This window comes from Cupriavidus sp. FW306-01-F10A (assembly GCF_058782785.1).
In genome coordinates, this window is sequence record NZ_JBYSYA010000001.1 from 277801 (window position 1) to 649358 (window position 371558).

Here is a 371558-nt window from a genome sequence, read left to right on the forward strand (position 1 = left end):
GCGTTGCCACGGCCGCGGTCCAGGTTGCAGGACCGATACCGCTGCCCCCTGCCCTCCGGCGTTCTGCGTTCAGAATCCAACATTCTCCCGCCCCTTGAGCTTCAGCAAGGTACGCGCCTCCTCCGGCGTGGCAACCTCCAGCGAAAGCGCTTCAATCACACTGCGCACGCGCAGGACCTGCGCGGCATTGCTGTCGGCCAGTTTCCCGGGGCCGTCCCACAGCGAGTCCTCCAGCCCGACGCGTACGTTGCCACCCATCGCCGCGGAAATTGCCGCCAGCGGCATCTGGCTGCGGCCGGCGCCCAGCACCGACCAGACGTAGTCCTTGCCGAACGGCCGGTCCGCCGTGCGGCGCATATGCATCAAGTCCTCCACATGCGCGCCGATGCCGCCGCGCAGCCCGAATACGGACTGGATCAGCAGCGGCGGCTTCAGCAGCGCGCGATCGAGAAAATGGGCGGCCGTGTACAGGTGCCCGATGTCGTAGCATTCGGTCTCGAAGCGCGTCTGGTTCTCGCTGCAGGACTGAAGGATGTAGGCGATATCCTTGAAGGTGTTCCTGAAGATGCCGTCATAGCTTTGCGCAAGATGAGGCCGTTCCCAGTCGTGTCGGAATTCCTTGAAGCGGTCCAGCAATTCGTACAGTCCGAAGTTCATCGAGCCCATATTGAGCGAGGCGACTTCGGGGCGCAATTGCAGTGCGGGCTGCAGCCGCTCCTGCACGCTCATCGACGGCGCACCGCCGGTTGTCAGGTTGATGACCACGTCCGATGCCGCCTTGATGGCTGGCGCGAACTGGCGGAACAGCGCCGGGTCCTGCGACGGGCGCCCGTCCGCGGGATTCCGCGCGTGCAGGTGGACGATGGCGGCACCGGCCCGCGCGGCGTCGATCGCGCTCGCCGCGATGTCATAGGGCGTAACCGGCAGGTGGGGTGACATGGACGGGGTGTGGATCGAACCGGTGATGGCGCAGGTGATGATGACTTTGTTCATGGTGTTTCTGCTTTCGGTGATGGCATCGCACGGATGCCGTTGTCGCTACCGGCTGGCATCGCCGTCCCACTCCTTGCGTGCCCGGTCCCGTCTGGCAAAGCCCGCCTGCGCCTGCCGTTCGCGCACGTGGCCGTAGCCGCGCACGCTGGCCGGCCAGCCAAGCAAGGCCAGCAAGCGTTCGGTCGGCCACTGCGCCGCGGCTTGGCCGAGCAGGTCAAGGTCTGCCTCATAGGCCGCCAGCACGCGGCGATTGAGCTGTGCTTCGGCGCCCCGCGCGAACGGATCGAGCCGGCTGCCGCGCAGGAAGCGCGCACCGGCCAGCAGGCGGAACGCGGGCCGGATCCACGCTCCGACGGCGGTCTTGCCGATCTTCCCGGTCACCTTGTCCAGCTTGCCGAAGGGACCGCCCGCGAGATGGAAGCTGACCTTGAAGTCGCCGTCGAAACCGTCGCGCAGGGACTGCATGAACGCCGGGCGTGAATACAGGCGCGCCACTTCATACTCGTCCTTGACCGCCAGCACGCGGTAGTACTGCGTTGCCACCTGCCGCAGCAGCGCCTGCGCATCGCTGCGGCCCGCCAGCACCCGGCGCAGTGCCTCGATCCGAGTGCGGTAGCGTGTGGCCAGTGCCGCGTTCTGGTAGTCGGCGAGGCGCCGGGCCCGGTCGTCGATCAGTTCGCCCAGCGGACCGTCAGCCTTCTTCGGGAACTGGACCACCTGCGCCGGCGCCAGCAGGCGCCGCACTGCGGCGTGGTCGTGCGCCAGCCATCGGCCCAGCGCGAATGCCTTGTGGTTGGTGCCGGTCGCCACGCCGTTGAGTTCGATGGCTTTCTCCATCGCCGCGCGCCGCACCGGGATCACGCCCTTCTGCCAGGCATAGCCGAGTAGCAGCATGTTCGAGAGGATGGCGTCGCCAAGGAGCTGCTGTGCGAGCGCCGCCACATCGACGAACTCGGCGCGCACTCCCAGCGCCCCGCTCAACCGCTGCCTCAGGCCTGCCTCATCCGCCGACCAGTCCGGCTGGCTGGTGAAGTCGCTGGTGGGCACGATCCCAGTGTTGACGAAGGCGCGCGCCTGTCCCGGCCGCAGTCGGGACAGCGCGTCCGCGCCCGCGGCGACGATCAGGTCGCATCCCAGCAGGACATCGGCCTCCGCATTGCCGATGCGCGCTGCGTGCAGCAGTTCCGCGCGCGGCGCAATGCGGATGTGGGAGCCGACCGCACCATACTTCTGCGAGAGCCCGGTGACGTCGAGCGAGCTGCCGGCCTTGCCGTCCAGGTGCGCGGCCATGGTCAGCACGGCGCCAATGGTGACGACACCGGTGCCGCCGATGCCCGCCACCAGGATTGCCGTCGGCGCGAAATCGCCCGGGATCTCAACGTCGGGCAGCGCGGGAATCGTCAGCTCGCCGTCCTTGCCGCCCTGTGGCCGGCGCGGCCTGGCGCCATCGAGCGTGACAAAGCTGGGGCAGAAGCCGCGCACGCACGACAGGTCCTTGTTGCACGAAGACTGGTTGATCTGCCGCTTGCGGCCCAGCGGCGTCTCCAGCGGTTCGATCGCGAGGCATCCGGACTGTTCGCCGCAATCGCCGCAGCCCTCGCAGACTTCCGGGTCGATATAGGTACGGACCTGCGGGTCGGGCAGCTTGCCGCGCTTGCGCAGGCGCCGCGCCTCGGTGGCACACGCCTGGTCGTAGACCAGCACCGACAGCCCGGCATGTTCGCGCAGCCCGCGCTGTACGGTCTCCAGCTGCGCGCGGTCGTACACCGGCACGCCCAGCGCCGCGCGCCTTGGCCCGTCGTAGGTGGTCACGTCATCGGTGACCACCACGATCTTGCCGATCCCTTCCGCCCGCAGCTGGGCCACTGCCTTGTCCACGCTCAAGTCGCCGTCCACGGGCTGGCCGCCAGTCATGGAGACAAAGCCGTTGAAGAGCAGCTTGTAGGTCATGCGCAGATTGGCCGCCTGCGCCTGGCGGATAGCCAGGTAGCCGGAATGGAAGTAGGTGCCGTCGCCCATATTGGCAAAGACGTGGGGTTCGCGCGTGAACGGCGCCTGCCCCATCCACATCACCCCCTCTCCACCCATATGCGAAGCCGTGTGGGTCTTGGCCGGGTCGTTCAGCATGGCAATCGTATGGCAGCCGATGCCGGCCAGCGCCCGGCTGCCGTCCGGCAGCCGGGTCGACGTGTTGTGCGGACAGCCCGCGCAAAAGCTGGGGCGGCGCAGCGGCGCGCCCTGCCCCGCCTCGCACGGGACCGGGGCATTCGCGTCCGGCGCGGGCGGCAGGCCCAACAGCTCGCGGATCGCTTCGGCGACCTGGAGCACCGTCAACTCGTTGCAGATCGGCAGCACCGGCGTGCCGCGCGACGCCGACCATTCGGTCGCGCCGTCGAACTTGCCACGCACCACCGGTGGCCGCGCGAGGCGCGCATCGAACAGGATGGACTTCAGTTGTGACTCAAGCAGCGGCCGCTTCTCCTCGATCACCAGGATGGTATCGAGACCTTGCGCAAAGGCGCGCACGATCTCGTCGTCGAGCGGCCACACCATGCCGATCTTGAGGATGCGCAGCGCGGCGCCGTGCGGGCCGTCGGCATCGATCCCCAGCCGCTGCAAGGCCTGCATGGTGTCGGCATACGACTTGCCAGCGGTGACAATGCCCACCGTCGCTGCCGGTGCGGCCCATGTCAGGCGGTTGAGCCCAGCCGCCCTGGCAAACTGCACGGCCGCCGGCAGCTTGTGCGCGTACAGGCGCTCCTCCGCGGCCGGCGCCATCTCGAAGGCGCGGATATGCAAAGGCCCGTTGGCGGTGGGCAAGTCGCCGACCGGTGCCTGCCGGCCCACGTCGACCTCGGCGGCGGACTCCACCACATCGGTCACCAGCTTCATCCCCACCCAGCAGCCGCTGTGGCGCGACATCTCGATGCCGCGCAGGCCGAAGTCGATGATGTCCTGGACGTTGGCCGGATACAGCACCGGGATACCTGCCGCGATCAGCGAAAAATCCGACTGGTGCGCGGTGGTGGAGGACTTGGCGCTATGGTCGTCGCCCGCCAGCACCAGTACGCCGCCGGCGGCGCTGGTGCCGGCGAGGTTGCCGTGCTTGAACGGGTCGCCGCTGCGGTCCACACCCGGTCCCTTGCCGTACCAGATGCCGAACACGCCGTCCACGGTTGCCCCTGGGAAGGTGCCGACATACTGCGTGCCCCAGACCGCGGTGGCGGCCAGGTCCTCGTTCACGCCGGGCTGGAAACGGATGTTGGCCGCCTGCAGCAGCGGCGCGATCCGCCACAGCTCCATATCGAGCCGGCCCAGCGGCGAGCCGCGGTATCCGGAGATAAAGCCACCGGTATTCCTACCCAGGGCACCATCGATACGGCGCTGGTCCAGCGCGATACGCACGATGGCCTGGTTCCCCGTGAGAAAGACCTTGCCGGCCAGCTGCTCGAAGCGGTCGTCCAGCCGTGGCGACTGCAACGCCGATGGCTCCGTGCGTGCGTTCATGCCTGAGCGCCCGTGATGACGCGGTTACCGCTGTGGTACAGAGAAAGACAAGCCTGCATCGAATGTACTCCGTGATGAATGAACCGATAGGTCAGATAGGTGCCGAAGACAGTCAGAAGCGTTGCGTGTACTGCACGCCGATGCTCTGCTGCCGCGTGGCCAGGGACTCCTGGCCCGCCACGGTGGGACTGCCTGCAAGCTGCGTGGCAACGGCCGATGCCAGGGTCGAACTGCCGGCGGTGGTGTGCCCCGGAGACAAGGAGTAGAAGACCAACCACTTGCTGTTGGGCCCGGTCGCGTAGCCAAGCCCGATGGTGTAGTGCCGGCGGAAGGTGGCGGGCGCGGTGACGTTGTTCGCCGTGTCCGCGTCCGCATAGGCCGCGCTGTTGAACGACACGCCGCCCGAGACATTGAGGACCGGCGTCACCTGGTAGCGCACGCCGACCTTGAACACGTTCATGTCCTTCCAGCCATTGCCCGGCCCGCCACTGCTGCCGCGCAAGGCGGTGCCATCAAAGGATGGGTTGCCCAGGCCGGAGGTGCCCGAGTAGTTGATGCGCTGGTAGTCGAAGAGAAAGGAAAGATCCTGCGTGGGTGACCACTGCAAGCCCAGCAACATGTTCTCAGGGATATCCAGCCGGCCCTGGTCCGCCAGCAGACCCTCATACTCCTTGAGCCGTCCCATCCGGATACGGGGCGAGTAGGCGGCACCGAAAGCCAGCGCGTCGCTGGCGCGCCAGTACGCTCCCACGCGCACGCCCACGCCGAACGAGGACGCACTGCCCTGGTTGGTCAGGTGGTCTGGTGCCGCCGACTGCGGCGCCAGTGCCTGCAGGCCCTCGGCGCTGAACAACTGGCCGGTCAGCAGCACCGAGAAGCCGACGGAGACGCTCGGGGAGACCCGCGCCGACACCGTCGGCGCGATCGTCAGCTGCTGGATCGTGGTGCTGGCCCTGCCGCTGCCGCACAGCAGGTTGCCGCGATAGGTGGTGCCGGCGCCCGCCGGCGGCGGCGCCAGGCAGGTCGTGGTGCCATCCGGGAAGTAGGTGCCTGCGCCATTGCTGTAGCCGACGATGCTGAGCGACAAGTCGGGCGTGACCATCTTGCTCACCGCGATGTCGGCAAGCGGCACCCAGCGGCTTGCGCTGGCCGTGTACGTGTCGAGCACCCCGCTCAGCGGCGGCGGCAATCCCGCGGCGCGGCTCATGCTGGTGCGGCCGTTGGTTGCGATCAGGTTGCCCTCGAAGCTGTTGCCAGCCCACACCGTGGTGGCTGGGTTGCTGGCACCGCCGAACGCGTCGCGGGTCGACGCCGCGGCCGCACCTGCCACGCCACGCGCTTCGGCACCGTAGCCGATCTGGAAGTAGCCGTTGTCGGCGAGGCCAAGCACTGGACGCACGGCTAGCGCGGATAGGACCATCCACTGTTTCGGGTTCACTGCTGTCTCCGATGTCATTGTTATTGGCGCGGGAAGCTCTGGGGCCGCCTCGCGTGGGGGCTGAGGTACGGCTAATGGCCGGTGATCGAGTTGGTCAGGACGCCCAGCCCGGCGATCTCCACATCAACGCGGTCGCCGTCCTCCAGGAAGCGCCATTGCTCGATGCCGGCGCAGTTCGGCACGCAGCCGGTGGCGAGCAGCTCGCCGCCGTGCAGCGTCTCGTTGGACGACGCGTAGCTGACGATGCGGTCGATGCGATGGGTCATCCCCGCAGTGCTGCCCTGCCCGCGCACTTCACCGTTGACGCGCACGGTGACATCGAGCGCGTGTGGATCGGCGATCTCGTCGGCGGTGACGATCCAGGCGCCGAGGCTATTGCTGCCGTCGAAGTCCTTGCCCTTGGCCGGGCCGGCACTCGGGCGGGCGCGCATTTCTTTCATCAGCTGCGCGCGTTCGGAGAAATCGTTGAAGATCACGTAGCCGAAGATGTGCGACATCGCCGCCGAGCGGTCGATGTTCTTGCCGGGGCGGCCAATCACGACAGCAAGTTCGGCCTCGTAGTCGAGCTTGCTGCCGGGATCGGGCCGGGCCACCTTGCTGCCGTGGCCGGACAGATTGAGACGCGCCCCTTTGTAGTACATCGGCGTTTCGTAGAAGGCCTTCGGCACCCTGCCCGCACCCAGCGCCCGCATCAGCAGGCCTGTGGCCGGGCTGACGCCATGGGCCATGACCTGCCCGTAGGCATTGCGCAGATGCTGCTCGTAGACGCTGAAGCAACGGATCTGCGGCGGACGGTAAGGGAGCTGGAGCTGAATCGAGCGCAGCGCGTACACCTGGTGCGCGCCGTCCCGGGTGCGGTCTTCCAGCAACGCCCGCAAGGCCGGCAGCGTGTCATGCTGATGCTCGATGAGCGCCAGCAGGCAGGCAAAGCGCGCGTCACCCGCGAAGGTCGCGGTCACATCGAGTAGCCGGCCGTCGGCCAGGCCCAGCCCGACATGGCCCTTCACCTGAGCGGCGGAAAATGTGCACAATCTCACCGGCTCTCCCCTTTCAGCGCAGGGTCAGGAACTGGCGGCTGGTCACCGCGCCGGGCTGCTTCAGGCTGGCTTCCGGCGCGCCAGCCTTGTAGCGTTCGAGCAGATGCTCCGGATCGAACTCGACTCCGACCGCGTTCTCCGCGAAGGCCCCCGAGCGCAGCCACACTTCCAGCGCCTCCGGCGTCTCGAAGTTGTCCACCTGCAGTTCCGCCTGGATGCCGTCGGGGTCGCGGTAGTACAGCGAGGTCGTCGGTCCGTGGTTGATGCACCATACCGGGCGAACGTCATGGCCCTTGAGCCGCTCATAGGTGTGGAGCAGGTCGCCCAGCGAGCTGTAGGTGAAGGCCACGTGGTCCAGGCCCGTGCTCTCGCGCCGGCGGGGCGAGAAGTTCGCGGCATTGATCAGCGCCAGGCGGTGATGCTCCTCGTCAAACGACAGGAAGCAGAGCAAGGCATTGCGATACATCACGCGGGCGCCCAGCACGATGCTCCACCAGTGGATCGTTTCGTCAAACCGGCGCGTGGCCAGCACGATATGCGCGAGCTTTTGCGGCGGGCGTGCGTCCGGGTCTGGGCAGGGGATAGGGAACTGGTCCATGCTGTCGCTCATTGCATCTCCTTGATAGGGTGTGCCGCGCTCGTGGCGCGGGTCGTGCTGGATTGGGAAACCATGCGCGCCATCACCGCCTGCAGCGCCGCGCCGGGATCGGCGCACTGGCGGCGGCTGCGCCAGGCCACGATGCCGTCGCCGCGCAGCAGCAGCGCGCCGGACACATCGATCTGCAAGGCTTCGGCAAACGCCGGCGCACCGATGCGGAACTGCGCATCGTCGCCGGTGCCGACCTGCGGACACGCCACGTCGATGCCCCAGGCGTCGCGCAGTTGCGCCAGCGCTGCCTGCCAGCGCACGCGCTCCTGCTCGTGGACCAGCAGCGTCATAGGCGCACGCCGGGCGAGGTCGCGCGTCGACAGCGATGCGCCGTCTGTCTCACTCCACAGATGGGGAACCAGCGCGCCGGGGCTGGTCTCCGGCCAGTAGTCGGTGCCCGCGTGAGGCGATTTCGCTTGCGGATGGGGCTCGCGGCAGAGGAAGCCCGTCGCATGCGCATAGCCAAGATCGGTGCCCAGCGTCACGAACACTTCCCGCTGCCGGTCGATCGCCCTGCGCACGCGGGCGCGGATATCGGCCCCTGCCTGGCCAGGGTCGACGAGCCGGCCCAGCGGCTTCAGGCCGGCGCCGGTCGCGGCCCGGAACAGCTTGCGCGCGGCAGGCCTGGGCAGCAGCCGGACCCAGCGGGACCGGGACAGCGCGGACAAGGTCTGGAAACCGTCCGGATCCACGCCGGTGGCGCGCAACACCTGGTCGGCCAGGTCGCTCAGTTGCTGCGTACGGCTGGCATGCGCCTGGGCGCTCGCCGCTCTCTCGTCGGCATAGCTGGACAACAGCGCCTGAGCAAGGTCGTCGGGCACAAAGCTGCCCAGCAGGATCTGCAGCCGCCACGCCAGGCTCGCCGCGTCCTCGATACCGTGGTTCATGCCGAAGCCGCCGATGGCGGAGAAGCCCGCTGCGGCGTCGCCAAGCAGCAGCACGCGCCTGACCCGGGTCACTTCCGCACGGCGCAGCGCCATGGTCCAGGGGCGGACGGACTGCACCCTGACCTCAACGCTGTCGTCGCCGATCGCGGCCTGCACCAGCGACAGCGCCTGCGCGGCCGGCATCCCGCCGGCGGGCTCGAGCGCAGGCAGCACCGCGGTCGTCAGCACCCAGTCCTGTTCATCGGCGGTGTGGGCGGTAAGCGTGCCCACCACCCTGGGATTGAAGATCCAGTACAAGGGGCTTGGCCGCGCTACGGTCAGCTTGGCCAACTGCGCGCGGAAATGGATTTGCGCCACCGCCTGCAGCGGCGTCTGGACAGATGGCACGCCCAGCAGGCGCCGCACCGTGCTCTGCGCGCCATCGGCACCGGCCACGAAACGCGCGCTGCGCCGCACGCTGAGGCCGCTGCGAAGTTCGCGCAGCGTCAACGTGCAGGCATGCTGATCCTGCGACAGCGACTCCAGTTCGTAGCCAGGCAGGAACTCGATCAGCGCGTTGCGTGCCACGCGCTCCCGCAGGATCGGGTCGGTCACGTTCTGGGACAAGTGCAATGGGCGGCAAGGGCCGCTACCCAGCAGGCTGGCGGTATGCGCGGGGTCATTCCCGAGCGGCACGCAGCGGCCCAGGTCGGCCCCCGCCAGCGACGTGCACCAGGTGATGTAGCGCAGCTTGAGCGGTGGCGAACTGATCTCGCGCAGCTGCTCGGCAAGTTCGACATCGATGGCGCGGATCACCTCCATCGCGCGGGCGGACCAGACGTGTCCGCGCGGATGCGTATCCGCATCGCCCTGACGCTCGACCAGCACGCTGCGGATGCCGCGGCTGGCCAGGAGCAAGGCCAGCACGGAGCCGGCCGTGCCCGCGCCGATGATCGCCACGGGAATCGGGACCGGAACGGAATGCCCATCCTGGCGCGGCGGCGCGGCTTCGGAATCGTGTGTCACTGGTGAACCTTCGCAAGTGTGTTGAAAGGTGGCCGCGTTGCGGCGAGGGGCGACGGCACGGGAGCCTGAAGCACCCGGCAGAGGGCAGCGAGCACGTCCTCCGCCTGCACATCGGTGGCCGATGCATGGCGCCAGGCAATATGGCCATCCGGACGCACCAGGATGACGCCGTCCGGCAGGCCCCGGTTCCATAGGGACAGTTGCTGCTTGTCGGCGCAATGGATGACTGCGCCAATGTCCACGCCGTGCACCGGCAGGCCGCCAAGCCGCTGGCTCGCACCCGCGGCAAGCCCGGCGCATGCCTTGCCATGCCGCCCGAAGCCCGCGAGCAGGAAGTGCCCGTTGCCAAGCAGGTCATGCGAAGTGGCGGACGCGCCGGAAGCGTCCTGCAGCCGGAAGTGCGGCAGGCGCGCGCCCGGGGTGAACGACTGCGCCACCTCCAGTACGGAACTTGTCGCCATTGGAGGCCCCGAGGGCATCGCCTCACTGCCGCAGACAGCCGCGCTCCGGTACACGTAGCCCAGGTCAAGCCCGAGCGTGTTGAAATGCTCCATCTGCGCTTCAGCAGCCTGTTGCACGTTGCGCTGGATGGCCGCGAACCGCGGCGTTGCCGCCAGTTGCACGCGCCGGGTGCGCGCGTCGACGGGCGCCACCAGCATCCGCTTGACGGCGGACCGCAGCGCAGCGGGCAGCGCGCGGGCCGGTGCGCTGGCGCGCAATCGCGCCAGCGTCGGCAACTTGTCGTCATCGAGACCCAGGGCCGCGGTGACCTCTCGCATCTTCCAGTGATTTGCCACGCTGACGCCGCAGTTCCTCTCGGCCACCGGCTTGCGCTCGTCACCATAGGTATCTAGCAGCCCCGGGCCCGCCCTGCCCCGGATGACGTTGGCCAGCTTCCATGCCAGGTTGTGCGCGTCGGCAGCGCCTGTGTTCAACCCGAGTCCGCCAGTGGGCGGAAAGCGATGCGCGGCATCGCCCACGAGGAAGGTGCGCTGCTTGCGATAGGACGCGGCGATGTGCGCCTGCATCGTCCAGTTCGACAGCGACGTGATGCGCAAAGGCATGTGGCGATCCCCGAGCGCGGTCCGAAGCAGGCGCTCGCAGCGCGCCAGGGGGAAGTCCGCCGGCGATTCATGCTGCGGAAAATACGGCGTCATGAACACCGAGTAGCGCGCCGAATCGTGGACGATAAACGTGCCGGGCGCCGCGGCCGACAGGACCCAGAAGAGGATCGACGGACTGTCCTTGACCAGATGGCGGATATCCGCCTCGAAGTTGATGGTGATGAGATGTGCCAGGTTGGTCTCGCCAACCATGGGCAGCTCCAGGCTGCGCCGTACCGGACTACCGGCACCGTCGGCCGCGATCAGCCATTCGCTGCGCACGCGGTACACCGCGCCAGTCGCGGCCTCGCGCACGGACGACACGACGCAATGCTCGTTGTGCTCCGCGCCCTGCCAGGCATGGCCGAAGCGCGCCTGGCAGCGAACCCGGCGCGACACCTGGGCGAACAGCAGCCGCTCCAGATGATGCTGGGGAATGTTCGCGGTGCGCTTGCCGCTGGCGGCCGCCATGCCGGCAAGATAGCCGGGGCTGCCGATATCGATGCGGGCCAGGTCGCCCTCGGCAAGGTTGCGCCGCCACGTCACGAAGCGTGCATCGCCGCTATGGGTCGTGATACCGGCCAGCGCCTCGTCGGTGACGCCGATGCCGGCCAGGATTTCCTGCGTCCGGGTGTTGATGACATGCGCCTGCGGCGCGAGATGCAGGTCATCACGACGCTCGACCAGCAGCGATTCAATGCCCTGGTCCGCCAGCAGCGCTGCCATCAGCATGCCCACCGGGCCAGCGCCCACGATTAATACCGGAACTTCCACCACGCGCATCCTGCCCCCAATGTTGCTCGCCGCCTCAATGGCCGCCCTGGAACGCAAATTTATATAAGTATAAGTCAAGCTCACACTAGTATTTATACTTATATAAGGACGTCGGGCGAGCGCGCGACCGGACGGCCCGGCAAAGCCGCCGCCCCCGGATGGGCTGGAGGTCAGGTGCCATGTGGGAGAATGGCGACATCGCTACCGTGTGTGAAACGCGTCCCAAACCACCATGACAACTGTTGAGAGCCGACGCTCGCGGACTCCTGCCCGAAAGCGCGCCACCGAAGCCTCCGCCGCCCCGACACCAGTCGCCCGCGCCGCCGAGGTGCCGGGGCGTCAGCGCCTGATCGACGCCGCCGAAATCGAGTTCACGCAAAAGGGATTCGACGGGGCGTCAGTACTGTCGATCGCAAACCGCGCGGGCGTAAAGCAACCGCTGCTGAACTACCATTTCGGCAGCAAGGAAGGGCTCTGGCGCGCGGTAGTGGAGAACGCGTACACGGGATTGCTGGCCGCGTCCAGGCAGGCAGCGGCTGCCCTCGACCGCTCCGACCCGCTCGCCCGCCTGCAGGCAGCGCTAAGGGCCTTCGCGGTGAGCAATGTCCTGCATCCGGCGGCGCACTCCCTGGTCCTGATGGAAGTCGCGCAGGATGGTCCAAGGCTGGACTGGCTGGTGGACAACTATATGAAGCCGTTTCACGACGAGCTCGATGCGCTGATCGCGGAGTGCCATGCCGCGCAACTACTCAAGCCTTACCCACCGGAACGGGCCAGCGTCACGATGACGGCCATGCTTACGGCCGTGCAGTCAGCCACGCATTTGCTGAAGCGCCTCTATGGCGTCGGGCCCATGACACCCGCCCAGGCGGAACAGCACGCGGAACAGGTCATCGATGTCCTGATGAATGGCATGGCCGCCCGCAGGCCCGGCCGACGGCGGGCGGCAGACCCGGTCTAGTTCTGGTCAGCGCAAGGCTGCAGCGGCGTGCGCAACCAGGGGTCGCTTCAGAAAACGGAAAAAAATTGCACGCTAAGCGATCGCGAGCCCACCGCCAGGCGCCAACCACTGAGCCCATGCGGTGACGAAGGCCGGATCCGTAGAATTCGGAGATACTGCAATCTCTTCACTTCCGAGCCACCCGCGGTCGCTGCGGAGGCACAGGCCCTGGCGCGCTCCTTCCACTGCCGGCTACCGCGTCGAGCCGTCCTTTGCGAGCCTGTCCGCGTAAATCCGCGCGTAGGTGTCTGGCGGGGAACCGGGAGGCCCCATGCTGATCAGTTTGATGGGCTTGACCGGCCATGCCTGTTGTGCGTTGGCGGCGTGCCATGGCAGGGGCCAGCGGCCGCAAATGCACCAGCGGTGCGGGCGAGGAACGTTCGACGCGTCGTGCTCATGGTGCCACCGGTCAGCGTGTTGCGGGAATGACGGGCAGAAGCAGGAATGACGGATACTTCCCGCCCGTGTGAACGGTGGTCTGACCGGCGAATCGTTCAGACCTGCGGTCCTCGGGGTGATCGTGCAGCAGCACCGACGAGCCGCGCATCGACTTGCCATAGATCTGCGGGTAGGGTCCAGGCAGGTCGTGCTCGAAGTCCGAGCTGCCGACAGTCAACACCAGCCGGTAGCCCTTCGGGAACACGAAGCACATTGGCCAGATCTCGACCTGCAACTCGTAGGTCTCGTTCGGTTCTAGAAGTTGGATCTCCTGATGCGTGTGCACGGGCTGATACGGCCTAGAGGCTTGAGGATTCAGCTTCCGGTGCGACGCTCTAAGCCAGCCTTGCCCGAGAGGTGCGTTGGGTTCAACCGCCCCCAAGATCAGGTGCTCCTTGCCGTCGGGAGTGAAAGCCCGCAGCGTCAGGAACAGGTCCGCATCCCGGCCTGTCGTGGAGATCCAGAGCGTGGCAGCCAGCGGACCGGTCACCTCGGTGTCGCGCTCGAACGGTGCAGTGCAGAAGCTCACCTTGCCTGCCATGCCGTCAAACGAGAGGCGCGAAACTGTCCCGGTTGGCTTCGATCGCAGGGTCTGTGCGCTAGCGTCCAGGTACATGGGCGTCCAGACGGTGCGCGCCAACGGCCATTCATACTCGTCGCGCTCCACGAAACGATCCACGTGGCGCACCTGCATCTTGATGGGCGGTTGCCGGTCCCAGCCGTTGTCCTCGCCCCTCAAAAAGTGATCGAAGAACCGCTTCTGTAGCGCTACGCCGTAGTCCGTATAGAACTCCGTCCAATGCTCGAGCCCGTGCAATTCGAGCCATTTCTGCTTCGAGCCGGCCCCCAGGTAGCCTTGGACATTGCCGCGCAGGTGCAGGCCATGGCCACCCCAGTTGCCGCAGGAAAGGACCGGTACCTCGATCGCACCCAGGTCCGCACGGCGGCCGTCGAAGTAACTATCCGTGATGAGCTCCGCGCTCAACTGCGTCGCGTTGATATCGACGCGATTGGCGAGCAATTCTTCGTCGCTGAGCTCTGCCGGTCCGGAGATCGGCAACCCGCTGTTGGGGTTCACACCCGCGCGCAGCCCCAGACCGTGCTGCACGGCTTCCACCTGCTTCGGATACCAGGCCACCATGAACGTGTTGAGGATGCCGCCGTGCCGGCAGGCGTCGCGATAGTAGTCGGAGAACCCCTCGAACGGGCAGATCGCGGCCAGATGCGGAGGACGTTTCGCCGCCACCAGCCATTGGGTGGCGCCGTAGTAGGAAACGCCGGCGAGGCCGACCTTGCCGTTGCTCCACGGTTGTTTCGCTGCCCATTCAATGCACTCGTAGAAGTCCTGCGCCTCGCGCGGGGAGAAGCAATCGATGACGCCCGGCGAGCGGCCAGCGCCGCGCGAGTCCACGCGAATGCAGATGTAACCCAACGGCACCCATCTCTCCGGATCCGCGGTTTCCCAGTTCGCGTACTTGCCGCTGCTGCCCTTCAGAATTTCCGGGTGCTTAGTCGCGAGTGATTGCCATTGTGCGGGGAATCCCACCTGGAATGGCAGACCCTTGGCGTACGGTCCGTAGGACATCAATATGGGGTAGCGTCCTTCCTCTTTCGGGCGAAAAACGTCGGCCCGAACTACCAAACCATCGTCCATGGGGATTTCAACGTCCCAATCGATTTGCATGTCTGTCTCCTGATCGGTTTATCTTGTACCGCGGCTAAAACTTGTGGCGCATGCCAAGCGCAAAGCTGATGCCACTTCCCTTTCCGGTGACCTTGTCGAACATCGCCACAGCGTACGCGTCCGTGCGCTTTAACAGGGCATAGCCATAACCCACCGCAAGTCCGTCGGAAGTGGCGCGCGCCGGTATGGGTAAGAGACCGTCAGGCAGGCACAGGGGCCGGCAGCACGGTCGCATTGTTGACGCCGAAGCCGATCCGAGCGTAGTTCTGGCGCTCACACCAGCCGCGGAATACGACGGTGTCGCCGTCCTCAAGGAAGCCGCGTTGTTCGCCGTTGCCGATGTCTACCGGTTGCGTCCCGGATACTGTGAGTTCGATCAGCGCGCCGGCCTCGCCCGGCGAGGCACCCGAGATCGTGCCGCTGCCCAGTAGGTCGCCGCTCTGAAGATTGCAACCTCCCATGGCGTGGTGAGCAATCATCTGGCTCAGCGTCCAGTACTGGTGGCGAAAGTTGGTACGGGTCAGCGTGCGTGGTTGCCGGCCCTGTGCCAACTGACGCGCGCTGAGTATCGAAACCTCTAGTTGGATGTCAAAGGCGCCGGCTGCGTCATTCTCCGCCGAACGAAGGTAGTCAAGCGGCTGTGGGCGCTCTGGGTCGCGTGTCCAGCTTGCGCGGTAAGGCAGCAGTGCTTCGAGCGTGACGATCCAGGGCGATAGTGTGGTTGCGAAGTTTTTAGCGAGAAACGGCCCGAGCGGTTGCATTTCCCAGGTCTGGATGTCGCGCGCGGACCAATCGTTGAGCAGGCATAGGCCGAAGATGTGCTGCTGTGCCTTTGCCAGCGGGATAGGCGTGCCACGTTCATTGCCGATGCCAATCACCGCGCCCACTTCCAGTTCGTAGTCGAGACGCTGGCACGGTCCATACACAGGTACTCCGCCCGGATCAGGGCGGTACTGCCCCATCGGTCGGTAGACCTGCTGGCCACTGACCCCGATGGAAGACACGCGGCCGTGATACGCGATCGGCAGCCAGTCAAAGTTGGGGTTCACCTCCAGCCCGAACTGGCGACAGCAGTTCACGGCGTGGTCGAGCGAAGTATAGAAATCCGTGTAGTCGCCGATGCGTACCGGGACCGCAAACTCGGCGGCCGCCTGTGGCACCAGCGTTTCGCGTACTTGACGCTCATGCACACCTTCTGCCGCCAGCAGCGCAAAGATTCCGTGGCGCAATGCCCGCCAGGCGCTCGGACCCAAGTCCAGCAGTGCATTTAGCGTCGGCGCTGCGGCGGCCCGCGTGGCCTCGGCGGCCAGGTCTTGCAGGCAGCCTGTGCCATGCAATGCTGCCAGGTCGACGATCTGGTCGCCGATCGCTACGCCGCCACGCCAGGCCGCGCCGCTGCCAAGCCGACGGAATATGCAGAGCGGAAGATTCTGCAGCGGAAAATCGCAGCCTGCAGCATTGGCGGAGTCCAGCCAGCTATGCCGGGAGGCATCATGGGTGTGGTTCAGTTCCATGGTGGTATCAGGCGGCATTCAGGGCATCGTCGAAGATGGCAACGGCGCGGGTCCAGCCGGCCGAGGCCCCGCGAATCTTGTGCGGGAAGCAGGAGATGTAGAAGCCATGCGGCGGCAGCGCCTCTAGGTTGTGCAGCTTCTCCAGATGGCAGTAACCGATGTTGCGGCCCGCCTTGTGGCCTTCCCAGATCAGCGAGGCGTCCTGTGTCTGGGCATACTTGGTGGCCGTGTGCACAAACGGCGCGTCCCAACTCCACGCGTCGGTACCGGTCAGCCGCACACCACGTTCGAGCAGGTACATGGTGGCGTCGAACCCCATGCCGCAGCCGGACGAGACGTAGTCAGGCTGGCCGTAGCGCTTGCCCGCACGCGTGTTGACCACCACGATGTCCAGCGGCTTGAGCACGTGCCCGATTCGGGCGAGTTCGGCCTCGACATCGTCGGCGGTGACCACATAACCGTCGTCCAGCCCGGTGAAGTCGAGCTTCACGCCCGGCTGGAAGCACCACTCCAGCGGCACCTCGTCAATGGTGATGGCGCGCTCGCGCTGCCCCAATGACTCATTCATGGTGCTGTGGAAGTGATAGGGAGCATCCAGGTGGGTGCCATTGTGCGTATTGAGCTGGACGCGCTCGATCGCCCAGCCTTCGCTGTCCGGCAGGTCGGACGGCCTCAGCCCCGGGAAAAAAGCCGTGACCTGCTCGGCGGTGGAGCGGTGCGACAGGTATTCGATCTGAGGGCCATAACCGGGAGGGTCGGAGACGACATCGTTTTCCAGGTAGATCGAGAGATCGACGAAGCGTCGAGTCATGGTGGAAGGTCCTCTGTGGAGATGCGTAAAAAGGGGGAGTTGCGGACTCAGCCGGCATCCAGCGACGGTGCGGTGCGCGGCGCGTTGGTCGCGCACGCACCGGCTTCAGGCCCGGCGGTGGGGCGCGGCAACAGCGCTACGACGGCAGCGGACAGCAGGGAAGCCGCCGCACAGCGCGATGCCGGGAGCAAAGCCGAACGCCGTCGCCGCCGAGCCCAGTGCCAGCGGAGCGAAGGCGAAGATCGGCCCCAGCACAAGCAGCGTGGCATGGTCCGTGACGAGAGCGTAGAGCGGCAGTAAGTTTGGGGGGCATGATGGATCTCCTGATTTGGCGCCCCTGTCCGAAGCAGGTGACGCTCACGCTTTTCCCTGACTGTACGATCGTGCAGTGGTAAGCCATGAGGACTGTACGCTCGTACAGTCAAACGCTACAGTAGGGTAAACGCGGGTGTGAGGTTCGCTACAATGGCGCATCTATTGGAGGCAGCATGGAAGGCAAGGAAGCGCGAAAGTCAGCGGTCGGGGCACGGGCCATGGCGCGAGAAGAAGCTCAGGGGCTGCCGATCCCGGAAGCGAGCAAGCGCGAACGCGTGCTCGATGCAGCGGAGCGCCTCTTCGCCGAGGGCGGCTTCGACGGCGTGTCGATGCGTGATATCGCAGCAGCCGCGGAGGTTGGCTTGCCGCTGATCGTTTACCACTTCGAGACCAAGCGAAATCTGTACCGCGCGCTGTTCGACCGGCGCAAGACGCTGTTCGAGGCCCGGCTGGCGGCCCTGCGCCAACCACTCACCGCTGGCGAGGACTCGGTGGAGCACATCGTGCGTGCATTCGTGGAGCCGGTAATGCGGATTCAGGACACTGAGGCCGGCATTGCCTATGCCAAGCTCGTCGCACGCGAGGCCTCTGATCCAAGAGAAGCCGAGCGCGGTATTGTTGCCGACTATTTCGACCCGCTCGCCATGGAATTCGTCAAGGCAATCCGCAAGGCTCTGCCAGGCAACAGCACCAGATATGCCCATTGGGCCTATCTGTTTGCCGTGGGAGCGCTGGTGATGAGCGTGTTCGACAGCCGTATCGAGCGTATCTCCGGCGGCAAGTTCAAGGCCGGCGACGTGGGTCACAAGTCCGAGTACCTGGTAACTTTCATCGCAGCGGGCATTCGCGCCGGGGCCGACCGGACGTCATCTAGGCGTTCCAGAGAATCATCCTTATGATGCGATTCGCCTGGAGTACAGATGTGTTCGGGGCTGGAGAAAACGTAGCTTCGCCACGATCTCTAGGCCTATCGCGGTGACTTGGCCAGCCATCTCCGGGAAGCGCTCGCCCAGCAGGCCTGCAGCCGGCATCCTCCTGACGCGCTCAGGCTGTTTGTCCGCGAGTGGGCGGGGCCACCGGTGGGACTAACGAAGCCTTCTGTCGTCGTTGCGCGCAACCCCGCTGATGCAATACAAGCGAATTTGTCCAACCGTGACCGGGGGCAGCACTCGCCCGATGTCTTCGCGCTCCCAGCCGCGGATTGATGTGGTCGATGATGGCGACCATATCGTCGGCATGCGGGTGTTGCCGCAGGAGGAAGGCGACGTCTATGCAATCCTGCATCTGTCGAATGGCGACAAGCAGAACCTTACCCACGGCGAGTTCACCGCCATTACGGAGGAAGAGCCGCGCCCGCCGGCGCGGCTGCCGCAGAAACCACTGGCCGAAGAGCGTTGCTGCCGCGCTGCCCTGCCCCCGGGATCAATGCTGACTTGCCCCCGCAGCGCCGATCCCGGTCATCGCACGCACGAACTGCGCACCATAGCGCTGGCGCTCGGTGCCGGCCCGGGCGGAGCGGTCCAGCACCGACGCCAGCCAGGCGCCGGCGAAGGCCAGCGTCATCGAGAACAGCGCCGGGTTGGCATACGGGAAGATCGGCTTGTCATGATGCAGGATCCCCACCCAGACCGTCGGGCCCAGCACCAGCAGTGCCACCGCTGACACCAGCCCGGCCAGGCTGCCCGCCACGGCGCCGCGCGTGGTCAGGCCTTTCCAGAACATCGACAGGAACAGCACCGGGAAGTTGACGGAGGCCGCGATCGCCAGCACCAGGCCGGACAGGAAGGCGATGTTCTGCTTCTCGAACATCACGCCCAGCACCATGGCCAGCACGCCGATCACCAGGGTGGCCGCCTTGGACACCCGGATCTCGTCCTTCTCGTTGGCCTGCCCGCGGCGGAACACGTTGGCGTACAGGTCATGCGAGACCGCGGAAGCACCCGACAGGGCCAGGCCCGCCACCACCGCGAGGATGGTCGCGAACGCCACCGCTGAGATAAAGCCCAGGAAGAGATCGCCGCCGATCGCGTGCGACAGGTGCACCGCCACCATATTGCTGCCGCCGATGATCTTGCCGGCCGCGTCGCGGTAGGCCGGATCCGCGCCCACCATCACGATCGCACCGAAGCCCACCACCAGGATCAGCACGTAGAAGTAGCCGATGAAGCCGGTGGCGTAGAGCACGGACTTGCGCGCCTCGCGGGCGTCGGCCACGGTGAAGAAGCGCATCAGGATGTGCGGCAGGCCCGCGGTGCCGAACATCATGCCCACCCCCAGCGAAATCGCATCGATGGGATTGGACACCAGCCCGCCCGGCGACAGGATCGCCAGCCCCTTGTCATGCACCTTGGCCGCGCCGGCGAACATGGCTTCCGGGCTGAAGCCGAAGTACGCCAGCACCATCACGGCCATGAACGTCACGCCGCCCAGCAGCAGCGCGGCCTTGATGATCTGCACCCAGGTGGTGGCGAGCATGCCGCCGAACATCACATACAGCACCATCAGCAGGCCGACGATCACCACGGCGGACTCATAGCTGGTGCCGAACAGCAGCTCGATCAGTTTGCCGGCGCCGACCATCTGCGCCACCAGGTACATGATCACCACCGTCAGCGTGCCGCAGGCGGCGGTGATCCGCACCGGCTTCTGCGCCAGCCGGTATGACACTACGTCGGCAAAGGTATAGCGGCCAAGGTTGCGCAGCCGTTCGGCGACGATGAACAGGATGATCGGCCAGCCCGCCACCACGCCCAGCGCGTAGATCAGCCCGTCATAGCCCTTGTCGAACATCATCGCGGAGATGCCGAGGAAGGAGGCAGCCGAGACCATGTCGCCGGCGATGGCCAGGCCGTTCTGGAAGCCGCTCAGCCCGCCCCCGGCGGCATAGAAGTCGGATGCCGAGCGCGTGCGGCGCGCGGCCCAGCGGGTAATGCCGAGCGTGAACAGCACGAACAGCAGGAACATCACGATGGCGCTCCAGTTCAGCGGCCGCGGCGCGGCATCGCCCTGGATGGCGGGTGCCGCCGCGGCAGCCATGCTGGCAAGCCCGAGCAGGGCCGCGCACAGGTAACGGTTGGCGGGCTTCATGCCAGGCACTCCTTGCGCACGCGTTCGTTGAGCGGATCCAGGTCGCGGTTGGCCCGGTACACGTAGATCCCGGTCAGCAGCACGGCCGCGACGATCACCGCCACGCCGACGGGAATGCCCACGGTCATCACACCCGCGCCAAGCGGTGTGCCGAGCGTGGCCGGCGAGAACGCCAGCAGCAGGATAAAGCCGAAGTAGATCGCCAGCATGACCAGCGTCAGCGACCAGCCCAGGCGGGTGCGCCCGTTGGTCAGCCGGATGAAATCGGGGTGGTTCTGGATGGTTTCCAGTTGTCGCGCGTCCATGGTGGTCTCCTTTGGCGCAGGGGGGCGCGGCGCCTCTGGGTGGGCGCCATCGTTGGGTGGTTCGTTGAGACTTGAACTCTTCCGGCGGTGTGCTCCCTCTCCCCGCACGGGGAGAGGGAGCACACATGCAGCGGCTTGTCAGTTCATGCGATACGTTCAGATCGCCCCGACCGGCTGCTCGTGCGTGACCTTCGGCCGCATGTCAAGCACGCGCCGCGCCTTGCCGACAGTGGTGCGCTCGATGCCGTCTGCATCCACTACCTGCACGCGCGTGGTCACGCCCACGTAGGTTTTGATCTGGTCCTTCAGCTCGCGCTCCAGCGTCGCGCGGTCGTCGGCGCAGAGGGTGGCCGATGGTCCGGGCCGCGCCTCAACGCGCACTTCCAGTTTGTCCAGGTGGCCGTCTCGGGTCACCACCAGCTGGTACTGCGGCGCCAGCGCCGGGGTCTTCAGGATCAGCTCCTCGATCTGCGACGGGAATACATTGACGCCGCGGATGATCAGCATGTCGTCCGAGCGGCCGGTGATCTTGCCGATGCGGCGCATCGAACGCGAGGTGGGCGGCAGCAGGCGCGTCAGGTCGCGCGTGCGGTAGCGGATCACCGGCAGCGCTTCCTTGGTGAGCGAGGTGAACACCAGTTCGCCCTCTTCGCCATCCGGCAGCACCTCGCCGGTCACCGGGTCGATGATCTCGGCGTAGAAGTGGTCTTCCCAGATCACCGGACCGTCCTTGCTCTCGATGCATTCGCAAGCGACACCCGGGCCCATGACTTCAGACAGGCCGTAGATGTCCACCGCGTCGATGCCGGCACGTGCCTCGATCTCCGCGCGCATCGCATCCGTCCACGGCTCGGCGCCGAAGATGCCCACCTTGAGCGAGCTTTCCGACGGATCCATGCCCTGGCGCTCCATCTCCTCGATCAGGTTCAGCATGTACGACGGCGTCACCATGATGATGTTGGGCTCGAACTCGCGGATCAGCTGTACCTGTTTCTCGGTCTGTCCGCCGGACATGGGGATCACCGTGCAGCCGGCCTTCTCGGCGCCGTAGTGGGCACCCAGGCCGCCCGTGAACAGGCCATAGCCATAGCTGACATGGACCAGGTCGCCGGCGCGGCCGCCGGCGGCGCGGATGGAGCGCGCCACCACGCTGGCCCAGGTATCGATATCCTTCGCGGTATAGCCGACCACGGTCGGCTTGCCCGTGGTGCCGCTCGACGCATGCACGCGCGCCACCTTCTCGCGCGGCACCGCGAACATGCCGAAGGGGTAGTTGTCGCGCAGGTCCTGCTTGGTCAGGAACGGGAACTTCGACAGGTCCGACAGCGACTGCAGGTCGTCCGGATGCACCCCGGCCGCATGGAAGGCCTTGCGGTAGTGCGGCACGTTGTCGTAGGCATGGCGCACGCTCCATTTCAGCCGTTCCAGCTGCAGCGCCTGCAGTTCGTCGCGGCTGGCGCGCTCGATCGGCTCCAGCTCGTTGGGGTTGGGGATGCGTTGAACCATTGTCTACTCCATCATCGTTATGATTGCGCCGCATTTCTATTGGGGGCCGGCGCCGGGTGCTGCGACTGCTAGCTAGTGCATCAGATATGGGAACGGCTCTGCACCACGCGGAAGCGGTTGGCGACGAAAGCCGCATCCGACAGCGAGGCATTGGCTGCCGGGTTGGCGCCGGTGGCATGGAAGTCGCTGAACGCGGCCGACTGGTTGACGAACACGCCACCGGTCAGGTTCAGCGACAGGGCCACGCCCGCGTCCTCGGCGGCTTCGCGGATGCCCTCGGACACGCCGGCATCGGTGGTGTAGGCCGACAACGTCAGTGCGCCATGCTCCTTCGCGCCGCGGTGCGCCAGCGCGATGCTGTGCGCGGTGTTGTCGGTGGCGACGATGAACGAGATCGGGCCGAACAATTCCTGCATGATCTTGCCCTCGTCGCTGGCGTCCACCTTGAGCACCAGCGGCGTGCGGATGCGCGCGCCGGGGAACTCCGGGTGCTCCAGCACGCGGCTGTCGGCGACGATCTCGCCCAGTGCGCGCGACGATTCGATGCGCTGCACCACCCCGTCGTTCTGGATCGCGCCGAGCAGCTCCACCGCCTTGGCTGCATCGCTGGTGAGCCTGGCCACGCCTTCCCCGATCGCCGCGGCCACCTGGTCGAAGCCGAGGTGCCCTTCCGGCGTGTCGATGCCGTCCTTCGGCACGTAGATGTTCTGCGGTGCCGTGCACATCTGGCCCGAGTACAGCGCCAGCGAGAACGCGATATTGCGCACCATGCCCTTGAAATCGCTGGTGGAGTCGATCACGATCTGGTTGACGCCGGCCTTCTCGGTATAGACCTGGGCCTGGTGCGCATTGCGCTCCAGCCATTGGCCATTGGCGCTGCTGCCGGTGAAGTCGATCAGGCGCACTTCGGGGCGCAGTGCCAGCGTCGAGGCCATGCGCTCGCTCGGGTCGTTGGCCACCAGCGTGACCAGGTTGGGATCGAAGCCGGCTTCCTGCAGCACCTCGCGCGCCACCTCGACGGTGATCGCCAGCGGCAGGATCGCGCCCGGGTGCGGCTTGACCACCACCGCGTTGCCGGTCGCCAGGCTGGCGAACAGGCCGGGATAACCGTTCCAGGTCGGGAAGGTGCAGCAGCCGATCACCAGGCCCACGCCGCGCGGCACCACGCTGTAGCGCTTCTCCATGCGCAGCGGCTCGTTCTTGCCCTGCGGCTTCTCCCAGATCGCCTGCTTCGGGATGCGGCGCATCTCGTCCCAGGCGTAGGCCACCGCTTCCAGCCCGCGGTCCTGCGCGTGCGGGCCGCCGGCCTGGAAGGCCATCATGAAGGCCTGGCCGGTGGTGTGCATCACCGCGTAGGCAATCTCGAAACTGCGGCGGTTCAGGCGCTGCAGGATTTCCAGCGAAACGCCGACCCAGGCTTCCGGCCCGGCCTTGCGCCAGGCGGGCATGCCTTCGGCCACGCCGGCGAAGAGCTGGTCGAGGTCGGGCTTCGGATAGGTGATGCCCAGTTCTGCGCCATAGGGCGAGACTTCCTTGCCGGCCTGGCCGACGGTGCCCGGCTGCGACAGCGCGAACGGGCGGTTCAGGCGGGCCTCGAACGCAGCCTTGCCGTCGGCGTTGGCGGTTTCGCCGTAGACCCTGGGGCTCGGCATTTCGGTGAACGGGCTCCAGTAGCCGCGCTCGGCAATGGCTTGGGTGGCTTGTTCCAGCAGCGCCTGGTGGCGTTCAAAAAACAGATGGGACACGGCTTGCTCCGGGGGCAGAATGGTTTGTGTATGGGTCGGGACAGCAGCAGGAAATGCTTCAGGTTTCCTGGTCGAAGTCGATCACCAGCTTGTCGCTGACGGCGTAGCTCTGGCAGCTGAGGATGAAGCCGCGCGCGACTTCGTAGTCCTCCAGCGCAAAGTTGACGTCCATGTCGACCTCGCCTTCGATGCGCTTGCAGCGGCAGGTCGAGCAGACCCCGCCCTTGCATGAGTAAGGCAGCTCGATGCCTTGCGCCAGCGCGGCATCCAGCACCGTCTCCTTGTTCTTCTCCAGCGTGAAGGAGCGCGTGCGGCCGTCCTGGATCACCGTGACCTCGCACTGCTGCTGACCCACCTGCTTGTGTGCATGCGCCGCCGGGCGGGCCGCGGGGATGCTGGTGGCAAACAGCTCGCGCTTGATGCGGGCCTTGTCCACGCCGTTGTCGAGCAGCGCCTGCGACACCTCTTCCATCATCGAATGCGGGCCGCAGATAAAGGCGATGTCGATGTCCTGCGGCTTGACCCAGTGCTTGAGCAAGGCATTGACCTTCTCGCCGTCGATGCGGCCGTTGAAGAGGTCGATCTCCAGTTGCTCGCGGCTGAGCACGAACACCAGGTTGAAGCGCTGCAGGTAGGTGTCCTTCAGGTCTTCCAGCTCTTCCTTGAACAGCACCGAAGACGAGGCGCGGTTGCCGTAGAACAGCGTGAAGCGGCTCTGGGGCTCGGCTTCCAGCGTGGTCTTGATGATCGACAGCATCGGCGTGATGCCGCTGCCGGCGGCGAAGGCCACGTAGTGTCTCGCCTGCGTGGCAGACAGCGGCACGTGGAAGTGGCCGGATGGCGGCATCACCTCCAGCTTCATGCCGGGCTGCAGTTGTTCGTTGGCCCAGTTGGAGAACAGGCCGCCGTCGACGCGCTTGATCGCGACGCGCAGCTGTGCGTCCTGCACCGCCGAGCAGATCGAGTACGAGCGGCGCACGTCCTCGCCGCCGATGCCGGTGCGCAGCGTCAGGTGCTGGCCCTGGATGTAGCGGTAGGTGTCGGCCAGTTCATCCGGCACGGCAAAGGTCACGGCCACGGCATCGCGGGTTTCGCGGGTGACCGAGGCCACGGTCAGTTCATGGAATTTGCTCATCTCACTACCCCGGTCAGGCTCAGTGCGCCTTGAAGTAATCGAAGGGTTCCTTGCAGTCGCCGCAGCGGTACAGGGCCTTGCAGGCGGTCGAGCCGAACTGGCTCACCAGCCGCGTGTGCCGCGAGCCGCAGTGCGGGCACGCCACCACCAGCGCCGGCGCCGCCCTGCGGCTGATGCCGCTGATGTCGATCACCTGCTGGGCCGGCGGCGCAATGCCGTAGCCGCCCAGGCTGGCCTTGCCGCGCGGCGTCATCCAGTCGGTGGTCCAGGCCGGCGCCAGTTGCGTGCGCACGCGCACGCTGGCGATGCCCTGCGCGGCCAGCGTGCGCTCGATCTCCTCCCGGATCACCGTCATGGCCGGGCAGCCGGAGTACGTCGGGGTGATGGTGACGACGCAGGCGTCGTCCTCCCATGCCACGCCGCGCACGATGCCGAGGTCCACCACGGAGATCACCGGGATCTCGGGATCGGGCACGGTATCGAGCCAGGTCCAGACCTGCCCGATGGCCGGGCGTGCGATCGCTTGCGCAGTCATGGCGTTCACCAGCTGGCGCCCGGATAGGCGCGCTGCAGGAACTGCATTTCGGCCAGCAGGTAGCCGAGGTGTTCGGTATGGCGGCCGTGGCGGCCGCCGCTCTGCGACCACGTGCCGGCAGGCAGCTGCAGCGTGGCCTCTTCCAGCACCGCGGCCACGTGGCGCTGCCACGGTTCGGCCAGTGAGGCGGGGTCGGGCACCACGCCGGCCTGCACCAGCGCGGCGTCGCCCGCGTCGGACTCGAACAGCTCACCGCTGAACATCCACAGGTCGTCGAACGCATCCTGCATGCGGCGGTGGCTCTCTTCGCTGCCGTCGCCCAGGCGCACCACCAGGTCGGCACTGCGGCGCACGTGGTAGGTCACTTCCTTGAGCGACTTGGCGGCGATCTCGGCGATGCGGGCATCGGTCGAGCGCTGCAGCCCGTCGAGCAGGAAGTAGTGCCAGGTGTCGAACAGGAACTGCCGTGCCAGCGTATCGGCATAGCTGCCGTTGGGCTGCTCCACCAGCAGCGGGTTGCGGAACTGGTGCGCGTCGCGCAGGTAGGCCAGCTGGTCGGCGCTGCGGCCGGCGCCCTCCACTTCCGCGGCGTAGCCCAGCCACAGCCGGGTCTGGCCGATCAGGTCGAGCGCGACATTGGTCAGTGCGATGTCCTCTTCCAGCGCGGGGCCGCGGCCGCACCATTCCGACAGGCGCTGGCCGAGGACCAGCGTGGAGTCGCCGAGGCGCAGCAGGTATTCGAGCTTGTGGTTGTCCATCATGCGGGCCGTATCAGATGTGCTTGACGGCTTCCGGCATCGGGAAGAACGTCGGGTGGCGGTAGACCTTGCTGTTGGCCGGCTCGAACAGCGGGCCCTTGTCGCCGGGGCTGCTGGCGACCACATCGCCGGCCTTCACCACCCAGACGCTGACGCCCTCGTTGCGGCGCGTATAGACGTCACGCGCGTTGTTGATCGCCATTTCGCCGTCCGGCGCGTGCAGGCTGCCCACGTGCTTGTGGGCCAGGCCGTGCTGGCTGCGGATAAAGATCTCCCAAAGCGGCCACTCTTTCATGGCAACCTCCTGTGTCATTGCGTTGGATGGATGGCGGCGCCGCGCGCCGCGGTGTCAGGCGGCGGCGCGCTGCGCCTGCTTGTCGGCGTGGGTCACCAGGGCGTCGCGGAACCACGCGCCCTCTTCCCAGGCCTTGACGCGGCTGCGCAGGCGGTCGCGGTTGCAGGGGCCGTTGCCCTGGATGACGTTGTAGAACTCGGACCAGTCGATCTCGCCGAAGTCATAGTGGCCGCGCTCCTCGTTCCACTTCAGCTCGGGATCCGGAATGGTCAGGCCCAGGTACTCGGCCTGCGGCACGGTCTGGTCGACCATCTTCTGGCGCAGCTCGTCATTGGAGAACAGCTTGATGCGCCATTGCATGGATTGCGCGCTGTTGGGCGAATCGCCGTCGGACGGGCCGAACATCATCAGCGCCGGCCACCACCAGCGGTTGAGCGCGTCCTGCGCCATCTGCTTCTGCTCGGGGGTGCCGTTGCACAGCGACAGCAGGATGTCGTAGCCCTGGCGCTGGTGGAACGACTCTTCCTTGCACACGCGCACCATGGCGCGCGCATAGGGCCCGAACGAGCAGCGGCACAGCGGCACCTGGTTGATGATGGCCGAGCCGTCGACCAGCCAGCCGATCATGCCGATATCGGCCCAGCTCAGCGTCGGGTAGTTGAAGATGCTGGAATACTTGGCCTTGCCGGTGTGCAGGTCGCCCAGCATCTGGTCGCGCGACACGCCCAGGGTTTCGGCCGCGCTGTAGAGATACAGGCCATGGCCGGCCTCATCCTGGATCTTGGCCAGCAAGACTGCCTTGCGCTCCAGCGTCGGCGCGCGGGTGACCCAGTTGCCTTCCGGCAGCTGGCCCACGATTTCCGAATGCGCATGCTGCGAGATCTGGCGGACCAGGGTCTTGCGATAGGCCTCGGGCATCCAGTCCTTGGCCTCGATCTTGATCCCGGCATCGACGCGCGCCTGGAACTCACGCTCCTGCGGCTCCATTTCTTCCATGGCGCGAAGCCTCGTCGCTCCTGTCTCCACCAGCTGTGCGTACATCCTTTGCTCCGCTCTTGGTTGCTCTGAATCGGGGTCTTGACCTGCATCAACATCGTCAGTTGCAACGGATGGTAGTGATACAATTTGATTCAATCAATCTGCATTTGTGTATCACTTCAGGGAGCAGGCCGATGGCGACGCCAGGCACCGATCCGGTTTCTCCCCGCGTGGCGCGGCTGGCACGCGGGCTGAAGCTGGGCGCCAATTCCATGCTGGTGACCTTGTTCGGCGATGTGGTGGCGCCGCGGCCCCAGGCAATCTGGCTGGGCAGCCTGATCCGGCTGGCGGCGCCGTTCGGCATCAATGACCGGCTGGTGCGCACCGCCACCTTCCGCCTGACCGCCGACGACTGGCTGGCCGCGACCAGGATCGGGCGGCGCAGCTACTACGGGCTGTCAGAAGCCGGTTTGCAGCGTGTACTGCACGCCGGCAAGCGCATCTACGCGGGTGAGGCATCCGAATGGGACGGCCGCTGGACCTTGGTGATGGTGCGCGGTGACGTACGCGCCACGGTCCGGCAGAAGCTGAAGCGGGAATTGCTGTGGGAGGGCTTCGGCGCCATCGCGCCAGGGGTGATGGCCCACCCCAATGCGGACCTCGCCTCGCTGCGCGAAATCGTCCAGGCCGCACGCGCGCAGGACGATGTGGCGGTGATGGAGGCAAGCAGCCTTGACGCGTTTTCCATCCGGCCGCTGCAGGCGCTGATGCACCAGACCTTCAAGCTCGGCGACGTGGCCGCTGCCTGGCAGGCGCTGCTGCGCCGCTTTACGCCGCTGGCCGGAGAGGCCGCCGGGCTTGCTCCGGCCGATGCCTTCTTCGTGCGGACGCTGCTGGTGCACGAATACCGGCGCGTGCTGCTGCGCGATCCCAACCTGCCCGAGGCGATGCTGCCGCAAGACTGGCCCGGCCGCACCGCGCGCGGCTTGTGCCACACCCTGTATGGGGCGCTGCTCGACGCCAGCGAAGACTACCTGCACCGCGTGGTGGAAGTAGTGGACGGTTCGCTGCAGGATGCCAACCGGAGCCTGCGCCTGCGCTTTGGGGCCGGCGCGCAGGCGGCCAACGGCAATTAACCGGGCAACCGGGTAATCCCGGCTGCGCAACTGCGCAAATGGCTTGCGCCGGGTTTCGCGCAGAATGAACTCGCCAGCTTCAGGAAGTTGCGTGGACAGCTGGTCATGATCCTCACGAGTGGCTTCCGTGTGCGTCCGCCCAGGCCCGATTTCGCGTTCTTTGCAGAATCCGGATAACGGCAAGGATGCTCCCGCACCGATACTCACTCCAACGTTCATGACTCAGCCCGCAGCCTTCCGATGCCAGCCATTTTCCGCCCTCTTTCCTTCCGTCCGCCGAAATCCCGCGCCATCGGTCTTGCCCTGGTACTGGGCCGCACGGTTGTCAGGGTCGCGCCCTGTTCGAGGGAGTGCCACTGACGGCGTGACGCCTTGAAGTTCTTGGCCGATCCATTGGTGGCCACGCCGAAAAATGCAAATCTTTGTCAAGAATCATCGAATTTAGGAATCGTCCCATAGTATTTGCGCTTTTGTCGGGGTAGCGTCTTCGGCTACCCCGCGCCTTGTCGTTGGCTGAAGCGTCGCTGTGCGCGGACCTGGTGACTTTCACTGGAGCATCGCCCATGCACACTTTTCCACCGACTATTTCCTTTAAGACACGACGATATGGCATCGTGGCCGCCTTGCTGGCCGGCTTCGCGCTGGCGCTCGCCGGCTGCGCCAGCTACGGCGACTGGCTCGAAGATGCCAAGCCGAAATCAAAATTGATCGCGGGTGACGCCCAATCCCTGAACTACACCCCGTACTACATTCACTCCTTCAACGTGACGGGGCCAAATGGTGTTGGCGGCGGTGGCTCCAATATCCTCCCCGCTTACCCGGACGGTCGTCCGTCCTCGGGTGGTGTGCGCTGCTGCATTAGTTTCCCACGCCAATGGCAGCCAGAGCTACGCGTCACCGTGCGCTGGCTGATGGATAAAGTCCAGGACGGCAAGACCCCGGGCTACTGGTACAAGGCCGAGAACGTGCGCATCGCGCAATACGATGGCTCCCAGACCGGCGGAGCTTACGCGATATTCCTGCCAAGTGACCGCGTCCGGCTCTTGATCATCGATGGGACGACCAGCCCACGTGAAAAATTACCTGACGACAGCCCCTTCATTGCTCAAGGCGTGCGCGACGACGAGTGGAATCTCAAGTACCGCCGTGGAGGTCTGCAATGAGCGTGGTGCAATGGCCTGAACACATGCCGGAAGGCGGGCGACTGGCGCAGGGCAAGGACGCCTGGACCTGGGGCCGGGGCAATGTATGCGATCCGCTTGCCGGGTGTACCCAGACCCTGCACATCAGCCTGTTCTTCGACGGCACCAACAACAACGACGACGAAGACAACACAAAATGGCGGGATTCGCTCTCCAAGACCCACACTAATGTGGCACGTTTGTTCAGCGTGTCAAAGCACCTGCCTGATGACGGGTTGTTTTCCTACTACGTAGCGGGTGTCGGTACGCCCTTTCCAAAGCTCGGCGAGTTGGACTACTCCCAGGACGGCAAGGCCACCGCTGCGGGCTTCGACCAGCGCTGCGTCTGGGGCATGATTCGCGTGCTCAATGCCGTGCACTACGCGATCACGCGAGATGACAAGAGGCCGTTTGTTCTTGACGAGGAAGCCAAGGCCATCTGCGATGCCGCTGCCAAGCGGTAATCCGTCCAAGCTGATGGACAAGATCCGCATCCTGGGGATCACGCACAGCAACCGCTTCGACGATGGCCCGCAAAGCCGGATGGTCAGGCAGATCTGGATCAACGTGTTCGGCTTCTCACGCGGCGCTGCGTGTGCACGCGTCTTTGTGAACAAGCTGCTCAAAGAATGGGGGCCTGGCGGCCAGCTCAGCGAGCAGACCGGACGGCGGGCCTTGCCCTACCAGGTCAACTTCCTGGGGCTCTTTGATACGGTGGCCTCCGTCGGCCTCCCGGACTCAACCCGCTCGGTCGTCAACTGGGACCGGTTTGCAGGGCACTCGGGATTTACGAAGGATGGCGGCCTGAATGTGGCAGGCACCGACAAGGTCCGGGCCTGCGCGCATTTCTACTCGATCCACGAGCAGCGCATGAGTTTTCCGCTCGACACCATCCGGATCAAGGAGAACTACCCCGAGACGTTACGCCGCTGGGAAATCGGTTATCCCGGTGTGCACTCCGATGTGGGCGGTGGCTACGGTCCCAACGAGCAAGGCAAGGCCCGCGATGGCGACAGCAGCAAGCTCAGCCAAATTCCGCTGCATGACATGTATATCGCAGCCCTCAGGCAGGGCGTGCCGCTCATGCTGGAGGATGCCATTGCGAAGCGCGATGATCTGCGGGCAAATTTCGCAATCCACCCGGCAACCGTGGCGGCTTTCAACGAATGGCGTCGCAGCCTGTACGCGGTCTCCACCGTGGAAGAGGCACTGCGGTTCGGGATGGGCCAGATGCTGAGCTGGCGCACCCTGCGGGCCCAGGTCGGCACCGGGCAGTATGTGACCGAGCGTACGTTCTACCACGCCGCCCCGGAGGACGCCAAGACACCGCGCAAGATCACCCTCGATGTCAAGAAGGCCGAACGCGATGATCCGGAATGCCAGCGCCTGAAGGCCGAGATCTCCCGACTTCAGCAGGAGCGGTCCGAAGCTCGCAATCCGCGCGACTACCCCGCCAACCACCGGGACGTCATGGAACTCTCCGCAGCGATCCTGGAGAAAAAGGTCTTGTTGCAGCGTCGACGGGAGGTCTTGTATGGCGAGCAGGCCGGCAAGGACGAACCAGCCCGGCCAGGGGAAGGCGCCGATGAGATCGTGACCAACGACCGCAGCGACCTGCGCGAGGGGGCCGAACAGATGCGCTTGCTGCTTGGCGTCCTGTATCCGGATCAGTTGGCAAGGTGGCAGGTGGACAAGCAGGAGTTTGTCTCACATCCTGGGGAGAATCGGCCCCAGCGGCCCCCAGTGCTATCCGTCAAGCACGACCAGTCTGGAGCAGACACGCCCCGTGTCACACTGACCAGCAGCGGCTTTATCTTCCATGCGACACGGACTTCGCTCGTGCAATCCTGGAATCCGGATGACGATTTGATGGCCGCTCCGGATGCAGGGGTGGTGAGCTTTCTGCGACTGCACACGTCCCCGGAAGCCGTGGCCCGTCTGGACAAGGCGGTCATCGCCCTCTATGACGACCACGTGCACGACAGCAAGATTTGGTTCCGCATCCCGTTCTTTAACGAATATGCGCCGGGCGGCTACGGCTGGCCCCGCGTGATCTTTACCGGAAACGATGACCGTAAGCCCTATCTGGCACTGGCGCCAGCGGCAAACCAGGCCGAGGAAAGCGTCGTCGGGAACTTCGCGATCGCATGATCTTGCAAGAACTTCCGGCGATCTCACGCTGGCGTTAGTCCCTGGCAGGTGCGAGAGCCGACCGTCAATTGACGGTCGGCTCTCGCGGCCCGGGTACACTTGGCCAGCAAGGCATTGCAGACAATTTAAGCGGCCGGTGCAGCATCACATGTCGATGAGTGACGTGATTAGTTTCACCGCTAGACAGATAACCGAAGGGGAATGGGCGCTGGTACGCGCGATTGCCGACGGCCTGGAATGGTCCTCGGCTGGTCCGAACCTGCGGCCCAGCGGCTCCGGTTCCTGCTCGACTTTGGTTATGCGACAGGCTTGCGCGCATGCAGCCAGGGTGCCGCCCCCAGGCCGGCACTCCCTTGCCATCAATCGCTTGCGCGTTATCACCCGTCCTTGAACAGGAAGCTGTAGGCGTTCAGTGCCGGTACCCCACCCAGGTGTGCGAAGAGGACTCTCGATCCTTGCGGAAACTCGCCGCGACGGACCATGTCGATCATGCCCTGCATGGACTTGCCCTCATAGACCGGGTCGGTCATCATGCCCTCCAGCCTGGCGCTGAGGCGGATGGCTTCCAGGGTGCCCGCCGAAGGCAGGCCGTATTCGGGGCCGCCATAGCGGGTGTCCAGCACCACGTCCGCTTCAGTGATGTCGCGGCCGAGGCCGACCAGCTCCGCGGTATGGCGTGCGATGCGCAGGATCTGCGCGCGCGTCGGTTCCGGCCTGGCCGATGCATCGATGCCGATGACCCGGTCCGCGCGGCCGTCGGCAGCGAATCCCACCACCATGCCTGCCTGCGTGCTGCCGGTGACCGAGCAGACGACGATGTAGTCGAAGCTGAAGCCGAGTCCGGCTTCCTGTGCCCGGACTTCCTCGGCGAACCCTACGTAGCCGAGGCCGCCGAGCGGATGCTCCGAGCAGCCTGCCGGAATCGGGTAGGGCTTGCCGCCCGCCTTGCGCACGCTCTCCATGGCATCTTCCCAGCTGGGACGAATGCCGATGTCGAAGCCTTCGCTGACCAGGCGCACGTCGGCCCCCATGATGCGCGACATCTGGATGTTGCCCACGCGGTCATAGACCGCGTCGGAGTAGTTGACCCAGTTCTCCTGCACCAGCACGCACTTCAGCCCCAGGTGGGCCGCGATGGCGGCAACCTGGCGCGTGTGGTTCGACTGGATCCCGCCGATCGAGACCAGCGTATCGGCGCCCTGCGCCAGCACGTCGGGAATGACGTATTCGAGCTTGCGCGTCTTGTTGCCGCCAAAGGCAAGGCCGCTGTTGCAGTCGTCGCGCTTGGCATAGAGCTCGACCTTGCCACCCAGGCTTTCGCTCAGCCGCGATAGCGGATGGATCGGCGTCGGGCCGAAGGTCAGGGAATGACGCGGAAATTGCTTCAGGTTCATGACTGGCTCCAGGTTGTGGCGGGCATGCGGGCGCGCGGCAGCCGCAAAGCCCGGCATTCGCACGGACGCTGCGCGACGCCGTACCTGGAATCATCATAAGAAAGCTGAGACGAAAGGTGCTTGCAAAGATCTGCGACTTCTTGCACGATAAAAAGCCTGGAAGCATCACGAAATTCTCTTTATTCCGTAGAAATGGCAACATCCAGAATAAAATTTCGTACAAAATCCGAGACCTCCGCCCAGCCCGCGCCGGTGCTGGATCGCACGGACAAGGCCATCCTGCGCGCCTTGCAGCGCGATGCGTCCATCTCCAACCTGGCCCTGGCGGGCAAGGTCAGCCTCAGCCCGCCCGCATGCCTGCGCCGCGTGGAACGCCTGAAAGCGGATGGCCTGATCCGCGGCGTCGTGGCGCTGCTGAACCCGGCTCCCCTGGACGCGGGCATGCTGGTCATCATCGGGGTCGTGCTGGACCGGTCTACGCCCGAGTCGTTCGCCGCCTTTGAGAAGGCGGCGCAGAAGGTATCAGGCTGTATGGAGTGCCATGAAGTCACCGGCGAGTTCGACTACATCATGATGCTCAGGACCAAGGACAGCGAGAGCTTCAACCGCCTCCACGCGGAGCAGTTGCTCTACCTGCCGGGCGTGCGGCAGATTCGCTCGTTCATGGTGCTCAAGCAGGTGCTGTCGACGACGCAGTTTCCGATCTGAAGGTCGGCCTGGATCCGGCTGCGCGGACGAAGAGAGGAGACAGGGAGGGGAATTTTGGGGCTTGGGGCGAAGCGGAACCCCCGGCGCCGTTGCTGCCGGGGTTCCATCCGGCCAGCCCCTTGAGCGTTGGGGCTGGCGCGCCGTCCATCGCTCAGAATGAGCGCGGCAGGCCCAGGACGTGTTCGGCGACGAAAGAGTAGATCAGGTTGGTGGAGATCGGTGCCACCTGGTACAGCCGCGTTTCGCGGAACTTGCGCTCCACGTCGTATTCGCAGGCAAAGCCGAAGCCGCCGTGGAACTGCAGGCAGGCGTTGCCGGCCTCCCAGCTGGCCTTGGCTGCCAGGTACTTGGCCATGTTGGCCTGGGCCCCCATGGGCTCGTGCTTGTCAAACAGTTCGCAGGCTTTCCAGCGCATCAGATTCGCCGCTTCCAGCTCGATAAAGGTCTCGGCGATCGGGAACTGCACGCCCTGGTTCTGGCCGATGGGGCGGCCGAAGACCTCGCGTTCCTTGACATACTTGGTCACGCGGTCGATGAACCAATAGCCGTCGCCGATGCACTCGGCCGCGATCAGCGTGCGCTCGGCGTTCAGGCCGTCGAGGATGTACTTGAAGCCCTTGCCCTCTTCACCGATCAGGTTTTCCTCGGGGATTTCCAGGTCCTCGAAGAACAGTTCATTGGTCTCGTGGTTGACCATGTTGGGGATCGGGCGCACGGTCAGGCCCTTCTTCTGCGCTTCATGCAGGTCCACCATGAAGATGGACATCCCCTCGCTCTTCTTCGTCACCTCGGCCAGTGGCGTGGTGCGCGCCAGCAGGATCATGAAGTCGCTGTGCTGGACGCGGCTGATCCAGACCTTCTGGCCGTTGATGACGTAGCGTCCGTCCTTCTTGACCGCCGAGGTCTTGATCTTGGTGGTGTCCGTGCCAGTGGTGGGCTCGGTCACGCCCATGGACTGCAGGCGCCATTCCCCCGAGGCAATCTTCGGCAGGTACTTTTCCTTCTGCGCCCTGGAGCCGTGCCGCAGCAGCGTGCCCATGTTGTACATCTGGCCGTGGCAGGCGCCGGAGTTGCCGCCGCAGCGGTTGATCTCTTCCATGATGACCGAGGCTTCGGTCAGGCCCAGGCCGGAACCGCCGTACTCCTGCGGGATCAGGGCCGCCAGCCAGCCCGCCGCGGTCAGCGCATTGACGAAGGCCTCGGGATAGGCGCGCTGCTCGTCCACCTTGCGGAAGTACTCATCGGGAAACTCGGCGCAAAGCGCGCGGATGGCGTCGCGGATTTCTTGGAAGTTGTTCGATTGGGTCTGTTCGATCATGGCGCTTGGCTTGCGTTCGGTCTCTGGCGGACGGCCGCCTCCTTGTGATGACCGCAATGTTCGCGGCGTTCGGCCGCGTGGACAATCAGCCTTTCCGAAAGCGCGCCTTCCACCGCGGTTAAGTCCCGGCGACGGCCAGGTCCTTTCGCTTTCGCCAAAGTCCGCCATTGGCATTGTCAAATAGCGCAAACCACGCTTTGGGAACATGCTCCGGGCTATCCGGCGCATGCGCCGACTGACCGCTGCCCCGTGGACATGCACACCCTCGCCTCCCGCCTGCAAGCCCTGATCCGCCCCGGAGACCATATCTGGTGGGGGCAAGCGACCGCCGAGCCGCTGACGCTGACGCGCGCACTGGTGGAACACCGCCACGCCATCGCCCAGGGCGGACGCCTCAGTGTCTTTGTCGGCATCGGGCAGTCAGACACGCTGCAGCCGGCCCAGGCGGATGTGCTCGACTTCTTCGGCTACGCCGCCAGCGGCCCGCACCGGCAACTGGCCAGGGCCGGCGTGCTGGACATCGTGCCCAGCCACTATTCGCACCTGCCCGGGCTGATCCGCGACGGCACGCTGCGGGCGGACGTGGCGCTGGTGCAGGTCTCGCCCGCCGACGAGCAGGGGCGCCACAGCCTGGGGCTGGTGCATGAATACCTTCCCGCGGCGCTCGACCGCGCCCGCGTCATCATCGCCGAGGTGAACCCGGAGGTGCCGTGGACCCACGGCAGCCGCTACCTGAGCGCGGACGATATCGACCTGCAGGTCGAAGCGCTGCACCCGCCCATCAGCCTTGACCGCAGCGCGCCCGGCCCGGCCGAACAGGCCATCGCCCGCCACATCGCCGGCTGGGTGGAGGATGGCGCCACCCTGCAGATGGGCATCGGCAACCTGCCTGAGGCCGTGGTCGCTGCGCTGAATGGCCACCGCGACCTGGGGCTGCACAGCGGCGCGATCGGCGACGGCATTGCGGCGCTGGCCGAAGCCGGGGTGCTGACCAACGCACGCAAGAGCATCGATACGGGGGTAGGCATCGCCGGCATCCTGATGGGCAGCGAACGGCTGCGGCGCTGGGCCCACCGCAATCCGCAGCTGCAACTGCGCGAGACCGCCTATACCCATCACCCCGAGGTGCTGGCCAGCGTCGACAAGCTGACCGCCATCAACTCCGCCATCGAGGTCGACCTCACCGGCCAGGTGAACGCCGAAGTCGCCGGCGGCGTCTATGTCGGCGCCGTCGGCGGTGCCGTGGACTTCCTGCGCGGTGCCGCGCGCAGCCGCGGCGGCTTGCCCATCGTCGCGCTGCCGGCGACCGCCAAGGGCGCGAGCCGCATCGTGGCGCAGTTGTCCGGCCCGGTCAGCACGCCCCGCTCGGATGCGGGCCTGATCGTCACCGAGCACGGCGTGGCCGACCTGCGCGGCCAGACGCTGTCGCAGCGCGTGCGCCGCATGCTGGACATTGCCGCCCCCGAACACCGCGCAGACCTGGAACGCCAGGCCCACGCCCTGCTGCGCCAGTGCGGCGCGGTCTTCGTGGCCCTTCCCGGGCACACGCTGGCCAACTGACTTACTTGCTCATCCCAACACAGAGTTCCAAGGAGACTTCCATGCGCAGAGCTGCAATCGTCACTCCCCTCCGCACGCCCGTCGGCACCTTCGGCGGCAGCCTGCGCCCGGTGCCCGTGGAGGAACTGGCCGCCACCGCCGTGCGCGCCGTGGTGGAACGCAGCGGCATCGATCCCGCGCGTATCGATGACGTGGTCTTTGCCCAGTCCTACGCCAACAGCGAAGTGCCCTGCGTCGGCCGCTGGGCCGCGCTGCAGGCCGGCCTGCCGGTCGAGGTGCCGGGCATGCAACTGGACCGCCGCTGCGGCGGCGGCCTGCAGGCCATCGTCACGGCCTCGATGATGGTGCAGAGCGGCGCCGCCGACGTGGTGATCGCGGGCGGCGTCGAGAGCATGAGCAATATCGAGTACTACACCACCGACATGCGCTGGGGCGCGCGCTCGGGCAATGTGCGCTTCTTCGACCGCCTCGACCGCGGCCGTGAACGCTCCCAGCCGGTCGAGCGCTTCGGCAAGATCTCCGGGATGATCGAGACGGCCGAGAACCTGGCGCGCGACTACGGCATCAGCCGCGAGGCGGCCGATGTCTTCGCCGCCCGCAGCCACGCACGCGCCGCGGCAGCCTGGGAGGCCGGCCGCTTCGATGCCGAAGTCGTTCCCGTGCAGGTGCCCCAGCGCAAGGGCGATCCGGTGCGGTTCGCGCGCGACGAAGGTTTCCGCCCCGAAACCACGCGTGAAAGCCTGGGCAAGCTGCGCACGCTGATGCCGAACGGTACCGTCACCGCCGGCAACGCCAGCCAGCAGAACGACGCCTCGGCCGCCTGCCTGATCGTGGCCGAAGACAAGCTGGCCGAACTGGGCCTCACCCCCATGGCCTCGCTGGTGGGCTGGGCGGCGGCCGGCTGCGAGCCCTCGCACATGGGCATCGGCCCGGTGCCCGCGGTGAAGAAGCTGCTGGCGCGCCTGAACCTGACGCTGGACCAGATGGACCTGGTCGAGCTGAACGAAGCCTTCGCCTGCCAGGTGCTGGCCGTGCTCAAGGGCTGGGAATGGCATGACCAGGATGCGATCGAGCAGAAGCTCAACGTGAACGGCTCGGGCATCTCGCTAGGCCATCCGATCGGCGCCACCGGCGTGCGCATCCTGGCCACGCTGCTGCACGAACTGCAGCGCCGCGGCGGCCGCTATGGCCTGGAGACCATGTGCATCGGCGGCGGCCAGGGTATTGCCGCGGTCTTCGAACGCTACTGAGTAAGCCCACTTCATTCACCATACAGCCCCCGCGCGCGACGGCGGGGGCTGCGCCCGCCTTTTGCCTTTTGCTTTTCGGCTTTTGCCTTCGGCACTTTGCTTTACGTAGGAGAAGTATCTTGATTTCCACCTCACGCCGCCACGCCATGCTGGCCGCCCTGGCCCTGTGCGGCGCAACCCTGGCCACTCCCCCTGCCTCGGCGCAGCCCAACGGCCAGCCGGTGCGCCTCGTGGTCGGCTACGCCGCCGGCGGCCCCGCCGATCAGGCCGCGCGCCTGTTCGCGGTGGCGTTGGGCAAGGCGCTCAGCGCCAACGTCATCGTCGACAACAAGCCCGGCGCCAATGCCACGCTGGCCGGCTATGAAGTGGTCCGCGCCAAGCCCGATGGCGCCACACTGTGGTTCGCCGCCAGCGCGGCGCTGACGGTCGCGCCCAACATCATGAAGAGCCTGCCGTACGACCCGGCGAAGGACCTCGCCCCGGTGGCACCGGTGGCGCGCTACTACAACATGCTGGTGGCCAACGTCAAGGAGCCGTTCAAGGGCACCCAGGACCTGGTTGCCTACGCCAAGGCGCATCCCGGCAAGCTTAGCTACGGCTCCTCGGGCGTGGGCAGCTCCAACCATGTCGCCATGGCCCTGTTCGCCCGGCAGGCGCAGGTCGAGCTGAACCATATTCCCTACAAGGGCAATGCCCCGGCCATGACCGATACCATCGGCGGCCAGATCGACGTGATGTTCGACATCATCAGCACCGCCAGCGGCTATGTGCAGAGCGGCAAGGTCAAGCCCATCGCCGTGGGCTCGCCCAAGCGCAGCGCATCGCTGCCCGGCGTGCCCACCTTCCGCGAATCCGGGATTGCCGGCCTCAAGGACTATGAAGCCGGCGGCTGGTACGCCATCTACGCCCCCAAGGGCGTGACCTCCGAGCAGACCCAGAAGCTGGCCGCGGCAGTGCGGCAGGCCGTGGAAGATGCGGAACTCAGGAAGCGCTATGCCGAGCTGGGCTACGAACAGTGGAGCGGCACCACGCAGGACGTCGTGAACACCGCCGCGCGCGAGCGCACGCAGTGGGCCAGCGTGCTCAAGGGCGTGACGCTGGACTGATGGCCCCGCCTCGAACCGACACCGACCCGACACCCAGGAAGAACTGACATGATCCGCGATAACGAAACCCTCGAAGCCCTGCTCGACAGCGTGCGCCGCTTTGTGCGCGAGCGCCTGGTTCCCGCCGAGGCGCTGGTCGCCGAGACCGACGAAATCCCGCAGGACATCGTGCAGGACATGCGCGAGATGGGCCTGTTCGGCATGACCATCCCCGAGCGCTTTGGCGGCCTGGAGCTGACCATGGAAGAGGAAGCGCGCGTGGTCATGGAGCTGTGCCAGACCTCGCCGGCCTTCCGCTCGCTGCTGGGCACCACTGTGGGCATCGGCTCGCAGGGCATCCTGATGGACGGCACGCCTGAGCAGCAGGCCGCGTGGCTGCCCCGCCTGGCCACCGGCGAGATCCTGGCCTCGTTTGCCCTGACCGAACCGGAAGCCGGCTCGGACGCCGGCTCGCTGCGCACCACCGCGGTCAGGGATGGCGACCACTACGTGGTCAACGGCACCAAGCGCTTTATCACCAATGCGCCGCAGGCCGGCATGTTCACGCTGATGGCGCGTACCAACCCTGAGATCAAGGGCTCGGCCGGCGTCTCGGCATTTATCGTCGATGCCAGGACGCCGGGCATCAGCTTCGGCAAGCGCGACGTGAAGATGGGGCAGAAAGGCGCGCACACCTGCGACGTGATCTTCGACAACGTGCGCGTGCCGGCCGAGAACCTGATCGGCCTGAAGGAAGGACAGGGCTTCAAGACGGCGATGAAGGTGCTCGACAAGGGCCGGCTGCACATTGCGGCGGTCAGCGTCGGGGTGGCCAGGCGCGTGCTGCGCGACGCGCTGAACTACGCGCTGGAGCGCCAGCAGTTCGGCCAGCCGATCTGCGAGTTCCAGTTGATCCAGGCCATGCTGGCCGACAGCCAGGCCGAGCTCTATGCTGCCGAATGCATGGTGATCGACGCCGCGCGCCGCCGCGACGAAGGCAGGAACGTCTCCACCGAGGCCTCATGCTGCAAGATGTTCGCCACCGAGATGGTGGGCCGCGTGGCGGACCGCGCGGTACAGATTCTCGGCGGTTCCGGCTATATTTCCGAGTTCGGCATCGAGCGCTTCTACCGCGATGTGCGCCTGTTCCGCCTGTATGAGGGCACCACGCAGATCCAGCAGGTCATCATCGCGCGCAACATGATCCGTGAAGCCCGCGGCGCGTAAGCACCGCGCCCCGCGCCAATACGCCTGACCCATGCCCGCGCGCAACGCTGCCCGTCCCCAGGACGGGCAGCCTGCCTTGAGACCGCCTGACCTGACATGACAGATTCCACCGCTACGCCGGCCGCTGGCCTTCCTCCCCCCTCCCCCCGCACCGGCGCCCTGAGCCACCTGCGCGTGCTCGATCTCTCGCGCGTGCTGGCCGGACCGTGGTCCACCCAGAACCTGGCGGACATGGGCGCCGACGTGATCAAGATCGAAAAACCCGGCGAAGGCGACGATACACGCCACTGGGGGCCCCCTTTCCTCGCCGACGAGGCCGGCGCGCCGACCCGGCAGGCCTGCTATTTCACCGCCGCCAACCGCAACAAGCGCTCGGTCACCGTGGACATGGCCACGCCCGAGGGGCAGGAGCTGATCCGCGAGCTGGCCCGGCAGAGCGATGTGGTGGTGGAGAACTTCAAGACCGGCGGCCTCAAGCGCTACGGGCTGGACTATGACAGCCTGAGCGCGCTCAACCCGCGCCTGATCTACTGCTCGGTCACGGGCTTTGGCCACACCGGTCCCTACGCGGCGCGGCCCGGCTACGACCTGCTGATCCAGGCCATGAGCGGCCTGATGAGCATCACCGGCCACGCCGACGGCGAGCCCGGCGGCGGCCCGATGAAGGTAGGCGTGGCCGTGATCGACCTGTTCACCGGCATGTACGCCACCACCGCGATCCTGAGCGCGCTGGAAGCACGCCACTTCACCGGCCGCGGCCAGCATATCGACATCGCCCTGCTGGATGTGGCGATGGCGGTGCTGGCCAACCAGGGCGCGGGCTTCCTGAACGCCGGCGACGTGCCCCGGCGCCAGGGCAATATCCACCCCAGCGTGGTGCCCTACCAGGACTTCCCGACCGCCGACGGCAATATGCTGCTGGCCATCGGCAACGACGGGCAGTTCGCACGCTTCTGCGACGCCGCGGGCGTGGACTGGGCGCGCGACGAGCGCTATGCCACCAACACCGGCCGCGTCAACAACCGCAAGACGCTGATCGCGATGATGATGGAGCTCACGCGCACCCGCTCCACGGCGCAATGGGTCGCGCTGCTGGAAGCCAATTCCGTGCCTTGCGGCCCCATCAACAATATCGCCCAGGCCCACGCCGACCCCCATGTGCAGCACCGTGGCCTGCGCGTCGAGCAAGAGCGCTATCCGGGAGCCCAGCCGCCCGCCGGCGAGCCCGCGAACCACGTGGTCACCACGGCCAGCCCGCTGCGCCTGTCGGAGACGCCCCCGACGCTGCGCTACGCCCCGCCCGCGCTGGGCCAGCACACCGACGAGGTGCTGCGCGACTACCTGAAGCTGAGCCCGCAGCAACTGGAAGCACTGCGCGCCAGGCGCGTGGTGTAAGCGGCCAGGGGGCTTTCGGCAGACAAGAAATCCGCCTTTGCCGATTACCGATTGCACCGTGCAACGGGCGCACATACACTGGCGCCGTTCGGCTGGCCCCCGCCTTGCCGAACGGTTTTTCCAGCACAAGGACTCCCGCGAGATGCCACCGGACCGAGACACCCCACCACGGATCAGCGACATCCCTCGCCGCTGGGCCGCCGAGACCCCCGGCCATGTGGCCGTCTTCGAAGAAGGCCGGACCACCACCTACGCGCAGCTGTGGGCGGGCATCGAGGATGCGCAGCGCTACCTGCAAGCGCAGGGCGTGGGCACCGGCGATCGGGTGCTGATCACGGCCGAGAACTGCCTGGCGGTGATCACGCTGGTGTTCGCCTTGTCGGAACTGGGCGCGTGGCCGGTCATCGTCAACGCCCGCCTGTCGGAGCGGGAAATCGAGGTGATCCGCGCCCACTGCCAGCCGAGCCTGATGCTGTTCACCCACGCGGTGTCGCCCGATGCCCTGCGGCACGGCGTGCGCTACCGGGCCAGGGAGATTGTCCCGGCCGGCCTCGGCCCGCTGATGGCGGGCGCTGTCGACGAGGCCGGCGAGCGCGAGCCTGAAGCGCTCGCGCGTGACGTCGCCGCGTTGATCTACACCTCCGGCACCACCGGACAGCCCAAGGGCGTGATGGTCACTCACCGGGGCCTGCTGCACTTTGCGCGCGTCACGGTCGAGTCGCGCCGCATGCAGGCAGACGACTGCGCCTATGCGGTCATGCCGATGTCGCATGTGTTCGGACTCGGGACGCTGCTGGTCTCGACCCTGCAGGCCGGTGCCAGCCTGTACCTGAGCGCGCGCTTCAATGCCGCGGACGTCACCGCCGCGATCCGGCAGGGTGCGATCACGCTGCTGCAGGGCGTGCCGACGATGTTCAACCGCATCCTCGCCCATGTGCGGGCAACGGGAACGCCCCTGCAGCCGTCGCCGCGGCTGCGCTATCTCTACACCGGCGGCGGGCCGCTTGATCCGACGCTCAAGCACGACGTCGAGGCGATGTTCGGCCAGCCGCTGCACCACGGCTACGGCATGACCGAATATGCGGGGTCGCTGTTCGTGACCCGCATGGACCGGCCGCGCACCGATTGCTCGGCGGGCGAGATCGTCGAAGGCGCAGAACTGCGGGTAGTCGGGCCGGAGGGCAAGCCGGTGCCGCAGGGGGAACCCGGCGAGCTATGGATCAGGGGGCCCGGCGTGATGCGCGGCTACTACCGCGCACCGGACCTGAGCGCCGAGGCCCTGCGGCCCGACGGCTGGCTCAATACCGGCGACATCGGCCGGCTGGACCCCGACGGCGCGCTGTTCATCGTCGGCCGCACCAAGGACCTGATCATCCGCTCGGGCTTCAATGTCTACCCGATCGAAGTCGAATCGGTCATCAACACGCATCCGTCCGTGCGCGTATCGGCCGTCATCGGGCAGCCGACCGCGGACGGCAACGAGGAAGTGATCGCCTTCGTCGAGATCAGGGATGGCGAGAAATTCGACGCGCAGTCGCTGCACGACTACCTGGTCGACCGCCTGTCGCCGTACAAGCGCCCGGAGCGGATCCTGCGCGTGGCCTCGATCCCCACCACGGCCAGCGGCAAGCTGCTCAAGCACCAGCTGCGGCAGATGTTGGCGGACAAGGCCTAGTCCGCCGGCGCCCTCAGTCCTGGCGCCCGAGGCCGTCCTCGACCAGCAGGTCCACCAGCTTGCGCGCGAACAGCGGCAAGGCGCTGAGGTCGGCCACGCATATCTGCAGCTTGCGCTCGGCCCATTCATCGTTGAGCTGGACGATGCGCAGCGCCATCGTCTTCGCATGGCGGCTGGCGGTAGTCTCCGGCAACACGCCGACGCCGACATTGGCCTCGATCATCCGGCAGGCGGTCTCGAAATTGCTGACCTGCACGCGCCAGCGCAGCGTGCGCTGCAGGTCGGTCGCGGCCCGCAACAGGAAATTGTGGATCGCGCTGGCCTCGGGCAGGCCGATGAAGTCGTAGTCCAGCGTATCGATGAAATCCACGCTGCCGCGCTCGGCCAGCGGATGGCTCAGCGCGGTGGCCAGCACCAGGCGGTCGCGCCGGTACGGCATCACCTCCAGCCCTTCCGTGCGCACGTTGCCGGCAATGATGCCGATATCCACCATGCCCTCCTGCACCGCGCGCACGATATCCGGGCTCAGGCGCTCGTGCATGTCGATGGTCACGTCCGGATGGCTGACGAGGTAACTGCGCAGCACCGCCGGCAGGAACTCGCTCATCGCGGTGGTGTTGGCGAACACGCGCACATGGCCTTTCACGCCCGCCGCATATTCCTGCAGATCGCCGCTCAGTTGCTCCAGCTGGCGCAGCACGCGGCGCGCGTGGGCGAGCAGGGTCTCCCCCGCCCCGGTCACCTTCACGCCCTGGCTGCTGCGGCTCAGCAGCTTGACGCCGACGTGTTCCTCGAGGTTCTTGATGCGCGTGCTGGCCGCGGCCAGCGACAGGTGCGAGCGTTGCGCACCGCCGGTCAGGCTCTGGGCCTCCGCAATATGCGTGAACAGTTTCAGGTCGACCAGATCAAAGCGCATGACATCATTCCGCAGCGTAAGGGCGGATTATCTCGCAAAGCGCGGCGCTCAGTACACTCTGGCGGGCGCAATTCGCAGGGGCCGCCACCCTGGCATCCGGGACCTGATCCCGGAAGCTTGCGAACGTCAGGTAGATTCTTGGGAACGAGTCAGGCGACCGAGCGCTGCCGCCGCGCTGCGCGCGCCACCGCCAACCGGCTGGCAGCTTCCATCGATAAGCCGAAGCGGTCGTAGAAAGCGCAGTCCAGATCACTGCTGGCTGGCCAGCCGACGCGCCGCCGGGCATCGCCAATGCCGGCATCACCGGCCATGACCTCGAACAGCAACCGCATCAGCCGTTGCGTGCGGCACAGCTCGGTGAGCGCCGTGCCCTGAGAAAACAGCATGCGGCGCAGCTGTGCCGTGGACATGCCCAGCCGTTCCGCGATAAACGCAGCATTCCAGGCGTAATGGGGTTGCAGGAAAACCCGCTTGCAGATGCGGTGGTGCAGGCATTCCTGCCGCGCCGCGGGGATCATGCGCTGGATTTCGAGGGTGCACGCGGCCGGCTGAGCGCTGCTGCCATCCAGGTGCAGCGCAAAGGTTTCAAACGGTTCGATGGTGAGCTGCTGGCCCGGCAGCAGCAGACGCTCATAGCCGCGGCGCCTGAGCACCAGCCTGCCGTGGGCCGCAGAGACCGCCAGCGGGAAGGCCAGCAACAGCCGCTGCAGGCTGACGTGCATGTGGGACTGCAGATGGACGTGCATGGTGGCTCGGGATGCGGACAGGATCAGACTGCATGATCGCCGCTAACCGGATTGCCCGCCTCTGCCATTTCCGAATGCACCGTTCACCGCCACCCCGTGGCCGTTCGTGTACGATGGACTCCCGCACTGCCGGGGTGCTTGCACCCTCTCCGGTCTGTACACCCATGAGGGGAGAGGGAGAACATCTTGCTTAGGCTAGTTCGGGCGGATTTGGCGCACCCAAAACCGTTGGCAATCTGTCTGGGTGCTCCCCCCGCTTGGGGGAGAGATCACCGCACGCAGGCCATGCCGACTTGCTCGAAGATCACGCGGTGAACGGCAGGCTGCGATGCCGCTTGCCGGTGAGCGCCGCGACGGCATTAGCCAGTGCCGGTGCGATCGGCGGCACCGCGGTCTCGCCAATGCCGGTCGGCGGATCGGCCGACGACACGATGTGCACCGCGATCTGCGGCGGCGTGTCCGCATGCGTGGCCAGCCGGTAATCGTTCCAGTTGCCTTGCTGGACCACGCCATCCTTCAGCGTGATCTGCGCTCCGGGCAGCGTGGTACCCAGCCCCATCATCATGCCGCCCTGGACCTGCGCCTCGACCGTGCGCGGATTGATCGGCATGTTGCAGTGGACGGCCGCGGTGACCCGGTGCACCACCGGCTGGTTGCCACGCATCGAGGCCTCGACGATGTAGGCGACCACGGTGTCGAACGATTCATGCACCGCCACGCCCCAGGCACGCCCGGCCGCGAGGCGCCGCTTGCCGTAGCCCGAGCGCTCGACCGCCAGGTCCAGCGCCGCCAGGTGACGCTTGTGCTCACGCAGCAGCGTGCGGCGGTACGCCACCGGATCGATCCCGCCGGCGCGCGCCAGTTCATCGACCAGGGTCTCCATCACATAGGCCGTGTGCGTGTGCCCCACCGAGCGCCACCACAGCACCGGCACGTTGACCTTGGGATGATGGATCTCGAGCGCGATCGGGAACGGATAAGGGCTGTCGCTCACGCCCTCGACCATGGTCGAGTCGACCCCGTTCTTCACGGTGAAGGACTCGAACGGAGTGCCGCTGGTGATGGACTGGCCGACGATCACGTGCTTCCAGGCCAGCACCTTGCCCTTGCCGTCGTGGCCGATCTCAACGCGGTGCAGGTGCATCGGGCGGTAGTAGCCGCCGCGCACGTCGTCTTCGCGTGTCCAGATCATCTTGATCGGCTCGCGCCGGCCCGCCGCATGGCGCGCCTTGGCCACCTGCGCGGCCTCGAACAGGTAGTCGGAGGTGGGCACGGCACGCCGGCCGAAGCCGCCGCCGGCCATCATGGTGTTGAATGTCACCTGTTCCGGCTTCAGACCGAGCACGGCTGCGACGTTGGCCTGGTCGACGGTCTGGAACTGCGAGCCGGCCCACACTGTGCATTGGTTGCCGCGGAAGTCGATGGTGCAGTTGAGCGGCTCCATCGGCGTGTGCGCCAGGTAGGGGAAGACATACTCGGCGGTGAGCTTGTGTGGCGCGGTGGCAAGCGCCGAAGTGTCCGCCGCCTTGGCCTGCACGCCGGGCCGGGCCGCCAGCTCGCGGTAGCGCGCCAGCAGCGCATCGCTGTCCGGCTTCTCGACGCCGCTGGTGTCCCATTCCACCTGCAGCACCTCGCGCGCCGTGCGCGCGGGCCAGAAGCCATTGGCCACGATCGCCAACCCGGTCGCGCCGCCGGCCAGCGGCACCTGGTAGACCTCTTCCACGCCGGCGATGGCCCTGGCACGCGCGGGGTCGAAGCGCGCGACCATGGCGCCGAACACGGGCGGATGCACCATGACCACGGTGCGCGTGCCGGGCAGCGCCGTGTCGATGCCGAACTGCTGCCTGCCGGTGGACTTGTCGCGCGCATCGAGCCGGCCGGTGGGCTTGCCGATCAGCCTGAACTGCTGCGGCGACTTCAGCTGCACGCTCGCCGGCACCGGCTCGGCCAGCGCTGCGGCAGCCAGCTCGCCGTATGTGGCCCGGCGGCCGTCGGGCGCGGTCACCACGCCGGCCTCGGCCTTCAGCTGCCCGGCCGGCACCCCGAAGCGCCCGGCGGCCGCCCCGAGCAGCATGGCGCGCATGCGCGCGCCGACCTCGCGATACTGCGTCCACGAGTTCTTCATGCTGGTCGAGCCGCCGACCATCTGGATATGGAACACCGGGTCCTTATAGGCCTCGCCGGCCGGGGCCAGCTGGCAGCGCACCTTGCTCCAGTCCGCGTCCAGTTCCTCGGCCACCAGCATCGGCAGTGCCGTCTGCACGCCCTGCCCGAACTCAAGCTTGCCGATCGTGACCATCACCGTGCCGTCGGCATCGATACTGACGAAGGCCGATGGCTGCACCGGCGCCTTGGGCTGCGCCGCCGCCTCCGTCTGCGCGCCAAGCGGAACGGCACAGAGCGCGAAGCCCGAGCCGAAGCTCAGTTTCAGGAAGGTCCGCCGGTCGATGCCGCCGCTTGCCTGCTGCATGAGTCTCATGGCATCTCCTCAGCCGATCGCCTTGGCTGCATCCTTGACCGCGGCATGGATGCGCGCATAGGTGCCGCAGCGGCACAGGTTGGCGCTCATGGCCCGTTCGATGTCGGCATCGGTCGGGCGTTGGTTGACCTTGAGCAGCGCCACCGCCGACATCACCTGGCCGCTCTGGCAATAGCCGCACTGCGTGACGTCGTTGCGCACCCAGGCCTCTTCGACCGCGCGCCCGACCCGGTCCTCGCCGATGCCCTCGATGGTGGTGAGCTGCCGGCCGGCGATGGAGGACACCGGCGTCACGCACGCGCGGCGCTGCTGGCCATCGACATGTACCGTGCATGCGCCGCATACCGCGATGCCGCAGCCGAACTTGGTGCCGGTCAGCCCCAGCGTGTCGCGCAGTACCCACAGCACCGGCGTGTCGCCGGGCACGTCGACCTGCTGGGTCTTGCCGTTCAGTTGAAAGGAAATCATGGCTGGCTCCCGTTGCTGGTGCCCTTCGTCTGGGTCAAGGCGCCTGATCCGGCGATGGCGCGCAGGTTCTTCAGCAAGGCTTCATCGGCGGCGGCGCGTGTAGGCCCCGCAGAGGTGCGCAACGGCTCGCGCGTATCGCATGGCGCGCCATTGCGTATCCACTGGCGCACCTGCTCGTCGAACGCGGGCTTGTCCAGCGGCGGCAATTCACGCCCCGGCCCCGGCTGCCAGCCCCAAGCCACCAGGTGGTCGGTCACCATGTGTTCTTCGAGCATTGCCAGCGAACGGCCGCCATTGGTCCTGGTGTCGCGGAAGACCTTGCATAGCGCCGGCCCGGACAGGCCCAGCCATGACATCTTCATCTTCGCCGGCGGCATGTGCCAGCCTGGCTGGCCATTGGTATCCAGCCCGGGCGGCGCATGCGCGAGCGGGCTGTTCTGGGTGCCATGGCAGGTGGCGCATTGCAGCGGCGGCACGCCCTTGCCGTCAGTGCCTCGCTGCACCGGTGGAAAATGCACACGTTTCGCATCGCCCTGCAGCGGGCCGTCCGGCACGTGGCAATTCAGGCAGCGGGCATGCAGCAGCACACGCTCGATCTGCGCGAAGGCCTGCAGCCCGACGTTGCGGTCTGGCGTGCCGGACACCTGGGTGGGCTGGAAGGATCCGCCGGGACCGGCAGCAAAGGCAAGCACCGGAAGCGTCAGCACAGACCCCGCCAAATGCTGGCGAAGAGCGGCGGCGAGAGGGTTGCGGGCGTCATGCTTCATGGGGCCTCCTCCTTCACCGTCGTCGGCGTGCTAGATCGTTGTAGTGCCTGATGCGATCCCTGGCAAGACGAAACGGCAGGAGAGGCTCCAGGCGCCCGGATCGGCAAGCAGCACTTTTGCGGGATGGTCACCAGGGCTGCAATGTCGCAATGAAGTTCTATGATGCAGAATCATGCAGACGAAGCGCACTGCCGATCGAAGGCATGGCGCGCTCCGATCAAACGGCCTGTGATGCATATGGACCAAGATTCGCGACAAGACGCCTCTGATGGATCGGTGATGTTCGCGGACGTCTGCGACAGCACCAGGCTCTACGAGCAGGCCGGCGATGCGGTGGCGCTTGGCGCAATCCGCCAGTGCCTGGCGCTGATGAAGTCCCACTCCGCGGCCGCGCAAGGCCGGGTCGTCAAGACCATCGGTGACGAAATCATGGTGCTGTTTCCCGCCGCGGAGAATGCGATGCGGGCGGCACTGGACATGCAGGAGGCCGTCGCCGGGCTGCCGCCGATCATAGGCGCTCCGCTGGCGATCCATATCGGCTTTCACCATGGCCCGATCCTGTCGGACGAATCCGGCGACCTGTTCGGCGACACCGTCAACCTTGCCGCCCGACTGGCCAGCCTGGCTTCGCGGGGCCAGATCATCACCAGCAAGAACGCGGTGGAGCAGCTCTCAGCAGGGCTGCGCCAGATGACACGCTACCTGTATCCGATACAGGTACGCGGCAAGCACCAGGTGATCGAGCTGTACGAAGCGATCTGGCAGCAGAGCATCGACCTGACCCTGGTGGCCCCGGTGGATCTTGCATTGGCCCGCTCGGCACTGCTTTCGCTACGATATCGGGAAACCGTCTTCGAAATGAACACTGCCTCACCGCCTGTCACCATCGGCCGGGACACGACCATGAGCATCGTTGTCACGGACCGGCAGGTTTCGAGATTCCAGGCCACGGTGGAGCCGCGCGGCGGCCGCTTTGTCCTGATCGACAGAAGTTCGAACGGCACCCACGTGAAGATCGATGGCGAAGGCGCGCTGATCCTGCGCCGTGACGAAATCACGCTCAGGGGTCATGGCTGGATTACCTTTGCCCAGCCAAAAGAATGCATCGACGAGGGTATCGAGTTCTTTGTCGACGAGAAGTGATGCCGGCAGGAAGAAAGCCGCACGGCCGCAACCCATCCGGAGCAGGTCGCGGCCGCGCGTGGCTGCTTACCCTCCCAGTTCCTGGAAGGCGTGACCGTTGGCTTCCAGACCCTTCAACATGCCGGGTGGCAGTGCGCTCTCAGGAACCGTCCCTTCAAGTTGCCACTCCTTTGCGTCGGCGAGGTCCTGAAGTCCTTCGCCCTTGCGCACATAGAGCCCCAGCGTCGGTTTCAGCAGATTGATGTAAAAGTCGTACTCCTGCATTTGCGAACCTCCCACGAAAATCGTGATTGCCCTGGCTCTTGCGCTCAAGCGCTGGAGTCTCCTGCTGCGACGGTGCTGTCCGCCTTCCTGGGTGCAGCGCCCTTGGCCGTCGCTTTACCTGCCTTCGGCTTCTTGACGGCTTCCATCCTTCTGAAGACTACGGCTTCGCTTGCCTTGTCGTAGCCAAGCTCGACGCTGTCGCCTGATTTCAGCTTGTCACCGAGAATCTCCTTGGCCAGCCCGGTCTCGACCGACTGGCGGATCTGCCGCCGCAGCTCCCGCGCACCGAACTCAGGCTGGTATCCCGCCTCCACCAGGTGCTCGACCAGCTCATCGTCGGGCTTGACCGTGATGTCCTGCGCGGCGGCGGTGCGCACCACGCGCTCCAGCTGGATCTGCACGATCGCGCGGATGTTGTCGCGCGACAGCGCATGGAACACGATGATGTCGTCGATACGGTTCAGGAACTCGGGTCGGAAGTGTCCTTTCAGCACCTTCATCAGCGCCTCGCGCAAGTCCTTCTCAGGCATGCGCTTGTCCTCGGGCTGCTCCAGGTTGTCCATGATGATCGGCGCGCCCAGGTTGCTGGTGGCGATGATGACGGTGTTGCTGAAGTCCACCACGCGGCCCTTGCCGTCGGTCAAGCGGCCGTCGTCGAAGACCTGCAGCAGCACGTTGTTCACGTCCGGGTGGGCCTTCTCGATTTCATCCAGCAGGATCACGCTATAGGGCTTGCGCCGCACGCGCTCGGTCAGCTGCCCGCCTTCATCGTAGCCGACATAGCCCGGGGGCGCACCGATCAGCCGGGCCACCGCATGGCGCTCCATGTACTCGGACATGTCAATGCGGATGATGGCCTGCTCGTCGCCGAACACGGTTTCCGCCAGCGCCTTGGCCAGCTCGGTCTTGCCGACGCCGGTCGGCCCGAGGAAGAGGAAGGTCGCGATCGGGCGGTTGGCCTGCCCCAGGCCCGCACGCGACAGGCGCACCGCATCGCTGACCGCGACCACCGCGTCGTCCTGCCCCACCACCCGCTCGCGCAGCCGCGCTTCCATTTTCAGCAGCTTCTGGCGCTCTTCCTGGGTCAGGTCGGTCACCGGGATGCCGGTCAGGCGCGACACCACTTCGGCAATGGCCGCAACCGTCACCTCCAGGGTCTCCGATCCGGTCTTGCGCTGCCAGGCCTCGGTCAGCTCATCAAGCCGCTTCTGCTTGTCGGTGATGCGGTCCTCGAAGCCCTTGGCCTCGTCAAAGCGCTTGCGCGACGACGCATAGTCCTGCTCGCGCTTGAGCTGGGCGATCTCGGCCTCCAGTTCCTGGATATCGGCGGGACGCGAGGTGGCGCCGATGCGCACGCGCGCCGCGGCCTGGTCGATCAGGTCGATGGCCTTGTCCGGCAGGAAGCGCGCGGTGATATAGCGGTCCGACAGTTCCGCCGCGGCCACAAAGGCATCGTCGGCAAAGGTGACCTGGTGGTGCACCTCAAGCTTGTCGCGCAGGCCGCGCAGGATGACGATGGTCTGCTCGACGGTTGGCTCCGGCACCAGCACCGGCTGGAAGCGCCGCTCCAGCGCCGCGTCTTTCTCGATGTACTTCTGGTATTCGTTCAGCGTGGTGGCGCCGATCAGGCTCAGTTCGCCGCGTGCCAGCGCGGGCTTGAGCACGTTGGCGATATCGAGCCCGCCCTCGCCGCCGCCCTGCCCCGCGCCGACGATGGTGTGCAGTTCATCGATAAACAGGATCAGTTCGTCGTTCTTGGCGGTCACCTCGTCAATCAGCTGCTTGGCACGCTCCTCGAACTCGCCGCGGTATTTGGCCCCGGCCACCATCGAATTGATATTCACCTCGACCAGGCGCTTGCCACGCAGCACCTCCGGCACGTCGCCATTGACGATGCGCTGCGCCAGCCCTTCCACGATCGCGGTCTTGCCCACGCCCGGCTCGCCGATCAGCACCGGGTTGTTCTTCTTGCGCCGCGCCAGCACCTCGATCGTGCTCTCGATCTCCTGCGCTCGGCCCAGCACCGGATCGAGCTTGCCCTGCCGCGCAATCGCGGTCAGGTCGCGCCCGAACTTGTCGAGCGTGGGCGTGCCGGTGGGCGTATCGACGCGGCCATCCTCGGCGCCCTTGCCGACCACCTTCACCACCTTCTGGCGCAGTGCCTCGGGGGTGACGCCATACTTCTTGAGCAGCGTCCCGGCGATGCTTTCCGGGACCGAGGCCAGGCCGATCAGCAGGTGCTCGGGGCCAACGTAGGAATGCCCGAGGTCGCGCGAGGCCTGGAAGGCATACTGGAAGGCTTTCTTCAGCCGCGGCGAGATCGTCATCCGGTCGATGGCCGCGTCAGGCCCGGCGGCTCCGGTCTGCGCGTGCTCGTCGATATAGCCCTTGATGTCCTGCGGCGAGAGCTTGAGTTCCTTGATCAGCGCCGTGCAGACATCGGTATCGGCGAGCACGTAGAGAAGGTGCTCGGTGTCGAGCTCATTGCGCCGCAGCTCGTGCGCCTTCTCCGCGGCACGCTGCAGCAGTTCCATGGTCTGCTCGCTGAAGGCATCGGTGGGATCGACGGATTCGCGCGGGACTTCGGTGGAGAATCCGGGATGCTCGTCGTCATTCATCCCGCCTCCCATCCCCCGGAAGAAGCGGGACAGGCCGCCCCCACCCAGCAGGGAATCGAACGGGTTGAGCATGTCCTGGTGGCGCAGCAGCTGCCGGTAGTCGTAGTCGCAGATCGACATGGTCTTGCGCTCGCCGTCCTGAACCACGGTCACCCGCGCCACGGCGGGACGTGCGTTGCAGATTTCGCAAAGGGTCGGCATGATGGACTTTCCTCCACAGGTAGGTCGCATTGCTTCAACAGAGGGCCGTTGCGCGCGCTCAGGGCCGCGCGCAACGGCGCTGGAAAGCGGGCATGAGCCGTGCTTACGTGATGGTGGGCTGGCCTGCCATTACGTCACCTCCGAACGCACCACGCGCACGGGCACTGACTTGTAGGACGGGGTGCCGCTGTCCTCGTCGATGTAGTCGAGCGGCACCAGCCTGTTTGCTTCGGGATAGTAGGCAGCGACGGAGCCGGGTGCAATTTCGTACTCGATCGCAGTGATCTTCTCGAAACGCAGCTGCCGGCCCGCTGCGATGGTCTCGATGTCGACCAGGTCGCCATGCTCCAGGCCGCGCGCGGCCAGGTCGGCCGGGTTCATGAACAGCACGTCGCGCCGCCCGAACACGCCCCGGTAGCGGTCGTCCATGGCATAGATGGTGGTGTTGTACTGGTCATGGCTGCGGATGGTCACCAGCCGCAGGACATCGTCGGCAAGGACTTGCTTGTCTTCGTGCAGCCCCTTGAACACGTAGAACTCGGCCTTGCCCGACGGCGTTTCCCATTTGCGCTCGGTTGGCGGCAAGGGCATGCGGAATCCGCCAGGGACCCGCACGCGCGTGTTGAAGTCCTCAAAGCCGGGCACCGTCTTCTCGATCAGATCGCGGATCCTGTCGTAGTCGGCAACCAGTTCCAGCCATGGCACCTTGCTGTCAGGCAGGGTCGCGGTGGCAATGCCCGCCACGATGGCCGGCTCGGAGCGCAGGAACTCGGACGCCGGCCCGAGCTTGCCGGCCGAGGCATGCACCATCGACATCGAATCCTCCACCGTCACCGATTGCGGCCCGGTCTCCTGCACATCCAGTTCGGTGCGGCCCAGGCAAGGCAGCACATAGGTCTCCCTGGCCACCAGCAGGTGCGTACGGTTGAGCTTGGTCCCGACATGCACGCTCAGGTCGAGCTTGCCCATGGCGGGGAAGCACTGCTCGGGATCGGGCAAGGCGACCGCGAAATTCCCGCCCAGGCAGAACAGTGCCCTGGACTTGCCATCGATCATCGCCTGCATCGCGTTGACGGCATCGTGCCCGTGTCCGGCAGGCGGGCTGAAGCCGAAGGTGTCCTCGATCCGCTGCAGGAAACCGGCGGACGGCTTCTCGGTAATGCCGACAGTGCGGTTCCCCTGGACATTGGAGTGGCCGCGCAACGGGCAGATGCCGGCGCCGGGCTTGCCGAAGTTGCCGCGCAGCATCAGCAGGTCGCACAGCAGGCGCACATTGGCCGTGCCTTCGTTGTGCTGGGTCACGCCCATGCCGTAGGTGACGATGGTGGCATTCGACTTGGCATAGGCCGCCGCCACCAGTTCCAGGTCCGCACGGGTCAGCCCACTGGTCTTTTCAATATCCGCCCATTCGGTCGACCGCAGATCGTCGGCCAGCCCCTCGAAGCCCTCGGTGTGGACCGCGATGAAGTCGTGGTCCAGCACATTGCCCTGGCGGGCTTCCAGGTCCAGCAGCGCCTTCATCACCCCCTTGATGGCGGCGGCGTCGCCACCGGCGCGGACCAGGAAGTAGGACGACGCAATCCGGGTGGAACCATAGGTGGCCATCTCCACCATGTTCTGCGGGTCGGCAAAGCGCTCGAGCGCCCGTTCGCGCAGCGGGTTGAACACCAGGATCGGCACCTTGCGGCGCGACGCCTCATGCAGCGTCCCCATCATGCGCGGGTGGTTGGTGCCCGGGTTGTGGCCGATCGAAATGATCAGCTCGCAGGTGTCAAAGTCTTCCAGCGACACCGTGCCCTTGCCGATGCCGATCGAGCGCGGCAAGCCCACGCTGGTGGGCTCGTGGCACATGTTCGAGCAGTCGGGGAAGTTGTTCGTGCCATACTCGCGCGCGAACAGCTGGTACAGGTAGGCGGCTTCGTTGGAAGCCCGGCCCGAGGTATAGAACTCGACCTGGTCGGGCGATAGCCCGCGCAGGATTTCGCCGATGCGGGCGAACGCAGCCTCCCACTCCACCGCGCGGAAGGTGTCGGTGGCGCGGTCGTAGACCAGCGGATGCGTCAGCCGGCCAAAGTCTTCGAGCTCATAGTCGGTCCGGTTCAACAGCGACGACACCGTATTGGCTGCAAAGAACTCGGGAGGCACCCGTTTGGTGGTTGCCTCCCACGTCACGGCCTTGGCGCCGTTCTCGCAGAACTGGAAGGTCGACCGGTGCTCCTTGTCGGGCCATGCGCAGCCGGGGCAATCGAAGCCGTCGGGCTGGTTGGTCCGCATCAGCGTGATCGGCGCCCTGACGGTATCCATCTGCGTGCGGATCGCCGTGGCGGTTGCCTTCAGCGCCCCCCAGCCGCCGGCGGGACCGTCGTACTTCCTGATACCGGGCACTTCGCGTCGATTGGCCATGTTTGCTCCTTGTGCCGCGCCAGGTTGCTGGTGACGGCGTTGGGGTTAGTCACGCGAACAACTCCTGCTGCCGGTTTGCTCCCCTCGCCCGCTTGCGGGAGAGGGGAGCGTGTGCCTGGGCTCGTGGTGCTGCAGATGCGCCTTCAGGAATAGAGCTTCGCCACCCGCTCCAGCGGCACCGGCTTGATCCGCGAGGCCTGCCCTGCGCAGCCGAAGGCCTCGAAGCGCAGCTTGACCACGCTTCTCGCCCCTTTCTTGGCCGCCAGCAGCGCCTTGCGCGGATCGAACTCGCTACGGTCGTCGGACAAGGACTTGCGGATCGCCCCGGTCATGGCCAGGCGGATGTCCGTGTCGATATTCACCTTGCGCACCCCCATCTTGATGCCGCGCAGGATCTCCTCGACCGGCACGCCGTAGGTCTCCTTGATGTCGCCGCCGTACTGGCGGATGATCTCCAGCCATTCCTGCGGCACCGAACTCGAGCCGTGCATCACCAGGTGGGTGTCAGGAATCTGCTCGTGGATCTCGCGGATGCGGTCCATCGCCAGGATGTCCCCGGTGGGCTTGCGCGAGAACTTGTAGGCGCCGTGGCTGGTGCCGATGGCGATCGCCAGCGCATCCACGCCGGTGCGGGCGACGAAGTCGCGCGCCTGGGCCGGGTCGGTCAGCATCATGTCGTGCGACAGCGTGCCCGCCGCGCCCACGCCGTCCTCTTCGCCGGCCTGGCCGGTTTCGAGCGAGCCCAGGCAGCCCAGTTCACCCTCCACCGACACGCCGATCGCATGCGCCATCTCGCATACGCGCCGCGTGACGTCGACGTTGTAGTCGTAGTCGGAGGGGGTCTTCATGTCTTCGCGCAGCGAGCCATCCATCATCACGCTGGTGAAGCCGGAGCGGATCGAGGCCTGGCAGATCGCCGGGCTGGAGCCGTGGTCCTGGTGCAGCACGATGGGGATGTCCGGATGGGTCTCGGCCGCGGCCAGCACCATATGGCGCAGGTAAGCCTCGCCGGCGTACTTGCGCGCGCCGGCCGAGGCCTGCAGGATGACCGGGCTGTCGGTTTCCTGGGCCGCTTCCATGATGGCGTGGATCTGTTCCAGGTTGTTGACGTTGAAGGCCGGCACGCCGTAGCCGAACTCTCCCGCGTGGTCCAGCAGCTGGCGCAAGGAAATGAGTGCCATGATGAAGCTCCTTTACTGATTGCAGAATCGGTGAGGTCGGGTTCAGGCAGCGGCGCGCTGTGCCAGCACGGCCAGCGCGGGCAGCGTCTTGCCCTCCAGGAATTCCAGGAACGCGCCCCCGCCCGTGGAGATATAGCCCACGCGATCGGCGATGCGGTACTTGGCAATCGCGGCCAGCGTGTCGCCGCCGCCGGCGATCGAGAACGCCTTCGATTCGGCGATGGCCTGGGCCAGCACCCTGGTGCCGTTGCCGAACTGGTCGAACTCGAACACGCCCACCGGACCGTTCCAGACGATGGTGCCGGCGGCCTTCAGTTGCTCGGCCAGCATCGCTGCCGTCTTCGGGCCGATGTCCAGGATCATGTCATCGTCGGCCACGTCCTTGACGTCCTTCACGGTAGCCTCGGCGGTGGCGCTGAACTCCTTGGCGCACACCACGTCGACCGGGATCGGCACCGAGGCGCCGCGGGCAGCCATGATGTCGATGATGGCTCTGGCATCGGCCAGCAGGTCAGGCTCTGCCAGCGACTTGCCGATCTTCAGGCCGGCGGCCAGCATGAAGGTATTGGCAATGCCGCCGCCGACGATCAGGTTGTCGACCTTGTCGGCCAGCGACTTCAGGATGGTCAGCTTGGTCGAGACCTTGGAGCCGGCCACGATCGCCACCAGCGGGCGCGCCGGCTGGCCCAGCGCCTTGCCCAGCGCATCGATCTCGGCGGCCAGCAGCGGGCCGGCGCAGGCAATGGGGGCGTATCTGGCGATGCCATGCGTGGTCGCCTCGGCGCGGTGGGCGGTGCCGAACGCGTCGTTGACGTATACATCGCACAGCGCCGCCATCTTCTGCGCCAGATCGTCGCTGTTCTTCTTCTCGCCCGTGTTCATGCGGCAGTTTTCCAGCAGCACCACCTGCCCGGGCGGTACCTGGAAACCGCCCTCGGTCCAGCCGGACAAGAGCGGCACCTGGCGGCCCAGCAGTTCAGACAGGCGGCGGCCCACCGGCGCCAGGCTGTGGCGCGGGTCGGGCGCTCCCTCCTGCGGCCGGCCCAGGTGCGAGGTGACCATCACCGCGGCGCCCGCCTGCAGGCAGGCCGCGATGGCAGGCACGGAAGCACGGATGCGGGTATCGTCGGTGATAGCACCCGCTGCATCCTGCGGGACGTTGAGGTCGGCGCGGATAAAGACCCGCTTGCCAGCCAGTCCACCGGCTGCAAGCAGTGCGGCCAGCGTGTGCGGCGCCGCCGCGGGTTTCGGTTGCGGGTTCGTAGCATGGGATAGGCTCATCATGGCAACCTGCTAGCGTGCGTGGGCCAGCGCCACCGCGGTGTCCAGCATGCGGTTGGAGAAGCCCCATTCGTTGTCATACCAGGCCGACACCTTGACCAGGGTGCCGTTGACCTTGGTCAGGGTGGCGTCGAAGGTGGACGACGCAGGGTTGTGGTTGAAGTCCACCGAGACCAGCGGCGCGGTGTTGTAGTCCAGGATGCCCTTGAGCTCGCCTTCGGCGGCTGCCTTCAGGATGCCGTTCACTTCCTCGACGGTGGTCGGCCGCGCCGCCACGAAGGACAGGTCGACCAGCGACACATTGATGGTCGGCACGCGCACGGCAAAGCCGTCCAGCCGGCCGTCCAGCTCAGGCATCACCAGCCCGACCGCGGCGGCGGCGCCGGTCTTGGTCGGGATCATCGACATGGTGGCCGAGCGCGCCCGGCGCAGGTCTTCGTGGTAGACGTCGGTCAGCACCTGGTCGTTGGTATAGGAGTGCACGGTGGTCATCAGGCCGTTCACCACGCCCAGCTTCTCGTGCAGCGGCTTGACCAGCGGCGCCAGGCAGTTGGTGGTGCACGAGGCGTTGGAGATCACCGTGTCGGTCGCCTTCAGCACGCCGTGATTGACGCCGTAGACGATGGTGGCGTCCACGTCCTTGCCGCCGGGGGCGGAGATGATCACCTTCTTCGCGCCGCCCTTCAGGTGGGCCGATGCCTTTTCCTTGCTGGTGAAGAGCCCGGTGCATTCCATCACCACGTCCACGCCCAGCTCGCCCCACGGCAGCTCGGCCGGGTTGCGCTGCGCCAGCACGCGGATGCGGTCGCCGTTGACGCGGAAGGCATCGCCGTCGACCGAGACCTCGCCCGGGAAGCGCCCATGGACTGTGTCGTACTGGGTCAGGTGCGCATTGGTGGCCGCGTTGCCGAGGTCGTTGATGGCGACGATCTCGATATCGTGCCGCTTGCCGCCTTCATAGTGGGCGCGCAGCACATTACGGCCGATGCGTCCGTAGCCGTTGATGGCAACCTTGATAGTCATGCTGTCTCCTTTACTTGTCTTGGTATCCTTGCCGGTCGCGCTGGCGCGCCGGCGCAACATCAGGCGGCTGGGGCCAGCCGCGCCGGCGTCAGCAGCGCCGGCAACGCCTCCAGCGAATCGAGCAACGCGTCGGCGCCCAGCGCCGCGGGTCCGCCGGGGCCGGCGTAGCCATAGCGCACCAGGCAGACCGGGATGCCGGCCGCGCGCGCCGCCGCCACGTCCACCGCCGAATCCCCCACCAGCACGCCCTGCGCCGGATCGACGTCGAGCAGGTTGCAGGCGTGGCGCAGCGGTTCGGGGTCCGGTTTCATCTGCGCGATCGAGTCGCCCGCCACCAGCACTTCCAGGTACTGCGACAACCCGGTCAGCGCCAGCAGCGGCACGGCCAGCGCGCGCGGCTTGTTGGTGACGCAGGCAAGCCGGTAGCCTTGCCGCCTGAGCACCTCCAGTCCTGCCGCCACGCCCGGAAACACCGATCCGAGGCGGCCATTGGTCTCGGCATAGTGGCGGTGGAACATCGCCACGGCTTCGGCAGCCTCAACCTGCGCTGCAAGCCCTCCGGTCTCGAGCACGCGCCGCACCAGGTTGGGCACGCCGCGGCCGATGAAGCCGGCCACGGTGTCGAACGGCAATGCCGGGGTGCCGAGGTCGGCCAGCATGCGGTTGGCGGCCTCGACAATGTCGGGCGCGCTGTCGACCAGCGTGCCGTCCAGGTCGATCAGCACCGCGGTGCAGGGCATGGATACGGTAGTCATCACGCTTCCTCCAGCAGCACGCGCGCGGCCGCCGCGACATGCGCCGGGGTCAGGCCGAAGTGCTGGTACAGCGCCTCGGCCGGCGCGGATTCGCCGAAGGTGTCGATGCCCAGCGCCAGGCCCTGCTCGCCCACCACGCCGCGCCAGAACCAGGTGCCGCCCGCCTCCACGCTGACGCGCGGCAGGCCTGGTGGCAGCACGGTGTCGCGGTACGCCACGTCCTGCGCGTAGAACAGCTCCACGCAGGGCATGGACACCACGCGCGCGGCGATGCCGGCATCGGCCAGGTCCAGCGCCGCGCGCATGGCGATTTCCACCTCGGAGCCAGTGGCAATCAGCACCACGCGCGGCGCCGGCACATCGCGCAACACATAGCCGCCGCGCGCAATCTCCGCGCGCTGGGCCGGATTGCGCTCGAACGGCATCAGCGCCTGCCGCGACAGCACCAGGCAGCTCGGGCCATCCTCGCGCCGCAGCGCGGCCAGCCACGCGTACGCGGTCTCGGCGCCGTCGCAGGGACGCCAGACCTGGTTGTTGGGGATCAGCCGCAGGCTGGCGGCATGCTCCACCGGCTGGTGAGTGGGACCGTCCTCGCCGAGTCCGATCGAGTCATGGGTCAGCACGTGGACCACGCGCAGGCGCATCAGCGCCGCCATGCGGATGGCATTGCGCGAATAGTCCGAGAAGGTCATGAAGGTGCCGCCGTAGGGAATCAGCCCCCCATGCAGCGCAACGCCGTTCATCGCGGCGGCCATGCCGAACTCGCGCACGCCGTAGCTCACGTAGTTGCCATGCCCGGCATGGTTGACCCAGACCGACGCCTTGACATTGGTCAGGTTGGACCCGGTCAGGTCGGCCGAGCCGCCCAGCAGCTCGGGCAAGGCGGGCGTGAGCGCCTCCAGGCACAGCTGCGATGCCTTGCGCGTGGCGATCTTGCCTTGCAGCGGCGACGGCGCATCCAGCAATGCCATCAGCTCCGCATCGAAGCCTTCCGGCAGGCGGCCATCGGAACGGCGCAGGAATTCTTCGGCCAGTTCCGGATGTGCCGCGCGATAGCTGGCGAAGCGCGCCTCCCATTCGGCTTCGCGCGCGGCGCCTTGCGCGCGCGCGTCCCAGGCATCGGCCACGTCCTCCGGCACTGTGAAAGGCTCGGCTTCCCAGCCCAGCGCCGTGCGCATGGCGGCGATTTCCGGCGCGCCCAGCGGGGCGCCATGCACATCGTGCCCGCCGGCCTTGGCCGGCGCGCCCTTGCCGATCACGGTGCGGCAGCAGATCAGCGTGGGCCGGTCGCCCTCTGCCTTGGCCTCGTGCAGCGCAGCGTCGATGGCCTGCACATCGTGCCCGTCGACGGCGATCACATGCCAGCCGTAAGCGGCAAAGCGCTTCGGGGTGTCGTCGGCAAACCAGCCGGCGACCTCGCCGTCGATGGAGATGCCGTTGTCGTCGTACAGGCAGATCAGCTTGCCCAGCCTGAGCGTGCCCGCCAGCGAGCAGGCCTCGTGGCTGAGGCCTTCCATCAGGCAGCCATCGCCAAGGAAGACGTAGGTGTGGTGGTCGACGATGTCGAAGCCGGGCCGGTTGAAGGTGGCGGCCAGCAGCTTCTCCGCCAGCGCCATGCCGACGGCATTGGCCAGGCCCTGCCCCAGCGGCCCGGTGGTGGTTTCCACGCCCGGCGTCACGCCAAGCTCCGGATGGCCGGGCGTGGCCGCGTGCAGCTGGCGGAACTGGCGCAGCTGCGACATCGGCAGGTCGTAGCCGGTCAGGTGCAGCAGTGCGTACTGCAGCATGGAGGCATGGCCGTTGGACAGCACGAAGCGGTCACGGTCGGGCCAGGCCGGGTTGGCCGGGTTGTGGCGCAGGTGGCGCCGCCACAGGGCTTCGGCCATCTCGGCCATGCCCATGGGTGCGCCGGGGTGGCCGGACCTGGCCTGCTCCACCGCGTCGGCGGCCAGGAAGCGCAGCGCATTGGCACAGCGCGCTGCGGAGTCGATGCGTTCTGGTGCGTTCATTCAGAAGATCCTCGAGAGTCGGCGTTTCACGGTCGAGCCCTTACAGCGCGGCGCGCTTGCGGCGCTCCATCATGCGCAGCACAAAGGGCGTGAAGATCAGCTGCATGGCCAGTTCCATCTTGCCGCCGGGCACCACGATGGTGTTGGCGCGCGACATGAAGGAGTCGTGGATCATGCTGAGCAGGTACTGGAAGTCGATCCCCTTCGGGTTGGCAAAGCGGATCACCACCATGCTTTCATCGGGCGCGGGGATTTCGCGCGAGATAAAGGGGTTGGACGTATCCACGCACGGCACGCGCTGGAAGTTCACATGCGTGCGCGAGAACTGCGGGCAGATGTAGTTCACGTAGTCCGGCATGCGGCGCAGGATGGTGTCGGTCACGGCCTCGGTGGAATAGCCGCGCTGCTTCTTGTCGCGCCAGAGCTTCTGGATCCATTCCAGGTTGATGACCGGCACCACGCCGATCAGCAGGTTGGGATACTGGGCGACATTGACCGCGTCGGTGACCACCCCGCCGTGCAGGCCTTCGTAGAACAGCAGGTCGGTATCGGCCGGCAACGGCTCCCACTGGGTGAAGGTGCCGGGTTCCTGCCCGAACGGCGCGGCCTCCTCCGGGCTATGCAGGTAGTGCCGGTGCATGCCCGTGCCGGTTTCGGCGTAGGAGCGGAACAGGCTCTCCAGCTCGGAGAACAGGTTGTTCTCCGCGCCGAAGTGGCTGAAGTTCATATTGTCGGTGCGCTCGGCCTCGGCCATCTTGACCTTCATCTCGGCGCGGTCGTAGCGGTGGAAGCTGTCGCCTTCGATCACCACTGACTTCACGCCTTCGCGGCGGAAGATGTTCTCGAAGGTACGGGTCACCGACGTGGTACCGGCGCCCGAGGAGCCGGTGATGGCGATAATGGGATAACGTTCTGACATGGCCAGGCACCTCAGGCAGACGCGCGGAACAGGCTGCGCTCGTTGAACAGGGGACTCGGAAGGTCGGGATCGGTCTGGTCGGTGTGGTAGCCCTCGATCCGTTCCACTTCATTGCGCGAGCCGAAGATCACGCCGATGCGCTGGTGCAGCGCGCCCGGCGCCACCGACATCAGCGTCTGCCGGCCCGTGCTGGCGCGCCCGCCGGCCTGCTCCATCAGGAAGGCGATCGGATTGGCCTCGTACAGCAGGCGCAGGCGGCCCGGCTTGGCGGGATCCTTGGAGTCGCGCGGGTACATGAAGACGCCGCCACGCATCAGGATGCGGTGCGCCTCGGCCACCATCGACGCGATCCAGCGCATATTGAAATCCTTGCCGCGCGGCCCGCTCTTGCCGGCCATGCACTCGGCGATATAGCGCTGCACCGGCGCTTCCCAGAAGCGGCTGTTCGACGCATTGATGGCAAATTCCTGGGTATCGGCCGGCACCCGCAGGTTGGGGTGCGTCAGGAAGAACTCGCCCAGGTTGGGGTCGAGCGTGAAGCCGTTGACGCCGTTGCCCACGGTCAGCACCAGCATGGTGGTGGGACCGTAGAGCGCGTAGCCTGCCGCCACCTGGGCGCTGCCGGGCTGCAGGAAATCCTGCTCGGTGACGCCGCTTGCACCCTCCGGGGCGCGCAGCACCGAGAAGATGCTGCCCACCGAGACATTGACGTCGATGTTGGACGAGCCGTCGAGCGGATCGAACACCAGCAGGTACTTGCCGCGCGGGTAGTGTTCCGGGATCTGGTAGGGCGCCTCCATCTCCTCCGACGCCATGCCGGCCAGGTACCCGCCCCACTCGTTGACGCGCAGGAAGGTGGTATTGCTCAGCACGTCCAGCTTCTGCTGGATTTCGCCCTGCACGTTGACGGCCCCTGCTTCGCCGGCTTGATTGCTGGCCTTGCCGTGCAAGCCCCCCAGCGCGCCGAAGGCAACCGCGCGCGCAATTTCCTTGCAGGCCATGGCGACGTTGAGGATCAGGCCGTTGAAGCCGCCGCTGGCATCCGGATAGCGGCGGCGTTCCTCGATCAGGAACTGCGTCAGGGTCATCCTTTGGACTTCAGGCATGACAGGTCTCCTATAGATTGGCTATGTGTTCTTGTGTGGTGCCGGTGCGTGCGGGCTACGTGATCGTGGCGGCCTCGCGCAAGCGGTGCAGGATGCTCGAGTAGCCGCCGTCGGCATCGGGCGCGCCGAACACGGCGCTGCCGGCGACGAAGGTGTCGGCGCCCGCGCGCGCGATCGCGGCAATGTTGTCGGCCTTGACGCCGCCGTCGATCTCCAGCCAGACCGGCCGCCCGCCGGCTTCCACCTGCCGGTCGATGCGCGCGCGTGCCTGGCGCACCTTGTCCAGCACGCCCGGAATGAAGGCCTGGCCGCCAAAGCCCGGGTTCACGCTCATCAGCAGCACCAGGTCGAGCTGGTCCAGCGTATGGTCCAGCCAGCCCAGCGGCGTGGCCGGGTTGAGCACCAGGCCGGCCTTGCAGCCGTGGTCGCGGATCAGGCCGATGGTGCGGTCGACATGGCGGCTCGCCTCCGGGTGGAAGCTGATGATGTTGGCGCCGGCCTTGGCAAACAGCGGGATCAGCGCGTCAACCGGTTCCACCATCAGGTGCACGTCGATGGGGATGGAGACCAGCGGCCGGATCGCCTCGCACACCAGCGGGCCGATGGTCAGGTTGGGCACATAGTGGTTGTCCATCACATCGAAGTGCACCAGGTCCGCGCCGCCGGCCTCGATCGCGCACACCTCTTCGCCCAGGCGCGCGAAATCGGCTGACAGGATGGAAGGCGCCAGGCGGATGGCACGCTGGCTGCCATGGCCGGTGTTGGGTTCAGTGGCATGCATGTCAGGTCGCCTCGATCAGGGTGCCGTGGTGCCAGGCGCGCAACGCGGCAAGGTCGGCCCAGCGGTTTGCCGCGCCGGGCACGTGCTGGGGCATGGGCTCGCCGGGATCGCCAAGATGCGGCAGCACCAGCAGCGCGCCCTCGAAGGAGTCCTGCGCGCTGAATGCGGTGGGCGTGACCACGGTGGGGATGCCGGCCGCCCGGGCGGCGCGCAGGCCGTTCGCCGAGTCCTCGACCGCCAGGCAGTCACCGCCTTCCAGGCCGAGCCGCTCCAGCACCGCCAGATAGACATCGGGCGCCGGCTTCTTGATGGGCGTGGTACCGGCGTCGCCAATGGCGGCAAAGCGACGGCGCCAGTCCGCGCCAAGCGGCGCCTGCAGCAGCGCGTCGAGGTTGGCCGGCGTGGTGGTGGTGGCAATCGCGAGCGGCAGCCCGGCCTCGCCGGCCTCGTCGATCAGGCGGGCAATGCCCGGGCGCAGCGGCAGGCCGCCCGCCCCGACGCGCTCGGCATAGTGGCGGGTCTTGATGGCGTGCACGGCGTCGATGGTTTCCTTCACCTTGCAGCCACGGGCCTCTTCCGGGTCGACCATGCGCCAGTAATGCATCAGGCGCTCCTTGCCGCCGGCCACCTTGAGCAGGCGCGTGTAGAGCGGCGCGTCCCAGTACCAGTCCAGGCCGACCTCGGCAAAGGCGGCATTGAAGGCTTGCAGGTGCGCGCTTTCGGTATCGGCCAGCGTGCCGTCGACATCGAAAATCAGGGCTTGCATGGCTTACTCCTTGGCCGGCGTCTGCGCGTCCGGCGCGGCCTTCGAAAACACGCGGCTGGCAAGCAGGTCAGACGCCGTGATGGTGGTCAGGGTATGGTCGTCGACGACCGTGCCGGCATCGTCCAGCAGGCGCGAGGCATGGCGCAGCCGCGCGCGGTCCAGCGCATTGCGCACGCTGCGGGCATTGGCAAAGTGCGGCTGTGCCATGCGCCGGGCCAGGTAGTCGGCAAACACGGCCCGGCTTTCGTCGTCGAAGCGGTATTGCATCTCGGACAGCATCAGGTCGGCAATCTGGCGCAGTTCGTCGAGCTGGTAGTCGGGGAAATCGACATGGTGGGCAACGCGCGAGGACATGCCCGGGTTGGACTCGAAGAAACGGTCCATGCGGTCCTTGTAGCCGGCCAGGATCACCACCAGGTCGTCGCGGTTGTTCTCCATCACCTGCAGCAGGATCTCGATGGCTTCCTGGCCGTAGTCGCGCTCGTTCTCCGGGCGGTAGAGGTAGTAGGCCTCATCGATGAAGAGCACCCCGCCCATGGCCTTCTTCAGGATCTCCTTGGTCTTGGGCGCGGTGTGGCCGATGTACTGGCCGACCAGGTCGTCGCGGGTCACCGCCACCAGGTGGCCGCGGCGCACGTAGCCCAGCTGGTGCAGGATCTGCGCCATGCGCATGGCCACGGTGGTCTTGCCGGTGCCGGGATTGCCGGTGAAGCACATATGCAGGCTGGGCGCACCGGCGCTGAAGCCGCGCGCGGCGCGCAGCTTGTCCACCAGCAGCAAGGCGGCGATATCGCGGATGCGCGCTTTCACCGGCTTCAGCCCGATCAGCTCGCGGTCAAGCTGGGCCAGCAGCTCGGTGATGCCCGAGCTGGCCAGCGACTCGGCCAGCGATCCGGCCGGAGCGGCTGGCGGCTGCAGCGGTGCGGTCGTTTCAGGTGCGGACATGGCAGGCTCCGTGAGGATCATTCGAGCATCCGGCTCGAAAGATTCGAGGCGCAGCTCCCCCGGTGCGCGGCCTTGCGGCGGCGCAACCGTGGGATTGCACAGTCAGGAAATCGCCGGCGGCAGCGCCATGGCGGCGCTGCGCCGGCTCAGCCGGTGCCGCTCAGTAGCGGCTGCCCTCGGGGCGTGCCTGCACGGCGTAGCTCTCGATCGAGTAGCGCATGGTGCGGCCGGGCTCTTCCTGGCGCACCAGGCGGAAGCCGGGCTCGTCCGCAGGACGGTTGACGATGAACGACATCACCACCGACTCCACCGTATGCGTCGAGTCGAAGGCCGTGACGCGGATGTAGTGGTTGGGGAAGGTGCTGCGCGCGTTGTTGATCTCCAGCAGGATGCCGGCGGCATCGCGCAGGTCGAACATCGGCAGGCCGAACATCTCCCAGTAGGTATTGCGCGGATGCGGGTCGTCGGTGTACTCGATGCCGACCGCCCAGCCCTGGTTCAGGCAGTATTCAAGCTGGCTGGTGATCTGCGCGTCGGTGAGGTCGGGCAGGAAGGAGAAAGTGCCTTGAGTAATACGCATGATGTCCTCTCGTTCTTTGGGTTCGCTCGTCGTGCTGTGATGGCGTCTCGCCGGGCTCAGGCCGCCGACGCGGTGGGCGCGAAGTCCGAGGTGTCGGTCGGCGTGTAGTTGAAGCTGATGTCGCCCCAGGTATCGAGCGCAGCCCGCAGCGGTCCGCACCAGCGCGCGGCATCGCGCAGGATCTCCGGCCCTTCGTTGAGGATGTCGCGGCCTTCGTTGCGCGCCAGCACCATCGCTTCGAGCGCAACGCGGTTGGCGGTGGCGCCGGCCTGGATACCCTGCGGGTGGCCGATGGTGCCGCCGCCGAACTGCAGCACCACGTCGTCGCCAAAGAGGTGGATCAGCTGGTGCATCTGGCCGGCGTGGATGCCGCCCGAGGCCACCGGCATCACCTTGCGCAGCGAAGCCCAGTCCTGGTCAAAGAACAGCCCGCGCGACAGGTCGGTATGGGTGTAGGCATCGCGGCAGACGTTGTAGTAGCCCTGCACGGTCAGCGGATCGCCTTCCAGCTTGCCCACCGCGGTGCCGGTGTGCATGTGGTCGACACCGGCCAGGCGCAGCCATTTGGCAATCACGCGGAACGACACGCCGTGGTTCTTCTGCCGGGTGTAGGTGCCATGGCCCGCGCGGTGCAGGTGCAGGATCATGTCGTTCTGGCGGCACCAGTTGCTCATGGACTGGATACAGGTCCAGCCGACGATCAGGTCGATCATGATGATGACCGAGCCCAGCGACTTGGCGAACTCGGCACGCCGGTACATCTCTTCCATGGTGCCGGCGGTCACGTTGAGGTAGCTGCCCTTGACCTCGCCGGTGGCGGCCGAGGCCTTGTTGACCGCGTCCATCACGAACAGGAAGCGGTCGCGCCAGTGCATGAAGGGCTGCGAGTTGATGTTCTCGTCATCCTTCATGAAGTCCAGCCCGCCCTTCAGGCCCTCGTACACCACGCGGCCGTAGTTGCGGCCCGACAGGCCCAGCTTGGGCTTGGTTGTGGCGCCCAGCAGCGGGCGGCCGAACTTGTCCAGGCGCTCGCGCTCGACGATGATGCCGGTGGACGGGCCAGCGAAGGTCTTCACATAGGCCACCGGGAAGCGCATGTCCTCCAGGCGCGCCGCCTTGATCGGCTTGAAGCTGAAGACGTTGCCGATGATCGACGCGGTCAGGTTGGCGATCGAGCCTTCCTCGAACAGCGACAGGTCATAGGCCACGTAGCAGAAGAACTGCTCGGGGTTGTTGGGCACCGGATCGACCCGGTAGGCCTTGGCGCGGTACATGTCGCAGGCGGTCAGGCGGTCGGTCCACACCACCGTCCAGGTGGCGGTGGAGGATTCGCCGGCCACCGCGGCGGCGGCCTCGACCGGATCCACGCCGTCCTGCGGCGTGATGCGGAACAGCGCCAGCAGGTCGGTATCCTTGGGCTCGTAGTCGCCGTCCCAGTACCCCATTTCCTTGTACTTCATGACGCCGGCGTCGTAGCGCTTGCGCGGCTTGGCTTGGACCGATTCAGGTGCGTTCATGCTTGTCTCCTTGCGTGGTTGAGCGTCTTGGCTGCTGCGTTGATGCAAAGATATAAGCCCACCCACATAAGGTAAATTCAGATATTCTTAGCCCCTGTATAAGCAATCCCTTAAGTGCGGATCAAACTGCACATCACGGGACCATCCAAAGCCGCCCCCAACCGCCCATGTCGTCCTTCCTGCGCGCCCTCACCCTTCGCCAGTTGCAGATCTTCGTCACCGTGGCCAGGCACGCCAGCTTCGTGCGCGCGGCCGAGGAACTGCACCTGACCCAGCCTGCGGTCTCGATGCAGGTCAAGCAGCTTGAATCCGTGGTCGGCATGGCGCTGTTCGAGCGGGTCAAGGGGCAGCTCACGCTGACCGAGCCCGGCGACCGCCTGCTGCACCATGCGTCCCGGATCCTCGGCGAGGTCAAGGACGCCGAGGAAGGCTTGCAGGCGGTCAAGGACGTCGAGCAGGGCTCGATCACGATCGGGCTGATCAGCACGTCGAAGTACTTCGCCCCCAAGTTGCTGGCCGGCTTTACGGCTCTACATCCGGGCGTGGATCTGCGCATCGCCGAAGGGAACCGCGAGACGCTGCTGCGGCTATTGCAGGACAACGCCATCGACCTCGCGCTGATGGGCCGCCCGCCGCGCGAACTGGATGCGGTGTCGGAACCCATCGCCGCGCATCCGCACGTGCTGGTGGCCTCGCCGCGGCACCCGCTACACGATGCAAAGGGGTTCGACCTGCAGGAACTGCGTCACGAGACCTTCCTGCTGCGCGAACCGGGTTCCGGCACCCGCACCGTGGCGGAGTACATGTTCCGGGACCACCTGTTCACGCCGGCCAAGGTGATCACCCTGGGCAGCAACGAGACCATCAAGCAGGCCGTGATGGCCGGCATGGGCATCAGCCTGTTGTCGCTGCACACGCTGGGACTGGAGCTGCGCACCGGCGAGATCGCGCTGCTGGACGTGGCCGGCACGCCGATCGAGCGCATCTGGCATGTCGCGCACATGTCCAGCAAGCGCTTGTCGCCGGCCAGCGAGAGCTGCCGCGCCTATCTGCTGGAGCACACGGCGGAGTTTCTGGGGAAGGAATATGGGGGGCTGATGCCGGGGCGGCGGGTGGCGTGAGGTGGTCCCCGCCGGATTTTCCGCATTGCCCTCGAATAACGCCGACGGGACCTCAGGGTAAGCCAGTCGACATTGATGGAGCTATGCGCCAGACCTGAACGTGGCGTTATTCAGGTCTGGCGGCAAGCAATGGCGCTTCAGAACTTCAGATAGCCGTTCAACCAGACCGCCGAAAGCAATCACCAGCTGCGGGCATTGTCCCGGCAGATAACGTCTCGGTCCGGCACTGATCGCTACTCAATCCACCGCTTGATGGCATCGGCCATGACGTTCGCCGAAATTCCATAGCGATCGTGCAATGTGGGCAGCGCCCCGGCATCCAGGAACGCATCCGGCAATCCCACCTGCCGAAACGGCACAGGGATGCCAGCTTGCATCAGCGTCGTCGCGACCGCTTCCCCGAGGCCGCCGATTACGGTGTGATTCTCGGCGACCACCACCAGGCGCCCTTTTCGCCTGGCCTCGCGCAGGATGGTCTCGGTGTCCAGCGGCTTGATCGTCGGCACGTGCAGCACCGCCACGCCGATGCGGTCGGCCTCCAGCGCCCTGGCCACCTCCAGCGCGCGCATGGTCATGATGCCCGACGAGATCACCAGCACTTCGGCGCCGTCGCGCAGCAGCTTGGCCTTGCCCAGCTCGAACTTGTAGTCGTACTCGTCAAGCACGACCGGGACATTGCCGCGCAGCAGGCGCGCGTACACCGGGCCGTTGTGGGCGGCAATGGCCGGCACCATCTGCTCGATGTCGATGGCATCGCACGGGTCGATCACGGTCATGTTGGGCATGGCGCGCATCAGCGCCAGGTCTTCCGCGGCCTGGTGGCTGGGGCCGTAGCCGGTGGTCAGGCCGGGCAACGCGCAGACGATCTTCACGTCGAGGTTGTCCTCGGCGATGGCCTGGTGCATGAAATCATAGGCGCGCCGCGTCGCAAACACTGCATAGGTGGTGACGAAGGGCTGCGCGCCCTCATGGGCGAAGCCGGCGGCGGCGCCCATCAGCAGCTGCTCGGCCATGCCCATCTGGTAATAGCGCTCCGGGAAGGCCTGGGCAAAGAGATGCAAGTCGGTGTATTTGCCCAGGTCGGCCGTCATGCCGATCACGTCCTGCTTGTGCCGGCCCAGTTCTACCAGCGCGTGGCCGAACGGCGCCGATCTGGTCGCCTGTCCTTCCCCGGCGATGGAGGCGATCATCGCCGAGGTCTTCAGCTTCGGCTTGGCGTTGGTGGTTGCGTTGGTCTTGCTCATGCTTGTCTCCCGGCTTCCAGGGCCTGCAGTGCGAGTTGCCATTCGTGGGCATCCACGCGGATAAAGTGGTTCTTCTCGCGCTGTTCGAGAAACGGCACGCCGCATCCCATGCGCGTATCGCAGATGATCATGCGCGGCTGCGCGCCGCGGTGCTCGCGCGCCGCGCGCAAGGCAGCGGCCACGGCGTCGATGTCGTTGCCGTCCACGCGCTGGGTGAACCAGCCGAAGGCTTCCAGCTTGGGGACCAGGGGCTCGAACGCCATGATCTGGGTGGAGGGCCCGTCAGCCTGCTGGTTGTTGACATCGACCACGGCGATCAGGTTGTCCAGCTTCCAGTGGGCGGCGGACAGAATGCCTTCCCAGATCGCACCTTCATCCAGCTCGCCGTCAGAGAACAGGGTGTAGACGAAATTGTCCGAGCCCTTGCGCTTAAGCCCCAGGCAGCGGCCCACCGCAATGGTCAGGCCCTGCCCCAGCGAGCCGCCGGACATCTCCATGCCGGGCGTGTAGCTGGCCATGCCCGACATCGGCAGGCGGCTGTCGTCGCTGCCGTACGTCTCCAGCTCTTCGGCAGGCAGGATGCCGGCTTCCAGCAGCGCTGCGTACAGCGCGATGGCGTAATGGCCGTTGGACAGCAGGAAGCGATCGCGCCCTTCCCATTCGGGGTCTTCGGGGCGGTAGCGCATGGCGTCGAAGTAAGCCACGGCGAGCACGTCGGCGATGTCGAGTGCCTGGCCGATGTAGCCTTGGCCCTGCACTTCGCCCATCAGCAAGGCGTTGCGGCGGATGCGGTAAGCGCGTTCCCGCAAGGACACGGCCTTGTCGGTGGTATGGTGTTGCATGGTGTCTCCTGCAAGCAATGGATCGGAATTCAGGGAAAGGGGTATCAGCGGTTCACGCTCCTGGCCGGGACCAGGAACACCAGCATGGCGCCGAACACCACGGTGGCCGAGATAAACACCAGCCCGGCGGTGGACTTGCCGGTCAGGTCGTTGAGCCAGCCCACGATGGCGGGCGAGAAGAAACCGGCCAGGTTGGCGACGCAGTTGACTGCGGCAATCCCGGCTGCGGCGGACATGCCGCCCAGCAGCGCGGTAGGCAACGCCCAGAACTGCGAGGACGAGGCCAGGATGCCGGCCGCGGCGATGCACAGGCACACCAGCGATGCGCTGACACTGCCCAGCATCGGCAGGATGGCGAACCCGGCGGCGGCAGTGACCATCGGCACGATCAGGTGGAAGCGGCGCTCGCGGCGGCGGTCGGCGCTCATGCCGACCAGCGGCAGCGCCACGATGGCGCACAGGTACGGCAGCGCGGTGTAGATGCCCACCCACAGCGGATCGGCCACGCCGGCCTTGCGAATGATGGTGGGCAGCCAGAAGGTCAGGCCGTACTGGCCCAGCACCACGCAGAAGTAGATCCCGGCCATCAGCCACAGCCGACGGTCGCTCATGAAGGACCGGATCGATATGTGTTCCATCTTCTGCGCGTTGTCGCCTTCGATATTGCGCCTAAGCAGCGCCTTCTCGGCGTCGGTGAGCCAGTGCGCCTGGTCGATGCCGTTGTCCAGATAGAACAGGATGGCCACGCCCAGGAACAGCGACGGCAGCGCCTCGATCAGGAACAGCCATTTCCAGCCGGCCAGGTCGCCCACGCCGTGGAAGGCATGCATGATGTAGCCCGACAGCGGCCCGCCCACGATGCCCGCCAGCGGGATCGCCATGAAGAACAGGGACAAGGCCTTGGCGCGGCGCTCCGACGGGAACCAGTAGGTCATGTACAGGATCACGCCAGGCGCAAAACCGGCTTCGGCCACGCCCAGCAGAAAGCGCAACACGTAGAACTGGGTCGGCGTGGTGACAAAGGCAAAGCAGGCCGAGATCACCGCCCAGGTCAGCATAATGCGCGCCAGCCAGCGCTTGGCACCGACCTTGTGGAGGATGACGTTGCTCGGCACTTCAAAGATGAAATAGCCAAGGAAGAAGATGCCGGCGCCCAGGCCGTAGATGGTCTCGCTGAACCGCAGATCGCTGAGCATCTGCAGCTTGGCAAAGCCGACATTGACCCGGTCCAGGTAGGCGCCCAGGTAGCACAGCATCAGGAACGGGATCAGCCGCTTCACCACCTTGGCGTAGGTGCGGGTCTCGAAGGTGGCGGAATCGGCGTGCAGCGTCGCTTCGCCGCCCATGGGCGAAGCCGCGTATTTGGTCTTCATCGGTTGTCTCCTGCCTGGTGGCGCCGCCCCGCGGTGCACCGGCTGTCAGATGTTCCGCCTCTGCGGGCGGCCTGAATTCAGTCCACTGAATCAGTGAAATCGGTCGGTGCCTGCCATGTCAATGACTAGTGGATCAGCATGCCCCCGTTGACGTCGAGCGTGATGCCGGTCAGGTAGGCGGACATGTCGCTGGCCAGGTACACGCAGGCATTGGCCACGTCGGCGGCATTGCCCAGGCGGCCCAGCGGGATGCCCTTGATGATGCCGGCGCGCATCTCGGGGGTGAGCTTGTCGCCGGTGATATCGGTCTGGATCAGGCCCGGCGTGATCGCGTTGACGCGGATGCCGTCCGGCCCGAACTCGCGTGCCATGGCGCGCGCCAGCCCCAGCACGCCGGCCTTGGCGGCGCTGTAGTGCGGACCGCCGAAGATGCCTCCGCCGCGCTGCGCGGACACCGACGACATGCAGACGATGCTTCCGCGCTTCTGTTCGCGCATCTGCGGCAGCACGGCCTGCGACATGTACAGGGTGCCGCGCAGGTTCACGTCCAGCACGGCGTCGTAGTTGGCGGCCTGGATATCCAGCGTGCGCACTGGCTGGGTGATGCCGGCATTGTTGACGAGCGCATCGATGCGCCCATAGCGCTGCAGCACGGCCTGGACCGCGCGCTCGCAGGCGGCCTTGTCCGTCACATCGCAGGCCAGCCCGAGATGCTGGTCGCCCAGCTCGCCGGCGGCGGCCTGGGCATCTTCCAGGCGGAGGTCCAGGATGACCACGGCGGCGCCCTGGGCGGCGAACGCCTTGGCGGTGGTTTTGCCGATGCCGCGTGGGGAGGCGGCCCCCGTGATGATGACTACATTGTTCTCGACCAGCATCTTTGTCTCCTTTGACATTGGATTTGATGGGTCGAGTTTTGCCCCTGGCGGCGTTCCGATCAACGCGGTCTGCCTCAGGTATTGCTGAGAAATTTTCAGGGAATGGCGGGAGGCGCTTCAGGTCAGGCGCCGCTGGCGGCACTTTCCTGCCCCGCATTGTCGCCTGTGGCCCTCAGCCCGGCGCCGGCAGCTGGCGCTCCATCCAGGCCAGGAAGCGCGCCACGCGCGGCAGGTCGGCGTTCTGCGCGGGATAGACGAGATGGTGACTGCCAACCTCGATGGCATGGGAGTCGTCGAACACGGGTACAAGGGAACCCTTACCGATCAGAACCGACGCCAGCAGCGTGCTTTCCAGCGCCACCCCAAGCCCCAGTGCCGCTGTCTCGAGCGACATATACGAGCGGTCGAAGGTGAAATCGAACGTCTTGTGGGCGGCCGGGATGCCGAATCTGGCAAACCATTGCTGCCATTGGACCAGCGGGGTCTCCGAATAGATGAGGCGGTGCGCGAGCAAATCGGCCGGTGACGTTATCGGATGCTTTTCAAGGTAGGCCGGCGAGGCGAGCGGCGCTATGGTTTCCCGGCGCAGGGTTTTGACCTGGATATCGCGCCAATGTGCGTAACCGTGGCGGATGTCCACATCGTAGTACCCGCTCGTAAAAGAAACGTCCTCATAGGAGCAGGACAGATTCAACTGGATATCGCCATTGTCTGCCTGGAACGATTCCAGTCGCGGCAACAGCCACATCAGCCCGAAGCTGGGGCTCGAATGGACCCGGAGGATCTCGACGTTCGCCGGGCTGGAAGCACGCTCGGTCGCGCGATTCAGGTCAGCAAGCACACCCGTGATGTCCCTGAGGTACTGCTCACCCACAGGGGTCAGGACCAGTCCACGTCCCTGCCGGAAGAAGAGGGCCTGGCCGAGCGCATCCTCCAGATTGCCGATCTGGTGGCTGACAGCGGATGCCGTCAAGCCCAATTCCTCCGATGCCCGGCTGACGCTCTTTGTTCTGGCAACGCTCTCGAAGGCGATGATTGCCTTCACCGGTGGAATCCGCATGGCTGGGGGAATGGCTGGTGGATCGGGCCAGAATTGCCCAGTCCGATCCCGGTCATGAACATTCGGGAATTCTACTTCGACTCGATGTAGAGGCATCACCGAAACAACGGTGATCGGGCGTTGCAACCTGAAACTCGCTAATGGTGGCCGCATCACGCGGCCAAGTTCACGCGTTTAGGAGCTCGCAATGCAAAAAAACGAACCACGTCGAAACATGAAACCATGCTGGCCGCCAATCCAGCAGACTGCCTCGAATCGCTCGAGCACATCAGCCCCAGCCTTAGTTGCGTCCTGTCCCTGCTGGAAGTGGAAAGCGAACGTTCCGAGGCATGCCACGGCATTCACTGCCTGGTGGTCATGATCAAGTTGAAGCTTGATCGGACTGCTGCGGAGCATTTCCCCTTGGACTGAGGCGGATGTCTGGCGCGGCCGCTACGAGGGCAGCCTTGATGGCGATTGGTCATACTGGAGAATGAAGGATAACCGCGGCTTCGGCTGCGGTTGTTTACTTTGAACGCCTGATACAAGGTTGGGGCTGGCTGGACCGTCGCTTGTCGGTTGCGGATTCAACCGGCCAACCTTGTTATTGCCTTACATCATTGGCAGCTGCCGCACCGACTTGCCGGTGAGCTGGGCGACGGCATGTGCCACGGCCGGCCCGATCGGCGGCACGGCAATTTCACCGACGCCGCTGGGCTCAGCCGTGCTGGGCACGATGTGGGTTTCGATCACCGGTACCTCAGCCATCTTCAGCATCGGATAGTCGGGGAAGTTGCTCTGCACGACCTGCCCGTCCTTGATCTGGACCTGGCCGTACAGCGCCGCAGTCAGCCCGAAGATAATCCCGCTTTCCACCTGCTGCGCAACGATGTCCGGATTCACCACCGTGCCGCAGTCCACGGCGCAGACAACGCGATGCACGCGCGGCTTTCCGTCCTTGAGCGACACCTCTGCCACCTGTGCCACCACCGAGCCGAACGAGTTGTGCAGCGCGAGCCCGCGCGCACGCGGCGCGCCGTCCGCAGCCGGTGCCAGCGGCTGGTTCCAACCTGCCGCCTGCGCTAAGGTGTCGAGCACCTTCAGCTCACGCGGGTGCGCCTTGAGCAAGTCGCGCCGCATCGCTAGCGGATCGAGTCTGGCGGCCGCTGCCACGTCGTTCAGAAAACCTTCCAGGAAGAAGCCGTTGCAGGAGTGACCGACGCTGCGCCAGAATCCGATCGGTACCGGCAAATCGACCACCACGTGCGCAATGTGCTCGTGCTCGATCTCGTATGGCAGGTCGAACAGGCCCTCGGCGGTATAGCGGTCGATGCCGAGCGACGGCGCGCCAAACAGGCGCTCCAGCTCGCCGGCCAGGATCGACTGCCCGGCACTGCGCGAGGCGATGGCCGTCACCCTGCCATTCTCGACGCGCGCCTTCAGCCGTGCGATGGCCTGCGGACGATAGAAGTCGTGGCGAATGTCGTCCTCACGCGACCAGATCACCTGTACCGGGCGGCCCTCGGTCCTGGTGGCGATCGACACGGCCTGGCCGATGAAATCCGACTCCAGTCGCCGTCCGAAGCCGCCGCCAATGAGCGGGATGTCGATATGCACCTGGTCCCGGCTCACACCTGCCGTGCGCGCCGCGACCAGTTGCGCAAGCGTTGCCACCTGGGTGGGCGCCCAGAGTTGCACGCGATCCCTGGTCACCCGCGCCGTGCAGTTGATCGGCTCCATGGCGGCATGCGCCAGGTACGGCACACTGTATTCGGCCTCGACGATGGTTGCGCCGCCCGTCTTGTCAAAGGCCTTCAGGCCATCGCCCATCGAACGGTACGTGAAACCGCCCTTGTCGCTGTCGAGCGCGCTGACGAGCTGCTGCCGGATGCCGGCGGAATCGAGCGTGGCATGCGGCCCGTTGTCCCAGACCGGTTCGAGCGTCGCCAGGGCCTGCCGTGCCTGCCAGTAGTGGTCGGCCACCACGGCCACGCCCGGTGCGCCGCCTGCCGAGCCCTCGAACGGCACGACATAGCGCACGCCGGCCATGGCAAGCGCCGCCTTCGACTGGAAGGTCTTGAGTTTGCCGCCAAACACCGGGCACATGACGACCGCCGCGTACAACATGCCGGGCGGCCGCGCATCGATGGCAAAGCGTGCGCTGCCATCCGTCTTGCTGGCGATGTCGTTGCGCGGTGCAGGCTTGCCAGTCAGCTGGTATTGCGAAGCCGGCTTGAGTGTGACGTTCGATGGCGGCGCAATGTCGCGCGCCTTCCGCGCGACCGCGGAGAAAGGCATCTGCTTGCCGCCCGGGCCAATGAGCTGGCCTTCCCGCACCGTCACCTGTGCCGCCTGCACGCCCCATTCGCGCGCAGCAGCTTCCACCAAGGCGGTGCGCGCGGTCGCGGCGGCCTCGCGCACTGGCTGCCAGCCGTCGGCCACGCTGCTGCTGGCGCCGGTGATGATAAGGCCGATCTCTCGCGCGCTCTTGGCCATGATCCAGTGCAGCGCGCGCGCCCAGGTCTTGTCGGCATCGTCAGGATGCAGCGGCAGCGAGCTGTCGCCCATGGTGACGACATTGCCATAGATTCGTTCAATGGGCGACGACTCGATGCTCACCCTTGCCAGCGGAATATCGAGTTCCTCGGCAGCCAGCATCGACAGCGCGGTGTGGATGCCCTGCCCCATCTCCACTCGCGGCATGGCGAGGATGACATTGTCTTCCGGCGTGATCTTGATCCAGCCGTTCAGGGCAATCTGGCCGGTCGCTTCAGGAAACGCCGCAGGATCGCCAAGCCGGCTGCGAGGGGGCATCACGCCCCAGCCGACCACCAGCGCACCGCCAAGCCCTAGCGCCCCAAGCAGAAACCGGCGCCGTCCGCGGCGCGGGGTGGTTGCCTTGGCGCTCATGCGCGCCCCTCGCGCAGCGCCTTCGCTGCACGCATGATGGCGGTACGCACGCGCGGATACGTGCCGCAGCGGCACAGGTTGGTGATGGCGGCATCGATGTCGGCATCACTCGGGTCTGGCTGTCGGGCCAGCAGGTCCGCCGCCGCCATCAGCATGCCTGACTGGCAGTAGCCGCATTGCGGCACCTGTTCGTCAATCCAGGCCTGCTGCAGCGCGTGGCGCTGGCCCGGCGCGTCGGCCAGCCCTTCGATCGTGGTGATGCGCTTGCCGGCCACCGCCGCGACGGGCAAGACGCAGGACCGCACCGCCGCGCCATCCAGATGCACGGTACACGCGCCGCAAGCCGCGACGCCGCAGCCAAACTTCGTGCCCGTCAGGTTCAAATGGTCCCGCAGCACCCACAGCAAGGGGGTGGCCGGATCGCAATCGACGCTGACCGGCTGGCGGTTGACGTCCAGATTCATGTGTTATCTCCTTGCCCTTACCGAAATTCGTGCTGGCTTGTCACGTATGCCAGGCGCTTTGGCCGCGCTGTGCACAGACCATGCCAGCCAGTGCCTGAGGCAAGCCGATTAACGGCTGGCAGCCAGCACTTTAAGGTTAAACTCAACTTGAAGGTCAAGCATCCAGATGCGGATAGTTCAGATTGGACTCATTCCGATCACCTTGTGGATCCCAACGCGGATACTGAAGGGATCGGGACCGAAGTAGACCGACTCATTGGGAGACACGTGCGCCAGTGGTTCCCGGCGCTGCCCAGCACGTTCCGGCATCAGCTCGCTGCGGGGCGACGGGTCTTGCCCCGAACTGGCACGACGGCCCCTTCTTCGCGGAGGCGGTCCAGCACCCACTTCGTCCTGTCAGAGCACGGCATATCCGCAGGCCGGTTTTCGATGTTTCGGATGGCGGCGAGCAAATGGGTCTTGTTTTGTTTGAGGCGCTTCTGCATGTCCTCGATTTCTGCGACTTTCCGCTTGAGGGCATCCAGTAGCTCATCGTGCTGCCAGTTCCCCGAACCGAGCGGTAGCAGATGGCGGATCTGATCGAGCGAGAACCCCGCGCTCTGCGCGCTGGCGATGATTTCCAGAATCCATACCGCCTCCGGCGGGTAGTCGCGATAGCCATTCGCCTGGCGCTCGACCGCCAGGATCAATCCGGCCGCCTCGTAAAAGCGAATGCGGGAGGCCGTCAGACCGCTGAGCCTAGCCAGTTCTCCAATTCTCATACGGCACCTAAGAAAGCATTGACATTAAGGTTCACTTTAATCCTACAGTGAATCTCGGCCCGGCAAGGCAGGCCGACCTGGCTAGCGTGGTGGCCCCGGCCACATTCCCTCCCCCTCATCTACCTATCTGGAAAGGAGCAGGACTCGACCTCCGCGCAGCAAATATCAGCGCACACATCGCCGATTGCAGGCTTATGCATTACACAGGAGAAGCAAAAATGGCATACGTGACAACAAAGGATGGCGTTGAGATCTTCTACAAGGACTGGGGTCCACGTGACGCACAGGTTATCCTCTTTCATCACGGTTGGCCGCTCAGCGCTGACGACTGGGATGCCCAGATGCTTTTTTTTCTGGCGCACGGCTATCGGGTTGTCGCCCATGACCGTCGCGGCCATGGACGATCCAGCCAGGTCTGGGACGGCCATGACATGGACCACTATGCCGATGATGTTGCGGCAGTCGTAAACCACCTCGGCGTGCAGAAGGCAGTCCATGTCGGGCATTCCACGGGCGGTGGCGAGGTCATTCATTACGTCGCGCGTCATGGGGAGGACCGCGTCGCCAAGGCGGTACTCATCAGCGCCGTTCCGCCGCTGATGGTGAAGACCGAGAGCAATCCGGGAGGTCTCCCCAAGGATGTCTTCGATGGCCTCCAGGCCCAGCTCGCGGCAAATCGTGCACAGTTTTATTACGACATCCCCGCGGGCCCTTTCTACGGCTATAACCGCCCTGACGCGAAACCGTCGGAAGGCGTCATCTGGAATTGGTGGCGGCAGGGAATGATGGGCAGCGCCAAGGCCCACTATGACGGCATCGTCGCCTTCTCGCAGACCGACTTCACCGAAGACCTGAAGAGCGCAACGATTCCCGTTCTGGTGATGCATGGCGACGACGATCAGATTGTCCCTTATGCAAACTCGGGGCTCTTGTCGGCAAAGCTGCTCAGGAACGGCACCCTGAAGACCTATCCGGGTTTCCCACACGGGATGCCAACTTCGAACGCCGAAACGATTAACGCCGAGCTCCTCGCGTTCGTGCGAGGCTAACAGCCACAGGTGCCGGACGAATAGCTTTCTGGCACCTGGCTGTCCCCTCGCGATGCCATTCAGGTCGCTCGAGCGCGCGGCAGTGAAGAAGAAGGAAATCGCAGTCCTGCTCGCCACGTTTTGTGGCGAGCCTTTTTCGTTTAACAGGTCCCGTCAGCGCTAAAAAATGCCACGGACTGCAATTGCCGCCGTTCGGCGTCCATGTCTCGCTGCCATGCATGGCGCCACTCATACATCACCTCACAAAGGGTCTTGACATTAAAGTTGACTTCAACCTTAAAGTCGAACCACGATCAAACGAGGTGACCCCATGAACGTGTTCGACAAGTTGATTCTTCGTAACGGTTCAAGTGTTCCGAACCGAATCGCCAAAGCCGCCATGGAAGAGAACATGGCGGACGCTGACCACGCGCCCTCGGAGGAACTGATGAGCCTGTACAGGGCTTGGGCAGAGGGGGGTGCCGGCCTGCTGATTACGGGCAATGTGATGGTGGACAGCCGTGCCATGACGGGGCCAGGCGGCGTCGTGCTGGAAGACGCCAGGCATCTGGACCGGTTCAAGCGCTGGGCGCAGGTCGGGCGATCCAAGGGAGCGCAGTTCTGGCTGCAGATCAACCATCCCGGCCGCCAGATGCCTGCCAACCTGGGGCAACCCACCTGGGCCCCCTCTGCCGTGCCAATGAACCTGGGCAACATGTCCAAGCACTTCAACACGCCGCAGGCGATGACGCGGGAGGTCATCGAGGACGTGATCCGGCGTTTTGCCTGCACGGCGCAGCTGGGGGAACAAGCGGGTTTCACTGGCGTCGAGATTCACGCGGCGCACGGCTATCTGCTGAGCCAATTTCTCTCGCCTTTGAGCAACCAGAGAACGGATGCGTGGGGTGGCCCGCTGGAGAACCGCGCTCGCCTGCTCTTTGAGATCGTCAAGGCCGTACGCGCCGTGGTTTCGCCCGGCTTCGCGGTTGCTGTCAAGCTGAACTCTGCCGACTTCCAGCGTGGTGGCTTCAGCGAGGATGACGCCCGCCAGGTTGTGAAGATGCTCAACGAGCTGGCCGTTGACCTAGTCGAGTTGTCGGGAGGCAGCTACGAGGCCCCGGCCATGCAGGGTGAAGCCCGCGACGGCCGCACGCTCGCCCGCGAGGCCTACTTTGCAGAGTTCGCTCGCGACCTCCGCGCAGTGGCGAAGATGCCAGTGATGGTCACAGGCGGCATTCGCCGTCGGCCGGTGGCCGAGCAAGTGGTCAAGAGCGGCGTGGACATGGTTGGCATCGGTACTGCACTGGCCATCGACCCCAATCTGCCGCGCGATTGGCGTGCCGGCAAAGACAGTGCGCCTGCGTTGCTCCCGATCCGCTGGAACAACAAGCCGCTGGCCTCGTTGGCCAACATGGCGGCAGTCAAGTTTCAACTGCGCAACCTTAGCCGAGGCAAGGCCACTGATCCCAAGGTCTCACCGCTGCGTGCGCTGATCCTGCAGCAGATGTCCAACGCCTGCCGCGTCCGTCGATACCGGCGCTGGGTGGGGCAGCGCGCCCATGGCTGACCAGACAACTCCGCAAGCTGATGTCGAGACCTTTCGGACCCCGTGCATCCATGAACTCACTGCTGAAGAACTTGCTCACCTTCGCGAAGACGTTCTTGCTAGCGCTTCCCGTGCTGGCGAGAGCAGGGATTTCCGTGACGCCCCGGACCTCAAGCGCCTGGCCGAGGCGATCTACCAGCAGGGAGGCATCGTTTCAGCGGTCTGCCACGGCAATGCAGCACTGGTTCAACTTCAGGGGGCAGATGGCAAGCCGCTCATCAGTGGTCGGCGCGTCACGGGCTTCTCCAACTTCGAGGAACAACTGTCGGGCATTCGGGATCAAGTCCCGTTCTATCTGCAAGACGCCATGGGAGCTGCTGGGGGGAAATACGAGAAGGCGTTTCTGCCCTTCACCTCCCATGTCGTCACCGACGGACGTCTCGTCACGGGGCAGAACCCTCAGTCGAGCAAGGCTGTAGCGAGGCAGGTGCTGGCGCTACTGCAGCCGCAGGCCGAGACTGAAGCCAAGTAGGTTATTCATCCCTACATGCCGCTTTCATGTGAAAAATGAAAATCGCGGAAAACCGCTTGACCTTCAAGTCAAGTTCGACCTTGGGATGCTCCTCAGCATCAATAGCGCCCGACCTGAAAATGGACTCCTGACTCAGCCCTGGAAAATGTTCTGGATAAAGGAAAATCGATTTCCACCACTCGAATGAGAAAAATTTCGCCAGGCAGATGTCTGGGCCCGCAGGCTATTCCAACTTAAACATCAAAGTATCGTCATATGAAAATCAGAAATCTTGCGGCTGCAGCAGGTGTAATCCTGAGCGTCCTCTTGAATCCTTCATGGGCCGATGGCACATCGAAAACTATGCAGACTGAAAGCACAACCATCAACCTCGCAGGACATGAGGTTCCCGTGGTCAGAGGCGGGCTGTATGACCGCTATCGCTCGAATCCTCCGCTTTCCGTCATTCAGCAGGAGGCTCCAGACGTTGACTTGAGCTGGTTCAAGGATCTCAAGAAGGAGAAGGTAGATATTGGCTTTGAATCCTACTCGCCAAACTTCTACTACAAGAACAGCAGGGTGACGGCCATCTTCACCGCCGACTTGGACAAGCTGCGGGAACTGATGCCTGCTCAAGTCCTGGAGAGGGTTCAACCCCTTCAGGTCTGGCCGGGCAGAGGCCTCATCGCACTCACCGCCTACTCGTATGGCTATTGCGACAACGACAGCTACAACGAGATTGGTCTTTCCGTCATCACAAATCGGCCGGGTAGCTCCAATCTTGGACCGCTTACCCTGGTGAGCCAGGCGATGTCGAACGATTTCTGGGGCTACGTACTGAAGCTTCCGGTAAATACCGAACTCGCCAGGGTACGGGGTGTGGTGGGCTACAACCTACCCAAATGGCTGACCGGCATAAACTACCGCGAAACCGACAAATCGGTTGTCGTCGAGATTCTTGACAGCGAAACGGGCAAGGTCGATGTCACCCTTGAAACCAAGAAGCTGGGCGACCTTTCGAGCAAGACCTCCATGGTCACGAACAGCTTTACAAATGTCGATCAGAATGGGCGATTGACTACTGGTTATGCGATTTCCCGTCAGCTTAGTCACACCTCCAGTACAAATGCGGAGTCGGTGAACCTCACGCTTACCGAGGGGAGCTTGTCGACGTACATTAAGGCGCTGAAGCTGGGGAAGATGATGAAATACGAGTACGTGCCAGAATTCCAAAGCGCGCTGTATTCCCCCAAGCCGCTGTGATCCTTCTGTCGTTGAGTCGACGCCGGTAGCCCCAACCGCCCAGGAGGGTTAGCCTCAGTGCGACATGAAGACTGGCAAGCCTGACTGGCGCAGCAGGGCGCGGGTGGTGCCACCCAGCACCAGCTCCCTCAGCCGGGAGCGGCCATAGCCGCCCGCGACCAGCAGGCCGGCCTGAACCTTGGCCGCAAGTTGTGGCAGCACGTGGTCGGGATCGCCCTCTCCGACCAGCAGACTGGCGTGGATGCCATGGCTGAGCAGCCACGCTGTCAGCCGATCCGCGCTGTCACGATAGGCCGCTTTCTCACCGGCAGCGCTGTGCTTGCCAGCACTGACCACCAGGACGGTAACGGCGCTGGCATGCACAAGCCACGGCAGTGCGTCCGCGACCGCGCGCGCGGCCTCCCGGCCGCCGTTCCAGGCGATGGCGACATGGCCGCCAAGTCGCGGGCCGGACGCGCCCGGCACCAGCAGGATGGGCCGGCCTGCATTGAGCATCGCGTACTCCGCGACCCCGGCCAGCAGAGCCGGCACATCGGCCTGCGCCGAGGGCGCTGCGGGCAGGATGAGATCGGCGAAGCGGCCCTCGTCGGCAAGCGCCCAGCCAGACTCGGCTTCGACAACGATGTGCCGGGTGGGAATGGCCGGCGACACTTGCCCGGTCAGCGTTTCGAGTGCGTTCCTGTGAGCCGCAGCCAGCTTGTGTAAATGGTTCGCGGCAAGCACGCCGTATTGCCCGGCTTCTTCGCCCGCCCCACGAAACGGCTCCAGGTGCGTTCCTGTTGCCGTCAGTCCGACCACGCTGCCGCCGGACTTTTCGGCAAGCCGTGCTGCCGTTTCAATGCGTGCGGACCGTGCAGCATCTTCGCTCAGGTCGACAAGGATGGTTCTGAAGTCCATGACGTGATTCCACTCTTTGGTTTGACCTTGCATCATCGTGAAAACAGCACCGGTGCGGTCATTGAGTCAAGCAGCGTACGCGTGACACCGCCCAGCACCAGTTCCCGCATGCGACCGTGTCCGTAGGCACCCATCACAATCAGGTCGGCATCGAAATCCGCCGCGCGCGAAAGGATGAGTTCGCCGATGGTCAGGTCAGCCCCACCAGGACCGTGTTCGATTTCCACGGCGACGCCGTGGCGCTCCAGCACGCGTGCGGCGTGGCCGACCGGGGTGGCGTCGGCTCTTGCCTCCTTGGCCGCGGTCTGTGCGCAAAGAATGCGCGCCTGCGCGCCGGCCATCAGCGGCACGGCGTCGTGAAGCGCCCGCGCCGCCTCGCGGCTGCCATTCCACGCCACGATCACGCGCGTACCCAGCGTTGGAAACGTGCCCGCGCACGGCACCACGAGCGTCGGTCGGCCGGTCTCCAGCAGCAGCGATTCCAGCAGTTGCCGGGCCACCGGCCCTTCGGTATTGCCGGGGTCGTACTGGCCGGCAACGACCAGGCCGGCCTCGCGGGCCTCGCGCAGCACCGATGCCACCGTCCCCTGCTCCGCGGCGCGCCACTCCGCGCGCACCGGCATGGCCTGGGTTGCAGCCAGAAACTGCGCGCGGACGTCTTCCCTGACCTGCTTGCGCCGGGCCAGATCGTCCGCGACATATTGCTGCGCGCCTTCCATGAGGTAGAACCAGGCAGGATCGGGAATGAAACCGGCGTACATGCCGATCAGCCGGCACTGGCTGGCCGCCGCAAGTCGCCCCGCCACTTCGAGCCGCTGCCGTGCCTGCGGATTGCTGTCCAGATGCACCAGGATGCTGTCGTAAGCCATGATCGCCCTCACCCTCAACTACAGACCAGTCTAGGCAGCAAGGCCGAGCGGCGCTTGACCCGGATCAACGGGCCAGCATGCGGCGACATGGCTGAAGTTCGTCCTCATGTGCGGTGGAGGCTACTGCGAACAAAGGTATGAAAACCCGTCAAGCCATGCGGCCATCACATCTGTCTGCGGTCAATTTCTCGCGGCGCCTGCCCCTTCGGGTTGACCTATATCAAGCGCTTATCGAGGCCGGCGCCTACGCTGAATGCAGCGCATCGCAACGTCGAACACACCCTTGCCCTTCAGGAGATCCATCATGTACCAGCGCATCCTGCTCGCCGTCGATGGCAGCCGTTCTTCCGACCTGGCACTGAGCCAGGCCATCATCATCGCCAAGGCAACCGGGGCCGAGGTCAAGGCGTTGTTCGTGGTAGACGACAGCGATGTGTTCTTCGAGGCCAGTTACTTCAACCCCAAGGAACTGGTCGACAACATCACCGCGCACGGCCGCAAGGCGCTGGATGCCGCCTCAGCCAGGCTCAGCGAAGCAGGCGTGCGCAATTCGGTGAAACTGGATGAAAAGCCGGTGGCGCCCGGCCGGATCTCGTTGACCATTGTCACCGAAGCCGATGCGTGGAATGCCGACCTGATCGTGCTTGGCACCCACGGCCGCCGCGGCGTCCGGCGCCTGCTGATGGGCAGCGTGTCGGAAGGCGTGCTTGCCAAGACCAGCAAGCCTGTGCTCCTGATCCGCAGCGAAGTCGAAGGTTAGGCGCGCCATGCCCCACCAAACCATGCGTGCGATGGTCTTCGAGGGCGCAGGCCTGCCGCTGCGCCTCCACCACTTGCCGGTTCCCGAACCGGGGCCCGGCGAACTTCGCATTGCAGTGGGGGCTTGCGGGGTGTGCCGGACCGACCTGCATATCGCCGACGGCGACCTGCGCCATCCCAAGCCGGTGCTCATCCCGGGACATGAAATCGTCGGACGGGTGGATTTGTGCGGCGCCGGTGTCACCGCCTTCAAGCCGGGCGACCGCGTCGGTGTGCCCTGGCTCGGACATAGCTGTGGCCATTGTCGCTACTGCCTGCGTCATCACGAGAATCTTTGCGACGCACCGTTGTTCACCGGCTATACCCGCGATGGCGGCTATGCGGAGTACGTTGTTGCCGACAGCGGCTATTGTTTCCGGATTCCGCCCGGCTACGATGACGAACACGCCGCACCACTACTCTGCGCCGGCCTGATCGGCTACCGGACGCTGCGCATGGCGGGCGCAGCCAGCCATGCGCAGCGCGTCGGCATCTACGGCTTTGGCGCCGCCGCCCACCTGGTGACGCAGATCGCGGTGGCGCAAGGCCGCGAAGTCTACGCCTTCACCCGCACGGGCGACGCAGGCGCCCAGCAACTCGCCTATCAATCCGGCGCGTGCTGGGCCGGCGCGAGCGACCTCGAGTCGCCCGTGCCGCTGGACGCCGCGCTGATTTTCGCCCCGGTGGGCGCGCTGGTGCCCAAGGCGCTGCGCGCCGTGGACAAGGGTGGCATCGTGGTCTGCGGCGGAATTCATATGAGCGATATCCCAAGCATGCCTTACCAGCTGCTTTGGGAAGAAAGGCGCCTGTGTTCCGTAGCCAACCTCACGCGTGCCGACGGCTTCGCGCTGATGGATATCGCCGCCCGGACCCCGCTGCATACGCACACCACCGCGTATCCGCTGGAGCAGGCCAACGAAGCACTGGCCGACCTGCGCGAGGGCCGGCTTACCGGCGCCGTCGTCCTGAAACTCCGTCAATAGATCCCTGGCAGATAGTTCGATGAGCCGTTACCAGACACGTTTTCAGGCACGTGAGCATGCGGGCTCAGAGCTCGCCTGGGCGTTGCGCGCGTATCGGGGAACCGGTGCCCTGGTGCTGGCGATTCCGCGCGGCGGCGTGCCGGTCGGGCGCGTCGTGGCCGACGCACTGGGCGCTGACTTCGACCTGGTGATGGCGCGCAGGATCGTTCCTGGCGTAGCACTGGACGACTCTGGCGCGACATGGTGCACGGACGCAATGGACGCAAGTGGCGGCGCCGACAGCCAGCGTGATGCCCAGTTCGACCAGCTTCGCAGGCAGCGCGCCGTGTATACGCCGGTTCGCAAGCCGGCGGATCCGGGCGGTCGCGTGGTGATCGTCGTGGATGACGGCCTGGTGAGCGGCGCAACGATGTATGCGGCCCTCGCCAGCCTGCGCAAGCGGCACCCTGCCCGGCTCATATGCGCGCTCCCGATCGCCACCCCAGCCGGGCTGGACCGGGTCCGCGCGCTTGCCGACGAAGTCATTTGCCTGGATACCCCGGACCGCATCGAGAACCTCTCGCACTTCTATCATGAGTTCCAGCTGGTCAGCGACGACCGCGTCCGGCAGTTAACAGGGATACCGCCAGCGCAACCCCAGACCCACGCCCGGCCAGGTGCGGTGGCGGGCGTGCCGTCGTTGAGCAAGGCGATGCTGATTCCGTATCAGACCACTCGGCTGCGGGCCATGCTCGAAACGGCGCCGAACCCGGTCGGCGTCGCGGTGATGGTGTATGCCGGTGGCGCGCAACGCCGTGCAGCCCGAAGCCATTACCTGGCACGCAAGCTGCGCGCGAAAGGATTCGCCACCATGCTCGTGGACCTGCAGCCTGACAGCCGCGTCGACGACGCACCGGAATCGGAGGTCGATGAGCTGGTGGCAAGACTGGACCAGACTTTGAGCTTCCTGCGTACCGGGACGCCCTGCGCAAGCTTGCCTGTGGGCCTGCTAAGTACCGGCACCGCAGCGGCGGCAGCCCTGCGCTCGGCCGCGTGCGGCGCGACGCAACTCAGCGCCGTAGCCTGTGTTGCGGGGCGGCTGGATCTCGCGGGCAGCGCAACCCTGCGGCAGCTTGAAATCCCTGCCTTGCTGATCTGTGCCAGCGGCAATCCGAAAGACATCCAGATCAACAATCTTGCATTCGAACAGATGCATTGTCCGCGGCAACTGAGGCTCATCCCGACCAGCGGCCGCGGATTTGAAGACCGCAGGGCCCTGGAAGACATCGCGGCACTCACGATAGGCTGGTTCGAGCGGCACCTTGCGCCCCCGTCTTGTCCCCGGCTGGGTTACGGCGGATGACCTGGCGGGTTGCTCCGGGCTGTGCCTGATGCGTGAGGCTCAGCCTCAAAGACCGGGCAACAATCTCGGGACCAATAACGGTCAGCCCGTCCTTTGGCATGGGGCGAAAGCCGGCGCGGATCTCGATACTGCAGCGCCCTTACTCCACCCGCAGCATCCGCGCCTGTATCGCCGCTGCAAGTTCCATCAGTGGCTTGGCCAGCGCCGCCTCGACAGCACCGGCATCCTGGTGCGTGGATACGCTGACGTTCAGTACATGGACGGCATATTCGTCAAATCGCAATGGTGTTGCCATGGCCACAACCTGAGGCTGCCATGACGCCACGCAGTAGCCTTTCTCATGCACGGAAGACACCGCGGCATCGATTTCGCGTCGCAGCTCCCCCCAGCCGCGGCCGCGGTTCTTGTCGGCCATGGCCCTCATCATCGCGTTGAACGCCTCAGGTGCCAGCGTTGCGAGGTGCGCGCGGCCGAGAGAGGTCAGCGCCATCGGGATGCGCTGCCCGCTCACCACCGTGCGCAGTGACTGGCGCCGGTTGTAGCGGAACGACTCCAGGTAGATCATCTCGTCTCCCTCGGCGACCGCCAGTCCGACATTGATCTTGTGCCGCATGGCAACCTCGGCCATCATCGGCGCCGCGACCCTGAGAACCTGCGAGCCGTCGCGCATGGCATGCGCCATGCTGAGGACCGGCACACCCAGCCGGTAGGCCCGGCACTGCGGGACATACTCGAGCATGCCGGTCTCAATCAGCGACTGCGTCAGGCGGCTGACGGTCGAGCGGGACAAGCCGGTGCGCTCGGCAATCTCGCTGTTGCCGAGCATGGACGCGCCGGCGCGGAAGGCGCGCAGTACGGCAATGCCACGTTCGAGCGAGCGGTTGGGCGTCGCCTTGCCTTGGCCTGGTTTGATCCGTTCGATATTGACGGTGCTGTTTGGCATGACAGGGGATCACTGCGCACCAGTGACCGTTCTGGAAAGCGGCGTCCGGTGCATGCATTTGCTGGGTTGCACCCGCCGCAGGCAATGCTACTCGATGCCGATCTCCTTGTCCTTCACCGCTTGTGTTCGTCATGCCGGTGACCGCGTTGGCGCCGGGGCGCCGCTGCTCAGCCAAACAGGCTGACCACCGGCTCCGTCTCGACGTGCCAGATCTTCTGCGCCAGCCGGCGCGCGCCATCGGCGCCTATCACCGGCGCTGCCAGTTCGATCAGCTTGCCGTCGAGGTCGGCGTCGGACAGCGGGTCCTCCGGATCGCCCTTGCGATTTGGCTGCAAGTAGTCTGCCGTGGCCCCGTCCAGGGTTTCGATCTCAATCCTTGCCGCGCGCTTGCCAGGAAACCAGCCGTCGATTTCAGGGTCGACCTCGACAGTCATGCAGTCCATCAGCCGGCGCGTCTCGCTGTCCCACAACCGTTCCGGCGTGTAGGCCGACAAGCGCACGCTGCCATGCACCAGGGCGGCGGCGACGATGAACTTGAGGCTGAACTTGGCTTCGTTCTCGCTTCTGGGGTCGAGATAGCAGGCGATATCCAGCGCCGGACGATACGTGGCGACGCGGATGCGACGGATCTGGGCGGTGTCGATGCCCAGCTTCGCTTTCAGCGCCAGCGCGCCGTCGATTGCAGCAAAGGTATGGCCGCAGCCAACGTGGTTCTTGAAGGTCAGCCGGCAAATATGGAAGTCTTGCCCAAGCGTCGATGCCAGCCCGTTCCAGTCAGGGCCGTCCGACATCGCGCGCCCCATGCCGGTCTCACCGTCGAGCACATCGAGCGAACCGGTGATGCCGGCGATGGCGGCGCGGGCGGCCAGCAATCCGGCCTCCGCTGCGCGGCCTGCGTGCAGCGGCTTGGACATCGAGTCCATGCGGAACGCCTGCTGCAGCCCGGCTGCGAAAGTCGCCGCGGTCGCCAGCGCGTGGGCAAGCTGCTCCTCGTTCGCGCCATGGATGAACGCCGCGGCGGCCGCAGCGCCGAAGGTGCCGACAGTCGCGGTGCTGTGCCAGAAGCGATAGTGCGCCCGGCCCAGCACGACGCCGATGCGCGTTGAGACCTCATAGCCGACGACGATGCCCTTGAGCAGCGTTTCGCCGCTGGCGCCCGCGTCCTGTGCCGCAGCAATGGCGGCGGCAATGGTGGCGGCGCCTGGGTGATACATGGCATCACGGAAACTATCGTCGATCTCGGCAGCGTGGGCGGCAGCGCCATTGAGCAGCGCCGCGGCGCGCGCCGTGGCGCGTCGCCCCATTGGCAGGGTGGCGTTGCCGCGGCCAAGCTCTTCTTCCAGCACGCGCTGCAGGCGCTGGACCGCATCGGTGCCGATGCCCGGGAACAGCGCCGCATGCCAGTCGACCAGCGCGCGCTTCGCATGATGCAGCACCTCGGCTGGCAGCGGTCCTGCCTTGATGGCGCTGAAGAAAGGCCCAAAGACCTCGGTTGCATTCAAGATAGGTTCTCCTCAGCCGGCCTGCGCCGGCGTGTCGGGGAGCTGCTGCAGCCATGCCTGCAGCAGCCGGTTGACTTGTTGGTGGGCCTCGTACTGGACCCAATGCCCGGCGCCCGGCACCACGCTGACACTGACTTCGGGCGCGTCGGCTGATGCGTGCCGCGAATCGCGGGCGATCCCGGCAATCGATTCGGGCGACATGGTTACATCCGTTTCGCCCCAGATCATCAATACCGGGCCGGGAAAGCGCGCCAGCGCCTGCTGCAATCCGCCCGCACGCGAGATCGACTTGCTATGGAAGCGGGTCGCACGACAGGCACGCGTGTGGATGGCCACGGCTTCGCTGTCGATGGCGGCCGGGTCGGCGAACATGAATGCCGCCAGATTGTCGCGCATCGCCGCGGCAAGCGCGTGCGGATCTTGGCAGCGGCGCCAGTCGACCAGCGCCCGCGTCATGCGGCGCGGACCGCCATGGCCGGCCGGCCCGAGCAACGCCAGGCGACCGGCATCGATATCGCCAAGGCCCGCATGGGTCGCAAGGTGCGCCGCCACCAGCGCGCCGAAGGAAAAGCCCACCAGGTCGACACGGCCAGGCGATAGCTGGGCCAGCGAGCGGGCCAGGACCTCGACGAATCCCGGCAGGTCGGCGCGCGGCGCCGCACCTGAATCGCCAAAACCCGGCATGTCTGGCACCAGTAGCCGGCGGCTCCGGGACAACGGCCCGATATTGCGCATCCAGTGCTGCCAGTTGCCATGGCCGCCATGCAGCAGCACGCTCGCCGGGCCGGCGCCAAAGCTTCGCCAGATGATCTCGCACCCATCGACCGAGGTCACCAGGGCACCGTCGCGCTCGTTGCACATGCCAGGGTCCCGTCAGGGCTTGTCGTTGCCGGCCAGCACCGCCACGCCATCGGCGGCCACCACACCCTGCCCTTCGGGCAGCACGAACACGGGATTCATCTCCGCCTCGGCCAGCCGGTCGCCAAGCGTGGCGACCATGCGCGAGAAGGCGACGATCGCGTCGGCCAGCGCTTCCACATCCGCCTTCGGCCGGCCCCGGAAGCCCTGCAGCAGCCGGGCCGTCTTCAGGCGGCCGATCATCGCCAGCGCGGCGTCGCGGCTCAGTCCGCGCTCGCCAGGCAGCAGCCGCAGCGTGGTATCGCCGAACAGCTCCGCGGTCACGCCGCCCATGCCGAGCAGGATCGCGGTGCCGAGCGCGTCGCGGTGCATACCGAGGATCACTTCGACGCCGCCCTTGACCATTTCCTGCACCAGGAAGCGTTGGGGCGCGATACCCGTGGCCGACTGCACGTCGCTTGCCATTCTTGCCAGCCGCCTTGCCACCTCCGCAGGCGGGACATTGACGGCCACGCCGCCGACATCGCTCTTGTGGGTGATCTCGGCCGACAGGATCTTCAGCACGACATTGCCGCCGAAGGCTTGCGCAGCCGCCATCGCCTCGGCGCCATCGGCAACCACAACCTCCTTCGCAACCGGTACGCCGAAACCGGCGAACAAGGTCTTGGCCGCGGCTTCGTCGATCGAGCCGGTGCCATAGGCGGCGAGATCCGGCAACGGCAGCGTGGGGGTGCCCGCTTCGTCGACCGCACCGAGCTTGCCGGCACGCAGCATCGCGTCGATCGCCACCGTGCACGCCTCCGGCGCGGAAAACGCCGGCACGCCACGGCGATTGAGCAGCGATGCGACTTCCGGCGCATGCGGGCTCACGTACGCAATCACCGGTTTGTCACTATGGGGCAGGCAGTCGCGAATGGCATTGGCCATCAGGTCCGGCATGGCCAGGCTGGACGAGCCTACGATGACTGCGACCGCGTCGTAGCTCGGGCTGTCGAGCAGGATGCGGATCGCTGCGCGGAGCAGGTCGGGCTGCAGCCCGGCCAGGGTCACGTCGATCGGGTTGCGGTCGAGCGCCGCGTGGTCGCCCTTCTGCAGCGCGCGCAGCTTCGCCGCGGTCGCTTCGTCAGGGGCCGGGGTCTCGAAGCCGGCTACGCCCAGGCTGTCGGAGACCAGCGTGCCGGCGCCGCCGGTCGAGGTCAGGATCGCAACACGGTTGCCCGTCAGCTTGCGCCCGGTAGCCAGGGCCGCGGGCATGTCGAGCAGGTCCGAGAAGGTCTGCGCGCGAATCACGCCGACCTGTTCAAAGAGCGCGTCATACATGCGATCCGCACCGGCCAGCGCGCCGGTATGTGACACCGCGGCGCGCGCGCCACTCTCGGAGCGGCCGATCTTGAACGCCACCACCGGCTTGCCGGCGCGCGCCGCCTTCAGCGCCGCACGGCGGAAGGTCTCCGGGTTGCGCACGCTCTCGACATACAGCGCGATCACGCGGGTGGCCTCGTCATCGGCCAGGTAATCGATAAAGTCAGCCAGATCCAGGTCGACTTCATTGCTGGTCGAAACCAGCTTGGACAGGCCGATGCCGCGCGCCGCGGCGCGCGACAGCAAGGCGCCGAGGATGCCGCCGCTTTGCGACACCACGCCAATGCTGCCGGCCGGGAACTGGTCCATCTCCAGCGCGCCGCTGGCCGACAGCGGGATGTTGTCGGTCAGGTTGACCAGGCCGATGGTATTGGGCCCCAGCAGGCGCATGCTGCCGGCCGCCTCGATCAGCTCAGCCTGGCGCCGCGCGCCCTCGGCGCCGGTCTCGGTATAGCCGCTTGCCAGCACGATGGCCGCGCCCGCGCCGCGCGCCGCCAGGTCGCGCACCGCCAGGTGCGCACGCTCGGCGCCCAGCAGCACGATGCCGACGTCCGGCACTTCGGGCAGCGAGGCAATGTCAGGATAGCAAGGCAGCCCGTCGATCGACTCGACCTTGGGGTTGACCGGGTAGATCGCCCCGCTGAACCCATGCTTGCGCAGGTAGGAAACCGGGCGGCCGGCAGTTTTTGCGGGATCGGCGGATGCGCCAATCACGGCAACGCTGCGCGGCGTGACAAGTCGTTGGATGGCATTCATGTGGTCAGGCCTTGCTGGCGGTCTTGTTCAGGAAAGCCAGCACGGAGTCGCGATGCTCGGTGCTGGTGTAGCAGATGCCCTGCGCCTGGCTGCCCTGGGCGAAGACCTGGTCGGCGGGCAGTTCGAAGGACTGGTTCATGATGCTCTTGCCCAGCGCGATCGCGGTAGCCGAGCCCTGGCTCAGTTGCGCCGCCCAGCTCAGCGCATCGTCGATCAGCGCTTCGGGCTTGCTCAGGCGGTCCGCGATGCCGAGGGCCGCGGCCTCCTGCGCCTCGACCTTGCGGCCCGTGAAGACCAGTTCCTTCGCTGCCGACAGCCCTACGCGGCGCGGCAGGAAATACATGCCGCCACCGTCCGGGATCAGGCCCCGGTTGATATAGGACCAGGAGAACGACGCCGCTTCGGACGCCAGCACGAAATCGCAGCACAGCGCGGTATCGGCACCCAGCCCGGCCGCGGCACCGTTGACCGCGGCGATGGTGGGCTTGGGCATGGTGTGGAGCAGTTTCACGGTGTGGTGGACCCGCTGCTGGCGGCTCCAGCCGTTGAAGCCCACTTCGCCGATGGGCGCCTCCATGCGGCGCTGCATGCCGGCCACGTCGCCGCCGGCGCAAAAGCCCTTGCCGTTCCCGGTGAGCACCAGGGCGCGGATCGCCTTGTCCGCCGCCACACGCTCCAGCGCGTCGATGAATTCCGAGCGCATGTCGTCGCTCATGGCATTGCGCTTGTCGGGGCGGTTAAAGGCGAGCAGCGCGATGCCCGATTCGATCTTCAGTTCAATCAGGGAATAGTTGTCCATGGTCCTGTCCGGTACTGTGTGTGCGATCTGTTCTTTTACGAGTGCCGCGCTCAGTCGGCCGTGATGTGGGCATCCTTGATGACCTTGCTCCAGCGCTGGCTCTCGGCCTTGACGTAGCGGCCGAACTCGTCTGGCGTGCCGCCACCGATGGCAAGCCCTTCCTGTTCGGCGCGCTTGCGGAACGCGTCGGTGTGCACGGCCTTCTTCGCCGCGGCGTTCAGCCGCGTGATCACCGCCGGCGGCGTGCCGGCCGGCACGAACAGGCCATACCAGCTATCCGCCACATAATTGGGCACGCCGCTTTCCGCTATCGTCGGAATCTTGCTCAGCGCCGGCGCCTGCGAGCGCTGTGCGGTCGTGACCGCCACCGCCCGAAGCTTGCCGCTCTCCAGGTGCGGCGCGACCGCGGCTGCCGTGGCGAACATCACATCGACCTGCCCGCCGAGCAGGTCCGTGATCGCCGGGCCGGCGCCGCGATAAGGAATGTGGTTCAAGTCGACCCTGGCCATGTTCTTGAACAGCTCGCCGGCCAGGTGCGCCGAAGTGCCGGCACCTTGCGAGGCGTAGTTGAGCTTGCCCGGCTTGGCCTTGGCGGCCGCGATCAGGTCCTGCACGGTCTTGATGGGGCTGTCCGGCTTCACCACCAGCACGTTGGGCGAGCGGCCCACCAGCATGACCGGCGCGAACGCCTTCTCCGTATCGAACGGCAGTTTCTTGTGCAGGCTCGGGTTGACCGCGTGGGCCATCGTCGCCATCACCAGCGTGTAGCCGTCTGGCGCGCTCTTGGCCACCGCATCGGTGCCGATAATGGTGCTGCCGCCCGGCTTGTTATCGACGATGACGGGCTGGCCAAGGTCCTCGCCCATGGTAATGCCCATGGCACGCGCCACCAGGTCCGTGCCGCCGCCGGGGGCGAACGGCACCACCATGCGGATCGGCTTGTCGGGAAAGGCTGCGAGCGCCGGCAAAGGCGCTGTCGCGGCCATGAGGAACGGGATGGCTGCCTTGGCAAGCCGGCGGAACAATCCGGTGCAGAACGGATGCATGCTTTGTCTCCTGGAACGAGTCGGAACGCCGCGGCCATCACACTGCATGCACCGGGCGCGTTTCTTTGTTGGAGACAGCTTAGGCCCAGGCGGGCGATTCCACACCCCCACAATTCCACTGCATGGAATTCATGGGACGCCATCCCGCGCGGTGCCGGGCTGCCAGGCGTAGTGTTCCGCGAGATCGGCCAGACCACTGGCCGTGCCTGCCTGCAGGCCGCGCCATGCCATCTTTGCCATTTCCGACAAAGAAGCGAAGAAGGAGAAGCTATGCGAATCCTGTTTGCGGCCACCGCAGCAGTGGCGATCATGGCGGGTTGTTCGCCCGGCGCAACGCACGGCCGATTGCCGGGCGCAGGGAGTCGGCCGCGATGCGTGCTATACAGCCGAACAGAACCGGCAAGCGGCTATTGGCGCGGCAGCGGAGAAGCAAGCCCTGGAGAACGCGCAGAAGGCGAACGGATTGAAAAGCAAATGAGAAGTGTCGGGCGAAGACTGCTGGTAGCCTATGGCACCCGCTTCCCGAGGCGAAGGGGAACCGCTTAACTGCACCATCGACTTCCGCGGCAACCAATGCACCGTCCGGGCCGGCTCGCAGCTCCAGACCGTCGACCAGGCCAATGTCGCAGCCGTGCTCGGCCTGAAGCCGGAACAGGTGACGGCAGGCGCAATGGCAGGCTGCTATACACACAGCAGTCCACCCTCGCCAACTGGCACCGGGCACGCCCTTGCAGCGTGCCCGGATTGCAGACGCTTACTCGACCGCGATGCCTTTCTCGCGGATCACCTTGCCCCACTTGGCATAGTCCTGCTGGATGCGCTGGCCCATCTGCGCCGGCGCCTGGTAGTTGGCAATGGCACCGGCCTTCAGCAACTTGTCCTGTACATCCTTGTCGGCCAGGATCTTGCCGACCTCGCCCGACACGCGGTCCACCACCTCCTTGGGCGTTCCCGGCGGCGCCAGCAGGCCGCCCCAGGAAACGGCGTCGTAGCCCTTGAAGCCTTGCTCGGCAATGGTCTTGACGTCCGGCAGCATGCTCACGCGCTGCGGCGAGCCGACCGCGATGGCGCGCAGCTTGCCCGCCTGGATGTGCGGCAGCGCGGCGACGAGGTCGGCGTACATGATCGGGACCTGGCCACCGAGGGTGTCGCTGATCGCGGGCACGCCGCCCTTGTAGGGCACGTGCTGCATCTCGAAGCCGCCCATCTGCTTGAGCAGTTCCATGCTCAGGTGGCCGAAGCTGCCCGCGCCGGAGCTGGTGTAGTTGAGCTTGCCCGGCTGTGCCTTGGCCTGTGCGATCAGCTTGGGCAGGTCGGTCACGTTGGGCAGCAGCGTCGGGTTGACCACCACCACGATCGGCAGGTCATAGACGGTGGCCACGGGCGTGAAGTCCTTGGTCGTGTCGTAGCCCGCCTTCTTGTACAGGTGCGGCGCCAGCAGCGTGGGCGTGGCCAGCATCATCAGCGTGTAGCCGTCCGGCGCGCTCTTGGCTACCTGCGCTGCTGCGATGGAACCCGATGCACCGGCGCGGTTCTCCACCACGACGGGCTGCTTCAGGCGCTCGGCCAGCTTCTGGCCGACGATGCGCGACGCAGTATCCGTGGGCCCGCCCGGCGGGAACGGCACGACAAGCTTGATCGGCTTGCTGGGCCAGGATTGCGCGAAAGCGCTGCCGACCAGCAGCGGCACCGCGGCCAGGGCCAGAATGGCACGACGCCGGGAGTGGACCATACGGGTGAAATTTCGAGTGCGCACGATGTTGTTCCAGGTTGAATCAGTGCAAGGGAACCCAAGCCCCCCTTGCCGGGCAGGGCTGCGCGCACGCCCATGAGCGTCCGCGCGGCGCGAATACTCAGGCTTGCTGCGGTGCCTCGGGCAGCGTCAGCACGCCGCGGGCCTGCAGATCCTGCAGTTGCTCATCGCTCATCTGCAGCAGGTTCTGCAGTACCGCCCGCGTGCCCTCGCCCAGCGTCGGCGGCGCGTTGCGGATCGGCAGGCGCTGGCCATCCAGACGATATGGGGGCGCGAACACGTGCGTGCTGCCTGCCACGGGATGGGGCATCTCGCGCAGCAGACCACCCTCGCGGGTCCGTTCGCTGGTCAAAGCCTCGTGCAGTCCCGCCACCTTGCCGCAGGGAATGCCGCAGGCGGTCATGCGCTCGAGCAGCAGGTCGCGCGCAAAGCTGCGGATCAGGCCCGTGATCAGCGGGGTCAGCGTCTCGCGATTCCTGGCGCGCTCCACATTGGTGGCATAGCGCGGGTCCTCGACGATGTCCGGACGCTCGATAACCTGGCGGCAGAACTTGTCGAACTGGCTGTTGTTGCCCACGGCGATGATCAGCGGGCCATCGGCGGCCTCGAACATGCCATAGGGCACGATGGACGGATGGGCATTGCCATAGCGGGCGGGGTCGCGCCCGAGCAGCATGGCGTCCAGGCCGTAGTAGCCGGTGACCATCAGCCCGCAGTCGTACAGCGCCATCTCGATCAGCTGGCCCTTGCCCTTGCGCTCGCGGCGGAACAAGGCAGCCAGCACCGCCTGCGCGGCATACATGCCGGTCATCAGGTCCACCACGGCCACACCGAACTTCAGCGGCGGCGTGTCGGCTTCGCCGTTGAGTGCCATGAGGCCGGCCTCTCCCTGGATCACCAGGTCGTAGCCGGGACGCTTGGCCTCGGGGCCGCTGCTGTTGTAGCCGGAAACCGCGCAGTAGATCAGCTCGGGCTTGATCGCCTTGAGCTGTTCGTAGCCAAGGCCCAGCTTCTCGGCCCCGCCGGTCTTGAAATTGTGGATGACCACGTCGAACTGCGGCAGCAGGTCGTAGACGATCTGCACGCCTTCCTTGCTCTGCAGGTCCAGCGTGATGGACCGCTTGTTGCGGTTCATGCTGTTGTAGTAGGTGGTCTCGGTCTTGCCGATGCGCATGCCCCAGTCGCGCGTGTCGTCGCCGCGGCCGGGGTGTTCCACCTTGATCACCTCTGCGCCGAAATCGGCCAGTACCTGGCCACACAGAGGCCCCGCAAACACGCGCGAGAGGTCGAGTACGCGCACGCCCTCAAGCGGGAAGTCGATGCCTTGGGATTGATCAGGCGTCTGCATTGTTGGTCTCCATGGGCTGTTTCGAGGCACGAGCCGTCTGTGAATAATCGTAGCTTATGTCGGGCTGGCGTCACGCGATGCCGGCAGGGCTGCCACAGCGCAGCACGCTGGATGGCGCGTGCCGGAATCCCGAACGTCGGTACCGGTGATGAAGACCCAGCGCATCGCCGACGACGGGTGCGACAGAAGGAAGCAGAAGCTCTTCCTCGGGCGTGAAAGGTCCCCATCGCGGTCAGCCTAGCATTCTTGCTTGGATAAATGCGCTATACAATCCCTCTTCACATTGACAAAATGTTCAATAAAATTTGACAGTTGATCCTGGGGGCGGGCGAAGCGCAGTGCTCCCCCAGGCATTTGACCCATAACATTGATATTAGACGCGCGCGTCACCTTGCCCTCTTCCGGGATCCGGGCGCCTCGTCACACACCGACAATCATTCGAGGAGATTCCGTTGAAGCCGTCGAGCAAACACATTGTTGCGCTGCTGCTGGCCGTCGCCGGCACCGCCCACGCCGCCTATCCGGAGCGCCCTATCAAGCTGATCGTGCCGTTCCCGCCCGGACAGGCCACTGACATCTTCGCGCGCGCCCTGGCCGAGAGGCTGGGCAAGCAGCTCGGTCAGTCCATCGTGGTGGAAAACCGCGCCGGTGCCGGCGGCAACATCGGCATGGAAATGGCCGCGAAAGCCCCGGCCGACGGCTACACGCTCGTCATGGGCGGCAGCGCGATGGCTATCAACCAGACGCTGTACAAGAAGACCAATTACGATCCGCGTCAGGACTTCGCGCCGATCTCGGGTGTGTTCTCGGTGCCGCTGGTGTTCCTGGCCACGCCACAATCGGGCTTCACGTCATTGCGCGACCTGATCGCCAAGGCCAAGGCCGCACCGGGCAAGTACAGCTATGCCAGCGCTGGCATCGGCGGCACGCAGCACCTGTCTGCCGAGATGCTCAAAGCGCAGACCGGCGTGTTTATCGTGCATATTCCCTACAAGGGCAGCGGCCCCGCGCAGGCGGATTTCCTGGGCAACCAGATTCCGCTGATGGTCGATTCCGTGACCGCGGCCCTGCCGCTGATCCAGACCAACAAGGCCGTGCCGCTTGCTGTAACAACGTCAAAGCGCGTGCCGCAGTTGCGGTCGGTGCCAACCGTGCGTGAGGAAGGCGTACCGGGGTTCGAAGCGCTTGGATGGGCGGTGATGATGGCGCCCGCGGGCACGCCGCCGGCAATCGTCAATCAGCTCAATGCGGAGACGGTGAAGGCACTGCAATCGCCCGAACTGCACAAGTTCATTACGGATCGCGGGTCGGAGCCGATGCCGATGACTCCGGTTGAGACGGGGAAGTTTGTGGATAGCGAGATTCGGAAGTGGGCGACAGTCGTGAAGCGGTCTGGCGCAACGGCGGATTGAGGGGGCGAAGTGGTCGCCCATGCGCCATTCCTGGCGTCGCCGCCGGATGCCAGGCCAGCCGGTCGCCGCTTACAGCGGCCCCGGCAGCGTCTTCAGGCCAACCCAGAGCACCACGATGACAACATTGACCGGCACGCAGAGCGCTCCGGGCACGTAGAAGAGTGCTGACAGTGCAGGCGCGGACAGCACCAGCTCCACCATGCTACCCAGCCCGTAGCAGCAGACACCGCACCAGAGCCAGCGCCGCATGTACGTGAGCAGCCAATGTGCGCGCGCCTTGTTGAAATGCCAGGCGAGGGCTCGTTCAGCGCGGTTGCCCTTGCTGGCGTCCCGGTACAGCCAGCCGAAGAAGAAGTAGCGGTACAGCAGGGCGCGAAATGTCAGCTCTTGCGTCATCACTCATCTGGCCTCTGCCAGCCCATGGAGTGCAAAGATCTTCAAGCCCTCGCCGCATGCAGGAATGCCAGCGGCACAGGCCAATCGCCGTTCTGTTCAATATCATTGGTAGAAACGGCCGGCATGGAAGTCAAGCGTGACGCTTCCTGGGGGCATAAGCCGCCCGCGCCGAACCGGACTTTCCCCTATTTGGAGTAATCGGCCGGTCGTGCTACGCTCATCAGCGAGCGATACCCGTCCCGACGTCGTGCCCCGGTGGGGCCGCGCATCTGCAGGGCAATCCGCAGGGCGTTTCGGGCTCATTCTCATCGCTTATCCAAATTAATCTGCATTCGAACCTGAGCGGAATTTCTCCGCTCGTGGAGCCGTGCGCGCGAAAAACCGGCACGGATGACGTCGCGTCGTGACTGGCGACGCGACGTCATTTGTGGTTGGTCATCCTCTTGCGCATGCACCTCAGGGACGTGCCGGACGGGGCATCTCCGTGATCGATCGCGATCCGGGCGCCCCGGGGATACGTGCGCCCAAATGAAGCTGCGGGTCTCGAATGCGATCGCCCCCACCCCTGGCAGCAGGGATGGGCGGAAGAAGAAATGACGATGAGACCACGATGACTTACACCACCAATATCGGACGTCGACAGTTCCTCAAGATCCTTGGCGTTGGATCTGTTGCCGTCTCGGCCTCGGCACTGGGCCTGGGTACAGCCTGGGCGCAGGCGCCTGCCGGCGTGCGCCCCTACAAGCTGCTGCGTGCGAAAGAGACGCGCAACAACTGCACCTATTGCTCGGTCGGGTGCGGCCTGCTGATGTATTCGCTGGGTGACGGCGCCAAAAACGCGAAGCCCCGCATCTTCCACATCGAGGGGGATCCCGATCACCCCGTCAGCCGTGGTTCGCTCTGCCCCAAGGGCGCGGGGCTGCTGGACATCGTCCATTCGAAAAACCGGCTGCAGTATCCGGAATACCGCGCGCCAGGGTCGAAGGAGTGGGTGCGCATCAGTTGGGACGATGCGACCAGGCGCATCGCCCGCCTGCTGAAGGACGACCGCGACAAGAACTTCATCGCGCGCAACGACAAGGGCCAACTGGTGAACCGCTGGCTCAGTTCGGGCATGCTCGCCTCATCCGCGGCGTCCAACGAAACCGGGGTTCTCGACTTCAAGTTTGCCCGCTCGCTCGGCATGCTGGCGCTGGACTGCCAGGCACGCCTGTGCCACGGGCCAACGGTTTCCGCACTGGGGCCGTCCTTCGGCCGCGGCGCGATGACCAACCACTGGGTGGACATCAAGAACGCCAATGTCGTCATCGTCATGGGCGGCAACCCGGCCGAGGCGCATCCGGTCGGCTTCAAGTGGGTGATCGAGGCCAAGATCAGGAACAAGGCCAAGGTCATCGTCATCGATCCGCGCTTCAACCGCACCGCCTCGGTTGCCGACATCTTCTCGCCGATCCGGGCGGGGTCGGACACGGCCTTCCTGATGGGCATGGTCAACTGGCTGCTGCAGCACGACAAGATCCAGCACGACTATGTGCGCGCGTACACCAACGCGTCGCTGATCGTGCGCGAGGATTTCGGCTTCGACGAAGGGTTGTTCTCGGGCTTCGATCCGCAGAAGCTCGTCTACGACAAATCCTCCTGGAACTATGAGCTGGACGCGGCGGGAAATGCGAAACGCGATCCCTCGATGCGCCATCCGCGCTGCGTGCTCAGCCTGCTGAAGCAGCACGTGTCACGCTACACGCCCGAGAAGGTCGAGGAGATCACCGGCGTCCGCAAGGCCGACTTCCTGCAGATCGCCGAGATCGTCGGCTCGTGCTCGGCAAAGGACAAGACCCTGACCTGGCTTTACGCGCTCGGCTGGACGCACCACACCGGCGGCGCGCAGATCATCCGCGGCGCCGCGATGATCCAGCTGCTGCTGGGCAATGTCGGCATGTCCGGCGGCGGAGTCAATGCGCTGCGCGGGCATTCCAACATCCAGGGCTATACCGACCTTGGCCTGCTGTCGGTGCGGCTGCCGGGCTACATGGACCTGCCCACCGACAGGCAGCAGACCCTGAAGCAATACCTGGCCGATGCCACGCCCAAGGCCGTGCTGCCCGATCAGGTGAACTACTGGAAGAACCTGCCCAAGTTCTTCGTCTCACTGCAGAAGAACCTGTTCGGCAAGCATGCCACTGCCGAAAACAACTGGGCCTTTGACCTGCTGCCAAAGTGGGACCGCAGCTACGACATGCTGGCCTATTTCGACCTGATGTACCAGGGCAAGGTCAACGGCTATGTGGTCCAGGGGTTCAACCCGCTGGCGGCGATGCCTGACAAGAACAAGACCTCGGCCGCGCTGTCGAAACTGAAGTTCCTCGTGGTCATCGACCCGCTGGTGACCGAGACCTCCAACTTCTGGCGCAACGAAGGCAAGTTCAACGACGTCAAGACCGAAGAGATCATGACCGAAGTCTTCCGGCTGCCGTCGAGCTGCTTTGCCGAGGAAGACGGGACGGTCGTGAACTCCGGCCGCTGGCTGCAATGGCACTACGCGGGCCAGCAGCCGCCGGGCGAGGCGCGCCATGATCCGGCCATTCTCGGCGGCATCATGATGGAGCTGCGGCGGCTTTACGAGAAGGAAGGCGGCGCCTGCCCGGAGCAGGTGCTGCACATGACCTGGGACGAGGCGACCTATCACGATCCGCACAGCCCGCATCCCGAGGAAATGGCCAAGGAAGCCAACGGCTACGCCTTGGCAGACGTGTTCGACGAGACCGGCAAGAAGATCCTGCGCAAGGGCCAGCTGCTGGATTCGTTCGCGCAACTGCGCGACGACGGCACCACCTCAAGCTATTGCTGGATCTTCGCCGGTTCCTGGACCGAGGCGGGCAACCAGATGGCCAGGCGCGACAACACCGACACGGGCCTGGGCAACACGCCGGGCTGGGCCTGGTCCTGGCCCGCGAACCGCCGCATTCTCTACAACCGCGCCTCGATGGACGAGATGGGAAATCCCTGGGACCCCAAGCGCCAGATCCTGCATTGGAACGGCGAGAAATGGGTCGGCGCTGACGTGCCCGACTTTCCGCTCACTGCGGCGCCCGGCACGCCCGTCGGACCCTTCATCATGCTGCCCGAAGGCGTCGGGCGCCTGTTCTCGGTCGGCGGCATGATCGACGGCCCCTTCCCCGAGCATTACGAGCCGGTTGAAAGCCCGATCGCGAAGAACCCCCTGCACGACAAGGTCACGCACAACCCGACCGCCCGCATCTTCCAGAACGATGCGCAGCGGATGGGCAACCGCACCGAGTTCCCCTATGTCGCCACGACCTATTCCATCACGGAACTGTTCCGCCACTGGACCAAGCACTCGCACCTGAACGCCATGCTCCAGCCCGAGCAATTCGTCGAGATCGGCGAAAAGCTGGCCGCGGACAAGGGCATCGCCCATGGCGACACGGTGAAGATCACGACCAAGCGCGGCCATATCACTGCCAAGGCCGTGGTGACCAAGCGCATGCGCACGCTCCGGGTGGCCGGGCAGGCGGTCGATCAGATCGGCATCCCCTGTCATTGGGGCTTCGAGGGGGCGACCCGCAAGGGCTATCTCGCCAATACGCTTGCGCCCGGTGTCGGCGACGCCAATTCGCAAACGCCGGAATTCAAGGCATTCCTTGTAAACATTGAAAAAGTGGCGGGAGCGCAAGCATGAACTCGCAAAACATCATCCGTAGCTCGGCCTCGTCGGAGCTGACACCCGCCCCCCGCATCCGCGACCATCAGATGGAAGTGGCCAAGCTGATCGACGTGTCGATCTGCATCGGCTGCAAGGCGTGCCAGGTCGCTTGCAACGAATGGAACGACCTGCGCGGCGACGTGCAGGAGAATGTCGGCGTCTACGACAATCCGCGCGACCTGTCGCCCAATACCTGGACCCTGATGCGCTTCACCGAGCATGAGGACCAGGCGGGCAAGCTGGAATGGCTGATCCGCAAGGACGGCTGCATGCATTGCGAGGATCCCGGCTGCCTGAAAGCCTGCCCTGCGCCGGGCGCCATCGTCCAGTATGCCAACGGCATCGTCGACTTCCAGTCCGACCTGTGCATCGGCTGCGGCTATTGCGTCGCTGGCTGCCCCTTCGACGTGCCGCGTATTTCCAAGGTGGACAACAAGGCCTACAAGTGCACGCTGTGCTCGGACCGCGTTTCGGTCGGGCAGGAGCCTGCCTGCGTCAAGACCTGCCCGACCGGCGCCATCGCCTTCGGCTCGAAGGCAGAGATGCAATCCCTTGCCGGCGAGCGCGTGGCCGAGCTGAACGAGCGCGGCTATGCCAGGGCCGGCCTGTATGACCCGGCGGGGGTCGGCGGCACCCACGTGATGTATGTGCTGCAACATGCCGACGACCCGAAGCGTTACGCGGGCTTGCCGAAGGACCCGGAGATCAGCACAGTCGTCTCGGGCTGGAAGGATGGACTGAAACCCGTAGCCGGCTTCGTCGGCGCGGCGGCGGTCGTAGGCATGGCGGCGCATTTCATGGCGGTCGGCCCCAACGCCACCGAAACAGACGACCACGACGCCCCGACTGACGGCGCGGCATAAGCGGAGACCGGAAATGGCGACCAACAACGACAGGATCCTGCGCACGAAATTCGCCGAGCGGCTGTGTCACTGGGCAATCGTGCTCTGCTTCTTCCTTGCGGCGGTTTCGGGAATCTCGTGGTTCTTCCCGACGGTGAGCTGGCTGAGCGGCTTCCTTGGCACGCCGCAGATGGCGCGGCTGCTCCACCCGTTCCTGGGCATCGCGGTGTTCGCGGGGCTTTGCTACATGTTCTGGCGCTTCGTCGGCCACAACATGCCCGCGCGCACCGACGCGATCTGGTTCCGCCGCGCCAGGGAAGTGCTGCTGAACCAGCATGGCGGCGAACCGCTGCAGATCGGCAAGTACAACGCCGGCCAGAAGGTGCTGTTCTGGCTCATCATGGCTTCGATCCTGGCCCTGCTGGTCTCCGGCCTGATCATGTGGCGCGCCTATTTTGCCGAGTATTTCCCGATTCCCGTGCTCCGCCTGGCGATCCTGGCCCATTCCGTCGCGGGGATCGGCCTGATCCTGCTGATCGTGGGCCACATCTATCTGGCGATCTGGGTCCGCGGCTCGATCACCGGCATGGTGACGGGCTACGTCTCGCGCGCCTGGGCCAGGCAACACCATGACCGCTGGTATGGCGAGTTGCAGGCAAAGAAGTCGAAAGCGGCGCAAGCGAAGGGGAACGAGGCATGAACCAGCATCAGACCACGCCGGGAACACTGCCATCGGACGAGGCCTCCCGGCATTTCACGCCGCTGATCCAGCCAGAACTTGCCGGTCTTTACAGCCGCCGCGCCAGGCGCCTGCGCGCGCTGGCCGAAGGGCACGACCTTGCCGATTACCTGCGCCTGGCCGCCCGCGTGGCCGAGGTGCAGGCGTCGCTTGTGCCCGAGACCGGTGGTTCCGGCCCGGCAGACGCCGGGGCCATCCCGCAGGAGGGGCATTGGGGCGCCCTGCTTGATCGGTTGATCGAGCGGCTCGCGCACGATGTTCCCGCCCCGGTCGCCCCGCATCTTGCGGCGCTGCGCGCCCTCCCCGCGGATGCGCGCCTTGGCGCCGCCCAGGCGCTGACCGAGGGCCGCTTTGATGCGGTGCCGGCGGCAATCGCGCCCTTCCTCTGGGCTGCGCTCTCGCTGCAATGTGCCAGCGCCGCGCGGGCGGCGCCCGTGCCCGACAGCGGCCCGGCCGAGCACGCATCCTGCCCGGTCTGCGGCACTGCCCCCGTGGCAAGCCTGATCCTGATCGGCGACCGCCAGGGCATGCGCTATCTGCATTGCGCGCTCTGCGAGAGCCAGTGGCACATGGTGCGGGCGAAATGCACCAACTGCGGCGAAGCCTCGGAGCTTGACTACCTCAGCTTCGACACCGCCGAAGCCACAGTACGCGCCGAAAGCTGCGGCGTGTGCCACGGCTACCTGAAGGTCATCTCACTGGAACGCGACCCGCAGGCCGAGGCCGTGGCCGATGACCTTGCCACCCTGGCCCTGGACGATGCCGTGACGGCGGAGGGCTATCAACGGACCGGGTTCAATCCCTTTGCTCTGCCGGGATGAGGCGTTGCCCGACCTGTCCTGCTGGCGACCAGATTCTTCGCCTACCCGAACGCCCGCACGCCAGTCATCCATTCGTGAAGCACGAATCCGAACAGCACCCAGCCTGCCAGCCCCGCGACCGCCACCATCGCATCGCGCGCAGGTGTCCCGGCCGGGCAGCTGGTTCCTGCTTCCCGGTCCCGCCGGCGCGCTGACACGAAGTCCGCCGCCGCCCACGCCAGGAACGCGCCAAACAGCACCACTGCCGCGAGTGTGCCGTTGGCAAGCAGGTGCCCCAGGGCCCAGGCCTGCACGCCTGCCAGCATCGGATGACCAAGCGCAGCCTTGATGCGGTTGCGAGGCACATAGGCCGCCGCAATCAGCACAAAGGCCGGGATCGCGAGCAATGCGGCAACGTACCGCCCCCACACCGGCGGCGTCCAGACCACCACAGGATCCGCGCTGGCCAGCCCGTAGCCCCAGACAACCAGCGCCAGGCCGGCAATCGAAACCAGGGTGTACAAGCCTTTCCAGCGACGGGGGCCGAGCCTGGCAATCTGCGCGGCGCGCCATGGGTCGGCAACCATGCGTACCGAGTGCGTACCCAGAAAAATGAGCAATCCCAGAACCAGTACCGTCATGCTGATACCTCTTTCTTTAGCGCCCGTCCCACGCCTAAGCTAGTCACATTGCGTTGCAGCGGTCCAGCCTTGACCAGGAGGGTTTCCCATGCTTCAGAACAGTGACGTCGCGGCCAGGATTCCTGCGCAAGACCTCGCACGAGCGAGATCCTTCTATTCGAGCAAGCTCGGTCTTGAACCAGTGGAGGAACGGCCCGGCGGCCTGCGCTACAAGTGCGGCAACAGCTACTTCGTACTTTTCGAGTCGGCTGGCTCGGCCTCTGGCACTCACACACAAATGGCCTGGGAGGTCGATGACCTCCAGGCAACCGTTAGCGAGCTGCGGCAGCTGGGAGTCGTGTTCGAAGAATACGATCTTCCCGGCCTCAAGACCATCAATGGGATCGCCGAGGTCCAGGGGAACTACCCGTCCAAGGGTGGCATAGGCGAGAAAGGTGCCTGGTTCAGAGACAGCGAGGGCAACCTCCTTGCCGTCGGGCAACCGATCAGGTGAGTCGATCGACCTGATGGAACTGTTCCTTCGGACACCGCAGTTCGCGTCGCCCTGAACCCGGAGAAGCAAGATGCCATACGTCACGTCTGACGGTGTTTCGATCCACTACGAGGTCAAGGGCCAGGGCTCGCCCGTGCTTCTCCTGGCGGGGCTTGCGGGAGTGGGCGCATCCTGGGGGCCACAGATCGACCTGTTCGCCGGGCATCACCAGGTGATCGTGCCGGATCACCGAGGCACCGGTCAGTCCGAGCGCACCGCGCGCGACATGACGATTACGCAACACGCGCGGGACATGGCGCGGGTCATCGAGGCGGTCGGGTGCGGGCCGGTCCATGTGGTCGGGTCCTCGACCGGAGGCGCCATCGCGCAGCTGCTGGCAATCAAACACCGCGAGCGATTGCGCAGCGCGACCATTGTCTCTTCGATTGCTCGCGCGGACGCGTTCTACCGCCGCCAGTTCGACATGCGGCGACGCATGCTGACCGATTCCGGCCTGCGCGCGTCCACCGAGGCGAACGCACTATTCCTGTTCGACCCGAAATTCAGTCGCGAGCACCCGGAGCAGGTACAGGCGTGGGTGAATGCGGCATCGGCCGGCACATTCGACCCGGAGATCGGATTTGCCCGGATCGACATGATCGTAGGACACGACGCCTTCGATGATCTTCCATCGATCACGACGCCGACGCTGGTACTGGTGGGCGAGCGCGACTTCTGCGCCCCGCCGCACTTCTCTGCGGAGATTGCAGCGCGGATTCCGGGAGCGGAGTTTGCCACCCTGGACGGTGGTCATTTCATCTTCCTCGAGAAGCCGGTACTACTGCACGACATGTCGAAGCCTTCATTGCCAGGCACGAACGATGATCGGTTCGAGGGCGCGGCGCCAACATGCCATGTCATGGCTCGCCGCCGCCCGCCTCTGCCTGCGCCGGGGCCGCCCCGTCCTCGCGCAGCCAGACAATAAACTCCGCCCCCTGTCCCACCGCGCTCTCCACGGTAATGCGGCCGCCGTAGCGCTCCACCAGCGCATAGCTGATGGATAGCCCCAGGCCCGTCCCCATCTGCTTCTTGGTCGTGAAGAACGGATTGAACAGGTTGGGCAAGTCTTCTTCCCGGATGCCGTGGCCGGTGTCGCGCACATGCAGCGTCACGCCCTGCCCGTCCCAGTCGCGCGTGCCCAGCGTGAGCGTGCCGCCCTCGGGCATGGCGTGGATGGCATTGGTCAGCAGGTTGACCACCACCTGCTGCAACTCGCTGCGGCTGATGCGCACCTGGCGCGTGGCCAGGCAATCCAGCTCGACCCGGATCGACGCGCCCTTCAGCATGTGCTGGACCAGGTCGACGCAGCCGGCCGCCACTTCACTCACGTCCAGGCGCTCGATATTGCCGGCGTAGGCCTCTGGCCGGACAAACTGCAGCAGCCGGCTGGTCAGCAGGTGGATACGCCGCACCTGCTCGTCGATCAGCCTCAACTCGTGCCGGACTGGCTCGGCAGCCGGGCCAAGAATCTCGCGCGCCACGTCCAGGTTGCCCTGGATGACCGCGATCGGATTGTTGATCTCATGTGCCACGCCCGCTGTAAGGTGCCCTGCGACGGCGAGCTTCTCCGACGTGATCAGCTGCTGCCGGGTGGCACGCAGCTCGGCGTTTGCGTCCTCCAGCTCGCGCGTGCGCTCTGCCACCTTGCGATCGAGCGAGTCCGCCCAGTCCCTGAGCTGGTCATTGCGCTGCCGCAGGGCCGACAGCAGCTGGTCGAACTGGCTGGCGAGCTGGCCCAGCTCGTCATCGCTGCGCACCGGGCCCACGCGCGCATCGGTGTCGCCCGCCTTCAGCGCCTGCATGGTGCCGACCATCCGCGCCATCGGCGCGAACACGCGCCTGGCCCAGAACAAGGCCAATAACGACCCCGCCACGCCCAGCAGCAGGAACAGGCCCACCAGCACCCCAAAAGCCAGGTTCTTCACCTGGCCGATGGGCCTGGCAAGATAGCCAACATAGAGCATGCCGATCCGCTCGCCGCGGCTGTCCACGATCGGCTCATAGGCGCTCATGTACCAGTCGCTGACCACGAACGCCAGGTCCAGCCATTTCTCGCCGCGCAGCAGCACCTTGTCGCGCACCTCGCGGGAGACCCGCGTTCCCAGGGCGCGCTCGCCATGGAACAGCCGCACGTTGGTGGCAATGCGCGTGTCGTCCAGGAACAGGGTCGCCGTGCCCTCGCTGCCACGAGGCAGCGATTCCGGCTGGTAGACCAGCGCGTTGATCGTGTCGATGAAGCCGAGGTTGTGGTTCAGCAGCGTGCCGCCATGCAGGATCGCCACCAGCGTTCCCGCCTGGTCAAATACCGGTGCGGCCGCGTGCATCACCATGCCGCGGCTTTCCTGGGTCCTGTCGGTCGGCGCTGCGTTGGCGGTGGGGCGTAGCGCCACCTGTGCGCGTCGGGCAAGCTCGCCGGAAACCGCGGCCAGTTGCGTGGCAGACCATGCGTCGGTGGCGGCGTCCGTGCGGCCGGCGGCGGCGCTGGCCACCACGCGCCAGGCTGCGTAATCCGCCCCTGCCGCGACAGCAGGCGCAGCGGCAAGCAGCCGCCCTTGCGGATCGAGCAACTGCAGGAAATCGAGCCCATGCGTGCGCCGCGCGTCAGCCAGGATCCCGGGCATGGCGCCGCCGCGGCGAAGTCCGTCCACCAGCGCATACGACCTCGCCTCCTGCAGGACACGGTCGCCCACGCCGCCGACCATATGCTCGAAGTACTCGTGGGCGACCAGCAGGTCGCTGTTGACCTTGTAGGCAAGCAAGGCCTGGAACGCGCGATTGCCCCACAACCCCATGATCAGCAGCAGCGCCAGCAGCGCCACCAGCAGGGGCGCGACCACGATGGATACAAGCTTGGCCCGCAGCGAGGCGCGATAGCGGCACAGCAGCGCAGCCGGGCTCAAGGACGCAGGCCCCACTGCAGGCACTTGCGGTCCAGCGTGCGGCGCGAGATGCCAAGCCGGCGCGCCGCTTCCACCCGGTTGCCGCCCTCGGCCGCCAGCACCTGCAGGATGTGCCGCCGCTCCACCGACTCCAGCAGGGTGCCGTCGTCGGCCGGCATGGCTGCATCCTCGCGCTCTTCTTCCGGAAGGTTGGCTTGAGCCGGATCGGCCTGGTGCGCCAGCAGCTCGACCGGGTATTCGCCAAGGATCAGCGCCCGCTCCACCAGGTTGCGCAGTTCGCGCGCATTGCCTGGCCAGTCGTAGCCCTTGAGCACCCGGATCAATGAGGGCGAAAGCGGCACCGCCGGCAGCCCGAGCTGGGCCGACAGCTGCTCCGAGAAATGCTCGGCCAGCGGCACGATGTCTTCCGGCCGCGTGCGCAACGGCGGGATGCCGACGGACACGACGTCGAGCCGGTAGAACAGGTCCTGGCGGAAGCGCCCGGCGGCGACCTCGTTGGCCAGGTTGCGGTTGCAGGCCGCGACGATGCGCACGTCCACGGCAATCTCGCGCTCGGTGCCGAGCGGCCGGATGCGCCGATCCTCGATCACCCGCAACAGCTTGGCCTGCATCGCCAGCGGCAGCTCCGAGATCTCGTCCAGGAACAGCGTGCCGCCGTCGGCATAGAGGAACAGGCCATGGCGCCCGCCAGCCGCGCCGGTGAAGGCACCCTTGGCATGGCCGAACAATTCGCTTTCGATGATCTCGGGCGCCATCGCGCCGCAGTTCAGCGGCACGAACTGGCCCTGCCGTCCGCTCAGGCGATGCAGCTCGCGCGCCACCACTTCCTTGCCGGTGCCGGACTCGCCCGTCACCAGTACCGTCGATGGCATCGGTGCCACCCGCGCCACCAGCGCCACGACCTTCTTCATGGCCTCGGACTCGCCAATGAAGTGCTTGTGGATGGTGTACTTGTCCAGCTCGCGGCGCAGCAGGTAGTTCTCACGCGCGAGCCGGGTCCGGTCGAAGCAGCGCCGGATCGCATTGAGCATCTGGTCGACGCGGAACGGCTTGACGATGAAGTCCGCCGCGCCCGAGCGCAGCGCGGCAATCGCCGTGTCCATGTCGGCGAAGGCCGTCATCAGGATCACGTCGGCGGGGTTGCCGGCCGCGCGCAGTGCCTTGAGCCACTCCATCCCGCTGGCACCGGGCAGCGCCACATCGAGCAGGATCAGGTCGAAATGCCGTTGCTCCAGCAGCGCGGCACCCGCTTCGGCGCTGTCGGCCGTCACCACGCTGCCCACCTTGCCTTCGAGCGCGCGCGACAGGAACGAACGCATGCCGGCCTCGTCGTCCACCACCAGGATCGTGCGACGCTGCCAGTTGTCGGCATCGGGCGGGTTGCTTTGTCTTTCGCTCATCACTTTAGTTGTTGCGGGCCAAGGGAAGAGTCTAGCGACAGTCGGCCACCCGGCTGTATTGGGAATTAAACCGAGCCGGCCGCCGCACATGGACATTTTGGCCCGGGCAAGGGGCCTCCGTCCGGACATTTTGTCCAAGGCTGCGCCCCGGCGCGCGGGGCCGCGCGACGCAATCCATTGACGACAAAGGGATTGCGCCTTGGGCATGGCTTTTGCTGAACCACGCACTCCAGCCCGTCGCATCACGCGCAAAAAGAGGCTGCCACTTCCAGGTAGGAGACACCTTCATGTCATACCCCGCGCAAGCGCAAACGCCCTCGCAGAAGTCCCAGCACGCGTCGCCGTCCCGGCCAGCATCACGCCCGTCGGCCTTCTCCAAGGAGGCCATCATCGCCCGCCCCGGCTTCAACCGCTGGATGGTGCCGCCCGCGGCGCTGGCGGTGCACCTGTGCATCGGCCAGGCCTATGCCTTCTCGGTCTTCAACGAACCGCTGACCCGGATCCTTGGCGTCACGCAGTCCGCGCCGGGCGACTGGCAACTGACCACGCTGGGCTGGGTGTTCTCGCTGGCGATCTTCTTCCTCGGCATCTCTGCCGCCTTTGCCGGCAAGTGGCTGGAGAAGGTCGGGCCGCGGCGCACCATGTTCACTGCGGCGTGCTGCTTCGGCGGCGGCTTCCTGGTGTCGGCGCTGGGCATCTGGCTGCACCAGATCTGGCTGCTCTACCTGGGCTACGGCGTGCTGGGCGGAATCGGGCTGGGGCTGGGCTACGTGTCGCCCGTGTCCACGCTGATCCGCTGGTTCCCCGACCGCCGCGGCATGGCCACCGGCATGGCGATCATGGGCTTCGGCGGCGGCGCGATGATCGGCGCGCCGCTGTCGGTCGCGCTGATGAACACCTTCAAGAGCGCGACCAGCGCGGGCGTGGCACAGACCTTCCTGGTGATGGGCGTGGTCTACTTCATCTCGATGTCGATCGGCGCGCTGGCCATCCGCATCCCGGCCCCGGGCTGGGCGCCCCCGGGCTACGTTCCCACCACCAAGGCCCGCAAGATGGTCACGCACGCCAACGTGCATATCGACCAGGCGCTGAAGACGCCGCAATTCTACCTGCTGTGGGTGATCCTGTTCCTGAACATCACCGCCGGCATCGGCGTGCTGGGCCAGGCTGCGGTGATGATCCAGGAAACCTTCAAGGGCAGCATCACTGCGGCAGCCGCCGCCGGCTTCGTCGGCCTGCTCAGCATCGGCAACATGACGGGGCGCTTCCTGTGGAGCTCCGCCAGCGACTACTTCGGCCGCAAGATCACCTATGCCATCTTCTTCGCCTTCGGCGCCGCGCTGTACATGGCGGTGCCGGCCGTCGGCTCGTCCGGCAACGTGGCCCTGTTCGTGGCCTGCTACTTCCTGATCCTGACCATGTATGGCGGCGGCTTCAGCACCATTCCCGCCTACCTGGCCGACATGTTCGGCACGGCCTACGTCGGCGGCATCCATGGCCGCCTGCTGACCGCCTGGGCCGCCGCCGGCATTGCCGGCCCGGCGCTGGTCAACTACATCCGCGAGCACAAGCTGGCCATGGGTGTGCCCAGGTCAGAGGTCTATGTCGACACCCTGCACATCATGGCCGGCCTGCTGGTGGCGGGGTTCGTCTGCAACCTGCTGATCCGGCCGGTGCATGAGCGCCACCACCTGCGCGAAGCCACCAGCGCAGCCTGAGCGCCACCCCGGCTTCCGATACCAATACACAGGAGACACCACCGTGCAAGACGACCGTACTTTCGGCAAGACGCTGCTGCTGCTCGCGTTCTGGGCATACGTGCTGATCCCGCTGGGCGCGGGGATCTGGTCGACCCTCGGCAAGGCCATGAAGCTGTTCAGCTGAGCGCTCGCGCCGGCCATCCGCTGCGTCCTGATCCATCTTCGCAGCGCACACCCGAGTGCCTCCTGACTGGTGCCGCGGGATCCTGTCGCATGACTGTGATCCCGCGCAATCGCGTCATCTGTACCGGTGGCGCGAAGTGCCTGGCAAGCGCTGCTTCCGGCCTGAAGAACTGAGCTTGAACGGTTCCGCAAGAACTGTATCCCTAGCGGGCAGGCTGTAGTCCTTACGCTTGTCCGTAGTCTCGCGCGACACGCCGTCGTGCCGGCGGCCACCCCACGGAGAGCACATCGATGTACGGACTCACAGCCCTGGAACTCGCTCGAATCCAGTTCGGATTCACGGTTTCCTTCCACATATTATTTCCCGCCATCACGATCGGGCTGGCATGCTTCCTGGCGTTCCTGGAAGCACGCTGGCTCTACACCAAGGACACGGTGTACAGGACCCTGTACCAGTTCTGGATCAAGATCTTCGCGTTGAACTTCGGCATGGGGGTCGTTTCCGGCCTGGTCATGGCCTATGAGTTCGGCACCAACTGGTCTGGCTTCTCGCAGTTTGCGGGGAGCGTCACCGGACCGCTGCTGACCTACGAGGTGCTGACCGCCTTCTTCCTGGAAGCGGGCTTCCTGGGCGTGATGCTGTTCGGCTGGAACCGGGTCGGGCCGGGGCTGCATTACTTCTCGACGGTGATGGTGGCGCTCGGCACCATGATTTCCTCCACCTGGATCCTGGCATCCAACAGCTGGATGCATACGCCGGCCGGCTACGTCATCGTTGCCGGCAAGGTGGTGCCGACCGACTGGCTCGAGGTGATCTTCAACCCGTCGTTCCCCTACCGCCTGGCGCACATGGTGATCGCCGCGCTGCTGTCCACGGCACTGTTCGTGGCGGCATCCTCGGCCTGGCAGCTGCTGCATGGCCGCGCCGTGCCCGCCGCCCGCAAGATGCTGTCGATGGCGCTGTGGATGGTGCTGATCGCTGCGCCGATCCAGGCGGTGGTGGGCGACGCCCACGGCCTCAACACGCTGGAGCACCAGCCCGCCAAGATCGCGGCGATGGAGGGGCACTGGGACACCGCGGCCAAGGATGACAAGGGCGGCTTCCCGCTGATCGTCTTCGGCATCCCCGACATGGAACGCGAGGAAACCCGCTACGCCATCGAGATTCCGCGCCTCGGCAGCCTGATCCTCACGCACAGCCTTGACGGCCAGATCCGCGGCCTGAAGGACTTCCCCAAGGAAGACCGCCCCAATGCCACGGTGCTGTTCTTCACCTTCCGCATCATGGTTGCCCTGGGCGTGGCGATGATCCTGTTCGGCCTGCTGGGCTGGGTGCTGCGCCGCAACGGCGCCCTGTACCGGTCCAAGGCTTTCCTGCGCCTCGCGGTGCTGATGGGCCCCGCCGGCCTGATCGCGCTGCTGGCCGGATGGATGACCACCGAGATCGGCCGCCAGCCGTGGGTGGTCTATGGCCTGCTGCGTACCCATGATGCCGTTTCCGCGCATGCGGCCGGCCCGGTGGCGCTGTCGCTGGCGCTGTTCGTGGTGATCTACTTCGTCTGCTTCGGCGTGGGCATCCGCTACATGCTCAAGCTGGCCAGCGCCGGCCCCGCCCCCGACGCGCACCCGCACGAAGAGCCGTCCTACGGCCCCGGCAGCGTCGTCCCCGCCGCCATCGCCGCGGCTTCCACACCCAACCCGATGGCCCCGCACGGCCAGCGCGAATCCTGAACAGGTGATCAACATGGGTATCAACCTTCCGGTTATCTGGGCCGCCCTGATCTTCTTCGGCGTGATGATGTACGTCATCATGGACGGATTCGATCTTGGCATCGGCATTCTCTTTCCCTTCGTCGGCGACCGTCATGACCGCGACGTCATGATGAACACGGTGGCCCCGGTCTGGGACGGCAACGAAACCTGGCTGGTGTTGGGCGGCGCGGCGCTGCTGGGCGCCTTCCCGCTGGCCTACTCGGTGCTGCTCAGCGCCTTCTACCTGCCGCTGATGTTCATGCTGATGGGGCTGATCTTCCGCGGCGTGGCCTTTGAATTCCGCTTCAAGGCCAGCGACCGCAGCCGCCCATACTGGGATGCCGCGTTCACGTGGGGATCGGTGCTCGCCGCCTTCTTCCAGGGCGTGACACTGGGCGCCTATATCGACGGCATCGCCATGGAAGGCACCACCTTCACCGGCGGCGCGCTCGACTGGCTGGCGCCGTTCCCGATCTTCTGCGGCGTGGGCGTGGTGATCACCTATGCCTTCCTCGGGGTCACCTGGCTCATCATGAAGACCGAGGGCCGCCTGCAATGGACCATGCTGCGCGTGACCAACGTGCTGACCGGCGTGATGCTGGCAATGGTCGCCGCGGTGAGCGTGTGGACGCCGCTGACCCATCCGGAGATCGCGCAACGCTGGTTCGCGCTGCCCAACCTGTTCTTCTTCCTGCCGGTCCCGCTGCTGGTGCTGTTCTCGGCCTTCGGCATCTACCGGTCCCTGCGCAAGCACCCGAACGTGTCGCCGTTCCTGTATGCGCTGCTGATGATCTTCATGGGCTATACCGGGCTTGCCATCAGCATCTGGCCCAATATCATCCCGCCGTCGATCTCGATCTTCGATGCGTCGTCGCCCCCGCAAAGCCAGGGCTTCGCGCTGGTCGGCACCCTGTTCATCGTGCCGATCATCCTGGCCTACACCTCCTGGTCCTATTACGTGTTCCGCGGCAAGGTCAAGCGCGGGGAGGGGTATCACTGATGGCCAGGATCCTGCAATCGCGGCTGGCGGCCCGCCTGGGCTGGCTGCTGGCCCTGTGGCTGGCGGGGGTCGGCACGGTCTTTGTCTGCGCCAGCCTGATGAAGCTGCTGATGCGCGCAGCCGGGCTTGCCAACTGAAGCCATGCCGTCCTCTGGCCCGCTCTCCCGTCCCGCGCTGCCCGCGCGCACCGCCGGCGTGTTCGACACGCTCGCGGCAGCCTGGGCGGGACGCCCCGACCTTGCACCCTGGCTGCATTCGCTGAAGGTGTTCGGCGCGGCGATGCTGGCGCTCTACGTGGCGCTGGCGCTCGGGCTGCCGCGGCCCTACTGGGCCATGGCCACCGTCTACCTGGTGTCCAGCCCGCTGGCCGGCGCCACCTATGCCAAGGGCACCTACCGCGTCTTCGGCACGCTGCTGGGCGCGGTGTGCGCGGTGGCGCTGGTGCCCTGGCTGGTCGACGAGCCGGTGCTGCTGATGGCCGCGATCGCGTGCTGGACCGGCACCCTGCTCTACCTGTCCTTGCTGGAGCCGGCGCCGCGCAACTACATCTGCCTGCTGGCCGCCTATACGCTGCCGATCGTGGCGCTGCCGACGGTCACCAACCCGGCCACGGTCTTCGACGTGGCCCTCACCCGCATCGAGGAAATCGTCATCGGCATCGTCTGCGCCAGCGTGGTCAGCGCGGTGGTGTTTCCCTCGCGCACCACGCCGGCGCTGGCCGCGCGCGCGTCGGCGTGGCTGGACCACGCCTCGCGCTGGATCACCGACGTGCTGGCCGCCGGCGCCAGCGCGGGCCAGCGCCATGACAGCTTCAGCCAGCTGGCCGCCGATATCCTGGCAATGGAAACCCAGCTGGCACAGCTGACCTATGAAGCCGACGGCGCCCTGACCCTGCGGCGCGCACGTGCCCTGCACCAGCGCATGACGGCGCTGCTGCCGCTGGTGCTGGCGCTGGCCGATGCCGCCAGCGCCTTGCGCGGGCATCCGGCAGGCATGCCTGACACCGTCGCGCAGCGCATGCGCGCCACGCTGGCCTGGATCGCCGGCGACGCCAGCGCGTCCCGGCCCCCGCCTTCCTGGTACCCGGCAGGCACCACGCCCGCCGCACCCGCGGACTGGCATGCACGGCTGGTCGCGGCGACCTGCACCTACCTGGATGGACTGGGCGATCTCTGGCAGGACTGCCGCCTGCTGCAGGCCAGCCTGCGCCAGGGCGGAAGCGAGCCCACCGCGCTGCGGTACCGCGTGGAACCCGCCGGGCAGGCCCGGCACCATGACCACGCGCAGCTGGTGTTCCGCGGCGCCACCGCCGGCTCGGCCACCTTCGTCGCGGGCCTGCTGTGGATGGTGTCGGGCTGGGTCGACGGTGCGGTCCCGGTCGGCCTGGCCGCGCTTGCCAGCTGCTTTATCGCCACCACCGCGGAGCCGCGGCTGATGGCCGGCCGCGTGATCGCGTGGAGCATCGGCTGTGCGCTGCTGTCCTGGTATTACCAGTTCGTGGTGCTGCAGCTGGCCCATGACTTCGGCTCGCTGGCCGCCCTGCTGTCCGGGCCGTACCTGGTCATCGGCGCCATGACGACGCAGCCGCGCAATGCGCTGTTCGGCGTGTTGCTGGCGGTCACGGCGGCGTCGTTCCCGGGCCCGCAGCACCTGACCGCGGCCAGTTTCGCCGGCATCTTCAACAGCAGCCTGGCAAGCCTGGCGGCGCTGGTGTTCTCCGCCTTGTGGGCGGTCCTGATGCAGCCCTTCGGCCAGCAGCTGGTGGCCTACCGGCTGGCCAGGGCCAACTGGAACGAGATCGCGCTGGCGGCGCACCCACGCGCGCCGGTCAACAGCGCACGGCTGCGCGGCCGCATGCTGGACCGGCTGCTGCGCCAGTGGCCGCCATTGACCCGCCGCAACAATGCCAGCGGCAGGCAGGCCGGCAGCGCCGTTGCCGACTTCCTGGTCGAATCCGCCGCGCTCGCGCTGCGGCGCGCCCCCGCTGGCGTGCCTGCGCCGCACCGCCGTGCCGTGGAGCGCGTGCTGGCCGGCGTGGCACGCCACTACCGCCAGTGCGCGCGCGCCGGCCATGCCAGCCCGCCCGCTCCGGCACTGGCGGCGCTGATCGACGCGGCCTTCGTGGCGCTGGCCTCGTCGGCGCACGGCAGCCCCCGCACCGCGCTGGCGGCACTGGCCACCCTGCGGCTGGCCCTGTATCCGCCTACCGAAGGAGAGCCCCATGCACGCCACTGAGTTCGACCTGTACGGCGTCTTCGTGCCGGCCACCGTGGTGTGGATGCTGGCCGCGTTCGCGGTAACCGCCGGCGTGCGCGCCGTGCTCGCCCGGATCGGCTTCTACCGCATCGTCTGGCACCGGTCCTTGTTCAATTTCTCGCTCTATATCCTCGTACTGGGCGCGATCGTCGCGCTCGTCTGGCAGGCTCCATCATGATTCGCAAGCTTTCGCTGCTCGGCCCGGTTGCGGTGACCCTGGCGGCCGTGGTCGCCGCGGCGCTGACCGCCTGGCATTTGTGGCAGTACTACACCGAGGCGCCCTGGACCCGCGACGGCCATGTGCGCGCAGAAGTGATCCAGGTCGCGCCGGATGTCTCCGGCCTGGTCACGGCCGTGCTCGTCGGCGACAACGCCCGGGTGCAACGCGGCCAGGTCCTGTTCGTGGTAGACCAGGAGCGCTTCAGCCTGGCCCTGAAACAGGCCCAGGCCGAAGCCGCTTCGGCGCGCGCCGCGCTGGCACTGGGCCGGCGCCAGGCGGCGAACGCGGCCGCCGTGGCTGCCGCGCAGGCGCGCATCGACGAAGCCGATGCCGCGGTGGACGTGTCCAGGCTCAACCTGGCCCGCTGCCGCGTGACCAGCCCGGTCGACGGCCATGCCAGCGACCGCCTGCCGCGCGTCGGCGACTTTGCCACCCGCGGCAGGCCGGCCCTGTCGGTGGTGGCCAGCGGCTCGCAGTACGTGGAAGGCTATTTCGAGGAAACCAAGCTGCCCGCGATCCGCGTCGGCAGCGCCGCCGAAGTACATATCATGGGCCAGCGCACTCCCTTGCGCGGACATGTGCAGAGCATTGCGCCCGGCATCGAGGACCAGGACCGCGCCATCGGACCCAACATGCTTCCCAGCGTCAACCCGACCTTCAACTGGGTGCGCCTGGCGCAGCGCATACCGGTGCGAATCGCACTGGACCAGGTGCCGGCCGGCGTCCATCTGATCGCCGGCCAGACCGCGACGGTGCGCATCCGGGCGCCGCGAGAATGAGGCGCCCGACGCAGCCATACCGGCCCCGCCGCAACTGTTCTGCTTCCGCTCCTGCCGATTTGTACGCCTGCCGGGCGGCCATCGGTCCCTACCATGGACGGCATGGCATGCGCCATGCCCCACCCCATTGCCCCCGGGAGATTCGCCATGCAAGCAGCGCTTGTGCAAGAAATGCCCGCCGCCCGCAGTCCTGAGGCGCCCGCGCCGGACCATGCATCACCCGCCTGCCGGGACCAGCTGGGCCGTCCGCTGCGCGACCTGCGGCTCTCGGTAATCGACCAGTGCAACTTCCGCTGCACCTACTGCATGCCCAAGGAGCGCTTCGGGCGCGACTATCCGTTCCTGTCGCCCGAGCAGCGCCTGTCCGATGCGGAGCTGCTGCGCATCGTGCGCGCCTTTGTCGGCCTGGGCGTCGAGAAGGTGCGCCTGACCGGCGGCGAGCCGCTGCTGCGCAAGGGCATCGAGTCGCTGGTCGAACGCATTGCGGCCATGCGTACCCTGGATGGCCGGCAGGTGGAAGTGGCCATGACCACCAACGGCAGCCTGCTGGCCCGCAAGGCGCGTTCGCTGCGCGACGCGGGCCTGGGCCGGGTCACGGTCAGCCTGGACAGCCTGGATGACCAGATCTTCCGCGCCATGAACGATGTCGATTTCCCGGTCGGGCGCGTGCTGGAGGGCATCGACGCGGCCATCGCGGCGGGCCTGGCACCAGTCAAGGTCAACTGCGTGGTCGAGCGCGGCACCAACGACGCGCAGGTGCTGCCGATGGTCGAACACTTCCGCGGCAGCGACGTCACGCTGCGCTTTATCGAATATATGGATGTGGAAGGCCCGAGCGGCTGGTCACAGTCACGCGTCGTCCCGTCCGACGAGATCCGCGGCATGGTCGAACACGCGCATGCGCTGCTGCCGGTCACCCGGCGCGACGGCGAAACCGCGAGCAACTACCTGCTGGCGGATGGCAGCCTGAAGCTGGGCTTTATCTCCAGCGTTTCGCACCCGTTCTGCGGCGATTGCACCCGCGCACGCGTTTCGGTCGACGGCCGGCTTTACCTGTGCCTGTTCGCCACCAGTTCTGTCGACCTGCGCCAGCACCTGGGTGCCGCGCGCCCCGATGAAGCCGTTGCGGACGCGGTCCGGCAAGCCTGGCAGGCCCGCGGCGACCGCTACTCAGAGCTGCGCGCGGACCGGCTGGCCAGCGGCAAGCGCCAGTACCCGACGGTGCGCATGTCGCTGGTAGGGGGCTGAGCCGCGGGCGCGGCTTTCGGTCACTCAGTCAGGATTCGGGAAAGCCTGCGCGGCAAGCTCCGCGCCGGCTGGCGTCAGGCTCGCGTGACCGCGGCCTTCCTGGTCGATCGCCACGTCCGCCAGTCCGGCGGCTTGCAGCTGCGTCAACACGCGCCGCAGCACGCTCATCGGCAGTTGTGCCCGCTTCGCGATCTTGGCCAGCGACCAGGGGCTGCCGCCACTCTCGCGCCCAGCCTGCCACAAGACCTGGAGCGCCGCGACCATGGCGGGATCGATGTCAGCGTCTTCCATGCTGGTGCTCCTCCTCGCCCGGCTCGCGGCTGCGCGCCAGCAGGTGCTGCGCGATCTTGCCCAGCGTCTGCACGGCGGACTCGATGCCGGGCGACCATTCCCCGCTGTAGTTCAGCCGGATGCAATGGCGGTAAGTGGCCCCGGGCGCAAACATATGCCCGGGCGCAATGGTGATGCGGTGCTCCAGCGCGGCGTGGTACATCTCCATCGCATCGATGCCCTCCGGCAGCTGCACCCACAGCACATAGCCCCCCGCAGGGCGCGACGGGGTGGTGCCGTTCGGGAAGAACCTGCGCACCGCGGCGGCCATGATGTTGGCCTGCTGCGCATAGGCCTTGCGCACCCGCCGCAGGTGGAAGTCGTAGCCGTCGTTCTTCAGGAACTCGGCAATCGCCAGTTGCGGAATGGCGGGCGTGGTCAGCGTGTTGAGGAACTTGAGCCGTTCCACCGCCTCGCGGTAGCGGCCCGGCAGCGCCCAGCCGATCCGGTAGGCATTGGTCAGCGTCTTGGAGAATGAGGAGCAATGCAGCACGATGCCGGCCTTGTCAAACGCCTTCAATGAACTGGGATGGGCCTCGCCGTAATAGAGCTCGCCGTAGACGTCGTTCTCGATGACGGGGATGTCCTTCTCGGTCAGCATGGCCACCAGCGCGCGCTTCTTCTCATCGGGCATCTGGAAGCCGAGCGGGTTCTGGAAATTGGGCATCACCATGCAGGCGGCCACGCCCTTTTCATCGATCAGCCGCGCCAGCTCGCCGAGGTCGATGCCTTCCACCGGATCGGTCGCCACCTCGATGGCGCGCATGCCCAGCCGCTCGATGGCATGGAGCATGGCGTAGAAGGTTGGCGACTCCACTGCGATGGTATCGCCCGGCCTGGCCACCGCCTGCAGGCAGAGGTTGATGGCCTCGGTCGCGCCGATGGTAACGATCACCTCGTTCGGATCGATGGCGTAGCCGTTCTCCAGGTAGCGGCGCGAGATCTGCCGAATCAGCTCGGGGCTGCCGGGCGGCAGGTCGTCGAGCATGGTCCACTTGGCATAGCGGCGCGCGATATTGTTGGCGTACTGGTTGATGCGCTGCCACGGAAACAGCGAAGGGTCCGGATAGGGCGAACCGAGCGGCACGGCATCATCGGAACGGATCGACCGCAGCGTGGAAAGCACCAGCGCGCTGACATCCACCGCCGAGGGCTTGGCACTGGGCCTGGACGGGCGCAACTCGACCACCGGCTCCCCCGGCCGCGCGCGCACGAAATAGCCGGACTGCGGCCGGCTTTCGATGATGCCGCGGCTCTCCAGCAAGACGTAGGCGCGGATCACGGTGGTGATGCTCATGCGGTGGTGCTGGCTGGTTTGCCGCACCGAGGGAATCCGCTCGCCGGGCAGCAGCACACCCTGTTGCACCAATGCCTCGATGTCCGCAGCCAGTTTTTCATATAGTTTCACGCTGCGCTCCCCTTCCCATGTCCCTTGCGCCCGGCCGGTGCCTGGTCCGGCCCTTGCGCCGGGCTGCTGTCAGCTGAGCCAACGATGAAGATCATAGTACGGCAGGGGCAGATTTTGGAGTTGTCCGGCGCATTGGGGTTCGACCCGCACAAAGCCGCTGGCCTGGCCGAGCGCCGACACCGAGGCGGCACCCTGCTGTGCATTGACCTGCACGAAGCTCTCGCGGCCGCCGAGGTTGCCGAGTTCGCCCACGCGCCAGAAGGCATCGCCGCGGTGCGGGCGGGTGCCCGCCAGCGCCGCCCTGACCCGGCCCACCGGCGGGAACAGCTCCGCGCGCCCCTGCAGGCGGCGCAGCAGCGGCGTCACCAGCAGCGCGAAGGTGGCATAGGCTGCTGCCGGATTGCCGGGCAGGCACACCACGGGCTTGCCGCGCAGGCGCCCAACCGTGACCGGCTTGCCGGGCTTCATGTTGACGCCACGGCAAAGCAGCTCGCCGCCCGCCGAAGCCAGCGCCGCCGCCACCAGGTCGCGCTGGCCGACCGAGGCACCGCCGGTGACCAGCACCAGGTCGGCGTCGGCGGCAAGTTCCCGCAGCATGTCGTGCAAGGCGCGCTCGTCGTCCTGCACGTGGCGGTGGCAACTGACCACGGCGCCCATCGACTGCACCAGCGACTCGAGCATCGGGCCATTGACGTCATGCACCTGGTACACGTCACGCGGCTCGTCGTGCGCCGCCACCTCGTCGCCCGAAGTAAGGATGGCCACTTCCACCAGCCGGCAGACCGTGGCCTCCGTCAGTCCCTGCGACGCCAGCGCGGCAATATGCCCCGCATGCAGCAGGGTTCCCGCCGACAGCAGCAGGTCGCCCCGGCGGGCGTCCTCGCCCTTGCGCCGGATATGCTGGCCCGCCACGGGTGCGCGCGCGCAGACGACGCCGCGATAGGTCTCCTCGGCATTCTCCAGCGCGACCACGGCATCGGCGCCGGGCGGAATCACGCCGCCGGTGTAGATGCGGATGGCCTGGCCGGGCAACAGCGGCTGCGGCTGCGTGCCGGCGTAGACGACCTGCTGCAGCGGCAGGCAGGCGTCAGCGCGGCAGTCTGCGCAGCGCACCGCATAGCCATCCATGGCGCTGCGGTCCGCCGCGGGCGTATCCATGACCGCGGCCACGTCGCCGGCCAGCACGCGGCCGGTCAGCAGGCCCAGCCACACGGTTTCGGTCTGCGGCACGGGCTCCGCGCACATCGCGAAGACCGCCTGCGCCTCGTCAAAGTTCAGCATGCTGCGCCTCCGCGGGCGGCGTCCAACGCGGCGCCGGTGTAGTCGACATAACCATCCTTGCGGCAGAAGCTGAGCAGGCGCAGGCCGGCCTGCTCGGCGATGCGTATCGCCAGCGAGGTCGGCGCCGAGATCGTCGCCAGCATCTGGATATTCATGCGCGCCACCTTGCGCACCAGTTCATAGCTGGCGCGGCTGGACAGCAGCACGAAGCCGTCGTCCATCGCCACGCGCTGCATCGCCAGGTGGCCGATCAGCTTGTCCAGGCCGTTGTGGCGGCCCACATCCTCGAACACGTGCAGGATCTCGCCGCCCGCATCACACCAGGCCGCCGCGTGGACACCGCCGGTGGCCTGCATCAGCCGCTGGTGCGACGGCAGCGCCGCGACCGCGCGCTCGATCATCTCGCGCGACGGCGTCAGCCGGGTGGCCGGCTCGGGCATGCGCGCGGGCTCCAGGTCGAGCAGTTCGATGCTCTCGATGCCGCAGACGCCGCAGCCGGTGCGGCCCGCAAGCGCACGCCGGCGGGCCCGCATGGTGGCAAAGGCGTGCTCGCTGATCTCCATCTGCACCTCGGCGCCGTGCTGGTGCACGTGCACTTCCAGGTCGTGGATCTCGGCATTGCGCCCGACGATGCCCTCGGTCAGCGAGAAGCCGACCGCGAACGCCTCCAGGTCCAGCGGCGTGGCCATCATCACGGCGTGCGAGATGCCGTTGTACACCAGCGCCACCGGGAGTTCTTCCGCCACGTTGTCCGTGGCCGGCTGCACCACGCAGTCCTTGTGCCGCACGATGCGGCGCGCTTCATAGCCTGAGTGTTCGACCAGTTCGGTGCATTCCATGGGGGTCTCTTGAAGAAAATTGATGCAGCGCTTGCATGCTGTCGGTTTTCTCCCCTCTCCCGCTGCGCGGGAGAGGGGAGTGTTCGCGAGGGGTAATGGCTAGCGTTCGCGGCGGTGGTGCACGAACGCAGGATCAGCCTGCCACAGCCGCGGGCTGGCGACGGGACGGCGTCAGCAACACCGGCACCGACTTCGACGTGGGCGTGCCGCAGCCATCGCCCGTGCTTTCCAGCGGCACCAGCGGATTGGTCTCGGGGTAGTAGGCCCCCAGGCAGCCTTGCGGGATGTCGTATTCGACCAGCACGAAGTCCTCGACCTGGCGCTGCACGCCGTCGTCCCAGACACTGGTGATGTCGACGTGCTGGCCCGCCTTCAGGCCAAGCCGCGCCAGGTCAGCGGGGCTGATGAAGACCACCCGGCGCAGGCCGAACACGCCGCGGTAGCGGTCGTCCAGGCCGTAGATCGTGGTGTTGTACTGGTCATGCGAGCGCGTCGTCATCATCACCATCAGCTTGTCGCCATACTTCTGGCGGGCCCGGCTGATGGGAGTGTCCTTGTCGATGCGGTTGACCAGGAACTGCGCCTTGCCCGACGGCGTATGCCAGACCCGGTTGCATGCCGCCGGCGTCAGGTGGAACCCGCCCGGCACCGCAACGCGCGCGTTGTAGCTCTCGAAGCCGTCGATCACCTGCTCGATGGCGTCGCGGATGCGGGCGTAGTCCTGCGCATACCAGAGCCAGTCGATCTTCTCCGAGCCCAGCGTGGCGGCTGCCATGCGCGCGACGATGGCAATCTCCGACAACAGGTGCGGCGACGCCGGCGCGTTCATGCCAAACGAGATATGGACCATGCAGACCGAGTCCTCGACCGTCACGCCCTGCGCCACGCCGTCCTGCTGGTCGATCTCGGTGCGGCCCAGCGTCGGCAGGATCAACGACTCCTTGCCGTGCACCAGGTGGCTGCGGTTGAGCTTGGTGGCGATATTCACGGTCAGGTCGCACTGGCGCAGGGCCTCGAAGGTGCGCGGCGTATCCGGCGTGGCAGTGGAGAAATTGCCGCCCAGGCCGACAAAGACCTTGACCTTGCCCTCGAGCATCGCCGAGATGGTATGGACCACGTCATAGCCATGCTTGCGCGGCGGCTCGAAGCCGAAGGCGGCCTGCAGGCGGTCCAGGAATTCCGGCTCGGGCTTCTCTTCGATACCCACCGTGCGGTCGCCCTGCACGTTCGAATGCCCGCGCACCGGCAGCAGCCCGGCGCCGGGGCGGCCGATGTTCCCGCGCATCATCATCAGGTTGGACAGGATCTGCACCGTCGGCACTGAGTGCTTATGCTGCGTCAGGCCCATGCCCCAGCAGGCGATCACGCGCTTGCCCCTGGCGTAGACCTGGGTCAGCGCATCGATATCTTCCTGCGGCACGCCCGACTCGGCGACGATGTCGGCCCAGCTCTCCGCGCGCAGGTCTTCGATGAAGTCGCCGAAGCCGATGGTGTGCTCGCGCACGAAATCCACGTCGATCAGGCGCTCGCGGCCGTGCCGGATGGCCTCTTGGTCGAGTTCGTCCAGGCGCTTGGCCATGCCCTTGATCAAGGCAAAGTCGCCGCCCAGCTTGGGCTGCACGAACATCGAGGCGATCTTGGTGCTGGAGCCGGTCAGCATCTCTACCGGGTGCTGCGGGCTGGTAAAGCGCTCCACCCCGCGTTCGCGCAGCGGGTTGATCGAGACAATGGTGGCGCCGCGCCGCGCGCACTCGCGCAGCTCGCCCAGCATGCGCGGATGGTTGGTGGCCGCGTTGTGGCCGAACAGCAGGATGGTGTCGGCATGCTCGAAGTCATCCAGCACCACGGTGGACTTGCCCACGCCGATGGTCGGCGGCAGGCCCCGGCTGGTGGCCTCGTGGCACATGTTCGAGCAGTCGGGGAAGTTGTTGGTGCCATAGGCACGCACGAACAGCTGGTAGAGGAATGCAGCCTCGTTGCTGGCGCGCCCCGACGTATAGAATGCCGCCTGGTTCGGATCCGGCAGCGCACGCAGGTGGCGCCCGATCAGCGCAAAGGCCTCGTCCCAGGCGATCGCACGGTACTTGTCGGTCTGCGCGTCATAGACCATGGGGTGCGTCAGCCGCCCGTGCTGCTCCAGCTCATAGTCCGTCTGCGCCATCAGCGACGTCACCGTGTGCTGCGCAAAGAACTCGGGGGTCACGCGCATGCTGGTGGACTCGGCGGCCACGGCCTTGACGCCGTTCTCGCAGAACTCGAAGGTGGAGGCGTGCTGCCGGTCCGGCCAGGCACAGCCGGGGCAGTCGAAGCCATCGGCCTGGTTCTGCTTGAACAGCATCTTGTACTTGCCACCGGCAACCTTCTCCTTGATCAGGTTGATGGCAACGTACTTCAGCGCACCCCAGCCGGCGGCGGGGTGGGTGTAGGGGGCGATGTGGCCTTTTTCAGGGGTCGGGGAGCTCATTGGCGTGGTGTCCTGTAACGACGGGGGCGCTGTCCGGCGGCCTGCCAGTGCTGTGACGGGCGGGGACCGGATCGTTGCGGTGTCACCAGATTAGATTTCCCGGGTGCCCCCGGGTACATACAAAGGGGCGCTTGCCCGGGGAGTACAGTTGCTTCAGACCAGCGGGAACGCCTTCACCAGGTGCCGCAGCAAGCTGTCAGCCACCGGGGACAGGTGCCGGCCGGCCCGGGTGATGATGTGGATGCGGCTGTTGTTCAGGATGGGATTGGCCAGCGGCAGCGACACCAGTTGCCTGAACTGCGGCTCCTTCAGCGCCACCGAGCGTGCCGTCATGATGTAGCCCAGCCCCATCGCTGCATATTCCCACAGCACCTTGAACGAGTTGGTGACAAGCATCGGCTTCAGGGTGACGTGCTCGTCCAGTTCCGCCGCCTGGATATGCTTGCGCACACCAAACGATTCCGTCAGCGCCGCTCCCTGGTGCGGCGCCAGGTCCGCCAGCGTCAGCGCGCGGCGTCTGCGCGCCAGCGGATGGTCTTTGCGCACATGCACGCGGATCGGCGACAGCCGTGAATAGTGCGAGCGCAGGCGCACATCGTCGGGCGGCTGAAAGACGAAACCGATATGCGCCAGGTCCTCCAGGATATGCCGGACCGTTTCATCGGTGCCGGCCACCTGGATGCTGCAGCTCACGTCCGGATGCTTGCGCAGGAAGCCCTGCAGCACGGGCTCCAGCACCAGGTCGACGAAGCCTTCGCCAAAGACCAGCTCCACGTGGCCGCGCCGCGCATTCTTCAGGTTGTTGACCTCGGCCAGGAAGGTATCGTTCAGGTCCTGCTGGCGCCGGGCAAACAGCGCCAGCAGGCGCCCGGCATCGGTGGCGACAACACCCCGCCCGCGCCGCTCAAGCAAAGTCAGCCCGGTGTCCTGCTCCAGTTTCGCCACGGCGCGGCTCACCACCGACGGGTCCAGCTCAAGCACCTCGGCCGCGCCGCGCACCGTGCCGGTCTCGATGATCTGCAGCAAGCACAGCGCCCGCTTGCGGTCCAGCACATCTTCCATGTCTTCCTCCTCTGGCTCGCGACGCCGCCTCGGGACGGCAGCGCGGATTTTTTAATGTTGCAAATTATGCAACGTTTCTCCCTCATCATTGTCATGGTTTCGGCAAGCGCCTGCGTGGAGAATGCTGTGGACGACCACGCTCCGATACCGCCATGAACCAGGCCCCGCTTGCCGATCTGCACCAATCCATCCAGACCCTGTCGCCGGAGTTCGTTGAGATCCGCCGAAAGATCCATGCGCACCCCGAACTGGCCTTTGAAGAGCGCCAGACCAGCGACCTGGTCGCCGGGCGGCTGGCGGCATGGGGCTACGAAGTGCATCGCGGCATGGGCACCACCGGTGTCGTGGGCAGGCTCAGGAAGGGGCAAGGCAGCAAGGCGCTGGGCATCCGTGCCGACATGGACGCGCTGCCGATCCAGGAAAAGACCGGCCTGGACTACGCCAGCACCATCGCCGGCAAGATGCACGCCTGCGGCCATGACGGGCACACGGCGATCCTGCTGTGCGCCGCCAGGTACCTGTCCGAGTCCGTTGATTTCAATGGCACGCTCAACCTGATCTTCCAGCCGGCCGAGGAGAACGAAGGCGGTGCGCTGCGCATGCTGGAGGATGGGCTGTTCGAGCAATTCCCCTGCGACGAGATCTATGCGCTGCACAATTCCCCGGGTCTGCCGGTCGGCCAGATCGGGGTCATCGCCGGCCCTGCCATGGCCTCGTTCGACCGCGCCACGGTCACGCTGCGCGGCCGCGGCGCCCATGGCGCCATGCCCCATCATGGCATCGACGCCATGCAGTGCGCCGCCAGCATCGTGCTCGGACTGCAATCGATCGTCAGCCGCGAGATCGATGCGCTCAAGTCGGCGGTCATTACCGTGGGCTCCATCCAGGCCGGCACGACCTACAACGTCGTGCCCGATAGCGCGACGATCAAGATCGGCGTGCGCACGCTGGACCCCCAGGTGCGCACGCTGGTCGAAGCGCGCATCAGCGAATTTGTAGCCGCCCAGGCCCAGAGCTTCCGGCTGCAATCCGAGGTCGTCTACGAACGCAAGTACCCCGTACTGGTCAACCACGACGCGCAGACCGAGCGCGCCCGCCAGGCCGCGATCCGGCTGGTGGGCGCGGACAACGTGGTCGAGCGCCCGCCGGTGATGGGGAGCGAGGACTTCGCCTACATGCTGGAACACCGGCCCGGTGCCTACATCCGGCTCGGCAACGGCCTCGGTGAAGATGGTGGTTGCATGGTCCACAACCCCTTGTACGACTTCAATGACAAGGCCCTGCCTGTCGGCGCCGCATTCTGGGCGCACCTGACGCAAAGCTATCTGGTTTGAACAACTATTCTTCGGGGACATCCACCATGGCTTCACTGAACCGCCGCCGCTTCCTTCAATACGCCGGTCTTTCCGCCGGCACCTCCGTGCTGGCCAGCCTGCCGGCCTTTGCCGCAGACAACTTCCCCGCCAAGTCGCTATCCCTGGTGGTGCCCTACCCGGCCGGTGGTGCGAGCGACACTTCGGCGCGCATCTTCGGGGAATCCATCAGCAAGAGCGTCGGGCAGCAGGTGGTCGTCGAGAACTACGGCGGCGGCACCGGGCTGATCGGCGCCAACAAGGTGCTGGGCGCGCCGGCCGATGGCTACACCTTCTTCCACGGCTCGATCAACGAGGTCTTCCTGGCCCCCATGCTCAACCCGGCGGCGCGCTACAAGCCGCAGGACTTCCAGCTGGCCGCGCCCATCAGCGACGCCAACATCGTGCTGATGGTCAGGAACGGCATTGCCGTGGATACCCTGGACAAGTTCCTGGACTATGCGAAGCAAAGCAAGGGCAAGCCGCTGACCTACGCCACGGTCGGCATCGACTCCATCTATCACCTCATGGGCGATGCCCTGGCTGCCCGGCTCGGCGTGCCCTTCCTGCACGTGCCTTACAAGGGCGGCGCACCAGCGCTGCAAGGGCTTGCCGGCGGCGAGGTCGACTTTGCCATCCTGCCCTACCAGTCCAGTTTCGACAGCATGCAGCAACAGGGCCGGCTGAAGGTGCTGAGCAGCTTCGCCAAGGCCCTGCCCCCGGCGCTCAAGCATATTCCGCTGATCTCGCAAAGCCGCCTGGTGCCCGACTTCGAGTACTCGATCGGCGGCGGCTACTTCGTCAGGCAGGGCACGCCCGCGAGCCGGGTGGCGGTGCTGCGCAAGGCGATTGGCGAAGCCCTGGCCAAGCCCGAGATCCGGGCCAAGCTGGAAGCCGAGGGACGTACGGTCGCACAGCCAATCAACAGCCAGGAGCAGGCGAATCAGGTCTTCGACCAGTACCTGGGACGTGTCACGCAACTGATCCGGAACGTGGGCCGCAAGACCAACGCGTCCTGAAGTCATGTCGCAGCGCGCGCCTTAGCTGGCCGGCCAGGCTGCCTTGGGTGACACACCCGCGGCAAGCCGTTCCGCCAGGAAGGCCTGCATTGCCGCCCAGGACCGGCGGTCCGCCGCCGCATCATAGGCAATGCCACGTTCCGGAAGATTCGCCCCCTCGAACGTGAATGCGTGCCGGGCATGGCCATGGGCATGCAGCTGCCAGTCGGCGCCGGCGCCGGTCAGCTCCGCTGCAATGCCGAGAACGTCGTTCGGCGGCGCGACCGGGTCTTCCCAACCATGCAGGAGCAGGATGCTGGAGGTGATGGGTGCTTGCGGGCCGATCCGCGGCGGGTGGAGCACCCCGTGGAAGCTGACGGTAGCCAGCAGGTTCGACGGGGCCGCGCGCGCCAGGTCCAGGGCGCACAGGCCGCCGAAGCAATACCCGAGCGCAGCCATGCGCTGTGCATCGACCCCGGGAAACCTGGTGGCCGCATCGAACCCGGCCAGCAGGCGCCGGCGCAACAAGCGGCGATCGGCCATCATCGGGCCCATGAGATGCGCGTTGTCTCCCAGCTCGTCACCACGGACGCCCTTGCCGTACACGTCTGCGGCAAAGCAGATGTAGCCCAATGCCGCAAGCCGGTCGGCGCAGCGGCGCATCGCGGCGTTGAGTCCGCTCCATTCGTGCGCCAGCAGCACGCACGGCGTGCGTTGCGCCAGCCCGGCGGGCCGCGCTACATACCCTTCGAAGACAGTCGTGCCATCCGTGTACTCGACCAACGATCGTTCCAGCGGCAGATTCCCAGCGTCCATAGCATTCTCCTTTCGAGCCGCCAGCATGCGGCAGGCGGGGAACGCTGTATTGAACGTTTGGGACGCCAGGTGTTGCGCGTCAGAGATAGAACGCCGGGGCATCGTCTGGCAGGCGTCCGAAGTACTCGGCAAGCGGCGATGGCCCGTTGCGCGCATAGTCGCCCGGCGTCTGGGCCAGGCGCCGCCGCCAGCTCCGGATCTGATGCGGCTGGTCGCTATAGCCTGACAGCGCGTCGCCCTCGCCGCGCTGCACGGCCTGGATGCTGGACTGCAATCGCTCCAGGTCCATCAGCTGCTTGGGGCCCAGGCCAAGGTGCCGCTCGAACCAGCGGTTCAGCAGGCGCCGGTTGACGGCGGTCAGGCTGGCGACTTCCTGCACCTGGCGTCCCTGGCGCAGCAGCGCATGCGCCGCCCTGATCGTCGCCAGTTCCGCAGCCGGCCGGATAGCCGTCATGCGCCGCAGCAACCACGCGTCCAGCCGGCAGGCAACCCGCGCCGGCGTCCAGGCGGCGCTCAGGTCGGCACTGAGCGCATGGGCCGCGCCGTCCCCAAGGTATCCGGCCAGGTCCAGCAGCTGGTCCTTGCAGTCCGGCCCGATGCCGGGGAACAGCCGCGCCAGGCCCGCGCCACTCAGCATCGCCATGACGAAATAGGTGTCCGGCCACGACCGCCATTGCCGGCTGGTCGACTGGAAGCCCAGCAGCGAGACCTGCGGCACGGTCGGGCCGCCCTCCATCGCATTCGGGCGCCCGAAGTTGACCGAGAGCACCGCCCCGGGGTACGGGCAGGTCATGATCCGCCTGCCCGCGTAAACACCCGCCATGTCCTCGACGAACCAGTAGCCGTTGACGTAGGGCGCCAGGGCGGCGCAAGGAGCAATCACCTGGAACATAGCGGACGTGGCGTGGCATGCGCCGGGAACAGGACAGCCGTACCTTTATCACAAGGCGCGCCGCCGCGGCGCCCACCGTCAGCCGGTCCCTCGTCCAGCACTGCCTTGGTGGCCGAAGCCACTTGCGATGGGCGGCTTTGGGGATTCTAATCCTACGGAGGAAGCGTCCCGAGGAGGGTCCCATGGCGCAAGTCACAATATGCGGATCTGAGAACGTTGACGCCATGCCAGCCTCGCAGTCAGGAAGCACCGGCTTGCCCATGATCCTGTTCGGCGCTTTCGATCGCCACAACTTCGGCGACCTCCTTCTGCCGCATGTGATACGAAGCCTGATCGGGCAGGCCAACCCGTTCTACGGGGGCCTGGCCGAGCGCAACCTGAGAATCCATGGCGGCCATAGGGTCCACACCCTGGCGCGGCTGGCAGCCACCGTGGGCGACAGCGCCGTCGATGTCATCCATGTGGGTGGCGAAACCCTGACCTGCTCGCTCTGGGAGGCGGCCGTGATGCTGCAGCCGCCCGAGCAGGCCCCGACGGTGGTGGCGCTGCTCGATGCCCGGCCGCACGAGCGGACGGCCTGGGCCCAGGCGCAGTTGGGCGTACGGGACCTGGTCCCCTACCTGTTGCCGGCCGGTATCTTTGCCAATGTCCGGCGTGTCATTGTCCACGCCGCCGGCGGCATTGAACTGGGATCGGTTGAGCCTGCCATGCGGGCCGAGGTGGTGGCCAAGCTCGGGGCCGCCACCAGCGTCGGGGTACGGGACCATCAAACCCGGGCCATGCTCGCGCAGAACGGCATTGCCTGCCGACTGGAACCCGATCCGGCCGTGCTGGTGGCCGAGCTGTTCGGCGACCGCATCCGCCGGCGCGCCCGCCAGGGCGAGTGCGCCCGCATCGTGTCAGGGCTCTCGGGCGGGTACCTGGCCGTGCAGTTCAGCGCGGATTTTGGCGACGACGATACCCTTTCACAGCTGGCGGCCCAGCTCGAACGTATCGCCCGGGCCAGGACCCTGGGCGTGGTCCTGTTTCGCGCCGGCGCCGCGCCCTGGCACGACGACCTGGCTTGCTACCAGCGCCTGGCGGCACGGCTGCGCGGCACGCCTGTGGTCCTGTTCGACTCGCTCAATCTATGGGATATCTGTGCGCTGATTGCGCGCAGCCGGGGCTTTGTCGGCAGCAGCCTGCACGGCAGCATTGTCGCCGGCGCCTTTTGCCTGCCACGGCTTGGCCTGCTCCGGCCCGCACAAGCTCCTGGCACCAGCAAGCAAGTCGCCTTTGCCGCCGCCTGGGGCGCGGCCGGGGCGCCGGCCGCGGTGACCGTTCAGGATCTTGCGGCCGGCCTGGACGAAGCGATGGCAACCCGGACCGCGCAGCGTAGGGAATTGGCGTCGGAATGGGCCAAGGCATGCAGGACCGCATTCCAGCTGGTTCAGGAGAACTAGTGCCCTCCCGCGAGGTACCGGCTTGCCGGCAGAAGCGCCCGCCCGAGACGCAAGTCCCCGGTAGACGAAAAAAGCGGGCTTCCGAAGAAGCCCGCCCGGTTTGCTGCTAGACGCCTGTATATCGGCCGGTCAGGCTGGAACCTGCGTCCCCGCCGCCGCCGTCTCCTTCGAGAAAAGACTCCTTGAGGTAGCAACATGGCTGGCCAGCACCGGCCGCAAGACCATGATCGCCAGGAAGGCCGCGGTCAGGTCCATGGCCGCAACCGTGTAGAGCACCGTCGACCAGGTGCCGGTCGCCTCCATCATCAGGTTGCCGACCGGCACGAACAGTGCGCCGATGCCCTTGGCCGTGTAGAGCACGCCGTAGATCTTGCCGATGTGCTTGGTGCCGAAGGCATCGCCGGCCAGTGCCGAGAACAGCGAGTAGACCTCGCCCCAGGCCAGGAACACCACGCCCGACAGGATCAGGAAGGCGTACGGGTTGCTGCCGAAGTAGCCGAGCGCGATGATGCCAAGGCCTTCCAGGGTGAAGGCGATGACCATGGTCTTCTCACGGCCGATGTTGTCCGAGATCCAGCCGAACAACGGACGCGAGATGCCGTTCATGATCCGGTCGAGCATCAGCGCGAGCGGCAGTGCGGCCATCACGAAGAAGTGCAGGTCGACCTTGAACTCCTTCACACCGAGGTCCTTGGCAATGACGCCAAGCTGGGCCACGGCCATCATGCCGCCGGTGACGACCAGGATGAACATCACAAACATCAGCCAGAACAGCTTGGTGGACATCGCTTCCTTGAGCGTATAGTCGCGCGTGGCCTGGACCAGCTTCTGCGATGCCTTCACCTCGCTGCCCTTCGGTGCGCGCAGGAACCACGCCGCGACAAAAGCGAGCCCGCCCTGCAGCAGGCCGAAGAACAGGAAGGTGTGCTGGAAGCCCTGCGACTCGATCATGGCCGCGATGGGCAGGATGGTCGCCGCGGAACCGGCGCCGTAACCGCCCGCGGTCAGGCCCACGGCAAGGCCACGGCGGTCCGGGAACCACTTGAGCGCGTTGTTGATGCAGGTGGCGTAGATCGAGCCCACGCCAAGGCCGCCAACGGCTGCGCCGACGTAGAAGCCCATCAGGGTAGTGGCCTGGGAGTTGATGCACCATGCCGCGCCGATGAAGACCGCGCCGAAGGCGACCATCATGCGCGGGCCGAACTTGTCGATGAAATAGCCTTCGATCGGCGCCAGCCAGGTCTGCACAAGGACGAAAACGGTGAAGGCGATCTGGATGCTGGCGCGCGACCAGCCGTAGGTACCCTGGATCTCAGGGACGAACAAGGTCCAGGCGTACTGGATATTGGCGGTGGCGATCATGCAGATCACGCCGACAATCAATTGCAGCCAGCGTGTGCCTTCCGGAACCTGGCGATTAGCGCCCAGCGCTGCCGATGGATTACTCATTTGCGCGCTCCTTGAATCATTTGGCCATTCAATTGCGGGGGTGCGGGCGGATATGCTGACGCACTGCGCCTCAGCTTAAGGGTGGCTGCTGGCATTTCATGTCTCCTGTGTCATTGGCATTTATTTGCCTCTTATTCCGACGCCGACCTGAGGTCTCCGCCCTCACCTCTCTCAAGTTCGGAGTGGCGATGGGATACACAGTATGTGATATATCAAGTAAGTCAAGCGAAAGGGATGGCAGGGTTTTCACTGAATTTATGATGGCTTACGATGGGTGCCGGATATTCACGCTGAATATGCATCATCGACACCGGAAGAGGCCCTTGCCTGGCACTGCCGGATACCAGTGAAATCCTTTACTGGAGCCACTTCCAGGCGAATCGCTGCCGATAGATGAGGGTTCGTTTTGAATGGATGAGCAAAAGGACTTAAATCTCATCATTACGAATTTGTCATATTTGAAAGTGATCCATCCGGCCAGGTAGCCATGATTACGAAAATGTCATGATTACAGAAATGTCATGATTTTGAATGCGCCGGATGATGAGCAAAATAAATCAGAGCGATTAATACCGCATAAGCAGACCCACGCACCCCAAAAAAAATGCCCGCAGGCAAGCCTGGCGGGCGTAGGCATGATGCGTGACATCAGCCGCAGCATGTAGATGGAGTTATAGGCGATTATTGGAGCCGGGCAAATAAATAAAAACGCTTAGTCCGTGGTCGCGGCCAGGAACTCTCGAAAACCCTGACGGATTTGTCGGAAAAACCTGAATGCCATTTGGGCAGATTCAGAAGATGGCATTTTTGTCATGCGGGATTTCGATTTGCGGGCGATGCGCTGCGGCCTGGGCCGGCAAGCACTGTAGACAAGATCATCCGGGCTAACCGCAAAAGTAGATAAAACGGTAAGTGCTGTAGAACTCCTGGAAGGCCGGGCGACCAGGTCGCCCACCCATTGCTATAGACAGAATAGAAAGCATTTTGGAGAAAAGTAGATGTTTTGGTAAATTCTGTAGGAACTCTGGTAAGCTCCCGGCAAACCGGCACCCAGGAATTGCGACCATCTATGTCTCATGCGCCACTTGGCTACGACGCGCTTATCCGCAAGTTCGGGTTGCGCGTGCCGCCGCTGCGCTCGACGTCCGCCCTTGCCGACAAGACCGGGGTCCTCAGCACGCACACCGGACCGGACGGCACCACGCGCACCGTGTATCCAAGGAACCGCTACCGCGGCGGCGACACGACCGTGGACCACCTGACTTTCGCGCTGAAGAAGGAGCAGCTCGACCTGACCGTGCTGGCGGCGCTGTTCGAGCATGCGCCAGCGGTGCAGGCGGTACGGGAGTGGCTGGCGGCCACCCCGACCTCGCGCTATGCGAGGCTGAGCGCGTTCTATGCCAAATGGCTTGCCGGGGCGCAATTCGACTACAAGCTGCCGGCCGGGGCGCCCAGGGTACTGGCGCTGGACGAGAGCCGGTACCTGACCGGCCCGGCAACGCCGGACCTGCAGTTCGGTATCCAGAACAACCACCTCGGCCCGGCCGCGTTTTGCCCCCTGGTACGCCGCACCGAGAAGCTGGCGCAGTACATAGCCGCCGACCTCCCCGGCCGTGTGGCCGCGGCCATCAAGCGGCTCGAGCCAGAGTTGCTGGCGCGCGCGGTGGACTACCTCTACCTCGCGGAGACACGATCGACCTACTCCATCGAGCACGAGATCCCCGATAACCAGCGGGTCGCCAAGTTCAGGCGGCTGCTGGAGTATGCCGGCAATCCCGCCCCGCTGACCGAAGCGCAGCTGTGCGAGTGGCAGAACGAAATCATCTCGGGGCTGCGCGCCGAATTCTCCTATCGCGACAAGCAGAACTGGCTGTCCCGCGGCGGGCGCATGCGCAACATCGCTGACTATATTCCCCCGCCGCCCGGGCAGCTTGGCGCGATGATGGACGGGATTGCCGCGGTCGCGGGCCTGGTCGAGGCACAGGCGGCAAACCCCATCGTGGCCGCGGCGTGCGTATCGTTTGGCTTTGTCTTCGCCCACCCGTTCTACGACGGCAACGGCCGGCTCCATCGATTCCTCATCCACCATTTGCTGCGCCAGGCCGGTGTCACGCCCGATGGCGTCGTGCTGCCGGTGTCGGCACGGATGCTCAAGCAGATCGATACCTATGCCGCGCTGCTGAAGTCCTATTCCGCCCCGCGGACGGCCCTGCTCAACTACGCGCTGGATTCGGACAGCGACACCATCCTGATCAAGTCGCCACAGCCCGGCTGGCTTTACGCATCCTTTGATGCGACGGCGCTGTGCGAATTCGTCTTCGAATGCATCGAGCAGTGCGTCGAGCAGGACCTTGCGCAGGAGCTCCAGTACCTGCGCGCCTACGATGCCAGCGTCGCACGCCTGGAAAGCTGGCTCGACCTGCGCCAGTCACGCCTGTCGAACCTGATCGACCTGATCGTCCAGAACCACGGCGAGCTGTCCAGGCGCAAGCGCAAGCTGTTCGAAGACATCACGGACGACGAGCTCGCCCGCATTGAAGCCGTCGTGCGCGACGAATTCACGGAATACCTCGAGCTCAACGGCAGCCGCTGAAGCGGCGGCACAGCATTGGCACTGCACGGTGCCGCCACCATGGGGCGGCACCGGCGCCACTATGTATCGCTCTGTATCCCGGGCCGCGGCAGACATGAAAGCTTGCACGGATGCCGGGGCGCGGAAACAGCCCGGATACGTGCGGACGGTGGAATGCGTCTATCGCCAACACCGGGAGTTCTCCGCCATGTCCGTCGCCGCCATCCATCCGCCGCCACCCTGCCCCTGCCCCTGCCATCGTGCCTGCCACGGCACCGCGCACGCCGACGGGAGCCGTCCATGATCGACGCCTTCCTTGCCTTCGCCGCCGGCGTGCTGACCGTTGCCTCGCCCTGTGTGCTGCCGGTGCTGCCCATGCTGCTGGCCGGCTCGGTGGGCGAATCCGGCCGGCTGCGCCCGCTGGCGATCGCGCTTGGCTTCGTCAGCACCTTTTCCGCGCTGGGCATAGTCTTTGGCGCACTGTCCAGCGCCTTCAGCGAAGCCCCAGGCGTGGTGCGCAACGCGGCCATCCTGTTGCTGCTGGGTGCCGGCCTGTCACGGCTCTGGCCGGCGGGCTTCGAGCGCCTGGCGGCCCCGTTCGCCGGCGTGGTCGACCGCCTGGCGGGCGTCGGCGGCCGGACCGGCACCGGCGTGGCCGGCGGCTTTGTGCTGGGCATGACGCTGGGCGCGGTGTGGACCCCGTGCGCCGGGCCGGTGCTGGCGTCGATCCTCGCGCTGGTGGCCAAGGCGCAAGACCTGCATCGCGCTGCCGGCCTGCTGGCGTTGTTCGCGGCTGGCGCGGCCATCCCGATGCTGGGCATTGCCTATGGCGGCCAGTTCGCCACCACTCACGTGCGCCGGCTGGCGCGTCACACGCATCGGCTGCAGCAAGGCTTCGGCGTGCTGGTGGTGGCGACCGCCATCGCCATGTACTTCCAGTACGACACCCTTGCCGTCGCCTGGCTGACCTCGCTTTTCCCTGCCTCCCAACCTGGAGCCTGAACCATGCACCGCTTGCTTCGTACCCTGCTTGCCACTACCGCCATCGTCGCCGCCCAGCATGCCGCCGCCGCCCCTGCCGACTATGGCAAGGCGCCGGAATTCACCGGCATCGACAAGTGGCTCAACTCTGAACCGCTGACCGTTGCCGGGCTGCGCGGCAAGGTCGTGCTGGTCGATTTCTGGACCTATAGCTGCATCAACTGCATCAACACGCTGCCCCATGTGCGGCAGTGGTACGACAAATACCGCGACAAGGGCCTGGTCGTGGTCGGCGTCCACACCCCCGAGTTCCCCTTCGAGAAGTCCACCGCCAACGTGCAGGCAGCGCTCAAGCGCTTCGATATCCGCTACCCGGTAGCGCAGGACAACGCCTATGCCACCTGGAACGCCTGGCGCAACCGGTACTGGCCGGCGCTCTACCTGGTCGATGCCAACGGCTCCGTGGTCTACAAGCACTTTGGCGAAGGGAGTTACGCCGAGACCGAAGCGGCCATCCAGAAGGCGCTGGCCGGGCGCAAGTAAGTATCAATTCGTCGAGCCTTGAGCAGCCGGTCAAGACCAACAACTTTGACATCCTCTCCTCCCTAAAGGGAGGAGATTCCCTCTGCAGGCGATCGATGTCCCGATCGGGCAAGGATATTTAGCGCAGCGTTCACATCGCGATCATGTACAGCACCGCATCCACTGCATACCCACTGCCTTATTCCAAGGTCTGCGATACCTTTCGGCCTCTCCGGCGGCATCGCGTCGCACGAAGAGCAGACCTGGGTGGTGAAACGTTCGTCGACTTCCTCGCACCACGCGCCATGCGCAATCGCCTTGTACGCGAGCATTGTGCGGAAGGACGACCAGCCCGCATCGAGGACGGACTTCGCCATGCTGGTCCTGGCGAGGCCGGCGGCGTTCACATTCCCCACCGCAATGTAGTCGAAGTCCCGCACGATGCGATGCGAGAGCTTGTGCAGGACCCAGCCGAGCGACTTGCGGCCGCGATAGCGCAGGTACGGCCGGCGATGCTGGCTACGCGACTTGGCGTACTGCTCGCAAACCGCGTTGACGGTGCCGGAATGGATGCGCAGTTCCTTGCAGCTGCCGGTGGTCAACACGTTCATATCGAAACCCGTGGGCCATTTCTTGCCCCACCTCCCGCGCAAGGGAGTTGATACAAATTGTATGCAATTTTTGTATCACGGAGTGCTTATCCCTGCTATTCTTGCTCCCCGGTTGCAGCCTGGAATCTGATCCAGGCCACGCTCGCGGCAGGCGGCCTCCGCCTGCCCGTCAGCGCGCAATGACAGGGCCCGGGGGCAGCCCCTTCCCCGGCGCCAGAAGAACAAGACAGTCCGGAAACCTATCCGGCCAGACAACAGGAGACATGAATGGCGCCCTTGCTATTCAAGGTGGAAGACCGCCCCCCTCGGCTGACGACGTTTTTGCTTGCGCTCCAGCATCTGCTGGCCGCCCTGGGCGGCATCATTGCGGTGCCGCTGGTCATTGGCGGTGCGCTGAAGCTGCCGCCGGACCAGGTCATTGCCCTGGTGAATGCGGCCCTGCTTGGCTCGGGCATCGTCACCATCATCCAGTGCAAGGGCATTGGCCCGGTGGGCATCCGCATGCCGTGCGTGATGGGCACCAGCTTCGCCTTTGTCGGCGCGGCCATCAGCGTGGGCGTCGAACACGGCGTGGCCGGCATCCTGGGCTCGGCGCTGGCGGGTTCGCTGGTGATGATCCTGGGCAGCTTCTTCATGCCGGCGATCCGCAAGCTGTTTCCGCATACCGTCACCAGCGTGGTGGTCACCATGATCGGCCTGTCGCTGATTCCGGTGGCCATCGACTGGGCCGCAGGCGGCCAGGGCAGCAGCCGCTATGGCGCCCCCGGCAACCTGGCGATTGCCGTCGCGGTGCTGGCGCTGGTGGTCGCGGTGGTGCAGTGGGGCAAGGGCATGCTGTCGGCCTCGGCCATTGTGGTCGGCATTGCCGGCGGCTACCTGCTCTGCCTGGCACTGGGCCTGGTCGACTTCACTCAGTTTCACCAGGCGCCGATCATCGCGGTGCCGCAGCCGCTGCACTTCGGGATGTCGTTCCCGGTCTCCGGCATCGTCGCCATGTCGATCGCTTACCTGGTGACCATCGTCGAATCCACGGGCACGTTCATGGCACTGGGCGCGGCCACGCAGCGGCCGATTTCCGGTAAATGCCTGTCGCGCGGCATCCTGTGCGATGGCTTTGGCTCGGCCTTTGCGGCACTGGTGTCGAGCCCGCCGCTGTCCACCTTTGCGCAGAACGTCGGCGTGGTTTCGCTGACCGGCGTGGCCAGCCGCCATGTGGTCGCGCTGACCGGCGTCATGCTGCTGCTGGCGGGGCTGTTCCCGGTGCTGGGCGCGCTGGTGGTGACGATTCCGCAGCCGGTGCTGGGCGGCGCCGGCCTGATGATGTTCGCGATGATCGTGTCGGGCGGGATCCAGATGCTCAGCACCGTCAAGTTCACGCAGCGCAATACCCTGATCGTGGCCGTGTCGATCGGCTGCGGCCTGGCGGTGACATTCCGCCCGGAACTGCTGTCCAAGCTGCCTGCCTTCGTCCATGAAGTGTTTGGCTCCGGCATCACGGTGGGCTCGCTGTCGGCGGTGATCCTCAACCTGCTGCTGCCCGGCGGCAAGGACGAGCCGGCTGAAGAAGCCGGCCACGGCACCGTCGGCGAGGCTGCCTGAGCGGCCTGCCTTGAAACCCGCGGGCGCGCGCGCTAGCGTGCGCCGCCTCGCGCGGCCGCCCCGCCCCCTGGCGCTGGCGCCTTCAGCAGCGGGTAGGGATTGATCGCCCCGCCCGCGGTGTAGACGCCATAGTGCAGGTGGGGCGGCGTGCCCCGCGCATTGCCGCTTGTGCCGACATAGCCCAGCACCGTGCCGGGCACAATCACGTCGCCGGCACGCACGCCGGCGTAGTCGTCCAGATGGGCGTAGTAATGCAGCTGGCGCCCGGGCCCCATCACCCACACCACCTTCCCGCCCAGCTTGTTGGTGCCCACGCGCGTGACAATGCCCTCGGTAGCCGACACCACCGGGCGGCCGCGCGGCGCAAAGATATCGATGCCCTCATGCTTGCGTCCGCCGGAGCGCGCGCCGTGCCAGGTATCGCGCAGCGCCCCCGGGACAATGCCCTCGACCGGCACCGGCAATGCCACCGGCGCGGGGCGGACCGAGAGCCGGGCCACGTAGATCGCGCGTTCGATTGGCGGCCGCAACCAGGGCCAGGCGAGCCAGATCAGGCAGATGCTCACCACCAGCCAGATCAGGCCGGCGAATGCGCGGGGACGGGAAGACAGACGGGAGGCATGCATATGCCTTCGACGGCAGCCAGCCCCGCAAATTCCCCGTCAGGCGCGCCTGCGCGCCACATCAAGCGGCCCCGGCACCACTTTCGCAAGCATTTTCCGGTCGAACCATACGCGCTGGCGCCGGTCATACCCTGACTGTTTTCACTGCAATGAGGAGAAGCAATGGATTGTCCGGTGTGCCCGCAAACGCAACTCGTGATGTCCGAACGCCAGGGCATCGAGATCGATTACTGCCCGAAATGCCGCGGTGTCTGGCTGGACCGCGGCGAACTCGACAAGATCCTTGAGCGCTCCGTGGCAACCGCCCCCGCGCAGCAGGCGGCGCCGATGCAGCAAATGCCGCAGCAAACCCAACCCCCGCGACAGGAATACCAGCGCGGCCATGGCGACCGCGACCGGTACTATGAGCGCGAGCAGAAGCACTATAAGAAGAAGAGCATCTGGCACGAGCTGTTCGACTGATGCTGACTTGCCAGTGAGCAAGGGCGACGCAAGGTCGCCCTTTTTTGTTGCCGGCCGCAATCGCCAACCGCTATAACCCTGCGGCCAATCCATCTCCACGTGGATCCGTGGCGCCATACATCACGCCTGTCACTGGATCGATCAGGATGGCGCCCGCGTGGCCCATCGTGTCCGTGAACGCTTCCACGCGCCTGACCGGATGCCCGCGGCGAGCCAACTCGGAGGTCACGGCCTCCGGCACGCGGCCTTCAATCTTGAGGTCGTTCGACGACACGCCCCAGGTCCGCCCATACAGCCAGCGCGGCGCATTGACGGCATCTTGCGGCGACATGCCGAAATCCACGATCCGCGTCACCAGCGCGGCCTGCGTTTGCGGCTGCCCTTCCCCGCCCATGGTGCCGTAGACCAGGAACGGTTTGCCGTCCTTCAGCAGCAGTGCCGGGTTGAGGGTATGGAAGGTGCGCTTGCCCGGCGCCAGTTGATTCACGTGCGCGGGATCGAGTGAAAAGAACGAGCCGCGGTTCTGCAGCAGCACGCCGGTGCCCTTGGGTACGATGCCGGAACCGAAGTCGTGATACACGCTCTGGATCATCGACACCACGTTGCCGTCCTTGTCGGCGGTGCCGAACCACACGGTGTCGCCGTGCGGGTCCATCGGCTTCACGTCCATGCCGGCCCGCAGCATGCTGATGCGCCCCGACTGCACCTGCCCGTGCTGCGGCGACAGCAGCCGCGCCAGCGGGATCTGCACGAAATCCGGATCGGCCAGGTAGCGGTCGCGATCGGCAAAGGCCTGCTTGGTCGCCTCCACCAGCACGTGATAGTAGTCGGCCGTGCCTTCGCCGAGGGCGCGCACGTCGCGCTTGTCCAGGATGTTCAGGATCTCCAGCGAGGCAAAGCCTTGCGTGTTGGGCGGAAAGTTGACGGCCTGGTAGCCGCGGTAGTTCACGGTAATAGGCTGCACCCAGTCGGCGCGATGGCGGGCAAAGTCACCGTAGGTCAGCATGCCGCCGTGTGCCTGCAGGTCGGCCACGATCTTGCGCGCGATTTCCCCCTGGTAGAACGCCTTGGCGCCGCCCGCCGCGATCTGCTGCAGCGTTCCGGCAAGGTCGGGCTGGCGCAGGGTTTCGCCAAGCCGGTAGGCAGAGCCGTCCGGCTTGAGGAATGTCTGGCGAAAGCCGTCGAAGCGCTGCAAGGCGCGGAACTCCTTGTCGGACGGATCGGTATTGATCCGGCTCCAGGTCACGAATGAAGATGAGACCGGAAAGCCCGTCTCGGCATAACGCACCGCATCGGCCAGCAGATCCGGCCAGGGCAGGCTGCGGCCCATGCCCTGGCGCGCGTACTGGTACGCCGCCTCCCAGCCGGCAACGGTGCCGGGCACGGTGTTGGCCGACAGGTAACCGCGGGCGGGGATCTTGTCCAGGCCTTTGCCTTGGTAGAAGGCGATACTGGCCTGCTCGCCGGCGCGGCCGCTGGCATTGAGCGCGCGCACCTCGCGGGTTCTGGCGTTGTAGATCAGCCAGAAGGCATCGCCGCCGATGGAGTTCATATGCGGGTAGACCACGGCGATGGTCGCAGCCACGGCGATGGCAGCATCGACCGCATTGCCGCCGCGCGCAAGCACGCGCAGCCCCGCCTGCGTGGCCAGGCGGTTGGACGACGTCACCATGCCGCCGGTGGCCATCGGGTTGACGCAGGCTGAAGGTGTATCGCAGTACTTGCCGCTCACATCGAAAGCCCACGCCGGCGCAGCCGGCAGGATGAGCGCGGCCAGCAAGCCGGCCCGGCGCAGTCGGGTGGAAAGTCGTATGCGGTGCATTGCAGGCTCCGTTGGTAACACAGCGAAGGGGGCATGCCGGACGCTGGGCAACCTGCATGCGTGGTAGAGCGGATTGCCCGGATTGCCTATGGGGCGAGCGCAAGTTAGCCTGCGGCAAATAATCTGGCTAACGGCAAAGTCGCATCCGGTATCGCCAATCGGACATCAGCAGCGGCATCGCCCACAGCGCCTACGGACACCGCATGCCTGCCCACGACCACGGCCTGCGCGCACTCGCGCGGCTGCCTCGCCCGCTATATGGCCATGTCGAAGCCCTGCCCAACCGCATACTGGGCTACCGCCACCGGCATCCGTGGTGCCAGTTCGCCTATGCCCTGGAGGGTGTGCTGGAGGTGCTGACCGACAGCGGGCGCTTTGTGGCACCGCCGCAGTGGGCGGTCTGGATTCCGTCCGGCATGCAGCACCGCGTGCGCTGCGCTGCCGGCACGCGCGTCCGCAGCCTTTACCTGGACAACGGGGTTTGCACGGCGGCCTCGGGCCGCTGCCGTGTGCTCACGGTAAGTCCGCTGCTGCGCGAGCTGATCCGGGCCTTCAGCTACCTGCCCGCCGAATACGATGAGCACAGCGCCGACGGCCGCCTGGCGCGCGTGCTGCTGGACCAGCTCGGCGCCGCGCCGGAAGTGGAACTCATGCTGCCGCTGCCTGCCGACCCGCGCCTGCGGCTGGTCTGCAACGGCCTGCAGCGCCACGCGGACCGCGATACCAGCCTGGCTGCGTGGAGCGCCCGCCTGGCGGTGTCGGACAAGACCTTGACCCGGCTGTTCCTGCGCGAAACCGGGCTGACCTTCCGCGCCTGGCGGCAGCGCCTGCGCCTGCTCGACGCGGTCCCGCGGCTGGAGCGCGGCGAGGCCGTGACCGACGTTGCCCTGGATTGCGGCTATGACTCGCTGTCGGCGTTTATCGCGGCATTCCGCCGGCTGTACAACATGACCCCGGGCGAGCTGTCCCGCGCGAACCGGATCGGCACAAGCGGGGCGTAGCACACTGCCGTCACGCCGCCTTGCGCCTGCGCCGTGACGCTTCCGCGGCAGCATCGCGCAGCTCTGGCGGCAACGCGCGCAGTTCGGCTGTGAAGAAGGCACGCTCGGCCGGCCGCAGCGCCGGCAGCTGGGCGGCCAGCCGCTCCACCGCGGCACACGCTATGGCGGTAGCGCCTTGCTCGTGGGTGAGGTACCAGGCCGATTCGAGCAGCAGGTTGGCCAGCTGCAACGGCCCCAGCCTGACGTGGCCGGCGTCATGGTCTTCCAGCGCGAACGCAGCCACGGCGGACCAGCGCACGAAGCCCTTGGCCGGTGCGAACGGCGCGTGGAACGGCCGCAGTGCGTCGACAGCGTCGGCAACGGACAGCGGGCGCTGGCGGCGGAACGCGGCCATGCTGTCGTTGGCCCTGGCTGGCCGGTCGGATGGCGGGGTATCGGGCCCGCAGCTGCCGCGTGCGATGCGCAGCAGGAAGATCGCGTTCCACGCCGTGCCGCCGCCCACGCCGAACCGGTCGCAGATCCACTCCGACAAGCCCAGCCAGCGCATCGCCTGCCGCTGCACCGCGCTGGCGGACAAGGTGCGCGCGGCATCGACCAGGCCGTGCTGCCAGAACAGCCACAGGCACAGGCCGATATTGGCCGCGGCATGCTGCACGGCGTCGACGGAATCGGCCTCGTAGGCGGCCTGCAGCGCGCCGGCGAAGGTATCCAGCGCCAGCTGCGCGGCCCGCGCCGTGCCGGCATGCCCGGCGCGCATGGCATCGGCCTTGTGCAGCAGCGCTTCCAGGTTCAGCACTTCAAAGCGCACGCGCGGGTTGTAGCGCACCACCAGGCGCAGTTCCGGATCGGACTGCAGCCCTTCCAGGCCGGCACGCGCGCCGTCGCTGTCACCGCGGGTATAGCGTTCCCAGGCCCGCACGATATGCGCCATGGCGCAGAACGCGGGCGTCGCCGCGCCGGCCTCGGCCGCCTGCACCAGGCGGTCGACACGCCTGAGTGCCGCCCGGCTCTGATCGAGGCGGCCGCAGCGGCGCCACGCCAGGCTTTCCTTGAGCAATGACAGCGCTTGCTGGAAACCGTCGCCGGCACTGCGGCCTGCCGCGCGGAAGGACTCGGCCACGGCTGAGCCGTGCATGCCTGCGTGGCCGTCCTGCGCGCCGCGCATGGCCTGGGTCAGCTCGCTCCAGAAGGCCATGTCGCGCATCACGTAGCCGACGCCGTCCGGCTGGCCCGCCGGCGCCGCTTGCGGCCCCGTGGGAAAGCCAAGGCGGCGGGCCAGCGCGGCCGGGCCCAGCGTGCGCCCGTCCGCCACAAAGCGCAGGCGCCGCGCGCTCGCTGCCGTGATCCAGAACGGCCCGCGGCTGCGCTGCGCCGGATTGGCCGCGGCCGGGTCGCGCTGGCGGTCGGCCCCCCATCCGACCGCCACCTGCCAGCGCGCAAAGTCCGCAAACGCGCGCGACACCAGCATGCGCAGGTTGGCCGCCGTCGGGAAGGCGCTGCGCACCACTGCCGCGGCGACACCGCCCTCCCCGGTGCGATGCGCATGCCAGATGCGCGCCAGCAGCCAGACCGACTGGTAGCGCGCGGGTTGGCCGTCGACCCGGTACGGGGCCGACACGTCGATACGGATCGGGGCAGGCGTGGCTGGCATCAGGTAGTCAGGGATCGAGTGAAAAGCGCTGGTGGCGCCCGTCATGTTACGCAAGTTACAGCCAGCGCGGTTGGCCTTATCCGGACGCTCTCCTATGCTGCGCACCACGGTCCGGGCCCGGATTGCCATCCCCTCAACTCTTCTGCAAGGCCATGAACAGACATCTTGCTCGTCTGCTGACACCGATGGCGATCGGCTTCGGCCTGCTTGCCTCCACCCTGCCCGCCCTGGCGGCACCGAAAGAAGTCCCGCTGGATGCCGCGGCGCTGTTCCGCCAGGCCGATACCACCGGCACCATGGTGATCTACGACCTGCGGCGCGACCGCATGCTGACCTACAACAAGCCGCGTGCGGCCACGCAGTACTCGCCGGCGTCGACCTTCAAGATCCTGAACTCGATGATCGGCCTGGAGAGCGGTGCCGTGGCCGACGTCGACCATGACAAGCTGCCGTGGGACGGCAAGGTCTGGCTGGTCGGCGGCAAGGCTGTCCTGCCCGACGCCTGCAACGCTGACGTGCCGCTGCGCGTCGCCTTCCCCAACTCCTGCGTGCCGGCCTACCAGGCGCTGGCGCGGCGGGTTGGCAGCGCGGCCTACCAGCGCTACCTGACCGCATCGCACTATGGCAATGCCAACAGCTCCGGCCAGGTCGACCGCTTCTGGCTGAACGGCACGCTGCAGATCTCCGCCTACCAGCAGATCGACTTCCTGAAGGGCGTGGTACAGCGCACGCTGCCGTTCTCGCCAACCACCTTCAAGGCCGTGGACGACATCACGGTGATGGAGCGCACCGCCGGCTACACCCTGCATGCCAAGACCGGCTGGGCCGATTCGGCCAAGCCCGCAGTGGGGTGGCTGGTGGGCTGGGTTGAGCGTGGCGACGACGACTACCTGTTTGCGCTCAATCTCGACCTGGTGCGGCCCGAACACGCCAAGGCGCGCATGGAGATTGCGCGCGCGGCGCTGCGGCAGGCGGGGGCGTTACCGGATTGACGCTGCCGAAGGCGGCCGCCGCACACGCGGCCGCCTGCAGTCACTGCCCTCGGACATTTCACACAGGCAATTTCTCCCCCGTATTTCAGATCCGTCTGATTTACCTGCCGACCCCGGATCGATAGCTTTGGCCGGTCGGCATTTCCCACCGCGTCGCCCGACGCAACCATTCCGTAGTGGGATCTGCCCGACGCCCGTATGCAACGGGACAGCCAGACCTTTCCCACAATCCGGAGGTGAAATCCAATGAGAAAAATAGCAATGCCGGCAGCCCTGCTGTCGGCCATCGCGCTGCTGGCCGCCTGTGGCGGCGGCGCGGACGACGCAACGACCACACCGGCGGCACAAACGCCACCGTCCGAAAATAATCCGGCACCGGCGCCTGCACCAAAGCCTGAGCCCTCGCCCGAAGCAGCACCGCAACCTGCGCCCACTGGCGAGCTGCCGCCGAGCCTGAGCGCACCGCAACCGGGCTCGACGGCAGCGGTCGGCAATGGCAGCGAAGGTCTCTGGGTCGGCCTCATGAACGCCACGCTGGTCGACAACAGCGGGAAGTTCGTGCACGCGAGACTGACGGGCGTGCTGGCAGGCGCGTTCCAGTTTTCTGGCTCGGCCTGGACGCTGGGCCCCGGCACGCTGTACGAAACCGGCTTTGCCTACCCGGCCACCGGGGCCGGCACCATTACCCCGGGGCAGCGCTTTGACGGCAATTTCGTCGCCACGCCAGGCAACCCTATCAATTTGCTATCCGGTACCTATGATCCGTCCAACGCGCTAGCCGTGGACCAGGCTGCCATCGCCGGCAACTGGAAGCAAGACGGCTTTGCCATGCAGATCGATGACGCGGGCAACGTCACCGGTACCTATACCAGCGGCACCCGCATTTGCGACCTGCAGGGCACGGCAACGCTTGCCACCCCGGGATCGGCCAAGAACCTGTATGCGGTCAGGATCGTAGCCGAAAACTCCATGCAGCCGGGCAGCACCGGCTGCGCGCTGTCGACCGGCGTGCCGCACAACGGCTTTGCCGCGATCCGCCTGATGCCGGCCGACGGCAGCATCATCGTGAGCAGCAGCACGCGCTATGCACGCACGCTGGTGATGGCCGCCAGCACCGGGACCGGCGGGTACTTCACCATGCAGATGTCCAAACAATAAGCCCGCCCCCCGCAACGCCCCGGGCGGTCCTCCTGCGGGCGGACCGCCGCTACCTTCTTCCTTCCGAGCCACGGCAGTGGCCTCACCATCACCTGACACCCAGGCGTCGCATCCGCCCTCCGGGTTTCCCCGCGGTTGAGTTCTGTGCTCGCATATCATTTAATTCAACGTGAATTAATTAATAGCGGACGGAGGCAAGATGACCGCATCCAAAGCGGGCCGTGGCGTGAATTCCGCCAGCCTGCGCCTGTACAACGAACGTGCGCTGCTGCTGGCGCTGCGCCGTGCCGGCGAGGCCTCCAAGGCTGACCTGGCGCGCATGGCGCAACTGACCAATACGGCGGTGGGCAGCATCGTGCAGACCCTGTCCGAGGAAGGCCTGGTCGAGCAGTCCGGACGCCGCACGGAAGGCCAGCGCGGCCAGCCCGCCAGCCTGATCCGGCTGCAGCCCAAGGGCGCCTTCGGCATTGGCGTGCGGCTGGACCGCGGCAGCATCGAGGTGGTGATGGTGGACTTTGCCGGCCATATCCTGGCCAGCCGCGCCCACCAGCTGGTCCTGCCCCACCCTGACCAGGCGCTGGAAATGGTGCGGCACGATATTGCCGAGCTGCGCGCCCTGCTCACCCCCGCCGAACAGAAGCGCCTGCTGGGCATCGGCGTGGCGCAGCCCTATAACCTGGGTGCCTGGCTGCGCGAGCTGGACGTGCAGGGCGAAGCCTTCCAGGCAAGCTTCCGTGCCTGGGACCAGGCTGACTTCCCGGCAATGCTCAACGCCGCCACCGGCTTGCCGGTCTTCGGCGAGAACGACGGCACCGCCGCCGCGGTGGCCGAGCTGTTCTACGGGCGCCACCATGCCCAGCATTTCCTCTATGTCTTCCTTGGCCCCGCCATCGGCGGCGGCGTGGTGCTCAATGGCGACTGCGTGCGCGGTGTCTCCGGCAATGCCGGCGATATCGCGATGATCCCGGTGCCGCCCAGCACCCTGCCCTCCGCGCCGGTTGCCACCGGCACCGGCAAGCGGCGCGACATCCTGATCTCGCGCGCGTCGCTCAACGCCCTGACCCGCCACCTGCGCTACCACGGCGTGGTGGTCAACGGCCATGCCGACCTGCAGCGCCAGGTAGAGCTGGGCCACCCCGCGGTCGAGGAATGGATTGCCGACTGCGTCGATGCGCTGGCGCCGGCGCTGCAGTCCGCCCTCGCCGTGCTCGACGTGCCGCTGGTGATCTTCGATGCCGATATCGACGGCGGCCTGGTCGCCACGCTGATCGCGCGCCTGCAGCAGGCGCTGGATGAAAGCGCCCCCGAAGCCCGCGCGCCCGCCACCGTGGTGCGCGGCTGCTTTGGCGCCAACGCCGGCGCGGTGGGTGCCGCGTCGCTGCCGATGTTCATGAACTTCTCGCCACGCGCCGAGCTGCTACGGGGTGCGTCTGCCATCGTTCCGGAGGCCAGCCATGCCATTGTCTGAAGCACCGCGTACCTCGCCCATGCCAGCGCACCTGCATGGCGGCCATGCGGGCCCAGCGCCGCTGCTCGAGCTGCGCAATATCTCCAAGACCTTCCCCGGCGTGAAGGCGCTCAGCAACATGGAGCTGACCGTCTACGCCGGCGAAGTCCATGCCCTGATGGGCGAGAATGGCGCCGGCAAATCCACGCTGATGAAGATCCTGTCCGGCGCCTATATCGCCGACCCGGGCGGCGAGTGCCGCATCGACGGCAAGCCGGTGGCCGTCGACGGCCCGGCCGCCGCGCGCGCCCACGGCGTGGCCGTGATCTACCAGGAGCTGAGCCTGGCGCCCAACCTGAGCGTGGCCGAGAACATCTACCTGGGCCGCCACCTGCACCACCGCGGCATGGTCGACCGCACCGCCATGGCGCGCGCCTGCGAGGCCACGCTGGCCCGGCTGGGCGCGGACTTCACGCCGCAGACGCCGGTGCATACGCTGTCGATCGCGCAGCGCCAGCTGGTGGAGATCGCGCGCGCGGTGCATTTCGAGACCCGCATCCTGGTGATGGACGAGCCCACCACGCCGCTGTCCACCCGCGAGACCGACCGCCTGTTCGCGCTGATCCGCCAGCTGCGCGCCGAAGGCATGGCCATCATCTATATCAGCCACCGCATGGCGGAAATCGATGAGCTGGCCGACCGCGTCACCGTGCTGCGCGACGGCTGCTTTGTCGGCACGCTCACGCGTGAGGTTCTGACGCAGGCGGCGCTGGTCAAGATGATGGTCGGGCGCGACCTGTCCGGCTTCTACACCAAGACCCATGGCGAGGCCGCGCCGGGCGAGATCATGCTGTCGGTGCGCAATATGTCCGATGGCCGGCGCGTGCGCGGCTGCAGCTTCGACCTGCGCGCCGGCGAAGTGCTGGGCCTGGCCGGGCTGGTGGGCGCCGGGCGCACCGAGCTGGCGCGGCTGGTCTTCGGCGCCGATGCCCGCACCGATGGCGCCGTGTTCGTGGCCGGCACGCCGCTGGCCGTCACCGGCCCGCGCCAGGCGATCGATGCCGGCATTGCCTACCTGACCGAAGACCGCAAGCTGCAGGGCCTGTTCCTGGACCAGAGCGTGCACGAGAACATCAACCTGATCGTGGCCGCGCGCGATGCGCTGCGCGGCGGGCGCCTGAACCGCGCCAGCGCGCGCCAGCGCACCGCCGCGGCGATCCGCTCGCTCGGCATCCGCGTGGCGCACCCGCAAGTCAACGTGGGATCGCTGTCCGGCGGCAACCAGCAGAAGGTGATGCTGTCGCGGCTGCTGGAAACCCGGCCGCGCGTGCTGATCCTGGACGAGCCTACGCGTGGCGTGGATATCGGCGCCAAGGCCGAGATCTACCGGCTCATCAACGAGCTGGCGCGCTCCGGCGTGGCGGTGCTGATGATTTCCAGCGAACTGCCCGAGGTGGTCGGCCTGTGCGACCGCGTCCTGGTGATGCGCGAAGGCGAGCTGGCCGGCGAAGTGCCGGGCTGCGCCGATGCCGCCGCCATGCAGGAACGGATCATTGCGCTGGCGACCGGCGCCGGCGAGCAACCGCCCCCGGTCCTGCACTGAACCGCTGAATTCCCGAACAGGCCGGCACAGAACGGCCGCACCGGGGCGGCATCCCGCCTCGCAGCATCAGGAGACACTTATGCGCAATCCCCTCTCATCCACGGCCCATGGCGTCACCGCCCAGGCTTCCGCGCCGGTGGGCCACGCCACCGGCCGTGCCACCACGCAGGAACGCCTGCGCGCGCTCGGCATGCTGCCGGTGCTGGTGCTGCTCTGCCTCGGCTTCACGCTGCTGACCGAGAACTTCGCCAGCCTGCAGAACCTGTCGATCATCGCCCAGCAGGCGTCGATCAACCTGGTGCTGGCCGCGGGCATGACCTTCGTGATCCTGACCGGCGGCATCGACCTGTCGGTGGGATCGATCCTGTCGGTGTCGGCCGTGGTGGCGATGCTGGTCTCGCTGATGCCGCAACTGGCGGCGCTGAGCGTGCCGGCAGCACTGCTGTGCGGGTTGCTGTTCGGACTGGTCAACGGCGCGCTGATCGCCTTCATGAAGCTGCCGCCGTTCATCGTGACGCTGGGCAGCCTGACCGCGGTGCGCGGGCTGGCGCGGCTGGTCGGCAACGACAGCACGGTCTACAACCCCGATATCTCGTTCGCCTTTATCGGCAACGGCGACCTGCTGGGCACTCCCTGGCTGGTGGTGATTGCCGTTGCGGTGGTCGCGGTGTCGTGGCTGGTGCTGCGCCGCACAGTGCTGGGGCTGCAGATCTACGCGGTCGGCGGCAATGCCGAGGCGGCGCGCCTGTCGGGCATCAAGGTGTGGGTGGTGCTGCTGTTCGTCTATGCGGTGTCGGGCGTGCTGTCGGGGCTGGGCGGCGTGATGTCGGCGTCGCGGCTGTATGCGGCCAACGGGCTGCAGCTGGGGCAGTCCTATGAGCTGGATGCGATCGCCGCGGTGATCCTGGGCGGCACCAGCTTTGTCGGCGGGGTGGGATCGATTGCCGGCACGCTGGTGGGGGCGCTGATCATCGCGGTGCTGTCCAACGGGCTGATCCTGCTGGGCGTGTCGGATATCTGGCAATACATCATCAAGGGCCTGGTGATCATCGGCGCGGTCGCGCTCGACCGCTATCGGCAGAAGGGCTCGGCCCGTACCTGAGCTGCGGCCGCACAGGAGACAGACCGTGATCCAACCCATCCTCAAAGCCCTTGCCGCGAGCGCGCTGGCAGCGCTGTGCGCGGTGCCGGCCCTGGCACAAGCGCCCGCGCAGACCGCGCCGGCTTCAGATGTCCAGTCCGTGCAGCGCCCGCTCAAGAAGGTCGGCGTGACCCTGGGCTCGCTGGGCAACCCGTATTTTGTCGCACTGGCCCGCGGTGCCGAGGCCGCGGCCCTGCAGGCCAACCCGAAGGCAACGGTCACCGTGCTGTCGGCGGACTACGACCTGAACAAGCAGTTCATGCACATCGACAGCTTTATCGTCGCCGGCGTCGACCTGATCCTGATCAACGCCGCCGACGCCCGCGCCATCGAGCCGGCGGTACGCAAGGCGCGCAAGGCCGGCATCGTGGTGGTGGCGGTCGATGTGGCCGCCGCCGGCGCCGATGCCACCGTGCAGACCGACAACACCCAGGCCGGCGAACTCGCCTGCGGCTTTATCGCCGACCGGCTCAAGGGCCGCGGCAACGTCATCATCCAGAACGGCCCGCCCGTATCGGCGGTGCTGGACCGGGTCAAGGGTTGCAAGACCGTGCTGGCGCGCCACCCCGATATCCGCATCCTGTCCGACGACCAGGATGCCAAGGGCTCCCGCGAAGGCGGGCTGAACGTAATGCAGCTGTACCTGACGCGCTTTCCCAAGGTGGATGCGGTCTTCACCATCAACGACCCGCAGGCCGTGGGCGCGGACCTGGCCGCGCGCCAGCTCAACCGCCGCGGCATCGTGATTGCCTCGGTCGACGGCGCGCCTGACATCGAGGCGGCACTGAAGGCCGACACGCTGGTGCAGGCCTCGGCCAGCCAGGACCCGTGGGCCATTGCCCGCACCGCTGTGCAACTGGGCGTGGGCATGATGAACGGCCAGCGCCCGCCCAACCCGACCGTGCTGCTGCCGTCCACGCTGGTGACGCGTGCCAATGTCGGCCAGTACAAGGGCTGGGCCGCGCCGCGGTAAGCGGCACGGCCGGTCCCTCCACCCTCCTTTCTATTTGCTGATCCATGATGGCTAGCCCCCCTGCCGGCGCTCCGGCACCTGAACCTGCCCCGGAGTTCGATTTCGTACTGTTCGGCGCCACCGGCGACCTGGCGCGGCGCAAGCTGCTGCCGGCGCTGTTCGATGCCCACGCCGCCGGTTCGCTGCATCCGCGCGGGCGCATCCTGGCATTGGGCAGCCAGCCGCTGTCGCATGACGCCTACCTGGCGATGCTAAACGACGAAGTACTGCCAGCGCTGGCCGGCAACGCCGCGGCCGCAGCGTGGCAGGGTTTTCTCGACCGCATCGTGTACCTGCAGGTCGATGCCAACGCCGATGCCGGCTTCGATGCGCTGGCCGAGCTGGTCAATGCGCGCGCGGCGCCGGTGGTGGTGTTCTACCTGGCCACGGCCCCGCACCTGTTCGTCACCATCTGCGAGCAGCTGGCGCGCGTGGGCCTGACCGGCCAGCGCAGCCGCATCGTGCTGGAAAAACCGCTCGGGCACGACCTGGCCTCGTCCGAGGCCATCAACGCCGAAGTGGCGCGGCACTTTGCCGAGGACCAGATCTACCGGATCGACCACTACCTGGGCAAGGAGTCGGTGCAGAACCTGATGGCGGTGCGCTTTGGCAACGTACTGTTCGAGCCGCTGTGGCGGCGCGAATGGGTGCGCCAGGTGCAGATCACCATCGCCGAAGAGCTGGGCGTGGAGCGCCGCGGCAACTTCTACGACGGCATCGGCGCGCTGCGCGACATGGTGCAGAACCACCTGCTGCAGTTGCTGTGCATGGTCGCGATGGAGCCGCCCACGAGCCTGTCGGAAGACGCCATCCGCGACGAGAAGCTCAAGATCCTGAAGGCGCTGCGGCCGATCCGGCCGGAAGACGTTGCCGAGAAGGTGGTGCGTGGCCAGTACTCCCGTGGCGCCGCGGGCGGCGACCCGGTGCCCGGCTATGCCAGTGAACCCGGCATCGCGCCCGACAGCCGCACCGAGACCTTCGTTGCCATCCGCGCCGAGATCGCCAACTGGCGCTGGGCCGGGGTGCCGTTCTACCTGCGCACCGGCAAGCGCATGCAGTCGCGCGTGGCGGAGATCGTGATCCATTTCCACGACGTGCCCTACCCGCTGTTCCCGCACCCGCTGGGGATCATGTCCGGCAACCGGCTGGTGATCACGCTGCAGCCCGAGGAAAGCATCCGGCTGTATTTCCTGACCAAGCAGCCGGGCGACACGCAGGCGCTGATTCCCGCGTCCCTCGACCTGCAGCTGAACACTGCCGCCCCACGTGTACGGCGCGTGGGCGCGTACGAGCGCCTGCTGCTCGACGTGATCCGCGGCCGGCTGGGCCTGTTCGTGCGGCGCGATGAGCAGGTGCAGGCGTGGCGCTGGGTCGCGCCCATCCTGAAGACGTGGGAGAACTCGCCCACGCCGCCCAAGCCTTACACCGCCGGCACCTGGGGCCCGGCGGCCTCCAGTGCCCTGCTGTCGCGAGACGGCATGGCCTGGCATGAAGAGATGTAGCACACGTATCGCGGAGTATCCGACATGACCACTTCCCTACCCGCCTGGCAAGCCCTGCGCGCGCACGCCGACACCCTGCGCGGCACCCATATGCGCGACTGGTTCGACGGCCCGCGCGGCCCGCTGCGCGCCGAGCGCTTCAGCGCCGAAGCCTGCGGCCTGACACTGGACTACGCCAAGAACCGCATCACCGACGAAACGCTGGCGTTGCTGTTCACCCTGGCTGGCCAGGCACGCGTGGCCGAGCGGCGCGACGCCATGTTCGGCGGCGAACCGGTCAACACCACCGAGCACCGCGCCGCACTGCATATCGCGCTGCGCGCCTATCCGGAGGATGGCTATCGCGCGCTCGGCGTGCCCGTGGGCGCGGACGTCGCCGCGGTGTTGGCACAGATCGAGCGCTTTGCCGGCGCGGTGCGCAGTGGCGCCTGGACCGGCTTCGATGGCCGCGCGATCACCGACATCGTCAATATCGGCATCGGCGGCTCGGACCTGGGCCCGCGCATGGTCTGCCGCGCGCTGGGCGATGCGCAAACCACCGGTCCGCGCATGCACTTTGTCGCCAATGTCGACGGCAGCGATCTGGCACGCACGCTGTCCGGGCTGGATGCCGCCACCACACTGGTGATCGTCTGCTCCAAGACCTTCACCACGCTGGAGACCATGGCCAACGCCTGCACCGCGCGCGACTGGTTCCTGCAGCAAGGCGTGACCCGCGCCGGACTGGCGCGGCATTTCGTGGCGGTGTCGACCAACCGCGATGCGGTGGCCGAATTCGGCATCGACCCGGCCAATATGTTCCCGTTCTGGGACTGGGTGGGCGGGCGCTTCTCGCTGTGGTCGGCGGTGGGGTTGTCGATTGCCGTGGCCATCGGCTTCGGGCGCTTCCGCCAATTGCTGGACGGCGCGCGCGCGATGGACCTGCATTTCGCCAGCGCACCGCCCGAGCGCAACCTGCCGATGATCCTGGGCCTGCTCGATGTCTGGTACCGCAGCTTCCTCGGTGCCGGCAGCCGCTGCGTGGCGCCCTACTGCGAGCCGCTGGAACTGCTGCCGGCCTTCCTTCAGCAACTGGAAATGGAGAGCAACGGCAAGTCCGTGCGGCTTGACGGCGGCGCGCTCGATGCGGGCTCGGCCGCGGTGGTGTGGGGCACCACCGGCACCAACGGCCAGCACGCCTACTTCCAGATGATGCACCAGGGCTCGCAGCTGGTTCCAGTAGACTTCATCGCCACGCTGGAACCCGTGAGCGACTTGCCCGGCCACCATACCAAGCTGCTGGCCAACTGCTTTGCGCAGGGCGAAGCGCTGCTGCGCGGGCGCACCGCCGACGAAGTGCGCGCCGAAGGCGTGCGCGACGAAGCGCTGGTGCCGCACCTGGTATTCGAGGGCAACCGGCCCAGCAATACGCTGCTGCTGCAGCGGCTGGACCCGTACCACCTGGGTGCGCTGCTGGCGCTGTCGGAACACCGCACCTTCGTGCAGGGTGCGCTGTGGCAGATCAATTCGTTTGACCAGTGGGGCGTGGAACTCGGCAAGAAGCTGGCCGCGCCGATCCAGCGCGAACTGGAAGGCACGGCCGGCGCCGCCGCGCATGATGCCTCGACCGCCGCACTGATCCGCCGCGCCCAGGCAGTGCGGGCAACGGCCGCAAGCTAACGCGCGGCAGACAACACAGGAGACTCCGATGTCCACGCCCCTTCCCCGCTATGTCGTGTTCGGCGAAGCCCTGACCGACATGGTCCGACAGGCCGACGGCAGCTGGCTGGGCCTGCCCGGCGGCTCTTGCTGGAACGTGGCGCGCGTGGGCGCCCGGCTGGGCATTGCGACCGCCTTTGCCGGCGCCGTCAGCCAGGACCTGTTCGGCGATGACCTGGCGCAGGCCAGCGCTGACGCCGGCCTGGACAGCCGCTTCCTGCAGCGGGTGGCGCGCTCGCCGTTCCTGGCCTTTGTCGCGTCACGCCATCCGCCGCAGTATTTCTTTGTCGGGGACGACAGCGCGGACCTGCATTTCGATCCGGTCCGCTTGCCAGAGGGCTGGCGCCACGTGGCAGAGGTGATCCACTTCGGCTCCATCAGCCTGGTGCGCCAGCCGCTGGCGGCACGGCTGTGTGAAGAAGCCACGCTGGCCGCAACCGCGGGCAAGCGCATTGCCTTCGACCCCAACTTCCGGGACCTGATGCGCGCGCCGGGCTACGCCAACGTCCTCGCACACATGCTGCGGCTGGCCAGCTACGTCAAGATCTCGGACGAAGACCTGGCCGGGCTCTTTCCCGCGCTCGACACCAACGCAGCACTGGCGCAGGTACGCGCCATGGCGCCCGATGCAACCGTCATGCTGACGCGCGGCGCGCATGGCATGACGTTGCTCAAGGGCAGTGTTGTCGTCGAGCAGCCCGCGCTCGCAGTTGATGTGGCCGACACCGTCGGCTGTGGCGATGCGGCGATGGGCGGCTGGATGGCCGGCGTGCTGTCCGGCGCGGCGGGCGACCTTGCCGCACAGGCGCGGCTGGCTGCCGCGGCGGCGGCCATTGCCGCGACCCGGGCCGGCGCGTATCCGCCACGGCGCGAGGAAGTGGAAGAACTGCTGGCTGTTTGAAGGGGCCAAGGAAAGCCGTTTGGGAAAGCTCTGAATATGCGCCAGATTTCGAGAAAGTAACCTCCTCGCTACATTGTCGGTGGCAAAGTGCTGTGCTAGCCAGACGAGCCTTGGCCACAGGCAACGTTATTCTGGCGCCCTATGGGCATACGAAACTATGCAAAGCGGTCGGGCTCGCCATACTTATCACACTGTGATAGCATCGCTATGCGCGACCGTAGCCTCGACACACTGTTGGACCTGGATGGACTCCGCTTCGTCATAGATGACGAGAGCTTGCATTGGGTGAAAATCGTGGTGCGCACCTGCCCTGTCTCGCAGGAACGCCCTCACGGACTGAGGTATTCGCTGACACTGCATGACAGGATTGGCTGCCGTTTGCTTGGCTTTGACAATGCGCACGGCATCAATGAGGGATCCGGGCCAGGAGTGCGGACGCGCATTGAATACGACCACCAGCACATGGCGGCGGGCATTCGATTCTACGACTACCAGGATGCTTCCACGTTGCTGGAAGATTTCTGGACAGAGGTCGACAAGATCCTGCAGCAAAAGGAGTGAATGATGAGCGGCAACCTCAAGATTGGCATCGCCTCACTGGAAGACTTCAAGGCCCGCACCATGGCCATCACCCGCGGCAAACTCAAGCCCGGAAAGGATGAGCCCAAGGTCTGGTTTCAATCGCTGGACGTGCTGGCAAAGGTCCTGTCCCCAGCCAATCGCCAATTGCTTGCGCTGATCGCGGAAACGAATCCCGAATCGCTCGAAGAGCTCTCGCAGAAAACCGGACGCGCCGTGTCGAACCTGTCGCGGACACTCCGCACGATGGAGGGCTACGGCCTGATTCACTTCGAACAAGGGCCGCGCCGCAGGCTTGCTCCGCGCGTTGACTACAGCGGCGTAGAGCTTGAGCTTGCTTTCCACTAACGTCCGCTGACATGGCCGGCACGCTTGCCGCTACGGCAGGAACGCCGGCGACAGCAGCCGCAGCCCGATCGTAAAGAAGCGCGCACCGGTACCGCCGCCGAACACGTTGCCGTAGGTGGTATCGACCTGCACGCGGTCCTGCACCACCCAGAAACGGAATCCCGCCTGGAACGACGGCTTGCCGCGGTTCTCGCCGAAGGCCTCGGCGATCAGGAACACGCGCGGATGCAGTTCCGTCTCCGTGCCTGCGCCCCATGTCATGCGCGTCTGGTTGTTCTCGGTGTCGCGGTTGGCGCCCACGTTCAGGTGCGCGACGAAGCGGTCGTCGGCAAACGAGACCGACACCGGCACGTTGAGATACAGGTTGCCGAACAGCTTGCGTTGCTCGGCATTGGGATGATGGATAAGGCCGCCGGACAGCGCAATGCCGTAACCGTTGGTCTCCAGCGGCTTCAGCAGCGTCTTGGCCTGGAACTGCACATTGGTGGCATCCAGCCCGCCATCGATCCGCTGCAGCGACCCGCCCAGCGTCAGCTCCAGATTGCCGGTGGGATTGCAACCCGGCAGCGCCCACAGTTCATTGCCGCCGGACTGGAACTGCATCCACGATTCCAGCTGGCAGGACTTGGGATCGACAATGCGGGCATCGTCAGTGATCAGCGGCCGGGCCGCAAGCGCCGGCCGGCAGGCCGCGGCCACGATGGCCACGATGGCCACAGCGGCCAGACGCACGAAGAACTGGTGCCACACCATGGCAACCCTCCTGGCAAATACCGCCACATGGCCGCCAACCATACGCGCAGGCCATGACAAGACATTGAAGGACAGGAAGGGAGGAACGGCACCGGCGGGCACAGGCTTGCACCTGGCCACGGGCGACGCTGCAGGGCGCGATGCCATCACTGCAGCGAAAGACTGCAGTGGCTCAGCGCACCCCGACGGCCTGAGAAACTTCCCTTCCGCGAGAATGACTGGGACAACTGTCCACGGATAACTCCGCTGATAAGAACGGGGCGCAGTGTAACGGCAGGCCGGCATCACGGTCAACCCGAGCCATGCGCCACGCGCATGCATTCATGCGGAGATATCGCTACCGTCTGCGCCCCGCCTTCTCCTAACATCGGCTGCACCATCTGCCAGGCCGGCTGAGACGACACCGGCCCTTGTCCCCGGCAGCTGCCACAGAGGAGGAAGCACCCATGCAAAACAGCGCTGCGCCAACGAGCGCACCCTACACACCGGCAGGCCCAGCGGCGCCCGCCATCCAGCCCAGCCAGCGCCGCCGCGCCATCATCGCCACGGTGATCGGCAATGGCCTGGAATGGTTCGATTTCACCGTCTACAGCTTCTTCGCGGTCATCATCGCGAAGCTGTTCTTCCCCACCGGCGACGACCTCAGCTCGCTGCTGCTGGCCGTGGCCACCTTCGGCGTGGGCTTCTTCATGCGCCCGGTGGGCGGCATCGTGCTGGGCATCTACGCCGACCGCGTGGGCCGCAAGGCGGCACTGTCGCTGACCATCCTGCTGATGGCGCTCGGCACCACGCTGATCGGCATTGCGCCCACATACGACCAGATCGGCATCTTCGCCCCGCTGCTGATCGTGGTGGCGCGCCTGATGCAGGGCTTCTCCGCCGGCGGCGAGATGGGCGGCGCCACCGCCTTCCTGACCGAGTATGCCCCGGCGCGCCAGCGTGCCTACTACTCCAGCTGGATCCAGGCCAGCATCGGCGTGGCCGTGCTGCTGGGCGCGGCGGTGGGCACCTACGTCACCAGTTCGCTGAGCACCGAGGCGCTCAACAGCTGGGGCTGGCGCCTGCCGTTCCTGCTGGGCATCGTGATCGGCCCGGTGGGCTACTACATCCGCCACCACCTCGATGAAACCCCGACCTTCCGCGACAACGCCGAGCGCGCCGATTCACCGCTCAAGGAAATCGTGCAGGCCTACCCGCGCGAAACCCTGGCCAGCTTCTCGATGGTAATCCTGTGGACGGTGTGCACCTACGTGCTGCTGTTCTACATGCCGACCTACGCCGTCAAGGTGCTGAAGGTTCCGCAGGCCGATGGCTTTATCGCCGGCATGGCGGGCGGCAGCGCCATCATGGTGTTCGCGCCGCTGGTGGGCCTGCTGGCAGACCGCATCGGCCGGCGCGTGCTGCTGAGCGGCTCGGCGCTGCTGATCCTGGTGCTGGCCTGGCCGATGTTCGCGTATATCAACCATGCGCCCGGCCTGGCTTCGCTGCTGGTATTCCAGCTGGTGTTCGGCGTGCTGATCGCCACCTATACCGGCCCGATCCTGGCGGCGTTCTCCGAACTGTTCCCGGCGCGCGTGCTGTCGACCGGCCTGTCGGTGGCCTACAACTTCGCGGTGACGATCTTCGGCGGCTTTGCCTCGTTCATCATCACCTGGCTGATCGCCACCACCGGCAGCAGCATGGCCCCGGCCATCTACGTGATGATCGCCGCCGCCATCAGCCTGGTCGGCACCCGCTTCGTGCGCGAACCTTCCTACCTGCAACAACGCTGACATGTCCCAGAGTCCCCAGATCCTTTTCCACGGCGGCGATGTGCTCGAACCCGGCACGGGCGAGCTGCTGCGCGGCCACGACGTGCTGGTTGAAGGCGAGCGCATTGCCGCGGTCGGCCCGGCCATCGATGCCCCCAACGCACAGCACATCGACGCGCGCGGCAAGACCGTGATGCCCGGCCTGATCGACTGCCACGTGCATGTGCTGGCCTCGCTGGCCAACCTCGGCCTGAATGCGGTGCAGCCCAACGTGCTGGTAGCGATCCGCGCGCTGCCGATCATGCAGCGCATGCTGGAGCGCGGCTTCACCACCGTGCGCGATGCCGGCGGCGCCGACTGGGGCCTGTCGCAGGCCGTTGCCACCGGGCTGGTGCCGGGACCGCGCATCTTTGCGTCGGGCAAGGCGCTGTCGCAGACCGGCGGCCATGGTGATTTCCGCCCGCGCTCTGACGTGCTGGAACCCTGTTCGTGCGCCTTCCGCGCCGGCGCCATCGCGCGCGTGGTGGACGGCGTCGACGCGGTGCGGCTGGCCGTGCGCGAAGAAATCCAGAAGGGCGCCAGCCAGATCAAGATCATGGCCTCGGGCGGCGTGGCCTCGCCCACCGACCCGATCGGCAACACCCAGTACAGCGAAGACGAGATCCGCGCAATCGTGGCCGAAGCCGAAGCCGCACAGACTTATGTGATGGCCCACGCCTACACCGGCCGCGCCATCACGCGCGCGGTGCGCTGCGGCGTGCGCACCATCGAGCACGGCAACCTGGTCGACCGCGCCGCCGCCGACGAGATGCGCAGACACGGCGCCTTCGTGGTGCCGACGCTGGTCACCTACGACGCGCTCGCGCGCGACGGCGCCCGCCTGGGCCTGCCGGCCGACTCCGTGGCCAAGATCGAGACCGTGCGCCAGGCCGGCCGCGACTCGCTGCGCATCTATGCCGATGCCGGCGTGCCGATGGGCTATGGCTCGGACCTGCTGGGCGAGATGCACGACCACCAGTCCGAAGAGTTCCGCATCCGCGCCGAGCTGCTCGGCAACCTGGAAGCGATCCGCTCGGCCACCTCGATCGCCGCCGCCATCCTGCAGCGCGAAGGCGAGCTTGGCACCGTGCGCGCCGGTGCGCTGGCCGACCTGCTGCTGGTCGACGGCAACCCGCTGGCCGATATCGGCCTGATCGCCGGCCAGGGCGAGCGCCTGAGCGTGGTGATGCAGGCCGGCCGCATCCACCGCCGCGCCGGCTGATCCGGGCGGCGCGCCCCACCCGCTGGCCCGCGCCCGCGGTCTATCATGGGGGCTTCTCTGACCGGAAGCCCCCATGCGCATTTCCCCGCTCCCGCCCCTGCCCAACCTGGTCGCGTTTGAAGCCGCGATGCGCCACGGCAGCTTCACCCGCGCCGCGGCCGAACTGCACCTGACCCAAAGCGCGATCAGCCGCCAGGTGGCCCAGCTGGAAGACTTTCTCGGGCGCAAGCTCTTTATCCGCGAACCGCGCGCGCTGCGCCTGACCGTCAGCGGCCAGCGCTATGCCGAGGTGGTGCAGCGCCTGCTGGTGGGGTGCGCCGAAGCGACCGAAGACGTGATGAAGGTGCGCAGCCATACCGCCCTGACGGTGGCGTGCTCCAGCGGCGTGGCGGTGCTGTGGCTGACGCCGCGGCTGGCCTCGTTTCGCGAGGCGCACCCCGAAATCCAGCTGCGCCTGACCGTCAACGACAGCCTGGCGTCACTGTCGCCGGCGGAGTTCGATATCGCCATGTACTACCTGCGCGAGGGCCCGCCGCCCGGACTGGCGGCGCGACGGCTGTATGGCGAGGAAGTGTTCCCGGTGTGCGCGCCGGGCTATCTGAACGGCCGCACGCTGGCCCCGGCCGCGCTGGCCAATGAAACGCTGCTGATGCTCGACGACGGCCAGCGCCAGTGGATGTCCTGGCAGACCTGGCTGGCCAACCAGGGCCTGCCCGATGCCACGCTGCGCAACGTGCTGACCTCCAACCAGTACCCGATCCTGCTGCAGCTGGCCATGGAAGGTCAGGGCATCGTGCTGGGCTGGCGCCATATGATCGACGCGTGCCTGCGCGAAGGCCTGCTGGTGCGCGCCAGCGAGGCCAGCGCCAGCCTGGGCGGCGGCTACTACGCGGTGTGGCCGCGCGACCGGATGGAACCGGCCGCGGCGCGCGCGTTCCGCAGCTGGCTGGTGCGGCAGGCGACGCCTGCACCAGCCTGATTGCTCAGGAACCCGCCTTGTAGTTCGTATCCTTGACGATCTTCGCCCACCTTGCCGCATCCTCGGCAATGGTCGCGGCGAACTGCTCCGGCGTGCCGCCCACCACCTCATAGTCGATCGCTGCCAGGCGCTGCTTGATCTCGGGCTGCGCCAGGATGCGGTTCACCTCCTGGTTCAGCCGCGTGACGATTTCCTTGGGCGTGCCAGCCGGTGCCAGCAGCCCCGCCCAGGAATTGAAGGCCATGCCGTCATAGCCGGCCTCATGCATGGTCGGCACGTCCGGCAGCGCGGGCGAGCGCTTGGACGCGAACACCGCCAGCGGGCGCAGCTTGCCGGCCTTGATCATCGCCATGCCGTTGAACGGGTCGATGGTCATGTCGACCTCGCCCGCCACCACCGCCTGCATCTGCGGCCCGGTGCCGCGGTAAGACACGCTGACGACGTCCGGCGTGCCCGCCGCGGACTTGAAGGTGGCACCGATCAGCTCAATCATGCTGCTGCCGGCCGACAGGCTCAGCGGCTTGGTCTTGGACTTGGCCAGCGCTACGAACTCCTGCACGGTCTTGGCCGGCACCGACGGATGGACCACCATCACGAAGCCGATATTGCTGATCTGCGAGATCGGCGCAAAGCTCTTCAGCGGCTCATAGCCCGCCTTGTACAGCACCGGGCTGAGGGTCTGCGCGCCGGCGCTGTTCAGCAGCAGCGTGTAGCCGTCCGGCGCCGCGCGCGCCACGATGTCCGTGCCGATGATGCCGTTGGCGCCGGGGCGGTTTTCCACCACCACCGACTGCTTGAGCGCTTCGCCCAGCTTCTGCGAAATCAGCCGCGCCACCACATCGGTGGCCCCGCCTGGCGCAAACGGCACCACCATGCGGATGGGCTTGCTGGGATAGGTGTCACTCCAGGCCAGCGCGGGCATCGCGCCCAGCATGGCGGCGCACAGCATCAGGCGGCGGCGCGAGTTCGGTTTCATCGGGTTGTCTCCTGGACGGCGGTTGTCGGAAGCCGGCACCGGCATGGCCAGCCATGGCTGGCACCTGCCTTTATTCATATTTGTGAATTGGATTTTACGCACATAAATTATCCCGTCAACCGAGGGTATGTGCGGACAGGCGAGTGCTGCGTGGGCCATGCGTTTACATGCTGCTCGGCCTGTCGCGTGAGGCTGGCGGCGCCTACACGCTATGCACTAGGGCGAGCCGCGGGGGCGCCAGCGTTGGTGCATACGCCCGGCGCGATCGCCACGGCGGCACTTATGCGGAAAGTCAGAGTCTTCTGCCGTTCAGGGAAGTCGGCCGGCGCCATTCCCTGTCAGGAATTGTTTCCACATTCACCTCTCGAACTGTGGGAGTTGGTGAACTGATATGGCATCGGACGGCAACAACAACTTGCCTGCCGCCTCCCCGTGCGCGACTCAGCTATTGCAATCACATGCTGTTCCCAAAGCTTGTGACACCCCGCACGCTCATACCAGCTACCAACGAATCCGCATGCCAAGATTCCCCGTCCATGCCTGGCGGTAGTCGCCCGACACATCGGTCAGGTAATCCACCTCGGCATACAGGCTGACGCGCTCCTGCACGCGGGCCGCCACGCCCAGGCCGAACTGCAGCGAGGTCGAGCCGAAGCGCGTGGGCACGGCAGCCGCACCGTTGTACACGGTCTCGTCAGTACCGGAGAACTCGCGCCACAGGTTGACGCGCAGGTAGGGCTCCACCAGGCGGCCGCCGGAGTCGAAGGTGCGCTTCAGCCGCAGACCAAGCCGGCCCACGTAGGCGTTCGATTCATTGAAACTGACTTGCGCCGCGCCGTCGTTGAAGCCATTCATCGACACGAACTGGGCAATGAGCTGCGCCTGCGGCTCCAGCGTCAGCCCGCTGCCGAGCGCCAGCGGATAGCCGCCTTCCAGCGACAGCGTGGTAGCGGTGCCGCGGGTGCTGCTGTCCATGCCGTCGCGCGACTTCATGTCGGCGGACAGCCAGGTGACCATGGCCACGGCGTCGGTGTACCAGTTGGTGGGGCCCACGTGGGTCCAGTAAGCGCCCAGGCTGTAGCCGTCGATATCCAGCGAGCCGCTGAGCAGGCCGGACTGCGCCAGCGTAAAGCCGCGCACATCGCCCTTGGCCCGCGCATAGCTGGCGAGCACGCCGACGCGGTCCTGGTGCTGGCTGTCGCGCTGCCAGGTGTAGAGATCCTGCCCCAGTTGGAAGCCCGCGATGTGGCCGTCGAACTGCGGCGCGGCGTCACCGCTGTAGCGGTTGTCGGTGCTTTCGCCGAAGACCCGGCCCCAGGCGCCGGTCCAGGCGCCCTTGCCGGTCAGCAACGACTGCTCGCCCTGGCGCTGGTGGAAGGTGTCAAGGGTGGTGATCGCCAGCTGACGCGACGTAGCCACCACTGCGCTTTGCACCGCCACCTCGGCGCGGTAGATCGGCACTTGCAACGGCGCGTCCTGCGGTTGCGCCAGCACGATCGCGGGGGGCAGCACCACCGGCGCGCCGGGGGCCTGCTGCGGTATCGGCTGCTGCGCGGTCACCACCGGGACGGTCGAGCGCAGGTACCAGTTGTCCTGCGATCCGCTGCTGACGCCGCCCTTGTACAGGAAGTACTGGTACGGGCCAGCCTTGACCGTCTGCGGCATGCTGAACGCGGCGGCATCACTGGTCGCGCCGTTGGTGGCCTGCACCACCATGATGCCGTCTGCAACAGTCGCCGCCCCGCCGCCGCCCACGTTGTTGACCGACAGCAGCGACTGGCCGCCGATGCGCCCCTGCGACACGATCAGCCGGTCGGCCGCAGCGCCGTCGCCGGCCAGCACCGCATCCACCTTCAGCGTGCCGCCGTTGCCGGTGTAGTTGCCGGCGATAGTGAGCCGGTTGGCGGCGCTGCCGCCGGTGAGGTCGATGGTGCCGGCATTGGTCACGCTGGCAAGCTGCCCGGCGGTGATGGCGCGGATGGCCGCCGCCGTGCCCGGCACTGCCTTCAGCGAGCTGGTGGCATCGAGCGTCAGCGCGCCCGTACCGGTGCCGCTGTCGCCGAGCACCAGGTCGCCGTCCATCGACAGGCCGGAGCCGCGCTGCAGCGCCATCGATTCCCAGTTGACAAAGCGCGCCACGCCGCCGGCCTGCGCGTTGTCCAGCGTCAGCGCATCCGCGCCCAGGCCGCCGTCGAAGGTGGCCGTCGGCGCCAGCTTTGCAGCATCCAGATTGCGCAGCGTGGCGGTGTCGTTGTCCGGGCCCATGTCGATGCGGCCCAGCACGGTGCCGCCGCCGTCCCATGTCAGCGTGTCGCTGCCGAAGCTCAGCAGCGCCGAGCCTTCGAGCCGCCCGCCGGTGATGGTGAGGCTGTCGGTGCCGCCGCTGACGCTGATGTTGCCCCCGATCACGCCGCCGGACAGGAGGATGGTGTCGTTGCCAAAACCCGCCACCAGGTTGCCGCGGATGGTGCCGCCTGACATGTCGAAGATGTTGTTGTCCAGCTTCATGTCGACGCGGCCGATGGTGCCGCCGGTCATGGTCGCGACGTCGCCGTCTTCGAACGCGCCCACGATGGTGCCGCCCGACATGAAGAAGGTGTCGCGGGTATCGCCCTGCTGCAGCGAGCCGATCTGGCCGCCGGTCATGCGGAAATCGTCGGACATGGCGCCCTGTGCCACCGCACCCGTGATGACGCCATCGGAGATGACGGCGCGGTTGCGGCCATCGCCCTGGCTGACGGCACCCTCGATCCTGCCGCCCTCCATGGTGAAGCTGTCCGCGCCCGCACCGAACTGCACGGCATTAGCGCCGCTGCCCTGGATATTGCCGCTGTTGACCAGGCTGCTGTCGCCGCCGCTCAGCGACACGCCGGGGCCAGCCGTGCCGGTGACCTGGCCGCGGTTGACCACCGCGTTGCCGCTGCCGACGCCGAGCACGCCAGTGCCGCCGCTAATCGTGCCGGTATTGGCCAGCGTGTTGCCGTCGCCGGCCAGCGATACCCCGGCGAACCCGGCTGCGGCGGTGAGCTGGCCGGCGTTCGACAGCGTACTGGCGTTGCGCAGGCGGACCGCATCGGCACCGGCGACGTTGAGCGCCGCACCCTGGTCCACGGCGACGTTCACGTTGCTGCTGCCTGCCACGGCGTCGATCCGCTGCGGGTCGGGGTTGGGCGCGCCGCTGTTGCAGGTCACGGTCTCGCCGGAGGCCGGGTTGTACGGGTCGCCGGTGCCTGTCGTCGTCACGCAGGCGGCGTGAACCTTGCAATTCAGGGCAGAAGCGGCAATCAGCGACGCGTAGACCAGATGTCTAGCCACGATGGTCCTCCCGGGGGCGTTTGTTTTGCGTTATTCGGGCAAGAGCAAGTGCAGCTCTCGTCTATGAGCCGCAAATATGCATTACCGGTGGCATCATCCGTATTGAATTATTTTGAGGAGTGATTTTCGAAAGATAAAAGGAACCCTCCATCTGTATGTATTTCTACAAATGGGGATCTGGAGGTCTTGATGGGAAATCACGCCATTCTTGCTGGACAAGAACTCGGCTCATTTATTACCAATCAGATTTGGTCGCTCAACAACTTGCTGCGACAATCCGAAAGCAACACCATGGCCGAGCGCGTCGCAGCCCGGTCGTTGGCGGGCCGACGCGAGGCTGAGGGAAAGCTGGGCTATCGAGAGACGATGTCCTTTCTCATTGGCCCCAGCATGCCAAGCAACTCTTTCTGTTCCTGAGGCGGAACCTTGAATTTGGTGAGGGACTTCACCAGGTCTTCCACCAGCGCATCGAACTCGGCATTGGTGATGCCCATGCCGGCGTGGGCGGTCCTCATGTCACGCCCGGAGTAAGTGCATGGCCCCCCCTGCGCCAGCACAAATCTGTTCAACCAGTCTCGTCTTCAGGCGCGGAATATTGGCCGTGGCGAACTTCGCATTGATGCGCGTGTCGGCAGCAACATTCCCAACAAAATCGTCGACGACCGCGGTAATTGCCTGCATGCCACCAAGCCGTTCGTATAGCGAAGACGTGGCTGGCTTCGGCTTGTCCGGCATGGCGCAACCGCCGAGTCCAATCAATGCGGCTAGCAGAACGCCGTACAGGGAAGGTGAAATGCGCATGGTCGTCTCCTCTTGCAGGATTCAGACTCCCCCGGACAGATTTGAAAACAGTTGCTGGCGCAATCGGCAATAATGAACTGCCGACGCCGGCCGATATGGGCAATTCCGCTGGTTCAGCATAGCAGATTGCGGGGCTTTCTCATGGCCCTTGCGAGCAGGGAAATCCGCCGCTATCCGGATGCTCGAAGGCGCGTCACAGCATTGATCGCTACCATGGAATCGGCTGGCGATCGCGGAAGAAGCCGCCGGTGGGACCATCGTCGGGCAGCGTTGCCAGCCAGATCACCGTGTCGATGCACTGCTCCGGCGAGCGCGGCGCATCGGGGCCGCCCAGGTCGGTGCGGCACCAGCCGGGGCACACCGAGTTGACCTTGACGCCGCGATCGGCCATCTCGGCGGCCAGGATACGCGTGACGGCATTCAGCGCCGTTTTCGAGATCCGGTAAGCTGGCACGCCACGGCCCATCTCCGCCAGTTGTCCCATGCCCGAAGCCAGGTTGACCACCCGGGCGGCGCGGCTGGCGCGCAGCAGCGGTGCCAGCGCCTGGGTAGTCCGGAGCACGCCGAACAGATTGGTTTCCAGGGTGCGGCGCAGGGTCTCGAGCGGCAGTTCGAGCAGGCTGGTGTGATAGTGGTCGAGTGAAACACCAGCGTTGTTGATCAGCACGTCCACGCGCCCGAAGCGTTCGGTCAGCCAGTTGGCCAGCGCGGCCGCCGAGCCTTCTTCCGTGACGTCAAGGCGGTGGCATGCGATCGGATGCCCCGCTAGCCGGAGCTCTGCCTCAAGCCCCGCGAGGTCCGCCGGCGTGCGCGCCGTGGCGACGACCAGATGGCCTTCAACAGTGGCCAGACGGCGCGTGGCTGCGCGGCCCAGGCCGCGGCTCGCGCCAGTGATGACGGTAATCGGTTGGTTGGCCATGCCTGAGGTCCTCCTCGCTGGCGCAGATAACCATCTATACACCGTCGACTGCGACTTTTGGCAGCGGCTTTCCGCATCCCGGCCTGATTTGAGACAGGGATGCCGGAACAAATCCGGACCGAATTGGTTCTAATTTAAGAAATACCGGTGGCGACAATGCTCAGACTTAGCAAGCTGACTGACTATGGCACGGTGATCATGACGCACCTGGCGCGAAACCCGGGCCGGATCTACAGTGCCGCCGAGGTCGCCGCCGCGATCGGTGTGGCGGCTCCGACGGCAAGCAAGATTCTGAAAATGCTGGCAAGGCACCACTTGCTGGAGTCGTTGCGCGGTGCCAATGGCGGCTACCTGCTGGCACGACCGCCGGAACAGATCTCGATCGCACAAGTGATTGACGCCATGGAAGGCCCGGCCGGCATGACCGAGTGCAGTGTCGCTGCCGGCCTGTGTGCGCAGGAAGGCCTGTGCGCCATTCGCGCCAACTGGCAATCGATCAATCGAGTCATCTTTAGCGCACTGAATGGCGTGACGCTGGCGGATATGGCGCAACCGGTATTGCACCCGGTGGATATCGGCGCCTTGCATGCCCGACGCGCAAACGGGCCGCAAGCTGACATTTTGTGATTCAAGTGACAGTGGCAAGCGAAGGCAGACCATGGCAACCCCGGCACGCAAGCTCGATGAACTGATCAGCCAAGGCTATAAGCATGGCTTCTACACCGCCGTTGAGACGGACACGGTGCCGTGCGGGCTGGATGAGGACGTGATCCGCATGATCTCGGCCATCAAGGGCGAGCCGGAGTTCATGCTGGAGTGGCGTCTCAAGGCCTTCCGCCACTGGCTGACAATGTCCGAGCCGCACTGGGCGACGGTGACGCACCCGCCCATCGACTACCAGGCAATCGCCTACTATGCCGCGCCGCGCTCCCAGAAGGCCGGACCGAAGTCGCTGGCCGAGGTCGATCCGGAGTTGCTGCGCACCTACGAAAAGCTGGGCGTGCCGCTGCACGAGCGCGAGCTGCTTGCCGGCGTGGCCGTGGACGCGGTATTCGACAGTGTCTCGGTGGCCACCACCTTCAAGCAGAAACTGGGCGAACTCGGCATCATCTTCTGCTCGTTTTCCGAGGCGGTGCGGGACGATCCGGCGCTGGTGCAGCAGTATCTCGGCTCGGTCGTGCCCTATACCGACAACTTCTTCGCCACGCTCAACTCCGCCGTGTTCAGCGACGGCTCGTTCTGCTATATCCCGCCCGGGGTACGCTGCCCGATGGAGCTGTCGACCTACTTCCGCATCAATGCCAGCAACACCGGCCAGTTCGAGCGCACCCTGATCATCGCCGACCAGGGCGCTTACGTCAGCTACCTGGAAGGCTGCACCGCGCCGATGCGCGACGAGAACCAGCTGCATGCCGCGGTGGTGGAGCTGATCGCGCTGGAAGACGCACAGATCAAGTACGCGACCGTGCAGAACTGGTATCCGGGCGACAAGGATGGCAAGGGCGGCATCTATAACTTCGTCACCAAGCGCGGCGACTGCCGCGGCGCACGCTCGAAGATTTCGTGGACCCAGGTGGAGACCGGCTCCGCCATCACCTGGAAGTATCCGAGCGTGATCCTGCAGGGCGACGATTCGGTCGGCGAGTTCTATTCGGTCGCGCTGACCAACCACTACCAGCAGGCCGACACGGGAACCAAGATGACCCACCTCGGCAGGAACACCAGGAGCACCATCCTTTCCAAGGGCATCTCGGCCGGCCACGGCCAGAACGCGTATCGCGGGCTGGTGAAGATGGCCCGGAGCGCGGTCGGCGCGCGCAACTACTCGCAATGCGATTCGCTGCTGCTGGGCGACAAATGCGCCGCCCACACCTTCCCATACATCGAGGTGAAGAATGCCACCGGCCAGGTCGAGCACGAGGCCTCCACCTCGCGCATTGGCGAGGACCAGTTGTTCTACTGCCAGAGCCGCGGCGTCAGTGCGGAGGATGCAGTCTCGATGATCGTGAACGGCTTTTGCAAGGAAGTATTCAAGGAGCTGCCGATGGAATTCGCGGTGGAAGCCCAGAAGCTGCTGGGCGTGAGCCTGGAAGGCAGTATCGGATGAAAGAAGGCCGCCATGCTTGAGATTCGCAAGCTGCATGTCAGCGTAGACGACAAGCCCATCCTGCACGGCATCGACCTCAGCGTGAAGGCCGGCGAGGTGCACGCGATCATGGGCCCGAACGGTTCGGGCAAGAGCACCCTGGCCCACGTGCTGGCCGGGCGCGACCGCTTTACCGTGACAGAGGGCGAAGTCCTCTATGACGGCACCAACCTGCTTGGCATGCCGCCGGAGGAGCGCGCCCGCGCGGGCATCTTCCTCGCTTTCCAGTATCCGGTTGAAATTCCCGGCGTCTCCAATATCTACCTGCTCAAGGCGGGGCTCAACGCAATCCGCAAGCACCGCGGCGAGCCGGAGCTGGACGCTATGGATTTTCTCGCCCTGGTCAAGGACAAGCTCCAGCTCATGGAGATGGACCAGGACCTGCTTTACCGTTCGGTGAACGAGGGCTTCTCCGGCGGCGAGAAGAAGCGCAACGAGATCCTGCAGATGGCAGTGCTGGAGCCGCGGCTCGCCATTCTCGACGAGACCGACTCCGGCCTCGACATCGATGCGCTCAAGATCGTCGCCAGAGGCATCGAGGCCATGCGCAGCCCGCAACGCGCGATTGTGCTGGTCACGCACTACCAGCGCCTGCTCGACTACATCGTGCCGGACCAGGTCCACGTGCTTGCGCAAGGCCGCATCGCCAGGTCCGGCGGGCCGGAGCTGGCGCGCGAACTGGAGCGGCACGGCTATGCCGCGATGGAGTCTTCGACATGAGCGCAAGCGGACTGGAGCACTATCTCGCCGAGTTCGCCCGCGTCGAGGGCGCACTGCCCGGCCGCCGTCTGGGCTGGCTTGCGCACGCGCGGCGGCAGGCGCTGGATCATTTTGCCCAGGCCGGGTTCCCGACGCTGCGCCAGGAGGACTGGAAATACACCAGCGTGGCCGCACTCGAGCGAAGCCGCTTTGCCGTGGCACTGCCGCAGGCCGGCGACAGCCTGGACCCCGCGGTGGCAGCCCGGATCGAGGCGCTTGCCCTGGCCAGCGCGCACCTGATGGTGTTCGTCAATGGCGCGCACCAGCCGCAATGGTCACGCATCGGCACCCTGCCTGCGGGCATGGAGCTGGCCAGCCTCGCCGCGACGCTGGAGCGCGCGCCGGACTGCCTGGAAGCGCTGCTGTTGCGTCGCGCAAGCGACTACCCGTCCGGCTTCGCCGGCTTGAACATGGCGTTCATGACCGACGGTGCCTATATCCGCGTGGCGGCCGGCATCGTCCCGGAACAGCCGATTCACTTGCTGTTCCTCGCCACGGCTGGCGAGGTGGCAATCCATGCGCGCAACCTCGTGGTGGCGCAAGCCGGCAGCCAGGTCTGCATCGTGGAGCACCACGCGGGCCTGGATGGCGTGGGCTATTGCACCAATACCATCACTGACATCGTTGCCGAGCGCGATGCTCTGGTCGAACATCACAAGCTGCAGCAGGAGAGCCTCAAGGCCTTCCATATCGCCGGCGTGAACCTGGACCAGCGGCAGGGTAGCCGCTGCGCCTCCAGTTCCTTTGCCCTGGGCGGCGCCCTGGCGCGGGTCAACATCGAAGTCGGGCTCAATGCCGAGCATACCGAGTGCTCGCTGGACGGGCTGTATATGACCGCGGGGCGGCAGCATGTCGACCACCATACCCGCGTCGACCACGCCAGCCCGCACAGCAAGAGCCGCGAGTTGTATAAGGGCGTACTGGCGGGCGCCTCGCGCGCCGTCTTCAACGGCAAGGTGGTGGTACATGCCGATGCCCAGCACAGCGATGCGCACCAGTCCAACCGCAACCTCCTGCTGTCCGACCAGGCCGAGGTCGACACCAAGCCGCAACTGGAGATCTATGCCGACGACGTCAAATGCGGCCACGGCGCCACCGTCGGCCAGCTCGACGCCGAGCAGATCTACTACCTGCGCTCGCGCGGGATGGACGATGCCGCGGCGCGTGCCCTGCTGACCTTTGCCTTCGCCGAAGAGGTCGTCAGGCGGCTCGGCCCGGCCCCATTGCGCACGCGGCTGGAAACGCTCTTGCGCGGCAAGCTGCCTGAGCCTGTGAAGGAGCTGCCATGAACACGGCAGCGCATGAACTGATGGCCGTGGAGCGCGCCTTGCCGGTCGCCAGCCTGGAGGTAGAGCGGCTGCGGCAGGATTTCCCGATCCTGCGCCAGACCATCAACGGCAAGCCGCTGGTCTACCTGGACAACGCCGCTACCACCCAGAAGCCGCAAAGCGTGATCGCTTGCGAGGCGCATTACTACGGCGCGCTCAACGCCAATATCCACCGCGGCGTGCATACCCTGAGCCAGCGCGCCACCGATGCCTACGAGGCCGCGCGCGACGCAGTGCGAGACCTGATCAGCGCCGCCGGGCGCGAGGAAATCGTGTTCGTGCGCGGCACCACCGAGGCCATCAACCTGGTGGCGGCAAGCTTCGGCCAGCGCCTGCGTCCGGGCGACGAGATCCTGATCAGCGCGATGGAGCACCACTCCAATATCGTGCCGTGGCAACTGGCGTGCCAGCGCACCGGCGCCTTGCTGCAGGTGGCGCCGATCAACGATGCCGGCGAGCTGATGCTGGAGGAGTTCGCGCGATTGCTCGGCCCGCGCACCAGGCTGGTCGCGCTGACGCACCTCTCCAACGCGCTGGGCACCGTCAACCCGGTGCGGCACATCATCGAGCTGGCGCATGACCATGGTATCCCGGTGCTGATCGATGGCGCCCAGGCCGTTCCGCACCTCAAGGTCGACGTGCAGGCCCTCGATTGCGATTTCTACGCGTTTTCCGGGCACAAGCTTTACGGGCCCACCGGCGTCGGCGTCCTCTACGGCAAGGCCGCGCTGCTCGATGCCATGCCGCCTTACCAGGGCGGCGGGGACATGATTCGCGAGGTCACGTTCCGCAAGACCACATACAACGAGCTGCCTTACAAGTTCGAGGCCGGCACCCCCAATATCGCCGGCGTCATCGCACTTGGCGCCGCCATCGGCTATGTACGCGCGCTCGGCCTGGAAACCATCGCCGCCCACGAGCACGCGCTGCTCGCCTACGCCAGCGCACAGGCAGCGAAGATCGCCGGCCTGCGCATGATCGGCACGGCAGCCGACAGGGCGAGCATCCTCTCGTTCACGCTGCACGGCATCCATCCCCACGATGTCGGCACCATCCTCGATCAGCACGGCGTGGCGGTCCGTGCCGGCCACCATTGCGCCATGCCGGTGATGGAGCGCTTCGGCGTGCCGGCCACGGTGCGCGCATCCTTCGCGCTGTACAACACGCGTGAAGAAGTGGATGCACTGTTTGCTGCCGTGCGCGCGGCACAGGAGGTATTCGCCTGATGCCTGACCTGCGCAACCTCTACCAGGAAGTGGTCGTCGACCACAGCCGCTCCCCGCGCAATTTCGGACGGCTGGCGGCAGCGAACCGCAGCGCCGAGGGCTTCAACCCGCTGTGCGGCGACCGGCTGACGCTGTACCTGAGAATCCGCGACGGGGTGATCGAGGACGCCAGCTTCGAGGGCTCGGGCTGCGCCATCTCCACTGCCTCTGCGTCGCTGATGACGGAAGCGCTCAAAGGCAAGACCGAGGCCCAGGCGCGAGTCCTGTTCTACAGCTTCCACGCGCTGGTGACCGGAGAGCCGGGGCAGTCCGAAGTGCCGATGGGAAAGCTGGAGGTCCTGGCCGGCGTGCGCGAGTTCCCGGCACGCGTGAAGTGCGCCACCCTGGCCTGGCATACCATGCAAGCCGCTTTGGAGAACAGCGCCAGGCCGGTCTCAACGGAGTAAAACCATGAGCATGATCGATTGGCTGCACAAGGCCAGGGACCACGAAGACAGGTTCGAGGCTGAGCCGGACAGCCTCGAGGGGCGGGTGATAGCGGCCTTGCGCACGGTGTACGACCCCGAAATCCCGGTCAATATCTACGACCTTGGCCTGATCTACCAGCTATCGGTGGACGAAGCCAGCGGCAAGGTGGGGATCCGCATGACGCTGACCGCGCCGGGCTGCCCGGTGGCGCAGACCTTCCCCGGCGTGGTGGAGAGCGCCGTGATGGAAGCCAGCGGGGTGGACGAGGTCGAGGTGGAACTGGTGTGGGACCCGCCCTGGTCGAGGGAACGGATGAGCGAGGCGGCACGCCTGGAACTGGGGCTGCTCTGAGATGAGCGAGTGGATCGATGTCGCCCGAGCCGAGGACTTCGCGCCCGGCACTTGCCGCAGCGTCGATGTCGATGGCGTCCAGGTCGCGGTATTCAATGTGGATGGCACTTACTACGCCATCGAGGACCTCTGCTCGCATGAGGCCGAGCCGCTCTGCGGCGGCGACGTGGAAGGCCAGGAAGTCGTCTGCCCGCGCCACGGCTCGCACTTTTCCCTGCTGACAGGCGAGGCGCTGTCCCCGCCCGCCTACGAGCCGGTGGCGACGTTCCCGGTCCGGGTGGCGGACGGCAAGGTGCAGGTCAGGGACGAGCGCGGGGAATAAGCGCACGCCCCGATCAGTCACCTGGCCTGGGGCGGCCTGGACGCGCTGTCACCAGGCGGCACCGCCTTGCCATCCCCGCCGATCCCGCCTCTAATAGTCTTGAGTACCGTCCAGGCGACCAACGACGGCCAGGAGGCGAAATGCGCTGCACCAGTTGCGGTTTCGCGAACCTTGCGGGAGCCAACTTCTGTGAGGCGTGCGGGGCGAAGCTTGGCCGAGCCTGCCCTCAGTGTGGCGAGGAGGCCACTGCAGCCGCGAAGTTCTGCCGCGCTTGCGGCTTTGCGCTGTCCGACACACCGGCCGGCACCGTTTCCATGCCAATGCCGGCCGCGGCCACGGCCCCGGTCCTCTACACCCCGCCCCACCTTGCCGGGCGCATCCTGGCCGAGCAGGCGGCAATGGAGGCCAGGGGCGAGACTGCCGGCGAGCGCAAGACCATCACCGCGCTGTTTGCCGACATGGCGGGCTCGACCGCGCTGACGCAGGACCTCGACCCCGAAGACGCGCGCCGGCTGATCGACCCCGTGGTGACGCTGATGATGGAAGCCGTCCACCACTATGAGGGCTATGTGGCCAAGTTCCTCGGCGACGGCATCCTGGCGCTGTTCGGCGCCCCGATTGCCCACGAGGACCATGCCTTGCGCGCGCTCTACGCGGCGCTGCGCATGCAGGACGCGATGCATCGCCACAGCGACCGGGTGCGGCTGGAGCAAGGCATCCCGCTGCAGATCCGGATCGGCGTCCATACCGGCGAAGTCGTGGTGCGCTCGATCCGCAAGGATGACCTGCACACCGACTACGATCCGGTCGGGCACACCATCCATATCGCCTCGCGCATGGAGGGGATTGCCACGCCGGCGTCGATCCTGGTCAGCGAATCGACCCACAAGCTCACCGAAGGCTATTTCGAGTTCACCGCGCTGGGGACCACCCATGTCAAGGGCGTGCGGGATCCGCTCGCGGTATATGAAGTCGTCGGCCTGGGCGCCTTGCGCACGCGCCTGCAGGTGGCGGCGCACCGCGGCCTGGCCAGGTTTGTCGGGCGCCAGGATGAGCTGGCGCACTTGCACGCGGCGCTGGGGCAGGCCAAGGCGGGGCACGGGCGCATTGTTGCAGTGGTCGGCGAAGCGGGGGTCGGCAAGTCCCGGCTGTTCCATGAATTCAAGGTCAGGTCGCAGCAGGGCTGCCTGGCGCTGGAGACCTTCTCGGTCTCGCACGGCAAGGCGTTTGCCTACCTGCCGCTGATCGAGATGCTGAGGAGCTATTTCCAGATCACGGCGCAGGACGGCGACCGCAGCTGCCGCGAAAAGATGACCGGCAGGCTGCTGACGCTGGACCGTTCGCTGGAAGAACACCTGCCCTACCTGCTCTACCTGCTCGGCACCATCGAGCCCGACTCGCCGTTGCCGACCATGGATCCGACCATCCGGCGCCAGCGCACCTTCGAGGCGATTGCGCGGCTGCTGGTCCGGGAAAGCCTCAACCAGCCGCTGGAAGTCATTTTCGAAGACCTGCAATGGCTGGACGGTGAGACCGAGGCCTTCCTCAACATGCTGATCGACCATGTGCCCGGCGCGCGGATCCTGCTGCTGGTGAACTACCGGCCCGAGTACAGCCATCGCTGGAATGCGGACGGGCATTATTCGCAGCTGCAGCTGCAGCCGCTGGGGCAGGCGGAGGCGCAGGAACTGCTGACGGCCCTGCTCGGGGACGACCGCAGCCTGGTGCCGCTGAAGCGGCTGATCCTCGACAAGACCGAAGGCAACCCCTTCTTCATGGAGGAAGTGGTCCAGACCCTGGCCGAGGAAGGCGCGCTGCTCGGCCAGCCCGGCTGCTACCGCATCGAGACCGCGCCGGCCCTGCTCCATATCCCCACCACCGTGCAAGGCGTGCTGGCCGCCCGTATCGACCGGCTGCCGCTGGCCCAGAAGGAGCTGTTGCAGACCCTGGCCGTGATCGGCAAGGAGTTCCCGCTGAGCCTGGTCCTGCGCGTGACCGGCTTGCCGGAAGACCACTTGCATCCGCTGCTGTCCGACCTGCAGGCTGCGGATTTCATCTACGAACGGCCGGCATTCCCTGAGGTCGAGTACGCCTTCAAGCACGCGCTGACCCAGGAGGTGGCCGGCAGCTCGCTGCTCACCGAGCGGCGCAGCGCCTTGCATGAAAGCTCCGCCCAGGCCATCGAGGCGCTCTTCCATGGCCGGCTCAAGGACTACTGCAGCGAACTGGCGCACCACTACAGCAACAGCGGCAACATCCCGAAGGCGGTCGAGTACCTGCACTGCGCCGGCCAGCAGGCCCTGCTGCGCTCGGCGCAGGCCGAAGCGATCCGGCACCTGAGCACCGCCATCGACCTGCTCAAGCGGCAACCCGACAGTGCCGAACGCGCGCGCCAGGAACTGACGCTGCTGCTTGCGCTCGGGCCCGCCCTGATTGCGGCCCGGGGCCAGGCATCGCCCGAAGTCGAGGGCAATTACCGGCGGGCGCTGGCCTTGTGCGAGCAAGGCCAGCAGACGCCCTACCTGTTCTCGGCACAACTGGGGCTATGGGCCTTCTATCAGTTGCGTGCGCAATACCAGGTCTCGCTGCCTTTGGGCAAGCGGCTGCTTGCGCTGGCCATGAAGTCGCAGAAACCCAAGCAGCTGGCGGAGGGCCATCGCGCGATCGGCGCCACGCTGTTCCGCCTTGGCATGCTGGACGCCGCGCGCAAGCATGTTGAGGCGGTGCTCGCGGTGCCGCATCCTGAGCAACCGGCGTACGACTTCCTGACGGGCTACGGGCGCGACCCGGCCGTCCACGCCACCAGTACGCTGGGCTGGATCCTGTGGTACCAGGGGTTGGCGGACCAGGCACTGGCGCGCTGCCAGGAGGCGCTGGCCATGGCCCGCTCCCGCCCGGATGCGTACAACCTTGCGCTGTGCCTGGTGTTTGCCGCGGAACAGCATCGCTGCCGGCACGAAGTCCGGCTGACACAGGAATACGCCGAAGCCGCCATCGCCATCTCGGGCGAACAGGGTTTTCCGATCTACCTGGCGTGGGGCACCGTGCTGCAGGGCTGGGCCATGGCGGAGCTGGGCAGTCACCAGGAAGGCATCGCGCTGATGCGCCAGGGCGTGGCCGCCTATGAGGCCACCGGCGGCAGGCTGGGCATGCCGAACCTGCTGGCCCTGGTTGCCGATGCCTGCGGCAAGGCCGGCCAGATCACCGCCGCGCTGGACGTGCTAACGCAGGCACAAGCGCTGGTGGAAGAGACCGGCGAGCGGCTCGACGAGGCAACCGTGTACCGGCTGCGCGCCGAGATGCTGCTGCAGCTGTCGGCAGAGCGCCCTCCGTCGCCGGCCGCGCAGGAGGAAGCCGAGGCCTGCTTCCAGCGGGCCATCACGGTCGCCCAGGAACAAGGTGCAAAGCCGCTGGAGCTGCAGGCCACCCTGAGCCTGGCCCGGCTGTGGCGGCAACAAGGCAAGGTCGACGCGGCGCGTGAAGTGCTGGCGCGGGTCCACGGCAGCTTCAGCGAGGGCACCGACACCGCGGACTGGCAGGAGGCCCAGGCGCTGCTTGCAGCGCTGGCGGCCGACCAGGCCAATACCCCGGAGCGCCCCCACGCATGACCTCGACGCCAGGCCTCCCCCTGCAAGACCGCTTCGTCGCGCTGTGGACACGTGCGGGCGGCACGCACGCGGCCGACGCCTATGCAGATCTCGCCCGTTGCTACGGTGAGCCGACGCGGCACTACCACACCCTCGACCATGTCCGCCGCTGCCTGCAAGACCTGGACTGGGCGCGCAGCGCGATACCGGATACCGACGAGGTGGAACTGGCGCTCTGGTGCCACGACGTCATCTACGTGCCCGGCGCCACGGACAACGAGCAACGCAGCGCCGCATGGTTGCGCCATTGGTCGGCTGGCAGCATCGCCGCCGCCGCGCGCGTGGCCGCCCTGATCCTGGAAACCACCCACGCCGAAGTGCCGGCTAGCCTGGCCGGCCGCTTCACCGCCGACATCGACCTGGCGGCGCTGGGCTGCAGCCGCGCCCGCTTCCAGGAAAATGGCGCCAACCTGCGCGCCGAACGCACCGACCTGGACGACGCCGCCTATGACGCCGCCGAGCGCGCCTTCCTGGGTGCGCTGCTGGCCAGCCCGCGCATCTACACCACCGACCTGTTCCAGGCGCGCTACGAGGCCCAGGCACGGGCCAACCTGACGTGGCGGCTGGCGCAGCCGGCCTGGCCTACAGGAACTCTCCGCTGATATCGATGCTGGAGCGCTGGCCCACGCTGTCGTAGTGCTGCTCCAGCCACCGGCTCGCTTCTGCGCGGCCCTTGTCGCGCAGCGAGCACAGGAAATCCCAGTCGGCGTTGTACTTGGTGGAGACCCCCAGCGCGGCCATGGTCTGGTCCGAGCGGATCGAATGGATCCACACCTCCTTCATTTCAGTGCCGTCGAGCTTGCCCTGCTGGATCAGCGACGTGACGAAGGCAATGGCGCGCATCTCGCGCATCAGCGACGAGTTGAAGCTGACCTCATTGACGCGGTTCAGGATATCCGCGGCCGTGGTCGGCACGCCGTGGCGCACGATCGGGTTGATATGGACGATCACCACATCGTGGGTCTGGCAGTGATAGATCAGCGGGAAGATCGCCGGGTTGCCCACATAGCCGCCATCCCAGTAGTGCTGGCCGTCGATGCTGACCGCCTGGAACAGCGTGGGCACGCAGGCCGAGGCCAGCACGGCGTCGATGCTGAGTTCCTCGGGCGGGAAGATGCGTATCCGGCTGGTCTCGATATTGGTCGCACACAGGTACAGCCGGATCGGGCAATGCTCGCGCAGTGCCGCAAAGTCGACCTGGCTGCCGAGCACGTCGCGCAGCGGATTGAGGTTGTTGGGATTGAACTGGTACGGCGACAGCAGGCGCAGCGCGATGTCGGCCATCGCATACATCGGCGAATGGTTCAGGCCCAGCGTATGGCTGCTCTTGAACCAAGGCAGCCACCGGAACGGGTTGTAGCGCTGCGCCGAGTGCGCGATCGCCTCCCAGAAATCATGCAAGGCCAGGCGTGCGCCGTCACTGCCGCCCTGCAGCAGCCCGTAGGCCAGCACGGTGGCGTTCATGGCCCCGGCACTGGTGGCGCTGACGCCTTCGATCGCCAGCCTGCCGTCCTCCAGCAGCCGGTCGAGCACGCCCCAGGTAAAGGCGCCATGCATGCCGCCGCCCTGCAGGGCGAGCGCCACAGGCTTGGGTTGTGCAGGCTCTGGCTGCATGCGTTCTTCCCTTCAGCGGCGGCAACCCGCCATGCTCAAGTGTAGGGAAGAACTGTGCGTGCAGCGTAGTGCCGGACGCGCGCAGTGGCACACAGCAGGTATGCCCTGGCCAGATGGGAGCCAGGGCCGCAAGCTCCGGCGCTGGCGCATAACGCAACTGAGCCAGGCTGCGGCCAGGTACTACAATGGCCGCATAAAAAGCAGAACAGCTTTCCTTCGTGCGTCAAATACCTCACTTTCCGGCCCGCAAAGCCACTTTCCGCCCGGCCTCCCTGATCGTTGCCGCCAGCCTTGTCCTGGTCTGCATGATCGCGGCCCTTGGCGCGCTCGCCCTGGTGCAGATGCGCAGGGATGCACTGGACAATGCCGGCGAGGCCTCGGCCAACCTGGCGCTGACGCTGGAACGCAGCATCACGCGCAACCTGCAGATCCACGAGCTGGCGATCGGGGGCGTGGTGGAAGCCATGCACGACCCCGCACTGCTGGCGCAGCCGCCGGCGCTGCGCCAGCGGCTGCTGTTCGACCGCTCGATCAATGCCGAAGACATGGGCTCGCTGCTGGTCACCGACGCCAACGGCACGCTGGTGTTCGACTCGCACCAGTGGCCGCCGCGCCCGGTCAACGTCTCCGACCGCGACTACTTCCAGGCCCACCGCAGCGGCGATCACAGCGGCCTATTCCTGAGCCGGCCGTTCCAGCCGCGCCTGACGCCGGAGAACAAGTCCATCGGCATCAGCCGGCGGCTCTCCGGGGCGGACGGCAGCTTTGCCGGCATCGTGGTCGGCACCTTGCGCCTGAACTACTTCCGCAAGCTGTTCGATGGCGTAAGCCTTGGCGCGGGCGGCACCCTGACGCTGCTGCGCACGGACGGCACCATCATCATGCGGCGGCCCTATGAAGCCGAATCGATCGGGCGCGACATCTCCGGCAGCCCGTCGTTTGCACCGCTGCTGCAAGGCACGCAAGGCACGTTTATCGGCGTCGCGGCAGTCGACGGGGTGCAGCGGCTCTACAGCTTCAGGCGCATTCCGGGCTTTCCGCTGCTGGTCGTGGTGGGACGCGCCACCCACGACGTGCTGGCACCGTGGTACAAGCGCGCCTGGGTGTTCGGGGCGCTGATCATCGCGCTGGACGCCGCCATCATCGCGCTCTCGGTATTGCTGTCGCGCCAATGGCGGCGCCGCGCCGAGATGGAAGAGCACCTGCGCTGGATGGTCAACACCGATGGCCTGACCGGTCTTGGCAGCCGCCGTGCGCTGGACGACGCCGCCGACGTGGAATGGCGGCGCGCGCGCCGCCACAGCCAGCCTTTGTCGCTGCTGATGCTGGACGTCGACCACTTCAAGGAATTCAATGACCGCTACGGCCACCAGGCCGGTGACGATGCGCTGGCCGCGGTGGGCGCCTGCATCCAGCGCCAGGTGCGGCGGCCGGGCGACTATGCGGGGCGCTATGGCGGCGAAGAGTTTGCCATCCTGCTGCCGCACACCAACGCTGCCGGCGCGGCCGCCATGGCGGAGGCCATCCGCGCCGCCATCGAGGCCTTGCAGATTCCGAACTCGGCCGGCGCCGACGGGCACTTGACGGTCAGCATCGGTGCGGTGACCGATGCCAACAGCCCCGGCAACGAAAAGGATTTCGCGGAGCTGCGCGCCTTCCTCCGTGCCGGCGACGAAGCGCTTTACCTGGCCAAGCGCTCCGGGCGCAATTGCGTTGCAACCTTCGGCACGACGACGGCAGTGGCAACGGCGCCTTGAACTACGCAGGATGCCTTCCGTCAACGATCAAGGGAACCGCTTGCGCATTCAGATCGAAGGTCATTATGGTTCCCGAGATGGTCTGCATGCCAAGCATGATGGCCGAATTCCGGGACCCGAAAAACTTCGCGTGACGCAAGCAGGCATTACAAAGGCTCATGCGCGAATGCCGCCGCGGCGCGCTGCATCCGGGATTTGCCGGAGCGGCAGCTTACCCGCCGGCGGTGTCCCATAAGCCAAAGGCCGGCAGCCGCTTGATCGCATCGAGCCGGCGGGGCGGCGCCTTTCAGGTGCCCTTTCCGGCCGCCGCAGCCGCGCGGCCTGCCGCTTCGAGCGGCGGCTTGACGCTCTCCAAGGCGCCGCCGCCGTCGCAGGGAATCAGCGCACCGGAGATATAGCCCGCGTAGGGTGACGCAAGAAACAGCGCAAGGTTGGCGATATCGTCTACCGTGCCGAACCGCTGCAGCGGCACGCATGCCTGCGCGGCAGCACGGTCCTGATCGGTGGGTGCCATCAGCCTCCGGAAGCCCTCGGTGCCCTCGATGGGCCCTGGCGAGATCGAGTTGATGCGAATGCCATCCCCGCCCCATTCGAGCGCAAGCACGCGCGTCAGCTGGTCAACCCCGGCCTTGGCCGCGCTGGCATGTGCCTGGTAGCGCATCGGCACGAAGGACTGTGGCGCGGTGATATTGATCACCGCTGCGCCAGGCTTGCGCAGGTAGCTGTAGGCCTGGCGCAGCACGTGGAAGGTGCCGACCAGGTCGATGTCGACCACCACGCGAAAGCCGTTCGACGACATGTGCCTGGCCTCGCACAGAAAGTTTCCGGCGGCGCCGGAGACCAGCACATCGACAGGGCCCAGGCGCTCGACCGCTTCGGCGAACGCGCGGCCGACCGCGTCGAAGTCGCGCACGTCGGCGCAGACACCATGGACCGGTGCGCCGGATTGCGCCAGCTGCTTGCACGCGGCATCGACATTTTCCTGCTTGCGGCTGGCCACCGTCACGCTGGCACCCTGCCTGGCAAAGGCCTCGGCGATCCCAAAGTTGATGCCGGTGGTACCGCCGAACACGAAGACGTGGCGGCCCGTGAAATCGAGATTGACTTGCATGACTATCCTCGTGAAGGACGCTGCCCGGCTGGAGCCGCCTGGCGTCCGGTTGTCAGTCGAACCTGGGCACACGCCTTTCGGCAAAGGCGGCAATGCCTTCGGCGGCATGGGCACTGGCAGCGGACTCGACCATCAGTCGGTGCTCCAGTCCGAGCTGCGTCTGCAGGGTTCTCTCGTGCGCGCCGTCGACCAGGTGCTTGATCCGCCCCAGCGCCGCGGTGGCGCCGCGCGCCAGCGCTTCAGCCAGCGCCTCCGTACGCGCCGGAAGCTCAGCGTCCGGGACCACCTCGCATACGATTCCCATCTCAAGGCACTGCTGCGCGGAAAGCGCCACATTGGTGAAGAAGATGTGCTTGGCACGCATGGCGCCGGCACGGCGCGTCAGGAACCATGACGACCCGGCATCGGGTGTGAGGCCAATCGCGGAATAGCCGCCGCGCAGCTTCATCGACTCGGCGGCCAGCACGATGTCCGCGCACAGGGCCAGGCCGATGCCGCCACCGCCAACCGGCCCGTTGACTGCGCTGATCACTGGTACCGGCAGCGTGGCGAGCTGGTACAGGGCGGCATGCAGCGGGCCAAGCAGCGCGTCGAGCATGGACGGCAGTCCGGCACCGGCGTGGAGGAAGGCGTCAATGTTGCCCCCGGCGCAGAATTGCCGCCCGGCGGCACGCAGCACGACCACGCGTACCGCGGTATCCGCGGCGACCTCGTCGATGCACCCGATCAGCGCGCGCACCGCATCCGCGTCGATCGCATTGCCCCGCTCGGGCCGGTTCAGCGTGATGGTGGCAATGGCGTCTTGCCGCGTCAGCAGGACGGACTGGGTCATGATGGGGTTCCCGTTGATAGTGTCCGGTCGTTGAGCGAAGGCCGGCTCAGCTTTGCCGCCGCAGGATCGCGACCGATACCGCGGTGCCCAATCCGCCGTTGTGCTGCAGCGCCATACGGGCGCCCTCGACTTGCCGATGGCCAGCGTTGCCGCGCAACTGGGTGGTGAGCTCAGTGATCTGCGCCAGCCCGGTTGCGCCCAGCGGATGCCCCTTGGACAGCAGGCCGCCTGATGGACACACCACCACCTGGCCGCCGTAGGTGTTACGCCCCTCGACAACGAAGCGCTCGAGGTCTTCCTCGTCGCAGAAGCCCAGGCACACGTACGTGAGCAATTCGTTGCTGACGAAGCAGTCGTGCACTTCGGCCACGTCGATGTCGTGCGGCTCCACGCCGGCTGTGGCGTAGGCGCGGTCTGCCGTGCGCCGTGCCGCGCCCCGGCTCAGCGCATCGGGCACGTTGGGTGGGTCGAGGTCCGCCGCGATATCGCTGCCCATCTCATGCGCCAAAATCGCCACATCCGTGCGCAGTCCGTGGCGCCGTGCGAACCGGTCACTGCACACGATCACCGCGGCAGCGCCGCAGCTTGGCGGGCACGCATAAAGCTTGCGCAGGCGCCCCCAGACCGTGGGCGCGGCCAGCACTTCCTCGACCGTGAGCGGGTCGCGGAAGATCGCATAAGGATTGTGCCTGGCATGCGCGCGCGCCTTGACGGCGATCCGCGCAAACACCTCGTCCGGAATATGCAGCTCGCGCGCGGTCCATTCAAGCTGCGAGCCAAACATCATCAGCGCCGGCGGCAGCGCGCGTTCGTTTTCGCCAAAGCCCATCGCCGCCGCCACGCTCTCGCGGTGGCGTTCCAGCGGATCGGCATAGCCTGGAAACACCCGGTCCAGCGCGCCGGGCTGCATTTCCTCGAATCCGACCGCGAGCGCGCATTCGGCCGCGCCCGCCAGCACCGCCTGGCGCGCCAGGTAAAGCGCCGAAGAGCCGGAAGCACAGTTGTTGTTGACGTTGGTAATCGGGATGCCGGTCATGCCCACCCGGTAGAGCGCACGTTCGCCCGAGCACGAGTCGCCATACACGAAGCTGGCGAAGGCCTGCTCCACCAGGCTGTAGGCGATGCCGGCATCGGCCAGCGCCGTGCGCACCGCCGTCTCGGCCATCACGTCATAGGGTTCGCTCTGGCCGGGGCGCTTGAACGGCACCATGCCGACGCCGGCGATCAATACATTGCTGCGCATGGATAGTCTCGCGTCTGTATTCAGATGCTGCGGTGCTGCGCGGCCCAGTATGGCGTGCGCAGGTCCTTCTTCAGCACTTTGCCGTTCGGGCTGCGCGGCAGGGAATCGACGAAGTCCACCGATTTCGGCGCCTTCACGCTGCCCAGCTTTTCCTTGCACAGCGCGATCAGTTCCGCGCCGCTCACGTCCATGCCCGGGTTCAGCTCGACCACCGCCTTGACGGCCTCGCCCCAGTTGGCGTCCGGCACGCCGATGACCGCGCAGTCCTGCACCGCGGGGTGGGTCCAGATCACCTGCTCGACTTCGCTGGGATAGACATTGAAGCCACCCGTGATGACCATGTCCTTCCTCCGGTCGGTGATGCGCAGATAACCGTCGCCGTCGATGTGCCCGATGTCGCCGGTATGCAACCAGCCGTCGACGATCGCCTCGTCGGTCTTCTCCGGTGCGTTGTAGTAGCCTTTCATGACCAGGTCGCCGCGCACGCAGATCTCGCCGCTCTCGCCGGTGCCGAGCGGCTCGTTGCACTCGTTCATGATCGCCACGCGTACCAGCGGACTGGGACGGCCGCACGAAAGCAGCCGCGCATCGTCGGCAACGCTGCCCCCAACAAAGTTCTCCTCCGGCCGCTTGATCGCGATCGATCCGGGCGCTTCGGTCTGCCCATAGGCTTCCATCATGACCGGCCCGAACACCGCCAGCGCGCGGCGCAGCTTCTCGGCCGACATCGGTGCCGCGCCGCAGATGAAGTACTTCAGCGAAGCGTAGTCGTGCTGCGCGATGCCAGGCGTATCGAGCAACCGGTAGATCACTGTCGGCGGCAGGAAGAACTCGGTTACCCGGTGCTTTTCGATCGCCTCGACCAGCGCGGCGGGATCCGGCCTGGTCAGCACCACCACCGTGCCGCCGCGCGCGGTGCACGGCAGCGACAGCACGCCCGCGGTGTGCGTCATTGGCGCGGCGGCCAGGTTCACGATCTTCTCGTCCGCACGGTAGCTGCAGGCAATCATGAACTGCGCGCAGAACGCCTGGAAGCTGCGATGGGTGTTCATCACCCCCTTGGGCAGCCCCGTCGTGCCGCCGGTCGGCATCACGGCAACGGTGTCGTCCGGCTCGTACGGAACCTGCGGCCGGCGCGCCGGCTGCCCCGTTATCCAGTCGGGCAAGCCCGTCGCGCCGGGCACGGCCTCCTCGATGCAGACATAGAGCCGGACCTTGGGCAGGTTCGGGCGCATCGCCCCAACCACGGAAGCGAACGCCTTCTGGAAGAACAGCACTTCGCAATCGAAGCCGTCCAGCAGTTGCTGGTTCTCTTCCACCGAGCCGCGCGGATTGACCGGCATCCACGCCATGCCTGCGCGCCACAGGCCCAGTGTGCAGGTCCACGCGGTGGGATGGTTGGCGCCCAGCACCGCCCCGATTTTCCCGCGTCCCATGCCCGCAGCGAGCAGCGCGTGCGCGATGCGACATGAAAGTGTCCCCACCTCGTCGAAGGTGAACGCCTCGTCATCCATCACATAGGCCACGGCATCGGGAGCGATCTGCCAGCCGCGGTCGAAGAAATCAATGATCGCCATGTCTTGTCTCCTGAGGTCCGGCTTACGCGCCTCCGAGGGGGCGCCGGATCTCGATCAGGCGCTGTCGCCGACCGGTTTGAAATAGCGGATGTCCCAGATGTTGCCCATGCGCTCGTCCGCCAGGACGGCGCGCACGCGCATGCCGGGCTTCACGGCTGCAGGATCGATCTCGCCGAGATAGTGCGCCAGCGCGGTGTCGGCGCCATCGAGGCGGATCAACCCCAGGACATAGGGGCGGGCCACCGGCTGCAACATCCCGGGCTCGCGCACAATGGTGTAGGACACCAGCGTGCCAGTGTCGCTGACGTCGACCCAATCGCGCAGTTCGGCAAAGCACTCGGGGCAGGACAGCCGTGGCGGCACGTATGTGCGCACGCAGGCGGCGCAATGCGTCGCGGTGATCTTGCCGTGGTCGCGCAGCGCGGCGAAGAAGCGGCCGTTGGTTTCGCCCACGTCGTAGTTGATGTCGGCATACAGCACCGGCTGGCGCAGGATGGCCGGCTCCGCGTCTTCCAGGTAAGCGGGATACATGGTCCTAGTCTCCTTGTGTCGTGCCCGGGTCCCGCACGGGCTCCCAGTAGAGGATGTCAGTCATCAGCCCCTTGCGCTCGGCCTCGGGCCGGAACACGGCACGCACACGCATGCCGTTGTGCACCTTGCCCAGGTCGGTTTCGCCGATGTAGTGCCACAGGAAGCCGGCGGTGCGGCCGGGCGAATCGACCATCAGCACGCCGACGGGGTAGGCGCTCGACTGCACCGACAGGTCGTTGGTATCGATGAACGGCATGTTGAATGACATGAAGCCGGCCACGGTGGCCTCGGGCCCCATTTCCACCCATTGCGGGTCGTCGAAGTTCTCGCCATGGCACACGCTGCATACGGCCTGCGGCGGCAGCATGGTGAAGCCGCAATGGCGGCAGACCATGCCCATGAGGCGGCCGTGGTCGCGCATCTCGCGCGAGAACCTGCCGTTGAACAGGCCCAGCGGGTATTCCATGAAGCAGGGCGTGCGCAGGCGCGTCGGCGGCACGGGAAGGGTTTCGGGTTGCTCGGTGCTCATTGCCATTCCTCCTTACTTGTCCTTGGACAGCAGCATCAGCGGCGTCCAGCCGGTGCCGCCGAAGCCGGTGGCGAGGCCCAGCCTGACATCGCGCGGCACCTGGTGTTCGCCGGCATCGCCGCGGATCTGCAGGGCCAGCTCGCCGTAACGCAGCAGGGTCGAGGGAACGCCGGGGTTGGTGCAGGTGACCCCGCCGGAAGGGTTGATGGGCAGTTCACCGTCGATATCGGTGGCGCCGCTGCCCATCAGCTTCCAGGCCTGGTTCGGTTCGCACAGGCCCATGGTTTCCATCCACACCAGTTCGGCCCAGGTGCAGGGCTCGTACATCTCGATCACGTCGAGCTCCTTGGCTGGATGCGTGATGCCATTGCGCTTGTAGAGCACCTCGCACGCCTTGGCCAGGCTTGGCAGCACGCAACGCTCTTTGGGCGCGATGAAGTCCTGCAGGGCAGCCCAGTGCTGGGCCGAGTGGATGGTGACCATGTCCTTCACCCACACCGGCTTTTTGGTGAGCTTGTGCGCCACCTCCTCGCTGGCAAAGATCATCGCCGCCGAGCCTTCGGTGATCGGGCACATGTGGAGTTGGCGCATCGGTGCCGTCAGCATGGGTGACTTGAGCACGTCCTCCACGGTCAGGTGCTCGCGCAGATGTGCATAGGGGTTCTTCAAGGCGTTGTTGGCGGCCTTGACCCGGGCGATGGCAACAGCTTCTTCGGTGCAGCCGGACAGCTTCACATAGGAGCTTGCCATCAGGGAGAAGGTCCCCACGGCGCCCACGCTGCACCATTTCTCGGTGAGCGCGTGCAGGCCCGAGTTGATCGCCGCCTGCAGGAACGGCCCGCGCGGCAGCGTGCCCGGGGGCGGGCCCACGAACTTCGCCGTTGCCGAAACCAGCGCAACGTCACAGGCGCCGGCTGCGATGTGATGCACCGCCGACAGCGCCGCCGACCCGCCCACGGTGCCGCCGGTCTCGATCTTGACCACGGGCTTGCGGCAGTGCCCCACCCAGTCGGCCAGCTCCATCTCCGACTCCGCCGTGCCCGACACGTAGTCGATGTCGGCCAGCACGATCTCTTCGACCTGCTTCATCGTGATCTGCGCATCTTCCAGCGCCCGGCGCACGGCCTGGTTGGCCAGCTCCGCCTTGGCCAGCGGACTGCGCGCCATCATTTCCGTCTGGCCGAAGCCGACGATTGCCACTCTGCGATTCATACTGTTTCTCCGTTGCGGCGCCGCCTGGCGTCACCAGGCCAACATCAAGGCGTGGTGCCCAGGACCATGACCTGCTGCAGTTGCCCGCACGGCCCCGAAGCCAGATGGGCCAGCCCGGTGCGGGCGCCATCCACCTGGCGCGCGCCCGCCTCGCCACGCAGTTGCAGCACGATCTCGGCAATGCGGCCCATGCCGATGGTGGTATGGGAACAGCCGGACAGCGCGCCGCCAGACAGGTTGACCGGCTGATGGCCGCCGCGGCTGCTGGTGCCGGACTCCAGCCAGCGACCGCCCTGCCCGGCTTCGCACAGGCCCAGCCCTTCATAGGCCATCAGCTCCTGGTAGGAGAACTCATCGGTCACCTCGAGCAGATCGATTTCCTTGCGCGGATCGCCGATGCCGGCCATGCGATAGGCCTTGTTCGCGGCGATCTGCAGCACCTCTGAGTCCGCAAGGTCGCGGTCCCCCAGGTTGTAGCCGTCGCAGCAGTTGGCCTGGCCCTTGATCCACACCGGCTTGCTGGTCAGCTGCCGCGCCCTTTCCTCGCTGGCCAGCACCATGACGATGGCGCTGTCGCCAAAGGCACGCGTCTGCAGCGCCGTGATCGGATCCGACAGTGCCTTCGAGCCGAGTACGTCGGCGACGCTATAGTCCCCCGCGCGCAGGGCCCACGGGTTGTCCTTCGCATGGCGCAGGTTCTTCACCGACACCGCGGCGCATTGTCCGGGCGTGATGCCGTACTTCTCCATGTAGCGGTTGGCCTGCAGCCCGGCGGCCTGCACGTTGTCAAGGCCGAGCGGACGGCAGAAGAAGGGATCGAAGACCTTGTTCTCGATCGCGTTGCCCGCACTGCTGCTGGTGGAGTCGTGGCATACGGCGACCACAAGCACGGTTTCGAACTCGCCGGAGGCAATCTGCCAGGCCGCTTCGAGCACGCCGACGGCACCGTCCTGGTCGATCTTCTCATCGGGGCGCAGGTTGGCGCCGGCCACGTCGACCACCAGCGATGCCGAGAAGGGCCGCGCGATGCGCGAGTGCTCGTGGCAGATCAGGCTGGCGTCAATCCCGCCCTTCTCATATGCCGGCAGGAAGCGCAGGCCGGTTTCCTGAAGCACGGGACGGATGGCCTGGTAGGCCAGTTCCTCGGGCGAGTACGCGCGCTTCTCGCTGTAGTTGACTTGCGCCATGGAGACGATGGCGACACGGTTTGACATGCTCATCCTGGTGTCCTCGGGCGGTTGACTAGTGCACCTTGCGCTGCTGGTCGGTCCAGTATTTGTCGCGCACTTGCCTGCGCAACACCTTGCCGATCACCGTCATCGGGAGCTGGTCGACGATGGTCACTGTCTTCGGCGCCTTGTAGCCGATGCGCTCCTTGCAGAAGGCGATGATCTCGGCGGGATCGGCGCAGTGCCCTTCCTTGAGCACCACTTCGGCGTGCACGGACTCGCCCCATTCGGCATGGGGCACGCCCACCGCCGCCGACATCAGTACGGCGGGGTGCGCGTTAAGCGCCGCCTCTACCTCGATGGCGTAGACGTTGAAGCCGCCGCTGATGATCATGTCCTTCTTGCGATCGACGATGGTCACGTAGCGGTCTTCGTCGATGTAGCCCAGGTCGCCGGACTTCCAGAAGCCGTCCTGGAATTCGGCAGCAGTTGCCTCGGGATTCTTGTAGTAGCCCTTGATCACGCCCGGCCCGCGGATCCAGAGTTCGCCGGTCTCGCCGGCCGGCAGCTCGTGGCCTTCGTCGTCCATCACAACGATTTCGGTTTCCGGCAGCGCGATGCCGGTGGAGCTCAGGTGGCGGTTGCTCTCGCCAGGGGCGCACAGGTGCTCCGCCTTGCTCAGCACCGCCACCGGCGCCAGCGCTTCGCTGCTGCCGTAGGCCTGGATGAAGATATTGCCGAACTTCTCCTGCAGCAGCGCGAGCTTGGCCGGACTCATCGGCGCCGCGGCATAGAGGATCGTGCGCAGGCTGGACAGGTCGAATTGCTCGTTCAGGCCGAATTCCAGGAAGCGGTAGAGGATGGTCGGCACGAGGTGGCTGGACGTGATCCGCTCGTTCTGGATATTGGCGCAGAACTGCCTGAGGTCCGACGCGTTCATGGTGACGTGGCAGCCGCCCTTGAACGCAAGGGTCGTCGCGTACGCCGCGGCCCCGTGACTCAGCGGGGTAATGCTCAGGTGGCGGGCGTCATAGCCGAACATGTCGTCCGGCATCGAGTAGAAGTAGCGGTGCAAGGCCAGCCAGTTGTTCAGGCTGTACATGCAGCATTTGCCCCGGCCGGTGGTGCCGCCGGTGAAGCGCAGGAGCAGCGGTTCGTCCGCGTCGATTTCGATATGCGGCTCCGTGTCCGGCACGCCCTCCAGCAGGTCCCAGAAACAGGACACGCCATCGCGCGGCGTGGCGGGCGGATCCATGCACACGATGCGGATGCCGCGCTGGTGCAGCATGTCGTAGTACTTGTCCAGCAACGCGGTTTCCAGGAACACCACCCTGGGCTCGACCCAGTCGATCTGCCAGAGGTGCTCGTCGAAGGTGTCCCGGAAGTTGCACCATGCCGCCTTCACGTCCGCCTTGGCCAGCGTGCAGAAGGTCAGCAGGCTCATGTTGTCGTTGTCGAGAATGGTCAGGTAGATGTCGCCCGACATGAGGTTGAGCCGCTCCTTGATCATGCGGGCGATCCGGTTGGTAAGCCGGTGCAGCTCCAGGTGCGTATAGCGGCGGTTGCGCTCGACATTGACCAGGGCTTCGCGCTGCCCGAATCGCGAGGCGGCATCGAGCGACCATCTCGAGAAATCGATCTTCATCCTTGTCTCCTTTGTGTGCTGTGCTTGCCTGGGTTGACCCAGGTCGTCAGATGCCGCGGAACGCCGGCGGTCGCTTTTCGCTGTAGGCAGCGAGTCCCTCGCGAAAGTCATGGGAGCGCGTGTGCTGCTGGCAGGCCAACAGCTCGTCACGCAGAGCTGCCTCCTGCGAGAGGTCGACCGACCGGCCGGCCACCTCCTTCATGCGGCGCAGCACAAGGCTGCTCTTGGCCGCCATCCGCTCCGCCAAGGCCGCCACGGCCGCCAGCAATTCCTCGTCGGCGACCACCTCGTTGAGCAGCCCCCAGGCCTGCATCCGGGCCGCGTCGGCAAGGTCACCGGTAAACAACAGCTGCTTGGCGCGGCCGAGGCCGACGCGGCGCGGCAGCACCGCAGCGCCGCCGCCGCCAGGAAACACGCCGAAGTTGGCATGGCCGTCGCCGATCCTGGCGCCCGCCGCTCCGATCAGGATGTCGCAGCACATTGCCAGCTCCAGGCCGCCCGCGACGGTCAGCCCGTTGCTCGCCGCGATGACCGGCTTGGGCATGTTGCGCAGCAGCGAAAGTGTGGCAAGGGTGCGGTCGGCGAAATTGGGCTCGCCCGGAGCCACTTCGAGGCCGGCGAGCAGCGCCTTGAGATCGGCGCCGGCGCAGAACGCCCGGCCGGCCCCGGTCAGCACCAGTACGGCCTGGCCGGCATCGGCCTGCACTGCGGTGAGCGCATCCTGAAGCTCTTCAAGCATGCGCAGGTTCACCGCATTGAGTTCGGCCGGGCGATTCAGCGTGATCCACGCGACCGGGCCTCGCCGTTCGTAGATAATGGTTTCGTATTGCACTGTGCTGTCTCCTTGCGGGCTGGCAAGCTGGCGGCAATGCTGCGCGCCCGGGCTGCCCGGCCAGTGGCGGGCTCAGGCGCTCGCCGCCCGTCCGCTGGGCATGGCTCAATGATGGGTCGCGCGCCGGGCGGGCGCACCACACTTATCGGGTGCTGGCCGGGTGTTTTACCGGGTGGCATGGCGTCTGAGCCGCGCGCATGAGGTCCGCCCGGCGGCGGCCGCTTAGACGTGCCAGAGCACTTCCGATAAGATGCCGTTCGCATATCAGCAGGAGACCCTGGCTTGGCCCCTGATCGCCTTCTCATCCCCACCAAGTTCGCGCCGCCGCGCATCAGCCCGCAGTCCACAGTGCGGACCAAACTGCTGGCGCGGCTGCGGGATGCGCGCGACAGCCGGCTGACGCTGGTGTGCGGCAGCGCCGGCTTCGGCAAGACGACCTTGCTGGCCCAGTGGCGCCAGCAGCTGCTGAAGGACGGCGAACTGGTCTGCTGGCTGTCCCTGTCGCCGGACGAACGGCACCTGCCCCAGTTCCGCGCCTACCTGACCGGCGCACTGCAGCAGGCAGGGCTGCCCGTCGATGACGGCACCGCCTTTGCCTCGGAGGTGCGGGCCGATCTGCCGGTTGCAGGACTGGTCGCCACCATCGTTGACGCGGTGTGCCAGCAGGGCCAGGACGTGTTCCTGTTCATCGACGGCTACCATCACGTTGATGACAGCGACACGCACGCACTGATCCAGGGTCTCGTGGACCACGGGCCCGAGACCCTGCACCTGATCCTGGCCTCACGAACCCACCCGCCGCTTGCCGTCCACCGCCAGCGCCTGACCGGCGAGCTGGCGGAGATCGCCTTCCCCGACCTGCCTTTCGATTTCGCGGAGACACAGGACTTCCTGGCCAAGCACCTCGGCGAAGTGGTGCCTGACGATGCGCGCCTGATCCACGACATCACCGACGGCTGGCCGGTCTGCCTGCAGATGATCTGCATCCGGCTCAAGCGCAGCCCGGCCAACCGGGCCGTGCTGTCCCAGTTGCTGCATCGCCGCACCGATCTGCAGCGCTATCTCTCGGAAGACGTGGTGCGCCATCTGGCGCCAGACGTGGCCGATTTCATCGAGAAGCTCTCGTTCTGCCGCCGCTTCAATGCCGAACTGGCGCGGCGCGTCACGGGCAATGCACAGGCTCCGGTGCTGCTTGAGCAGATCGAGCGCGACAACCTCTTCCTGCTGCCGGTCGAGCTGGACAGCCCGCAGCCGTGGTACCGCCTGCATCCCCTGTTCGCCAGCTTCCTCCAGGACCGGCTGCAGCAGCGCGACCCTGGCTTGGTACAAGAGATCCATGCAAGGGCCAGCCAGTGGTTCGAGCAACAGGGCCTGCTGATTGAAGCGCTGCGGCACGCCTATCACGCGCACGACACCGAGGCGGCCGTGCACCTGATCGAGCGGGCTGACCTGCCGATCCGCAGCATGAGTTTCATCAGCACGCTGCAACACTGGACGGATGAACTTCCGGCCGAGGTGCTGCTGGGCCATCCCCGGCTGCTGCTCCTCGGTTGCTGGGCGCTGGTGGCCGCGGGCCGCTGGCGCGACGCGCAGGGCTGGCTCGAGCGGCTGGAGCGGTCGCACGGCACACTGGCGCCTGAGCACGCCTTGCACGCGCTCTACCTGCGGGCCAGCATCGCGCTGCAGCGCGACGACACCGAAGCCGCATTGGCCCTGGTGGCGCCGTCAGACTTCGAGAGCCTGACCGACCGCTTCCTGCGCCAGGCCCATCTGGCGGTGCTCAGTTTTTCCTATTGCGCGGCCGGGCGCTACGAGGACGCGCGGGCGCTCCATGGGCACATCGCGCGGCTGCCACGCTCCGAGCTTCAGGACGACATGGCCCTGGTGGCCGAATCCACCCTGCTGCTCAGCCACCTGCTGGCGGGCAACAATCGCGACGCCATCCGCACCGGCAGCGCCCTGGTGGCGCGCGCCGAGGCGGCACATGGCCGGCGTTCGGTATCTGCCGTCAATAGCGCGGCATTCCTCGCCAACGCCTATTACGAGGCAGACTTGCTGGCCGAGGCCAACGAGGTGCTGGCCAACCGCCTGGATTTGCTGCGCCTCTCCTCGCCTGAGCCGATGACGCTGGCCATCATCGTGCGCAGCCGCCTGATGGCAGCCCAGGCCTCCCCGGAAGAAGGGCTGCGCGCGCTGGACGAGGAGGAAACCCGCTGCCGCGAGCTGGGGCTGGACCGGCCGTTGGCCTACGTCCTTGCCGGCAAAGCCCGCTTGCAGCTCCAGCTGAACCGCCAGGACGAAGCCCGGCAGCTGCAGGCCGCACTCGACCAGCTGGCCGTACGCCACCGGAATGCCGCCGGTTTTCTCGCCGAGATCGAGGCGATCGCAGCCCTGGCCGGCGCCCGGCTGGCGCTGGCAGGCATGGACTGGACCCATGCCATGGCGCGGGCCGAAACGCTGCGCGGCTACGGCATTGCGTTCGGGCGGCAAAAGAACGTAGCGCAGGCCGACCTCCTGTCGGGCACCGCCCTCGCCGAGATGGGCGAAACCACCAAAGCCATGCATCGCCTGAAGGCCGCGGCAGAGTCAGCGCAGGAGCTGGGACTGGTGCGCACGCTGCTCGACGAAGGCGAGCGCGTGCGGCAGGCCCTGCTGCAACTGCAGCCCACGCTCGGCCCCGGCGGCACTGGCGACTATCTGGCCGAGGTCCTGCGCCGCAGCCTCGCGGCGCATGTGCCGCCCCAGCAGTCCGACGCCGCGGGTGAGCAGGCCAACGGCCCGGCGCTCAAGCCACGTGAGGTCGAAATCCTGCGCCTGGCCGCGCAGTCGATGTCGAACAAGCGCATCGCCCTGACCCTCAACCTCACGCTGGACACGGTGAAGTGGAACATGAAGAACGTGTTCGAGAAACTGGGGGTGCCAAGCCGCTATGACGCGGTAATCGCCGCCCGCAAGCGCGGCCTGATCGACTGACGGCGCAATCACGCGCACGCCTGCCCGCCACCGGGAAAGTGTGGTGATTTCACCGTGGCGGCATCCCAGAATCTCCTGACCAGGCGCGCCCGCTACCATCGCATCGCGGGCACTGCCGCACAGGAGACATCATGGCCCAGGACTGGGCGGTACGCACCGGGCCGCAGCGGCTGATCGCGGAACGCGGATCTTCGCGCCCCTCCCTTCTTGCTTTCCACTGATCAGCTGGCGACCGCTCGTGCAGCTTTGCCATTCTGCAGTCGACGAGCGCCGCGGACGCCATTCGCACCACCTCATGGAAAACACTTTGCTGCGCTCGCCCCACGCCTTAACCCAGCGCTAAGGGCGCTTGCAAAAGCTGAAATTGTGCCCCCTCGGGTCGCGTGGCAACCTAGATTCGACTGACAACAAGCGAAGCGAGACATGATCGACAAATTCTATGGAACAGCGCGTGCGGCCGTCGCCGACATCCCTGACGGCGCCACGATCGCGATCGGAGGATTCGGTGACGCCGGCATGCCCGACGAACTGATCGACGGCCTGATCGAAGAGGGCGCCAGGGAACTGACAGTGGTCAGCAACAACGCCGGCAACGGCGATTGCACGAGCAGTTGTCGTCGCTGCCGCTGTTTCCCTATATGACCATCCAGGTTACGCCGCTAGCTCGCCATCCGTCGGCGATTTGAAGAAGCAGCAGTCGTTTCAAGCACGGGCGGCGTCACCGTCGAAAGGTCTGAGCGGCCGCGCTTGAATCGCCCTGGCCCAGCACGCCGCGTCGGTCCACTCTGCGGTTTCCTCCCTCGAGGATTGTTCGACGCCTGCCCGCACGCGCCACTACCTCTCACAATCCTACAGACGAGGGCAGGCATCGAACAACCCTTAACAGTTTCAGTCAACAGGCGTTCGGCCGGCACGGTACGGACCGCTCGCCGCCACGAAACGGACATGCTGGGGTTGGATGCCGGACGCCTGCCATGGGAAGGTGCGCCCCGCCCGTCAAGGCCGCCGGCAACGTCGCACCGTTGCGGACGACCCTGTCCATCGAGAGCTGGCCGGCGGGAGTCAGACGGCAGGCTTCCTGAACTGCAGCGACTTGTACTCGAGGAATTCCTCCAGCCCGTACTTGCCGCCCTCGCGGCCATTGCCTGACTGCTTGTAGCCGCCGAATGGCGCGGCCATGTTGAACGGGCCGCCGTTGATGTCGACCTGGCCGGTGCGGATGCGGCGCGCCACGCGCACGGCGCGAGCCTCGTCGCCTGACCACACGCCGCCGCCCAGCCCATAGAGGCTGTCATTGGCGATACGCACCGCGTCCTCCTCGGTGTTATAGCAGATCACGGACAGCACCGGTCCGAAGATCTCCTCCTGCGCCACGGTCGCCTTCGGATCGACATTGCCAAGCACCGTGGGCCGGACGTAGAAGCCCTTGTCCAGGCTCTCCGGAGCGTCCGGTCCGCCTGCCACCAGTTCGGCGCCTTCCTCGATGCCACGGCGGATGTAGGCGACCACGCGCTCGCGTTGCGTGGCGGAGATCAGCGGTCCGAGCCGGGTGGACTCGTCCAGCGGGTCGCCCACGGTGAGGCCGCCGACTACCTTTTGCGCCATCGCCTTGACTTCATCGTAGCGCGCACGCGGCACCAGCATGCGGGTATGCGCCGAGCAGGTCTGTCCAGAGTTCAGGAAGCAGGCATTGATGGTGCCCTTGACCGCCGACGGCAGGTCCGCATCGTCAAGGATGATGGAGGCGGACTTGCCGCCCAGCTCCAGCGCCACGCGCTTGACCGTCATCGCCGCCAGCTCGGAGACGCGCTTGCCGGCGCGGGTCGATCCCGTGAACGACACCGTGTCCACCTCAGGATGGCTGGCCAACACCTCCCCAACCACCGGGCCGTAGCCTGTCACCAGGTTGAACACGCCGGGCGGCAGGCCTGCGGCCTCGATGACCTCGGCCAGCACGAAGGCGTTCAGCGGCGCCACCTCGGACGGCTTGAGCACCACTGTGCAGCCGGCCGCCAGGGCAGAGGCGACCTTCAGCGTGATCTGGTGGAGCGGATAGTTCCACGGCGTGATCGCCGCCACCACCCCGACCGGCTCACGCACCACCAGCGAATTGCCGACCTCTTCCTCGAAGTGGAAGGCTTGCGCCAGCCTGGCGGCCTCGCTCCAGTTGTAGATCGGGCCGCCCACCTGAATCGCGCGGCCCAGCTTGACCGGCATGCCGACTTCACCGGCAATGAGCTGCGCAAGCGCTTCGCTGCGCGCCTTCAGCCCATCTGCAATCTTGCCGATATAGCCGGCCCGCACCGCGGGCGGCGTCGCCGCCCAGCCGTCGAAGGCGGCGCGGGCCGCCAGGATGGCGTGCTCGGCATCTCGCTCGTTGCCCTCTGGAATGCGGCCCATCACCGCCTCGGTCGCGGCATGGATAACGTCGATCACGCCCGCGCCGTGCGGGGCCACCCACTTGCCGTCGATGAAGAGTTTGTCTCGTTGTTGCATGGTTTTCCGCTTCCGTTGTGAAAATCCGGGTGCGTGGGAACGCGTGACGCGCGGCATCGCCCCATCGGGGCGAGGCCAGCCTGAACTCGGGCGCACAGGTGCGCCTGGGGCGCTCAGGAAGTGCTCGCGTCCTGCAGGCGCGACAGAACCTGCTGCGAGACGGGAGCCATCAATGCGCCAATCACCATGTCGATCAGGTTCTCGACGGCGCGGGCCATGTCGAAGCCGCGGTTCTGGCGTCCGCGCCGCGCCTTGACGCGCTCGAAGTCGGCCAGGCTGAACATGATGAACGCCAGGCTAGACAGGTAGCGCTGCCTCACGATGCTGGGCGGCAGGTCCGACAGGATCGATTCCAGCAACGCCTGCGCCCGGCGGAAGCCACGATTGCTCTCGTCACTGGTGAACGCGACGATGTCGACGTCAGGATGCATCTGGGCAGCCGCGAGGAAGCGATTGTAGTAATTGGCCTTGCCGGGCTCGAGCAGACCGGTCGCCATGGGCCTGACCAGGGCTTCGACCGCGGTGCGCAGGCTGGGCAACTCGCCACCGGTCAATGCCTGATCCAGGAAGGCGTTGCGCACCTCGTCGAACTCGCACATGCGCCGCTGCAGGATGGCACGGATCAGCGCCTCCTTCGAGCCGAAGTGGTAGTGCAGCGCAGATGTATTCCTCTGCGCCGCCTCGCGCGAGATCTCGCGCATGGACACCGCATCGATCCCCTTCTCCGCGTAGAGACGCTCCGCCGTGAAGAGCAGCAGGTCGGAACTGCTGGCCGCATCGTCCTGCCCGTCGGCAGGCTCGGCCTTCTGGCGCAAACGTGCAGTCGCTTGTTTCATCGATTTCCCTTGCATACAGGCCGCACTTGCGCCCTCGTCCACTAGTCAGCCGAAGCTTAGACATCCGCCAAATTTAAATCAAGTGCTTTACTTGAATTAAATCACGTGCTTTACTTTCAGACATCGTGCTTCGCGGCATGCTGGCCGGGCGCGGTCCTGACCCGACCACCCAATCCAACAAGGGAAGAGGAAACCACATGCAGAACACAGCGTCCGGTCCGACGCGGGCCGCCCAGCGCAAGGCCCTGACCGAATTGCCCGTCGAAGACGGCCTTGACGAAGAGGAAGCGCGGCGCGGCTTCATCGCCACGCTGCCCGACGCGGAGATCCGCGATGACTATGGCCGGCTGGTGTGGAGCCTTGCCGACTATGGCTTTCTGCAGGAGGAGACGGCACCCGACACGGCCCATCCAAGCCTGTGGCGGCAGGCGCGCCTCAATCTTCATCACGGCCTGTTCAAGGTCTGCGACCGCATCTACCAGGTGCGCGGCTTCGACCTTGCCAATATGACGATCATCGAGGGCGACAGCGGCCTGATCATCATCGATCCGCTGACCTGCTCCGAGAGTGCGGCCGCGGGCCTGGCGCTATACCTGGAGCATCGTCCGCGCAAGCCGGTGGTGGCCGTGATCTACAGCCACAGCCACTCCGACCATTTCGGCGGGGTCAAGGGCGTCATCAGCGAAGCTGACGTGCGGGCGGGCAAGGTGCACGTGATTGCCCCGTCCGGCTTCATGGAGCATGCCGTCTCGGAAAACGTGATCGCCGGCCCGGCGATGGGTCGGCGCGCGCAGTTCCAGTTCGGTCATACCCTGGCACGCAGCGCGTGCTGCCAGATCGACAGCGGCCTGGGCAAGAACCTGGGGCGCGGCACCATGACGCTGATTCCGCCCACCTGGCTGATCTCACAGGAAGCGGAAACACACACCATCGACGGCATCGAGATTGTGTTCCAGCTCACGCCCGAGAGCGAGGCGCCGGCGGAAATGCATTTCTTCTTTCCGCAGCTGCGCGCGCTGAACCTTGCGGAGAACGCCACGCGCACCCTGCACAATCTCTGCCCGCTGCGCGGCGCGCAGGTCCGCAATGCGCGCCTGTGGGCACGCTATCTCGACCAGGCGCTCGAACGCTATGCGCCGCACGCGGACGTGGCCTTCGCCCAGCATCACTGGCCGGCCTGGGGCCGCGAACGGCTGTCGCAATACCTCGCCCAGCAGCGCGACCTGTACAAATACATCCATGACCAGACCGTCAGGCTGATGAATCACGGCCTGACGGCGAGCGAGATCGCCGAGACCCTGCGGCTTCCCGACAGCCTGCACCGCGAATGGCATGCACGCGGCTACTACGGCACGTTGTCGCACAACGTCAAGGCGGTCTACCAGCATTACCTGAGCTGGTACGACGGCAACCCCGCCAACCTGCATGCCCTGCCGCCCGAGGCGGCCGGCAGGAAGTACATCGAATACATGGGCGGCGCGGCCGCGGTCATCGAGCGCGCCAGGGCCGACTTCGACAAAGGCGAGTACCGCTGGGTCGCGCAGGTCATGAACCACGTGGTATTCGCCGACCCGGGCCAGCGCGAGGCCCGCGAGATCGGGGCCGCCGCCATGGAACAGATGGGATTCCAGGCAGAGTCGGCCACCTGGCGCAACGCCTTCCTGCTCGGCGCTCGCGAATTGCGCCTCGGTGCAAAGGGTGTGGAGATCAAGACGGCCCGTGGCGGCGACATGGTCCGTGCCATGACCGACGAGATGTTCTTCGACTACCTCGCGGTGCGCGTCAACAGTGAGCGTGCGGAAGGCCTGAAGCTGCGGCTGAACTGGGTCATGACGGATACCGGACGCCACTACGCGCTCAACCTGGAGAACAGCGCGCTGACCGTGCGCAGCGGCAAGCGCGCGGACGATGCGCGTGCCACCGTGAGCATGGAGCGCGCCACGCTCGACGCCATCCTGCTGCGCCAGACCGATTTCGCAACGGCCATCGCCGACGGCCGGATTCGCGTCGAAGGCGACGCGCAGCAGTTTTCCGCCCTGCTCGGCACGCTCGACACCTTCGATCACCTGTTCAACGTCGTCGAGCCTTGAGTGATGGCATAGCCGTCACCAATGTACCCGTCACACCACCAGAGGAAACACTCATGAAAGCCGCAGTCCTGCATGCGCCGAAGACACCTTTGCTGATCGAGGATATCGCGATCGCGAAGCCCGGCCCGCGCGAGGTGCTGGTTCGCACTTCGGCGGTAGGCGTTTGCCATTCCGACCTGCATTTCGTCGATGGCGCCTACCCGCACCCCTTGCCGGTGGTGCTCGGGCACGAAGCCGCCGGCGTGGTCGAACAGGTCGGCTCGGAAGTGCGTACCGTCAAGCCGGGCGATCACGTCATCACTTGCCTCTCGGCGTACTGCGGCCACTGCGAGCATTGCCTGACCGGCCACCTGTCGCTTTGCATCGCGCCCGATACGCGCCGCACGGACGACGAGGAGCCGCGCTTGACGGCGCCCAGCGGCGTGATGCGCCAGTTCGCCAATCTCTCCGCCTTCGCCGAGCAGATGCTGATCCACGAGCACGCCCTGGTTGCCATCCGGCGCGACATGCCGCTCGACCGCGCCGCACTGATCGGCTGTGCAGTCACGACGGGCTTCGGCGCGGTTGCCCATACGGCGAAGGTCAGGCCAGGCGAAACGGTAGCCGTGATCGGCTGCGGCGGCATCGGGCTGGCAACGATCAACGCAGCGCTGATCGCCGGCGCCGGACGGATCATCGCGATCGACCGGGTGCCGGGAAAACTGGCGCTCGCACGCGAATTCGGCGCCACCGACGTGATCGATGCCAGCGAAGTGGACGCCGTCGAGGGCGTACGCACGCTGACCCGCGGCGGCGTACAGCACGCCTTCGAGGCGATCGGCCTGAAGCAGACCACCGAGCAGGCGTTCGCAATGCTGCGCCGGGGCGGCACCGCCACCGTGATTGGCATGATCCCGCCGGGCGTCAAGGTTGAGCTCAAGGGAACGGACTTCCTGGCGGAAAAGCGCATCCAGGGCTCGATGATGGGATCGAACCGTTTTCCGGTCGACATGCCGCGGCTGGTGGATTTCTACCTGGCCGGCAAGCTGAAGCTGGACGAACTGATCGCACAGCGCATGCCGCTCGCCCGGATCAACGAAGCCTTCGACGAGCTTCGCCGTGGGGAACTGGCACGGTCGGTTATCGAGTTCGAGCAATAGCACCGGCCGGCATTAGCCATGCGCCGGTCCTGCATCGACCAAACGGCCGGCCCCATCATCCGCTTGGAAATGAGGAGACAACAGTATGAACATGCGGAGCCTATTCGGACGACAGCGCCAGGCGCTGTGTGCAGCCATCGCGCTCACCCTGCTTCCCGTCACCAGTCAGGCTGAAGGAACATACCCGGACAAACCGGTCCGGCTGGTGGTGGCCTATGCCGCCGGCGGATTGACCGACATCCTCGCACGCGCCCTTGCGCAAGGCTTGAGCCAGCGCCTCGGCCAGCCGGTCGTGGTGGAGAACAAGAGCGGCGCGGGCGGCATCATCGGCACGAGCACGGTGGCCAAGGCCGCACCCGACGGCTACACGCTACTGCTGTCCACGCCCGCCCCGATCACGGCCAACATTGCCCTCTACAAGAAGCTGCCTTACGATCCCCGCACCGAGCTGCGCCCGGTTTCCGACGTCGCCATGGCGCGCACCGTGCTTGCGGTCAACCCGTCCGTGCCGGCAAAAACGGTGGCCGAGCTGATCGCCTATGGCAAGCACAACCCCGGCAAGCTGCGTATGGGTTCATGGGGACCCGGCACCGTCCCTCACACCATCCAGACGTATATGGCGAAGACTTATGGCGTCGACATGCTGCACGTGCCTTACAAGGGCGAGAGCCCCATGACCACCGACCTGCTCGCCGGCCAGATCAATGTGACCGTGGGCACGGTCACCACGCTGCAGCCCTACCTTGCCAGCGGAAAGCTGCGCGCCCTCGCCGTGACGGGCCCGCAGCGTGCGAAGCGTTTGCCGGGTGTTTCCACTTTCGCCGAGGCGGGATATGCGGATGCTGCATACCAGTACGCTACGCCGATGACGCTATTGGCCCCGGCCAAGACACCCCAGGCAATCATCGATCGACTGGGCAAGGAAGTCTCGGCGCTGGTCAAAGGCGAGCCTTTGAACCGGCAGATCGAGGCGATGAGCGCCGAACCGATCGGCAATCTCCCGGCCCAGGCGGAAGCGGGCTACAAGGCGATGTTGCCGGTGATCCTGAAGTTGACCGCCGATACCGGCGTCACGCTGGACTGAGCACGCCACCATGGCGGCGGCGCGAAGGTGCTGTCTCTCATCGCGCGAGCTGGCGAAGACCACCGGCGCGGTGCGGCAAGCTCGCCGCCGGGCTCAGGGCGGCGCAATCTGGCGTTTTCCGCCTGTGAATTTGTCGTTCGCTGTCCAACCCGATTGGACATGATTCGACAAGCGGTACACGGAAAAGCACGCACCCTGCGTACCGGTGTGGAGACGTCATGTGTGGAACGCTGGCTCAGAACTTGTGCCGCACGCCCGCAGCGAGACCCGAGCATACTGCTCTTGCCGCTGCCAGGGAAATAGCCGTTTGAAAAGCCATTGGCCGAAGTATCAAAGTTCAGGCCGGCGTTCTTCGCGTAGGCGGGCTGCCTTCATAGGTCTCCTCCTTATAGTTTTCTTTCAATCCCAGTCATGCACGGCCAAGCTGCGACTCACGATACCTGGCGACCTTGCCCTTCCCAGAAGCGCGTGCGAAGTGCTTTCTTATCTATCTTTCCGACACTGGTAAGCGGGAGCCTTTCGACAAATTCGATTTGCTTCGGTGCATAGATGGCCCCCTTGCGCGACTTCACCAGTTGCATCAACTCCTCCGCCTGGACCTGCTCGCCAGGGCGGCGCACCACCAGGGCCGCAACTGCCTCTCCCCACTTCGGATCGGGAACCCCAATGACAGCCACCATCGATACCGCCGGGTGAGTGCTGATAATGTCCTCGACATCTCGTGGGTAGACATTGAATCCACCTGATATGACCATGTCCTTCTTCCGGTCAACGATGTAGAGATAGCCGCGATCATCGAATCGCCCGATATCGCCGGTGTGCAACCAGCCATTCTTCAGTGCACTGTCGGACAACTCGGGCAAGTTGAGATACTCGCGCATGACGTGTATGCCTCGCACGCAGATCTCCCCGGCTTCACCCATGGGGACTTCCTGATCCTGGTCGTCCAGCACCTTCAGAAGGGTGCCAAGCGTCGGACGGCCGCAGGACGCAAAGCGCTCCGGGCTGGCGGGATCATGGTCAGCCCGGCCAAGATAGGCCAGGGGGTAAGCCTCTGTCTGGCCATATAGCTGGGCGAAGACCGGGCCCATGCGCTCCAGACCTTCATGCAGGCGAGCCGCGGACATGGGTGACGCGCCATAGAGCAGCAGTTCCAGCGATGACAGATCCGCCTTGTCGAGCGAGGGATGGTCCAGCAGGCTGTAGATCATGGTGGGAACCATCAGCGCCATGTTGATGCGCTCACGACGGATGACATCCAGCACGCGGTCGGGCGCGAAGCCGTCCTGCAGATGGACGGTGCCACCGCGTACGAGCGTCGGCATGATCTTTGTACCCGTCACATGGGTGATCGGCGCCACGGCAAGATAGCGCGGGACGGCCGGAATCTCAAAATCAGCCAGACCGTTCAGGAGCATCGCGGCAAATGCCGCGTGGTCCCGTACCACCCCCTTGGCCCGACCGGTTGATCCGCCGGTATAGTGGACATACGGAACGTCTTCCCGATGCGTCAGATCGCGTGGCGAGCAACTTCCGGCCTTCTCCGCTTGTGCCAGCAAATCACTGCCGAAATCCGACTGCCCAAGGCTGAACACCGAACGCAAGCCGGGTGCAGCCGCGAGAATCTCTTCGCCGCGCGCCAGGTGCGTTGAGACATCCACCACCAGCACGTCTGCATTGAAATCCTGGATCTGCAGCAGATGGTCTTCAAGGGAGCCAAGAGGATGAAGCGGTGTGCTGATCATTCCGCTGCAAAGTGCCGCCATGCCAGCGCACCAGCCGAAGGCCGAATTGCCGGTCAGCAGGCAGACCCGATGGCTGCGGATCAGGCCCGCGCTCGCATAGACGGCCTGCATGCGCCCAAGCAGGTCGCCCATGGCGCGATAGCTCAACGATCCGCCCTCCCAGCTGAAAGCAGTCCGATCACCGTACTGCCAAACAGAGCGCAGCAGCAGCGTACCAATGGTTGGGGCCATTTGAATCGACTGGTCCATGTTGATGTCTCCTCCTTTGAATAGTCTTGTTCCGACGTCACTTGCCAAGGGCTGACCGATACTCCGTCAAGGTCTGGTCAACGAGCTCTGCAACGGACTGGACCGCGCGTACGCCCGACACGCTGTGCCCGGCGCTGCAAATATCCACCCATCGCCGCGGCCCGGCCTTACCGGATCCGGCACCGAACAGTTCGCCAGCGCGCGGGCGGGAAACCTGCTCGTCGAGGCGGTCCGGGTCCAGGCCCGCCGCGCGAATGGAAGGCCGAAGCATGCTGGTATCCAACCCTGTGAACGCCCTGGTCAGCATCACATCGTCCATGGTGCTGTCCACCAGCAGCTGCCTGTATCCTGGCGCCGCCATGCTCTCAGCCGTAGCGATGAAGCGAGTCCCCATATAGGCAAGGTCGCAACCCAGGACTTCTGCGGCGCGAAGCGCAATGCCATCGGATATGCCGCCGGCAAGGACGATGGGGCCGTCAAACAGGCTGCGCACGGCACGCACAAAGGCGAAGGGATTGAGCCAGCCGGTTTGCCCGCCGGCCCCGGCTGAAAGCAGCACCAGTCCATCGGCACCCGCCTCGATGGCCTTGTGCGCGTGCTTCAGTGTGGCCACGTCCGCCCACACCTGCGCGCCAATGCCATGCAAGGCAGGTATCACAGCCGCCGGCGATCCAACGCTGGTGATGACCAGTTCCACCCGATGCCGCACCAGGCACGCCAGATCGTCCCTGAGCCGGGATTGCTGCATGATGAGATTCGGGCAAATCGGCGCAGGCGGGCTGTCACAGGTGGCAAGCGACCTCTTCATGCCGGCAAGCCAGTGGTCGAGCTCATCCGTCGAGCGGGCATTGGCGGTCGGAAACGCACCGATCACACCCTGTCGGCAAGCGGCGATCACCATCTCGGGCCCTGACACGCGCAGCATTGGCGCCGCAATCAGCGGCAGGCCAACTCGTTCTGCAATGTGTTTTGGAAGCCTGCCGCCAGACGCTATTGATGGCGATGCGTGCATCAAGTCATCTCCATCGTGGCGCGTCCCGTTCGAACGACCCCCGCCGCATGGGCAGCGCGGCTCGGCCAATGCCAGCTCATGCCGACCACCGCTGGGCCACCTGCCACCCGACCTCGGCGAACTGGCGTGCCCGCCGACCGAACTCCGATGCGTCGGCGCCGACTGCATTCCCCTGCAATGCGCGATGGTAGACACCCTGCGCGATGGCGGCCGAGCGGAACAGCGAGAACGCAACGAAGAACGGCCAATGTTCGAGGTCCGCATCCCCCGCTCTCCTGACGTAGGCTGACACCAGGCTGTCCATGCCGGGAAGGCCCGCGGCTTCCAGATCAAGCCCATGGAGACCGTTGGGAAAGACGTCTGCAGGCAGCACATAAGGCATGCAGCAATAGGCAAGGTCCGCGAGCGGATGCCCGATTGTCGCCAGTTCCCAGTCAAGGATGCCGACGACCTCGGCGCGTTCGGCATGAAAGATCAGGTTGCCAAGCCGGAAGTCCCCATGCGCAATGGCATCACGGTTCAGCACGGGAACTTGCGTGGCCAACCATGCCATCAGCGCATGCATTGCCGGCATCTCGTCGGTCTGGCTCGCCAGGTACTGCGCGCTCCAACGCGCGATCTGGCGTTCCACATAACCCTCAGGACGACCGAAGTCGCCCAGACCCGCCGCACGCCAGTCGACCTGATGCAGTCTTGCCATCGCGTCCACCATCGCCTCGTAGATGGTCTTGCGGCTTGCCGTCGGCACACCCGCAAGGTCCACCCGACTGAGAATCCTGCCGGGAAGATGCTCCATGACATAGAACGGCGTACCAATCACGCTTGCGTCCTCGCAAAGGACTCTCGCTCGTGGAATGGGCACGTCGGTATCGGCCAGTGCCGCCAGAACGCGGTATTCGCGCTCGATCTGATGTGCGGAGGGAAGCAGCTTGCCCGGTGGCTTCTTGCGCAGCACATAGTTGTGCCCGTTCGCCTGCAGCAGGTAAGTGGGGTTCGACTGCCCGCCCTGGAACTGCGACACGGCAAGGCTTTCATCAACGCCATCCAGGCGTCCGCGCAGGTGCGCGACCAGTGCCTCGACATTGAAGCGATGGGATGGAAGTACATCCACGGTCAGAATGTCCGCACTCATTCCCGGATCTCCAACGGCTCGACCACGGGACAGAAATACCACTTTGACCGGGCTTCAAACGGATTGACCGCACATGGTGGTCCAGGCAGGATGTCGTTCAGGTTCATAGCTATTCTCGAGTGAATCTGCGTACCTGCGTGTGACCGATAGCGGTCAAGCTCGCGGGGATATCACGAGGCTTCGACGCCGACCGCAGTCCGTATCGGAACAGAGCCGACCAGAAGTGGCCACAGCAGGTCCGCGCGGCCATCCCACCGGATACTGGCGGGAAACCAGTGACGTGCGCCCAGTATGGCCAACTCTTTCGCGCTGGCACATCGTCAGAATTGACGATCAGAGGCGTCGCCATCCGAATCCAGTTTTCACATCACCGGCCAACACGCCGCTCACAAGCGTGACCAGCACGCGTCGCTTCGAACATGGTTGTGCTATGCAAGCCAAATATTTGATAATCGCAGGAAGGCCTGGGCAATGACCCATCCTCCACGGAGTTGACGGCCACCTGCGAGCACCCGCCGTGCCTCGCTCAGGAGACAACGAGATGATCGGCAGTAGAGAGCGGCACGGATCTTCGCCGCCAGTTGCGATAAAGCTGAATCCCCCCAATGCTTTGCCAAACCAGGTCCAGCGTCAGACGATCTGTGACGCGGCCTGTGACTCCCACGCCGCCAAGGTGGTTCTCATCAGCGCGCCCGCCGGTTTTGGCAAGACGACGTCCATGACCCAGATTCGTTCCCGACTCGAAGGCAATGGCGTTGCTACCGCCTGGCTGACCTGCGACGCGGCGGACAACGATACTTCGCGCTTTCTTGGCAATCTTGCGATGGCGGTCTCCCGGCTCGCTCCCCGACAGCACGATCGGGACAATCGGGAGCCGCGGCAATCCATGACCGTGTTGGAGACGATCCAAGAGCTAGGCAGAAGTCCGTCGCCGTTCGCGCTCTTTCTGGACGAGCTGGAGCATCTTCACGAACCGGCCGTGCTGGGCTTGCTCAGAGAAATCCTGAGCCAGCTTCCGCGCCGCGGGCTGATCGTGATCGGTACGAGAAGCACCCCGGATCTTGGGCTGGCCCGGCTTCGCGTGCATGGCGAACTGCTGGAGATCGATGCTTCATGGCTCAGGCTGTCGCTCGAGGAGACTGTGGACTTCTTCAACAAGAAGCGTCACCTGTCGATACCGCACGACGAGGTGCGTCAACTTCACCAGACTACGGAAGGCTGGGTCGCTGCGATATCGCTCGCCTCCGTCGCATTGGAGCGCCATGTCAGGCATAGTGATTTCATCACCCGCTTCTCGGCGTCGAACCGGGAGATAGCCGAGTACCTGAGCGAGGATGTCCTGAACCGGCAGCCAGCCGCGACCAGGAATTTTCTGCTGCGGACCAGCGTCCTGAAGCACCTTTCCCCCGCGCTTTGCGATGCCATCCTGCGACGCACCGACAGCACGCAGATGCTGGAGCGGCTGGAAAGATCCAACCTGTTCCTCACCTCCATCGCAGGTCCGGAGCCGACATATCGCTATCACAGCCTGTTCGCCAGCTTCCTGCGCAATCAGCTGGCGCACGAGATGCCGGACGAGGCTCCCCGGCTCACGATGGCGGCCTCGCGCTGGCATGAAGAGCAAGGCCGACCTGTGCCGGCAATCGACTATGCCATCGACGCGCAGGACTACGGGCGTGCCCTGGATCTCATCGCCGCCCATGCCGACAGCTTTCTTTCCAGCGGCCGCTGGCGACTTCTCAGCCGCTGGTTCGGGGCGATACCGTCGGCCCTGCTGGGCAACTACCCCATTCTCCGGGTGGTCCATATTCTTGCCGTCTATTTCACCCGCGGCGCACACGAGGCAAACCGGCACCTGGAGCAACCGGAACTAAAAGAGGCGACGAATCCCGAGGTCGTCACCCACCTTCGCGCCCTGCGTCCGCTGCTGCTGGCAAGCGTGGATCGCCATGAAGCAGCCTATGAGGTAGGCGTGACAGCGTTATCATCGTTTCCGACCGGAAACGCGTTTGCCGACGGTATCCTGGCCAATGCAATGGCCGTCGCCTTTGCCGTCAGGGGCGAACATGAGCAAGCCCGCAAGCTCCTCGACGAGGCCAGGATCACGCAATCTGACCATCCGAACCCATTCGGCCTGATGTATACGGAGTCAGTCGAAGGCATGATCGACATGCAGGAAAACCGGCTGCGGCAGGCGACTGCCCGCTTCCGCATGGCCGTAGCCGCAACCGGCGCTCCCTCCTACTGCTACACAACCGGCAACGCATGGGCCGGTGTCTTCTACGCCCATGCACTGTACGAAGCCAATGAACTGGAGCGGGCTGCGCGATTGCTCGATGTCTATGTGCCGATCACGAAGGAACTCGGCCTGCCCGATCATATGGTCACGGGACACGTCACCCTGGCGCGGATTGCTGTCGCCAACGGCAATGTCGCCCAGGCCTTCCAGCTGCTCAGCGAGCTCGAGTACCTGGGCCATCACCGGCATGCGGCCCGTGCCGTGGCCAACGCAAAGCTCGAGCGCGCGCGCCTGCTGGTCATGCAAGGCGATCTGATGGCAGCCCGGACGGAGCTCGAGCGCGCCAATTTCCCTGATATCTGGAAACGCTGCCAGGACCTGCGCCTTCCCGCCAATGATGTCGACTATCTCGAACTGGGCCAGCTGCGTTGGCAGATCGCTGCAGGCCAAGCCAGCGAGGCACTGCCGGCCATCGAGCGTGCCATTGCAATGGCGACGTCCCAGCGCCGGCTGCGGCGCGCCATGAAGCTCTGCGTGCTGAGGAGCCTGGCACTGGACAGCATGGGCAACATGGCCGCGGCGAACGCTCAGATGCGGGACCTCCTCAAGGCGGCGTGCCATGAGGGCATCATGCGCCTGGTGCTGGATGAAGGCAGACCTGCGCGCAACATTGTCTTGCGATTAGAGCGGTCAAGCCAGGCCGAACCGCCGACTCAGCGCGACCCCATCTTTGCCGATTTCCTGCAGCGCATGCTGCAGGGGTTCGGGCCGTTTCTGGATGCCCCCGGGGCACGGACGCCCGGCGACAGCGGTGAATCGACGCCACCGCTGTCAGCTGCCGAGCTCAAGGTGCTGCGCCTGCTCGCCGAAGGCTGTTCCAACAAGGCCATGAGCGAGAAGCTGTTCGTCTCCGACAGCACGGTCCGCACCCACGTCCGCAATATCAGCCAGAAACTCGGAACGCATAGCCGAACCCAGGCAGTGGCGAAGGCGCGTCTGCTGGGACTGATCAGCTAGGCATGGCGTCGCGGGTTGATCACCATCCAGACGGGATGGCCGCGCTTATTCCGCTTTGGCGCCCGACATCCTGATCAGCCGCCTGACGGTCGGCTCGATCGCCTCGAAATCCCGTCTGAACTCGGCACCGGTGTTGCCAATCGGCTCGCTGTTGGACATGCCGAGGCGCGCTGCCATCGGCTTCGATCTGGCGGCCGTGCTCGCCTCTTGCTCCAGCCGGGCGACGATGGCCGGCGGCGTGCCGGCACGCGCCAGCAACCCGGCCCAGGCAGCTGACCCGAGCTCCGGGTCTGCCAGGCCGGCTTCTGCCATGGTCGGCACATTCGGCAAGCTCCTGGCCCGATGGTCGCCGAACACCGCAAGCGGGCGCACCTTGCCGCTCTGGATGTAAGGCGCCATCGAGGTAAGCGTGCTGATTGCCAGAGAGATCTGCCCCGCGCCCAGATCCTGAACCATCGGTCCTTCTCCCTTGTAGGCAACGTGTACCATGTCAAGGCCCCTCGACTGGTTCAGGTAAGCGCCCGCCAGGTGCGCGAAGCTGCCGACCCCGTACGAGCCAAAGGACACCTTGTCCTTGTTCTGTGCCGCCCAGGCAAGGAACGCCTTCATGTCGGTGGCCGGCACGCGCTGATTGACAGCCAGTACGAACTGGCCCGTGGCAACCTGTGAGATGAACGCCAGGTCGCGCCGCACGTCATAGGGCACTTTCGAGAACAGATAGGGGGTGCTGATGATTGGGGCGGAATGCGTCAGCAGCAAAGTGTAGCCATCGGGCGCCGCACGCGTCACCGTCTGCACGGCCAGTATTCCGCCTGCCCCTGGCTTATTGTCCACGATGACCGGCTGGCCCATCTGCCTGGCCATCTCCTGTGCCAGGGTGCGGGCGATGGTATCCAGGGTGCCACCGGCAGGCGCGGGCACCACGAGGGTGATGGGCCGCGACGGATAGGTTTGCGCATGGCACAGGGAGAAAACTGTTTGCAGGATGAAGATTGCGACAACGAGCAGCGATCTTGCGATCATAGGAAGTCACCTCGAAGTTGGGAAATCGAACATGTCGCTTGCATGGCAAGCATGCCGGCAGCGCCTTTCCACTGCCTATCCGGCGTTTGGCCATTTGAAGCGCGGTTCGCGCTTTTCCAGGAACCGGCTCACGGCCTCGCGGTGGTAATCGGAAGAGAAGGCGATGCCTTGCGCGGCAGCCTCAAGTTCGAGCATCAGGTGCAGGCTCGACGACTGCGACTGGTTCAGCGCGGCCTTTGCCATGCCCACGGCGGCGGCCGACGCGGTAGTCATCGCGACCGCCATCGCCCGCGCGCGGGACATCAGCTCCGGCGCGGCCACGATCTCCATGACGATGCCGTATTCCCTGGCGGTGGCAGCGTCGAGCTCCCGGCCCGTCAGGATCAGCTCCTTGGCACGTTGCAACCCGACAATGCGAGGCAGCGTATAGAGGGACGCGCAATCCGGCATCAGTCCGATCTTCATGAACGACATGCAGAAGCGCGCGGCTGGCGTGGCGATGATGATGTCCGCCAGCAATGCCGTGCCGAAGCCGCCCCCATAGGCGCATCCGTCCACTGCCGCCACTACCGGCTTGTCGCAGTGATAGAGACGTTCAGCTTTTTCCACGACAGGACGCATGCGCTTGCGTCCGGCCTCGGCCGACAATTCCCTGGCCCCCTCCATGCCGCGGATATCGCCCCCGGCGCAGAAATGGCCGCCGTTGCCACTTAGCAGGATGGCCCGTACTTCGTCGTCCTGCATGGCACGGTCGAGCAATTCAGCCTGTAGCGCGCGCGCCTCTGCATCCAGCGCGTTGCGGTATCTTGGGCGGTTGGCGATGATTTCGGCGACACCGTCCCTCACCGTATAGAGAACCGGGGCGTCCTGACTGTCTGTCATGATGGTGTTCCTGGTGAACAGTTATCGGGCGACAGGGCGAGCGTCCCCCTGCCATGCCATGGCATTGCGGATGCGCGCGCGTTGTCCTGACTACAGTCTTTCGATGACGGTGGCGTTGGCCATGCCGCCGGCTTCACACATCGTCTGCAGTCCGTATCGGCCGCCGCTGCGCTCCAGCGCATGGAGCATTGTGGTCATGAGACGGGCTCCGGAGGCGCCGAGCGGATGGCCGAGCGCGATGGCGCCGCCGCACGGGTTCAACCGCTCCGGATCCACCTTGAACTCCCGCTGCCAGGCAAGAGGAACCGGGGCGAAAGCCTCGTTGACTTCAAAGTGATCGATGTCGCCGACATCGAGGCCAGCCTTCTGCAGCGCCCGCCGTGTCGCCGTGATCGGGGCGGTCAGCATCAGCAGGGGATCATCGCCGCGCACGTCGAAGGACACGAAGCGGGCCCTGGGCCTCAGACCCAGCTTCCGTGCCATCGCTTCGCTCATGACCAGGACCGCGGAAGCGCCGTCGGTGATCTGGGAAGAGTTTCCCGGCGTGATGCTCCATTCGATCTCCGGAAAACGCTCGATATAGGCTTCCGAGCGGAAGGAGGGCTTGAGCTGGGCAAGACCTGCAACCGTCGTTTCCGCTCGGATGGTCTGATCCTCCGTGACGATGCCCTCGTCGGTATGGATCGGCAGGATCTCGGCCGCGAACCCGCCGCTGTCCCGCACCCTGGCGGCGCGACGATGCGACCTCGCCGAGTACTCGTCCAGTTCCTGCCTGCTGAGCCCCCATTTCCGTGTCACCAGCTCCGCGGAAATGCCCTGGCCCACCAGGCCCGGCGCATAGCGGGCGCGGACGGATGGTCCGTCCCCATCAGCACCGCCACGCGAGCTTCCCATCGGGACGCGGCTCATCGACTCGACACCGCCGGCGATCACGATGTCATAGGCGCCGGCCATGATCCCCTGCGCGGCGAAATGCACCGCCTGCTGACTCGATCCGCAGCGGCGGTCGATCATCGCCGCCGGCACATGCTCCGGAAAGCCGGCAGCCAGCCACGCGTTCCGGCCGGGCAAGGCGGATTGCTCCGCAACCTGGCTGACGCAACCGATCAGCACATCGTCAACCAGCGCCGGGTCAAGATCGTTCCGGTGCACCAGTCCCTGAAGCACCTGCGCCAGCATCTCCACGGGATGGAGGGTGGCAAACGCCCCGCCGGCCTTCCCTCGGGCCATGGGCGAGCGAACCGCGTCCACAATGACAGCTTCCGTTCTCATAGTTTCCTCTGCAAATCCTGCCTTGTTTCAAATAATTCCGGTGTCTTCCAGGCTCCGGATTGCCGCATCGGTGTATCCAAGGCTGGAAAGAATCCGGGCGGTGTGTTCGCCAAGGCGCGGCGGACGGACCCGGATCTCGCCGGGCGTCTCCGACAGGAACACGGGCGCACGCGCAATCGGCACAGCTCGATCGATGCCCGGATAGGCAACAGGCTGGAAAAGAGCCGTCGCAACGGCCTGAGGATGGTCGACCACCTCCGCCGGCCTCAACACCGGGCCCGCGGGGATCTTCGCCTCGGCAAGAAGAGCCAATGCTGCCTCGCTCGACAACGTCTCACACCACTGCTGCATGCGCTCCGATATCAAGTGGCCGTTCTCGCCGCGCGCGGTATCGCTGGCAAAGCGATCGTCGTCCAGCCACGCGGTGTTTCCGGTCAGCCTGGCCCATCGCTTGAAGAGCGGCTGGCCCACCACGGCACACGTGATCCAGCCGTCGCGCGTCCGATACAGATCGGACGGCGCGGCCACGAAACTCCGGTTCCCCACCGGCGTCCGGTTGATTCCGGTCAGGGCCTGCTCGGCAATCAGTCCGCTGCCGAACATCGCCGCCGTGGCGAATAGCGAAGCTTCGACGACCTGACCTTTCCCCGTCTTCATTCTGGCAAGCAAGGCAGCCAGCGTCCCGTAAGCACAGTGCAGAGCGGTGCCAAAATCGGCCCAGACAATCTGCGATTTCTGCGGCGAGCCGGGCGGGCCGCTGAGAAAGACGCCACCCGACATGGCCTGCGCCACGCCATCAAAGCCAAGGTGATCGCGCAGGGGCCCCTGCGAGCCGAAGGCCGACACATGCGTGAGAATGATGCGCGGATTGATCGCGGCGAGCGAAGGGTAGTCCAGCCCCATTTTCTCCAGCGTGTAGGCCGGCAGATTCACCACCACGACATCCGCCGACGCCACCAGGCGATTGACCACCTGCCTGCCCTCCCGGGTTGCGGGATCCAGCGTCATGGACAGCTTGTTGCGGTTCATCTGCATGAACAGGGCACCATCCCCTGTGGGCGCCACCGGCATCAGGTACCGGTCTTCGCTGCCGCCCGGCTTCTCGATGCGAATGACCTCGGCACCAAACTCGGCCAGCAGGGCCGCGCAATACGGCGCCGCGACGTATCTGCCGAAATCGAGGACCCGGATTCCATTCAGTACGCCATCCCCAGACATGTCCCCTCCTTGATTCCCTTGACTGCCGCTACCAGCCATCGCACACATCCGATGTCCTCTTACTGTTTAGGAATGCCCGCCGCCTTGACAATCCTGCTCGCCTGCTCGATCTCGGCCAACTGAAAGCGGCGCAGCTCTGCCGGTCCGGCAAGGAAGATGTCCCCATCCATCTGCCTGGAGAACCGGGCGGACTCCGGGAGCGCATAGATGGCGAGCAGATCCTCGCTGAGCTTCTTGACAATGTCCGGCGGCGTCTTTGCTGGAACATAGGCGGCCATCCACGTTGCAAAGACGAAGTCGCGATAGCCACTTTCCTGCATGGTGGGCACCGAAGGCTCCATGGAAAGCCGCTTGTCGCCTGTCACCGCCAGGATGCGTAGCTTTCCGGACTGGACATGAGGCCGGACGATGGAGTAGTCGGCGAATGCAAAGTCGATCTGCCCGCCAGCCAGGTCACTGAGCGCCTGCACCGCACCCTTGTACGGCACGTGCGCCGCGGAAACCCCCGCTGCAACCAGGAACTTCTCCGTCGCGAGCTGGTACAGCGGACTACCGCTACCGTAGTTCAGCTTGCCGGGAGCGGCCTTTGCCCGCGCCACCAGATCCGCCACGGTACGGAAAGGCGACCCGCCTGGGACCACGACCGTCATCACCGACTTCGTCAGCCTGGCAACCGGTGCAAGGTCTTTGATGGGGTCATAGGGCAAGGCATTGAACATGGCGACATTGGTCGCCACGGGCGAGTTGCTGGTAAAGAAGACGGTGTACCCATCCGCCGGCGCATGCACCACCGCCTGTGCGGCAATGATGCCGTTGCCCCCCGGCCGGTTCTCGACGACGACCGCCTGCCCGTTCCGTTCCTGCAGTTTCATCGCGGCATATCGCGCCTGCCGGTCCGGTCCGCTGCCGGCGGGGAAGGACACAATCAGCCGGATCGGCTTGTCCGGATACGCAGCGCCCACATTCCTTGCGCCGCATAGCACGAGCGCAATACCCAGCATGGCGCCGGCCAGGCGATGCTTTCTCATTTCCTTGTCTCCATCCATTGTCTTGTGCCACGTGAAGATTCTGTGGACCAGGTACCGCAAGACCTGAGCGGTCTAAGCCTTGCGCCCGGTCATGCCGAGCTCGGCCAGCAGGTCATCGCTGTGCTGCCCTAGGCGAGGTGCGGGTCCAATCCTTGGCTCCGGCCTGGCGGAGAACTTGACGGGTGGCTGTACCTCGACGTACTTGCCTTCGCTGGGATGATGCCGGTCCTGGAAGAAGCCGACTGCCTTCAGGTGTGGATCGTCGAACAGGTCTTCCACATCATTGACACGCATGGCCGGAATGCCAGCCTGCTTGAGGAAGGCTAGCCACTCATCCGTGGTCCGCTCAGGGGTAACCTCCGCAAGCAGTTCGTACATGACGTCAAGGTGCCTGGTTCGCTGCGCCTTCGAGTTGAGCCGGGGGTCCTCCAGCACGCCGCTCCTGCCGATGGCGTGGAACAGGGCAACCCAGCGCTCATCGGAATAAGGCGTGATGCCGATGTAGCCATCCTTGGTTCGCGCAGGCTTGCGCTTCGGATTCATGACCCGGGGAGACAGCATATTGCCGAGCGGCGGTACGAAAGTGCGCTCGCCCAGGTGCTCCAGCAGCGTGAAGCTCGTGAGGGCTTCCAGCATCGGCACCTCCACATGCTGGCCTTCGCCGGTGCGAAGCTTGTGGACCAGCGCTGCAAGCGTGGCGTAGGCGCCGTGCAGGCCGGACACCTTGTCCGCGACGATCATCGGAAAATAGCGGGGATTGGGGTCCCCATCCACCCTGGGCAAGAGCGAAGCCATGCCGGAGGCGGCCTGGATGACGTCGTCGTAAGCTGGCATCGATGCATAGGGTCCCGACATGCCAAAGCCGACGCAGTGGACATAAATGATGTCAGGCCGAATCTGGCGCACGGCGTCATAGTCAAGGCCAAGCCGGGCGATACCGTCGGCACGCACGTTGTGGACGAAGACGTCGCTCGACGCCAATAGCCGGCGCATTGCCTCCCGGCCTGAATCACTGCGCAGGTCCCACGTGACGGAGCGCTTCCCGCGATTGATCGTCATATGCGTGCCGCTCATGCCAGGCGTCTCGACGACGCGGCTGGTATGGCGCATCGAGTCCCCTTCGGCCGGCTCGACCTTGATAACGTCCGCGCCCATGTCGGCCAGAATCTGCGTGCAATAGGGCCCGAAGATCACGGTCGACATGTCGACGACGCGAATCCCCTCCAGCATGGGGCCGTTTTCTTTCTTCATAGTCAAATGCTCCTTGGGCAAGACGATCAGATCACGCCGTCGTTCACCAGGCATGTGAGCTGCTCTTTTGACAGGCTGAGCCAGTCGGAAAGGATGTGGCGCGCAAGCTGCCCGGGCGGTGCCTGCGGCGCGTCGGCGCGGCCGGCCGCGAGCGAGGGCTTGCCTGGCAGTAGCGATCGGGCAGCAGGGTCGAAGCCCACCAGCGCAAGGTCGATGGCTTGCCCGGGACCGCCCTGCACCTCGCGATGGCGCAGGGCGCCGAGCACGGCGATCGCACCACGGAGCCCGCGCTCGCATGACCCTGCGTGTACAGGGTCCTGATCCTGCCCGCACTCCGACTGCAGGAGATAGATGATGCGGCGATTGACTTGCCACACCGCGTCATAGCCCAGGCCGCAACGCGCCATCTGCCCGGCGTCGAGGCTGCCGAGAAACACATCGCACTCCTTGGCGAGCTGGAGAACGAGTTCACATCCTGCCGGCCCGGCAAAGTCGATCGCCAGCGAATGCGGCTGTCCTGACGACGATCCGCGCAAGTTCGCCCCCTCGCCTGCCGCCGCGGAAGCGGCAGGCGTGGAAGTCGGCGGCACGAGCTGCAAGACTTCGGCGCCAAGGTGCGACAGTATCCGGGCACAGGACGACACCGCAGCATCCCGGGCGAGTTCAAGCACGCGGATGCCGGCAAGCGGTCCGCCGTGCGCGGAGCTCCCGGATGGAGCAACGCCGTGCAACATGCCGTTCACCTTTGCTGGGTTAGCTCTCATGTTCGATCGATGGTGCGTGGCTAGCGGTTCTTCCACACCGGGCTGCGCTTCTCGGCAAACGCGGCAAGACCTTCCCGCTTGTCCTCAGACTCCGCGTTGCGGCCCGCCGGTCCTCGCTGCTTCGACCAACTCTCCTCCTCGGTCCAGCCTTCCGCCTGCGAGCGCGACACGATTTCCTTGGACGCGCGCACAGCGATCGGCGCGTTGACCATTACCTTGCGCGCCAGTTCGAGCGCCGCTTCGAACGTCTTGCCTGGCGCGGTGACCTTCGCCAGCAGGCCATGCGCATGCATTTCGGCCGCGCTGCGTGGCTCTCCGGTCAGGATCATCTCCATGGCCAGGTGATACGGAATCCGCTGGCGCAGGCGGAAGCATCCCCCGCCTGTGGCAACCAGGCCGCGCTTCACCTCGGTCAAGGCGAACCGGGTATCGTCCGAGGCGACGATCATGTCGCAGGACAGGGCAAGCTCCAGGCCGCCCGCGTAGGCATGGCCTTCGATCGCCGCGATCACGGGCTTCAGCGGCGGGCGCGTCATCATGCCAAAGCCGCCGCGCTTCGGTGCACGGGCAATCTCGCCGATTGCCGCGGCCCTCAAGTCGTGGCCTGCGCAGAAGGTCGTGCCCTCCCCCCGCAGGACAGCCACCCACAAGTCATCGTCTTCGTCAAACCGGTCCATGATCGCCTCCAGCTGGAGAGCCATGGCGAGGTTGAATGCGTTGCGCGCTTCCGGCCTGTCGATGGTAATGACCAGCACATGATCTTCAATGACTTCCGTACGGAAATAGCTGCGCTTTTCAGTGTTATCCATGATCCTTCCGTGAGCGATGAGTTGTCCCTCAGCCGAGCCGGGTGACATTGGAACTTGTGTTCGCCAGTGGATGCCTGGAGTCACCAGGCACCCTGGGCACACTAAGCCGGCCTGAATTTCGGCAATGCGATGTCCTCGGTAACGTGATCGAACACAACCTGGACTGGCATGTCGATACCAATCGCGTCCAATGGGCAGTCCACGATATTCGTGGTCATGCGCACGCCCTCCTCGAGCTCGACAATGGCGACGATGTACGGATCGTCGTTCACGAACTCCGGCGTGGTCGACCGATAGGCGATGGTGTACGAATAGACGGCCCCCCTGCCGGTACAGGTGTGCCAATCCAGTTCGGCACCCCAGCACGCCGTGCACGTGGCACGCGGGTAGTGCTGGACATGGCCGCAATGCCTGCACTTCTGGATCTTGAGTTCGTTCTGCCTGGCTGCCTGCCAGAACGCACGGGTATGCGGCTGCGGGATCGGTAGCGGCTTGCGATATTCATTGGCTGCCATGGGTCTTCCTTTTCAGTTTGCGAGGACGAGCGTGACTTCGTCTGACATGACGCCACCATTGCCGTGGACCACGCCGACCGTCGCCCCTTTGACCTGCCGGGCCTCGGCGCGCCCCATCAGCTGCCGCACGCCCTCCACGACGTGGGTCATGCCGCCTGCGGCGCCTGCCTGTCCGAAGGACAGTTGGCCGCCGTTGGTGTTGCACGGGAAATCGCCCGCAAATGTGAGGCCACGCTCCGCTACAAAGGGCCCGCCGTGTCCCTTGGGGCAGAAGCCAAGGTCCTCGATCGCCATCAGGACCGCGATCGTGTAGCAGTCATAGAGCTGGGCAACATCGACGCGTGCCGGAGAAACGCCAGCCATGGCGAAGGCCGCTTCGGCGGACTGCTTCGACCAGGATGTGGTGATGTCCTGGCGATGGGTGATCGAAAGATGGGACCCCGCCTCGCCTGCGCCCAATAGCCTGACTGGCGGATTCGGCCCTCGGTTCGCCAGGGACTGCCGCGTTACCAGAACCGCGGAACCGCCCACGCAAGGCGAAACGATCTCCAGCAGGTGCAGCGGGTCGAAGATTACTTTTGAGTTCAGCACATCATCGATCGTGAGCGCGCTCTGATTGAAGAGCGCAAGCGGATTCGACAAGGCACTGGTGCGCTGATCCACGGCGATCTTTGCCAGCTGCTCCGGCTTCGTGCCGAATTCATGCATGTGCCGCCGCGCCACCATCGCGTAGCCGGCATTCGGCGGCGAAGCACCAAACGGAATCTCGAATTCGGTAACGGCTTCCGAGCGCAGCATGCCCTTGCGGTTGTTGTTCCGGTCTGCACTCGGCACTTCGACGGTCAGGCAGAGCACGCGATCGCACAGCCCTGCCTGGATCGCCGCGGCCGCGCGCCACACCATGCCAGCGGCAGATGCTCCACCCAGCTCCACCGTATCGAAGTACTTCAGCTTCAGGCCCAGATGCTCGGCCACGGCAGACGGCCAGAACATGCTGTATGCAGCCACCGGCGTGGTGACGAGCAGGCCGTCGATTTCACCGGGAGACACGCCCGCGTCCAGCGCCGTCCCGCGCGCGATTTCCGCGGTCAATGCCATGGGCGTCAGCCCGTCCGCGGTCTTCTGAGATTTGAATTCCGCATACCCTGTGATCGCCGCAACATTTCTTAGAGACATCGCTATCGTTCCTATCCTTGATGTGCGCGTTCGGTCAGCACTGCGTGGCCACACACGGCGCGGCGCTGAAGCATGCGAGTGCCGATGTTTCGCGCGCTACCCAGTGTCACCGTGCGATCCCGTTGCCCTCACGTCTGGAAGCAGTCTAGCGACGCCCCCCACGGCTGTCCGTCGTCAAAACTGACGATTTGATGCCGGGTGCCGCGACAGGCCGGCAAACGTCGGCATCCAGCGGGAGACCTTCTTGTGCTGGTGTCTTCCATCCAACTTCCACCCCTTCATGTGGCAGTCATTGAAGGGATTGGGCCGGCAGGTCGCCGCGCGCCGTACGTTGAAGATGACGTGATGTGAGAATCCGTCAAGTGTCACGTCGGCATCCCCCGCTCGCACTGCCGCCCCCCGCTCGCTGCCCGAGGCGGCCAGTACGCCGCACGCGATCATCCAGCGGCAAAGTGCCGCGATTGAGCATGCCCTGACTTTGCCCAACATCAGAGAGCACTTTGCCCGCTGGGGGAGCAAGCCAGCATATATGCCTCCGCAGCAAGCCACGGAGTTCATACGGGCTCGGCTGGAACTATGGACGGCGAAAATTCGTGACGCAGGCATCGAGCCGCAATAGCGGGTCCGGGCAGATCGCTGCCCTCGCCACCGTTGAGCCCTCGCCGACGTTGCTGAATCCGGACATGCACTGTCGGCCACTTCTTCGTGATGCCTGCAATCTGCGGTGTCCAAGCGGGTGCAGGAGTTTGGATCCCTGTTCGGCACGCCGCTGTTCAACAGATCCCTGCGCACGGGATTTGTAGGGCGCTTGCACGCCAGCCATCGGCCCGTCGCCCTATCAGGAGTCTGGCAGACTCGGGCGCTGAGGCGCTGGCCAGTTTGATCCTGCGGCAAAAAGGAATGCCGATGATCCGCTTCGGGCTTTTGCCGGCCGACGAAGCGCTGGTTGTCTGGACGTGGATGGACGAGGCCAGCACGTGAGCCCCTGCCGCATCATCTTAGGCCCGCCAGACCTGCAGCAGATCCCACGCCGGCTCCGGCCCTTCGGACTGTGGCAACGCCTGTGCCTCAACCAACATCGAGCCGGCCTGCGCCTGCAGCTTGTCCAGGCAGCGCGACAGCACGCGCGCCTCTTCCGCCGTCAGGCATGCAGCCAGCCGCGTATTGAAATCCCGCGCCTGCGCGAACGCCGCACGGTAAACGGCTTCGCCTTGCTCGGTCAGCGTGAAGGCTGCGGCGCGCCGGTCCTGGGTGCGCGTTTCGCGCCGGACCAGGCCGCGTTCCACCAGGGCGTGGACGGCGCGGCTGGCCAGCACCTTGTCAAGGCCGGCGCTTTCGGCCAGTTCGGTCAGCCGGGTTCCGGGCTGCTCGCCAAGGAAGGAGATCATGCGCCATTCGCGCCGCGTGACGCCCGCCCTGGCGCGCAGGTGCAGCGCCGCGGCGCCCAGCGCGACGCGGTTCAGGTGGTAGACCCGGTAGTTGATGAAATCTGCCAGCCGCTGCGGACGCTGCAGGCGGGTGCCGCTGTTGTCGTGTGCCATGCCACATCTGCCAGTTAGTTGACTTTGTCAATTATATCGACGGGTGTTAGCTTGCATCGACGCCGCTCGCCGGCGGACAACAAACTGGAGACATCGTGAGCCCTCGCACCCTACTTCCCCGCTTCGCCGCGTGCCTGCTGGCCGTTGCCGCGGCATGGTCCGCACCCGCCAGCGCGCAGTCGGACCGTCCGCTGCGCATCCTGGTGGGCTACCCGGCCGGCGGCACCGTCGACCTCGCCGCACGCCTGGTCGGCGACAAGCTGCGCGAGACCCTGAACCAGACCGTGGTCATCGAGAACAAGCCCGGCGCCGGCGGGCGGCTGGTGATGGACTACGCGCGTACGCAGCCGGCCGACGGCAATACCCTGGTGGTGGCCAACTCGGCGGTGATGACGATTGCGCCGCTGGTCTACCGCAAGCTCAACTACGATATCCAGCGCGATTTCACGCCCGTGGCGCAGGCCGCCAACTTCCAGCTGGCGCTCGCCACCGGGCCGGGCAGCCCGGCGCGCACGCTGAAGGACTATGTGGCATGGCTCAAGGCCAGCCCCCAGAACAACTCCTACGCCTCGCCGGCGCTGGGCAGCATCCCGCATTTCTTCGGGCTGATGGTCGGCAAGCAGGTTGGCATCGACATGCTGCACGTCCCCTTCAACGGCTCGGCGCCGCTGATGAGCGCGCTGGTCGGCGGCCAGGTGCCGGCTTCGGTCGATACCCTTGCCGACCTGACCGAAATGCACCGCGCCGGCAAGATCCGCGTGCTGGCGACTTCCGGCACGCAGCGCTCGGTGGCGCTGCCCGATGTGCCGACCTTCACCGAGCTTGGCTACAAGGGCATTGAAGGTGAAGGCCGCTACGGCCTGCTGGCGCCCGCGGGCACGCCGCGCCCGGTGCTCGACAAGCTCAACGCCGCCATCGTCAAGGCCGTGCAGTCGCCGGACGTGCGCGAGAAATTCCTCAAGCTGGGGCTGGAACCCGCAACCGGCCCGGCCGACGCCTTTGCCGGCGTGCTCAAGGCTGACGCCGGCAAGTGGGCACCGGTGGTCAAGGCGTCCGGCTATACCGGCGACTGAAGCGCGGCAAACCGACCATGACGATCCGCAATACCCTCTTCATCATGTGCGACCAGCTGCGGCGCGACCACCTGGGCTGCTACGGGCATCCGGCGCTGCGCACGCGCAATATCGATGCGCTGGCCGCGCGCGGCGTTCGCTTCGACCGCGCCTTCGTCGCGTCCGGGGTCTGCGGCCCCAGCCGCATGAGCTTCTATACCGGCCGCCATGTCAGCAGCCACGGCGCCACCTGGAACCGCGTGCCGCTGTCGGTGGGCGAAGTCACGCTGGGCGAATACCTGAAGCACAGCGGCCGCGCGCTGGCGCTGGCGGGCAAGACCCATGTGATGCCCGACAACGCCAACCTGAAGCGGCTCCACCTGGATGGCGGCACCGAGCTGGAAACGCTGCTGCGCAGCGGCCACTTCACCGAAGTCGACCGCCATGACGGCCACCACGCCGAGCCGCACAGCGCCTACGCCGACTGGCTGCGCCAGCAAGGCTACGACAGCGCGGATCCGTGGACCGACTACGTGATCAGCGCCGAGAACGAACGCGGCGAGATCGTCTCCGGCTGGCACATGCGCAACGCCGGCCTGCCCGCGCGCGTGGCCGAGCCGCACTCCGAGACCGCGTACACGGTCGACCAGGCGATGCGGTACATCGCCACGCGCGGCGACGATCCGTGGGTGCTGCACCTGTCGCTGGTCAAGCCGCACTGGCCCTACCTGGCGCCCGCGCCCTACCACGCCGCGTATTCGCTCGATAACTGCCTGCCGCTGCAGCGCCACGACGCCGAGCTGGAAGACCCGCACCCGGTGCTGTCGGCCTACCGCACGCAGGAAGAATGCGCCAACTTCATGCGCCAGGAAGTCTCGGACACGGTGCGCCCCGCCTACCAGGGCCTGATCCAGCAGATCGACGACCGGCTCGGCCAGCTCTGGGAACAGCTCGAACGCCTGGGCCGCTGGCAGGACACGCTGATCGTCTTCACCGCCGACCACGGCGATTTCCTGGGCGACCACTGGCTGGGCGAGAAGGAGCAGTTCTACGACACCGTGCAGAACATCCCGCTGATCGTCTACGATCCCTCGCCGGCAGCGGATGCCACGCGCGGCACCGCGCAGGCCAGCATGGTCAGCGCGGTCGACGTGGTGCCGACGGTGCTGGACGCACTGGGCCTGCCGCCGGCCGACCACCGCATCGAGGGCCGCTCGTTGCTGGACCTGACGCGCGCGGGCGAGCGCGCCGATGCCGGCAGCTGGCGCGATTTCGTCATATCCGAGCTGGACTACGCCTATCGCGGCGCTCGCGTTGCGCTGGGCCGCCACCCCGGCGAGTGCCGCGCCTGGATGGTGCGTGACGCGCGCTGGAAATACGTGCACTGGCAAGGGTTCCGGCCACAGCTGTTCGACCTGCAGAACGATCCGCAGGAGTATTTCGACCTGGGCAGCGACCCCGGCCACGAAGCCGTGCGCAGCGCCATGCGGTTGCGGTTGCTGGAATGGTTCTGCACGCTCAAGCCGCGCGTGACGGTAACCAACGAAGAGGTGGCGGCCAAGACCAATGTGTACAAGCAGGCCGGCGTGTTCTTTGGCGTATGGTGACAGATCGGCATGCCGGGGCCTGAAAAAGTTGCACAGCATCCCTGTCGATACTGCAACGGCATGGCCCTTGCGGCATCTGATGCTTGGCCCGGCGCCATCTGCGGCCCCGCCTTGTGCCCCTGCCCCGATGGCGTACCCCTTGCATCGAGGGCATGAGGCCCCGTGTTCGGGCCCGCAACCGGAGCGATCATGAAGAACATCTGGATCCTTGTGGCGGACGAATCCCTCGCCCGCATCTTTGCCTCGCACGCCGATAGCGCACCGCTCGAAGTGGTCGAGGAGATCACCGACGCGGCCGCGCATGCCGACCGCGCCGACCTGCGCCGCGACGCCTATGGCCGGCGTGGCCACGCTTCCGCGCAGGGAGACGTCGGCCACCCCGGTGCCCACCAGGTCGGACCTTCCACGGTCACCTCCTCGGCCGGGGAAGATGAACTGCACCAGGAAGCGCAGTTGTTTGCCCGCCGCGTGGCGGACTACCTTGCCGATGCGCGCAACAAGCAGCGCTTTGACTCACTGGCGCTGATTGCCGCGCCGCGTTTTCTCGGCCTGCTGCGCAAAGCCCTTCCCGCCGGGGTCACCGACGTCATCACGAAGGAAATTGGCAAGGACTTCACCCACGTGCCCAACAACGACCTGCAACAACGGCTCGCGGACGAAGACATCGTTCCCGCGCGCCGCGACGCGCGCGTCGTTACCGGCCGGGACCGATAGCGAAGCCGCACAGCCGCCGGTGCCAGGCCACCGGCGGCTGTGCGCCGGCGTCAGCGGGCAGTGCCCGAGCCGCTGGCTGCACCGCTGCTGCCGCTCGAGGTGCCGCTCGGGCTGGTAGTGCTGGTGGCGCCGGACGTGCCGGTAGAAGTGCTTGTGCCAGGGGTGGTGCTGCGGCTGCGGCTCTGTTCGGTGACCGAACCGGAGCCGGACAGCGAGCCGGAGCCGGTGGTGCTGCCGGTGGCGGTGCAACCCGCCAGGATGCCAAGTGCGAGCAGGGCTGTGCCGATGCGTAGGGTTGTTTTCATGTCGTCCTCCATCTAGCAGGTTGGCGGCAAGCCTAGCTGCACGGCGCAGGCTGCCGGCGAGCGCGCTGGAACGCAGCTCTGCTGCGGAAGACGCAACTGACGTACCAGCGGCGCCATGTGACGATCGGCGCGAGTCCGTTGACCACGCGGCACCCGGCAATGCAGGAAAGGACATGACTGCGGCCCGGCCGCAGTAAGAAGTGCGCGCCGCGGGTAAATGTTACCACGCCGGCGCAGTTCAGTTTCGACTGAAGATGGCAGACATCCGCGCTATCGCGTCAGTGTCCACTTATAGGCATAGCGGTCCGGACGGAACAGCAGTTCGCCGCACAACAACGGTGTGTCCTCGATGTCATGCGGCGTGCTGCGCAGGCGCAACAGCGGATCGCCCACGCCAACACCGAGCCGGCGCGCCACGTCCGCGGGCGCGGCGACGGCGGTGGCTTCCATCGCCACTTCCTTGAACCGGTATCCCAGCCGGCTCTCAAACAGCGCCATGGCATCGTTGGTTTCCAGGTCCTCCTGCACCAGGCGGCGCATCAGCGGCTCAGGACCCATCAGGGTGAAATGCGCCACGGCCGCGTCGTCCCAGTACCGCACGGTAGCCACGCTCAGCACCTTCTCGCCAGGCTGCAGACGCAGCGCCGCCGCCACATGGGCCGGCGCCCGCACCAGCCGTACCGACACCAGCTTGCCGTAGGCAAGCTGGCCACGGGCGCGTCCGGTTTCATAGAAGCCGGTCAGCGCGCCTAGGCTGGGCGTGTCCGAGGGGCGGGTCACGAAGCTGCCCTTGCCGTTGACCTTCTCGATCAGGCCGGCGTTGTGCAGCCCGGACAGGGCCTGGCGCACGGTGATCCGGCTGACCGCGAATTCCGTCACCAGCTCGGCCTCGGAAGGCAGCTTGGCGCCGGGCGCCCATGTGTTGCTGGCAATCCGCTGGCGAATCTCGTTTTCTATCTCTTTGAACCTGGGCAGCGCCACGTGTGTTCCGCCCTGGGCGGCTCCGAATGCTGGGTGGAACGGATTATACCTATCATGACAGGTCGAGGCGAAACCCTATTGACCTGTCATAACAGGTAATGGCAGTATCGCCCATCGGCAGCTACCTGCACCCACAGGAAAGCACCGTCAAAAGCCGCTCAGGAGACACAGAAATTGAAGACCAACGCATCGCAGGGCGCCGCCACTCCGGCGGCTGAATTCGACTACATCGTGATCGGCGCCGGGTCAGCCGGTTGCGCCGTGGCTGGGCGCCTGGCCGAAGACACGGACGCAACCGTGGCGCTGCTCGAGGCGGGGCCGCATGACCATCACTTCTCGGTCTGGGCGCCGGTGGGCATTGCCGCGGTCGTCCCCAAGGCCGGGCCACGCAACTACGCCTACTACACCGAACCGCAACCGGGCCTGAATGGCCGCCGCTCCTACCAGCCGCGCGGGCGCGGCCTGGGCGGCAGTTCCTCGATCAACGGCATGGTCTATATCCGCGGCCATCGGCACGATTACGACGGCTGGGCCGCGCTCGGTTGCCGGGGCTGGGGCTTCGACGACGTCCTGCCCTACTTCCGCCGCAGCGAGCGCAATCCGCGCCTGGCCAGCCAGGAACATGCGCTGCACGGCAACGACGGGCCGCTGCACGTGAGCGACCTGCGCTCGCCCAATCCGTTTGCGCAACGCTTTGTCCAGGCAGCGATCCAGGCCGGCCTGCCTCACAACGGCGACTTCAATGGCCACAGCCAGGAAGGCGCCGGCCTGTACCAGGTAACGCAGCGCAACGGCGAACGCTGGAACTCGGCGCGGGCCTACCTGCACAGCGGCAATGCCGCGGACACGGCGCTGAATGGCGGCCGTCGCGGCCTGGCGGTGCTGACCGATACGCAAGCGCTGCGGATCGTGTTCGAAGGCAAGCGCGCTGTCGGGGTGGAAGTCGTGCGCGGTGGGGCGGTGCAGATCCTGCGCGCACGGCGCGAGATCGTGGTCAGCGGCGGCACCTTCAACTCGCCGCAGTTGCTGCTGGCATCCGGCATCGGCCCGGCCGCGCAACTGCGCAGCTTCGGCATCGACGTGGTCCATGACCTTCCGGGCGTGGGCGAGAACCTGCAGGACCACCTCGACATCATCATCAACAAGCAGCTGCAAACGACCGAGCTGTTCGGCAAGACTGGCCGCGGCATGCTGCGCCTGGCGCGCGAGGTGATGCGCTACCGGCGCAACCGCACCGGCATGGTCTCGTCCAATATCGCCGAGGCCGGTGCCTTCCTGCGCAGCCGCCCCGAGCTGGACATCCCGGATGTGCAGCTGCACTTTGCCGTGGCGCTGCTCGGCAACCGCAACCTGGGCAAGCTGGGCCACGGCTACTCCTGCCACGCCTGCGTGCTGCGCCCGAAGAGCCGCGGCCATGTGCGCCTGCGCAGTGCCGACATGCGCGAGACGCCGGTGATCGATCCGCGCTTCCTGTCGGCCGAGGAAGACATGGCGGGCATGGTCGCAGGCGTGCGGGCGATCCGCCGCATCTTTGCGCAGCCCGCGCTGGCGCAGCACGGCGGGCGCGAAGTCCTGACCGACGCTTTCGGCCCCGACAGCAGCAATGAAGCCGCCATCCGCGACTTCGTGCGCACGCACGCGGACACGGTCTACCACCCGGTCGGCACCTGCAAGATGGGCGTCGACAACATGGCGGTAGTCGACCCGGAACTGCGCGTGCACGGCGTCGAGGGCCTGCGCGTCGCTGACGCATCGATCATGCCGACGCTGATCGGCGGCAACACCAACGCCCCCGCCATCATGATCGGCGAAAAGGCTGCGGACCTGATCAGGGCCTCGCACCGCTGAGCCGGTCATTCCCCCCTGCATTGGCAACACAACACCGAGGAGACACCCCATGCAAGCCACTGCCGCAACCACCATCAGCCCGGAAGCCTACCGGGCGCAGGACAACGAAGACTTTCCCTTTACCGTGCGCCGCTGCACGCCGACGATCGGCGCCGAAGTCGAAGGCATCGATTTCCGCGAGACGCTCGACCACGAAACCTACCTCTCGCTGCGCCGCGCACTGCTGAAGTACAAGGTGCTGTTCTTCCGCAAGCAGGCGATCACGCCGGCCCAGCACGTAGCCGTGGCGCGCCGCTTCGGCGAGCTGGAAGTGCATCCGATGCTCACCAACCACCCGGAACATCCCGAACTGGTTGTATTCGGGCGCGATGGCACGACGCGCGGACGCGAGAACCTTTACCACTCGGACGTTACCTGGCGCATGGTCCCGTCGATGGGTTCGATGCTGCGCTGCCTGGAATGCCCGGAGGTCGGCGGCGATACCATCTGGATCAATATGGTCGCGGCCTATGAAAACCTGCCGCAGGACATGAAGGCCCGCATCGCCAACCTGAAGGCCGTGCACGACGCGATGCCGACCTTCGGCTCGGCGCTGAACGAAGAACAATACGCGGAGATGCGCGCCAAGTTTCCGCCGATGGTGCACCCGGTGGTACGCACGCACCCGGAAACCGGCGAGAAGATCCTGTTCGTCAACGAAGCCTTCACCACGCATTTCGCCAACTTCGCCAAGGAACAGCCGTACCGCATCGGCTCCGACTACCGGCCCGCGGAACTGGACCTGCTGCAGTACCTGTACCGCCAGGCCGCCGCGCCGGAGTACCAGGTGCGGCTGCGCTGGCAGCCGGACACCATCGCGCTCTGGGACAACCGCTCCACGCAACATTACGCGGTGCAGGATTACTTCCCGGCCGTGCGCCATATGAACCGCGCCACCATCATCGGCGACCGTCCGGTCTGACCCTATCCACCCACAAACTTCCGAGGCAACCGGCATGAACATCGTCGACAAGTTCTATATCAACGGCAAGTGGGTGCAGCCCGCAGCGGGCGCGACCCAGGCTGACATCATCGACCCAACCACCGAAGCGGTCGCCGGCGAGCTCGCCATGGGCACCCCGGCGGACGTGGACCAGGCCGTGGCCGCAGCGCGCGCGGCATTCCCGGCCTGGTCGGTGTCCACGCGTGAAACCCGCATCGCCCTGCTCGAGCGCATCATCGCCGCCTACCAGGCGCGCATCGGCGACCTGGCGCAGGCGGTGCGCCAGGAGATCGGCGCACCGATCACGCTGGCCACCAACGTGCAGGCCGCGATCGGCCTGGCACAGTTGCAGGCAACGCTGCAGACGCTGCGCGGCTTCGAGTTCGAAACCACGCGCGGCAAGAGCTGCATCCTGCGCGAGGCCATCGGCGTAGCGGCGCTGATCACGCCGTGGAACTGGCCGCTGAACCAGATCGCGGCCAAGGTGGCGCCGGCGCTGGCGGCGGGCTGCACCGTGGTGCTCAAGCCGTCCGAGATCGCGCCGCTGGACGCCCGCATCTTTGCCGAGATCATGGATGCCGCGGATACGCCACCGGGTGTCTTCAACATGATCTATGGCGAGGGCCGCACCGTGGGCGCGGCGCTATCGTCGCATCGCGACGTCGACATGGTGTCGATCACCGGCTCGACCCGCGCCGGCGTGGAAGTGGCCATCAGCGCCGCGCCCACGGTCAAGCGCGTGGCGCAGGAGCTGGGCGGCAAGTCGCCGATGATCATCCTGGACGATGCCGACCTGCAGGCGGCGGTGACCAGCGGCGTGGCGCAGTGCATGCTCAACACCGGACAGACCTGCATCGCGCCGACGCGCATGCTGGTGCCGCGCTCGCGCTATGGGCAGGCCGTGCAGATTGCCGCCGCCGTCGCCAGCGCGGTCAAGGTGGGCGACCCGTCCGACCCCGAGACCAAGATGGGCCCGATCTCCAACCGCGGCCAGTACGACAAGGTGCAGCGCCTGATCGGGGTGGGCATCGAGGAAGGCGCGCGCGTGGCCGCAGGCGGCCCCGGCCGCCCCGACGGGCTGCAGCGCGGCTTCTATGCGCGCCCGACCATCTTTGCCGACGTGCGCAATGACATGACCATCGCGCGCGAAGAGATCTTCGGGCCGGTGATATGCCTGCTGCCGTACGACTCAGAAGACGAGGCGGTGGCAATCGCCAATGACACCGAGTTCGGCCTGGCCGCCTACATCGCGTCGTCCGACGCGGCGCGGGCACGCAAGCTGGCCGCCCGCCTGCGCGCCGGCAGCGTGCGCATCAACGGCGCGACAATGGACCTCACCGCGCCGTTCGGCGGCTACAAGACGTCCGGCAACGGGCGTGAATACGGCCCCGAAGGCATTGCCGAGTTCCTTGAAACCAAGACGGTGACAGGTTGAGCCTGCGCGCTCCCGCCTGCAGTCACCGTACCGCCCGGTCGTGCAGCGCCATGCTGCCGGCCGGGCGGTGTCGCTTGTAAGGCGCCTCGCTGCCGCGCTTGTCTGACATGCGCAGGCGGCGGCGTCCGACAGCCGCAGCCTGCCGGCCAGCTATCTTCATAGCAGCGCCAGGCCTTTTGCCAGGGCGCCCGACTATGTCGACCATCCCCGATTCCGCGCCTTCTTCGCTGCCCCCTGCCCCGCCCGTTCCGTTGCCCGCCGACGGCAACCCGCATGCGGGCGCCGACAACGAGGGCGCCGCCGGGCCGCGCACGGTGGCGGAGATGCCTGACACAGTCGCGCCAGCCGATGCCGTCAACGCCTCGCTGCACCGTGCCAGCGTGGCGCTGGTGGTGCTGGCCACGCTCTTTTCGCTGTACGCCGTGCATATCGCACGCGAATTCCTCATTCCGGTGGTGCTCGCGATCGTCCTGGCCTACCTGCTGGACCCGCTGGTCTGCGCGTTGCAGCGGCTGGGCCTGCCGCGCGCGCTGGCGGGCACCGTGGTGTTGCTGGCCGTGCTGAGCGCCCTGCTCAGCGGCGCCTACCTGCTGCAGGGGCAGGTGGAGTCGATCGTCAACAGCCTGCCCGAGACCGCCAGCAAGCTGTCGCGCTCGGTCGGCGCGCTGATGAGCGGCGACGATTCCATGTGGCAGAAGGTACGTCGCGCCGCCACTGTCCTCAGCGGCACCGGCCAGCCCCCGCCCGCACGCGGCACGCAGGTGGTGGTGGAGCAAGCGCCCGCCCAGATCCACAACATGCTGCTGGCCGGCTCGGTCAGCATCTTCACCATGGCCGGACAGGCGGTGGTGGTGGTCTTCCTGCTGTACTTCCTGCTGCTGGCCGGCGATACGTTCAAGCGCAAGTTCATCAAGATGGTCGGGCATACCATTTCCGAGAAGAAGATCAGCGTGCACATGCTGGACGAGGTCAACCGCTCCATCCGCCGCTATATGGGCATGCTGCTGGTGACCAATACGGCCCTGGGCGCCTGTACCTGGCTGCTGCTCAAGTGGCTGGGCGTGCACAACGCCGGCAGCTGGGCAATTGCGGCCGCGGCGCTGCACCTGGTGCCCTACTTCGGCGCCCTGGCAATCGCGGTCTGCCTGGGGGTGGTGACCTTCATGCAGTTCGGCACGCTCGGCATGGCAGCCGCGGCAACGGTCGGATCGCTGCTGATCGCCACGCTGATCGGGTCGGTCGTCACCACCTGGATGACCGGCCGCATGGCGCGCATGAACGCGGTGGCCGTATTTGTTGCACTGCTCCTGTTCACCTGGCTCTGGGGCGTATGGGGCATGTTGCTCGCCATCCCGCTGATCACCATCGCAAAGGTGGTTGCCGATCACATTGAGGGACTCGAAGTGGTGGCTGAGTTCCTTGGCGAATAGCCGCGCGCCGTCGCCCAACGGCACTATCGATCCGCCGCTATACTGGAAAAGCGAATGCTGCACCACAGCATTCTTGCTACGCCGGGGATCGTGCGGAGGAAAACAATGATGTCTATATGCGACCTGTGCGAGTCGCAGCTGGACCGGCCGGGCCACGTGCCGCCGCATCCCAGGCTGGTGATGTCGGCGACCTTGCGCACCGCCAGCGGCCAGAATGCGTTTGTGTACCGTTGCGCGCAATGCGGCCAGACACTGCTGCTGGCCTCGCCCGATGGCGAGGCGCCCGACCGCTGGACCCGGCTGGATGCCGACGGATGGGACTGAGCGGGATGGCTCCCGGCTGACTTGCGCTTGCGATTGCGCAAATCGACGGCTTGCGGGTGTGGGCATAATCGTCTCAGCAGTTTCCCAACCGCAAGCCATGGCCAAGAAATTTCCCCTGCATCCCCGCCACCCCGAGCGCATCTGCTGGGGCTGCGACAAGTACTGCGCCGTAGACGACATGGGCTGCGGCAATGGCTCCAGCCGCACGCAGCACCCGGTTGAACTGCTCGGCGACGACTGGCTGGAGTACGGCGACTGGGGTATCGAGGCACCGTCAGCGGCCTCGCCTGCGGCGCCACCCAAGACCTCAACCTAGGCCGCCGGATTACAATCGTTGTCTCAGGCTTCCACAAGACGCCCGGCACCGCCGGCATCCACCGAGACAACCATGCTGAAACTCCAGGACTCCTCGCTGCTGCGGCAGCAGTGCTATATCGACGGCCGCTGGATCGACGGCGAGCGCCGCATCGACGTCACCAACCCGGCCACCGGCGAGCGCGTGGGACAGGTCCCGCAACTGGGTGCCGATGAAACCCGCCAGGCCATCGAAGCCGCCAACCGCGCGCTGCCGGCATGGCGCGCCCGCACCGCCAAGGAGCGCTCGGCGCTGCTGCGCAAATGGTTCGAACTGATCCTGGCCAGCCAGGAAGACCTGGCGCGCATCATGACCGCCGAACAGGGCAAGCCGATCGCAGAAGCGCGCGGCGAAATCGCCTACGCAGCCTCGTTTATCGAATGGTTTGCCGAGGAAGGCAAGCGCGTCTATGGCGACACCATCCCGGCGCCGGTCAGCAACCAGCGCATTGTGGTGACCAAGGAGCCGGTGGGGGTATGCGCGGCCATCACGCCGTGGAACTTCCCCGCTGCCATGATCACGCGCAAGGCCGGGCCGGCCCTGGCAGTGGGTTGCACCATGGTGCTCAAGCCGGCATCGCAAACCCCGCTGACAGCGCTGGCGCTGGTGGCCCTGGCCGAGCGCGCGGGCATTCCGGCCGGGGTGTTGTCGGTGGTGACCGGCTCGGCCGGCGCCATCGGCGGCGAGATGAGCAGCAACCCGCTGGTGCGCAAGCTCACCTTCACCGGGTCGACCGAGGTTGGCCGCGTGCTGATGGCCCAGACCGCGTCGACCATCAAGAAGGTGTCGATGGAGCTGGGCGGCAATGCGCCCTTTATCGTGTTCGACGATGCCGACCTGGACGCGGCGGTTGAAGGCGCGATCGTGTCCAAGTACCGCAATGCCGGCCAGACCTGCGTCTGCGCCAACCGCATCTACGTGCAGGCGGGCGTGTACGAGGCGTTTGCGCAGAAGCTGGTGGCGGCGGTGGCTGCCCTGAAGGTCGGCAACGGCATGGACGACGGCGTGCGCATCGGCCCGCTGATCGACGACAAGGCCGTGGCCAAGGTGGAAGAGCATATCGCCGACGCGCTCGGCAAGGGCGCGCGCCTGCTGCAGGGCGGCCAGCGCCATGTGCTGGGGCATTCTTTCTTCCAGCCGACCGTGCTGGCCGACGTCGGCCCCGGCATGCTGGTCGCGCGCGAGGAAACCTTCGGCCCGCTGGCGCCGCTGTTCCGCTTCGAAACCGAGGATGACGTGGTCGCCATGGCCAACGACACCGAGTTCGGCCTGGCCAGCTACTTCTATGCCCGCGACCTGGGCCGGGTCTGGCGCGTCTCCGAACGCCTGGAATACGGCATGGTGGGCGTCAATACCGGCCTGATTTCCAACGAGGTGGCGCCGTTCGGCGGCGTCAAGCAGTCTGGCGTGGGCCGCGAGGGCTCGCACTACGGCATCGAGGATTACCTGGTCATCAAGTACACCTGCATGGCCGGTATCTGACCTTGCCGCGCCTCAGCACGCCGTGTCCGCGCACACGGCGTGCCGGGGCTCGGGGCAGCGCCCGCCGTGCGGGCAGGTGTCGCGAAAGCGCGCGATCCGGTCATGGACACGCTGCATCTGCTCCAGCTGATAGCTGGCGCGCGCAGCGCTGTAACTGGCGCCGAACTCATACAGGGCACCATCCGCGGCGCGGGATAGTCCTTCCAATGCCTGCGCCAGCTCCCGCCCTTCCACGCTGCGGTGCCGGCGCAGGCGCCAGGACAAGGCCTCCTGGCCCTGCGCGAGCAGGCTCTGCTCAAGGTAGCCAAGCTGCTCGGCAACGGCCTGCGCGCCATGCAGCGCCGACAGGTAGGCACACACCACCGCCAGGCGCTGGTTCATCTCCCCGCCGCGGCCCAGCAGTTCGCTGGCACAGGTGCGCAAGGTATCCGCGTCAAACGCTTTGCCTTCGTCGGTGGCTTCCTGTGCATAGGCGGCCAGCGGCAGCACCGTGACTGCCAGCCCCGGCGGCAGCACGCTGGTGAAACGGCTGGCGATCGCGTGCTGCAAGGTGCTGTCCAGTTCGCAGCAGGTCGGCACAGCGGCATCGACATAGAATTCCAGCGCCGGCGGCCGCCCGTGGTCCATCGACACCACGGCACGCGCAGGCGGGTGCCCGGCCATCGCAAGCACCTCGAGGCCGGCCTCGACACAGCGCTGCTCATCGGGCTCCGCCCCCAGCGCCTGGACAATATCCTGCATCTGCAGCGTGCAGGTGATTTCCATGCGGGTTGGCCCGGGCGGGTGGTCGCCCCTGCGGCCGCGGTCGAGCGCCATCCGCTTCCATTCGACTTGCGTCATCGCATTGCCCGTCATACAGCCTCCGATTTTGGTTCCACTAGCCGCGCTGCGCGGCCATCACGATGGCCGCGTGCATGTTCTGCAGGGCATGCAGCGGCTCGGCGCCGGTCAGCGCGGCCACCAGCATGCTGTCTTCCAGCCGGAAACGGCACAGCACCAGGTTGGAGCGCGCCAGTGCCACCATCTGCAGCGGCGTGAGCGCGGCCAGCACACGGCCCACTTCGCGCTCGATGCCGAGCCGGAACAGGGCCTCGGCCTCGTTCTCGCGCATCAGCCGCTGCACCAGCAGCAGGTAGGAGAGGTTCAGGTCCGTGATTTCCCGCAGGCTCTCGCCGACCAGGTCGCTGGCCGTCCCTTCAGCCGCGGTGCCGGCCGGTGTTGCATGTTCCATTCGGTCCTCGCGCTGGCCGGGCTTGGTCATTCGACTGCCACAGCCTGGCCACCGGCCGCGCGCGGTGCCAGCCGGCGGGCATCGTGCGGGCCGCGCCGGGGCACCTGCTGATCGCACGCAGGCGCGTGCGCGGAGATCATCGGGCGCTCGGCGATGGCCCGCAAGGCGGGCTTGTCGAGCAGCGAGATGGTGCGGTGCCTCACCCGGATCAGCCCGCAGTCCGCCAGCCGCGAGAACTGCCGGCTGACTGTTTCCAGTGTCAGGCCGATATAGCTGCCGATTTCCTCCCGGCTCATGCGCAGCACGAACTCCGAGGACGAGAAGCCGCGCGCCGCAAGGCCTTCAGCCATCCATAGCAGGAAGGTCACCAGCCGCTCTTCGGCGGTCATCAGCGCCAGCATGGTCTGCAGCGCGCGTGCGCGCTGCGCCTGTGCGCCGAGCGCCAGGAACAGCTGGTTGGCAAGCTCCGGCATGCCGGCGGCGGCGCCGCGCAGCGCGTCCATGCCGAGCATGCACAGCTTGGTGTCTTCGAGCGCGGTGGCGTAGGACGCATAGTGCGGATGCGCCAGGCTGTCCAGCCCGACCAGGTCACCGGGGAAGTGGAAGCCGACCACTTGCGTGCGGCCGTCTTCCGTGGTCACGTGGGTCTTGACCGTGCCGACGCGGATTGCGTAGAGCGAGGTCACGGGGTCGCCCAGCAGGTACAGGCACTGGCCCTTGCGCAGGCGCACCGTGCGGTGGATGCCCCGGGCGCCGCCCGGCAGCCCCCGTGCGCCTCCCAGGCAGAAGCGGGCCAGTTGGCAATCTGCGCTGCACGGCATGCCGTCGCACGGCAGGTGGCATTCGTCTAACTGTGTCATTGGCGCCTCTGGATGGAAGAGCTGAAAGCCCTTGTGCGACCATTCTATGGAGCCAGTTTCCCCAGACAATCCGCACATTCTGATTTGCAGTACAGAAGCTTCTGATCCGGACCTGCGCTGCCGGGGCCACCGGCATCCCCCGCCATTGGCCCTGCCAGGCTGCTGGCGGGGGTATCCTTGCTACAAGACCAGGACCGGATGCGCTGGCGGGCCACGCCGGCAGGACGCCGTTCAGGACATGCCATGACACGACACCCCGAGAACCCGCAGCAACCCGCCGGAAGCGTACCTCGCCCCGACGCTGGCGAGCCATCGGGCGGGCGTTCGCACGAGATCCGGGCCGACCTGCCCGATGTGCCTTACCAGACCCTGGTGGATTCCGTGCAGGACTACGCCATCTTCACGCTCGACGTCGGCGGCCATGTCTCCAGCTGGAACAAGGGCGCGGCGCGCATCAAGGGCTATGCCCGCGAGGAGATCCTGGGCAAGCATTTCTCGCAGTTCTACACGCCGGATGCGATCGCCCGGAGTTGGCCGCAAGCCGAGCTGAAGGCCGCGGCCGAACAGGGCCGGTTCGAGGACGAGGGGTGGCGCGTGCGCAAGGACGGCAGCCGCTTCTGGGCCAACGTCGTCATCACCGCCCTGAAGGACGCCGAGGGCCGGCTGATCGGCTTTGCCAAGGTCACGCGGGACATGACCGAGCAGCGCCGCGCCGCCGAGGCCCTGCGCCAGAGCGAAGAAACCCTGCGGCTGCTGGTGGAGGGGGTCAAGGATTACGCCATCTTCATGCTCGATCCCGGCGGCCATATCGTCAGCTGGAATTCCGGTGCCTCTTATATCAAGGGCTACCGCCGCGACGAGATCATCGGCCGTCATTTCTCGGTGTTCTATCCGCAGGAGGATGTCGCCGCCGGCAAGCCGTCACGGCTCCTGGCGCTGGCGCGGCGCGTCGGGCGCGTGGAAGACGAAGGCTGGCGCGTGCGCAAGGATGGCTCGCTGTTCTGGGCCAATGTCACCCTGACAGCGGTATACGACGAGTCACGCACGCTGCGCGGCTTTGCCAAGGTGACGCGGGACATGAGCGAGCGCCGCCGCCGCGAAGAGCTGGAACGCTCCAGCCAGCGCATGAATGAGTTCCTGGCCACGCTTTCGCATGAACTGCGCAATCCGCTGGCGCCGGTGCACAGCGCGCTCGCGGCGATGCGGCTGGCGCCGGAGGACGCGGTGCTGGCAAACCGGAGCCTGGCCATGATCGAGCGCCAGGTGAACCACCTGAGCCGGTTGGTGGACGACCTGCTCGACATCGGGCGCATCACCTCCGGCCGCATCGAGCTGCGCATGGAGCCGGTCGAGTTCAACGAGATCATCGCGCTCGGCGTCGAGGCAGCGCAGCCGGCGCTGGATGCCAAATCGCAGTGCGTCGAAGTGCGGACCCATGCCGGCTCGATCCCAATGCGTGCCGACAAGACGCGGCTGGTGCAGGTCATGCAGAACCTGGTGCTCAATGCGTCGAAGTTCTCGCCGCCCGGGTCGTCGGTGACGATCGCCACCACGATCCAGAACCGCACACTGCAGGTCCAGGTGACGGACCAGGGCTGTGGCATCGGGCCCCAGGCCATCGACGAGATCTTCAACCTGTTCATGCAGGAAAGCCGTCCGGGCACCGACGTGCATGGCGGGCTGGGCATCGGCCTGTCGCTGTGCCGGTCACTGGTCGAGCTGCACGGCGGCACCATCGCTGCCGCCAGTGCCGGGCCGGGACAAGGCAGCACCTTCACGCTGCGCCTGCCGCTGCCGGCCTCGCGCAAGGATGACGCCCGCTCAGGAGCCGCACCGCGGGCCCTGGGTCCGGCCACGCCCGAGCAGCAGGCGCAGCGCATCCTGCTGGTCGACGACAACCGCGACGCCGCCGACAGCCTGGCCATGCTGCTCGAGATTTGCGGCCACGAGGTGACCATTGCCTACGACGGCGCCGAGGCCCTGCATGTGGCGCCGCGCTGCCGCCCGCATATCGCGCTGATCGACCTGGCCATGCCCGGCATGGACGGCTTCGAGGTAGTGCGCGCCATGCGCGGCGTGGCCGGCACCGAGCTGACGCGCTTCGTGGCGCTGACCGGCTTCGCCCAGCCGGCGGACCGGCAGCGTACCGAGGCAGCCGGCTTCGACGCGCACCTGGTCAAGCCGGTGGAGCTGGAAACGCTGTTCGGCACCATCGCCCGGCTGCGCCCGCCGGAGTGACCCGCTCCGGCACCGAACCCGACCTTCGCCAATCCCAAACACGCGCCTGCCGGCGCTGCGACACACTGACAGCCATTCCATCGCAACAGATCACAGAAAGGAGACAGCGATGCAGGGTTGGATCAGGCGTGCAGCCGCGGGGCTGGTATTTGCGTTCGCGGCCACGGCCGCCGGTACCGCGCTGGCGGACTATCCCGACAAGCCGGTGCGGCTGGTGGTGCCCTTCCCGCCCGGCGGCGCCACCGACCTGCTGGCGCGCGAGATCGGCAACGCACTGTCGGCGCGGCTGCACCAGCCGGTGGTGATCGACAACCGGCCCGGCGCCGGCGGCAACCTGGCGGCCATCGCGGTGGCGCGGGCCCCGGCCGACGGCTATACGCTGCTGTTCGGCACCTTCGGCTCGCTGGCGGTCAACAAGAGCCTCTATGACAAGCCTGGCTACGATCCGCTGAAGGACTTCGCGCCGGTGGCTTCGGTCGCCTACCTGCCCAACGTGCTGGTGGTGCATCCCAGCGTGCCGGCGCGCACCGTGCAGGAGCTGCTGGCGCTGGCGCGCAAGGAGCCGGGCAAGCTGACCTATGGCTCGTTCGGCAACGGCTCCTCGTCGCACCTGGCGGGCGAGCTCTTCACCCACCTGGCGGGTGTCAATATCACGCACATTCCGTACAAGGGCAGCGCCGCGTCGATGACCGACCTGATCGGCGGGCGCATCACCATGATGTTCGACAGCGTCTCGACCGCGCTGCCGTATATCCGCGACAACCGCGTGCGCGCGCTGGCGGTGACCACGCAGAAGCCCTCTGACCAGCTCCCCGGCGTGCCCACGCTGGCCGCCGCCGGCGTGCCCGGCTACGAGCTGACCGCGTGGTTTGGCGTGGCCGCGCCGGCCGGCACGCCCAAGGCAGTGATCGACCGCCTCAACGGCGAGATCGTGGCGGCGCTGAAGCAGCCTGACCTGGCCGCCAGGCTGGCCAGCCAGGGCACCGTGCCCTTCCCCGCCACGCCGGCGCAGTTCGGCAGCTATATCCGCGCGCAGTACGAGAAGTGGGACAGCCTGATCAAGTCGGCCAACATCAGGCTGGACAACTGATGGCCTGAGCTCAGGCCGTGTCCGGCGCGCCGAAGCGCCACGACAGCCGGCGCGCCGCCTGCCGCACCAGCGCGGCAGTGGCGCCTGCGGTGCTGCTGTCAAAGCTGCCGCTCGAGCCCATCACGGCGATCACCAGCGCCAGGCTGCCGGTGTGGTCGAATACCGGCGCCGCCAGCGTGTCGATGCCCGGCACCGGGTGGCTCAGCGCATTGTCGAGCCGGGCCGCGCGCACCTGTGCCAGGCGCCCGGCGTAGGCCGGCGCCAGCTTGCCGCCGGGTTCAAGCACTTCGGCCGCGGCGGCGCCGGCCATGCGCAATTCGTCCTTTTCCAGCAAGCCCGCCAGCACGTTGGCTGGCAGGTATGCCGCGGCGGTGCGGCCAATCGCGGTATGGACCAGCGACAGCACCGTGCCCACGCGCAGGCTTACGTGCTGGGGCCGCGCCGATTCCTCCAGCCGGACCACCGTGGGCCCCAGCGGCCCCAGCACTGCCATGGCCACGCTCAGGCCGGTGGCGCCGGCCAGCTCGATCACCTCCGGTTCCGCCTCACGCGTCGGCGACAGCCGCTGCAGCGCGATCAGTCCCAGCTCCAGCCCCAGCGGTCCGCACAGGTAGTTGCCCGCGGCATCGCGCGCCAGCAGGCCGGTCTTCTGCAGGCTGACCAGATGCGGGAACGCCTTGGCCGGCGGCATGCCCGCGGCCAGCGCCAGGTCGCGCAGTGCCAGCGGCCGGCCGGCGGCCACCAGTGCCACCAGCAGCTGGCCGGTGCTGTCCAGCGACTGGATGCCGCGCTGCGGCTTGCCGCCTTCCAGGTCTTGCTGGGCTTCTGTCGCGCTGCTCATGCCGGGCGTCCCTGTTCATCACGCAGCGCGGCGCCGATGTCCGCCGCTGCGGCCAGCAGGGCCTGCGCCGCCGCGCCGCGCCAGTCCACCTCGATGGCACCGGTCGATCCCACCAGGGTCAGCACCAGCCGCAGCACGCCAGCGGCGTCCAGCACCGGCACGCTGAGGCTGCTGACGGCCGGGCTGGGCGTGTCGATGCTGCGCTCGATGCCGCGCGCTCGGATTTCTCCCAGCCTGGCGCTGAAGGCGGCCAGGTCGGACTCGGCCGCGCCCGGCTGCTGTGCGCGCCACAGCGGCTGCCACAGTGCCGGCGGCTGGAACGCACAGAACACGCGCCCGGTAGCCGTGGCGGCCAGTGCCATCACCGTGCCCACGTGCAGGTTGACATGCAGCGGCGCGCTGGCCGGCACATAGCGCACGATGGTCGGGCCCTGTGGCCCGGCAATGCTGATTGCCACGCTGAAGCCGGACGCCTGCGCCAGCGCATCCACCCGGGGTTGCGCGGCGCGCCAGGCGGCGTCCTGCTCCAGGTGCAGCATGCCCAGCTGCAGCGACAGCGGCCCGGGCTCGTAGCGGCCGGAGAGGTGGTCGCGCTTGATCAGGCCCAGCCGCGTCAGGCTGACCAGGTAGGCATGCGCCTGGGCCGGCGCCAGCTGCGCCGCCTCGGCCAGCGCGGCCAGCGGCATTGGTGCGCGCGCGGCGGCCAGCACCGCCAGCAGGCGCCCGCCCACCTCCACGCTCTGGATGCCGCGCTGTGCCTTGTCGGCACGCGCAGCGGGCTCGTCCGCCTGCGTTCCTGCTTCCCCAGCCTTGCGCCTGGCCATTGCCATCCTGTGTGATCGGAAAACCCGGATATTAATCGAACGCCTCCCGTTGCCGTGCACACGGGGGTTTACCCGAACAAGCTCCACCTGCTTCTGATGGCGCTTTCGGCACGCCTCAATTATTTGTCATAGGCTAATCATTTCGCTATTGATTAATTTTTCAACGTTTCCTAAGATTGCACTACCCCGTCCGAACACGGCGACCCACGCCGTCAGACATCCATAGAAACGGGGGCGAGACAGCCCGCGCGGCCAGCGCAACGCAGCCATCGTGCCCCGACCGGTGCCGTCTCGCCTCCCCACACAAAGGAAAGACGCCATGTCCAAGGCATTCGCATCGCAGGCCGACCTGGAAGCCAAGCAGGTCACCTTCACCCAGCTGTCGGAAAACGCCTGGGCCTACACCGCCGAGGGCGATCCCAATTCGGGCGTGGTCATCGGCGACGACGGCGTGCTGATCGTCGACACCACCGCTACGCCGGCCATGGCGCAGGACCTGATCGCCCGCATCCGCACCATCACCGACAAGCCCATCAAGTACGTGGTGCTGTCGCACTACCACGCGGTGCGCGTGCTGGGCGCGTCGGCCTACTTCGCCGAAGGCGCGCAGCAGGTCATCGCCAGCCGCGGCACCTACGAGATGATCGTCGAGCGCGGCGAGGCCGACATGAAGTCCGAGATCGAGCGCTTCCCGCGCCTGTTCGCGGGGGTCGAGACCGTGCCCGGCCTGACCTGGCCGACGCTGGTGTTCGAGAAGGAAATCACGCTGTTCCTGGGCAAGCTGGAAGTGCGCATCGCCCACCTGGGCTCGGGCCATACCAAGGGCGACACCGTGGTCTGGCTGCCGCAGCAGAAGGTGCTGTTCTCCGGCGACCTGGTCGAGTACGACGCCGCCTGCTACTGCGGCGACGCCCAGCTGGAAGACTGGCCGGCCACGCTGGACGCGCTGCAGGCACTCAAGCCGGAAAAGCTGGTGCCCGGCCGCGGCCCCGCGCTGACCACGCCGGAGGAAGTGGAGAAGGGTATCGCCTACACCAAGGACTTCGTCACCACGCTGTTCCAGGCCGGCAAGGAAGCCGTGGCCGAGAAGCTCGACCTGAAGGCCGCGATGGCGCACACCCGGCGCGCGATGGACCCCAAGTTTGGCCAGGTCTTTATCTACGAGCACTGCCTGCCCTTCGACGTCTCGCGCGCCTATGACGAGGCCAGCGGTGTCCGCCACCCGCGCATCTGGACGGCCCAGCGCGACAAGGAAATGTGGGCCGCACTGCAGGACTGACCTCCAAAAAGAACAAGTCGGGCAACAAGCTATGGATGGAGACACAGGCATGAGCAGCATCGATTACCAGCGGCTGTCGTTCGAGTACCAGCCCTGCGCCGAGCAACAGAAAGGGGCCGATCCGGCCGCCCACCCGGTCGTCGTGGTCGGCGCCGGGCCGGTCGGCCTGGCCACCGCCATCGACCTGGCGCAGCGCGGCGTGGCCGTGGTGCTGGTGGATGACGACTGCACGCTGTCCACCGGATCGCGCGCAATCTGTTTTTCCAAGCGCACGCTGGATATCTTCGACCGGCTGGGCTGCGGCGAGCGCATGGTCGACAAGGGCGTGCGCTGGCACGTCGGCAGGGTGTTCCTGCGCAACCAGCAGGTCTACAGCTTCGACCTGCTGCCCGAGAGCGGCCACCGCCGCCCGGCCTTCATCAACCTGCAGCAGTACTACCTCGAAGGCTACCTGCTCGAGCGCGCGCAGGCGCTGCCCAATATCGATATCCGCTGGCGCAACAAGGTGGTCGGGCTGCAGCAGCGCGCCACGCCAGAGCCCGGCGTGGTGCTGACCATCGAGACGCCTGAAGGCTGCTACCCGCTGGCGGCACGCTACGTGGTGGCCGCCGACGGTTCGCGCAGCCCGATGCGCAAGCTGCTGGGCCTGGACAGCAAGGGCCGCACCTTCCGCGACCGCTTCCTGATTGCCGACGTGAAGATGGAAGCGGATTTCCCGAGCGAGCGCTGGTTCTGGTTCGACCCGCCCTTCCACCCGAACCAGTCGGTGCTGCTGCACCGCCAGCCGGACAATGTCTGGCGCATCGACTTCCAGCTCGGCTGGGACGCCGACCCGGAGCTGGAGAAAACACCGGAGCGCGTGATCCCGCGGGTGCAGGCGCTGCTGGGCAAGGACGTGAAGTTCGAGCTGGAATGGGTCAGCGTCTATACCTTCTCCTGCCTGCGCATGGACAGCTTCCGCCACGGCAACATCCTGTTCGCCGGCGATGCCGCGCATGGCGTGTCGCCGTTCGGCGCGCGTGGCGCGAACAGCGGCATCCAGGACGCCGAGAACCTGGCCTGGAAGCTGGCCTATGTGCTGCAGGGCCATGCCTGCGACAAGCTGCTGGACACCTACGCCAGCGAGCGCGAATACGCCGCCGACGAGAACCTGCGCAACTCCACCCGTTCCACCGACTTCATCACGCCCAAGAGCGCGGTCAGCCGCGTGTTCCGCGATGCGGTGCTGACCCTGTCCAGGCGCCATGCGTTTGCGCGCACCCTGGTCAACAGCGGGCGGCTGTCGGTGCCCGCGGTGCTGCAGGATTCGCCGCTGAACACCGCTGACGACGCCCAGGACTATGCCTGCAAGCTGGTGCCTGGCGCGGTCTGCTGCGACGCGCCGGTATCCGGCGCGCAGGGCGCGGGCTGGCTGCTGTCGCACCTGGGCGGGGACTTCACGGTGCTGGTGTTCGGCAGCCCTGACGCCATCGATGCGGCCACGCTCGCCGGCCTCGCCGCGCTGAAAGACAGCGGCGTGCCGCTGCAACTGGTCTACGTGACCGACGCCGCGCAGCCGGCGGTGACCTGCACCAATGCCACCGTGCTGCGCGACGACGAGGGCCTGGCCGCCGCGCGCTACGGTGCCACGCCCGGCACCTGCTACCTGGTCCGCCCGGACCAGCATGTCTGCGCCCGCTGGCACCACCCCGACCCGGCCGCGATCCGCGCCGCGCTGGCGCGCGCCACCGGTGCCGATCTGCGCGCCCCGCAGCCCGGCCGCATGGCCGCCTGAGACCGGCCAGACCTCACCGCGGAGACTCCCGTGCCCAATATGCTCAACACCCAACCCAACCTGGCGCGTCCCGACGACTTCTACGAAGCGCTGATCGAGATGCACCGCGACCTCGACGAGGTACAAAGCCAGGCCGCCAATGCGCAGCTGATCCTGCTGCTGGCCAACCATATCGGCGACCACGATGTGCTGCTGGCCGCCATGGCCACCGCGCGCGAAGGCGTGACCGAAATGCCCGCCGCCACGCCAGCCTGACCCGACACAGGCGCGGCACCGCCGCGCCTGTGCTGTTCTTTTCCCGGCACCATCCCGGGCCAACGCGCGCAAGACGCTGCCCACTGGCGGAACCCTCCGGCTGCCCGCCGCCGCAGCCACCACCGTACGGAGACAACGTTCATGAGCCATCCGGTCTCAGGGGATCTTTCGTCCCTATCCAGCCTGACGTCCCCCACCCTGCCTCCCGCAGCACTGGCTGCGCACGATGAAGATGCGCTCTACCGCAAGGTCTGGCTGCGCATCATCCCGTTCCTGTTCGTCTGCTACGTGGTGTCGTTCCTGGACCGCATCAACATCGGCTTCGCCCAGTTGCAGATGAAGCAGGACCTCGGCTTCAGCGACGCCATGTACGGCCTGGGCGCTGCTGTCTTCTACGTCGGCTACGTGCTGTGCGAAGTGCCCAGCAACATGCTGCTGGCGCGCTTTGGCGCGCGGCGCACGTTCACGCGCATCATGGTGCTGTGGGGCCTGGCCTCGGTGGCGATGATGGCCGTCTCCACCCCGGCGCAGTTCTATACGCTGCGCTTCCTGCTGGGCGTGTTCGAAGCCGGCTTCTTCCCCGGCATCGTGCTCTACCTGACCTACTGGTTCCCGGCGCGCCGCCGCGCCGCGGTGATGGCGATCTTCTTTGCCGGCGTGGCGGTGGCGGGTGTGCTGGGCGGGCTGGTGTCCGGCTGGATCATGCGCGACATGGCCGGCGTGCTCGGCCTGCAAGGCTGGAAGTGGATGTTTGCGATCGAGGGCGCGCCCGCGGTGCTGCTGGGCCTGCTGGCCGCGCGCTGCCTGGTGGATGGCCCGCAGCAGGCCGGCTGGCTGACCGACCGCGAGCGCGCCCACCTGGCGCGCGACACCGCCGCGCAAGCACATGCCGGCGGCCATTCGCTGCACGCGTTGCGGCAGGTGCTGCGCAACCCGCGCGTGTACCTGTTCGCGCTTATCTATTTCTCGCTGACCTGTGGTTCGCTGGCGCTGAGCTTCTGGATGCCGCTGATGATCCGCGACTTCGGCATCACCGACGTGATGTCGGTCAGCCTGTATTCGGTGGTCCCCAATGCCGTGGGCGCGGTCGGCCTGCTCCTGATCGCGCGCCATTCCGACCGCACCGGCGAGCGCCACCGCCACTTCCTGCTGTGCACGGCAGGCGGCGCGCTGGCCCTGGCGGCGCTGACCCTGCACCTGCCCAGCCTGGCGCTGATGCTGGCCATCCTGTCGGTGGCCGCGGTGCTGATCTTTGCCGCGCTGCCGGTGTTCTGGTCGCTGCCGCCCAGCTACCTGCCGGGCGCGGGCACGGCCGCCGGCATCGCCTTCATCAGCAGCATCGGCATCACCAGCGGCATCGTCAGCCCGTGGGTGATCGGGCAGATCAAGACCCGGACCGGCAGCCTGGACCATGCGCTCTACCTGCTGGCGGCGCTGCTGCTGGCCAGCGGCCTGGCCATGTGGCTGGGCGTGCCAAGGCAGCCCGCGCGGCCGGCCTGAACCGGGCCGCAGGCATCGTCAAGACCGGAATGTCCGCACCCGCGGGGTGCGGCGTTCAGTGAGATCGGCCGCAGGGGATGACCGAGGCGATTTCCTCGCGCATCACCTCGACCACGTCGTCGATCTCCAGCCCTTCGGCCGTGACCAGCACGTCCTGGCCGCGGCCGATCGCGTAGACCACGCCGCGCCAGCGGCCGGGCTCGACGGCCTCGCACAGGCGAATATTGAATTCGGTGTCCTGATCCTGGCTATACACCGTCACCAGGTCGCCCACCTGGGGAGTGCGCACCGCTTCTCCGTCGAACGCCCGGGCCACCACGGTCACCGGCGACTGCGTCAGCCCCCTGGCAAATCTTGCACGCATGGTCCGCTCCTCTTTTTGCGATCCAAGTCCAGCTTACAAGAGGCCCGACAAATAACCAGGGATTTCCATCGAAAAGTGGAACCCGGTGCCCTTTGCGCCTGTCAGACGGCGCCGGATAGACAGCGCGCACAGATGCGCCACAATGAAAGCATCGATCATCGAGGAGACCCACCATGGGCAGCAACATACACGTCGTACCGCACGACGAAGGCTGGGATGTGATCCACGAGGGTGCGCGCTATGCAGAATCGCACCACGCCACCCAGGAAGAAGCAGTTGCGGCCGGCACCACGAAGGCGCAGAGCGAGCATGTCGAGCTGCTGATCCACGGCCGCGACGGCCAGATCCGCTCGCGCAGCAGTTTCGGCCACGATCCGCGCACCATTCCGGGCTGATCCCGGCCACGGGTCAGGCCCCGCTGAGGACTCCGGCGCTGTTATCCCGGATACCGATGCGACATGCCACACCACCGGGCTGACCCCCGCGCCGCCGCCGCGATTGCGGCCGCGGCGGTTCCGTTGCCGCCCATCGACGACCCGGCGGCAAGCCCGTTCCGCGGTCCGTTTGCCAATGCCACCGGCGTGCTGGCCGATTTGCTGGCCCGACACCGCGTGGTGCTGCTGGGCGAGAGCACGCATGGCACCGCCGAGTTCTATCATGCCCGCGCCGCGCTGACGGCGCACCTGGTGGCCCGGCACGGATTCCGCATCATCGCGGTCGAGGCAGACTGGCCAGATGCCGCGGCAGTCGACCGCCACGTGCGCGGCCGCCCGCCACAGCCGGCCGAATCACCCGGCGCAGCCTTTACACGCTTCCCGGTCTGGATGTGGCGCAACCTGGAGGTGGCGCGCTTTATCCGCTGGCTGCACACGCACAATGAAACCCTGGCGCCTGCGCAGCGCACTGGATTCTTCGGCCTCGATATCTACAGCCTGCGCGCTTCCATGGCTGCAGTGCTGGCCTACCTGGAGGGCGTAGATCCACAGGCCGCCCGAGCGGCGCGCGAGCGCTATGGCTGCCTGGAACCGTGGGGCAGGGATCCGGCGCGCTATGGGCGTGCCGTGCTGCACGGCACGCATGCCGACTGCGAGGATGCCGTCGTCGCACAGTTGCAGGCGCTGCTGGACAAGCGGCTGGCCTATGCCCGGGCGGGCCACGAGGACTTTCTCGATGCCGCGCAGAACGCGCGCCTGGTCGCTTCAGCCGAGCGCTACTACCGCGTGATGTATCACGGCAGCGACGACAGCTGGAACCTGCGCGACACACATATGTTTGAAACCCTGGCGCATCTGCTGCAGGCGCATGGCCCGCAAGCGCGCGCGGTGGTATGGGCGCACAACTCGCATATCGGGGATGCTTCGCAGACCGAGATGGGCGCCAGCCAGGGGCAGCTGAATATCGGCCAGCTGTGCCGCGAGTCCTTCGGCGACGCCGCCGCGCTGGTTGGCTTCAGCACTTACGACGGCACCGTCGCCGCGGCGACATCGTGGGACGGCCCGATGGAAATCAAGCAAGTGCGCCCTGCCCGTGCCGACAGCTACGAGCACCTGTTCCATGCGGCCGGCCATGCGCAAGCCTGGGTCGACCTGCGCGGCCCATCCGGCGCCGCCAACGGCGGCGTGCTGGCCGATGTGCGTCAGCTGCTGATGCCGGCCCGGCAGGAGCGCTTTATCGGGGTGATCTACCGCCCCGAGACCGAACTGCAGAGCCACTATGCGCGCGCCACGCTGCCGCGGCAATTCGATCTGCTGTTGTGGTTCGACCGTACGCGCGCGGTCCCGGCGCTGCCGGCGGAGCCCGCGCCGGGCGCGCCGGAGACCTGGCCTTACGGGCTCTGAAGTGGCCGCCTGGTCGCTTGTACGGAAGCTCATCCGCCGGTGCGGTCCGGCGCAACCTGGATGCGATTGACGATCTCGCGCACGCCGTCACAGCCGCGGACGCAGGCTTCGACTGCATCGCAATCGGCCTGCGCGCCGATCGCGCCGCGCAGCGTCACGCGGCCTTGCGCCACGTCCACGGCCACCTCGCTCACGTCGAGGCCGGCGTCCCACAGGCGCGAGCACAAGGCCGCCTGCAGCGCGATATCCGCTGCAGTCGCGGCATTGCCACGGGGATTGGCTGGGTTCGGGGAACCGGTCATGCGCGCACTCTCCCGTCCGTGGGAACAACGCCTCAGTAGGTACGCATGCCGTGGCCCGGATGCGCTTGCGCTGCGCCAGTGCGCGCCACGTGCAAGTGGTTGACCAGATCCTTCACGCCGAAAACCTCGTCGGCAATATCCTCGATCCGGTACTTCTGCAGCCGGTCCGGCACACTGCCCTCCAGCGTCACCACGCCCTGCTCGACCCGGACTTCGACATCGTTGAGGTCCAGCCGCGCGCTGCGCGAGAGCTGCTCGCACAGGTCTTCGAGAATGCGCTCGTCCGTGCGCTGGTAGTTGCGCGGCCCCACCGGACGCGCCCGCTGCGGCCCGCCCCGGTAGAGATCCATGCGCTCGTTGTAGCCGGTGAACTGGCGGTAAGGATCGGCCTGGCCCCGGGCGCGCGGCGCCGGCGCGTCCGGCGGCAAGCGCTCCGGGCGCCATTCCCAGGCCCCGCGGCGCCCGCCAGACTCGTCCGGGTCCACCGGCTCGTCATAGTCGTAGACCCCGTAGGCGCCCACGTAGTGACTGCGCATATCGGCTTCAGGCACCGCGCTCTCGTGCCATGGCTGGCCGCGCCAGTTGTCTCTGCGATCCATCGTCGTCTCCGCTTGCCCCGATTCGTCAATCAGTCTGCGTCCCGCTACTTCTGCCGCGGCGGCACCAGCCCGCGGTCCGGCGCGCGCAGTTCGCCCTTGCGCAACTGCCGCACCGCGCACGCCAGCGCGCGCGCCACGTTGTCCACTTCGCCCTGCACGCCAGTGTCTTGGTCCAGTGCCACGTGGCTGGTGGCATAGGGCTCGTAGTAGCCGATATACCGGTCCAGCCGCGCCTGCGGGCCCGCGTCGATCAGGCCCATCCAGTCGAGCCAGTCGGCCAGCGCGCGGCGCACGCCCTCGGTGCCGGCCACGTCGCCGTGCACCACCAGCCCGTAGGCGCGCCCGGACAGGTGCTTGGGATAGTCCCAGCCGGACAGCTCCATCGCCTTGGCGCGCACCACGTCCTTGCCATGCGTGCTGGTGGGATCGGGATTGCCGCCGTCGGCACAGACCAGCCGGTCCATCATCAGCTTCAGCGGGCTGGCGGCCTGGTACCAGTACACCGGCGTCACGATCAGCACGCCGTGGCAGGCCGCCCAGCGCGGATAGATTTCATTCATCCAGTCGTTGACCTGGCCCAGCGCATGGTTGGGATAGCAGCTGCACGGCCAGTGGCACAACGGCATTGCCGTCGACACGCACGCCTTGCACGGATGGATGCGCAGGTCGGCATCCGAAGCGAGGAGGCTCAGGTCGAGCAGGTCGACCTCGATGCCGTCCGCCTCCAGCCGTTCCCGTGCGCGCCCGGCCAGGCGCCAGGATTTCGATATCTCGCCCGGGCAGGTGTAGTCGTTGCGCGCCGCGGCGCACACCAGCAGCACGCGCGACGGCGTGGCGGGATCGGCCTGGCGCTCCTGTGCGCTCCGCACGGCCTCGCTGGCGGCACGCCACTCGTCGGAGAGCTCGTAGTCCGGATCGGCATAGCCTGGCCCGGCCTTATGCGTGCGGGGTGCCTTGCGGCCTTCCTGATAGGCATCCCAGGCGATGTGTTCGAGGCGGTCCAGCGCCTCATCCTCCTGCCGGTATGCGGGATCCGCGAAGCGCGCAAGAAAGCGCTGGCGGAACGTGTCGCGCGCCAGGGGGGCGGTCACCTGGCCCTTGCGCACATCTTCCGGGTTGCCGGGATGGCGCGGCGCACGCGGCGCATCCTGCGATGGCCGGGCTGGCTTGGGCGGGTGCTCGGGCATGACGGTCTCCGTACGGGACGCATGTCCCGCAGACATGCAAGATGAGCGCCATCCCCGGGGGGCATGCATTGCGCGCGGCGCCCTGCGTGGCGGCCGGCCGCGCGTGCAATTCATTCGTTGCCTTGTAAGAAATGCGGTCTCGGCCGGCGGCTACGGGCTTGCCTGCGGCGTCCGGTACTGCTGCTGCAGCACGCGAAACAGCTCGTGGCTGACCTGCGCCCCACGGTACTGGCGGCGCACCACGGCGCGCAGGCGCGAGCCCAGCACCTGCGTGCGCAGGGCCCGCGCATAGCGCCGCTGCACGGCGTGCTCGCGCTTGCTGACCTCCTGCAGGATGGACCTGTCCGAGCCGTGCTTGCCGATCGCGCTTCCGGCCGACGCAGCCGGGGCTGCCGTCATGTCGGGCAGCTGCCCCAGGTCAAGCAGGCACGCCTGCAGCTCCCGCGCCGCTTGCGCAAACGCATTGGCGCGGCTGGTGAGCAGCGATTTCAGGTGGGGATTGGCCGCGGCCAGCGCTGCGCCGCGGCAGCCAAGCTCGCCTTCGCGCGATGCCGCGATCAGCGCATTGAGCAACAGGATCTTCTTCTTCGCCATGACACACCTGCCCTGGTCCGCGCGCGGACCCGTGAAGTCACCGATCGGGGCCGGCTGCCGCCGGCGGTTGCTCGCTCGCGCCGGACGTGCGCCGCACACCGGGCTCGTGCAAGGATAGCGGCTCGTTCCGCGCGCCGCCAGTGGCCGCAAGCGCGCGCTGCGAGGCGGGCGGCCACGCCTTGCGGGCCTCGCGCATGCCGCGCAGGTTCATCGCGATCAGCGCCAGCTGCAGGACCACCAGCGCCTTGGCGCCGCCGTGCCAGCCCCAGGCAATCCACAGCACGTTGCTGGCAAGGAAGACCCAGAAGCCGGCGCGCCGGCGCGCGCTCCGGCGTGAGCCGACCAGCCAGGTGGCCACCACCGTCACCACCATCGCAGGCCATTGCGCTGCCTCCAGCCACCAGTCCATGCGCCTCCTTCCGCGGCCTTCCCACCGTGCCGGGAACAACACGCGCTGCCAGAGAGCGGCAAGAAGCGTACCGGCTGGACACCGCGCTCGCATCGGCCCCATTGCCCTGCGCGTTCTTTCCATCGGCACGGGGCGCGCCGGTAGTTTTTACAAGCAGTAAGGCATCGCGCACATGAGATGCCGCGGCGCTTGCCCTTGAGGTGCCTTGGCTGGGCGCGCAATTGGAGACTGGCCGGGCGCGCTGGCACGCACTTCGCATGGCTGTGCCATCCCGCCGGCCGGCCGCAAGGCGCCGGACCGGGATTTTGTTGCTCCGTCGGAGCGAAACACCGGGAGGATTTTGTGCGGATCTGCCAGATCGACCTGACCGGAACGCCCGATGCCGATGAACACGCGCTCCAGCGCGTGGCGGCACTGGGCTTCGACCACGTACTGATCGGCGGCTGGCCGCACCTGCCCGGCGAAGACGCTTTCGCGGCTTGCGCCCGGCACGGGCTGGCCCCGCTGCTCGACATCTCACTGGACCGCTATGCGGTCGACCCCGCCGACGGCAGCGGGCCCGCACCCGACCCTGGCTGGATCGACAGTGCGCTCCCAGCCTTCGCCCCACACGAGACCGACAGCCACATCCCCGGCGCGCGCCTGCGCTGGCATGACCAGCAAGCGGCCGACGCGCTGGTGCTGTGGTGGGCGGCCCGGCTACGCCAGGCCTGGGCGGCAGGCGCGGCGGGCTTCTGCTGCCGTGCGCCGGCACGCGTGCCCGGCAGGCATTGGGCCGCGCTGACCGTTACGCTGCGCAGCGATGCCGTGCCGGCACAGGCGCGCGGTGCGCCATGCTTCCTGGCATGGACGCCGGGGCTGACGCCGGCGCAACTGGATGAGCTGGCGCCCGCCGGCTTCGACGGCGCGTTCTGCTCGCTGCCGTGGTGGGATTTTCGCAGCCCCTGGCTGACCGAGGAAATCGCGCGCCTGCGCCCCTTCGGCCGGGTGCTGGCCGCCCCCGCGCTGACGCCGGCAAGCCATGACGCGCTCAGCGCGCGGCGTGCGCTGTGGACCGCCGCGGCGATCGGCGACGGCATCCTGGTGCCGGCCGGCTTCGAGACCGGCGGCGCGCTGGCACGCGACCCGCTGGCCGCGGATGGCGCCCCGCATCAGGGCGTGCCGTACGACATCACCCACGAGCTGCTGGAAACCAATACCTGGCTGGCTGCGCGCGATCCGGCGCCGGCACTGGCCGTGCGCCTGCTGAGCGGACCCGACGCGCCGCTGACGGTGCTGGCACGGCTGCCGGTGCCGGACGGCGCCTGCCCCGCTCCCGACGCGGCCGGCACCCGTAGCGACCCAGAGGTACCGGACGGTGCCCCCGCCCTGGCAGTGGTGCTCAATCCGGACCCCGCGGCGCCCGGCACGCTGGGCGCCGACCGCGTGCTGAGCGCGCTGCCGCACGCCAGCGCGCACCTGGAATCGTCACTGGGCGGTCCGGGCGGGACGGTCGATGCCAACTATCGGCTCGATGCGCTGGCCAGCATCACGCTGGCGCCGGCCGACATCCGCCTCTATGAAGTGCCACCGGTGCCCCTGACGCGGCCCGGCATGCCGGCAGCCGACGCGCGCGCGCCGCACGGCCATGAAACGCTGGCCGCCACCGGCCTGGGCAGCGTGGTGGCGGCGATGGAGGCCCCGCGCATCGCCATCGAGCACGTCGAACCCGCCTGCAACGAAGGCCGCTTCGCGGTGCGGCGCGTGGTGGGCGAGCGCGTGACCGTCAGTGCCGATATCTGGATGGATGGCCACGACAAGCTTGCCGCCACGGTGTTGTGGCGTGCGCCGGGCGAGACTGACTGGCACCAGGCGCCGATGCAGCCCGTGATCAACGACCGCTGGGAAGGCAGTTTCCCGCTGGTGGCGCTGGGCCGGCATGAATTCACGGTCGAGGCCTGGCGCGACACCTTCGCCAGCTGGCTCGACGAGATCGGCAAGAAGCGCGCGGCCGGCCTCAACGTGGCGCTGGAGATCGAGGAAGGCGCGCGGCTGGTGGCCGATGCGCTGCTGCAGCCTGCCAGGAACGGGAAGCTGGGCAATGGCGGGAAGAACAGCCGGACGGCAACCGCGGACACCGAGCTCTCATCCATCGTCGACGAACTGATCACCGCCGCCGGCGATGACGCTCGCCGGCAGGAGATCCTGCTGTCGCCACGCACCGCGGCCGCGATGCAGGCGGTGATGGCAACCCCGGCGGGGCGCCCGTTTGCCTCGCGGCATCCGGTGGCCATGCCGGTCGAGGCCGATCGCCTGGCCGCGCGCTACGCCAGCTGGTACGAGCTGTTCCCGCGTTCGCAAAGCAACGACGAGACCCGCCACGGCACCTTCGACGATGTCATCGCCAGGCTGCCCGCGATTCGCGCGATGGGCTTCGACGTGCTCTACTTCACGCCGATCCACCCGATCGGCCGCACCCACCGCAAGGGCCGCAATAACAGCCTGCGTGCCGAGCCGGGCGATCACGGCAGCCCCTACGCCATCGGCGGCGCGGAAGGCGGCCACGATGCGCTGCATCCCGAGCTGGGCACCTTCGAAGACTTCCGCCGCCTGCGCGACGCGGCCGCTGCCCATGGCCTGGAGCTGGCGCTCGACTTTGCCATCCAGTGCTCACCCGACCATCCGTGGCTGAGGGACCACCCGGAGTGGTTTGCGCACCGCCCCGACGGTTCACTGCGCTATGCCGAGAACCCGCCCAAGAAGTACGAGGACATCGTCAACGTCGATTTCTACGCCGCGCCGCCCGCGGGCGCCGCGCTATGGCAGGCCCTGCGCGACGTGGTGATGTTCTGGGCCGACCAGGGCGTGCGCATCTTCCGCGTCGACAACCCGCACACCAAGCCGCTGCCGTTCTGGGAGTGGATGATCGCCGACGTGCGCGCGCGCCACCCCGACACCATCTTCCTGGCCGAGGCCTTCACCCGGCCCAAGATGATGGCGCGGCTGGCCAAGCTGGGCTTCAGCCAGTCGTACACGTACTTCACCTGGCGCAATGCCAAGTGGGAGCTGACCGAATACCTGACCGAGCTGACGCAAAGCCCGCTGCGCGACTTCTTCCGGCCGCACTTCTTCGTCAACACCCCTGACATCAACCCCTACTTCCTGCACCAGGGCGGGCGCCCCGCGTTCCTGATCCGCGCGGCGCTGGCCACGCTGCTGTCGGGGCTGTGGGGCATGTACAGCGGCTTCGAGCTGTGCGAGAGCGCGCCCTTTGTGCTGAACGGCAAGGTGCGCGAGGAATACCTCGATTCCGAGAAATACCAGCTGCGCGTGCGCGACTGGCAGCAGCCCGGCAATATCGTTGCGGAGATCTCACGGCTCAACGAGATCCGCGCCGGGCACCCGGCGCTGCAGAACCACCTGGGGCTGCGCTTCTACCATGCCGGCAGCGACGCCGTGCTGTGGTTCGCGCGCTTCATGCCGGGCACCGACTACCTGTTCGGCGACGACGTGCTGCTGGCCGCGATCAACCTGGACCCGCGCACGGCGCACGAGACCGATATCGAAATCCCGTTGTGGGAATGGGGGCTGCCCGACCAGGCCGGCCTGGCGGTGCACGACCTGATGCACGGCCGGCGCTTCGAGCTGCGCGGCAAGCACCAGCGCATCCGGCTCGATCCGGCGCAACTGCCCTTCACGGTCTGGCATGTGCGCCCGCTTGAGCGTCCCGCCCCCCGCCCACCCGCGGCGCCGGCCTCGACCGACCCGCACGGCGCCTGACAGGCATACGTGGAGACACGGATGAAACGCCTTACCGAAACCGGCAGTGCCGCCCTGCTCAACGCCGATCCGCTCTGGTACAAGGACGCGATCATCTACCAGCTCCACATCAAGTCCTTCTACGACGCCAACGGCGACGGCGTGGGCGATTTTGCCGGGTTGCTGGCCAAGCTCGACTACCTGGTCAACCTGGGCGTGGACACGGTCTGGCTGCTGCCGTTCTATCCGTCGCCGCGGCGCGACGACGGCTACGACATCGCCGACTACCGCAACGTCCACCCCGACTACGGCACGCTGGCCGAGGCGCGCCGCTTTATCGCCGCGGCGCACGCGCGCGGGCTGCGCGTGATCACCGAGCTGGTGATCAATCACACCTCCGACCAGCATCCGTGGTTCCAGCGCGCGCGCGCCGCCAAACCCGGCTCGGCGGCGCGGCGCTACTACGTGTGGTCGGACCATGACCAGGCCTACGCCGGCACCCGCATCATCTTCTGTGACACCGAGAAGTCCAACTGGAGCTGGGACCCGGTGGCCGGCGCCTACTTCTGGCACCGCTTCTACTCGCACCAGCCGGACCTGAACTTCGACAACCCGCAGGTGCTCAACGAGGTGCTGTCGGTGATGCGCTACTGGCTCGACATGGGCGTCGACGGGCTGCGCCTGGACGCGGTGCCCTACCTGGTCGAGCGCGAAGGCACCAGCAACGAGAACCTGCCCGAGACCCATGCCGTCATCCGCCATATCCGCGCCCACCTGGACGCGCGCTTCCCCGGCCGCATGCTGCTGGCAGAAGCCAATATGTGGCCCGAGGACGCGCAGCAGTACTTCGGCCTGACCGGCCCGGAGCCGGAAGGCGACGAATGCCACATGGCCTTCCACTTCCCGCTGATGCCGCGCATGTACATGGCAATCGCGCGCGAAGACCGCTTCCCGATCACCGACATCATGCGCCAGACGCCGGAGGTGCCGCCCAACTGCCAGTGGGCCATCTTCCTGCGCAACCATGACGAACTGACGCTGGAGATGGTGACCAGCAGCGAGCGCGACTACCTGTGGGAGGTCTACGCCACGGACCGGCGCGCGCGCATCAACCTGGGCATCCGCCGCCGGCTGGCGCCGCTGATGGAGCGCGACCGCCGCCGCATCGAGCTGATGAACAGCCTGCTGTTCTCGATGCCGGGCACGCCGGTGATCTACTACGGCGACGAGATCGGCATGGGCGACAACATCCACCTGGGCGACCGCGACGGAGTGCGCACGCCGATGCAGTGGTCGCCCGACCGCAACGGCGGCTTCTCGCACGCCGACCCCGAGCGCCTGGTGCTGCCGCCGCTGCAGGGCCCGCTGTATGGCTACGAAGCCGTCAACGTCGAGGCGCAGGCGCGCGACCCGCATTCGCTGCTGAACTGGATGCGGCGCATGCTGGCGCTGCGGCGCAAGCACCGCGCCTTCGGCCGCGGCACGCTGCGCTTCCTGTTTCCGGGCAACCGCAAAATCCTGGCCTACCTGCGCGAATACGAGGACGAGCACATCATGTGCGTGGCAAACCTGTCGCGCGCGCCGCAGGCCGTCGAACTGGACCTGTCCGCCTTCAACGGCCGCGTGCCGGTGGAGATGATGGGCGCCACGCCGTTCCCGGCCATCGGCACGCTGACCTACCTGCTGACGCTGCCGCCTTATGGCTTCTACTGGTTCGTACTCAGTGACGAGGCGCAGCCCCCGTCATGGCACGTGGAAGCACCCGAGCAGATGCCGGACCAGATCACCCTGGTGATGCAGAACACGAGCCGGCCGGAGCTGACCGACGCCTCGCGCCGCATCATGGCCAGCGACGTGCTGCCGCACTACATCAGCCGGCGCCGCTGGTTCGGCGCCAAGCACGAGCGCATCGAGCGCATCGAACCGGCGTACCTGCTGCCATTTGCGCGCGGCAGCAGCGGCGAAGATGTCTACCTGGGCGAGGTCGAGGTGACCCTGCCTGGCCGCACCGAACGCTACCAGCTGCCGCTGGGCATCCTGTGGGACCGCGAGAGCGCCGACAGCGTGTCGCAGCTGGCACATGGACTGTCGATGGCGCGCGTGCGCCAGGGCAGCCGCGTGGGGCTGGCCACCGACGGTTTCGTGGTCGAGCCCTTTGCGCGCGAGGTGGTGCGCGCGCTGCGCAATGACGTGCAGATGCACGCCGGCAACGACATCATCCACTTCCGCGCCGAAGCCGGCCTGGCCGCGCTGGAACTGGAGCGCGACCCGATCGAATACATGTCGGCCGAGCAGTCCAACAGCTCGCTGTCCTACAACAACACCGCCGTGCTCAAGATGGTGCGCCGGGTCTCTGGCGGCATCCACCCCGAGGCCGAGATGACGCGCTACCTGACCGCGCAGGGCTATGCGCACGCGGCGCCGCTGCTGGGCGAGGTGGTGCGCACCGGACCGGATGGCGTGCCGCATACGCTGATGCTGCTGCAGGGCTATGTCCTGAACCAGGGCAATGGCTGGGACTGGACCCTGGACTACCTGGGCCGCGCCATCGATGACGCGCTGCCCTCGCAGGAGAGCGAGGACGAGTTTGCCGAGGCCATGAACGGCTACGCCGCGCTGGCTGGCACGCTCGGCCGCCGGCTGGCCGAGCTCCATGCGGTGCTGGCACGGCCCAGCGGCGACGACGCCTTCGCGCCGCTGCCGGCCACCGCAGGCGATGCGCGCGCGTGGGCCGAGCAAGCCCTGCGTGCGCTGCAGCGCGCGCTGACGCGGCTGGAGTCCGCGCCCGCCACCGTGCCGGGACCGGTGCGCCAGGGCTTCGAGGCCGACGTGCAGACCCTGCTGGCCGCGCGCGACGCGCTGCCCGCGCTGGTCGAACAGCTCGCCGCTGCCGCGCCGGGCAGCCTGCAGACACGCATCCACGGCGACTTCCATCTGGGCCAGGTGCTGATTGCGCAGAACGACACCTACCTGGTCGACTTCGAAGGCGAGCCCGGCCTGCCGCTGGACTGGCGCCGGCGCAAGACCTCGCCGCTGCGCGATGTGGCCGGGCTGCTGCGCTCGCTGGACTACGCCGCGGCCACGGTCGGCACCGACCGCCAGGAGCGCACCCACAGCGAACTGCCGCCGCAGCTGGCCGAACGCCGCGCGGTGCTGCTGGAGCGCTTCCGCAGCACCGCCAGCGAAGCCTTCCTGAACTCCTACCACCTGCACATGCAGGACTCGGGCACACCCTGGGTCGCGCACGGCCAGCTGCAGCCATTGCTGGACCTGTTCCTGCTGGAACGGGCAGCCTATGAGGTCGACTACGAAGCCGCCAACCGCGTGGCGTGGATCGACCTGCCGGTCAGCGGCCTGGCGCGCCTGCTGCGCAAAGTGCTGGCGCCGGGAGACCAGCCATGAGCCCCGCCCATGGCACCCAACCCGGCATGCTGCCGGGCCACGAGCTCGAGGCCCTGCTTGGTGCGCGCCACCATGACCCGTTTGCGGTGCTGGGTCCGCACCCTGACGGCAACGGCACGCTGGTGCGCGCCTGCCTGCCAGGGGCGGCGTCGGTGCAGCTGACCGATGCCGGCGGCACGCCACTGGCGGAGATGGCGCAGCTCCATGGCGGCGGCGTCTTCGCCGCGCGGCTGCCGCGCGAATACAAGGGCAGTGCGCCCGATTACCGGCTGCGCGTGCAATGGTCCGACGGCACCGCGCAGTGCAGCGCCGACCCTTATGCCTTTGGCCTGCTGCTGGGCGAACTGGACCTGCACCTGATCGCCGAGGGCCGCCACTTCGAGCTGGGCGCCTGCCTGGGCGCGCAGTGCCAGCGCGTGGACGGCATCGACGGCGTGCGCTTTGCCGTGTGGGCGCCGAACGCGCAGCGGGTCTCGGTGATCGCTGACTTCAACGGCTGGCACCCGGCGCGGCACCCGATGCGGCTGCGCCACCCCAGCGGCATCTGGGAGCTGTTCATCCCCGCCGCGCTGGGCGCGCAGCCCGGCAGCCGCTACAAGTACGACCTGCTCGACCCGCACGGCACCGAGCTGCCGGACAAGGCCGACCCGCTCGCGCTGGCCACCGAGGCGCCCCCCGCCACCGCCTCGGTGGTGGCCGGACCGGACCAGGGCGCGCCCCCCTTCGCCTGGCATGACGCCGACTGGATGGCGCGCCGCGGCGGCACCGATGCCTATGCCGCGCCGATGTCCGTCTATGAAATCCATGCCCTGTCGTGGCTGCGGGCGGCCAACGACCCGCAACGCGGCTGGGAAATCCTGGCCGAGAGGCTGGTGCCGTACGTGCAGGAACTGGGCTTTACCCATATCGAGCTGCTGCCCATCACCGAGCACCCGTTTGGCGGCTCGTGGGGCTACCAGCCGCTGTCGCTGTATGCTCCCACCGCGCGGCTGGGGCCGCCGCAGGCCTTCGCCGCGTTTATCGACCGCTGCCACCAGGCCGGCATCGGCGTGATCCTGGACTGGGTGCCCGCGCATTTCCCGACCGATCCGCACGGGCTGGCGCGCTTCGACGGCACCGCGCTGTACGAGCACGAGGACCCGCGCGAGGGCTTCCACCAGGACTGGAACACCCTGATCTACAACCTCGGCCGCAACGAGGTGCGCGGCTTCCTGCTGGCCGGCGCGCTGCACTGGCTGGAGCACTTCCACGCCGACGGCCTGCGCGTGGACGCGGTGGCATCCATGCTCTACCGCGACTACAGCCGCGAGCCCGGCCAGTGGGTGCCGAACCGCTTCGGCGGCCGGGAAAACCTGGAAGCCGTCGACTTCCTGCGCGAACTGAACGCCGTGGTCCACGAACGCTGCCCCGGTGCGCTGACCATCGCCGAAGAATCCACCGCCTGGCCCGGCGTGACCGCCAGCGTCGCCAGCGGCGGGCTTGGCTTCGACTTCAAGTGGAACATGGGCTGGATGCACGACACGCTGCATTATCTCGGACACGAGCCCGTCCATCGCGCCTGGCACCACCAGGACATGACCTTCGGGCTGGTCTATGCGTGGTCCGAGGCCTTCGTGCTGCCGCTGTCGCATGACGAGGTGGTGCACGGCAAGGCCTCGATGATCGGCAAGGTGCCCGGCGACGAGTGGCAGCGATTTGCCGGCCTGCGCGCCTACTACGGCTTCATGTGGGCGCACCCGGGCAAGAAGCTGCTGTTCATGGGCGGCGAACTGGCGCAGTGGCAGGAATGGAACCACGATGCCGAGCTTGACTGGGCCTTGCTGGACCACCCCATGCACCGCGGCATGCACACGCTGGTGCGGGACCTGAACCGCCTCTACCGGGAGCTGCCCGCGCTGCATGCGCTGGACCACCGCCCCGAAGGCTTCCAGTGGGTGGTGGGCGACGACAACCATAACAGCGTGTTTGCGTGGCTGCGCCGCGCGGGCCCATACAGCCGCGAAGTGGTGCTGGTGGTGGTCAACATGACCCCGGTGCCGCGCTATGGTTACCGGCTCGGGGTGCCGTATGCCGGCGCCTGGCAGGAATGCCTGAATACCGATGCCGCCGTGTATGGCGGCAGCAATGTCGGCAACAGCGGCGCGGTAGCGGCAGTGGACGTGCCTTCGCACGGGCAGCCGGCTTCGCTCGCGCTGACGCTGCCGCCGCTGGCCACGCTGGTGCTGCGCTTCGATCCGGGTGGCGGCATCCAGGGCGCATCGACATGAGCCGACAGTTCGCGGACCGGCTGCTGCCGGGCAAGCCGTATCCCCTCGGGGCCCACTGGGACGGCCTGGGTGTCAATTTCGCGGTGTTCTCGGCCCATGCCTCGCGCATCGACCTGTGCCTGTTCTCCGACAACGGGCGCAAGGAGCTGGCGCGCCTGCGGCTGCCGGAATGCACCGACGAGATCTGGCACGGCTACCTGCCCGATGCCGCGCTCGGCACCCTGTACGGCTACCGCGCGCACGGCCCCTACGATCCCCCGCACGGCCACCGCTTCAACCCGCACAAGCTGCTGCTGGACCCGTATGCGCGCCAGTTGAGCGGCCCGGTGCGCTGGTCCGATGCGCTGTTCGGCTACCGCCTGCAAAGCGCGCGCGGCGACCTGACTCCGGACCGCCGCGACAGCGCCCCCACCATGCCCAAGGCGGTGGTGGTCGACGAGAGCTTCCACTGGGGCGACGACCGCCCGCCCGCGGTGCCGTGGCCGTCCACCGTCATCTATGAAGCCCACCTGCGGGGCCTGTCGATGCTGCGCGGTGACCTGCTGCCCAACCTGCGCGGTTCCTTCGCCGCGCTGTGCGACCCGCGCTTTATCGACCACCTGGTGCAGCTCGGCATCACCACCGTCGAGCTGCTGCCGGTCCACGCCATCCTGCAGGACCGCTTCCTGCTGGAGCGCGGACTGCGCAACTACTGGGGCTACAACACCATGGCGTACTTCGCGCCGGAGCCCGCCTACCTGGGCACCGGGCAACTGCAGGAGTTCAAGGTGGCGATGCGGCGCCTGCACGCGGCCGGCATCGAAGTGATCCTGGACGTGGTCTACAACCATACCTGCGAGGGCAACGAGCTGGGACCGACGGTGTCGTGGCGCGGGCTGGACAACGCCAGCTACTACCGGCTGGTGCCGGGCGACGAGCGCCACTACATCAACGACACCGGCTGCGGCAATACGCTCAACCTGTCGCATCCGCGCGTGCTGCAGATGGTGATGGACTCGTTGCGCTACTGGGTCCACTGCTACCACGTCGATGGCTTCCGCTTCGACCTGGGCACCACCCTGGGGCGCGAGGGCAACGGTTTCGATGCGGGCTCGGGCTTTTTCGATGCACTGATGCAGGATCCGGTGCTGAGCCGCGTCAAGCTGATCTCCGAGCCGTGGGACCTGGGCCCGGGCGGCTACCAGCTTGGCAACCACCCGCCCGGCTTTGCCGAGTGGAACGACAAGTTCCGCGACGTGGCGCGCCGCTTCTGGCGCGGCGACGCCGGCCACCGCGGCGAGCTGGCGGCGCGGCTGGCGGCCTCGGCCGACCTCTTCGACCGCCGCCACCGGCGCCCCTGGGCCAGCATCAACTTCATCACCGCGCACGACGGCTTCACGCTGGCCGACCTGGTCAGCTACAGCAGCAAGCACAACGAGGCCAACGGCGAAGACAACCGCGACGGCACCGACGACAACGCCAGCGCCAACTGGAGCCCCGACGGCAGCATCGAAGGCCCCACCGACGACCCCGCCATCCTGGCCTGCCGCGCGCGCGTGGCGCAGGCACTGATGGCCACGCTGCTGCTGTCGCAGGGCACGCCGATGCTGACCGCCGGCGATGAATGGGGCCGCAGCCAGCAAGGCAACAACAACGCCTACTGCCAGGACGACGAGATCTCGTGGCTGGACTGGAAGCAGGCCCAGACCCCCGGCGCGCAGCCGCTGCAGCACATGGTGCGCCGCCTGCTGGCCCTGCGCCGGCGGCTGCACTCCCTGGCCGGCGACCGCTTCGCGCACGGGCGCGAGGAACCGGCGCAGGGCATTGCCGATATTGCCTGGTTCGATACCGACGGCAAGCCGCCCACCCCCGAGGAATGGGCCGACCCGGAGACCCGCACGCTCGCGCTGCGCCGCGCGGCCGCGCCGCCCCAACCGGAGCGCGCGCAGCTGGGCTCGCTGGCGCAGGACGAAGAGAGCGATGCCGGCGCCGTGCAGGTAACCTTGCTGCTGCTCAACGCCGGCGATGCCGAGGCCTCCTTCCTGCTGCCCGGGCCCGCACTGGCCTGGACACTGCTGTTCGACAGCAGCCGGCCCGACGCCACCGAGGCCGAACTCGCGGGCGAGGCAGTCGCCGACAGCCAGGCGGTGGCGGGCCACTCCCTGGTGCTGCTAGCGGCCCAGGCCCGCAGCCGCCAGAGCGCGCCCCAGGAAAGCCCGCCGCTGGGCGCGCCGCAGGAGGCACAGGCATGAGCCGGCGCGCCACCCGCCACGACACGCCCACGCCGCTGCATGCGCTGGCACTGCGCGCGGGCCTGCTGCCCCGGTGGACGGATGCCTGGAACCAGCCCCAGACTGTGTCCGACGCCGCACTGCGGCGCGTGCTGGACGGCCTGGGCCTGCCTTGCGCCACCACTGGCCAGTGCGAAGCGTCGCGCGCATGGCTTGCCTCCGATGACGCAGCGCATGCACTGCCGCCGCTGGTCACCGCCGAGCGCGGCAAGCCGGTGGCGGTGCCGTGGCCACATACCCTGCCGCAGCGGTCCTACCGGCTGACGCTGGAAGACGGCGCCATTGTCACCGGCACCGCGGTGCGTGGCAACGACGGCAGCGCGCGCGACAGCGACGGCACCATGCTGCTGCCCGCCATCGACGTATGCGGCTACCACCGCCTGGAACTCGGCGATGCGCACACCGTGCTGGCGATCGCGCCGCCGCGCTGCTACGGCGTTGCCGATGCGCTGCGGCACGCCGGCCGCGCGGGCGAACTGACCCGGCCCTGGGGCCTGGCAGTGCAGCTCTACGGCCTGCGCCGCGGCGCGCCCTGCGGCCTGGGCGACCTGAGCGCGCTGACCCAGTGCTGCATCAGCGCGGCCGGCGCCAGCGCCGACGCCGTCGCCATCAACCCGCTGCACGCCGGCTTTGCCGCGCTGCCCGAGCGCTATAGCCCGTATGCGCCGTCCAGCCGCCTGTTCCTGAATCCGCTCTATGCCGACCCCGCCGTGCAATTCGGGCAGGCCGCGGTAGACTGGGCCGTCGCCGCGCTCGGCGCGGGCGCGTCGCTGCAAGCGCTGGAAGCCCGCAGCGAGATCGACTGGGTCAAGCTGACGCCGCTGCGCTACGCCATCCTGCGGTGGCTATGGGAGCGCAGCGATGCGCTGCTGCCGCGCGCGGCGCTCGATGACTGCGCCGCCTTTCGCGCGCGCGGCGGCACCGCCTTGCACGCGCACGCCTGCTACGAGGCGATCCAGGCCCAGCGCCTGGCCGACAGCGCCAACGGCATGAACCACAACCCCGCGCCTGACTGGCGCTGCTGGCCGGTGACGCTGCGCGCGCCCGGCGATGCCGCCGTGGCGGCCTTTGCACAGGCCCATGCCGATGAGGTCGCCTACCACGCTTTCCTGCAATGGATTACGGCCGACGGCATGGCACGCGCGCAGCGTGCGGCGCGCGGCGCGGGCATGGCGGTCGGCATCGTCTCCGACCTGGCGGTGGGGGCCGACCCTGGCGGCAGCCAGGCCTGGACGCGGCAACAGGAAATCCTGGCGGGCTTCCATGCCGGCGCACCGCCGGACCTGTACAACCCGCTCGGGCAGGACTGGGGCGTGGCGGTGTTCTCGCCGCGCGGGCTGCGCCGCCGCGGCTACGCGGCCTTCCTGGAGATGCTGCGCGCCAACCTGGCCCATGCCGGCGGGCTGCGCATCGACCATGTGCTGGGCCTGGCACGCATGTGGCTGGTGCCTGCCGGTGCCCCGGCCAGTGAAGGCGCCTACCTGCGCTATCCGCTGCAGGACATGTTGCGGCTGGTGGCGCTGGAATCATGGCGGCACCGCGCCATCATCATTGGCGAAAACCTGGGCACGGTGCCGCCGGAGCTGAATGCGGCGCTGTCGGCCCGTGGCGTGCTGGGCATCGATGTGCTGTGGTTCCAGCGCGAAGAAAGCGCGCCAGTGGATGCGGCCGAGGCAGCTCAGCGGGTGCCCGCCCCGGCGCCCGGCACCGTGCCGGCCTTCCTGCCTCCCGCAGCCTGGCCGCCCGATGCCATCGCCACCACCTCGACCCACGACCTCCCCACAGTCACCGGCTGGTGGGCCGGCCGCGACCTTGCGTGGCGCGACCGGCTGCACCTGCTGGCGCCCGGCGAAACCCTCGCAGCGATGCAGGCCGGCCGTGCGCGCGAGCGCGGCGCGCTCTGGCAGGCGCTGTGCGCAGCGGGGCTGTGCAGCGGCGCCGTGCCGGGCCCCGCCCAGGCCCCGCTCGATGCCGTGCTGGCGTGGCTCGGCACCGCGCGTACCGCCCTGCGCCTGGTGCCGCTGGAAGACCTGCTGGGCGAAGCCGAGCAGCCCAACCTGCCCGGCACCACCAGCGTCCATCCCAACTGGCAGCGCCGGCTCGATGCCGATGTACGTGCGCTGTTCGATACCCCGGCGGTGCAGGCGCGAGCCGACGCCTTGCGCGGCGGCCGCCACGGCGCACGCCATCCGCCGCCACGCGCGTAGCCACAGGTCGCCCGCAAAATGTGCCGCTTGCACGACCAGAGCCGCGATCTCGGTGCAGGGATTGCTCCATCCACTAAGCTTGACCCACGCACATGCGCAGGAGCCTCGCCATGAAGGAATCTGTCCGGCCCGAGCATGCCGATGACACCCGTACGGCCCTGTCCGGCGCCAGCCTGCGCCGGGCCTTCCTCGATCACGTCTTCCATACCCAGGGCAAGCTGCCCGGCCACGCCAGCCAGAACGACCTCTACCAGGCAGCGGCGCATACCGTGCGCGACCGCCTGGTGCAGCGCTGGATCAGCACCGCCGAAGCCTACCTGGGCCAGCCCTCGCGCACCGTCGCCTACCTGTCGGCGGAATTCCTGATGGGCCCGCACCTGGGCAACAACCTGATCAACCTGGGCATCTTCGACGAGGTGCGCGAGGCCATGGCCGCTGCCGGGCTGGATCTCGACCGCATCCTGGAGCAAGAGGTCGAGCCGGGGCTGGGAAATGGCGGCCTGGGCCGGCTGGCGGCCTGCTTCATGGATTCGCTGGCGACGCTGGAAATCCCCGCGCTCGGCTATGGCATCCGCTACGAGTACGGCATCTTCCAGCAGACCATCATCGACGGCATGCAGGTGGAATCCACCGACACCTGGCTGCGCAACGGCAACCCCTGGGAGATCCAGCGCTCAGAGTGGGCCGTGCAGGTGCGCCTCGGCGGCCACACCGAGCACTACACCGACGACCGCGGCCACTACCGCGTGCGCTGGGTGCCGGCCAAGACCGTGGTGGGCGTGCCGTTCGACTCGCCGATCCTGGGCTACCGCGTCAATACCGTAAACACCCTGCGGCTGTGGCGCGCGGACGCCACCGAGGCCTTCGACTTCCATACCTTCAACCGCGGCGACTACCTGGGCGCGGTCAGCAAGAAGGTCACTTCCGAGAACCTGACCAAGGTCCTCTACCCCAACGACGAGACCAGCCAGGGCAAGGAGCTGCGGCTGGAGCAGCAATACTTCTTCGTCGCCTGTTCGCTGCAGGACATGCTGCGGCTGCTCGCCGTCGACGGCATCCCGGTGACGCGCTTCCACGAGAAGTTCGCGGTGCAACTGAACGACACCCACCCGGCCGTGGGCATTGCCGAGCTGATGCGGCTGCTTGTCGACGACCATGACCTGGCCTGGAACGAGGCCTGGCACATCACGCAGAATGCCTTTGCCTACACCAACCACACGCTGCTGCCCGAAGCGCTGGAGCAGTGGCCGCTGCCGCTGTTTGCCCGTGTGCTGCCGCGCCATCTCGAGATCATCCTGGAGATCAACGCGCGCTTGCTGGACGAGGTGCGGATCCGCTTCTACGGCGACGAATCGCGCCTGGCGCGGCTGTCGCTGATCAATGAGCACGGCGAACGGCATGTGCGCATGGCCAACCTGGCGTGCGTGGGCAGCCACGCCATCAACGGTGTGGCCGAGCTGCACTCACGGCTGATGCGTGAGGACGTGCTCAAGGATTTCTACGAGATGTGGCCGGAGAAGTTCACCAGCATCACCAATGGCGTGACGCCGCGGCGCTGGCTGGCGCTGTCCAATCCGCGCCTGACGCGGCTGGTGTCGGAGGCGATCGGCGACGGCTGGATCTCCGACCTGGCGCAGCTCCGCGCGCTCGAGCCGTATGCCGAGGACGCGGGCTTTCGCGAACAATGGCAGGCCGCGCGGCACCAGAACAAGGTAGCGCTGGCCGAGCTGGTCCGCGACACCACCGGCGTGGTGGTGGACCCGTCCTCCATGTTCGATGTGATGGTCAAGCGCATCCACGAATACAAGCGCCAGCACCTGGCGGTGCTGCATGTGATCGCGCTGTACCACCGCATCAAGTCCGACCCCGGCACCGAGATCCAGCCGCGCACCTTCCTGTTCGGCGGCAAGGCGGCGCCGGGCTACGCCTATGCCAAGCTGATGATCCGCTTCATCACCTCGGTGGCCGACGTGGTCAACCGCGACCCGCAGGTGCGCGACCGGCTCAAGGTGGTGTTCCTGCCCAACTTCAATGTCACCTACGGGCAGCGCATCTACCCGGCGGCCGACCTGGCCGAGCAGATCTCGCTGGCGGGCAAGGAAGCGTCCGGCACCGGCAACATGAAGTTCGCGATGAATGGCGCGCTCAATATCGGCACCATGGACGGCGCCAATATCGAGCTGCGCGAAGCCGTGGGCAACGACAACTTCTTCCCGTTCGGACTGACCGCGCCGGAGGTCTATGCGCTGCGTGCCAGCGGCTACGACCCTGCCGCCTACTACCACAGCAACCCGCAGCTGCGCGCAGTGATCGACCTGGTCCAGCAGGGCTTCTTCTCGCGCGGGGACCCGGGGCTGTTCCGTCCGCTGTTTGACCCGCAGCAGAGACACGACCCCTACCTGCTGATGGCCGACTTCGCCTCCTACATCGAGTGCCAGGAGAAAGTCTCCCAGGCCTTTGCCGAACCGGCGCGCTGGCAACGCATGTCGGTGCTGTCGTGCGCGCGCTCCGGGCGCTTTTCATCGGACCGGGCGATCCGCGAGTATTGCGAGCGCATCTGGCACATCGAGCCGGTGCCGGTGCGGCTGCTGCACCGCGCCAGCGGTGCGCCCTGGCAGGCTGAATCTCCGGTGCGCGCCGCGTAAGCGGCGTGACGGGCACTGCGGGCGTGGGCTAGCGCACGTCCGCACTGCGCGGGAAGTTTCTACAATGGCCCATGTAACAAAGCCCGCGCTGGCGGCTACGCCCCGCCAGCATGCGCCCTCGCAAAGCGTTGTTCCGTGGGCATGGAGTTCGCGTTGGACACAAGGACCGGCCATCCGGCCGGCTCTCCCTTTGCACGTTCCACAGCTGTTCCGAAGCCAGGAGCCGAATTTGCACGCCAATCCGTTTCTTCTCGCCCCCGGCGCCCGCTCCGCCACGCCCAACCTGGCCCCGCACGACTGCTTTGCGGCGCCCGCTGCCGTCGGGCAGCCAGGCCTGACAGGCTACGACGAACCTGCGCATGATTACCTGTTCGGGCCGGCTTGGCTGCCAGACGGCCGCGTGCGGTTCCGGCTGTGGGCTCCGGACGCAGCCGAGCAAGGCCAGGCGGTACGGCTGGAGATCGCCGGGCTCGGTCCGGTGCACATGACGGCCGGCGCCAACGGCTGGTTCGAGGCCATCGTTGCGTGCAGCAAGGGGGCACGCTACTGGTTCCGGCTTGACGACGGCACCACCGTGCCCGACCCGGCCTCGCGCTGCCAGGCCGACGATGTGCACGGGCCCAGCATCGTGCCCGCGCCCGACGCCGCCGGCGCCTTTGCGTGGGCGTGTCCGGACTGGCGCGGGCGCCCCTGGCATGAAGCCATCGTCTATGAGTTGCACGTGGGCCTGTGCGGCGGCTTTGCCGGCACGGCGCAGCAGCTGCCGCGGCTGGCGGCGCTGGGCTTCACCGCGGTCGAGCTGATGCCAGTGGCGGAATTCCCCGGCGCGCGCAACTGGGGCTATGACGGCGTGCTGCCGTTCGCGCCCGAGTCCGCCTACGGCACCCCGGACGAACTGCGCGCGCTGGTGGACCGCGCCCACCAGCTCGGCATGATGGTGCTGCTGGACGTGGTCTACAACCACTTCGGGCCCGAGGGCAACTACCTGCACCGCTACGCCAGCACGTTCTTCCGCGCAGACCGGCAGACCCCGTGGGGGCCGGCCATCGATTTCCGCCGGCCGCAGGTGCGGCGCTTCTTCACCGAGAACGCGCGCTACTGGCTGGAGCAGTTCCGCTTCGACGGCCTGCGCCTGGACGCCGTGCACGCGATCGAGGACGAAGGCTGGCTGGCGGCGCTGCCCGGCGAGCTGCGCACCACGCTGGCCGAAGGCGACGGCGCCAGCCGCCACCTGCACCTGGTGCTGGAGAACGACAACAATGATGCCGAACTGCTGGCGAAGGGCTACGACGCACAATGGAACGATGACGCCCACCATGCCCTGCACGTGCTGCTGACCGGCGAGGGCGACGGCTACTACTGCGACTACACCCGTTGCGCCGATGAGGGCGAGGATGCGCCCGCGGGGCGCGGCGAGCCCGCGCTGCGCCACCTTGCGCGCGTGCTGGGCGAAGGCTTTGCCTACCAGGGCGAGTTGTCGGCGCACCGCTCTGCCGCCGCGCCGGGCGTGCCGTCAAGCGCGGACAGCGTGCGCCGCGGCCAGCCCAGCGCGCACCTGCCGCCCACGGCCTTCGTCTGCTTCCTGCAGAACCACGACCAGACCGGCAACCGCGCACTGGGCGACCGGCTGGCCGGCCTGGCGGACCGCAATGCGCTGCGCGCAGCGGTGGCGCTGCAGCTGCTGTGCCCGCAGGTGCCGCTGGTGTTCATGGGCGAGGAAACCGGCACGCAGCGGCCCTTCCTCTACTTCACCAGCCACCCGCCCGAACTGGCGCAGGCCGTGCGCGACGGCCGGCGCCGCGAGTTTGCGGCTTCCGCGGCATTCCGCGACGATGCGCGCGCCGCGGCCATCCCCGACCCCAACGACCCGGCCACCTTCGAGGCGTCGCGCCCCGAGCTGGAAGACGACGGCGACTGGACTCCGTACTACCACGAGCTGCTCGCGGTACGCCGCCGTGAACTGCTGGACCGGCTGGCCGGCTGCCAGTCGGCCGGTGTCGATATCCTGGGGCCGGCCGCGCTGTGCGCACGCTGGCGGCTGATGGACGGCATGGAGCTGAGCCTGTGGCTGAACCTGGGCAGCGAAGCCGTGCCATGCATGCGCCCATGCCACGACATGAGCGCGGCGCTGCATGAAAGCCTGCCCGGCGCCGCAGCCGAGCTGTCCGCCGGCATGCTGCCGCCGCTGGCCTGCGTCGCCACCATGTGCGAGCCCGCAGCGGCGCGCGCCAGATAATGCCCGCCGGCTTGCCGGAATCCCTGCCAGGCGGTCATGGCGATGGCGGCGACCATGACCTGCCCCGCGCCACCGCCCGGCTGCAGCTGCACCCGGGCTTCACCTTTGCCGATGCCGCCGCCGTGGTCGACTACTACGCCGCGCTCGGCGTCAGCCACCTGTACCTGTCGCCAGTGTGCGGCGCGCGCCCGGGCTCCAGCCACGGCTACGATGTCACCGACTTCACCCGCGTGCGCGACGAGCTGGGCGGCGAGCCCGGCCTGAAGGCGCTGGCCGGGCGCGCCCGCGCCGCCGGCCTCGGCCTGGTGCTGGACATCGTGCCCAACCACATGGCAGCCGACCCCACCCACAACCACTGGTGGCGCGACGTGCTGACCCACGGACGCGCCAGCCGCTGCGCCGCCAGCTTCGACATCGACTGGACCCCGCGCGACCCCGCCCTGCATGGCAAGGTCCTGCTGCCGATGCTGGGCCAATCCTACTGGGACACGCTGGTGGCGGGCGAGCTGCAATGGGTGCCTGCAAGCGCCGGCGATGCCGCCTACCTGCGCTACTTCGAGCACTCGCTGCCGCTGGCGCCGGGCAGCGTGGATGCCGCCGCCGCAACCCAGCCCGGCTGGTACGACCCCACGCAGGCCGAAGGCCGCACCCGGCTGCACGCACTGCTGGAGCGCCAGCACTACCGGCTGGCCTGGTGGCGCACCGCCGCCGCGGCACTGAACTGGCGGCGCTTTTTCGAGATCAGCGATCTCGTCGGCGTGCGCGAGGAAGACCCGCAGGTATTCGACGCCGTCCACGCGCTGGTCTTCCGCCTGCTGCGCGAAGGCTGGATCGACGGCGTGCGTGTCGATCATGTCGACGGCCTGGCCGATCCTGCCGGCTACTGCCGCCGGCTGCGCGCCGAACTGGACCGGCACGCCGCCGCGCGCCCGCCGTTGCTGCGCCTGGCGCACCCGTGGCTGGTGGTCGAAAAGATCCTGGGCCCGCGCGAACGGCTGGCGCCGGACTGGCAGGTGGATGGCACCACGGGCTACGACTTCATGGACGACGTTGCCGCCGTGCTGCACGACGGCAACGGCGAGGCGCCGCTGGGCGCACTGTGGACGTCGGCCAGCGGCGATGCGCGCCCGTATGCCGCCCATATCGCGGCGGCACGGCGCCAGGTGCTGGAGCGTCACCTGGTGACCGAGTACGAAGGCGCCGCCGCCTGCCTGCACGACTGCGCGAAGCAGGAGCCCGGCACGCGCGACCTGACACGTGCGGCGCTGCGGCGCGCGCTGGCCGCGCTGATGGCGGCGGTGCCCGTCTACCGCAGCTACTTTGACGCGCAACCCGGCGCGCGCGACGCCTCGGCCGCACAGGCCGACCACGCCATGCTGGACCAGGCCATGCAGGCGGCGCGCCCCGAGCTCGCCCCGGACGAGGCCGTGGCACTGGCCTTTATCGGCGGCTGCCTGCGCACGCCAGCCCCGCCCGACAGCGAAACCGGCGTGCTGCGCCGCCGCCTGCAGCAACTGATGCCCGCCCTGGCAGCCAAGGCCGGCGAAGACACAGCGTTCTACCGCTACGGGCGGCTGCTGTCGCGCAACGAGGTGGGCAGCGACCCCGGCACGCTGGCGCTGCCGCCGGCGCAGTTCCACGCGCGCATGGCGGCGCGGCGCATGGCCTGTCCTCATGCCATGCTGGCCACTGCGACCCACGACCACAAGCGCGGCGAGGACACACGCATGCGCCTGGCCGTGCTGAGCGAGATGCCCGACGCCTGGGCGGATGCCGTGGCGGCATGGGAACGCGCCTGCGCACCGCTGCTGTCGACGCTGCCGCAGGCCCCGGACCCCGGCGACCGCCTGATGCTGTACCAGACCCTGGTCGGCGCGTGGCCGATGGAGGACATCGGCAAGCCTGCAGGCGGCAACACCGTCGAGGCCTTCCTGGAGCGCGTGTCCGCGTGGCAGCTCAAGGCCATCCGCGAAGCCAAGCGCCACGGCAACTGGACCTGCCCCGACGCAGCCTACGAAGCCGCGTGCGAGGGCTTACTGCGCGCCATCGCGGCGGACTGGCCATTGGGTCTGCTGGCGCATATCGGCCAGTTTGCGCAGCACATTGCCGTGGCCGGCGCCGTCAACAGCCTGGCACAGGTGCTGGTCCAGCTGACCGCACCAGGCATCCCCGACCGCTACCAGGGATGCGAAGGCTGGGACCTGAGCCTGGTGGACCCCGACAACCGGCGCCCGCCCGATTTTGCGCAACTGCGCGCGCGCCTGGGCTGCAGCGCCGGCTGGGCCCACTGGCTGGCGCACTGGCGCGACGGGCGCATCAAGCAGCAGCTGATACGCCAGGTGCTGGCAGTACGCCACGCCCATCCCCGGCTCTTTGCCGACGGGCAATACAGCATGCTGGCGGCGCAAGGCGCGCTGGTGCCGCAGGTGCTGGCCTTTGCCCGCACCGCGGATGCGCACCAGGCCATCACCGTGGTGACGCGGCTGGCGGCCTCGCAGGTCGACCCGACCATGCCGCGCATCCCGCCCGCGGGCTGGGGCGACACCACCCTGAACGTGGGTGCGCCGCAGCCGAGCCGCTGGACCGATGCGCTGACCGGCCATGTGCTGGACGCACCCATGGGCCGGCTGCGCCTGCGCGAGGTGCTGGGCGGCTTGCCGGTGGCGCTGCTGTTGCGCCAGCCGTAAGCGGCCCCGGGGCAGCGCGAACGCTCGCGGCCTCAGGACTTCTGCACCGCCGTGTGCAACACGATCGGCGTCAGCGGGCCGTGGTGATGGCGTGGCGTGCCATGCGGCACCGCCTGGCCGTGCTGCGGCGGCTGCGCGCCGTCGTGCGGACCACGCCTTGCCTGGCCGGGCGAAGCGCCGCGTTCCTGCGGCAGGTAGGGCCGGATCACGACGGCAACGTAATCGTCCTCCTTGGGCGTGACGACGATATACGCCAGGCCCGACATCACCAGGCCGACCTCACCCAGCTCGGTCGCGATGCGCGCCACGATAAAGCGCTGCAGCAGCAGCGGGTTGACGCTGTCGTCAATCGCAAGCGCGGCCGTGCAGATGGTCAGGAAGCAGCGCTCGACCTCGCGGCATACCACCACCACCTCATCGATGGCGTAGCCCGAGCGGCTGGCGCGCACCAGCACCGACACCCCCGAGCTGGGCGCGGCGCGGTGCCAGCCCGGCTTGACCTTGAAGCTGGGCAGGGCCAGGCCGGAGCCGGTGTCGTGGGCCACGGTATTGAAGCGCTGGGCGAAGTCCGTGGGCGTCATCGCAAGCAGCTGGCGCTCCACCGGCGCCGAAGACACCGAGACGGACGAGGCCAGGACGACGGTGGACAGGATGCTGGCTAGGTTCATGACTACCTCGCAACGGATGAGCCGCTCCCCCCGGCTGCGCTGTCGGGCCCGGCGGCACGCGGCGCACAGGGGGCCGCCGCGGCATGGGGCCGGCGTTGCGGGCTGTGCTCGCCGGCACTTGCCGCTCGCCAGTTTTTGCCAGCATTTCCTCCACTATAGACACGACGGCACGCAATCACACGACGGCGCAAGCATCGCGCCGGTCATGCCGCGGCGGGCGCTGGCAGGCCGCACATGCAGTTTCTGCCGCGGCTGTAAAAACTACGCCGTGTGCGCCGAACCGGCAGCGTCGCAAGCCGCACAGGACCCAGCCCCGCACCGGCGGCGCCGGCGCCGGCGCCAGGAACGGAGCTTGCAGGTCCAAGGCAGATGCGGTGCAGGAATCGCCCTGCCCGCTGCCAAGTACAGGAGGATCGTCATGACACCACGCTTCCGCATCGCCCGCCTGGCGCTGCCTCTGGCGGTGCTGGCGATGGCCGCCTCCCAGGCCGTTGCGGCCGCCCCGACCGATGCGCCGGCGGCGCCGTCTTCAACGGGCCGCACGGCCGCGCCGCGCGACACAGCAGCCGCCAGCGACCGCGCCATCACTGCCGAAGTCCAGGCCCGCCTGGCCAACGCGCGCACGCTGGACCCCGCCAGGATCCGCGTATCCACCACTGACGGCGTGGTCAAACTGGAAGGCACCGTGCGCGACGATAAACAGCGTACGATGGCAATGGAACTGGCTCGTTCGGTGCGCGGCGTGAGCGCCGTATCCGACGAGCTGCGCGCCGGCACCGACTGACCGGCAGCGCCATGCCAACCTCCGTGGAGACGCCATGAGCACCCATCGCCAGCCCGACCATGACACCACGCGACGCCGCAGCGAGCGTCCCGACCCGCACAAGGGCGGCCCCGACACCGAACATGAACGGGGCAAGCCCGGGCGCGACCGCCGCCACGATGTCGAGCGCGAGCATGACATCCCGGACGAGAACACCGAGCCGCCTTCAGTCAGGCGCCGCGGCGACAGGCCCGATGACAGCGAAGCGCCAGTGGAGAACCACTGAATCCGCCGAGCCAACCGAACAGGAGGCACGATGAGCAAGACCGTACGTACCCACCGTATCGGCGCACGCCACGGTGACCGCGTGGGCGGCACCGCGCCCGCGCCGCGCGAAGGCGCGCAGGCTTCCGCCGGCCGCCGTTCGCGCGAGAACACCGCGTCCGGTGCCGCGCGCGCCGACGCGGGCCATATCCCGAGCACGCTCGACCCCGATCTCGAACAGGAAACCGACGATATCGATGAAGAAATCGAGCAACGCGAGAATGAGGCCCACACCGCGCAGGATGAGGAAAGCCCGGAGGAAGAGATCGCCGATGAAGTGATGCATGCCGCCGAAGACCTGCCGGCCGAAGTGCCGGTCGACAAGGCCGACCACACCGATGAGCGCGAGGAACGCCCACCCCGCGCACCGCGTTAGCTAGCGCCCGGCAAGGACGTATCCGTGCGGCAAGACGAACGGGGGCCAAGGTGCGCCCGGAACCCCCGTCTTGATCCGGCCGGGACGCTCATCAAAGCTACCACTATGTCGTACTGAGGTCTCCACCGTCATACTGCGGCGCTGCGGGGACCTCAAAGCGAGCCAGCAGCGGCAGGTGGTCGGAGGCCACGCGCGCCAGCGGCGAACGGTGGCTGGCCACCGACACCAGGTGCGCGCGCGGCGACACCCAGATGCGATCGAGGGCAAACACCGGCCAGCGCGACGGGAAGGTGGCGGTGTGCGGCGTATGCTCGAAATACGCATGCAGCCAGCGCAACGGCCGGCCCCACAGGAACCATTCATTGACGTCACCGAGCAGGATGGTCGGCAACGGCGGCGCGGCGGCCACGTAGTTGAGCAACTGCTGCACCTGGCGCCGGCGCTCACCGGGGCGCAGGCCCAGGTGGGTGGCAATCACGCGCAGCGCGCTCTCCCAGCCCGACGCCGTGCACGCCAGCGTGACATCGATGGCACCGCGCGGCTCGCAGCCCTTCACCGTCAGGTCGATCTGGTTCACCGCCTGCGGCGCAAAGCGCGCCAGCAGCGCATTGCCATAGTCGGCATTGCCGCGCACGCGCGTAAATCCAGAGACCACGTGCATGCCGGTATGGCCGGCCAGGTATTCCAGGGTATGGTCGTTGCTGCTGCCGGATTCCACTTCCTGCAGCGCGACGATATCGGCGTCCAGTTCCTCCAGCACCGCTGCGATGCGGTCAGGCCGATAGCGGCGGTCCGTGCCCACGGCGCGGTGGATGTTGTAACTGACCACCGTCATGCTGGCGATGCCGGCCGCGTCCGCCGCGCAGTGCAGCCCTGCCCGTGCGCTGGCGACCGCAGGCGTGTCGCCAGGGTCACGCGCCTGGGCAGGATTTACAAGAGACGGTAAGTCCGGTTGCATTCGCATGGCCGGCAGCGCTGGCCGCTAGGCTCAGGCGCCATCCAGGAACTCGTTCGGCTTGCCGATGCGGCGGCCCAGGTCGGGGGTTTCCCAACGTGCGCCCTCCATGTATGGATCCGGGGTGCGCTGCATGGTCGTGCCAGGCACGCCAGGCTGCGCCGGCACGGTCGAAGGCTGGGCCTCTGGCGCGGGTGCCAGGTCGGTCCGGGTGGGTGCGTTGGCACCCTGGCTGTACGGGTCGAACTTGTCAGTGCTGCGCGCGCCTTGCGAATACGGGTCATAGGTGCCGCGCGGCGTGCCTGGCGCCTGCGCCAGGGCGGGGATTGCGGCAGCGGCCAGGGCCACCGCTGCAAGAAGTCGGCTGGGGTGGATATGCTTCATGATTACCTCCGTTTGCACGCGATGTGCGCGCCAGTAGCCATGGTCAAGCGAAAGACGTGCCCGTACGCCCTTCGCCGCCCCGATTCATGCGCCACTCACCCTTACGCGATGCCCACTTTCCCGGCCTCGGCATTGCCCCGCGCCAGCACCGGCACCAGTGCCGCGCCGGTATGGCTGGCCGCGTTGCGCGACAAGGCCTCTGGATCGGCCGCGCCGACGATGGCGCCGCCGCCCGCGCCGCCTTCGGGGCCAAGGTCGATGATCCAGTCGGCCTCGGCAATCACGTCGAGGTCATGCTCGATCACCACCACGCTGTGCCCGCCGTCCGTGAGCCGGTGCAGCACGCGGATCAGGCGCGCCACGTCGGCCATGTGCAGGCCCACGGTGGGCTCGTCCAGCACGTACAGCGTATGCGGCGCCTTCTGGCCGCGGCGCGTGATGTCGTCGCGCACCTTGCTCAGTTCAGTCACCAGCTTGATGCGCTGAGCCTCGCCGCCGGACAGTGTTGGCGACGGCTGGCCCAGCGTCAGGTAGCCCAGGCCCACGTCCTTCATCAGTTGCAGCGGATGGGCGATGTTCGACATGGCCGAGAAGAACTCCACCGCCTCGTCGATCTCCATCGTCAGCACGTCACCGATATTCTTGCCGCGCCAGGTGACCGCCAGGGTCTCGGGGTTGAAGCGCTGGCCGTGGCAGACATCGCACGGCACCTTCACGTCCGGCAGGAAGCTCATGCCGATGGTGCGCACGCCCTGCCCTTCGCATGCCGGGCAGCGCCCGTCGCCGGTATTGAACGAGAAACGCGACGCCGTGTAGCCGCGCGCGCGCGCTTCCAGCGTATCGGCAAAGAGCCTGCGAATGGTGTCCCACACGCCGATATAGGTGGCCGGGCATGAGCGCGGCGTCTTGCCGATCGGGGTCTGGTCCACCTCCAGCACGCGGTCGATCGATTCCCAGCCGGTGACGGCGTCGCAGCCATGCCAGTTGTGCTCGACCTTGAGCGGCTTCCTGGTACTTGACTTGGCTGCCTTGGCCTCATCCTTCGCAGCATTGCGCGCGCGCCGGGTCGCCGGCGACGACAGCACCGAGCGGCCCACCGCGTCGAGCAGGTTGGTCATCAGCACATCGCGCGCCAGCGTGGACTTACCCGAACCGGACACGCCGGTAATGGCCACCAGCCGCGACAGCGGAATGCGCGCCGTCACCTTGCGCAGGTTATGCAGCGACGCGCCGTGCACGGTCAGCCATTCCGGCGGATCGGCGGGCTTGCCGGCGGCACCGGGCTTCACCTTGCGCCTGGCCTGCAGCGGATGGATGATCGGGTGCGCCAGGAACTGCCCGGTGGTGGAGTCCGGCGCCGCCGACAGGTCGGCCACGCCGCCCTGCGCCACCAGCGTGCCGCCGCGCTTGCCCGCACCGGGGCCGATATCGATGATGTGGTCGGCACGGCGGATGGTATCTTCATCATGCTCGACCACCACCAGCGTATTGCCCTTGTCGCCGAGCTTGCGCAGCGCGTCCAGCAGGATCTGGTTGTCGCGCGGATGCAGGCCGATGGTGGGCTCGTCCAGCACGTAGCAGACGCCCTGCAGGTTGCTGCCCAGCTGCGCGGCCAGGCGGATGCGCTGGGCCTCGCCGCCAGACAGGCTGGGCGCGGCACGGTCCAGGCTCAGGTAGCCCAGCCCCACTTCCTCCAGGAACTGCAGGCGGCTGCCGATCTCGCTGATGACATCGCGGGCGATCTCGGCATCGCGCCCCGTGAGGTGCAGGCCGTCGACCCAGCGGCGGGTATCGGACACGGTCCACTGCGCCACGTCGACGATGGCGTTCTCGTCGAAGGTCACCGCGCGCGCGACCAGGTTCAGGCGCGTGCCGTGGCAGTCCGGGCACGGCGTGTCGACCACGCCTTCGGGCTCCTGCTCTTCCGACGGCAGGCTCTGCTCGCGGCCGCGGTTGTCTTCCACCAGCACGGTATCGTCGAACGCCGCGCGCTGCTCGCGCGTCAGTGCCAGCCCGGTGCCCACGCAGGTGGTGCACCAGCCGTGCTTGCTGTTGTACGAGAACATGCGCGGATCCAGCTCAGGGTAGCTGGTGCCGCACACCGGGCAGGCGCGCTTGGTCGAGAACACCTTGATCTCACCCACATGCGCGGTGCCGCCGTTGTGCATGGCGTGGTGCAGGCCGTCCAGCGGCGCCAGCAGGTGCATCACGCCCTTGCCGGCCTCAAGCGTCTGCGCCAGCAGCGCGCGCAGCTCGGCCTCGTTCTCGGCCGACACCACCAGGTCGCCTACCGGCAGCTCGATGGTGTGCTCGCGGAAGCGGTCCAGCCGCGGCCACGGGTCGACCGGCAGGAATTCGCCATCGACACGCAGGTGCGTATTGCCGCGCGCCTTGGCCCACTTGGCCAGGTCGGTATAGACCCCCTTGCGGTTGACCACCAGCGGCGCCAGCAGTCCCACGTGCTGGCCGCGATGGTCGCGCAGCAGCTGGGCGGCGATGGACTCCGGGCTCTGCGAGGTCACCGGCGCGCCGTCATGCACGCAATGCTGGATGCCCAGCTTGACATACAGCAGGCGCAGGAAGTGCCAGACCTCGGAGGTGGTCGCCACCGTGCTCTTGCGGCCGCCGCGCGACAGGCGTTGCTCGATCGCCACCGTGGGTGGGATGCCGTAGACCGCATCCACCTCGGGCCGGCCCGCCGGCTGCACGATGGAACGCGCATAGGCATTGAGCGACTCCAGGTAGCGGCGCTGGCCTTCGTGGAACAGGATGTCGAAGGCCAGCGTCGACTTGCCCGATCCGGACACACCGGTGACCACGTTGAACTTGCCGTGCGGAATATCGACGTTGAGCGCCTTCAGGTTGTGCTCATGCGCATTGACGATGCGCACCACGTCCTCGCCCTCGACCTCGCGGCGCGCGCGCCGTGCCTGCAGCGCGGCCTGCAGCGGCACGCCTTCGATCTCGGCGCGCTCGGCGGCAAGCGTGCCGGCTTCGCCGAGCGCCGCGTCATAGTGGATCAGCGCCTGGCCGGTATGCGATTCGGCGCAGCGCTTCACGTCTTCCGGGGTGCCGGTGCAGACCACGCGCCCGCCGGCATCGCCGCCCTCGGGGCCAAGGTCGACCAGCCAGTCCGCGGCGCGGATCACGTCCAGGTTGTGCTCGATCACGATCAGCGAATGGCCGCCGTCCAGCAGCTTGCCGAAGGCGCGCATCAGCTTGGCGATATCGTCGAAGTGCAGGCCCGTGGTCGGCTCGTCGAACATGAACAGCCGGCGCGGGATGGCGCTGGGCCGGGTCCGCGACGGCGTGGCCTGCGCCGCTTCGGCAAGGAAGCCGGCCAGCTTCAGGCGCTGCGCCTCGCCGCCCGACAGCGTCGGCACCGGCTGGCCCAGCTTCATGTATTCCAGGCCGACATCGACGATGGGCTGCAGCACGCGCAGCACCGCGGGGTCGGCGGCAAAGCAGGCGGCCGCTTCGCTGACGGTCAGCTCCAGCACGTCGGCAATGCTCAGCAAGCGCGGCGGCTGGCCGGGCGCGGCACGCTCGATCTTCACTTCCAGCACTTCGGGGCGATAGCGGGTGCCGTCGCAGTCCGGGCAGCGCAGGTAGACATCGCTCAGGAACTGCATCTCGACATGCTCGAAGCCCGAGCCGCCGCAGGTCGGGCAACGCCCGTCGCCCGAGTTGAAGCTGAAGGTGCCCGCGGTGTAGCTGCGCTGCAGCGCCATCGGCGCCTTGGCGAAGATCTTGCGGATCTCGTCGAACGCGCCCACGTAGCTGGCCGGGTTGGAACGCGCGGTCTTGCCGATCGGCGACTGGTCGACAAAGACCACATCGTCGACCAGGTCCGCGCCGGTCAGCTTGCGGAACGCGCCCGGCGACTCGGTGGCCTTGCCGAAGTGCCGCGCCATGGCCGGATGCAGCACGTCCTGCAGCAGCGTGGACTTGCCCGAACCCGACACGCCGGTCACGCACACCAGCCGCTGCAGCGGGATCTCTACCGTGACGTCCTGCAGATTGTGCTCGGTGGCGCCTGCCAGCACGATGCGCGGCAGCGTGGCATCCACCGGCCGGCGCTGCCAGTGCGAGGCATCGGCCACGCGGCGGCGCCCGCCCAGGTATTCGCCGGTAAGCGTGCCGGCATTGCGGATATCGGCCGGCGTGCCGTCGAAGATGATATTGCCACCACGCTCGCCGGGGCCTGGGCCCATGTCGATCAGGCGGTCGGCAGCCAGCATCACGGACGGATCATGCTCCACCACCACCAGCGTGTTGCCCGCATCGCGCAGCCGGTGCATGGCCTCGACAATGCGGTTCAGGTCGCGCGGGTGCAGGCCGATGCTGGGCTCGTCCAGCACGAACAAGGTGTTGACCAGCGAGGTGCCCAGCGCCGTGGTCAGGTTGATGCGCTGCACCTCGCCGCCGGACAGCGTGCGGCTCTGGCGGTCCAGCGTCAGGTAGCCCAAACCCACGTCGCACAGGTATTTCAGGCGCGTGCGCACCTCGGCCAGCAGCAGCTTGAGGGCATCGTCCAGCATCGCGCTGGGCAGGGTCAGCTCGTCGAAGAAACGGCGGATGCGCTCGATCGGCAGCAGCATCAGGTCATGCACGGTCAGGCCGGGCAGCGCCTCCAGCCGGATGCGGTCCCAGTCCACCCCGCGCGGCAGGAAGCGGCGCGGTGGCGCCAGCACGGCGTCGGCATTGTCCTTCGAGCCCAGGCGCCACAGCAGCGACTCGGTCTTCAGGCGTGCGCCGCCGCAGGTTTCGCACGGCGTGTAGCTGCGGTACTTCGACAGCAGCACGCGGATGTGCATCTTGTAGGCCTTCGACTCCAGGTAGTTGAAGAACCGCATCACGCCGTACCAGTGCTTGTTCCACTGGCCGGTCCAGTCCGGCGAGCCATGGATGACCCAGTGGCGCTCGGCCTCGGTCATCTCCGCCCAGGGGGTGTCGCGCGGAATGCCGGCCTTGCCGGCGTAGCGCATCAGGTCGTCCTGGCACTCCTTCCAGGCCGGGGTCTGCATCGGCTTGATCGCGCCCCCGCGCAGCGTCTTGCGCGCGTCGGGGATCACCAGGCCAAGATCGACACCGATCACGCGGCCGAAGCCGCGGCAGGTCTCGCAGGCGCCGTAGGCGGAGTTGAACGAGAACAGCGCCGGCTGCGGGTCCGCATAGCGCAGGTCGCTGTCCGGGCTGTGCAGGCCGGTGGAAAAGCGCCATACGGGGCCCTCGTCGCCGTCAGCCAGCACATAGATGTTGACGCGGCCGCCGCCGCGCTTGAGCGAAGCTTCGATCGCCTCCACCACGCGCACCTTCTCGGCATTGCCGATGCGGAAGCGGTCCGCCACCACATCGAGCAGCTTGCGTGCGCCGGTGGGCGACTGCACCACGCGCTGCGCCTGCACGCGCGTATAGCCGCTGACGGACAGCCACTGCTGGACCTCCTCATCCGTGGCGGACTCGGGCAGCTCGACCGGAAAGGTCACCACGAGCCGCGCATCGTGATGCGGCTGGCCCTCGGCCGTGCGCGCCAGCAGCTCGGCGTAGATGGTTTCGGGCGAGTCATGGCGCACCGGCAGCGCGGTCTGCTTGTCGAACAGCTCCGCCGCGCGCGCGTAGAGCAGTTTCAGGTGGTCGTTCAGCTCCGTCATCGTGCCCACCGTCGAACGCGAGCTGCGCACCGGGTTGGTCTGGTCGATGGCGATGGCAGGCGGCACCCCGTCCACGCGCTCCACCTGGGGCCGGTCCATCCGGTCAAGGAACTGGCGGGCGTAGGCGCTGAAGGTCTCGACGTAGCGGCGCTGGCCTTCGGCATAGAGCGTGTCGAACACCAGGCTGGACTTGCCCGAGCCGGACGGCCCGGTCACCACGGTCATCTCGCCGGGGCGCAGGTCGAGATCGACATTCTTGAGGTTGTGCTGGCGGGCGCCGCGAATGCGGATTAGCTGCTTGCTCGACACGATTTCTCTTTTCGAATCAGGACGTTAAGGAGGTGACGGGAAGCTGCCCGACCACTGTACATCCATACAGTCTATCAGGTTGGAAAAGAATTGGTATCGATCACCTCGCCCGGAATCAGACAAGTGACGGTGCGGCGCGAGAGGCGAGCGGTTTTCATGGACGTTCGCGCCAGGCCAATGCCTGACTTTCGCTGCATTGCTATTTATCGATTACCGATATACGATATGATCCAGTCATTCAGATGTTCGGACACGGCTGAACTGTTCGCGGGCCGCTGTGTACCACGCTTCGGCAATATCCGCGCCGTGGCCGAACGCAAGCTGCGGCTGCTGCAGAGAGCGTCGACGCTGGAGTTCCTGCGCTCCCCACCGGGCAATCGCCTGCAGTTGCTGACGGGCGACCGCAAAGGCCGCTACAGCATCCGCATCAACGAACAGTGGCGAATCTGCTTCATCTGGACCCACGACGGCCCCGCGGCCGTTGAGATCATCGACTATCACTGAGGAAGACAGACATGGTTCGCTTCAAGGACGGCATGCGTCCCATCCACCCGGGCGAAATCCTGCGTGAGGATTTCCTGGTACCGCTCAACATGAGCGCCAACGCCCTGGCCCTCGCGCTGCGCGTGACCGCGGCGCGCATCAACGACATCGTCCGCGAGCAACGTGGCATCACGCCGGACACCGCCCTGCGCCTGGCGCGCTATTTTGGCGGCGATGCGCAGTCGTGGCTGAACCTGCAGCTGGACTATGACCTGAAGGTCGCGCAGCGCGACCACGGCGAGCGCATCACCGCGGAAGTGGCGCCGCGCAATGCCGCGGCGGCCGGTCAGCCGGCCGCTGAAAAGTAGAAACCGGTATTGCCGGGGCGACGCTGCCCACGCCGCCCCGGGGCCATCCCCCTATCGCATCAGCGTTTCCGCCAGCGCCCGGAAAGCACGGAACGTGATCGGATTGTTGGCCGCGTTGCCGGCCACGGGGTGCGACGCGTATCGCACGATGGTCAGCTCGGCCTTAGGGTCGATATAGATGCGCTGGCCATGGATGCCGGCGGCCTGGAACATGCCGTGGCTGTCGTGCGAGACCCACCACATGTCGCGATAGCTCCAGCCCGGCAGCACCGGCGCGCTGGCCGACCTGGCAAACTGGTCCCGGTCGCCGCCGCTGCGGATATCCGCCACGACCGAGGCCGGAATGATCTGCTTGCCGTTGAAACGCCCGTTGCCGCGGATGGTCTCGCCAAAGCGCGCGAGGTCGCGCAGCGTGGTGTTCAGCCCGCCGCCGCCCGACTCCGTGCCGATGCTGTCCACGGTGAAGTACGCATCCTGCTCCGCGCCCATCGGTTGCCAGATCCGCTCCGAGAGCAGCCTGGCCAGCGACTGGCCCGAGGCCCTGCGCACGATCCACGCCAGCACCTCGGCATTGACCGTCTTGTAGGCAAACACCGCATTGTGGTCGCCTTCCTTCTGCAGGGTCTTCAGGAAGTCGTAGAACGTCCCCGGGCCGCTGTAGCCCGCCGGGCGGGCCAGCATGCCGCCCGCACGCGCGTAGTCCCACACCTCTGCCTTGGGATTGGCATAGTCCTCGGAGTAGCGCACGCCGATGGTCATGTCCATGACCTGCCGCACCGTGGCGTCGCCATAGGCCGTGCCAGCCAGTTCGGGCAGGTAGCGCGTCACCGGTGCCGCCGGGTCGAGCTTGCCGTCGGCCGCGAGCATCGCGGCCAGCGTGCCGACGAATGACTTTGTGACCGACATGGCGATATGGGGCGTATGCCCGTCAAGCGCGCCGAAATAGCGCTCATAGATGACCTTGCCCTTGTGCATCACCAGGATGCCGTCGGTGTAGGTCAGCGCCAGCATCTCGTCGAAGGTGCGGCGGCTGCCGTCCGCATCGGTGAACTGCACCGAGCTGATATCCCGTTCCGCACGCGGCAGCGCGCTGGCCGGGCCGGCGCCGCGCCAGACGGACGCGGTCGGCACCAGTTCCCGGACATGCGAGAACAGCCAGCGATTGCGCGGAAACCTGTCGGCGCCCGGCGTATGCGTGATCAGCTTGTCCGGCGGCGGCGGGAAGCCCTGCATCCAGCCCAGGCGGTTCGGGTCGCTGTCCAGCGCGGCGACCAGGGTCGGCGCCGCGGCTGCCGGGGCGGCCGCACTCCCGGCGGTGCTGCCGGTGCTCTGGCTCCAGGCCGGCAGACTGGCCGCGCACAGCGCCATGCATGCCAGGCGGCGCCAGGGGCGCGAGGATTCCGGATAGGTCTTCAATGACATGCTGTCTCCTTGCCTTGTCTTGTTTGAGGGATTGCCGCCCGCGGGGCTAGCCCGCCTGCGCATCCGCGCCCTGCTGGTGCTCGATCAAGGCCGCGGTCAGCTTGTCGATGCAGCGGTCCAGCGTCTGCACCTCCGCTTCCGTCAGCACGGAAAGGAACATCTTCTCCAGCATGTCGCCGCGCTGGTACGTCCGTGCGACCAGTGCTTCGCCCGCCGCGGTCAGGTAAAGGTTCAACTGCCTGGCGTCGGCCTCGCCGACTTCACGGCGCAGCAGGCCCCGCTTTGCCAGCGCGGTGACCAGCTTGGAAGTCACCGTTTTCTCCAGCAACACCAGTTCGATCAGGCGCGTCAGCGTCAGGCCCGGCTCCAGCCCGGCAAAACGCAGCACACGCAACTCCCGCAGGCCGATGCCGAACTCGCGCTCGTAAAAGCCGGAGGCGGAACTCTTGGTCATTTCGCAAAGGCGGTTCAGGCGAAACGACATGAATTCCAGGATGGAATCGGTGGTGCTGGCAGTGTTGGACATGGGAACGGGTGATCAGGCGGCCAATAGATTCTATGAGCAATAGTTTCCACGAGCAACTAACCAAGGGTAAGTACGGTTCTTCGCGCGATCGCCGGGCATAAGAAAAGGCCCGCCCCAGGATTCCTGGCAGCGGGCCGGTCCAGGCAGCGCGGCGGCCGCCTGCAGCGCTCAAGCGCGATCAGTCGAGCAGGTGCCCCATGCGCGTGCGCTTGGTAGCCAGGTACTTCTCGTTCTCGGCGTTGGACGGCACGATGTGGCGCAACTGCTCGGTGACCGTGATGCCGGCCTTCTCGAGCGCTGCGGCCTTGAGCGGATTGTTGCTCATCAGGCGCACGGACTTGACGCCCCACTGGTGCAGCAGGTCGGCGGCGAAGGCGTAGTTGCGTGCGTCGATCGCCTGGCCCAGGGCCAGGTTGGCGTCGACCGTGTCGAGCCCGCCGTCTTGCAGGCGATAGGCGCGGATCTTCTCGGCCAGGCCAATGCCGCGGCCTTCATGCCCGCGCAGGTACAGCAGGATGCCGCGGCCTTCGGCGGCAATCTTTTCCATGGCGAGCTCGAGCTGCGGACCGCAGTCGCACCGGCAGGAACCGAAGACGTCGCCGGTCAGGCATTCGGAATGCATGCGGATCAGGACGCCATCGCCCGTCACATCGCCCACGCTGAGCGCCAGGTGTTCAATGCCTGAATCGGCGCCCTTGAAGGCGTGCGCCGTAAAGTCGCCGAATCGCGTCGGCAGGCGCGCCGAGTCGATCAGCTCAATTTCTGTGTCATTCATACCGGAATTCTTGGTCAAAAGGCGGGGGCGCGGCCCGGCACCGCCGACATTATGAGCGGAATTGCACCTTCGCGCTCGGATTCCCCGCCGTGGCGGGGCGGGACGGCCGTCGGCGAAGTCCTACAGCAGTACGCGCAATCCCCTTATGCAGCCGCTTCAAGCGGGTCGGTAGACTCGGTTTACAGCACATCGCCGGAGCCGTTCCAGGCGACAAAAAGCGCAGCGCGCATCACCTGACGGCGGCCCTCGGCCCCAGCAGGAGCAGGCCATGACCGGTAATCCCTTGAACGCTGAGCAAGCCAGTACCAAGATCGCAGCACTGTTCGACACCAGGTCGGCAGCCAACGACGCCGCCGAACGGGTCTGCCATGAGGCCCATCTCCGGCGCGGGCAGGTGCGGCTGGTGCATCCATACGAAGCGCACTTCGGCCGCAAGCTGGAGCCCGAGAACGACGCCATCGCGCGCACCGCGGTGCGCTCGCACCTGATGATGGGTACGCTGGGCGCGGTGATCGGGCTGGCCATTGTCGGCATCCTGCACCGGCAGGGAGTCGAGGCCGTCATGGACAGCCCGGGATTCGCAGTCGGGGCGGCCCTCTTCCTGGGCATGGTGTTCGGCATGCTGCTGGCGGGGCTGGTGACCGCACGACCGGACCATCAACTGGTGATAACGCCGGTGCGTGAGGCCGTGCAGCATGGCCGCTGGGCGCTACTGGTACATCCGACCACGCCGCAGCAATGCAACGAGGCTATGCGCGCGCTGCGCAATACCACCGCCGAGGTGCTCAGGACGGCCTGACAAGCTGCTCAGGGCTCGACCGAAGGCTCGCGCTTGAGCGTGCGCAGCACAAAGGTCGAGCGGCTGTGGCGCAGGCCAGGCAGCTTGTATAGCTTGTGCCGCAGGAACTCCTCATAGCCCAGGGTCCCCGCCACCGCGACCTTGATCAGGTAGTCATATTCGCCGGTCAGCAAGTGCGCCTCCATCACTTCAGGCAGTTCCGCCAGCGCCTTGCCGAAGCGGTACAGCATGTCGTCGTCGTGCCGCTCGAGCGTAACCTCGATCAGCACGGTATCGGGCAAGCCCAGCGCCTTCTGGTTCAGCAGCGCGGCGTAGCCTTCGATCACCCCGCTTTCTTCCAGCGCGCGCACGCGGTTCCAGCAGGGCGTGGCCGACAAGCCGACTTGCTCGGCCAGCTTCGCATTGGACAAGCGGCCATCGCGCCGCAGTTCACGCAGGATGCGCCGGTCGGTGTCGTCGAGTTTGGGCGGCTGTGCCATCACAATAGCTCACAAAAAAGAATCGTCCGTAAATTCTGCCACAAAAGGATAGTTATTCTCCAATACAAGCCATAGTGGAGAAAATATAGAAGCCAATTTTGCGCAGCGGCTGGTAAATTTACTTTATCGAACGACCTGCCGGAAACGACACATGCCAGCCGCCACCCTCCCCACCCTGCGCCTCTCGCTGCGACTCGAAACCACCGACCCGTTCGGCACCATGGAATGGGTGCTGGCCAATGCGCGCCGTACCGGCCTGGCGCCGGCGCAACTCAGCTTCGACGCCGCCCGGCAGGCCGTGCTGCATGCCACCCTGACGGCGGAGGATGCCGGCCTGCTGTGGCTGTTCCTGCGCCGCCTCGACAATGGTTTCGACGTGGAACTGCTGTTTGCCGACGTGGATGACCCGGACAGCGACGCCGTGGCCGAGCCGGCGCCGCGCGCCGCCATGCGCCGCACTGACAGTGAGCCGGCCCTGGCCCTGTCCGCGTGAACCGCGCCTAAGCAGCCTGCGGCAGCAACTCGATCCCATCGAGCTGCGCCGCGCACGTATCGCGCACGATCGAGACAAAGTCCGCCACGTAGGGCCTGCGCGCCATCGCCGCCGGCACCGTGGCATAGAGCTCGCTCCACAAGCCTCTGGCACCGATGCGCTTGGCCAGCACGTAGTCGTGGTCGACGTAGTTCTTCACCCCCCAGTTGGGCAGCGCCGCCACGCCGCGGCGGCTGGCTACCAGCTGCAGCACCGCTACCGTCAGTTCCGCCGTGCGCCGTTCCAGGTGGATGCCCGCGGGCTCCAGCACCTCGCGGATCAGGTCGATGCGCTGCTCTGGCACCGGATAAGTAATCAGCGTTTCGCCGGCCAGGTCCCCGGCTTCGATGCGGCGCTTGTTGCGCAGCCGGTGTTCATTGGCGATCACCGCCAGGATCTCGAAGCGGAACAGCGGCGCCACCTCCAGCCCGCGTCGGGCCGCCGGCTGCGAGCCGATCACCATGTCGGCGCGGCCGTCGCTGAGCAGCGCGATCGGGTCGGCGTGGAAGCCCGCCACCAGGTCCACCTCCACCTCCGGCCAGCGGCGGCGGAACTCATCCATCACCGGCATCAGCCAGTCAAAGCAGGTATGGCATTCCAGCACCACGCGCAGCTCGCCGCGGGTGTCGCCCTTGAGCCGTTCGATATCGCGGTCGGCCGCGCTGACCGCGGCCAGCACCTCGCGCGCCAGCGCCAGCAGGCGTTCGCCCGCCGGCGTGAAGCGCAGCCCCTGGCGCGTGCGGTCGAACAGCGGCAGGCCGTAGTGCGATTCGATCGCCTTGATCTGGTGCGACAGCGCTGACTGGCTGACATGCACGCGCTCGGCCGCGGTGGCCAGCTTGCCGGACTCGGCAATCGCCACCAGCGAGCGCAAATGGCGGACTTCGATCATGCGGCGCCCCCAACCTGTTGCCCGCCTATCTTGATATGAAACTCATTCATATGTTGTTTAAAACTTGTCGCTTGATTCATTTTACGGGCAAACCGACACTGTGCGCCAGACATCTTCCGGAGCAACCTCCATGGCACGCACCCATATCCTCGGCTTTCCCCGCATCGGCGAACGCCGCGAACTGAAATTTGCGCAAGAAGCGTTCTGGCGCGGCGATCGCACCGAAGCCGAGCTGCGCGACGTGGCCGCGCAACTGCGCCGCCGCCACTGGCAGCTGCAGGCCGACCGCGGCCTGGACACGGTCGCCACCGGCGACTTCGCCTACTACGACCAGATGCTGAGCCTGACCGCGCTGCTGGGCGCGCTGCCGCGCCGCTTCGGCTTCGATCCGGCCCGGCTCACGCTGACGCAGTACTTCGAGCTGGCACGCGGCAACCGCGAGCAGCCGGCCATGGAAATGACCAAGTGGTTCGACACCAACTACCACTACCTGGTCCCCGAGCTGGACGCCGAGACCACTTTCGACGGCGGCCCGGCCTGGTTCTTCGAGGAAGCCGATGAGGCGCTGGCGCTTGGCCTGCGCGCCCGCCCGGTGCTGATCGGGCCGGTCACCTACCTGTGGCTGTCCAAGAGCCATGTGGCGGGCTTCGACCACCTGACCCTGCTGCCGCAACTGCTGCAGGGCTATCGCCGCATCCTCGGCCAGCTCAAGGCGCGCGGCATCGAATGGGTGCAGATCGACGAGCCGGCCTTGTGCCTGGAGCTGGAGCCGGCCTGGCTCGACGCATTCGACACCGCCTACGCTGCCTTGCGCGAAGCCGGCCCCAAGCTGCTGCTGGCCACCTATTTCGACACCGCCGCCGACCATGCGCAGCGCGCCGCCGCCCTGCCGGTCGATGGCTTCCATATCGACCTGGTGCGGGCGCCGGAACAACTGGCCGCATGGCAGGCCGCGCTGCCCGCGCACGCCGTGCTGTCGCTGGGCGTGATCGACGGCCGCAATATCTGGCGCACCGACCTGCGCCGCGTGCTGGACACGCTGCGCCCGGTGCAGGCCGCGCTGGGCGAGCGCCTGTGGCTGGCACCGTCGTGCTCGCTGCTGCATGTGCCGGTGTCGCTCGCGCATGAAGTGCGCCTCGATGCCGAGCTGAAGTCGTGGCTCGCCTTCGCCACCGAAAAGCTCGACGAGCTGTCCGTGCTGGCCCGCGCGTTGAATCAAGGCGACGCCGTGGTCGCCGAAGCGCTGGCAGCATCCGACGCCGCGCAGGCCTCGCGCCGCGCCTCGCGCCGGGTGGTCAACCCGCGGGTGCAGCAGCGGCTGGCAGCCGTGAGCGCCGGCATGGCCGACCGCGCCAGCCCCTTTGCCGAGCGCATCGAGCGCCAGCGCCAGGCGCTGCAGCTGCCGCTGTTGCCGACCACCACGATCGGCTCGTTCCCGCAGACCGCCGCCATCCGCCAGACCCGCGCCGCGTTCAAGCGCGGCGAGATCGGCGCGCTCGAATACCTGGAGCGCATCCGTGCCGAGATCGCCGTGGCCGTGCGCAAGCAGGAAGCACTGGGCCTGGACGTGCTGGTGCACGGCGAAGCCGAGCGCAACGACATGGTCGAGTACTTCGGCGAGCAACTGTGCGGCTACGGCTTTACCGAGAACGGCTGGGTGCAGAGCTATGGCTCGCGCTGCGTCAAGCCGCCGGTGATCTACGGCGACGTGTACCGGCCCGAGCCGATGACGGTCGATACCGCCCGCTATGCGCAATCGCTGACCGAGCGGCCGATGAAGGGCATGCTCACCGGCCCCATCACCATGCTGCAGTGGTCCTTCGTGCGCGACGACCAGCCACGTGCCACCACCGCGCGCCAGCTGGCCCTGGCCATCCGCGACGAAGTGTGCGACCTGGAGCAGGCCGGCATCCGCGTGATCCAGATCGACGAACCCGCGCTGCGTGAAGGCCTGCCGCTGCGCCGTGCCGACTGGGATGCCTACCTGGACTGGGCCGTCACCGCCTTCCGCCTGTCGGCCAGCGGCGTGCAGGACCAGACCCAGATCCACACGCATATGTGCTATGCCGAGTTCAACGATATCCTGCCCGCCATCGCGGCCATGGACGCGGACGTGATCACCATCGAGACCTCGCGCTCGGCAATGGAACTGCTGGAAGGCTTCGGCGACTTCGACTACCCGAACGAGATCGGGCCGGGCGTCTACGACATCCACTCGCCGCGCGTGCCGTCGGTGCAGGCCATGGAGCGGCTGCTCGACCGCGCCTGCGAGGTGGTGCCGCCGCAGCGGCTGTGGGTCAACCCGGACTGCGGCCTGAAGACGCGCGGCTGGGAGGAGACCGAAGCAGCGCTGGCCAATATGGTCAGCGCGGCCCGCGCGCTGCGCGCACGGCTGTCGGCGCGAGGCGCAACGACATGGAAGCGCGTCAGCAAGCCTGCAGGCGCCACCGGTGCGGCAGTGCCCCACGCCAGCGGCGCCTGCACGGCTTGCGCCACGCACGCGCACTGAGACGGCGCAGCGGCAATTGCGCTGGCAAGAAATGACAAAGGCCGCATGCCCTGGCAGGCATGCGGCCTTTGTCCTTGCTCGCGGCCTCGTCAGTCCACCTGCATCACCGCCGGCGGCATCCAGGTGCCGTCCAGCAGCACCTGCTCCGGCCAGTACGCGCGCAGCATCATGTTCAGGCCATCGGGCGGCGCCGGCAGCCAGTTCGCTGCCTTGGCGCCGGCCGGGCGCTCGTGCTGGATATAGATATCGAGCGAGCCGTCGCGGTTGTAGCGCAGGCGGTCGCGGCTGCCCACGGCGTAGCGCTGGATCGGGTTGGGAATGAACGCCTGCCGGTCGTTGTACAGCGTCAGCGACCAGAACGCGCGCGCCGGCGGCAACTGGTCCTTGTCGAAATGCAGCACATAGCGCGCCCCGCCCTGCAGCGGCTTGCCGTTGGCATCCGTGCGGGTGGAGGCATAGATCGCGTCTTCGGGCAGGTTGGCACCCAGGCCCACCCACGCGGTCACCGCGCGGCGGCCGTAGCTGGTGCCATAGGTGCCCAGGTCGCGATGCATGACCCAGCCGTTGCCGGCATCGGCATTGCCCTTGCGCGCACCCTGCACGATCGCAGCCAGCGCAGCGGTGGCTCCCTCCTGCACCGCGCGCGCGGTGGAGGGCTCCATCACCGTGGTCTTGAACGGCACCCCCGGGGTGATGCCCATGCGGCGGAGCTTGTCGACCATGGCGGCATCGGCGGGCGCCGGCGGATTGGCCGGCAGCAAGGCGGCAAAGCGCGTGAAGAAAGCCTGTGCATCCATTGCCGCCACCTGCTCCACGGGCGAGCTTTCAGGGTCGATGGCCGTGGGCCGCGGCGCGGCCTTCTCCGCCACGCGCCGCCCGCCACCCCAGGCCGACAGCGGCGTCAGCCGGTACTGGTCCTGCAGCCGGTGCACCGCCGGGAAGTCCTGCTTGCCATTGGCCTGCGTACGGCCGATCAGCCAGACCATCGACGTGGGCGAGCGGATCTCCTGCATGCCCTTGGGCAGCGTGCCGCGCCAGTCAGGCCCGGTGATGGCGAAGTTGCCGCGGCGGGTGCCGGTGGTGCGCTTGCCCGGCGACGCGAACACATTGGTCCACGCATCCATCAGCGGCATCAGGTAGTAGCGCCCGTGCGTATCGGGCACCGACAGGATGACCGGCTCCCTGGACAGGTCGAGCCAGGCCGACGAATACAGCGTGTCGGCGTTGGGGCTGACCACGTCGGTGAAGCTGGCGTCCGGGAAGGTGCGCTTGTGGTGGAAGGTATTGACCGGCGTGCGCAGCGTCATCAGCTCGCGCGTCACGTCCATCAGCACCATCGGATAGGCGAAGGTGAAGACCTCGGCGGACAAGGCCTTCATGGCCTGGTCGGACGGCGGTTGCTCGGCGACTGCCGGGCTGGTTCCGTGATCCGGCGCGGACGCACAGCCGGACAGCATGACGGCGAGCGTGACCGCGCTCGCCAGTTGACGCAAGGATGGCTTCATGACCCCGTTTTCCCAATGTTTTTGCGGCTTTTCGGGTGTTGCGGCTATGACTGCCGGCATGTCTTCCCGAAGGCGCATCTATTCCGTGCGCATCTTGTCCCGCGCGCCGGTGACCTGTCAATTCCTCTGAAGCCGGGAAGCGAGGGCAAGCGCACCGAACGCCGGCGGCATCGGTCAGGGGTGAATCATAAAGCACTATCAGGGGTGATGAAAGCCGCACGCATGGGTGGGCCTTTCCGCCTCAAAGCCTCAGCGCGTCAGGAAATCCAGCACCACCTTGCTGAACGCCTCGGCCTGCTCCAGGTTGGAGATATGTGCGGCCTCCAGCTCGACATAGTGGGCGCCCGGGATCGTCTGCGCCAGGAACACGCCATCGCGCGGCGGCGTGGGCAGGTCGCCTGAACCCGCGACGACCAGCGTCGGCGTGGCGATCCTTTCGATTTGCGCGCGCAGGTCGGCATCGCGCACGGCCAGGCAGTTGGCCGCATAGCCCGCGGCCGGGGTGGCCCCGAGCATGGCGCGCAGCGATGCCACCAGCCCCGGATGCGCGGCCGCGTACGGCGGGGTGAGCCATTTGTCGACCACCGCGGCCGCGATCGATGCCACGCCGTCGCGCCCGACCGCAGCGGCGCGGTTGGTCCAGTTCTCCGGCGGGCCGATATAGGCGGCGGTATTGCACAACACCAGCTTGCGCAGGCGCGGGCCATGGTTCAGGGCCAGCCACATGCCAGTGATGCCACCCATCGACAAACCGCAGAAACTGGCCTGGCCGATGCCAAGGCGATCGAGCAGCGCGATCACGTCGCCGCCGAGCTGCGCGATGCTGTACGGACCCGCCGGCACCGACGACTCGCCATGGCCGCGCGTGTCATAGCGCAGCACGCGGAAGTGCTGGCTGAAGGCCGCCACCTGCGGCTCCCACATGCTGAAGCTGGTGCCCAGCGAATTGGACAGCACCAGCACCGGCAAGTGCTCGGCGCCATCGAGGCGGTAATGCAGTCGGACGTTGGCGAGGTCGGCGTATGGCATGGCGTTTGGCTCAGGATCAGGGGGCTGGGTGGCGGGCGCTCAGTTCGGCGCGATGGCCGAACCGTGTTGCGCCAGCGGCGTGACCTTGATCTCCATGTACGGGTACAGCGGCAGCGTGGTCAGCAGCGTGTGCAGTTCGTCGTTGTCGCCGACATCGAAGATGCTGACGTTGGCGTACTGGCCCACCACGCGCCACAGGTGGCGCCACTTGCCTTCGCGCTGCAGGCGCTGCGACATGGCCTTCTCGTCGGCCTTGAGCTGCTCCACCAGTTGTGGATCGAGCGATGCGGGAATCTTGACGGTCATTTCGGCCATGAACAACATGGGGTCTCCTTGTCTGGGGGTACGGTGGGATGGAGGCAGCGCGGGCTGCCTCGTCAAAGATGGCGCACGCCGTCGAGATAGGCCTTGCGCCAGCGCACGATGCGCACCTCGGCAAACAAACCCGCCTCGGTGAACGGATCGGCGTCGATGAATTGCTGTGCCGCGTCGCGGGTGTCGACATCGACGATATAGATGCCGCCGCCGGCATCCGAGCCATCGTCGTTGAGCTTGGCGCCGCAAGCCAGCAGCAGCGCCTTGTTGGCTTCCAGGTAATCCAGGTGGCTGGCGCGGGTGGCCTGGCGCACGTGCTGGAGATTGGGCTTGTCGACGGTTTCGATCAGGTACGGCATGGCAGTCCTCCTGTCAGCGGCGCGCTGGCCGCGGGTCAATGTCAGGCAATCTGCGCGCCCCACAGCAGCAGCGCGGCAATGTAGATCAGGCCCACCCAGAACATCATGATCACGGTGTAGCCCATCACGTCCTTCAGGTTCAGCCTGGACAGCGCCAGCGCCGGCAATATCCAGAACGGCTGCACCAGGTCGTTCCAGGCATTGCCGAGCATCACCGACATCGAGGTCTGGCTGACCGAGCTGTTGATGGCCTTGGCCGCATCGACCATGAACGGGCCCTGGATCATCCAGTGGCCGCCGCCCGACGGCGCGAAGAAGTTGATCACGAACGAGCTGAGCAGCCCCCAGAACGGCAGCGTCTGCGGTGTGGCGATCTCCACGAACACGCGCGAGATGGTATCCACCAGCCCCGAGCCGGCCATGATCGCCATGATGCCTGCATAGAACGGATACTGCAGGATGATGCCGGAAATGGTCTTGATGCCTTCGTTCAGCTTGGCCACGTAGTTGACCGGCGTGCCCAGCAGCAGCACGCCCGCGAACAGGATCAGGAAGTTGATCAGGTTCAGGTCGAGCGAGCCGCCCTGCGTGAAGTAGATGACCGCGTAGGCCATGCCGCACAGGCCGATGGCCAGGCTCAGGATACGGCTGTTGTTCAGGCGCGCGGCCAGGGTGTTCTCGCCGCCCATGCTGTGGGCCGAGCCGGCCTCGGCCTTGGCGGGTTCCTGGTCGCGGCGGATCTCCACCACATCGGCCGGGTTGCGCGGATGCAGCCAGGCATTGAGCAGCGGCAGCGTGACGATCACCGCCAGGCTGGTCAGCAGCATCGGCGTGGAGAAGATGGTTTCAGACAGCGGGATCACGCCCATCAGCTTTTCCATCGGGTGGCCCGGGGTGGAGATCAGCACCGGGATGCTGGCCGACAGGCCCAGCCCGTACAGGGTGAAGCCGCTGTACGCGGCGGCGATGATGAGCGGGTAATGCACGCCACGGACCTTCAGCGCCAGCTTCCTGGCGATGATGCCGCCGATCACCAGCCCGAAGCCCCAGTTCAGGTAGCTGCCGATGCCGCCCACCAGCGTGGCGACGATCACCGCGGTGCGCGGCGAGTGCACGGCGCTGACGATGCGGTCGAGCATGCGGTCAGTGAACGGCGCGGTGGCCAGCACGTAGCCCATCGCCAGGATCACCGCCATCTGCGTGGTAAATGCCAGCAGGTTCCAGAACCCCTTGTCCCAGCTGGCGATCACGGCCGGCGCTGCCTGCCCTTGCACCGTCACCGCCAGCGCCATCGTCAGCAAGGTCAGGCCGATGGCAAATACGAAGGGATCCGGCAGGTACCGGCGCATGAGTTCGGTGAAGAACCCGGCAATCTTGCTCATAGCTTCCTTGTCTCCAGTTTCGGCCAAAGTTACGCTATTAGAACTACAGTTCTATATGCGAACTTCGCAAATACGCGTGGCTATGCTAAAGGCCGGTCGACCGGTTGGTCAAGGAAATGGGGACGCGCGATTACATTCGTTTCGCGCAACAATTATTGAATGAGACCTGGAATTTTCTACGCAGGCCATGCAATGCGGCAGATCGGCAGGATCAATAGCGCATCTGCACATCATCGACCTTGCCCGTCCGCGCGTTGTACAGGCAGGCATAGTGGAAGCCGATCGCCGACGAACTGTCGTCAGGCTCGAACACGCCTTCGCCATTGACCGAGGTTTGCGCATTGGGGCGCAGGTAGTACTGCTCGCGGTCGGCCATCAGCATCACGCTGCCAGGCTGCGGGTAGCGGCGCTTGAGGGCTTCCGCCACGGCCGGCTCGCAGGCCGTGGACGCGGCCCTGGATGCGGCTTGTGGATCGACGGTGATGCGGGTGGTGGCCGGGGGCACCGGGCGCGGTGCCATCTGCGGCGGCGTTTCGCAGGCGGCCAGCAGGCACACCAGCGGCAGGCACAGGCAAGAAGCTCGGATCACGCGGACCTCCTCAGAAGGAGGGCGCCGGCAACGGGCACCCCAAAAAGTGAAGCGGAGCTATCAGGTTACTGCCTCTGGCCGGAAAAGCCAAAGCCGGCGCGCCCGGGCAGCCGGGCAATGCCCCGCCGATAGCGAATCCTTGAACGCGGCTAAACTATGGCACGCGGCAGCGCCCCGGGTTCCGGCCAGGTGCGTGCCGCCAGCACAACCATGATGCCGACACAATGACAACCACAGAGACAAGCGGCAACCGCCCTGCCACCCCTGCCCCCCTGCTGCGCACCGCCGCCAGCCTGCTCGTCGTACGCGATGCGCCGGCCGGCATGGAAGTGCTGCTGGTACGCCGCGTCGAACGCGCCAACGACCGCAGCAGCGGCGCCTACGTCTTCCCTGGCGGCACGCTCGACGCGCAGGACAAAGCCCTGCACGCGCATGCCCACGGCCTGGACGACGCCCTTGCCAGCGAACGCCTGGGCCTGCCGGCCAGCGGCCTGGACTTCTACCTGGCCGCCTTGCGCGAATGCTATGAAGAGGCCGGCCTGCTGTTTGCCTGCGACCGCGACGGGCGCCCGCATTCGCCGCACCAGCTCGACACCGCCCGCCAGGCGCTGCTGCGCGAGGCAGTGCAGCGCGGCGGCCCCGGCCTGGCCCACGCTTGCGAGCAACTGGGCCTGCACCTGGCGGCCGACCGGCTCGCCTATCACAGCTACTGGCTGACGCCGCCCGGCCTGCCCAAGCGTTTCGATACCCGCTTCTTTGTCGCCATCGCCCCCGAAGGCCAGATGGCCGTGCCCGACGGCACCGAGATCGTGGAGCACCGCTGGGTCCGCCCCGGCGAGGCCGCCGATCCCGCCAGCGGCCTGCCGCTGATGCACGTCACGCGCCGCACGCTGAGCTCGATCGCGCAGTTTGAAAGCGCCGCAGCCTGCTTCGCCTATTACTCGCAGTTGCGCGGCATTGCCTGCATCATGCCGCGGCTGGCCACCGGCGCAGCCGGCGTGCGCCCGGTGATGCCCAACGAGCCGTGCTACGCCGAGATCGGCCGCATCGATCCCGACGGCAACACGCACGGCCGTTATGAGCTGGCACCGGGCGTGCCGGTACGGCTGTCCGAGCGCGTCTGGCGCGTGACCGCCAACAACGGCAGCGTGATGACGGGCCCGGGCACCAACACCTACCTGGTAGGCGGCGGTGCGCGCAATGAATGGGCCGTGATCGATCCGGGCCCCGACGATGGCGAGCATGTGCGCGCCATCCTTGCTGCCGCACCCGGCCCGATCCGCTGGATCCTCGCCACGCATACCCACCTGGACCACTCGCCCGCTGCCGCCGCGCTGCAGGCCGCCACCGGCGCCACGGTGCTCGGGCGTGCCGCGCCAGCCGGCCAGTGGCAGGACCTCAGCTTCGAGCCACAGCGCGAACTGGACCACGGCGAGCGCCTTGCCATCACCGAGGACTGCACCCTGCGCGTGTGCCACACACCGGGCCACGCCTCGAACCATCTCTGCTACCTGCTGGAAGAAGAAAAGACACTCTTCACCGGCGACCACGTGATGCAGGGCTCGACCGTCGTCATCGGCCCGCCCGATGGCGACATGCGCGCCTACCTGGACTCGCTCGCAGCGCTGCAGGACGAAGACCTCGACTGGCTGGCGCCGGGCCATGGCTTCCTGATCGCGCGCCCGCAGGACGCCATCCGCATCCTGGTCCGGCACCGGCTGCAGCGCGAGGCCAAGGTCGCTGCCGCGCTGCGCGAACTGGGTCCGGCACCGATCGGCGAGCTGCTGCTGCGCGTCTACGACGATGTGCCGCCGCGCATGCATCCGGTTGCGCAGCGATCGCTGCTGGCGCACCTGCTCAAGCTGCGCGATGACGGCAAGGCGCAGGAAACGGACGGCATCTGGTCGAACGCCGCGGCGTAACACCGGGCGCGGGCATCGGGGCCACTTGAAGATTTTTGGCGGGGGGCTTGCGCAAACCAGAAATTGCGCTACAATGGCGCCTCTCGTGTGCGGCTGTAGCTCAGTTGGATAGAGTACTTGGCTACGAACCAAGGGGTCGTGGGTTCGAATCCTGCCAGCCGCGCCACCTATGCAGAAAGAAAAAGGGCTTCCGGAAACGGAAGCCCTTTTTTCATTGCGGCGCTCGCATCTGGCGCCACCCTCCCCACTACCACCGATAGCGCGCGCCGACCGTTCCGCCCGGGTTGCGCCCCGCCCTCACCTTGAACCACAGCTTCATGCCGGTCGACGTATTGCCATGCGCGCCGATGTTGAAGGAGAACAGCCCGCGCAGCAGGTCGGCATCGATCTTGGTGCCGTTGATGTTGATGACCTGCTTGCGGCTGTCCTGCCACCAGTCTGCCTCGACAAAGGGATAGATGCCGGCCAGCCGCGTCGGCTGCGCGCCGTACAGGCGCACGCCGATACCGGCGGCGCTGGCGTCGCCGGGCATGGCTTGCATCGGCATGCCGGAGACGGGGGACATGCCAGGCTGGTAGGCCAGCTGCAAGCGCGGCTGGATGGTCAGCCCGCCTGCGCGCGGCACCACGGCATCGACCGCCAGCGCCATGGTGCGCACGCGACTGTCGGCAAAACCGCCTGCGCTGGTGATGTCGTCCAGGTGCAGCGACACCCGGCGCGGGCGTTCGGCCATGGCGGCAGTTTCACGGTCGACCGCGGCAAGGCCGGGAGCATCGTCATCGGGCCCGGGGCCTAAGGCGAGCGTTAACGCGGATGGGGACGACTGCGACGGCGCGGCATACTCGACGGTGACGGGCTCGGCGGGCGTGGCGGACCAGGCAGGAGCAGCGGTGTCGGCAACCAGCAGATCGGGCACGTCGGCCATGGCGGGCTGCCCGGCTTGCGCCTGCAGCGGCTGGTCCCAGCCGGAGACGCCCTGGCTTTCCGGAACGGCGTCATCTGCATGGGCCAGTGCACACATCAGCATGGCCAGGATGACGCTGTACTGCAGGTGATGCAGGACCATGCCGTGGTGCGCGGCACATGCGTGCCACCCGGGGCAAGTCCCCGCCTCCCTTTCTCTCGATGACAAGACCGTAGTCATGGCAACCACCTTCGGACGTTATATGTGCCTGCCCGATGAGCTTGAGCATAGGTCAAATGCCCTGCCAGCGTTAGCCGGTAATGTTCGGCCGCGCGCGCCCCGTACGACCCTGTCAGTGAGCAAATTCGGCCTGGCCGCTGCGCCTTTTCGTCAATAATGGCGGTAATGACAAATCTTGCAGACATCGCCCGGCAAGCTGCCGCCGGGAGCAAACCTTATGGCCTTGTGGCAACGTGCGCGCCGGCATGAGTCCGAACCCGGGGGCATGGCACCGCCGGCCGGACGCAGCCGCAGCCTGAAGCGCAAGCTGGCGATCGCCACGGCGGTCGGCGGGCTCTGCACCCTGGTGCTCGCCGCGCTGGTGATGGCCCGCTCGTATGGCGACTTCACCTCGGCGCGGCAGAACCTGTATGACATCTCGGCGTACCGCGAGCTGCTCGAGGCCGCCAACGTGCTGTCCGCGGAACGCGGACCGGCCAACAGCGTGCTGGGAGAGCCACCCTCGCCCAACACTCCCGCGCGCGAACGCCTGCAAGCCTTCCGCGCCCGCAGCGATGCCGCGCTGGCGCGCCTGGCCGCGCCGCCGCCGGCACCCTTCGGCCTGCACAACCACCACCTGCCGCCGCTGATGGTCGAGCGCGTGCGCGAACGCCTGGCGCGGGCGCGGGCCGAGATCGACGAACTCGCCGGGCGCCCGCGCCAGGACCGTGACATGGACGAGATCCGCCATGCCATCGAAAGCATGTTCGAGGTCGTGGACGCGCTGCAGCCGGCCATCGCCTGGCAGGTGCGCGAACTGTCCGCCTGCGACGACGGCCTGGCGGCGCCGGCGCTGACCGGCAGAATGCTGGGCGACCTGCGCGAGTATGGCGGGCGCATCGCCTCGCAGATCATGGCGCCCGTGGCGGCGCGCCAGCCGATGCCGGTGCAGAGCCTGGTGGATGCCACGCGCTCGCGCGGCCGGCTGCTGGAGCTATGGCAGCTGGCGGGGCCGGCGCACAACATGTTCGGCGCCGTGCCCGCGCTGGAGCAGGCATACGCCGACGCCGGCCACCAGTTTTTCGGCCAGGCCCTGTCGATGATCGACAGCCTGCTTGCGCAGGGCCGCGTGTCGGGCCATTACTCGATGACGCCGACGGAGCTGACCAACCGCTATGTGCGCACGCTGGAGCCGCTGGAGCGGCTGCGCAGCGTATTCCTGGACGAGGTGGTCGCGCATTTCACCGCGACGCGCGCGCAGGCGCTGCGCGAACTGACGGCCGCGTGCGGCACGTCGGCGCTGATCCTTGCCGTGCTGGGCTACGTGCTGGTGTTCATGCAGCGCTCGGTGTTCCTGCCGCTGCTGCGCGCCGGCGACGAAGTGATCGGCCTGGCCGAGGCGCGCGACCACCCGCAGTACGCTGCGCCAGCGGCGTCCGCCAGGCCCGCGGCGGAGATGCGGCGCCTGTTCGATGCCATCGAGATCCTGCGCCGCAAGCTGCGCGAGCGCGCCTCGCTGACCGAACAACTGGAACACCAGGCGCGCACCGACAGCCTGACCGGGCTGCTGAACCGGCGCGCGCTGGAGCTGGTGGCCGCGCAGTACGCGGCACACGACAGCGCCAGCCTGGTGCTGATCGACGTGGACCGCTTCAAGCAGATCAACGACCGCCATGGCCATGCCGCCGGCGACCAGGTGCTGCGCGACATCGCTGCGATGATGCGCGCACTGGTGCCGCCCGAAGGCGTGCTGGCACGCTTCGGCGGCGAGGAGTTCGCGCTGCTGCTGCCGCACGGCAGGCCGGGCGAGGCGGCCGCGCTGGCCGAAACCCTGCGCGCGGAAATCGCGTCGCGCCCGGTCTACCTGTCGGGCAGCACCCAGCTGTGCGTCACCGCCAGCTTCGGCGTGGCCATCGGGCGCGGCGGCGAGCGTCACTGGCAGCGGCTGTTCGGCGCGGCCGACGCTGCCATGTACCGCGCCAAGGCCGAAGGGCGCAATTGCGTGCGCGAGGCACAGCGTGAGGAAGGGGTGGCAACCGGCTGAACCAGGCCGACCGTGGAACCAGCACGGAAAACGAAGGACGAAAAAAAACCCGCATCGCTGCGGGTTATTTCCAGATAACCGAGGCCGCTGCTTCGGTATCGAATGGCGGCGCCCGGAAAGGACTCGATCATTCAGGCCGGGCTGAAACGAAGAAAGGCTCGCTTGCGCGAGCCTTTCCAAATATTGGTGCCCAGAAGAGGACTCGAACCTCCACAGTGTTGCCACCGCTAGGACCTGAACCTAGTGCGTCTACCAATTCCGCCATCTGGGCTTCGTTTCGCTGCATTGCTGCTGCGATGCGAAGAACGAAATTATGCCGAGCGCGTCAGGAACTGTCAACACCCTGACACAAAAAATTTGTGATTCTTATTGCCCGCCGCCGCGCCGCAGGAAATCCACCTGCGCCGGCCGGCCAGGCAGGTCCAGCGCGGCCATCGCCGGGGGCATGCTGGCGATAGTCTTGCCGGCACGCAGCACCCGCAGCCGCGTGGCGCGCAGGCGGATTGCCTCCACCGGGTCGCGCGCCTGCAGCAGCACCAGGTCGGCGCGGCAGCCAGGCGCCACGCCGTAGCCATCCAGCCCCAGGATCTGCGCGGGCGTGGCGGTCACCGCGGCGAAGCAGGCGCGCATGGCCTCCTGCCCGGTCATCTGCGCAACGTGCAGCCCCATTTGCGCCACTTCCAGCATGTCGCCGGAGCCCAGGCTGTACCACGGATCCATCACGCAATCGTGGCCGAACGCCACCGGCACGCCGGCCGCCAGCAATTCCGGCACCCGCGTCATGCCCCGGCGCCGGGGATAGGTATCGTGCCGCCCCTGCAGCGTGATGTTGATCAGCGGATTGGCGATCGCCGCCACACCGGCCTCGCGCATCAGCGGAATCAGCTTGGACACGTAGTAGTTGTCCATCGAATGCATCGAGGTCAGGTGCGAGCCCGCCACCCTGCCCTGCAGGCCGAGCCGCACGGTCTCGCTGGCCAGCGTCTCGATATGGCGCGACAGCGGGTCGTCGCTCTCGTCGCAGTGCATGTCGACACGCAGGCCGCGGTCCGCCGCCAGCTCGCACAACAGCCGCACCGATTCGGCGCCCTGCGCCATGGTGCGCTCGAAATGCGGGATCCCGCCGACCACGTCGACGCCCATGTCCAGCGCGCGCTTCAGGTTGTCCAGCGCGCCGGGCGCGCGCAGCACGCCGTCCTGCGGGAACGCCACCAGCTGCAGGTCCAGGTAGGGACGCACGCGCTCGCGCACGTGCAGCAGCGCCTCCACCGCCAGCAGCCGCGGATCGCACACGTCCACATGCGAGCGGATCGCCAGCAGCCCGCGCGCCACCGCCCAGTCGCAATAGGCCAGCGCGCGCTCGACCAGCGCTTCCTGCGTCAGCATCGGCTTGAGCTCGCCCCACAGCGCGATGCCTTCGAGCAGCGTGCCCGACTGGTTCACGCGCGGCAGCCCGTACGACAGCGTTGCGTCCATATGGAAGTGCGTATCGACGAACGGCGGCGTCACCAGGTGGCCGGCCGCATCGATCTCGTCGGCGGCGCGCGCGGCCAGTGCCGGCTCAACCGCGGCGATGCGGCCCGCGGCAATGCCGATATCGATGTCGGTGCGCCCGTCGGGCAGGTTGCAGTGCCGCAGGATCAGGTCGAGCATGGAGGTCTCTCAGGCAGGAGGCACGGCGATGTTCTCACGGCGCCGGCTCCGGCGCCACGGCGTCATGCGCGCCGGTCGCGCGCCGCGGGCTCGGGGTCGAGTCCGCAGCCGCGCAGCAGCAGCGCCACCAGGTGCTCGGTGGCCTGCGCATAGTCCTGCTGCTCCAGCTGGCTGACGCCGAGCACCGCGCATACCTGCGACTCGAAATCCGCATAGGTCTGCGTGGCCGCCCAGATCGTGAAGAACAGGTGCTGGGGGTCGACCGGCGCCATCTGGCCGCGGTCGATCCACTGCTGCACCACCGCGGCCTTGCGCGACACCAGTTCGCGCAGCACCTGCCGCAGGACCTCGCCGATCTCATGCGCGCCGTGCAGCAGCTCATTGGCAAATACGCGCGATGCATCCGGATGACTGGCCGACAGCCGCATCTTGGCGCGGATGTATTGTTCCAGCGCCACCTGCGGCGGCAGCTCGGCGCGGATGATGTCGGTCTCCGACAGCCACAGCTGCAGCGTATGCGCCAGCACGGCGCGGTACAGCGCCTGCTTGGTGCGGAAGTAGTAATGCAGGTTGGACTTGGGCACCCCGGCGCGCACCGCGATCTCGGCCATGGTGGCGCCGGCAAAGCCCGCGCGCGCAAAGACATGCTCGGCCGCGCGCAGGATCATGGCCTGGTTCTCCTGCCGGATGCGCCCGCCCGGCGCATCGCACGCGGGCAGCGGGCGCCGCGCCGCGGCGCTGGCCTGCGTGTCCATCAGCGCGTGCCGTAGAGGCGGTCGCCGGCGTCGCCCAGCCCGGGCACGATATAGCCGTGCTCGTTGAGCGTGTCGTCGATGGCCGCGGTGACGATGCCGACCTCAGGGTGCGCCGCGCGCAGCGCGCGCAGCCCCGGGCGCGAGGCGATCAGGCACACGTACTTCATGGTGGTGACGCCGGCCTCTTTCAGGCGGTTCAGCGCGGCGATGGCCGAGTTGCCGGTGGCCAGCATCGGGTCCACCACGATCACCATGCGCTCCTGGATGTCTTCCGGCATCTTGAAGTAGTACTCGATCGGCTCCAGCGTCTCGGGGTCGCGGTACAGGCCGATATGCCCGACGCGCGCCGCCGGCAGCAGCTCCAGCATGCCGTCGATAAAGCCGTTGCCGGCGCGCAGGATCGACACCAGGCACAGCTTCTTGCCCGACAGCACCCGCGACTGCATCGGCGCGATCGGCGTGCGGATGGCGACCGTCTCCATGGCCAGGTCGCGCGTGGCTTCGTAGGTCAGCAACTGGCTGATTTCACGCACCAGCCGGCGGAAGTTGTCGGTAGTGGTGTCCTCGCTGCGCACCAGGGTGACCTTGTGCTGCACCAGCGGGTGGTCGACGACCAGCACGCCGGCCAGGCCGGCAGCATCGGCATCGAATGTATCAACAGCGGGAACAGCGGACATGTCGTTCATGGTGACGCTCCTGATGCCAGGTTTCACATGCAATGCCTGCCGGCAACGTCGGCCGCCTGGCGGCCGACTTGCTCAGAACACGGTGCCGTCGCTGATGATGGCGAACGGCGGCGCGCCACCCGGGCGCCGCTTGGCGGCAATGCGGCGCCCCGCCGCCCAGGTGCCGCCTTCGAGCACGCGCGCCAGCGGGAAATTTTCTTCCTGCAAGCCAAGCGCCTGGCGCACGCCGTCGGCCACCAGGTCCAGGCCGGTCACGGTCAGCGCGCGCCATTCGACGATCACGGGCTCATCCACCGCATGCGGCACGGCGGCAAAGCCGGGGTCGCGCGGCACCATCAGCTCGAAGTCGTAGAGCAGGCCGCCGTTGCGGTATTCGGGCAGGCCCGTCAGCGCGTCCAGCCCGGTCACGGTCAGGCCGGCGTCCTCCAGCGGCTCCAGCAGCGAATAGGTCAGCCATTGCGTGAGCTTGTGGAACGGCACCAGCCCGCCCGGCGCGGCCGGATGCCGCCAGCAGTCGCCCAGCGACACGCCTTCGACAATGATCCGCCCCGGCCATACCGGCCCCAGGCCGACCAGCAGCGTGCGCAGCAGGAAGCTGGCGTCGAGCTGCCCGTTGACCGCATGCGCCTTCAGGTAGTCGTACAGGTTGCCCAGCCGCGCCGGCCGGCCGAACAGCGCCGGGGTCGCCTCCATCACCTCGCCCAGGCGGCGCAGCAGGCCGGCGCGGCCTTCCAGCCCCACCAGCGGGTTGTGCTGCGCGACCTGGAAGGCGTGGGCGATGCTGTCGGCATCGATGCGCTGCAGCCGCTCGGCGTCCGCGCGCAGCGGATCGCCCGGCGCGGCCGAGAAGCCGCCGCGCGCGAACAGGTCGAAACTGGCCACGCCCAGCCCTTCCGAGCGCGTCAGCACCAGGTCGCTGGCCGGATCGCGGTAACGCCAGTCAGGGCCGGCACCGGCATCGAGCAACACGCTTGGAATCACCAGGTCGATGCCGATGCGGGCGCGCTCCTCGCGGTGCTCGGGCCCGCTCAGCGCGGCACGCTCGCACAGCACCTGCCAGCGGTCCGCGCGCTGGTCGACGCCGGCGCTTTCAAAATGGCGCCAGCGGCTGTGGTACGGCACCTGCAGGTCCGGATAGCGCTGGCGGATGGTGCTGGCGACATAGTCGGCAATGGCATGCACGCGGTCCGGATGCCAGGTGAAAAGTTCGGACGCGCCGCTGGCCACGTGCTCGGTGACCGCCGCGCAATGCGTGCGCACCGCCTCGGCACACAGCAGCGCCGAAGCGGGATGCCCTTCCGGCACCGGGCTCAGCCAGCCGGCACCCGGCCGCATCTCGTTACCTGTGCCCTGGCGGTCCATGCCGGGCTTGCCATCCTCGGGAAACATCGTCATTCGTTCAACCCCCTGCCCTTTGCCAGGGCCAGTTCGTTCGCATCCGGCGGCGTGTAGTGCGTAAAGTAGCCCGCGGCCACCTTGGCATCGATCTCGACACGGGCGTCGGCGGGAATCAGGGTCTCGGGGATGGCCACCTGCTCGACCACCTCGATGCCCTGCGCCACCAGCGCGCCATGCTTCATGTTGCTCATCGACGCCCAGCGGTCGATGCGGCGGATGCCCAACCAGTGGAACACATCCGGCATCAGCTCCTGGAAACGCATGTCCTGCACGCCTGCCACGCATTCGGTGCGGGCAAAGTAAGTCTCGGCACGGTCGCCGCCCACCTGCCGCTTGCGTGCGTTGTAGACCAGGAACTTGGTCACCTCGCCCAGCGCGCGGCCCTCCTTGCGGTTGTAGACCACCAGCCCGACACCGCCCTGCTGCGCCATCTCGATGCACACCTCGATGCCATGTGCCAGATACGGCCGGCAGGTACAGATGTCTGACCCGAACACATCCGATCCGTTGCATTCATCGTGCACGCGGCAGGCCACGCGGGTTTCGGGCTTGCCCAGCTGGCTCACGTCGCCGAAGAAATACAGCGTCATGCCGCCGATGGGCGGCAGGAACACCTTCAGGTCCGGCCGCGTCACCAGTTCCGGGAACATGCCGCCGGTCTGCTCGAACAGGCTGCGGCGCAGCACGCTTTCCTTGATGCCGAAACGGGCCGCCAGCCCGGGCAGGTACCAGACCGGATCGACCGCAGCCTTGGTCACGCGCACATCGCCGTTGGCATGGAGGATGTCGCCGTCGGGCTTGAGCCGGCCGGCCGCGATGGCCGACATCAGCTCCGGCATGTTGATATGCGCGCGGGTGACGGCGATGGTCGGGCGGATATCCACGCCGGCCGCGATGCGGTCGGCAAACACAGTGGAAACCAGGTGGCCCCAGGGATCCAGCGAGACAATTTTCTCCGGGTCGCCCCACTGCGGATGCGGGCCGATGGCCTCCGCCGGCGCGGTATCGGTCAGGTCGGTGCGATGGTCGCGCTGCAATGCGCCCGCGGCAACCGCTAGGGCCCGGTAGATCGCGTAGGCACCTGCGTGAGTACCGATCACATTGCGCTGCGCCGGATTCGCCAGGCTGGCAATGACCGGCCCGCGCTCGGCCGCCGTGGGGGCGCCCCAGTGGATAGGCTCGGCCGGCTTGTCGCGGCGTGCGTGCGAGGTCAGGACGATATGGTCGGACATGGCACCCTCGGTTCCCGATGGAATCCTGACCAAATGGTCAGGTTTACGATTCCATACTAGGCAACCTTTGTGCCATCGCCCAATGCCGTTTACGCGAGTGTTGCTCCGATGTGTGTGGCGCCGAACGCAAGTTCGGGCGGGCGGCATGCACGCATGGCGTGCAGGCGGCGTGGCATAACGGGTGCACAAGCACCAACAAGAAGCGCGCACGGCCATGCTGGCACGGCGCCATCCGGGAGAAGCTGTACCGCCGCTGCACGGCCGTGCCTGCAAACGTTACACGCGTTGCCGGCTGGCGCGGTCGCGGCCGTTGCCCAGCAGCGCACGCAGCGCCGCCAACGGCCGGGCGCTTTCGATGTAGCGATAGAACAACGCGCCGGCCACATTGCTGAGCGCCCATGCTGCAACCATGCCGAGCGCGTTCAGCACCGGCCGGCCTGGCGCCAGGTTCGACACCAGCGCGTTGACCAGCAGGCAGACCGGAAAGTGAACCAGGAACACCGAATAGGAAATGCGCCCGAAGAAGCCGACCGCGCGCGCCCGCGGCCAGCGCTCCAGCCAGCCGCCGCGGCGCGCCACCGCCAGCAGCAGCGCAGTGGCCAGCGCCACCGCGATGCGCAGCCGGAAATCGAAGGCCAGCGCCGCCAACGCCACCGCGCCGAGGACCAGCAGCGGCAACACCGGGCGACCGGGGTTGGACGCCCAGTAGGCCAGCGCCCCCATGCCATAGGCGCCGAAGAAGTACAGCGCCCAGATATCCCACGCGGCATCGCGGTTGAACCAGAACAGCGACGCCACTGCCACCAGCGCCACGATGCCAATGCTGACCCCGGCACCCGCCGGCGCTTTCCCGCACGCCGCGGCGCGCGCGGCCCACAGCGCGCCCAGCAGCAGCGCAAACAGCTGCAGGTCGATGGCCACGTACCAGACCCCGGCCGAGAGCGCGTCGACATCGAGCACGTTATGCAGCAACGTCACGTGCGCCAGGAACTGCAGCAGGCCGGGCGGCGCGGGGATCGAATCATGCACCATCCATTGGCGCGCCAGGGCGGCACCGGCGATGCTGAGCAGCAGCGCCGCGGCAAAGGGCACCACCAGCTTCTGGTAGCGCCGCCACAGCACCAGCAGCGGATGCTGGCTGATCTCCAGCCGGCCATGCGGCGCCAGGCTGCGCGCGGCGAGGAAACCGCTGACCACCAGGAAGACCTGCACGGCGATGCGGGCGTAGTCGTACAGCCAGTCCACCAGCCCCGGGGCCAGCCGATACGCGGTATCGGACATCGGGCCATAGAAGGCCAGGTGATGGAGCACGATCAACTGGGAGCTGATTGCTTTCAGGGCGTCAATGCACGGCAGGCGCGACGGACGGGGGCTCATTGTTATAGGAATGTTGCGATTGCACGGAGGGGGCAATTCTACCTGCTTGCACCGACTTCAATATGGCGTGTACGCCACTACATGGAGATTCGTTACACACTGCCCCGGCTTGTTGCGAGTTTGCCGTCGCGGCCCAATACACCTGCAGGATAGATACGGGGGGACGTCAGGCTTGAACCACCCATTGAAGGGGCGTTTCGTTGTGTGCCAGTAGGCTAAGCTAGATCCAGGATTGCCACTTTGGGGCCGCTTATGCAGCACCGCACGCACTTCCCCCGCACCGGTCACGCCTTCCGTTGCGGCTTGGCTGAGTGCTCCCTCATCGCCCTTCTGGCCGCGGCCCTGGCGGGCTGCGAGGGAGTCCCCCGGGATACCGCGGCGACCCCGCCACCGCCGCGTCAGCCGATTGCGCCCAGCGACGACGTGTACCCCGCCCCGACCACGGTACGCGACACGCGACCTGCGGTGCGCACTCCGTAGGCGGCGTTTTTCCTACGCGGCCGGCATCCGGCCCTTGCACCCGGATGTCATCCCCCTGTCATCCACCCCAAACAAAATGCCATCCAGACAGGGTGCAGGCACCCGTCCGCCAGCCGCCTTCTGCGGCAGTGCAGCGACGGAATGTCTTGACGCCCCGTTTTTTCCACCTTCAATGAAAACGTTTTCATCCGGAGCTGCAAGCGTGAATCGCAAAGATCCAGCGGGGGGCAGGCCTGACACGACAGGTGGCGCCACCCTGATCGACGTGGCGCAAGCCGCGCGGGTGTCGCTCGCCACCGCATCGCGCGTGTTCAGCAGCCCGCACCTGGTCCGCGACAGCACGGCGCAGCGCGTGCGCGAGGCGGCGCGCCGGCTCAGCTTTCGCCCCAACCTGCTGGGCAGCAAGCTGCGCGCCCAGCAGACCCGCATGATCGGCGTGATGCTGCCAACGCTGGAAAACGCGGTGTTCGCCGAATGCTGGCACGGCATCGAGGAAGCGGCGCTGGCGGGCGGCTATTCGCTGATGCTGGTCACAAGCGGCTACGATCCGGCGCGCGAATGCGAGCGTGTGGAGTACCTGCTGCGCCATCGCGTGGACGGCATGGTGCTGACCGTGGCCGACGCGGCGCACAGCACGGTGCTGGATCAACTCGACGGCGAGGGCGTGCCCTACGTGCTGGCGTACAACCAGGCCGGACCGCGCAGCCGGCGTCATTCGGTATCGGTGGACAACCGGCGCAGCGCCTGCGCCGGCGTGGAGGCCCTGATCGCCGCCGGGCACCGCCGCATCGCCGTGGTATCGGGCGCCTTCGTCGCCTCGGACCGCGCGCGCCAGCGCTTTGCCGGCTATCAGGACGCCATGCGCGCGCACGGGCTAAGGCCCGCCACGCCAGTCTGCCTGCCATCGCACACCGCCAGCAATGCCGAACAGATCCGCGCGCTGGTCCGGGCAAACGATGCGCCCACCGCCTTTTTCTGCACCAATGACCTGCTGGCCATCGGCGTGATCTCCGACCTCAGGCGCCTCGGCCTGAGCGTGCCGCGCGACATCTCCGTGCTGGGCTATGACGGTATCGCGCTGGGCAGCGTGGTCGAACCGCCGCTGGCCACCGTCGTGCAACCCAATGCGGAGATCGGCGCCAGCGCCGTCGGCCGGCTGCTTGCCTGGCTGCACGATGGCGGACGAGCCTCGGCGGCGCTGGCGCGCGTCACGCTGCTGCCGCACGCACTGCGCGTCAACGGCACCGTGGCCGCTCCGCCGTCACCGTAACCGCGTGCGCATGTTGCATTCCCCACCCCCTGTCCTCAACCAAGGAGCCTCTCATGCAACCTATTCCTTCCTGGCGCCGCCCGCTGCGCTGGATTGCCCTGGCGCTAAGCGCTGCCGCGTTCAGCCAGGGCGTGGCCGCCCAGACCGCGATCTGCTACAACTGCCCGCCCGAATGGGCCGACTGGGCGGCACAGATCCGCGCCATCAAGGAAAAGACCGGCGTTGCCGTGCCGCTGGACAACAAGAACTCCGGCCAGTCGCTGGCGCAGCTGGTCGCCGAGAAAGCCAGCCCGGTGGCCGACGTGGTCTACTACGGCGTGACCTTCGGCATCCAGGCCAAAAAGGATGGCGTCACCGCCGCCTACAAGCCCGCCCACTGGAACGACATTCCCCACGGCCTGAAAGACCCGCAGGGCAACTGGTTCGCCATTCATTCCGGCACGCTGGGCTTCATGGTCAATGTCGACGCGCTGCGCGGCAAGCCGGTGCCGCAGTCATGGGCCGACCTGCTCAAGCCCGAGTACAAGGGCCTGGTCGGCTATCTCGACCCCGCCAGCGCCTTCGTAGGCTATGTGGGCGCAGTCGCGGTCAACCAGGCCATGGGCGGCACGCTCGACAACTTCGGCCCGGCCTTCAAGTATTTCAAGGACCTGCAGAAGAACCAGCCGATCGTGCCCAAGCAGACCGCTTATGCGCGCGTGCTGTCCGGTGAAATCCCTATCCTGCTCGATTACGACTTCAACGCCTATCGCGCCCGCTACAAGGATCACGCCAACGTTGCCTTCGTGATCCCCAGGGAGGGCTCAGTGGTGGTTCCCTACGTGATGAGCCTGGTCAACAAGGCGCCGCATGAGGCCGAAGGCCGCAAGGTGCTCGACTTCGTGCTGTCCGACGCCGGCCAGGCGCTGTGGGCCAACGCCTACCTGCGCCCGGTGCGCGCCGGCGTGGTGCCTAAGGAAGTACAGGCGCGTTTCCTGCCGGCCACCGAATACGCACGGGCCAAGGCGGTGGACTTCGGCAAGATGGCCGACGTGCAAAAGGCGTTCAGCGAGCAGTATCTGAAGGAGGTGCGCTGACGACTGGCGATGGTGTCACCCGCCTGATGGTTGTCTCCCCGCAAAGGGGGAGACAACCGGGCGGCTCACCCAAACCATCGCCCACCCCCCATCACACCGTCGCTGCCATGACAAACCGATCCCCCTCCCTCTTCCTGTTCGCCTTGCCGGCACTGGTGGTCTTCCTGGCCTTCTTCTGCCTGCCGATGGCGCGGCTCCTGGCGGTCAGCATCAACGGCGAGCAAGGCGCGGGCGTGTACTGGACCATGGTCTCCAGTCCGCGCTACCTGCACAGCCTGGTGGTCACCGTGCTGCTGTCGGCCGCCGTGACACTGGCCACGCTGGTGATTGCCGGCATTGCCGGCACCTTCCTGCAGCGCAACGCGGTGCCTGGCAAGTCCGTGCTGGTGGCCATGCTGAGCTTTCCGCTGGCGTTTCCCGGCGTGGTGATCGGCTTCATGGTCATCATGCTCGGCGGCCGCAACGGCCTGCTGGCAATGGTCGGCGACAAGGTCGCCGGCGAGCGCTGGACCTTTGCCTACGGCCTGGCGGGGCTGTTCGTCGGCTACCTGTACTTCTCGATCCCGCGCGTGATCCTGACCGTGATGGCGGCCGTGGACAAGCTGGACGCCTCGCTGGAAGAAGCGGCCCGATCGCTGGGCGCCAGTCCCTGGCACGTGGTGCGCGACGTGATGCTGCCCGCGATGATGCCGGCCATGATCTCCAGCGGCGCGATCTGCTTTGCCACCAGCATGGGCGCGTTCGGTACCGCCTTCACGCTGGCCACGCAACTCGATGTGCTGCCGCTCACCATCTACAACGAGTTCACCAACTACGCCAACTTCGGCATGGCCGCTGCGCTGTCCATCCTGCTGGGCACCGTCACCTGGGCCTTGCTGGCGCTCGCACGCTGGTTCTCCGGCGACGCCGTGGCCGCGACCGCCTAGGAGCCAACCCATGACCCCAACCCATCGCCGCCCCGGCTACTGGCTGCAACTGGCGCTCACACTAGCAGTCTGCGCCTTCATGACCGTGCCGGTCGTGCTCTCCGTGCTGGCTGGCCTGACCAACAATATCTTCATCGGCCTGGAAAGCGGCCTGACCACGCGCTGGCTCGCGGAAGTCTGGTCGCTCTATCGCAATACCATCTTCCTGTCGCTGCTGATCGCGCTGGCCTGCCTTGCCTGCACGCTGGTGCTGGGCGTGCCGGCCGCGTACTACATGGCGCTGCGGCGCAACCGCATCACCCGGCTGATCGAGGAACTGCTGATGCTGCCAGTGGCCGTTCCGGGCCTCGCGACCGCGCTTGGCCTGATCCTGCTCTACGGCACCTGGCAGACCCTGCGCACGAGCTGGCTGTTTATCCTGATCGGCCATGTGCTGTTCACCCTGCCCTTTATGGTGCGTTCGGTGCTGGCCATCCTTGCCGCCATCGATATCCGCACGCTCGAAGACGCGGCGGCCAGCCTTGGCGCCAGCCGCCTGCAGCGTTTCTTTACCGTGGTGCTGCCCAATTGCCGCCAGGGCATCCTGGCCGGCGCGCTCATGGTGGTCACGCTGTCGGTGGGCGAATTCAACCTCACCTGGATGCTGCACACGCCCACCACCCAGACGTTGCCTGTAGGCCTGGCCGACAGCTATGCCTCGATGCGGCTGGAGATCGGCTCGGCCTACACCATCGTCTTCTTCGTCATGATCATTCCGCTGCTGGTGCTGATGCAGGCGCTCAGCGCGCTGGGCGCGCGTTCCCGCAAGTACGTTCCCGAAGCGGTGCCCGCCCCTGCTGTTGCCGCCACGCCGGCCAACCCTCATACCGAGACCCGTCATGCATGAACCCACCACCATCAGGCTGCGCGATTGCGGCAAGACGTTTGCCGACGGCACGCTGGCGCTGCAGCCGCTGGATCTCGACATCGGCGCCGCGGAAACCGTGGTACTGCTAGGCCCGTCCGGCTGCGGCAAGACCACCACGCTGCGCATCATCGCCGGGCTGGAGTATCCCGATGCAGGCGGCGAAGTCTGGTTCGGCGATACCTGCGTGACCGCGCTGCCGATCGAGCAGCGCGGCGTGGGCATGGTGTTCCAGAGCTACGCGCTGTTCCCCAATATGACCGTCTCCGAGAACATCGGCTACGGGCTGCGCGTGCGGCGCGTGGACGCCGCCACGCGCCGCACGCGGGTCGCCGACATGCTCGCGATGATGCATCTCGAACCCTTCGCCGACCGCCGCGTGGACCAGCTCTCGGGCGGCCAGCGCCAGCGCGTGGCGCTGGCACGCGCCATTGCCGTGCAGCCGCGCGTGCTACTGCTGGACGAGCCGCTGACCGCGCTCGACGCCAAGCTGCGCGACGCCCTGCGCGCCGACATCAACCAGTCGCTGCGCAACCTGGGCATCACCGCCGTCTATGTCACGCATGACCAGGCCGAGGCCATGGCGCTGGGCGACCGCATCATCGTAATGGACAAGGGCCGCATCGCCCAGACGGGCACGCCGCAGGATATCTACCGCGCCCCGGCCAATGCCTTCGTGGCGGATTTCATCGGCACCATGAACCGCCTGCCCGCCGCTGCCGAGAACGGCGCCTGGCGCGTGCCTGGCGGCGTCGTGCCCCGGACGCACGAATCCGCGCCGGCGCAGCGCGCCGACCTGATGTTCCGCCCCGAAGACGTGGCGCTGGTGCACACGGACAACGCCCATCTGCACGGTAGCGTGGTCACGGCCCTGTTCCTGGGCAACTGCACGCGCCTGCTGGTGGAAGTCGGCGCCGCCGCGCCGCTCATCGTCGACACCACGCGCCGCGACAACTGGCACGCCGGAGACCGCGTCGGCCTGCGCATCGACACCGGCCACCTCATCACACTTGCCGAAGCCCTGGCAGCATGAACACCGCCCCCTACCTGGTCGCCCACATCACCGACCTCCACATCAAGGCCGGCGGCAAGCTGTCGTACCGGCTGGTTGACACCGCCGGCGCGCTGCACCGCTGCATCGACACCCTGCTGGCAGCCCCGCAACAACCCGACGCAGTGATTGTCACCGGCGACCTGGTCGACTTCGGCGCCGAAAGCGAATACCAGTTCCTGCGCCAGATCCTGCAGCGGCTATCCATGCCCGTGCGGTTGCTGCCGGGGAATCACGACAGCCGCGGCGCGCTACGCCGGGTCTTTGCCGATCACGACTACCTGTTTGCCACCGGCAGCGGCGAAGACCCGGTGCACTACAGCATCGACGCGGGCCCGCTGCGGCTGGTGGCCTTCGACTGCACCGTGCCGGGCCAGCCCGGCGGGCACGTCGATCCCGGCGCGCTGCCATGGCTGGAAGCCGCACTGTCTGCCGACCCGGCCCGCCCCACCCTGCTGTTGCTGCACCATCCGCCGTTCTTTACCGGCATCGGCCACATGGACGAGCAGGGCCTGGCCAACGCCGACGCGCTCGAAGCCATCGTGCGCCGCCACCCGCAAGTGGAACGCGTGCTGTGCGGCCATCTGCATCGGCACATCACGCGCCGCTTCGGTGGCACGGTCGCGATCACCGCGCCCGGGCCGGCGCACCAGGTGGCGCTGGACCTGGACCCGCAGGCGCCCTCGTGCTTTCGCATGGAGCCGCCGGGCTACCTGCTGCACTGGTGGCATCCGGCACACGGACTCGTGACGCATGCGGCAGCGATCGGGGACTATGGGGCAGCGCATCCGTTCTTTGACGCGCAGGGCAAGCTGATCGACTAGCGGTGACGCTCTGGCAGGTTGTTCGTAAGCGCCAGGTGATGGCCTTGCAAAAGTACACGAATGGCGAAGCCATGCGTCGCAACCGCTTGCGCCATGTCCCAGCTTGCAGGTGGAGTCATCCGCGATGATTCCACCGCGGAGACTCCTCACCGAGGTGGTTTGCTGCTTTGCAGATCCGCTATTGCCAAACGGAGAATCAACGACGCATGATCGCCACGATCGAATCGACGCGGGTTCTGTCACAGGCCATTGCGATGCCATCTGCAAACACCGGTTGCGCCAGCCGTGTCAGCACATCACCCGGAGGCGCCTCCACCACCAGCCTGGCGCCATTGGCTCGGGCCAGCAGCATGGCTTCATGCCAGCGCACCGGCGTCGCCATGTTCTGCGCGAGATCCTCAGCGATCTTGCGTGGATCGCGCAGTTCGCGCGCCTTGCTCGCACTGAAGTAGCGCAACGTAGGCGCCGACATCGCCACCCCCTGCATGGCTTCGCCCAGGGAGCGCGCGGCGTCTGCCAGCAGCGGACAGTGCGACGGGACGTGGATGGCGACCGGCCTGGCGGCCTGCGCGCCAGCCGCTAGCGCCAGCGTCGACACTTCCGCCAGCGCCGACAGCTTGCCCGCGATCACAATCTGCGTGGGGGCGTTGAAATTGGCCAGGTACACCGGTTGCTGCGGCGTGCAGACCTGCGCCACCAGCGGTTCCAGCCGGTTCCGGTCCAGGCCGAGGATCGCCGTCATGCCATAGCCATGCGGAAAGGCCTGCGCCATCAACTCCCCGCGCAAGCGCACTAGTCGCAACGCATCGGCAAAGGCCAGCACACCTGCGGTCACCGCCGCCGCATAGGCGCCGATGGAGAGGCCGGCCACCGCGTCGGCGCGGGCGTCATGCCCGACCAGGCAGCGCGCCATGGCCACGCCTGCCGTCAGCAGGCAAAGCTGGGTCCATACCGTGGACTGCAGGCGTGTCGGCGTATCCATCTCCGCCGCCGGCACCTGCAGCACGTCTTGCGCCTCGGCCAGCACCGCGGCCACCGCGGGATGCGCGGGCAGGTCCTTCAGCATGCCGGGCCGCTGCGCGCCCTGGCCGGGGAAAGTAAGCAGGACATTCATGCCGTGGGTTGCCAGGGATCGTCGCACAGCCGCGGGCCGTGATCCGTCTTCAGCAGCACCCTGCCGCCGCTGCGCAGGCGTTCCAGCAGCGAGAAGCCACCAAACGGGGTCGCGACCTGTATATCGAGCCTGGCCGGCGCGGCGCGCTGCAGCTCGGCCAGCAGGTCCAGATGCGGGGCCGGGAGCGGTTGTGCGGCCTGCACGACGAGGTCAAGGTCGCTGTCGGCACGCAGCACGTTGTGCAGACAGGCGAGCGAGAAGCCGGCGCTGCCAGTCACGCCCCACCGGATACCGGCGGCGTCGAGCCAGTCGGCGATGGCCTCGAGCGCGAGGATTGCCGGCAGGGTCGCCAGCTCCGGCCTCCGCCGCCAGGCACGCTGCGCGGCCAGGTCCATCGGCGTGACGATCTTGCGGATCGCCGCGGGCGTGATCCAGGTGCCGAAGCGTTCCGCGCGCGTACCGCCGCGCAAGCCGACGGGGACTGCGCCAGGCCGGCGGCCGTCGCGCCGCACGACCAGCGGGATCTCGCGCAGCGCTGGCAGGCAGACCCATTCCGGCAAGCCGTCGCGGCCCAGGTCGCTGGCCGGATCGCCCAGCCAGACCAGGTCGTGTGGCGCGGGCGTCGCAGTGTTCAGGCTTGCCATTGCCGCGACAGGCAGTCACGCACTGCAGCCGACGCCTTGCGGTTTGCGCCCGCCAGCCGACCGGACAGTCCGTGGGTCGGGTCGCGTCGGATCTCCGCCAGCGCGGAAAGGATGGTGTCGCGCGCCAGGTGCACATCGGCCGGCACCGGGGCGCTGGCCGACTCGACGTCGATCAGCCGCCACAGGATGCCCAGCGTGGCGAAGTTTTCGATGTCGTAGGCCATCGGCGGCACCGTCGACGCCAGCGCCTCGAGGTCCTCGACTGTGCGCATGGTGACCCTGGCGGCGGCCTCCTTGCCCATCGCATGCACCAGCACGCCCTCGTCATTGAGCGCGATGATGCGGTTGGCCTGGTAGCCGTGCGCGAGGAAGGCTCCCGACATGGCACGCCCGACGATCAGCGCCACCACCGGATGGCCGGCCAGCCGCGCCTCGGCATAGGCAGCGACAGCGCCAGCCAGCGCCTGGTGGATGCCGAGCGCTTCTTCGCGCCGGCCGTACGCCTGGCTGGGGGTATCGACGATCGCCACGATGGCGCGCCTGACCGGCAATTCGCGGTCCGCTTCGATCGCTTCGCGCACCGCGCGCGCCAGCGACCAGCCTTCGAGCAGACCGGCCTCGCCATGACGTGCCCGCGGAAAGCGGCTGTCGGCGTCAGGCACCAGGGCGATCCAGCGAACCGCGGTCCCCGCCAGTTCGCCGTCGGCAACCAGCACTGAGTCTGGCAGACCCGGCTGGACCTGCGCCGCGGGCGCCAGTGCCTGCAGCCAGCGTTCACCACGGCTGGGTTCGCGCGCGATAGCGGTTTGGGTTGGTGAGTTCATGCGTCGGTCCCCCGTTGCAACAACGCCTGCACATCGGCCGGCGTGGGCTGCGCACTGGCGTCGTACGCCTGCAGTGCGGCCAGATATTGGGCGTATTGCTCACTGCGATAGCTTCCGTCGACCGGGCCGCGCAACAGTTCGGCGACCTGCCTGCGCATCGCGTCGCAATCGTCATCGACATACGCATCGGCGAAGCCGGTGGCAACGCGCTGCGTGCCGCCGGTAAAGCTCCAGATAAAGGGCCGGTCACGCGAGTCGTACTCGGCGATGCCCGCCTCCTGCTCGATCACGGCCGGGCCGTTCAGGCCGAGGCGCCCTTCCTGCGTCATCACCAGCGCGGTACACAGGCCCGCGGCAATCGACATGCCGCCGAAGCAGCCCACCTGCCCGGCGATCACGCCGACTACCGGCTGGTAGCGGCGCAGGTCGACGATGGCCGCATGGATCTCGGCAATCGCGGCCAGGCCGAGATTGGCTTCCTGCAGGCGCACGCCGCCGGTTTCCAGCAGCAGCACTGCGCGCGTCGGTTCGCCGCGGCGGTTGTCCTCGGCGGCCAGTTCGAGTGCGCCGGCAATCTTGGCGCCGCCGACTTCGCCCATGCTGCCTCCCTGGAAGGCGCCTTCGATGGCCAGCACCACCACCGGCATCCCGTCGATGCGCCCCTTGGCGACCACCACGCCGTCATCGCTCTGCGGCACCACACCCTGGGGCGGCAGCCATGGCGACTGCAGGCCGTCGAACGGGCCCGCCAGTTCGCGGAAGGTGCCCGGGTCCAGCAGCGCACGCGCGCGCTCGCGTGCCCCCAGTTCGATAAAGCTGTTGCGCGCCAGCAGTTCCGCCGTGTTCATGCGCCCTCTCCTGGTTGCGGGTCGCCCAGCGCCTCGAAGGCCTCCGCCAGGCGCATGCCGACCACGCCCGGCGTGGCGCCGAAATCGTGGATGCGGATCTGCATCGACGCGCGCGGCTCGGCGGCAAAGACGCGCGCGAGCTGCGCATCCCAGACACGGCCATAGCCATTGACCGAGGTGGTGACCTCAACCGTGGTCACGCCGCCGCTGCCGGGCTCGACCAGAACCTCGAGGTCGCCCGACCCCACCACGCCCACCAGCACGCGCGCCCTGGCAGGCTGCCCCGCCGGAAATTCAAATCGTAGTTGTTCCATCAAAGTCCCCTGAATTGTTGCCCATCGAGTCCTGCGACAGCCGGTCGAGGAAGATCGTCGCGGCCAGCAAGTCCGCCGCGCCGCCCGGCGAGGCGCGCTGCGCCAGCATGCCGGTGTCCAGGTTGCGCAGCTGCCGCCGTCCCACCACCGTGCCCGCGCCACCGGCGGCGAGCACCGCCTTGGCGCCGGCCTGCATGTAGTCCAGGCCCTTGCGCCCCGACCTCGCCAGCACGCAGGTATCGTCCAGCTCGCTCATCAACGCCAGCAGCGCATTGAGACGTGCCGTGGATTCGGTGTCGCCGCGCGCGCGGCTGCGTTGCAGGGCCGGCAGCGCCAGCCGCATCACGTGCGGGAACCCTGCCCGTGCCTGGGCCCGCGCACCGCCAACGCCGTACGCCAGGCAGGCGAGTTCGCCCTTGTTGCCGGTAACCACCGGCCGGTGGCGGTCGGGCAGCGCGGCGATGGCACCCGCCGTGGCACTGATCGCCGCGGCACTGGCGCGCTGCCCGGCCGCGCCGAGCTGTCCCGCGGCGCCGACCAGCAAGCCGATGCACCAGATCGCGCCGCGATGCGTATTGACACCGCCGGTGGCGGACAGCATCACCGCCTCGGCCTCGCGGCCGAGCGCGCCCAGTTGCTCGCGCAGCCCATATCCGACGCGCGGCGCCTGCAGGCCGGCATCGGCCATGGCCGCGAACGACGGGCCCAGCGACTGCGCCGAGCGCAGCATCAGCGGCAATGTCAGGTCGGCATGTGCGCCGCTACCACGGCTGTCGACCAGGCCAGGCTTGGGCGACAGCCGTGCTTCTTCCACGATCGCGCTGACCGCAAGGCCAGCGAGTGCCTGGGCGCGGGGAGCGGCCACCGGCTGGTGCCGGTGCTGCGCCGGCGTGTGCAGGATCCTTGCTGCTGCGCTCGCCATTACCAGCTCCGGAAGCGGGCGGGCGGCGCGTACAGCCCGCCGGACCAGTCCACCAGTTCGGCCATGCTCTTGGCCGCCAGCAAGCTGCGCGTGGCCTGGCTGCGCTGCACGCCCAGGTCTTCGGGCAGCGCGATGAGGCCGTCGCTGCGCATCCGGCGCGTCGTGGCGGGGTCATGCGTCATGCCGATCGGCGTGACGCCCGCCACTGCGGCAATCATCCGGCGCCGCTCTTCCAGCGATTGCGCCTTGTACAGGTAGGCGATGCCTTCCTCGGTCAGCACGTGGGTAACGTCGTCGCCGTAGATCATCACCGGGGCGAGCGGCATGCCGCTTTCGCGCGCGACGTCGACCGCGTCCATCGATTCCACGAAGGTGGGCTTGCCGCCCGCCTGGAAGGTCTCGACCATCTGCACCACCAGCTTGCGGCCGCGCGCGAGCGGATCGTCGGTTTCGATCAGGTCAAGCCAGGCTGGCGTCGGGTGCCGCCGCCCGCCGGGCTGGTGGCCCATGTTGGGCGCGCCGCCAAAGCCCGACAGCCGCCCGCGCGTCACGGTGGACGAGTGGCCGTCGCCGTCGATCTGCAAGGTCGAGCCGATGAAGAGGTCCACCGCATACTGGCCGGCAAGCTGGCAGAAGGCCCGGTTGGAACGCATCGAACCGTCCGCACCTGTGAAGAAGACATCCGGGCGCGCGGCGACATAGGCCTCCATGCCCAGTTCGCTGCCAAAGCTGTGCACGCTCTCGACCCAGCCGGTCTCGATGGCGGGGATCAGCGTCGGGTGCGGGTTGAGCGTCCAGTACTTGCAGATCTTGCCCTTCAGCCCCAGCGACTCGCCGTAGGTGGGCAGGATCAGCTCGATGGCCGCGGTGTTGAAGCCGATGCCATGGTTGAGCGACTGCACCTGGTGGCGCTCGTAGATGCCCCGGATCGCCATCATTGCCATCAGCACGTGGACCGGCTTGATCAGGCGGGGGTCGCGGGTAAACAGTGGCTCGCAGAAGAATGGCTTGTCGGCCTGCACCACGTAGTCGATCCAGGAGCCGGGCACGTCCACGCGCGGCAGGCCGGCGGGGTTGTCGACGATCTCGTTGACTTGCGCAATGACCAGCCCGTCGCGGAAGGCCGCGGCCTCTACCAGTGCCGGCGTGTCCTCGGTGCTGGGGCCGGTGTAGAGATTGCCCTCGCGATCGGCCTTGTAGCCGGCGATCAGCACGACGTTGGGGACCAGGTCCACATACAGCCGCGCATAAAGCTCGATATAGGTGTGGATCGCGCCCACTTCGAGCTGGCCGTCCTCCAGGAACTGCGAGATGCGGATGCTCTGCGCGCCGGCGTACGAGAAATCCAGCTTGCGCGCGATGCCACGCTCGAACAGGTCCAGGTGTTCCACCCGGCTGACGCTCGGGATGATCATGTGGAGTGCATTCACACGCGCGGGATCGACCTGTGCCAGCGAGCGCGACAGAAAGTCGGCCTGCTTCTGGTTGTTGCCCTCCAGCACCACGCGGTCGCCCGAAAGCAGCACTGCCTCCAGGAAGGGCACAATATCGCTGGTCGGCACCAGCTTGCCCTGGGCAATGGCGGCGGCGTTCTGCTTGCGGCGCGCCTTGGCTTCCCTGCGGGTGTTCCATTGGCGGCCTGTGCTGGTGGTGGTCATCGCATCTCCGGGCTGACGTCTGTCTGATGTGCCCACCTTAAAACAGGCGGTGCCCACCGAACAATCACGTTGGGCGGAGAACCATTACGCTGGCCGGAAGCAAGGCCTGAAGCGCGGCCGGACCCAGCCTCGGCGTCTTATGGCTCCGCGTCGCGCATGGCCATGCGGCACACCGCGGCCAGCGCCAGCAGGTTGGGATCGCGCTCGCGCCGGCGCAGGAAGCTCAGGCCGATGGTCTGCTTGATGTCGTATTCGCCGGCCAGTGGCACGAACGCCACGTTGCGCGAATACACTCCTTTTACCCGCCCTGGCAGAAGCGTGTAGCCGATGCCACCGCCCACCAGGTTCATCAGTGAAAAGATATCGCCGACTTTCATCACCACATTTGGCGTGAATTGGGCAATACGGAAGGCCTCGACAAAGCCGTGATAGGTGACGAAGCCCTCGCTCAACGCCACGAACGGCTCGTCGCGGCAGGCTCGCAGGTCGACCGCCGGCATGGAGGCGTAGGGCGAGTCGGCAGGCGCCGCAAAGAAGATATCGTCCTCGAACAGCTGGATCGACTCGATCTCCGGGTCGGGCTCGGGCACGGCCATCAAGGTGGCATCGATAGAGCCCTGCTTGAGTTTGTGCAGAAGGTCCGCATTGGAGCCCAGCACCAGTTCAGTCTGCAATTCCGGGCGCCGCAGCTTCAGCCCGATCACGATCCTGGGCACGGTCTGGACCGTCAGCGAGTAGAGCGAGCCGATCTTGAGCTGGTCGGCCGAAAAGCCGGCGGCCTCGCGCGTGGCGCGGATGCCGTCGGCCATGGCCTTGAGCACTTCTCTTGCCGTATCCGCCAGCACATAGGCCGCATCGGTCGGGATCAGGTTGCGGCCCTCATGCCGGAACAGCGCGCAGCTCGTGCCCTCTTCCAGCGAGTGCAGCGCACGGTGCACGCTGACCGTGCTGGTGTCCAGGATCTCGGCCGCCTTGGCCAGGTTGCCGGATTCCATGAACGCCAGCAGGGCTTCGAGTTTGCGGAAGGTGATCTCTTCGCCAATGCGGATTCTCATGGTTCTGGGCTCGGGTGTGGGGGCGGCCTTCCATCTTAGCCGCGTGGCGGCCAGTTCGCATGATTAGCTGGCTTGGCCGAGCCATCGCGACCGGAACTCAGAGCACGACAAAGATAAACCACAGCACAACCGGCGCGGTCACGGTCACCAGCGCCCCATAGATCATCAGCTTGCGGAAGAAAGCCTGCCGGTCCACGCCCTGGGCGTTGGCCAGTACCAGCGCACCATTGGTCGAAAACGGGCTTACGTCCACGATCGTCGAGGACACCGCCATCGCCGCGATAAAGCCGATCGCGCTGACGTCGGAGCCTTGCTGCAGGAACGGCACGGCAAGCGGGATCAGCGAGCCCAGCACCGCGGTCGACGAGGCAAACGCCGACACCACCGCACCCACAAAGCACAGCAGCAGCGCCGCCATCAGCGGCGAGGTCAGGTGGGCCACGCTATGGCCGACGAAATCGATCGTGCCCATCTTGTCCATCACGCCCACAAAGGTGCTGACGCCGACGATCAGCATGATCTCGGGCCACGACACCTGGCCCAGCGCGCGCTTCTGCAGCTCCGGTGCCATCAGCGTGAGCACCAGCGCGATGGTCAGCGAAACGAAGCCGATATCGAGCTTGAAGTAGAGCGTGAGGACGGCCAGTGCCACCAGGCCGGCCACGGTCAGGTACTGGTAGAGTCCGGCCGGCGCCTCGGCGGTGCCGGCGGCATCGCCCTCGAGCATCGATCCGCGGTCGCGCGCTCTCGTCTTCCGCTCTTCCATGCCGGCCTCGGCCTCGGCATCGCCATAGATCTGCGCGCCCTGTGCCGGCACGGCGTGGGCGCCGAAGGGATGGCCCATGGCCAGCACACCGTCGGCGACCGCCTGCGGCGCTGCCACCGCCGGCGCCGCTTGCCGCATCAGGCGCAGGCCGCCGAATGCGACGAACAGTCCCGCGGCCACGGCAAGGTTGACACCCAGGCTGGCAAAGGCCGTCGCCATCTCGTTCAGCGGCAGCCCCGCCTTCTGCACGATCTTGTTGGTGATGCCGCCATAGATGCTGATCGGCGAGAAGCCGCCGCCCTGGGCACCGTGGATCACCATCAGGCCCATCAGCAGCGGGTTGATGCCGTAGCGCGCGGCGAACCCCAGCGCGATCGGCGCGATGATTGCGACCGCTGCCGGGCTGACCGCGCCGACCGAGGTCAGCACCGCCGCGATCATGAACATGATCCACGGGATCGCCGCGATCCGGCCGCCCACGGCGCGTACCGCAAGCCTCACCAGCCAGTCGATGGTGCCATTGTTCTGCGTCACTGCGAACAGGTATGTGATGCCGACCAGCGTCAGGAACAGGTCGGCGGGGAATCCGGCCAGGATAACCTTGGCCGGCATGGCGGCAACCAGCGTGCCGACCAGGAATGCGCCGACAAAGGCCAGCGCGCCCATGTTGATGGGCAGGACCGTGGCGATGACGAACATCAGCCCCAGGACAGAAATGGAAATCAGGTGTTGCGACATAGCGGCTCCGTCGCGGCAGGCGCGCCGGGGCGCCCATCGCTTGGTAGGAATGACGTGGGATTGGTTTTCGGCTGGAACGGCCGAAGGTGATGGGCCGCTACGGCAAGGTGTGGAAGGGGTAGGCCGTCACATGCGTCTCCTTGGTGGATATGGCCTCGCTTGAATACTTCAAGTCGGCGCCATTTTTGAGTCTTGCTTTTGAGCCAAGAATAAGGTGGCGGACAATGAGCATCAATTAAGGTGCGGGGGCAATCCTTACGGAGACCGGAATAGCATCGGGAGGGCGAGTCGGGCAAAAGCCCTGTGCAAACGCAGAGGTGAAAGCTGCTGCGGGTCGAGCCACGAGGTGTGGTGAACCCAGGCGACGACGTGACGTGCGAGCGGACTGTCGAGAACGACCAATGGATTTAAGGCGGTCCCCCGCGTATGCGGGGGTGAGGAACCACACTGGGTCATCAAGCCGCGAATTTGCTCGATCACGCTTGCGACCTCATTCGCGCGGGCCTCTTCAATCTGGGCTCACTTTACCCGCCGGCGATCAACGCGACATGAGGGACGGAGTTTTGCCAGGCTGGTGGTGAATAGTGGGCCTCCCGTGAGTTGAACACGGCACCAACGGATTATGAGTCCGCTGCGCTAACCAGGCATGAGCTAGAGGCCCAATTGGAAGGGGTAAAGCCGTCAGCACAAGGTTCGTCGGCCTCAGCTTTTCTCAGCAGTACCCCCATCTTGCATCAATCGGCTGGTTGGCGACATCGCGTTACCAGCCGAGGCAAGGATCACGCCGACGCTTCAGGCGACGCTACAGCCGGAACCACTTTCTTCGCCGAAGCCCGTTTTTTCGTCACGGATTTCACTGCGACCGCCTTCGGGCCTGCTTTCGCGGCGACCTTGCCCTTAGTAGCGGGCGCGGCCTTTTTCGCGACTGCTTTCGTTACGGCAGCTTTATTGCCCGTCGCCTTCTTGGCGCCTGCAGCCTTGGCCTTCTTTGCCAAGAGCTTGTCCTTTGCGGCTTGCTTTTCAAAGCGGGCCGCGGCCTTTGCGGCTTCCGCTGCCTGGGCAACCTCGCGCTTTGCCGCTTCAATTGCCTTCTTCGTGTCGGCGCGCAGCTTCAGCAAGCGCTTCTTCGCTGCCTGTGCCTCGCGGGCAAGCACGCTGGCCTTTTTCGTCGGCACGGCCACCTTCTTTGCGGCAGGTTTGCCCTTGGCAGTTGCACTTACCCGTGTCGTTTTAGTTGTTGCGACCATGTTTGGTTATTCATAGTTGTGAGTGAAGCGCGGAGTATAACCGCACGAGTGGCGTTACATAATACGTTTCCCCCAAATGGCAAAGCACCGAACATTGCAATGCGATTTGACTACCCCCCTGTCGATCGGGACTCGGTTGCCTGACGGCAGGGTTGCGTCATATCGGGGCAAGGCCAAGTCATGGCGCATTTTCCCGCGCCTGGGCAACGGAGCAGGCCCAGACCAACCGCCCCGTTGCCCTGCCCTGCTCAGGACAAGCATTCCCCGCTGTCGCGCGCATCGCTGCGCGCACCGTCGGTGAAGCCATCGCGCGAGCTGATGCGGGCGCCATCGGTGTAAGGGTCAGGCTTGCGCATGCCGTCCAGGTACGGATCAAAGCCACGGACCGCGCACACGGACCTGCCCTGATACGCGACCACGGGCAGCATGGTGGCCTCGGTGGACGGACTGTGCGCGCCATCGGTAAAGGCGTCGCGCTGGCCGCTGTGTCCCGGCGCGGCGACGATCAGCCCATCGGCATAGGCACCGGCGTGGGCGGTCTGGCTGAGCCCGGCGGCAAGTGCGGCAGCGGCAAGCAGGGTCTTGGCAAGAGTCTTATGCATTGCTATCTCCAACAGGGTGTCGGCGGCGTTGCCGCGACGGCACTCCTCGTGCAGGCGATCAGCTACGGAACGGTACGGCCCGCACGGGATCGCCTCTGCCGTGCAAGCCGTTGCCTGGCGTGAACCGGCTGCCATCCGACGTGGCAGCGGCGTCGCGCCGGACTTCTGGAAAGGGGTACCTGCGCCCCATGTCGCAAGCGTGGTGCGTCAGGCGGGCCTGATGTTCTGATTCACGCGGAACATGTTGGCCGGGTCGTATTTGCGCTTGATCTCCGCCAGCCGCGCATAGTTGTCGCGATAGGACGCCTTCACGTTGTCATTGCCCTCGTCCATCATCATGTTGATGTAGCCGCCGCCAGCAGAGTGCGGATGCAGGGCCAGCCAGTAGTCCTTCGCCCACTGCACGATGCGATCGTTGTTGGCCGGGTCGGGATCCACGCCGACAATCACGCTGGCAAAGTTGGCATCGCGGTAGCTGAAGGCCGTGTCGTCGCAGCCGGCGCGATGCGCTGCACCATTGATCGGATACAGGTGCATGGTCGAGTGCATCGACGGCAACTGCTGCGCGTACTTGATGTGCAGATCGATGGCCTTGTCGCTCAGGTCGCTGACGAAGTCGGCTTTCCAGTACCACTGCAAGCCCGCCGGATACAGTCCGTCGAACAGGCCCTGCAGGACAGGCCAGGGTATTGGCCCGGCAAAGTCCACCGCCGGCGGCATGGCCTCGCGAATCGGACGGAAATGCGTTTCGGCCTGGTCGAGCGGGCCGGTGTAGCACCACACCACTGCGCACATCTTCTGCAGGTGAACTTCCTCCGGGAAGGGCGCTGCGGGCGGCACCGTGACGAAACCGAACCAGCCATTGATGTCCTGCGGCGCGCTCAGGATGAAGTCGCGCCACCATGTCATCAGCTCGCGGGCCTGCTCCATCGGCCACAGCATCGGGCCGCCATAGACCGTGGCTACGGGATGAGCCTTGAACTCGAACGACGTCACCACGCCGAAGTTGCCACCGCCGCCGCGCAACGCCCAGAACAGGTCGGCGTTTTCGTCCTCGCTTGCTGTGACGACGCGCCCGTCGGCCAGAACGACCTCGGCGCTGAGCAGATTGTCGATCGTCAGGCCGTAGGCGCGGCTGAGGTAGCCGATGCCGCCGCCGAGCGTCAGTCCGCCCACGCCGGTGGTCGAGATGAAGCCACTCGGCGTCGCCAGCCCGTAGGCACTGGCGGCGTGATCCACATCGCCCCAGGTGCAGCCACCGCCAACCCGCAGTGTCTTGCGTCCGGCATCGACAAACACGCCCTTCATGGTCGACAGGTCGATCACCAGTCCACCATCGCATGTGCCGAGCCCGGCGCCATTGTGCGCGCCGCCACGCACGGCCAGCAGCATCCCGCCGTCGCGCGCGGCGTTCACCGCCGCGATGACGTCCGCAACATCGACGCAGCGCGCGATGATCGCAGGTCGCTTGTCGATCATTCCGTTGTAGACGGCACGCGCCTGGTCGTAAGCCGCGTCGCCCGGCTGAATCAGTTGTCCCCGAAAATGCGCCTTGAGTGCGGTTGCGACGGGTTCGCTCAATGAAGCTTCCATGGTTGCCTCCTGTCCGGTTGGTATGCAGGAGTTTTAGCAACCTCGGCGTTTTGAAAGCGTTAGGTGAACCGTTACAAAGGGATTCTGCCTCCCGACCGGCGCGCAGTGGTCGAGCCGAAGCTAACGCGCGAGTAACGCCCGCGCCTTGACGATGTCGGGCTGATCGAAGCCCTCGGTGAATCGCGCAAGCGGCGCCTCGACCACCTCATGCGCATTGACGCGCCCCTGCGAGGTTCGCAGCGTTGTCAATGACAGGGTGGCACGCAGCTCAAGCGGTAGCGCGTGCTGGGCTGTGGCGATCTCGATCGCCTTGATCAGCGATGACTCGGCTTCGGCGAGGTTGGCGGTGCTGCGTAGCAGCAATTCACCGCGCAGACGGTACAGTTCGGCGTCCACCCAGTGCTCGCCAGTGCGCCCGACGCATTCGAGCGCCTGGCCCAAAGCCGCCAACGCAGCCTCGGTCTCTCCTACGTCGCCCTGGCATTCAGCGAGCATGGCCAGATACAGCGGCAGACGCAGGCGTGCGCCCGTTGCGTGAAAGCCCTCGATCGCCCCCTGCACCGCCACCACGGCGTCGGCGCCGGGCGCCTGTTTCGCGTTCGCCCAGGCGAGCAGTATGCCGGCCCAGGCAAGGTAGTAGCCTACGTGGTACTGTTCGGCGATCTCGTGTGCCTGGCGGGCATAGTGCAGCGTGAGACCGTGCTCATGTCGCAGCGCGTGCTGCGTCGCGAGATATGACAGCGCGAGCGCCTGGGAGAACGGGTGTGCTACCCGGTTCGCCACCTCCAGCGCTTCGCGTCCACGCTGAAGGGCCTGATCGGCAAGCCCCCTGAACCACAATGCGTGCGCCGACCAAGCGGCAGCCAGCACGCCGAAGTTACCGCCCATCAGGGACGCATGCTCGGCGTGCTGGGCCTCGTCATAAGCGCGGTGCGCGCGTTGATACGCGGGCTCGGCAGCCATCCAGTCGCCTTGCTGGACCAGACTACCCATGACGCTGGTCCATGCCATCACCGAGTAAGTACCGGAGCCCAGCGGCCCCAATCCCGCAATCAGTTCCTCGCTCAGGCTACGTGCCTGTGCAAGTTCCGCCCTCACTACCAGGAAAAATGAAAGGCTGACCTGGGCGCGTGCTTGCTGACTGGCGTCACCCGCCAGCCGGCTCAGTTCCACCGCGCGTCGCAGCGGCGCCTCCAGTTCGGGGGCCGCCCAGCCTCGGGCGATGCGAATCGGTGGCGCCAGGTCGAGTTGCAGGGCCAGCGATTGACTGGCGCGCTCCTGCGGATCGGCAATCCGGTCCGCTTGCACCAGCCCGCGCGTCAGCAATGCAATGGCATCGTCATAGGCATACACACTCTGCGCAACGCCGGCCGCGCGCCGATAGAACGCCGCCGCCTGGGCTGGCAGGCCCGCCCGCTCATAGTGCGAGGCGATCTGCGCGCTTGCCGCGTCGGGCGCATCGCCTGACGCCTGCTCGAGCGCTCGCGCCACGCGCAAATGCAGGCGGCGGCGCTGTAGCGGACTCACGTCGGCGTATGCCACGTCGCGGATCTTGTCATGGCTGAAGTCAAACGCCAGGCCGCCACCGTCGGTCTGGCGCACGATGCGCCGCTGCCACAGCTCGTCCAGCGCGCCTGCCAGGGCATCCTCGCCGAGGTCGCCTGCCTGGGCGAGGATGTCGGTCGTGAACGCCCGTCCAATGATTGCAGCAACCCCGACGATTTCGCGGGCGCCCGGAGGAAGCTGTGCCAGCCGGTTCGAAATGATGGTGTAAACCTTGGGCGGCAACTTCGACGCCATGCCGCCCTGTGCGTCCCCGACCGGCATGGTGTCGGAGCGGGCCCGCATCATTTCGACCGCAAACAGCGGGTTACCCTCGCTCTCTTCGAACAGCCGGGTTGCCTCCGTGTCGGCCAGCGGCCGGTCCAGGATCTGGGCCGCTATCTTTGCCGTTTCGGCGGCGTCCAGTGTCCCCAATGAGATCTCGATGACCTGGTCGTCGCGGCGTAGTGCGTCCAGCAGCCGGTTCGCCGCGTGCAGCGGCATGATTTCCTCGGGGCGCGCCGTTGCGACCACCATAAGCCTTGCCGCCGCGTCGAAACGCATCAGGAAGCGCAGCCATTCGAGCGTCTCGCCGTCGCACCATTGCAGGTCGTCGAGCAGCAGTAGCAGCGGCCCGCCTTGTGCAAGCACCGCTCGCGCAAGCGCCTCGAAAAACCGTTGGCGTTGCCAGTATTCGGTAAGAGGCGACGGCGGCGACAGTCCGGATTGCTGCGTGAGGAATTCCGGCAACAGGCGCGTGACCTCGGTCAGCCACAGTTTGTCGAGCTTGCCGATCGCACCACTCAGGGCAGGGCTGCGCAGCCAGCCGGTCACCGGTGCAAACGCGAGCCGTCCCTCGGCCGCATAGGCGCGCGAATGCGCCACGGTGATGCCTTGCTCGGCCAGATGGACCAGCAGTTCCTCCGCCAGGCGCGATTTGCCGATGCCGGCTTCGCCGAGGATCAGGACAAACTGCTTGTCGCCCAGCTGGGTACGCTGCCAGACTTCAAGCAGCCGGCGCCATTCGCCATGCCGGCCAATCATTGGCAGCATCGCATCCCGCGGGCGTTGGCGCTGCATTGACGCAGCCTGCGCAGCCAACCGCGCATAGGCCTCGCGCATGGGGTCGCCGGGCAGGACGCCCAATTCGCGCGCGAGCGTTTCCACACAGCTACGATAGGCGCGCATGGCCGATGCGTGATCGTGGTTCAGCGCGTGCAGGCGCATCAGCGCCAGGCAGGTGGGTTCGCGGCACGGGTCGAGCCGCTGCAACTGTTGTGTGTACTTCAACGCCTTTGCATAGTCGCGCCGGTCTTCACTCAGTTGACCGAGGCGCGCGAGCGCCGTGATGCACTGTTCGCGCAACCTTTCGCGCTCAGGGTGGATCCACTCGTCATAGCAGTTGGCCAGCAGGTCACCGCGATAGAGATCGGCGGCATGCGTCAGCAGCTCTTCTTCAGCGCCTGCGTCGCCGTGCCTCGAGGCCCTGGCCGCAGCCGCAAGCGCGGACTGGAACTGCGCTACATCGAGGTCAAGCGGCGAATCGGGCAGCCATCGCACCGTTTGCGCATCGGCATGGACAAACTGATCTGCCTCCGGCCAGGTCTTGCGCAGCTGAAACAGCAGTTGGCGCAGGGCATTGCGCGCCTGCGCCTGCGAGGAATCAGGCCAGAACAGTACGGCGAGCTGCTGCCGCGTCTGCGGTGCGTCGCGATGCAGGACAAGGCAGGCGAGCAGCGCCTGCAAGCGGGGGGAGTTTGCGTTAAACAGGGGCGCGCCAGCGCCGTCGAGCTGGAACTCGCCAAACAAACGGACGGAGAAGCGGGCCTGCGAAGTCATGCTGGAGCGCAATGCGGCACAATGCGATGGGGAGCTCCTGTAGGCAGCGTGCGGTGCGCACTGCGCTAGCGCTCGTGCGGGAACTCTCCAACACCCAAGCCCGCGCGAGCGCAATTCATGACTATACTCGCGTTGGCGCGTCCCATCCGGCCAACATCGACGAGCAGTCACTCCCTTTCCCGCTAGGTCCTAGCCGAAGACCTCGGATGCGTCCGTCATCAGTCTAAGCCCATGGGCTCGGATTCGCTCCTGGGCACGCCGGGCAAAGACTGATGCATCCAGGTTTGACCCGAGCTTCCGTACGCCGTGGGAGACTCGCCGAAAAATGAAATCAACTTCGTTTTCGGTGAAGTCGCCGTAGGCAAGGTATGCCCTCAGCATCTGGTTAAGGTAGGCATCACACTCACTTCGCTGCAATACGAGTGCGCTTGCCAGCAGAGACCGCGAGTGCCACCGCAGCCACCGGCGTCTCCAGTGCTTGTAGTCGTCCTTTACCAATTGACCCCTCCATTGCCCGGCGGCACTTTTCTTTACGCTGCCCGCAATCACCAACGAGTAGGGAGCACGCGGCGCGCTATTTGAAAATCATCATAGCGTGACGGAAATAGCAGGGCAATCGGCTTTCCTCTGGAGAAGGTCCCACCAAAGAGGGGGTGTGGCGAGAATCTTGCGGTTGAGGGAAATCGTGTGGATCGCCGAGCGAAGCGGCGGGCGGGCACTCCGACCGGCCGCTCCCAATTACCCGGGCCGGGCCTCAAGTCAAAGATTGAGGCGCTGGAAATACCCGGTCAGTTCGAGGTAGCCCCGTCCGACCGCCTTGCCTCCCCGCAACGCCGTCACCGCGCCCTCCCAATAGACCGCGCCGGTGCTCGCGCGGCTATCGAGTTCCTGATCATCCATCAGCGGTACCAGTTCGAGCGCGAGATCGCCTGCCCTCAACCGCATGGCAACCGGATAGCTCGTGCCGGTATGAGGCGAGCGCCAACGGCGTGCCGGCATGAAATTGACCTCTTCGGGAGCCAGTACCTGGACGCGACCGTCGCTGCCGCGCAGCGTGCCGCCTCCCCAGAACTTGCGCCCCGCCTTGTCCCGGATCTGGAAGGCCATCAACGCGCCGCCGTCATCGAGGTTGAGGCCGAGCCAGTCCCAGCCGACGGCCTCGTCGGCCAGCAAGGTCGACGACCATTCGTGATCCAGCCAGGCGCTGCCGTGCACGGTTTCCTGCAGGCTGCGCCGCTCCAGGGTGCCGCTCACCTTGAGCCCCGGCTGGCTGTAGTAATAGCTCGCCTGGGCCGCCAGCGGGCCCTTGCGGCTGTATCCCCGTTCGCCCTGTAGCAGCAACCGTTGGGTTGGCTCCATTGTCAGATCGAGGGTGAAATCCCGCGCGGGAAATCTGGCTCGGTAGCGCCCCGTGGTCTCTCGGTGCAGCGACCAGTTGCCGATGTACACATCGGTATCGGCAGTATCGGCAAGCGCCAGGCCGAAGCCGCTGCGCGCCGCACGCTGGTCGTGCTGGAGCTTGCCGGCCACGGGATCGCTCAGTGCGACATTGGCGAACAGCAGTTGCTGCGGCGCGAAGCGGCTTGGATTGGCCTGGTCAAACTGCGGGCGCGAGCGGAAGAACGTAACCTGGAAGCCGAGCGGCGCTCCTGCCTGCGTCTGCAGCCAGCCGGTGGCATACCACCATTCGGTGCGATAGTCGGGGTGCGCGCCGTGGTCGCGCGGGAAGGCCAGGGTTCGGCCTGCGGCGACTGGCGGATAAGCGGGCGCTGCGCCCAGCGCCGCGGCCGCCACGCCGGAACCCGGCAACAACAGCAGGAATGAGCGCCTCTTCACCAATCCTCCAGAACCGCGCGCACGGCGCTACGCGACATCGCCTGCCGCCCGCTCGCCAGCGCAGCCAGCGAGGCCGCCGCCACCACCGCGCTTGCCACCTGGGCCAGGAATACCCAAGGCACATGCAAGCTCATGGTCCAGTGGAACGACTGCGGATTGACAACGTGAACCAGGATGACCGCGATGACCCATCCCAGCGCAAGACCGGCTACCACGCCAAGCAGAGCGAGTAACGCGCCCTCCAGTGCCAGCATCGCGCCGATCTGCCAACGCATGAAGCCGAGATGCCGCAGCATGCCGAATTCGCGCGCGCGCGCCAGGGCCTGCGCGCTGAAACTGGCGCCGATGCCGAATAGCCCGATCACGACCGCTATGCCCTCCAGCAGGTAGGTCACTGCGAAGCTGCGGTCGAAGATTTTCAGGGTGATGGCGCGAATCTCGCCAGGCTCGGAGAATGTAATGTGTTCACCGCCGGCGACGCGCTGGCGCAGACTCTCCTTGACCTGCGCCGGGCCCGTGCCCTGCTCCAGCCACAGCGCGACGTCAGTGACACGCAGCTCGTCCGTGAGCCGCCGATAATCGTCCTGGCTGATCACCACCGTACCGTGCTGGCGTGCGTAATCGCGCCACACGCCGCCCACCAGGAAGGCGACGGGCCGGCCCTGCAGCGGCAGCGTGATACGTTGCCCCGGGCGGAAGCCATAGAGGTCGACCATCGCCTCGCTGACCCATACCGCCGGCGGATCACCCGGCTGCGCCGCGACGGGCGCAGCCGTCAGCGGCAGCCGCGCGCCCGGATTGCGCGGGTCGATCGGCCGGGCAATGACCGTGACGGGGGGACGCTCGGGATCAAGCAGGATCTGGTTCGAACGTAGAAACTCGGCACGCGCAACGCCACGGAGGCTGGCGATGGCCGCCTGGTCGTCAAGCGAGAAATACGCGCTGTCGCCGCTTGACGAAGCACGCAGATAGAGATCGGCCGGCAGGACATTGTGCAGCCAATCGTCCACCGAGATGCGGAAGCTTGACACCATGATCGCCATCGCGGCCATCAGGCTAAAGCTGGCGACAATGCCGGCCAGGGCGATGGCGGCGCGGCCCGGTGCGCCGGCGAGCTGGGTCAGGGCAAGCTGCGGCACAGCCTGTCGCAAAGAGGGCAGCAAGCCGAACACAAGATGCGCCAGCCGTGGCATCAGCAGGATGGCGCCCACCAACAGAAGCGCGATCGCTGCATAACCGAAGACCGGCAGATCCGCCACCGGCCGCAGTGGCGTCAGCCCGAGCCCGGCTGCCATCGCAGCAAGCCCGGTCCACGGCGAGCGTAGCCGCTTGAGCGGCGTCTCCTCATCGCCCGCCTTGAGCGCCTGCGCCGGCCGCGCGCGGGCGGCCTCCCATGCCGGTGCGAGACTGCCGAGCACCGCCGCCGACAGGCCGAGCGCGAAGAAGATCAGCGCTGCCGGCGCGTCGAAGCGGACCCTGGGCTTTACACCTTCAAAGTAGCCACCGCCCAGATCGCCGCCCGCGTACCCGAGCACCGCGGCGGCGAGGACGAAGCCAAGCGCCAGGCCGAGCATCGCGCCGAGCGTGCCTTGCGCCGCGCCTTCCGCCAGCAGCAGCCGCAGCAGACCACCGCGTGTCACCCCGAGGGCGCGCAACAGTGCAAGCTGCGAGCGCCGCCGCAGCACCGATACAGCCTGCATCGTGAACACCAGGAAGGCGCCTGTGAACAGCGCCACCAGCGCAAGCACGTTCAGGTTCACCCGATAGGCGCGCGACAGGTTGGAAGTCCGGCGCGCGTTGTCCTGCGGCGAACCCGCCACCACCCCTGGCGGCAGCAGCGCGGCCAGCGCTTGCGCAAAGTTGCCGGTGTCCACTCCCGGCCTGAGCTTGACGTCGATCCGCTGCAGCAGGCCAAGCCGGTCGAGGCGCCACTGCGCTGCTCCGATATCCATCACGCCCAGGCGCAGGCCCTCGCCCGCCGCCGGCAGCGTGCCGGCAATACGCAGCGTAAGCGCGGTCAGCCCGACTTGTACGGTGAGCGGGTCCCCGGGCTTGAGATCGAGCCAGCTCAGCGCCGCCGGCGAAAGGAACACGGCGTCGGGATCGAGAACGTCGAGCTTGCCCGCGCGCTCCTCGGCGGGCCGCCCGATCAGATTGGGTGTCACAGGCGCCGCCCGGAACACATCGATGCCAAACAGCGTCAGCGCACCGGTGCGCCCCGGCACCAGCGCATTGACTTCCACCACGGGGCTGGCCGCCGCCACCTCCGGCAGGCCCGCGATGCGCGGATAGAGCGATTCGTCGAAGCCCATGCGCGGCCCGCGGATCTCCAGATCGGCATTCCCCATCAGGGAGCGCACCGCCTGGGAAAACTCCGCCAGTGCAGCGTGGTTGACCAGATGCACGCCATAGCCCATTGCCACACCGATGGCCACGGCAAGGATGCCGATGATGGCGCGTCCGGGATGGGCGCGCAATTCGCCCGGGAGTAGCGCAAGGCCGAGTGAGCGCGGCGTTCGCATGGCTTAGGCGGCCGCGCTCATCGGCGGCTGTGGCCCCAGCGGCGTCAATCCGCCTGGCGTCAATTGCAAGACGCGATCCGCCGTCGCCGCAGCCACTGCCGAATGCGTGACGATAATCGCGGCCGTGCCGTTTGCGTTGACCAGTTCGCGCAGCAGGCTCAGCACCCGCGCGGCCGTCTCGTGATCAAGGTTGCCAGTCGGCTCATCCGCCAGCAGCAGCATTGGACGGTGTACCAGGGCACGCGCAATCGCCACCCGCTGCAACTCCCCGCCGGAAAGCTCGCGCGGCAGACTGTCCTCGCGCCCCTCAAGCCCAACCGCGGCGAGCATCTCGGCAACGCGCGCCGACGCCCCTTTTCGCTCGAGGCCGTTCAACAGCAGCGGCAGCGCCACGTTCTGCGCCGCGCTCAAATTCGGCAGCACGTGGAAGGCCTGGAACACGAACCCCAGCTTGCGACGCCTGAGCAAGGTTGCGGCATCGTCGTCCAGCTTGCCCAGATCCTGTCCGTCGAACTGGATGCGGCCACTGTCGGGCCGATCCAGACCGGCGATCAGGTGGAGCAGCGTTGACTTGCCCACGCCCGATTCGCCCATGACGGCGACAAATTCGCCGGCGTCCAGCGCAAGACTGACGCCGTGGAGAACCGTGCGCGGTCGGGCGCCGTTGTATGTCTTGGAGACATCTGTAAGGGTCAGCACAATGTCGTCAGCCTCGCGTGGCGCGCCTCTCCGTCAAAGCTGTGACGGGAAAGCGGACACAAGCCATTCTGCCACCGTTGAAGTGCATGGACTTGTCGAAGAAGGCCGCTAGAAGTCGGACGATTCGCACTGGGAACGGTGCAGCCACTTTGCCATTTCCTGGCGCTGGTTCGCTTCGCCGCCGATCGGGGGGACTACCGTGCTTCAGGTCACCGCCGGAACCACAGCATCGAGAGCCCGCATGCCACCCCCAGCAGCAGGACCGCTGCTGCCGAGAACAATGCACTGATCTCGGTTTCCTTGCGCTCGAGCGCGAAGCGGGCGCTGAGCTGGCGATACACCTGGCTCAGGTCCGCAGCCGAGCCTGCCTGGAAGTACTCGCCGTTCGTTATCGCCGCTACCGCCCGCAAGGCGGGTTCATCGAGCTGCATGTAGTAAGACAGGCCCGACTCTGCCGCGGCTCCGCCCTGCGGCGTACCGAAGCCCACCGTATAGACGCGCACGCCGCGCTGGGCGGCCATGCGCGCGGCGTCCAGCGGGTCCGGGCCGGTGGTGCGGCGGCCATCGCTGAGCAGGATCACCGCACCGTGCCGATACGAGCCGGGCTGCGCCGCCGGCCGTTCCTGTTCGCGCTTGCGGACGGCATCCGCCGCGGCGGCCTCTGTCAGCGATCTGCCGCCGGGCCCGGGTGCGAGCGACTCGCCGCTGAAAAGGATGGCTTCCAGGTCGATGCCATCGTCGGGGAACAACACTGCCAGCGCCTGGATCAGCCCGCTGCCGGTCGCCGTGCCGAGCTGGAGCTGGAAGCGATCGATTGCGTCGAGCATGTCCTGCCGGTTGTCGGTGGGGGGCAGCACCACGGTCGCGGTGGCGGCAAAAGAGACCATGCCCAGGCGCACGCTGGCCGGCAGCCCGACGATGAGATCCCGGGCAGCCTGCTTGGATGCGCCGATGCGGGTGGGTGCAACGTCGGTCGCCGCCATGCTGCGGGAGGTGTCCATGGCCAGCACCAGGGTGATGGTGTCGGACGGCAGCGTGATCGTCGCAGTAGGACGGGCGCAAGCCAGCAGGGCCGCGCCCAGCGCGAGCAGGAAGAGCAGCGGCGGAATGTGACGCCGCAGCCGTTGGCGAGGGCCCAGGGCGGCGCGCGGCAGCGCAAGGCTGGCGTATAACAGCGCGATTTTTTTGCGCCGCGCAATCAGGTACAGGTAAGCGGCTGCCAGCAGGGGCAGCGCGAGCAACAGCCAGAGCATTTGCGGCCAGAGAAACTGCATGCACCTGCTCCTTGGCGCGTGGGTAAGACGATGGTACTGTATTTTTCACGGCGGGACGGGACCTCGGGGGCGGAATGAGACGGGTAACGATCTACGGATGGGTCTCGGCAGCGGTGGCGCTGGTGCTCGCGGCAGTCGTGGGCTCTGCCTGGCTGTTGCAGCCGACGCCGCGCGTCCTCAAGCAAGCCGACATCGACTCCGCCGTGCTGCACACGCTGGAAACCAAGCGTCTGCCTTCGCGCACAGCCAGGGCGGCAGAGGCGGTTCGCGAGTCGGTGGTGGAAGTTCGCAGCTATGCGCCAGCCGAAAAGGCTGCGGACAAGCCGAAGAAAGCGGCATCCGCCCCCCACGCCAAGCGTGATTCCCCTGCCACACGCCGCAAAGCACCTCCCGAATCGCCCCCGCTATCCCCGCCGCCCTCGGGCGATGAACTCGCCAAAGGCGACCCACCTGGCGGCAAAGGCGAGTCCGGCGGCAAGCGCACAGCCCGCCACATCGGTTCGGGGGTGGTCGTGACCGAAAGCGGCATCATTCTCACCAGTTACCACGTCGTCGCCGACGCCCTGCGCCTGGAGGTCAGGTTCCACGACGGCCACACGGCCGAGGCCTCGGTGGTGCAGGCGTTCCCGGAGAAAGACCTAGCCGTGATCCGGCCCAGTTCCATCCCCGACGACCTGCCGCCGGCGACGCTCGGTTCCAGCCGGAACCTCGCGCCCGGCACTGAAGTCGTCGCGGTCGGCTTTCCGTTCGGCATCGGCCCGTCGGTGTCTGCCGGCGTGGTGTCGGGGCTCGACCGCAGGTTCGTCTTGCCGGACGGCAAGCGGGACCTGGACAAGCTCATCCAGTTCGACGCCGCCGCCAATCCGGGCAACTCCGGCGGACCGCTGGTGAATCTGGATGGCGAGGTGGTAGGGATCGTCACCGCCATCCTCAACCCCAACCAGAGCGGCACTTTCCTCGGCATCGGCTTTGCTGTCACCATCGAAAGCGCCGGCGCTTCCATCGGATCCTCTCCTTTCTAATCGCGGGGGCCTATGAACGACCAAACCAGGGGCGCAGTGGACAGCGCCGAGTTGATGGAACGCCTGCTGTATGAGGTGAAGCGCGTGGTGGTGGGGCAGGACCACTTCCTCGAACGGGTGCTGGTGGCGATCCTTGCGGGTGGCCACCTGCTGGTGGAAGGCGTGCCGGGCCTGGCCAAGACGCTGACCGTCAAGACGCTGGCCAGGACCATGAGCGGCTCCTTCAAGCGCATCCAGTTCACGCCTGACCTGCTGCCGGCCGACCTGATAGGCACGCGCATGTATAACCAGGGCACGGGCGAGTTCTCCACCGTGCGGGGTCCGGTCTTCGCCAACCTGCTGCTGGCCGACGAGATCAACCGCGCGCCGGCCAAGGTGCAGAGCGCCTTGCTGGAAGTGATGGAGGAGAAGCAGGTCACCATCGCCGGCGAGTCCCATCTGGTGCCCACGCCCTTCCTCGTCATGGCCACGCAGAACCCGATAGAAACGGAAGGCACCTACCCCTTGCCTGAGGCGCAGGTCGACCGTTTCCTGATGAAGGTCCTGGTGGGCTATCCCAGCGAGGAGGAGGAGGCCGTCATCGTCAACCGTGTCACCGGCCCCAGCATCAGCGTGAGCCCCATCGCGACGCCGGAGCGCCTGGCAAGCCTGCAGGACGAATGCGGCAGGATCTATGTGGATCCGAGCCTGCTCCAGTATGCAGTGCGCGTGGTGGCGGCCACCCGCAAGCCGGGAGGCTACGGGCTGGAGGACCTGGATCGATACATAGCGTTCGGTGCCAGCCCCCGCGCCACCATCGGCCTGATAGAAGGCGCGCGCGCCCTGGCGTTCCTGCGCCGCCGCCACTATGCGCTGCCCGAAGACGTGGTCGACCTCGTGCCGGATGTCTTGCGCCACCGCCTGGTGCTCTCGTACGAGGCCATGTCCGACGGCGTGACTGCCGACCAGCTCGTCACCCGCATCCTGCAGGCGCTGCCGGTCCCGGAGCGCCCATTGGAATCCCATGTTCGGGCGCCTGCGCAATAGGCGCCGGAGCGGCCCGGAAGCCGCACCCCGCAGCACACCCGCCGGCACGGCGCTGGCCAGCGTCGACCCAAGGCAGACCGAGGCCTTGCTGCGCCGCCTGGAATGGACCGTGGTGCGCCGCCTCGATGGCCTGCTGCAGGGCGACTACCGCACGCTGTTCCGCGGCTTTGGGCTGGATCTTGCCGACCTGCGCGAATACCGCCCCGGCGACGACGTGCGGCACATCGACTGGAACGTGACGGCGCGGCTGCAGACACCGCACGTGCGTGAGTACCAGGAAGACCGGGAGGTCTCCGTCTGGTTCCTGCTGGACCTGAGCGGATCGGTCGGTTTCGGCTCCGGCAGCGTGAGCAAGCGCGACCTGCTGAGCGACTTCACCACCGTCATGGCGCTGCTGCTGACGCGCTATGGCAACCGGGTCGGCGCCCTGCTCTACGGCGGGGCCACAGACGCGGGCGCGTCGGTGGTGCCGGCGCGCTCGGGGCGCCGGCACCTGCTGCACCTGCTCGACCGCATGCATGCCACACCGGCCGCGTCGCCGGGCGACACCCGCTTGCGCGACCTGCTGGAGCGCGCACGGGCGGTCGCGAAACATCGATCGGTGCTGTTCGTGGTCTCCGACTTCATCAGCGCCCCGGGCTGGCAGGCATCGCTCCAAATGCTGGCCCGGCGCCATGAGGTCGTCGCCGTGCGGCTGGTCGACCCGCTGGAGATGGCCTTGCCCGACCTGGGCCTGGTCGTGCTGCAGGATGCCGAAACCGCAGAGCAGATGTTCGTCGACACGCACGACCCGGCCTTCCGCAAACGCTTCGCCGCCGCCGCCCAGGCGCGCGAGGACGAGTTGCGCCTGGCCTTCACCAAGGCCGGCGTGGCGTGCCTGACGCTGTCGACCTACGCCCGCCTGGACCTGGCCCTGCTGCACTTCACCCGCCGGCGCCGCCATCGTCGAGGGGCCGCTGCGCCAGCAAAGCAGGAGAACGGGCCCAAGGAGGCAGCATGACCGATGCCATAAGCCGGCTACCCGTCTTCAGCTTCCTGTGGCCAGGCATGCTGTGGTTGCTCGCGCTCGTCCTCGTGCTGTCCGCTGGCTACCTATGGCTCGACAGGCGCCGGCGCCACGCCACGGTGCACTCTCCCACCCTGAAATCCGTCGGCGTTGCCATCAGGGGCGGCGCGACCTTGCGCCGCCACGTGCCGCCCATGATGCTCCTGCTGGCCCTGGCCGCGCTGACCCTCGCCATCGCCCGACCCCAGGCAGTGATGCTGCTGCCCTCGCACATCGAGACCGTGGTCGTGGTCATCGATCTGTCCGGCAGCATGCGCGCGCAGGATATCCAGCCCAGCCGCATCCGCGCCGCCCAGCAAGCGGCCAAGGTTCTGCTCGACACACTGCCCGCGGGCGTCAGCGCGGGAGTAGTCGCTATGGCCGGCACCGCCGCCGTGGCACAGGCCCCCAGCCGCAGCAAGGATGCCGCGGCCACGGCGATCGACCGCCTCAAGCCGCAAGGCGGCACGGCGCTGGGCAATGGCCTGCTCATCGCGCTGACGACGCTGCTGCCGCAGACGGCTGGTGACGCCGAGCGCCTCATGAACGGCGACACCACGCCGCTGCAAAAGCCGGACGCATCCCGCAGCGGCGAAGCCGTGACGCCCGGCTCTTATCCCTCCGGGGCGATCGTCCTGTTTTCCGACGGTGAAAGCAACACCGGCCCGGCCGCGACGCAGGCGGCGCAGCTTGCCGCCGCGCACGGCGTGCGCGTTTATACCGTCGGGGTTGGCACGACCGACGGCGTGGTGCTCTCGGTCGATGGCTGGTCGGCGCGCGTCAGGCTGGATGAGAAGGTATTGAAGGAAGTCGCCAATGCAACAGGGGCAGAGTACTTCCCGCTTGAGAATGCCGCGCAACTGAAAAAGGTGTACCGGGCGCTCAATATGCGGCTGGCATTTGGCAAGCGCGAACAGGTGGAAATTACTGCGTTCTTCGCCGCGCTGGGGGCGTTGCTGGCCACGTGTGCGGGGCTGCTGTCGTTGTGGTGGTTCGGGCGCGTGATGTAGGCACGGTGGCTCTGGCGGAGGAAACCCGGGCGTCCCTTTGCCGCAGCTGTGCCCCACACTCGGAGCCACTCAGTCACCGCCCCCTGCCCACAACGAAGTCCCAATAGCTCTTTCGGAGATCGGATCCTCGCACCGAGGATCGGAATCCATGCGCGCATTGTAGCTGGCTCATCAGCGTTTCCGCGGCAGACTTCGTCGTTGCCCCCGATTTTGCGGTCTCCAACAACGGCTATTTTCCGCGCCTTCCCCTGTCTGCTGGTTTAGTGTCGCGCCACCGCGTCGGCGTCATCCCGAACTGCGCAGTGAACCAACGGAAAAACGAGCCATAAGCGGAGTATCCGAGCGACTCGGCAATGCGTCCCAGCGAGAGGCTTCCGTTCTCCATGTAGTGGATGACGAGATCGCGCCTTACGCCATTGACCATGTCGGAGAAGACCTCTCCGGCGCTTTCGAGCTGGCGTTGCAGCGTGCGCACGTTTATTCCTGCATGCGCTCGAAACGCTGGACCGCATGGTGCGCAAGGGGGTCTACAAGGGCCCGCTGAACCTGACCTGCATCGGCATCGGTGGCGGCCACCATGGTCCGCATCCGTACAACCTGTTCGACTTCATCCAGCGTGCACCGGATGGCTGCACCGTTACCGCCGAGTCGTTGTTCAAGAACGTACTCCCGTGGAACACGATGGCGTTGGCGTTGGCGATGGGGATGCCGATGCTGCTCGAAGAAGTCGCGCGCTTTGACGCGCATTCTCAAAGCAAGAAGTGAATCTCTTCCATCCAGCACACCATGCCAGTCAGCTTCATGCTCTGACTGGCATTTTGACCCATTCAAGCGCTTTCCATGGCTTTCCTGCTCCAGTCACCCCCTAGCGCCAACAATAGCGCAATGCGCTGGTTGAGATGATCGCCCCTCAGGTGGATCAGATCCATCTCGGCAGCCAGCATTGTCTGCCGAGCCTTCAGGACGCCGCGCGGATCGGAAGCACCAATGCTAACGCGCGCCGCCTCGCGCTGTACCAATAGCTGGCTCTCGTTCACCCGATCCTGCAGTTGCCTGGTGCGATCTGCAAGATTCGATTCGGCACGCAACCCCGCATCGACCTCGCCCAGTGCCTGCAGGGCACTGTTGCCATAGGCGATCATGGCGGCCTTCTGCTCGGCGCTGTAGTAGTCCGCCCTCGCCTTGAGCGCTCCTCCCGTGAACAGCGGCGCGAAGATCGCGCCATTCAGTCCCTTGATCGGAGTGCCGGACTGGTTGAGCAGCAGCACGTCGCTACGGATGCCGGTAATGGCCGCGCTGATTGAAATGCTTGGCAGCCGCGCTGCCTCGGCGGACTGCCTCAGGTCGAAGGCCGCGGCGACGCGGTGCGCCGCGGCAGTCAAGTCCGGGCGGCGATCAAGCAGGTCTGCAGGCAGGCCTGCCTGCGGGGCTATGGGCATGGCGGGCAACTCCAGCTTCGCCACACTATTCCCGACTTCCCCGGCAGGGTAGCGGCCCAGCAGCAGCTCCAGGGCTTGCGCGGCCTGGCTCCTGGCCAGTTCGGCCTTCCGCAGCGAATCCACCTGCGTGCGCAGCGCATTTTTCGCTTCCACCGGTTCAGTATCCGGTGCCGCCCCAATGGCAACCCGCCGCTCGCTGATCTGCACCAGTTGCTCCTGTACCGCCACGGCCTGTCGCTGCCGGTCCTCCAGCTTTGCTGACCGGACCAGCGTGAACCATGCTTTGGCAGTAGCGGCTGCGACGACGCGCTGCGCCCAGAGATATTCGTCCGCGGTAGCGGCATACTGGGATTTTGCGGCACGCGATTGTGCACGGATGCGGCCCCAGAGATCGATCTCCCAGCTCGCACCAATCGAGAGGAACTGGGTTTCCGAATGGCCAGCCCTGCCCTTCACGCCCGCGCTCGGTAACAGGCCGCTGCTTTGCATGGTAACGAGTGCCTGCGCCTGCTCGACGCGCACCGCTGCCAGCCTGAGATCGCCGTTGTGCGCGATCGCTTCCCGGGCCAGCCGCTGCAGCTCAGCATCGTCGAAGCTTGCAAGCCAGTCGTCCGCGGGCTCGCCTGCTGCGGCCTCGTTTGCCCAGGTGCGCTGCCCTTCAAGCGCGGGGACCGCCTGGCCTCGAAGGCTGGCGCTATCCGGCGGCGCCTGCAGGGCGCAGCCAAAGAGCATGGCGAGCGGCAGCGCCAGCAGTACCGGAAGGGTCTTGTTGAGAGATGACGACACAGGCTTGCCTTTAATGGAGCTTGAATACCAGATAGTTCAGCTTGGAACTGACGCGCAGGAAGACCATCCGAACGATATGGAACATCTTCATGTGCGAGGTGTAGATGGCACCCGCGCCGACCGCCCCGACCGGAAGCATCTGGCCCTTCGATTCGTCGCGCAGGTCCAGCTTGACGGCGAACCGGTTCGGTACGGCTTCCGTGGCACCAGTGTTCGGAATCATTCCACCCTGCGCGAACTGGCCTTGTGATTGCGCCCAGACGATCGAATCCACCCTTGCCTTGATGATTTTACCCGGGTGCGTCGGCAGGTAGATCTCGGCGGCATCCCCCGTCTTGACGTTGTATAGCTCGTTCTGCTTGTAGAAGGCGACCACCTCCTGCTCGTCCTCAACGAAGCTGAATGCCGGCGAGAACGGAAACGGGACCAGCATCGTGCCCACGCGCACCTGCAGGTTCACGACCTTGCCGTCGGCGGGCGCCCGGTACTCGGTTTGGCCAAGTTCCCATCGGGCGTTCTCGAGCATGACTTCGGTTTCCGCGCGCTTGGCGCGCGCCGTGGCGATGGCGGCGAATTCCCCCTGGCTTTTGGCAGACAGCTTCTGCCTGGCCTCGTCCTCGACGGCTTGAGCGCTGACCAGTTCGCCTTCCAGTTCGTGCCGCCGCGCCAGGGCATCTTCCCGGTCAAACTTCGATCCGGCACCTGCCGCAAGCAGTGCCTCATGTTCCCTGAGCCGCTGTCGGGCGAGCGACAGCTTGGCTTGTACCGTGGCAACCTTGCCGGCCGCTCCGCGCACGGACTCGCTGAGTTGGCGAGCAACGGCCTGCGCTTCGGCAAGCGCGGCATCGTCCGCCATCAACCTGCCCTCAAGTTGCCTGACCGAGGCCTGATAGGGCGTCGGGTCGATGCGCAACAGGACATCGCCTTTCTTGTAGTGCCGGTTACCCTCGGCCGGAAGTTCGACAATGCGCCCCCTTGCCTGCGGCACCACCTGGAGCACCTTGCCGACCACCCTGACATCATGGGACGAAGGTGCCACCACGTTCAGCGTCAGGACCAGCAGCGTCAGGGCAACCACCGGAATCGTGACCACGATGACCATGGACGTCGTGTTCCATGGCAGCCATTTGAACTTGAAAAAGATCAGCCAGACGGCCAGCGCGTAGATAGCAAGCAGCAGCGCATCCATTCAGCTCTGCTCCCCTGCGCCGGACGTAGCGCCGCGTGCCGGCGCCCGCAGGGACGCGACGTTCCCGGGCCGGCCGATGGGGGCATGTGCCGCGCCTCGCGCCGCTTCGTCTTCCGGCAGTTTGTCGGTGCCATAGGCCGCCCGGTAGAACACCGGCTTGGTGTGTGCCCAGAGCCAGGCCATCGGCCACAGCAGTCCGCCGAAGAAGAGCGAAAGCAGGCATAGCGCATGGATGGCTTCCCTTTGCGGATGCTGTTTCCGGTGGGCGACCTTATCCGGCCAGATATGCAGCATCCAGAACAGGTAGATGGCTGCGAGCGGCACGAATATCATCACCACCCAGGAGATGGCATTGGCGGCGCTCTCGAGGGCCTTTCCGCTGAGGAAGGAGGCGAACGCTGGTTCATGCATTGCCAGCAGGCCAACGCCCGCCAGCAGATATTGACGCAGTTTCATCGGGGAAATAGAGAGATCGGGCACCAGGGCCCGGTGTTTGACTTGCCAGGTACTCGGTTGGATTGAGAACTACAGTGTGCTGGCCGGCGCAGTACCCGCTGATTCGCTGCGGCTGTTCCTGGCGGCGCTATCCGGCATGCGCCCCGCTTGCCGGCCGGATTGTGCATCCGCCGGGCAGTTCCGACACGGGCTGGCTGGAACCGGCCCGGTTGACCTTTCGCTGTTGCCGGCCGGCACATCGTCCGCGTACAGGAGGTTGTACTTGCTCTGGCCGGCATTGCTGGCGGCACGGCAGGCCGCGGATTGCAGGCCGGCGCCAGTACCGGAGCAGGCTTCCGGCCGCGCGGCGGTGTCTCGCTGCGCGTGAGCGGGCAGGTTCTGCGCGTACGATTGCGCGGCGCCGGCAATCAGCAGGGCCATGACAAGGTTGGGCACCCCACGACCGCGCGCGCTGGCGCCCGCTATCGAGACAGCCGAAAGGCAGTGCTTGATCATTCCTGTAGTTTCCTTCGAAGTGGATCAGATACCGTCGACGCAAACCGGCGCGGCCGGTCGCATCTCCGTGGATGTGCACACCTTATGCCGGTGGCGCGGGCGGGGCTATCAAAGAAATTAGAAAGTGAGGGTGCGTCGAATCGATGCGCGCCAAGGGCCGCCCGGCATTTCGAATTCCTTTGATGGCCACCATGGCGAGGCAGGCTTACTCTGTCCGCCGTCGTATGCCCTCCCAGGTGAAGATCAGGTTCACCTGAACTGACTATCCAATGAATGCTGTTTCCGCGATTTCCACATGTGTTATTGCCATTGCCACGGCAAGCGCCATCTCAGGATGCGCGATCCCTACCTCTGAGACCTGGCATCCGTTCCAGGAGCCCTGGCCGTGGACCAAGATCGTCACTGTCAACCAGACCGATCATGACGTGCTGGCACTACGCGCCGGCCCTTGCGAGACCGGACCCGCGTCGCGGCGCTCGCTGTCGGCACCCTCCTTCTGCTTCCTTGGCACCAAGCCGGAGGGGCCCATCGCGATAACCTGGAGCGATGCCATAGCCGGCACGGAATTCCATGCCGCATCCGAACAGGGCGAACTGCTTGCCTCGACGGCACCCCTGCCACGCCTTTGGCGGGAAACGCCTCATGCGGGCAACGCCATCGGCAACTTCCTCTGCGTGGTCCTACGCAATGATGCGCGGGTAGATGTTGCCGTTACCGCCAGCGCAGAAGCCTGCGCCGTTCTTTAGGACGCCTCTGGCATGTTGCTCGGCGCGGTAGACCGGCTGCCGCCAGCCCGGTCTACCTCCGCGGTGCCGCCGTGCACACGGCAAGAGCAAGACTTCTACGATTGCTCATGAACTCTCCTGAGGAGGTGCCAGGCCGGGGCATGGCGCCATCTTTCCCCGGTGGCGGGGATTCGCGCCTCGGTGCGGCGGCAATCAGCGCCAGCCAATGCGCCCGGCCGGGGCACAGAGAAAAATACCCCCCGTACAGGCGGGCGAACCAAGGGCCTCGCAAGGGGGCAGTACCCAAGACGAGTGAGTGGTGCCTTAAGCAGGCATCCAGCCTTCCCCTCAATGCTGACCGCGCCCAGGTGCATTCACAATCATAGAAGTCAGAAAGCCAGCGGACGGGAACCGCAGGCGACCCCGTTCTCACCACGCCCGCGCTCGCATACGCTCATCAGGCCTTGAACGATGAAGGCGGACTGCAGTTCGATCTCGTCGTCCCAGCGCTTGGCTTCAGCCACGTGGCCGTGCAGGTCAGCGCAGAGTTCGGACAGTCCTGAGCGCCCCACGACCCCGAGCGTCCCCGCGATACGATGCAGCAGCCGTTCCATGTGGCGGATGTCTCGCGCTGCCCGGACCGCCTCGAATTCGTTCAGGTCCACCATGGTCTGCGCCAGGAACGCTTCGGCGTATTCTCCGGCGACCGACGGCAGCTCAGGGAGATCGTCATCGGTTAGCAGCACTGGCGCCGCCCCATCATCCGTGTGTGGCGGGTCGGCCTTGCCGGCAACAGCATCGAGCACCGAAGCCAGCGTCGCCAGCGACACCGGTTTCGTGAGATAGCCGGTAAATCCGCTTGCCAGCCCCTCGGTAACGTCCTTCGGTCTCGCGCTTGCGCTTACGGCATAGACGGGTATCTCCGGCCTGCACCGCCTGATTTCACGAAGCAGGTCGAATCCATTCATTACGGGCATGTCCACATCCGTCAGCACTGCATGCACGCCCTGCTGCGACAACACTGCCAAGGCCTCGTTGCCGTTGCCTGCTTCGATAACGCTCGCACCTAACAGGTGAAGCTGGTCGTGCAGCAGTTTCCTGTTCAGCAGATTGTCTTCCGCGACCAACACGGAAAGGCCCGCGAACAGCGCTGCAGACTGATCGTGTATGGCAGCCACGACACGGTCTTCGTCGACATGCCTGGTCTCCGGAGCATTATTGAGGACCGCCTGTGCAGCGGCATGGATACCGGCCAGGCTGTAGGCAGACACCTCCCGGCTGCCATCCGGCCGTATGGTCGGGACGAGCGGGCCCAGTTGCTTGAGCCACACGATAGTGGCGGGGTTCCGCCACCACGCTATGACTTGGGCCGGATCCAAGGACTCGGTCACGAGCAGGCAGTCGAACCTGTCCCCGTCAATGGGCTCGTCGATGCTGGACCGAAAAAATGGCTGTGATGATCCCCAGTCGAAATGGTTCAGCATTCCTTCGAGGCACTCTGGCTCACGGGACAGGACCAGCGCGCGGCGCGGCGCCGGGCGCCATTGCGCCGGGGTCTGATGCCCGCCCGGCGGGCTGAGCGGCAGGCGAACCGTGACGCGCGTGCCAACGCCTAGTACGCTGTCCAGCGTGATACGTCCGTTCATCCGCTTCACCAGCCGCATGCAGATTGACAGTCCAAGCCCGGTCCCGCCGGCCTGCGCGAGACGATTGTTGCCGACCTGGGAGAATGGCTGGAACAGCCGTTCCTTGTACGCCTCCGGTATGCCAACGCCGGTATCGGTGATGACGATCTCAAGGTTTTCATCCACCCATTGCGCGCGCAGGACAATCTTCCCCGCCTCGGTGAATTTGAACGCGTTGCCAAGCAGGTTGTTGACGATCTGGGTCAGGCGCACCGGGTCAAGATTGAGCCGCGCCGGAATCTCCTTGCCATATACCGCGAAGAAGCTCAGCCCACGCCGCGCCGCCAGCGGAGCGTGCGAGATTGCAATGCGACCCAGGAGTTCCGTGACGACGACGGGCTCCTCCGCCAGACGCATCGCTCCCACGTCGAGCTTCGAAAAATCGAGCACGTCATTGACGATCTGCAGCAACCCTTCGGCCGACACCTGCATGGCGCTTACCCGCGCCCGCTGCTCCGGCTCCAGCCTACCGAGGGCCACGAGCTCCATGTTTCCCAGCAGCGAGGAAAGCGGCGTCCGTATCTCGTGGCTCATCGACGCAAAGAACGCCACCTTGGCCTTGGCCGCAGCCTCGCTGGCGAGCCTCGCTTCGTGCAACAGCTGCTGTGCGCGTGCCGCTTCGGCATAGGTGCCGGTCAGGAAGCGATAGTTCCAGTATCGATACATCGCGAACAGCAAGGCGAGAAGCGCGGCCGTAACCAGGCCGGTTACAAGCAGTTCCTGCCGCATTTCCCGGAACTGCTGCCCTAGCGGCAGTGCGAAGACCAGGTGGCCGAAATCCGCAATGAGCAGCGGGCGCCGCAGGGCCCATCCATAGTCCTGGACCCAGTGAAACAGCCCCTCCGGAAGTCCCTCCAGCCTGGCGTCCAGGCGCCGTGCGTTGGCCCGTGCACCTGAAGCAACCAGTGGCGTGCCCAGGCGATCGACGACAATTGGCTCCGGGATCGACAAGTTCGGCCAGGCTGGCCGAAGCAAGTCTTGCAGCGGGATCCGCGTCAACACGATGGCGTAAAGTGCGTCGCCTTTCGCGACCAGCGATGCGCCAACCATCTCCGGACTCCCTCCGGCCGCATTCGCCGGGATGCCCAGCCATATGACACGCTTCTCCCGCGCTGCCTGCAAGAGATCCATGTCGCGGCTCGGGAACCGTTCAAGAATCATCGTGGTGATGCTTGACGACGACAGCGGCGGAAGGGCCGCAGCCACGCCGGATCCCGATGCGTCGGGCGCTTCATACCGATACGTCGCCCCGTTCGCAATCGAGATCATCTCGATCGAAGGCTTCTGGCTTGCGGCAGTCAGCGTCCGGACAGCCTGGTCGCAACTCTGCTCCAACACCGGATCGGGAGGCGCAGACGGAGACACCTGTGTGCATAGACTGCCGGCATGCCCGCGCTGCGCCACGGGGACTTTGCCATTGCTGCGCAACTCAAGGATCAGGTTCGTCGCCGTCAGGGTGCTGCGGCGTTCGAGCACCGCATCGACGACGCCTTGCTCATACAGGCGCGCGACCTGCTCCTGGGCGCGCAGGGATTCATTCAGGCGGGCAAGCATTGCTGCCGAAGCGATCGCGATGGCGACCAGCCCCAGCAGCAGGACCACCATCGAGAACACACGGCGCTCCCGCTGCAGATTCCGCTCAACCGAGTGGTCGGCGTGTAGTGGCGATTGCTGCGAGCGCTCGCGCTCTTCCTGCATCAGGTAAGACCGTTGTCGCGTGCGTACGTGACAAGGTCCGCATTAGTGGTGATATTCAGCTTGCGCATTGCCGAGCGCTTCTGCGTCGCAATGGTAGCGAGCGATCGATGGAGATATCCCGCGATTTCCGTGAGCGTGCTGCCAGTCGCGAACATCCGCACAACTTCGATCTCCCGCGGGGACAGCGGGCTTGCCGTGCCGTTGACCAACGCCCCCGCACTTGACATCCTGGCCGCTATGCCCGGCGACAGGCGCTGGCCAGTACCTGTTATTGCATCGACACAGATTTGCCTCAGGATGCCCGGCTCCTCGTTCTTCCCGACGATGGCCGCAACGCCCATCTCCTTGATGCGCGTGAGCAGTCCGCCATTGGTCAACATCGTGAAAACCACGATCGGTGTATGTGGACGCGACTGCCTGAGCCGGTGGATCAGCCGAAGACCGTCATCATTGACCTGGGAGCGCTCCATCGTGAAATCGGTGACGATAAGGTCAGGTTGTTGCGTTTGTAGCGCCGCAAAGAGCTCTTTTCCTGACGAGCATATTGCGCAAATCCCGACATTCGGGATCTCGCTCAAGGTGGCCTTGACTGCAAGTTGAATTACCGGATGATCGTCTGCGATGACGACGGAGATGACAGGTGGCGGCATGCGCGTTAACTCAGACCGGCAGCACGCTTGTATGGATCGGGGCGACGTGCCCAACCGGCGGAACTGGCTGCATAGAGCACCGGATTCTACCAAGGGGTACTCACCTTCATTTGACAAAACGGGACATATATTTGGCTGATCGTCCCACGCGGAGTAATCGTACTGCGTCCCAGTCAAAGCTCTTCCAGGCGCGATTCCTGTCTAACCGTGCACGCGAGAAGCTAGCGTAAAGAGCACGCGTTTATATAGATCACCTCAAACGGAAGACATCGCAGCAAGACGCTTGCACCTATTCTCGCTGCCTTAAAGCGCAAGCGTCACCACGCGCAGCGTGGCATCGTCTGGACACGCTAAATCGGCAAATCCAAAACGTTTAGCCAGTCGCCGCATGGCGGTATTCGACGACAAAACATACCCTTCCATGCATCGATAGCCGCGGCTCCGAGCGATGTCGATCAGTGTGCCCAGCAGTCGGCTGGCCAGGCCGAGCCGATGCCAGTCATCGGCGACAGTCACCGCAAACTCGCAGGTATCGCTGCCCGGCGCGGCGGCGTAGCGTGCGCCACCCACAATAGACGACACCTTGTTTTCCGTGGCAAGCGCTACCAGCGCAAACTCACGCTCGGCCGACGGATGCGTCGCTTGCTCGAGCATCGCTTCCGGCAGCTGTTGCATGGCGGCCATGAATCTGGCGTAACGCGCATCGGCAGAAAGCCTGTTAAATGCCGCTAACAGGCCGACCTTGTCGTCTTCGGTAATCTCCCGCACCAGCACTTCCCGTCCATCGCACAGGGGCACGGTGAACGGGACGAAGTTTGTCGCGTCAGACTTGGCTTGCATGGCAACGGTGTCGTAAGGAATGTAAGCGAGTTCGTTGAATCGCCCCGCAGCATTTGATAGTAGCTGATCCGGCGCAGTTTTCCGATATCGAACATAGGCGATTACGCACGACATCGCCGCCATCGAGCCGTGTTGTCGCGCCAGTCCGACCGGAATCAATTTGCCCCCGGTCTCCGCTACGAGCGTCTAGAATGCTGGGTGAGCCAAGACTCACAGAAGCTCGAATGGAAGTCGTTTCCGTGCCAAAGGTCCAAACACACATAATGAACTGAGGAGAGCGACATGACCGTGCGCAAATTGCCAGCAGTTGGTTTCGCAGTCCTGATGGGACTGATTTCTATAGGCGCGACCGCCCAGCCGGCACCAGGATCCCAACCGGGAGCGGCGCCAGCCGAGGTGCCGAAAGCTCCCCCGACTACCGCCCAGGCCAAGGCTCTGATTGCCGAGCGATTCAAGGCTGCCGATTCCAATCATGACGGCAAGCTGACTCGTGACGAAGCTCAGGCGGGAATGCCAAAGGTCTACGAAAGTTTCGACAAGATCGACGTAAAAAAACAGGGTCACGTCACCGAGCGCCAGATCGGTTCCTATTGGATGAAGAAGACCAAGGATCAGATGCAGAAGGAAGATCCGATCTGGAACTGAAGGAGCTGCAGCAATTCCTTGTACTGCTCATGGGATGATGAAGCGGGAGAAATAGAGTCGTACCTCTTGCCCCTTGGGAGCCTTGAGAGAGAGGCTGTCAGTCGAGGCTCCCAAACCTCGATGCCATCGCAAGGCATCATGCATCCCCTCTTGAACCGGCTGGATGAGCCTTGTGCCGTCAACCCACTTTAGTTTCCTCGTGGAAGCTTGGCTGGCTGATACGTTCACGCATAGTGGCCACCCGATGCCCAACGACTGGATGCCAGCTAGACTCCGGGCGCCACCCTTTTTCCTCCCGCGCTGTCAAAGAGCGCTGCGTTTCACGCCATGATATTGACGCCGCCATCCACATACAGCGTTTCGCCCGACAGCCGCCGGGCGTAAGGCGTGGCCAGGAAGGCGCAGGTGTATCCCACATCCATAATATCGACCAGCTCGCCAAGTGGAGCGCGTTCCACGGCGTCAGCAAGCATCAAATCGAAGCTCTTCAGCCCGGACGCAGCGCGAGTCTGCAGCGGTCCGGGCGAGATCGCATGCACGCGAATGCCGCGCGGGCCCAACTCGTACGCCAGGTAGCGTGATACGGCTTCCAGGGCGGCCTTCACCGGGCCCATGACGTTGTAGTTCGGCACCACCTTGTTGGCGCCGTGATAGCTCATGGTGAACATCGTGCCACCATCGCCCATCAGGGGCGCTGCCAGCCGGGCCATGCGCACGAAGGAGTGGCAGGACACATCCATGGCCTTGGCAAAGCCTTCGGCCGAACAATTGAGCAGGCCGCCCTGCAGATCGTCTTTCGGCGCCCAGGCCACCGAATGCACCAGGATATCGAGCTTTCCCCACTGCTCCCCGATCCGCGCAAACAACTCGTCCATTTCCTCCTGGCTCGTGACATCCAGGGGGAGGAAGATGGAAGCGTCAAGCTCCTGCGCCACCGGCTCGACAAACTGGCGCGCCTTTTCGCTGGCATAGGTAATCGCCACCTCGGCACCCAGTTCGCGGAAGGCCTTGGCGCACCCGTAAGCAATGGAGTGCTCGTTCGCAATCCCGCAGACGAGTGCGCGGGCGTTGGCGAGGATAGGCAGTTGTTGCGCTGCAGTCATGTCACTCTCTCCTGGATTCATTGTTGCCAGCGAGCCGTCGCTGCCATGCCGCTGGCTTGGTCGGCTGTAGCGGTGGTCATCGAGCGGGTGCCGCCAGGACCTCCCTGGTATGCCTGGCAATCATCAGTTCCTCGTTGGTCGGGATGACCCAGACCGGGACATGGCCCGAGGCTAAGCTGATGCGTGGTCCGTCGCTGGCGTTCGCCGCGGGATCGACACTCACCCCCAGCCATGCCGCCAGCCGGCATACGCGCTCGCGGATCGGCGCGGCATGCTCGCCGATGCCAGCGGTGAAGACCAGCGCGTCCAGCCCCTGTGCGGCGGCGGCCAGCGAACCAAGCTCCCGGGCGACGCGGTACGTGTACAGTTCGACGGCAAAACGGGCCTGCTCATCGTCGCTGGCGAGCAGCGCGCGCATGTCGCTCGACAGGCCGGAGACGCCAAGCAGACCGGACTTTCGATAGATCAGGTCCTCGATGGCGCGGGCATCCATGCCGAGTTCGCTGATCAGGTAGAGGATGACGCCCGGATCGAGGCTGCCGCAGCGAGTTCCCATCGGCAGGCCATCCACCGCAGTGAAGCCCATCGTGCTGGCCACGCTGCGCCCCGCCACCAGCGCACACATGCTGCTGCCGTTGCCGAGGTGGGCCACGATCGTGCGGCCCGCCGCCGCACCCGCATCAACGCTCGGGAGGACATTGGCGATGTACTCATAGGACAGTCCGTGGAAGCCGTAGCGCCTGACGCCGCGCGCGCTGATCTCCGCGGGCAATGCGAATGCCTGTGCCACTTCCGGCTGCGCCCGGTGGAAGGCGGTGTCGAAGCAGACTACTTGGGGCAGTTCCGGGCGCCTCTCGGCAAGGATGCGGATCGGTTTGAGATTGTGTGGCTGGTGCAGGGGTGCGAGCGGGCATAGCGAGTCCAACTCTGCCAGTAGCGCGTCGGTCACCCTTTCCGGCTGGGTGAAGCGTACCCCGCCGTGCACCACCCGGTGCCCGACCGCGCTCAGCGTATGCCCTTCCCCATGGCCGCGCAGGAAGTCCGCCAGGAAGGCAATGGCCCCCTCGTGCCCGAGCGTGGTACCGGCATCCCACCGCCTGGTCTCGACCTCAGCGCCCACGGCGTCGGTGGCGTGGAATGCCGGTGCCGCGTAGAGACCTTCGATGCTCCCGCGCAGCACCAGCCTCAGTGCATCGTCATGGGTATTGTAGGCACAGTACTTGATGCTCGACGAACCCGCATTCAGGACCAGGATCAGTTCGGCCATGGCATCACCCCGCCACCTGGCCGGACTCGCGGCGTGCCTTGGCCACCAGCGCGGCCACCGCGCACGACGCCAGCCGGGTCATGACCGGGTCGGCACGGCTGGTCAGGATGATGGGCACGCGCGCGCCCAGCACGATGCCTGCGGCGTCGGCGCCGGCCAGGAAGGTCAGGCTCTTGGCAAGCATGTTGCCGGCGTCCAGGTCAGGCACCAGCAGGACATTGGCGCGCCCGGCCACCGGTGAGTCTATCTTCTTGATCCGCGCCGCGTCCAGGCTGATCGCGTTGTCCAGCGCAAGCGGTCCGTCGACGATCGCGCCGGTGATCTGGTGGCGGTCGACCATCTTGCACAGCGCGGCGGCATCCAGTGTGGACGGAACCATCGGGTTGACGGTCTCCATCGCCGACAGTATCGCCACGCGTACCTCCTTGACCTGCAAGGCATGGGCCAGGTCGATCGCGTTCTGCAGGATGCCGGCCTTCTCGGCAAGCGTCGGGGCAATATTGACGGCGGCGTCGGTGATGATCAGAGCGTCCTCGTGGCCGGGCACATCCATCACGAAGCAGTGGCTGATGCGCCGGCCGGTGCGCAAGCCGCTGTTACCCGCGACCACGGCTCCCATCAGCTCATCGGTGTGCAGACTGCCCTTCATCAGAGCCTCGGCCTTGCTTTCGCGCACCAGTTGCACGGCGGCCGCCGCCGCCGCATGGCTGTGCTCGGCATCGACAATCGGGTACTCGCGGATGTCAATGCCGGCCGCGCGCGCGGCGTCCTCGATGCGGGAACGCGGCCCAACCAGGATCGGCGCGATCAGGCCCAGCCGGGCGGCCTCTGCGGCGCCTTCCAGCGAAGACTGGTCGCACGGATGCGCCACCGCGGTCGGTGTAGGCGGCATGGCCTTGCAGTAATCAATCAGGCGCTGGTACTTCTCATGCTTGGCGTTCACGGGCTACTCCTGCGTCAGGGTCGTCGGTGTCGGTCTGCTGCGAGGCGTGTGCCAGCCGGCGGCGCGCTAGGACGCGCGGGTGAGCGGCGCGGCCGCGCCGCGGACGCGTTCCGGCTTGGCGCCGAGCGCCGTGCGGATCCGCTCCAGCATTGCCGCCTGCTCGACAGTGGGCGTGGCGCCAAGCAGGCGCTCATCGACACGCAGCTTCTCCGCCAGCGCCTGCAGCCGCTGGCGGTCGGCCTGATACCTGAGCAAGGCCGGCAGCGTCGCGAGCGCCTGTTCGGGCGCGTACCGCGTGATCAGCTCCTGCCTGCCGCGGATCTCGCGCCAGGCGTCCGGCTCAAGTTCCGGCAGCAGATCGGCGTAGTCCGTGACCAGCTCCTTGCGCAGCTCCAGCCTGGACAGCGGCAGGGGCTCACCCCTGCGGCTCAGCAGGCAGGCCAGCCGGGCAATGGCCTCGGCGTATCCGCCTTGCCCGACCGTGGCCAGCGCCGCTTTGACTTCCGGCAGGTCATGCGGGTCGGTCGCCGCCGGGGCACCCGTGCGGGCGGAAGGCTCGCTCCTTGGCTGGAACGGGAACAGGTTGGCGTACACGTTGAAAAAGGTATATTCGGTCATCGCATCGCGCACGGCCCGGTATGCGTCCAAACCGGCGCTGAGCATTTCCGCGCCCACCTGCTCTTGCTGCCGCAGCGGATGATCCGGTTCCAACGTTTGCCGGCTGGCCCGGACCGCGTCGGCGGCGGGCTTCAACCATGCCATCCACGGATTCAGGTCCGAGAACAGCCAGTTCTGCATGCGTAGCGGATGGAATTCGCGCAGCACCCGCGCTGTCATCTCATTGGACACCGCCTGGACGTAAGGCTGCGCAAACAGCTCGTAGGCGCGCTGCGTGAAGTCCGACAGGTTGGCGACCGTCTCGAACGGCTTCTCGTCAACACGCTCAAAGCGGTTAAGCCTGCTGGCGATTTCCTCGAGCGAGTGCTCCTCGAACTGGACCTCATAGTCCACGCCATTGCTACCCTTGCGCTCACGGATGACCATGCCGTAGAGCCCAGGCGGCAGCAGTTCGATGCTCTTGAGCACCGAGACAATCTGTGCGTGCTCCTTCTGCGCGACCTTGCCGGAGACGAAGATGCCCAGATGGCCGACGCTCCGGTGCATCATGCCGACAATCACCTGGCCGCGAGCCTTGATCTCCTCGGTACTGCCGTAGATGTCCACCACCCAGTTGAATGCCTGCTGCGGCGGCGTGATGTTGTCGCCCATCGAGGCAAACAACACGATGGGCGAGCGGATCTCGCGCAGATCGAACGCCTTGCCGCCGGCGTTCTTGACTTCACCGCCCCAGAGCTTGTTGCCGACGAACAGGTTGCGCGTGATCCATTCGATCTCCTCGCGGTTCATCAGGTAGTAGCCACCCCACCAGCGTTCGAACTCAAGAAAGCGCGGCGGCTCGGTATCGGCCTTCTTGTACAGGTTGTAGTACTTGTCCCAGAGACTGTTGGACGGATTCAGGTTTTCGAAATTTTGTACCAACCAGGCGCCGTCAAACTTGCCGTTGCCGAGATCCGCCGTATACGACGCCAACCACGTGCCGCCCAGGAGCCCGCCGGAATAGCGCATCGGGTTGTCGCCTTCGCCCTCGCTCCAGGCACCGCTCCAGTACGACATCGGCGCGCCGTTGATCACGATCGGCCCGGTGTCGTCCGGGTCCGAGGCGCCGAGCATCATCGCAGCCCAGCCGCCTTGGCAATTGCCGATGATGGCTGGCTTGGCGCTGTGTGGATGCAATTCACGCACTCTCTTGATGAACTGTTGCTCGGCCTCGCACACGTCCAGCAGGGTCTGTCCCGGCTCGGGATCGCGGAAGAAGATGACAAAATACACAGGATGGCCGGCACGCATTGCCACGCCGACCTGCGAGTCGTCCTTGAAGCCGCCGATGCCCGGGCCATGGCCGGCACGCGGATCGATGATGACGTAAGGGCGGCGGCTATCATCGATCGTCACGCCATCGGGCGGGATAATCTTCAACAGCGCGTAGTTGACGGGCCGTTCGAACTGGCGGGCATCCAGAACGGTCTCGTAGCCAAAATGCAGGACCGGCTTGAGCCCCTGCATGGTGTTTTCGACAAAGTTGTTGCCCCGTTGCCTGAGCGTGTCCCAGAACAGGATGGCACGCTGCATGCTGTCGATGGCATAGGCATAGCTGCTCATCGGATCCATGCCGGCCATCGGGTTGATCGGGCCTGCGCCCGGCTCCCCAACGGCTTGCTGCACGCGGCCACTAAAGGCCTCCTGCGCATTCTTCAGGCGCTTTTGCAGCACCATGCCGGTCTTGAGGCCAACTTCACGCGCGTGCACCAGTTGCTTTGCTGCATCCATGCCGTTCTCCGCTGCGAATTTTGTGACACGGTTGGCCAGGCGTGGTAGCCCAGCCCCCGATGTGCGTCGTGCTTCGAACTATAGTGTCGACCTTGGTCGCAATAGAACTTAATCTTTTCGGACGATGAGATAAGAAGGATTTCTTTCCAGGACGGCAGGATGAATGACCATATCCTATTGGACTCTGCGTGCGCTATGCTGAACTGGCGCGGCGCACACACCGCGGACCCGCTGGAGACCGATCATGCGTTATCGCCTGCCCGCCTGCGTGACTGTCACAGTGGCGGCCCTTGTGCTGGGCGCCTGTGCCACCCTCCGGCCCCTGGAAACCGCAGAGGGCATGCTCGGCGGCCCGCAGCATGCCGTGCGCGATACGTTCGGCGCTCCCACGGAAACCTACCAGCTCGCTGATGGCACCACTCGGTGGATTTATTCGAAACAGCCGCTCGGCTTCGAAGTCTACGCGGCAGACTTTGACGCCAACGGCAAGCTTACGAGCTTTCGGCAGATGCTGACCGAGAAAGAAATCTACGAGGCACGCCCGGGGGTCTGGACCAAGCAGGATATTGCCGAGCGCTTTGGCCGTCCGCGCGAGCCCATCCAGTACTACCCGCTGATGAAGCGCGAGGCCTGGTCTTACCGGCTCTATGCGGGCGCCTACATGCCAGCGCATTTCAGTGCCTACTTTGACGAACGCGGCGTGCTCGACCGGACCATGATCATCGTCGATGCGATCGGCGGCGACACGCGAGACGGCAGCAAGTAGGTCGGCCTCAGGCCGCATTGGACAAGAACACCACGATAAGGGCCGGAAGGAGCCGGAGTCCATCCGAAGCAACGCGAGTCGTCGTGCATCCATCAGATTTCGCGTGGAACTGTTCAGCGGACAGCAAAGCACAACGAAATCCGCCGACGGCAGAACCTCGTCGATTTGCTCAGATCGGACACCTGCTGACGCGGATCAGGCGCTGGGCACCGTACGATCGATTCGTATTTCTCGATCGATCCCGGTGTTCCGTCCTTCTCGACCAGCCGCACGGTACCGCCGAGTCCGAGTTATAGACGATTGCCAGACGGCCCAGGCAAGGCTTTCGGGGCAGGGAATTTGCTTATGACAACAATGTCCTTCGCCCGCCCCAACCAAGGGTATACCCTCTCGTCTTTGCCTTTGCCGGCCGCTTTCCGGTTTCCCCCGCATGCCTGCCTTCACCCTGCCCGCCCTGTCCGCCCGACTCCTCCGCGCCCGCCGCTCGCTGGCCGCCGTCGCCCTCGCCGCCATGTCCGCGGCCGCGCTGACGCCGGCACTGGCCAGCACCCAGAGCCCTGTGCTCGACAAGATCCGCGAATCCGGCACCATCGTGCTCGGTTACCGCGAGTCGGCGCTGCCATTCTCGTTTGCCGATGACAAGGGCCAGCCGGCCGGCTATGCGGTCGACCTTTGCCTGCGCGCTGCCGAAGCAGCGCGCCAGCAACTGGGCCTGAAAGACCTGAAGGTGCGCTGGATGCCGCTCACGCCGCAGAACCGCATTCCCGCCGTGGTCAACGGGCTGGTGGACCTGGACTGCGCGCCCAACACCAATTCGCTCGAGCGCCAGAAGCAGGTTGCGTTCAGCGTCTCGCACTATGTGTCGACCGTGCGCATGCTGGTGCACGCCGACTCGGGCATCCGCTCGTTCGGCGACCTGCGCGGCAAGACCGTGGTCACCAGCGCCGGATCGACCGGCGACCGCCACGTGCGCCGCATGAAGGCCCAGTACGGCTACCACGACGTCTACGCCAAGGACCATGGCGAATCGTTCCTGCTGCTCGAATCCGGCCGTGCCCAGGCCTTCGTCATGGACGACGTGCTGCTGGCCGGCCTGCGCGCCCGCGCCAAGGACCCGTCGCAATACGTGATCGTGGGCCCGGCGCTGTCGGTGGAGCAGAATGCGCTGATGCTGTCCAAGGCCGATCCGGAATGGAAGCGCCTGGTCGACCAGGCGCTGGCCAACACCTTTGCCGGCCCGGAGGTCACGGCGCTGCAGAAGCGCTGGTTCCAGCAGCCCATCGGCAACCGCGGCATCAACCTGGCGCTGGCGCCGTCCGGCGAGGTGCGCGCGGCCTGGAAGCACCCGTCGGACGCGGTCACGGAGTAAACGGGCAAGCGGTCCCGAACCCCAATTGGGCTGGTGCCGCAATTCAGGGTTTCCATGAGGCCGTGGCGCCGGGGCAAGCCCCAAGTTGACAGCGATGAGCGATGTTGGCGACACTGGGCCGAGCCGTCCCGTGCAAGGGAGAGGCCACATACACGACCGCCCGACGGCGGCATTTCTCAGGAGAAACCATGAACAAGTTCGTCGCGACCGCGATCGCACTCTGCCTTGGCGCCGCTTCGCTGGCCGTGCAGGCACAGACCGGCGGCAAGAAGCAGTTCGATCCGTATTCCCAGGGCGCCAAGTCGGGTGAGAAGTTCGACCCGTACAGCCAGGGGGCCAAGGCCGGCGACAAGTTCGACCCGTACAGCCAGGGCGCGAACAAGAGCACCCGCAGCGACCTGACCGACGCTTCCGCGCCGGCCGCCGAGCAAAAGCCGGCCAAGAAGTCCACCAAGAAGAAGAGCAAGAAGAAGGCCGCTTCGGCGCCGGCTGCCAGCTGAGCCGCAAGCGCCTGACGCAAAAAAACCCGCCTTGGCGGGTTTTTTTGCGTCGTGCCCAGGCGCACAAGCCTATGGCGCTTGCGTGTCGCGCTCCAGCGCGGTGACATCGACGCGTTGCACCTTGTCATCCTGGCGCACTTCAGTGCGCAGCACGAACGCGTCGGCCGGGCAATACCAGTCGGTGACGTGCATCACGGTCGGCTCAACCTGCACCACTTCTTCGCCAACCAGCACCGGCCCCAGCGAGGTGCGCTTCTCGAAGGTAACCGGCAGGCATTCCTTGCGCCCCAGGACGGTATTGATCGTCTGCCGCTTGCCGACGTGGCGCGAGCCGATATGGATCGACGCATGCTGCGCTCGCATGGTGCTGACCACTTCGTCCGATCCCAGCGGATAGACCTTCAGCGAGACACTCGATTCAAAGGTCTCGCCCTCCAGCGTGGCGCCCTCGCGCAGGTCCAGGCCGGCGTAGTTGAACACGCCCATGCCGCGGAAGGCCGCCTCACCGTACATGCGCGCGTAGCGCGCGCGGGCGTTGATGACGGCATGCTGGCTCTCGATGCTGGTCGGGCCGCCGGGCGAACTGCGGTCGATCACCACTTCATGCACCTGGGTGGTAATCACCGGCGGCCCCATCAGCGCCGACAGGGCAGTCTTGGAATTGATCTCCAGTTGGGCGCGGCAGCCGGTCGGGCTGCGCACCACATCGCGCAGGGTCATGCTGACCGACATTGGCATCACGCCGTCGCCTTCCATCTGCACATGCGAGCCGGAGCGAAACCATGGGGCACTGCACAGCACGGCCGCCGCCGCTGCCTGCGCCTGGCTTGCCGCGGCCTGCGCCACCGCCGGGCCGGCGCCCGGCAGCACCACACCCTGTGCGCCGGCATGCTGCGCCAGAGCCATGGCCGCGCCCGCCACCAGGCCTGCCAGCCGGTCTTGCTGCGCCTTTTTCTTCACATGAATCCCCGTCTAGAGTTTCCAGGCGCCCCCCGACCCAGCGCCCGGCCTGCCAGGCGACCGCCTGGACACTGAAATTATCGCGTTTTGTTGCATGTGTAACTCGGATTTTTCGCGCAGATCCTGTGGCAGCCGGTGGCCGACGCGCTGGCGGTGCTATGGCTGATCGGCTCCTGGGCCATCGTTTGCGGCATTCTGCTTATCCGCATGGGCCTGCGCCGTGCCCAGCGCCGGCGGGTAGCGTGCAACAGCCGGCCTGAGCAGCACTTTCCCCCTCCCCCGCGGCAATCCGGCACCCCGCAGGCCGTCTCCGGCACCCGCCGGGGGCGGCCTGCCCACCGTGCTACCATTGCCGGCCTCGCGTGTGCCGAGGCGGCAGTGGCGTGCGAGGCGCTGCCAGCGTGCCAGCCGCAGGCGACTTGCCTCCCTGGTGTCCACCAACAGGCAAGGCCATGCGTTGTGATGGCTTCCCGTCACCGCGCGCCCCACGCAGGACCATCGATCCGTCGCGCTTTTCCAGGAGATCTATGCGTAGTTCATCGACCTCGCGGGCTGCCGCGCTGTCCGTTGGAGCCACCACCGCCAGTGCGGTCGCACTGGCCAGCCTGTTTATCCTGCTGGTCTGGTTCGGCACCCTCGATATGCGTCACCTGCTGCGCTCCGATGAAGGCCGCTACGCCGAGATTGCCCGCGAGATGTTCGCCACCGGCGACTGGGTCACGATCCGCTATCAGGAACTCAAGTATTTCGAGAAGCCGCCCTTCCACCTGTGGGTGACCACGCTGGCCTACACGCTGTTTGGCGTGGGCGACTGGCAGGCGCGGCTGTGCGTGGCCCTGTCCGGCATCCTGGGGCTGGGCGTGTCGATGCTGGCCGCGGCACGCTGGTACGGCCGGCGCGTGGCGATGCTGACGGGGCTGGTGCTGGTTTCCGCGCCGATGTGGAATATTGCCGGCCACTTCAACTCGCTGGACATGACGCTGGCCGGCGCCATGGCGTGCGTGCTGGCCTTCATGCTGCTGGCGCAGCACCCGGATGCCACCCGCGCCGAACGCCGCAACTGGATGCTCGCCTGCTGGGCGGCGATGGGCGTGGCGGTGCTGGTCAAGGGGCTGGTCGGGCTGGCGCTGCCGGGGCTGGTGCTGGTGGTCTACACGCTGGTGACGCGCGACTTCCGCTTGTGGTGCCGCCTGCATCTGCCGGGCGGCATCGTCGCCATGCTGGTGGTGACGGTGCCGTGGTTCTGGCTGGTGTCGGAACGCAATCCGGAGTTCCTGCATTTCTTCTTTATCCACGAGCACTGGCAACGCTATACCTCGAACGTGCACCAGCGCGAAGGCGCGATCTGGTTCTTCGTGCCGCTGCTGCTGGCCGGCTTCCTGCCCTGGCTGGGCCTGGTTCCGCAAATGTGGAAGGCCGTGCGCGAGCGCGCCGGCGTCGCTCGCGGCACCTCGCCGCGGCCATTCCAGCCCGCCCTGCTGGCGGCGCTGTGGGCCGTGGCGATCTTTGTCTTCTTCAGCCTGTCCGGCTCCAAGCTGCCCGGCTATATCGTGCCGATCTTCCCGGCGCTGGCGCTGCTGGCCGGCGTGGCGCTGGACACGTTGACGGAACGCACGTGGCGCTGGCAGGTCAATGCCATGATTGCCCTGGGCGTGGTCGGGCTGCTGGCGTGCCCGTTTGTCGGCATGATGGACAAACCCAGCACGCCCAATGTGGTCTATCGGGAATTCGCAGTGTGGACCGGCATCGCCTTCGCGGTGATGCTGGGCGGCGCACTGCTGGCGCGCCGGCTGCTGCGCACGCGTGGGGTGTTTCCCAGCGTGGTGGCCTATGCGCTGGCGATGTTCATCTGCTCCACGGTGGCGCTGCGCGGTCACGAAGCCATGGGCCGGCCCAGTTCCGGCGCGGACCTGGTGCCCGCCATTAATGCCGTGCTGACGCCGGACATGCCGCTGTACAGTGTGGGCATGCTGGACCACACGCTGCCGTTCTACCTGCGCCGCACCACCATCATGGTGGCGCATCCCGATGAGCTGGAATTCGGTATCGGCCAGGAACCGCAGAAGTGGATCCCGACCATCGATGGCTTTATCGCGCGCTGGCAGGACGGCAAGCGCGCGGTAGCGATCATGTTGCCCTCGACCTACAACGCACTGGCTGCGCGCGGCGTGCCGATGCGCAGGATCGCCGGTGACCGCCGCCGTGTGGCGGTCGCCAATTTCGCGCTGCCGGGCAATGGCCCGCAGACGCAAGCCCCAGGACAGTAACCTGCAACTCCTGCTACTCCTGCACTACGCAGTGCCATGACGCTTTCCACCTTCGCTTTCATCCTGACCGGCGTGCTGCTCAATGCGGCTGCGCAACTGTTGCTCAAGGCCGGCGTCAATGCCATCGGCGCGATCACGCTGGACCGCGGCACGCTGCTGGTGACGGCGCTGCGCGTGCTGACCCAATGGCCGGTGCTGGCCGGGCTGACGCTGTACGTGGTCAGCGTGGGGGTTTGGATCGTAGGGCTGTCGCGCGTGGATGTGTCGATCGCCTACCCGATGCTGTCGCTCGGCTATGTGGTCAATGCACTGGCCGCCTGGTGGCTGTTCGGCGAGATGATCGGCCCCTTGCGCGTGGCCGGCATCCTGCTGATACTGGCGGGCGTCTTCCTGATCGCCCGCTCATGACGCGCCTGCGCGCACGCCGCCAGGTCCGACACCGACCGTACTTCTTCGCCCTGCCATGACCGCATCCGCCCCTGAGTTCCTGCCTTTTGTCCGGCCTGACATCGACGCCGCCGCCATTGCCGAAGTCGGCAAGGTGCTGGCCTCGGGCTGGATCACCTCCGGCCCGAAGATGCAGGCCTTCGAGGCTGCGCTGTCAGGCCTGTTCGGCGGACGCCCGGTGCGCACCTTCGCCAATGGCTCGGCCACGATGGAGATCGCGCTGCGCATTGCCGATATCGGGCCGGGCGATGAGGTCATCACCACGCCGGTCACCTGGGTCGCCACCGCCAACGTGGTGCTGGCAGTGGGCGCGCGGCCGGTGTTCGTCGATATCGACCCGCGCACGCGCAATCTCGACCTGGATGCCGTCGAGGCCGCGATCACGCCGCGCACGCGCGCCATCATGCCGGTGTACCTGTCGGGGCTGCCGGTGGACATGGACCGCCTGTACGCCATTGCCAGCAAGCACGGGCTGCGCGTGATCGAGGATGCCGCGCAGGCAATCGACTCGCGCTGGCGCGGCCAGCGCATCGGCGCCTTTGGCGACCTGGTCAGCTTCAGCTTCCAGGCCAACAAGAACATCACCACCATCGAAGGCGGCTGCCTGGTGATGAACACGCCCGAAGAAGCCGTGCGCGCCGAGCGCCTGCGGCTGCAGGGCGTGATCCGCACCGGCATGGACGGCATGGATGTCGAAGAGCCCGGCGGCAAGTTCAACCTGACCGACGTCAACGCCGCGGTCGGGCTGGCGCAGCTGGGCAAGCTCGACACCATCACCGCGCGCCGCGCCGAGCTGGCCGAGACGTATTTCCGCTGTGCCGCCGACAGTGGCCTGGAGGCGCTGGGCATCGAGCTGCCGCAAGCGCTGGATGCACACGATGCCACCACCAACTGGCACATGTTCCAGGTGGTGCTGCCGACCGAGCGCCTGCAAGGCGGCCCGGCCCGGGCGCGCCAGCAGGTCATGGAGGCCATGCGCGAGCGCGGCATCGGCACCGGCGTGCACTACCCGCCCATTCATCTTTTTACCTACTACCGCTCGCTCGGCTGGCGCGAAGGCATGCTGCCGCATGCCGAACGCATCGGGCGCGGCATCGTCACGCTGCCGCTGTTCCCCGCGATGCAAGCCACCGATGTGGAGCGGGTCTGTGCAATCCTCAGCGAAACATGCAAACGTCTCTCCAAATGAGCCCGGTCGAAGTCTCGGTCGTCATTCCGGTCTACAACGAAGAAGACGGGCTGCAAGCCCTGTTCGACCGCCTCTATCCGGCGCTGGATGGCCTTGGCGAGTCGTACGAGATCATCTTCATCAACGACGGCAGCGTCGACCGCTCGGCGCAGCTGCTGGCGGCGCAGTTCCACAAGCGCCCGGATGTGACCCGGGTGGTGCTGTTCGCCGGCAATTTCGGCCAGCACATGGCGATCCTGGCGGGCTTCGAGCAGACCCGCGGCAAGATCGTGATCACGCTGGACGCCGACCTGCAGAACCCGCCGGAAGAAATCCCGCGCCTGGTCGAAGCCATGCGCGCCGGCCACGACTATGTGGGCACCATCCGCCGCCAGCGCAACGACACCGCGTTTCGCCGCTATGCCTCGCGCGCGATGAACCGGCTGCGCGAGCGCATCACCAAGATCCGCATGACGGACCAGGGCTGCATGCTGCGCGCCTATGACCGCAACGTGGTCGACACCATCAATGCCTGCCGCGAGGTCAACACCTTCATCCCCGCGCTGGCCTATACCTTCGCCTCGAATCCCGTGGAAATCGAAGTCGGCCACGAGCAGCGCTTTGCGGGCGAATCCAAGTATTCGCTGTACCAGCTGATTCGCCTGAACTTCGACCTCGTGACCGGCTTCTCGATCGTGCCGCTGCAGTGGTTCTCGGCGATCGGCACGATCCTGTCGCTGCTCTCGGGCGTGCTGTTCGTGGTGCTGCTGCTGCGGCGCTTCGTGCTTGGATCGGAAGTACAGGGCGTGTTCACGCTGTTCGCCATGAACTTCTTCCTGATCGGCATCCTGCTGTTCGGCGTGGGCCTGCTGGGCGAATACGTCGGCCGCATCCACCAGGAAGTGCGCGACCGCCCGCGCTACCGCATCAAGGCCGTGCTGGAAGCGGACCAGCGTGTCACGCCGGCGGGCGCGGGCGCGGGCGCGGGCGCGGGCGCGGGCGCGGGCGCGGAGCAATGATGCGCGCCGTCGTCTTCGGCTACCACAATGTCGGCGACCGCTGCCTGCGCGTGCTGCATGCGCGCGGCGTGGAAGTGGCGCTGGTGATCACGCACCGCGACCGCCCCGACGAGAACATCTGGTTCCGCCGCGTGGCCGACACTGCCGCCGAGCTGGGCATCCCCTTCGTCTATGGCGAGGACCCTGCCGATCCCGCGATCGCCCAGGCCGTGCGCGACGCGCACCCGGACGTCATCTTCTCGTTCTACTACCGCGCCATGATCCCCGCGGGCGTGCTGGCGCTGGCCCCCGGCGGCGCCTTCAACATGCACGGCTCGCTGCTGCCCAAGTACCGCGGCCGCGTGCCGGTGAACTGGGCGGTACTGCACGGCGAGACCGAGACCGGCGCCACGCTGCACGCCATGGAAGCCAGGCCTGACGCGGGCTATATCGTCGACCAGACCGCGGTGCCGATCCTGCCGGACGACACTGCCGGCGAAGTCTTCGAGAAAGTCACCGTTGCCGCCGAGCAGACGCTGTGGCGCGCCCTGCCCGCGATGATCGCCGGGCAGACGCCGCAACACCCCAACCGGCTGGCCGAGGGCAGCTACTTCTCCGGGCGCAAGCCGGAAGACGGCCGCATCGACTGGAGCCGCCCGGCCGCCGAGGTCTACAACCTCGTGCGCGCCGTCGCGCCGCCCTATCCCGGCGCCTTTACCGACCTTGCCGGGCACCGCTTCATTGTGGCGCAGGCGCGCCGGCCGCTGCCGGAGCTTGCGCTGGCGCTGCCCGCCGGCACGGCGCCCGGCCTGCATGTGCATGACGGCCAGATCATCGGCCTGTGCGGCGACGGCGGCCTGGTCATGGTCACCCGATTGCTGGCACAGGATGGCTCGGCACTCACGCCGCAAGCCTTCGCCAAACTTATCCATACCGAATCATCCAACGAGGAAAGCCGATGAAAAAGGTCCTGATTCTTGGCGTCAACGGCTTCATCGGCCATCACCTGACGCGCCGCATCCTGGAAACCACGCCGTGGGAGGTCTACGGCATGGACATGTCGTCGGACCGCCTCGGCGACCTCGTCGACCACCCGCGCATGCACTTCTTCGAGGGTGACATCACCATCAACAAGGAGTGGATCGAGTACAACATCCGCAAGTGCGACGTGGTGCTGCCGCTGGTGGCCATCGCCACCCCGGCCACCTACGTGCGCCAGCCGCTGCGCGTGTTCGAGCTGGACTTCGAGGCCAACCTGCCGATCGTGCGCGCCGCGGTCAAGTACGGCAAGCACCTGGTGTTCCCGTCGACCTCCGAGGTCTACGGCATGTGCAGCGATCAAGAGTTCGACCCCGAGGCCTCGCCGCTGGTCTATGGCCCGATCAACAAGCCGCGCTGGATCTATGCCTGCTCCAAGCAGCTGATGGACCGCGTGATCCACGCCTACGGCATGGAGCAAGGCCTGAACTACACCCTGTTCCGTCCGTTCAACTGGATCGGCGCGGGGCTGGATTCGATCTTCGAATCGAAGGAAGGCTCGTCGCGCGTGGTGACGCAGTTCCTCGGCCATATCGTGCGCGGCGAGCCGATCAAGCTGGTCGACGGCGGCGCCCAGCAGCGCGCCTTTGCCGATATCGCCGACGGCATCGACGCGCTGATGCGCATCATCGAGAATCCTAACGGCGTGGCCAGCGGCAAGATCTACAACATCGGCAACCCGGGCAATATCCACTCGGTGCGCGAACTGGCCGAGATGATGCTGAAGATGGCAGCCGACTACCCGGAATACGCGCAGGAAGCGCGCAAGACGCAGATCATCGAGACCTCCTCGGGCGACTTCTACGGCAAGGGCTACCAGGACGTGCAGCACCGCGTGCCGAAGATCGACAACACCATCGAAGAGCTGGGCTGGAAGCCCGGGATCAGCATGGAAGCGGCGCTGCGCCGCATCTTCGAGGCGTACCGCGGCAAGGTGGTCGAGGCCCGCACGCTGGTCGATTCGGCCAACTGAGCGCGCAACGCAAATGGCACGCATTGCCCTGAAGGTCGACGTCGACACGCTGCGCGGCACGCGCGAAGGCGTGCCGAAGCTGCTGTCGATGCTGGCGGCTGCGCAGGCGCAGGCAACCTTCCTGTTCAGCCTCGGCCCCGACCATACCGGCTGGGCGCTGCGGCGCGTATTCCGGCCCGGCTTCCTGAAGAAGGTGTCGCGCACCTCGGTGGTGTCCAACTATGGCCTGCGCACGCTGATGTATGGCGTGCTGCTGCCGGGGCCGGACATCGGCCGCAAGGGGGCCGCCGAGATGCGCGCGGCGCGCGCTGCCGGCCATGAGTGCGGCATCCACACCTGGGACCACGTCTACTGGCAGGACAACGTGCGCGAGCGCGATGCTGCCTGGACGCGCCGGCAGATGCAGCAGGCGTTCGCGCGCTACACCGAGATCTTCGGCGAAGCGCCGGCCACGCACGGCGCAGCCGGCTGGCAGATGAACGAGGATGCATTCCGCCAGATCGATGACTGGGGCATGGCGTACGCGTCGGATGGACGCGGCACCGCGCCTTATGTTCCGACCATCGACGGCGTGCCCTGCCGGCACGTGCAGATGCCAACCACGCTGCCGACGCTGGATGAACTGATCGGCACCGACGACCTGACCGAAGACAACGTCCACACCGCGCTGCTGAAGCTGACCGAAGGCACGCGCGACCATGTCTTCACGCTGCATACCGAGCTGGAAGGCGGCAAGCTGGCGCCGGTGTTCGAGCGGCTGCTGGCCGGATGGCGTGCGCAGGGGCACGAACTGGTGTCGATGGCGACGTGGTATCGCGGGCTGGATCGGCAGGGATTGCCGGAGTTGCCGGTAACGTGGGGAGAGATCCCGGGGCGCAGTGGGGAGTTGATCGTGCAGCCGCAGGGCTGATGAGTCATTTCGACTGCTGAATATCACAATTGCCGATTGCGCGCTCCCTCTCCCGCAAGTGAACTGACCCCCAGAAGTTGGAGACAACTTTTTGGGGTTTTTACATGGCAAAGTACACCGAGCAGTTCAAGCTGCA

Annotated in this window: 309 protein-coding genes, 3 tRNA genes and 6 pseudogenes; 140 read left to right on the top strand and 178 right to left on the bottom strand. The window is 66.7% G+C overall.

The window, feature by feature from the left end; all coding sequences use genetic code 11:
- Positions 1-69 precede the first annotated feature (69 nt).
- The 7 genes from kce to AC3WLF_RS01370 all read right to left on the bottom strand — a co-directional run bounded on the left by kce (position 70) and on the right by AC3WLF_RS01370 (position 11402).
- On the bottom strand, positions 70-993 hold the full coding sequence (gene kce, locus AC3WLF_RS01340) for a 3,5-dioxohexanoate:acetyl-CoA acetone transferase (RefSeq protein ID WP_492357683.1): 924 nt from the start codon (positions 991-993) through the stop codon (positions 70-72).
- Positions 994-1038: 45 nt separating this feature from the next.
- Positions 1039-4500: an indolepyruvate ferredoxin oxidoreductase family protein gene (locus tag AC3WLF_RS01345; protein WP_492317080.1), complete on the bottom strand. Its 3462-nt coding sequence runs from the start codon at positions 4498-4500 to the stop codon at positions 1039-1041.
- A 112-nt stretch (positions 4501-4612) separates the two neighbouring features.
- The gene (locus tag AC3WLF_RS01350; RefSeq protein ID WP_492357684.1) at positions 4613-5938 is read right to left on the bottom strand and encodes an OmpP1/FadL family transporter; all 1326 of its coding nucleotides are present in this window, start codon (positions 5936-5938) and stop codon (positions 4613-4615) included.
- A gap of 71 nt (positions 5939-6009) precedes the next feature.
- Positions 6010-6975 (bottom strand): fumarylacetoacetate hydrolase family protein, encoded by a 966-nt coding sequence (locus AC3WLF_RS01355; protein ID WP_492317078.1) that lies wholly within the window; start codon positions 6973-6975, stop codon positions 6010-6012.
- Positions 6976-6988: 13 nt separating this feature from the next.
- Positions 6989-7585, bottom strand: coding sequence for a VOC family protein (locus tag AC3WLF_RS01360; protein ID WP_492317077.1), 597 nt, complete (start codon positions 7583-7585; stop codon positions 6989-6991).
- Positions 7582-9516: an FAD-dependent monooxygenase gene (locus AC3WLF_RS01365; protein ID WP_492357685.1), complete on the bottom strand. Its 1935-nt coding sequence runs from the start codon at positions 9514-9516 to the stop codon at positions 7582-7584. The genes AC3WLF_RS01360 and AC3WLF_RS01365 overlap by 4 nt, the downstream gene beginning before the upstream one ends.
- Positions 9513-11402, bottom strand: coding sequence for an FAD-dependent monooxygenase (locus AC3WLF_RS01370; protein ID WP_492357686.1), 1890 nt, complete (start codon positions 11400-11402; stop codon positions 9513-9515). The genes AC3WLF_RS01365 and AC3WLF_RS01370 overlap by 4 nt, the downstream gene beginning before the upstream one ends.
- Positions 11403-11625: 223 nt before the next feature.
- On the opposite strand from AC3WLF_RS01370, the gene AC3WLF_RS01375 reads away from it, so the two are divergent.
- Complete coding sequence (locus AC3WLF_RS01375; protein WP_492317074.1) at positions 11626-12354, top strand: TetR/AcrR family transcriptional regulator; 729 nt, start codon at positions 11626-11628, stop codon at positions 12352-12354.
- Positions 12355-12802: 448 nt separating this feature from the next.
- On the opposite strand, the gene AC3WLF_RS01380 is transcribed toward AC3WLF_RS01375, so the two are convergent.
- From AC3WLF_RS01380 to AC3WLF_RS01390, 3 genes are all read right to left on the bottom strand, one after another.
- Positions 12803-14515: a CocE/NonD family hydrolase gene (locus tag AC3WLF_RS01380; RefSeq protein ID WP_492357687.1), complete on the bottom strand. Its 1713-nt coding sequence runs from the start codon at positions 14513-14515 to the stop codon at positions 12803-12805.
- Between the two features lie 200 nt (positions 14516-14715).
- Positions 14716-16029, bottom strand: coding sequence for a fumarylacetoacetase (gene fahA / locus AC3WLF_RS01385; RefSeq protein ID WP_492357688.1), 1314 nt, complete (start codon positions 16027-16029; stop codon positions 14716-14718).
- A 7-nt stretch (positions 16030-16036) separates the two neighbouring features.
- Positions 16037-16840: a cyclase family protein gene (locus tag AC3WLF_RS01390; protein WP_492317071.1), complete on the bottom strand. Its 804-nt coding sequence runs from the start codon at positions 16838-16840 to the stop codon at positions 16037-16039.
- A gap of 488 nt (positions 16841-17328) precedes the next feature.
- On the opposite strand from AC3WLF_RS01390, the gene AC3WLF_RS01395 reads away from it, so the two are divergent.
- On the top strand, positions 17329-18054 hold the full coding sequence (locus AC3WLF_RS01395; protein ID WP_492317069.1) for a TetR/AcrR family transcriptional regulator: 726 nt from the start codon (positions 17329-17331) through the stop codon (positions 18052-18054).
- Positions 18055-18577: 523 nt separating this feature from the next.
- On the opposite strand, the gene AC3WLF_RS01400 is transcribed toward AC3WLF_RS01395, so the two are convergent.
- The 9 genes from AC3WLF_RS01400 to paaA all read right to left on the bottom strand — a co-directional run bounded on the left by AC3WLF_RS01400 (position 18578) and on the right by paaA (position 27562).
- On the bottom strand, positions 18578-20242 hold the full coding sequence (locus AC3WLF_RS01400; protein ID WP_492317068.1) for a cation acetate symporter: 1665 nt from the start codon (positions 20240-20242) through the stop codon (positions 18578-18580).
- Positions 20239-20547 carry a DUF485 domain-containing protein gene (locus tag AC3WLF_RS01405; protein ID WP_492317067.1) on the bottom strand — a complete coding sequence of 103 codons (309 nt, stop codon included), beginning with the start codon at positions 20545-20547 and terminating at the stop codon, positions 20239-20241. Before AC3WLF_RS01405 ends, AC3WLF_RS01400 begins: the two co-directional genes overlap by 4 nt.
- 156 nt (positions 20548-20703) lie before the next feature.
- Positions 20704-22053 (bottom strand): phenylacetate--CoA ligase PaaK, encoded by a 1350-nt coding sequence (paaK, locus tag AC3WLF_RS01410; protein WP_492357689.1) that lies wholly within the window; start codon positions 22051-22053, stop codon positions 20704-20706.
- Between the two features lie 80 nt (positions 22054-22133).
- Positions 22134-23798, bottom strand: coding sequence for a phenylacetic acid degradation protein PaaN (paaN, locus tag AC3WLF_RS01415; RefSeq protein ID WP_492357690.1), 1665 nt, complete (start codon positions 23796-23798; stop codon positions 22134-22136).
- A gap of 58 nt (positions 23799-23856) precedes the next feature.
- On the bottom strand, positions 23857-24933 hold the full coding sequence (gene paaE / locus AC3WLF_RS01420; RefSeq protein WP_492357691.1) for a 1,2-phenylacetyl-CoA epoxidase subunit PaaE: 1077 nt from the start codon (positions 24931-24933) through the stop codon (positions 23857-23859).
- Positions 24934-24952: 19 nt separating this feature from the next.
- Positions 24953-25468, bottom strand: coding sequence for a 1,2-phenylacetyl-CoA epoxidase subunit PaaD (gene paaD, locus AC3WLF_RS01425; protein WP_492351322.1), 516 nt, complete (start codon positions 25466-25468; stop codon positions 24953-24955).
- A gap of 5 nt (positions 25469-25473) precedes the next feature.
- Entirely contained in the window at positions 25474-26229 is a 756-nt protein-coding gene (paaC, locus tag AC3WLF_RS01430; protein ID WP_492317062.1) for a 1,2-phenylacetyl-CoA epoxidase subunit PaaC, read from the bottom strand.
- 10 nt (positions 26230-26239) lie between these two features.
- Entirely contained in the window at positions 26240-26521 is a 282-nt protein-coding gene (paaB, locus tag AC3WLF_RS01435) for a 1,2-phenylacetyl-CoA epoxidase subunit PaaB (RefSeq protein WP_010809321.1), read from the bottom strand.
- Positions 26522-26575: 54 nt separating this feature from the next.
- On the bottom strand, positions 26576-27562 hold the full coding sequence (gene paaA / locus AC3WLF_RS01440) for a 1,2-phenylacetyl-CoA epoxidase subunit PaaA (RefSeq protein ID WP_492355784.1): 987 nt from the start codon (positions 27560-27562) through the stop codon (positions 26576-26578).
- Positions 27563-27693: 131 nt separating this feature from the next.
- Here paaA and paaX point away from each other — a divergent pair, with 131 nt between their 5' ends.
- The 4 genes from paaX to AC3WLF_RS01460 all read left to right on the top strand — a co-directional run bounded on the left by paaX (position 27694) and on the right by AC3WLF_RS01460 (position 31967).
- Positions 27694-28635, top strand: coding sequence for a phenylacetic acid degradation operon negative regulatory protein PaaX (gene paaX, locus AC3WLF_RS01445; protein WP_492357692.1), 942 nt, complete (start codon positions 27694-27696; stop codon positions 28633-28635).
- Positions 28636-29198: 563 nt separating this feature from the next.
- On the top strand, positions 29199-29798 hold the full coding sequence (locus AC3WLF_RS01450) for a DUF3304 domain-containing protein (RefSeq protein ID WP_492351319.1): 600 nt from the start codon (positions 29199-29201) through the stop codon (positions 29796-29798).
- Entirely contained in the window at positions 29795-30280 is a 486-nt protein-coding gene (locus AC3WLF_RS01455; protein ID WP_492357693.1) for a phospholipase effector Tle1 domain-containing protein, read from the top strand. The genes AC3WLF_RS01450 and AC3WLF_RS01455 overlap by 4 nt, the downstream gene beginning before the upstream one ends.
- Before the next feature lie 13 nt (positions 30281-30293).
- Positions 30294-31967, top strand: a complete 1674-nt coding sequence (locus tag AC3WLF_RS01460; RefSeq protein ID WP_492357694.1) for a T6SS phospholipase effector Tle1-like catalytic domain-containing protein — start codon at positions 30294-30296, stop codon at positions 31965-31967.
- A gap of 377 nt (positions 31968-32344) precedes the next feature.
- On the opposite strand, the gene AC3WLF_RS01465 is transcribed toward AC3WLF_RS01460, so the two are convergent.
- On the bottom strand, positions 32345-33361 hold the full coding sequence (locus tag AC3WLF_RS01465; protein ID WP_492317058.1) for a 1-aminocyclopropane-1-carboxylate deaminase: 1017 nt from the start codon (positions 33359-33361) through the stop codon (positions 32345-32347).
- Positions 33362-33553: 192 nt separating this feature from the next.
- Here AC3WLF_RS01465 and AC3WLF_RS01470 point away from each other — a divergent pair, with 192 nt between their 5' ends.
- Positions 33554-34069 (top strand): Lrp/AsnC family transcriptional regulator, encoded by a 516-nt coding sequence (locus AC3WLF_RS01470; protein ID WP_422696042.1) that lies wholly within the window; start codon positions 33554-33556, stop codon positions 34067-34069.
- 151 nt (positions 34070-34220) lie between these two features.
- Here the strand turns inward: AC3WLF_RS01470 and AC3WLF_RS01475 are convergent, their stop codons facing one another.
- Complete coding sequence (locus tag AC3WLF_RS01475; protein ID WP_492317057.1) at positions 34221-35387, bottom strand: acyl-CoA dehydrogenase family protein; 1167 nt, start codon at positions 35385-35387, stop codon at positions 34221-34223.
- A gap of 255 nt (positions 35388-35642) precedes the next feature.
- Between AC3WLF_RS01475 and AC3WLF_RS01480 the strand changes: the two genes are divergently transcribed.
- From AC3WLF_RS01480 to AC3WLF_RS01505, 6 genes are all read left to right on the top strand, one after another.
- Positions 35643-36947: an acetyl-CoA hydrolase/transferase family protein gene (locus AC3WLF_RS01480; protein ID WP_492317056.1), complete on the top strand. Its 1305-nt coding sequence runs from the start codon at positions 35643-35645 to the stop codon at positions 36945-36947.
- Positions 36948-36988: 41 nt separating this feature from the next.
- Complete coding sequence (locus AC3WLF_RS01485) at positions 36989-38197, top strand: acetyl-CoA C-acetyltransferase (protein WP_010809314.1); 1209 nt, start codon at positions 36989-36991, stop codon at positions 38195-38197.
- 119 nt (positions 38198-38316) lie between these two features.
- Complete coding sequence (locus tag AC3WLF_RS01490; RefSeq protein WP_492317055.1) at positions 38317-39303, top strand: Bug family tripartite tricarboxylate transporter substrate binding protein; 987 nt, start codon at positions 38317-38319, stop codon at positions 39301-39303.
- Between the two features lie 48 nt (positions 39304-39351).
- Positions 39352-40509: an acyl-CoA dehydrogenase family protein gene (locus AC3WLF_RS01495; RefSeq protein ID WP_492351316.1), complete on the top strand. Its 1158-nt coding sequence runs from the start codon at positions 39352-39354 to the stop codon at positions 40507-40509.
- A 96-nt stretch (positions 40510-40605) separates the two neighbouring features.
- Positions 40606-41904: a CaiB/BaiF CoA transferase family protein gene (locus AC3WLF_RS01500; protein WP_492357695.1), complete on the top strand. Its 1299-nt coding sequence runs from the start codon at positions 40606-40608 to the stop codon at positions 41902-41904.
- Between the two features lie 142 nt (positions 41905-42046).
- Positions 42047-43579: a class I adenylate-forming enzyme family protein gene (locus tag AC3WLF_RS01505; protein WP_492357696.1), complete on the top strand. Its 1533-nt coding sequence runs from the start codon at positions 42047-42049 to the stop codon at positions 43577-43579.
- A gap of 13 nt (positions 43580-43592) precedes the next feature.
- Here the strand turns inward: AC3WLF_RS01505 and AC3WLF_RS01510 are convergent, their stop codons facing one another.
- The 5 genes from AC3WLF_RS01510 to AC3WLF_RS01530 all read right to left on the bottom strand — a co-directional run bounded on the left by AC3WLF_RS01510 (position 43593) and on the right by AC3WLF_RS01530 (position 48955).
- Positions 43593-44495 carry a LysR family transcriptional regulator gene (locus AC3WLF_RS01510; RefSeq protein WP_492357697.1) on the bottom strand — a complete coding sequence of 301 codons (903 nt, stop codon included), beginning with the start codon at positions 44493-44495 and terminating at the stop codon, positions 43593-43595.
- A 149-nt stretch (positions 44496-44644) separates the two neighbouring features.
- The gene (locus tag AC3WLF_RS01515) at positions 44645-45193 is read right to left on the bottom strand and encodes a helix-turn-helix transcriptional regulator (RefSeq protein ID WP_492357698.1); all 549 of its coding nucleotides are present in this window, start codon (positions 45191-45193) and stop codon (positions 44645-44647) included.
- Between the two features lie 352 nt (positions 45194-45545).
- The gene (locus tag AC3WLF_RS01520; RefSeq protein WP_492357699.1) at positions 45546-47720 is read right to left on the bottom strand and encodes a xanthine dehydrogenase family protein molybdopterin-binding subunit; all 2175 of its coding nucleotides are present in this window, start codon (positions 47718-47720) and stop codon (positions 45546-45548) included.
- Between the two features lie 9 nt (positions 47721-47729).
- Positions 47730-48188 carry a (2Fe-2S)-binding protein gene (locus tag AC3WLF_RS01525; protein ID WP_492340435.1) on the bottom strand — a complete coding sequence of 153 codons (459 nt, stop codon included), beginning with the start codon at positions 48186-48188 and terminating at the stop codon, positions 47730-47732.
- Positions 48185-48955, bottom strand: coding sequence for a hypothetical protein (locus AC3WLF_RS01530; protein ID WP_492317048.1), 771 nt, complete (start codon positions 48953-48955; stop codon positions 48185-48187). The genes AC3WLF_RS01525 and AC3WLF_RS01530 overlap by 4 nt, the downstream gene beginning before the upstream one ends.
- 237 nt (positions 48956-49192) lie before the next feature.
- Between AC3WLF_RS01530 and AC3WLF_RS01535 the strand changes: the two genes are divergently transcribed.
- Entirely contained in the window at positions 49193-50098 is a 906-nt protein-coding gene (locus AC3WLF_RS01535) for an adenylate/guanylate cyclase domain-containing protein (protein WP_492317181.1), read from the top strand.
- 66 nt (positions 50099-50164) lie between these two features.
- On the opposite strand, the gene AC3WLF_RS01540 is transcribed toward AC3WLF_RS01535, so the two are convergent.
- The 15 genes from AC3WLF_RS01540 to AC3WLF_RS01610 form a co-directional block, all read right to left on the bottom strand.
- A complete protein-coding gene (locus AC3WLF_RS01540; RefSeq protein WP_010809303.1) occupies positions 50165-50362 on the bottom strand; it encodes a hypothetical protein in 198 nt (65 codons plus the stop codon).
- A gap of 44 nt (positions 50363-50406) precedes the next feature.
- A complete protein-coding gene (locus AC3WLF_RS01545) occupies positions 50407-53181 on the bottom strand; it encodes an ATP-dependent Clp protease ATP-binding subunit (RefSeq protein WP_492355778.1) in 2775 nt (924 codons plus the stop codon).
- 129 nt (positions 53182-53310) lie between these two features.
- Positions 53311-55584, bottom strand: coding sequence for an FdhF/YdeP family oxidoreductase (locus tag AC3WLF_RS01550; protein ID WP_492357700.1), 2274 nt, complete (start codon positions 55582-55584; stop codon positions 53311-53313).
- A gap of 143 nt (positions 55585-55727) precedes the next feature.
- The gene (gene fba / locus AC3WLF_RS01555) at positions 55728-56765 is read right to left on the bottom strand and encodes a class II fructose-bisphosphate aldolase (protein ID WP_479942420.1); all 1038 of its coding nucleotides are present in this window, start codon (positions 56763-56765) and stop codon (positions 55728-55730) included.
- Between the two features lie 42 nt (positions 56766-56807).
- Positions 56808-58049: a phosphoglycerate kinase gene (locus tag AC3WLF_RS01560; protein WP_492317045.1), complete on the bottom strand. Its 1242-nt coding sequence runs from the start codon at positions 58047-58049 to the stop codon at positions 56808-56810.
- Positions 58050-58058: 9 nt separating this feature from the next.
- Complete coding sequence (gene gap, locus AC3WLF_RS01565) at positions 58059-59069, bottom strand: type I glyceraldehyde-3-phosphate dehydrogenase (protein WP_114133664.1); 1011 nt, start codon at positions 59067-59069, stop codon at positions 58059-58061.
- Between the two features lie 59 nt (positions 59070-59128).
- On the bottom strand, positions 59129-59824 hold the full coding sequence (gene gph, locus AC3WLF_RS01570) for a phosphoglycolate phosphatase (protein WP_492317044.1): 696 nt from the start codon (positions 59822-59824) through the stop codon (positions 59129-59131).
- Positions 59824-61833: a transketolase gene (gene tkt, locus AC3WLF_RS01575; protein ID WP_492317043.1), complete on the bottom strand. Its 2010-nt coding sequence runs from the start codon at positions 61831-61833 to the stop codon at positions 59824-59826. The genes gph and tkt overlap by 1 nt, the downstream gene beginning before the upstream one ends.
- 40 nt (positions 61834-61873) lie before the next feature.
- Positions 61874-62752 (bottom strand): phosphoribulokinase, encoded by an 879-nt coding sequence (locus AC3WLF_RS01580; protein ID WP_492357701.1) that lies wholly within the window; start codon positions 62750-62752, stop codon positions 61874-61876.
- 11 nt (positions 62753-62763) lie between these two features.
- A complete protein-coding gene (locus AC3WLF_RS01585) occupies positions 62764-63858 on the bottom strand; it encodes a class 1 fructose-bisphosphatase (RefSeq protein ID WP_492317041.1) in 1095 nt (364 codons plus the stop codon).
- Between the two features lie 55 nt (positions 63859-63913).
- Positions 63914-64639 carry a ribulose-phosphate 3-epimerase gene (gene rpe, locus AC3WLF_RS01590; RefSeq protein ID WP_492357702.1) on the bottom strand — a complete coding sequence of 242 codons (726 nt, stop codon included), beginning with the start codon at positions 64637-64639 and terminating at the stop codon, positions 63914-63916.
- 1 nt (position 64640) lies between these two features.
- Complete coding sequence (locus tag AC3WLF_RS01595) at positions 64641-65405, bottom strand: HAD family hydrolase (RefSeq protein WP_492357703.1); 765 nt, start codon at positions 65403-65405, stop codon at positions 64641-64643.
- A 3-nt stretch (positions 65406-65408) separates the two neighbouring features.
- Positions 65409-66350, bottom strand: a complete 942-nt coding sequence (gene cbbX / locus AC3WLF_RS01600; protein ID WP_492317038.1) for a CbbX protein — start codon at positions 66348-66350, stop codon at positions 65409-65411.
- A 160-nt stretch (positions 66351-66510) separates the two neighbouring features.
- Positions 66511-66930, bottom strand: a complete 420-nt coding sequence (locus AC3WLF_RS01605) for a ribulose bisphosphate carboxylase small subunit (RefSeq protein ID WP_010809290.1) — start codon at positions 66928-66930, stop codon at positions 66511-66513.
- Positions 66931-66986: 56 nt separating this feature from the next.
- Positions 66987-68447 carry a form I ribulose bisphosphate carboxylase large subunit gene (locus AC3WLF_RS01610; protein ID WP_492357704.1) on the bottom strand — a complete coding sequence of 487 codons (1461 nt, stop codon included), beginning with the start codon at positions 68445-68447 and terminating at the stop codon, positions 66987-66989.
- Between the two features lie 167 nt (positions 68448-68614).
- Between AC3WLF_RS01610 and AC3WLF_RS01615 the strand changes: the two genes are divergently transcribed.
- Entirely contained in the window at positions 68615-69568 is a 954-nt protein-coding gene (locus AC3WLF_RS01615; protein ID WP_492317037.1) for a LysR family transcriptional regulator, read from the top strand.
- A 233-nt stretch (positions 69569-69801) separates the two neighbouring features.
- On the opposite strand, the gene AC3WLF_RS01620 is transcribed toward AC3WLF_RS01615, so the two are convergent.
- From AC3WLF_RS01620 to AC3WLF_RS01640, 5 genes are all read right to left on the bottom strand, one after another.
- Entirely contained in the window at positions 69802-70812 is a 1011-nt protein-coding gene (locus AC3WLF_RS01620; protein ID WP_492351309.1) for a transketolase family protein, read from the bottom strand.
- Complete coding sequence (locus tag AC3WLF_RS01625) at positions 70809-71654, bottom strand: transketolase (RefSeq protein ID WP_492357705.1); 846 nt, start codon at positions 71652-71654, stop codon at positions 70809-70811. The genes AC3WLF_RS01620 and AC3WLF_RS01625 overlap by 4 nt, the downstream gene beginning before the upstream one ends.
- Positions 71655-71698: 44 nt before the next feature.
- Positions 71699-73027 carry an MFS transporter gene (locus AC3WLF_RS01630; RefSeq protein ID WP_492357706.1) on the bottom strand — a complete coding sequence of 443 codons (1329 nt, stop codon included), beginning with the start codon at positions 73025-73027 and terminating at the stop codon, positions 71699-71701.
- Positions 73028-73152: 125 nt separating this feature from the next.
- Positions 73153-73902 (bottom strand): SDR family NAD(P)-dependent oxidoreductase, encoded by a 750-nt coding sequence (locus tag AC3WLF_RS01635; protein ID WP_492317033.1) that lies wholly within the window; start codon positions 73900-73902, stop codon positions 73153-73155.
- 172 nt (positions 73903-74074) lie between these two features.
- Positions 74075-74962: a LysR substrate-binding domain-containing protein gene (locus AC3WLF_RS01640; protein WP_492317180.1), complete on the bottom strand. Its 888-nt coding sequence runs from the start codon at positions 74960-74962 to the stop codon at positions 74075-74077.
- A gap of 222 nt (positions 74963-75184) precedes the next feature.
- Here AC3WLF_RS01640 and AC3WLF_RS01645 point away from each other — a divergent pair, with 222 nt between their 5' ends.
- On the top strand, positions 75185-75373 hold the full coding sequence (locus AC3WLF_RS01645; protein WP_492317032.1) for a hypothetical protein: 189 nt from the start codon (positions 75185-75187) through the stop codon (positions 75371-75373).
- 180 nt (positions 75374-75553) lie between these two features.
- Here AC3WLF_RS01645 and AC3WLF_RS01650 read toward each other — a convergent pair whose 3' ends face one another.
- The 3 genes from AC3WLF_RS01650 to AC3WLF_RS01660 form a co-directional block, all read right to left on the bottom strand.
- Positions 75554-77851: a xanthine dehydrogenase family protein molybdopterin-binding subunit gene (locus AC3WLF_RS01650; RefSeq protein WP_492357707.1), complete on the bottom strand. Its 2298-nt coding sequence runs from the start codon at positions 77849-77851 to the stop codon at positions 75554-75556.
- Entirely contained in the window at positions 77848-78315 is a 468-nt protein-coding gene (locus tag AC3WLF_RS01655; RefSeq protein WP_492317030.1) for a (2Fe-2S)-binding protein, read from the bottom strand. The genes AC3WLF_RS01650 and AC3WLF_RS01655 overlap by 4 nt, the downstream gene beginning before the upstream one ends.
- 308 nt (positions 78316-78623) lie before the next feature.
- Positions 78624-79076, bottom strand: coding sequence for a MerR family transcriptional regulator (locus tag AC3WLF_RS01660; protein WP_114130898.1), 453 nt, complete (start codon positions 79074-79076; stop codon positions 78624-78626).
- A gap of 218 nt (positions 79077-79294) precedes the next feature.
- Here AC3WLF_RS01660 and AC3WLF_RS01665 point away from each other — a divergent pair, with 218 nt between their 5' ends.
- The 4 genes from AC3WLF_RS01665 (at position 79295) to AC3WLF_RS01680 (ending at position 83424) form a co-directional block, all read left to right on the top strand.
- Positions 79295-80125, top strand: coding sequence for an alpha/beta fold hydrolase (locus AC3WLF_RS01665; protein ID WP_492357708.1), 831 nt, complete (start codon positions 79295-79297; stop codon positions 80123-80125).
- Between the two features lie 310 nt (positions 80126-80435).
- The gene (locus tag AC3WLF_RS01670; RefSeq protein ID WP_492357709.1) at positions 80436-81671 is read left to right on the top strand and encodes an NADH:flavin oxidoreductase/NADH oxidase family protein; all 1236 of its coding nucleotides are present in this window, start codon (positions 80436-80438) and stop codon (positions 81669-81671) included.
- Positions 81664-82182 (top strand): type 1 glutamine amidotransferase domain-containing protein, encoded by a 519-nt coding sequence (locus tag AC3WLF_RS01675; protein ID WP_492351303.1) that lies wholly within the window; start codon positions 81664-81666, stop codon positions 82180-82182. The genes AC3WLF_RS01670 and AC3WLF_RS01675 overlap by 8 nt, the downstream gene beginning before the upstream one ends.
- 255 nt (positions 82183-82437) lie before the next feature.
- Positions 82438-83424, top strand: coding sequence for an acetoacetate decarboxylase (ADC) (locus tag AC3WLF_RS01680; protein WP_492357710.1), 987 nt, complete (start codon positions 82438-82440; stop codon positions 83422-83424).
- Positions 83425-83478: 54 nt separating this feature from the next.
- Here the strand turns inward: AC3WLF_RS01680 and AC3WLF_RS01685 are convergent, their stop codons facing one another.
- Both AC3WLF_RS01685 and AC3WLF_RS01690 read right to left on the bottom strand, forming a co-directional pair.
- Entirely contained in the window at positions 83479-84321 is an 843-nt protein-coding gene (locus AC3WLF_RS01685) for a universal stress protein (protein ID WP_492317026.1), read from the bottom strand.
- Positions 84322-84353: 32 nt separating this feature from the next.
- Entirely contained in the window at positions 84354-85190 is an 837-nt protein-coding gene (locus AC3WLF_RS01690) for a universal stress protein (RefSeq protein WP_492317025.1), read from the bottom strand.
- A gap of 304 nt (positions 85191-85494) precedes the next feature.
- On the opposite strand from AC3WLF_RS01690, the gene AC3WLF_RS01695 reads away from it, so the two are divergent.
- Genes AC3WLF_RS01695 through AC3WLF_RS01705 form a run of 3 tightly spaced genes read left to right on the top strand, consistent with a single transcriptional unit; the run spans position 85495 to position 88313 of the window.
- The gene (locus AC3WLF_RS01695; RefSeq protein WP_492351300.1) at positions 85495-85950 is read left to right on the top strand and encodes a universal stress protein; all 456 of its coding nucleotides are present in this window, start codon (positions 85495-85497) and stop codon (positions 85948-85950) included.
- Positions 85951-85957: 7 nt separating this feature from the next.
- Positions 85958-86971 (top strand): zinc-dependent alcohol dehydrogenase family protein, encoded by a 1014-nt coding sequence (locus AC3WLF_RS01700; protein ID WP_492355767.1) that lies wholly within the window; start codon positions 85958-85960, stop codon positions 86969-86971.
- A 19-nt stretch (positions 86972-86990) separates the two neighbouring features.
- On the top strand, positions 86991-88313 hold the full coding sequence (locus tag AC3WLF_RS01705; protein WP_492357711.1) for a phosphoribosyltransferase: 1323 nt from the start codon (positions 86991-86993) through the stop codon (positions 88311-88313).
- A gap of 139 nt (positions 88314-88452) precedes the next feature.
- On the opposite strand, the gene AC3WLF_RS01710 is transcribed toward AC3WLF_RS01705, so the two are convergent.
- The 8 genes from AC3WLF_RS01710 to AC3WLF_RS01745 form a co-directional block, all read right to left on the bottom strand.
- Complete coding sequence (locus tag AC3WLF_RS01710) at positions 88453-89256, bottom strand: IclR family transcriptional regulator (protein ID WP_492317022.1); 804 nt, start codon at positions 89254-89256, stop codon at positions 88453-88455.
- Between the two features lie 167 nt (positions 89257-89423).
- A complete protein-coding gene (locus AC3WLF_RS01715; RefSeq protein ID WP_492317021.1) occupies positions 89424-90758 on the bottom strand; it encodes an MmgE/PrpD family protein in 1335 nt (444 codons plus the stop codon).
- Positions 90759-90770: 12 nt separating this feature from the next.
- Positions 90771-91619 carry an alpha/beta fold hydrolase gene (locus AC3WLF_RS01720; RefSeq protein ID WP_492357712.1) on the bottom strand — a complete coding sequence of 283 codons (849 nt, stop codon included), beginning with the start codon at positions 91617-91619 and terminating at the stop codon, positions 90771-90773.
- 12 nt (positions 91620-91631) lie between these two features.
- Positions 91632-93734: an acetate--CoA ligase family protein gene (locus AC3WLF_RS01725; RefSeq protein ID WP_492357713.1), complete on the bottom strand. Its 2103-nt coding sequence runs from the start codon at positions 93732-93734 to the stop codon at positions 91632-91634.
- A 4-nt stretch (positions 93735-93738) separates the two neighbouring features.
- On the bottom strand, positions 93739-94533 hold the full coding sequence (locus AC3WLF_RS01730) for an enoyl-CoA hydratase/isomerase family protein (RefSeq protein WP_492351296.1): 795 nt from the start codon (positions 94531-94533) through the stop codon (positions 93739-93741).
- Positions 94534-94583: 50 nt separating this feature from the next.
- Complete coding sequence (locus AC3WLF_RS01735) at positions 94584-95579, bottom strand: tripartite tricarboxylate transporter substrate binding protein (RefSeq protein WP_492357714.1); 996 nt, start codon at positions 95577-95579, stop codon at positions 94584-94586.
- 754 nt (positions 95580-96333) lie between these two features.
- A complete protein-coding gene (locus tag AC3WLF_RS01740) occupies positions 96334-97311 on the bottom strand; it encodes a Bug family tripartite tricarboxylate transporter substrate binding protein (protein ID WP_492351329.1) in 978 nt (325 codons plus the stop codon).
- 121 nt (positions 97312-97432) lie between these two features.
- Positions 97433-98680, bottom strand: coding sequence for a CaiB/BaiF CoA transferase family protein (locus AC3WLF_RS01745; protein WP_492357715.1), 1248 nt, complete (start codon positions 98678-98680; stop codon positions 97433-97435).
- Positions 98681-99132: 452 nt separating this feature from the next.
- Here AC3WLF_RS01745 and AC3WLF_RS01750 point away from each other — a divergent pair, with 452 nt between their 5' ends.
- Positions 99133-100092: a Bug family tripartite tricarboxylate transporter substrate binding protein gene (locus AC3WLF_RS01750; protein ID WP_492317014.1), complete on the top strand. Its 960-nt coding sequence runs from the start codon at positions 99133-99135 to the stop codon at positions 100090-100092.
- 69 nt (positions 100093-100161) lie between these two features.
- Here the strand turns inward: AC3WLF_RS01750 and AC3WLF_RS01755 are convergent, their stop codons facing one another.
- A complete protein-coding gene (locus tag AC3WLF_RS01755) occupies positions 100162-100488 on the bottom strand; it encodes a hypothetical protein (protein WP_492317013.1) in 327 nt (108 codons plus the stop codon).
- A gap of 610 nt (positions 100489-101098) precedes the next feature.
- Here AC3WLF_RS01755 and fdnG point away from each other — a divergent pair.
- Genes fdnG through fdhE form a run of 4 tightly spaced genes read left to right on the top strand, consistent with a single transcriptional unit; the run spans position 101099 to position 106614 of the window.
- Positions 101099-104188 carry a formate dehydrogenase-N subunit alpha gene (fdnG, locus tag AC3WLF_RS01760; protein WP_492357716.1) on the top strand — a complete coding sequence of 1030 codons (3090 nt, stop codon included), beginning with the start codon at positions 101099-101101 and terminating at the stop codon, positions 104186-104188.
- The gene (fdxH, locus tag AC3WLF_RS01765; RefSeq protein ID WP_492357717.1) at positions 104185-105075 is read left to right on the top strand and encodes a formate dehydrogenase subunit beta; all 891 of its coding nucleotides are present in this window, start codon (positions 104185-104187) and stop codon (positions 105073-105075) included. The genes fdnG and fdxH overlap by 4 nt, the downstream gene beginning before the upstream one ends.
- Positions 105076-105088: 13 nt before the next feature.
- Entirely contained in the window at positions 105089-105754 is a 666-nt protein-coding gene (locus tag AC3WLF_RS01770) for a formate dehydrogenase subunit gamma (protein ID WP_492355760.1), read from the top strand.
- On the top strand, positions 105751-106614 hold the full coding sequence (gene fdhE, locus AC3WLF_RS01775; protein WP_492317009.1) for a formate dehydrogenase accessory protein FdhE: 864 nt from the start codon (positions 105751-105753) through the stop codon (positions 106612-106614). The genes AC3WLF_RS01770 and fdhE overlap by 4 nt, the downstream gene beginning before the upstream one ends.
- Before the next feature lie 41 nt (positions 106615-106655).
- Here the strand turns inward: fdhE and AC3WLF_RS01780 are convergent, their stop codons facing one another.
- Positions 106656-107234 (bottom strand): NnrU family protein, encoded by a 579-nt coding sequence (locus AC3WLF_RS01780; RefSeq protein ID WP_492357718.1) that lies wholly within the window; start codon positions 107232-107234, stop codon positions 106656-106658.
- Between the two features lie 88 nt (positions 107235-107322).
- Between AC3WLF_RS01780 and AC3WLF_RS01785 the strand changes: the two genes are divergently transcribed.
- Entirely contained in the window at positions 107323-107727 is a 405-nt protein-coding gene (locus tag AC3WLF_RS01785) for a VOC family protein (protein WP_492351289.1), read from the top strand.
- 70 nt (positions 107728-107797) lie between these two features.
- Entirely contained in the window at positions 107798-108691 is an 894-nt protein-coding gene (locus tag AC3WLF_RS01790) for an alpha/beta fold hydrolase (protein WP_492357719.1), read from the top strand.
- Here AC3WLF_RS01790 and AC3WLF_RS01795 read toward each other — a convergent pair.
- Together AC3WLF_RS01795 and AC3WLF_RS01800 are read right to left on the bottom strand one after the other, a co-directional pair.
- Entirely contained in the window at positions 108624-110666 is a 2043-nt protein-coding gene (locus AC3WLF_RS01795; protein ID WP_492357720.1) for a sensor histidine kinase, read from the bottom strand. The two genes, AC3WLF_RS01790 and AC3WLF_RS01795, sit on opposite strands and share 68 nt — an antisense overlap.
- Positions 110663-112066: a sigma-54-dependent transcriptional regulator gene (locus AC3WLF_RS01800; protein ID WP_492351286.1), complete on the bottom strand. Its 1404-nt coding sequence runs from the start codon at positions 112064-112066 to the stop codon at positions 110663-110665. The genes AC3WLF_RS01795 and AC3WLF_RS01800 overlap by 4 nt, the downstream gene beginning before the upstream one ends.
- A 287-nt stretch (positions 112067-112353) precedes the next feature.
- Between AC3WLF_RS01800 and AC3WLF_RS01805 the strand changes: the two genes are divergently transcribed.
- The 9 genes from AC3WLF_RS01805 to moaA all read left to right on the top strand — a co-directional run bounded on the left by AC3WLF_RS01805 (position 112354) and on the right by moaA (position 121204).
- Positions 112354-113784 (top strand): L-lactate MFS transporter, encoded by a 1431-nt coding sequence (locus AC3WLF_RS01805; protein ID WP_492357721.1) that lies wholly within the window; start codon positions 112354-112356, stop codon positions 113782-113784.
- Between the two features lie 43 nt (positions 113785-113827).
- Complete coding sequence (locus AC3WLF_RS01810) at positions 113828-113950, top strand: MFS transporter small subunit (protein ID WP_010809255.1); 123 nt, start codon at positions 113828-113830, stop codon at positions 113948-113950.
- A gap of 290 nt (positions 113951-114240) precedes the next feature.
- Positions 114241-115680 carry a cytochrome ubiquinol oxidase subunit I gene (locus tag AC3WLF_RS01815; RefSeq protein ID WP_492357722.1) on the top strand — a complete coding sequence of 480 codons (1440 nt, stop codon included), beginning with the start codon at positions 114241-114243 and terminating at the stop codon, positions 115678-115680.
- Positions 115681-115693: 13 nt separating this feature from the next.
- Positions 115694-116701, top strand: a complete 1008-nt coding sequence (gene cydB / locus AC3WLF_RS01820; RefSeq protein ID WP_492355755.1) for a cytochrome d ubiquinol oxidase subunit II — start codon at positions 115694-115696, stop codon at positions 116699-116701.
- On the top strand, positions 116701-116838 hold the full coding sequence (locus AC3WLF_RS01825; RefSeq protein WP_492317000.1) for a DUF2474 family protein: 138 nt from the start codon (positions 116701-116703) through the stop codon (positions 116836-116838). Before cydB ends, AC3WLF_RS01825 begins: the two co-directional genes overlap by 1 nt.
- Positions 116828-118936 carry an FUSC family protein gene (locus tag AC3WLF_RS01830; protein ID WP_492357723.1) on the top strand — a complete coding sequence of 703 codons (2109 nt, stop codon included), beginning with the start codon at positions 116828-116830 and terminating at the stop codon, positions 118934-118936. Before AC3WLF_RS01825 ends, AC3WLF_RS01830 begins: the two co-directional genes overlap by 11 nt.
- Positions 118923-119135, top strand: coding sequence for a DUF1656 domain-containing protein (locus tag AC3WLF_RS01835; RefSeq protein ID WP_018313632.1), 213 nt, complete (start codon positions 118923-118925; stop codon positions 119133-119135). The genes AC3WLF_RS01830 and AC3WLF_RS01835 overlap by 14 nt, the downstream gene beginning before the upstream one ends.
- Positions 119132-119956 carry an HlyD family secretion protein gene (locus AC3WLF_RS01840; RefSeq protein WP_492357724.1) on the top strand — a complete coding sequence of 275 codons (825 nt, stop codon included), beginning with the start codon at positions 119132-119134 and terminating at the stop codon, positions 119954-119956. Before AC3WLF_RS01835 ends, AC3WLF_RS01840 begins: the two co-directional genes overlap by 4 nt.
- 147 nt (positions 119957-120103) lie before the next feature.
- Entirely contained in the window at positions 120104-121204 is a 1101-nt protein-coding gene (gene moaA, locus AC3WLF_RS01845) for a GTP 3',8-cyclase MoaA (protein WP_492357725.1), read from the top strand.
- A gap of 24 nt (positions 121205-121228) precedes the next feature.
- Here the strand turns inward: moaA and AC3WLF_RS01850 are convergent, their stop codons facing one another.
- The 6 genes from AC3WLF_RS01850 to AC3WLF_RS01875 all read right to left on the bottom strand — a co-directional run bounded on the left by AC3WLF_RS01850 (position 121229) and on the right by AC3WLF_RS01875 (position 128588).
- Complete coding sequence (locus tag AC3WLF_RS01850) at positions 121229-121495, bottom strand: transcriptional regulator (protein WP_492316998.1); 267 nt, start codon at positions 121493-121495, stop codon at positions 121229-121231.
- Positions 121482-122942, bottom strand: coding sequence for an aminotransferase-like domain-containing protein (locus AC3WLF_RS01855; protein WP_492316997.1), 1461 nt, complete (start codon positions 122940-122942; stop codon positions 121482-121484). The genes AC3WLF_RS01850 and AC3WLF_RS01855 overlap by 14 nt, the downstream gene beginning before the upstream one ends.
- Positions 122943-123011: 69 nt before the next feature.
- Entirely contained in the window at positions 123012-124223 is a 1212-nt protein-coding gene (locus AC3WLF_RS01860) for a molybdopterin molybdotransferase MoeA (protein WP_492351282.1), read from the bottom strand.
- Positions 124217-125062 (bottom strand): formate dehydrogenase accessory sulfurtransferase FdhD, encoded by an 846-nt coding sequence (gene fdhD, locus AC3WLF_RS01865; protein ID WP_492351281.1) that lies wholly within the window; start codon positions 125060-125062, stop codon positions 124217-124219. The genes AC3WLF_RS01860 and fdhD overlap by 7 nt, the downstream gene beginning before the upstream one ends.
- Positions 125063-125195: 133 nt before the next feature.
- Positions 125196-127526 (bottom strand): FdhF/YdeP family oxidoreductase, encoded by a 2331-nt coding sequence (locus tag AC3WLF_RS01870; protein WP_492316994.1) that lies wholly within the window; start codon positions 127524-127526, stop codon positions 125196-125198.
- Positions 127527-127679: 153 nt separating this feature from the next.
- On the bottom strand, positions 127680-128588 hold the full coding sequence (locus AC3WLF_RS01875) for a LysR family transcriptional regulator (RefSeq protein WP_436223262.1): 909 nt from the start codon (positions 128586-128588) through the stop codon (positions 127680-127682).
- 152 nt (positions 128589-128740) lie between these two features.
- On the opposite strand from AC3WLF_RS01875, the gene AC3WLF_RS01880 reads away from it, so the two are divergent.
- Positions 128741-129922 carry a M20 aminoacylase family protein gene (locus AC3WLF_RS01880; protein ID WP_492316993.1) on the top strand — a complete coding sequence of 394 codons (1182 nt, stop codon included), beginning with the start codon at positions 128741-128743 and terminating at the stop codon, positions 129920-129922.
- A gap of 26 nt (positions 129923-129948) precedes the next feature.
- Entirely contained in the window at positions 129949-130959 is a 1011-nt protein-coding gene (locus AC3WLF_RS01885; protein WP_492316992.1) for a tripartite tricarboxylate transporter substrate binding protein, read from the top strand.
- 21 nt (positions 130960-130980) lie between these two features.
- Here AC3WLF_RS01885 and AC3WLF_RS01890 read toward each other — a convergent pair whose 3' ends face one another.
- Positions 130981-131754 carry a dienelactone hydrolase family protein gene (locus tag AC3WLF_RS01890; RefSeq protein WP_492351279.1) on the bottom strand — a complete coding sequence of 258 codons (774 nt, stop codon included), beginning with the start codon at positions 131752-131754 and terminating at the stop codon, positions 130981-130983.
- 79 nt (positions 131755-131833) lie between these two features.
- A complete protein-coding gene (locus AC3WLF_RS01895; protein ID WP_492351278.1) occupies positions 131834-132646 on the bottom strand; it encodes a helix-turn-helix domain-containing protein in 813 nt (270 codons plus the stop codon).
- A 224-nt stretch (positions 132647-132870) separates the two neighbouring features.
- Between AC3WLF_RS01895 and AC3WLF_RS01900 the strand changes: the two genes are divergently transcribed.
- Positions 132871-134088 carry a polysaccharide pyruvyl transferase family protein gene (locus AC3WLF_RS01900; protein WP_492357809.1) on the top strand — a complete coding sequence of 406 codons (1218 nt, stop codon included), beginning with the start codon at positions 132871-132873 and terminating at the stop codon, positions 134086-134088.
- A 129-nt stretch (positions 134089-134217) separates the two neighbouring features.
- On the opposite strand, the gene oxlT is transcribed toward AC3WLF_RS01900, so the two are convergent.
- Positions 134218-135537, bottom strand: coding sequence for an oxalate/formate MFS antiporter (gene oxlT / locus AC3WLF_RS01905; protein WP_492357726.1), 1320 nt, complete (start codon positions 135535-135537; stop codon positions 134218-134220).
- Between the two features lie 1069 nt (positions 135538-136606).
- On the opposite strand from oxlT, the gene AC3WLF_RS01910 reads away from it, so the two are divergent.
- From AC3WLF_RS01910 to AC3WLF_RS01920, 3 genes are all read left to right on the top strand, one after another.
- Positions 136607-138130: a Fic family protein gene (locus AC3WLF_RS01910; protein WP_492316987.1), complete on the top strand. Its 1524-nt coding sequence runs from the start codon at positions 136607-136609 to the stop codon at positions 138128-138130.
- Positions 138131-138409: 279 nt separating this feature from the next.
- Positions 138410-139111 (top strand): cytochrome c biogenesis CcdA family protein, encoded by a 702-nt coding sequence (locus AC3WLF_RS01915; protein WP_492357727.1) that lies wholly within the window; start codon positions 138410-138412, stop codon positions 139109-139111.
- Positions 139112-139114: 3 nt separating this feature from the next.
- Positions 139115-139633 (top strand): thioredoxin family protein, encoded by a 519-nt coding sequence (locus AC3WLF_RS01920; protein WP_492316985.1) that lies wholly within the window; start codon positions 139115-139117, stop codon positions 139631-139633.
- A gap of 62 nt (positions 139634-139695) precedes the next feature.
- On the opposite strand, the pseudogene AC3WLF_RS01925 reads toward AC3WLF_RS01920, so the two are convergent.
- Positions 139696-140256: pseudogene (locus AC3WLF_RS01925) on the bottom strand (RNA-guided endonuclease InsQ/TnpB family protein); the annotation flags it as partial.
- A 234-nt stretch (positions 140257-140490) separates the two neighbouring features.
- On the opposite strand from AC3WLF_RS01925, the gene AC3WLF_RS01930 reads away from it, so the two are divergent.
- Positions 140491-141822 (top strand): nucleobase:cation symporter-2 family protein, encoded by a 1332-nt coding sequence (locus tag AC3WLF_RS01930; protein WP_492357728.1) that lies wholly within the window; start codon positions 140491-140493, stop codon positions 141820-141822.
- Positions 141823-141854: 32 nt separating this feature from the next.
- On the opposite strand, the gene AC3WLF_RS01935 is transcribed toward AC3WLF_RS01930, so the two are convergent.
- On the bottom strand, positions 141855-142448 hold the full coding sequence (locus AC3WLF_RS01935) for a M23 family metallopeptidase (RefSeq protein WP_492316983.1): 594 nt from the start codon (positions 142446-142448) through the stop codon (positions 141855-141857).
- A 159-nt stretch (positions 142449-142607) separates the two neighbouring features.
- On the opposite strand from AC3WLF_RS01935, the gene AC3WLF_RS01940 reads away from it, so the two are divergent.
- A complete protein-coding gene (locus tag AC3WLF_RS01940) occupies positions 142608-142907 on the top strand; it encodes a TFIIB-type zinc ribbon-containing protein (protein WP_492316982.1) in 300 nt (99 codons plus the stop codon).
- A gap of 70 nt (positions 142908-142977) precedes the next feature.
- Here the strand turns inward: AC3WLF_RS01940 and ggt are convergent, their stop codons facing one another.
- A complete protein-coding gene (ggt, locus tag AC3WLF_RS01945) occupies positions 142978-144594 on the bottom strand; it encodes a gamma-glutamyltransferase (RefSeq protein WP_492357810.1) in 1617 nt (538 codons plus the stop codon).
- 338 nt (positions 144595-144932) lie between these two features.
- Here ggt and AC3WLF_RS01950 point away from each other — a divergent pair, with 338 nt between their 5' ends.
- Positions 144933-145730, top strand: a complete 798-nt coding sequence (locus AC3WLF_RS01950) for an AraC family transcriptional regulator (protein ID WP_492357729.1) — start codon at positions 144933-144935, stop codon at positions 145728-145730.
- A gap of 10 nt (positions 145731-145740) precedes the next feature.
- Here the strand turns inward: AC3WLF_RS01950 and AC3WLF_RS01955 are convergent, their stop codons facing one another.
- A complete protein-coding gene (locus AC3WLF_RS01955; protein WP_492357730.1) occupies positions 145741-147381 on the bottom strand; it encodes a hypothetical protein in 1641 nt (546 codons plus the stop codon).
- Positions 147382-147533: 152 nt separating this feature from the next.
- On the opposite strand from AC3WLF_RS01955, the gene blaOXA reads away from it, so the two are divergent.
- The 11 genes from blaOXA to AC3WLF_RS02010 all read left to right on the top strand — a co-directional run bounded on the left by blaOXA (position 147534) and on the right by AC3WLF_RS02010 (position 159762).
- The gene (gene blaOXA, locus AC3WLF_RS01960) at positions 147534-148373 is read left to right on the top strand and encodes an OXA-1206 family carbapenem-hydrolyzing class D beta-lactamase (RefSeq protein ID WP_492316979.1); all 840 of its coding nucleotides are present in this window, start codon (positions 147534-147536) and stop codon (positions 148371-148373) included.
- Positions 148374-148619: 246 nt separating this feature from the next.
- Positions 148620-149531 (top strand): hypothetical protein, encoded by a 912-nt coding sequence (locus AC3WLF_RS01965; protein WP_492351268.1) that lies wholly within the window; start codon positions 148620-148622, stop codon positions 149529-149531.
- A 199-nt stretch (positions 149532-149730) separates the two neighbouring features.
- On the top strand, positions 149731-150999 hold the full coding sequence (locus AC3WLF_RS01970; RefSeq protein ID WP_492357731.1) for an ROK family protein: 1269 nt from the start codon (positions 149731-149733) through the stop codon (positions 150997-150999).
- Positions 151000-151018: 19 nt separating this feature from the next.
- A complete protein-coding gene (locus AC3WLF_RS01975; protein ID WP_492357811.1) occupies positions 151019-152581 on the top strand; it encodes a sugar ABC transporter ATP-binding protein in 1563 nt (520 codons plus the stop codon).
- Positions 152582-152660: 79 nt separating this feature from the next.
- A complete protein-coding gene (locus AC3WLF_RS01980) occupies positions 152661-153683 on the top strand; it encodes an ABC transporter permease subunit (RefSeq protein WP_492316976.1) in 1023 nt (340 codons plus the stop codon).
- Positions 153684-153708: 25 nt separating this feature from the next.
- Complete coding sequence (locus AC3WLF_RS01985) at positions 153709-154695, top strand: ABC transporter substrate-binding protein (protein ID WP_492357732.1); 987 nt, start codon at positions 153709-153711, stop codon at positions 154693-154695.
- Positions 154696-154739: 44 nt separating this feature from the next.
- Positions 154740-156236 (top strand): glucose-6-phosphate dehydrogenase, encoded by a 1497-nt coding sequence (gene zwf, locus AC3WLF_RS01990; RefSeq protein WP_492355746.1) that lies wholly within the window; start codon positions 154740-154742, stop codon positions 156234-156236.
- A gap of 24 nt (positions 156237-156260) precedes the next feature.
- On the top strand, positions 156261-157895 hold the full coding sequence (pgi, locus tag AC3WLF_RS01995; RefSeq protein ID WP_492316974.1) for a glucose-6-phosphate isomerase: 1635 nt from the start codon (positions 156261-156263) through the stop codon (positions 157893-157895).
- Between the two features lie 28 nt (positions 157896-157923).
- Positions 157924-158835 (top strand): carbohydrate kinase family protein, encoded by a 912-nt coding sequence (locus AC3WLF_RS02000; protein WP_492355745.1) that lies wholly within the window; start codon positions 157924-157926, stop codon positions 158833-158835.
- A 207-nt stretch (positions 158836-159042) separates the two neighbouring features.
- Entirely contained in the window at positions 159043-159396 is a 354-nt protein-coding gene (locus tag AC3WLF_RS02005) for a toxin-antitoxin system TumE family protein (RefSeq protein ID WP_492316972.1), read from the top strand.
- Entirely contained in the window at positions 159397-159762 is a 366-nt protein-coding gene (locus AC3WLF_RS02010; protein ID WP_492357733.1) for an HVO_A0114 family putative DNA-binding protein, read from the top strand.
- Between the two features lie 30 nt (positions 159763-159792).
- On the opposite strand, the gene AC3WLF_RS02015 is transcribed toward AC3WLF_RS02010, so the two are convergent.
- Positions 159793-160515, bottom strand: a complete 723-nt coding sequence (locus tag AC3WLF_RS02015) for a PA4824 family protein (RefSeq protein WP_492357734.1) — start codon at positions 160513-160515, stop codon at positions 159793-159795.
- Between the two features lie 446 nt (positions 160516-160961).
- Between AC3WLF_RS02015 and AC3WLF_RS02020 the strand changes: the two genes are divergently transcribed.
- From AC3WLF_RS02020 to AC3WLF_RS02030, 3 genes are all read left to right on the top strand, one after another.
- Positions 160962-162287: an MFS transporter gene (locus tag AC3WLF_RS02020; protein ID WP_492316970.1), complete on the top strand. Its 1326-nt coding sequence runs from the start codon at positions 160962-160964 to the stop codon at positions 162285-162287.
- Position 162288: 1 nt separating this feature from the next.
- Positions 162289-163527: a metal-dependent hydrolase family protein gene (locus AC3WLF_RS02025; protein ID WP_492316969.1), complete on the top strand. Its 1239-nt coding sequence runs from the start codon at positions 162289-162291 to the stop codon at positions 163525-163527.
- A 73-nt stretch (positions 163528-163600) separates the two neighbouring features.
- Positions 163601-164506 (top strand): LysR substrate-binding domain-containing protein, encoded by a 906-nt coding sequence (locus AC3WLF_RS02030; protein ID WP_492316968.1) that lies wholly within the window; start codon positions 163601-163603, stop codon positions 164504-164506.
- 4 nt (positions 164507-164510) lie between these two features.
- On the opposite strand, the gene AC3WLF_RS02035 is transcribed toward AC3WLF_RS02030, so the two are convergent.
- The 5 genes from AC3WLF_RS02035 to AC3WLF_RS02055 form a co-directional block, all read right to left on the bottom strand.
- Positions 164511-165482 (bottom strand): Bug family tripartite tricarboxylate transporter substrate binding protein, encoded by a 972-nt coding sequence (locus AC3WLF_RS02035; protein ID WP_492316967.1) that lies wholly within the window; start codon positions 165480-165482, stop codon positions 164511-164513.
- A gap of 501 nt (positions 165483-165983) precedes the next feature.
- Complete coding sequence (locus AC3WLF_RS02040) at positions 165984-168797, bottom strand: autotransporter family protein (RefSeq protein WP_492357735.1); 2814 nt, start codon at positions 168795-168797, stop codon at positions 165984-165986.
- A gap of 353 nt (positions 168798-169150) precedes the next feature.
- Entirely contained in the window at positions 169151-169312 is a 162-nt protein-coding gene (locus AC3WLF_RS02045; protein WP_492357736.1) for a group I truncated hemoglobin, read from the bottom strand.
- 1 nt (position 169313) lies between these two features.
- The gene (locus AC3WLF_RS02050) at positions 169314-169598 is read right to left on the bottom strand and encodes a globin domain-containing protein (protein WP_492357737.1); all 285 of its coding nucleotides are present in this window, start codon (positions 169596-169598) and stop codon (positions 169314-169316) included.
- 208 nt (positions 169599-169806) lie between these two features.
- On the bottom strand, positions 169807-170517 hold the full coding sequence (locus AC3WLF_RS02055) for an SDR family oxidoreductase (protein WP_492357738.1): 711 nt from the start codon (positions 170515-170517) through the stop codon (positions 169807-169809).
- 156 nt (positions 170518-170673) lie between these two features.
- Between AC3WLF_RS02055 and AC3WLF_RS02060 the strand changes: the two genes are divergently transcribed.
- The 10 genes from AC3WLF_RS02060 (at position 170674) to AC3WLF_RS02105 (ending at position 181366) form a co-directional block, all read left to right on the top strand.
- Positions 170674-171144: an SUF system Fe-S cluster assembly regulator gene (locus tag AC3WLF_RS02060; RefSeq protein WP_492316963.1), complete on the top strand. Its 471-nt coding sequence runs from the start codon at positions 170674-170676 to the stop codon at positions 171142-171144.
- 31 nt (positions 171145-171175) lie between these two features.
- Complete coding sequence (gene sufB, locus AC3WLF_RS02065; RefSeq protein WP_492357739.1) at positions 171176-172624, top strand: Fe-S cluster assembly protein SufB; 1449 nt, start codon at positions 171176-171178, stop codon at positions 172622-172624.
- 12 nt (positions 172625-172636) lie between these two features.
- On the top strand, positions 172637-173383 hold the full coding sequence (gene sufC, locus AC3WLF_RS02070) for a Fe-S cluster assembly ATPase SufC (protein ID WP_492316961.1): 747 nt from the start codon (positions 172637-172639) through the stop codon (positions 173381-173383).
- Positions 173380-174711: a Fe-S cluster assembly protein SufD gene (sufD, locus tag AC3WLF_RS02075; protein ID WP_492357740.1), complete on the top strand. Its 1332-nt coding sequence runs from the start codon at positions 173380-173382 to the stop codon at positions 174709-174711. Before sufC ends, sufD begins: the two co-directional genes overlap by 4 nt.
- Positions 174708-175976 (top strand): SufS family cysteine desulfurase, encoded by a 1269-nt coding sequence (locus tag AC3WLF_RS02080; RefSeq protein WP_492357741.1) that lies wholly within the window; start codon positions 174708-174710, stop codon positions 175974-175976. The genes sufD and AC3WLF_RS02080 overlap by 4 nt, the downstream gene beginning before the upstream one ends.
- A complete protein-coding gene (sufU, locus tag AC3WLF_RS02085) occupies positions 175976-176422 on the top strand; it encodes a Fe-S cluster assembly sulfur transfer protein SufU (RefSeq protein WP_492316958.1) in 447 nt (148 codons plus the stop codon). The genes AC3WLF_RS02080 and sufU overlap by 1 nt, the downstream gene beginning before the upstream one ends.
- 4 nt (positions 176423-176426) lie before the next feature.
- The gene (locus AC3WLF_RS02090) at positions 176427-176795 is read left to right on the top strand and encodes an SUF system Fe-S cluster assembly protein (RefSeq protein ID WP_492316957.1); all 369 of its coding nucleotides are present in this window, start codon (positions 176427-176429) and stop codon (positions 176793-176795) included.
- Between the two features lies 1 nt (position 176796).
- Positions 176797-177117, top strand: coding sequence for a Rieske (2Fe-2S) protein (locus AC3WLF_RS02095; protein ID WP_492316956.1), 321 nt, complete (start codon positions 176797-176799; stop codon positions 177115-177117).
- A 140-nt stretch (positions 177118-177257) separates the two neighbouring features.
- Positions 177258-180725, top strand: a complete 3468-nt coding sequence (locus AC3WLF_RS02100; RefSeq protein WP_492357742.1) for an adenylate/guanylate cyclase domain-containing protein — start codon at positions 177258-177260, stop codon at positions 180723-180725.
- The gene (locus AC3WLF_RS02105; RefSeq protein ID WP_492351074.1) at positions 180722-181366 is read left to right on the top strand and encodes an HD domain-containing protein; all 645 of its coding nucleotides are present in this window, start codon (positions 180722-180724) and stop codon (positions 181364-181366) included. The genes AC3WLF_RS02100 and AC3WLF_RS02105 overlap by 4 nt, the downstream gene beginning before the upstream one ends.
- Here AC3WLF_RS02105 and AC3WLF_RS02110 read toward each other — a convergent pair.
- Positions 181347-182378 (bottom strand): patatin-like phospholipase family protein, encoded by a 1032-nt coding sequence (locus tag AC3WLF_RS02110; protein ID WP_492316953.1) that lies wholly within the window; start codon positions 182376-182378, stop codon positions 181347-181349. The two genes, AC3WLF_RS02105 and AC3WLF_RS02110, sit on opposite strands and share 20 nt — an antisense overlap.
- Before the next feature lie 305 nt (positions 182379-182683).
- Here AC3WLF_RS02110 and AC3WLF_RS02115 point away from each other — a divergent pair, with 305 nt between their 5' ends.
- Positions 182684-184135: a sensor domain-containing diguanylate cyclase gene (locus tag AC3WLF_RS02115; RefSeq protein WP_492357743.1), complete on the top strand. Its 1452-nt coding sequence runs from the start codon at positions 182684-182686 to the stop codon at positions 184133-184135.
- Between the two features lie 286 nt (positions 184136-184421).
- Here AC3WLF_RS02115 and AC3WLF_RS02120 read toward each other — a convergent pair whose 3' ends face one another.
- Genes AC3WLF_RS02120 through AC3WLF_RS02165 form a run of 10 tightly spaced genes read right to left on the bottom strand, consistent with a single transcriptional unit; the run spans position 184422 to position 194816 of the window.
- The gene (locus tag AC3WLF_RS02120; protein ID WP_492316951.1) at positions 184422-185246 is read right to left on the bottom strand and encodes an SDR family oxidoreductase; all 825 of its coding nucleotides are present in this window, start codon (positions 185244-185246) and stop codon (positions 184422-184424) included.
- A 52-nt stretch (positions 185247-185298) separates the two neighbouring features.
- Positions 185299-186078 (bottom strand): enoyl-CoA hydratase/isomerase family protein, encoded by a 780-nt coding sequence (locus tag AC3WLF_RS02125; protein ID WP_492357744.1) that lies wholly within the window; start codon positions 186076-186078, stop codon positions 185299-185301.
- A gap of 46 nt (positions 186079-186124) precedes the next feature.
- Positions 186125-187321 (bottom strand): lipid-transfer protein, encoded by a 1197-nt coding sequence (locus AC3WLF_RS02130; RefSeq protein ID WP_492316949.1) that lies wholly within the window; start codon positions 187319-187321, stop codon positions 186125-186127.
- A 20-nt stretch (positions 187322-187341) separates the two neighbouring features.
- Positions 187342-188898, bottom strand: a complete 1557-nt coding sequence (locus AC3WLF_RS02135) for a class I adenylate-forming enzyme family protein (RefSeq protein WP_492357745.1) — start codon at positions 188896-188898, stop codon at positions 187342-187344.
- 54 nt (positions 188899-188952) lie between these two features.
- Entirely contained in the window at positions 188953-189429 is a 477-nt protein-coding gene (locus AC3WLF_RS02140) for a Zn-ribbon domain-containing OB-fold protein (protein ID WP_492357746.1), read from the bottom strand.
- 4 nt (positions 189430-189433) lie between these two features.
- Positions 189434-189958 (bottom strand): Zn-ribbon domain-containing OB-fold protein, encoded by a 525-nt coding sequence (locus tag AC3WLF_RS02145; RefSeq protein ID WP_492357747.1) that lies wholly within the window; start codon positions 189956-189958, stop codon positions 189434-189436.
- Between the two features lie 12 nt (positions 189959-189970).
- The gene (locus AC3WLF_RS02150) at positions 189971-191170 is read right to left on the bottom strand and encodes a thiolase C-terminal domain-containing protein (protein ID WP_492357748.1); all 1200 of its coding nucleotides are present in this window, start codon (positions 191168-191170) and stop codon (positions 189971-189973) included.
- A 44-nt stretch (positions 191171-191214) separates the two neighbouring features.
- Positions 191215-192390 (bottom strand): thiolase family protein, encoded by a 1176-nt coding sequence (locus AC3WLF_RS02155; RefSeq protein WP_492357749.1) that lies wholly within the window; start codon positions 192388-192390, stop codon positions 191215-191217.
- Positions 192391-192412: 22 nt separating this feature from the next.
- Positions 192413-193984: a class I adenylate-forming enzyme family protein gene (locus tag AC3WLF_RS02160; protein WP_492357750.1), complete on the bottom strand. Its 1572-nt coding sequence runs from the start codon at positions 193982-193984 to the stop codon at positions 192413-192415.
- Positions 193985-194030: 46 nt separating this feature from the next.
- On the bottom strand, positions 194031-194816 hold the full coding sequence (locus tag AC3WLF_RS02165; RefSeq protein WP_492357751.1) for an enoyl-CoA hydratase/isomerase family protein: 786 nt from the start codon (positions 194814-194816) through the stop codon (positions 194031-194033).
- 282 nt (positions 194817-195098) lie between these two features.
- Between AC3WLF_RS02165 and AC3WLF_RS02170 the strand changes: the two genes are divergently transcribed.
- The 3 genes and pseudogenes from AC3WLF_RS02170 to AC3WLF_RS02180 all read left to right on the top strand — a co-directional run.
- The gene (locus AC3WLF_RS02170; protein ID WP_492357752.1) at positions 195099-197789 is read left to right on the top strand and encodes a helix-turn-helix transcriptional regulator; all 2691 of its coding nucleotides are present in this window, start codon (positions 195099-195101) and stop codon (positions 197787-197789) included.
- A gap of 423 nt (positions 197790-198212) precedes the next feature.
- A pseudogene (locus tag AC3WLF_RS02175) lies at positions 198213-198389 on the top strand (CoA-transferase); the annotation flags it as partial.
- A pseudogene (locus tag AC3WLF_RS02180) lies at positions 198389-198475 on the top strand (muconolactone Delta-isomerase family protein); the annotation flags it as partial. The pseudogenes AC3WLF_RS02175 and AC3WLF_RS02180, both read left to right, overlap by 1 nt.
- A gap of 376 nt (positions 198476-198851) precedes the next feature.
- Here AC3WLF_RS02180 and AC3WLF_RS02185 read toward each other — a convergent pair.
- Both AC3WLF_RS02185 and AC3WLF_RS02190 read right to left on the bottom strand, forming a co-directional pair.
- On the bottom strand, positions 198852-200285 hold the full coding sequence (locus AC3WLF_RS02185; RefSeq protein ID WP_492357753.1) for an aldehyde dehydrogenase family protein: 1434 nt from the start codon (positions 200283-200285) through the stop codon (positions 198852-198854).
- Positions 200286-200398: 113 nt separating this feature from the next.
- Entirely contained in the window at positions 200399-201136 is a 738-nt protein-coding gene (locus AC3WLF_RS02190) for a TetR/AcrR family transcriptional regulator (protein WP_492316940.1), read from the bottom strand.
- Positions 201137-201318: 182 nt separating this feature from the next.
- On the opposite strand from AC3WLF_RS02190, the gene AC3WLF_RS02195 reads away from it, so the two are divergent.
- The 3 genes from AC3WLF_RS02195 (at position 201319) to AC3WLF_RS02205 (ending at position 205434) form a co-directional block, all read left to right on the top strand.
- Positions 201319-203211: an alkyl/aryl-sulfatase gene (locus AC3WLF_RS02195; RefSeq protein WP_492357754.1), complete on the top strand. Its 1893-nt coding sequence runs from the start codon at positions 201319-201321 to the stop codon at positions 203209-203211.
- Between the two features lie 53 nt (positions 203212-203264).
- Entirely contained in the window at positions 203265-204350 is a 1086-nt protein-coding gene (locus AC3WLF_RS02200) for a Zn-dependent alcohol dehydrogenase (RefSeq protein WP_492317175.1), read from the top strand.
- An 85-nt stretch (positions 204351-204435) separates the two neighbouring features.
- Positions 204436-205434 (top strand): Bug family tripartite tricarboxylate transporter substrate binding protein, encoded by a 999-nt coding sequence (locus tag AC3WLF_RS02205; RefSeq protein ID WP_492357755.1) that lies wholly within the window; start codon positions 204436-204438, stop codon positions 205432-205434.
- Between the two features lie 235 nt (positions 205435-205669).
- Here AC3WLF_RS02205 and AC3WLF_RS02210 read toward each other — a convergent pair.
- The 4 genes and pseudogenes from AC3WLF_RS02210 to AC3WLF_RS02225 all read right to left on the bottom strand — a co-directional run.
- Positions 205670-205796 (bottom strand): annotated as a pseudogene (locus AC3WLF_RS02210) (porin); the annotation flags it as partial.
- Between the two features lie 69 nt (positions 205797-205865).
- Complete coding sequence (locus tag AC3WLF_RS02215) at positions 205866-207428, bottom strand: AMP-binding protein (RefSeq protein WP_492316937.1); 1563 nt, start codon at positions 207426-207428, stop codon at positions 205866-205868.
- A 37-nt stretch (positions 207429-207465) separates the two neighbouring features.
- Complete coding sequence (locus AC3WLF_RS02220) at positions 207466-208440, bottom strand: NAD(P)H-dependent flavin oxidoreductase (protein ID WP_492316936.1); 975 nt, start codon at positions 208438-208440, stop codon at positions 207466-207468.
- 76 nt (positions 208441-208516) lie between these two features.
- On the bottom strand, positions 208517-209572 hold the full coding sequence (locus AC3WLF_RS02225) for a phosphotransferase (RefSeq protein WP_492357756.1): 1056 nt from the start codon (positions 209570-209572) through the stop codon (positions 208517-208519).
- Positions 209573-210113: 541 nt separating this feature from the next.
- Here AC3WLF_RS02225 and AC3WLF_RS02230 point away from each other — a divergent pair.
- Positions 210114-212828, top strand: a complete 2715-nt coding sequence (locus tag AC3WLF_RS02230) for a winged helix-turn-helix domain-containing protein (RefSeq protein WP_492357757.1) — start codon at positions 210114-210116, stop codon at positions 212826-212828.
- A 45-nt stretch (positions 212829-212873) separates the two neighbouring features.
- Here the strand turns inward: AC3WLF_RS02230 and AC3WLF_RS02235 are convergent, their stop codons facing one another.
- From AC3WLF_RS02235 to AC3WLF_RS02285, 11 genes are all read right to left on the bottom strand, one after another.
- Complete coding sequence (locus tag AC3WLF_RS02235) at positions 212874-213851, bottom strand: Bug family tripartite tricarboxylate transporter substrate binding protein (protein WP_492316933.1); 978 nt, start codon at positions 213849-213851, stop codon at positions 212874-212876.
- 75 nt (positions 213852-213926) lie between these two features.
- A complete protein-coding gene (locus AC3WLF_RS02240; RefSeq protein ID WP_492357758.1) occupies positions 213927-214733 on the bottom strand; it encodes an enoyl-CoA hydratase/isomerase family protein in 807 nt (268 codons plus the stop codon).
- A 90-nt stretch (positions 214734-214823) separates the two neighbouring features.
- Positions 214824-216005 carry a thiolase family protein gene (locus AC3WLF_RS02245; RefSeq protein WP_492316931.1) on the bottom strand — a complete coding sequence of 394 codons (1182 nt, stop codon included), beginning with the start codon at positions 216003-216005 and terminating at the stop codon, positions 214824-214826.
- A 27-nt stretch (positions 216006-216032) separates the two neighbouring features.
- The gene (locus AC3WLF_RS02250) at positions 216033-217223 is read right to left on the bottom strand and encodes a CaiB/BaiF CoA transferase family protein (RefSeq protein ID WP_492357759.1); all 1191 of its coding nucleotides are present in this window, start codon (positions 217221-217223) and stop codon (positions 216033-216035) included.
- Between the two features lie 59 nt (positions 217224-217282).
- The gene (locus AC3WLF_RS02255) at positions 217283-218251 is read right to left on the bottom strand and encodes a Bug family tripartite tricarboxylate transporter substrate binding protein (RefSeq protein WP_492316929.1); all 969 of its coding nucleotides are present in this window, start codon (positions 218249-218251) and stop codon (positions 217283-217285) included.
- Between the two features lie 72 nt (positions 218252-218323).
- Positions 218324-219502, bottom strand: coding sequence for a CaiB/BaiF CoA transferase family protein (locus AC3WLF_RS02260; protein ID WP_492357760.1), 1179 nt, complete (start codon positions 219500-219502; stop codon positions 218324-218326).
- Positions 219503-219528: 26 nt separating this feature from the next.
- Positions 219529-220236, bottom strand: coding sequence for a CoA transferase (locus AC3WLF_RS02265; protein WP_492357761.1), 708 nt, complete (start codon positions 220234-220236; stop codon positions 219529-219531).
- A gap of 50 nt (positions 220237-220286) precedes the next feature.
- Entirely contained in the window at positions 220287-221075 is a 789-nt protein-coding gene (locus AC3WLF_RS02270; RefSeq protein WP_492357762.1) for a crotonase/enoyl-CoA hydratase family protein, read from the bottom strand.
- 101 nt (positions 221076-221176) lie between these two features.
- The gene (locus AC3WLF_RS02275; RefSeq protein ID WP_492316925.1) at positions 221177-221590 is read right to left on the bottom strand and encodes a Zn-ribbon domain-containing OB-fold protein; all 414 of its coding nucleotides are present in this window, start codon (positions 221588-221590) and stop codon (positions 221177-221179) included.
- A gap of 12 nt (positions 221591-221602) precedes the next feature.
- Positions 221603-222766, bottom strand: a complete 1164-nt coding sequence (locus AC3WLF_RS02280; protein WP_492357763.1) for a thiolase family protein — start codon at positions 222764-222766, stop codon at positions 221603-221605.
- A 998-nt stretch (positions 222767-223764) separates the two neighbouring features.
- Positions 223765-224307 carry a MarR family winged helix-turn-helix transcriptional regulator gene (locus AC3WLF_RS02285; protein ID WP_492316923.1) on the bottom strand — a complete coding sequence of 181 codons (543 nt, stop codon included), beginning with the start codon at positions 224305-224307 and terminating at the stop codon, positions 223765-223767.
- A gap of 95 nt (positions 224308-224402) precedes the next feature.
- Here AC3WLF_RS02285 and AC3WLF_RS02290 point away from each other — a divergent pair, with 95 nt between their 5' ends.
- The 3 genes from AC3WLF_RS02290 (at position 224403) to AC3WLF_RS02300 (ending at position 227680) form a co-directional block, all read left to right on the top strand.
- Positions 224403-225380, top strand: coding sequence for a Bug family tripartite tricarboxylate transporter substrate binding protein (locus AC3WLF_RS02290; protein WP_492316922.1), 978 nt, complete (start codon positions 224403-224405; stop codon positions 225378-225380).
- 17 nt (positions 225381-225397) lie between these two features.
- The gene (locus AC3WLF_RS02295) at positions 225398-226966 is read left to right on the top strand and encodes a sulfatase-like hydrolase/transferase (protein ID WP_492316921.1); all 1569 of its coding nucleotides are present in this window, start codon (positions 225398-225400) and stop codon (positions 226964-226966) included.
- A gap of 189 nt (positions 226967-227155) precedes the next feature.
- Positions 227156-227680 (top strand): host attachment protein, encoded by a 525-nt coding sequence (locus tag AC3WLF_RS02300; protein ID WP_492316920.1) that lies wholly within the window; start codon positions 227156-227158, stop codon positions 227678-227680.
- A 50-nt stretch (positions 227681-227730) separates the two neighbouring features.
- Here the strand turns inward: AC3WLF_RS02300 and AC3WLF_RS02305 are convergent, their stop codons facing one another.
- Both AC3WLF_RS02305 and AC3WLF_RS02310 read right to left on the bottom strand, forming a co-directional pair.
- Entirely contained in the window at positions 227731-227985 is a 255-nt protein-coding gene (locus AC3WLF_RS02305; RefSeq protein ID WP_492316919.1) for a hypothetical protein, read from the bottom strand.
- Positions 227986-228255: 270 nt separating this feature from the next.
- Complete coding sequence (locus tag AC3WLF_RS02310; protein WP_492316918.1) at positions 228256-228966, bottom strand: GntR family transcriptional regulator; 711 nt, start codon at positions 228964-228966, stop codon at positions 228256-228258.
- 174 nt (positions 228967-229140) lie between these two features.
- Between AC3WLF_RS02310 and AC3WLF_RS02315 the strand changes: the two genes are divergently transcribed.
- The 7 genes from AC3WLF_RS02315 to gabD all read left to right on the top strand — a co-directional run bounded on the left by AC3WLF_RS02315 (position 229141) and on the right by gabD (position 236822).
- Complete coding sequence (locus AC3WLF_RS02315) at positions 229141-230814, top strand: GMC family oxidoreductase (protein WP_492316917.1); 1674 nt, start codon at positions 229141-229143, stop codon at positions 230812-230814.
- A gap of 49 nt (positions 230815-230863) precedes the next feature.
- Positions 230864-231775, top strand: coding sequence for a TauD/TfdA dioxygenase family protein (locus tag AC3WLF_RS02320; protein WP_492351068.1), 912 nt, complete (start codon positions 230864-230866; stop codon positions 231773-231775).
- Between the two features lie 34 nt (positions 231776-231809).
- Positions 231810-233231 (top strand): aldehyde dehydrogenase family protein, encoded by a 1422-nt coding sequence (locus tag AC3WLF_RS02325; RefSeq protein WP_492357764.1) that lies wholly within the window; start codon positions 231810-231812, stop codon positions 233229-233231.
- A gap of 194 nt (positions 233232-233425) precedes the next feature.
- Positions 233426-234661 (top strand): AI-2E family transporter, encoded by a 1236-nt coding sequence (locus AC3WLF_RS02330; RefSeq protein ID WP_492316914.1) that lies wholly within the window; start codon positions 233426-233428, stop codon positions 234659-234661.
- A 108-nt stretch (positions 234662-234769) separates the two neighbouring features.
- Complete coding sequence (locus AC3WLF_RS02335; protein WP_492317174.1) at positions 234770-234985, top strand: hypothetical protein; 216 nt, start codon at positions 234770-234772, stop codon at positions 234983-234985.
- 97 nt (positions 234986-235082) lie between these two features.
- Positions 235083-235301, top strand: a complete 219-nt coding sequence (locus AC3WLF_RS02340) for a DUF3079 domain-containing protein (protein WP_492316913.1) — start codon at positions 235083-235085, stop codon at positions 235299-235301.
- Positions 235302-235373: 72 nt separating this feature from the next.
- The gene (gene gabD, locus AC3WLF_RS02345) at positions 235374-236822 is read left to right on the top strand and encodes an NADP-dependent succinate-semialdehyde dehydrogenase (RefSeq protein WP_492316912.1); all 1449 of its coding nucleotides are present in this window, start codon (positions 235374-235376) and stop codon (positions 236820-236822) included.
- A 12-nt stretch (positions 236823-236834) separates the two neighbouring features.
- On the opposite strand, the gene AC3WLF_RS02350 is transcribed toward gabD, so the two are convergent.
- The 3 genes from AC3WLF_RS02350 to AC3WLF_RS02360 are packed head-to-tail and all read right to left on the bottom strand — an operon-like array spanning position 236835 to position 238913.
- Positions 236835-237677, bottom strand: coding sequence for a hypothetical protein (locus AC3WLF_RS02350; RefSeq protein ID WP_492357765.1), 843 nt, complete (start codon positions 237675-237677; stop codon positions 236835-236837).
- A 22-nt stretch (positions 237678-237699) separates the two neighbouring features.
- A complete protein-coding gene (flhD, locus tag AC3WLF_RS02355; protein WP_492316910.1) occupies positions 237700-238053 on the bottom strand; it encodes a flagellar transcriptional regulator FlhD in 354 nt (117 codons plus the stop codon).
- A 26-nt stretch (positions 238054-238079) separates the two neighbouring features.
- Positions 238080-238913: a helix-turn-helix domain-containing protein gene (locus tag AC3WLF_RS02360; RefSeq protein WP_492316909.1), complete on the bottom strand. Its 834-nt coding sequence runs from the start codon at positions 238911-238913 to the stop codon at positions 238080-238082.
- Positions 238914-239156: 243 nt separating this feature from the next.
- Here AC3WLF_RS02360 and AC3WLF_RS02365 point away from each other — a divergent pair, with 243 nt between their 5' ends.
- Together AC3WLF_RS02365 and AC3WLF_RS02370 are read left to right on the top strand one after the other, a co-directional pair.
- Positions 239157-241151, top strand: coding sequence for a PAS domain-containing hybrid sensor histidine kinase/response regulator (locus AC3WLF_RS02365; protein ID WP_492316908.1), 1995 nt, complete (start codon positions 239157-239159; stop codon positions 241149-241151).
- A 109-nt stretch (positions 241152-241260) separates the two neighbouring features.
- Positions 241261-242241, top strand: coding sequence for a Bug family tripartite tricarboxylate transporter substrate binding protein (locus AC3WLF_RS02370; protein ID WP_492316907.1), 981 nt, complete (start codon positions 241261-241263; stop codon positions 242239-242241).
- Between the two features lie 10 nt (positions 242242-242251).
- Here the strand turns inward: AC3WLF_RS02370 and AC3WLF_RS02375 are convergent, their stop codons facing one another.
- Complete coding sequence (locus AC3WLF_RS02375; protein WP_492316906.1) at positions 242252-243082, bottom strand: IclR family transcriptional regulator; 831 nt, start codon at positions 243080-243082, stop codon at positions 242252-242254.
- Positions 243079-243906, bottom strand: coding sequence for an IclR family transcriptional regulator (locus AC3WLF_RS02380; protein WP_492357766.1), 828 nt, complete (start codon positions 243904-243906; stop codon positions 243079-243081). Before AC3WLF_RS02380 ends, AC3WLF_RS02375 begins: the two co-directional genes overlap by 4 nt.
- Positions 243907-244225: 319 nt before the next feature.
- Between AC3WLF_RS02380 and AC3WLF_RS02385 the strand changes: the two genes are divergently transcribed.
- The 4 genes from AC3WLF_RS02385 (at position 244226) to AC3WLF_RS02400 (ending at position 248714) form a co-directional block, all read left to right on the top strand.
- Positions 244226-245185 (top strand): MBL fold metallo-hydrolase, encoded by a 960-nt coding sequence (locus AC3WLF_RS02385; protein ID WP_492316904.1) that lies wholly within the window; start codon positions 244226-244228, stop codon positions 245183-245185.
- Positions 245186-245234: 49 nt separating this feature from the next.
- Positions 245235-246959, top strand: coding sequence for an FAD-dependent oxidoreductase (locus AC3WLF_RS02390; RefSeq protein ID WP_492340428.1), 1725 nt, complete (start codon positions 245235-245237; stop codon positions 246957-246959).
- Between the two features lie 30 nt (positions 246960-246989).
- Positions 246990-247214, top strand: a complete 225-nt coding sequence (locus AC3WLF_RS02395; RefSeq protein WP_492316902.1) for a DUF2783 domain-containing protein — start codon at positions 246990-246992, stop codon at positions 247212-247214.
- Positions 247215-247355: 141 nt separating this feature from the next.
- A complete protein-coding gene (locus AC3WLF_RS02400; RefSeq protein ID WP_492357767.1) occupies positions 247356-248714 on the top strand; it encodes an MFS transporter in 1359 nt (452 codons plus the stop codon).
- A 55-nt stretch (positions 248715-248769) separates the two neighbouring features.
- On the opposite strand, the gene AC3WLF_RS02405 is transcribed toward AC3WLF_RS02400, so the two are convergent.
- Entirely contained in the window at positions 248770-249078 is a 309-nt protein-coding gene (locus AC3WLF_RS02405; RefSeq protein WP_010814535.1) for a hypothetical protein, read from the bottom strand.
- A gap of 173 nt (positions 249079-249251) precedes the next feature.
- Here AC3WLF_RS02405 and AC3WLF_RS02410 point away from each other — a divergent pair, with 173 nt between their 5' ends.
- Together AC3WLF_RS02410 and AC3WLF_RS02415 are read left to right on the top strand one after the other, a co-directional pair.
- The gene (locus tag AC3WLF_RS02410) at positions 249252-249473 is read left to right on the top strand and encodes a DUF2188 domain-containing protein (protein WP_010814536.1); all 222 of its coding nucleotides are present in this window, start codon (positions 249252-249254) and stop codon (positions 249471-249473) included.
- Positions 249474-249536: 63 nt separating this feature from the next.
- Positions 249537-250916 carry an erythromycin esterase family protein gene (locus AC3WLF_RS02415; RefSeq protein ID WP_492316900.1) on the top strand — a complete coding sequence of 460 codons (1380 nt, stop codon included), beginning with the start codon at positions 249537-249539 and terminating at the stop codon, positions 250914-250916.
- Between the two features lie 29 nt (positions 250917-250945).
- Here AC3WLF_RS02415 and AC3WLF_RS02420 read toward each other — a convergent pair whose 3' ends face one another.
- From AC3WLF_RS02420 to AC3WLF_RS02440, 5 genes are all read right to left on the bottom strand, one after another.
- Positions 250946-251218: a BON domain-containing protein gene (locus AC3WLF_RS02420; protein ID WP_492316899.1), complete on the bottom strand. Its 273-nt coding sequence runs from the start codon at positions 251216-251218 to the stop codon at positions 250946-250948.
- A 32-nt stretch (positions 251219-251250) separates the two neighbouring features.
- Positions 251251-251817, bottom strand: coding sequence for a BON domain-containing protein (locus tag AC3WLF_RS02425; protein WP_492316898.1), 567 nt, complete (start codon positions 251815-251817; stop codon positions 251251-251253).
- Positions 251818-251861: 44 nt separating this feature from the next.
- Positions 251862-253004 carry a flavodoxin family protein gene (locus tag AC3WLF_RS02430; protein WP_492316897.1) on the bottom strand — a complete coding sequence of 381 codons (1143 nt, stop codon included), beginning with the start codon at positions 253002-253004 and terminating at the stop codon, positions 251862-251864.
- Positions 253005-253154: 150 nt separating this feature from the next.
- A complete protein-coding gene (locus AC3WLF_RS02435) occupies positions 253155-253598 on the bottom strand; it encodes a PA2169 family four-helix-bundle protein (RefSeq protein WP_492357768.1) in 444 nt (147 codons plus the stop codon).
- A 37-nt stretch (positions 253599-253635) separates the two neighbouring features.
- Positions 253636-254007, bottom strand: a complete 372-nt coding sequence (locus tag AC3WLF_RS02440) for a hypothetical protein (protein WP_492316895.1) — start codon at positions 254005-254007, stop codon at positions 253636-253638.
- Positions 254008-254349: 342 nt separating this feature from the next.
- Here AC3WLF_RS02440 and AC3WLF_RS02445 point away from each other — a divergent pair, with 342 nt between their 5' ends.
- From AC3WLF_RS02445 to treY, 8 genes are all read left to right on the top strand, one after another.
- The gene (locus AC3WLF_RS02445) at positions 254350-257766 is read left to right on the top strand and encodes a maltotransferase domain-containing protein (protein WP_492357769.1); all 3417 of its coding nucleotides are present in this window, start codon (positions 254350-254352) and stop codon (positions 257764-257766) included.
- Between the two features lie 21 nt (positions 257767-257787).
- Positions 257788-261147: a maltose alpha-D-glucosyltransferase gene (treS, locus tag AC3WLF_RS02450; protein ID WP_492357770.1), complete on the top strand. Its 3360-nt coding sequence runs from the start codon at positions 257788-257790 to the stop codon at positions 261145-261147.
- Entirely contained in the window at positions 261144-263414 is a 2271-nt protein-coding gene (gene glgB / locus AC3WLF_RS02455) for a 1,4-alpha-glucan branching protein GlgB (RefSeq protein ID WP_492355727.1), read from the top strand. Before treS ends, glgB begins: the two co-directional genes overlap by 4 nt.
- Positions 263411-265645, top strand: a complete 2235-nt coding sequence (glgX, locus tag AC3WLF_RS02460; RefSeq protein ID WP_492357771.1) for a glycogen debranching protein GlgX — start codon at positions 263411-263413, stop codon at positions 265643-265645. Before glgB ends, glgX begins: the two co-directional genes overlap by 4 nt.
- Complete coding sequence (gene malQ, locus AC3WLF_RS02465; protein WP_492357772.1) at positions 265642-267891, top strand: 4-alpha-glucanotransferase; 2250 nt, start codon at positions 265642-265644, stop codon at positions 267889-267891. Before glgX ends, malQ begins: the two co-directional genes overlap by 4 nt.
- 110 nt (positions 267892-268001) lie before the next feature.
- Positions 268002-270536: a glycogen/starch/alpha-glucan phosphorylase gene (locus AC3WLF_RS02470; protein WP_492340427.1), complete on the top strand. Its 2535-nt coding sequence runs from the start codon at positions 268002-268004 to the stop codon at positions 270534-270536.
- A gap of 229 nt (positions 270537-270765) precedes the next feature.
- Entirely contained in the window at positions 270766-272772 is a 2007-nt protein-coding gene (gene treZ, locus AC3WLF_RS02475; protein ID WP_492357773.1) for a malto-oligosyltrehalose trehalohydrolase, read from the top strand.
- Positions 272772-275459, top strand: a complete 2688-nt coding sequence (gene treY / locus AC3WLF_RS02480) for a malto-oligosyltrehalose synthase (RefSeq protein ID WP_492357774.1) — start codon at positions 272772-272774, stop codon at positions 275457-275459. Before treZ ends, treY begins: the two co-directional genes overlap by 1 nt.
- Before the next feature lie 32 nt (positions 275460-275491).
- Here the strand turns inward: treY and AC3WLF_RS02485 are convergent, their stop codons facing one another.
- The gene (locus AC3WLF_RS02485) at positions 275492-276127 is read right to left on the bottom strand and encodes a malto-oligosyltrehalose synthase (protein WP_492316886.1); all 636 of its coding nucleotides are present in this window, start codon (positions 276125-276127) and stop codon (positions 275492-275494) included.
- 418 nt (positions 276128-276545) lie between these two features.
- On the opposite strand from AC3WLF_RS02485, the gene AC3WLF_RS02490 reads away from it, so the two are divergent.
- Genes AC3WLF_RS02490 through AC3WLF_RS02500 form a run of 3 tightly spaced genes read left to right on the top strand, consistent with a single transcriptional unit; the run spans position 276546 to position 277590 of the window.
- The gene (locus AC3WLF_RS02490; RefSeq protein WP_010814552.1) at positions 276546-276911 is read left to right on the top strand and encodes a BON domain-containing protein; all 366 of its coding nucleotides are present in this window, start codon (positions 276546-276548) and stop codon (positions 276909-276911) included.
- Positions 276912-276945: 34 nt separating this feature from the next.
- Positions 276946-277176 (top strand): hypothetical protein, encoded by a 231-nt coding sequence (locus AC3WLF_RS02495; RefSeq protein ID WP_010814553.1) that lies wholly within the window; start codon positions 276946-276948, stop codon positions 277174-277176.
- Between the two features lie 30 nt (positions 277177-277206).
- The gene (locus tag AC3WLF_RS02500) at positions 277207-277590 is read left to right on the top strand and encodes a hypothetical protein (RefSeq protein ID WP_492357775.1); all 384 of its coding nucleotides are present in this window, start codon (positions 277207-277209) and stop codon (positions 277588-277590) included.
- Positions 277591-277693: 103 nt separating this feature from the next.
- Here AC3WLF_RS02500 and AC3WLF_RS02505 read toward each other — a convergent pair whose 3' ends face one another.
- The 3 genes from AC3WLF_RS02505 to uvrA all read right to left on the bottom strand — a co-directional run bounded on the left by AC3WLF_RS02505 (position 277694) and on the right by uvrA (position 284892).
- On the bottom strand, positions 277694-278554 hold the full coding sequence (locus AC3WLF_RS02505) for an endonuclease/exonuclease/phosphatase family protein (protein ID WP_492316885.1): 861 nt from the start codon (positions 278552-278554) through the stop codon (positions 277694-277696).
- A gap of 24 nt (positions 278555-278578) precedes the next feature.
- Positions 278579-278929: an endonuclease gene (locus AC3WLF_RS02510; RefSeq protein WP_492316884.1), complete on the bottom strand. Its 351-nt coding sequence runs from the start codon at positions 278927-278929 to the stop codon at positions 278579-278581.
- 101 nt (positions 278930-279030) lie between these two features.
- Positions 279031-284892, bottom strand: a complete 5862-nt coding sequence (uvrA, locus tag AC3WLF_RS02515; RefSeq protein ID WP_492316883.1) for an excinuclease ABC subunit UvrA — start codon at positions 284890-284892, stop codon at positions 279031-279033.
- Positions 284893-285117: 225 nt separating this feature from the next.
- On the opposite strand from uvrA, the gene AC3WLF_RS02520 reads away from it, so the two are divergent.
- Both AC3WLF_RS02520 and AC3WLF_RS02525 read left to right on the top strand, forming a co-directional pair.
- Positions 285118-285396: a type II toxin-antitoxin system RelE/ParE family toxin gene (locus AC3WLF_RS02520; RefSeq protein WP_035815279.1), complete on the top strand. Its 279-nt coding sequence runs from the start codon at positions 285118-285120 to the stop codon at positions 285394-285396.
- A gap of 11 nt (positions 285397-285407) precedes the next feature.
- Positions 285408-285743 carry a HigA family addiction module antitoxin gene (locus AC3WLF_RS02525; protein ID WP_492316882.1) on the top strand — a complete coding sequence of 112 codons (336 nt, stop codon included), beginning with the start codon at positions 285408-285410 and terminating at the stop codon, positions 285741-285743.
- 51 nt (positions 285744-285794) lie between these two features.
- Here the strand turns inward: AC3WLF_RS02525 and AC3WLF_RS02530 are convergent, their stop codons facing one another.
- From AC3WLF_RS02530 to ribA, 3 genes are all read right to left on the bottom strand, one after another.
- On the bottom strand, positions 285795-287165 hold the full coding sequence (locus AC3WLF_RS02530) for a serine hydrolase domain-containing protein (protein WP_492316881.1): 1371 nt from the start codon (positions 287163-287165) through the stop codon (positions 285795-285797).
- Between the two features lie 46 nt (positions 287166-287211).
- Positions 287212-287691, bottom strand: a complete 480-nt coding sequence (locus tag AC3WLF_RS02535; RefSeq protein WP_010814561.1) for a MarR family winged helix-turn-helix transcriptional regulator — start codon at positions 287689-287691, stop codon at positions 287212-287214.
- A 178-nt stretch (positions 287692-287869) separates the two neighbouring features.
- Complete coding sequence (ribA, locus tag AC3WLF_RS02540) at positions 287870-288466, bottom strand: GTP cyclohydrolase II (RefSeq protein ID WP_010814562.1); 597 nt, start codon at positions 288464-288466, stop codon at positions 287870-287872.
- Positions 288467-288734: 268 nt separating this feature from the next.
- Here ribA and AC3WLF_RS02545 point away from each other — a divergent pair, with 268 nt between their 5' ends.
- Positions 288735-289265, top strand: a complete 531-nt coding sequence (locus AC3WLF_RS02545) for a riboflavin biosynthesis protein RibA (RefSeq protein WP_492351049.1) — start codon at positions 288735-288737, stop codon at positions 289263-289265.
- A gap of 8 nt (positions 289266-289273) precedes the next feature.
- Here AC3WLF_RS02545 and AC3WLF_RS02550 read toward each other — a convergent pair whose 3' ends face one another.
- Positions 289274-289744, bottom strand: a complete 471-nt coding sequence (locus AC3WLF_RS02550; protein WP_492355722.1) for an Lrp/AsnC family transcriptional regulator — start codon at positions 289742-289744, stop codon at positions 289274-289276.
- A 151-nt stretch (positions 289745-289895) separates the two neighbouring features.
- Between AC3WLF_RS02550 and AC3WLF_RS02555 the strand changes: the two genes are divergently transcribed.
- Positions 289896-290237 carry an AsnC family transcriptional regulator gene (locus tag AC3WLF_RS02555; protein ID WP_492351047.1) on the top strand — a complete coding sequence of 114 codons (342 nt, stop codon included), beginning with the start codon at positions 289896-289898 and terminating at the stop codon, positions 290235-290237.
- A 7-nt stretch (positions 290238-290244) separates the two neighbouring features.
- On the opposite strand, the gene AC3WLF_RS02560 is transcribed toward AC3WLF_RS02555, so the two are convergent.
- Positions 290245-291168, bottom strand: a complete 924-nt coding sequence (locus AC3WLF_RS02560; RefSeq protein WP_010814566.1) for a LysR family transcriptional regulator — start codon at positions 291166-291168, stop codon at positions 290245-290247.
- Between the two features lie 130 nt (positions 291169-291298).
- On the opposite strand from AC3WLF_RS02560, the gene metE reads away from it, so the two are divergent.
- The gene (gene metE, locus AC3WLF_RS02565; protein ID WP_492357776.1) at positions 291299-293677 is read left to right on the top strand and encodes a 5-methyltetrahydropteroyltriglutamate--homocysteine S-methyltransferase; all 2379 of its coding nucleotides are present in this window, start codon (positions 291299-291301) and stop codon (positions 293675-293677) included.
- Positions 293678-293766: 89 nt separating this feature from the next.
- Here metE and AC3WLF_RS02570 read toward each other — a convergent pair whose 3' ends face one another.
- The 6 genes from AC3WLF_RS02570 to AC3WLF_RS02595 all read right to left on the bottom strand — a co-directional run bounded on the left by AC3WLF_RS02570 (position 293767) and on the right by AC3WLF_RS02595 (position 298856).
- Positions 293767-295182: a DUF1254 domain-containing protein gene (locus tag AC3WLF_RS02570; RefSeq protein WP_492355720.1), complete on the bottom strand. Its 1416-nt coding sequence runs from the start codon at positions 295180-295182 to the stop codon at positions 293767-293769.
- Positions 295183-295431: 249 nt separating this feature from the next.
- Complete coding sequence (gene pcaD, locus AC3WLF_RS02575; protein WP_492357777.1) at positions 295432-296211, bottom strand: 3-oxoadipate enol-lactonase; 780 nt, start codon at positions 296209-296211, stop codon at positions 295432-295434.
- 39 nt (positions 296212-296250) lie between these two features.
- The gene (catC, locus tag AC3WLF_RS02580; RefSeq protein ID WP_013953231.1) at positions 296251-296535 is read right to left on the bottom strand and encodes a muconolactone Delta-isomerase; all 285 of its coding nucleotides are present in this window, start codon (positions 296533-296535) and stop codon (positions 296251-296253) included.
- A gap of 53 nt (positions 296536-296588) precedes the next feature.
- Positions 296589-296885 (bottom strand): YciI family protein, encoded by a 297-nt coding sequence (locus AC3WLF_RS02585; protein ID WP_492316874.1) that lies wholly within the window; start codon positions 296883-296885, stop codon positions 296589-296591.
- A 41-nt stretch (positions 296886-296926) separates the two neighbouring features.
- The gene (locus tag AC3WLF_RS02590) at positions 296927-298267 is read right to left on the bottom strand and encodes a short-chain fatty acid transporter (RefSeq protein WP_492357778.1); all 1341 of its coding nucleotides are present in this window, start codon (positions 298265-298267) and stop codon (positions 296927-296929) included.
- 211 nt (positions 298268-298478) lie between these two features.
- Positions 298479-298856: a hypothetical protein gene (locus AC3WLF_RS02595; RefSeq protein ID WP_035815245.1), complete on the bottom strand. Its 378-nt coding sequence runs from the start codon at positions 298854-298856 to the stop codon at positions 298479-298481.
- A 224-nt stretch (positions 298857-299080) separates the two neighbouring features.
- Here AC3WLF_RS02595 and AC3WLF_RS02600 point away from each other — a divergent pair, with 224 nt between their 5' ends.
- Both AC3WLF_RS02600 and AC3WLF_RS02605 read left to right on the top strand, forming a co-directional pair.
- Entirely contained in the window at positions 299081-300778 is a 1698-nt protein-coding gene (locus tag AC3WLF_RS02600) for an MBL fold metallo-hydrolase (RefSeq protein ID WP_492357779.1), read from the top strand.
- An 89-nt stretch (positions 300779-300867) separates the two neighbouring features.
- Positions 300868-300944: transfer RNA gene (locus tag AC3WLF_RS02605), tRNA-Arg, on the top strand.
- A gap of 81 nt (positions 300945-301025) precedes the next feature.
- On the opposite strand, the gene AC3WLF_RS02610 is transcribed toward AC3WLF_RS02605, so the two are convergent.
- A complete protein-coding gene (locus AC3WLF_RS02610; RefSeq protein WP_492316872.1) occupies positions 301026-301922 on the bottom strand; it encodes a hydrolase in 897 nt (298 codons plus the stop codon).
- A 217-nt stretch (positions 301923-302139) separates the two neighbouring features.
- Here AC3WLF_RS02610 and AC3WLF_RS02615 point away from each other — a divergent pair, with 217 nt between their 5' ends.
- A complete protein-coding gene (locus tag AC3WLF_RS02615) occupies positions 302140-303945 on the top strand; it encodes a GGDEF domain-containing protein (RefSeq protein WP_492357780.1) in 1806 nt (601 codons plus the stop codon).
- Positions 303946-304129: 184 nt separating this feature from the next.
- Here the strand turns inward: AC3WLF_RS02615 and AC3WLF_RS02620 are convergent.
- From AC3WLF_RS02620 to AC3WLF_RS02650, 7 genes are all read right to left on the bottom strand, one after another.
- A tRNA-Leu gene (locus AC3WLF_RS02620) sits at positions 304130-304216 on the bottom strand.
- Between the two features lie 95 nt (positions 304217-304311).
- Positions 304312-305598: an amidohydrolase family protein gene (locus AC3WLF_RS02625; protein ID WP_492357781.1), complete on the bottom strand. Its 1287-nt coding sequence runs from the start codon at positions 305596-305598 to the stop codon at positions 304312-304314.
- Between the two features lie 62 nt (positions 305599-305660).
- Positions 305661-306353 carry a TetR/AcrR family transcriptional regulator gene (locus AC3WLF_RS02630; RefSeq protein ID WP_492316869.1) on the bottom strand — a complete coding sequence of 231 codons (693 nt, stop codon included), beginning with the start codon at positions 306351-306353 and terminating at the stop codon, positions 305661-305663.
- Positions 306353-307039 carry a uracil phosphoribosyltransferase gene (upp, locus tag AC3WLF_RS02635; RefSeq protein ID WP_492355714.1) on the bottom strand — a complete coding sequence of 229 codons (687 nt, stop codon included), beginning with the start codon at positions 307037-307039 and terminating at the stop codon, positions 306353-306355. Before upp ends, AC3WLF_RS02630 begins: the two co-directional genes overlap by 1 nt.
- Positions 307040-307111: 72 nt before the next feature.
- Positions 307112-308434, bottom strand: coding sequence for a URC4/urg3 family protein (locus AC3WLF_RS02640; RefSeq protein WP_492351038.1), 1323 nt, complete (start codon positions 308432-308434; stop codon positions 307112-307114).
- Positions 308431-309669, bottom strand: coding sequence for a GTP cyclohydrolase II (locus AC3WLF_RS02645; protein ID WP_010814581.1), 1239 nt, complete (start codon positions 309667-309669; stop codon positions 308431-308433). The genes AC3WLF_RS02640 and AC3WLF_RS02645 overlap by 4 nt, the downstream gene beginning before the upstream one ends.
- 276 nt (positions 309670-309945) lie before the next feature.
- Positions 309946-311046, bottom strand: a complete 1101-nt coding sequence (locus tag AC3WLF_RS02650; protein ID WP_492357782.1) for an acyltransferase family protein — start codon at positions 311044-311046, stop codon at positions 309946-309948.
- Between the two features lie 652 nt (positions 311047-311698).
- Here AC3WLF_RS02650 and AC3WLF_RS02655 point away from each other — a divergent pair.
- From AC3WLF_RS02655 to AC3WLF_RS02680, 6 genes are all read left to right on the top strand, one after another.
- Positions 311699-312796, top strand: coding sequence for a substrate-binding domain-containing protein (locus tag AC3WLF_RS02655; RefSeq protein ID WP_492316865.1), 1098 nt, complete (start codon positions 311699-311701; stop codon positions 312794-312796).
- Positions 312797-312849: 53 nt separating this feature from the next.
- Complete coding sequence (locus tag AC3WLF_RS02660) at positions 312850-313872, top strand: ABC transporter substrate-binding protein (protein WP_492357783.1); 1023 nt, start codon at positions 312850-312852, stop codon at positions 313870-313872.
- Positions 313873-313979: 107 nt separating this feature from the next.
- On the top strand, positions 313980-314798 hold the full coding sequence (locus AC3WLF_RS02665; protein WP_492357784.1) for an ABC transporter permease: 819 nt from the start codon (positions 313980-313982) through the stop codon (positions 314796-314798).
- 10 nt (positions 314799-314808) lie between these two features.
- Positions 314809-315684 (top strand): ABC transporter permease, encoded by an 876-nt coding sequence (locus AC3WLF_RS02670; RefSeq protein ID WP_492357785.1) that lies wholly within the window; start codon positions 314809-314811, stop codon positions 315682-315684.
- Positions 315677-316735, top strand: a complete 1059-nt coding sequence (locus AC3WLF_RS02675) for an ABC transporter ATP-binding protein (RefSeq protein ID WP_492357786.1) — start codon at positions 315677-315679, stop codon at positions 316733-316735. Before AC3WLF_RS02670 ends, AC3WLF_RS02675 begins: the two co-directional genes overlap by 8 nt.
- The gene (locus AC3WLF_RS02680) at positions 316732-317577 is read left to right on the top strand and encodes a phosphodiesterase (protein ID WP_492357787.1); all 846 of its coding nucleotides are present in this window, start codon (positions 316732-316734) and stop codon (positions 317575-317577) included. Before AC3WLF_RS02675 ends, AC3WLF_RS02680 begins: the two co-directional genes overlap by 4 nt.
- Positions 317578-317773: 196 nt before the next feature.
- Here AC3WLF_RS02680 and mdcH read toward each other — a convergent pair whose 3' ends face one another.
- The 18 genes from mdcH to AC3WLF_RS02770 all read right to left on the bottom strand — a co-directional run bounded on the left by mdcH (position 317774) and on the right by AC3WLF_RS02770 (position 339614).
- The gene (gene mdcH / locus AC3WLF_RS02685; RefSeq protein WP_492351033.1) at positions 317774-318691 is read right to left on the bottom strand and encodes a malonate decarboxylase subunit epsilon; all 918 of its coding nucleotides are present in this window, start codon (positions 318689-318691) and stop codon (positions 317774-317776) included.
- Complete coding sequence (locus tag AC3WLF_RS02690) at positions 318688-319335, bottom strand: malonate decarboxylase holo-ACP synthase (protein WP_492357788.1); 648 nt, start codon at positions 319333-319335, stop codon at positions 318688-318690. The genes mdcH and AC3WLF_RS02690 overlap by 4 nt, the downstream gene beginning before the upstream one ends.
- Positions 319323-320159, bottom strand: a complete 837-nt coding sequence (gene mdcE, locus AC3WLF_RS02695; RefSeq protein WP_492316857.1) for a biotin-independent malonate decarboxylase subunit gamma — start codon at positions 320157-320159, stop codon at positions 319323-319325. Before mdcE ends, AC3WLF_RS02690 begins: the two co-directional genes overlap by 13 nt.
- Positions 320156-321007: a biotin-independent malonate decarboxylase subunit beta gene (locus tag AC3WLF_RS02700; protein WP_492357177.1), complete on the bottom strand. Its 852-nt coding sequence runs from the start codon at positions 321005-321007 to the stop codon at positions 320156-320158. Before AC3WLF_RS02700 ends, mdcE begins: the two co-directional genes overlap by 4 nt.
- Positions 321004-321321, bottom strand: coding sequence for a malonate decarboxylase subunit delta (locus AC3WLF_RS02705; RefSeq protein ID WP_492351030.1), 318 nt, complete (start codon positions 321319-321321; stop codon positions 321004-321006). The genes AC3WLF_RS02700 and AC3WLF_RS02705 overlap by 4 nt, the downstream gene beginning before the upstream one ends.
- Complete coding sequence (locus AC3WLF_RS02710) at positions 321302-322243, bottom strand: triphosphoribosyl-dephospho-CoA synthase (RefSeq protein WP_492357176.1); 942 nt, start codon at positions 322241-322243, stop codon at positions 321302-321304. The genes AC3WLF_RS02705 and AC3WLF_RS02710 overlap by 20 nt, the downstream gene beginning before the upstream one ends.
- Complete coding sequence (mdcA, locus tag AC3WLF_RS02715) at positions 322243-323901, bottom strand: malonate decarboxylase subunit alpha (protein WP_492316853.1); 1659 nt, start codon at positions 323899-323901, stop codon at positions 322243-322245. The genes AC3WLF_RS02710 and mdcA overlap by 1 nt, the downstream gene beginning before the upstream one ends.
- 137 nt (positions 323902-324038) lie before the next feature.
- Positions 324039-324956 (bottom strand): LysR family transcriptional regulator, encoded by a 918-nt coding sequence (locus AC3WLF_RS02720; RefSeq protein ID WP_492357789.1) that lies wholly within the window; start codon positions 324954-324956, stop codon positions 324039-324041.
- A gap of 97 nt (positions 324957-325053) precedes the next feature.
- On the bottom strand, positions 325054-326460 hold the full coding sequence (locus AC3WLF_RS02725) for an SLC13 family permease (RefSeq protein ID WP_492357790.1): 1407 nt from the start codon (positions 326458-326460) through the stop codon (positions 325054-325056).
- A 585-nt stretch (positions 326461-327045) separates the two neighbouring features.
- Positions 327046-327121, bottom strand: a tRNA-Ile gene (locus tag AC3WLF_RS02730).
- Between the two features lie 118 nt (positions 327122-327239).
- Positions 327240-327707 carry a fumarate hydratase gene (locus AC3WLF_RS02735; protein WP_492316850.1) on the bottom strand — a complete coding sequence of 156 codons (468 nt, stop codon included), beginning with the start codon at positions 327705-327707 and terminating at the stop codon, positions 327240-327242.
- Positions 327708-327955: 248 nt separating this feature from the next.
- The gene (locus AC3WLF_RS02740; protein WP_492357791.1) at positions 327956-328309 is read right to left on the bottom strand and encodes a hypothetical protein; all 354 of its coding nucleotides are present in this window, start codon (positions 328307-328309) and stop codon (positions 327956-327958) included.
- Positions 328310-328516: 207 nt separating this feature from the next.
- Positions 328517-329902 carry an FAD-binding oxidoreductase gene (locus AC3WLF_RS02745; protein WP_492357792.1) on the bottom strand — a complete coding sequence of 462 codons (1386 nt, stop codon included), beginning with the start codon at positions 329900-329902 and terminating at the stop codon, positions 328517-328519.
- A gap of 120 nt (positions 329903-330022) precedes the next feature.
- Positions 330023-333283 (bottom strand): AfsR/SARP family transcriptional regulator, encoded by a 3261-nt coding sequence (locus AC3WLF_RS02750; protein ID WP_492357793.1) that lies wholly within the window; start codon positions 333281-333283, stop codon positions 330023-330025.
- Between the two features lie 759 nt (positions 333284-334042).
- Positions 334043-335119, bottom strand: a complete 1077-nt coding sequence (locus AC3WLF_RS02755; protein ID WP_492357169.1) for a lipocalin-like domain-containing protein — start codon at positions 335117-335119, stop codon at positions 334043-334045.
- Positions 335116-337641 (bottom strand): FtsX-like permease family protein, encoded by a 2526-nt coding sequence (locus AC3WLF_RS02760; RefSeq protein WP_492357794.1) that lies wholly within the window; start codon positions 337639-337641, stop codon positions 335116-335118. Before AC3WLF_RS02760 ends, AC3WLF_RS02755 begins: the two co-directional genes overlap by 4 nt.
- 3 nt (positions 337642-337644) lie before the next feature.
- Positions 337645-338340, bottom strand: coding sequence for an ABC transporter ATP-binding protein (locus tag AC3WLF_RS02765; RefSeq protein ID WP_492316844.1), 696 nt, complete (start codon positions 338338-338340; stop codon positions 337645-337647).
- A 209-nt stretch (positions 338341-338549) separates the two neighbouring features.
- Positions 338550-339614: a VWA domain-containing protein gene (locus AC3WLF_RS02770; RefSeq protein WP_492316843.1), complete on the bottom strand. Its 1065-nt coding sequence runs from the start codon at positions 339612-339614 to the stop codon at positions 338550-338552.
- A 74-nt stretch (positions 339615-339688) separates the two neighbouring features.
- Between AC3WLF_RS02770 and AC3WLF_RS02775 the strand changes: the two genes are divergently transcribed.
- The 4 genes from AC3WLF_RS02775 to AC3WLF_RS02790 are packed head-to-tail and all read left to right on the top strand — an operon-like array spanning position 339689 to position 343717.
- The gene (locus AC3WLF_RS02775; protein ID WP_492351021.1) at positions 339689-340636 is read left to right on the top strand and encodes a S1C family serine protease; all 948 of its coding nucleotides are present in this window, start codon (positions 339689-339691) and stop codon (positions 340634-340636) included.
- A gap of 12 nt (positions 340637-340648) precedes the next feature.
- On the top strand, positions 340649-341662 hold the full coding sequence (locus tag AC3WLF_RS02780; RefSeq protein WP_439669149.1) for an AAA family ATPase: 1014 nt from the start codon (positions 340649-340651) through the stop codon (positions 341660-341662).
- The gene (locus tag AC3WLF_RS02785) at positions 341640-342662 is read left to right on the top strand and encodes a DUF58 domain-containing protein (protein ID WP_492316841.1); all 1023 of its coding nucleotides are present in this window, start codon (positions 341640-341642) and stop codon (positions 342660-342662) included. The genes AC3WLF_RS02780 and AC3WLF_RS02785 overlap by 23 nt, the downstream gene beginning before the upstream one ends.
- Complete coding sequence (locus AC3WLF_RS02790) at positions 342659-343717, top strand: VWA domain-containing protein (RefSeq protein ID WP_492316840.1); 1059 nt, start codon at positions 342659-342661, stop codon at positions 343715-343717. Before AC3WLF_RS02785 ends, AC3WLF_RS02790 begins: the two co-directional genes overlap by 4 nt.
- Positions 343718-343946: 229 nt before the next feature.
- Here AC3WLF_RS02790 and AC3WLF_RS02795 read toward each other — a convergent pair whose 3' ends face one another.
- Positions 343947-344192 carry a helix-turn-helix domain-containing protein gene (locus AC3WLF_RS02795; protein ID WP_492357795.1) on the bottom strand — a complete coding sequence of 82 codons (246 nt, stop codon included), beginning with the start codon at positions 344190-344192 and terminating at the stop codon, positions 343947-343949.
- Positions 344193-344200: 8 nt separating this feature from the next.
- On the opposite strand from AC3WLF_RS02795, the pseudogene AC3WLF_RS02800 reads away from it, so the two are divergent.
- Positions 344201-344419, top strand: a pseudogene (locus AC3WLF_RS02800) (3-keto-5-aminohexanoate cleavage protein); the annotation flags it as partial.
- Between the two features lie 125 nt (positions 344420-344544).
- Here AC3WLF_RS02800 and AC3WLF_RS02805 read toward each other — a convergent pair.
- The 4 genes from AC3WLF_RS02805 to AC3WLF_RS02820 all read right to left on the bottom strand — a co-directional run bounded on the left by AC3WLF_RS02805 (position 344545) and on the right by AC3WLF_RS02820 (position 348082).
- Entirely contained in the window at positions 344545-345942 is a 1398-nt protein-coding gene (locus AC3WLF_RS02805; RefSeq protein ID WP_492357796.1) for an efflux transporter outer membrane subunit, read from the bottom strand.
- Between the two features lie 10 nt (positions 345943-345952).
- Entirely contained in the window at positions 345953-347131 is a 1179-nt protein-coding gene (locus AC3WLF_RS02810; protein ID WP_492316837.1) for an HlyD family secretion protein, read from the bottom strand.
- Positions 347132-347587, bottom strand: coding sequence for a DUF3302 domain-containing protein (locus tag AC3WLF_RS02815; RefSeq protein ID WP_492316836.1), 456 nt, complete (start codon positions 347585-347587; stop codon positions 347132-347134).
- 69 nt (positions 347588-347656) lie between these two features.
- The gene (locus AC3WLF_RS02820) at positions 347657-348082 is read right to left on the bottom strand and encodes a hypothetical protein (protein ID WP_492316835.1); all 426 of its coding nucleotides are present in this window, start codon (positions 348080-348082) and stop codon (positions 347657-347659) included.
- A gap of 269 nt (positions 348083-348351) precedes the next feature.
- Between AC3WLF_RS02820 and AC3WLF_RS02825 the strand changes: the two genes are divergently transcribed.
- The gene (locus AC3WLF_RS02825) at positions 348352-348828 is read left to right on the top strand and encodes a hypothetical protein (RefSeq protein ID WP_492316834.1); all 477 of its coding nucleotides are present in this window, start codon (positions 348352-348354) and stop codon (positions 348826-348828) included.
- Between the two features lie 368 nt (positions 348829-349196).
- Here the strand turns inward: AC3WLF_RS02825 and AC3WLF_RS02830 are convergent, their stop codons facing one another.
- The 3 genes from AC3WLF_RS02830 to AC3WLF_RS02840 form a co-directional block, all read right to left on the bottom strand.
- Entirely contained in the window at positions 349197-352190 is a 2994-nt protein-coding gene (locus AC3WLF_RS02830; RefSeq protein ID WP_492357797.1) for an ATP-binding protein, read from the bottom strand.
- Positions 352190-352840: a response regulator gene (locus tag AC3WLF_RS02835; RefSeq protein WP_492316832.1), complete on the bottom strand. Its 651-nt coding sequence runs from the start codon at positions 352838-352840 to the stop codon at positions 352190-352192. Before AC3WLF_RS02835 ends, AC3WLF_RS02830 begins: the two co-directional genes overlap by 1 nt.
- A 303-nt stretch (positions 352841-353143) precedes the next feature.
- On the bottom strand, positions 353144-353680 hold the full coding sequence (locus AC3WLF_RS02840; RefSeq protein WP_492316831.1) for a GNAT family N-acetyltransferase: 537 nt from the start codon (positions 353678-353680) through the stop codon (positions 353144-353146).
- Positions 353681-353962: 282 nt separating this feature from the next.
- Between AC3WLF_RS02840 and AC3WLF_RS02845 the strand changes: the two genes are divergently transcribed.
- Positions 353963-354325, top strand: coding sequence for an EF-hand domain-containing protein (locus AC3WLF_RS02845; protein WP_492357798.1), 363 nt, complete (start codon positions 353963-353965; stop codon positions 354323-354325).
- Between the two features lie 320 nt (positions 354326-354645).
- Here AC3WLF_RS02845 and fabI read toward each other — a convergent pair whose 3' ends face one another.
- The 4 genes from fabI to AC3WLF_RS02865 all read right to left on the bottom strand — a co-directional run bounded on the left by fabI (position 354646) and on the right by AC3WLF_RS02865 (position 360026).
- Complete coding sequence (gene fabI, locus AC3WLF_RS02850; RefSeq protein WP_492316829.1) at positions 354646-355428, bottom strand: enoyl-ACP reductase FabI; 783 nt, start codon at positions 355426-355428, stop codon at positions 354646-354648.
- Positions 355429-355504: 76 nt separating this feature from the next.
- Positions 355505-356695, bottom strand: coding sequence for an acetate/propionate family kinase (locus tag AC3WLF_RS02855; RefSeq protein ID WP_492357799.1), 1191 nt, complete (start codon positions 356693-356695; stop codon positions 355505-355507).
- A 4-nt stretch (positions 356696-356699) separates the two neighbouring features.
- Positions 356700-357638, bottom strand: a complete 939-nt coding sequence (locus tag AC3WLF_RS02860) for a phosphate acetyltransferase (protein WP_492357800.1) — start codon at positions 357636-357638, stop codon at positions 356700-356702.
- A 66-nt stretch (positions 357639-357704) separates the two neighbouring features.
- On the bottom strand, positions 357705-360026 hold the full coding sequence (locus AC3WLF_RS02865) for a DUF3141 domain-containing protein (protein ID WP_492357801.1): 2322 nt from the start codon (positions 360024-360026) through the stop codon (positions 357705-357707).
- Between the two features lie 244 nt (positions 360027-360270).
- Between AC3WLF_RS02865 and AC3WLF_RS02870 the strand changes: the two genes are divergently transcribed.
- Positions 360271-360792, top strand: a complete 522-nt coding sequence (locus AC3WLF_RS02870) for a hypothetical protein (RefSeq protein WP_492351010.1) — start codon at positions 360271-360273, stop codon at positions 360790-360792.
- A 75-nt stretch (positions 360793-360867) separates the two neighbouring features.
- Here AC3WLF_RS02870 and AC3WLF_RS02875 read toward each other — a convergent pair.
- Positions 360868-360966 (bottom strand): annotated as a pseudogene (locus tag AC3WLF_RS02875) (NAD(P)-dependent oxidoreductase); the annotation flags it as partial.
- 256 nt (positions 360967-361222) lie between these two features.
- Here AC3WLF_RS02875 and AC3WLF_RS02880 point away from each other — a divergent pair.
- Both AC3WLF_RS02880 and AC3WLF_RS02885 read left to right on the top strand, forming a co-directional pair.
- Positions 361223-362161: an amino acid ABC transporter substrate-binding protein gene (locus tag AC3WLF_RS02880; RefSeq protein WP_492357802.1), complete on the top strand. Its 939-nt coding sequence runs from the start codon at positions 361223-361225 to the stop codon at positions 362159-362161.
- Positions 362162-362349: 188 nt separating this feature from the next.
- Entirely contained in the window at positions 362350-362661 is a 312-nt protein-coding gene (locus AC3WLF_RS02885) for a hypothetical protein (RefSeq protein ID WP_011617361.1), read from the top strand.
- 69 nt (positions 362662-362730) lie between these two features.
- Here AC3WLF_RS02885 and AC3WLF_RS02890 read toward each other — a convergent pair whose 3' ends face one another.
- Positions 362731-363621 carry a hypothetical protein gene (locus AC3WLF_RS02890; protein WP_492351008.1) on the bottom strand — a complete coding sequence of 297 codons (891 nt, stop codon included), beginning with the start codon at positions 363619-363621 and terminating at the stop codon, positions 362731-362733.
- Positions 363622-364148: 527 nt separating this feature from the next.
- Here AC3WLF_RS02890 and AC3WLF_RS02895 point away from each other — a divergent pair.
- The 7 genes from AC3WLF_RS02895 to AC3WLF_RS02925 are packed head-to-tail and all read left to right on the top strand — an operon-like array spanning position 364149 to position 371422.
- Complete coding sequence (locus AC3WLF_RS02895) at positions 364149-365888, top strand: glycosyltransferase family 39 protein (RefSeq protein WP_492357803.1); 1740 nt, start codon at positions 364149-364151, stop codon at positions 365886-365888.
- Between the two features lie 36 nt (positions 365889-365924).
- Positions 365925-366296, top strand: a complete 372-nt coding sequence (locus AC3WLF_RS02900) for an EamA family transporter (RefSeq protein ID WP_011617364.1) — start codon at positions 365925-365927, stop codon at positions 366294-366296.
- A 55-nt stretch (positions 366297-366351) separates the two neighbouring features.
- Positions 366352-367524, top strand: a complete 1173-nt coding sequence (locus AC3WLF_RS02905; protein WP_492316822.1) for a DegT/DnrJ/EryC1/StrS family aminotransferase — start codon at positions 366352-366354, stop codon at positions 367522-367524.
- The gene (locus tag AC3WLF_RS02910) at positions 367503-368522 is read left to right on the top strand and encodes a glycosyltransferase (protein WP_492357804.1); all 1020 of its coding nucleotides are present in this window, start codon (positions 367503-367505) and stop codon (positions 368520-368522) included. Before AC3WLF_RS02905 ends, AC3WLF_RS02910 begins: the two co-directional genes overlap by 22 nt.
- Positions 368522-369463, top strand: coding sequence for a formyltransferase (locus tag AC3WLF_RS02915; RefSeq protein WP_492357160.1), 942 nt, complete (start codon positions 368522-368524; stop codon positions 369461-369463). The genes AC3WLF_RS02910 and AC3WLF_RS02915 overlap by 1 nt, the downstream gene beginning before the upstream one ends.
- A complete protein-coding gene (locus AC3WLF_RS02920; protein WP_492357805.1) occupies positions 369460-370512 on the top strand; it encodes a bifunctional UDP-4-keto-pentose/UDP-xylose synthase in 1053 nt (350 codons plus the stop codon). The genes AC3WLF_RS02915 and AC3WLF_RS02920 overlap by 4 nt, the downstream gene beginning before the upstream one ends.
- Before the next feature lie 13 nt (positions 370513-370525).
- Positions 370526-371422 (top strand): polysaccharide deacetylase family protein, encoded by an 897-nt coding sequence (locus AC3WLF_RS02925; RefSeq protein WP_492319606.1) that lies wholly within the window; start codon positions 370526-370528, stop codon positions 371420-371422.
- The last annotated feature ends 136 nt before the right edge of the window (positions 371423-371558 follow it).

What these genes read in the sequence shown, in the direction of transcription:
- kce (WP_492357683.1), bottom strand. Translation starts at nt 993, where the DNA reads ATGAACAAAGTCATCATCACCTGCGCCATCACCGGTTCGATCCACACC.
- AC3WLF_RS01345 (WP_492317080.1), bottom strand. Translation starts at nt 4,500, where the DNA reads ATGAACGCACGCACGGAGCCATCGGCGTTGCAGTCGCCACGGCTGGAC.
- AC3WLF_RS01360 (WP_492317077.1), bottom strand. Translation starts at nt 7,585, where the DNA reads ATGAGCGACAGCATGGACCAGTTCCCTATCCCCTGCCCAGACCCGGAC.
- AC3WLF_RS01370 (WP_492357686.1), bottom strand. Translation starts at nt 11,402, where the DNA reads ATGCGCGTGGTGGAAGTTCCGGTATTAATCGTGGGCGCTGGCCCGGTG.
- AC3WLF_RS01375 (WP_492317074.1), top strand. Translation starts at nt 11,626, where the DNA reads ATGACAACTGTTGAGAGCCGACGCTCGCGGACTCCTGCCCGAAAGCGC.
- AC3WLF_RS01380 (WP_492357687.1), bottom strand. Translation starts at nt 14,515, where the DNA reads ATGCAAATCGATTGGGACGTTGAAATCCCCATGGACGATGGTTTGGTA.
- fahA (WP_492357688.1), bottom strand. Translation starts at nt 16,029, where the DNA reads ATGGAACTGAACCACACCCATGATGCCTCCCGGCATAGCTGGCTGGAC.
- AC3WLF_RS01390 (WP_492317071.1), bottom strand. Translation starts at nt 16,840, where the DNA reads ATGACTCGACGCTTCGTCGATCTCTCGATCTACCTGGAAAACGATGTC.
- AC3WLF_RS01395 (WP_492317069.1), top strand. Translation starts at nt 17,329, where the DNA reads ATGGAAGGCAAGGAAGCGCGAAAGTCAGCGGTCGGGGCACGGGCCATG.
- AC3WLF_RS01400 (WP_492317068.1), bottom strand. Translation starts at nt 20,242, where the DNA reads ATGAAGCCCGCCAACCGTTACCTGTGCGCGGCCCTGCTCGGGCTTGCC.
- AC3WLF_RS01405 (WP_492317067.1), bottom strand. Translation starts at nt 20,547, where the DNA reads ATGGACGCGCGACAACTGGAAACCATCCAGAACCACCCCGATTTCATC.
- paaK (WP_492357689.1), bottom strand. Translation starts at nt 22,053, where the DNA reads ATGGTTCAACGCATCCCCAACCCCAACGAGCTGGAGCCGATCGAGCGC.
- paaE (WP_492357691.1), bottom strand. Translation starts at nt 24,933, where the DNA reads ATGAGCAAATTCCATGAACTGACCGTGGCCTCGGTCACCCGCGAAACC.
- paaD (WP_492351322.1), bottom strand. Translation starts at nt 25,468, where the DNA reads ATGACTGCGCAAGCGATCGCACGCCCGGCCATCGGGCAGGTCTGGACC.
- paaC (WP_492317062.1), bottom strand. Translation starts at nt 26,229, where the DNA reads ATGATGGACAACCACAAGCTCGAATACCTGCTGCGCCTCGGCGACTCC.
- paaB (WP_010809321.1), bottom strand. Translation starts at nt 26,521, where the DNA reads ATGAAAGAGTGGCCGCTTTGGGAGATCTTTATCCGCAGCCAGCACGGC.
- paaA (WP_492355784.1), bottom strand. Translation starts at nt 27,562, where the DNA reads ATGTACGCACAGCTGGTGGAGACAGGAGCGACGAGGCTTCGCGCCATG.
- paaX (WP_492357692.1), top strand. Translation starts at nt 27,694, where the DNA reads ATGGCGACGCCAGGCACCGATCCGGTTTCTCCCCGCGTGGCGCGGCTG.
- AC3WLF_RS01450 (WP_492351319.1), top strand. Translation starts at nt 29,199, where the DNA reads ATGCACACTTTTCCACCGACTATTTCCTTTAAGACACGACGATATGGC.
- AC3WLF_RS01455 (WP_492357693.1), top strand. Translation starts at nt 29,795, where the DNA reads ATGAGCGTGGTGCAATGGCCTGAACACATGCCGGAAGGCGGGCGACTG.
- AC3WLF_RS01460 (WP_492357694.1), top strand. Translation starts at nt 30,294, where the DNA reads ATGGACAAGATCCGCATCCTGGGGATCACGCACAGCAACCGCTTCGAC.
- AC3WLF_RS01465 (WP_492317058.1), bottom strand. Translation starts at nt 33,361, where the DNA reads ATGAACCTGAAGCAATTTCCGCGTCATTCCCTGACCTTCGGCCCGACG.
- AC3WLF_RS01470 (WP_422696042.1), top strand. Translation starts at nt 33,554, where the DNA reads ATGGCAACATCCAGAATAAAATTTCGTACAAAATCCGAGACCTCCGCC.
- AC3WLF_RS01475 (WP_492317057.1), bottom strand. Translation starts at nt 35,387, where the DNA reads ATGATCGAACAGACCCAATCGAACAACTTCCAAGAAATCCGCGACGCC.
- AC3WLF_RS01480 (WP_492317056.1), top strand. Translation starts at nt 35,643, where the DNA reads ATGCACACCCTCGCCTCCCGCCTGCAAGCCCTGATCCGCCCCGGAGAC.
- AC3WLF_RS01485 (WP_010809314.1), top strand. Translation starts at nt 36,989, where the DNA reads ATGCGCAGAGCTGCAATCGTCACTCCCCTCCGCACGCCCGTCGGCACC.
- AC3WLF_RS01495 (WP_492351316.1), top strand. Translation starts at nt 39,352, where the DNA reads ATGATCCGCGATAACGAAACCCTCGAAGCCCTGCTCGACAGCGTGCGC.
- AC3WLF_RS01500 (WP_492357695.1), top strand. Translation starts at nt 40,606, where the DNA reads ATGACAGATTCCACCGCTACGCCGGCCGCTGGCCTTCCTCCCCCCTCC.
- AC3WLF_RS01505 (WP_492357696.1), top strand. Translation starts at nt 42,047, where the DNA reads ATGCCACCGGACCGAGACACCCCACCACGGATCAGCGACATCCCTCGC.
- AC3WLF_RS01510 (WP_492357697.1), bottom strand. Translation starts at nt 44,495, where the DNA reads ATGCGCTTTGATCTGGTCGACCTGAAACTGTTCACGCATATTGCGGAG.
- AC3WLF_RS01520 (WP_492357699.1), bottom strand. Translation starts at nt 47,720, where the DNA reads ATGAGACTCATGCAGCAGGCAAGCGGCGGCATCGACCGGCGGACCTTC.
- AC3WLF_RS01525 (WP_492340435.1), bottom strand. Translation starts at nt 48,188, where the DNA reads ATGATTTCCTTTCAACTGAACGGCAAGACCCAGCAGGTCGACGTGCCC.
- AC3WLF_RS01530 (WP_492317048.1), bottom strand. Translation starts at nt 48,955, where the DNA reads ATGAAGCATGACGCCCGCAACCCTCTCGCCGCCGCTCTTCGCCAGCAT.
- AC3WLF_RS01535 (WP_492317181.1), top strand. Translation starts at nt 49,193, where the DNA reads ATGGACCAAGATTCGCGACAAGACGCCTCTGATGGATCGGTGATGTTC.
- AC3WLF_RS01540 (WP_010809303.1), bottom strand. Translation starts at nt 50,362, where the DNA reads ATGCAGGAGTACGACTTTTACATCAATCTGCTGAAACCGACGCTGGGG.
- AC3WLF_RS01545 (WP_492355778.1), bottom strand. Translation starts at nt 53,181, where the DNA reads ATGCCGACCCTTTGCGAAATCTGCAACGCACGTCCCGCCGTGGCGCGG.
- AC3WLF_RS01550 (WP_492357700.1), bottom strand. Translation starts at nt 55,584, where the DNA reads ATGGCCAATCGACGCGAAGTGCCCGGTATCAGGAAGTACGACGGTCCC.
- fba (WP_479942420.1), bottom strand. Translation starts at nt 56,765, where the DNA reads ATGGCACTCATTTCCTTGCGCCAGCTGCTGGACCACGCGGGAGAGTTC.
- AC3WLF_RS01560 (WP_492317045.1), bottom strand. Translation starts at nt 58,049, where the DNA reads ATGATGAGCCTATCCCATGCTACGAACCCGCAACCGAAACCCGCGGCG.
- gap (WP_114133664.1), bottom strand. Translation starts at nt 59,069, where the DNA reads ATGACTATCAAGGTTGCCATCAACGGCTACGGACGCATCGGCCGTAAT.
- gph (WP_492317044.1), bottom strand. Translation starts at nt 59,824, where the DNA reads ATGACTACCGTATCCATGCCCTGCACCGCGGTGCTGATCGACCTGGAC.
- tkt (WP_492317043.1), bottom strand. Translation starts at nt 61,833, where the DNA reads ATGAACGCACCAGAACGCATCGACTCCGCAGCGCGCTGTGCCAATGCG.
- AC3WLF_RS01580 (WP_492357701.1), bottom strand. Translation starts at nt 62,752, where the DNA reads ATGTCAGAACGTTATCCCATTATCGCCATCACCGGCTCCTCGGGCGCC.
- AC3WLF_RS01585 (WP_492317041.1), bottom strand. Translation starts at nt 63,858, where the DNA reads ATGCCTGAAGTCCAAAGGATGACCCTGACGCAGTTCCTGATCGAGGAA.
- rpe (WP_492357702.1), bottom strand. Translation starts at nt 64,639, where the DNA reads ATGCATGCCACTGAACCCAACACCGGCCATGGCAGCCAGCGTGCCATC.
- AC3WLF_RS01595 (WP_492357703.1), bottom strand. Translation starts at nt 65,405, where the DNA reads ATGCAAGCCCTGATTTTCGATGTCGACGGCACGCTGGCCGATACCGAA.
- cbbX (WP_492317038.1), bottom strand. Translation starts at nt 66,350, where the DNA reads ATGTCCGCACCTGAAACGACCGCACCGCTGCAGCCGCCAGCCGCTCCG.
- AC3WLF_RS01605 (WP_010809290.1), bottom strand. Translation starts at nt 66,930, where the DNA reads ATGCGTATTACTCAAGGCACTTTCTCCTTCCTGCCCGACCTCACCGAC.
- AC3WLF_RS01610 (WP_492357704.1), bottom strand. Translation starts at nt 68,447, where the DNA reads ATGAACGCACCTGAATCGGTCCAAGCCAAGCCGCGCAAGCGCTACGAC.
- AC3WLF_RS01615 (WP_492317037.1), top strand. Translation starts at nt 68,615, where the DNA reads ATGTCGTCCTTCCTGCGCGCCCTCACCCTTCGCCAGTTGCAGATCTTC.
- AC3WLF_RS01620 (WP_492351309.1), bottom strand. Translation starts at nt 70,812, where the DNA reads ATGAGCAAGACCAACGCAACCACCAACGCCAAGCCGAAGCTGAAGACC.
- AC3WLF_RS01625 (WP_492357705.1), bottom strand. Translation starts at nt 71,654, where the DNA reads ATGCAACACCATACCACCGACAAGGCCGTGTCCTTGCGGGAACGCGCT.
- AC3WLF_RS01630 (WP_492357706.1), bottom strand. Translation starts at nt 73,027, where the DNA reads ATGAAGACCAAATACGCGGCTTCGCCCATGGGCGGCGAAGCGACGCTG.
- AC3WLF_RS01635 (WP_492317033.1), bottom strand. Translation starts at nt 73,902, where the DNA reads ATGCTGGTCGAGAACAATGTAGTCATCATCACGGGGGCCGCCTCCCCA.
- AC3WLF_RS01640 (WP_492317180.1), bottom strand. Translation starts at nt 74,962, where the DNA reads ATGCGGATTCCACCGGTGAAGGCAATCATCGCCTTCGAGAGCGTTGCC.
- AC3WLF_RS01645 (WP_492317032.1), top strand. Translation starts at nt 75,185, where the DNA reads ATGCTGGCCGCCAATCCAGCAGACTGCCTCGAATCGCTCGAGCACATC.
- AC3WLF_RS01650 (WP_492357707.1), bottom strand. Translation starts at nt 77,851, where the DNA reads ATGAGCGCCAAGGCAACCACCCCGCGCCGCGGACGGCGCCGGTTTCTG.
- AC3WLF_RS01655 (WP_492317030.1), bottom strand. Translation starts at nt 78,315, where the DNA reads ATGAATCTGGACGTCAACCGCCAGCCGGTCAGCGTCGATTGCGATCCG.
- AC3WLF_RS01660 (WP_114130898.1), bottom strand. Translation starts at nt 79,076, where the DNA reads ATGAGAATTGGAGAACTGGCTAGGCTCAGCGGTCTGACGGCCTCCCGC.
- AC3WLF_RS01665 (WP_492357708.1), top strand. Translation starts at nt 79,295, where the DNA reads ATGGCATACGTGACAACAAAGGATGGCGTTGAGATCTTCTACAAGGAC.
- AC3WLF_RS01670 (WP_492357709.1), top strand. Translation starts at nt 80,436, where the DNA reads ATGAACGTGTTCGACAAGTTGATTCTTCGTAACGGTTCAAGTGTTCCG.
- AC3WLF_RS01675 (WP_492351303.1), top strand. Translation starts at nt 81,664, where the DNA reads ATGGCTGACCAGACAACTCCGCAAGCTGATGTCGAGACCTTTCGGACC.
- AC3WLF_RS01680 (WP_492357710.1), top strand. Translation starts at nt 82,438, where the DNA reads ATGAAAATCAGAAATCTTGCGGCTGCAGCAGGTGTAATCCTGAGCGTC.
- AC3WLF_RS01685 (WP_492317026.1), bottom strand. Translation starts at nt 84,321, where the DNA reads ATGGACTTCAGAACCATCCTTGTCGACCTGAGCGAAGATGCTGCACGG.
- AC3WLF_RS01690 (WP_492317025.1), bottom strand. Translation starts at nt 85,190, where the DNA reads ATGGCTTACGACAGCATCCTGGTGCATCTGGACAGCAATCCGCAGGCA.
- AC3WLF_RS01695 (WP_492351300.1), top strand. Translation starts at nt 85,495, where the DNA reads ATGTACCAGCGCATCCTGCTCGCCGTCGATGGCAGCCGTTCTTCCGAC.
- AC3WLF_RS01700 (WP_492355767.1), top strand. Translation starts at nt 85,958, where the DNA reads ATGCCCCACCAAACCATGCGTGCGATGGTCTTCGAGGGCGCAGGCCTG.
- AC3WLF_RS01705 (WP_492357711.1), top strand. Translation starts at nt 86,991, where the DNA reads ATGAGCCGTTACCAGACACGTTTTCAGGCACGTGAGCATGCGGGCTCA.
- AC3WLF_RS01710 (WP_492317022.1), bottom strand. Translation starts at nt 89,256, where the DNA reads ATGCCAAACAGCACCGTCAATATCGAACGGATCAAACCAGGCCAAGGC.
- AC3WLF_RS01720 (WP_492357712.1), bottom strand. Translation starts at nt 91,619, where the DNA reads ATGTGCAACGAGCGCGACGGTGCCCTGGTGACCTCGGTCGATGGGTGC.
- AC3WLF_RS01725 (WP_492357713.1), bottom strand. Translation starts at nt 93,734, where the DNA reads ATGAATGCCATCCAACGACTTGTCACGCCGCGCAGCGTTGCCGTGATT.
- AC3WLF_RS01730 (WP_492351296.1), bottom strand. Translation starts at nt 94,533, where the DNA reads ATGGACAACTATTCCCTGATTGAACTGAAGATCGAATCGGGCATCGCG.
- AC3WLF_RS01735 (WP_492357714.1), bottom strand. Translation starts at nt 95,579, where the DNA reads ATGCATCCGTTCTGCACCGGATTGTTCCGCCGGCTTGCCAAGGCAGCC.
- AC3WLF_RS01740 (WP_492351329.1), bottom strand. Translation starts at nt 97,311, where the DNA reads ATGGTCCACTCCCGGCGTCGTGCCATTCTGGCCCTGGCCGCGGTGCCG.
- AC3WLF_RS01745 (WP_492357715.1), bottom strand. Translation starts at nt 98,680, where the DNA reads ATGCAGACGCCTGATCAATCCCAAGGCATCGACTTCCCGCTTGAGGGC.
- AC3WLF_RS01755 (WP_492317013.1), bottom strand. Translation starts at nt 100,488, where the DNA reads ATGACGCAAGAGCTGACATTTCGCGCCCTGCTGTACCGCTACTTCTTC.
- fdnG (WP_492357716.1), top strand. Translation starts at nt 101,099, where the DNA reads ATGACTTACACCACCAATATCGGACGTCGACAGTTCCTCAAGATCCTT.
- fdxH (WP_492357717.1), top strand. Translation starts at nt 104,185, where the DNA reads ATGAACTCGCAAAACATCATCCGTAGCTCGGCCTCGTCGGAGCTGACA.
- AC3WLF_RS01770 (WP_492355760.1), top strand. Translation starts at nt 105,089, where the DNA reads ATGGCGACCAACAACGACAGGATCCTGCGCACGAAATTCGCCGAGCGG.
- fdhE (WP_492317009.1), top strand. Translation starts at nt 105,751, where the DNA reads ATGAACCAGCATCAGACCACGCCGGGAACACTGCCATCGGACGAGGCC.
- AC3WLF_RS01780 (WP_492357718.1), bottom strand. Translation starts at nt 107,234, where the DNA reads ATGACGGTACTGGTTCTGGGATTGCTCATTTTTCTGGGTACGCACTCG.
- AC3WLF_RS01785 (WP_492351289.1), top strand. Translation starts at nt 107,323, where the DNA reads ATGCTTCAGAACAGTGACGTCGCGGCCAGGATTCCTGCGCAAGACCTC.
- AC3WLF_RS01790 (WP_492357719.1), top strand. Translation starts at nt 107,798, where the DNA reads ATGCCATACGTCACGTCTGACGGTGTTTCGATCCACTACGAGGTCAAG.
- AC3WLF_RS01800 (WP_492351286.1), bottom strand. Translation starts at nt 112,066, where the DNA reads ATGAGCGAAAGACAAAGCAACCCGCCCGATGCCGACAACTGGCAGCGT.
- AC3WLF_RS01805 (WP_492357721.1), top strand. Translation starts at nt 112,354, where the DNA reads ATGTCATACCCCGCGCAAGCGCAAACGCCCTCGCAGAAGTCCCAGCAC.
- AC3WLF_RS01815 (WP_492357722.1), top strand. Translation starts at nt 114,241, where the DNA reads ATGTACGGACTCACAGCCCTGGAACTCGCTCGAATCCAGTTCGGATTC.
- cydB (WP_492355755.1), top strand. Translation starts at nt 115,694, where the DNA reads ATGGGTATCAACCTTCCGGTTATCTGGGCCGCCCTGATCTTCTTCGGC.
- AC3WLF_RS01825 (WP_492317000.1), top strand. Translation starts at nt 116,701, where the DNA reads ATGGCCAGGATCCTGCAATCGCGGCTGGCGGCCCGCCTGGGCTGGCTG.
- AC3WLF_RS01835 (WP_018313632.1), top strand. Translation starts at nt 118,923, where the DNA reads ATGCACGCCACTGAGTTCGACCTGTACGGCGTCTTCGTGCCGGCCACC.
- AC3WLF_RS01840 (WP_492357724.1), top strand. Translation starts at nt 119,132, where the DNA reads ATGATTCGCAAGCTTTCGCTGCTCGGCCCGGTTGCGGTGACCCTGGCG.
- moaA (WP_492357725.1), top strand. Translation starts at nt 120,104, where the DNA reads ATGCAAGCAGCGCTTGTGCAAGAAATGCCCGCCGCCCGCAGTCCTGAG.
- AC3WLF_RS01850 (WP_492316998.1), bottom strand. Translation starts at nt 121,495, where the DNA reads ATGGAAGACGCTGACATCGATCCCGCCATGGTCGCGGCGCTCCAGGTC.
- AC3WLF_RS01860 (WP_492351282.1), bottom strand. Translation starts at nt 124,223, where the DNA reads ATGCTGAACTTTGACGAGGCGCAGGCGGTCTTCGCGATGTGCGCGGAG.
- fdhD (WP_492351281.1), bottom strand. Translation starts at nt 125,062, where the DNA reads ATGGAATGCACCGAACTGGTCGAACACTCAGGCTATGAAGCGCGCCGC.
- AC3WLF_RS01870 (WP_492316994.1), bottom strand. Translation starts at nt 127,526, where the DNA reads ATGAGCTCCCCGACCCCTGAAAAAGGCCACATCGCCCCCTACACCCAC.
- AC3WLF_RS01875 (WP_436223262.1), bottom strand. Translation starts at nt 128,588, where the DNA reads ATGGAAGATGTGCTGGACCGCAAGCGGGCGCTGTGCTTGCTGCAGATC.
- AC3WLF_RS01880 (WP_492316993.1), top strand. Translation starts at nt 128,741, where the DNA reads ATGAACCAGGCCCCGCTTGCCGATCTGCACCAATCCATCCAGACCCTG.
- AC3WLF_RS01885 (WP_492316992.1), top strand. Translation starts at nt 129,949, where the DNA reads ATGGCTTCACTGAACCGCCGCCGCTTCCTTCAATACGCCGGTCTTTCC.
- AC3WLF_RS01890 (WP_492351279.1), bottom strand. Translation starts at nt 131,754, where the DNA reads ATGGACGCTGGGAATCTGCCGCTGGAACGATCGTTGGTCGAGTACACG.
- AC3WLF_RS01895 (WP_492351278.1), bottom strand. Translation starts at nt 132,646, where the DNA reads ATGTTCCAGGTGATTGCTCCTTGCGCCGCCCTGGCGCCCTACGTCAAC.
- AC3WLF_RS01900 (WP_492357809.1), top strand. Translation starts at nt 132,871, where the DNA reads ATGCCAGCCTCGCAGTCAGGAAGCACCGGCTTGCCCATGATCCTGTTC.
- oxlT (WP_492357726.1), bottom strand. Translation starts at nt 135,537, where the DNA reads ATGAGTAATCCATCGGCAGCGCTGGGCGCTAATCGCCAGGTTCCGGAA.
- AC3WLF_RS01910 (WP_492316987.1), top strand. Translation starts at nt 136,607, where the DNA reads ATGTCTCATGCGCCACTTGGCTACGACGCGCTTATCCGCAAGTTCGGG.
- AC3WLF_RS01915 (WP_492357727.1), top strand. Translation starts at nt 138,410, where the DNA reads ATGATCGACGCCTTCCTTGCCTTCGCCGCCGGCGTGCTGACCGTTGCC.
- AC3WLF_RS01920 (WP_492316985.1), top strand. Translation starts at nt 139,115, where the DNA reads ATGCACCGCTTGCTTCGTACCCTGCTTGCCACTACCGCCATCGTCGCC.
- AC3WLF_RS01930 (WP_492357728.1), top strand. Translation starts at nt 140,491, where the DNA reads ATGGCGCCCTTGCTATTCAAGGTGGAAGACCGCCCCCCTCGGCTGACG.
- AC3WLF_RS01935 (WP_492316983.1), bottom strand. Translation starts at nt 142,448, where the DNA reads ATGCATGCCTCCCGTCTGTCTTCCCGTCCCCGCGCATTCGCCGGCCTG.
- AC3WLF_RS01940 (WP_492316982.1), top strand. Translation starts at nt 142,608, where the DNA reads ATGGATTGTCCGGTGTGCCCGCAAACGCAACTCGTGATGTCCGAACGC.
- ggt (WP_492357810.1), bottom strand. Translation starts at nt 144,594, where the DNA reads ATGGCCACCGGCGGCATGGTGACGTCGTCCAACCGCCTGGCCACGCAG.
- AC3WLF_RS01950 (WP_492357729.1), top strand. Translation starts at nt 144,933, where the DNA reads ATGCCTGCCCACGACCACGGCCTGCGCGCACTCGCGCGGCTGCCTCGC.
- AC3WLF_RS01955 (WP_492357730.1), bottom strand. Translation starts at nt 147,381, where the DNA reads ATGCCAGCCACGCCTGCCCCGATCCGTATCGACGTGTCGGCCCCGTAC.
- blaOXA (WP_492316979.1), top strand. Translation starts at nt 147,534, where the DNA reads ATGAACAGACATCTTGCTCGTCTGCTGACACCGATGGCGATCGGCTTC.
- AC3WLF_RS01965 (WP_492351268.1), top strand. Translation starts at nt 148,620, where the DNA reads ATGAGAAAAATAGCAATGCCGGCAGCCCTGCTGTCGGCCATCGCGCTG.
- AC3WLF_RS01970 (WP_492357731.1), top strand. Translation starts at nt 149,731, where the DNA reads ATGACCGCATCCAAAGCGGGCCGTGGCGTGAATTCCGCCAGCCTGCGC.
- AC3WLF_RS01975 (WP_492357811.1), top strand. Translation starts at nt 151,019, where the DNA reads ATGCCAGCGCACCTGCATGGCGGCCATGCGGGCCCAGCGCCGCTGCTC.
- AC3WLF_RS01980 (WP_492316976.1), top strand. Translation starts at nt 152,661, where the DNA reads ATGCGCAATCCCCTCTCATCCACGGCCCATGGCGTCACCGCCCAGGCT.
- zwf (WP_492355746.1), top strand. Translation starts at nt 154,740, where the DNA reads ATGATGGCTAGCCCCCCTGCCGGCGCTCCGGCACCTGAACCTGCCCCG.
- pgi (WP_492316974.1), top strand. Translation starts at nt 156,261, where the DNA reads ATGACCACTTCCCTACCCGCCTGGCAAGCCCTGCGCGCGCACGCCGAC.
- AC3WLF_RS02000 (WP_492355745.1), top strand. Translation starts at nt 157,924, where the DNA reads ATGTCCACGCCCCTTCCCCGCTATGTCGTGTTCGGCGAAGCCCTGACC.
- AC3WLF_RS02005 (WP_492316972.1), top strand. Translation starts at nt 159,043, where the DNA reads ATGCGCGACCGTAGCCTCGACACACTGTTGGACCTGGATGGACTCCGC.
- AC3WLF_RS02010 (WP_492357733.1), top strand. Translation starts at nt 159,397, where the DNA reads ATGATGAGCGGCAACCTCAAGATTGGCATCGCCTCACTGGAAGACTTC.
- AC3WLF_RS02015 (WP_492357734.1), bottom strand. Translation starts at nt 160,515, where the DNA reads ATGGTGTGGCACCAGTTCTTCGTGCGTCTGGCCGCTGTGGCCATCGTG.
- AC3WLF_RS02020 (WP_492316970.1), top strand. Translation starts at nt 160,962, where the DNA reads ATGCAAAACAGCGCTGCGCCAACGAGCGCACCCTACACACCGGCAGGC.
- AC3WLF_RS02025 (WP_492316969.1), top strand. Translation starts at nt 162,289, where the DNA reads ATGTCCCAGAGTCCCCAGATCCTTTTCCACGGCGGCGATGTGCTCGAA.
- AC3WLF_RS02030 (WP_492316968.1), top strand. Translation starts at nt 163,601, where the DNA reads ATGCGCATTTCCCCGCTCCCGCCCCTGCCCAACCTGGTCGCGTTTGAA.
- AC3WLF_RS02035 (WP_492316967.1), bottom strand. Translation starts at nt 165,482, where the DNA reads ATGAAACCGAACTCGCGCCGCCGCCTGATGCTGTGCGCCGCCATGCTG.
- AC3WLF_RS02045 (WP_492357736.1), bottom strand. Translation starts at nt 169,312, where the DNA reads ATGAGGACCGCCCACGCCGGCATGGGCATCACCAATGCCGAGTTCGAT.
- AC3WLF_RS02050 (WP_492357737.1), bottom strand. Translation starts at nt 169,598, where the DNA reads ATGCGCATTTCACCTTCCCTGTACGGCGTTCTGCTAGCCGCATTGATT.
- AC3WLF_RS02055 (WP_492357738.1), bottom strand. Translation starts at nt 170,517, where the DNA reads ATGGCCAACCAACCGATTACCGTCATCACTGGCGCGAGCCGCGGCCTG.
- AC3WLF_RS02060 (WP_492316963.1), top strand. Translation starts at nt 170,674, where the DNA reads ATGCTCAGACTTAGCAAGCTGACTGACTATGGCACGGTGATCATGACG.
- sufB (WP_492357739.1), top strand. Translation starts at nt 171,176, where the DNA reads ATGGCAACCCCGGCACGCAAGCTCGATGAACTGATCAGCCAAGGCTAT.
- sufC (WP_492316961.1), top strand. Translation starts at nt 172,637, where the DNA reads ATGCTTGAGATTCGCAAGCTGCATGTCAGCGTAGACGACAAGCCCATC.
- sufD (WP_492357740.1), top strand. Translation starts at nt 173,380, where the DNA reads ATGAGCGCAAGCGGACTGGAGCACTATCTCGCCGAGTTCGCCCGCGTC.
- AC3WLF_RS02080 (WP_492357741.1), top strand. Translation starts at nt 174,708, where the DNA reads ATGAACACGGCAGCGCATGAACTGATGGCCGTGGAGCGCGCCTTGCCG.
- sufU (WP_492316958.1), top strand. Translation starts at nt 175,976, where the DNA reads ATGCCTGACCTGCGCAACCTCTACCAGGAAGTGGTCGTCGACCACAGC.
- AC3WLF_RS02090 (WP_492316957.1), top strand. Translation starts at nt 176,427, where the DNA reads ATGAGCATGATCGATTGGCTGCACAAGGCCAGGGACCACGAAGACAGG.
- AC3WLF_RS02095 (WP_492316956.1), top strand. Translation starts at nt 176,797, where the DNA reads ATGAGCGAGTGGATCGATGTCGCCCGAGCCGAGGACTTCGCGCCCGGC.
- AC3WLF_RS02100 (WP_492357742.1), top strand. Translation starts at nt 177,258, where the DNA reads ATGCGCTGCACCAGTTGCGGTTTCGCGAACCTTGCGGGAGCCAACTTC.
- AC3WLF_RS02105 (WP_492351074.1), top strand. Translation starts at nt 180,722, where the DNA reads ATGACCTCGACGCCAGGCCTCCCCCTGCAAGACCGCTTCGTCGCGCTG.
- AC3WLF_RS02110 (WP_492316953.1), bottom strand. Translation starts at nt 182,378, where the DNA reads ATGCAGCCAGAGCCTGCACAACCCAAGCCTGTGGCGCTCGCCCTGCAG.
- AC3WLF_RS02115 (WP_492357743.1), top strand. Translation starts at nt 182,684, where the DNA reads ATGATCGCGGCCCTTGGCGCGCTCGCCCTGGTGCAGATGCGCAGGGAT.
- AC3WLF_RS02120 (WP_492316951.1), bottom strand. Translation starts at nt 185,246, where the DNA reads ATGCAAGTCAATCTCGATTTCACGGGCCGCCACGTCTTCGTGTTCGGC.
- AC3WLF_RS02125 (WP_492357744.1), bottom strand. Translation starts at nt 186,078, where the DNA reads ATGACCCAGTCCGTCCTGCTGACGCGGCAAGACGCCATTGCCACCATC.
- AC3WLF_RS02130 (WP_492316949.1), bottom strand. Translation starts at nt 187,321, where the DNA reads ATGCGCAGCAATGTATTGATCGCCGGCGTCGGCATGGTGCCGTTCAAG.
- AC3WLF_RS02135 (WP_492357745.1), bottom strand. Translation starts at nt 188,898, where the DNA reads ATGGCGATCATTGATTTCTTCGACCGCGGCTGGCAGATCGCTCCCGAT.
- AC3WLF_RS02140 (WP_492357746.1), bottom strand. Translation starts at nt 189,429, where the DNA reads ATGTATCCCGCTTACCTGGAAGACGCGGAGCCGGCCATCCTGCGCCAG.
- AC3WLF_RS02145 (WP_492357747.1), bottom strand. Translation starts at nt 189,958, where the DNA reads ATGAGCACCGAGCAACCCGAAACCCTTCCCGTGCCGCCGACGCGCCTG.
- AC3WLF_RS02150 (WP_492357748.1), bottom strand. Translation starts at nt 191,170, where the DNA reads ATGAATCGCAGAGTGGCAATCGTCGGCTTCGGCCAGACGGAAATGATG.
- AC3WLF_RS02155 (WP_492357749.1), bottom strand. Translation starts at nt 192,390, where the DNA reads ATGAGCATGTCAAACCGTGTCGCCATCGTCTCCATGGCGCAAGTCAAC.
- AC3WLF_RS02160 (WP_492357750.1), bottom strand. Translation starts at nt 193,984, where the DNA reads ATGAAGATCGATTTCTCGAGATGGTCGCTCGATGCCGCCTCGCGATTC.
- AC3WLF_RS02185 (WP_492357753.1), bottom strand. Translation starts at nt 200,285, where the DNA reads ATGCAACAACGAGACAAACTCTTCATCGACGGCAAGTGGGTGGCCCCG.
- AC3WLF_RS02190 (WP_492316940.1), bottom strand. Translation starts at nt 201,136, where the DNA reads ATGCAAGGGAAATCGATGAAACAAGCGACTGCACGTTTGCGCCAGAAG.
- AC3WLF_RS02195 (WP_492357754.1), top strand. Translation starts at nt 201,319, where the DNA reads ATGCAGAACACAGCGTCCGGTCCGACGCGGGCCGCCCAGCGCAAGGCC.
- AC3WLF_RS02200 (WP_492317175.1), top strand. Translation starts at nt 203,265, where the DNA reads ATGAAAGCCGCAGTCCTGCATGCGCCGAAGACACCTTTGCTGATCGAG.
- AC3WLF_RS02205 (WP_492357755.1), top strand. Translation starts at nt 204,436, where the DNA reads ATGAACATGCGGAGCCTATTCGGACGACAGCGCCAGGCGCTGTGTGCA.
- AC3WLF_RS02215 (WP_492316937.1), bottom strand. Translation starts at nt 207,428, where the DNA reads ATGGACCAGTCGATTCAAATGGCCCCAACCATTGGTACGCTGCTGCTG.
- AC3WLF_RS02220 (WP_492316936.1), bottom strand. Translation starts at nt 208,440, where the DNA reads ATGCACGCATCGCCATCAATAGCGTCTGGCGGCAGGCTTCCAAAACAC.
- AC3WLF_RS02225 (WP_492357756.1), bottom strand. Translation starts at nt 209,572, where the DNA reads ATGAGTGCGGACATTCTGACCGTGGATGTACTTCCATCCCATCGCTTC.
- AC3WLF_RS02230 (WP_492357757.1), top strand. Translation starts at nt 210,114, where the DNA reads ATGATCGGCAGTAGAGAGCGGCACGGATCTTCGCCGCCAGTTGCGATA.
- AC3WLF_RS02235 (WP_492316933.1), bottom strand. Translation starts at nt 213,851, where the DNA reads ATGATCGCAAGATCGCTGCTCGTTGTCGCAATCTTCATCCTGCAAACA.
- AC3WLF_RS02240 (WP_492357758.1), bottom strand. Translation starts at nt 214,733, where the DNA reads ATGACAGACAGTCAGGACGCCCCGGTTCTCTATACGGTGAGGGACGGT.
- AC3WLF_RS02245 (WP_492316931.1), bottom strand. Translation starts at nt 216,005, where the DNA reads ATGAGAACGGAAGCTGTCATTGTGGACGCGGTTCGCTCGCCCATGGCC.
- AC3WLF_RS02250 (WP_492357759.1), bottom strand. Translation starts at nt 217,223, where the DNA reads ATGTCTGGGGATGGCGTACTGAATGGAATCCGGGTCCTCGATTTCGGC.
- AC3WLF_RS02255 (WP_492316929.1), bottom strand. Translation starts at nt 218,251, where the DNA reads ATGAGAAAGCATCGCCTGGCCGGCGCCATGCTGGGTATTGCGCTCGTG.
- AC3WLF_RS02260 (WP_492357760.1), bottom strand. Translation starts at nt 219,502, where the DNA reads ATGAAGAAAGAAAACGGCCCCATGCTGGAGGGGATTCGCGTCGTCGAC.
- AC3WLF_RS02265 (WP_492357761.1), bottom strand. Translation starts at nt 220,236, where the DNA reads ATGTTGCACGGCGTTGCTCCATCCGGGAGCTCCGCGCACGGCGGACCG.
- AC3WLF_RS02270 (WP_492357762.1), bottom strand. Translation starts at nt 221,075, where the DNA reads ATGGATAACACTGAAAAGCGCAGCTATTTCCGTACGGAAGTCATTGAA.
- AC3WLF_RS02275 (WP_492316925.1), bottom strand. Translation starts at nt 221,590, where the DNA reads ATGGCAGCCAATGAATATCGCAAGCCGCTACCGATCCCGCAGCCGCAT.
- AC3WLF_RS02280 (WP_492357763.1), bottom strand. Translation starts at nt 222,766, where the DNA reads ATGTCTCTAAGAAATGTTGCGGCGATCACAGGGTATGCGGAATTCAAA.
- AC3WLF_RS02285 (WP_492316923.1), bottom strand. Translation starts at nt 224,307, where the DNA reads ATGGCACACGACAACAGCGGCACCCGCCTGCAGCGTCCGCAGCGGCTG.
- AC3WLF_RS02295 (WP_492316921.1), top strand. Translation starts at nt 225,398, where the DNA reads ATGACGATCCGCAATACCCTCTTCATCATGTGCGACCAGCTGCGGCGC.
- AC3WLF_RS02300 (WP_492316920.1), top strand. Translation starts at nt 227,156, where the DNA reads ATGAAGAACATCTGGATCCTTGTGGCGGACGAATCCCTCGCCCGCATC.
- AC3WLF_RS02305 (WP_492316919.1), bottom strand. Translation starts at nt 227,985, where the DNA reads ATGAAAACAACCCTACGCATCGGCACAGCCCTGCTCGCACTTGGCATC.
- AC3WLF_RS02320 (WP_492351068.1), top strand. Translation starts at nt 230,864, where the DNA reads ATGCAAGCCACTGCCGCAACCACCATCAGCCCGGAAGCCTACCGGGCG.
- AC3WLF_RS02325 (WP_492357764.1), top strand. Translation starts at nt 231,810, where the DNA reads ATGAACATCGTCGACAAGTTCTATATCAACGGCAAGTGGGTGCAGCCC.
- AC3WLF_RS02330 (WP_492316914.1), top strand. Translation starts at nt 233,426, where the DNA reads ATGTCGACCATCCCCGATTCCGCGCCTTCTTCGCTGCCCCCTGCCCCG.
- AC3WLF_RS02335 (WP_492317174.1), top strand. Translation starts at nt 234,770, where the DNA reads ATGTCTATATGCGACCTGTGCGAGTCGCAGCTGGACCGGCCGGGCCAC.
- AC3WLF_RS02340 (WP_492316913.1), top strand. Translation starts at nt 235,083, where the DNA reads ATGGCCAAGAAATTTCCCCTGCATCCCCGCCACCCCGAGCGCATCTGC.
- gabD (WP_492316912.1), top strand. Translation starts at nt 235,374, where the DNA reads ATGCTGAAACTCCAGGACTCCTCGCTGCTGCGGCAGCAGTGCTATATC.
- AC3WLF_RS02350 (WP_492357765.1), bottom strand. Translation starts at nt 237,677, where the DNA reads ATGACGGGCAATGCGATGACGCAAGTCGAATGGAAGCGGATGGCGCTC.
- flhD (WP_492316910.1), bottom strand. Translation starts at nt 238,053, where the DNA reads ATGGAACATGCAACACCGGCCGGCACCGCGGCTGAAGGGACGGCCAGC.
- AC3WLF_RS02360 (WP_492316909.1), bottom strand. Translation starts at nt 238,913, where the DNA reads ATGACACAGTTAGACGAATGCCACCTGCCGTGCGACGGCATGCCGTGC.
- AC3WLF_RS02365 (WP_492316908.1), top strand. Translation starts at nt 239,157, where the DNA reads ATGACACGACACCCCGAGAACCCGCAGCAACCCGCCGGAAGCGTACCT.
- AC3WLF_RS02370 (WP_492316907.1), top strand. Translation starts at nt 241,261, where the DNA reads ATGCAGGGTTGGATCAGGCGTGCAGCCGCGGGGCTGGTATTTGCGTTC.
- AC3WLF_RS02375 (WP_492316906.1), bottom strand. Translation starts at nt 243,082, where the DNA reads ATGAGCAGCGCGACAGAAGCCCAGCAAGACCTGGAAGGCGGCAAGCCG.
- AC3WLF_RS02380 (WP_492357766.1), bottom strand. Translation starts at nt 243,906, where the DNA reads ATGGCCAGGCGCAAGGCTGGGGAAGCAGGAACGCAGGCGGACGAGCCC.
- AC3WLF_RS02385 (WP_492316904.1), top strand. Translation starts at nt 244,226, where the DNA reads ATGTCCAAGGCATTCGCATCGCAGGCCGACCTGGAAGCCAAGCAGGTC.
- AC3WLF_RS02390 (WP_492340428.1), top strand. Translation starts at nt 245,235, where the DNA reads ATGAGCAGCATCGATTACCAGCGGCTGTCGTTCGAGTACCAGCCCTGC.
- AC3WLF_RS02400 (WP_492357767.1), top strand. Translation starts at nt 247,356, where the DNA reads ATGAGCCATCCGGTCTCAGGGGATCTTTCGTCCCTATCCAGCCTGACG.
- AC3WLF_RS02405 (WP_010814535.1), bottom strand. Translation starts at nt 249,078, where the DNA reads ATGCGTGCAAGATTTGCCAGGGGGCTGACGCAGTCGCCGGTGACCGTG.
- AC3WLF_RS02410 (WP_010814536.1), top strand. Translation starts at nt 249,252, where the DNA reads ATGGGCAGCAACATACACGTCGTACCGCACGACGAAGGCTGGGATGTG.
- AC3WLF_RS02415 (WP_492316900.1), top strand. Translation starts at nt 249,537, where the DNA reads ATGCCACACCACCGGGCTGACCCCCGCGCCGCCGCCGCGATTGCGGCC.
- AC3WLF_RS02420 (WP_492316899.1), bottom strand. Translation starts at nt 251,218, where the DNA reads ATGACCGGTTCCCCGAACCCAGCCAATCCCCGTGGCAATGCCGCGACT.
- AC3WLF_RS02425 (WP_492316898.1), bottom strand. Translation starts at nt 251,817, where the DNA reads ATGGATCGCAGAGACAACTGGCGCGGCCAGCCATGGCACGAGAGCGCG.
- AC3WLF_RS02430 (WP_492316897.1), bottom strand. Translation starts at nt 253,004, where the DNA reads ATGCCCGAGCACCCGCCCAAGCCAGCCCGGCCATCGCAGGATGCGCCG.
- AC3WLF_RS02435 (WP_492357768.1), bottom strand. Translation starts at nt 253,598, where the DNA reads ATGGCGAAGAAGAAGATCCTGTTGCTCAATGCGCTGATCGCGGCATCG.
- AC3WLF_RS02440 (WP_492316895.1), bottom strand. Translation starts at nt 254,007, where the DNA reads ATGGACTGGTGGCTGGAGGCAGCGCAATGGCCTGCGATGGTGGTGACG.
- treS (WP_492357770.1), top strand. Translation starts at nt 257,788, where the DNA reads ATGAAACGCCTTACCGAAACCGGCAGTGCCGCCCTGCTCAACGCCGAT.
- glgB (WP_492355727.1), top strand. Translation starts at nt 261,144, where the DNA reads ATGAGCCCCGCCCATGGCACCCAACCCGGCATGCTGCCGGGCCACGAG.
- glgX (WP_492357771.1), top strand. Translation starts at nt 263,411, where the DNA reads ATGAGCCGACAGTTCGCGGACCGGCTGCTGCCGGGCAAGCCGTATCCC.
- malQ (WP_492357772.1), top strand. Translation starts at nt 265,642, where the DNA reads ATGAGCCGGCGCGCCACCCGCCACGACACGCCCACGCCGCTGCATGCG.
- AC3WLF_RS02470 (WP_492340427.1), top strand. Translation starts at nt 268,002, where the DNA reads ATGAAGGAATCTGTCCGGCCCGAGCATGCCGATGACACCCGTACGGCC.
- treY (WP_492357774.1), top strand. Translation starts at nt 272,772, where the DNA reads ATGCCCGCCGGCTTGCCGGAATCCCTGCCAGGCGGTCATGGCGATGGC.
- AC3WLF_RS02485 (WP_492316886.1), bottom strand. Translation starts at nt 276,127, where the DNA reads ATGAACCTAGCCAGCATCCTGTCCACCGTCGTCCTGGCCTCGTCCGTC.
- AC3WLF_RS02490 (WP_010814552.1), top strand. Translation starts at nt 276,546, where the DNA reads ATGACACCACGCTTCCGCATCGCCCGCCTGGCGCTGCCTCTGGCGGTG.
- AC3WLF_RS02495 (WP_010814553.1), top strand. Translation starts at nt 276,946, where the DNA reads ATGAGCACCCATCGCCAGCCCGACCATGACACCACGCGACGCCGCAGC.
- AC3WLF_RS02500 (WP_492357775.1), top strand. Translation starts at nt 277,207, where the DNA reads ATGAGCAAGACCGTACGTACCCACCGTATCGGCGCACGCCACGGTGAC.
- AC3WLF_RS02505 (WP_492316885.1), bottom strand. Translation starts at nt 278,554, where the DNA reads ATGCGAATGCAACCGGACTTACCGTCTCTTGTAAATCCTGCCCAGGCG.
- AC3WLF_RS02510 (WP_492316884.1), bottom strand. Translation starts at nt 278,929, where the DNA reads ATGAAGCATATCCACCCCAGCCGACTTCTTGCAGCGGTGGCCCTGGCC.
- AC3WLF_RS02520 (WP_035815279.1), top strand. Translation starts at nt 285,118, where the DNA reads ATGATCCAGTCATTCAGATGTTCGGACACGGCTGAACTGTTCGCGGGC.
- AC3WLF_RS02525 (WP_492316882.1), top strand. Translation starts at nt 285,408, where the DNA reads ATGGTTCGCTTCAAGGACGGCATGCGTCCCATCCACCCGGGCGAAATC.
- AC3WLF_RS02530 (WP_492316881.1), bottom strand. Translation starts at nt 287,165, where the DNA reads ATGTCATTGAAGACCTATCCGGAATCCTCGCGCCCCTGGCGCCGCCTG.
- AC3WLF_RS02535 (WP_010814561.1), bottom strand. Translation starts at nt 287,691, where the DNA reads ATGTCCAACACTGCCAGCACCACCGATTCCATCCTGGAATTCATGTCG.
- ribA (WP_010814562.1), bottom strand. Translation starts at nt 288,466, where the DNA reads ATGAATGACACAGAAATTGAGCTGATCGACTCGGCGCGCCTGCCGACG.
- AC3WLF_RS02545 (WP_492351049.1), top strand. Translation starts at nt 288,735, where the DNA reads ATGACCGGTAATCCCTTGAACGCTGAGCAAGCCAGTACCAAGATCGCA.
- AC3WLF_RS02550 (WP_492355722.1), bottom strand. Translation starts at nt 289,744, where the DNA reads ATGGCACAGCCGCCCAAACTCGACGACACCGACCGGCGCATCCTGCGT.
- AC3WLF_RS02555 (WP_492351047.1), top strand. Translation starts at nt 289,896, where the DNA reads ATGCCAGCCGCCACCCTCCCCACCCTGCGCCTCTCGCTGCGACTCGAA.
- AC3WLF_RS02560 (WP_010814566.1), bottom strand. Translation starts at nt 291,168, where the DNA reads ATGATCGAAGTCCGCCATTTGCGCTCGCTGGTGGCGATTGCCGAGTCC.
- metE (WP_492357776.1), top strand. Translation starts at nt 291,299, where the DNA reads ATGGCACGCACCCATATCCTCGGCTTTCCCCGCATCGGCGAACGCCGC.
- AC3WLF_RS02570 (WP_492355720.1), bottom strand. Translation starts at nt 295,182, where the DNA reads ATGAAGCCATCCTTGCGTCAACTGGCGAGCGCGGTCACGCTCGCCGTC.
- pcaD (WP_492357777.1), bottom strand. Translation starts at nt 296,211, where the DNA reads ATGCCATACGCCGACCTCGCCAACGTCCGACTGCATTACCGCCTCGAT.
- catC (WP_013953231.1), bottom strand. Translation starts at nt 296,535, where the DNA reads ATGTTGTTCATGGCCGAAATGACCGTCAAGATTCCCGCATCGCTCGAT.
- AC3WLF_RS02585 (WP_492316874.1), bottom strand. Translation starts at nt 296,885, where the DNA reads ATGCCGTACCTGATCGAAACCGTCGACAAGCCCAATCTCCAGCACGTG.
- AC3WLF_RS02590 (WP_492357778.1), bottom strand. Translation starts at nt 298,267, where the DNA reads ATGAGCAAGATTGCCGGGTTCTTCACCGAACTCATGCGCCGGTACCTG.
- AC3WLF_RS02600 (WP_492357779.1), top strand. Translation starts at nt 299,081, where the DNA reads ATGACAACCACAGAGACAAGCGGCAACCGCCCTGCCACCCCTGCCCCC.
- AC3WLF_RS02610 (WP_492316872.1), bottom strand. Translation starts at nt 301,922, where the DNA reads ATGACTACGGTCTTGTCATCGAGAGAAAGGGAGGCGGGGACTTGCCCC.
- AC3WLF_RS02615 (WP_492357780.1), top strand. Translation starts at nt 302,140, where the DNA reads ATGGCCTTGTGGCAACGTGCGCGCCGGCATGAGTCCGAACCCGGGGGC.
- AC3WLF_RS02625 (WP_492357781.1), bottom strand. Translation starts at nt 305,598, where the DNA reads ATGCTCGACCTGATCCTGCGGCACTGCAACCTGCCCGACGGGCGCACC.
- AC3WLF_RS02630 (WP_492316869.1), bottom strand. Translation starts at nt 306,353, where the DNA reads ATGGACACGCAGGCCAGCGCCGCGGCGCGGCGCCCGCTGCCCGCGTGC.
- upp (WP_492355714.1), bottom strand. Translation starts at nt 307,039, where the DNA reads ATGAACGACATGTCCGCTGTTCCCGCTGTTGATACATTCGATGCCGAT.
- AC3WLF_RS02640 (WP_492351038.1), bottom strand. Translation starts at nt 308,434, where the DNA reads ATGACGATGTTTCCCGAGGATGGCAAGCCCGGCATGGACCGCCAGGGC.
- AC3WLF_RS02645 (WP_010814581.1), bottom strand. Translation starts at nt 309,669, where the DNA reads ATGTCCGACCATATCGTCCTGACCTCGCACGCACGCCGCGACAAGCCG.
- AC3WLF_RS02650 (WP_492357782.1), bottom strand. Translation starts at nt 311,046, where the DNA reads ATGAGCCCCCGTCCGTCGCGCCTGCCGTGCATTGACGCCCTGAAAGCA.
- AC3WLF_RS02655 (WP_492316865.1), top strand. Translation starts at nt 311,699, where the DNA reads ATGAAAACGTTTTCATCCGGAGCTGCAAGCGTGAATCGCAAAGATCCA.
- AC3WLF_RS02660 (WP_492357783.1), top strand. Translation starts at nt 312,850, where the DNA reads ATGCAACCTATTCCTTCCTGGCGCCGCCCGCTGCGCTGGATTGCCCTG.
- AC3WLF_RS02665 (WP_492357784.1), top strand. Translation starts at nt 313,980, where the DNA reads ATGACAAACCGATCCCCCTCCCTCTTCCTGTTCGCCTTGCCGGCACTG.
- AC3WLF_RS02670 (WP_492357785.1), top strand. Translation starts at nt 314,809, where the DNA reads ATGACCCCAACCCATCGCCGCCCCGGCTACTGGCTGCAACTGGCGCTC.
- AC3WLF_RS02675 (WP_492357786.1), top strand. Translation starts at nt 315,677, where the DNA reads ATGCATGAACCCACCACCATCAGGCTGCGCGATTGCGGCAAGACGTTT.
- AC3WLF_RS02680 (WP_492357787.1), top strand. Translation starts at nt 316,732, where the DNA reads ATGAACACCGCCCCCTACCTGGTCGCCCACATCACCGACCTCCACATC.
- mdcH (WP_492351033.1), bottom strand. Translation starts at nt 318,691, where the DNA reads ATGAATGTCCTGCTTACTTTCCCCGGCCAGGGCGCGCAGCGGCCCGGC.
- AC3WLF_RS02690 (WP_492357788.1), bottom strand. Translation starts at nt 319,335, where the DNA reads ATGGCAAGCCTGAACACTGCGACGCCCGCGCCACACGACCTGGTCTGG.
- mdcE (WP_492316857.1), bottom strand. Translation starts at nt 320,159, where the DNA reads ATGAACTCACCAACCCAAACCGCTATCGCGCGCGAACCCAGCCGTGGT.
- AC3WLF_RS02700 (WP_492357177.1), bottom strand. Translation starts at nt 321,007, where the DNA reads ATGAACACGGCGGAACTGCTGGCGCGCAACAGCTTTATCGAACTGGGG.
- AC3WLF_RS02705 (WP_492351030.1), bottom strand. Translation starts at nt 321,321, where the DNA reads ATGGAACAACTACGATTTGAATTTCCGGCGGGGCAGCCTGCCAGGGCG.
- AC3WLF_RS02710 (WP_492357176.1), bottom strand. Translation starts at nt 322,243, where the DNA reads ATGGCGAGCGCAGCAGCAAGGATCCTGCACACGCCGGCGCAGCACCGG.
- mdcA (WP_492316853.1), bottom strand. Translation starts at nt 323,901, where the DNA reads ATGACCACCACCAGCACAGGCCGCCAATGGAACACCCGCAGGGAAGCC.
- AC3WLF_RS02720 (WP_492357789.1), bottom strand. Translation starts at nt 324,956, where the DNA reads ATGAGAATCCGCATTGGCGAAGAGATCACCTTCCGCAAACTCGAAGCC.
- AC3WLF_RS02725 (WP_492357790.1), bottom strand. Translation starts at nt 326,460, where the DNA reads ATGTCGCAACACCTGATTTCCATTTCTGTCCTGGGGCTGATGTTCGTC.
- AC3WLF_RS02735 (WP_492316850.1), bottom strand. Translation starts at nt 327,707, where the DNA reads ATGGTCGCAACAACTAAAACGACACGGGTAAGTGCAACTGCCAAGGGC.
- AC3WLF_RS02740 (WP_492357791.1), bottom strand. Translation starts at nt 328,309, where the DNA reads ATGCATAAGACTCTTGCCAAGACCCTGCTTGCCGCTGCCGCACTTGCC.
- AC3WLF_RS02745 (WP_492357792.1), bottom strand. Translation starts at nt 329,902, where the DNA reads ATGGAAGCTTCATTGAGCGAACCCGTCGCAACCGCACTCAAGGCGCAT.
- AC3WLF_RS02750 (WP_492357793.1), bottom strand. Translation starts at nt 333,283, where the DNA reads ATGACTTCGCAGGCCCGCTTCTCCGTCCGTTTGTTTGGCGAGTTCCAG.
- AC3WLF_RS02760 (WP_492357794.1), bottom strand. Translation starts at nt 337,641, where the DNA reads ATGCGAACGCCGCGCTCACTCGGCCTTGCGCTACTCCCGGGCGAATTG.
- AC3WLF_RS02770 (WP_492316843.1), bottom strand. Translation starts at nt 339,614, where the DNA reads ATGCAGTTTCTCTGGCCGCAAATGCTCTGGCTGTTGCTCGCGCTGCCC.
- AC3WLF_RS02775 (WP_492351021.1), top strand. Translation starts at nt 339,689, where the DNA reads ATGAGACGGGTAACGATCTACGGATGGGTCTCGGCAGCGGTGGCGCTG.
- AC3WLF_RS02780 (WP_439669149.1), top strand. Translation starts at nt 340,649, where the DNA reads ATGAACGACCAAACCAGGGGCGCAGTGGACAGCGCCGAGTTGATGGAA.
- AC3WLF_RS02785 (WP_492316841.1), top strand. Translation starts at nt 341,640, where the DNA reads ATGTTCGGGCGCCTGCGCAATAGGCGCCGGAGCGGCCCGGAAGCCGCA.
- AC3WLF_RS02790 (WP_492316840.1), top strand. Translation starts at nt 342,659, where the DNA reads ATGACCGATGCCATAAGCCGGCTACCCGTCTTCAGCTTCCTGTGGCCA.
- AC3WLF_RS02810 (WP_492316837.1), bottom strand. Translation starts at nt 347,131, where the DNA reads ATGGATGCGCTGCTGCTTGCTATCTACGCGCTGGCCGTCTGGCTGATC.
- AC3WLF_RS02815 (WP_492316836.1), bottom strand. Translation starts at nt 347,587, where the DNA reads ATGAAACTGCGTCAATATCTGCTGGCGGGCGTTGGCCTGCTGGCAATG.
- AC3WLF_RS02820 (WP_492316835.1), bottom strand. Translation starts at nt 348,082, where the DNA reads ATGATCAAGCACTGCCTTTCGGCTGTCTCGATAGCGGGCGCCAGCGCG.
- AC3WLF_RS02825 (WP_492316834.1), top strand. Translation starts at nt 348,352, where the DNA reads ATGAATGCTGTTTCCGCGATTTCCACATGTGTTATTGCCATTGCCACG.
- AC3WLF_RS02830 (WP_492357797.1), bottom strand. Translation starts at nt 352,190, where the DNA reads ATGCAGGAAGAGCGCGAGCGCTCGCAGCAATCGCCACTACACGCCGAC.
- AC3WLF_RS02835 (WP_492316832.1), bottom strand. Translation starts at nt 352,840, where the DNA reads ATGCCGCCACCTGTCATCTCCGTCGTCATCGCAGACGATCATCCGGTA.
- AC3WLF_RS02840 (WP_492316831.1), bottom strand. Translation starts at nt 353,680, where the DNA reads ATGCAAGCCAAGTCTGACGCGACAAACTTCGTCCCGTTCACCGTGCCC.
- AC3WLF_RS02845 (WP_492357798.1), top strand. Translation starts at nt 353,963, where the DNA reads ATGACCGTGCGCAAATTGCCAGCAGTTGGTTTCGCAGTCCTGATGGGA.
- fabI (WP_492316829.1), bottom strand. Translation starts at nt 355,428, where the DNA reads ATGACTGCAGCGCAACAACTGCCTATCCTCGCCAACGCCCGCGCACTC.
- AC3WLF_RS02855 (WP_492357799.1), bottom strand. Translation starts at nt 356,695, where the DNA reads ATGGCCGAACTGATCCTGGTCCTGAATGCGGGTTCGTCGAGCATCAAG.
- AC3WLF_RS02865 (WP_492357801.1), bottom strand. Translation starts at nt 360,026, where the DNA reads ATGGATGCAGCAAAGCAACTGGTGCACGCGCGTGAAGTTGGCCTCAAG.
- AC3WLF_RS02870 (WP_492351010.1), top strand. Translation starts at nt 360,271, where the DNA reads ATGCGTTATCGCCTGCCCGCCTGCGTGACTGTCACAGTGGCGGCCCTT.
- AC3WLF_RS02880 (WP_492357802.1), top strand. Translation starts at nt 361,223, where the DNA reads ATGCCTGCCTTCACCCTGCCCGCCCTGTCCGCCCGACTCCTCCGCGCC.
- AC3WLF_RS02885 (WP_011617361.1), top strand. Translation starts at nt 362,350, where the DNA reads ATGAACAAGTTCGTCGCGACCGCGATCGCACTCTGCCTTGGCGCCGCT.
- AC3WLF_RS02895 (WP_492357803.1), top strand. Translation starts at nt 364,149, where the DNA reads ATGCGTAGTTCATCGACCTCGCGGGCTGCCGCGCTGTCCGTTGGAGCC.
- AC3WLF_RS02900 (WP_011617364.1), top strand. Translation starts at nt 365,925, where the DNA reads ATGACGCTTTCCACCTTCGCTTTCATCCTGACCGGCGTGCTGCTCAAT.
- AC3WLF_RS02905 (WP_492316822.1), top strand. Translation starts at nt 366,352, where the DNA reads ATGACCGCATCCGCCCCTGAGTTCCTGCCTTTTGTCCGGCCTGACATC.
- AC3WLF_RS02910 (WP_492357804.1), top strand. Translation starts at nt 367,503, where the DNA reads ATGCAAACGTCTCTCCAAATGAGCCCGGTCGAAGTCTCGGTCGTCATT.
- AC3WLF_RS02915 (WP_492357160.1), top strand. Translation starts at nt 368,522, where the DNA reads ATGCGCGCCGTCGTCTTCGGCTACCACAATGTCGGCGACCGCTGCCTG.
- AC3WLF_RS02920 (WP_492357805.1), top strand. Translation starts at nt 369,460, where the DNA reads ATGAAAAAGGTCCTGATTCTTGGCGTCAACGGCTTCATCGGCCATCAC.
- AC3WLF_RS02925 (WP_492319606.1), top strand. Translation starts at nt 370,526, where the DNA reads ATGGCACGCATTGCCCTGAAGGTCGACGTCGACACGCTGCGCGGCACG.